Consider the following 325,223-nt stretch of genomic DNA (forward strand, 5'->3'; position numbering starts at 1 on the left):
TCATAATAATGAGACCGAGTATAAGCATGATGATTGAAAGAGTCGCATTTAATATGCTGTAACCTGCCGCAGCTTCATTTAAATAGACATTCTTAACCATCCAATAACCTGCGTAGTTAACTGTTACGTAAAGGTAGGCTAGTGGAATAAGGCAAGTAAGCATATAGGAGCGTTTATCTGCAATTCTAAGAATAACGGTTGCTCCAATAATTAAACCAATAGAGGCCATTAACTGATTGGATACGCCGAACAGCGCCCAAACTGAGCCAATATCTCCTGAGAACAATAAGTACCCCCACATAAAACAGGCTAGGGCACTTGCAAAAATGGAACCGGGAAGCCAGTCTACTCGCTTCAATGGCTTATAAAATTCACCGAAAAAGTCTTGAATTAAATAGCGAGAAACGCGTGTACCCGCGTCGATAGCAGTTAAAATAAACACTGCTTCAAACATAATGACGAATTGGAAAAAGTAAGAAGACAGGTGGCTGAACCAAGGAATTTCTGTGAAGATATATGTCATTCCTACAGCCAGTGTAACAGCGCCACCTGTACGGCCTTCTAAGTTTAGACCAATCTCTTGGCTAAGCTGAGGAAGAGCTGTCACGTTCATGCCGAGCGTTTTAAACACTTCAGGTGTAGAGTTGATTGCAAAATAGTCTCCAGGATGTAAAGCTGTTGCGGCAATTAACGCCATAATTCCTACTAAGCATTCGACTAACATCGCGCCGAAGCCTACAACTTTAATGTCACTCCAACGGTCGAGCATCTTAGGAGTTGTTCCTGAACCAACAAATGCATGGAAGCCGGAAATAGCACCGCAGGCGATTGTAATGGAAATGAACGGCCACACAGGTCCTGCTAAAATAGGGCCGCCTCCGTGAATAAATTCAGTAACTGCAGGAAATGGAATTGCTGGGTTTACGAAAAACACGCCTACGATCAGCGCGATAAAGACACCAATTTTCATAAAGCTGCTTAAATAATCTCGAGGTGCTAGAAGCAGCCAAACGGGCAAGGCCGCTGCGAAAAATGCATAAACGGGAAGAATAATTGAAAGTGTTTTAATATCTAGCGTTAAAAAATCTCCTAAAGCTGTTCCTTGAATATAAGGACCGCTAAATACGGCGATTAAAATTAAAATGAAGCCGACGGTAGAAGCCGCTTTTAAATTACCGGTTTTTTTGTGATAAATACCTACCCCCATTGCGATCGGAATCGTAATTCCAACAGCGAATGTACCCCAAGGGTTTTTCTCAAGTGCGTGTAGCACGACCATAGATAAACCGGCCATTGTGATGGTAATGATAAAAAGCATAGCTAAACCTGTACAAAAACCAGCGACGGGTCCTAGCTCTTTTTTAGCCACTTCGGAAAGCGACTGGCCTTTTTGGCGCATAGATGCAAATAACACAACTGCATCGTGAACGGCTCCTCCGATTACAGCTCCGATCAAAAGCCAGAGCAGTCCGGGCAAATAGCCAAATTGAGCTGCTAAAATAGGTCCTACAAGCGGACCAGCAGCTGCAATAGCTGCAAAGTGATGACCAAATGTTACCCATCGGTTGGTTGGCACATAATCTTTCCCATCTTCAAACTCATGTGCTGGCGTTTTTTGCGAATCGTTTAGTTTCAAGACCTTAACAGCCATGAATGTTCCGTATAGCCGATACGCAATCATTAAAATACAGATAGATCCAATAACAATCGTAACCGCATTCATTACAAATCCCCCTATCCCTTAGTTGTCTGATGTTTGTACTACTACACAATGTTATGTAATTGTGTGTTCCCCTTACAACTTTCATTATAAAAGAAGAAAGCGCTTTTATCACCAGTTTTTCCCTTAATTATTTAAAAAATTAGAAAGTTCAAATTCCCTTTGAAAAACTATAAGACTTTTCGCATAATCTCTGCTATAATTTTTAAAAAAATTAGTACGCATTTAGGTGTTTTTAGTTAGGGAGATGAAAAGAGTGAACCATCGTCAAGAGTTACAAAATAGCAAGCGTATCGTAGTCAAAGTAGGGACATCTACGTTGACCTATGATAACGGAGATATTAACTTAGCACGCATTGAAAAACTAGCGCGTGTGTTATCTGATTTAATGAATGCAGGAAAAGAAGTTGTGCTTGTTACATCAGGTGCTGTTCAAGTAGGAGTAAAAAAACTAAAGTTAAAAGAAAAGCCAACTTCTATTCGAGAAAAACAAGCAGCAGCCTCTGTTGGGCAGTGTGAGCTTATGCATATCTATAGTAAATTCTTTGGTGAGTACAGCCACATCGTTGGTCAAGTACTGTTAACGAAGGATGTAATCGAAGATGAACATGTGCGCAATAACGTTGTAAACACGTTTGAAAAATTAATTGAAGATAAAGTGATTCCTATTGTGAATGAAAACGATACGGTTGCCATCGATGAGATTGAAAACATCGTGCGCTTCGGCGATAACGATAATTTATCTGCCATTGTTTCGGTTTTGATTCACGCAGACTTACTCGTTATTTTATCTGACATTGACGGTTTCTTTGATTCAGACCCCACAAAAAACCCTAACTCTAAGTTAATGAAAGTAATAGATGGCATTACACCGGAACTTGAAAATTTTGCTGGAGATAGTGGAACTGACGTTGGAACAGGCGGAATGGTCACAAAGCTTACCGCTGCTAAAACAGCTACAAGTGCAGGCGTGAGCTTAATCCTAGCAAATGGTAAAGAACCAAGTATTTTGCGAGATATTATTGAAGGCCAAGAAATTGGAACCTTATTCTTAAAACAAGCTGAAGGAGTAATGAAATGAGTGAATTGCAGCTTAAAGGAAAGCAGGCAAAAGAAGCCTCTTATTTCTTAGGAAATGTAACGAGCGAACAAAAACAGCAGGCACTTTATAAAATGGCGGCTGCTCTATTGAGTCAACAAGAGGCGATTTTAAAAGCAAATAAATTAGACGTAGAAAAAGCCGTTCAAAAAGGCACGTCAAAAGCGATGTTAGATCGCCTATCTTTAAATGAAGAGCGGATTCACGGAATGGCAGACGGCCTGCGCCAAGTAGCTGCGCTTGCAGATCCAGTCGGAGAAGTGCTGTCTATGACGAAGCGACCAAATGGCTTACAAATTGGGCAGCAGCGTGTACCTATTGGTGTCATAGGAATTATTTATGAAGCGCGTCCAAACGTTACGTGTGATGCAGCAGGCTTATGCTTAAAAGCAGGAAATGCAGTTATCTTGCGCGGAGGCAGCGAGGCGTTTTATTCGAATCAAGCGATTGTTTCTGTATTATCTCAAGCTGCGGCAAGTGCAGGGTTGCCTGAGCATAGCGTACAGCTTATTGAAGATACGTCGAGAGAAACAGCACTGGAGTTAATGAAATTAAATGAATATATCGATGTATTAATTCCTCGAGGCGGTGCTGGTTTAATTGAAGCAGTGGTAAAAAATGCAACGGTTCCCGTTATTGAGACAGGAACTGGGAATTGCCACATTTATGTCGATGAAGAATATGACGGTGACATGGCGGCCAATATTGTCATTAATGCAAAAACATCTCGTCCAGCGGTGTGTAACTCAGCCGAAAAGCTGATTATCCATAAACGAGCAGCTCATGAATTTTTGCCGATTATTGTTCAAGCGCTACGAGAGAAAGATGTAGAAGTACGCGGTGATGAACGTGCGGTAACAATCGTTCCAGATCTTGTTCCCGCAGGGGATGAGGATTGGAAAAAAGAGTATTTGGATTTTATCATGGCGGTTAAAATCGTAGATGATATCGATGAAGCGATTTCTCATATTAATGTTCATAGTTCACATCACTCTGAAGCGATTGTAACAACAAATTATGCTCATGCTCAGCGTTTTTTACAGCGCGTTAATTCAGCCGCTGTTTATGTGAATGCTTCAACGAGATTTACGGACGGAGAAGAGTTTGGTTTCGGGGCAGAAATCGGAATTAGTACACAAAAGCTTCATGCGCGTGGACCGATGGGATTAAAGGAATTAACAACGCTAAAATATATTATTTACGGAGATGGACAAATTCGATAAAAAGAAAAGGCTGGGACGAAAGTATTTTAGACAAAGTAAAAACGAACCACTGATCAAAATTTTTAATCAGTGGTTCGTTTTTTTTTGGGGTGAACATAGTTTTCCTCTGTTTAAATTCTTCTAGTAGTTGATTGGAGGGCGAGACGAAGACTCCTGGGGGAAAAGCGGAATAGATGAGACCCCGCAGGAGCGCAAGCGACGAGGAGGCTCAGCGGCCGCCCGCGGAAAGCGAAGTCTTGCACGGACATCAACTACGGTGTCATAAGCCGTTTAGCTCATGTATCCCATTTGTTCGTCTTTAGATGGGATTCATTTAGTATATCCTAAACTCCCCCCTTCATTTTCATTGAATCAGGTTCACTATTTCAATTTGAAAAACGTTATACGTAAAACGTTTTCATAAAAGATGTTTTTATGTTAAATTAAAAATTGTAAATAATCAAACTATTTTTTAACTTTTATATGAATTATGTACGTTTTGTTATCAACCAATAGGGAAGAAAAAATAGGGGGAAGAGAAATATGGCGTTTATGCAATGTGATTTTTTTTCAGAAGTATTGCAAATAAGTACTTCAATGAACGTTTTGATACCGCAGCAAACAAAATCTCAAATTGGTTTACAAACCAATACAAGAAGTGAGAAACACCCTACGCTCTATTTATTACACGGTCTTTCTGATGATCATACGATATGGATGAGAAGAACTTCGATTGAACGCTACGCATCAGAATTAGGACTTGCAGTTGTAATGCCAAATGTAGATCGCAGCTTTTATAGAGATATGGCTTATGGAAAGAAGTATTGGACGTTTGTAACAGAAGAACTTCCTCACTTGGCTAGATCATTCTTTCCGTTATCGGAAAAAAGAGAAGATAATTTTGTAGCTGGCCTTTCTATGGGAGGGTACGGGGCTTTAAAATGGGCGTTTCGCAAACCACATCAATTTTCTGCAGCTGCCAGTTTATCAGGAGTGATGGACGTTGAAGGGCTTGGAGGGCGAGGAGAAGTTCAGTTCTTAGATTATCCTTTGATTTTTGGCATGCCCCCTGTTATTAGACCTGAGGATGATCTTTTCTGGCTGCTTGAAAATCGCCGGCGCTATGGAGAAGTGACTCCGCGTATTTATCAATGCTGTGGAACGGAAGATTTTTTATATCAGGAAAATAAACGTTTTTCCGAGCGTTGTAAGCAAGAGCCTATTTGTTTTACATATGAAGAAGGAAAAGGAAGTCACGACTGGGCATATTGGGATCAAAAAATTCAAGATGTGTTAAAGTGGCTGTTTAGTGAAAAGCAGGGAAAGTAGTTTTTCAGTGGTGCCGGCTTCTAGTAGTATAATAAAGAAAAATGTTTACTTGGTCGATAGACTAAAAGGAAATGGGAGTCGGTACGAATGGGGAGAAAAAAAGTCACGATTACAGAAGTAGCAAAAGAAGCGGGTGTTTCATTAGCTACGGTATCAAGAATCTTCAATAATAAAGAAGGTAAAATTAAAATTAGTGAAACAACTAAACAAAAAGTACTAAAAGCAGCAGCTCATTTGGGGTATCAGACGAATCCATTTGCGGCAGCTCTTCGGGCCCAAAAAACAGGGATTATCGGGATATTAATTAGAGATTTAAAAGATCCGTTTCTAATTGAACTATTAAAAAAGGTACAGCAACAAGTCCAAAGTCGAGGGATGGACGTTCTTATTGGACACACGGATTACGAAGAAACAACGGCTGAGCGTCAATTAAATGTTATGATGAACCATTGGTTTGATGGGGTCATTTTATTAGACTATGTAGCTGCTCAGCATCCGTTTGTAGATGTATTAAAACAATATCAAACGCCTTACGTTTCTCTTACAGGAGACGCCTCTTCTGCACTTTGGCCGATTGTACATGTAGATGATGCGGTGGGAATGCAGTTAGCTGTTGCTCACTTAACGGACCTTGGTCATAAGAATATAGGGTTCGTTGGAAAAGCTGTAAGCGGAGTCGAGCACCGTCTGTCTCTTTTTTATCAGTATGTATCGTCAGCAAACGCAATGTTTGTGAAAGAAGATATGAATAACTCAGATGAACTATATCAGTTTATAAATGAGCTAGCTCATCATCCAGAGCCTCCAACTGCGCTTATTTGTGCTACGGATTACATCGCTCTGAAAGTGATACACTGTGCGTGGCAAAACGGGCTTCACGTTCCAGCAGATTTGTCTGTTATAGGGTTTGATGATATTACAGAAGCTAGTGAAGCGCATCCTCCACTAACAACTATCCATCAACCGATGGAAAAAATGGCTGAAAAAGCAGTAAACCTCTTACTTCAGCAAATTCAGGATCAGCAAGAAATAGATCAGATACAGTATAAAATGGCACCTTTATTAGTAGAGCGTGAGACCACAAAACGTATGAATTGATAAGGAATGTATATACTATTCCTGAAAGTGTGAGACAAAAAGTCCACACTTTTTTGCATTAACCATTGCGTCCACTTCCCTCTTTCTTATACACTGTATGCTGTAGGGGAAAAAACCAAGCTTTAATATGTTTGGAGCGATTTGATGACACAACAAAAATTAGATAAATATGAAATTATGGACGTTAGCTTACTAGCAGGTAAAATTATGTTAGAAAGCGGAGCAGAAACGTATCGAGTAGAAGATACAATGATGCGGATTGCAGCGTCTTACGGTATAAAAAAATCCCACAGCTATGTGACGCCAACAGGGATTATGTTTTCACTTGAAACGAAAGAACCGACGAAAACGAAGTTAATTCGTATTTCCGAACGAACGACGGATTTAAAAAAAGTAACCATGGTAAATAGCGTCTCAAGAACAATCAGTCAAGGAAACATTTCCTTGGAGGAAGCGTATGAAATGCTACAAGAAATTGAAGCAACCAACGTAGCTTTTCCACTATGGGTTCAACTTGCAGCTGCATCCATTTCTAGCGGATGCTTTTTAATCATGTTTCAAGGTTTATGGACGGACTTTATTCCAGCTATGTTTTCAGGAGGTCTCGGATTTTTAACCGTGGTGTATTTCCACCGTCTTATTCCGATTCGCTTTTTTGCTGAGTTTACCGCTTCGTTAGTTATTGGACTTTTATCAGCTCTTTTAGTCGCTTCAGGACTAGGCACGCAAATTGATAAAATTATTATTGGGTCCGTTATGCCACTCGTTCCTGGCTTATCCATTACCAATGCAGTGCGAGATTTAATGGCGGGACATTTACTGTCTGGATTATCAAAAGGAGCAGAAGCGTTTCTGACGGCATTCGCTATCGGTGCAGGTATTGCCATTGTATTTACGCTTCTATAGAAGGGAGGCATCATATGCATATCGTAGAGCAGATAATTACAAGTTTTATTGCTTCAGCAGCATTTGGGATCATCTTTAATGTTCCACGTGAATCATTATTAAAAAGTGGCTTTGTCGGAATGATTGGCTGGCTCATTTACTATTTGCTAACGTTCTATGGCGTAGATGAAATTCCAAGCACAGTTGCATCGGCCTTCTTTATTGCTATTATTAGTCAAATTTACGCAAAAATTTATCGAACGCCGATCATTATTTTTACCGTAGCAGGTATTATTCCGCTAGTTCCGGGAGGAACAGCATACGATGCCATGCGTAACTTTGTAGAAAATAACTATAATGAAGCGATTAGTCTTGCAGCAAAAGCCTTTATGATTTCAGGTTCAATTGCCATTGGTATTGTGTTTTCTGAAGTCATCAACCAAATCATTCGTCAGTCTAAATTAAATGCCAAAGCAAAATATCGACCGTAGAGAAGCAAGCTCAAATCAGAGCGTGCTTTTTTTATGAGAAAAATAAAGAGAACCTTCACTTTTTTTGTCACAAGAAAGTCACGTTTTAGTCTAAAAACGTTCAAAAAATGTACGTGCACAGCTAAAAAAATAGACTATACTATGTAAATAGAAAGAGAGATATTACATATGTATGTGAAACACTGAGCATATCTCTCGAATTATTATGCTCAATGTTTCACAATGTAAGTAAAAGATGCTCAGAAATGAGCAAAGTATCTATGGAAATGATGAATGTTCTTATATATGAAAGGAGAAAAAAGATGGATACAGTTATACTATCACGTATTCAATTTGCATCAACGACGCTGTTTCATTTTATCTTTGTACCGCTATCTATCGGTCTTGTCTTTTTAGTAGCGATCATGGAAACGATGTACGTAGTAAAAAAAGATGAACAGTATAAAAAGATGGCAAAGTTTTGGGGGCACTTATTCCTGATTAACTTTGCTGTCGGAGTCGTAACAGGTATTTTACAAGAATTTCAGTTTGGCATGAACTGGTCAGAGTACTCAAGGTTTGTAGGAGATGTATTCGGTGCGCCGCTTGCTATTGAAGCACTGCTCGCGTTTTTTATGGAGTCCACTTTCCTTGGACTGTGGATTTTCGGGTGGGATCGTTTGCCTAAATGGCTGCACTGTCTATGTATTTGGCTTGTTAGTCTAGGTACTATTTTTTCGGCGTTCTTTATTTTAACGGCTAATTCTTTTATGCAGCATCCGGTTGGAATGGAGCTAAATAATGGCCGTTTAGAAATGAATGACTTCTTTAAATTGTTAACAAACGGTCAGCTGTGGGTTGAATTCCCTCATACCATTTTAGGTTCGTTTGCAACAGGCGCCTTTTTTATCACGGGTGTCAGTGCCATTATGCTCTTGAAGAAAAAACATTTGGCTTTTGCCAAAAAATCATTTCAAGTTGCCATTATTGTAGGGTTAGTTTCAGGCGTAGGAATTGCGTTATCTGGTCATGAACAGGCTGGATACTTAGTTAAAACACAGCCGATGAAAATGGCCGCAAGTGAAGGATTATGGGAAAACAGCGGAAGTCCAGGCGCTTGGACGGTGACAGCAAATATTCACCCCGATGAAAAGAAAAATACGGGGGAAATCAAAATACCTTATGTATTAAGCTTCTTATCATACGGGAAATTTTCAGGTTCCGTTCCTGGGATGAACGAGCTGCAGGAGCAGTATACGGCGAAATATGGAGCAGGAAATTATATTCCACCCGTTCGGACAACATTTTGGAGTTTCCGCATTATGGCTGGTCTAGGTGGCGTATTATGTGCATTAGGCATTTGGGGCACGTACTTGCTTTCTCGTAAAAAACTTCAAGAAAGCAAACTATTTTTACGTATTATGACGATTGCCATTGCCTTTCCGTTCCTTGGAAGCTCAGCAGGTTGGATTATGACAGAGATTGGCCGCCAGCCTTGGGTTGTATTTGGCTATATGAAAACGGAAGATGCCGTGTCTCCTGGTGTAACAGCAGGTGAATTGCTGTTTTCTATTATCTCGTTTTCGTTCTTTTATTTAATTTTAGCTGTGATTATGGTGTTCTTGTTTGTTAAAGAAATTAAAAAAGGTCCAGATCATGATCACGAAGCACATACAAAAGTAGTATCAACTGATCCATTTACAAAGGAGGGATACAATGTTTTCTCTTAATGAATTCTGGTATTTACTAGTATCCATTCTTTTTGTTGGTTTTATCTTTTTAGAAGGCTTTGATTTTGGGATTGGAATGGTGTCTCGTTTTTTAGGAAGAAACGACTTAGAGCGACGAGCTTTTATTAATACAATCGGTCCTTTTTGGGATGCAAATGAAGTTTGGCTAATTTCAGCAATCGGTGCTATGTTTGCCGCTTTTCCAAACTGGTATGCAACGCTATTAAGCGGGTCATATGTTCTTTTTGTTCTTCTTTTGCTTTCGCTTATTGGCCGCGGTGTAGCATTTGAATTTCGAGGGAAAGTTGAAAAACAAGCGTGGAAAAATGCATGGGATTGGGTTATCTTCTTTGGAAGTCTTTTTCCACCGCTCATTTTTGGTATCTTATTTTCAGCGCTAATGAAAGGACTGCCTGTTGAGCGCAACATGCAAATGAATGCGGGCTTTTCGGATATTGTTAATCTATATACCATCACAGGCGGCGTTACGTTAACAATGCTTTGCTTATGGCACGGACTTATTTTTGCCACGATCCGTACGATGGACGATATTAGAGATCGTTCACGGAAAGTCGCTATGAAGCTTTTGCCTATAAATGCCTTATTACTTCTTATCTTTTCAGGCATGACGTTTTTTGAAACAGATATATTCAGTAATCATAGCCGCTTGATGCTATATACATTTTTCATCGGTATTTTCGTGTATTTACTAGCAGGATTTTTCCTTACACGTAAAAAAGATGGATGGGCATTTGCTATGTCTGGCTTAATTTTAATTTTATCAATTTCCTCTATATTTGCAGGATTGTTTCCAACCGTTTTGGTTAGTTCAATCAATGAAAGCTATAGTTTAACGATTCATAATGCAGCATCAGGAAATTATTCCTTAAAAATTATGTCTTACGCTGCTATTGCATTACTGCCTTTTGTGTTAGGTTATCAAATTTGGAGCTACTACGTTTTCAGAAAACGTGTAGATCATAAGGAGCATATGGAGTATTAATGGGTAGAAATTTAATGGTTTACAACGGAATAAAAATGGTTCTTGCCATGTTAATAGGGCTTATTACTATTCAAAGTGTAGCCATTATTTTTCAAGCTAAGTGGCTCGCCGAAGTAATTACCGCTCTTTTTCATGGTGAAAGTTTAACTTCGCAGACAAAAGCAATCGGATTGTTTTTGTCTGCCTTTATGATTCGTCAAATCGTAGGTTTTATAGTAAAAAAAACAGCATATCAATTTGGAGTCAAAACGACTCAGGAACTTCGTTTGATAGTCATGCAAAGCATTTTTTCATTAGGACCGCGTTTTACCAAAGATGAAGGAACAGGAAACTTGGTGACGCTCATCACCACAGGCCTACAGAAGCTTCGTGCTTATCTCGAGCTGTTTTTGCCTAAACTGGCCGCCATCAGCGTAACACCTTGGCTGGTGCTTGCTTTCGTTTGGTACCATGATCGGCTTTCGGGCATTATTTTACTTGTGACCATGCCAATTTTAATTTTATTTATGATTTTGCTTGGATTGGCTGCACAAAAAAAAATAGATAGCCAATGGGAGACATATCACGTGTTGTCCAACCACTTTGTAGATTCGCTTCGAGGGTTAGAAACTTTAACATTTCTCGGGAAAAGTAAGGAGCATGCTGAAACGATTGAAAGAGTCAGTGACCGTTATCGAAAAGCGACAATGGGAACGCTCCGAATTGCTTTTTTATCTACGTTTGCTTTAGATTTCTTTACCATGTTATCTGTAGCCATCGTGGCTGTTATGCTTGGTTTGCGGCTCGTAAACGGGTCTATGACATTAGAGCCTGCACTTATGATTTTATTGCTGGCACCTGAATATTTCCTGCCGATACGAGAAGTCGGAAATGATTACCATGCAACATTAGACGGAAAAGAATCCGGAGATGCATTACTTAAGATTGTGAAGCAGGCTGAAAAATCGCCGGCTAAAAAAGAAGGTGTTCCTAGTTGGACTGAAAACAGTGAACTTCAATTAAGGCATATCACTGTAAAATATGACGAAGAGCATCCACCTTCTCTTGAAGATGTGTCGCTGCATGTTAAAGGAATGAAGAAAATTGGAATCATCGGAAAAAGCGGAGCTGGAAAATCGACGCTTATTGATATACTAAGCGGCTTTGTACAATCTACAGAAGGCTCTGCTGAAGTAAACGGCGTGCCAATTGATTTACGCTCAGATGCTTGGCAAAAGCAGATTACGTATATCCCTCAGCACCCATTTATTTTTAATGGAACAGTAAAAGAAAATATTGAATTTTATCAAGACAGAGGCGGCTCATATGATTATGAAGATGCTTTAACGAAAGCAGGACTTTTATCAACGGTTCAACAGATGCCTAAGAAGGAAAATGAAATGATAGGGGATGGGGGACGACAGCTTAGCGGCGGCCAAGCTCAAAGGATTGCTCTAGCAAGGGCATTTCTAAGCGACCGTCCTATTATTATGCTTGATGAACCAACGGCACAAGTCGATATTGAAACGGAATATGAATTAAAGCAAGATATTTTAACGATGTTCCAAGAGAAGTTATTTATTTTAGCTACGCACCGTCTGCACTGGATGAAAGACATGGATCTCATTGTTGTAATAGAGGACGGAAAGGTTGCAGAAATCGGTAATCATCAAGAACTGATTCAAAAAAAAGGAGCTTACTATCAATTTTTACATGAAGAGGAGGAGATATGATGAAATATAAAAGTTGGATATGGCCCTACTTTAAAACATATAAATATCGTATCTTTTCTATCTTATTACTAAGCTTGTTAACGATTGGTTCTGCCTGCGCGCTAATGTTCACGTCAGGTTATTTGATTTCAGCTTCTTCCTTACGCCCAGAAACGATTTTATTGGTGTATGTTCCAATTGTACTTGTGCGTACATTTGGTTTAAGCCGAGCCGCTTTCCGTTATGCGGAGCGTCTTGTCAGTCACGATTTTATTCTTCGTATTTTAGCTAAAATGCGTACACGTCTTTATCATTTGATTGAACCGTTAATTGCTACATCTCGCTATCAAACAGGAGATGTTTTAGGCGTTCTCGCGGAAGATATTGAAAGTTTACAAGACTTGTTCTTGCGTACCATTCTTCCAACAATTTCAGCTGTTATTTTATACGTTATTTCGATTGTAGCTTTAGGATTCTTTAGCCTAAAGTTTGCATGTTTGATTGCCATCTATTTATTTTTATTAGTAGTAGTGATGCCGCTTTTTTCCCTTTGGCATATGAAGGCAGCCAATCAGCGATATAAATCAAGCAAAGCACAGTTATATGCCAAGGTCACAGACGGCTTTTTAGGAGTGGCTGATTGGGTGTTAAGCGGTCAGCAGCAATCATTTTTTCATTCGTATAACAAAACAGAAAATGAGTTAGACGGCATGGATCGCAAGCTTAAACTATGGACGTATTACCGAGAATTGTTTGGACAACTTATTGTAGCAGGTTTAATTGTCACAATAATTTGGTTTGGGGCTTCTCTTTTTGCAGATAAAGAGCTTGCAGGTGTGTTTATTGCTGCTTTTATTTTAGTAGTATTTCCTTTATCTGAAGCGCTGCTGCCAGTATCTAATGCGGTAGAAAAGATTCCTCAGTTTGAAGAATCATTAAATAGAGTACAGACAATGGAAAAGAACTGGGAAGCTGTGAACGAAAAGAAAAAACATACTCTTTCTCTACCTTATAAAGGTTCATGGAATTCGGTTAGATTAAAAGTTGAGCATGTAAGCTTTCGCTATAGTAATGAGGAGGAGTCAGTCATTCATGATCTTTCATTTCAAGTCGAGCAAGGGAAAAAAATTGCGATTCTTGGCAAGAGTGGAGCTGGAAAATCGACTCTATTAAAGTTGCTGCAAGGCTCCTTAGTACCTACAGAAGGTACAGTTCAGCTAAACGGTCAGTCTGTTGCTGAAGTTCGTGAAGATGTACCAAAACTCATCTCTGTATTAAATCAAAATCCTTATTTATTTAATACAAGCGTAGCCAACAATTTATTACTAGCTAATGAAGAGGCCACAAAAGAAGAAGTAATTGAGGTCATGAAGCAAGTGAATATGCACTCCCTTGTGGAAGGTTTGCACCAAGGATATCAAACGCCGATGCTTGAAACAGGTCAGCGCTTCTCAGGAGGTGAACGTCAGCGGATTGCGTTAGCACGTGTTCTGCTTCAGCATACGCCAATTGTTATGCTAGATGAGCCAACTGCAGGGTTGGATGCTATGACTGAAAAGCGCTTGTTATCCACTATCTTTGAAACTCTTCAAGACAAAACCTTAATATGGGTTACGCATAATTTAGTTGGGATGGAAAAAATGGATGAAATCTTATTTTTGCAAGATGGTAAGATAGCTATTCGAGGAACGCATGACGAATTGCTTGCGACGAACAGTCACTATCAAAAGCTATATGAATTGGATCATCCGGCAAAAAGCCTTTAGCAGAAGCTAAAGGCTTTTTATTATTTGATCATAAAGTGAAATTCGACAAACACGAGTAAAATATGTGTCGAATGAAAGAAAATAGCTTGGATTCAAAGAAAAGAGTATGCGTTTAGCATTTTTGAAAAAGTGGTAAAACAAGGTAGTGTTTGTTTCTTCCTGTATAACATCGGTTTATTTTAGGGAAAATATATACACATTATGCGAACGAGAGAAGGAAGATACAATGGAACCTATGCTTATACATATCACGCTCGTAGTGGGACTAGGAGTTCTATCTCAGTGGCTGGCTTGGAGATTTAAGTTACCAGCAATTGTCGTGATGTCAATTATCGGACTGCTAACAGGCCCTATTTTAGGTTTAATTGATCCTAAAGCACAGTTTGCCCAGCTTTTTGATCCTTTTGTGTCGATTGCTGTAGCTGTTATTTTATTTGAAGGCAGCTTGAATTTAGACATGAGAGAGGTAAGGGGAATCGAAAAGCCCGTGTTTCGCATTGTGACGCTCGGAGCCATGCTAGCTTGGATTTTAGGCTCTTTAGCTGCTCATTATATAGCAGATTTATCATGGGCAGTGGCAATTGTTATCGGAGGGCTTTTTATTGTAACGGGTCCAACCGTGATTTTACCTCTTTTACGACAAGCTAAATTAAAACCAAAACCAGCAGCGATTTTAAAATGGGAAGGTATTATTGTTGATCCATTTGGTGCACTGCTGGCCGTTTTTTCGTTTGAAATTGTTCAATTTTTAGTGCTGAGAGAAGTGAGTGGAAAAACAATTCTCTTTTTCTTTGCAGCTTCTATTATTGCTGTTTTAATAGGATGGCTTCTTGGCCGCGGAATAGGATGGATGTTTCAAAAGGGGCATATTCCAGAGTATTTAAAATCCCCGGTCGTATTTATTGTCGTTATTGCCTGTTTTACGATAGCTGATGAAATTAAGCATGAAACAGGTCTTCTAGCAGTAACAGCGATGGGGATTACCCTTGCTAATATGCATATTTCATCTATTAGTGATATGCGACATTTTAAAGAGAACATTTCAGTTCTATTGACTTCTACTATTTTTATCATGTTAACGGCTGGACTGACGATGAAGACCATTACTGAAATTTTTCATTGGAATATCATTTTGTTTGTTTTACTTATGCTTTTTATTGTCAGACCTGTCTCCATCTTTTTATCAACGGTAGGGACAGATTTATCTATAAAAGAAAAAATACTGATTGGCTGGATTGCCCCGCGTGGAATTGTAGCGTTAACGGTCTCAAGCTACTTTGCGAAAGTACTAATTGATGAAGGATTTAAAGATGCTTCCATTCTAACAACGCTGACATTTGCTTTAGTGTTTGCTACGGTTTGTGCACACGGTTTTTCCCTTTCATGGCTAGCTAAGAAGCTTGATTTATCAATTGGAGAAGAACCTGGTATTTTGCTTGTAGGAAGCAATGATTTTACGGTTGCCTTTGCTTCTAAGTTAGAGCAGCTGGGCTATCCAGTGTTAGTTGCTGATTCTTCGTGGGAGCGGTTAAGAGTTGCGCGCAGAGCGGAAGTAGATGTGTATCACGGAGAAGTTCTAGCTGAGCAAACGGAATATCATCTAGATTTAACTCCTTATGAATACGTGATTGCTGCAACTGAGTTAGATGCATATAATGCACTTGTTTGTACTGCTTTTCTTCAAGATATGGGACGGAACAATGTTTTTCAATTGAGTATTCGTGATCAAGAAGATTCAAGAGAAGATGTCGATGAAATTATGCACACTGTAAGAGGACGCATGCTCTTTAAGAAAGGAATTACGTGGGAGTTTCTGCATCATAAAATGGAGCACGGATATACGATTTACAATACAAAAATTACGGATGAATATACGTATGAAACATATCTTGAGGAGAAAAGCGATGATTCTCTTTTACTAGCAGTAAGCAAGCAAGGAAAGGCATTGAGTTTTTTTGCTCATGATCAAGAAATAAACGTTAATGCGGGTGATACGGTGTTAAGCCTTCAGCCATTAAAAAGATAAAAAAACAGGCCTTCAATGGCCTGTTTTTTTTATGCTTGTCTTTGTTTAAAATGAATGACGAACAGATAAGCAGCAGCAGCTGCAAAATAGATGGTAACGGCTGGTGCGGTGAAGACATGCCCAGCTACAAAAGCAATTCCAAGAGCTAATACAATTGCTGTACTATACATCATAAAGCTTTCATCAAGAAGCTGTGACGGGTCTTTAAATAATCGAACCAATACAGTTAAACCAACTACTAGAAGTGGAAGAACCCATAGTAAAAATCCGATGATACCTAAAGAGAAAAACAGATCATAAAAATCCATTTCAATCATCTTTGGCGGAAGCTGTTTTGTATAGTCACCAGAAAAGCCCATACCTATCATTTTTCTTGCAATAGGTGCTTTTGCATACTCTTCCTTATGATGAGCTAAAAATTGCTCACGGCTGCTTAGAATCAGATTTTGAATATCTTTGTCATCTAAATTTGATTCCTTTTGCTTTTTCTTTTTAGCCGGCTTTTCTTTTTCTTTCTTTTCCGGCTTTTCTTGTTTTGTTTTCTCTTTTTTAGCCTCTAACATATCGATGTGCGTATATGTGTTTTTATAAGCTGGAGAAATCGGAGTGGTTGCTCCTGTTACAATTAAAAGCAGAATTGAGATTACTAAGTTGGCTTTAATTAAGCTGCGTTTATTCGTAAATAATTTTGCAAATAAGACAACTGTTGCTACAACTAAAGAAAGAATAACGGCACCTAAGCCTACTTTCGTTCCAAGCATGATGGACGAAACAGCTAACAAGATAAAAGGAATCCAGTAATAAGCTTTTGAAAACGAACGTACTTTATCTAAAGCTAAAAGCAGTGTGAGAGGAAGCAAAATAGCAATGGTTGCTCCTAGCTCATTCGCTGCATAAAACCAGCCTTTGAATCCAATTTTATTATACTGATAACTCTCTAGTGCTGTACCTGTTAGCATTGTACCAATAAAAACAATACTGATGATGAGTGAAGCAGTCAATAAGTTTTTGCTCAGTATTCTTTTTACATCCACAGACGATCGATAATGTGAAAACATCACAATCATTCCAAGTAAGGTAACGTTCATATAAACAACCTTATTGAAAAATTTAATTTCTTGCCCAATATAATAAGGATCTTTCCATTGATGATTTAAGTAGATATTGAGTCCAAGAAAGAGTGCAAAAACAATAAGGTAGATAATCGAATATCTAGCCCATTTTGATTGTTTGGCAAACACTAAAAGTAGGACACCCGCAAAAATCATATATAGAAAGCGAATAACAACCCCAATTGAGAGACCACTATCCATGTTCAAAACCATGTACGTCGTTAGCATATCAATAATTGGCTGAATTGAAATAAAACCAACGAACAGAAAAAATAACCAGTATGTGTTCTTCATATAGTACTCTCCTGTTTTACGTGAATTAACGTTTTCTTTTAACTAAAAGCATAACACCTTCTACTCTGCATAATAGCGTCGACATTAAGTATACTAAACCACCTGCAAGACAGACAATACCAAATCGTAAGATAACATGTAATGAATTCAAAAATGCGATGTCCTTCAAGAAGAACATGAGGATAGCAACAGGTACAGAAGCTAAAAGAATTTTTCCTGTTTCTTTCACTAGATATCCGTAATGGAAGTGATTGATTTGTTTTGCCAGCATAACGAATACGATGGCCGTGTAGAAAAAGGCAACCACTGACATGGAAAGTGCTAATCCTTGGTATCCCATAAATTTAGTAAAAATCATGTTAAAGATGATATTTAACACAATAGATAATAAGCCTGCTCTCATAATAAGATAACCTTTTTGAAGAGAATAAAATCCTTTTGCAAGAACAGCTTGCAGCGAATAGAAAAACACTGAACCTAGGTAATAATAAGATACATCCGTTGTTTTTAAAGTTGAATTTGCGTCAAATGCACCGCGCTGATAAGCAATCATTACAATGTCTTTCATATAAAAGATCATAATAACAATCGTTGGAATCAGCAGCATCAGCATAAACGTAATCCCTTTTTCAATTCCTGATTTAAAGCGTTCTTCATCTTTTTCAGAAATGGCTCTTGCAATCAGTGGATAAATAATGGTTGCGACCGTAACCCCGAATATTGCCTGGGGAATACTTACAAGTCTGAAGGCGTAATTTAAGTATGAAATAACACCTTCACCAAAGGAGCCAGCAAAGAAGAAGTTTACAGTTAAATTAATTTGACCGACCATAATGGTCACACCGACAGGGATGAATACTTTATAAAAAGCCACTACTTCATCACGGTCAATTTTTTGCTTCCATAACAGCAGATGCTGCGGTTTAAAATAGACAACTTTAATTAAGAAAGAAGCAATTGTTCCTACAAAATAGCCAAGAGCAATTGCATAGCCGCCCATGATTGAATGTAATAGGATTGTACTTAAAATCGTAAATAGTACAACAACCGTTTGAGAAAACACGGAGAAAGAATATTGGCTTCGTGCATCAAATACACCTTCGTATACGGCATTCACTCCAACTAGTGAAAGAGATAAAAAGTACATAACGCCCGTATAAATTCCTAGTTCAATTGCTGCTTTGGAAAAATTAGAGTACGAAGCGGGAAAGTAAAAGAAAGCAGCAATTGATCCGAGAACCGAAATAATGAAACAAATAAGAAAGGTTGATTTAACAATATTAGTCAAATGAACCTTTCCTTTATTTTCTTTTTCATAACGTAAATAACTAGGAATAAACGCATCCTTCATCCCCGTTAGCATAAATAAAATAAAAGCGTTTGGAATGATCATTGCTGCGTTGTATGAATCGACAATATAACTTGTACCGAAATAGTTAGCAATAACTAAATCACGAATCATACTAGAAAATTTCAAAAATAATGTTGATATGAGCAGTAAAATGCTCGCGAATTTTAAGTTTTTCATGCGAAACTCCTACCTTTTCAAGTTATCTCATCAACTATTAGCAATAAAGAAGCATCCGACAATTAGAAGAATACAGCCGATAACTTGTTTTGTTGTAACTTTTTCTTTAATTAAAAAGTAACCGAATGTTAATGTCCAAATATACGTAATAGACGTGAGCGGAAATACAATAGAATAAGGTAACAGCGTTAAAACATACACATTAAGCAGAGCTGCCGCCCCGTAAAAAAGGCCGCCACCCACAAAGCAAATAAGCGCTAGCTTTATCTTTTTTTCATTTAAATACGTAGAAATATACTTGAAAAAGACAGCTCCAACTGAACCTAAAAGAGTCATAATAAGTAAAAGAGGGATACTATTCATCTTGGCCACCTACTAAAATTACACCTACGATAATAATAAGAGTACCGACCAGCTTCATAGGGCTAATGGTTTCATTTAATAGAAAGAAACCAAGAGCAATGCTGATTACGTATCCTAGGCTTAAAAATGGATGAAGTAAGGAAACTCTTTCAAATTTAAAAGCGGCAATCATAAAAACGGCTCCTAATCCATAAAGAAAAAAACCAATAATTAAATTTAAGTTAAATGAAGCTTCGGACAACTTCCAAAAAAGTTGTCCAACAGCTGTAAACAGGGAAGCCACGATAATGAGTGTGATTCCTAGCTTTTTGTTGTAATTGCTCTCCATCAGGAGGTCACATCCTTTTCTTTCTGATCAAATCGGATAAAAGGAAGACCAATAAAGAAGAAAGACACAAATACGCTTGCTAATAAATATCGAAAATCTTGAGCCGGCAATGCCGCAAGAACAGAAAGCGTGTTAAGAGCCCAAGGAATGACGATAATAAGTGACGTAATTCCTCTTCGAATCACTAGCATTAATGAAAATAATAAAATGACACAGTGATAAAAAGCTGGTTTCCATAAGAATGTAAAAACAGGGTGCTTAAAAATAGCTAAGTAAGCATTGGCAGTATGCGTAATAAACGGCTCAATTACTTTATTTTTAAGACCTAAATCATTGCCGTAATAAATGTTGGTTACATACGTATCTGTGTAGCCATCTTTAAAAGGATTGATTTGCCATACTAAAGCTGTTTGTTTGAGAAAGCCTTCCGTTGCTAGATAAGGATTTTTGATAACAATGCTAGCATAATTCTTAAAGTAAAGACCTAAATCATTAAAAATAAACTTGCGGTCGTAGTATTTCCAAGTGAATTTAATAGGATCGCTTTTATATGGATTGTACTTTTCTTTCCACAATTCAATAGGGAGCACTTTATTAAAATATTCACGCTCTTCTTTTGACATCTGCCCATCATTTGAAATGATGTTTGCAATTTGTTGAGTTGGAATAGACAAAGCTTCATTTGGATCCGAAGGCTGTACATCAAGCCACGTGAACACAGGGCCTGTAACAATCTTTTGTAAAATAAAAACAACTAAGAAAATCGTGACAAGAGGTTTCCAATTTTTTCTGAATAAGACGATCATTAAAAGGAAAGTCAAAATAAATACAGGAAAACCATTATGTCTAAAGAAAGCTACTCCAAATGCGGAAAGTAAAAGTAAGAAAAAGCTTGCTTTGCTTTTAATCCAAGCACCTTTTGATAAATAGATTTTTGCAATATTCACTGTAAAAAACAGCAGAAAAGCACTGTATAAAATATCTTTCCAAATAATAATTGAAAAGATTAAAAAGCTTGGAATAATGACAATAATAGCTGTTAAAAGTCCAATCATAACAGGATGTGCTTTGCGTTTAATGAAAAAGTCAAACGTATAGGCGTATATGCTTACTACAACAACAATTTGCGTGAACGCTACAATTCCTGGGTTATCCCATATTTTTGTCAGCAGCATAATCAGCCACGTAATCATAATAGGGTGCCAATCGTTAAATTCTCCGTTATGTGCCTGTCTCCACTGTGCTAATGAATCGGGAGTCATGGCCGCTGGGAAAAAGGCGAACCAGTAATATAGACTAACAGCTAAAATAAGAATCGTAACAATTCCTAGGTAACGCTTTGGGTGTGCAAATGTATAGTGAAAATCGTTTATTTGCTTGATAGCGCTGAGTACAGCGGCCGTCAGCAGCATTGCTAATAGAGTACGGCTGATGGCATATAAAACGAGTAAGAAAATAGTTGAGCTCGTCATATGTAAGTTATCTAAAAGTGAAAACTGTACGATAAACGAAAAAACAATCAGCAATAGCCATTCTAGCGGTTTAAATGAAGCATAAGCTCTATTTTTATAAATAAAAATAGAGCTTATGATGGTAAATACAAGTGCAGCAAAAAGGGAAAGATAGTGAACACCGTCTGGATTACCAATACTTAAACCGATAAGAATAATTAAAGCTGTTACTGTAAGCAGTAAAATACTTTTTTTATTCTTCATCATTGTTATTCTCCTACTTGTTCAATCTGTTCAATTTTTTTATTTAGTTCTAATTCATATTGCTTGCGGTTTAATGAAGCGATTGTATCTAGAATTAATCCACAGACGAAAGATAAAACACCTAACACCATCAATCCAGTTGCTAAGATAGATGACGGTACTTTGGTAATGAAGCCTGTATCAAAAAATTCATAAAGTACCGGAGCACCAACAGCTAATCCTGCGACAATAAACAACACTGTCCAAATGGAGAAGAACTGAAGCGGCTTGTACTCTTTAAATAACGTAAAAATCATTCGTAACACTTTAAATCCATCAGAGAACGTATTAAGTTTCGATTCGCTGCCTTCAGGTCGATCGCGATAATCGATCGCGATTTCTTTGAGACGGAAGCGTTTATCTAACGCGTGAAGACTCATCTCTGTTTCAATTTCAAATCCCGGGCTCATCACAGGTATTGATTTTACAAATAATTTATCGTACGCACGATAACCTGTCATGATATCTTTAATGTTACTTTTGTACAGGCCATTAATTAAAGAACGTACCAAGTTGTTACCAAAATTATGGAAAGCACGTTTGTTTTCTTCGAGATACGTTCCGTTTGATAAACGATCTCCAATGACCATGTTAGCTTCTCGATTTCTAATAGGCTCAATTAATTGATGAACGAATTCTGCAGGATACGTGTCATCTCCATCTACCATGACATAACAATCTGCATCAATTTCTTGAAACATCGAACGTACAACATTTCCTTTTCCTTGCTTGAATTCTTTTTTGACGATTGCCCCGTGTTCAAGTGCAATTTCACTTGTGCGATCTTTTGAATTGTTATCGTACACATAAATATCTGCACTAGGCAGTTCGCGTTTGAAATCGTCAATTACTTTTCCAATTGTTACTTCCTCGTTATAACAAGGAATTAAAACTGCGACTTTCATTTTTCCACCTCATCAAAAAAAATTGTTGGGAGTTGTTCAGCAATTACATCTACTGTGTAGCGGTTTGCTGTTTGTAACGCCTGTTGAGACATTTGCTGTTTCACATCTTCAGGAAGATTAATAAAAGCCTGTAGCTGTGAAGCTAGTTCCTCTACATTTTTAGGCTCAAAGAATAGACCATTCTTTCCGTCTATAATGTAATCTTTTAGACCACCAATCTGACTCCCAATTACGGGTGCTCCGCAAGCCATAGCTTCGAGGCCGACTAAGCCCAAACTTTCTCCTTTTCTTACGGTCGGAAACACGAATGCTTCAATCGCATTATATACGTAAGCAAGAGAGGACTGAGGAAGGAGAGGGAAATGGATGACTTTTTCCTCTAGACCTAGAGTCTTGATCATTTCCTTAAAGGCCGCTTCATCTTTTCCGCTTCCAACGTATAGATATTTGTAAGAAGTGGGCATTTGTTGTTCAGCTTTTGCAATTGCTTGCAGGTAGTATTCCCATCCTTTACCCACATCAATGCGGCTTACACATCCAAGATAACGGATAGTAGGGTCCAAGTTTAGTTCTTGATAAGCTTTGCTTTTATCTGCATAAGGGTGAAACAGATCTTTATTCACTCCTCCGCTTGGAAAAATATAAATTGGGTTATGAACCTTATATTTCTCTTCAACGAGCCCTTTATAATAAGGAGAAGGAGTAATAATTTTAGTGGAATGTTGCAATAAGTCATTTACTCTTGGCTGATACTTTTCCTGTGAAGGTACTTCAGGTACAACGTCTGAACCATGAACGTTTGTCACAATCCTCACATTCTTCTTTAGCTTTTTAAGAATCAGCAGCGGAAGAGCATTATGAGATGCATAATGTACGTAAAGGTAGTCGTAGTTTTTTGTCAAGCCCGTCAAGACGACATTAGCATAATGAGAAGCATAGCTAAAAAGCTTGCTTAATTTACTTGTCTTTTTTTGCATGACAATTTTATCAACTTGAATACCATGTTGAACTAAAATTTTTTCAGTGTTTTGAACAAATACACCATAGCTCGGGAATTGTTCCGAAGGATACATATTTGAAATCAACAAAATTTTCATGATTGTTTCACACCTATTTTTCTTTATTAGTTTATGATAATGACAACGGGTGTTCATTTAAATAGAGCTTACATGTATCGTCTTACTATTAAGTTGAGCGATTTCATTGATAAACATGCAAAAATGGGTTGCATATCGCCAACATCACAATATTATAGCACACCTACTTTTTAAAATGCGAAAGTTTATCGGACACTTCTAAAACGATAGATAAAGCAGTAAAGAAGATGATTTTCACATCATCATAATCACACGAAAAAAAGCGAACGCTATTCGTTCGCTTTATGTTACTTATTTCACTTCAACGCTTACCCCAAAATGGTCGGAAACAACGGGATAATGTATGCCGTTAAACACCACAGTTGATGAATGAATATCCTGCGCATGACTCGATAGAATTAGATCAAGGCGCAGTGCCCGTTCATTATCATCCCATCCAGCAATGTTACCTTTAACTGTAATACCGCTGTCTTTTTTGTTCGATAGATTATACGTATCATAGAGGCCTTGGCTCAACAGGTAGTCGTAACCTTCATTTCGTCTATGAGCGTCATTATTAAAGTCTCCGAGTAGGAAAAATGGGTTATCTTTGTGTACATGAGCTAGCAGCGTATCAACTTGCTGCTTGAACGGCTCTTCCTCGTCATCCCACCAGCCAAGATGACAAGAATAAAACGTAAGAAGTTCTTTTTCATATTCGATTGTGGCTCCAACAATTCTTCTCGTTTTCCAATAGTCAATATTTGACGTTTGTGAAACAAAAAATGAATGCTCTTCAATAATCGGGTGTTTCGTTAAAATGGCAATTCCTTCTTCATACACTTCATAGCCTATATGAGATAAATCCCATACCAATTGATAGTCTTCACCTTGCTTACCCAGTTCTTTTGCTAAAAGCCAAGCGTAATTATCGCTGCGAATGTAGTCATATACATAAGGTGCGTCTACTTTTTGGCTTACTTCCTGTAAAGCAATGACATCATATTTTTCTTTTTTAATTACTTCAGCTAGACAAGATAACTTGTCTAGCTGATTTTCCTCTTGCCAAGAGTGGCAATTTAACGTTAATAGCTTCATTATGTTAAGCTCCTAACAAATCTTGAATGTCGGATTTCAAAACATCCGCTTTAGGTCCATAAATAGCTTGTACCCCTTTATCTTTCAAGATTAAACCAAGGGCTCCGTTTTGTTTCCACTCACTTTCTCCTGCAACGGCATGTATATCTTTTACCGTTACACGTAAGCGAGTCATACAAGCATCAACATCTTCAATATTGTTTTCTCCGCCAAGCAGTCCAATAATGACTGGTGCAAGCGAATCATTTTTCACCTTCTTGCTGCTTGTTGCAGTTGTTTCTTCATCAATATAGTTTCCGTTACGTCCCGGCGTTGGGAAGTTAAAACGTTTAATTAAGAAGTTTGCCACTCCAAAATTTAAGCCAAAGAATACAAGGCAGGCGATGACAAAGTTCATTAAGTCAGCCCATAGTCCGGCTTTGATAATCATTGGTGTACGTGTTAATAGTTCAATTACGCCAAATGAGTGTACGCGAACATGAACAATATCAACAATGGCAAAAGCCAGTCCCGTCATAATTGCATATACGACATATAAAAGAGGTGCTGCGAACATGAACATAAATTCGATCGGTTCTGTTACGCCTGTTAAGAAAACAGCTAGTCCAGCTGAAAGGAACATTGAACGATATTTTGAACGTTTGTCAGGATCTACGTTACGATACATTGCTAAAGCGATTCCAATTAGCGACGCACAAGACAAAATCATCTGTCCTACTTTAAAGCGTGCAGGTGTAACGTCATGTAATAACTGCTTGTAGCTTTCCATATCTCCTGCAGCGCGGAAGTTATTTAAATCTGCAATCCAAGCAAGCCATAAAGGATCTTGACCGGCCACCGTGGAACCTGCTCCAGAACCTGTTAAAATTTTGTACGTTCCGCCTAGCTCCGTGTAGTTCATAGGAACTGTCAGCATATGATGAAGACCAAATGGAAGAAGCAGGCGTTCTAATGCTCCGAAAATAAATGGTGCTAGAATAGGAGCTGTATCTCTAGATGTTGCAATCCACTGTCCGAAGCTGTTTAATGAACCTTGAATAAACGGCCATACAATGGATAAAAGCAGTGCCGTTACAACTGAACCGCCGATGACCACAAATGGTACGAAGCGCTTGCCGTTAAAAAACGAAAGGGCTTCAGGCAATTTATCATAGTTATAATATTTATTGAATAAATTTGCGCCTAAAAAACCAGCGATAATTCCTACGAATACTCCCATGTTAAGAGCGGGAGATCCTAAAATAGATGTGAAGTAGTCTTTTACTACTAACTCTTGTCCAAACAGTGATTGAACCGTTGCTTTTGGATCTGAAAGCATTTCTGCTTGAACTCCGAAAATAGCTCCTGTAATTCGGTTAATAAGAACGAATGCAATAAGTGCAGCAAATGCACCTCCAGCACGTTCTTTAGCCCAAGACCCCCCGATAGCAACAGCGAACAAGATGTGAAGATTTGTAATGATACCCCAGCCTATATCTTCCATCACGCGTGCAATTGTTTGTACAGCAGTGATGTCTCCCCCAGTCATTGCAACTAGCTTTCCAAGTGAAATCATAATACCAGCTGCGGGCATAACCGCTACTACTACTAATAAAGCCTTACCAAATTTCTGCCAAAAATCAAATGAAAAGAACTTTTTCATAGTTTTTCCCCTTCCCCTATGTATGGGTTTTCATTTTATTTTTTGATAAACTATATTTCTAAGATAGTGCAACCGTTTGCATAACCTTATTGTAATAAAAGGGCTTTCATAATGCAAGACTGTAATTTCTCTTTTTTTGAAAAATTTATTCATAAATCATAAATGATGAAAAAAAATTTATGATAAAGTGAACGATATCAACGGTATTTTAACATGATGGAATGTAATCAAAGCATTCAAGTAATGGCATAAAGACAAGTGCAGAGGAGGATAATATGAAAAAAGAAGGGGTACAAGCGATTATTTTTGATTTAGACGGTGTTATTGCAGATACGGTACATTTATATTATAAAGCAAATAAAAAAGTAGCAGATCAACTTAACGTTTCATTTTCTGAAGAACTGAATCAGCAGCTGCAAGGGATCAGCCGAGTGAAAACTGTAGAGCTCATTGCTGCACAAGGCAACGTACGTCTCACAGTGGAAAAAAAAGAACAGCTTGCTGATGAAAAGAATAAGCATTATCAAGCATTAATAAAGGAAATGACAAAGAGTCACTTACTTCCAGGAATACAATTGTTGTTAGAGGATTGTAAAAAACAAGATATTAAAATGGCGATTGCTTCTTCTAGTTCAAATGCAAATACTGTAATAGATTCGCTAGGAATACGTTCGTTTTTTGATTGCATTGTGGATGTGAGAAAAATAAAGAAGGGAAAACCAGATCCAGAAATATTTTTGACAGCTGCCGATCAATTACAAGTAAAACCCTATGCATGTGTGGCGATAGAAGACGGAGAGGCCGGTATAAAAGCTATTAATCAAACAGATATGGTTTCTATCGGCGTTGGTAAGCATCTGAAGGAAGAGGATGTGAATTTTCACGTATATTCAACAGCTGATTTGCATTTAAAGATGATCAAAGAGGTTTTCGAAAAAGCAAGAAAAGGAACAGATTATAACAGCGCGTATACAAAAAATTAGTAAATCTTTTACATGCAAGTAGCAAAGCGCAAAAAAACATATGCTAGAATAAAGTAAGAGAGCAAAGATACATAGGAAGGGGTACATCATGATTAAATGTATTGCGATCGATATGGATGGAACGTTAGTAAATAGTGAACAAGTTGTAAGTAAAGAAAATGCCCAAGCGATTAAGACAGCTCAAAAGGCAGGGGTGGAAGTTGTTGTTGCTACGGGACGTTCTTATGAAGAGGCCCGCTATGTTTTAGAAGAAGCAGGACTTCATACATATTTAATTTGTGCAAACGGAGCAGAGCTTCGGAATCCACAAGGGGAAAAACAATATTCAGTAGGCATGACGATGGAATCTATTCGCGAAGTAGAGGATATTTTTAAGAAGTTTCAGCTGTACTTTGAAGTCTATACAAGTGAAGGCACGTATTCAAATGACTATGAAAAAGCTTTGTCGGTATTAATGGATATTTATTTAAGCGCTAGCTTAAAAGATAATTATGAAAAATCGTTAGAAGCGGCAAAAGAGCGTTTCAATAGCGGCAGAGTAAAGCTTATTGAAGAGTATGAAGCGTTGTTTCAAGATCCAAACAAGGACATTTATAAGCTGCTTGCTTTCTCTTTTGACGAAGAAAAGTTAGAACAGGCAAAAATAGAACTTGTGAAGTTAGATTCGATTGCAGTCAGTGCATCTGGTAAAGAAAATATTGAAATAAATGATGAAAATGCTCAAAAAGGAATTGCAGTTACATCATTTGTTCAAGAACGCCATATTTCTTTAGAAGAAACGATGGCCATTGGAGATAATTATAATGATGTATCAATGTTTCAGAGAGTTGGACGTGCTGTAGCGATGGGAAATGCACCTCAAGAAATTAAAGAGTTTGCCCATATCGTAACAGGAACAAATGACGAGCACGGCGTAGCTCAAGCTATTTTAAATGCGCTTGAAACAGTTAAACAATAAGCAAACTAAAAAGCATGCCTTTAGGCATGCTTTTTAGTTTGTTACCTTTTCTTTTTTACGACGGTACGCACCGTGATTTGTTGGTCCAACGTATTGATTTAAAGCAAACGAATGACGAATTGCTTCTGTAATAAATTCTTTTGCTGTATAAATAGCTTGTTTAACGTCACTGCCTTTTGCCAATTCAGCAGCAATCGCAGCTGAGTATGTGCATCCAGCACCGTGCGTAAATGTCGTTTCAATACGTTCAGACTCTAAGATTTCAAACGTCTTTCCATCATAAAGTAAATCGATTGCTTTTTCGTGCTCTAATTTACTTCCGCCTTTAATCAATACATATTCGGCACCAAGTTCAGAAATTTTCACGGCCGCTTCTTTCATTTTATCGACCGTTTTGATAGGACCAAGTCCGCTTAATTGACTAGCTTCAAATAAATTAGGCGTTACCACTGTTGCTTTTGGAACTAGTACATCACGCAAGCTGACAGTTGTTTCAGGGTGAAGCGCTTCGTCTTCTCCTTTACATACCATCACAGGATCTACTACGACATTTTTTAGATCATATTCTTCAATTGTTTTTGCCGCTAGTTCAATAATTTCCACTGAGCCAAGCATACCTGTTTTGAGAGCTTGTACGCCTACGCCTTTTACAATTGTTTTTAACTGTTGTTCAACAGTTGAAACTTCTTGTGGAAATACGTTATGAGACCAGCTGTTATCGGGATCCATTGTTACAATTGTTGTTAAAGCTGTCATTCCGTAAACACCAAGTTCTTGGAATGTTTTTAAATCCGCTTGAATGCCAGCTCCGCCGCTGCTGTCAGAACCAGCAATGGTTAATGCTTTATTCATTGTCATAAAAAATCCTCCCGTATTTTAAGTTCATAGAGAAAATAGAGTAAAACTTCCACCGGTCGGGTTTTAGCTGCCCAATGTGTTTTAGATAAATTTCTTCCATTCACTTTTTCTTATATTTTATCGCTTTTAATGTAGATATTCAATTTCTAAAAACTGTATGAATCGTAAGTGTATACTTTTGTCTTAGCCTCTTTTACCTTATGGTACAAGCACTCTTTCTTTTCATGAATAAAATAAAGAGAAACTTAAGAAAGGGTGGTTCACATAAAAAAACATTCTAATCATGACAGTTATAAAGACGATTCGTATTCTTTCAATAAATCACAACCTCGCAAAAAAAACCACAAAGATTATTATATGAATTCAAATTTAACAAACGATCACTTCAGAACTGTTAAGGCAGGCACTTTAAATGTTTGTATAATTGTATTACCAGGAGCTAAAGTTGATCGAAACTCCAAAGATAATCAGTCTATAGTTCCCAATCGTGTAAAAAGAGACATAGCGGCTGCTAATAAAATATGGAAACAATATGAGAAAAACCGATTAATCCAAGGTGTTACATTTACTATTACACGTTCAGTTGTTTTTTTGGAAAACATCAGTGGCATTGTTAGTAATGCGGAAAATTTTCCAGTTGGAGGGGCTAGTCATCTTACAATGGTACAAGCAATGCTTAAAACTGGCCGAAAGGTTTGTCAAAATGCTGATGTTTATGTATTTTACATGAATGGAAATAGATTTGGGCCTGTTAATTTTGACTATTCATCTACTCTCGCTGTAACTTATAACTCTTTTCCGCTTATTATTATGACAAATGCAAGTACAGATGAGTATCTTCTCGCACATGAATTGGGTCATTTTATGTTTATTACGAATCGATTTAACGAGACGGATGATCCAGAACCTTTTCATGAACTAGATGGAAATCATAATAAAACGCCTAGTAACCTTATGTTTCCTACTCCTGAATTCTGGCCAATAGTACCGGAGATTACCAGTGAACAGATACACAAAGCTTTAAATAGTCGTGTTTTTTATAGCTAATTGTTGTTCATGCAAAATAAAAACGCCCTTAACAGCGGGTTAAGGACGTTTTTCACTTTTTATTAGATAGAAGCTAATTCTTTTTCAAGAGCTACGTCTACTGATACATAATCATAACCTAAATCATGTGCAACTGCTTCGTACGTAATGGCTCCGTTTGCAACGTTCACTCCTAATTTTAACGCTTCGTTTTGAGCGATTGCTTTGTGAACACCTTTAGAAGCAATTTGAAGTGCGTAAGGTACCGTTACATTTGTTAGAGCAATCGTTGATGTGCGAGGAACTGCTCCCGGCATGTTTGCAACTGCATAGTGTACAACGCCGTGCTTTTCATAAGTCGGCTGATCGTGTGTTGTAATGTGGTCGATTGTTTCAACAATACCACCTTGGTCGATTGCTACGTCAACAATAACAGAACCTGGCTTCATTGTTTTCACCATTTCTTCTGTTACTAGTTTTGGAGCTTTTGCACCTGGGATTAATACTGCGCCAATCACTAAATCTGACTCCGCTACTGCATCCGCAATATTATAAGGGTTTGACACTAGCGTATTGATTTGGTTGCCAAAGATATCGTCTAATTGACGTAAGCGTTCAGGACTTAAATCAATAATTGTTACATCAGCACCGAGACCGATTGCGATTTTTGCAGCATTTGTACCAACACCGCCCCCTCCGATAATCGTTACTTTTCCGCGGCTAACTCCAGGAACACCCGCTAGTAAAATTCCTTTTCCACCGTTTGATTTTTGAAGGAATTGTGCACCGATTTGAGCAGCCATACGTCCTGCTACTTCGCTCATAGGCGTTAATAGAGGCAATGTACGATTTACTGCTACTGTTTCATAAGCAATGGCTGTTACGCCGCTATCTTTTAATGCTTTTGCTAGTGCTGGTTCAGCTGCTAAGTGAAGGTATGTGAATAAGATAAGACCTGGTCTAAAATAGCCGTATTCACTTGCTAGTGGTTCTTTTACTTTCATAACCATTTCGGCTTGTGCCCAAACGTCAGCTGCTGTCTCAACAATTTCAGCTCCAGCTTTTACATAATCTTCGTTTGTGAAGTTACTTCCAATACCCGCTTCATTTTCAATTAATACACGATGACCTGTACCAACAAATGATGCTACGCCTGCTGGTGTAATCGCTACTCGGTTTTCGTTGTTTTTGATTTCTTTTGGTACGCCAATAATCATGATTAATTTCCCCCTTGGTCGTTTGTGTACCTTTAGTATAAAGAAAGTTTTGTGAAATTTCTTTGTCTAGAAAGAAGAATCGAAGAAGTGGTTTTTGTTTAAACACACAAATGTAAACGCTTACTTATCAGAATTTTTAATTTTTATGTAAGGTAATCTAACATCATAAAGAAATAAAAAGTGAAAAAAAGAGCTATTCGTTTATTAGAAAATAAATGAATAGCTCGATGTTAAAAAAAGTCACATTATTTGTTATTTTTTATATTTCATTAACTTAATATCAATATAAAGAGTCATTTTTTGATTAACGTCCTTTAAGTTAATATCACCAATCTCTGAAATTCGCTTTAATCGATAGCTAAGGGTATTCATATGCACATTTAATTCTTTTGCTGCTTCGTTAATGTTATTATCATTATTTAAAAATACTTCGAGAGTCTCCACCAAGTTGCTATTATGACGAAGATCGTAATCAGTTAGCTTCTTTAAAGAATGGTTTTCAAATTGATCTTGCACGCGCTTTTCTAAAATAACATCAAGAAATTGATAAATACCTAATTCCTGATAGTTAATAATCTCTTTCGTTTCTTCTGGAAACTTACTTTTCATATCTAATACGTTCAAGGCTTCTTTATAACTTTTTTCGATATGATCGTGCGATGAATAAATACTGCTGCAGCTGGCTTTAATTTGAGTAACATCAAAGCGTTCATACATGTTGCCTCTAAAATAGTCTACAAAATCTCGCTGTTCATCAAGAGGGTTTTCAACCGCATCCAAAGAAAGCAGTAAGATTAAGTCATTGCAATCAATCGTATAAAGAACGATTTTTAAGCGATGCATCGTTTTTAGCATATACGAGATTTGACGTTCAGCTTCAGGCGTAATATCTTCTTGGAAGCGGAAGATAGCAATGGAAAACGTTGATGGAGCTGTAATTTGAGCTTCATAAAACGCTTCTGAAATTTCTTGGCGAGACTTAATGTGACCAGTTAATAATTTCCAGAAAAATTCCTGTGAACGTTCTTCTCGTTTATATTTTCGAATTTGAAGCTGTAGCAATTTATTTTTTAATACATTCGCAGCTTTTTTTAATAGCTCTACTTCTTCGTCGCCTAAGGCTTTCTCAATTTCAACAGCCCAGATGAATCCTAGAACTTCTTCATTTTTCCAGATGGAAATAGCTATACGATCTCCAAGCCCAATTTCATTTATATTTTTCACACGCACAGGTTCATTTGTCTCAAGCAGTTTAGGAATAATGCCTTCTTTCCATAAGTTGTTGATGACTTTTTCCGGAACTCTTCTTCCAATAATTGTGGCAATACGCGCCTGGTCCGTTCTTTCGTCATGGGTGCTATAAGCTAATAAGCGATGATTAGCATCTTCAATGGTAATAGGACAGTTCAATACTTCGCTAATGCGATCAGCGAATTCTTCAAGCGTATCAAAATTTTCCTTGAACGGATCTTTGATTGGTTTCGTCATATATAAAATCCCTCTTCATAAAACAAAATAAGTACTAGTACAGCTTTTTTAGCTGCAATAAATATAGTAAAACGGTAACAACCGTGTTGATTGTCAATTCATTGAAATGATTAACTGCTTAATATTTTAACAAAAGTAATTGTTTAAGAAAATGTTAAAATGCGTCTAAAGGTAGTTAAGAATGTACGTATGATTCGTAACTGCGTTCATTTCACTTATTTTATCGAAATTTTCTTCAAAATAATCAATGTTCGGTGAGCATGATTCTTTTCAAGTGTGTATAATAAAACGTATGATTATGGTTATATCAAACTTGAATCTGTAACTTTCTTTATGATATGTTCAGTTACGATTAGGTTGACCAATTCATATTACACATGAAGGGAAGAATTTAACATGGCAAAACAACAAATCGGTGTTATCGGTTTAGCGGTTATGGGGAAAAACTTGGCGCTAAACATTGAGAGCAGAGGCTATTCTGTTTCAGTTTATAACCGCTCTCCTGAAAAGACAGAAGAGTTCCTAAAAACAGAAGCAGAAGGTAAAAATTTTGCAGGTACATACAGTGTGGAAGAGTTTATTAATTCTCTTGAAAAACCGCGTAAAATTTTATTAATGGTTAAAGCTGGTGCTGCTACAGATGCAACAATTGATTCGTTAAAACCATACTTAGAAAAAGGCGACATTTTAATCGATGGCGGAAATACATTCTTCCAGGATACAATTCGTCGTAACAAAGAGCTAGAAGAATTAGGTATCCATTTCATCGGTACAGGCGTATCCGGCGGAGAAGAAGGCGCATTAAAAGGACCTTCAATCATGCCTGGCGGACAAAAAGAAGCATATGAACTTGTAAAACCAATCTTAACAGCTATTTCAGCAAAAGTTGAAGGCGATGATTGCTGCACATACATTGGACCAAATGGTGCAGGTCACTACGTAAAAATGGTTCATAACGGCATCGAGTATGGGGATATGCAGTTAATTTGTGAAGCATACTTCATTATGAAAAACGTATTAGGTTTAGAAACAGATGAACTACATGAAGTATTTGCTGAATGGAATAAAGGCGAGCTAGATAGCTACTTAATTGAAATCACAGCGGATATCTTTACGAAAAAAGATGAAGAAACAGGTAAAGCACTTGTAGACGTTATTTTAGACACTGCAGGTCAAAAGGGTACAGGTAAATGGACAAGCCAAAGTGCGCTTGATTTAGGTGTACCACTACCAATCATTACGGAATCTGTATTTGCGCGCTTTATTTCAGCTATGAAAGAAGAACGTGTAAAAGCAAGCAAAGTATTGAGCGGTCCAAATGCAGCTGCATTTGAAGGTGACAAAGCTGAATTAGTAGAAGCAATCCGTAAAGCATTGTACATGAGTAAAATTTGTTCATATGCGCAAGGGTTTGCTCAAATGAAAGCAGCTTCTGAAGAATATGACTGGAATTTACAGTACGGTGATATTGCAATGATCTTCCGTGGTGGTTGTATCATCCGTGCACAATTCTTACAAAAAATTAAAGAAGCTTACGATCGCGATGCAGATCTAACAAACTTATTATTAGACCCATACTTCAAGGATATCGTAGAAGGCTATCAGTCGGCTCTTCGTGAAGTTATTTCAATTGCGGTTAAACAAGGTATTCCTGTACCAAGTTTCTCAAGTGCATTAGCTTACTATGACAGCTACCGTACAGAAACGTTACCAGCGAACCTTTTACAAGCGCAACGTGACTACTTCGGAGCTCACACATATCAACGTGTTGATAAAGAGGGCGTATTCCATACTGAGTGGTTAAAATAAAAAACAAGAAAAGCAGCTGTATACTACAGCTGCTTTTTTTATTTACTCTTTAGGGGAGAAGTTGTCTTCTCCGACTGGCCACCAGTGAAAACCGTCTTCAGCAAGCAATGCGTCTGATTCTTTTGGCCCCATTGAACCTGACTCGTAGTTCGGGAAGTTTTGTGCTTTTGTGCTTTCCCATGCTTCTGAAATGGTATCAACAAACTTCCAAGAAAGGGCTACTTCATCCCAGTGAGTAAAGTTCGTTGCATCTCCAAGCATGCAATCATAAATAAGGCGCTCATAAGCTTCCGGTGTATTCATTTTATCTCCACAGTTATTGCAATAGTTCAAGTTAATTGGTGTGGACGATGTTGCACCCGGAGTTTTACGCGCGTTTAAGTGAAGCGTAATACCTTCTTCCGGTTGGATATGAATGACAAGCAAGTTTGGATGAATTTCTTTATCTTTATTGAAGTACAGGTTCATTGGTAAGTCTTTGAACTGTACAACAATTGTCGTTGCTTTTTCTTTCATGCGTTTACCTGTACGGATATAAATTGGTACGCCAGCCCATCTGAAGTTATCAATCATAAGCTTACCAGATACAAATGTAGCGGTATTAGACTCAGGATCAACCGAATTTCCTTCGCGGTAGCCGATCACTTCTTCTCCTTCAAGTACACCTTTGCCGTATTGGCCTCGTACAAAATAATCATCTACTTCATCTACTGATAAAGAGCGAAGAGCACGCAATACTTTTACTTTTTCACTGCGAATTTCTTCCGGTGTTAATTTAATTGGCGGTTCCATGGCAAGCAATGCCACCATTTGAAGCATATGGTTTTGTACCATGTCTCGAAGGGCACCTGAAGACTCATAGTAACGGCCACGGTCTTCTACACCAAGCGTCTCGCTAGACGTAATTTGGATGTTTGAAATGTATTGATTGTTCCACATTGGTTCAAATAGAGCATTTGCAAATCGAATAACTTCGATATTTTGCACCATTTCTTTACCGAGGTAGTGGTCGATACGATAAATTTGATCTTCCTTAAATGCATGGCGAATTTGTTCATTTAGTTCTTTAGCAGAAGGATAATCATGGCCAAACGGCTTTTCAATGACTAGGCGACTCCAACCGTCTGTTTGTGTTAAACCTTCATTTTTTAAATTTGAAGCAATTGTTCCGAAAAATTCAGGTGCCATTGCTAGATAGAAAATACGATTTCCAGGCACGTTGTATTGCTCATCAAGGCTTTCTGTTAGGCTTTTTAATTCTTGATAAGAAGCGACATCTGTTACGTCAAACGGTTGGTAATAAAAATGTGAAGCAAACTTTTCAATGTCAGCGTCACTGTTTTTGAAACTGCTCACTGATTTTTTTACATTTTCGCGTAATTCGTCATTAGTCCAAGGTCTTCTTGCGACACCAACAACAGCGAAATCTTCCGATAGTTTGTTCGCTTTATATAAGCGGAAAATAGAGGGGAATAACTTACGTTTTGCTAAATCACCTGTAGCGCCAAAAATTACGATAATGGATTTTGGTTGTACATTTGTCATTACTTCTAGGACCTCACTTTGTCGTAGTTACGTTCAATTTTTTTCCGCTTTAACAGACAACACTTAAATGAAATCTGGGGATTCATTGCCCGTTAAACTCGGCCTTTATAAACAAACGAATGATTGCTTGTTTACCTTTTCCTTTATGTATAGAACTACTAATAAATTGTAACGATTTTAAAGGGTTAACGCAAATAGATTAAAACAATTTGTAGTTATTATTCCATGTTTTTAACAAGTTTAAAAGTATTTTGTTTCGAATACGGAGAAAAAGCTACCGTTATTTTAACAGTAGCTTTTCTCATTTATTTATATTGATACAGAGAACCGATAGATTTTTTTGTTGAAAATGGCAAGTCAGGGCTATCGGCAATGATAAAAATAGGACAGTGCATTAAAAGTGGATATTTTTCGAAAAAAGAAGCATCAGCGTGATAGATGGACGATAGAATAACAGGGAGCTGTTCTAAAAAGTGAAGGTAGCGTGTAATGGTTTCATCTGTTGATGTATGCGCACCGATGTAATAATACACAGTAAGGGAATAAAAGCCTTTATCAAAGACGAAGGATGCTAAATATTCGTTCCGCTCTTTTTGCATATGATCGTAGGCAAATTCAATGCCGATTTGAATGGAAGGAACAGAAGTGTGTTGACCTGGGAAAACGGTGTATTTTCTTGGTATCATCGGTTCAACGGGTGTAACACCCAGGCTGTAGGTTACATCTATTTGGTGGGGATTGCTAATGATCATATGGAATCCCTCCTTTAATATAAAAATACACTCTTTATAAGTGTATACAAAGTTTCATTGAACATGACAATATTAAAATATGCCCAGGCTCTCAGCATATTTAAAGCAGGCAACGTTTGAGCAGGAGGCAGAGTTTACGATAAAATAACAAAAAAGATTATTATGAGGTGATAAGCGATGAGTATTTTAAAAAATGACTGGGCTCCTTTATTAGAAGAAGAATTTCAAAAAGACTATTACATACAGCTTCGAGAATTTTTAGTGGATGAATATAATCACCACACCATTTACCCTGATAAATATGATATTTTTAATGCTTTACACTATACGGATTATAAAAATGTAAAAGTGGTCATATTGGGACAAGATCCTTATCATGGACCAAATCAAGCGCATGGACTGAGCTTCTCTGTTCAACCAGGAGTAAAAACACCGCCTTCTTTAGTGAATATTTACAAAGAGCTGAAAAATGAAATGGATTATCATATTCCGAATAACGGTTATTTAGTCAAATGGGCAGAACAAGGTGTTCTTTTGCTTAACACTGTTTTAACAGTTAGAAGAGGAGAAGCGAATTCTCACAAAGGAAAAGGGTGGGAACAGCTGACGGACCGCATTATTGAATTAGTGGCACAAAAAGAGGAGCCAGTCGTGTTTTTGCTGTGGGGCAAGCATGCACAAGCTAAAAAAGAGCTTATTCATCATTCGCACCATTTAATTTTGGAAAGCCCGCACCCTAGCCCATTTTCGGCTAATCGAGGCTTTTTTGGCAATAATCACTTTCAACGAGCAAATGAGTTTTTGCTTCAACAAGGACGTCAATCTATTGATTGGCAAATTGACGATGTGTAAAAGTGAGCATTTCATGAAGATTAGCTTCAGACATAGCCTCCTATTTCATCTTTTGATAAAATAGCTGTATAAAGTCATATTGAATGTAAGATGAGGTGTCTACATGGATATAAAAATGGCGCAGCTCCTTGATAAAATTAGTGCAGAAGTACAAAAAGCAAAGCACCATTCGAATAGTGCGAACGTTCGAGATCAATTGGTTGCCATAAAAGCACTATGTGAGCTTGCATTAGATCAAAATGGAGAGGTTTCACTATCGAAACCTGTCTCGGTTTCAAAACCTGTTGTAATGTCTTCACCGGAAATTGTGCAATCGCCTGAGATTATGCAGCAACAGATTATTCAGTCATCCAAACCTAATTTTGAAGGAACGAAATTGAAATCAGATGATGCAAACGGCGATAGTCTGTTTGATTTCTAAAGTGAGGAGAAAAACATGAAACTATTTTTAATAATCGGTGCAATCAATGCAATGTTAGCGGTTGCTCTTGGTGCTTTTGGAGCGCATGGGTTAGAAGGGAAAATCTCAGAGAAGTATTTAGAGGTATGGAAAACGGGAGTGCAGTACCAAATGTTCCATGCAATGGGGCTGTTTGTCATTGCGTTTCTATTAAGCAAATTTCCTCAATCTTCTTTGTTAACAGCTTCGGGCTGGATTATGTTCGCGGGGATTGTGCTGTTTTCGGGCAGTCTCTACGTATTAAGTACGTCCGGTATTAAAGTTCTCGGCGCGATTACGCCGCTAGGTGGAGTTGCATTTATTGTGGCTTGGATTTTAATTGTTGTTGCAGCTGTAAAATGGCTATAAAAAAACCCCTGAAAAGGGGTTTTTTTAACGCGGAGAATAATTGCTCAACTGCTGGCCTCCACCGCTAAACGGATAGTTATATTTGATTGGACCCTCAAAAGTGATGTAATCAAGATAAACCATAAGTAGTAAATAACGAGTGCCAGTTTGTGGATCACTTAAAATGATATGATCGCGTCCGGCTGCTTCAATTTCCCCTCTAAAGACCTTAGCGTTCCACTGCGTGTTATTTTCAAACGTCATATATACAGTCGCTATTTTTCCTCGATTCAAACGTAAAATATTTTCAATATATGATTCTTCAATGGGCAGTTGATTCGGGTCTTGCGGGGCACCGCTGCCTCCAGAAGAGGTAGGGGGCGGACCTCCTTGACTTTGCCCTTGAACCTGCTGGCCGCCTGGCTGGGGCTGCTGCGGCTGAGGCATATAATAAGGGTAGTTTGGACTCATATACGGATTTTGCATATATTGCTGTTGCGGTTGATTAGACTTTGGTTTTTTCATAGGAACCTCCTTCAAACAAAAAGAAATTAGTAAACTCCTGGACAATCAGCTTGAGTTGGTGCGAAGAAACAGTGAGATTTAAATCGTCCTGTGTTATTTTGGTTATACCATTGAGCAGGACAGTCGCCGCTGGGCTTGAAAAACCACAGTGAGTTTTCCGCGGGGTTAAAACGTTCCCCTCTTAATACACGTCGTGCAAGTGTAATTTCAGACTGGCGAGCACGCTGATAAAAGTAGCCTTTTTGAGTTGCTTCAAATCCGCCTGGGTTTTGAAACACCATCTGACGAATGGTTCTTATATTTCTAAAATCTAAACAGGGAGCTTTAGCGCGGTTCACGCCTACATTTCCTACCAGTAACATCCCTTGTTTTCCTTCACTTTCGGCTTCAGCTCGAATGAGTCTGGCTAGGAGCTTAACATCTTCTTCGTTGTGTGCAACGACTGCCATTATCCCACCTCGCTTACTTGTGACACTGTTGTATATATATGGTCCTGTAAGTGCGAATATGCCATGGCTAGAAAATAAAAAACCTGTTTCCACGTGGAAACAGGTTTTTTAGATAAAGCTCATTGATATTTATTGCTCTAGGCGTTACAAAAGCGATGAGCGCTTTTGCGGCTTAGTTTAAACGTGTAAAAAGCGTGCAATAGCTTCTTCTTTTAATAAATTTCCGACAAAGAAGCTGCCAAATTCCCCGTAGCGAGCACTTACTTCGTCAAAACGCATTTCGTATACTAATTTTTTAAATTGAAGTACGTCATCTGCAAAAAGAGTAACGCCCCACTCGTAATCATCAAAACCAACAGAACCCGTAATGATTTGCTTTACTTTTCCAGCGTATTGACGTCCAATCATTCCATGACTGCGCATTAAGCTGCGTCGCTCTTCCATAGGAAGCATGTACCAATTGTCATTTCCTTGACGACGTTTATCCATTGGATAAAAGCAAACATGACTAGCTTTTGGTAAAGTTGGATATAGTCTAGCTTGGATTTGAGGATTTTCATAAGGATCCTCCCCAGCAGGTAAGTAGTTGCTTAATTCAACTACTGATACGTATGAATAAGTAGGAATGGTAAACTCAGCAAGCTTTGTTTTATTAAATTCTGTTTCAATTTCATTTAGTTCTTCCATAGTAGGACGAACAAGCATTAGCATAAAGTCCGCTTTTTGGCCGACAATGGTATATAAAGCATGACTGCCTTGCTTCTCAGCTTCAGTTCCTTTCCATTTCTCAATCAATCCTAAAAATTCATGGATAGCCGCTTGGCGATCGTCGCTTGATAACTGCTTCCAAGCGCCCCAATCGATTGAACGGAAATCATGAAGTGCATACCAACCGTCTAATGTTTGTGCTGCTTCTGCCATTTCGTTTCACTCCTATTGTCCGATTATGATAAATTCCAATTCTACTATATCATAGTTTGTCCGAAGAACTGGAATGAAAAACCTGTGATTTTGTGACTAAACTTTAAACAATTGTCGCAAAGTAAAAACAGGTTTCATTTTAGGTGTTAGTGGAAAATTAAGAATTAAAAGACTTTTTCGTAATCATGGATTCTTGAAGGACATGCCTTTGATTTTTAAAAAAAGTGGAGTATCCTATTATGAGAAAAGTTTTTTACATATCGAGGAGGATTTACTTTGAGTGATTTATTTACAGGTTTAAAACAAAAAGTATCAGCTAGCGATGTATCAATCGTATTCCCAGAGGGATTAGATGAGCGCGTATTAGGCGCTGTTTCTCGTTTAGCTGCCGACAATATCTTAAAGCCTATCGTTGTTGGAAACAAAGACGCTGTAGCATCAAAAGCAGCAGAACTAAACGTAAAACTAGACGGTGTTGAGGTTCTAGATCCTCAAAGCTACTCTGAATTTGATGAAATGGTAGCAGCGTTTGTTGAGCGTCGTAAAGGTAAGGCAACAGAAGAAGATGCTCGCAAAATTTTATTAGATGAAAACTATTTTGGCACAATGCTTGTTCATATGAACAAAGCTGACGGTCTTGTAAGCGGAGCTGCTCATTCTACAGCAGACACAGTACGTCCGGCTCTACAAATTATCAAAACAAGACAAGGTGTTAAGAAAACATCTGGCGTATTTATTATGGTTCGCGGCGATCAAAAATACGTATTTGCTGACTGTGCAATCAACATCTCACCTGACAGCCAAGATTTAGCTGAAATTGCTATCGAAAGTGCTCGTACAGCTGAAATGTTCGATATCGATCCTCGTGTTGCTATGCTAAGCTTCTCAACAAAAGGATCAGCAAAATCTCCGGAAACAGAAAAGGTAGCAAACGCAGTAGAAATTGCAAAAGAATTAGCACCAAGCGTAACATTAGACGGCGAATTCCAATTCGACGCAGCATTTGTTCCTTCTGTAGCTGAAAAGAAAGCACCAGGTTCAGTGATTAAAGGAGATGCAAATGTATTTGTATTCCCAAGCCTTGAAGCAGGTAATATTGGTTACAAAATTGCACAGCGCCTAGGAAACTTCGAAGCAGTAGGTCCAATCTTACAAGGTCTAAACAAACCGGTAAACGATCTATCTCGCGGTTGTAACGAAGAAGATGTGTACAAGCTTGCTTTAATCACAGCAGCTCAAGCGTTGTAATAAAAAAACTCCGTCCTAGGGCGGAGTTTTTTTATTCGGCTAATGAACCTAATGCTTTTTCGTTGCGGTCATACATGCGCTGCAGCTGCGTCTCAAACAGCTCTTGTTCGGTAGCATTTAAAGGCATATTCACAAGAGAAGAGCTCATACTATTCAGTGTTTGCAATAAAAGCAGCATGACATCAGAAACGGTTAAATCAATCTGTAATAGTTCAGATAGCGAAGCCATTGTGTGAGGCTCGATATCTGGGTATGAAAATTTAGTTTCCGTGTTTTGGAGACCTTTTTTGTAAAACTCTTGAATGAGAGAAGCACGTTTAGAACCGCTTCCTTTAACGCATAAGTAAATTTGTACAGCCACTCCGCTGCGAACGCGTCGCTGTGAAATGCCTGCAAATTTTTGATTGCGAATGCTTAAATCAAAGCTGCCGGGACAATAAGAGCCTACGATTTCCTTCGCTTCAATTGCTGTCCCGTAAGATGCAAACATGATCTTAATCAAATCAAACATGGCTTCATATCCACGATCAATATCAATTCCTTTTTCTGCATCAGGAAAAATTAAAGAAATGTTTAGAACATCCTGATCAAGTACGACAGCGAGGCCGCCTGAATTGCGGACGATTGTTTTATATCCTTGTTCGTGTAAATAAGCTGCACCTTCAGCTAAATGAGGTAGCTTTGTATCTTGGATGCCTAATACAATCGTATCGTGATGCACCCATGAGCGCATGACAGCTGGAGATTCACCTCTTCCAACGGTTGTACAAAGCGTGTCATCGATGGCAAAAGAATGACGGGCATCAAAATGAGGACCTAGACTGGATTGATCAATAATACGCCAAGCGGGCTGTGCTAAAAGCTTCAAACTATTCTGCTGCATATCTCAAACCCCTTTATAAACAGTAAACGAACATATTATAGCATAAAGGCGTCGTGTCATTGACTGTAAAATAGAAAAAGAAGAAAGAAGAGCCAAGTTTGACATCCTCTTTCTTCGTTCATGTAGCTTATTCAGCCATTTTCTCAAGATTTCCGTTGCGATCCATTTTAAATGTAGTAGAAGAACGTTCTTCTTCATCGAATAGAGCTAACTTTCGCGCACGGTTCATGATTTGCATTAATGTTTCATAGTCTTCTTGAATAGTAGTAGCATTTGCCTCGAGATGTTTGATTTGTTTTTCCAACTCTGTGTTTTTCTTAGCTAGCTCTGCATTTTCTTGCATCAAGCGTTTGTTTTCGCTTTGCAATGCTTGTAAATTGCTCGCTTGATTTGGCATTGTTTGCAAAAAGCGAATAACATCAGCCATTGAAAGCTCCTCGCTGCTGCTTTTTTCTACTTGTGTTTCAGATAAGCTATATGTTGCTGTAGGTGCGGACATCATTTGTTCCACATGCTCTACAGATGCTGGTGGTGTATATAATAATTTCTTTTTGCCTTGCTCTTGTCCAAGTGCACGCATGCGCTGTTTTCGCTGTTTTTTGGCTAGCTGAAGTGCTTTTTCATACTGATGGCGTACCACAGCATTCCATCTGAATCCACATGCTGCTGAAGTGCGATTTAATTCATCTCCAACTTCTTCAAACGCATTCAGCTGCGTACTTCCTTCGCGGACATGGCGCAATACTGTTTCAGCTAATAATAAGTCGTTTTCTTCTGTCCAAGCATCTTGTCTATCTTTCACTTTGTTCACTCCTCTATTTTCCATGACTCATAGTAATCATGTTTTGTAGTATCATCATGTACAAAAAATCCATACTTTATACCATTTCTTCTAGGAGTATGATAGATTTTGCTTCCTTCTTTAACTTGCATCGGACTTCAAATAGGGGTAAAATACCCCTTAGACAAAATGATGAACCAATTTTGAAAGGATTGTGTCAACATGGCAAATGAATTTAGAATTTGTGATGATTGTCAGGCAACAAACGTCAAAACGTTGTTACCTCGACTTAAAAAAATAGATGAACAAGCTGAAGTACAAATCGGCTGCCAGTCTTACTGTGGACCCGGACGTAAAAAGTCATTTGCATTTGTAAACAATCGTCCTGTAGCAGCACCAACAGAGGATGAATTAATCGAGAAGATTGAGAAAAAAGTAAAAAAATAGATAGTGAAACAATAAATAGCTGCTTTTCTGCTACTTATTTGTCGAACGAGCTTCTTACAAACAGAATCGCCTTGTTTGTTAAGTAAATCACCTTGGTTGCTTGACAAGGTGATTTTTTATTCTGAATAGGAAAATAGGAAGTGAATGTCGAAAAATTATAGCAACAACAAAGTGAAGATAGAGAGGTATGTAAATGACATATCCTAATGAAAAACTCAGTGAAGAAAAAGTATTTAAAGATCCTGTTCACCGCTATATCCATGTAAGAGATCGTGTTATTTGGGAGCTAATTGGAACAGCCGAATTTCAAAGGCTGCGTCGTATTAGACAGCTAGGAACGACATACTTAACGTTTCATGGGGCTGAGCACAGCCGTTTTAGTCATTCCCTAGGTGTTTATGAAATTGTGCGCCGTATTATTGATGACGGTTTTCAAGGACGCCCTGAATGGAATGAAGATGAGCGTCTTCTTTGTCTTTGTGCTGCTTTACTGCACGATTTAGGTCACGGTCCGTTTTCACATTCGTTTGAGAAGGTTTTCCACTTAGACCATGAAGAATTTACACAAGCCATTATCGTAGGTGACACAGAGGTAAATCAAGTGTTGACGAAAGTAGGAAAGGATTTTCCTAAAAAAGTGGCTGAAGTAATCGCGAAAACATATGAAAATAAGCTTGTCGTTAGTTTGATTTCCAGTCAAATTGATGCAGATCGCATGGATTATTTGCAGCGTGATGCGTATTACACAGGAGTAAGCTACGGTCACTTTGATATGGAACGAATTCTGCGCGTTATGCGTCCTAGGGAAGACCAAGCCGTGATTAAACACAGCGGTATGCATGCGGTTGAAGATTATATTATGAGCCGCTATCAAATGTACTGGCAGGTGTATTTTCATCCTGTTACGAGAAGTGCTGAAGTGATTTTGACAAAAATTTTACATCGTGCAAAAGAGCTCCATCATCATTACTATGAGTTCAAGCAGGAGCCAACTCATTTTTATTCGATTTTTGAAGAAGAAATATCGCTAAAAGAGTATTTGAAATTAGATGAATCTGTGATTTTATTTTATTTTCAAGCGTGGGAAGAAGAAGAGGATGAAATTTTATCTGATCTATGCCGAAGATTTATGAATCGTCAGCTTTTTAAATACATTGAGTTTAATCCGAATTCACAAATGAAGATGTGGATGGAGCTTACAACATTATTTAAAAAAGCGGGTATTAACCCAGATTATTATTTAGTCGTCGATTCTTCAAGCGACTTACCATACGATTTTTATCGGCCGGGTGAAGAGGAAGAACGTTTGCCGATTCATCTGTTGATGCCAAATAATGAAGTGCGTGAATTATCACGTCAGTCGGAGATTGTTGAAGCAATTTCAGGGAAAAAGAGAACCGATCATAAATTATATTTTCCACAAGATCTCATTGATCAATTGTCGTCTAAGCGAAAAGTTAAAGATCAGATTATAAACTTACTAAAAGGAGATCAGAGTTAAATAGTATAGGAGTTGAAGGGGCTGTGTTAAACGATCACGCAAAGATTGTGAAAGTATTTTCCGCGGCGGGAGAAGTTGTTGGCAGAAAAAAGTTACAAAAGATGATATTTATCGGAAAAAAGCTGAAGTTTCCTTTTTATGAAAAGTATAATTTTCACTTTTTTGGACCTTATTCTGAGGAATTAACGCTTCGAATTGAAGAGCTGTGCAACTTAGGCTTTTTAAGTGAAATTAAAGAGAAAAAAGGCGGGTATATGCAGTATCGCTACGTATTAACAGAAGCGGGGGAAGGATTTCTAAGCCACTATGATTTAGAACTTCCTCACTTGCAGGAATGTATGAAGGATATGAACGAACAAAGCTCGAAATTTTTGGAGCTTGTCTCCACGATTTTATATTTCGATAATTTACCGAAAGAAGAAGTAAAAGAAAAAGTGTTTACGCTAAAGCGTAAGCAAAACTATACAGAAGAAGACATTTCAGAAGCATACAAATATATTGAAAAACTTCAGGCAACGCTGTCTGTCCATTAAAAAGATGCCATAGGTTCACTCCTATGGCATCTTTTTTATGTAGGCGTTATTGATCGCTCATGCGCTTGCCCGCTACAGCGTAATGGTTTTTAGACATTTCTTCAATGATAATAGATACTTTTTCAGGTGCTGCACCTGTTGTTTCCACAATAGCATCCGTTACTTTTTCAACAAGAGCTCTTTTTTGATCATCTGTACGGCCCTCAAGCATTTTAACAGTTACAACTGGCATAATGTGTACACTCCTTTTTGGTCATTATATGATTAGTGTACCCGTTTTCTGAATAAAATGACAGTATGAGATAGTGATGGAGGCCATAATCTGTAGTATACTTTTATAATAACATCGATATAAAAAACAGCTGTGTCCAAAGGAAGCTCATCGCTGGTCTTTGAGAATTTTTAGGGCATATTTGAAGAAGCCTTGTATCTTTCTTACAGCAAAAAAAGATTCATTTAGTAGATGTGATAGGTAGAAATTATTTTAAAATAAAGGAGATAAAGAGTGGAACATTTTTTAGCTTTTTCATTGCAAGACCTTCCTTACGTGGTAATGACGCTTATTGTTGCATTCACGCTGCATGAGTTTGCACATGCGTATGTAGCTTATTTATTTGGAGACCACACGGCTAAAAAGCAAGGAAGGCTAACGCTTTCTCCGCTGGCTCATTTAGATCCATTTGGAACGCTTTTGTTAATTATCGCAGGTTTTGGGTGGGCGAAGCCGGTTCCTGTTAATCGCTATTTCTTTAAAAAGCCTCGTTTAGCTGGTATTCTAGTATCGATAGCGGGACCGTTTAGCAACTTGGTGTTGGCATTTATCGGCTTGCTTATTTACTATTTGATGAATAACGCCGCAGTGGACAACGATGCGCTTTATCGTTTTGTTACATTATTTATTCAAATAAACCTAACACTAGGTGTATTTAACTTGTTGCCTTTTCCACCTTTAGACGGCTACCGCGTGATTGAAGACCTCGTTCCGCCGTCTACGCGAGCCAAGATGACGCAGTATGAGTCTTGGGGCATTTTTGTATTTTTGATTCTTGTGATTACACCTCTGGATCGCATTGTGATCTGGCCGCTTCTAAACGGAGCAGCAACATTTGTTATGAATATCTTTCAGCAGATATTAGCACCACTGATTTAATGAATAGAGGAGGCTTACTATGACTCAGCCAAAAAAGAAAAGTATAGGATTTAATATCATAAAAGACGATTCAACCGACGGCCACGGCGGTTACGGGGTTGGAGCGTTAAGTTTAGAAAACATTTCACCTGTTTTTGTTTGTCCGAGCGACGAAGAAGTATTTGTGGATATCGGTGCGATGCATGCAAGAAGTGTAGTGGAAAAAGGAATTAAGTTCTTACCGAATAAAGACGAGGTGCCAAACGGCAAGTTATATTGGCTTGTGTGGGTAACGATTGATCGCAAGCAAGAAGGACCTTACTACGCAGGTATGACAGCATGTGAAATGACCGTTGATCGTGAAATTCGCCGCGGCTATAAGTCACTTCCTGAACACGTAAATAAAATGGATAAATCTTTAAAACGACGCATTATGGTAGAAGAAATGGATAACAAGTCTAAGGATTTGCTTCGTGAGTTTTTGAAGTCTCATAATGAAGAAGTTTGGACGTTATCTAATGATGACTTAAAAGAAGCGCTTCAAACATCGTAATGCTAAAAAAAGCTTAAGGCCTTCGCCTTAAGCTTTTTTTTAATCAAACCATTTGGGTAACCAGTGAAACTTTTTATCTTCTGTTTCACGCTCTTTTTTCTTCGTTTTTGCTGCATGATCGATGTGATCAGTACAATATGTTTTTGGCTGTGTTCCAGTTAAATAATAAGCTTTATATTGAACAGGGCATGATTTGGATGCTAACTTTCCATTTTGAGGATTAATGTTTACGCTCATTAATCCGTTTGGTGCTTTAAACTTTTCTTTTTTCTTCCCTTGTAAAGCATCTTCCATAAATAATGCCCACATTTTTTTTGCGTATCCTTTTTCAGCTACATCATCCATTGTCCTTCCTTGATCATATCCAACCCAAACGCCTGAAACGAGCTGAGGAGAGTAGCCAATCATCCAGCTGTCCGTGGAGGTTGTGCCGGATTTTCCTGCATAAGGACGAGATACATATTTAGAAATAGGCTTTCCTGTGACGGTTGTATAGCCATTTAGCTTTTGATTAAACATGCCTGTCATTAAATGAGTAGTAAGAAAAGCATAGCGCTTATCAATGACTTGTTTCCGTTCCGAAGGAGCTTGATAAACAACTTCTCCGTCATGGGTTTCAATTCGTTTAATAAATGTTGGACGAATTTCTTTTCCGCCATTAGCAAAGATGCCGTACGCATTAACCATATCAATGACTTTGACAGGTGAAGTTCCAAGAGCTAAAGATGGAACTTTCTTTAAAGGTGATGATATTCCAAGTGTTTTAGCGGTTTCAATCAAGCGGTTTTCCCCAATAAACAAATGCGTTTTTACGGCATAAATATTGTCTGAAAGTGCGATGGCTTGAGCCATTGTAATAGGAGCATCTGCATAATAATTGTGATAGTTACTAGGCGTGTATGTCGAAACGCCATCTTCCAATTTGAACGTCGTTTCTTCACTTTTCATTGGAGTAGATTCAGTAAAACCGTCTTTTAACGCCGCATAGTATAAAAATGGCTTCATCGTTGAGCCAGGCTGTCTTATTGCTTGAGTCGCGCGATTAAACGGGCTCTTTTCATAATCTCTTCCACCAATAAGAGCTTTCACTTGTCCATTTTTAGGATTCATCGCAACAAATGCACTTTGTACGTCTGAAGAGCTGCTGATAACATCCTTCATTTTTTCTTCGGCCGTTCGCTGCATCTTTTCATCCAGCGTTGTATAAACGCGAAGTCCATTTGTATAAATCATGGTTTCATCAATGCCTAAATCTTGCTTTAATTCTGCTAGCGCTGCATCCATAAAGTAAGAAGCATCTTCTTTATTAGGATCTTTTTCAGCAGGCTTTGCGAATGCTAGAGGTGTTACAAGCGCTTTTGTTGCTTGCTTAGCTGTAATAATTCCATCCTCTTTCATGAGAGATAAAATGATATTTTGTCGTTTTTTTGCATTTTCTTGATGAATAAGAGGAGAGTAGTAGCTAGGGCCTTTTGGAATACCTGCTAACATACTCGCTTCACTTAACGTCAAATTTTTGGCATGCTTATCAAAATACAACCTAGCTGCCGCTTCAATTCCATAAGCTCCATGGCCGTAGTAAATCGTATTCATGTAGCCTTCTAGAATTTCATCTTTGCTATAATTCATTTCTAACCGAATTGTATACAGAGCTTCTTGAAGCTTTCGAGTCCACGTTTTGTCGTGCTCTAGAAACAAGTTTCGTGCATACTGCTGAGTAATGGTACTCGCACCCTGTACTTTTCCCATAGCTTTTATATCAGCTACAATTGCTCCGGCGATTCGATGCATATCAAAGCCGTGATGCTCATAGAAGCGCTTATCTTCAACGGCTAAAGTCGCATCTTTTACGTAAGGTGAAATTTGATTAAGTGAAACCCAGTAGCGCTTTTGTCCATTGTGAACTTCATCAAGAACTTTACCGTTTGCTGAGTAGAAAACAGCTGTTTGAGAAACGTTTAGCGGAGGGGGGCCAGAGATTTTGGCGTAGAGAAAGATGCTTATGTAGGCAAACAACAATAAAGCCCCCGCTAATATACCAAGGACGAGAAGAATTCGGAAGATGCGTCTTGCCTTTTTTAAATGTTCGGTTAATACCGTTTCCATTTCTATTCACCACCAATATGTGTCACTATGCACCATGCATGTTGTTTTCAATACAACAAAATTCTATTAAAAGAGCGGTGCAAGTAGATTCTAAAGCTTGTATCTATCATCAGTATGAAATAGAAAAGGAGGTTTTAAACCTCCATTGCTAAAAATTTTACTTGCTTTTTTGCTGAATTCATCTATACTTTTTTCATGTTTGTATAAATTATGTTAGGGTAATCTATGCATAGGTTAATTCTCAAAATAGAAGGGAAGAGTTTGAAATGGAATTATGGTTCACAGAAAAGCAAACAAAGAACTTTGGTATTACAGCTAAAATTAATCGCACTTTACATACAGAGCAAACGGAGTTTCAAAAATTAGACATGGTTGAAACAGAAGAGTTTGGTAACATGCTCCTACTTGACGGTATGGTTATGACAACGGAAAAAGATGAGTTCGTTTATCATGAAATGGTTGCGCATGTACCGTTATTTACGCATCCAAATCCAGAAAACGTACTAGTTGTAGGTGGAGGAGACGGAGGCGTAATCCGTGAAATCTTAAAACACCCAAGCGTAAAAAAAGCGACGTTAGTTGATATCGATGGAAAAGTTATTGAGTACTCAAAAAAATTCTTACCTTCAATTGCGGGCAAACTAGAAGATCCTCGTGTTGATGTACAAGTAGATGACGGATTTATGCACATCGCTAAAAGCGAGAACGAATACGATGTCATTTTAGTGGATTCAACAGAGCCAGTAGGTCCAGCTGTGAATTTATTTACAAAAGGATTCTATGCAGGTATCTCAAAAGCACTTAAAGAAGATGGTATCTTTGTTGCTCAATCGGACAACCCTTGGTTTACGCCAGAACTTATCTCAAATGTTCAGCGTGACGTAAGAGAAATCTTCCCGATTACACGTCTATACGTAGCAAATATTCCGACGTACCCAAGCGGTTTATGGACATTTACAATGGGTTCAAAGAAACATGATCCATTAGAAGTAAGTGAAGATCGTTTCTTCGATATTGATACAAAGTATTACACAAAAGAATTGCACAAAGCCGCATTTGCTTTACCTAAATTTGTGCAAGATCTTATTAAATAAGTTATCACATACAAGTGAGGTGCCAGAGATTTAAGACTGGCATCTTTTCTATGAATAATGAAGGAGGAACAAAATATGCGTTTTGATGAAGCTTATTCAGGTAATGTATTTATCGGCAGTCACCCTGTTTTTGAAGAAAGTGAAGCGGTTCTTTATGGAATGCCAATGGACTGGACAGTTAGCTATCGTCCAGGTTCACGATTTGGCCCAACTCGTATTCGTGAAGTATCAATTGGATTAGAAGAATACAGCCCGTATTTAGATCGAGAGCTAGAGGAAGTAAAATATTTTGATGCAGGAGATATTCCACTTCCATTTGGGAATCCTCAGCGCAGCTTAAATATGATTGAAGAGTATATCGACCAGCTTTTAGCAGCAGACAAGTTCCCATTAGGTATGGGCGGAGAGCATTTGGTTTCTTGGCCTGTTATGAAAGCTATGTATAAAAAATACCCGGATTTGGCCATTATCCATATGGATGCTCATACAGACCTTCGTGAAGAGTATGAAGGAGAACCACTTTCTCATTCCACTCCGATTCGTAAAGTTGCAGAACTAATCGGACCGGAGAATGTTTATTCATTTGGTATTCGTTCAGGAATGAAAGAAGAATTTCAATGGGCAAAAGAAAACGGCATGCACATTTCAAAATTTGAAGTTCTAGAGCCGTTAAAAGAGATTCTACCAACACTTGCAGGTCGTCCTGTTTATGTAACAATTGATATCGATGTATTAGATCCAGCGCACGCTCCTGGTACAGGAACAGTAGATGCAGGCGGTATCACATCAAAAGAGCTTTTAGCTTCTATTCACGCAATTGCTAAATCAGATCTTCGCATTGTCGGAGGAGATTTAGTAGAAGTAGCTCCAATTTATGATCCGTCTGAACAAACCGCTAATACAGCAAGCAAGCTTATTCGCGAAATGATCTTAGGCTGGGTACAAAAGAAATAAATAAAGTAAAAGGCGGCCGCTGTGGCTGCCTTTTTTATTTGGAATATGTGAATGCGTCACGTACTGTAAAAAGGTGAATTCTCGGCGTATCTATCATATTTCCTTTGAAGTATTATTGAATTCTTTCTTTAGAATGTTTATACTATTTAAGTTATAACGTATTCATTTTAATAAGGAAGTGTCTTTTGTGAGTAACGCTTCAGAAGTCAAGAAACCCATTGAAGTTAAAATTGTGACGGATATCCGCGATGGTCACCGAAAAGAGACAACATCGGTAAATGCAAAAGGTATGTATTATGAAAAAGGATCTAAAATTTATCTTACATACACAGAGCGCCAAGAGGAAATCGGAGATATTAGAACAATGGTGAAAATTAGCGAAGATGAAGTATCAATTAATCGAACCGGTGCTGTTCAAATGAAGCAATCGTTTCGTAAAAAGGTACAGATCGAAGGAACTTATATAAGCCCTTATGGACGTATGGATTTACTAACATTCGCTCATAACATTGAATATAAACAAATGACTCAAAAGGGTCGATTATTTTTAACGTATGATCTAGAAGTACAGGGTCAGCCTACCGGGAAATATGCGTTAACCATTACATTCAAGGAGGAGAAAAAATGAACATCGTCGAACAAGTGCAGCAAAAATTAAAAGCTGAAATTCAAGATGCTGTGGTCAAAGCAGGACTTGCTGAAAAAGCAGAACTTCCAGAAGTTCTATTAGAAACCCCAAAAGATAAAACACATGGTGATTATTCTACCAATATGGCTATGCAGCTAGCTCGTATTGCCAAAAAAGCACCGCGTGTTATCGCTGAAGAGCTTGTAGCAAACTTCGATAAATCAAAAGCATCTATCGAGAAAATTGACATTGCAGGCCCTGGATTCATCAACTTTTATATGAATAACTCTTATTTAACAGAGCTTATTCCAACGATTGTAAAAGCTGGTGAAGCGTATGGCCAAACAAACGTAGGGAACGGACAAAAAGTACAGGTTGAGTTTGTTTCAGCTAATCCGACAGGGGATTTACATTTAGGACATGCCCGAGGTGCTGCAGTTGGAGACTCATTATGTAATGTTCTTGAAAAAGCAGGTTACGATGTGTCACGTGAATACTATATCAATGATGCTGGTAACCAAATTAATAACCTGGCTTATTCAGTAGAAGCACGCTACATGCAGGCTCTTGGTTTAGAGAAAGAAATGCCTGCAGACGGCTATCATGGTGCTGACATTATAAACATCGGAAAAGAGCTAGCAAAAGAGCACGGAGACAAGTATGTAAATGCCTCTGAAGAAGAGCGTTTTGAATTCTTCCGTCAATACGGGTTAGATTACGAGTTAGCTAAATTAAAGCGTGATCTTGAACAGTTCCGTGTGAAATTTGACGTATGGTATTCTGAAACGTCTCTTTATAAAAATGATAAAATCTCAGTTGCACTTGAAACGCTGAAAAAACAAGGCCATGTATATGAAGAAGAAGGTGCTACGTGGTTCCGTTCTACGACATTTGGTGATGATAAAGACCGTGTGTTAATTAAAAATGATGGTTCATTTACGTACTTAACACCAGATATTGCGTATCACCAAGACAAAATTCAACGTGGATTTGATAAGCTAATTAACATTTGGGGAGCCGACCACCATGGATATATTCCTCGTATGAAAGCGGCGATTCAAGCGCTTGGTTATGAAAAAGATACGCTTGAAGTAGAAATCATTCAAATGGTTCAACTGTATCAAAATGGCGAAAAAATGAAGATGAGCAAACGTACAGGTAAAGCAGTAACAATGCGTGATCTAGTAGAAGAGGTAGGCCTTGATGCAACTCGCTACTTCTTTGCGATGAGAAGTGCGGATACACATTTAGACTTTGATTTAGATTTAGCTGTTTCTCAATCTAATGAAAATCCTGTATACTACGCGCAATATGCTCATGCCCGTATTTGCAGTATTCTTCGTCAAGGTGAAGAGATGGGGATTCAATCAACATCTGGCGCTGACCTTTCATTAATTAGTGCAGAAAAAGAAATGGAACTACTGAAGAAAATCGGAGAGTTCCCTCAGGCCGTAGCGGAAGCAGCAACAAAACGTATTCCGCACCGCATTACAAACTATGTATTTGATCTTGCTTCTACGTTCCATAGCTTCTATAATGCAGAAAAAGTATTAGACAGCGATAATGTAGAAACAAGTAAAGCGCGTATTGAACTAGTGAAAGCTGTTCAAGTAACGCTTCAAAACTCCTTAAAACTAATTGGTGTTTCAGCACCTGAAAAAATGTAACAAAAAAAGAGCCTCTTGGCTCTTTTTTATTTAAAAAACAAGCGTGGCACCTCCTGTACGCTTTACTCCTCTCATTGATGCTAAATCTTCCACTAATTTTAGCAGCGCTTTATCTTTTAACTTTGCTTCTATCATTACGTCAAAATCTTGTCCAATATCTTTAGCCATTTGCAAAAAAGGTGCGATAAAATCAGTTGAGACATAATCAGAGTGACTTCTAAATTCTTTTTCAGATTTAGGAGAAGAGATATGTACTTTTGGTTTTAACTCGATATGTTTCCACGTGTCAAAGATACGAGGGAGCAATAATGCAAGAGGTTCTTCTCCTTCATTTGCTTTGTGGTGGTGATAATCAAAGAGGAGAGGGACTTTCTCTTTTTCGCATACAGCTAATGTTTCTTCAGTTGTGTATGTTTTATCATCATTTTCAAGAGTCATGCGCTTTTTAATGACAGGTGGCAGCGTTTGAATGTTTTCATGAAATCGACCGATCGCTTTTTCTTTATTGCCATAGGCTCCACCTACGTGAATATTAATAAGAGCTTGATCGGCCACTCCCATCGCTTCAAGCATTCTATAGTGATAATTCATATCTTTTACCGCATTTTCTGTAATATGTTTTTTGTCGCTTGTAAATAATGTGAACTGATTGGGGTGAAAACTCACGCGCAGCTGATGATTCCGAATCAATTCTCCTATCTCTGACCAATCGTCTTGGAACGCATCAATGTAATTCCAATCTACTTCAGGATGAGTAGCTAAAGGGACAAGAGAAGATGATAATCGATACAGCATAATTTCATGGGCAATATTAAAATGTAAAGCGCGCTTAGTATGATTTAAATTTTGTTTTGTGACGTAATGAAGCTTATCCAGCCTCTCATCTTTTTTCATTTTTTCCCATCTGGTAAACGTGAGGGTTTTCGCAGGTGAGCAGTCCCAAAGCGACAGGGCATGTGATACATAGCCAAATCTAATTTTCATTATAAATTTTCCTCTTTTCGTTCATTAAAGCAACGGAGAAATAAAGGTTGCAAATCCTTGCTTTAGTTTTTCACTCCATTTTCGGTTTTTGACATCTTCTAAAGACAAAATGGGGCATTCCCCCATACAAGCTTTAAAGCTGTTCTTTACCTCTTCAATGTATATGGCATCGTAGATTAAACAGTTGATTTCAGCGTTTAAGAACAAGCTTCTTTTATCAAAATTAGCCGTTCCTACATCGCAGATAACATTGTCTGCAATTAATACTTTTGCGTGGTAAAAACCGTAATAATATTGATAAATCATGCAGCCTGCTTGAAGTAATGTAGGAAGATAGGCAAATGCAGCATGATGAACAAGCGGTTGATCTGCACGCATTGGAATCAAAATATGAACTTGTACTCCCCGTGCGCGAGCTTGCAGTAACGCATTCATCAAAGGTTCACTTGGAATAAAATAAGGAGTACCTATGTACAATTCCCTATTGGCTTGGTTGATAATCGATAAAAAGCTTTCTTCAAGTGAAAAACCTTCAGTCGACTGTAGCTGAATAACATAGTCTCCTTCAGAGGCTGCTGGAAAGTATCTTTCCACTTTACGCAGGTCTATGCCGGTAGCAGCATACCAGTCGCTCAACAGCTGCATTTGAAGATCTTGGATACCTTCACCTTCCATACGCAGGTGGTAATCTTTCCACACCCCAAGCTTGGCGTCGAGTCCTAAATATTCTCTGCCGATATTAAAACCGCCAATGTAGCCAACTTTCCCATCAATAACGGCCATTTTACGGTGATTGCGTGCGTTGAGTGTATAAAACAAATAAGGCCACCGTAGCGTTCGACTGTAAGCAAAATGAACGCCTTGTTTCTTTAAGAATGCAATTTTGTTTTTCTTGATTTTATAGCTTCCCACACGGTCTACCAATAACCGGACTTCAATATTTTGCTGTGCTTTTTGGACTAGTAAATCTAAAAAATCTTGGCTAATTTCATCATTTTGTACGATGTAAAACGATAAATGGATAAATGAAGAGGCATTTTCTATTTCATGAAATAAATCTTTATACAAGACATTCCCGTCTGCGAACAAAAAAAGAGAAGCACGGCGCTTTGGAAATGTATTTTCAGCCTGAGAAAATACTTTCTTTCCAACGCCAAGGTCAATTGCAAGCCAAGCAATAAAAATAATAAAAAGTAAAATTACAACCATGCCGCTCATCACGTCACCTCTTTTCCCGATGTAAATACATTTTATGTTGTTCTTAGTGTCACCTTGTTTAAATAGAATATGAACAAAAGAACGAAAAGATATTGACTGAATGATCATTCATTATATACAATGAAAGTAGATATATTATCAGAAAATTTAGTCGTCAGGAGGAAAAAAAGGTAACAAATTATTCAAGGAGGGGACGAGATGACAGGGTTGCTGTGGGTGAATTTTCTCTTTTTTATTATTGTAACCGCTTACGCTGTTTCTTTGTTTGTATATTTGATTCGCACACGCATTCAGTATATTCAATTAGGGAAAAAAGTAGAATTTGATCAGCGGTTAAAAGAAAGACTGCAAAAAATTTGGGTGAACGTGTTTGGACAAAAGAAGCTGTTAAAAGATAAAAAAAGTGGAATTATGCACGTCATGTTTTTTTATGGGTTTATTTTAGTTCAGTTTGGTGCGTTAGACTTTATTATAAAAGGTTTGCTTCCAGGTAAACATTTGCCGCTTGGACCTTTATATCCCGGCTTTACATTTTTTCAAGAAATTGTGACGCTTTTGATTTTAGTAGCAGTGGTCTGGGCTTTTCACCGCCGCTACGTCGAAAAGCTTGTGCGTTTAAAAAGAGGGTTTAAATCTGGTTTAGTACTGATTTTTATTGGAGCACTTATGCTGTCAGTGCTTGTCGGAAACGGTATGTCAATCATCTGGCATAATCATGAACCGTCATGGACAGAACCGGTTGCGTCATCGATTGCGATCTTGTTTAAGGGAATCAATGATATTGCCGCTATCTCCATTTTTTATGTTTCATGGTGGATCCACTTAGCCGTGTTATTGACGTTTTTAGTATATGTTCCTCAATCAAAACATGCTCATTTACTGGCTGGACCGGCTAATGTATTTTTTAACCGTGTTTCTAAGCCAGGTAAGCTTGAAAAGATTGATTTTGAAGACGAGACCCAGGAGACGTTTGGGGTTGGAAAGATTGAAGAATTAACGCAGCATCAGCTTATTGATTTATATGCCTGTGTGGAATGCGGTCGATGTACGAATATGTGTCCGGCAACGGGTACAGGGAAAATTTTATCTCCAATGGATTTAATTTTAAAGATGCGCGATCACTTAACAGAAAAAGGAGCGGTTGTGACATCTAAGGCTCCTTGGGTTCCTACGTATGCATTCTCCAAAACAAAAGGAAATCAGCTGGCGATGATGGCGGCCAGCCAAGGCGGAGAAGAAGCCGCAGCAACAGCGGAATATAATCCCGCTTTAATTGGAGATGTCATTACGGAAGAAGAAATTTGGGCATGTACAACGTGCCGAAACTGTGAAGATCAATGTCCCGTAATGAACGAGCACGTAGATAAAATCATAGATTTACGACGTTTTTTAGTATTAACTGAAGGAAAGATGGACGCGGATGCTCAGCGTGCCATGACGAATATTGAGCGTCAAGGAAACCCTTGGGGATTAAACCGAAAAGAGCGTGAAGAATGGCGACATGTAAGAGAAGATGTTCACATTCCTACTGTTAAAGAAGTAAGTAAAGCCGGTGAAACGTTTGAGTATTTGTTCTGGGTAGGTTCGATGGGATCTTATGATAACCGCAGCCAAAAAATCGCCCTATCGTTTGCAAAGCTTCTCAATGAAGCGGGTGTTTCATTTGCGATTTTAGGAAATAAAGAAAAAAATTCTGGTGACACGCCGCGCAGGTTGGGCAATGAATTTTTATTCCAAGAGTTAGCTTCTAAAAATATCGCTGAATTTGAAAAAAATGAAATCAAAAAAATTGTTACAATTGATCCACATGCTTACAATATTTTTAAAAATGAATATCCAGATTTCGGTTTTGAAGGAGAAGTGTATCATCACACAGAATTACTAGCTATGTTGGTGAAAGAAGGTAAGCTGTCACCAAAACATGCGGTTAATGAAAAAATTACCTTCCATGATTCCTGTTATTTAGGAAGATATAACGAAGTATACAGTCCGCCAAGAGAAATTTTGAAAGCGATTCCAGGTGTTCATTTGATTGAAATGGATCGCAACCGTGAAAATGGTATGTGCTGTGGAGCAGGAGGAGGGTTAATGTGGACGGAAGAAACGACCGGCCAGCGCATTAATGTAGCGCGCACCGAACAGGCCTTAGCTGTTAACCCAAGCATTATCAGTTCAGGTTGCCCATACTGCTTAACGATGCTAAGTGACGGAACAAAAGCAAAAGAAGTAGAAGAACAGGTTCATACGTATGACGTAGCAGAACTGCTTGAAAAGTCAATTTATGGCGACGTGCAAGAACAGGTTTCATAAAGGAGAAGTAGAGGTGGTCTTCATCTCTACTTTTTACAGAAAGGAAATTGAGCAAGCGTTCAATCGGCAAGGACAAAGAGGAAGAAAAAGGAGGAAATAACAGTGGGGAAAACAGTTATTGTGAGTGCAGTTCGAACACCTTTTGGAAAATTAGGTGGCAGCGTAAGTGGACTAAAAGCGGCAGAACTAGGCGGGAAAGCGATTCAAGCAGCATCAAAAGGACGTACAGAAATTGATTCCGTTATTATGGGGTGCGTGCTGCAAGGGGGCCAAGGGCAGCTGCCTTCTAGGCAAGCCATGCATTATGCAGGTTTACCGTGGCAAGTAGAGACGGAAACCATTAATAAAGTCTGTGCATCGGGTATGCGCAGCATTACAACTGCTGATCAGCTGATTCGATTAGGAGAGGCAAAAACAATCATTGCAGGTGGAATGGAATCGATGAGTAACGCGCCGTATCTTCTTCCAAAAGCAAGGTGGGGGTTCCGTATGGGAGATAGCGTTGTGACGGATTTGATGGTTCATGACGGTTTGACATGCAGCTTTACAGGGGTCCAAATGGGTACGTATGGAAATGAAATAGCTTCTGAAATGGATATTTCCCGAGAAAAGCAGGATGAATGGGCCCTTCGCAGTCATCAATTAGCGGTAGAGTCAGAAGAGAAAGGGAGATGGACCGCAGAAAGAATTTCAGTTGATATTCCGTCTAAAAAAGGAACGATAACGGTTCAAAAAGATGAAGGACCAAGAAAAGACACGTCGTTAGAAAAACTTTCTTCTCTTCGGCCTGTATTTGGTCACAGCGGAACCATTACAGCAGGAAATGCACCTAGCGTGAATGACGGAGCAGCTGCGCTCATGCTAATGGATGAAGATGTGGCAAAAGCAAATGGCTATGAGCCGTTGGCTACGATTGTAAACCATACTTCTCTTGCGATGGAGCCAAGGGAATTTCCGAAAACGCCCGGGTTTGCTATTAATAAGCTATTGCAAAAAACAAGTAAAACAGTAGACGATATTGCGCTGTTTGAAATCAATGAAGCTTTTTCAGCGGTAGCGTTGATGAGTATGGAAATTGCAGGGCTTCCGGCTGAAAAAGTAAATGTGAACGGCGGGGCTGTAGCACTTGGGCATCCGATTGGAGCAAGCGGCGCCCGTATTGTTGTAACGCTCATTCATGAATTAAGACGACGAGGCGGCGGACTAGGCATTGCTTCTATTTGCAGCGGCGGCGGCCAAGGTGATGCCATTATGGTAGAAGTGTAAAAGGGGGATACCAACTTGAATATTGAAACAGTTATGGTTATTGGAGCAGGTCAGATGGGAGCAGGCATTGCGCAAGTATTTGCTGCGAGCGGATACCAAGTTTCTTTGTATGACGTTGATCAAAAAAATACGCAAAAAGGAATAGAAGGTATTGATAAACGTCTGAAAAAGCAGGTGGGAAAAGGTTCTCTCTCAGCTAAGGAACATGAAGGGATTATGGAGCGCATTCAGCTGGCAAATGAAATAACGGCAGCACAAAAAGCAGATTTAATCGTCGAAGCGGTTGTGGAAAAGATGGAAGTCAAACAAGCCATTTTTGCGGAGTTGGATTCGTTAGCCCCGAGTCATACTATTTTAGCAACCAACACGTCTTCGCTTCCTATTACTGAAATTGCAGCTGTGACCACTCGACCTGAAAAAGTAATTGGCATGCACTTTATGAATCCTGTTCCGGTGATGAAACTCGTTGAAATTATTAGAGGGCTGGCTACTACCGATGAAGTGTATCAAGCAGTCTATGAAACAACGAAAAAATTAAATAAAACCCCGGTGGAAGTTCATGATTTTCCAGGGTTTGTTTCAAATCGAATTTTAATGCCAATGATTAACGAAGCTGTGTTTACGCTCTATGAAGGTGTAGCAAGCGAAGAGGATATTGATCAAGTGATGAAACTAGGAATGAACCATCCAATGGGACCTTTGACATTAGCAGATTTCATCGGCCTCGATACATGTTTGTTTATTATAGAAACGCTTCATAAAGGGTTTGGTGATGACAAATATCGTCCTTGTCCATTGCTTAGGAAATATGTAAAGGCAGGGTGGCTTGGTCGAAAAACAGGAAAAGGATTTTTTACGTACGAAACATAAAGGAGTGGCGAAATGATCTTTTTTACGTCTGAACAACACATGATTAAAAAGATGGTAGCTGATTTTAGTGAAAAAGAAGTCGCTGCGGCTGTGCCAAACATGGAAAAGGGTGAATTTCCTCGAGGTTTATTAAAGCAGATGGCTGATCTTGGCCTGATGGGCATTCCCGTTCCTCAAGCATACGGAGGGGGCGGACTGGACTTTGTATCGTACATGATTGCCATCCACGAAATATCAAAAGTAAGTCCAGCCCTAGGCGTCATTTTGTCTGTTCATACTTCTGTAGGTACGAATCCTATTGTCGTATTTGGGACGGAAGATCAAAAACAAAAGTATGTAAAAAAACTGGCGACAGGTGAATATCTAGGTGCTTTTTGTTTAACAGAACCTAGTGCAGGGTCTGATGCTGCAAGCTTAAAAACAAAGGCAGAACGAAAAGGAGACCACTATCTTTTAAATGGCTCAAAGCTTTTCATTACAAACGGCGGCGAAGCAGATACGTATATTGTATTTGCTAAAACGAATCCCGAACGCGGGTCGAGAGGGATGAGCGCTTTTATCGTTGAAAAGACGATGGAGGGATTTTCAGTAGGAAAAGATGAACATAAGATGGGCCTTCATGGTTCTCGAACGGTTCAACTTCACTTTGAAAATATACAGGTGCCTGTAGAAAATCGTCTCGGAGAAGAAGGTGAAGGCTTTCGAATTGCGATGGCTAATTTAAATGCCGGAAGAATTGGTATTGCTGCTCAGGCGGTAGGAATTGCTGAAGGTGCGTTAACGGCAGCTAAAAACTATGCAAATGAACGATATCAATTCGGAAAACCGATTTTATCTCAGCAGGGTATTGCCTTTAAGCTGGCTGATATGGAAACGGCTGTTGAATCAGCGAAGCTTTTAATGTATAGAGCCGCTTTTTTATATGATCAAAAACTTCCTTGTAAAAAAGAAGCCTCAATGGCGAAATTATTTGCTTCCCAAACGGCCATGAATGTAGCAATCGATGCGATTCAAGTTTTGGGAGGCTATGGTTATATGAAAGATTATCCAGTAGAGAGGTATTTTCGTGACGCCAAAGTATGCGAAATCTACGAAGGTACAAGCGAAATTCAGCGCATCGTCATTAGCAGTCAATTATAGGGGGAATAATCATGTTTTTTAAACTTTCAGAAGAACACGAAATGATTCGAAAAATGGTGCGGGACTTTGCCAAAAACGAAGTGGCTCCGACAGCTGCACAACGAGATGAAGAAGAGCGTTTTGACAGAGGAATCTTTACGCAAATGGCTGATCTAGGATTAACAGGTATTCCATGGCCGGAGCAATACGGAGGAATTGGCAGTGACTATCTAGCTTATTGCATTGCTGTTGAAGAACTGTCTAGAGTATGTGCATCAACAGGCGTTACTTTGTCGGCTCATACTTCTCTTGCCGGCTGGCCAATCTATACATTCGGAACAGAAGAACAAAAACAAAAATACCTGAAACCTATGGCAACGGGTGAGAAAATAGGTGCTTATGGGTTAACCGAACCGAGTGCTGGATCAGATGCAGGAGGAATGAGAACGCTCGCTGTAAAAGACGGAGAAAATTATATTTTAAATGGTTCTAAAATCTTTATTACAAACGGCGGCGAAGCGGATATTTACGTTGTATTTGCTCGCATCGACCCCAATGAAAAACGCACGAGCGCTTTTATTATTGAAAAAGATATGCCGGGATTTTCAGTTGGTAAAAAAGAAAAGAAACTGGGCATTCGCTCTTCACCTACCACAGAAATTATTTTCGAGGACTGCCGTGTTCCAAAAGAAAATTTGCTAGGAAATGAAGGAGAAGGATTTAAAGTTGCGATGATGACACTAGATGGCGGCCGAAATGGCATTGCAGCGCAGGCTGTAGGAATTGCCCAAGGGGCGTTAGATGCGGCCGTAGCTTATGCCAAGGAACGTCAGCAATTTGGTAAGCCAATTATTTCTCAGCAAGGAATTGCGTTTAAGTTAGCCGACATGGCCACGAGTATAGAAGCTGCAAGACTGTTAACCTATCAAGCTGCTTGGTTGGAGTCCCAAGGGCTGCCATATGGCAAAGAATCAGCCATGTCAAAATTATATGCTGGGGATACAGCAATGAAAGTAACGACAGAAGCTGTTCAAGTATTTGGAGGATACGGTTATACAAAAGATTATCCAGTAGAACGTTTTATGAGAGATGCAAAAATCACGCAAATTTATGAAGGCACACAAGAGATTCAGCGTCTCGTCATTTCTAGGTATCTTGCTAAATAAAACACTTGTTGTAGGAGAGGTGAAAAAATGAAAAAGAGAGAAGTTCTCACATCCATTAAAGATGAAAAGCTGATTGTAGAGCGTCGTAATCAAATGATTAAAGGGGCCGTCACGCTATTTAAGGAAAAAGGTTTTCACCGAACAACAACAAGAGAAATTGCCAAAGCCGCTGGGTTCAGTATCGGTACACTTTACGAATATATTCAATCTAAAGAAGATGTTTTATATCTTGTATGTGACAATATTTACGATGAAGTGAGAGAGCGATTAGAAGAGATGGTGGTGGATCGTTATACAATCGCTGAGCTTCAACAAGCGATTCAGCACTATTTTAAAGTTGTGGATGAGCTTCAAGATGAAGTATTAGTCATGTACCAAGAAGCGAAATCACTGTCTAAAGATGCGCTTCCATATGTATTAAAAAAAGAGCTGGATATGGTTGAGATGTTTAAGGTTATTATCGAAGGCTGCGTAGAAAACAATCAATTTGCACTTACGGATAAAGAAATTTCGCTGTTTGCTCATCATTTATTTGTTCAAGGTCAGATGTGGGCATTTCGCAGATGGTGGCTGCAAAAGCATTATTCATTAGAAGAATATACAAATATGCAGTTAGATTTTTTACTTAAAAATTTTTCATTTCAACAACTGTGTGAGGGGGAGACAGTTTGAATACAAGCAAAAGACCGCTTCGTTTTTTAACCGCTTCTAGCCTGTTTGACGGCCACGACGCGTCCATTAATATTATGAGACGAATTCTTCAAGCCAAGGGGGTAGAAGTCATTCACCTGGGGCATAACCGATCTGTCGAAGAAATTGTTAACGCTTCCATACAAGAGGATGTTCAGGGGATTGCCATTTCTTCTTATCAAGGCGGCCATGTAGAATATTTTAAGTATATGTACGATTTACTCCAAGAACAACAGGCTTCTCATATTAAAATTTATGGCGGAGGAGGAGGGGTCATTATTCCGAGTGAGATTCAAGAGCTTCATGATTACGGCATTTCTAAAATCTTTTCTCCGGAAGATGGACGAAAAATGGGGTTAGAAGGCATGATTCAATTTATGATCGATGATTGTTATTACACAAATCCCCCTGCACTGCCGAAGGATCGAACCTTAACGCCGGCTAATGACCGTTTAATTGCCCAGCTTATTACATGCGCTGAAAATGAAGCCTATGAATACACAAAAGAGCACGCAGCTGCTCTTGAAGAAATCCGAGAAAGTGTAATCGAAAGCGAGACGGATCAAAAAATACCGGTTATTGGAATCACAGGAACAGGAGGAGCGGGGAAAAGTTCGCTTACGGATGAATTAGTAAGAAGGTTTATTGAACATATTCCAGATATTCATGTAGCTGTTTTATCCGTCGATCCAACTAAACAAAAAACCGGAGGAGCGCTTCTTGGGGATCGAATTCGCATGAACATCGCAGCGTCTCCTCGTGTGTATATGAGAAGTTTGGCCACGCGTTCATCTGGACATGAGCTATCGGCGGCCATTCGAGATGGAATTGCTGTCGTGAAAAAAGCGGGTTTCGACATTATCATTGTCGAAACAAGCGGCATCGGGCAAGCTGATGCTCAAGTCAAAGATATTGCAAACGTCTCTCTGTATGTAATGACAAGCGAATTTGGCGCGCCGTCGCAGTTAGAAAAGATTGAAATGATTGATTACGCAGACTTTATTGTAATCAATAAATTTGAAAAAAAAGGTTCTGAAGACGCAAAAAAACAAGTGCAGCGTCAATATCAGCGTAATCATCAGCTGTTTGAAAATAATCTCTCTACGATGCCAATTTACGGCACAATTGCGAGCCAGTTCAACGACGGGGGAACAAATATTTTATTTGAAGATCTTGTAAATCATCTGCATCAAACATGCCGTACGTCTTGGCACGTAGAAAAATCATCAGAGCGCGTAAGTGAAAAGAAATATACCATCATTCCTAATGATCAACAGCAATATTTACAGGAGATTGTAAACAGCGTTCGCTCTTATCACCGCAATACGGATGTTCAAGTACAAATAGCGCGTAAATTTTATCAGCTAGAGGGTGCTCTGGAAGAAGTGGAAACAGAAACGGCCAAGCAAGAGCTCACTCAGCTAAAGGAGAAATATCAAAAACAGCTAACGGCTGAATCGATTGAAAAGCTGGAAAACTGGCCTAAATTAAAAAGTCAGTACGGGAAAGAAGAACTTATTACAAAGATAAGAAATAAAGAAATTAAAACCTCTCTGCAAGTTGATACCCTATCAGGACTGCGTATTCCGCGCGTGGCTCTTCCAAAAGTTAAAGAATATGGGGAAGTTCTTCGTTTTCTTTATAAAGAAAATGTGCCAGGTGCGTTTCCTTATACAGCAGGTGTTTTTCCTTTCAAACGAAAAGGTGAAGATCCTAAGCGTCAATTTGCAGGCGAAGGAACACCAGAACGAACAAATCGCCGCTTTCACTATTTGTCAAAAGATGATGAGGCTAAGCGTTTAAGTACAGCATTTGATTCTGTAACGCTTTATGGAGAAAATCCAGATCCAAGGCCAGATATCTTCGGGAAAATTGGCGAAAGCGGCGTAAATGTCTGTACCCTTGATGATATGAAACTCCTGTATAAAGGATTTGATCTTTGCCATCCGTCGACTTCCGTTTCGATGACCATCAATGGGCCGGCTCCAATATTACTAGCTATGTTTATGAATACAGCTATCAGTCAGCAGGTGGAAAAGAAGGAAGAGGAGCTGAAGCGTCCTTTAACGGAAGAGGAATACGAGGAAGTAAAATCGGGTACGTTGAAACAAGTGAGAGGAACTGTTCAAGCGGATATTTTAAAAGAAGACCAAGGGCAAAATACGTGTATTTTTTCCACAGAATTTGCATTAAAAATGATGGGAGATATTCAACAGTACTTTATTGACGAGAAAGTGCGCAACTATTATTCTGTTTCTATTTCAGGCTATCATATAGCTGAAGCAGGGGCTAACCCGATTTCTCAGCTAGCTTTTACATTGGCCAACGGTTTTACGTACGTGGAATATTACTTGAGTCGAGGCATGCACATTGATGATTTTGCTCCTAATTTATCGTTTTTCTTTAGTAATGGACTTGACCCTGAATACACGGTTATTGGACGTGTAGCGAGAAGAATCTGGGCAATTGTGATGCGTGATAAATACGGCGCGAATGAACGCAGTCAAAAGCTTAAGTATCATATTCAAACATCCGGCCGCTCGCTTCATGCACAGGAAATTAATTTTAATGATATACGTACGACGTTGCAAGCCTTAATGGCTCTTCATGACAATTGCAACTCTCTTCATACCAATGCGTATGATGAAGCAATTACAACGCCGACAGAGGAATCTGTACGAAGAGCGATGGCCATTCAATTAATCATTACAAAAGAGCATGGATTAACTAAAAATGAAAATCCACTACAGGGCTCTTTTATTATTGATGAACTAACAGACTTGGTAGAAGAAGCGGTATTGGCTGAGTTCCAACGCTTAAATGATCGAGGCGGCGTTTTAGGTGCGATGGAAATGCAGTATCAGCGAGGTAAGATTCAAGATGAATCGATGGAATATGAGATGCAAAAACATACGGGAGATTTACCTATTATAGGAGTAAATACGTATATTAATCCAAATGAAGAGGAAAATTCCTCAGTTGATGACATGCAGTTAGCCCGTGCATCAAAAGAAGAAAAAAATCATCAAATTAATCAGCTTCAGAAGTTTCAACAGCAGCATGAAGAAAAAAGAGAAGATGCGCTGAAAAGGTTAAAGAAAGCTGCAACAGAAGGAGAGAACATTTTCAAAGAGTTAATGGAGACCGTTAAAGTAGCCAGCTTAGGAGAAATTACGCGAGCTTTATATGAATGCGGTGGGCAATATCGCCGAAATATGTAATAATGTATCGTTAGTATATAGTGATATATTAAAAGCCGAGATGACTGTTTGTGGGTCATCTCGGCTTTTATAGACTTAACCTTAGCGGAGTCAGAATAACGGATGGTGAATTCCTTTTGATTAAAGGATGTTGTTGGCGTATTAAGTAGAATGTATTATAGTGAAAAAATGTCTATTTTTTCGTTGTTTTATGCGAAATTCTCGAGAATTTTAGAAACGAGGCTAGCATAAATGTATTGAATTTGTTTATAATGAATGGTATGTATTTATTCGTTTCCATCATTTACACATATGATGAATTGATTTAATAGATTTTCGATATACATAGCCATAGAAAGGATGTGCCAGATTTGAGTTTAGCACAGTACTCAAAAACGGATTTAAAAGAAATGTCGATGATTGAGATTGCTTATGCGCTTCTAGAAGAAAAAACAGATCGTCAAGCAATGTCATTCCAAGAAATTATTGCTGAAATTAAAGCAGCAGCTGAAATGTCAGATCAAGAATTAAAAACGAGATTAGCTCAGTTTTATACAGATATTAATATTGATGGTCGCTTTTTAACAGTAGGGGACAACCACTGGGGTCTTCGTGGATGGTATCCTTTTGACCAAGCTGAAGAAGAAGTTATTCCGGTTGCAAAACCTAAAAAGAAAAAAGCGAAAAAAGCTGTTGTTGAAGAAGTTGAAGATTTTGATGATTTAGAAGAAGATTTGGATTATGAAGATGTTGATGATCTAGAGGAAGAAGAAGATTTTGAAGACATTGACGAGCTAGAAGAAGATGAAGATGATCTTGCAGAAGACGATTTTGACGATTTAGAAGATGATCTAGAAGATGATGATGAAGATGAAGAAGAAGATTATGAGGACGACAAAGAAAAATAATCCTTCTTGACTTTTTCAAGCGAAGTAGGTAGAATCTTTTTTGGGCTCTTTAAACAAGCATTTAAAAAGTTTTTATTTAAAATAGACTATTGCTCCCAATCCAGTTTTGGTATTGGGAGCAATTTTTTTATTTTATCTATCCATGTTTTACACCCCGATATGTTCTTATAAATCCTTGATAGAAACTTTCTTTTGGTTCTTGAACGTTTCACATTCATAAGGTTTCTTATAATTTCGCATGCACAATGAATGAATTGTGATTGTTTATGTGAAAACTTTTAATATTGTACAGTTCAAATTATTTAGAGGGGGAAGTATAGATGACAAAGTATATTTTCGTAACAGGCGGTGTTGTATCATCTCTAGGAAAAGGGATTACAGCAGCTTCTTTAGGCCGTTTATTAAAAAACCGTGGGTTGAACGTAACGATTCAAAAGTTTGATCCATACATTAACGTAGACCCGGGAACAATGAGTCCATACCAACACGGTGAGGTATTCGTAACGGATGATGGCGCGGAAACAGACTTAGACTTAGGTCACTATGAGCGTTTTATCGATATCAACTTAAATCGCTACAGCAACGTAACAACAGGTAAAGTATATTCAACAGTATTGAAAAAAGAGCGTCGCGGTGATTATTTAGGCGGAACAGTTCAGGTTATTCCGCACATCACAAATGAAATTAAAGAACGCGTTTTCCGTGCAGGTAAAGAAACAAATGCGGACGTTGTTATTACTGAAATCGGCGGAACGGTAGGAGATATTGAATCACTTCCTTTCCTAGAAGCTATTCGTCAAATTAAAAGTGATATTGGCCGTGACAATGTTATGTACATCCACTGTACACTTGTGCCATATTTAAAAGCTGCTGGTGAAATGAAAACAAAACCAACACAGCATAGTGTAAAAGAATTACGTAGCTTAGGTATTCAGCCAAATGTTATCGTTGTTCGTACAGAAATGCCAATTTCTGAAGATATGAAAGACAAGCTAGCTTTATTCTGCGACATTGATCCAAAAGCGGTTATTGAGTGTGCAGACGCTGAAACATTATATGAAATTCCACTATCTCTACAAGAGCAGCACCTAGATCAAATCACATGCGATCACTTGAAATTAGATTGCAAAGAAGCAGAAATGACTGAGTGGAAAGCACTGGTTGAGAAAGTAAAAGGACTTTCAAATACAACAAAAATTGCATTGGTTGGTAAGTATGTAGAGCTTCAAGATGCTTATATTTCTGTCGTAGAAGCAATGAAACATGCTGGATATGCATTCGATGCAGATGTAAACATCAAGTGGGTAAACTCGGAATTTGTAACAAAAGAAAATGTTCAAGATTTACTTGGTGATGTAGACGGTATTTTAGTTCCAGGTGGATTTGGTGATCGTGGAATTGAAGGTAAAATTGTAGCAACACAATATGCACGTGAGCAAAAAGTTCCATTCTTAGGTATTTGCTTAGGTATGCAGCTGGCATCAGTTGAGTTTGCGCGTAATGTATTAGGCTTAGAAGGCGCACATTCAGCAGAAATTGCACCTGAAACAAACTATCCAATTATCGACTTATTACCAGAACAAAAAGACGTAGAAGACCTAGGTGGTACACTGCGCTTAGGATTATACCCTTGTAAATTGTCTGAAGATACGCTTGCATATAAAGCATATCAAGATGAAGTGGTATATGAGCGTCATCGTCACCGTTATGAATTCAATAACGAATACCGTCAACAAATGGAAGAGAAAGGCTTTATCTTCTCTGGTACAAGCCCAGACGGCCGTTTAATTGAAATTGTAGAGCTAAAAGACCACCCATGGTTCTTGGCTTCACAATTCCACCCAGAGTTTACTTCTCGTCCAACTAGACCGCAACCATTGTTCAAAGAATTTATTCGCGCATCAATGGAATCAAGTCAAAACAAATAAGTGAAATAAAAAACACGCTGTCTTTAGACAGCGTGTTTTTTATTCATATTCTTCTACGATTTCTTTTAATGTGAAAGTTAAACCGTAGTACGCGTATAAAGCGACCATCATTGCTGGAAAACCAAATCTTGAGCCGTCTTCTCCAGGAATAAGCGGCTTTAACAATTTTGTATCAATATGCGCATCTGCGAGTGCTGTTAAAGAAGGTTCGGTTATCTCTTTAGGAGCAGCAGCAATGCTAACAAATGGAATATCGTGTTTCTTTAAACGTTCAGCTATTTCCACTGCTTTATTATCTGTTGAAAATCGAGAGACAAGCAGTACGCGATCAACGCTAGTCAGCTGATCTAATTCATGTAAAGGCAAAGCTTTTGCCTGACTTAAAGGTTCTGCACTGCTTAGTGCTTCAAGCGTAATGGCGTGCATTTCTTCTACGCCATAAATATAAATAAATCCTTCTCCGACAGAGGCTTGTGCTAAAATACGCGCGGCATCTTCAAATTGGAATTCTTCTTGTTCTTCAATTCGTTTAAAAAAACCTGAAAGTTGAGTTGTGAAAATTTTAAGCATAGAATCTCCCTTCGATTTAAGCGGCTAAAGCCGTCTATCTACACATTATAACGAAAAAAGCTATCTGTATTCTATCTTGAAATGAGCTACAATGAAAGTAAAGTGCAATGAAATTGGATGGATGACAAAAAAAGCTATGTTTTGTAACAATTTCTCTAATTAGCAGGGATTTTTGTTTTAAAGGCGAAATACATATGTTAGTTTTGTCTGTAGAAGAGGAATATAAAAGGTGGGATTATATTGGCAGAGAAAATTTTAATTGTTGATGATCAGTATGGTATACGTATTTTATTAACGGAAGTGCTGCAAAAAGAAGGCTATACAACATTTCAAGCGGCGAACGGCTTCCAGGCGATTGATATTACAAAAGAGCAAGCACCGGATCTTGTCTTATTAGATATGAAAATTCCAGGAATGGATGGAATTGAAATTTTAAAAAGGTTAAAGCAGCACGATGAAACGATTAAAGTCATCATTATGACCGCTTATGGTGAATTGGATATGATTCAAGAAGCAAAAGATCTAGGAGCATTAACACACTTTGCAAAACCGTTTGATATTGATGAAATCCGAAAAGTTGTTAGGGAATATATACCAGTAAAGTCGAATTAAGGTTTTGGTAGGGTTTTCATCCTAACAAATTTTGAATATCAGCCTAAAAATGTTGCTGTTTTCATTGTTAGTTGGTATCCTAATTACTGTATTCATAATTCGACAATCTATTATGTAAAGATGCGCGTTGTTTCTACATGAAACACTCAATTCAAGAGCATACTATTTGAGTGTGCCTTTTGGTTAGCATCTAATCTAAGGTTGATTTTAAGGAGGATTTCAATATGCCTTTAGTATCAATGAAAGAAATGCTTATTACAGCAAAAGAACAAGGCTATGCAGTAGGTCAATTTAACTTAAATAACTTAGAGTTTACTCAAGCTATTCTTCAAGCAGCAAAAGAAGAAAACTCTCCAGTTATTCTTGGTGTATCTGAAGGTGCAGCACGCTACATGGGCGGTTTCAAAACTGTTGTAGCAATGGTTGAAGCTCTAATCGAAGATTACGACGTTCAAGTACCAGTTGCAATTCACTTAGACCACGGTTCAAGCTTTGAATCATGTGCAAAAGCAATCCATGCTGGATTCACTTCTGTAATGATCGATGCTTCTCACCACCCATTTGAAGAAAACATTGCAATTACTTCTAAAGTAGTTGAACTAGCTCACTTCCACGGAGTATCTGTAGAAGCAGAACTAGGAACTGTTGGTGGACAAGAAGACGACGTTATTGCTGAGGGCGTTATCTATGCAGATGCTAACGAGTGTGAAGAACTTGTTAACCGTACAGGTATCGATTGCTTAGCTCCAGCATTAGGATCAGTTCACGGACCATACAAAGGTGAACCAAACCTAGGTTTTGCTGAAATGAAAGAAATCGGAGATCGTACAGGTTTACCATTAGTTTTACACGGTGGAACTGGTATTCCAACAAAAGATATCCAAAAATCAGTTTCTTTAGGTACTGCTAAAATCAACGTAAACACTGAAAACCAAATTGCTTCAGCTAAAGCTGTTCGTGAAGTATTAGCTGCGCAACCTGAACAATATGATCCACGTAAATACTTAGGACCTGCTCGCGAAGCAATCAAAGAAACGGTTCAAGGTAAAATGCGTGAATTCGGTTCTTCTAACAAAGCATAATTTGAAATCTTCGGATTGCCTGTTTGCAATTAGTTGAGTCTGAAAAATAAAACCGTCTTATTTTTATTGTAAGGCGGTTTTATTTTTACTATAATTTTCTTATCATTCTGAATACATAACACAGGGGGATGGCATTCATGAAGTTTTTTATTGATACGGCTAACTTAGACGAAATTAAGGAAGCGCATTCATTAGGTTTGTTAGCGGGGGTTACAACAAATCCTAGTTTAGTAGCCAAAGAGAACATCACGTTTGAAGATCGTCTTCGTGAAATTACAGAGTTTGTTGAAGGGTCTGTAAGTGCAGAAGTGATTGCGCTTGATGCAGAAGGCATGATTCGCGAAGGAAAAGAGCTTGCCGCGATTGCGCCGAATATTACAATCAAGGTACCGATGACTCCAGATGGATTAAAAGCAGTAAAAGAATTTACTAGTTTAGGTATTAAGACAAACGTTACGCTTATTTTCTCAGCTAACCAAGCGTTAATGGCAGCAAGAGCAGGTGCTACTTACGTATCGCCTTTCTTAGGAAGATTAGACGATATTGGTTTTAATGGTCTCGATTTAATCTCAGATATCGCAGATATTTTTGCGATTCATGACATTCCATCAGAAATTATTGCAGCATCTATTCGTCATCCGATGCACGTAACAGAAGCTGCAAAAAATGGAGCACATATTGCGACAATTCCTTACAAAGTTTTAATGCAATTGTTCAAACATCCGTTAACAAACGCAGGGATTGACCAATTTTTGGCAGATTGGGAAAAACGAAATGTCTAAACATGTATAAATTTGTGTGGCGTTTACCATCCTGACAGGTGAATGCCATATTTTTCTTTTATCTTGTCGAAACTATACATGATTTTTTCATTTTCGTGTACACTAGTAGGTAATAGGAAAAATAACCATTCTTTTAGGTATTCTTTGTACCAAAATTTTCCTCAATTACTAGGTGAGAAACTTTCTTTCACTAGAAGGGAGCTATAAATGGAAAAGTTAAAAATACAAGGTGGCTTTACCTTAAGTGGATCCGTCCGCGTCAGTGGTGCTAAAAATAGTGCCGTTGCGCTTATTCCAGCAACAATTTTAGCCGAGTCACCTGTTACAATTGAAGGTCTGCCCGATATTTCAGACGTGCAGTTATTAGGGGATTTAGTTGAAGAAATTGGTGGGAAAGTAACCATTGATAACGACGAATTAACAGTAGATCCATCCGGAATGGTTGCAATGCCTTTACCGAACGGAAAAGTAAAAAAATTACGCGCTTCTTATTATTTAATGGGGGCCATGTTGGGACGCTTTAAAAAAGCGGTAGTTGGGCTTCCAGGAGGCTGTTACCTTGGTCCTAGACCAATCGATCAGCACATTAAAGGCTTTGAAGCTCTTGGCGCTAAAGTAACAAATGAGCAAGGAGCTATTTACATTCGAGCTGAGGAATTGATTGGTGCTCGAATTTATTTAGACGTTGTTAGCGTAGGAGCAACAATCAATATTATGCTCGCTGCTGTAAGAGCAAAAGGGCGTACCGTTATTGAGAATGCTGCTAAAGAGCCTGAAATTATTGATGTAGCTACGTTACTGACAAGTATGGGTGCCCGTATTAAAGGTGCAGGTACGGATGTTATTCGAATTGATGGAGTAGATCAATTAAAAGGATGCCGTCATTCTATCATTCCAGACCGAATTGAAGCAGGCACGTATATGATCATGGGAGCGAGTATGGGAAAAGAAGTTGTTGTTGACAACGTTATCCCTCAGCATTTGGAGTCATTAACGGCTAAAATGCGTGAGATGGGTATTCATATCGAAACAAGCTCAGATCAGATTCTTGTAGCGACTCGTCAGCTATTGAAGCCTGTAGATATTAAGACGCTAGTATATCCAGGTTTCCCAACTGATTTACAGCAGCCATTTACGACGCTTCTAACAAGAGCGTCTGGTACAAGCGTTGTGACGGATACAATTTACGGTGCAAGGTTTAAGCATATTGATGAGCTGAGACGAATGAATGCATCTGTTAAGGTAGAAGGACGTTCTGCTATTATTAATGGTCCTATTCACTTACAAGGTGCGCGTGTGAAAGCGTCGGACTTACGAGCAGGAGCAGCTCTCGTAACCGCTGGCTTAATGGCCAAAGGGATTACAGAGGTAACGGGTTTAGAGCACATTGACCGTGGTTACAGTCATTTAGTAGACAAGTTATCGGATTTAGGGGCAATGATTTGGCGTGAAGAGATGACTCAAGAGGAAATTGAGCAATTTCAAAATTCATAAAGGCAAATCGGTGCCACAGTCATGAAAGCAAAGTTTAGAAATGAGCTTTTTAATAAGCTACACAGGCGTAGGAGCGTTCTTCTATGTCTGTGTAGCTTATATATTTATGAATAGGGTAAATAGATAAAAAGGGAAGCTAAAAGATAAATTTCATTTCTTATTTTAACGTCCAGTTTATTTCCTTTAATGTGAAATTATGAAAAGGTTTTCCTCGCTTCTCGTAAGCTATTAAATTTCCTTTTTTTTATTCATCTTCTAAAGTAAAAAAAGATTGATTAAAAAGATAGAAAAAGGTTAGAATATAAATTGCTACGTTAAATTTATCAAGATAATATAAATGGTTTTATGTCGGAATTATTCTTCTAAAAGTGTATAGTTAATCAATTGATTCTACTTATTATACTTCAAAGGTTATATTCTCCATTTTCACAGATTTATTCCATCCATATCATCTCTCAATTTTATATTTGAATTTAATATGGGAGGAACGGTTAAAAATTATTCATTATAAAGCGTGGTGTCCTAATGAACTTAACATTATCCAGTTTAGAAAATATGAAATTAAAAGAGCTATATGAACATGCTCGTGAGTATAAAGTTTCGTACTATAGTAAATTAACGAAAAAAGAACTTGTCTTTGCTATTTTAAAGGCTCAAGCTGAACAAGATGGGCTTTTATTTATGGAAGGCGTTCTTGAAATTATTCAGTCAGAAGGATTCGGTTTCTTACGACCAATTAACTATTCACCGAGTTCAGAAGATATTTATATCTCAGCTTCACAAATTCGTCGCTTCGATCTGCGTAATGGAGACAAGGTATCGGGGAAAGTTCGTCCTCCAAAAGAAAATGAGCGCTACTACGGATTATTACATGTAGAAGCAGTAAACGGAGAAGATCCGGAAACGTCAAAAGATCGCGTGCATTTTCCAGCGCTAACGCCGATTTACCCAAATGAGCAAATGCTGCTAGAAACTCAGCCAAGAAGTTTCTCTACGCGTATTATTGACTTGATTTCACCAATTGGATTTGGGCAAAGGGGACTAATTGTCGCGCCGCCAAAAGCAGGTAAAACGATGCTGTTAAAAGAAATTGCCAATAGCATTACAACAAATCATCCTGATGCAGAATTGATTGTCCTTCTTATTGATGAGCGTCCTGAGGAAGTGACGGACATTGAGCGTTCGGTTGACGGTGATGTTGTCAGTTCTACATTTGACGAAGTGCCGGAAAACCACATTAAAGTAGCGGAGCTTGTCCTTGAACGTGCGATGAGATTAGTCGAACATAAGAAAGATGTTGTCATTTTGATGGATAGCATCACAAGACTTGCTCGTGCTTATAACTTAGTTATTCCACCGAGCGGTCGTACACTATCAGGGGGTATTGACCCGGCTGCTTTTCACCGTCCAAAACGATTCTTTGGAGCTGCTCGTAACATTGAAGATGGAGGCAGCTTAACCATTCTAGCAACAGCCTTAATTGATACAGGCTCTCGTATGGATGATGTTATTTATGAAGAATTTAAAGGTACAGGTAACATGGAACTGCATCTAGATCGTTCACTAGCTGAAAAACGTATCTTCCCTGCGATTGACATTCGTCGCTCAGGCACACGTAAAGAAGAGCTGTTAATTCCAAAAGAGCATTTAGACCACTTATGGGCAATTCGTAAATCAATGGCAGATGCTCCTGATTTTGCAGAAAAATTCTTAAAACGTTTACGTCAAACAAAGACAAATGAAGAGTTCTTCTCGATGTTAACGGAAGAGAAAAAAACGCTTCTAGCAAATAAACGATAAGTTATAAAACATGTGGTTGCAAAAGCATACAACCCTTGTTATAATTTCATCATGTGTGTTGATAAAGTACACAGTGAAATAGTTACTATTTCATCACTATCTTTATCAATAAACTCTGTTTCAGAATGATTCAGGGCGGAAGGAGATGAAACGAATGAAAACAGGAATTCATCCAAACTATAAAACAGTTATGGTTAAATGTACTTGCGGAAACGAATTTGAAAGTGGTTCTGTAAAAGAAGAGATCCGCGTTGAGACTTGTTCTGAATGTCACCCATTCTACACTGGTCGTCAAAAATTCGCTGAAGCTGGTGGCCGTGTTGATCGCTTCAACAAAAAATACGGTCTTAAATAATCACATTGTCGAAACAAACAGGCAAGTAGCTTAACTTCTTGCCTGTTTTTTTGCTTATAAAAGTAGAAAAACAGTGTCTGCTTGATAAAAAAGTGGGTACTTTATCATAGGAATAAGATCTACATAGAAGACGTAGATTAAGTTAGTAGCGGTTCGCTCAGAAACGGAACGAGAAGAAGGGAGAGTCCCGCAGTGGTGTACGTAATGAAACAAAGCGGTTGGATAGAAGTAATTTGTGGCAGTATGTTTTCAGGGAAATCAGAAGAGTTAATTCGACGTGTGCGCCGTACGCAGTTTGCTAAACAAAAAGCACAAGTGTTCAAGCCTGCAATCGATAATCGATATAGCGAAGAAGCGGTCGTTTCACATAATGGTACATCTGTTATGGCTTATTCAATCTCGGCATCGCGCGATATTTTAAAGCGAGTAGATGAAGAGACAGACGTAGTAGCGATAGATGAAGTGCAATTTTTTGACACAGATATTTTAGAAATTGTTCAATCTTTAGCGGATCAAGGCTTTCGTGTGATTGTAGCGGGGTTAGATCAAGACTTTAAAGGTGAACCTTTTGGACAAATGCCGCAGTTAATGGCTATTGCAGAGTCAGTAACAAAGCTACAGGCTGTGTGCGCTTCATGTGGCTCTCCTGCGAGCCGTACGCAGCGTTTAATTAACGGTGAGCCTGCTTCTTATGACGATCCTATTATTTTAGTCGGTGCGTCTGAATCTTACGAACCAAGATGTCGTCATTGCCACGTTGTGCAAAAGTCTAAAGGACAAGCTGTGTCTGTGGACTCAAGCGAAATGGTCGAAAAATAAAGCAAGAATTTTATGATGATAAAAACAGAACGCGCAGTTCTGTTTTTTTGTTCATATACGTGTATTAACAAGGTTTTGACTCTATTTTAAAGCTATACTATAATTACAATGTTATGGATAAAGAATGAGGTGAATGACGTGTTTGATCGTTTAGAAGCGGTAGAGGCGCGCTATGAGAAGTTAAACGAACTTCTGAGTGACCCTGAGATCGTAAACAACCCCTCTAAGTTGAGAGAATATTCGAAGGAACAATCAGATATACAACAAACGGTAGCTGCTTATCAAGAATACAAAGATGTAAAAGAGCAGTTATCAGAAGCGAAAACGATGCTTGAAGATAAGCTTGATGCAGATATGCGTGACATGGTAAAAGAAGAAATTGCCGAGTTAGAAACGCAGCAAGAAGAGCTAGTTGAAAAGCTACGTATTTTATTAATTCCAAAAGATCCAAACGATGATAAAAACGTAATTATGGAAGTTCGTGGAGCTGCTGGCGGAGATGAAGCAGCATTATTTGCAGCTAATTTGTACCGCATGTATTCGCGCTTTGCTGAATCACAAGGCTGGAAAACAGAAGTAATGGAAGCAACGACTACTGGAGTAGGCGGTTATAAAGAAATTATCTTTATGATTAACGGTAAAGGTGCGTACTCAAAGATGAAATTTGAAAACGGCGCACACCGTGTTCAACGAGTTCCTGAAACAGAATCAGGCGGTCGTATTCATACATCTACAGCAACGGTAGCATGTCTTCCTGAAGCAGAAGAAGTCGAAGTGGACATTCATGAAAAAGACATCCGTGTAGATACATTTGCTTCAAGTGGACCTGGTGGGCAAAGTGTTAACACGACGATGTCAGCCGTTCGTTTAACGCATTTACCAACAAATACAGTGGTATCATGTCAAGATGAAAAGTCTCAGATTAAAAATAAAGAAAAAGCAATGAAAGTATTGCGTGCTCGCGTGTACGATAAGTTTCAGCGAGAAGCACAAGCAGAGTACGATGCAACGCGCAAACAAGCAGTTGGATCAGGAGATCGCTCCGAGCGTATCCGTACGTATAACTTCCCGCAAAATCGCGTAACGGACCACCGTATTGGTCTGACGATTCAAAAGCTAGATCAAATCTTAGAAGGCAAGCTTGATGAAATTATCGATGCATTAGTCATGGAAGACCAAGCGCGCCGAATGGAAGATTCGAACTAATGAAAGTATTTGAAGCCCTTAAGTGGGCTTCTTCTTTTTTGAAAGAGGCAAAGCGAGATGAAAACGCGGGAGAACTCTTGCTTCGCCATCACTTGCAGATGACGAGAACTCATTTGCTAGGTGCTCTGCAGGAAGAACTAGAAGAAGAAAGTCTAAAAAGGTTTGAACAAGATGTCCATGCTCATAAAGCAGGTATGCCTGTACAATATCTAATCGGGACAGAAGAATTTTACGGGCGTTCATTTATTGTAAACGAACATGTATTAATTCCAAGACCCGAAACGGAAGAGCTGGTATACGGAATGATTTCTCGAATAAAAAAAGAATTTCAACACCAGCCTATTGAGCTTGTAGATATTGGAACGGGAAGTGGGGCAATTGCTATCACTTTAGCTTTGGAACTTGACAGAGTGGAAGTTACAGCAACCGATATAGCTATAGAATCTTTAAGCGTAGCCAAAGAAAATGCTCAAAACCTGGACGCTGCTGTCACGTTTATACAGGGAGATCTATTACAACCATTTCTATTATCAAATCAGAAATTTGATGTGATTGTGTCTAATCCGCCTTATATTCCAGCAGATGATGTGTTGTCCACAGTGGTAAAAGATCACGAGCCAAACCGAGCTCTTTTTGGTGGAAAAGATGGCCTGGATTTTTATCGGCGTTTCATGGAAGAGCTGCCATATGTGACGAAGTCAAATAGTATTATTGGATTTGAAGTCGGGGCCGGACAGACAAAAGATGTAGCTGAGATGCTGCAAAAAACGTTTCCGACAGCTTTTGTAGAATGTGTATATGATATTAATGGAAAAGATCGAATGGTTTTTGCAAAACTTCGCGAGAACTAAAAAAATCAGAGGGAATGATTTTCCCTTTGGTTTTTGAAAATCATGCATTTTTTTACTAAATTACTAGTTTAAGATATCTTGCTTTCGGCCATACTGTTCCTATGAAAGGACGGTGGCCGAAATGAAGAAATATGCTATCATTTATTTTATTTTATTAATTATTGGAGCAAATGCTCAACTTATATATACACATAACCAAGTGCAGGCAGATCAGCCTGCCGTCATTCCAGACGAGGCGATTCGACTGCGAATTTTAGCAAACAGTGACGGTGAAAAAGACCAGTACGTAAAACGTCTGATTCGTGACCGGGTGAACGAACAAATTACAGAATGGGTAAAAGATTTAACATCTGTAACTGTAGCTCGAAAAACGATTAAAGAAAATTTGCCGGCGCTTGAAACAATTGCGAAAGAAGTGTTAAAAGAAGAAGGCGTAAATGAATCTGTTCATGTTAAATTCGGAAAAGTAGAGTTTCCTACTAAGTTGTACGGTCAGTTCTTATATCCAGCAGGGGAGTATGAAGCCGTGCTTATTACTCTTGGCAAAGGAGAGGGAGCAAACTGGTGGTGTGTACTATTTCCTCCTTTATGCTTCTTAGATTTCTCAAACGGTGAAGCAGTAAAAGCGCCGGAGCCATCTGAAGAAGAGCCAACGGAAGAAAAAGAGAAACCAGCAGCTTCTGAATCAAAATCTGCAGACAAAACAGATGACAAATCGGCTGAAAGTAAAGAGCCTGCAGTGAAAACAGAAATTCAATCTGCAACTATTACATCGGATTCTATTGAGCAGAAAGCTGAGGAATCTTCTCAATCAACAGTATCTTCTAAAGAAGTAATTGCAAAAGATACAAGCAGCACAGTAAAGGAAGAGACAAGTGCTAAGGCTGAAAAAAAGGAAAGTAAAGAAGCTGAAAAGTCTGTTTCATCTAAGAAAAAAGCTGATTCTAAATCAAAAGAAGATTCTGTAGAAGTTAAGTTTTTTGTAGTAGAATGGGTATCGTCAGTATTTAATTAATAGAATCATTAAAAATAAAATTCAGTTCTACTTCTTTTAATCATCTCATAGATTTGTTACTAGAAAACAAGTTGAGGTGATTAAAATGAGAGAACAATTAAAAATTGCCAGTGAAAATGATTATATTCGAATTCAGCAGTTCTTGCAAAAAGCGGGCATCAGCACAGCTGGTGTGGAAGAGCATATTCATCAATTTGTCATAATGGAAAATGAAGAAGGCGAGCTGCTAGCAACAGTTGGGTTTGAAAAAGAAGGTGTGGATGGAATTCTCCGCTCCCTTGTCGTGTCTCCTTCTTTAATGCAATCTGATATTCTGCTGCTATTTAAAAGCATCGTCCAGCTGGCTCAAAAGCATGGCGTAAAGCAACTATATTTACTAACAAATAAGGCATCTTCTCTACATTTTTTTCAAATGATGAATTTTCAGCAAACATCTTACAGTGCACTGCCTGAGTTGTTAAAAGAACATTCTTATTTAAAAAAGTTACCAAACCCTCAGGATGTCTATGTGATGTTTTATGCAGCTAGTTAAAAGAAAATGTGGATAAATCATTTTAATGGGGTATCCACAATGTTATTCACAAAAACATAAGCTTTATCCACATTTTGTGGATAAAGCTTGTTTGTTGATATAATGAATGCATGTATTTTACTATCTTTGATACATATTGTACTTTTAAAGTAAAAAAAACCTAGATATAGAAAGAAAAAGGAGTTGAAGAAGATGGAAACTAAGTTATGGGTTGTGGATAATTTTACGCACGAAAAAGATATTTATCCACAGATAGAAGAAGCAGCAGATTTGCTGCGCAATCACGAAGTAGTTGCTTTTCCTACAGAGACGGTGTATGGATTAGGAGGAGACGCAACATCGGATAAAGCTGTGGATAAAATTTTTGCAGCGAAAGGACGTCCTAGTGATAACCCTCTTATTGTTCATATTGGAGATAAAGAGCAGCTTCATACATTTGTAGAGTCGATTCCTTCAAAAGCAGAGAAAGTGATCGATGCTTTTTGGCCGGGTCCTCTTACAGTCATATTACCCAAAAAAGATCGAGTTTCAGATAAGGTTACGGCTGGTTTAAACAGCATTGCAGTGAGAATGCCCTCACATCCAGTAGCCCTCGCATTATTAAAAAAAGTGGCTTTGCCTATCGCGGCTCCTAGTGCAAACCTTTCCGGCAAGCCAAGTCCCACTCTAGCTCATCATGTGATGAATGATTTAGAAGGGCGTATTAGTGGAGTTGTGGATGGAGGAGCAACAGGGGTAGGAGTAGAGTCAACGGTCCTTGACTGTACCGAAGAGATTCCTATTATTTTACGGCCGGGCGGCATTACTCAGAAAGAGTTGGAAAATGTAATTGGTCCCGTAAAAGTAGATCGAGCGTTATTAAGTGATAAAGAAGCGCCAAAATCTCCAGGTATGAAATATACGCATTACGCACCTGATGCACCGCTTGTCATCGTTGACGGCAGTTCGGATTTTTTTCAGTCTATTATCAATCGCTATAAAGAGCAGGGTAAGCGAGTGGGGGTATTAACGACATCTGAACATGAAGATGCGTATAAAGCCGATGCGGTTATCACATGTGGATCTCGTTCAAATTTAGAGACGGTTGCTAGCCACTTATACGAGTCGCTTCGTTCATTTAATGAGTGCGACGTAGATGTTATCGTTAGTGAAAGTTTTTCTGAAGAAGGAGTCGGTCATGCCGTTATGAACCGATTAATGAAAGCTGCAGGACATCACGTGATTAAGCAATAAAATTCATCTTCTAAACCTTTTCGAATGTGCATATTTTGAAATAGGAGCACGTCCGAGGAGGGTAAAGATGAATGTATCTCAGTTAATTAGTGAAATGATCACGTTAGTCATTATGGCGTTTGCCTTAGGAATGGATGCTTTCTCAGTTGGTTTGGGAATGGGATTAATTCGTTTACGCTTTCGCCAAATTTTCTACATTGGTGTTGTTATCGGTGTATTTCATATTTGGATGCCGCTGTTAGGCATGTTTATTGGACGACTTTTGTCTGATAAACTTGGAATGTTTGCTACCTATGGCGGTGGAATTTTATTGCTGATTCTTGGGGCGCAGATGATTTATTCCTCCTTTAAGCATGACGATACGCCGTTTATCAAACCAGTTGGCTTTGGACTGTTATTTTTTGCGCTCAGCGTGAGTCTAGATAGTTTTTCTGTTGGACTTAGCTTAGGTATTTTTGGAGCAAGAACGTTTTTGACCATTATTGTTTTTGGCGTAGTAAGTATGCTATTAACTTGGTTAGGACTGCTGCTAGGCAGAAGAGTACAAGGCTGGCTTGGTTCATATAGTGAGGCACTGGGCGGAAGCATTTTATTAGCTTTTGGAATCAAATTGTTACTACCTTTTTAACTATATAAATAGGTAAAGGATCATGACCATTCAGGTTATGGTCTTTTTTTGCTTCTTTTGGATTGCAGCGATAAAAGAAGGAAAGCGAAGTCGTTTTTTCGAGATGGATGAAGCGGTAATGGATAAAAAATACCCGGAAAAGCTAACTGGATTTATGCAGGCAATAGAGATACAATAGGGTGGAATATCAACATAGTCGAACATAGTGAAAGCAAGGGAGGATGTATCTTGAAAAACATCTTATTTGTATGTACAGGAAACACGTGCCGCAGCCCTATGGCAGAAGCGTTGCTCAAAGCTAAAGAGATAGATGGAATAAACGTGAAGTCTGCAGGCGTATTCGCTTCAAATGGAAGTGAAGCTTCTGTTCATGCACAAGTTGCCCTTCACCAGAAAGGCATAGCTTGTTCTCATGCTTCGGCAGCATTAACGGAAGAACAATTGATGTGGGCTACTTATATTTTTACGATGACGGAGCAGCATAAAATGCTGATTTTGAACCAAGCTCCATACGTAAGTGATAAATTATTTACGCTAAAAGAATTTGCCGACGAGCAAGGTGAAGTGTCTGATCCGTTTGGCGGATCATTACAGACGTACGAACAGACTTTAGAAGAGTTAGAGCGTATGATTAACAAAATAGTCGACAAATTATAAAAGGTCCCATAAATTTTTGCTGACTTAAAATGAACAGAAATTTAATATAAGACGAAGGTACGTATGAGGAGGAAACAAAGATGAAAGTAGCTATTGCATCTGACCACGGCGGTATAAATTTGCGACAGGAAATTATCTCTTTAATGGAAGAATTAAATATTGAATATGTGGATTTAGGGTGTGAATGCACAGCGTCCGTAGACTATCCGGATTATGCACTTCCCGTTGCTCAAAAAGTGGCAAGCCAAGAAGTAAGTCGAGGCATTCTTATTTGTGGAACAGGCATCGGTATGAGTATAGCAGCTAATAAAGTAAAAGGAATTCGCTGTGCTCTAGTGCATGATACGTTCAGTGCAAAAGCGACAAGAGAACATAATGATAGCAACATTTTGGCAATGGGTGAACGTGTCATTGGGCCGGGACTTGCACGTGAAATTGCGAAAATTTGGTTAATGACAGAATTTGAAGGCGGCCGACATGAAAATCGCGTGAATAAAATTAAACAGTATGAGCAGCAAAGTGATGCAACATTAACTGTATAATGTGAACGTATTCAATGAAAGAAAGGAAGAAAAACGTGTCTGAACTTACGAAATGGAAAGAGCAGTTGGAAACAGTTTTATCTGATTTTTTAGCACAAGTGCAGTTGTCTTCAGAACATACACTTGTCATTGGATGCAGTACAAGCGAGGTAATTGGTGAAAAAATAGGAACCGCAGGCGCAATGGAAGTCGCAGAAATGATTTTTGATGCGCTATCAGATTTTCGAAAAAAAACGGGTGTTCACTTAGCATTTCAATGCTGTGAACATCTCAATCGAGCACTGGTAGTAGAAAGAGAATTAGCTCGCAAAGAGCGTTTAGAAATGGTTAGTGTTGTGCCTATTCATAAAGCAGGCGGAGCGATGGCTACACAGGCCTATGGCCAGCTTAAAGATCCCGTTTTGGTAGAGTTTATTAAAGCTGATGCCGGTATTGATATTGGAGATACATTCATTGGTATGCATTTAAAGCATGTCGCAGTACCCGTTCGTTGTACGTTAAACGCAGTTGGACACGCTCATGTTACTGTAGCAAAGACGCGTCCAAAACTAATTGGTGGAATGAGAGCGTTTTACGAACTTTCGTAATTAAATATATTAAAATAATACACATTTTTTCTTTTTTATTCTAAATAAATCATGTTACAATGTAGTTGAATCAACAAATAACGAACATTGCGAATACGAAATGAGGAGAGGATTTTGATGGAGAAACAACTAATGCAACAAGATCCAGCAGTTTATAATGCGATCAAGGATGAATTACAAAGACAACGTACTAAGATTGAGCTAATTGCTTCAGAAAACTTTGTAACAACAGCGGTAATGGAAGCACAAGGTTCAGTTTTAACAAATAAATATGCTGAAGGCTATCCAGCTAAACGTTACTACGGCGGCTGTGAACACGTAGACGTAGTAGAAGACTTAGCTCGTGATCGTGCAAAGGAAATTTTCGGAGCAGAGCATGTGAATGTTCAACCTCACTCAGGTGCACAAGCAAACATGGCTGTATACTTCACTGTTTTAGAGGCTGGAGACACAGTACTTGGTATGAATTTATCGCACGGCGGTCACTTAACGCACGGAAGTCCTGTTAACTTTAGTGGTGTTCAGTACAATTTCATCGAATATGGCGTAGATCGTGAAACACATCGTATTAACTACGATGATGTATTAGAAAAAGCGCGTACACATAAGCCAAAATTAATTGTGGCTGGTGCAAGCGCATATCCACGCGCAATCGACTTCAAGCGTTTCCGTGAAATCGCTGATGAAGTAGGCGCTTATTTAATGGTAGACATGGCTCATATTGCTGGTCTAGTAGCTGCAGGACTTCATCAAAATCCTGTGCCACATGCTCATTTCGTTACAACTACAACACATAAAACACTGCGCGGACCACGCGGCGGTATGATTTTATGTAAAGAAGAATTTGCGAAAAAGATTGATAAGTCAATCTTCCCTGGTATTCAAGGTGGCCCATTGATGCACGTTATCGCTGCAAAAGCAGTAGCATTTGGTGAAGCACTACAAGATGAATTTAAGCACTATGCTCAAAATATCATCGACAATGCTAATCGTTTAGCAGAAGGATTAAAGAAAGAAGGATTTGCTCTTGTATCTGAAGGAACAGACAATCACCTTGTGTTAATCGACGTAAGTTCAATGAATTTGACAGGTAAAGTAGCTGAAAAAGCACTTGATGATGTAGGTATTACAACAAACAAAAATACAATTCCTTACGATGAGCAAAGCCCATTTGTAACAAGCGGTATCCGTATTGGTACAGCTGCAGTTACAACTCGCGGATTTGGCTTAGAAGAGATGGATGAAATTGCTTCTATCATCGGATTAACGCTTAAAAATATTGAAGATGAAGAAAAGCTAGCTGAAGCTAAAACACGCGTTGAAGCTTTAACAAGTAAGTTTGAAATGTATAAATCACTTTAAGAGAGACAGGCCTTTGTGCCTGTTTTTTTATGGAGAAAGTGGTAGCAATTCAATCATTTTTTGAATAATGCTTGAACTCAAAAACTTTTTTCTGTAAAATGAATGCAATGTATAAATTTAATTAGCAAGAGATATGTTTTTACTAGTACGTACCATTCAATTCGTTGAATGGTATTTTAATGTGTACATCTTTATATATAAGGAGAGATATCAATGGGCAAAGTATACGTATTTGATCACCCGCTTATTCAACACAAATTAACTTACATACGCGATGTAAAAACGGGAACGAAAGAGTTTCGTGAATTAGTTGATGAAGTGGCAAGCTTAATGGCTTTTGAAGCGACACGTGATTTACCGCTAGAAGACGTTGAAATTGAAACACCGGTTTGCAAAACAAAGTCAAAAGTTATTGCAGGGAAAAAGCTTGGTATCGTTCCAATTCTTCGTGCTGGTATCGGCATGGTAGATGGATTTTTAAAACTAATGCCAGCTGCTAAAGTTGGACACGTTGGCTTATATCGTGATCCAGAAACATTACAGCCTGTTGAATATTATGTAAAGCTGCCTAATGATGTAGAAGAGCGTGACTTTATTGTAGTAGATCCTATGCTTGCAACAGGAGGGTCAGCTGTAGAAGCAATCAACTCTCTTAAAAAAAGAGGAGCTAAAAACATTAAATTTATGTGTTTAATTGCTGCTCCTGAAGGCGTGGAAATCGTAAAAGAAGCACACCCTGACGTAGATATTTACATTGCGGCATTAGATGAAAAATTAAATGACCATGGATATATTGTTCCAGGTTTAGGTGATGCAGGGGATCGTTTATTCGGTACAAAATAATTTGTAGATTCGGGTGATGAACATGAAGCAGCCAATTAAAGTAATGACGATATTCGGGACAAGACCAGAAGCAATTAAAATGGCCCCTCTAGTTCTAGAGCTTAAAAAGCGACCGGAGGAGTTCGAAGCGATTGTTACGGTAACGGCTCAGCACCGTGAAATGTTAGACCAAGTATTGAGCATTTTTGACATTCAGCCTGACTATGACCTTAACATTATGAAAGATCGCCAAACTCTTATGGACGTAACGACCAGAGGATTAGAAGGTTTGGACGACGTAATGAAAAAAGTAAAGCCGGACATCGTACTTGTACACGGCGATACAACTACGACGTTTATTGCCGGACTAGCAGCTTTTTATAATCAAATTCAGGTGGGACATGTTGAAGCAGGTTTGCGCACATGGAATAAATATTCTCCATATCCGGAAGAAATGAACCGTCAGCTTACAGGCGTTCTCGCTGATTTGCACTTTGCTCCAACCGATAAGTCTGCAGCTAATTTGCAAGCAGAGAATAAAAAAGAAGAGCGGATCTTTGTGACTGGAAACACAGCTATCGATGCGTTAAAAACGACAGTAAAAGAGACATATGAGCATGAAGTGTTAACGAAATTGGGAGATGATCGTCTCATTTTATTAACGGCGCATCGCCGCGAAAATTTAGGCGAACCAATGAAAAACATGTTCCGTGCTGTTAAACGTATTGTGGATGAACATGAAGATGTGCAAGTTGTGTATCCTGTTCATTTGAATCCGGTAGTTAGAGAAACAGCAAACGATATCTTAGGAAATGACCCACGCATTCATTTAATTGAACCGTTAGATGTAATTGACTTCCATAACTTCGCTGAGCGCGCTCATATTATTTTGACAGATTCGGGCGGTGTTCAAGAAGAAGCTCCTTCATTAGGCGTACCTGTATTGGTACTTCGTGATACAACAGAGCGACCGGAAGGAATTGAAGCAGGAACGCTCAAACTAGCAGGAACGGAAGAAGAAACAATTTATACGCTAGCAAAAGAGCTGTTAATAGATGAAGACGTATATAAGCAAATGTCACAAGCATCGAATCCTTACGGAGATGGCTTAGCTTCTAAACGTATTTGTGATGCTATTAGCTACTATTTCAACCGCCGGGAAAACAGACCGGAAGCTTTTAATCCGCTTTCGTAAGATTTCTAAACACCTTTCACATGAAAAGTGTCTCTTTGAGACACGATAGTGTGAGAGGTGTTTTTTTATGTGGATTAAATGGTTAATGCTTAGCTTTATATTAGGGAGCGGGGGAGGGCAAATGTCGCTCAATCCGACATTTCCTTCTATAAAACAAGAAATGAATCATCAGGAAAAATCAATAATTGTCATGGTTGAAAAAGAAAAATTCGCGGAATTTAAAAGTCAGCTACAAAAAAATTATCCTAATATAAAGATTAAGAGCGAATTTCACACGGTATTTACAGGACTTTCATTAAATGGCTCCATCTCGGATTTGGAAAAACTATCTCATAATCCTTCTATTATTGGTTCACATTCTATTAAAAACTACCAGGTTGCAGAAGAAAATAGTGTAACCTTCATTGGCTCAGAACAGGTAAGAGGCTTATTTGATACTCATAATCAGCGCTTAACAGGAAAAGGGATCAAAGTAGGCGTCATCGATACGGGTGTTGATTATTCTCATCCCGATTTAAAACAAACCTACAGGGGAGGGTATGATGTAATAGATAAAGATTATGAGCCGATGGAAACCACTCGGGAGCAAGGAGAGCCTACTCTGCATGGCACTCATGTAGCCGGTATTATTGCAGCAAATGGAAATATTAAAGGTGTAGCACCTCAATCGGAGATCTACGCATACCGAGCTCTTGGACCAGGAGGAGCTGGAACGTCTGAAAGTGTTATTCTAGCTATCGAAAAAGCAATTCAAGATGATGTAGATATTATTAATTTATCATTAGGAAATGATGTGAATGGTCCGGATTTACCAACAAGCTTAGCGTTAGATCGAGCTGTTGAAAAAGGAATTGTAACGGTTACATCCAGCGGCAATTCAGGTCCAGGTTTATGGACGGTGGGCTCTCCGGGTACAGCGGGAAAAGCTATTTCCGTTGGCGCTTCTGTTTCCCCGACGACAGTTCAATTTCTAACAATTGGATTTAACAAAGAAAAAATTATGATGGCGCCAGTAGAAGGGTCTCGTCCATGGACGTTTAATCAAACGCTGCGTGTAATAAATGAACAATACTCCAAAGAGCAAAAGCATGCGTTGGGCAACGTCATTTTGCTAAAAGCAGAAGGAAATGCGGTTGAAAAAAATATTAAACAAGCTGAACAGGCAGGAGCAAAAGCCGTTATTTTATATAGTCCGACTGAAAAAAGCATAATCGGTAAACTAAAAGAGTCAGTAAATATTCCAGTGATATGGGTAAGTAAAAAAAGCGGTGATATCATTAATCAACACATTCAGTCTCAACAGCCATACTTACGCACTGGCAAGCAAGTGGTTCAAGACTTGCTTACATCTTTCAGTTCAAGAGGGCCTGTAACGACTACTTGGGGAATCAAGCCGGACGTCGTCGCACCTGGTTACTTCATTAATAGTACAGTTCCCGGGGGATATGAACGCATGCATGGCACAAGTATGGCTGCGCCCCATGTAGCTGGAGCGTGTGCTCTTATTTTACAAGCTCACCCGAACTGGTCTCCTGAACAAGTCAAAGCTTCATTGATGAACACAAGTAAAGTAATGCAGCAGCTAAACGGTCAAACGTATCGCGTATATGAACAAGGAGCCGGGAGAATTCAAATAGCAAAAGCTGTCACAGCAGACTCTTTATTTTATCCATCTTCTTTATCTTTCGGTATTTTTACGCGCCCATCAAAGAAAGTCTTATCATTTAAAATTGATAACCAGTCTGATAAAGCAAAAACGTATCGCTTAAACGTTCCGAAAAGGGATGAAGGAGTGAACTGGGATGTTCCATTACCCGTCACGGTGCAGCCACATCAGACAAAAGAAATAGCTGTCACTTTATCGGTGCAGCCCCGTTTTAAAAATAAAGGTATATATGACGGATATTTGGAAATAAATGATTCACGTGAAACATTTTCGCTTCCTTATATGTACATGGTTAGCATTCCAGATTATCCTCGTGTCATGGGATTGCAAGTAGCAGCGGAAAAAGAGAAAAATACGTATAGCTATGAACTGTTTTTGCCTGAAGGAGCAGATGAGTTAGGCGTTGCTCTTTTTGATAAGCAGTCTTTACAGTTTATATCGTATTTAGATGTTGACGTTGATGTAGAAAGAGGCATGAGAAAACGAAAAATAACGATCGATGAATCGCTTGTACCGGGGTCGTACCAAATATTTGCATTTGTGAAAAAGCATAGACAAGAGCAGGTTGTACACAGTACAATAACGATTGAATGAACCTCTTTAAATGTTTTCATTTGAAGAGGTTTTATGTGTGGCAGAAATGTGAACAATAAGAAGAGATTGTGAAGTTTTTAGCTTAAACACATTGACATTAAATATACGCTATTGTATGCTTACAGGGAATATAAATGATAAGGTTTTCAACCTGTGAAAACCGTTGATATTTCTGCGTATTTTATTAGCTGTTTTTACCTTTTTTAGCAATTTTTTTTGCCTTTCTATCATATATTGAGCTATAAAAACGATAGAGAATTCGGAAAAAAGAAAATTTTGCAAAAGGGGTATGAGCTTATGAAAGATCGCAACCGTCATCCTTTGCAAGCGATGGCATTAGTGTCAATCATTCTATCACAGTTAGCAGGTTCAGTCTTAATTGGCTTATTCTCTGGGAGATGGGCTGATCAATGGCTTGATACCGAACCACTATTTTTGATTTTAGGCCTTCTTTCAGGGCTAGCAGCAGGTGTTTTTATGATGCTGCGGACAGTCCACCATTTTTTTTCAGGAGATTAATAATTCATGCAGGATTTGCAGCACGTTTTTCCAAGACTTCGTTCATACATATTGTATTTGTTAGCATTATACGTTCTCGGCTGGGGATTTACAAGTTATAAGGCTGTTTTTGCAGGTTTAATTTTAGGAACCGCCCTGAGTTTGTATAATTTGTGGAACTTGGTAAGAAAGTTTGAGCAGTTTGGACAGGCGTTGGATGAGGGGAAAAAGCCCCGTTCAATTGGGACTGTTGTAAGATTTGCAACAGCTGCTCTCGCAGTTGTGATTACCATCTCTTATCCAAAAACCTTTCATATTATTAGTGTAGTTGTGGGATTAATGACGTATTATGTTGTCATTATCATAGATTTAGTTGTTCAAAATATGCGTAGAAGATAGAAAGAGAGGTGAACACAGTTGGGTCATGAATCACCAACTATAGAGTTTCTAGGCCTTACTTTTAGTCAAAGTAACTTGCTTATGGTTACCGTAGCTTCTGTTATTGTATTCTTAATTGCAGTTTTATGTACTCGTACTCTTGCTATGAAGCCAAGCGGTGCACAAAACTTTATTGAATGGGTCTTAGATTTTGTTAAAGGACTCGTTAATAGCAATATGGATTGGAAAACAGGTGGCCGCTTTTTGACGCTAGGTGTAACTTTACTTATGTACATTTTTGTGTCAAATATGTTGGGTCTTCCATTTGCCATCGTGATTGACCATAACTTATGGTGGAAATCGCCAACCGCTGATCCAGCAATTACGCTGACGTTAGCCGTTATGGTAGTTGTACTATCACATTATTATGGTATTAAAATGCGAGGTTTCTCTGCATACACGAAAGATTACTTCAAGCCAATGGCATTTTTATTCCCGCTTAAGATTATCGAGGAGTTTGCCAATACGTTAACGCTTGGCCTTCGTCTTTACGGTAATATTTATGCTGGGGAAATTTTGTTAAGCTTGCTAGCTGGTTTAGCAACAACAGGCTTCTTAGGTACAATTGGAGCTGCTATTCCAATGCTTTTATGGCAAGGATTTAGTATTTTTGTAGGCGCAATTCAGGCCTTCATTTTCACAATGTTAACGATGGTTTATTTATCTCACAAAGTGAGTAGCGACCATTAATTTATAAAGCTTTGTTCAAGTAATACCCAATTTGGACAAAACAAAACTTTGTTAAACAAAATCATATATATTAAGGGAGGACTTTATAAAATGGGTTTAATAGCATCTGCAATTGCGATTGGTTTAGCGGCACTAGGTGCTGGTATTGGTAACGGTCTTATCGTTTCTAAGACGATTGAAGGCACAGCTCGCCAACCAGAAGCACGTGGTACATTAACTTCAATGATGTTCGTTGGGGTTGCCTTAGTTGAGGCGCTTCCAATTATCGCCGTAGTTATTGCATTCATGGTACAAGGTAAATAATAATGTGTTACATGTGGCGAAGATCATTCAAAAGAACCTTCGCCATTACTTTATGTCTTTAATAAGTAAATTATATATGTGGAGTCTCTGAAGGGAGTGAACATGGCCGTGTCGAACATGTTTGTGTTAGGAGCAGCAGGCATTAATGGTGGAGATATTCTTTTCCAATTAGTGATGTTCCTTATCCTACTTGCGTTACTTCAAAAATTCGCGTTTGGTCCTGTAATGGGAATCATGAAAAAACGTGAAGAGCATATTGCCGGTGAGATTGATGAAGCAGAAAAGCAAAATGAGGAAGCGAAGAAGCTTGTTGAAGAGCAGCGTGAAATCTTAAAGCAATCTCGTCAAGAAGTGCAAGTAATGATGGAAAACGCTAGAAAGTCTGCAGAAGATAAAAAAGAAGAAATCATTGCGGCAGCACGCGAAGAGTCTGAGCGTCTAAAAGCTGCAGCAAAACAAGAAATCGAACAGCAAAAAGATCAAGCAGTTGCTGCGTTACGTGAGCAAGTTGCTTCATTATCTGTTTTAATTGCGTCGAAAGTTATTGAAAAAGAACTTTCTGAACAAGATCAAGAGAAGTTAATTCATGAATATATCCAAGAAGTAGGGGATGTACGATGAGTCAACCAGCTGTAGCCAAACGCTATGCACTAGCTCTTTTTCAATTAGCAACAGAAAAACAGATGATCGATGAAATGCAAGACCAGCTACAAATCGTTGAAGAGGTGTTTGCTAAAACACCTGAATTAATGGATGTATTAACTCATCCAAAAATTACAATTGAGCGAAAAAAACAGTTTGTAAGTGAGGCATTTGCTGAACTTTCACCAACTGTTCAACATACGGTTCTTCTATTATTAGAGCGTCACCGCATTCAAATTGTTAGCGAAATGGTACAAGAGTATCGTTTCCTAGCGAACGAAGTACGTGGCGTGGCAGATGCAACTGTTTATTCTGTCAAACCTTTAAGTGCAGATGAGAAAAGAGCAATCTCGCAATCATTTGCTTCTAAAGTTGGAAAACATACGTTAAATATTTCAAATATAGTAGATAAAAGCCTAATCGGCGGCGTGAAGCTTCGCATTGGTAATCGTATCTATGATGGCAGCATTAGCAGCAAATTAGAAACGATCCAACGAGGACTTCTTGCACACAGATCGTAGATAGGGGTGAAATTCATGAGCATCAAAGCTGAAGAAATTAGTGCGCTGATCAAGCAGCAAATTGAAAACTATCAGTCTGAGATTAAAGTGAGTGATGTAGGTACTGTTATCCAAGTTGGGGACGGTATCGCACGTGCTCATGGCCTCGACAATGTCATGGCTGGAGAACTGGTTGAATTTTCAAATGGTGTCATGGGAATGGCACAAAACTTAGAAGAAAACAATGTAGGTATCATTATTTTAGGACCATATACGGAAATTCGTGAAGGTGATGAAGTTCGCCGTACAGGACGCATCATGGAAGTTCCGGTAGGGGAGCAGTTAATCGGTCGTGTTGTTAACTCATTAGGTCAGCCAGTAGACGGACTAGGCCCAGTAGAAACAACAAAAACACGTCCAATTGAAGGTGCTGCACCTGGCGTTATGGATCGTAAATCAGTACATGAGCCGCTTCAAACAGGTATCAAGGCGATTGACGCACTTGTGCCGATCGGTCGTGGACAGCGTGAGTTAATTATCGGTGACCGCCAAACGGGTAAAACATCGGTAGCAATCGATACAATCTTAAATCAAAAAGATCAAGATATGGTATGTATCTATGTAGCGATTGGCCAAAAAGAATCAACAGTTCGTAACGTAGTAGAGACATTGCGTAAACACGGTGCTCTAGATTACACAATCGTTGTAACAGCATCAGCTTCACAACCAGCTCCACTATTATTCTTAGCGCCATACGCTGGGGTAACAATGGGTGAAGAGTTTATGTATAACGGTAAGCACGTACTTGTTATTTACGATGACTTAACAAAACAAGCATCAGCTTATCGTGAACTTTCATTACTATTACGCCGTCCTCCGGGTCGTGAAGCGTATCCAGGGGATGTATTCTACCTGCACTCTCGTTTATTAGAGCGTGCGGCAAAGTTATCGGACGCAAAAGGTGGAGGTTCATTAACAGCTCTTCCATTTATTGAAACGCAAGCAGGAGACGTATCTGCTTATATCCCAACGAACGTAATTTCGATTACAGACGGACAAATTTTCTTACAGTCAGATCTATTCTTCTCAGGCGTACGTCCTGCGATTAATGCTGGTCTTTCTGTATCACGTGTAGGGGGATCTGCACAAATTAAAGCGATGAAAAAGGTAGCAGGTACACTGCGTCTAGACCTTGCATCTTATCGTGAGCTTGAATCGTTTGCTCAGTTCGGTTCTGATCTTGACCAAGCAACTCAAGCAAAATTAAATCGAGGAGCGCGTACAGTTGAAATCTTAAAACAAGGTTTACACAAACCGCTTCGCGTAGAAAAACAAGTAGCTGTGCTTTACGCATTAACAAAAGGCTTCTTAGATGATGTTCCGGTATCAGATATTACGCGCTTTGAAGACGAGTACTTAACATGGTTAGAGTCAAACCGTAAAGAAGTACTTGAATCAATCCGTACAACTGGTGGACTTCCTGAAGCTGGCGTATTCGAATCAGCACTTGAAGAATTCAAGAAAACATTTATTGCATCTGAATAATATATTGTCAGCATGGTATGTTAAGACAATCTTTCAATAAGGTGAAGGTGAACATTTGTTCACCTTTCATACCACGTGATCTTCTAAAACAAGGTGGTGAAACCTTTGGCATCATTACGTGATATACAAACTCGAATCACATCGACGAAAAAAACGAGCCAGATTACGAAAGCAATGGAAATGGTTTCAGCTGCAAAGCTGAATAGAGCGGAACAAAATGCAAAATCGTTTGTTCCATACATGGAAAAAATTCAAGAAGTAGTCTCAAGCGTAGCCCTAGGCAGCAGAGGCGCTTCACATCCAATGCTAACTGCGCGCAGTGTGAAGAAGACTGGTTACATCGTAATCACTTCAGATCGCGGTCTAGCAGGAGCATATAACAGTAATATTTTGCGAAAAGTATCTCAAGCTATTGAAGAACGCCATCAATCACCTGATGAATACGGTGTGATTGCAATTGGACGAGTAGGGAGAGATTTCTTCGTAAAACGCGGTATTCCGGTTTTGCTTGAAATCACAGGCTTAGCAGATCAGCCAGCTTTTGCTGACATTCAAGGAATCGCTTCACAAACAGTTCAAATGTTTGCAGACGGTACGTTTGATGAACTTTACTTATACTACAATCACTTTATCAATACGATTTCACAAGAAGTGACGGAGAAGAAGCTATTGCCTCTAACAGATCTTCAACCTTCTGGTAAACTTGTTGGTTATGAATTTGAACCATCACAAGAAGAGATTTTAGAAGTATTACTTCCTCAGTATGCAGAGAGTTTAATTTACGGCGGCCTGCTTGATGGAAAAGCAAGTGAGCATGCTGCTCGTATGACAGCGATGAAAAGTGCAACAGACAACGCAAAAGATCTTATCAATAATCTTACATTGTCATATAACCGTGCACGTCAAGCGGCAATTACCCAGGAAATTACGGAAATTGTTGGCGGAGCGGCAGCGTTAGAATAGAAAGTTTAATGGAAAAGCAAGTTAGGAGGGAACACGATGACAAAAGGACGCGTTACTCAAATCATGGGTCCAGTTGTAGACGTAAAGTTTGACAACGGACACCTTCCGGCAATTTATAACGCCCTTAAAATTTCACATAAACCGAGCAGTGCAAGTGAAGTTGCAATCGAATTAACATTAGAAGTTGCGATTCACTTAGGTGATAACACAGTTCGTACAGTAGCAATGTCATCCACTGACGGCTTAGTTCGTGGATTAGAAGTAGAAGATACAGGTGCAGCAATCTCAGTACCAGTTGGTGACGTTACGTTAGGTCGTGTATTTAACGTATTAGGTGAAAAAATCGACTTAGACGCCCCAATCGATGCAGGTGCACGTCGTGATCCAATCCACCGTCAAGCACCAAAGTTCGAAAATCTATCTACACAAGCTGAAATTCTTGAAACAGGTATTAAAGTAGTAGACTTATTAGCTCCTTACATTAAAGGTGGAAAAATCGGTCTATTCGGTGGTGCCGGTGTAGGTAAAACAGTATTAATTCAAGAATTAATCAATAACATTGCTCAAGAGCACGGCGGTATTTCAGTATTCGCTGGTGTAGGTGAGCGTACGCGTGAAGGTAATGACTTATACCATGAAATGACAGATTCTGGTGTTATTAAGAAGACGGCTATGGTATTTGGACAAATGAATGAGCCACCTGGTGCACGTCAACGTGTTGCATTAACAGGATTAACAATGGCAGAATACTTCCGTGACGAACAAGGTCAAGACGTATTATTCTTTATTGATAATATCTTCCGTTTCACACAAGCGGGTTCAGAAGTATCAGCATTACTTGGCCGTATGCCATCAGCAGTAGGTTATCAGCCAACATTAGCGACAGAAATGGGTCAGCTTCAAGAGCGTATCACGTCAACAAGCGTAGGTTCTGTAACATCGATTCAAGCGATTTACGTACCAGCCGATGACTATACGGATCCAGCTCCAGCGACAACATTTGCTCACTTAGATGCAACAACAAACTTAGAGCGTAAATTATCAGAGATGGGTATTTACCCTGCGGTAGATCCATTAGCATCTACATCTCGCGCTTTATCTCCTGAAATTGTTGGAGAAGAGCACTATGCAATTGCGCGTCAAGTTCAACAAACGTTACAGCGTTATAAAGAGTTACAAGATATCATTGCAATCCTAGGTATGGATGAGTTATCTGATGAAGATAAACTTGTTGTACAACGTGCTCGTCGCGTTCAATTCTTCTTGTCTCAAAACTTCCACGTAGCAGAACAATTTACAGGTCAAAAAGGTTCTTATGTTCCTGTAAAAGAAACTGTTAAAGGATTTAAAGAGATCTTGGAAGGTAAATACGATCATTTACCTGAAGATGCGTTCCGTTTAGTTGGTCGCATTGAAGAAGTTATTGAAAATGCGAAACGTATGGGAGTAGAAGTTTAATTTAAGGGACATAGGAGGTTTTTTAAATGAAGACAATCCATGTCAGTGTAGTGACTCCTGATGGCCCAGTTTACGAATCAGAAGTGGAAATGGTAAGTACCCGAGCACAGAGCGGTGAGCTTGGTATTTTACATGGCCATATTCCGATGGTTGCTCCTTTACAAATTGGAGCCGTCCGCTTGAAGAAAGCAAGCAGTACAGAACTTGTGGCTGTTAGCGGAGGATTTCTTGAAGTAAGACCTGACAAAGTAACAATTCTTGCACAGGCTGCTGAAACAGCTGAAGAGATTGACGTAGCTCGTGCAGAAGAAGCGAAAAAGCGCGCTGAAATGCGCCTTGATAGCAAACAAGACGACGTTGATGTTAAGCGTGCTGAAATTGCCTTAAAACGGGCAGTCAATCGTTTAGATATTAGTCAACGTAAGTTCTAAAAAAAGCCCTCTCAAACGAATGAGAGGGCTTTTTTGCTCTATTATATAAAAGGGGAAGAGCAAATAGCATTCATCTATGATTATATATTCCATTCAACTAAGCGCATCGATCTTCTTTATTTTGCTCAATAATGGAAAAGGATCTTAAAATAGGGAATAAAATAAATGTTTTTCATGTTACCGTTTACGAATTTGCATAAGTGTGCTTTAATATGAAAAGAAGAGACGATGATCGTCTCTTCTTTTCATATGGTGTTTAAAAGGAGTGCTTTTATTGTTTGGAGGAATTGAACAGCAAACGTTACTAACCATGATTTCACATTTGATTTTTATTGTGATTACTTGGTATGCTTTGCAAGGCTTTCAAATTGAAAAGCTGATGAAACCTAATCATGTGTTTCAAGCAAAATTAATGCTTATTTTATTGACCATTACGATTTCATCAACAGTAAGTAATTTCTTTTTGGATTATTTATTTTGGTCACAGCGCATTCCCTCATTTTTTCAATGATTGGCAAGCTATGAGTCTATGATAAAATAGACGTTCATTCATTGAAGATATACGAATTTATACGCTAATGTATGTCGCTATGTCTAAATATGACGACCCTTTTCATGTATGTATCATCGCCTTCTGGAAAGACTGGTGAGTACGGAGAGGGAGTGGCGAAATGTTTAAAAAAATTAGTGTCTTTTTGGCTATTTTCATTACTGGCTTATTCGTATATCATGGAAGTTATGTGAGCAATGCCCAAAACAATGAAACTACTATTGAGAAGATTGTTCACACCTTAAATAAGCAGCATGTTTCGTTAACTGAAGTATCGTTGTATGCAAGAGAAGAAGTAAAAGCTGTTACTGACCAAAAAACCTTTTATTCGCAAGCTAAAATTATTAAAAGTAATTTTAGAGGTTTTAAATGGGAAGTGAAGAGGGAAAGAGACCTATGGAAAGCAATAGGTACACGCAAAAGTGAAGATGTGAACGAAGTCATTCTGTTAACTTATGCGATCGATGAACACAGCAATGCGTACATATCGTATCATGTAACGGGACAAGGTTTAAAAGAAAAAAATATGACCCATTTTCAAAATGTATTTCAGACAAATTATGAAAAAATTTTCCTATCAGAACCCATAATTTTCTCTTGTGCAACAGGGGAAATCAATGATAAGATGGAAAGTGTTTTGTCTGTTGAAATTCAAGACCTATTACGAGCTTTCAATGCTAAACCAGTGGAATCTCTAGTGGAAGAGTCATTTACCTCTGTTTCAGCATATACTGGACTGTGGAAAGAAGCTCTTCAAACGAAAAAGCAGGAAATGAACTTACAAATTGCATTACGCAAGACAAGAATGGGCGGTCAAACAACCATAGTTGTTGGCACACCTATCATTACGTCTGAATATTAATATAGAGAAAATGGACGCGGAGGGGAATACCTTGGAAAAAATCATCGTCCGCGGTGGAAATAGATTAAGCGGTACAGTTAAAGTTGAAGGAGCAAAAAACGCCGTTTTACCTATTATCACTGCAACCTTATTAGCTAGTGAAGGAAAAACAATTCTAAATGATGTACCAGCTCTCTCCGATGTATTTACGATTGGCGAAGTTTTAAGACATCTGAATGCAGAAGTAGATTTTGAAACAAATCGTGTAGTTGTAGATGCATCAAGAGAGTTAAAAACAGATGCACCTTTTGAATATGTAAGAAAAATGCGCGCTTCAGTACTTGTAATGGGTCCTTTATTGGCGCGTACAGGTGAGGCTCGTGTAGCTTTACCTGGCGGATGTGCGATTGGATCAAGACCGATTGACCAGCATCTTAAAGGCTTTGAAGCAATGGGTGCTAAAGTTCAAGTAGGAAATGGTTTTATTGATGCAAAAGTTGAAGGAAGACTAAAAGGTGCTAAAATTTATTTAGACTTCCCAAGTGTAGGTGCCACAGAAAATATTATGATGGCAGCAGCATTAGCGGAAGGCACTACAATTATGGAAAACGTAGCAAAAGAACCTGAGATTGTCGACTTAGCAAACTTCTTAAACGCAATGGGCGCTAAAGTTCGCGGTGCAGGAACTGGTACGATCCGTATTGAAGGTGTTAATAAATTATATGGTGCAGAACATGCAATTATTCCAGATCGCATCGAAGCTGGAACATTCATGGTAGCAGCAGCTATTACAGGTGGAAACGTACTTGTACGCGGTGCAGTAGCAGAGCACATCAGTTCACTTGTTGCTAAAATGGAAGAAATGGGTGTTGAAATTACTGAAGAAGGCGACGGCTTACGCGTTGTAGGACCTGAAAAGCTAAAATCAGTAGATATTAAAACAATGCCTCATCCAGGTTTCCCTACGGATATGCAATCTCAAATGATGGCATTATTATTAGCAGCAGAAGGCACAAGTATGATTACAGAAACAGTTTTTGAAAACCGCTTTATGCACGTAGAAGAGTTTCGCCGCATGAACGCTGATATTAAAATTGAAGGGCGCTCTGTTATTATTAACGGACCTTCTCAACTACAAGGCGCTGAAGTAGCAGCAACAGATCTTCGTGCAGCAGCAGCGTTAACATTAGCAGGACTTGTAGCAGACGGCTATACGCGTGTAACGGAATTAAAACACCTTGATCGTGGTTATGTAAATTTCCACAATAAATTAGCCGCTTTAGGTGCTGATATTGAACGTGTAAATGACGAAACAAAGCAAGTAGAACAAACTCAACAGGCTTCAGACGTGAAATAAATATGTCATAAAAAAAGCATCTCATAGCGAGATGCTTTTTTTGTCGTTGGACGACCCTTATGGCCGGTTTGCTGTCATAAAAGGTTGTCCACCTCCATACATATGGAATATAGGGATATAGGTGTTCCTTGTCAAAATAATAGATATGGAGGCTAGGCGTTCATGAAACAAGCAAAGCCAATCGTCGTACTAGGAGTCATCTTTTTTTTCGTTGTGTTACTCATCCCAACACTTCTCGTTGTTCCTTTTACTGAAAAGACAGATGGAAAGCTACATGAAAATGTCAAACAGACCCCACAAACCGAAAAACTACAAAAAGTGACAGCGTCTCCTCTTGACGTCAGTGTTTATCGTACGGAAACGAAAAAAGTAGAAAAACTGCCGCTCGAAGACTATCTTGTAGGGGTAGTAGCAGCTGAAATGCCTGCTACTTTTGAGCTTGAAGCACTTAAGGCTCAAAGTTTGGCAGCCAGAACCTATATTGTACAAACTATGATGAATGGAAATAGTCATCTTCCCCAAGGAGCGGATGTGACTGATACCGTAGAGTACCAAGTATATTTAAATAAAGATGAGCTAAGAAGCAGATGGAACAAAGACTATGATTGGAAAATCAAAAAAATTCAAGAAGCAGTGAAAGACACCCAAGGTCAAATTCTTACGTATAAAAATAAGCCAATTAATGCTACGTTCTTTTCTACAAGCAATGGTTACACTGAAAATTCAGAGGCGTATTGGAAGAATTCCATTCCTTATCTAAAAAGTGTAGCTAGTCCATGGGATAAAAAGTCCCCAGAATTTACAAATCAGAAAGTAATGTCTGTTGCTAGCTTTGAACAGAGGCTTGGAGTGAAATTAACAAACAGTGGATCAGTAGGTGAAATCGTCTCTAGAACGCCGGGGCAGCGCGTAGATTACGTAAAGATAAACGGTAAAGAACTGTCGGGAAAAGATGTTCGGGAAAAATTGGGTTTATCGTCAGCCGACTTTCATTGGACAAAAAAAGGTAATGAAATTATCATCAACACAAAAGGATATGGACATGGTATTGGGATGAGTCAGTACGGAGCAAATGGTATGGCACTGGAAGGAAAAACGTATAAAGATATTGTTACTCATTATTATACAGGTGTTGCGATTACCCCTAACGATCAGTTTGTTGCACAATTGACAGCTAAACGCTAATTCAAAGACCCTTATATCAGGGTCTTTTTTTATGGTTTTCACTTTTTTTAAATAAAATGTATATTTTAGATTCATCTGTTGAAAAATAATCGAAAAAAATTTTTTATCGCTGTGTATATATTCATTCAATTGTGTTCAGACTGATTGCTGAGGTGATGATATATGAGAGAGGAAGAAAAGAAACGTACTTCTCCAAAATCGAAAGTTCAAAAATTAGTTAGAAAGCGTTGGGTGTTCCCGGCTATCTATTTAGCGAGTGCAGCAATTATTCTTACAGCAGTCCTTTGGTTTCAAGCTAATGGAAACGATATTAGCAAAGAAGACAAAAGCGGCTATAGCCAAGACGGTACGGCTTATCGAGACGACGCTGTAGAGGTAAATGCTTCACTTGAAAATTTAAAAATGCCAGTCGCTAGTGAAGCATCAGCAATCGTGAAAAAGCCTTTCTACGACGATCAAGCATCTGAAAAACAGCAAGAAGAAGCACTAGTTTTCTACAACAATACGTATCATCCAAACACAGGTGTTGACTTAGCTGTTAAGGGAGATAAATCATTTGATGTTGTAGCAGCAGCTAGCGGTACAGTAACAAAAGCAACAAAAGATCCTTTACTAGGTTATGTAGTAGAAATTGATCACAAAGATGGTTTAGTCACACAGTATCAATCTCTTGAGAAAGCTGATGTAGAAGTAGGAGATATTGTTAAACAAGGCCAAACGATCGCAAAAGCTGGAAAAAGCTTATATAATCAAGAAGCAAAAACACATGTGCATTTTGAAGTTCGTAAAGATGGTGTAGCAATTAATCCAAGCAGTTATTTTGGAAAATCTGTTAGTTCTATCAAAGAAGTCAAAGCAGCTGAAGTGACAGAACCAAAAGACGACTCTTCTTCTGAAGAATCAAAGGATAGCGAAAAATCATCTGATGAAAAGACTAAAGAAGATAAAGATTCAAAACAACCTTCAACAGATACGTCTAAACCAAATGCATAAGGCAAGACCATAAATACGAAAAGAAGCTGGATAAAATCGAGCTTCTTTTTTTATGAATTTTTCTAAAATGAGATGCATTATGTTAAAAAAGTAAATAAAAAACACTAAATTTTCAAAAAAATATAAGAAATCACTTGTCCTTACTGACTTTTCTAGCATATATCTGCACACAAGCTAATAAACTGTTACAAACCTATAAAGAGAATGTTAGAAAAGGGATAATATATACATTCCCTTGGATACTTCTCATATCCAATTTGGGGAGGGCGAGTAGTGTGCACGATTACATCAAAGAGAGAACTATCAAGATTGGAAAGTATATTGTAGAAACAAAGAAAACAGTTCGTGTAATTGCGAAAGAATTTGGCGTTTCGAAAAGTACTGTCCATAAAGATTTAACAGAGCGTCTACCAGAAATAAATCCTGAGTTAGCAAATGAAGTAAAAGAAATTCTTGATTATCATAAATCTATTCGGCATTTGCGTGGAGGAGAAGCAACAAAATTAAAGTACAAAAAGGAAGAAGAAACTGTAAAATGAAAAAATGCCCAATATTGCCTTTTTTATAGAGGTAGTATAGGGCATTTTATTTTTTGGATAAAATAGGTATATAATAAATATTTTTGCTAATAACAACATACATATACAAATTGTGATAAAATAGTAAATTAGGAAAAAAGAATGGTTATCATGCAAAGATATGTAAATAGAAGGAGGATTTAAGGTATGTTAGCAAAAGACATTGGTATCGATTTAGGTACAGCTAACGTCTTAATTCACGTTAAAGGCAAAGGAATTGTGTTAAATGAACCGTCTGTTGTGGCGATTGATAAAAATACAAATAGAGTGCTAGCAGTAGGGGAAGAAGCGAGACGTATGGTAGGAAGAACGCCCAGTAATATTATTGCCATTCGTCCCTTAAAAGATGGTGTTATCGCTGACTTCGAAATTACAGAGTCTATGCTCAAACACTTTATTAACAAATTAAATGTAAAAGGTTTTTTATCCAAGCCTCGCATTTTAATTTGTTGTCCAACAAATATTACTTCTGTTGAACAAAAAGCAATTCGCGAAGCTGCTGAAAAGAGCGGTGGGAAAACCATTTATTTGGAAGAAGAACCAAAAGTCGCGGCTATTGGCGCTGGAATGGATATCTTTCAGCCGAGCGGAAATATGGTCGTAGATATTGGTGGAGGTACAACCGATGTGGCCGTCCTTTCAATGGGCGATATCGTAACAGCAGCTTCTATTAAGATGGCTGGTGATCGTTTTGATGCCGAAATTTTGCAGTACATTAAGCAAAAATATAAGCTCTTAATTGGAGAGCGTACAGCAGAAGAAATTAAAGTGAAAATTGGTACGGTGTTTCCTAAAGCTCGTAATGAAGAGCTGGACATTCGAGGGCGAGACATGGTTTCAGGCCTACCACGTACGGTTACTGTTTATTCTGAAGAAGTAGAGGAGGCGCTTAGAGAGTCTGTCAGCGTCATTGTACAAGCTTCGAAAAGTGTATTAGAGCGTACACCTCCCGAACTTTCTGCCGATATTATAGACAGAGGCGTTATTTTAACTGGCGGTGGAGCATTGCTTCACGGTATGGATCAGCTGTTAGCGGAAGAATTAAAGGTGCCTGTGCTAATTGCAGAAAATCCAATGGGTTGTGTAGCTGTTGGAACAGGTATTATGCTCGATAATATTGATAAACTATCTCGTCGCAATATTGTTTAAATAAATGAAGACTCCTCTATTGGCTCGTTTCATACAGAGGAGTCTCTTCTTTTATCTAGTATACTCTGTGAGCTAGCTCTAACGAACAACGTTTACTTGTAAGGAGGATGAAGTATGTTTAAAGGGTTTTACACGGCAGCAGCCGGTATGCTGTCTCAACAGCGTCAAACTGACTTATTAACGAATAACATAGCAAATGCTAATACGCCAGGATTTAAAGCAGATCAAGGTACGTTAAAGGCATTTCCTGATATGTTGCTGCAGCGAATGGAATCTGAAGATTTACCTACTGAACGTAGCATCTCTGTTCAGAACAAAAAAGACATAGGTGCGATTAATACAGGCGTGTATATGCAAGAAACAGTTCCAAATTTTACACAAGGTGATCTTCAGCAAACATCTCAATCAACTGATATTGCATTGATGGAGCAAAATATGCCTACAAAAGAGGGCGGACTATTTTTTGTGGTACAAAGCCCTGATAATACGCCTCAATATACAAGAAACAGTAATTTTACATTAGATCAGGAAGGTTTTTTAACTACGTCTACCGGAGCTTATGTATTAAATACAAATAATCAACCAATCCAACTAAAAAGTGAAAACTTTACAGTTGATTCACAAGGTAACGTAACAGAAAATAATCAGCAGGTTGCACAAATCGATATTGCTTATGCTAGTGATTTACAAACGATTAAAAAGACAGGGAATGGATTGTATGAAACGCTGAACAATCAGTCCTTGCCTTCAGCAAGGAATAACCCAGGCATTTCTTATCAGTTAAAGCAAGGATTTGTTGAACGTTCCAATGTAGATGCTGCTCAAAGTATGACTGATTTACTAACGGCTTACAGAGCTTTTGAGGCAAATCAAAAAATAATGCAAGCTTACGATAGGAGCATGGATAAAGCGGCAAATGAAATTGGGCGTGTGCGCTAAAAGCAACAGGGGAGATGAGAAGGATGAACCGTACAATGATAACAGCGGCCAATACGATGGGACAGCTGCAGCAGCAACTTGATGTCATTGGTCATAATCTATCTAATACAAATACGACAGGATATAAAGCGAGAGATGCTTCATTTAATGATATGCTGTATCAACAAGTAAACAATCAAGAAGACAAGGGAACAGAAAAGCGGCTTACGCCAGCCGGAATTCGGCAAGGCACAGGCGCTTATTTAGATCAAACGAGCTTGAATATGACGCAGGGTGCTTTTCAGAATACAGATAAACTATTAGATGTAGCTGCATCTAATCCAAACGTTTATTTTCAAGTTGCCGTAAAAGATTCCCAACAGCCTGTACAATATACGCGAGATGGTTCTTTTCATCTTAGCCCCGAAGGCCCGAACAATGTTAAATTAGTAAACGGTTCTGGTCAGGATGTGCTGGGGGAAAATGGTCAAGCTATTATTTTCAGTAACGCGTTCAAAGATATACAAATTGATGGAAGTGGAACGGTAACGGTTACTACGAATACGGGCGTTGACCAGTTTACCCTTGGGTTAACAAATGTCCAAAAGCCGCAGGTGCTAGAAGCTAAAGGAGAAAATCTATTTGCCTTTCCAGCAGGGATGAACCAACCGAATATGTTTACAGATTTGACTGGAAAACCTCGAGAAACAGCAGGCGTAGAGCAAGGAAAACTGGAACAGTCAAATGTAGATTTGAGCAAAGAACTCACTGATATGTCCATTGCTCAACGTGCGTATCAATTTAATTCCCGCTCTATTTCAATTGCAGATCAAATGATGGGCTTGGTTAATGGAATCAGAGCTTAAGCAAGTAGTTGCTTCTCAATTGAGCATTCTGTATATTGATAATAGTATCGTATGTTACATGCGGTTTGAAAGGAGACTTATTTATGCTTGATATTGAACAAATTAAAGAAATTATTCCACACCGATATCCATTTTTATTGGTCGATCGTATTTTAGAAGTGGAAGAGGGAAAAAAAGCAGTTGGTTTAAAAAACGTATCTGCCAATGAAGAATTTTTCAACGGGCATTTCCCTGACTATCCTGTGATGCCAGGGGTTTTAATTGTAGAAGCTTTGGCTCAGGTAGGAGCAGTAGCTATGCTAAAAAAAGAAGAAAACCAAGGACGTTTAGCATTTTTTGCAGGCATTGACAACTGCCGTTTTAAAAAGCAAGTAAGACCTGGTGATCAACTACGTTTAGAGGTTGAAATTGTACGTGCACGTGGATCTATTGGCAAAGGAAAAGGTATCGCAACTGTAGATGGAGAGTTAGTCTGCGAAACAGATATTATGTTTGCTTTAGGCGATAAAAAAGAATAGTACATAAGAGCTGCTGATGCAGCTTTTTTTTATTGGCGCTGCAAAGCAGAAAAAAGTTTCTTTAATAAAGGTATAATATCCGTTAGCAACTCTTTTTGAAGAGTTGGTGACAGAGATGAAAATTGTAAGAGCACATGTTTCAATAAGGGCTGTTTATCTATGAGGGTTAAAATGGTATCGTCTTGTGAATCTGATTCACGTTTTCTTGTTAAGTAAAGAAGTTGGAAGTCATGTAAATAATCTTGTTTATAAGAGGAAGGATCAATAAGTTGGTCCAGCGTAATTTGAAAACAATTACATAGAGATAGAAAATCAAAAATGGAAGGCGTTTGTTTCGAACATTCCCATTTTGAAATAGTTGTACGAGAAACATTCAACTGATTTGCTAATTCTTCTTGTGAAAACCCTCCTTTTAGTCTAAAATGTTTAATTCTTTCTCCCAAACCTTTCATATGCATCACCTGATTTCGTAAAGATAAGTATATGTCTTATTGTTCGAATGTAGTTCATGTTCTTTGTAACATGCTGAATTTACACAATATGAAACATATACACTTTACCTTCTGCAATAAAGGGAATAAAACCTGTTTTTATTTCTTTTTTTTCTCTAAAAAGATTCATTTTTCTGCATATATATATAAAAAAAGAACAAAAATAGAGGTTTTTATAGTAAAAAAATCCTATTTTTTGTTCGGTATATTGAAAAAAATGGTTGAATAACGGGGAAAAATGCATTAATATACGAATTACAAAGAAAAAGGAGTGAAAAAATGACAAATTTTTATTTGAAAAGGCAAGGCGCTCGCGCAAGAGATAATCGCTTCAAACGTTCTAGTTGTGATCATTTATTTTTAGGAAAAAAAGAAAGGTACCTCCCCAGTGAGTTCTCTTTTCTTTATCCTTCTCATGGACCAACGAAAAAGACCGCAAACAATAATCCTCTCTTTTAAATCCAGACACCTTAAGATGACTTGACTTATTTTTTAGATGTACTTTTTATCGGTCTGTTCCGAAGCTGCAGTTTGAACTGTTGAAGTAAATCTTGACCTGATAATCCTTGGTTAATTAAATCCTCTAAGAGCATTTCAGCATAATGAAGTCTCCGTTCTTTTAAAACACCTTTCATCAACAAACTAATACGATTTTCACCAATTGAAGTAATGGAAGCCACGGTAGCTATAAAGGTAGCCGGATCATTTGTTTCTTTCGTAATTTTAGCTTCTACCGTCATTTTTTGTTTATCTTTCAACAAAACATGAAATTCATCGTACCATTTCTTATCGATAACTGCTTCTAAAATCCAGTTATTTTCGCCGTCTTCTTTATTAATAATAAGGCCATTAGTTAGTGAGACAGACTGACGTTTTTCTTGATCATCAACCAATTGAAATGACACAAGTTTAAATGTTTTCATTGATATTTCCTCCTTTGCGTAAATAGTAGGTTATCCATATTATAACATGAATGAGCTTAAAGATTCCCATTATTCAATCAGTTGGAGTGGTAGACTATGATTAACCATATTGTTCTTGTAGGAAGACTGACAAAAAAACCTGAGCTTCGATATACCCATGAAGGGATTGCAGTATCTACTATTACTTTAGCAATTAATCGAACGTTTCGAAATGTTGAAGGTGAATATGATGCTGATTTTGTCAATATTACTCTGTGGAGAAAAAATGCAGAAAATACGGCTGCTTACTGTGATAAAGGAGCGGTTGTAGGTGTGGTAGGGCGTGTACAAACGCGCACATTTGAAAATAATCTTCAGCAACGAGTATATATGACCGACGTTGTGGCTGATGCTGTTAAGTTTTTAAGTGGAAAGCCATCCGGTTCTTCTTCATTTGATTCAAATCAGCAAGAAGAATGAAGTTGTTATCTAGCATGAAAGGGGGTGATTAGTTCAGCTAAGGTTCTAAGTCCTCTTATCTATCATAATAGAAGATAGATCCTCTTTAAGAGCAACAAGGCTCTTTCTATATTCTCAAGAGAGAAAATTAAAGTATTTACTATCCTCGAACTATTCCTCTATTTCATCCGTTAAATCATTTAACGGTTTTTTTCTGTATATAAGAGATTGAAACGTGACTGAATTAATGCAATCTAAAGACAAACAAATGGGATGAGCTAGTATAGGTCACTTGTTACACGACTGTTGATTTCCGTGCAAGACTTCGCTTTTCGCAGACGGCCGATGAGCCTCCTCGTCACTTGCGTACGGTCTCATCTATTCTGCTTTTCTTGCAGGAGTCTTCGCTTTGCCCTCCGCTCAACAGCTAGAAAACCTACGTCCACCCTACCAATGAAAAGATCCGAACGAGTTTGATTCTTCATCAAGAATCAAACTCGTTCGGATCTTCCTTTAACTAACATAATTTTGTTTCAGCTTCTATCAATTATTTAGAAAATCTTTTTGCACCTAAGTAGCGCTTGCTCCAGTAGCTGTTATCTATGCTTGCAATGGTTACACCCGTAGAAGATCCAGCATGAATAAATTGACGATTACCAAGGTAAATGCCCATATGTGTAGGACCGCTAGAATATGTATTAAAAAACACTAAGTCTCCAGGCTGTGGATTACTGACAGGTGTTGATACACTCCAATAACCAGCCGTCGTATAGCGCGTTGTAGAAATTTGTTGTTTCGTTACGTAATAAATGAATCCGCTGCAGTCAAAACCAGAAGGAGTCGTGCCACCCCATTTGTAAGGAACACCTATATAACGTTTTGCATCTGAAATCATTTGCGATACATTTAATGTTCCGTTAGAAGTTGAAGGTGTGGATGTACTTGGTTTTGTTGTTGGCGTAGTTGTTTGGCTGCTTTTTGATACCTTTAATTGTTGATTTACATAAATCGTATTAGACGTTAATCCGTTTATTTGTTTTAGCTCACTGACGCTCATGTGAAATGTCGAAGCTATTTTAGATAAGCTATCTCCACGCTGAACTTTGTAAGTTCCGTTTGCATCCTTAGAAGGAGTTTCTGCTGGTTTACTCGTAGTTGGAGTCGATGCGCTATTGCTTCCATTTACTTTTAACGTTTGGTTAATATAAATAATGTTAGAAGAAAGAGCGTTCAAACGTTTTAATTCTTCTACGCTCATATTAAAACGAGTAGCAACTTTCCAAAGGGTATCGCCGCTTTGAACTTTATAGGTCGAACCAGTAGCAGGAGCTGAAGGCTTTTCTTCCTTATTAGATGGTTGAGAGGTTGAAGCAGAAGGAATCGATAACGTTTGTCCTATGTGAATTGTATTTGAAGATAACTTATTTACGCTTTTTAAGACGTCTACCGTTGTATGGTATTTGGTAGATAATGACCAAAGTGTATCTCCAGCTTTCACTTGAACAGTTGAAGCAGATGCTTCAGCTGAAGCTTGATATAAAAATGTCCCGCCAACAATGGCGCCTAGAGATAAAGCGAGCTGCCTTTTTTTCATTAATAAATCCCCCTAATTATGTAAATGTTTCGTGTTTATTTTTCCAATATGTCTATTAAATTACAAAAATATTATATGTATAAATATGCTGGAATTTAAAGAGAAAGTAAAGGGTCTTTTTCGCTATAAAAATACCTTTTTATTCAAAAAACGCTATTTATTGCGCTTTTTGTATCTTTATCAGTAGCTGGATAATGATTTACACTTATTTTTTTGTGTCGAATGATCTAATAAAAAAAGAGGACAAGTAAAAAAGTCCTCTTTTTAGTGACGTTGTAACACATTTTATAATTTTTCTTATTCATTTCTGTATGCAAGAAGCTCTTGTAGTTCGTTATTAGAAAGTTCTGTTACCCATTGATCTCCTTGGATGAGTTCATTGTTTAGATGTTGTTTCTGATTGATCACTTCATCAATTTTTTCTTCAATCGTTCCTCTTGTAATAAACTTATGAACATGAACAAATTTATTCTGCCCAATTCGATGGGCACGATCGGTTGCTTGGTTTTCAACGGCTGGGTTCCACCATCGGTCAAAATGAATAACGTGATTTGCAGCTGTTAAATTCAATCCAGTTCCACCTGCGCGAAGAGAAAGGATAAAGATGGCTTTTTTCCTTGCTTGAAATTGAGCAACCATTTCATCTCTTTGTTCTTTCGACAAACTTCCGTGAAGGAATAAAACCGGCTCGTTGATTTCTTTTTCTAAGGTTCTTTGCAGCATGAGTCCTGTTTCAATATACTGAGTAAAAATTAAACAGCTTTCTTGCTGTGTGCGAATGCTCTCTACGAGTTCAATAATTTTTTCACTTTTATGAGATCGCCGTACCGTTTGTTTAGCTGCACTTTCCTTTAAGTACAAAGCTGGATGATTGCATAATAATTTTAGCTTATTTAGTGTTTGCAAAATCATGCCTTTTCGTTCAAATCCTGTTTTTTCCTCTGTTTCTTGAAGCATTCCTTGAACTAGCTCCTGGTAAAGTGAAGCTTGTTCCGCTGTCAGCGGAATATATTCTTTTTGTTCTTGTTTATCAGGCAGTGAGCGGGCGATGTTTTTATCTTGTTTTGTTCTTCTCAATAAGAAAGGCTGAATGAGTGCTTTAAGCTCAACAGTTCGTTCAGGTTTCTCGCCTTTTTCAATGCCTGCTACAAATCGGTTTTTAAATGAATTGATTGTTCCTAAGTAACCAGGATTGATGAATTCAAATAATGACCATAGTTCCAGCAGACGGTTTTCAATTGGAGTTCCAGTAAGCGCAATTTTGTGTCTTCCTTGCAGCTGACGGATGGCTCTCGCCTGTTTAGTCTGCGGGTTTTTAACATGTTGGGCTTCGTCTAAGGAAATGCTGTTCCATATAAACCCATTCAACAATTCGACATCCAAAAGAGCAACTTGATAAGTCGTGATCACAACGTCAGTACTTTCACATATCTTCTCAAATGCGTATCCGCTGGTTCTTTTCGGCCCGTAATGAACATGAACACGAAGAGAAGGGGCAAATTTCTGTAATTCTTTTTCCCAGTTTCCAATTAAAGACGTTGGGCAAATGATAAGAGAAGGAGAGCTATGTAACTGATGAATATTTGTTAAATAACTAATTAATTGAATGGTTTTACCTAGCCCCATGTCATCTGCTAGACATCCTCCTAAGTTAAACTTTCTCAAAAACATGAGCCAATTCAAACCTTGCTGCTGATAAGGTCTTAATGCACCTTTGAATTCAGAGGAAGGCAGCACTTCCGGCAGCCGTTCTAAATCCGTTAAGGATGTAATAAATGATTGAAAGGAAGCGGGGAGTTGGAACTCAACTTTTACCTCTTCTTCATCGGTTTTACTGTCTGCCATGTAGGTTAGCTTCGTTTTTAAAATTTCATGAATTGAGACGCCTTTTTTACTAGCTTCTTTAACAATTTTCTGCGCTTGTTTAATTAATCTAGAATCCAGTCGAATCCACTGTCCGTTAATAGATAATAATCGGCGTTTTTGTTCGACTAATTTCCGAAACTCTTCTTCTGAGAAAGTTTGATCGCCAATAGAAAATGACCAGCGGAAGCTGCTGATAGCTTGTTTACCAAACAACGCAGATGAAGTATTTTCTATAGCGCCAGATACTTTGATGGTGGCTTTTTTTAATGATTCCCACCAGCTTGGCAAATGGATAGAGACACCTTGTTTAATCAATGCTGCACTATCTTGAGTTAGAAATTCCCATACTTCCTCATCTGTTAGAACAGACTGAATAAACGCTCCTTTTTGGTATAAAGTAGGAGCCAATGCTTTCCATCGTTCGTGTTCGTAAGCGATATATGATTCGTAGTGATTCCACTCTTTAGGAAGCGTTCTTCCCAGTATAAAAGGTTCTTTGGCTTCATCGTGGGGAATCACGAATGTTTCAGCCGTCCATACATCTCCATCGGTCGCTGGTTCTACAATACGCAACGAAAGGTCAAAGGGAGGATTATAGCTCTCGCCTTCTATGCTTATTAAAAAGTCCTTTCCTTCTTTTTTTAGTAGGCTCTCTTTAATTTGTGCTCGCCACTCTTGCTCATCAGCTTGTGAAAGCGATCCAGTCATTTGTTTTTTTAAAGGAAGAGAATGAAATTTCCCTTGGATAATCCTCTTTGTCATATCGACTGCAATTTGCTGATAAGCTTCCGCTGAAGCGGACAAAGCCGGTTTCAACACATGCTGTTGAATAGGTGATTGTATGAAAGTGAACATTTGCCATGCAGAAAGAAGAATTCCTTTTTTTCCATTAATCTCAACCTGTGTGGCTTCGCTTCCGTAATAGGTCTGTTCATGCCATAGAAACAGCGCATCTTTCCATGTATCAGGGAGCAAAATTTGGCCGCTAGGTGATACACAGTAGAGAAAAAAGTCACCGTGTACAGGTTCGACTTCAAGTGTTAAATGAAACAAATCAAACATTCAGTAAATCTCCTTTTTCTAATAGTTGTTGAAACGCGCGCTGTTTCTTCGTTTTTATCGCTAATTCTTCCATATAATGTTCCCATAGTAGAGAGCGATTCATTTGTAGATAAAGTCTCTTTAATTCTTGTAAGTAGATATAGGCTTCTTGATAACTGCTTTTCTTTTTTTCATAAATCAGCTTTGAGATCATTTGATGATAAAGAGGAATAACCAGCTTTTCATCTTTTTGTTTTAAGGCTTCTATCGTTTGCTCGTCATATTTGATACTGTCATATTGAAGAAGCACCTGTAATTCAACCCACTTTTTCAATTGGTCAGAAGCATATAGAAAATCACTGTATTCAATAAAACTATAGGGAAGTAACGTTTGCAATGCTTCAGTATACAAAGTTTGATCGTTCGTTAAGTCTTTATAGTGCTGAAATAAATTTACAATCATGGAGACCATGTTTCGGCTTCCTTGATAAGTAGTCGGAACCGTGCGTACGTAATCTCCTATATAGGTCATTATATAAGAGCCCCACTGAGCAAAGCGGTCAGTTTCTTTTTCATGCAATAAATCATTTAACCAAGGAATAAGATAGGGAATTGTTTGTAGGGTTTCATCGCTCAAACGTTCTTTTGCTTCCCCATCTTTTTCTTGAAGGAATAAAAGATAGGAAAGAGCTGTATTGTTTATAAAAGAACCGTACTTAGCTTTTAATTTGCTTTCCTCAGTTTTTCGCCACTTTTCTAACGTGAAAATTTTTTGCCAAATAACGCGATAAATCTCAATACGTTCATATTGTAAAGGCATATCTTTATGCAATAATTCTCGGATGTATGGAATGCTGTCCTCTATAATAGATAATGCATCTCCATCGTATTTCATTTGCTTTAATGAATCAGCGGTAGCATAAATTTCATTTGTTATTTTGTAGACGTGACTATATACGAATGATTCCTCGATGTTAGTAGAAAGCTGATGTGCCTGTAATTGAGCTGATAGTTTATAGAATGTATGAACCGCTCCATACATACAAAATAAAGCATAAAGCAATGGGTGCTCAGGAGCCTTTTTCACTAAAGCACGGTAATAGTACTGATAATATTCATGATAAATGGAACGGTCATTTTCGTTCCGCCCCTGCATAAAAAGCGTATACTGCTCCTCAAAAGTTTGTCTCCACTCTTGAAAAGTTGCCTTCGGCTTTTTTAACACTTGTTTGGCAGATAGCATAGTCAAAGCTGCTTTTTCATGGTTTCGCCATTCTTTGAATAGGGGCGCAAGCGGTTCTATTAATGAATACATATAAAAAAAAGCTGCAAAGCAGTGTTCACAAAATCCGTTATGCTGACAAGAACAGGTACTTTCAGGGAGCAGCTGCTTGTTTAGTTCCACATAAAACGAATCGATTTTAATGTTTAATATCTGTTCGTCATTGTGCAAAATGAAGAATGAATGGGTACGGTAAAGGTCTAGTCCTGCTTGGGCATTCGTGCGATAGCGTGCATCACTGTACGGGAAATGATGTATAAATTGGTGCTGTAAGTGATCTGAAAACGAACTCATAATCCCATTCCTTTCTATACATAAGTGGAGCATAAAATTATATTTATAAGTGATTAATTTTCTTTTCATTATAAATGATAAAAATAGAATTATACAAAATCTTTTGTTATGATAAAGCAGAATCCAACATGACTCTTTATAAAAAGAAATGGATTCCACATGACTTTGTGTACATACTCAATCGCAGACTTACTATACTATAACCAATAAGCACGATTGACATTGACAGGAGGAAAAGTAAGTGAAAATTCGTAAAGCTATTATTCCAGCAGCTGGATTAGGGACACGCTTTTTGCCGGCTACAAAAGCACAGCCTAAAGAAATGCTGCCAATTGTAGATAAACCAACGATTCAATACATTGTGGAAGAAGCAGTAGCATCAGGTATTGAAGATATTTTAATTGTAAGCGGTCGCGGAAAACGAGCAATCGAAGACCATTTTGATAAATCATATGAGTTAGAAGAAACATTAGCCGCAAAGGAAAAGTGGGACATGCTCGAAGAAGTGCAGGGGATTTCAAATTTGGCTAATGTTCACTACATTCGTCAAAAGGAACCTAAAGGATTAGGTCATGCCATTCACTGTGCAAGAAGTTTTATCGGAGATGAGCCTTTTGCTGTTATGCTAGGCGATGATGTAGTTCAATCAGAAACCCCTTGTTTGAAGCAGTTAATGGACGTATACGAAAAATATGAATGCGCTGTAGTTGGTGTACAGGAGGTTCCTAGGAAAGAAACTTCAAAGTACGGAATTGTAGGCCCTAAAGGAGAGCCTCTTGAAAAAGGATTACTAGACGTAGAAACGCTCGTTGAAAAACCGAATCCAGAAGAGGCTCCTTCAGGCTATGCAATTATGGGGCGCTATATTTTAACACCGGAAATTTTTGATATCTTAAGCAGAGAAGAGATTGGCGCAGGAGGAGAAATTCAATTAACAGATGCTATTTTACGTCTGAATGAATTCCAACGTGTTCTTGCTTATTATTTCGAAGGAAAACGTTATGATGTTGGAGATAAATTTGGATTCATTAAAGCAACAATTGATTTAGCTCTGCAAAGAGAACCACTGCGAGAAGAGTTAGTGAGCTATTTTAGAGAAATTGTCGAAAAACAAGGGCATATGTAAAATATATTTACTAAGGGAACTATTGGGAATCAAGGGGATTTTCAATAGTTCTTTTGGGTTAGGGCTCGTTGTACAAAAGATGGTTATATCGTTTATTGATGAATTCTCATAAAATGTTACATAATAATAAGTAAAAGAAATTATTTCATGTTTTTATATAAATGCTATCATGAAATGACATTTTTCGATATAATATCAGATAGGTTTTATTTATTAAGCATGTCATATAAAGGAGATTTTCTGCAATGACAAAGAAATTGTGTGTAGTTGGTTTAGGATATATAGGTTTACCGACAGCTGTTATGTTTGCCAATCACGGCTTATATGTACATGGTGTCGACGTAAATGAAAAAGCAGTAGAATTAATTAAAAATAAGCAACTTCATATAGAAGAAAACGGCTTACAAGAACGTTTAGAATCAGCAGTTGACAACGGACACTTCACGGTAGGCACAACGGCTGAAGAGGCGGATATTTTTATTATTGCTGTACCATCACCAATTAATGAAGATAAAACGGCAAACTTGAACTATGTTCGAGAAGCGACAAAATCGATTGTTCCTTACGTTCGTAAAGGAAATTTAGTAATTTTAGAATCCACAGTTCCTCCCCGTACAGTAGAAGACGTTATGCTACCTGTGCTAAAAGAAACTGGTTTAGAATTAGGCAGTGAGTTATTTGTTTCTCATTCACCTGAACGCGTTATTCCAGGAAAAGTATTTGAGGAATTAGTAAATAATGACCGTATTGTCGGTGGTATTAACGAAGAGTCTAGTCGTTTGACTGTTGAGCTTTATAAAACATTTGTAAAAGGAAATATTCACGTAACGGATGCTACAACAGCTGAAATGGTGAAAGTAATCGAAAACACATATCGTGATGTGAACATTGCGTTTGCAAATGAGCTGGCAAAAATCAGTGAAAAAATTGGTGTAAATGCGTGGGAAGCGATTAAGTTAGCGAACTATCATCCGCGTGTAAACATTCATTTACCAGGTCCTGGTGTAGGCGGCCACTGTATTGCTGTTGACCCTTGGTTCTTAACAGAGCTTCAGCCAGAACTGGCAAAAATTATTTCTCTTTCTCGTCATACAAATGATTCAATGCCTGAATATACAGCATTGAAAACGAAAAGCCTACTAGATGAAAAGGGCATTCAACATGGACGTGTAGCTGTTTTAGGTTTAGCTTTTAAAGGAAATATTGACGATATGCGTGAAAGTCCATCAACAGATGTACTTCATCATTTAGAAAAGCTGGGCGTTGATTACACAGCATTTGATCCTCATATCAAAGAGAATAAGATCGAGCGTCAGACGCAAAGTTTGGATGAAGCTGTTGCACATGCGGATGTGATTCTTATTTTAACAGATCATAATGAGTTCAAAGAGCTTCTTCCATCAGCTGTTGAAAATCACATGCGTACAAAAGTTATTTTTGATACGAAAAACTGCATTCAGCGTGATCAATGGAAAGCAGCAGGCTTTGACGTAGTGTTACTTGGTGATTCAAAAGTTTCTACTTTATAAAAAGACGGGCTGAACAGCCTGTCTTTCGTTTGTAAAAAACTAAAAAATCAACATACGGGTGATTTAATGAAGGAAAACATCTTAGGAATAGACGTTTGTAGCGACACGTACGATGAGCTAGCGGTAAAGTTACTTCAGGATATAGATAAAGGCCGAAAATCATTTATTGTAGCAATCAACCCTGAAAAAATTATGAAAGCACAAGAAGACAGGGAATTAAAGTCACTATTAAATCAAGCGACTTATCAAATTCCAGATGGAATCGGTGTGATTTTAGCTTCAAAGCTCAAAAAGGGACGTATTCGTGAGCGTGTAACGGGTATTGATATGATGCTGAAGCTGTGTAAAGAAGCAACGAATAACGGTAAAAGAATTTTTTTATACGGAGCCAAGCCTGGAATTGCAGATGAAGCCAAAGCTAAGTTGGAAGAGATGTTTCCAGGGATTTTAATTGTTGGAACATTAAATGGCTATGAAAAAAATGAAGAAGTCATTGAACGTACGATTAATGATTCAGGAGCAGAAATTGTTTTTGTGGCTTTAGGCAGTCCAGCCCAAGAAAATTGGATTATTGCTCATAAAGAGAAACTTAATCCTTCTGTTTATCAAGGCGTAGGGGGCTCGTTCGATGTTATTTCAGGACGATTGAACCGAGCACCTGCTGTTTTTCAAAAGTTTGGTTTAGAGTGGCTTTATCGACTGTTAAAAGAACCATGGAGATGGAAGCGTCAGTTAGAATTACCTAGGTTTCTTCTTCGAGTGTTAAGAGGTTAAAAAAGCATGCGGATATAATCCGCATGCTTTTTATTTTTAGATATCTTCTTTCTTGTTTTGCTGCTTGATTTCATCCGTTAGTTCGTGCAAGCTTTGTCGCACATTTCCTTTTCCGGAAAAGTTTTCAATCAATTCCTTCACATCTATACCTGAGGATGCTTTCAGCGATTCTTGAAGAGAAGACATTAAGTTCGTTGCATAGCCAGTCACTTTATTAGCTCCGCTGTTTTCACCGTTGCTTCCTGTATCCACAACCGTAATTTTGTCGATATTTGCTAAAGGACTTGCAACTTGTTTTGCATATTCAGGAAGCATCTTGATAATCATATCTAAAATAGCCGCTTGACCGAACTGCTCGAATGCTTCAGCTACTTTTTGTTTAGCTTCAGCTTCAGCTAAACCTTTTAAGCGGATAATCTCAGCTTCGGATTCACCTTGGGCACGCTGAGCTTCAGCCTTTGCTAAACCATCAATTCGAACGCGTTCAGCTTCAGCTTTAGCCATTGCTTCAATCCGATATTTATTGGCGTCTGCTTCAGCAAGCTGTTTTGCTTTTTCAGCTTCTGCGGATTGCTCAACAGAGTAACGATCTGCATCTGCTTTCTTTTTTACTTCAGAATCGTATTGACGCTCACGACGAAGAATTTCTTTTTCTTCTAATTCAATTTGTTTCTGACGTTCAATGATGCGGATTTGCATTTCTTGTTCTGTTACATCTTGTTTCGCGCGAGCTGTTTCTAGATCATATGCTTGGTCAGCACGAGCTTTGGCAATATCTTGTTCGCGACGATATTCAGCGGTTTTTAACTGATTCATCTTTTCAGCTTCCGCAATTTCTGTATTTCGCTCAAGCTCCGCTTTTTGGGCATCTTTATGAGCCTCAGCACGCTTGATTCGTGTTTCTTTTTCAGCTTCAGCTGTTGCGATGTCAGCATCTCGCTTAACTTGAGCAATACGAGGTTTCCCTAGAGATTCTAGATAGCCGTTCTTATCCCGAACGTCTTTAATTGTAAACGATACAATAATTAAGCCCATTTTAGCCAGATCTTGTGAAGCAACGCGCTGTACTTCTTGAGAGAATTTTTCACGGTTTTTATAAATTTCTTCTACCGTCATAGAACCAAGAATCGAGCGAAGGTGACCTTCTAAGACTTCTCTAGCTTCGGTTTCACGGTCTTCTTTTGCTTTGCCTAAAAACTGCTCAGCGGCCGTGGCAATTTCTGAAATAGAACCTCCAATTTTAATGATTGATACCCCATCAGCCATAACAGGAACACCTTGTTCTGTATATACTTCAGGTGTAGATACTTCCAGTTTGCTTGACAGCAAGCTCAGAGGCTCAGCCTGCTGAAAAACTGGCAGCACAAACGTACCGCCGCCGCGAACAATTTTAATGCGGTTTCCGGATTCATCAACGTGCACGTTTTTATTTCCTAGATAGCTTCCTGTTACAATTAAGGCTTCATCTGGACCTGCTGTACGGTATTTTGTAATAAATACGGCAATCAGCGCAATTAATAAAAAAACAACAATTCCAACGACAACTAATATAGGTGTTGAAAACATAAAACTCCCCCTAATACTATTTATAATGAGTGATTGGTCATAACTTCTTCATAAATCACAACGAGTGCGTTGCCCTTTTGTATATCTACAACAAGCACTTTGCTGCCTAAAGGTATAGCAGTGTTTTTAAAGCTGACAGCGGGTTTGGAGATAGTGCCGCTAACCCCTTCGATAAATACTTCTCCATAACCATCTGCAGGAACGGAAGTAATAATAGTACCAAGTCTTCCTTTTAACGAATCTTCAGTAAAAGCAAGAGATTCTTCAGCCAATGATAAAGGAATTAATACAAAAACGTTGAGCAAAATAACGAGTAGAAGGGCAATAAGAGCGGAAACTGAAATAATCCAATAATTTTGCAATGACGTATAGGCGAACAAATATCCACTGGCACTAAAGAATGTTAAAAAAGAAAAAAGAAGAGTGGGGTTAAAAAAAGGTATCGCTTCAGATAATCCATCTAACAAATCGCTAAATAAAATGTATAAGAAGGTAAGACTTCCGCAGATGATTAATCCATACAAATACACTGTTTGAACAGATAGGCCGAACATAGTTCATTCAACACCCCCTTTATGTAAGATAATTGATGCTGTTTCTACTATGTATTACGAACCGTATCGAAAAAAAGTTTCATTTTTTTGATAAAATTCCTTTTTTTGTTTAATTTCATCTCTATCCATTTCACTATATTTTAACTTTTAAATGATATAAGATAAGGACAACGATTCAGTGAATGTGGTTTGAAGTAGTGGACATAGATAGGTCAAAAGCTTGTTCATATAATGAGTGGGGCCATGTGAAATAAAAATAAAGGTTTAAATATGCTTAATAAAAAGGAAAAAGAGTTAGAGATGACGAATAAATTAGACGAAAAGGGGGGAGTTCGCTTATATTTTAATAAAGTATAGTAAAGAAAATGTTCTACATAAAATAACCACATAAGAATAAAGTAAATCAGCTGTTTATACACCAAAAAATACAGTTCTTTTCTATTGATAGTTTGTAAATGTGCTAATTTTTGAGAATAAATTTCTATTTAAGTAGTAGAATCATTGTGATATAATCCATTTTGGGAATAAGTAAGTAATTATTGTGATACGCAATTTGAAATACTATCCAATTATATAAAGTTGGATACATTTTTTATGGTTTTGGTTAACATAAACCTGAGGAGGGTCTCCATGCTATATTTGACCTTGTTTATTTGTTTTATTACATCTATTCTGATCACTCCGCTGGTTAAGAAGCTGGCGTTTAAAATAGGTGCAACGGATAAACCAAATCAACGAAAAGTTCATCAAAAAATTATGCCTCGCCTTGGAGGTTTGGCGATATTTTTTAGTTTTCTTATTGGATACCTCGTTTTACAGCCTGACAGTAAATATGCGCTGCCGATTTTAATCGGAAGCATCATTATCATCATTACCGGTGTCTTAGATGATATGATTGAGCTATCCGCTAAAATCAAATTAGGCGGTCAGCTAGTAGCGACATTAATTGTTGTTGTATACGGCGGAGTCCAAATTGACTTCATTAACTTGCCGTTTGGCGGAAAATTAGAATTCGGAATGTTAAGTATTCCAATTACGGTATTATGGATTGTAGGAATTACCAATGCTATTAATTTAATTGATGGATTGGATGGATTAGCTGCCGGCGTTTCCTCTATTGTATTGATTACCATCTCGGGTATGGCTATTATGATGGGCAATGTGTTTGTGACAAGCATGGGTTTCATCGTATTGGGAAGTACGCTCGGATTTTTGTTTTATAACTTTCACCCCGCTAAGATTTTTATGGGCGATACAGGAGCACTATTTTTAGGCTATATGATTTCTGTATTGTCTCTGTTAGGATTTAAAAATGTAGCGGTTATTTCCTTCATTGTTCCAGTTATTATTTTAGGAGTGCCAATTTCAGATACGTTCTTTGCTATTATTCGCCGAATCGTAAAAAATCAACCGCTATCGGCTCCCGATAAATCCCATTTGCATCATTGCTTGTTGCGCTTAGGGTACAGCCATAGACAAACGGTTTTAATTATTTATGGAATGAGTGCGATATTTGGTTTAGCGGCAGTTATCTTCTCAAAGGTACAAACAATGTGGGGGTCTTTTCTTGTACTAGCTATCCTCCTTGTAGCGATTGAAATTATCGTCGAAAAGATAGGACTAGTTGATAAGACATATAGGCCAATTCTCAACATGGTTCGTGGGCTTCGTTTAAAAAATTAATTAAAAAGACCTCTTGGATATCCAAGAGGTCTTTTTAATTATTCTGTTGTATCTGAAGTTGATTCAATGCCTAAATGCTTGCGGAGCTTTTCACTTACTTTTTCCACTGAATCATTATCTAGTTTGAAGTAGTAAACGCCGTTAATTTTTTCATCGCTGCCGTCTAAGTTAATGGTTTCGATGTCTACTTTTTTCGAAGCATAATCATAAAATGAAAGCATTTCACCGAACATTAAATTCGTTTTCATATTATCGCCAACAGCTTCGATAAGATTGCCATATTTATTTAGTGATCCAATGGAAGCAGCTTTTTTAATCATGGCTTCAATCAACTGCTGTTGTCTTTTTCCTCGCTCAATATCGTTGTCTTGTTTTCGTGTTCGAGCAACAGCTAACGCTTCTTCGCCATTTAAATGTTGATTTCCTGGTTTTAAGACAATGGCATTATGACGATCTTTTGAGTCCTTTTCACTCATCGCATAAGGTACATCAAAATCGATTCCTCCAAGTGAGTCTACAATGTCTGTGAAAGCTTTAAAATTCACTTTAACATAGTAATCAACAGGAACATTAAACAGCTGTTCTACCGTTTCTACAGTTGCTTTTGGACCTCCGTAAGCATGCGCATGAGTAATTTTATCTTTTTTGTTCACTTCAGGTATATAAACCCGCGAATCTCGAGGTATGCTTACAAGCTTTACGGTTTTATTTGTTTCGTTAAAGGTCGCCAAAATTAAAGCATCTGTACGGGCTGAATTTCCGAATTTCCTGGTTTCACTATCATCTACGCCCATAAATAAAATGGATATATCATCTTTTTTGGGATCGATTTTACGATCACGCATAGGAGAATTATCGCGATCTCCGAGTCCTTCATAAGAATCAGAAGCTACTGTTTTAGCTTTAACAAATAAATAAGAGCCATAAGCGGTTGCAGAAAGCCCTAAAATAAGGATAGGTAACAGAAAAAATGTAAAAAGCCTTCGTTTTCTTTTCCGTTTGTTTACTCTTTTTTGAAAACGTCTATATTGAGCCATACGGTTTCTCCTTTTATTCGTATATTCGAACACTTATTGTGACACTTAGTATGTGTTATAAATTGGAATGTATGAATCAAACTCGTCAAAGCTATGCATCTGTACGAGGTTTTTTACTCATTGACAAGTAGCGCAACCATCAGAATAGTTGCGCTATTTATCAATTGTACAATGTTTTTTAATGAGAGTAAATAATTCATTCTACATCTTCTTCTAAATAGGTCGTCTCACCTGCTCGAATATCTGCTTGGCCGTTTGTTAGCTCGGTCATCCATTCAGTAAATGCTTCTGTTTGAGCTTCCTCTGCAAATGTTTCAATCTCTACCATATCTGCGTAGTGGATTTCTTTTAATAGATAAACAGAACTGCGAAGCTCATTTTCTAATTTTCCAAGCCATGTATAGTCGACGGTTGTATGCATAACCGCCATGAGAGTTCGTTTGACTGTACCTATTTCATTTAACGCTTCGGAAACAGATTTCCCATATGCGCGCACCAAGCCACCTGCGCCCAATTTAATGCCTCCGAAATAGCGTGTAACGACGACCACCGTATCTTTTAAGCCTCTTTTTTTGAGCACTTCTAACATGGGTACGCCTGCTGTTCCACTTGGTTCTCCATCATCGTTTGCTTTTTGAAATTGATCTCGTTCTCCAATTAGGTAAGCTGAACAGTTATGAGTAGCATTCCAGTGCTGTTTTTTAATGTCTTGGATAAATTGCTGAGCTTCTTCCTCAGTTGTTACACGTTTCATATGACAAATGAATCTAGATTTTTGAATAGTGATTTCATGTGAACCTTCTTGTTTTACGGTATAATATTGTGATAACAATCAAAAAATCCTCCTTAGCGTTATAAATAGAAGAAAAACGGGTATTTACGTACTGTTTACTTGCTATTAGTATAAAATGTTTATGAAAAGACATCAATTAATCAAATTCAACATCACTTGAACAAGCTATACAGAATATACGTTATAATAAAAGAGTGTGCAGGCTTGTATAGCTAAATGATGAAATAGTTTAAACAGGCAGTTAGTCACTGTTGAATAGTGAGTGTAAATGGTAATCTATTCAAATAAAGCGAGTCAAGCGTCGATTGATGTCGAGTTTGAGGGTACTAAAAACAACCGTTACTTTTTGGATATAAAAAGTCAGATAGGGAGAAAATATGGATCTTATCCTCACAATTCAGATAGGTCATACGAATACTATATATAGCATGAACGTATAGACATTTCTCCGAATGTGAGTATAGTTTGGGGTGAGTAAATGTCGAAACATAAATTAACAAGTAAGGCACTTGATGAAATTTTTGAGAAGATTATTGGCACAGTGGGAGATAGTAAAAATGAAGTCTATCGCCTTTCTGAAGATGCCAGACAAGAATATCAGCAAATTAAAGAAGAGTTAGAAGTGTTAAAAGGGAAAGTTCTTGAGACGATAGAGCAAGGCGATCAATTGGAAACTCAGGCAAGGTTGGCTCGAAAGCGTTTGTCTGATGTGAGCCGACATTTTCAAATTTATTCAGAGCCTGAAGTAAAAGACGCTTATGAAAAAGCACACGAATTACAAACCAAGCTGCTGATGAATCAGCAAAGCGAATATCAGCTGCGTAATCGTCGAGATGAACTAGAAAGACGCTTGCTTACATTGGAAGAAACAATTAAACGTGCAGATCACCTAGTAGGTCAAATTTCCGTTGTGTTAAATTATTTAACAAGTGATTTAAAACAAGTAGGGGAAATAGTAGAAGATGCCATTCAAAAAGAGTATTTCGGCTTTCGGATTATTGAAGCTCAGGAAGAGGAACGGAAACGTTTGTCAAGAGAGATTCATGACGGCCCAGCTCAAATGCTTGCAAATGTTATGATGAGATCGGAATTAATTGACCGAATTTACCGGGAACGTAGTGCAAAAGAAGCAATGGAAGAAATTCGAGATTTACGAAAAATGGTTCGTTCTGCCCTATACGAAGTGCGTCGAATTATATATGATTTAAGACCGATGGCACTTGACGACTTAGGTCTAATTCCGACGCTGCGTAAATATCTTGATACAATCGAAGATTATAACGAAGGCAAGCCTCGGATTACGTTTATTTCCATTGGACAAGAGAAGCGAACTGCTTCAAAATTAGAAGTAGCACTGTTTCGTCTAGTGCAAGAAGCTGTAACGAACGCATTAAAACATGCAGACGCGACAGAAATCCAAGTGAAGATAGAGTTTAACAATGAACACGCTATTTTGCTTGTCAAAGATGACGGCTGCGGTTTTAATCAAGAAGAGAAAAAAGAGAATTCGTTCGGCTTAATAGGAATGAAAGAGCGTGTTGATTTGTTAGATGGGACTATTTCTGTTCATTCGAAAATTAACCAAGGCACGCTTGTTATGATTAAAGTACCGATTATAGCCGCTTAAAAAGGCAGAGATATGTATATAAATAGGGGTCAGTATAGAGTAAAACATTTGTTGTTCGATTTGGGGAGGAATCAAACATGCAGACAAGAATTATCATAATCGACGATCACCAATTATTCCGTGAAGGAGTAAAAAGAATTTTAGATTTCGAAAAAGATTTTGAAGTAGTTGCAGAAGGTGACGACGGTAGCGAAGTTATTGACCTTGTAGAAGAACATCAACCTGATGTTGTAATCATGGATATTAACATGCCGGCTGTAAATGGTGTAGAAGCTACGAAAAAGCTTGTAGAAGTAAATCCGGACGCTAAAGTTATTATCTTATCTATCCATGATGATGAGACATATGTAACTCATGCCTTACAAACAGGTGCACGAGGCTATCTGCTAAAAGAAATGGATGCGGATGCGTTAATTGAGGCGGTGAAAGTAGTTGCAGAAGGTGGTTCATATTTACACCCTAAAGTAACACATAGTTTAGTAAAAGAGTACCGTCGACTAGCAGCTCAAGGACAATCGTCTTCTTATCCGCACGAACCAATTGAGATTCGCCGTCCACTACATTTGTTAACACGCCGTGAGTGCGAAGTGCTACAACTGTTAGCTGATGGTAAAAGTAACCGAGGAATCGGAGAAGCATTATATATTAGTGAAAAAACCGTTAAAAACCATGTAAGTAATATTTTACAAAAAATGAATGTAAATGATCGTACTCAAGCTGTTGTTGTGGCAATTAAAAACGGTTGGGTAGAAGTAAGGTAAGTCCAAAAGTCTGATATACCGCTAGGTATATCGGACTTTTTTTTTCTTTTTATAACTTTTTTTGAAATTGTGGGTAAAAAGTCATGTTTAATGAGAGAGGAAAACAACCGATAAGTTAAAGGTAGAAAATATCTTTTAGGAAGGCGAAGGGTGATACCTTTGCGCATTTACTCGTCCTTCAACTTCACTTAAGCAGAAAGGAAATCTTAAGGATTCTACAACCTTCGAAGAAAGCATCCATACCTCAAACCAACGTTCATCAAGTTGATGCATGCTCTTGTAAACGAAGGTCTTTAATACATTCAGATACATATGAGGCCGTAGAAGAATTTATTCGAACCTCAACTGGTGTCCTTTAAAAATTTAAAAGTTAGCTTTTAGTGAAATAAATAGAAAACGGATTTAAAGAAGACAAGAAGGTGATGAAGCTGAATTTTATAACGGAAGAATTAATCTATCATAAATCTCCGCAAGAGCTAACAGCTATGATGTATGAAAAATTTATTCAAAATATTGATGAAGCTGTTATAGCAATTCAACACAGCGATTATTTTATAGCGAATGAAAAAATTAAACAGTGCAACGATATTTTATATCGGCTAGGAATTGGCTTAACATATCAAGCAGGTATCATTGCAGAGCAGTTAGATACTCTTTACAACTATATGTCTGAGCGATTAATTATGGCTAATTTAAAAAAAGATACGTTTATTTTATGTGAAGTTCAACAAATGATGAAGAAGCTTTCTAACGTTTGGAATGAAGTATTAAAAGCAACGCCTAAAGTTACCTCTTCGCCCCGAAAAAACAAGCTGTCTTCTTATGAACAGCATATAAGTATCACTCTTAGCTAGAGGATAATCATTATATCCACGCATCGGATGCCTCTCTAAACTTTCACCTAATCAAGCTGGCGCATCTAAAAGTCTAAATTGAATGAAGTGTATACTAACAGAGAAAGGAGAGATACATAGTGGAGGTACAGCGAATTAACGGTCTTTCTTCTTCAGTGAATCTCATTAGAGAAAAAGAAGTAAGTGGTTCGGGTTCATTTACAGGAGTAATGGCCAAGAAACAAAAAGAACTAACCAATGAACATTTAACTCAAGTGATAAATAAAATTGAAGAACAGGGAAAGCAGTTAGTGAAAAATCAAACTATTGATTCTTTGCGGAAATACAAGACGCTTGTGAAGCAGTTTATGAACGAAGTCGTTAAAAATGGTTTTGAACTGCATGAAGAAAGAGGGTTTAATCATAGAGGAACGACTAAAGTATATAAATTAGTGAAAGAAGTGGATACAAAACTAGTTGACTTGACAAATGATATCCTTCAAAAAGAAAAAAACAGTTTAAATTTACTCAAGCGGGTTGGAGAAATTCAAGGTTTGTTAATTAATATGTATACGTGAGGGAGCCTTTACTAAGAGGTAAACCTCTCGTTACATGCATTTTAATCCTAAATGTTGTAGAATAGAGTGAAATTATTTTATATAACAAAGGATGGATCCCTATCTTATGAAAACAGCAATTATTACAGATAGTACCGCCTATATATCAGAGGAAATTCGATCAAACTATCATATACATATGGTGCCGCTAAGCGTTATTTTCGGTGAAGAAACATATCGTGAAGAAGTAGATATGACTGCAGATCAATATTTTGAAAAAATTAAAGAAGCAAAAAATCTTCCAACCACTTCTCAGCCTGCTATCGGAGAATTTGTAGAGTTGTTTGAACAGTTAAAACGAGATCAATTCGATGCTGCTATCGTTATTACGTTATCTAGTGGAATTAGCGGAACGTATCAGGGTGCTTTGACGGCAGGTAGCATGGTAGAAGACTTTGATGTGCACGTATTTGATTCAGAAATCAGCTGTATGGTTCAAGGCTTTTACGCGATTGAAGGAGCCGAAATGGTCCAATTAAATAAACATCCTGACGAAATCATTGCGCGTTTTGAAGAGATGAAACTATCAATGCGTGCGTATTTTATGGTAGATGATTTATCTCACTTGCAGCGTGGAGGTCGCCTAAATGCTGCTCAGGCTATTATCGGCAGTCTGCTTCAAGTAAAGCCAGTGCTACATTTTGAATCTAAAAAAATTGTTCCGTTTGAAAAAATTCGTACGCGTAAGCGAGCGTTAAAACGAATCACGGAGCTTCTTGATGAGGATGCAAAAGAAAATGTACCTATGAAGGCTGTAGTTATTCATTCTAATCGTGAAAATGAAGCAAAAGAAATTCAACGAGACTTAGAACAAGAATATCCTCATATTGAATGGAGTCTTTCATATTTTGGCGCTGTCATTGGCACACATTTAGGTGAAGGTGCCATCGGTATAGGCTGGTATAAAAAGTAATCGAAAACCAAATCATTTGATTTGGTTTTTTTGCAGGAAAAAACACCTTTTTTTGCGTATATAGATGTGTACGATAAACATGGAAAGGAATGAAGATATGCTTTTTACTGTTAAACAAGAATTGCTAAATCCCGTTCAAGTACCTAGCCCAGCTGCTTTTCCTCTCTCAAAAATCGATACGTGGAGAACTCCACCTTTAAATCCTTCATACTCCTACTCTTTAGGTCTTCAGCGCTCTCTAAGCGGAAAGCAGCTTCTACTAACTCAGACTCCCTATCCTTTATCCCTCATTCATGAACATTATCTAAACGGATATATTTCCTATCAAAAAGCACTTACCCAGAAAGAAAACGGATATAAATGCAACCGGTGTGGAAGTGATAGTCCCTTTTATTTTGCTTCATTTCCATGCAGTAGATGTCACCAGGAGTGCTACTATTGCCGAGCATGTATTGTAATGGGCAAAGTAAGTGAGTGCACACCCTTTATAAACTGGGAAGGACCAGCAAGCAATGTCCTGCCAAAAAGCAGCGTGATGAATTGGAAAGGAACGCTGTCTAAAGCTCAAGAACGTGCTTCAAATGAACTCATTCAAGCTATAAAAAAGGATGAAGAGCTGTTAATTTGGGCTGTTTGCGGAGCAGGAAAAACGGAAATTTTATTTAAAGGTATTGAATCAGCGTTGAACAGCGGAAAGAAAGTCTGTATTGCTACTCCAAGAACAGATGTGGTTATTGAGTTAAAGCCAAGAATTCAATCGGCATTTCCGGATATGTCTGTGCTGGCTATGTATGGAGGCAGCGAAGACCGTTTTCATGAATCCTCTCTTATTATTTCCACCACTCATCAACTTCTGCATTATTATCAAGCATTCGATGTGCTGATTATTGACGAAGTAGATGCATTCCCGTATTCGACAGAGCCTATGCTGCACTATGCTGTTGCAAAAGCAGCTAAACACGCTGCATCAAAGATTTATTTAACAGCGACTCCAAGTGAATCATTAAAAAAAGAAGTTGAGCAAGGAAAAAAACAAGTAGTTAAAATTCCAGCCCGCTATCACCGAATGCTTATTCCTGTTCCTCGATTTGAATGGTGTGGCAATTGGAAGAAAAAAATGAAAACAGATACTTTGCCTGCTAATGTTGAGAAATGGCTGAAAAAAAGAATAGAGGAAGGAAAACAATGCTTTATCTTCGTCCCGCAAATTAAGTGGATTGCTCCCATCACAGAAATGATTCGAAAGCTGACCGAAAAGGTAGACGGTGTCCATGCTGAAGATTCCCAGCGAAAAGAAAAAGTAATGAAATTTAGAGAAGGACAGCTAGTTATTTTAGTAACGACAACAATATTAGAGCGAGGCGTAACGGTTCCCAACATAGATGTTGCAGTATTGGGAGCAGAAGAAACGATTTTTACTGAAAGTGCTCTTGTTCAAATTTCAGGAAGAGTAGGGAGGAGCGCTCAATTTCCAACAGGAGACGTGGTCTTTTTTCATTATGGGCAGTCTCTGTCTATGCGAAAAGCAAAAGAACATATTGAATATATGAATGCTCTAGCTTATAAGGAAGGGCTGATTGATCAATGACAATATGTCTGATTTGTTTTGAACCTCTTGTCTCTTCTTTCGATTGGAGGTCATTGTTAAAACCTTCTTCAACGGACAGGATTTGCGCTGTTTGCTTGCAAAGATGTCCCATCATCACCAGTAGCATTTGCAGAGGATGCGGCCGTTCTCTTGGAGACCTGGCTCCTTCTCATTATGAGCTAGACACATGTATGGACTGTCAGAAATGGAATGATGCTTCTTTTTTTAACCGTTCTCTTTATACGTACAATGATTTTATGCAAAGCATAATAGAACGTTTTAAATTTCAAGGAGATTATGAAATTATCCAAGCATTCAAGGAGCAGTGGTATAAGTTCTATAAAAAAGAATGTAATCCAAAAGCTATACTAGTTCCTATACCTTTAACGGACGAGAGATTATATGAGAGAGGGTTTAACCAATCTTTAGCGCTAGCTGAACTGATCAGTGACAACATAGAAATGCCTCTTGTTCGCTGTTCAGGAACAAAGCAATCAAAAAAAAATAGGCGAAGTCGGCTGGCAGAAAGGCTGGAATTTAAAGTAGTCGATTCCTCAATGGTTACGAATCAAGAATTTCTCTTGATTGATGACATTTATACAACAGGAGCAACCGTGCGCCAAGCGGCAAATTGCTTGCAGGAAGCTGGTGCACGTTCAGTTCGTTCGCTCACTTTAATTCGTGCATGAAGATGTATAATTTAAAACTTTGACCGATAGTAAAATAAAAAACAAATGAGGAGTTTCGAATATGGGAACGTTAGATAATTGCAGGGAATGCGGTCATTTATTTGTAAAAAGTGGATCAATAAACATATGTAAATCATGTTTTGACAAAGAAGAAGCTCTGTTTCAACGTGTTTCTTCATTCTTAAAGAAACGAGCAAATCGTACAGCAACGACTTACGAAGTGATGAAAGAAACGGGCGTTTCAGATTCGTTAATTCACCAATTTATTCGACAAGGTCGCTTAGTGCTAACTAATTTTCCAAATATAAGCTATCCATGCATGCAATGCAACGCTCAGATTCGAGAAGGTAAACTTTGTCATTCATGCTCTCAAGAAATTAAACATGGTTTAGAAAAGCATAATCGTGAGATGATTCGTTCAAATGAAGAGCTGACGCGTCCCACCTATCGTTCTAACGAAAGGAAAAAAGAGTAAAAGTGTGCTGAGTGTTTGCACGTCCTCTATCTATAGACCTATGTTTAAGGAGGACTGTGAAAATGGTCTCAACTTCCTTGCCGATGCTAAAGGTTTAGATGGAAATTCCGATATAATGAATAGAGATAACGGATACAAATATAAAAAGAGGTGAGAGAGATGAAGATTAACCCATCGAACTTATTTGGAATAAATCCGTACAAAAAACAATCAGAAAAAACAGAACAGGTCTCTAAAAAGAATTCACAAGATCAGATTCATATTTCATCTGAGGCGAAGAAACTTCAGGGAAATGAACCATCTCCAGAAAGACTTGAAAAATTGGAGAAACTAAAACAGCAAATTAACAGCGGAACGTACGAAATTAACGGAAAAGAAATTGCTAAAAGTATTGTAGATTTCTATAAAAAATAAAAGGACTGACATTGATTGAACGTGCAAGAAATTCAAACGATCCTAGAAAAACAAGTAACGCTTCACAAAAGTTTGTCTGTCATTGTTAAAGAGAAAACAAATTTTATTATTAAACAAGATGTAAAGGCACTCACGGCTTCTTTGCAAAAAGAGCAATCTCATATAGCTGCTATTTCTGCACTGGAAACAAAACGTATAGAAGCGATGGAAAAAAGCGGACATGCTGCTCGCTCCATTGAAGAAATAGCAGGCTCATTCTCTGAATACTCCATCTTGATACCCTTTCAAAAACAGCTAATAGATATAATTCAAGATATAAAGTATGCAAATGACTTGAACAATCAGCTGCTTACACAGTCTTTGCAGCTGATTCATACCGAACTAGACCTTCTTGTTCCATCGAAACGAGAGGATTCGTTCAATTACACAAAAACAAATAATAGATCGTTTCAGTCCAATTCTATTTTTAATTCGAAGGCATAAAGAACGGAGGAAAGCAGAATGAGTTCAACATTTCATGGTTTGCAGGTGGCTAAGCGAGGAATGGATGCCCAACAAGCGGCTCTTTACACGATTGGCCATAACGTATCTAATGCAAATACGCCGGGCTATACGCGTCAGCGAGTAAGTTTAGAAACGTTCCCAGCTTATCCAGCCCCAGGGATGAATCAGACTGGAACTGCGGGTCAAATAGGAATGGGAGTAGAAGCCAGCACGGTAGAGCGAATACGTGATACATTTTTAGATACCCAGTATCGAGATGAAACCATTAAAGTGGGGTATTGGGATGCGCGCGCTGGTGCTCTTGAAAAAATGGAGGAAATTATGAATGAACCTACTGAAGATGGACTTTCAGCTGTTTTTAATCAACTTTTTGAATCCATTCAAGATGTAGCTTCACACCCTTCAGAAGCAGGAGCCAGGTCTGTTATGATTGAACGAGCTGAAGCAGTAGGCGATACTTTCTCTTATTTATCTACTTCTCTAAAAACGATTCAAGGTGATTTGCAAAACGAGCGTGACGTAGCCGTAACACAAGTGAATTCTTTGCTAGAGCAAATAAATAACGTGAACCAACAAATACAAAAGGTAGAACCGAATGGCTATTTGCCTAATGATTTGTATGATGAAAGAGATCGGCTGTTAGATGAGATTTCTAAATTTATGCCGGTTTCTTTAGAGTATACAAAAAGCAGCGGGAACGCTTCTGCAACGTCAGAAGGAGTGGTAACGGTTCAGCTTCAAACGTCTCAAGGGCCTATTACTCTTTTAGATGGAAAAACTCATCAAGTAAATGCCATCAGTTTGACAACAAATCAAGATTCCTATGTAACGGAAATTCATATAGGGGATGAGATACGAAATCCCGAGTCATTTCCTCAAGGAAAACTTAAAGGGTTAATCGAGGCTTCTGGATATATAGATAATAGTGGTAATAAAACAGGTGTTTACGCTTCAATGATTAATGATTTAGATGAAATGGCATATGAGTTTGTGAACTGGTTTAATGATAAGCACCAACAAGGTGTCACGCTAGATGGTGAAACTGGTATGTCCTTTTTTAATGAGATTTCTCAGAAAGAAGGGGCTGCAACTGGAATTGTTATTGCTGATAAAATCAAACAAAACACAAACAATATTGCAGCTGCTTCTTCGGCCTCTTCTGGAGATGATGGAACTGGCCGCAAAGGAGATGGACAAAATGCTCAGCTATTGTCTCAATTTCGTCAAAAGGTGCTTATTAATTCCGGGAATCAAGCTGTTTCCCTAGATGGCTTTTATCAATCTGTTATTGGCCAAATGTCAGTAGATGCCCAACAAGCCAACCGCTTAAAAAGCAATTCAGAAACTCTCCAGGGAGCTGTGGAGCAAAGGCGCCAGTCTACCAGTGCAGTTTCATTAGATGAAGAGATGACCAATATGATTCAGTTTCAGCATGCATATAACGCTAGTGCCCGTATGGTGACTATGATTGATGAAATGCTTGATAAAATTGTAAACGGTCTTGGAACTGGAGGAAGGTAAAGATGCGTGTCACACAAGGAATGTTAGCGGCTAATTCGTTAAAACAGATTAGCAATAGCTATAATAAGCTGGAAACACTTCAAAACCAATTATCAACGGGGAAGAAAATTACTCGTCCTTCAGATGATCCGGTAGTGGCTACTAAAGGAATGGCTTATCGTTCGAATCTTTCTGAAGTAAATCAATATAAACGTAATTTAACAGAAGCTCAGTCTTGGTTTGATAGTTCAGAATCTGGACTTGAACAAGTCAACTCCATTCTTCAGCGCACCAAAGAGCTGGTCGTGCAAGGGTTAAACGGTACGAATGAAAGTGATGACCGCCAAGCAATTGCACGTGAAATTGAACAGTTAAAGCTGGATTATATGCAAGTAGGGAATACGCAGGTGGCAGGAAACTATATCTTTAACGGTGTAAATGTAGGAGCACCGCCTATAAGTGAGAATGCAAGCGGTATAATAGAATCGAACATTAACCTGGATCCTTTTTCAGTTGAAGTATCAAAAGGTATCCAGCTGAGAGTCAATATTCATCCTGAAAACATTTTTGGACAAGGTGCATTCGACTTAATGAACAATGTTCAAACAGCTTTTGAACAAAACGATGTCAACTCACTAAAAGATCTCTCTACAAAAGTAGATACGCAGCTGTCTACGCTATTAGCGGAGCGATCTGAATTGGGAGCAAGGAGCAATCGGCTTGAGCTGATCGAAAACCGCCTTGATTCACAGGAAATTACGGCTACTAAGATGCTTTCAAATAATGAAGATGCAGATATTGAAAAAGTCATTACGGATTTAACCGTACAAGAAAGCGTACATCGTGCTGCTTTGGGAGTAGGGGCTCAAATTATTCAGCCTACGCTGCTAGATTTCTTGCGTTAAAAAGTTCCTTCTAAACAGAAGGAACTTTTTTACAATGGAAAAATATAACAAGAAAAAATCAATTAACAAAGGTGTGATGAGATGAAAATTTCAACAAGCTACCATGGAGATATAGAAATAGATAATCAGCAAACACTGACATTCAATCAAGGGATTCCAGGTTTTTTGGAAGAAACTGAATTCGTTATTTTACCACTTCCCGAAGCCGAAGCTTTCCAAGTTCTGCAGTCTATTCAAACCAAAGAATTAGCTTTTATTATCACGGATCCATTTCAGTTTTTTTTAGATTATGATTTTCAACTAGAACCTCAGGAAATCGAAAAGCTTCAATTACAACAGGCGGAAGATGCAGCTGTTTACGTATTGCTTACGATGTCAGATTCTGTGGAAAATATAACAGCTAATTTGCAGGCTCCTGTTATTATTAATACAAAGCAACAGCTTGCTAAGCAAGTGATTTTAATGAATACAGCTTACGAAACGAAGCACAGGTTATTTGAGTAAGAGGAATAGATAAGGAGTGAGTCCATGCTTGTTTTAACACGAAAGTTAAATGAAACAATCAAAATAGGTGATGAAATTGAAGTGACCGTCCTTGCAGTTAATGGTGATCAAGTAAAGTTAGGAATTCAAGCTCCAAAGTCTGTAGATATTCATAGACAAGAGATTTATGAAGAAATACGTAACGAAAATAAAAGTGCTTCTCAAATTACATTACATGCTATTGATATGCTGAAACAATTACCGAAAAAGAAATAAAACGATCAGTTTGAAAATAATCAAAAATATACGGTATAAATAATATCTAAATCGGGAAAGATAAACATATAGTATTCCCCACTATGTCTTAAGCCTTTCTCTTTAAGAGAAGGCTTCTTTTTTATCAAAAAATTGAACTGAATTTCTGTTTTTTTCCTTTTTATCGTGTATCATTAAATTTATTAAGTATAATTCAAATAAATTTAACAAAAGAGGAGAAGAGTAAATGAGTGATGTTCAAGAGTATCATGATTTATTAAAAGAAGCAGAAGATGTGGTTGTCAGCGCTTTAGCTGATACGATGGATTTATATGGTGTCACACCTTCAGTAGGAAGGCTGTATGGCATGCTTTATTTTATGGATGAGCCGGTTACGTTAGATCAAATGAGTGAAGAATTGGGTATGAGTAAACCAACGATGAGTACATCCATTCGTTCACTGCAAAATATTGATATGGTTCACAAAGTGTGGAAAAAAGGTGTTCGAAAAGACTTATATGAAGCAGAAAAAGATTTTTCTAAGTCCTTTTTTTCATTTTTCTGTAAGAAGTGGCAAAGAGAAATTTCAGTTAATTTAGAGGCAATCGAAGAAGCAGAAAACAAGCTGCAGATTCTCTTAAATGATGAAGATGTACCTGAGGAGATCGCAGTAAAAGCAAAGCGTAATTTAGCGCAGATTATAGAGTCCAAACATTATTATCATTTCTTGAAAAAAGTAGTAAAAGTTTTTGACGACCGAAGAATCATTGATATTTTAAATGAAGAATTAGCGAAAGAGTAAATAAAAAAGGCTGTTGAAAAATCAACAGCCTTTTTATTATTTTTATACGGTTAATGGTGTAGCTTCAAAACAGCGATTATAAATCCATTCGTAACTTTTTACAGTTAGATCACGAGGGTTACCAACCGTTTGTGGATCATTAAATGCTTCTTGAGCTAAGCGAGAAACTGCTTCTTTTGGAACACCTTGTTCTTCTAAAGAAGGGATTTGTACATCTTTAACTAGTTGATATACTTCACGAACAGCTGCTTGAGCTGCTTCTTCAAGCGTTAATTCATGTGTATTAACTCCTAAAGCTTGAGCTATGCGCGCAAATTTTTCAGGCTCGCCCATCCAGTTATATTCCATTACAGGACCTAGCATAGCTGCTACGCAAGGGCCATGGGCAATTGGATAAATGCCTCCTAATGTTTGTGCCATCGCGTGAGCTGCTCCTGCAGATTCACTTCCATATGAAAGGCCAGCAAGCATAGCCGCATGCGCCATTCCATAGCGTGCTTCGATGTCCTGTCCATTTGCAACTGCACGTCGTAAGTATTTCCCAACATACTCAATAGCCAATAAAGCAACAGAGTCTGTCATTGGTTGTGCAAAGTGACATGTATAACATTCAATTGCATGAGCTAATGCGTCAATTCCTGTACCGGCCGTAATATGTGAAGGCATAGATACGTGCAGTTCTGGATCAATAATTGTTAAGTGAGCAGCAATTAAAGGTCCACCTGTATTAAACTTAAACTCACGAACAGGATCTGTAATGACAGCCCATTGTGTGACTTCACTTCCTGTACCCGCAGTTGTAGGAATGGTTGTTAAAGGAGGAATACGTTTTGTTAAAGGTTTTTTTCCTTCAGCTGCTTCATAATCTAAGACGGGAGCATTATGAGCTACTTCTACACCAATAGCTTTTGCCGTATCCATTGAGCTTCCGCCTCCAACAGCTACTAATCCGTTGCATCCATTTTCTTTGTACATTTTTGTGCCGTCTGCTACTACGTGAATAGAAGGGTTGGCTTCTACGTGGTCAAATAAAATAACGTCTACGTCCGCTTCTTTTAAACTAGCGATTACAGGGTCTGCTAAGCCTACTTTTTTTACACCAGGATCTGTTACTAGTAAAACCTTAGATACACCTAGGTTTTTTACTTCTTCTCCAGTATGCTTAACAGCACCAATTCCATGTTTTACAACCGTTGGCATCTCAAAACTTTTTAAACGTTCCATTCTTTCAAATCGCATAAACATCTTTACATTCCCCCTTGAATTTTATTGAAACCAGCGCATTGGCTGTGGATTTGTATTCGTATAAATATGTTTAATTTCCGTATATTCTTCTAGCCCAATGTGGCTAAGCTCTCTTCCAATCCCAGATTGCTTATATCCTCCCCAAGGAGCCTGCGGGAAGTAGGGATGATAATCGTTAATCCAAGTTGTTCCCATACGGAGTGCTTTTACTACACGTTCAGCTCGATTCATATCACTTGTCCAAACGGCTCCAGCTAATCCATAGATTGTATCGTTAGCAAGTGCCACCGCTTCTTCTTCGGTGCTGAAGCGCTCAATGGTCATAATTGGACCAAATGACTCTTCTTGGACAACTTTCATATCTCCATGACAGTCTGTGAAAATAGTTGGTTCAATGAATAAACCTTTTTGTAAAGACTCTTGAGTTGGACGTTTGCCTCCTAAAACAAGGGAAGCACCTTCTTGTTTGCCAAGCTCAATGTAATGCTCTACTTTAGCTAGATGCTCTTTTGAGATAACGGGTCCCATTTGAGTGGTTTCGTCCATGCCGTCTCCTAGCTTAATTTTTTTGGCTTGTTCAATAACTGCTGAAATAAATTTATCGTGAATATCATCTTGAACGAGTAATCTCGCACCAGCTGAACAAACTTGACCAGCATGAAAGAAGACCGCATTTAATGCATAGTCAACCGCAGTGTCAAAGTCAGCATCAGCAAAGACGATATTCGGATTTTTCCCACCGAGTTCAAGAGCGATTTTTTTAAAGTTGCCTGCGGCAGCCTGCATGACTTTACGTCCAGATACACCGCCACCTGTAAAGGAAACTAAATCTACTAAGTGACTTTCTGCCATTTCTTGTCCAACCGTCGCACCCGGGCCGAGTACAATGTTAATGACGCCTGCTGGAAAGCCAACTCTTTCAAAAATTTTCATCATATGAATAGTTGTTAAAGGGGTGATTTCGCTTGGTTTAATAACAATTGTATTCCCAGCAGCAAGTGCCGGAGCCAATTTCCAAGAGGCTTGCAATAAAGGGTAATTCCAAGGAGTAATTTGGCTGCATACACCTACAGGTTCGCGGACAACGCGGCTAACAGAATCGGGATTAGGTGACTCAATCATTTGTCCACCATCTTTATCTGCTAATCCAGCATAGTATTGAAAGACATCAGCAATCCCATCCATGTCTGCCAGACTTTCAACGAGGGTTTTTCCAGTATTTAAGGTTTCAAGTTTAGCGAGTTCTTCACGATCATTACGAATTTCTTCCGCTACTTTAAATAGTAAAGAACCTCTTTGGGCCGCTGTAAATTTAGACCATTCACCTGCATCAAAAGCTTTTCTAGCTGCTTCAATAGCTTCTACAGTATCAGCACGATTTCCTTCTGTAACGACAGCGATAACCTCTTGATTAAAAGGATTTATAATCTCTCTTTTCTCGCCGCTACGTGCTTCAACCCATTCGCCGTTTATGTGCATTTTTTCAAGCGTAAGTGTTTGTTCCAATAGCATCGACCTCCAAATAATAGAATTTGTTAAATTTATATTTAACGTTCTTAACAATTCGAATTATAGCATCGGTTATTTAATTTAGTCAAATCCTAAAACTCTAAATGTTCTGAATTTATTAGATTATCTTCTCTGTAAAAGACTAATCATTCGGATATTAAGAAAAAATTTAACAAAAAGTGATAAAAAATCACTGATTGCTATGTCCCTTGATACAAAAGGTTTTTTTGTGTATGAGCTATGAGAATATTATTCTTTTTTTATATGAAAACCCTCAAACTTTTTTGACAATATCCTAAACATTCAGATATATTAACCATAGTACTATATCTGCTTGCATACAAACCTTGAAAAACAAAGGATTTTGAATGTGGAAATTAAGAAAGGAGTTTAGATGGAAGATGAAAATAATTATGATTTCTTAGTGAAATAATAAAAAAGGTCAATTTAAATTATTTTAATATAATTATATAAACGTAATTTCTCCCCTTCGCATTGGTATTTATAATCCAACTATTTATATTTTATTCTAAAAAATCTATTTTTAGGTTTAATTGTATGCTGGTAGGAAAAAGGAATAGAGGACAATTATGTCTTTAGATTTCTTTATCAATTTAAAGGATGTGAGACGATGCAAAATGCTAAAAAGCCATTTCGTTCAGACACACAACAAGCCAGGCCTGAAAAGTCGAATGAGACTTCTGACTTTTCAGGGAAATCAAACAGGAACAACCGTCTACTAACCCCCTTATGGACAACTATTATAGGATTTTCCATCTTTATGGTTGTCGCATTTATCTATTCTCTCTATAATCCAGATCTCTATTGGCCAGGCCTCATTTTAATGTTCATTATGTATGGTGTTATTTATTTTATTGGTGCTCGAGCCGCTGCAAGTAAAAAAGGAAAATCAGATGATATGCTTGTTGCAGGAAGATCTATGCCGCTATGGATTTCAATGTTCACAATGACCGCCACTTGGGTAGGTGGAGGGTATATTGCTGGAACGGCCGAAACCGTTTATTCCTCAGGGCTGACATGGACGCAAGCGCCATGGTGTTATTCAATCAGCTTGATTTTAGGAGGTATCTTTTTTGCTAGAAAGATGAGAAGATTTGAGTTTATGACAATGCTCGATCCTCTAGAATCTCGTTTTGGTAAGAAAATGGCTACGGTTCTTTATTTTCCGGCTATACTGGGAGAGCTGTTTTGGAGCGCAGCTATCTTAACTGCTTTAGGAACAACATTCGGTGTGATTTTAGGCCTCAGTTTTTCAATTTCCATCATTCTTTCCGCACTTATTGCCATTGCATACACCGTGATTGGCGGCCTGTGGGCAGTAGCACATACCGATATCTTACAGCTTTCTATTATGTTCTTAGGACTATTTCTGGTGCTTCCCTTTGCATTTTCGAATACGGGAGGGGTGGGAGCCGTTTTTTCCACTTATTCAGAAGGCATGACTGGTTCTCTTCATTTATTTCCTCCATTAAAAGGCTGGGAAGATCCGAAATGGGGAAATACATATTGGCAATGGTGGGATAGCACATTTTTACTTATTTTTGGTGGTATTCCATGGCAAATTTATTTTCAGCGCGTGTTATCTGCTAAAAATGAAAAAGCAGCAATGTGGCTATCTATTACAGCCGGCATCTTTTGCGCGTTAGCGGCCTTACCTCCAACTTTAATAGGGATGATAGGTTATAGTGCAGACTGGTCTTCATTTGGAGCGTCAAGCCCTGAGAGCGCGTCCATGATTTTAACGTATGTATTTAAATATCTAACGCCTGATTTAGTAGGAGCGATTGCACTTGGAGGACTAGCTGCTGCCGTCATGGCTGCAGTAGCGGCTTCGTTACTTTCAGCTTCGGGGATGGCAGCCTGGAACGTGTATCGTCCGATTGTAAAACCAAATGCGACACAGGCGCAGTTAGATAAAGTTATTAAACGTTCTATCATTATCATTGGCACGGGAGCAACTCTAATTGCTTTAAACTCTGAGAGTGTCTACTCTTTATGGTATTTATCAGGGGACCTCGTGTATTGCATACTTTTTCCGCAGTTGGTTTGTGCTTTATTCTTTAAAGGAGCTAACTGGTACGGATCTTTGGCTGGGTTTATTGTGTCTCTTGTTCTTCGAATAGGTGGAGGAGAACCGCTGCTTCATTTAAAAGCGCTGCTTCCGTATCCGATGATTGAAGAAGGAGTGGTCATGTTTCCGTTTCGTACATTTGCGATGATAGGCGGGTTGTTAACTATTTTTATCATTTCTTACGCGACGCGACGTATTTGCCCTCCTCAGCCGCTTCGAAATCTTCATCGTGACATATCGGTTGAGAAATAATCAAAAGCAAAATAAAAAAGCCGCATCTGCGGCTTTTTTATTTTGCAATATTTTCTGACTCGGAAAATTGATCGTCAGGTCGCTTGTTGTTTGTTTTTTTGATGAACGAGTATGAAAGAAGAACCACAGCGGTTAATCCAAGAGTTAAGAAAAACTGTGAGCGCATCGAATCAATAAATGCCATTGATAAAAAGATCACGGTAATAACAGCAATTGTTACGTATGTTAAATACGGGAACAACCACATTTTCATCCCTTTAATTGGCTGGTTGGCTTGAATCATTTTCTTTCGCAGGCGTAAGTGAGAAATAGCGATAGCTAAATATACAATAAGAGCGATGGCTCCTGATGCATTAACTAAGAATAAAAAGAGTTTATCCGGCGAAACGAAGCTAAAGATAGCACATACATATGCGGCAGCTGTGCTAATCCATACAGCTCTTGCCGGCACGCCTGATTTGCTTACTTTTGCTAAAGCGCGAGGAGCTTGTCCTTTTTGAGCTAATGATAAAATCATTCGTGAGTTCGTATACAAAGCAGAGTTTAAGCAAGACAAAACGGATACTAATACGACTAAATTCATAATTTGTGCAGCTGCTGGAATATTGACCATTTCTAACATTGTTACATATGGACTTTTTAGTAAATCAGCTGAGTTCCAAGGTAAAAGAGTTACTAAAATAGCAACTGAACCAATATAGAAAATTAAAATTCGCCATACGACACTGCGAATAGCAGTTGTGATAGCTTTTGCTGGGTTTTCTGATTCACTAGCTGCAATAGCCGCAATTTCAGCCCCGAAATAAGAGAAAATAACGGTAATAACTCCCAAAAAGATAGAGTTCGTACCTTTTGGCATAAAGCCTCCGTGGCCCGTTAAATTAGATAGACCAGGTGAAGATGTACCTGGGATTAACCCGAAAATAATAGCTAAACCGATTCCCATAAAAGCAACGATTGCCACAATTTTAATCATAGCAAACCAATATTCAAATTCTCCAAATGATTTGACAGAGAACAAGTTTGTTAAAGTTAATGCAAAGGTTAAGATTAAGCTTAAAAGCCAAATTGGTACGGAAGGGAGCCATTCATGAACAATTGCTCCTCCTGCAGTGGCTTCAATCGCAATTACAATTAGCCAGAAAAACCAGTAAAGCCATCCGACAGCATAACCTGCCCACGCGCCAATTCCTTGCTGAGCATATGTTGCGAATGAGCCTTTATCTGGGTTTACCATAGCCATTTCACCGAGCATACGCATCAATAGAACGACTAGCAGTCCGGCTGCTGCATATGAAACTACTGCTGCTGGGCCTGTTGCATTAATAACGGATCCGCTTCCTACAAACAAGCCGGCTCCGATAATACCTGCAATGGAAATCATGGAAACGTGACGTTGCTTTAACTTTCCGTGTGATTCTGTTTTGTTTCCCATCGTATTCACTCCTTTAAAATTATCGAAAGACTATTAGAAAATAAAGTAAATTCTGAAAATATAAATAGAAATTCCTCCCCTTACCTTTATAATAAGCAAGAAGTGTGCCAATTATCAAATTCCTATAAAAATCGACTTTAAGTTACTAAAATTGTCGATTTTTAAGTCAAAAAAGACTCGATTTATTCATTATAGACTTATTCGGCGTTTGGGATGTCTGGTATATACGTACATTTTATACAAGCTTTCGACAACTATCTTATATATCTTGTATGATAAAAGAGAAATCGGTATTATATTCCAAGAAGAATGTTTGAGAGGGTGCGTGTGTTTGAGAAAATTTATAGCTGTTATTTTTCTATTTATTATCCTTTTAGTTGGGTTGTATTTTTTCGTTAGTCCAGTCAGAAATATTGAAAAACTTGATCAGACTGCTTCATTATCTTCACTGGCACAAGAAAAGTCCGCTCATGCGACGTCGCTAGAACTGAACGGAGGCTCTCCTATTTTAGGATACCGATTAAGCGAGAGCGATGTTAATGATTATTTGCGTAGCTACCTTTACGAAAATGATGAAACGGTTGACGGAGCAGAAGCCGAGTTGCTTCCGGAACATATAAAATTTTATATTAATAAACATGTAGTATCTTTTATGGAATCACAGTTTGTAGTTGACGTAACACCAAATGCCGAAAATGGAAAGCTTGTTTTAAAGGTGAATAGCGTGCATTTAGGAAGAATGCCGATTCCGATGTCTCTTGTATGGGATCGCTTAAATATTGATAAGGCTGCTGATGTCACGGTCGATAAAGAAATGAATGAAATTACTCTGCTCAATAATTTGCCAGATTCCATTTCGTTTGAGCAAGCAGATACAACGGATGAATATATAAATTTATCTGCCTCTGTAACCATTGATTCGTTACGAGATATTATAAATCTAGCACCGTACTTTATTCCTAAGGATATTCAAAGAGATTTATCCCAGAAACTGAACTTGTTTGGCCAATAATAAAAAGCTCACTTATTATAGAAAAATAAGTGAGCTTTTTCTATCTTGCACCATTTGACCTATGAAAAAAATGTTTGTTTTACCGATACAAAATAAAGAAGTGTTGAACCTATGAACGAATAAGAAGATTCGAAAAAATGTACTCATATTTTATGGCTAACAGTTGATGAATAGATGAATAAAAAACGGTGGTGATGCTAAGTGGTAAGAGTAAGTGGGTTAGCAAGCGGAATGGATATTGATCAAATCGTTAGTGATTTAATGAAGGCTGAACGAATGCCTATCGATAAAATGAAAAAACAAAAGCAAACGTTAGAGTGGCAGCGAGATGATTATCGCTCAATGAACTTGCTTCTATCAGACTTTAATAATCTCGCTTTTAATATGACCTTGCAGTCTTCTTATTCGTCTAAAACGGTATCTTCAGCAGATGAAACGAAAGTAAAAGCAGCAGCTACTTCCTCAGCAGCAAGTGCTTCTTATACTCTTTCAAACGTGACAATGGCGACTGCTGCGCAGAGTATTAGCGCTAACAGTATTGCTTCTAGTATTGATCCGACGAAAAGCTTGTGGTCTCAACGGAATTCGATGGGAACAGGAGTGTGGACTAAAAAAACAATTGATCAAGCTGCTATAGCGTTAAGTGCTGATACTAGTACAGTAAAACTAGCCAAAGGGTCTCTTTCTGAAGGGAATACTCTGCAGTCTATCTCTGTTACCACCGGAGGTGTGACTAACAGTTATAGCGTGAGAATAGGAACTGAGGCAGGAACAGTTGATCCTAATGAAGTATTTATTAACGCAGACACAGGTGAAATGACATTTGGTACCACATTAACAAGCGGCAGCACAATTGAAGCGTTCTCGTATCAGCAAAATGTATTGAACTTTTCTATTACAACTTATGACAGCAACGGTAAAGCAACGGGTGATAATAAAGATGGCAGTACATCATTTGAGTTTGACGGTTCCACCTCATTAAATACCGTTCTTACACAAATCAGCAACTCAAAAGCAGGCATTTCAGCCTTTTTCGATGAAGGAACAAATAAAGTTGTCATGACTCGTAAAGATACGGGAAATTTATCTTCTGCTGATAGTGCGGATGGTTCAAACATGGTTTTTTTAGGAGGATTTTTGACGGGCTTTTTACAGCTCGCCGGTAATGCCAAAGGAACAGATGCAAAATTTACGCTAAACGGTCTAGAAACAACTCGTAAGTCCAATACATTTACAACGGGAGGCGTTACCTATACCCTTCAAAACAATTTCACAGGAGATGTGCGCGTTAACGTAAGCAATGATACGCAAAAAGTATTTGATACAATTAAAGATTTCGTGACCAAATACAATGAACTGATTGAGAAAATTAATGGAAAGATCACGGAAGAAAGAGACCGAAACTATCAGCCTTTGACTGATGAAGAAAGAGAAAAACTAACGGATAAACAAGCTGAGCAGTGGGATGATAAGGCAAAAAGCGGTTTGTTAAAAGGAGACTCAATTCTATCAAGCGGCCTAAACCAAATGCGTTCCAACTGGTATGCCTCTGTATCAGGAGTGAGCGGAGCATTTTCGCAGCTAACCGACATCGGTATTTCAACTAGTGCAAACTATAGCGATCGAGGCAAGCTAGTCATAGAAGGTGATGGAACTAAATTAAAAGAAGCAATTGAAAAAGATCCGCAGTCTGTCATGGATTTATTTATGAAAAGTGGAAGTACAACAAGTGAAAAAGGGATTGTACGACGTTTACGAGATACGATTACTCAAACCGTATCCAAAGTTGAGCAGCGCGCTGGCCGTTCAACGTGGACAAGTGAACAATTTTTGCTTGGGCGGAATTTAAAAAGCGTAAACAGCCAAATTACTAGTTTTGAAAGCAGGCTCACACAGGTAGAGGACCGGTATTATCGGCAGTTTACAGCAATGGAAAAAGCCATTCAAAATGCAAATGCTCAAAGCGCGCAGTTATCGCAATATTTTAGTTAAGAAGGAGTGAACGTTTATGGCAGCAAATAATCCATATCAAGCGTATCAGCAAGGAGCTGTTCAGACTGCTTCTCCAGGAGAGTTAACGCTTATGCTGTATAACGGGTGTTTAAAATTTATCAAACTTGCACGAACAGGCATACAGGAAAAAAATATTGAGCTGAAAAATACGAATCTGTTAAAGGCACAAAATATTATTCAAGAATTAATGATTACTCTTGATACAAACGTGCAAGTTGCTAAGTCTATGATGGCTATGTATGACTATATTAACCAGTGTTTAATTGAAGCAAATACAAAAAATGACACAGCAAGCTTGGATGAAGCCGAACAATATGTAACAGAATTTCGCGATACGTGGAAGCAAGTTGTGCAGCTTCACCGCCAGCAAGTCCATGGAAGCGGCGGTCAAGCATAAAGATGATTAACGACCTATATCAGCTAACGGATGAGATTTATCGGCTTATTCAAACATTTTCTGACAAAAATCGAGAAGAAGGTATTCAAAAGTTAGAGTATCTTCTATTAAAAAGACGTGACCTCATAGAAAAACTGCCGCCAAAAAATAGGGATAATGAATCGATGGGTAAGAAAATTGTCGAAATGAATAAGGAAATTGATCAAAAACTCATCTTAATTCGGCATCAAATTATGGTAGATCTCCGTTTGCTAAAAGCGAAAAAAAAGCATAATAACAGCTATGTAAACCCTTACGAAATAAAAACGTTTGATGGGATGTTTTACGATAAAAAAAATTAATTCTGCGTAAAAAAATACAACCCTTCTTCTTATGAAGAAGGTCTATTTTTTTGGTTTTTTCATAAACTTTTCTCAGGTTCCATAAATTTTCACTAAATTTTCAAAAAATTTTAATAGTTTAGGAAGGGATTGTGTCGGGTATTGTAGAATTGTAGAGGTATAGCAATGGATTAAAGGAGGAGTTCGAACATGATGTATAACATTCGCGGTGAAAACATTGAGGTGACTCCAGCAATTAGGGAATACGTAGAGAAAAAGCTTGGTAAGTTAGAGCGTTATTTCGACGAAACACCAACTGCTGACGTAAATGTAAACTTAAAAGTCTACAATAACGATCAAAAAATAGAAGTCACAATCCCAATGAATGATCTCGTATTGAGAGCTGAAGAGACACACAGTGATTTATACGCAGCTGTCGATCTTGTCCTAGATAAATTAGAGCGTCAAATTCGTAAACATAAAACAAAAGTAAATCGAAAAATGCGTGAAAAAGGCGCTGAGAAGTATCTGTTCGCAGCATTAGAAAGCGAAGCGAACGTAGCTGTTGCAACTGAAGAAGATGAATTAGAGCTAGTTCGTACAAAACGATTTAACTTAAAACCAATGGATAGCGAAGAGGCTATTTTGCAAATGAATATGTTAGGACATAGTTTCTTTGTATTTACAAACGCTGAGACCAACATTACAAACGTTGTATATCGAAGAAAAGATGGACGATATGGATTGATTGAACCAAACTAAGATTATAGGCTCTCTTAAACAAGAGCAGTAAAGTGAAAGCAGCGTGCCTCCGCACGCTGCTTTTTAGCTGCTTAAAAAAATAGTTCCATCACTACATAGCGCGTAGAAGATTTGGTGAATACACGCGTGGTTTCTTTCATGTTGAACACCTTATAAAAAGAGACTTTATTTTCTCGTGCGTTACACCAGATCTTTCGTACCCCAAGGTTCTTAGCTTCGAGAAAAACCTCTTCTAGTAGACGACTGCCATATCCTTTTCCTTGTTCTTCTTTGAGAGTAGCAAATTTTCGAAATTGAGCTTCATCCCCTGTTATAAATAAAGAAGCAACTGATTTTAACTCTCCTTCTTCAAACAGTCCATAGTGAATGCCTGATAAAGATTTCAGCTGAATATAACTGAAATCTTTATCAGGCCACATGACGGTATGTCGGACTTCCCAAGCTTGTTCTTTTGTAATCAATTGAACGTTCATTCTACATTCCCCTTTTTTATTGTAAGAGTGAGGAAGGGGAAATCACAATAGAAAATAACTCGTTAATAGAGTAGTACTCGTAAAGAGACAGACGAAAAAGGGTACAAGTTGCTACTTGTTTAGCTGCAATGTTACAATTTTACTCAGAATGTTTTATAATGAAAGATACAGATATGAATGAAAATAGTATAAAATGTACTGATTATAAATAGAGGAGCGTTTTAATATGCTTGGATTATTTAAAAAAGTGTTTGACGGCAATCAACGTCAAATCGGCCGTTTAGAAAAAATGGCGGACCAAATTGATGCGTTAGGTCCTGAAATTGCGTCTTTAACGGACGATCAGCTTCGTGAAAAAACAGCTGAATTTCAACAACGCTACCAAAATGGCGAATCGCTCGATAACCTATTAGATGAAGCTTTTGCGGTTGTACGTGAAGCAGCGAAACGTGTGCTAGGCATGTATCCGTACAAAGTTCAGCTAATGGGTGGTATTTCTCTGCATGAAGGGAATATCTCGGAAATGAAAACGGGTGAAGGTAAAACGTTGACAGCTACTATGCCTGTGTACTTAAACGCTATTACAGGAAAAGGTGTACATGTAGTAACAGTCAATGAATACTTAGCGAGCCGTGATGCTAGTGAAATGGGTCGTTTATATGAATTCCTAGGCTTGAAAGTAGGGTTAAATTTAAACCATTTAACGCGTGAAGAAAAGCAAGAAGCATATGCAGCCGATATTACGTATAGTACAAATAATGAACTAGGATTTGACTATTTACGTGATAACATGGTGCTTTACAAAGAACAAATGGTTCAACGTCCGCTTCATTTTGCCGTAATCGATGAAGTTGACTCTATCTTAATTGATGAAGCACGTACGCCGCTTATTATATCCGGCAGCGCACAGAAATCGACTGCTCTTTATATTCAAGCTAATGCATTCGTTCGCACGCTTGATAAAGAAACCGATTTTACTTTTGATATCAAAACAAAAAGCGTTCAGCTAACCGAAGAAGGTATGTCAAAAGCCGAGCGCGCATTTGGCATTGAAAACTTATTTGATATTTCACACGTAGCGCTAAACCATCACATCAACCAAGCGCTTAAAGCACATGTAACGATGCAAAATGATGTGGATTATGTAATTGATGAAGATCAAGTCGTAATCGTTGACCAATTTACTGGTCGTTTAATGAAAGGAAGACGTTTTAGCGACGGCTTGCATCAAGCTATCGAAGCTAAAGAGAACGTTGAGATTCAAAACGAAAGCATGACGTTAGCTACAATTACATTCCAAAACTACTTCCGTATGTATGAAAAATTATCAGGTATGACGGGTACAGCTAAAACGGAAGAAGAAGAATTCCGTAATATCTACAACATGCACGTTGTTGTTATTCCGACAAACAAGCCAATTTCACGTGATGATAAAGCGGATTTAATTTATAAGTCAATGGAAGGCAAGTTTAATGCGGTAGTAGAAGATATTGCCGAGCGCCACGCAAAAGGGCAGCCTGTTCTTGTTGGTACAGTTGCGATCGAAACATCTGAAGTTTTATCAGCTTTATTAAAGAAAAAAGGCATTCGTCATCACGTGTTAAATGCAAAACAGCATGAGCGTGAAGCGGATATTATTGAAAATGCGGGTCACAAAGGTGCGGTAACAATCGCAACGAATATGGCTGGTCGTGGTACGGATATCAAACTAGGTGAAGGTGTCGTTGAAGCTGGCGGTCTTGCTGTAATTGGTACAGAGCGTCATGAATCACGCCGTATTGATAATCAGCTTCGCGGACGTGCTGGACGTCAAGGTGATCCAGGGGTATCTCAATTCTATCTATCCATGGAAGATGAATTAATGCGCCGATTTGGTTCAGATAATATGATGGCAATGATGGATCGCCTTGGTATGGATGACTCACAGCCAATTCAAAGTAAAATTGTAACAAGAGCTGTTGAATCCGCTCAAAAACGCGTTGAAGGTAATAACTTCGATGCGCGTAAACAATTGCTTCAATATGATGACGTGCTTCGTCAACAGCGTGAAGTTATTTACAAACAGCGCTTTGAAGTGCTTGATTCAGACAACCTGCGTGCGATTGTAGAACGTATGATTGAATCAACTCTACAGCGTGTGGTTGAAGTAAACACGCCGCGTGAAGAATTAGAAGAGGAATGGAATTTACAAGCGATTATTGATTACGTAAATGCTAATGTTCTTGAGGAAGGTGAAGTCACAGAAGAAGATCTTCGCCGTAAAGAGCCTGAAGAAATGGTAGAACTGCTGGTAGATCATGCAAAAGCTCGTTATAATGAAAAAGAAGAGCAGCTCCCTGAAGAACAAATGCGTGAATTTGAAAAAGTTGTTGTTCTTAGAGCAGTTGATTCTAAATGGATGGATCATATTGATACGATGGATCAGCTTCGCCAAGGTATCCACCTTCGTGCGTACGGCCAAACAGATCCTCTTCGCGAATACCAAATGGAAGGTTTTGCGATGTTTGAAAATATGATTGCAACCATTGAAGAAGAAGTGACGAAGTATATCATGAAAGCAGAAATTAACAACAACCTTGAGCGTCAAGAGGTAGCGCAAGGTCAGGCGGCTGTTCATCCAAAAGAAGGAGACGCGCCGGCTAAGAAGAAGCCAAAAGTAAATGCAATAGAAGTTGGCCGAAATGATCCTTGTATCTGCGGAAGTGGCAAAAAGTATAAAAACTGCTGCGGTAAAGAATCATAAAGTAAGAGTCAATTAGTATAGAATGAATTAGTACAGGAAGGAAATGAGTCTTCTCATTTCCTTCCTGTGCGTCAAAAATAAAATAGAGGTGTTCAACTCATGGATTTAGTAGAAATTAAGCAAGAACTTGACAAAACAGCTAAGCGATTAGCGGACTTTAGGGGGTCTCTTTGACCTCGATACAAAACAAGCTCGTATCGATGAATTAGATGAGACTATGGCTGATCCAAATTTTTGGAATGACCAGCAGGCAGCTCAGACTGTTATTAATGAAGCCAATGGTTTGAAAGATGCAGTAAATCAATTTAACCACTTGGATGAAACATATGAAAATTTACAAGTGTCTCATGAACTTGTAAAAGAAGAATACGATGAAGATTTAGCAGAAGAACTAGTTAGTGAATTAAAAGAGCTTATATCAGGCATGAATGACTTTGAATTACAGCTGCTTTTAAGCGAGCCGTATGATAAAAATAATGCCATTTTAGAACTGCACCCAGGTGCTGGTGGAACAGAATCACAGGATTGGGGTTCAATGTTACTACGTATGTATACGCGTTGGGCAGAGAAAAAAGGTTTCAAAGTAGAAACGCTTGATTACTTACCTGGAGATGAAGCTGGTATTAAAAGTGTAACGCTTTTAATTAAAGGTCATAATGCGTACGGGTATTTAAAAGCTGAAAAAGGCGTTCATCGTCTCGTTCGTATTTCTCCGTTTGATTCATCAGGCCGTCGTCATACGTCATTCGTATCGTGCGACATAATGCCGGAATTTAACGATGAAATTTCAATTGATATTCGTACGGAAGATTTGAAGGTTGATACGTATCGTGCAAGCGGTGCCGGAGGTCAGCATATCAATACAACAGATTCAGCTGTTCGTATTACTCACCTTCCAACTAATGTAGTCGTATCTTGTCAGACGGAACGTTCACAAATTAAAAACCGTGAGCAAGCAATGAAGATGTTAAAATCTAAGCTGTATCAATTAGAAATCGAAAAGCAGCAAGAACAGCTAGCTGAAATTCGCGGAGAACAAAAAGATATTGGGTGGGGAAGTCAAATACGTTCTTACGTATTCCATCCGTATTCATTAGTAAAAGATCACCGCACAAATACGGAAGTCGGAAACACGCAAAGCGTAATGGATGGAGATTTAGATCCGTTTATCGATGCGTATTTACGTTCTCATATTTAATCAAAAGGCAGCATACCTAGGTATGCTGCCTTTTTTTAGTTGTTGGGACTTTGTAAAATTTGGATGAAGAAAAACGAGCGTAAAGAACTATTGTTAAAAAGAAAATTAAGAAAATGCAGAAATTTAAAGGTTACTGTCGTCAGTTCTCTTATTTTGTCAATGAAATAAAATGGTTAAAAATACCTGTTCTGCGGTAAGTGCTTCTTTACAATCCTTTATACCCCTTTTACAAACAGTGTTTATAATTTGAGCTAAATCATGAGGAAGGGGCATGTGCAATGGAAAATAAATCGTTAAACGAATTAATAGAGCAAGTGAAACAGAATAGTTTTTCTTCGAGTAAAGGGTTTGACAGACGGCGTTTTTTACAAGGAGCTGGAAAAGTAGCGGGAGTATCACTTGGCTTAACAATTGCTCAGTCTATTGGTTTAAATGCAGTAGAAGTTTCAGCTGCAGCGCCTAAATTTTCAAGTTATCCGTTCACTCTAGGCGTCGCATCAGGAGATCCTTTAGCAGATAGTATTGTCCTTTGGACAAGATTAGCACCAGACCCATTGAGTGGCGGGGGAATGCCTAATCAACCTATTCCAGTAAAATGGGAGCTTAGTGAAGATGAAGACTTTCATCGAATTGTCAAACGAGGAACAGAAGTGGCTAGACCTGAACTTGCTCATTCGGTTCACGTTGATGTAAAAGGATTAAAGCCAAGTCATATTTATTATTATCGATTTAAAAGCGGCCATGAGTTAAGCCCGGTCGGAAAAACAAAAACACTTCCTTCAGCAAATGCAGAGGTAGCCAGCATGACGTTTGCATTCGCTTCGTGTCAGCAATATGAACATGGGTACTTTACAGCCTATGAGCATATGGTTAAAGAACAATTAGATTTTGTTGTTCATTTGGGTGATTACATCTATGAATATGGACCAAACGAGTACGTGGCTGCAAGCGGAAATGTTCGTACTCACAGCAGCGCAGAAATTCAAACGCTGCAAGACTATCGAAACAGGCATGCTCAGTACAGGTCAGATGCCAATTTGAAGTCTGCTCACGCTGCTTTTCCATGGATTGTGACGTGGGATGATCATGAAGTAGAAAACAATTATGCAAATGTAATTCCTGAAAAAGGCCAATCAGTAGAAGCATTTATTCAACGCCGTGCTGCAGCTTATCAAGCTTATTACGAACACATGCCTTTGCGTCAAACATCCTTGCCTCACGGAGCGGATATGAGATTATATCGTGACTTTTCATATGGAAAATTAGCTTCTTTTCAAGTGTTGGATACACGTCAATACAGAGACGATCAAGCAAACGGAGACGGAACAAAGCCGCAAACGCCAGAATCACTTGATCCCAAACGTACGCTATTGGGGAGTGAACAAGAAAAATGGCTGTTTACTAATCTTGAAAAGTCAGCGTGTCACTGGAACGTACTGGCTCAACAAATTTTCTTTGCGCCAAGAAAATTTGGAACGGTGGCTAAGCCTACATACAGCATGGATGCATGGGATGGGTATACGGCGAATCGTCAGCGCGTCATTGATTTTATTGAAAAGAAAAAGTTGGACAACGTCATTGTACTAACTGGAGATGTACACGCTAACTGGGCTTCTAATTTACACACGGATTTTGCCAATCTTAATTCTAGAATTATTGGTGCAGAGTTCGTCGGCACCTCCATCACTTCCGGAGGGAACGGAGCAGATAAAAGAGCAGACACGGATAAAATTTTAAGTCAAAATCCCCACCTCACATTTTTTAATGATTACAGAGGATATGTAAGGTGTACGGTAACTCCTGATATATGGCAAGCTGATTATCGCGTTATGCCTTTTGTAACAGAACCTGGTGCAGAAATTTCAACTCGAGCTTCCTTTCAATATAAAAAAGATGGAAAAGGTATGACGGAAGTTGAAGTAAATAACGTGCCGCGTGGACTAAAGATTTCTAAGGAAGTAGAGGAAGATCGTATGCGGGCACACGGGAAAGCACATGAAAAACAAGAGTTGAAAAAGAAAGAAAAAGTCCAGCAGTAAACTGAGTAAGGAAAAGGAGGTCAAGTATGTTTTCTAATATTGGAATCCCTGGTTTGGTTATTATTTTAGTCATTGCCTTAATAATTTTTGGACCGTCTAAGCTGCCGGAAGTTGGACGAGCGTTTGGACGAACATTAACTGAATTTAAAGGAGCAGCAAAAGGGCTCGTATCAGATGATGAAAGTGTGAAAGAAAAGCAAACCGCAACCGTTTCTGAACAAAAAGAGAATGAATCTACATTGTAAGTAAGGAAATAGACGAGGAAACTCGTCTATTTCTACTTGTCAGAAAGGAGAGAAATACAATGGGAGAAATGAGCTTGATGGAGCACCTTGAAGAATTGCGTGTTCGTATCATTAAAACACTTTGTGCATTTGTAGTTTTACTTATTGTCAGTTTTGTATTTGTACAAGATATTTATCAGTGGCTAGTGAAAGATTTGGACGGCAAGCTTGCGGTACTTGGACCAAGTGAAATCGTATGGATTTATATGGTGATTGCATTTGTTTTTGCGCTTGCTTTTACACTTCCAGTAGCTGCTTATCAAGTATTTCGGTTTGTTTCACCTGGGTTAAAAAAGGAAGAATATAAGGTTCTACTTACCTTCATTCCATTCTTTTTTCTTTTGTTTGTAAGCGGGTTGGGATTCGGTTATTTTGTTTTATTTCCAATGGTTTTAGCATTTTTAACGGGCTTGTCGAATGATCAGTTTTCACTGATGTTTACGGCGGAGCATTATTTTCGTTTTATGCTTAATCTTTGTTTACCATTTGGTTTTTTATTTGAAATGCCTTTAGTTGTCTTGTTCTTAACGCGTCTAGGGGTTCTAAATCCATTAAGGTTAGCTAGAGCAAGGAAGCTATCATATTTTGCTTTAATTGTGATATCCGTACTTATTACTCCTCCTGATTTTATTTCGGATATTTTAGTCATTGTCCCGCTGCTTCTTTTATATGAGCTCAGTGTGACAATTTCGCGCGTAGTATACAAAAAACGTTTAGGAAACGAATCAATTGCTTAATCGTATACATAAGTGTGATGAGAAAATTCATGGAATTGAAACAAAGTCCTTGTAAACAGAGTGTTTTAAACATTCTGGAGTAGGTTATAATAGAGTGAAAACTCTACAGTAAGGGGGAGAAGGCTTGAAAAAAGTATTACTGACGTTAACAATCGGTCTAGCGCTTGTTTTGTCTGCGTGCGGCGGAGGAAGCTCTAAAAATGAATCTGCTGGTGAATCTTCAGCGAGTGCAGAAGACATTGTGAAGAAAAACTGTACAGGCTGTCACGGAGTAGATTTAGGAGGAGCAAATGGGCCGAGCTTGCAGCATGTAGGCAGCAAGCACTCAGAAGCTGAAATTGAAAACATTATTAACAATGGTCAAGGCGGCATGCCAAAGGGACTAATCAATGAAGAAGATGCCAAAAAAGTTGCTGCTTGGCTGGCAAAGAAAAAATAAGACGGATATCCGTCTTATTTTTGTGTTAAAGCTGCTTTAATTCTTGGTTTAAGACAATGGCTTGCTGTTGAGCTTTGACATCTTTTGCTATGTCTCCAGGTGCATTGGCTTCTCCAATGATGTATCCGCTAAAGGAAGAGCCAATAAAATCGACAATGTATTGAAATTGCATAATAAGAGGAAGAGCTTTTACAGATGCGCCTGTGCCCCCTACTACTAATACATACACGCGCTTATTTTTCATTTGTTCTTTAAAGTTGATTGTCGAATCTCTAAGACTTTCAGACCAACGATCCACAAAGTTCTTCATTAATCCGCTCATACCGTACCAGTAAAGAGGCGTAACAAATAAAATAGTGTCGTGCACTGCCATCTTTTTCGCTATATCATAATAATCATCTTGTTGATTGGTAAACCCAAGTTCATCGTGACGCATATCAGTAATGTGGTTAATGGTATGCCGGCGCAAGTAAACTTCTTCCGTATTGATATCTTTTAAGACTGCTTTAGCTAATTCCTCCGTATTTCCGTTTTCTCGTGAACTTCCATAAATGGTGATCATGTTATCCCTCCTCATCGTTTTTCTTATTTATCATACCTTGTTTGTAAAAAAAGTAGACATGAATGTGCTTTGTCTAACGATATTCGTAAAAAATGAACAGCAAAAAACAACAGAATTAAAAATAAGGATAAATTCTCATACCTTGCTAAAAATATCCTACTTATGTCATATTTGAAATAAAAATGTAATATTTTTGGGGCTTATTTTCACGAAGAGTGATGTTATAATGAGAAAGCGCGTGAGAAGAGTCGAATTTTTGGTTTGGATTGTAGAGTTTTGTCGTATTTTGACAAGTTTTACATAGTATTAAAATAACACACTTGATTAGGTGATTACTTATGATTGAAATGCAAAATGTATATAAAACGTATCCGAACGGTGTAAAAGCAATCAATGGCATTAGCATCAAGATTAATCAAGGTGAGTTTGCTTATATCGTAGGACCAAGTGGAGCAGGAAAATCCACTTTTATTAAAATGATGTATCGTGAAGAAAAGCCTTCTTCAGGAAATATCATTGTAAACGGTGCAAATGTAGCAAAAATAAAAGATAGCAGAGTTCCTATCTTTAGACGTCATATTGGTGTAGTCTTTCAAGATTTCAAGCTGCTTCCAAAATTAACGGTCTATGAAAACATTGCTTTTGCACTAGAAGTAATTGAGCAAAGTCCCGAAGAAATTAAAAAGCGAGTGCTAGAGGTGCTAGAACTTGTTAAGTTAAAGGGTAAAATGGATTCTTTCCCTGATGAATTATCTGGAGGAGAGCAGCAGCGTGTGTCTATTGCGCGTTCAATTGTGAATAGTCCGAAGGTTGTCATCGCCGATGAACCGACAGGGAACCTTGATCCGGAGACTTCATGGGAAATCATGGATATTTTTGAGGAGATTAATAAACGCGGTACGACTATTTTAATGGCAACGCATAACCGTGAAATTGTAAATACAATTCGAAAGCGTGTAATTGCGATTGAAAATGGAAATGTTGTGCGTGATGAAGTAAGAGGTGAATACGGATATGAAGGCTAGGACATTCGGTCGCCACTTACGTGAAGGATCTAAAAGTTTAGGAAGAAACGGCTGGATGACATTCGCATCTGCAAGTGCGGTTACCGTGACGCTCTTGCTTGTAGGCGTATTTTTTATGTTGATGATGAATTTAAACCACATTGCTAAATTAATTGAAAATGATGTGGAAATTCGCGTTCACGTTGATGCTGCAGCGACAGCGGATGATCGAAAAGCAATGAAAGAAAAGCTAGATGCAATTAAGCAAGTTGATACGGTGACGTTTTCTTCTAAAGATAAAGAGTTAAAAGATTTAATTAATAGTATGGGTGATGAAGGACAAGCTTTTGAACCGTTTGAACAGCAAAACCCATTAAATGATGTGTTTGTTGTTAAAACAAAAGAGCCGACTGATGTCGCAAAAGTAGCTAAACAAATTGAGAAATATCCGTATGCAGCAAAAGTTCAATACGGACAAGATCAAGTTGAAAAGTTATTTAAAGTGCTGAAAGTAGCTCGTAATATCGGAGTAGTACTGATTTTAGGGCTTCTATTTACAGCGATGTTCCTCATTTCAAATACAATTAAAATTACGATTGTAGCTCGCCGTGAAGAGATTGAAATTATGCGCTTAGTTGGAGCCACAAACTCCTTTATTCGCTGGCCGTTCTTTATTGAAGGTCTGTTTTTAGGAGTGCTTGGTTCTATTGTGCCAATTGCTGTTATTATCGGTGTGTACAGCGTTTTATATAATGAAGTTCAGCCTAAGTTCGATGGATTCTTTGAACTTTTACCTGCCTTTCCATTCGTGCTTCAAGTGTCGCTATTACTACTTGTAATCGGTGGTCTAATTGGGATGTGGGGAAGTACATTATCCATCCGTAAATTCTTACGAAAATAAGAATAGATTTTTAACATAATAGATTACAACAACCTCACATTTGATGTTTATCAAATGTGAGGTTGTTGTGTAATTACACATAAAAATAGAAAAAAGTGCTAATGGGGGTCTTGCTAATGCCCGTTTATACGGGGAAATATGTGCAAATGGGGAGAAACAAATGACACGTAAGACATTAGTAATGACAGCAGCAGTTTTAGTTGGACTAGGTACAGCTTGGATAGGTAATGAAAAAGTTGCTTATGCAGAAAGTGCCAGCACTACTAAACTCAGTGATTTAGAGAAAAAAAGTAACGATGTGAACCAAAATATTAATCAAAATAAAGAGAAATTAAAAGAAGTTCAAGAACAGCAAAAAAACGAAGAAGCTGAGATTGCGCGTTTGGATTCAGAAGTCGGACAGACAAATGCAGACATCCGCAGCCGTGAAGCTGAAGTAGAAAAAGCAAAGCAAGACATCGAAAAGCTGAAAAATGAAATTGACGTTGTAAAAAAAAGAATTGAAAAACGAAATGAGCTATTAAAAAAGCGTGCTCGTGCTTTACAAGAAAATGGCGGGTCTGTGGATTACATAGATGTACTGCTAGGCTCTGAAAGCTTCGGAGACTTTATTAGCAGAGTGAGCGCGGTTTCGACAATTGTAGGGGCTGACCGTGATTTGTTAATGCAGCATGAAGCCGATAAAAAGGCAAAAGAAGAGAAAGAAACAAAAGTTCAAAACAAGCTAACGGAAGTAAGTCAAGCGCTTGAAGAACTTAAAAATCTTCGTGCGCAGCTGCAAAGACAAGTGGATGAAAAGAATCAGCTCATGCAAACGCTCAAAGATCAGGAAAAAGAATTTAATGAAGAAGCCGTTGGATTAGAAGAGCAAGCTTCTATTTTAGCTGATCAAAAAAATGCAGCACAAGCTCAACAGCAAGAAATTGAAAAAGCCGGGGCAACAGAGGAGGCACCCCCTGTTACAAGCGGGTCGTTTATGAGGCCGGCAAAGGGCCCGGTAACATCTCATTTTGGGTATCGAGAAACGTTTGGAAGAGGACACTACGGTATTGATATTGGAAAGCGAGGAGAAAGTGTGCCAGTTGTAGCCGCAGCAAGCGGAAAGGTAATTAGAGCATATCATTCTTCTTCTTTTGGTAATGCCGTATTTATTCGTCACAATGTAGAAGGTCAGACGTGGGTTACAGTTTATGCTCATTTAGAGAGCTACAGCGTCTCAAGCGGTCAATCTATCAATAAAGGTCAACAATTAGGTTATATAGGGAACACAGGACGTTCGTTTGGTGCTCACCTGCATTTTGAATTGCATAAAGGCGATTGGAAAGGTAAAAGTTCCGCTGTAAACCCTGAAAGTTATATTAAATTTTAAGTTCCTAGCATACGTGGTACAAGCTCAACATATAGTTTAACAAAAAGGCATCGCACTTGATTTGTGTGGTGCCTTTTGCTACAAATAACACATGCATCCTTTTTATTACATAGTTTTGGTTGTATCTATTATAATAAGAAGAGATGGCTTAAGGTTGAGGAGGATGAAAGAACTTGAATCGGAAAATCGTTGCACTATTAATGGCACTCTCCTTAGTTGTTGGAGCAGCAGGTACATATTTTGGCATTCAGTATGCAAATGCTGGAACGGTCAGTACCCCCCTTACAACTTCTTCAAATGATAGTAAAGTGGAAAAGGAAGAGCTAGACAAAATCAAGCAAGCTTATGAACTGATATCTTCAAAATATTACAAAGATGTAGATGACAAAAAATTATTAGATGGCGCAATCCAAGGGATGGTACAAACCTTAGGAGACCCTCACTCATCTTACATGGATAAGAAAACGGCACAGCAATTCACGCAGTCTCTTGATTCATCGTTTGAGGGAATTGGCGCTGAAGTAAGCATGGTAGATGGAAAAGTAACAATTGTAGCTCCGTTTAAACAATCTCCTGCGGAAAAAGCAGGATTAAAACCAAATGATCAGATTTTAAAGATCGATGGTAAAAGTATCGCGGGTCTGGAATTGAATGAAGCAGTATTAAAAATTCGCGGTAAAAAAGGCTCTACCGTGACATTAGATGTTCAACGACCGGGCGTGAAAGAAACGATGAAAGTAAAAGTTGTAAGAGATGAGATTCCAATTGAAACCGTCTATTCTTCTGTTAAAAATGTAAACAATAAAAAAATTGGATACATGGAAATTACGTCATTCTCTGAATCAACGGGAGACGAATTTACGAAACAGTTGAAAAAACTTGAAAATAAAAATATTGATGGCTTAGTTCTAGACGTTCGGGGAAATCCTGGTGGCTATTTAACGAGCGTTGAAAAAATGCTTGATAAATTAGTAACGAATAAAAAGCCATATATTCAGATTGAAGATCGTAACGGTGAACGTCAAAAAGTGGTTTCTTCAATGAAAAAGCAAAAGGATTATCCAATTGTGGCCTTGATTGATGGAGGGAGTGCATCCGCTTCTGAAATTCTTGCCGGGGCATTAAAAGAAGCAGGAGGATACAAGCTAGTCGGTGAAAAATCCTATGGAAAAGGAACCGTTCAACAAGCTGTTCCGATGGAAGACGGCAGTAATTTAAAATTAACGTTCTATAAATGGCTAACGCCTGATGGAAACTGGATTAACGAAAAAGGTATAAAACCAACGGTAGAAGTCAAGCAGCCGGATTATTATTATGCAAATCCAATTCAAGTTGATAAAAAGCCATTAACACGTGATATGACAGGTGACCAAGTGAAGAATGCTCAAGTGATGCTAAAAGGCCTTGGCTTTGAACCTGGACGTACAGACGGATATTTTAGTAAAGAGACAGAAACAGCTGTAACTGCATTCCAAAAAGCCAATAAGCAAAAAGCTACTGGTGAAATCGATGAAGATACAGCAGCGCTTTTACAAACAAAACTTCTAGAAAAAATTAAATCAAAAGATGAAGATCGTCAGCTTCAAACGGCTTTAAAGCTAGCTAGTCAATAAGAAGTAGAAAAAGTTCCGTGCTTTTCCAAAGCACGGAACTTTTTTAGTAAAAACAACATTGTCGGTTAGTGATGCATTTTGATAAAATAAAGAAGCCTATGATACATAACAATCAATCGTAAATGTTGTAATAAAAATGTGAAAAATACAGGTGGTGAAAAAATGGATTTTGCATTAGAGCTCTTAAAAGGTATCGGGCGTTTGTTTTTACATCCGTTAACTTATCTATTTCTGCTCGTCTCGTTTTTTGTAGGTCTTTCTCGCGTCAAGAGAGAGCGTCAGAATTTTCATGTTCGCGTGTTTGATTTTATTTTAGAAGCAAAATATTTATTTTTTCCAGGTATCATTATTGGGTTGATTTTATCCGTTGTTACCGTGTTGCTAGGTGTCTGTGTATCTATAGGAATGATTGTACTTGTAGCTGTTTTAACTTTTATCATAAGCGGTCCGTGGACGTTTAAATGGCTTTCTCCTTCTTACACCGTAGGACTGGCTGTGCTTGCAACCTTGCTTATTCCGGCATCTGGTTTCGGTGAAGGATTTATTCAAACGTGGTCTGTGCAAGCTCATAACGCAGATTTACCTTCTCTGACTATTTTAATGTCTCTGCTTGTATTAGCAGAAGGATATTTAATTTGGAAATTTGGAGCAAAAGGTACGTCTCCAGCCATTGTGAAAAGTAAAAGAGGGCAGGAAATTGGAGCTCATTACTCTCAAAAATTATGGGTTGTCCCGCTTTTTGTCTTAATTCCAGGCAGCGCCATTACGTCTGTGTTTCCATGGTGGCCTGTGTTATCTATTGATGGAACATCATTTAGCCTGTTTTTTGTTCCTTTTGCTATCGGTTTTTATCAGCGAATTCAAAGTATGGTGCCGTTTAAATCTATTGAATTTACTGGTAAGCGTGTATTAGCATTAGGCGTGGGATTAACGATCATTACGATTGCTGCTATTTTTTATCCTCTTGCCGCTGTAGCTGTTGTTATTCTAGCGATCATAGGAAGAGAGTGGATTCGTTTGCAGCAGCGTCGAAGCGATGAAAAAGCGCCCGCACTATTTACTAAGCGTACACAAGGTTTGGTTGTATTAGGAATCATCCCTCATTCTCCGGCAGAGAAAATGGGTTTGAAAGTAGGAGAAGTGATTATTAAGGTAAATGGAATCGCTGTATCTGAAGTCCATAAATTTTATGAAGCATTACAAGTTAATAACCGTGCTTTTTGTAAGCTAGAAGTTATTGACGAAAATGGAGAAGTTCGCTTTACTCAGCGAGCATTGTATGACAATGAACATCATGAACTAGGTATTTTGTTTGTACACAATTATACAAAACGTGATTCACAAGCTGGTTAAAAGACGGATAAAAAGGAGAAATGTTTGTGGAAGTCAAAACGATTGCCGCAGTTTTTCTACCCGCCATATTGCTTCTTCTGTTTGCTAGAGTAACATATAACTTATATGTTGCCACAGCGCTGACGCTTTTGTTGATAGCTGTTTCTGTATATAAAGGGTACGCAGATTATCCGCTTATTATTTTAATAGATTTACTTTCAGCAGCCATCGGTTTTATATATGCAAAAAGCATGCTAGCAGCTGGAAAATAAAGATTGTTGGTTTGATGATAAGTTAATCGCTTATTATTAAACTGTACACAAAAGCTCTCTACACAACGTGGAGAGCTTTTGTGTGTAAAAAAGTGAGTTAGAACTTATAACAATATTGTTTCGGTTTATTTAATGAGCGAGTATAATCAAATTAATTAGACAAATATGTTTATGGATAAAACATTTCTGTACACTTATGTATAAATTTATTTAAATAAGTGTACAGAAATGTGAGAAGGGTATAGAAAAATAAAATTATTAATCTGAAAATTTAGTTTATTTTTAATTTTAAAAAATAAAAGGAGGTTTAGGATTGATGGAAGTATTAATGAGAACGATGTTTCAGTCGCTTGGCAAAAATCATTCAATGAACAAATTAGCTAAAAAGTATGGATTGAGGATGGGGGCAGCTCGTTTTGTTGCTGGAGACTCAACCGAATCAGCAATTCAAACATCTAAGGAGCTTAACAATAGTGGAAAAGTTGTTACACTTGATCATTTAGGAGAATTTGTTTTTACAGAAGAGGAAGCCAGGTTGTCTACTGCCATGTGCATTCAGACACTAGAAGCCATTGCAGAATCGGGCGTTCAATCAAATTTATCATTAAAGATGACTTCTTTAGGATTGGATATTAGCAAAGAGCTTTGTATGGAAAATATGCGCAGAATTCTACACACGGCCAGAATGAATAATATTTTTGTTCGAATTGATATGGAAGACTACTTGCACTGCCAAATCTCCCTTGATATGTATAAAGAATTACGCAAAGAATTTGATAATGTTGGAATTGTGATTCAAGCGTATCTTTATCGTACAGAACAAGATATGAATGACTTACATCAATATCAAGCTAATTTACGTCTAGTAAAAGGAGCTTATAAAGAATCACCAGAAGTATCATTTCCAGAAAAGAAAGACGTAGATGAAAACTATAAAAAAATCATTAAAATGCATTTATTAAATGGTCACTATACAGCTGTAGCAAGTCATGATGAAGAAATGATTCAGTACACAAAACGATTAGTAAGAGAAAATGGTATTTCACATGACCAATTTGAGTTCCAAATGCTTTATGGAATTTGCGTAGAGCTGCAGGACCGTCTAGTAAAAGAAGGATATAAAGTCAGGGTTTATGTTCCTTACGGCATTGATTGGTTTGGGTATTTCATGAGACGCCTAGCTGAGCGTCCCGCCAACGTATGGTTCGTGCTGAAAAACTTCGCGAAATAAATTTCTAATTAAAGGGGACTGGTTGAAATGACAGTAAGTACAAAAATCTCAGTTTTTAAAAATGAACCGTTTACTGATTTTTCGTTAGAAGAGAATAAACAAGCGATGCAAGCGGCGTTAATGAAAGTGAAAAAAGAACTGGGACAAACATATCCTCTCACGATTGGAAAGGATAAAATCTCAACAGAAGAAGTGATTGTCTCTACGAACCCGGGAAAAGTAGATGAAGTGATTGGCAGAGTAAGCCGTGGCACTAAAGCTTATGCTGAGCAGGCAATGCAAGAAGCATCAGCAGCATTTCAATCATGGAAGAATGTCTCGCCTGCTGAACGTGCTGATTATTTATTCAAAGCAGCAGATCTGATGAGAAAAAGAAAGTATGAATTTTCTGCCATGCTCGTTTATGAAGTGGGGAAAAACTGGGCAGAAGCTGATGCGGATACCGCGGAAGCTATTGACTTTATGGAATTTTATGCGCGAGAAATGATTCGTTTAAGTGAAACGAATGAGCATCGGCCTTTAACGCCGGTAGAAGGTGAAACAACAGAGATGACGTATATTCCTTTAGGCGTAGGAGTAGTCATTTCACCTTTTAATTTTCCCCTTGCCATCATGGCTGGAACGACTGTAGCTGGAATTGTATCTGGAAATGCAGTTATTTTAAAGCCAGCTGATTCTGCACCGGTTATTGCTGCGAAATTTGTTCAGTTGATGGAGGAAGTCGGTCTTCCGTCTGGTGTTCTGAATTTTATCCCTGGAGATGGCATAGAAGTTGGAGAATATTTAGTCGAACATCCTCAAACTCGTTTTATTTCTTTTACGGGATCAAGAGAAGTAGGATGTCGCATTTATGAACGTGCTTCAAAAGTACAGTCTGGACAAATTTGGCTGAAACGCGTCATAGCTGAAATGGGAGGAAAAGATGGCGTTGTAGTAGATGAAACGGCAGACTTAGACGCGGCAGCGCAAGCGATCGTAGCATCTGCGTTTGGATTTCAAGGCCAAAAGTGTTCCGCTGGCTCTCGAGCGATTATTGTAGAATCTGTTTATGAAGAGGTTGCCCAAAAGGTAGCCGCATTAACAAAAGAATTAACCGTCGGACTGCCTGAAGACAACCCTTCTATGGGACCTGTTATTGATCAAAAAGCGTATGAAAAAGTATTAGCCTACATTGAAATTGGCAAAGAAGAAGGAAAGCTTATTGCCGGGGGAGCTAAAGCTCCCGGAAATGGCTACTATATAGAACCTACAGTATTCAAAGATGTGGATTCAAAAGCACGAATTATGCAAGAAGAGATTTTTGGACCGGTCCTTGCGTTGACAAAAGCAGCTAACTGGGAAGAAGCCATTGAGATTTACAATGAAACTGATTACGGTTTGACGGGAGCCTTTTTCTCTGAAAGCGAAGAGAGAATTCAAAGGGCGTTAGCTACCATGCACTGCGGTAACTTATATATTAACAAAAAATGTACAGGAGCATTAGTTGGCGTTCATCCTTTTGGCGGTTTTAATATGTCCGGAACGGACTCGAAAGCCGGAGGGTATGATTATCTTCTATTATTTACACAAGGGAAGATGACAGCGAGAAAACAGAAATAAGTTCAGTCTATAGGAAATCAAAAAATTCGACACGAAGCATCTTTAGCTTCGTGTCGAATTTTTTGATTAGTTTAGTCCGTATTCTTTGATTTTGTTGTAAAGGGTGCCGCGTGAAATGCCAAGCAGATCTGCTGCTGCACTTTTGTTTCCATAGGTTTTTTGAAGAGTCTCTTCTATTAGCCTAGCTTCTTGAAGAGAATCTTCTTCTTTTTGAACTTCTGTGAAAGAACTTGCATCCTTCAGATTGTCAGGAAGGTGCGTAAGGGTAATCAACGACTGATCACTTAGAAAAATCATTCGTTCAATCGTATTTCTCAGCTCGCGAATATTGCCTGGCCAATCGTATTGCATAAAGGCTTCGAGAACTTCAGAGCTAATGAAAGGAGCCTTCTTTTTATACTTCTTGCTGAATTCCTGTACAAATTGCTGTGTTAATGCTTCGATGTCTTCTTTATGGTCTCGAAGCGGCGGAATAATAATGTTGATGACGGTCAGTAAATAGTAAAGATTTTCATGGAATTCACCGGCTTTTAGCAACTCTTCCAAAGGCGTCGTGGTAGAGGCTACAATTCGGGTTTGAACTTGAATTTCTTCCGTGCCTCCAACGTGATAAAAGGATCGTTCTTCCAAGTAACGGAGAAACTTAACTTGAATTTCAAGAGGCATTTTATCAATTTCTTCAATAAATAACGTCCCGTTGTGAGCCTGCTCCAGTTTTCCCGCAATGGTAGTTGGATCTTCTGAAAAGACATCTTTTTGATGACCAAAGAGCTCAATTTCCAAGAGTCCCGATGGAATAGTGGCGCAATTTAAAGATAAAAAAGGTTCTTTATGTTTGGATCCACCGTAGTGGATAGCCTGAGCCAGCATTTCTTTCCCAGAACCAGGTTCTCCCGTTAATAAAATAGGCATATCTGTAGATGCCACTTTTTTGGCAATGTCAACGGCTTGCTTAATTTCAGGACTGATACCCGCGAAAGAAGAAAATGGATTATCTTTTGGGATGAGAAGAGACACATCAATTTCTTCATTTAATCTTACAATATTGGTAATGTCATGTTCAGTTGCGACTCCACCTATGACTCGATTGTTTCTTATAATAGGAGATGCATTGATGAGCACGTGAGTTTGTTCATTAGGACGATGATACGTTCCGCGTACAGGGCGCCCTTCATTTAGAATCGTATGTAGAATGATGGATTCATCTTTGAAATGCTCTCCGATTTTTCTACCCATAATATCATCTCTCTGAATCTTATACGTATGTTCCGCAGCAGTATTCCACAAGATTACATTTCCTTCATTATCGACGGCTGTCACTGCATCATTAATGGTTTCTGCCAATGTATCAAAATAGGAAGCTAATATCTCATTTTGGCTATGCAAATGTGTAATCCACTGTGAAGGTGTTACAAGTCCTATTGTGGTTTCTTGGTTTTCTGCTTGAATGAGGACTGGTCTGTTCCAGTTTGTGTTGGCTTGTAAATTGGCTAACGTAGAAGTAGAAGATGAAGGCCAATTTGTATCCGCTATTACTTTTTTTATGGACGATGCCTCGTCATGACCTGTTAACAGGTATCGTTCATCTTTTTGTATTACATAAAAGGTACTTGCTGTGACTATAACGAAGTCATAGTTTGAAAGTTCAGATTTCACTTTAGCTAAAGAAGTTGATTCTTCAACTGTTATAAAGGAGTTATTTATAAGAACTTGATCAACGCTTGCCATACTAAACCCCTCTCAGTACATATTTTTTATACTGTATCATAATTTAGAAATTGGCGCAAAAGCCTATCTCTTTCAAACAATTATGCAGCTTACTTTCTTTTATTGCTTTCATCTAAAGAGTTGTATTCCCTTCGAAAAGGGTAGTATAAGAATTTAGTGGGTAATAAAGTAACAGGGTAAAAAATAAAAACAAACAAACACTATATAAGATTAATACTCATTAGTTTCATTTATGATTATAAAGTGATAAAATACGAATATCAGTTCGTGTTTTCGGTTTTTACATATCGTAATAAAAATAGATAAAACAAGAAAATGGAAACGGAGGCCTTCATTTGAAAGATCAGTTTGAATTAGTATCCCCATATCAACCGCAAGGTGATCAGCCAAAGGCAATTGAAAAGATCGTGAAAGGAATTAAAGAAGGTAAGCAGCATCAAGTTTTGCTAGGTGCTACAGGAACGGGAAAAACCTTCACCATGTCTAATGTTATTAAGGAAATAAATAAGCCGACACTAATTATGGCTCATAACAAAACGCTTGCTGGTCAATTGTACAGTGAGTTTAAAGAGTTTTTTCCTAATAATGCAGTTGAATACTTTGTCAGTTACTACGATTACTATCAGCCTGAAGCCTATGTACCTCAAACAGATACATTTATTGAAAAAGATGCAAGCATTAATGATGAAATTGATAAACTTCGTCACTCGGCAACTTCTTCTCTCTTTGAACGAAAAGATGTCATTATTATTGCCAGCGTGTCCTGTATTTATGGTTTAGGTTCTCCGGAAGAATACAAAGAAATGGTCGTATCTCTTCGAGTAGGAATGGAAAAAGAGCGTAATCAGCTGCTTCGTACGCTAGTGGATGTACAGTACGAAAGAAATGATATTGACTTTAAGCGCGGAACGTTTCGCGTTCGCGGTGATGTTGTGGAGATTTTTCCTGTATCTCGAGATGAACACTGTATTCGCGTTGAGTTTTTCGGCGATGAAATTGACCGCATTCGAGAAGTTGACGCTCTAACAGGAGAAATTATTGGAGATCGTGAACATGTAGCTATCTTCCCGGCATCTCACTTTGTCACGAGAGAAGAAAAAATGCGTGTTGCCATTCAAAATATTGAAAAAGAACTAGAAGAACAGCTAGAGAAGCTAAAAGAAGCAGGAAAGCTTTTAGAAGCGCAGCGCTTGGAGCAGCGCACGCGCTACGACCTAGAAATGATGAGAGAAATGGGCTTTTGTTCGGGAATCGAGAACTACTCTCGTCATTTAACGCTTCGTCCCGCTGGTTCTACACCTTATACACTGCTGGACTTCTTCCCGGAAGATTTCCTTCTTGTTGTGGATGAATCACACGTTACGATTCCTCAAGTTAGAGGAATGTACAATGGAGACCAAGCGCGTAAACAAGTGTTAGTAGACCATGGTTTCCGCTTGCCGTCCGCATTAGATAACCGCCCGCTTAAATTTGATGAATTTGAACAGCATATTAACCAAATTGTTCATGTTTCTGCAACACCAGGTCCTTACGAACTTGAGAAGGCACCTGATGTAATTGAACAAATTATCCGTCCAACGGGATTATTGGATCCAAATATCGAAGTTCGACCAATTGAAGGACAGATTGATGATTTAATTGGAGAAATTCACGACCGAATTAAGCGAAATGAACGAGTGCTCGTTACGACGTTAACAAAGAAAATGTCTGAGGATTTAACGAACTACTTAAAAGAAATTGGCATTAAAGTTCAATATCTTCACTCTGAGGTGAAGACGCTCGAGCGTATTGAAATTATCCGAGAGCTGCGGCTTGGAAAATATGATGTGCTCGTAGGAATTAACTTACTTCGTGAAGGTTTAGATATTCCGGAAGTTTCGTTAGTAACCATATTAGATGCGGATAAAGAAGGATTCTTGCGTTCAGAACGATCGCTTATTCAAACCATCGGACGTGCTGCGCGAAATGCTAATGGACATGTCATTATGTATGCAGATCGCATCACAAACTCCATGGATATTGCTATCAATGAGACCAAGCGTCGTAGAAGTATTCAAGAAGCTTACAATGAAGAGCATGGTATTACACCGACAACGATTCAAAAAGAAGTTCGAGGCTCAATTCGTGCAACAGTAGTAGCAGAAGATACAGAAACGTATGAAGAAGCACCGGCATTTGATAAGCTCAACAAAAAAGAAAAAGCAAAGCTCGTAGAAGAAATGGAACAAGAAATGAAAGAAGCAGCCAAAGCGCTTAACTTTGAACGCGCAGCTGAGCTTCGTGACTTGATTCTAGAATTAAAAGCGGAAGGGTGATAAAACATGGCGATGGAAAAAATCGTGGTAAAAGGTGCACGAGCCCACAATTTGAAAAATATCGATATTGAAATCCCGCGAGACAAATTAGTGGTATTAACAGGGTTATCAGGTTCTGGTAAATCTTCTTTGGCTTTCGATACAATCTATGCAGAAGGACAAAGACGTTATGTCGAGTCGCTTTCGGCATATGCAAGACAGTTTTTAGGTCAAATGGATAAGCCCGATGTAGATTCAATCGAAGGATTGTCGCCTGCTATTTCAATCGATCAAAAAACAACGAGCCGAAACCCTCGTTCAACCGTCGGAACTGTGACCGAAATCTATGACTATTTGCGCCTTTTGTTTGCTCGTGTAGGAAAGCCGATTTGTCCTAATCATGGAATTGAAATTACATCTCAAACGATTGAGCAAATGGTAGATAGAATTTTAGAGTACCCTGAACGCACAAAACTTCAAGTACTGGCACCTGTGGTATCTGGACGAAAAGGTACCCACGTAAAAGTGTTAGAAGATATTAAAAAGGAAGGGTACGTTCGCATTCGAGTAGACGGAGAAATGCGTGAAATAACAGAAGAAATTGAACTGGAAAAAAACAAAAAGCATTCCATTGAAGTAGTGATTGATCGCGTTGTTGTAAAAGAAGGTGTAGCCGCTCGTTTGTCGGACTCTTTGGAATCAGCTCTTCGCCTTGGAGAAGGGAAAGTAATTATTGATGTGATAGGTGAAGAAGAACTGCTTTTTAGTGAGCATCATGCTTGTCCAAAATGTGGTTTCTCCATTGGAGAACTTGAGCCCCGCATGTTTTCATTTAATAGTCCGTACGGGGCGTGTCCAACGTGTGACGGGTTAGGAACGAAATTGGAAGTGGATAAAGATTTAGTTATTCCTAACTATGACTTAACGCTTCGTCAGCACGCAATTGCACCTTGGGAGCCAACAAGTTCTCAATACTATCCGCAGCTGCTTGAAGCCGTATGTACACATTACGGCATCGATATGGACGTGCCGGTGCGAGATATCCCGGAACATTTATTTGATAAAGTATTATATGGCAGCGGTAAAGAAAAAATTTACTTTCGCTATGAAAATGATTTTGGCCAAGTAAGAGAAAATCATATCGAATTTGAAGGCGTGCTTCGGAACGTAGAGCGCCGTTATCATGAAACAAGTTCAGATTATATCCGTGAGCAAATGGAAAAGTACATGGCTCAGCAAGCTTGTCCAAAATGTAAAGGAAATCGTTTAAAACGCGAAAGCTTAGCGGTGCTTATTGACGAAAAGCATATAGGAGATACAACCCGCTTCTCAGTAAAAGAAGCATATGATTTTTTTGAAAGTCTCAGCCTATCTGAAAAAGACATGAAGATTGCAGATATGATACTGCGTGAAATTCGTGAGCGTCTAAGCTTTCTCATTAACGTGGGGCTTGATTACTTAACATTAAACCGTTCTGCTGGAACACTCTCAGGAGGAGAAGCACAGCGGATCCGTTTAGCTACTCAAATTGGTTCTCGTTTGACGGGGGTTCTTTATATTTTAGATGAACCTTCTATCGGTCTTCATCAGCGTGACAATGATCGCTTAATTCGCACGATGCAAGATATGCGCGATATTGGAAATACGTTGATTGTTGTAGAACATGACGAAGATACGATGATGGCAGCTGATTATTTAATTGATATCGGACCAGGAGCCGGCGTACACGGGGGGGCTGTTGTTTCTCAAGGCACGCCTCAGGAAGTGATGGAAGATGAAAACTCTTTAACGGGTCAATATCTATCAGGAGAGAAGTTTATTCCTCTTCCAGCGGAAAGACGGTCAATAGATAAAGATCGGATGATTGAAATTATAGGAGCAAAAGAGAACAATTTAAAAAACGTAAAAGCAAAGCTTCCGTTAGGTATGTTCACGGCTGTTACAGGTGTATCTGGATCAGGTAAGAGTACGCTCGTAAATGATATCCTTCATAAATCATTGGCGCAAAAGCTGCATAAAGCAAAAAGCAAAGCAGGAGAACATAAAGAAATCAAAGGTATTGAACACTTAGATAAAGTCATTGATATTGATCAGTCTCCCATAGGCCGTACGCCTCGTTCGAACCCTGCAACGTATACAGGTGTATTCGATGACATTCGAGATGTATTTGCCCAAACAAACGAAGCAAAGGTGCGCGGATATAAAAAAGGCCGTTTTAGCTTTAACGTGAAAGGCGGCCGCTGTGAAGCTTGTCGAGGAGACGGTATTATCAAAATTGAAATGCATTTCTTGCCAGATGTATACGTCCCTTGTGAAGTCTGCCACGGCAAACGATATAACCGTGAAACTTTAGAAGTGAAATACAAAGATCAAAACATTTCAGATGTGTTGGATATGACAGTTGAAGATGCGCTTCACTTCTTTGAAAACATTCCAAAGATTAAGCGGAAGCTGCAGACAATTTACGATGTAGGACTTGGCTATATCACGCTTGGACAGCCGGCTACTACTTTATCCGGTGGAGAGGCACAGCGTGTAAAGTTAGCTTCAGAGCTTCACCGCCGCTCAACAGGAAGAACGCTGTACATTTTAGACGAACCGACTACCGGTCTTCATGTCGATGATATTGCACGATTATTAAAAGTGCTCCAGCGTTTAGTTGAAAATGGAGATACGGTTCTAGTGATCGAACATAATTTAGACGTTATCAAAGCTGCTGATTACCTTCTTGATTTAGGGCCTGAAGGTGGAGATAAAGGCGGACAAATTGTGGCTACGGGTACGCCAGAAGAAGTGGCAAAAGTAAAAGAATCCTATACGGGTCATTATTTGAAGCCAATTTTAGAACGTGACCGTAAGCGTATGGAGAAAAAAGTTGAAAAAGCAGAGGCATTAACTCGTTAAAAGACACCAGCATTGGTGTCTTTTTTATAAAGAATGAAACTTTTTAACTCATTAAAACGTAATACATGATATAAGGAGCTGATTATTATGGAAGGAAATCGCATACTATCTTCCTTAAATTATTTTAGCGTTTTCTTTGCACCATTTTTATTACCTATTATTATTTATTTTGTTGTTCATAACATAGAAGTAAAGAAACATGCAAAAACTGCATTTTTGTCACATTTATTACCTATCGCTACAGCGATCTTGTTCTTATTTTTCTTGCTTCCTGCTCTTACTGGCTCTAGTGGAACGGTATTTATTCTTTTAATTGTAGCTTTAGTTGTTGTTTCTTTAGTTAATGTTGTTGTGTTTGTATGGAATATTGTAAAAGGGATACAAATATTAAGCAGATAAAAGTTAAATGACTAAAACGTAAAGAGGAGATGGAACGTATGAGTGAAAAGCGCAAACAAATTTTACAGATGGTAGAAGAAGGGAAACTTAGCGTAGATGAGGCTTTAACTTTGCTAAATTCACTGGAAAAAGACTCAGCTAATGATTCTTCCTATGCTACGCCTGATAAAGCTGAGCTATCCCCTTATGTAGGAGGAAAACAGAAAAAAACGTACGCTTCTAAGTCATCTCAAAGCTCTTTAAAGGAAAAATTATTTACATTTGTAGATCAAACAGTAAAAAAAGTAAAAGAAGGAGATTTAGATTTTAACTTTGGTCCTTCGATTGACGTTCAGCACATCTTTCAACAATCAGAAGCATATATTCAAGAGATTGACGTAGATTTAGCAAATGGAAGCGTTCAACTCCGACCTTGGGGAAGTACAGAAGTACGAATAGAGTGTGAAGCTGCTATCTACAAAGTAGAGAATTCGGATGAAGCGCGCCGCACTTTCTTGCAGCATACGGCATTTTCCATCGAAAATGGCAAATTGCGCTTTGCAATTCAGCAAAAGCAAATGAAGGTGAAAGCGATTATTTATATTCCAGAAATGGAATACGAACGCGTCAAGCTCCGTATGTTTAATGGTTCAATCGATGGGGAAAGACTAAGCGTACGAGACCTGAAAGCCAAAACAGCTAATGGTACCATCCGCTTTTACGATGTGAACAGCCATTCTCTTGAAATGGAGACATCAAACGGGCATATGGAACTTTCTCGAATACTCGCTTCGAAATGTGAGCTTGAAACAATCAATGGAACGGTTAAATTTGATGGAGATACAAAAAAGATTGATGTTCAGACATTTAACGGAGATATTGATACGTATTTAAAAGGAGAGCGCATTGAAAAAGCATTTTTCAAAACGACTACAGGAAGCATTACGCTCTATACGCCGCCTCACCTCTCCGTTGATGGAGATTTGAAATCTAACTTTGGGAATTTTACGTGTACACTTCCTGAGATGGAAATAGTAGATGAGAAAAAAGAAACGGTGATAAAACAACTTCGTTTCAAAGCAAATGTCGCTTCGCCGAAAGGCTATAAATTGTTAGCTGAATCCAAAACGGGCTCAATTGTTATAAAATAGAAAACGCTTGTTTTAGTAAAAAAAACAAAGGAGATGATTAACGTGCGAAAGTTGTATCGTTCGCGAACAAATCGCAAGCTTGCGGGTGTTATCGGCGGTATTTCTCAGTATATCGGAATAGATGCTTCACTACTCCGCGTATTGTTTATCATCAGTTTATTTTTTACAGTAGGTACTCCGGTCATTTTATATATGATTTTTGTGTTTTTAGTTCCAAATGAAGAAGGAGATTTCTAAAGATGTTATTGCGTGGAATCATTAGTATTTTAATCAATGCCCTCGTATTAATCGTAATTGCAGGTTATATCGACACTTTCCACTTGGAATCAGTCAGTGCAGCTATTATCGCCAGCTTGATTCTATCTATTTTGAACGTGTTTGTTAAGCCAATTTTAATTTTACTTACCCTGCCGGTGACATTTCTTACGCTTGGGCTGTTTTTATTCGTCATTAATGCCATTACGCTGATGATTACACAAAGTGTTATGGGAGATTCTTTTAATATTGACGGGTTTGGTACAGCACTTTTAGCCTCAGTAATTATGTCGCTTTTAAATGCGCTTATTCAACGAGTGATTGTTGAACCGCTTCAAAATAGAAGATAACTTTCTTGCAATATTTAATTTTCTAAAAAAGATGGTAAGGCGATGCAGCCTATGCCATCTTTTTTTTCTTTTCTTTCTGTATTAATGATAAAATAAAATGGCTAGTAGAACCAAACGCGACATAAAAGCGAGAGTTGGATATACTGTAGACATGAACAGATATATGACTGTTCATAAAAGGAGGATGCACGGTGGTTAAAGTACGTACAAAAGACATCATTGAGAAATTTAAATTAGAGCTTATTAGCGGAGAAGAAGGAATCGACCGCCCTATTTCAACAAGTGATATTTCACGTCCAGGTATTGAAATGGCAGGTTATTTTACATATTACCCAGCAGAACGTATCCAGCTGTTAGGTAAAACAGAACTATCATTTTTTAAACAATTAGATGATGAACAAAAAAAAGTTCGAATGGAAAAGATGTGTACAGATATCACGCCGGCTATCATTGTTTCGCGCGAAATGGATGTACCGAAAGAACTTATCGAAGCTTCAGAGCGTGAATCAGTTCCTGTGCTGCGTTCAAGCTTTAAAACAACGCGACTTTCCAGCCATTTAACGAATTTTCTTGAAAGCCGGCTAGCACCTACTACTGCCATGCACGGCGTATTAGTTGATATATACGGAATTGGTGTATTAATCATGGGGAAAAGCGGCGTTGGTAAAAGTGAAACAGCTCTAGAGCTTGTTAAGAGGGGACATCGTCTAGTAGCCGATGACTGTGTGGAAATCCGTCAAGAAGATCAAGACACGCTTGTAGGAAATGCGCCTGGTTTAATCGAGCATTTGCTTGAAATTCGAGGACTAGGGATCATCAATGTGATGACGCTATTCGGCGCAGGAGCTGTACGAAGCTATAAGCGAATTTCACTTGTTATTCAGTTAGAGACATGGGATCAGCAGAAACATTATGATCGCCTTGGTTTAGAAGAAGATAAAATGAAAATTATTGATACGGACGTTACAAAAATTACATTGCCAGTACGTCCGGGACGAAACTTAGCTGTTATCATTGAAGTGGCGGCAATGAACTTCCGCTTAAAGCGTATGGGTATTAACGCAGCAGAACAATTTTCCGCACGTCTAACAGATGTAATTGAAGAAGGAGATCGTGAAGATTTATAAGAAAGGGTGTTAACTTGTGGAAGCAACTATTCAGCCGTTAGATCGCGTGTTCCTTGAAATTGGCCCTCTAACGGTCTACTGGTACGGCGTAATTATCGGTGTAGGTGTTCTATTAGGTCTTTATATTGCGACAAGAGAAAGCGTAAGAAGAGGCTTATCAAAAGATACATTTGTTGATCTCATCTTATTTGCTGTGCCAATAGCTATTATTTGTGCACGAATTTATTATGTATCCTTTGAATGGGGATACTATTCAAAGCATTTAAATGAAATACCTCAGATTTGGCAAGGTGGGATTGCCATTCATGGTGGCTTAATCGGAGGCGTATTAACTGCCATTGTATATTCGAAAGTAAAAAAGATTTCATTTTGGAAGTTGGCTGATATTGCTGCGCCTAGTTTAATCCTTGGCCAAGCCATTGGGCGCTGGGGCAACTTTATGAATCAAGAGGCACACGGGGGGCCGGTTACCCGTGCTTTTTTAGAAGGGTTGCACCTTCCAAATTTTATTATTAACCAAATGTATATTAACGGTACATATTACCATCCTACGTTTTTATACGAATCATTATGGGATTTTGCAGGATTTATCCTGTTGATGGTACTTCGCCGCACCAGTCTGCGAAAAGGAGAAATTTTCTTATCTTATTTAATCTGGTACTCAGTTGGCCGCTTCTTTGTAGAAGGGCTTCGCACGGATAGTTTAATGCTGACGCATACACTCAGAATCGCTCAAGTTGTTTCACTTGTACTGATTGTAATAGCCATTATTTTAATTATTGTCCGCCGCGTGACGGGAATGAGTAAACAGAAATACTTAGAGAATGAAGAAGCACAATCTAAGGCGTAAATGAAGAAAAGCTACAAGACTTATACAAACTTGATTTGACGCAAGGGAAGGAAATGAATAATGACGATTAATACGGTTTTGTTTGATTTAGACGGTACGTTAATTGATACCAATGAATTAATTATTGCCTCGTTTACTCATACGCTTAATCACTATTATCCTGAACAATATACTTGCGAAGATATTTTACAGTTTATGGGACCTCCTTTATACGACACGTTTGTAGAAATGGATAAAACGAAAGTAAACGAAATGATTGAGATGTATCGCACGCATAATCTAGCTAATCATGATTTGCTTGTTAAAGAATTTGAAGGCGTACTTGAAACAGTTAAATGGCTGCACGAGCAGAATTATAAATTAGGTATTGTCACAACAAAGCAAAGAAATACGGTCATGATGGGGCTTAAGTTAACAAAGTTAGACCAGTTCTTTGATACGATTGTCGCAATTGAAGACGTCACAAATGCAAAGCCGCATCCTGAGCCAGTAGAAAAAGCGCTGAAGCTGCTTAATGCTAAACCTGAAGAAGCGCTGATGGTGGGAGATAACCATCACGACATCGTTTCTGGCCAAAGAGCTTATACGAAAACAGCTGGAGTTGCTTGGAGTGCAAAAGGAAGAGATCATATCGCTTCTTATAATCCTGATATTATTTTAGAGAATATGACGGATTTAATTGATATATTAAAAGGAGAACGTCAGTGAGAAAAACGACGCGCTATCCGGTTAAAGGAGCTAATTCCCTTTGGCATGTCTATAAGACCGTGCCTTTTTGGAAAGTAGTGCGCAACTTCCTAATCATTCAATGCGCTCGCTATACGCCTTTTCTTTCGATGAAAAACTGGCTGTATAAAACGTGCTTAGGGATGAAAGTAGGACCTCAAACATCCTTTGCCCTTATGGTAATGCTCGATATTATGTTTCCTGAAAAAATACAAGTAGGACGCAATACGGTTATCGGATACAATACAACTATTCTCGCTCATGAATATCTGATAACGGAATATCGTCTTGGAGATGTCATCATTGGGGATGAAGTGATGATTGGAGCAAATAGCACCATCCTTCCAGGTGTAACAATCGGCAATGAAGCGGTTGTAGCGGCTGGAACGGTGGTTCATAAAGATGTAGCACCCGGTTTCTTTGTTGGAGGTAACCCTATGCGTGTCATCTATACAAAAGAAGAAATGGAAAAGCGCAGGGAAGCAGAACCTAAAGCCACAACTTAGCAAGAACTAAGCTGTGGCTTTTTTTGTAAATTTGAACAGCTGGCGGTTGACGGCTGACTTTATCGGGTGTAAACTATCAATAACTTTAATTTGTTATTTCGCTAATACATTAGCGTGATAAAGTAAAAACAACCTATCAATGGTTCCTTAATAGATAAAATCAAGCCTAAAGGACGTGTCGGAATGTCAAAGTTATTTATGTTTGAAAAACCCCTTGGAATGAGAGATACCCTGCCAGCTCTTTTTGAAAGAAAAAAACAAGTTCGCAATCAGCTGGCAGATGAAATCAGCAGCTGGGGCTATCAATATATGGCAACGCCTACTGTGGAATATTACGAGACGGTAGGAAGCGCATCAGCTATTTTAGATCAACAATTGTTTAAACTTTTAGATAAAGAAGGGCATACGCTTGTGCTGCGACCGGATGTAACAACGCCATTTGCACGTGTGGCCGCTTCAAAACTTTTAAATAATTCTCCTTTGCGCTTAGCTTATGAAGCAAATGTATTCCGAGCTCAGCAGCGTGAGGGCGGCCGCCCGGCGGAGTTTGAGCAAATAGGCGTGGAGCTAATTGGAGATGCTACGATGAGCAGCGATGCTGAAGTGATTGCTCTCATGATCGGCGCATTAAAAAGAGCGGGACTTAAATCATTTAAAGTGGCAATTGGCCACATCGGGTTTGTTAATTCACTTTTTTTAGAAATTGTCGGAAATGAAGAACGTGCTAACGTGCTTCGCCGCTTTTTATATGAGAAAAATTACGTGGGCTATCGTAATCATGTAAAAGATTTGAATCTATCTTCTATTGATAAACAGCGTCTCCTTCAGCTGCTTAACCTGCGCGGAGATGAAAAGAAGATTGAAGAAGCGGTTGAACTAGTTGAAAACGAAGGTGGCAAAAAAGCAGCCGGTGATTTGAAAAAGCTATGGAACATGCTTGATGCATACGGTGTAACGGATGAAATTAAAATTGATTTTAACTTAGTCAGTCATATGAGCTATTACACAGGTATTTTATTTGAAGTCTTTGCTGAAAACGTTGGTTTCCATATCGGTAATGGAGGACGTTATGACCAGCTTCTTGAAAAATTCGCGTCTAAAACACCAGCTACAGGATTTGGAATTCAGCTCGACCGCTTAATTGAAGCGCTGGGCGAAGAAGTATATGAGCCTTCAGCAGTATACGGCATATTATATAGCCAGGAGCGTTTAGATGAGGCATTAGCTTTAGCTGCTGAACAGCGCAAGCAAGGATACCGGGTAGTGACTCAGGAAATTGCAGGCGTTGATGATGTTGATGTATTTACTGCACAGTTTGAAGAAGTCACGTTTCTAATTGGAAAACGAGGCAAGGGGGGACAATAATGAGTGAACTATTAACAATTGCAATGCCAAAAGGACGTATTTTTGAAGAAGCAGCTGAACTTTTGCGTCAAGCAGACTTTCAATTGCCGCCAGAATTTGACGATTCGCGCAAGCTGATTGTAGACATTCCTGAAGAGAACATGCGCTTTATTTTAGCAAAACCAATGGACGTTACTACTTATGTAGAATACGGAGTAGCAGATCTTGGTATTGCAGGTAAAGACGTAATGTTAGAAGAAGAAAGAGATGTCTATGAGCTGTTGGATTTAAATATTAGTAAATGTCATCTGGCCGTTGCCGGTTTGCCTAATGCTAAAAAATCAGAAATTGCTCAAAAAGTGGCAACCAAATATCCAAATGTAGCATCTACTTATTTCAGGGAGCAAGGAGAGCAAGTAGAAATTATTAAATTGAATGGTTCCATTGAATTAGCGCCTTTAATCGGCCTGGCTGATCGGATCGTTGATATTGTATCAACAGGACAAACACTAAAAGAGAACGGACTTGTTGAATTAGAGCACATTGAAGATATTACATCGCGTTTGATTGTGAACCCTGTGAGCTATCGTTTAAAAGACGAACGAATTGATGATTTAGTGAATCGTTTAGCCCAAGTGGTTCAACCTGTATAAAAGAGGTGACATACATTGAAAATTACACGTGTAACAGAACAAGTGAGCTTAAAACGTACGATTGATCAAGGGACGAGTGCTCAAAGAGAAATTGTCGTAAATATTTTAAAGCAGGTGCAAGAGCAAAAAGACGAAGCTTTAAAAAGATATACAGCCAAATTTGACGGCGTTGAGCTTTCTTCTTTACTTGTGACGGAACAAGAAAAGAAGCGTGCTTATGAGCTGGTTGATGTAGACATGCTGTCAATCATTCGTGAAGCGGCTGACAACATTCGTGATTACCACGAAAGAATGGTCGAGCAGTCTTGGATGACAACAAAAGAAGACGGCACCATTTTAGGGCAGAAAGTAACGCCTTTAGATGCAGTAGGTGTTTATGTACCGGGAGGCCTTGCGGCGTATCCTTCTTCCGTTTTAATGAATGTCATTCCTGCTCAAGTGGCAGGGGTAAAACGTATTGTGATGGTTTCACCTCCAGGAAAAGACGGCGCGCTGCCTGCTGGAGTAGTGGTAGCAGCGAATGAGCTTGGGGTCGAAGAGATTTATAAAGTAGGTGGAGCTCAAGCGATAGGAGCACTTGCCTATGGAACAGAAACAATTAAACCCGTCGATAAAATTGTAGGTCCTGGTAATATCTTTGTTGCATTAGCGAAAAGAGAAGTATATGGATTAGTAGACATTGACTCAATTGCTGGACCTAGTGAAATTGTCGTACTAGCAGACGAAACGGCTAAGCCGAACGAAGTGGCAGCTGATTTATTATCTCAAGCAGAACATGACAAATTAGCTTCAAGCATTTTAGTAACGCCTTCTATGAAATTAGCCGAAGCTGTTAAAGAAGAAGTGGAAAGACAAGTGGAATCTCTACCTCGGAAAGAAATTGCAAAACCTTCTATTGATAACCATGGTGCTATTTATGTGACAGGGTCATTAGAAGAAGCTGTTGAAGCTGTTAATCAATTAGCTCCTGAACATTTAGAAATTATGACTGAAAGTCCGCTTGAACTTTTAGGTTCCATTCGTCATGCCGGTGCTATTTTTTTAGGAAGATACAGCTCAGAACCTGTTGGCGATTATTTCGCGGGACCAAACCATGTTCTTCCAACCAATGGGACAGCAAAATTCTCAAGTCCTTTATCAGTTGATTCATTTGTGAAGAAGTCTAGTATCATTTCATACAGCCAACAAGCCCTGCAGAAAAATGTCTCGAAGATCGCAGCGTTTGCTCGTTTAGAAGGGCTAGAAGCTCATGCAAGGGCGGTTGAAGAACGCTTTAAAAAATAAGGTGGAGATTAAAAGAAAAGAGTAGAAATGTTCTTTTCTTTATCTATTACATGCACAGTTGAAAGGAGTTTCACAATGAGAGAGTCAAGTATTAAACGTACAACAAACGAAACGGATATTGCATTAGCGATTGGAATCGATGGAGAAGGAAAAGCGAGCATTGATACAGGCGTTCCTTTTTTAAATCATATGCTCGATTTATTTACAAAGCACGGACAGTTTAACCTTGATGTAAAAGCAGATGGGGACACGGAGATTGATGATCACCATACAACGGAAGATATCGGTATTTGCCTTGGTCAAACGTTCAAAGAAGCGCTCGGTGATAAAAAAGGAATTAAACGCTATGGAAATGCTTTTGTACCAATGGATGATGCGTTGGCTCAAGTGGTAGTAGATTTAAGCAATCGTCCTCATTTTGAATTTAAAGGTGACATTCCCGCGTCGCGCGTCGGTACATTTGATACAGAGCTTGTGTATGAATTTTTATGGAAATTTGCATTAGAATCTCGCATGAATGTACATGTAATTGTACACTACGGCAAAAATACACACCACATTATTGAAGCGGTGTTTAAGGCTTTAGCACGTGCTTTGGACGAAGCGACAACGATTGATCCGCGTGTCAAAGGTGTGCCTTCGACGAAAGGGATGTTGTAAATGATTGGAATTATCGACTATGGGATGGGCAACTTATACAGCGTAAGTAAAGCTCTTGAACGATTAAACTATGATTATATTATCTCGGCAGATCCTGCTGAGCTAAGAAAGGCAAAAGGGCTGATTCTTCCTGGAGTTGGAGCATTCAAAGATGCGATGGAACAGCTGAATCAAACAAAGCTGACGGACTTTATTAAAGAAGAAGTAGCAAAAGGAATGCCTTTGCTTGGAATTTGTTTAGGTATGCAGCTTTTATTTGAAGAAAGCGATGAAAACGGCGTAACAAAAGGGCTGGAACTGTTAAAAGGGAGAGTCGAGCGTATTCCCGGCATTACTGCTGAAGGACAGACATATAAAGTTCCGCACATGGGCTGGAACTCTTTAAATTTTCATCAGCCGTCTGCTCTGCTTGATGGAATCAGTGAAGGTCACGTGTACTTTGTTCACTCTTATTACGTAAAAACAAATGACCAAGACGTGCTTTTAGCAACAAGTCCTTATGATGTTGAAGTTCCAGCAGTTGTTGGAAAAGAACACGTATTTGGCACTCAATTCCACCCTGAAAAAAGCAGTGCAATCGGAATGCAAATGCTGCAAAATTATGCAAACTTCGTAGAGAAAAGGAGCCCATCGTATGAGCAAATTTGAAATATATCCAGCCATTGATATGCGCGGAGGAAAGTGCGTCCGTTTGCTTCAAGGAGATTACACAAAAGAAACGGTGTACGGAGATTCTCCGGTAGATATGGCCACACAATTCGCAAGTGAAGGCGCTCAGTGGATTCACATGGTTGATTTAGACGGCGCAAAAGCGGCCAAGCGCGTAAATGATGAATTTGTGCTAGGCGTGAAAAAGAAATTAAATGTACGTGTGCAAATTGGAGGAGGCATTCGCTCAGAAGCTGATGTTGCTTACTATTTAGAAAACGGAATTGACCGCGTTATTTTAGGAAGTGCAGCTATTTCTAATCCTGAATTTGTGAAAAAAATGCTGAAGGAATATGGTGCACGTATTGCTATTGGTATTGATGCACGTGACGGCTATGTTGCGACGGAAGGCTGGGTGGAAACATCTACAATCAAAGCGACAGAACTAGGAAAAGAATTGGCTAATGCTGGTGCGGAAACATTTATTTTCACGGATATTTCTACTGATGGCATGCTGTCTGGTCCTAATGTGGAAGGAATTGTTGAAATGGCTAAGGCTACTGGAAAAGGTGTGATTGCATCAGGGGGAGTTAGTAAACTTGCTGATCTAGATGCACTAAAGAAGTATGAAGCTGACGGCGTTATTGGTGCGATTGTAGGGAAAGCACTTTATACAAATAAGTTTACAGTAGCTGAAGCACTTCAAGAGGTGAAAGCGTAATGATTACAAAACGAATCATTCCTTGTTTAGATGTAAAGGACGGCCGTGTGGTAAAAGGAGTTCAGTTTGTGGAACTTCGAGATGCAGGAGATCCTGTAGAGTTGGCGAAGTTTTACGATGAAGAAGGCGCAGACGAATTAGTCTTTTTGGATATTTCTGCTTCTCATGAAGGACGCAAAACGATGGTACATGTTGTAGAAGAAGTAGCATCTCAGCTAGCGATTCCTTTTACGGTGGGCGGAGGAATTAATGCATTAGAAGATATGAAGAGAATGCTTCGTGCTGGTGCAGACAAAGTGTCATTAAATACAGCGGCCGTACTCAATCCAGCACTCATTACAGAAGGGTCTGACTTTTTTGGAGCTCAGTGTATTGTGGTAGCCATCGATGCTAAGTACGATGAAAGTTTACAATCATGGCGAGTCTATACACACGGAGGCCGCAACGCAACGGACTGGGAAGTAATCGACTGGGCAAGAGAAGCAGTGAAGCGCGGTGCGGGTGAGATCTTGTTAACGAGTATGGATAAAGACGGCGAAAAGTCAGGGTTTGATTTAGCATTAACCAAAGCAGTTAGCCAAGCAGTGAGCGTTCCTGTTATTGCTTCTGGCGGAGCAGGAAATGGTCAAGATTTTGTCGATGCGTTTGAAAAAGGAGAAGCTGACGCGGCTTTGGCGGCTTCGATCTTTCACTATAAAGAAACATCTGTAAAAGAAATTAAAAGCTATGCAAAACAACAAGGAGTGAGCATTCGATGACGATTGAAAACATTAAATTCAACAGTGATGGACTTGTACCGGCTATTGTACAAGATGCTGTGAGCAAAGAAGTTTTAACATTGGCTTATATGAACGAAGAATCACTTCAAAAATCAATTGATACACGTGAAACATGGTTTTACAGCCGTTCTCGACAAGAGTTGTGGCACAAGGGCGCAACCTCGGGAAACACACAAAAGATTGTAAGCATGGCATATGACTGTGATGCTGATTCTCTGGTTGTAAAGGTGGAGCCTCAAGGTCCTGCTTGTCATACGGGGGCTTACAGCTGTTTTAATGAAACAATTCTTGGTGAAAATAAACAAAATGATAATCGGTTTGCTATTATTAATGAGCTAGAAGAAGTAATCGCTAAGCGTGAAGCTGAAATGCCAGAAGGAGCTTATACGACGTACTTGTTTGATAAAGGCGTAGATAAAATCCTCAAAAAAGTAGGAGAAGAAGCTGGTGAAGTCATTATTGCAGCAAAAAATCGTGACCATGATGAGCTGAAGTGGGAAGTTGCAGATTTATTGTACCACGTACTTGTTTTACTTCGTGAGCAAAAGCTGCCTTTAGACGATGTCCTATCAGTATTAAAAGAGCGTCACTCTAGCTAATAGCTACATAGTGAAAAGAGAGAAGGAGTTGTCTCATTTTAGATAAAAGAGGCAAAACCTTCTCTTATTTGCGTCAAGAAACGACTGCTTGCAGGCTCCTTTTTTGAATAGAGGTATTAAACTTCTTGGCAAATGTGATATACTACGAACGTCGAAATTATCAACTTATTTGGAGGGCTTAATGGAAAAACACTCAAAAGTAATTCAAAAAATGGCACAAGTAATTCCATTTTCGCAAACGGGTGACTTCTATTTCGAAAAAGCGCTGCAGGCGTTTGAAGAAGAGGAGTCGGATAAAGCGCTCAAGTATTTAACGCGTGCAAACAAAGAAAATGCCCGTAATCCACAGCTTCTTACAAATGTTGGAGTAGCTTTAACGGAGCGGGGAGATTATCAAGATGCCAACGAGCTTTTTCTCCATGTGATTCATCATATGGACGATACATTAGGAAGCTGTTACTACTATATAGCTAACAGCTATGCGCATCTTGGACTGTTTGAAGAATCAAAAAAATACGCGATGTATTACATTGAGCATTTTCCAAATGGTGACCTCTTTCGATCGGCTACAGATCTGTTAGATTTACTATCAATTGATGTGGATGAAGAAGATGAAGAGCCTAAAAATCAGCTAGGCGACATGCTGATTATAAAACAAGAACAAGCAAAAAGACTGCTTGAAGCAACGAATTTTGAAGAAGCAGTGGATTTGTTAACTGAAATAATTGATGAGTATCCAGAATTCTGGTCTGCATATAATAATTTAGCGTTAGCTTATTTTTATTTAAATAAAATTGATGAGGCAATGGATTTGCTGAATGAAGTATTGGAGAAAAACCCTGGAAATCTTCATGCGTTATGCAATCAGCTGATTTTCTATTATTATTGCCATAAGCATAAAGAAGTTGAGGAGCTTACAGACGGGCTTAGCCGCGTTTATCCAATGTCATTTGAACACCGCTATAAGCTTGGAGCAACATTTGCATTGATTGGTCAATACAAACTATCATACAGATGGTTAAAAAAGCTTTATACACAAGGATTTCAAGGAGACAACTCATTTCATTATTGGCTCTCATATGCTTCTTACTATACCGGGCGTGAAGCGTTCGCTAAAGAAATGTGGAAGCTGGCATTGGAAGACGTTCCTGATAAAGAAGGAGAGGAGCCTTGGCGCATCAGTCAAAAAGCTGCGAAGGTTTTTCAATCGAAAGTGGATATTACAGCGAAAAAGAAATGTGCAACAAAAAATGTTCATGATCAGCTTTACAGCCTGTATATGGCGAAGAAGCTTCCTGAACAACAGCGTCTGCTTCTTTTAGAAGAAATCAAGTCGTCCATACATATGAGTACACTTTTAGATGAAGTATATACGTATGTATGGCAGGATAAACACCATGTGATTTTTGAGGTGGCAGATGTTATTGAACTGGAGATGGAATCGCAGACTGAAAGTGATATCCAGGATCTTTTAAGCTTTTGGTTTTATGTATATGTACAGGTATATAAACAATCCTATGATTTTCAGCATGTGAACGTAAATGCATGGGCCGCAGCCGTCACATATATATGGGCGAAAGAACAAAACCAGTCTATTACTCAAGCCGATGCGGCAAAACAATATTCCATTTCCGCTGCAACAGTGAGAAAGTACAGTAAAATTGTGAATACGTTATTAAATTGAGCAAAAAAATAGACGATAATAGGAAGAACATATTAGGATAGTGGTAACGAAATAATTATCCATAAATTTGGAATCAACTACGAAGGAATTTCCTAAAAGGAGTGTAAAGCGATGACAGAAGAAAAAATTTATGATGTCATTATTATTGGGGCAGGCCCAGCAGGTATGACTGCTGCTGTATATACATCTCGTGCAGATTTATCAACATTAATGATTGAACGCGGAATTCCAGGCGGTCAAATGGCTAATACGGAAGATGTAGAAAACTATCCAGGTTATGATCATATCCTTGGTCCTGACCTTTCTAACAAAATGTTTGAGCATGCAAAAAAATTCGGTGCGGAATATGCGTACGGTGATATTAAAGAAATCATCGACGGAGAAGAATACAAGACAGTTCGTGCAGGCAGCAAAGAATATAAAACACGTTCAGTAATCGTTGCTACTGGTGCTGAATATAAAAAATTAGGTGCGCCAGGAGAAAAAGAACTAGGCGGCCGCGGCGTATCTTATTGTGCTGTATGTGACGGTGCATTCTTTAAAGGTAAAGAGCTAGTCGTTGTAGGCGGTGGAGACTCTGCGGTTGAAGAAGGCGTATATTTAACACGCTTCGCAACAAAAGTAACAATTATTCACCGACGCGATGAGCTTCGTGCGCAAAAAATCCTACAGCAGCGTGCATTTGATAACGAAAAAGTTGATTTTATTTGGAATACAACGGTCAAAGAAGTAAAAGAAAAAGACGGTAAAGTAGGCAGCGTAACGTTAGTAGACACAAAAACAGGTGAAGAGCGCGAGTTTGGTGCGGACGGCGTATTCATTTATGTTGGAATGGTTCCACTAACAAAACCATTCGAAAGCCTAAACATCACGAATAAAGAAGGATATATTGAAACGAACGAGCAAATGGAAACAAAAGTACCAGGTGTGTTCGCAGCTGGAGACGTTCGTGAAAAGGCTCTTCGTCAAATTGTAACAGCTACAGGCGATGGCAGCATTGCTGCTCAAGCGGCTCAGCACTATGTAGAAGAGTTAAAAGAAAAGTTAAAAGCTATTCAGCAATAAGGCTGAAATCAATCTTTTACAAAACGTAATTCGGTTTTAACTGTTCTGTAACACCTGTGAAACATTGATGGGGTACTATATAGATAGTAATTGACCCCCTTTTATAAAATATATATATGTCGGGCATAGGACGTGTTCCTATGCCTCTTTTTTGTGACTATAACAGATTGAATTTACGTATATAACAGCAATGGATTATTTTCAGAAAATTTAGTAATAGTTAGTTCATCTCCGTTGTGAGAGAAGTTTGTTTCGTAGTATAATAAAAGAAAATGTCAGTATACATATGATGAGGTGGAAAACATGCAAAGGGTCACAAATTGTGTATTAATGAAAGATGATAAAGTATTGTTGCTTCAAAAGCCACGACGAAACTGGTGGGTGGCCCCGGGTGGGAAAATGGAGCAAGGAGAATCTGTAAAAGACTCTGTTGTAAGAGAATTTCGTGAAGAAACGGGAATTTATTTGAAAAATCCCACTGTAAAAGGTATCTTTACTTTTACGATGAAAGAAAACGATCAAATTTCATCTGAATGGATGATGTTTACTTTTTTTGCTACAGATTTTGATGGGACAAATGTGCTAGAATCAGAAGAAGGCAAACTCGGTTGGCATAATTTGAGTGAAGTAAGTGAATTGCCGATGGCACCGGGAGATCATCACATTATCGATTATGTAGCAAAAGGGTCGGGTGTTATTTATGGCAACTTTACGTATACAACAGATTTCGAGTTATTATCTTATCGAATTGATCCTTGTTAATGATAAATAGACATGTATGCATAGATTGAGGGGGATGGAAAATGAGTACTGGGTCTGTAAGCGATATTCAATTAGTGATTATTACTGGAATGTCAGGTGCAGGAAAAACAGTAGCAATTCAGAGTTTTGAAGATTTAGGGTTCTTTTGTGTAGATAATTTACCCCCTACATTGCTACCGAAATTTTTAGAACTCATGAAAGAGTCAGGGAATAAAATGAATAAAGTTGCTCTTGTTATGGACTTGCGAGGCAGAGAGTTTTTTGAAAGCTTGTTTGAAGCATTAGATAACATGAGTGAAACAACGTGGGTCACGCCACAAATTTTATTTTTAGATGCAAAAGATTCTGTATTGGTGACGCGCTATAAAGAAACGAGACGTTCACATCCGCTAGCTCCTTCGGGTTTACCTTTAGAAGGAATTGGTATGGAACGTGAGCTTCTTGAGGAGTTAAAGGGAAGAGCTCAGCTTATTTATGAGACGTCAGAGTTAAAACCAAGAGAGCTTAGAGAGAAAATTTTAACTCAGTTTTCGTCGCACGCTTCACAGGTTTTTACTGTTAATGTGATGTCGTTTGGTTTTAAATATGGTGTGCCTATTGACGCTGATTTAGTCTTTGATGTGCGCTTTTTGCCAAACCCTCACTACATTGACCATATGCGTCCTAAAACGGGGCTTGAAGAAGAGGTTTCTTCTTACGTATTAAAATGGACGGAAACTCAAAAGTTCATTGAAAAAGTAGTAGACTTACTTTCGTTTATGCTTCCACAGTACAAGCGAGAAGGTAAAAGCCAGCTGGTCATTGCTATAGGCTGCACAGGCGGACAGCATCGCTCCGTCACACTAGCTGAATATTTAGGTCACCATTTCCAGAATGAATACAAAACTCATATTTCTCATCGTGACATTGAGAGGAGAAAGGAAAATCATAGATGAGCAGTGAACAGCTTCCAAAAGTTGTCGTCATTGGGGGAGGAACGGGTTTACCAGTGCTGTTAAGAGGGTTGAAGGAATACCCTCTTGATCTTACAGCCATTGTAACCGTAGCAGACGACGGGGGAAGTTCTGGCCGATTGCGCGATGAACTTGAAATCCCTGCTCCTGGTGATATTCGAAATGTGCTAGTTGCTTTATCTGATGTAGAGCCACTAGTTGAAGAGCTTTTTCAGCATCGATTTGATACAGGAAATGAGCTTACAGGCCATTCTCTTGGCAATTTGTTGCTTGCAGCTATGACGTCTATTACTGGCGATTTTGTGCATGCTATACGAGAAATGAGCAAAGTACTAAACGTCAGAGGGAAAGTACTTCCAGCAGCTAATCAAAGTGTTGTGCTGCATGCGGAGATGCAAGATGGATCCATCGTAACAGGTGAATCTAAAATTCCAGAAGTTAATAAAAAAATTAATAAAGTATTTTTATCGCCCGCTGATGTGAAACCGCTTGTCGAGACAATAAAAGCGATTCGACGCGCTGATTTAATTGTGTTGGGGCCCGGAAGTCTTTATACAAGTATTTTGCCGAATTTACTGGTGCAGGATATTTGTAACGAGCTTTGTTCGACAAAAGCAAAGAAAGTGTACGTATGCAACGTGATGACGCAGCCGGGTGAGACATTAGGCTTTAAGGCAAGTGATCATATTAAAGCGCTTTACAATCATATGCCGTGTGCATTTTTAGATGCGATTATCGTCAATAATGCACCTATTCCAGCACCTTTGAAAAAGAAATATCAAGTAGAGCAGGCTCAGCCTGTAGAATATGATCGTGAAGTATTGCTAAAGTTAGGGTTAGAAGTGATTGAAGATCAAATTATTCAGTATGACGGCAGCGTAATTAGGCATGATACAAAAAAAGTAGCAAAGCTTGTGTATTCTATGCTGACATCGCTGCAAGGTAAAGCGAATACGGGTGTTTAACACTATTTCCGTATGTAGATTGGAGGTGAAGTTATGTCATTTGCATCAGAAACAAAAAAAGAGTTAACGAATTTAGAAGTCAAAGATTGCTGTGCAAAAGCAGAGCTTTCTGCATTAATTCGAATGAATGGTTCACTTTCTTTTTCAAATAAAAAATTCACGGTTGATGTTCAAACAGAAAACGCAGCGATTGCTCGGCGCATTTATGTCCTGCTTAAGAAAAATTATGATGTGTCAGTAGAACTGCTTGTGCGTAAGAAAATGCGGTTGAAGAAAAACAATGTGTATATTGTTCGATTAGTAGAAAAAACGAGAATGCTTTTGGAAGACTTAAAAATTGTAGAAGAAGGGTTCACGTTTACACATCGTATTTCACCAGAGCTAGTACAAAAAAAATGCTGTAAGCGATCCTACTTAAGAGGCGCATTTTTAGCCGGCGGTTCTATTAATAACCCAGAGACATCATCGTACCATCTTGAAATCTTTTCATTGTATGAAGAGCACAACGAAGCTTTATGCAATTTAATGAACGAATTTCAATTGAATAGTAAAACATTAGAACGGAAAAAAGGCTATATTAACTATTTAAAAGAAGCTGAAAAAATTACGGAGTTTCTAAATATCATTGGAGCCCATAACGCTCTTTTACGGTTTGAGGATGTAAGAATCGTCCGAGATATGCGAAATTCCGTTAATCGCTTAGTTAATTGTGAAACAGCTAACTTAAATAAAACGATCGGAGCGGCTATTCGTCAAGTGGAAAACATTCGTTATATTGATGAAACAGCTGGATTAGACATCTTACCAGAAAAGCTAAGAGAAATTGCTCGTTTACGTGTGGAATACCAAGACGTTACGTTAAAGGAGCTTGGTGAGATGGTATCTGGAGGTCAAATTAGCAAATCGGGCATTAACCATCGGTTGCGTAAAATTGACCAAATAGCAGACAAGCTTCGCGCCGGTCAGCCAGTCACATAAGGGGAATTGCAAGGGGGAGGATTTTATCATGGAAAAACAAGTAGAAGTAAAATTAAAAACGGGATTACAAGCTCGTGTTGCGGCACTGTTTGTGCAAGAAGCAACTCGTTTTACATCTGATGTGTACTTGAAGAAAGATGAGAAAGTAGTCAACGCTAAGAGTATCATGGGGTTAATGAGCTTAGCGATTAATAATGGTTCTCTCATTACGCTCATTGTTGAAGGGGTAGATGAAAAAGAAGCAATGGATGCGTTAGTAGCTTACGTAGAGAACGATGCATAAAAAAGCCTTTCCCGCTGCGGGAAAGGCTTTTTTTTATTTAGGGTCGTTTTCTAATACTTTGTCAATTAGACCGTATTCTAAAGCGCGTTCAGCAGTCATGAAATTATCACGATCTGTATCACGTTGTAGCACTTCTAACGGTTGACCTGTACGCTCAGCTAAAATTGAATTTAGTTTTTCGCGTAAGAATAGAATACGTTTTGCCGCAATTTCGATTTCAGTAGCTTGTCCTTGAGCACCACCAAGAGGTTGATGAATCATTACTTCGCTGTTTGGAAGAGCAAAACGTTTGCCCTTTTCACCAGCAGCCAGTAAGAAAGCGCCCATTGATGCAGCCATACCGATGCAAATTGTAGAAACTTTTGGCTTAATAAATTGCATCGTATCGTAGATAGCCATTCCAGCTGTAATAGAGCCACCTGGACTGTTGATATAAAGTGAGATATCTTTTTCTGGGTCTTCAGCAGCTAAGAATAGAAGCTGAGAAACGATTGAGTTAGCTACATTATCGTCAATAGCACTACCTAAAATAATAATGCGGTCTTTTAATAAACGTGAATAAATGTCATAAGCACGTTCACCACGGTTTGTTTGTTCAATAACTGTAGGAATTAAGTTCATATTAAATTCCTCCTTAACAAGAATAATTTGTTATGTACCTATAATACACGTATGGTCAATAAAGGTCAAACAAAAGAACCTCTACTACACATATTCGCTTAAAAGACTATGTATTCCTCTTTGACATTATTAAAATTTTTCCCCCTTCTAAAAAAAATAAACGTAGTATTCTATTGAAAAGAGAAGTTTTCTCTCCTATAATGGAAGTTGTGACAAATATGCCCTCGTAGTGTAGTGGATAGCACAAGAGATTCCGGTTCTCTTAGGGTGGGTTCGAATCCTGTCGAGGGCGTCTTAAAACGTTGCGGATTACGCAACGTTTTTTATTTTGAGCAAAAAGGCTCATATTCTCAAAAAATAATATTTATTTTTCTCCTCTAACCCTTTATACGCGCAAAGAAGCAAGAAATTAATTCCATTGTACCGGTTGCAGAATTTGTCAGAATACTATAAAACAGTATATAAGGAAAAGAAACACCGAGGAGGAATAAATATGAAATATGTGAACAAACTTTTCATTGTCAGTGCATCGGTAGCACTATTGCTGTCTGCATGCGGGACGAACGAAGATTCTGCTCAGCCGAAGTCTAATGATCAAGCAGAGAATGTTCAGCAAGATAAGGCTTCTAAATCTGATCAAACATCAGGCGCTGCAAAAGAAGATTCGAAAAAAGATGCGGATTCTTCCGAGGCCTCAGCCAAACCTTCAGGAAGTCAATCATCAACTAGCGAAACAGCGGAAGATGGACAGTCAACGTCTTCTTCAGAAACAAAACTAACAAAAAGCCCAGAACAAGATTATTCTATTCAAGTAATGGACGGCTATAAACTAACGGGTGAAGAACCAGGAAAAGATGCGTTAGTATTAACTTCAGATGATTCTCAATTTATGCGTATTGAAATGCTTTCATCAGAAGCATCGATGGATGACGCTGCTCAATCTGTTAAACAAACGGCAACAGCAGTTAATAAAAATGCAGCAGAGAAAAAGAATCTTGAAGAGAACGGAATCTTCAAAGATTCTGTTTGGTATGAAGCCACATCTGGCGATCATACGGTAAACGCCGTGCTGGTTAAAGGAAAGAAACCGATGAAGCTAACCATCTTCACGAAAAATGACGAAGAAAACTTGGACAAGTTTATGCAAATGGCACAAACCATTCAATAAGCAATTTTTCTATATATTATACACATGCAGAAAATTCGACATGACGAAGAAAACGTCATGTCGGATTATTACTCGGATCATGTGGTTGGTGCGAATTATAATGAAAAGTTATAAAGGTGCATAGCTCTATTACTTTTTTGATGGTTAGTAATTAAAAATAGGATGAACCGCTTCGTTAACAAAGGTTGACGAAGATTTTTTGATGAAAAAATTACATATAAAAAATAGTTACATGCTCTTTGAAAGCGTTTTTATAGTAAAATAGATGAAGGGGAGGGGAGAAATAATGGAGATTGGATTATTTCAGCAGCAGTCGTTAAAGCTGACGATGTCAAAAGAATTATCACAAGCTATTTCTCTTTTACAATATTCATCGATGGATATTGTAGCGTTTTTACATGAGCAGGCGCTTCAAAATCCGCTTATAGATTTTTCAGAGCTGCCCGTCTATACATCTCACAATCAAAAAAATCATGCAACTTCTGATTCAACAGATTATATGAGCAGTATACCAGCTCCTAAAGAAACGCTGTACGAACATTTAATGAATCAATCCGCATTATTAAAGTTAGATGAATGTGAGCAGGCAGCCGTTGAATTTGTTATTAATAGCCTGGATGATGCTGGCTATTTGCACGATGAGTTAATCATACTTGCTAACCAGCTTGGCCAAGATCAGGAGCAGGTTGAAAAGGCCCTCCAGCTTGTGCAGCAGATGGACCCAGCAGGAGTAGGGGCGAGAAGTTTACAAGAGTGCTTAATGCTTCAATTAAAAAGAAGTAATCAATGGACAGAAAAAATAGAGCAAATTTTGACACATCATTTTGAGGAATTTGCGTATAAAAAATGGATGAAAATCTCAAAGTTATGTCAAATCTCACTTGAAGCTCTTCAACAATTACATGAACAGATTAAAAAATTAAATCCTCGTCCTGGATCATTTTATATGAAGTCCAATGAACGATTCATTGTACCGGATTTTATTGTAAAAATTGAAGATGGAAATGTCGTTGCTTATGCAAATGAGGATTTGGAACCACGCCTTTCAGTGAATGAACAATACAAACTTCAGCTGAAAAACAGGCAAAACCAAGAAATGTTTTCTTATTTACAAGAGAAATATCGTGAATTTCAATGGATTATGAAAAGTTTACACACACGCAAAGATACATTAAACGCATTAATGAATACCTTACTTGTTGAACAAGAAGCATTTTTTAAAAAGGGTCCTTCGTATTTGAAACCCTTAACAATGAAGGAAGTAGCGGAACAAACCTCCGTGCATGAATCGACGATTAGCCGTGCTACTCGGCACAAATATATTCAAACGCCTTTTGGCACCTTTTCAATGAAATCTTTTTTCTCAACTAGTATTCAACTGGGCAACAACGAAGCGACTTCTACAACTCACGTAAAAGAACTGCTTAAAAAGCTAGTATCAGAAGAAAACAAACAGCGTCCGCTTTCTGATCAGCAGTTGGCTAACGTCTTGCAAAGCAATTATAACGTTACTATTTCAAGAAGAACGGTAGCCAAATATCGAGATCAATTAAACGTTCTACCATCCAGTCAACGAAAACTTTTTGTCACGCAGTAAAGGAGTGGGAATGTGGAAGTCGTACTGTATACCAAAAATAGCTGTCATTTATGCGATGATGCAAAGAAGCTGCTTGCAGAGCTGCAGTCGGAGTTTCCCTTTCAGCTTATTGAACGAGATATTTATAAAAACGATGAGTGGCTGGAAAAATATCATCTTACGATTCCTGTAGTAGAAATGGACGGAGAAGAAGTGGAATATGGAAAAATAACAGGTATTCCATTAAGAAAACGCTTACTTTTAAAAATAGGCAACACATGAGTTGAATAAAGGATTCACTCCTGTTAGAATAGATTTTGTAGCAGGGTGAATTTTTTTTGCGCAAGGTGGGACATAATATGTCTATACGGGACAAAATGTGTCCAGCGAGTTTATGCCTTAAGGGGATTTTAACATGCGTTCTTTAATAGAAGTACAACGAAAATTATTACCTGAACTTCTCTCAGTTATGCAAAAGCGCTATCAAATCTTGCAATACATACGTTTAATGCAGCCGATTGGCCGCAGAAACTTAGCTGTAAGCCTTGGGCTAACAGAGCGTGTGTTACGAAGCGAAGTAACATTCTTAAAAGAACAAGATTTGATTGACATTTACCCTAGTGGAATGACGCTTACAAATGAGGGAGAGCTCCTTCTGGCTGAATTAGAAGAAGTAATGAAGGAAGTTTCAGGACTTCGGTTATTGGAAACAACATTAAAAGAGGCGTTTTCTTTATCAGAAGTTGTTGTTGTATCTGGAGATAGTGATCAGTCTCCTTGGGTCAAAAATGAAATGGGTCGAGCATCTGTTTCGTGTATCAAGGAGCGCCTTGTTGGTAAAAAAAATACCGTTGCTGTTACAGGTGGTACGACGCTTGCCGCCGTTGCCGAAATGATGACACCTGATTTAAAACACCCTGATGTACTTTTTGTACCTGCTCGCGGAGGGCTAGGTGAAAATGTACAAAACCAAGCAAATACGATTTGTGCTAAGATGGCTGAAAAGTCCATGAGTCACTATCGCTTGCTTCATGTTCCAGATCAGCTTAGTGATGAAGCATACCGATCCATTATCGGTGAACCATCTATTAAAGACATGCTTCATTTAATTAAGTCCGCTGGTATGGTTGTTCACGGAATAGGAGACGCTATGACAATGGCAGAACGCCGTAAAACACCACAAGCAGACTTAGAAAAAGTGAAAAATGGACATGCTGTAGGTGAGGCATTTGGATACTATTTTAATCATCAAGGCGAAGTTGTTCATAAAGTTAAAACAGTTGGCATACAACTCGATGATTTAAAGAACAATAAATGTGTTATTGCTGTTGCAGGAGGTTCATCAAAAGCAAAGGCAATTAAAGCGTTTATGCAACAAGCGCATGATTCGATTCTCATTACAGATGAAGGCGCCGCAAAAGAGTTAGTAAGGGATTTTAATTAATCCCTCATATAAAAAATACTTTTTACATTCAAGGAGGAAATACCCATGGCAGTAAAAATTGGTATTAACGGATTTGGTCGTATCGGCCGTAATGTATTCCGCGCAGCTTTAAAAAATGATAACGTTGAAGTAGTAGCAATCAACGACTTAACAGATGCTAACATGCTTGCTCACCTTTTAAAATATGATTCTGTACACGGAAAATTAGATGCAGAAGTAGTAGTAGATGGTAGCAACTTAGTAGTAAACGGTAAAACAATCGAAATCTCTGCTGAACGTGACCCAGCTCAATTATCTTGGGGCAAACAAGGCGTAGAAATCGTTGTTGAATCTACTGGATTCTTCACAAAACGCGCTGACGCTGCGAAACACTTAGAAGCAGGAGCTAAAAAAGTAATCATCTCTGCTCCAGCATCTGACGAAGATATCACAATCGTAATGGGTGTTAACGAAGACAAATACGATGCGGCTAACCACAACGTAATTTCAAACGCTTCTTGTACAACTAACTGCTTAGCGCCATTTGCTAAAGTGTTAAATGACAAGTTCGGTCTTAAACGCGGAATGATGACAACAGTTCACTCTTACACAAACGACCAACAAATCTTAGACTTACCACACAAAGATTACCGTCGTGCTCGTGCAGCTGCTGAAAACATCATCCCAACTTCAACTGGTGCTGCTAAAGCTGTATCTCTAGTATTACCTGAATTAAAAGGTAAATTAAACGGTGGAGCTATGCGTGTTCCAACTCCAAACGTTTCTTTAGTAGACTTAGTTGCTGAACTTGACAAAGAAGTAACGGTTGAAGATGTAAACAACGCTCTTAAAGAAGCTGCTGAAGGCGATCTTAAAGGCATCCTTGGTTACAGCGAAGAGCCACTAGTATCTGGTGACTACAATGGTAACATCAACTCTTCTACAATCGATGCATTATCTACAATGGTAATGGAAGGTAACATGGTTAAAGTTATCTCTTGGTACGATAACGAGAGCGGATATTCTAACCGTGTAGTAGACCTTGCTCAATACATCGCTGCTAAAGGACTATAAGAATAACTTAAAATTCGCTTCTATTTTATTCAATAAGACAGAAATCGACTAGACTTTCCTTTTTTATTGGATATCTGAAAATAGAACGACTATAATAAGACTTGCTAAGGAAGAGAGGGGCATACCCCCTCTTCCTTGATTTATGTATTGGCTTCTACATGAAAAAGCGTCATAAGCAGCTAACTGGAGTTTCACTTTATATAGAAAGGCGCCAATATATAAAATGAAATCTACGGTGGTTTGTGGATTGATGATTACATAGAAGCCTACTTGCTTAGTACCATAAATACTTAAGGAGGCCTTTTAACGATGAACAAAAAAACGTTGAAAGACATCGATGTAAAAGGAAAGCGAGTATTTTGTCGCGTAGACTTTAACGTACCAATGAAAGACGGAAAAGTAACAGACGAAACTCGTATTCGTGCAGCTATCCCTACTATTCAATATTTAGTAGAACAAGGTGCAAAAGTAATTTTAGCTAGCCATCTTGGACGTCCAAAAGGCGAAGTTGTTGAAGAGTTACGTCTAAATGCTGTTGCAGAACGTTTACAAGCTCTTCTTGGTAAAGACGTTGCAAAAGCTGACGAAGCTTTTGGTGAAGAAGTAAAGAAAACAATCGACGGCATGAGCGAAGGCGATGTTTTAGTACTTGAAAACGTACGTTTTTACCCAGGTGAAGAGAAAAACGATCCTGAATTAGCAAAAGCATTTGCTGAATTAGCAGACGTGTACGTAAACGATGCATTCGGTGCAGCTCACCGTGCGCATGCTTCAACAGAAGGAATTGCACAACATATTCCAGCAGTAGCAGGTTTCTTAATGGAAAAAGAGCTTGATGTGCTTTCAAAAGCATTATCAAACCCAGAACGTCCATTTACTGCAATCGTTGGTGGAGCAAAAGTTAAAGACAAAATCGGTGTAATTGACCACTTGCTTGATAAAGTAGATAACTTAATCATCGGTGGAGGACTTTCTTACACATTTATTAAGGCACTAGGCCATGAAGTAGGTAAATCACTTCTTGAAGAAGACAAGATTGAACTTGCAAAATCTTTCATGGAAAAAGCTAAGAAAAACGGAGTAAACTTCTACATGCCAGTGGACGTGGTAGTAGCAGATGACTTCTCAAATGATGCTAATATTCAAGTTGTATCAATTGAAGATATTCCAAGCGATTGGGAAGGCTTAGACGCAGGACCGAAAACGCGTGAAATCTATGCTGACGTAATCAAAAACTCTAAGTTAGTTATTTGGAATGGACCAATGGGTGTATTTGAATTAGATGCATTTGCTAACGGAACAAAAGCAGTAGCAGAAGCTTTAGCAGAAGCAACTGACACATATTCAGTAATCGGCGGAGGAGACTCTGCAGCAGCTGTTGAAAAATTCAACTTAGCTGATAAAATGAGCCATATTTCTACAGGTGGCGGTGCGTCACTAGAGTTTATGGAAGGTAAAGAACTTCCAGGCGTAGTTGCATTAAACGATAAGTAAGTTTATGTTTCAGTAAGACGGAGGACCGACCTGACGACTGATAATATAAAAAATTATCAAGCAGCGAAGATGGATGACCAAGAGATAAAAGGGACCGAATCACTTTTAACAGCACCCTCTTGGACATCTAACGCGTGAAGGGAAAACCCACAATAAACAAAGGACGGTGTTATACATGCGTAAACCAATTATTGCAGGAAACTGGAAAATGAACAAAGTACTTTCTGAAGCAACTAGCTTTGTTGAAGAAGTAAAAGGAGCAGTACCATCTCCTGAAAGCGTAGAATCAGTAGTATGTGCACCTGCACTATTTTTAGATCGTTTAGTAGAAGCGACTAAAGGCACAGACTTAAAAATTGGTGCACAAAACATGCACTTTGAAGAAAACGGTGCGTTCACTGGAGAAGTGAGCCCTGTTGCTTTAGCAGACTTAGGTGTGAACTATGTCATTTTAGGACACTCTGAGCGTCGTGAAATGTTTGCTGAAACGGACGAAACAGTAAACCAAAAAACAATTGCTGCATTCAAACACGGTTTAACACCAATCGTTTGCTGCGGTGAAACAAACGAAGAGTACGAACAAGATCAAACAAAAACAGTTGTAGCTAATCAAGTACAAAAAGCATTAGCTGGTCTAACTGATGAGCAAGTAAAACAAACGGTTATCGCATATGAGCCAATCTGGGCAATCGGTACAGGTAAATCTTCAACTGCTGAAGGTGCAAACGAAGTTTGTGCATACATCCGTAGCGTTGTTGCAGAACAATTCTCTCAAGATGTTGCAGATGCTGTACGTATTCAATACGGCGGTAGCGTAAAACCTGCTAATATCAAAGAATATATGTCTCAATCAGACATTGACGGAGCTTTAGTAGGTGGAGCAAGCTTAGAAGCAGATTCTTTCTTACAGCTTTTGGAGGCTGGTAAGTAATGAGTAAAAAGCCAGTAGCATTAATCATCTTAGATGGTTTTGCATTACGCGATGAAGATAAAGGTAATGCGGTAACACATGCAAAAAAACCAAACTTCGACCGTTTCTGGAACGAGTATCCTCATGCTACACTTCAGGCGTCTGGAGAAGCTGTAGGCTTACCAGAAGGCCAAATGGGTAACTCTGAAGTAGGTCACTTAAACATCGGCGCAGGCCGAATTGTGTACCAAAGCTTAACTCGTGTAAACTTAGCAATTCGTGAAGGCGAGTTTGAACAAAACGAAACGCTTCTAGCAGCTGTAAAGCACGCAAAAGAAAAGGGTACAAACCTTCATCTTTTCGGGCTTTTATCTGATGGCGGTGTACACAGTCATATCGAACATCTATATGCATTATTGCGTCTAGCTAAGAGTGAAGGCTTAGAAAAAGTCTACATTCATGGCTTCTTAGATGGTCGTGACGTAGCACCTCAATCTGCTGAAACGTATTTAAAAGAACTTAATGAAAAAATTGAAGAGTACGGCGTTGGTGAAATTGCAACACTTTCAGGACGTTACTACTCAATGGACCGCGACAAACGCTGGGAGCGTGTAGAGAAATCATACCGCGCAATGGTGTACGGCGAAGGTCCATCATATACAAGCGCTGAAGAGTGCGTAAAAGATTCGTATGAAAATGGAATCTATGACGAATTCGTTTTACCTTCTGTTATTACAAAAGAAGACGGATCGCCAGTTGCGACAATTCAAGACGAAGATGCAGTTATTTTCTACAACTTCCGTCCAGATCGCGCAATTCAAATTTCAAATACGTTCGCAAACGAAGATTTCCGTTCATTTGATCGCGGTGAAAAACATCCGAAAAACTTACATTTTGTATGTTTAACTCACTTCAGCGAAACAGTTGACGGATATGTAGCCTTTAAGCCAAATAACTTAGATAACACGCTTGGTGAAGTATTATCTCAAAATAACTTAAAGCAGCTTCGTATTGCCGAAACAGAAAAATATCCTCACGTAACGTTCTTTATGAGCGGTGGACGTGAAGCAGAGTTTCCTGGTGAAACACGTATCTTAATCGATTCACCAAAAGTAGCAACATATGACTTGAAACCTGAGATGAGTGCTTATGAAGTGACGGACGCGTTGCTTGCAGAAATCGAAGGCGATAAGCAAGACGCTATTTTATTAAACTTTGCAAATCCCGATATGGTTGGCCATTCAGGTATGTTAGAACCAACGGTAAAAGCGATTGAAACAGTAGATGAGTGCTTAGGCAAAATCGTAGATGCAATTTTAGCTAAAGGCGGTACAGCAATCATCACAGCAGACCATGGTAATGCTGATGAAGTGATTACGCTTGAAGGTAATCCAATGACGGCTCATACAACGAATCCTGTTCCAGTAATCGTAACCAAACAAGGCTTAGAGCTTCGTGAAGACGGTATTCTAGGAGATCTAGCTCCTACGATGCTTACTCTTCTAGATGTAGCACAGCCAAAAGAAATGACAGGTAAAACATTAATTAAATAATTAATTATAAAGGAGAGTTTTAAAATGCCAGCAATTCTTGACATTTATGCACGCGAAGTATTAGATTCTCGCGGTAACCCAACAGTTGAAGTTGAAGTATATACTGAATCAGGCGCTTTCGGACGCGCTTTAGTACCAAGTGGTGCTTCTACTGGTGAATACGAAGCAGTAGAATTACGCGATGGTGACAAATCTCGCTACCTAGGTAAAGGTGTATTAAAAGCAGTAGAAAACGTAAACGAAATTATCGCTCCTGAATTAGTAGGTATGGACGTAACTGATCAAATCGGTATCGACCGCCTTATGATTGAGCTAGATGGTACGGAAAACAAAGGTAAATTAGGTGCCAACGCTATTCTTGGTGTATCTATGGCAGTAGCTCACGCAGCAGCTGATTTCGTAGGTCTTCCATTATACCGTTACCTTGGTGGATTCAACGCTAAGCAATTACCAACTCCAATGATGAACATCATCAACGGTGGTTCTCATGCTGATAACAACGTTGACTTCCAAGAATTCATGATCTTACCTGTAGGAGCTCCTACATTCAAAGAAGCAATCCGTATGGGTGCTGAAGTATTCCACGCGTTAAAATCTGTTTTATCTGCTAAAGGTTTAAACACAGCTGTAGGTGACGAAGGTGGTTTCGCTCCTAACTTAGGTTCTAACCGTGAAGCATTAGAAGTAATCGTAGAAGCAATCACAAAAGCTGGTTACGAAGCTGGTAAAGACATCCAATTAGGTATGGACGTAGCTTCTTCTGAGTTCTTCAACAAAGAAACTGGTAAATATGATTTAGCAGGCGAAGGCCGTACAGGCGTAACTTCTGCTGAAATGGTAGATTTCTACGAGCAGTTAGTTAACGAATTCCCAATCGTTTCAATCGAAGACGGTTTAGACGAAAATGACTGGGATGGTCACAAGCTATTAACTGAGCGCATTGGCGGAAAAGTACAGCTTGTTGGTGACGATCTATTCGTAACAAACACGAAAAAACTTGCTCAAGGTATCGAACAAGGCGTAGGTAACTCTATCCTTATCAAAGTTAACCAAATCGGTACATTAACTGAAACGTTCGAAGCTATCGAAATGGCTAAACGTGCTGGTTACACAGCAGTAGTTTCTCACCGTTCTGGTGAAACTGAAGATGCAACAATCGCTGATATCGCTGTTGCAACAAACGCTGGTCAAATCAAAACTGGTTCTATGAGCCGTACAGATCGTATTGCGAAATACAACCAATTACTACGCATCGAAGACGAGCTAGGTGTTTTAGCTGTATACGATGGCGCTAAATCTTTCTACAACTTAAAAAAATAAGTTGAAAGTATAAAAAACGGATGACGATTGTCATCCGTTTTTTTACGTTAAAATCCGGTGTATTTCACTGCCATTACTTGTACGAGAGGGTTTTTTATGATAAATTAACCTTAGCGTAGTGCGCGTACTTTATCCCCGGTAATGCCAATCAGAAGGGATGAAGAAACCCCGCTGATTGACTATTACTTGGTGTAGGAGGTGTGTCTTAGTGCATACATTGCTGATTACTTTGCTAGTGATTGTTTCAATTGCTTTGATTGTTGTGGTCGTTTTACAATCAAGTAAAACTACTGGATTATCTGGAGCTATTTCCGGTGGAGCTGAAACGTTATTTGGGAAACAAAAAGCACGTGGAATTGACTTAGTTTTACACCGTTTGACAGTAGTGTTATCTATCTTATTCTTTGTGTTAACACTTGCTGTATCTTATTTCAAACTTTAATATGTTACTGGATAGACTGCCACCTAATGCATATGTACTTGGTGTATACCAACTTATGTATTAGGTGGTTTTTTAATGGGCGTGTTGAATACTTTAATTTCATTTTTAAGTAATGATATAATATACCTTTAGAAAAAAGTACTAAATATAGTATAAAAGTGTAAAAGTGGACGGCCACATCTCTTGTTATGTGATGACCGTCACATAAATACATGTTTTTTTCTATTAGGACTGCAGATATTATAACTAAAAGGAGTTAAATGATATATGAAAATTGCACAACCAAAGCCATTTACATTTGAAGGCGGCGAAAAAGCTGTTTTATTACTTCATGGTTTTACCGGAAATTCTGCTGATGTTCGTATGTTAGGTCGTTTTTTAGAGAAAAAAGGATACACATGCCACGCACCTCATTACAAAGGACATGGCGTAGCCCCTGAAGAACTTGTTCATACTGGTCCAAAAGATTGGTGGAAAGATGTCATGGACGGCTATGAGTTTTTGAAAAGCAAAGGTCATGAAAGTATTGCCGCTGTAGGTCTTTCACTAGGTGGCGTATTTTCACTGAAATTAGGTTACACTGTACCTATAAAGGGTATTGTGCCTATGTGCGCCCCTATGTATATAAAGAGTGAAGAAGTCATGTATGAAGGTGTTTTAGCGTATGCACGCGAATATAAAAAGCGTGAAGGTAAATCGTCTGAACAGATTGAACAAGAAATGGAAGAGTTCAAGCAAACACCAATGAACACATTAAAGTCTTTACAGGAATTAATCGCTGAAGTGCGAAATTCAGTTGATATGATTTATGCACCGACATTTGTTGTACAAGGTCGTCATGATCATATGATTAATACAGACAGCGCCAATATTATTTATAATAGCGTCGAGTCTCCTACAAAAGATATAAAATGGTACGAAGAATCTGGTCATACCATTACCTTTGATAAAGAGCGTGATCAGCTTCACGAGGATGTATATGCATTTTTGGAATCACTTGATTGGTGATAGAGATAATACGAATAAAGAAAAAGGAGGGACATGATGTGAAAGAAGAAAATCAGCCCTATATAAATGAAATATTGGATTTTATGAAAAGGGATAATTACAAACCTTTGACTGTCCAAGAGCTTGCAAAAGAATTTAATACTGAGGATGCAGAGTCATTCAAAGAGTTTGTGAAGGCACTTGTTATTATGGAAGAGAAGGGTTTAATTATCCGAGCAAGAAACGATCGCTACGGGCTGCCGGAACAAATGAATTTTGTTAAAGGGAAAGTAAGCGGACATGCAAAAGGGTTTGCGTTCGTAGTTCCTGAAGAAAAAGATGCGGGTGATGTATTTATTCCCCCTACTGAAACAAACAATGCTATGCACGGAGATATTGTGCTTGCAAGAGTGTCATCAGAATCATCAGGTGCTCGTCGTGAAGGAACCATTGTAAAAATCTTAGAACGAGGTACCCAGCAAATTGTAGGTACGTATACGCAAAGCAAAAATTTTGGCTTTGTGATTGCGGATGACAAAAAAATTGCAGGTGATATCTTTATTCCCAAAGCAGCAAGAAACGGTGCCGTTGAAGGCCATAAAGTAGTAGTAGAACTGACAACCTATCCGGAAGGCCGCATGAACGCAGAAGGAAAAGTTGTTCAAATTCTTGGACATAAAAACGATCCGGGGATCGATATCATTTCTGTGATCCATAAGCACGGTCTTCCTCAAGAATTTCCTGCTGATGCTTTAACACAAGCAATTGATACACCTGAAACGATTGACGAAAAAGATATCGGCAACCGCCGCGATCTTCGTGATCAAGTTATTGTAACCATTGACGGAGCAGATGCAAAAGATTTGGATGACGCCGTAACGGTTACAGAGCTTGAAAATGGAAACTACAAATTAGGCGTCCATATTGCAGATGTAAGTCACTACGTTAAAGAAGGTTCTCCGATTGATGTAGAAGCAGCGGAGCGCGGAACAAGCGTCTATTTAGTAGACCGAGTTATTCCGATGATTCCTCACCGTTTATCTAATGGAATTTGCTCATTAAATCCAAAAGTTAACCGTTTTACGCTTTCTTGTGAGATGGAAATCGATCCACAGGGTGAAGTAGTAAAACATGAGATTTTTGAAAGTGTCATCAAAACGACAGAACGAATGACGTATTCAGACGTTAACAAAATCTTAGTGGATAAAGACGAAGAAGTGTTAGAACGCTACGAGCCAATCGTTCCGATGTTTGAGCGTATGGAAAAGCTAGCAGCTATTCTTCGTAAAAAGAGAATGGATCGCGGTGCCATTGATTTTGATTTCAAAGAAGCAAAAGTATTAGTAGACGATGATGGCCATCCCCACGATGTTATTTTGCGTGAACGTTCGGTTGCTGAAAAGCTAATCGAAGAATTTATGCTAGCGGCGAATGAAACAGTAGCAGAACATTTTCATTGGATGAACGTACCGTTCATTTATCGTATTCATGAAGATCCAGATGCAGAGAAGCTTACTCGTTTCTTAGAGTTCATTACAAACTTTGGTTACACGGTGAAAGGAACAGGAAACGATATTCATCCGCGTGCGCTACAGGATATTTTAGAAGAAGTAAAAGGTACGCCTGAAGAGATGGTTATTTCAACTGTTATGCTTCGTTCGATGAAACAAGCGAAATATGAAGCAGAAAGTTTAGGCCACTTTGGTTTATCAGCTGAGTTCTATACGCATTTTACGTCTCCAATCCGCCGTTATCCGGATTTAATCGTTCATCGTCTCATTCGCACGTATTTAATTGAAGGAAAAACAGATCAGCAAACGCAAGAAAAATGGCGCGAACTTCTGCCTGATGTTGCTGAGCATTCTTCTAATATGGAACGTCGTTCAGTTGACGCTGAGCGAGAAACGGACGATATGAAAAAAGCTGAGTTTATGGCTGATAAAGTTGGGGAAGTATTTAATGGTATTATTAGCTCTGTTACTAACTTTGGAATGTTCGTGGAGCTAGAAAATACGATTGAAGGTTTAGTTCATGTCAGTGACTTAACAGATGACTATTATCGTTATGACGAGCGTCACTATGCAATGATTGGAGAGAAAACGGGCAATGTCTTCCGAATTGGAGACGAAATTGAAGTGAAAGTTGCCGATGTGAATAAAGACGAGCGTTCAGTTGATTTTATTATTGTAGGAATGAAAGAAAGTCGCAAACGCTTATCTAAAGACCGTCCTAAAGTGATTAAAGCAAAACAAAAGTCACGCAAAGATGATAAAGGAAAAGGTCGCGAGGGCAGCCGAAGCAAAAATGAAGAGTGGTCTACTCAAAAGCCAAAGAAGAAAAAGAAAAAGAGATTCTTCGAGGGTGCCCCAAACGTTAAGCGCAAAAAGAAAAAGCGCAAATAATCGAAATCGACAGCAGTGAAGCAGAAGGGTATTCCTTCTGCTTCAAAACAGCTCCATTAAACGTTTTAGTTGTTGTTTAGATTTCCATACAGTAAAATGATACATAATATCATACATATACGTAAGTACGGCTGAAGGGAAGGAACGTTTTATGCCAAAAGGTGAAGGGAAATTAATTGCACAAAACAAAAAAGCCCGCCACGACTTTTTTATTGAAGAAACATATGAGACGGGTATTGTTCTACAAGGAACGGAAATCAAATCAATTCGTAATGGGCGTGTAAATTTAAAGGACTCTTTTGCTCGTGTGCAAAACGGAGAAGTATTTCTACACAATATGCACGTTAGTCCTTACGAACAAGGAAATCGATACAATCATGAGCCGTTGCGTACACGAAAGTTATTGCTGCATAAGCGTGAAATCAGCAAGCTAATTGGCTATTCAAAAGAAACGGGTTATTCATTAGTTCCTTTAAAAGTGTATTTAAAAAATGGATACGCAAAGGTTTTACTAGGGCTTGGTAAGGGTAAAAAGAAATATGACAAGCGTGAAGACTTGAAGCGAAAAGAAGCGAAGCGCGATATCGAACGAGCATTTCGTGATCGTCAAAAGATGTAACATTACAAAATCTTACAATTGCAAAATGCTCATTTTGTGATATAATAAGTATTGTTATCAGTTAGATTTCATTTTGCACACTGAAGTCGCTATCTGATGTAAGATTTTTTCTTACACATTCCGACTCCCTTTTATATGGGGACGTTACGGATTCGACAGGGGTAGTTCGAGCTTAGGTTGCGAGTCGAGGAGATGGCCTCGTTAAAACATCAACGCCAATAATAACTGGCAAATCTAACAATAACTTCGCTTTAGCTGCATAATAGTAGCTTAGCGGTTCCTCCCTCCATCGCCCATGTGGTAGGGTAAGGGACTCACTTTAAGTGGGCTACGCCGGAGTTCGCCGTCTGAGGACGAAGGAAGAGAATAATCAGACTAGCGACTGGGACGCCTGTTGGTAGGCAGAACAGCTTGCGAATGATCAATATGCCAACTACACTCGTAGACGCTTAAGTGGCGATATTTCTGGACGTGGGTTCGACTCCCACCGTCTCCACCAATACATATTGTATGGTGGCTTACCTTACTTATAACAGGAGTTAATCAAATGTATGTTCTTCATTTGATTAGCTCCTTTTTAATTTATGATGTATGTAAAAAGGATGTCTCTTTGTGTAAGAGACATCCTTTTACTTTTGTTTAAGCTGAACAAAAAGCAGCATAAGAAAGGAAAGAAAGACGATTGAAATAACCCATAGCCAAGCGAGATTCATGTTTCCAGAGTCAATCGCTACGTAGATAGCGGTAGGAACAGTTTGTGTTTCACCTGGAATATTACCAGCAAACATCAAAGTGGCTCCAAACTCTCCGAGTGCTCTTGCCAGACTTAGCACTCCTCCTGTTACGATGGCTTTAGAAGCTAAAGGGATGGAAATAAAGAAAAAGACTTTCCATTCGCTTGCACCATCTACTCGAGCTGCGTCTTCAATTTCGTAATCTACGCCTTGAAAGCCTGTTTTGGCAGATTGATACATAAGCGGAAACGCAACGACAACGGATGCAATAACAGCCGCCCACCATGTGAAAATAACAGGTTGTTGAAAGACCCATTCAATTGTCCGGCCGAGCAGGCTGTGTTTCCCGAATATGACAATCAATAAAAATCCAACAACGGACGGAGGGAGCACCAACGGGAGCATTAACGCCGTTTCAATCATCACTTTTCCCTTAAAGTGTTTCCTGGATAACAGTTTTCCTATAACAGTGCCTAAAATAATAACGACAAATCCTGCTACTAATGCAATTTTAAGGGATAGCTGAAGAGGAGATAAAAATTCTTGAATCATAGCGGCCTCAATTTGCAGTGAAACCGTATTTCTTTAAAGTGTCAAGAGCCGTCTTACTTTGTAAAAATTGATAAAAAGCTTTTGCTTCTTGTGGATGTTTCGAATCCTTAATAACGCCTACAGGATATACAATTGGTTTGTGAGTGCTATTCTCTGCAGTAGCGACAATCTTCACCTTTTTTGAAATCAAGGCATCGGTTTTATAAACCACCCCAGCTTCAACGTTTCCTGTCTCCACATAGGAAAGCACCTGGCGTACGTCTTTCGCATAGACGGTTTTTGGCTCAATGTCTTTCCAGAGGTTCATGTGTTCAAAAGTCTCCTTCGCATACTGTCCGGCAGGAACGGATTCTGGTATTCCAAGTGCAATTTTTTGAACAGTCGGCTTTGATAGATCTTCAAAGTTTGTGATAGCAGACGTATTATTCTTTGGGACGATAAGCACAAGGTCATTGCCAACCAAGTCAGTACCATTTTCCTTGGAGATAGCTCCTGCTTTTACTAGTGCATCAAACTTGTCTTCCGCGGCTGAAAAAAATAAATCAACAGGTGCGCCGTTTGTAATTTGCTGCTGCAGCGAGCCTGAAGCTCCAAAATTAAATTTCAAGTCTATATTTGGATGCTTTTTTTCATATTGCTTTTGAAGATCAGTGAGCGCATCTTTTAAGCTGGCCGCAGCGGATATCGTTAAGCTGATGTTTTTGTGCTGAGCTGCGGATTGATCTGTATTTGTTTCGTTCGAACAAGCAGCAGTAAACATAATTAAAAATAATAGTGCGAATAAGGGTTTAAAGTATTGTTGCATCGTGTCACCTCAATTAGTTGTAGTAAAGCAATTTAGTATAACTATATCACGTTCATTTAAAATTTGACTTCCTAAAAAGAAAACAGCGACTTGAAAGGGGAAAACTTTCAAGTCGCTGCTTCATTTATTCTTCCAACGCTTTGCCCATTCCTTTTAAAAAGTGAAGCCCAAATCCAATTGCACGATTGACATCTGGATCGTTTAGCGCTTTTATAAGAGCTAATGCACTTACTTTTTTTCCTGTTTTTACATATTCATTCGCTTCGTTCATACCAGCCGTTGCGCTATTTACAAGTTTAGCGGTTACTTCTGGATCTGCCTTCATCAAACCGCTGCTTGCACCCATAAGAGTATTAATTAAATTGGTTACCGGCTCTCTGGAAATTTGATGAAGCGCAATTTTTGAGATTTTTTCTTTTGCTTGAATCATTGAATCAGCAGCTTCAAGAACACCCATATCGTTAAGTTCGCCAACAATACCGAGAATACGGTTCAACGCTTCTTCATTATCTGCCAGCAGAGAAGTTAAATCTTCTAATTTTTGTTGTTTTTCTTCTTCCTCGCTTAGAAGAGGTTTCTTAATTTCTGTAATAGGTTGTGCCATCTTTTCTCCTCCTATTTACTTGTTAAATGGACGTAGCCAGGACGGTTCCATTTACGCTGAACCTCGACCCCATTTTGAGGATGACGTTTTTTATTACGCGGATTTGTAGGCGGTAAAGGCGTTTCGCCACCTTTACTTAATACTTCCATCCGTACTTTTGTTTGTTTGTAAGCCGGCGTATTTGTTCGTTGGTCGACTGCAGGTCCCGTCAAGAAGTTAATAGCCGAATCTTTATGAACAGAGTGCATTGGAAGATACAGTTCATTTGCTTTTACTCGCTCTGTAATTAATGCCTGTACTTTTACTGCTCCAAACGGTGAGATTAATCTGACAAGCGAACCTTCTTCAATTTCACGCTCCTTGGCAAGCTGAGGTGAAATTTCTACAAATACTTCTGGTACTTTTGATTGGATGCCGCTCGATTTATTAGTCATATTCCCTTCGTGAAAATGTTCTAACATTCTTCCATTATTAATGTGTAGATCATATTCTTCTGGGAATTCGGCAGGAAGTACCCAATGTGATAAAGCAAAGCGCGCTTTTTTATCTGGGAAATTAAACCCATCGACGTAAAGTAACGGCGTGCTTTTTCCCTCTAAGCTCCCCCATAAGAAGCTATTCCAGCCTTCAAGGTTTTCGTAGCTGGCTTGGCTGAATAGGGGTGATAGACTAGCCATTTCTGCAAAGATATCACCAGGATGTGTATACGTCCAGTTCGCACCTAAGCGGTTGGCAATCTCTTGAACAATCCACCAATCCGGCTTTGAATCACCGAGCGTTGGTAATGCTTGATACAATCTTTGGACACGTCGCTCCGTATTGGTAAACGTTCCGTCTTTTTCAAGAGAAGGAACAGCAGGGAGTACAACATCAGCATATTGAGCCGTTCTCGAAAGGAAAATGTCTTGGACGACAAAAAAATCTAAATTTGATAATATTTCGTGTACGTGGTTAGCATTTGAATCAACAAGAGCCATATCTTCTCCAACAAGGTACATGGCCTTCATTTTTCCTTCATCAATTGAATGCAGCATTTGAATATTATCAAGCCCTGGCTTGTCTTTAATTTTTACACCGTATGCTTTTTCAAATTTCGCTCGGGCGACTGAGTCTGTGACGTGCTGATAGCCTGGAAGCCAAGCTGGAAGAGTTCCCATATCACATGCTCCTTGGACGTTATTGTGGCCTCGGAGCGGATAAGCGCCTGCTCCAGGGCGTCGATAGTTTCCAGTAGCAAGCAACAGGTTTGAGATAGCCGCTGATGTATCAGAGCCTCCCGTATTTTGCGTTACGCCCATGCCCCACAGCACACAGGTTCCATCGGCGTCTCGAATCATTTCAGCTATTTGAATGAGCGTTGCTGCTGGAATACCCGTGATTTGTTCAGCATATTCAAGCGTGTACTTTTCAAGCAAAGAGTTAAAGTCTTCAAAATAGTTGACGTTTTCTTGGATGAATTTTTCATTGTGCCATCCTTGGTCAATCATGTATTTTGTTACAGCCATTAGCCATACTTGGTCCGTACCTTGTTTTGGACTGATAAAAATGTCAGAGCGTTCAGCCATTTCGTTTTTGCGCAAATCCGCGACGATTAGTTTTTGGTCATGAAGCTTATGCGCGCGTTTGATACGAGTTGCTAATACAGGGTGACCTTCAGCAGGGTTAGCTCCAACGATGATAACCAGTCCAGCTTTTGCGATGTCTTTTATCGTGCCGGCATCGCCTCCCATTCCCACTGTTCGGAATAATCCATCAGTTGCAGGAGACTGACAGTAGCGAGAGCAGTTGTCTACGTCATTTGTTTCAAACATTTGGCGAGCCAGCTTTTGAATAACATAGTTTTCTTCGTTTGTAATCTTAGAAGAAGAGATAAAACCAACTGATCCATGTCCATACTGCTGATTGATAGAGCTTAACCTGCTTGCTACTAAGTCCAAGGCTTCTTCCCATGACGACTCTACAAATGCGCCATTTTTTCGGATTAAAGGCTTAGTAATACGTTTTTCAGAGTTTACAAAATCCCAGCCGAATTTTCCTTTCACACAGGTTGAAATAGCATTTGCAGGAGCATCAGAGCTAGGCTGAACTTTAAGGATTTCACGGCCTTTTGTCCAAACTTCAAATGAACATCCCACTCCACAAAATGTACAGACCGTTTTTGTTTTTTTCGTGCGTGTTTCACGCATAGCTGCTTCTACTTCTGAAACAGCAAAAATTCCGCTGTATCCAGGTTCTACTTCTTTAACTAAATCAATCATTGGATTTAAAACGTCTTTTGGAAGTCCAGTCATAAATCCAGCTTCTCCAAGCATGGATTTTTCCATTAATGCATTACAAGGGCATACTGTTACACATTGACCGCAGCTCACACAAGAAGATTCATTGATTGCTACACCGTCATCCCAGAGAACGCGGGGGCGTTTCGCTTCCCAGTCGATAGAGAGTGTTTCATTAACTTGAAGATTTTGACAAACCTCTACGCATTGTCCACAAGCAATGCATTGATTAGGGTCATAACGGTAGAACGGATGAGACATATCGACTTCATTCTCTGAGGCCTTTGGCGTATAGGGGTATTTTTGATGTTCAATCTCCATCATTTCGGCTGTGTTATGTAATTTACAGTTTCCATTGTTATTGTCGCAAACGGTGCAGTATAGCAAATGATTCTCTAATAAACGATCCATTGCTTCCGTCTGTGCCGCTTTTGCGGGTGCTGATTGTAATTCAATCTTCATGCCGTTTTCAGCTTTTGTAGAACAAGAACGAACTAACTCGCCATTCATTTCAACGATACATGTGTCACAAGTTTGAATAGGATCCACTTCAGGAACATAACAAATCTGAGGGTGCTCAATGCTTTGCTGGTTAATAATTTCAAGTATGGTAGAACCTGAAGCTGCCTTGTATTCGTTGCCATTTATATGAACAGTGATGGTTTCACGACTCATTTGTTTTCCTCCTTTATATAAAACAAAAAACCACCATGAATACACACGCCTAATTAAATAAGGGAAGTGCAATCATGGTGGAATAGTTTACTAGCAGGTCTTACTAATACGCCAATCCGGCCCATTTATATCGTTAAGAAAAAGTGATAGAGTAATAACAATTCATTATTATTATTATTCCATCTCGGTTATTTATAATTATATCGCTACGTTTTTAAATGCACAACTTTTTTAAATACCGAACTCTCTTCAAAAGTTTTGCTGCAAAAATTTTAGGCTTTTATTTTTTGAAGTGTTGATTTATGATAAAAAAACTGTAGGAATAAAATGCACAATTTAATTTTAATCGGTGGGAGAGCGTTGATTATGTCAAAAACTATTCATGAATTTAATGATATTATTCGGAAGCTTCGAAAAGATTTATTTGGAAAAGGACCGGAAAGAATACATACGGTTTTTGTTGAAAATATGGCTGTCTCAACACTGTATGGAAATTTAACTCCGACAGAAACATTTATTGCAAGCACTTCTGAAGGATGTGACATGGTTCATCTAGCTCGAACAAAAATGATCCAAGATGTATATGCATCGAATCCGCCCGAAGGGCTAGAAGAATTGGTCGGAGCAAAGCTGGTTAATTTATTTTCAGATATGAAAATAAAAGAAAATATAGCGGTTTCCGTATTCGTTTTTGATAAAAACATTATTTGAAAAAGGAGACATCACATGAATTCGACCGTTAAGAAGCGTACAGTTCTTAAATTTAAAAATGGTGAAATGGAAAGCGTGGAAGATAAAATTGTAACGGAGTTTCCTGTGACTGTGAAAATTAACGAAGAAGAGTTTGTCACGATGGTATGTAGCCCTCAATACATTGAAGATATGGTCATTGGCTATTTAGCATCTGAAGGGGTTATTCGAGCATATAAAGACATTAAAAACATATGGGTTCAAGAAAAAGAAGGGTATGTTCATGTTACAATAGATAAATTAAACCCGTATTTTCAAAACCTTCAAAATAAACGATATATCACGTCTTGCTGCGGGGCGAGCAGACAAGGGTTTGTCTTTATAAATGATGCGCTGACTGCTAAAAAAATGAATGATATATCGGTAGAACTTTCCATTAAGGATTGTTTTCAATTGATGAATAAGCTGCAGCAATCTGCTGCTACGTTTCAAGAAACGGGTGGCGTTCATAACGCTGCTCTTTGTGATAAAAATGGCTTTATGCTTAGCAGAATGGACATTGGCAGGCATAATGCTCTAGATAAACTATACGGGTATTGCTTAAAACACCATATTTCAATTAGAGATAAAGTAGTCGTTTTCAGCGGCCGTATTTCGTCAGAAATTTTGTTGAAAGTAGCGAAGATCGGGTGTGAAGTGGTTCTTTCAAAATCTGCTCCGACTGAACTTGCTTTAAATCTAGCAGAAGAATTGGGAATTACAACGGTAGGGTTTATTCGAAATGATTCGTTGAATATTTATACATGCCCGGAAAGAATTTTAAAAGAGAGTTAATCTGCTGTGGAGAAGCTGACAGCTAGAGAGAGGAGAGATGAGGCAGATGTCATACGCTATAGTTGATACTTTAAAGCGTCCTTTACGAGACTTGCGTTTGTCCGTAACAGATCGCTGTAACTTTCGCTGTCGATATTGTATGCCTGAAGAAATTTTTGGGGCAGACTATCCATTTTTACCTGCCGAAAACATTCTTTCGTTTGATGAATTAGAGAGACTCACTAGATTATTCGCATCGCTAGGAGTAAAAAAAGTGCGTATAACGGGAGGAGAGCCGCTGCTAAGAAAAGGCTTGCCAGATCTAATCAATCGTCTGAAGCAAATTGAGGGTATAGATGATATTGCCATAACAACAAATGGCTCACTGTTAAAGAAGCATGCAGAAGCCTTATCAAAAGCGGGATTATCAAGAGTGACCGTCAGCTTAGACTCACTTGATGAAGTGAGATTTCAAGAGCTGAATGGAAACCGAGGAAGCGTAAAACGAGTATTAGAAGGAATAGAGGCAGCAGCTCGTGCGGGGATTTCAGTCAAAATAAACATGGTTGTTCAAAAAGGCAAGAATGAGCAGGATATTCTTCCGATGGCCCAATATTTTAAAGACAAAAAACATACGCTGCGTTTTATTGAATATATGGATGTTGGAAATTCAAACGGATGGAAAATGGATGAGGTTATAACAAAGAAACAAATTCTGGATATAGTTGGACAAGAAATGCCTCTTGAAGAAATTCCACCTCATTATACGGGGGAAGTAGCCACCAGGTATCGGTACGTCGGGACAGAAGAGGAAATTGGTATCATTTCATCTGTCACAGATTCATTCTGTTCCACTTGTTCACGCGCAAGAGTATCGGCTGAAGGAAAGCTCTATACCTGTTTGTTCGCGTCAAAAGGATATGACCTCCGCAAACTGATACGATCAGAAGCATCTGATCATACTGTTTGTGACACTATTTCTGATATCTGGAATCATCGGAAAGATCGTTACTCAGACGAACGAGCTAACGGAAGACAAGTCCAAGGCGCTGAAAAAGTGGAAATGTCCCATATTGGTGGATAATTCAAAAAAGCTTTATACATGCCAATCACTGCGATGATTCACATTTATAAACGTGGGATCTTCTGCTGAAAAAGGCACGCGAAGGACATTTGTCTGATTCAATAATTGCGTAAGCCTTCTTTCACCTTGTGTAACGAGTTGTTCAATAAGAGGAAGCGTTCTACGGTGATAGAGTGCTAGAAGCGGGTGAATGTGATCAGGCTGAACAGGAAGAACAATGTCAGGTGAGTCCGTTTGAGTCAGTGTGATCATGTGATGAACAAACTCAGCATTAATAAAAGGAATATCGCAAGAAAGAATAAAGAACCATTCAGCGCAGCAATCGATGGCAGTTAAAGCGTGATGAATTGCATACAAAGGTCCTTGATACGGGCATTTTTCAACTGCAAATGCAATATCCTTCCTTTGAAAATAAGGGAGTAAATCTTGGTTGGTAGACACAAGTATAGGTGTGACGTGATTTTCTTTTAATGCATCTATACTATATTCGTAAAATGATTTCTTGTTATAGGTTTCAAACATTTTTGGTTTACCATAGCGAGAAGATTTTCCTCCTGCTAATACAATGCCGGCAATGGACATTTATTAAATACCTCCATCAAAATATATTTGTATATTTATGCACGTAAGCGTCCGTAAAGCAGCTTAGCTTTATGTGTATAATAGCATGTTTTTAAAGAAATATCTTTGACGAAGGAATAGATAGTGAAGTCAGAGATTGAACGAGAAAGGGAGAGAAAAGAGTGACAGAACGTTATTCACGTCAGCAGCTTTTCCAGCCTGTTGGAAACAAAGGGCAGCAGCAAATTAGAAGTAAGCATGTTTTAGTTGTGGGTGCAGGGGCTCTAGGCAGCGCCAGCGCAGAAGCTCTCGTGCGTGCTGGAATTGGAAAATTGACTCTTGTAGATCGTGATTATGTAGAATGGAGTAATCTACAGCGTCAGCAGCTTTATACAGAACAAGATGCCCAAAACAAACTACCTAAAGCTGTAGCAGCAAAAAATCGTTTGGGTCAAATAAACACAGAAGTGAAGATCGAAGCGCTGGTGATGGATGCTCAGCCTGCTAATTTAGAAAGTATCGTCCAAACAGCTGATGTGATCATTGATGCAACAGACAATTTCGACATCCGTTTTATTTTAAATGATTTGTCACATAAGCATGACGTGCCTTGGATATATGGCTCATGTGTCGGCAGCTATGGCACCACTTATACGATTATCCCAAATGTAACGCCTTGCCTGCACTGTATACTAAAAAAGATCCCTGTGGGAGGAGCAACGTGTGAGACAGCAGGAATTATCAGTCCAGCTGTTCAAATCGTAGCAGCCTATCAAATAACCGAAGCATTAAAAATTTTAGTCGAAGATGTTGAAGCTTTGCGCCATACATTTCTAACCTTTGACGTCTGGAATAATCAGCACGCTGAATTTAAGACGGGCAAAATGAAAAGTGATAAATGTTTTTCTTGCGGATCGACCCGAACATATCCGTACCTAGCGTATGAAAATCAGCTTAAAACAGAAGTTCTGTGCGGCAGAGAGACGGTTCAAATCAGACCTTCGCAGCGCCATTTGTACAACTTCGATGAATTGGAAAACCGGTTAAAAAAACAGGGGAAAGTGGACCGCAATCCATACCTTCTGTCATGTCAGCTTCCAGAGCAGCGCTTTGTAATTTTTCAAGATGGCCGTGTATTTATTCATGGAACGAATGATATTCAATTTGCGAAAAGCTTATATTATCGTTTACTAGGATGAGTAAAGGAGTGAAAAGAATGAGAGAAAAGCGAACTCCTATCCCTATCGGAGAATGCGTTGGACGAGTGATGCAGTATGCAAAAAACAGAAAGCAAGAAATCATTGCGCTTGAAGAAGCTCACGGCAGATTTTTAGCTGAAGATTTAATAGCAGATCATGATATTCCTGCTTTTGATCGTTCACCATATGATGGTTTTGCCGTTCGGTCGCAAGATACGAAAGAAGCATCATCACTTCATCCAGTAGAACTGGCTGTTCGAGGAGAAATAGGAGCGGGTTCTGTTTTTGAACATACAGTCAGCGCGATGCAGGCTGTGCGTATTATGACAGGAGCTCCTATTCCCAAAGGCTGCGATGCGGTTGCGATGCTTGAAGTAACAAAAGAATATACGAAGGACAATCAGCCGATCGTTCAAATCAAGCGTTCGTTTAACGGCGGAGATAACATTTCTTTTCAAGGAGAAGAAACAACAAAAGGCACCGTGTTAGCTTCAAAAGGAACGTATATCACTCCGGGAGTAGCTGCTCTTTTAGCCACATTTGGCTATGATAACGTAGCTGTCTTCCAAAAGCCTGTAGTTGGATTACTTGCAACTGGAAGTGAACTAGTGGAAGTGAGTGATCCTGTTGAACGGGGCAAAATTCGTAATAGCAATGCTCATATGCTTCGTGCCCAAATTGAAAAAGCTGGGGGCGAAGTGAACTATTTTGGTATCATGCCCGATGATTTAAGTGAGTGCTACAATGCGGTAAAATCTGCACTATCAGAAGTGGACATGCTGATTACAACGGGCGGCGTTTCAGTAGGAGACTATGATTATCTACCAGATGTTTATAAGCAATTACAGGCCGAAGTTCTTTTTAATAAAATAGCGATGAGGCCAGGCAGTGTCACAACGGTTGCTCGTATGGAAGAGAAGCTTTTATTTGGCCTATCGGGAAATCCTACAGCGTGCTATGTCGGTTTTGAACTTCTGGCTCGTCCGGTCATCAGTACATATGCGGGTAAAAGCACCCCTCATCTTCGGAAAGAAAAAGCTTTGTTAGGAAAGGACTTCTTAAAGCCAAATCCTTTTATGCGATTTGTATCTGGCAGGCTTTCATACAGGGAAGGACAGCTGATTGCTTCTCCATTAAGCTTTACAAAATCTAGTGCTGTTTCTTCTTTAGCTCATGCGGATACGTTAATTATATTTCCCGGAGGGACGAGAGGATACAAAGAAGGAATGCTGGTTGACGTCTTATTGCTAGATGACGTGCGGGGAAGTGAATGGCCTTGGTAGCAAGTTGCAATGTTTTACAAGTAGTTGGATTTCAAAACAGCGGAAAAACTACTTTAGTAGAAAAGCTCATTAAAAGAGCGAAACAATTCGATCTACGTGTAGGTTCTATTAAGCACCATGGGCACGGCGGACCTCCAGATAGCAGCAGTGAGCTAAAAGACAGTCATCGCCACCAGCAAGCAGGTGCGGATGTGGTAGGTGTAGAAGGAGGTGGAATCCTTCAGCTTACGGCAAACAGTAAAGACTGGAGCCTAAAAAAGCTGATTGATTTTTATCAATTTTTCTCGCCAGATGTCATTTTTGTTGAAGGATATAAAAAAGAGTCCTATCCAAAAGCAGTCTTGATTCGAAGTGAAGAAGATCTTGTTCTGCTTTCCTCTCTAACCAATATTATATGCGTGATTAGTCACGTTCCACTAAAAAAAGAAGTGCAGCGAGCATATCCAATGTTTCACTTACAAGAAGACGAACTTTATCTTAATTTTTTATTGAAAGAAGTGGGGGAAAGAAGATGAACCAGCACTTATTTGAAGTAGTAAATCAGCCAATTGCTGTAGATGAAATAATTAAAAAAGTTTCTAGAAGAGACGCTGGAGCTATTACGACATTTATTGGAACGGTAAGAGAATTTACAAAAGGCAAGAAGACGCTCTCTCTTGAATATCAAGCCTATGTGCCAATGGCAGTGAAAATGCTTAGCCAAATTGGTGACGAAATTCAGGAAAAGTGGCCCGATGCGTTGACAGCTATTACTCACCGAATCGGGAAGCTTGATATAACAGAAGTCGCAGTAGTTATTGCCGTTTCTTCTCCGCATCGCAAAACAGCTTATGAAGCAAACGAGTATGCTATTGAACGTATTAAGCAAATTGTGCCAATTTGGAAAAAGGAATTTTGGGAAGACGGAACAAAATGGATTGGAGATCAGTTAGAAACGAAAGAATATCCTGAAGGAAAGCCAATGAAGGAGATGTAAAAATGATTAACGTCTTATTTTTTGCTGCTATACGTGAAGAGGCTGGAGTGGAACAAGTAACAGTTGATAAGCAAGATATAACAGTGAAGGAATTAAAGGAATATGTACAAAAAACGTATAAGCTTTCCTCTTTGGAGCAAACGATGACAGCAGTCAACGAAGAGTTTGTAACAGATGAAGAAGCCATTAGAACGGGAGATACCGTCGCATTTATTCCACCTGTTAGTGGAGGATAAAAAAAGGTGCTGAATACACAGCACCTTTTTTTATTATCTAAATTGAGCTACTTTTTCGATTGGTAAACGTACAGACGGGTAACCGCTATTTGCTGCTTTGCCGATTGAAAGTAACATAACCGGTGCATAGCGCTCTTTGTCTAAACCGAATGCTTCGGCAATTTGATCTTTTTCATAACCGCCAATGGCGTTTGTATCATAACCATGAGCACGTGCAGCAAGCATTAACTGCATGGATACTAAACCGCCGTCAATTAATACTGTTTCTTTATTTAATTCTTCAGAAGCAGCTGCGTAGTGCGCTTTGATTTTAGGGATTTGCATGTCTCTAATTTCTTGTGGCATATAGCCTAGTTCAACAGCTTTATCGTAAATTTCATCTAAATTTTCTTCACTTTTTAAATCGCCGAATATCGCAATAACAGCTGCTGATGTTTCTACTTGTGACTGATTAAATTTAGCAAGCGGAGCTAATGTTGCTTTTCCTTCAGGGCTATCAATTACTAGAAAGCGCCAAGGCTGTGCATTAACAGAAGATGGAGCTAGCGTCGCTTCTGTTAAAATTTCTTTCATTTCTTCACGGCTGATTTTGACAGATGGATCGTAATAACGAATAGATCTGCGCCCTGTAATAATATCTTGGAAATCATTGTTTAGTGTTTTTGTTTGTGTCATGATGAACTCTCCTTTATGTTAAAAATGTTATGACCGTTCAATGGCCGAAATGTTTACTTTTAAACGCTCGAGCATTTTGGAAAGCAGCAGCTGTTCTTCTTCGCTGAAATCTTTAAATGCTTCATCAATAAAGCGAGCTTTTTCGTTTCGAAATGCACCGATTTTTTCATGTCCGCTTTTCGTAAGCTTTACAAATGTTACGCGGTTGTCATCAGGGTTTTTACGGCGTGATACAACATCTCTTTCTTCGAGCTGCTTTAAATGTCTTGTAATTGCAGCATTGTCAATGTTTACTTGCTGTTGAAGCGCCTTTTGACTCATTTCACCTGTTTCATAAAGCTGATGTAAAATATCAAGACGTGATTGGCTAACACCGGTACAATGCTCAAACTTTTGATTAATTTGTTTATTAACTTCTTGCAGAGCATACAGAACATTTGCTTTTTCAGAACATGAATGTGACAAGAAAGTCGCTCCCTTTTTCTATGATATTTATTGATGGATTAATATTTGATACATCAATGTTTGATACATCAACTAATATAAAATAAATAAAAGTGAAAGTCAAGAAAGTGAACGTTGTTTTTTAAAAATAATAAAGAAAGAGACTGGGAAGTAACGAAATGAATCCCATCCAAAGGCGAACAATCTGGATATATAATCTAGACTGCTTGCTCGACCGCAGTTGATTTCCGTGCAAGGCTTCGCTTTCCGCGGGCGGCCGCTGAGCCTCCTCGTCGCTTACGCTCCTGCGGGGGTCTCACCTGTTCCACTGTTCCAGCAGGAGTCTTTGTCTTGCCCTCCAATCAACTGCTGGAAGGAACGAAACAGATAAAATCTACGTTCACCATAACAAAAAAAACGAACCACTAATCAAACTGTTTGATTAGTGGTTCGTTTTTCACTTCAGCTAAACTATTTTTGTCTCAGCCTCTTTAAGCTGAATGATTTTTTTTGCTAATTTGTTCATGTGTATAGGGAGATAGAAACGGAATACGCTTGATAATCAAATCGTGAATCCAGAATAATCGCTGAATAAGAGGAGCTGTTTTAGCTGAAACGTATATAATAAAGCATCCCATAGCTCCCGCGATCACCATGCCTCCAAGTACATCTGCTGGATAATGAACGCCTACGTAAATACGCGAAAGGCCCGAAATGACAGCCCATATAAAAATGATGCTTCTCGATTTGTTTTTCCGTAACCACATGATCCAAGCAGCAGAAAAGACTAAAATTGAATGATCACTAACAAAAGATGAATTAGCCGGGTGCGGAATCAGTTTATGAACGTGATGAGTCACAAACGGACGCGGGTGGTAATACACCAGGTGAATGACTTCATTGATACATAGAGAAAGTACAATTGTAAACAGCATGTATAAAGCCGTATAACGGTGATAAATTGTTCTTTCTGTTTTTCCGCTAAACCAAAGCAAAAGCAAACAAGCCATTATAAAATAAGGAACGCTATTCGTGATGATAATCATTACAGAATCCATTGCGCTGGATTTACCAGCAAACGAGTTAATCCATTGAAATACTTCGTAATTGAGGTTCATTTGTTTTCTCCTTATGCAGTACTTTTCACTCTTAGTTTAGATTGACACTCTAAAAAAACGATGAATTTCACATTAAAAATCAATTAAAATCCGAAATTTAAGGGCATTTAATGATATAAAAAGGAGAGGAAGAAACTGCTTTTAGAATAGGAGATGAAACAGTTGAAAAAGGTTTTATTTTTACCTCTTCTAAAAATGCCTTCTGGCCATCATCAAGTGGCAGAGGCGTTAATGGATATATTGGAAAGAAGAACAACAAATATTTGTTATAAAAAAATAGATTTATTAAGCTATACAAACGAACTATTAGAAAAAGTGGTCACAGGCACATATTTGAAATGGATTCGTTATGCTCCAGAAACGTACAATATGGCATACAAACATCTCTTTTATGAACCGCCTGTTCATTCATTCAAATGGTATCATCACGTATTCGCAAAAAAAATGGAGCACTTAGTTAAAGAAGAAAATCCGGATTTAATTATATGTACACATGGATTTCCTTCTTATTTGCTCAGTCAATTAAAAGCAAAAGGCAAGTGTGATGTTCCTATTATAAATGTCTACACGGATTTCTTTATTAATAATTTATGGGGAAAAGAAGAGATTGACTTTCACTTTCTTCCTAGTGAAGAAGTAAAAAGAGGGCTTCGTGCTCAAAGTGAAATTCCACTTCAAAATATGATGGTCACAGGGATACCGGTACATGAAGAAATAACAAAAACAAGAACTGTTAAGCATCATGGTAACCAAAATATTTTAATTGCCGGAGGCAGCAGCGGTCTAGGGAATATTATGGATTTTTATAATGATTTAAAAGACGCGCGCCATTTTCATTACTTTGTCTTATGCGGCAAAAATCAAAAGTTATACGAAGAAATCAAGGGATGGGAATTACAGCACGTTACACCAATTCCGTACATTTCATCACGCACAGAAATGAATGAACTGTATGAACAAGTGGATGCTATCGTAACAAAGCCAGGTGGTATCACAGTCAGTGAAGCTCTTCGCAAAAATTTACCGATTTTTGTTCATTCTGCTTTACCGGGTCAAGAAGAAGTAAATTTACGCTATTTAACAGAACGAAACTTAGTTCAAGAACTAAAGACGGATCAATCGTTAGAAAGTCAGCTGCAGGAAGTGCTGCAGGATGCTGATAAAATGAACACATTATATAACGCTATTGCTGCTTATCATAAAGAAATCGAAGCACAAACGCCTGAAGAACTTTTAGCAGTAGTCAATTGGATTTTAGGTGAAAAGCAAACGATCGGTCTTCATGCGTAAAACATTCATGTTTACAAACAATAAGGATAAGCTAAAGAACAAGTATGTTGAAAAAGTAGGGTTTAGATAAAAAAACAAACATCTTTTGAAAAAGGTGTTGTTTTTTTATCTAAAGAAGCTATTCTTTCACTTAAGACATGTGGTGAGAGGTGTATAACATGAAAGAGAAAATTTTAATTGTGGAAGATGAAGCGCAAATTGCGAAAGTGTTAAAGATTGAATTGGAATTTGAAGATTATGAAGTAGATGTTGAGTACGACGGGAAAGCGGGGTTAGAGACGGCAATATCCGCTCAATATGACCTCATTTTGCTAGACGTGATGCTTCCAAGCCTGAGCGGTATTGAGGTGTTAAGGAGACTTCGGAAAGCGGAAGTATTTACGCCAGTTATTTTATTAACTGCCAGAAATACGACGCTAGATAAGGTAATGGGCTTAGATCAAGGGGCTAATGATTATGTTACAAAACCGTTTGAAATTGAAGAGCTGTTAGCGCGGGTTCGCTCTTGTATTCGCTATCGTTCGCTCGTAGAAGCATCAGGAACGAAAGAAGCTGAAGCGGAGCTCTTAACGATAAGTGATTTGACCATTAATCTTGAAACAAGGGAAGTCCTAAGAAACAATGAATCCATTACGCTGACACCGAAAGAGTATGATTTAGTCGTATATTTGCTTACGAATAAAAATAAAATTGTCACGAGAGAAGGAATTCTCACAAACGTTTGGGGCTATGAATATGAAGGAGAAACGAACGTAATTGATGTGTATATTCGCCACTTAAGAAAAAAAGTAGATGAAGGTTTTTCTACTTCTCTCATTCATACGGTGCGGGGCGTAGGATATATGATGAAAGAGGAGAAACATGAAGATCACGACGAAGATTAATTTACTGACAACAGCATGGCTAGTGGTTATTTTATTAATCATGAACATCGTTGTTTTTTTCTCCTTTACTAAATCTACCGTAAATATGGAACAGGACATTTTATTCGAAAAAGCACGCGAGATTATTCAAAAAGGTCAGCAAGATCATTCCGTGGAGCTCTCGCCGGAGTTACTAAAATTTTATTTGACCAATCATTCATTTATCCGAACAGTCTCAGAAAATTCTACGGTCATTAACCAGGTATCAAATGATCCTCATCTGGTGAAAATTAAGCCCGAATTTTCAAAGAAAAAAAAGGTGAAACTTCGCAAAATCAGAGAAAAGCAAGTATTGGTTATTCGCATGCCTGTCAAAGTCAATAATCAAGTCGTTGAAACACTTGAGATTGGTGAGCTTCTGACTGGTTTTGAAACCCGTAAAGATATTTTGCTATCAATTTTGATTTTTTGTTCGCTTGTGTCCATTTTACTGTCTCTTTTAGGAGGAAGATGGTTATCACGAGTCATTATGCATCCTATTAAAAATATGGTCACAACGATGAAAGAGATCGAAGAGAGCGGTGTTCCTAAAAAGGTCCTCATTCAAACGGAAACGAGAGATGAACTGCAGGGGATGACCGTTACCTTTAATCATATGATTGACCGCTTGCGAGAAAATATTGAAAAGCAAAATCAGTTTGTTTCCGATGCTTCTCATGAATTAAAAACCCCTCTAACCGTTATTCGCAGTTATTCTAATTTATTAAGAAGAAGAGGGATTAAAAATGAAGAAATTACGCTGGATGCGATCGACACCATCTATGCGGAAGCAACCAAAATGCAAAAAATGATTGAAACGCTGCTTGATCTGGCAAGTGTGGAAAAAGAACAAACGCTTGATATGAAGCAAACAGATCTTGTTCTTATTTTTGAACAAATCGTTAAGCAGCTGCAGCAGGTATACAAAAGAGAATTAGTTCTTCATTATGATCAAACGCCCATTATGATTGAAGTGGATGAACTAAAAATGAAGCAAGTGTTGATTATTTTGCTTGATAATGCAATTAAATACAGTACGGATAAAATTGAAGTGACCGTTGAAAAAAAGCAGGAAGATGTCATTATCAAAGTAAAAGACTATGGAATTGGCATTCCAAAAGAAGATCTTGCCCATATTTTTGAACGTTTCTATCGAGTCGATAAAGCTAGAAGCAGAGCTACGGGAGGAACGGGGCTTGGACTATCAATTGCACAAACTATTGTCCGTCAGCATAAAGGCGAGATTTTTATTAAAAGTGAAGAAGAACAAGGAACGGAAGTTGTGATTCACCTTCCCGTTTCATCTACAAACTAAGAAAGCCGCCATTAGGCGGCTTTTGTGTGATTATGATGCTGATTTTTGTTTTCTTACTTTTAAATTTTTTAACTCCGTTTGGAAGAATAGATACAGTGATGCAACTGTAAATACACTAAATCCAATTATCTCAAGGGGCTCTCCACCAGCTTCGAATAGCTTAACCAAACCTTCACCGCATAACTCTCCTCCAATAAAAATAAGGAAAATACCAAGCGCTTTAAAAATAATCCACAGGTTCAGCTTAATAGCTGTTTTGAACAGAATGTATGTAATAACGATGGCCAGCAAAATGCCACTTATACTGCCGAATACAATAGAAGAGGCGTGTTGATTCACTTGTGTCAGATTAAAAATAATTAGTTCTGTTCCTTCACGAAAGACAGATAAAAAGGCTAAAACGATTATTCCCCATTTGGAAGAGCTTCTGGAAATTTTTGATGTAACCGAAGATGTCATTTCTTTGCTTCGGTGCAACCACAGAATAAAATAAGCGATAAGACCTGCAGCTAAAAGCATCATGACTCCTTCAAAAATTTCTTCTGACTCTTCTTCTAACTCTTTCGCCTCATTAAAGCCAATAAAGCCAAATACTAAGCTGAAAATAAGGCCAGCAGCAGCGCCAATGAAGACGGAATACTTTAAGTCTTTTCGGCCAATTTTTGTAACATGAGCTAAAATAATTCCAATAATAAGTGACGCTTCTAAACCTTCACGAAGCGACAAAGCCAAACTCGACCACATAAAAAGCTCCCCTTACTTTAAATGATAGTAATAATTAAATTCTCTCTAATTTTAATGATAATGATTATCGTTGTCAATTTGTTTTTTTGTTCTTTAATAAAATCTAATATAGGATTTTTCAGACTAAAGTATGAAGGCATTTCATTATAAAGTCGTTCGAAACGAACGAAAAAAGCGAATAAAATAAGAGTATCAACAATCAGTGGAGGTTTTAGTATGAGTTATACTCTTTTTATAAAAGCAAATGACAGATCGGCAAGTGAAGCGGTTAGCGTGAAATTATATGATGCATTTTTAGAAAGCTATCAACAATCGCACCAAGATGAAGAAATAATAGAACTAAATTTGTTTCAAGAAGAACTTCCTTATTTAGGTGCCGACATGATAAACGGTCAGTTTAAATTAGCAAGAGGGCTAGAAGTGACGGCAGCGGAAAACAAAGCAGCAGAAACTGCTAATTACTACTTAGAACAATTTGTGGAAGCAGATAAAATTGTTATTGCCTTTCCGCTTTGGAATTTTACCGTGCCGGCCGTGCTTCATACGTACTTTGATTATTTAAATCAAGCAGGCAAAACGTTTAAGTATACGCCAGAAGGGCCGGTGGGATTACTAGGCGATAAAAAAGTGATGTTATTAAATGCACGAGGCGGAGTGTATTCAGAAGGTCCAGCAGCTGACGTCGAAATGGCCGTTAAATATGTCAGCAGCGTACTTCAATTCTTTGGAATTGCGGACGTGAACTCTGTTATTATTGAAGGTCACAATCAGTTTCCAGATCGTGCTCAAGAAATTATTGAAAGCGGTCTAGAACAAGCAGCACAAGCAGCCAAAACATTTTAAATAATCCTAGTAAAAGAAGACGGTGCAAAAGCATTTTAGGTGAAGGTAAATCCGAACGATGAATCGTTCGGATTTTTTTGATGTTATGGTAAGCGGAGGTTTCATTAGCTTCTAGGTGTTGATGGGAGGGCAAGGCGAAGACTCGCTCATAAATCAACAGCTGTGTCACAAACGGTCCATACTAGCGCCTTTATCCCATTTGTTCTTTTTTAGATAAAATTGATTTATTATGTGTCCATCTTTTCTTTATATTTTTACTGTATATCTTAAAAAATAATAGGTAAAATGAATAAATAATATAAAAGATATTCACTTTATCTATAGGAGGAGCGGAGATGGATATTCGTCAGCTTAATTATTTTTTAGAAGTTGCCAAACTAAGAAGCTTTACTAAAGCATCTCAAAGTCTTCATATTTCACAGCCGACTTTAAGCAAAATGGTAAAAAACTTAGAAGAAGAATTGGAAGTAGAGTTAATTGATCGGTCCGCAAGACAGATTGATTTAACGGATGCAGGGGAAGTCGTGTATATGCAAGGACAAAAAGTCATGGCATCCATTGATGAGCTATCGACTTATTTATATGATGTGATGAATCTGAAAAAAGGAGTGATTAAAATTGGGATTCCTCCATTGATTGGAGTGCTGTTCTTTCCAAAGATTATTAAAGGGTTTCAGCAGCTCTATCCAGATATCACAATTAAACTTATTGAATACGGAGCCAACCGTGTTCAAAAAGCAGTAGAAAAAGGAGAATTAGACTTAGGCGTGGCGGTCCTTCCAGTAAATGAACACCTTTTTGATATTAATCCTTTTACCTCTGAAAAAATGCTTTTATATGTTCACCATTCCCACCCTTTAGCCTCTAAAACGCATGTAGAAATTAATGAGTTAGCCCAAGAGAAATTTATTTTGTTTAATGAAGATTTTACACTTCACGACCGGCTTATTCAGGCATGTCAACAAGCAGGGTTTGAACCTAACGTAGCCTACGAAAGCTCTCAATGGGATTTTATTGGTGAAATGATTGCGGAAAACTTAGGTGTATCTATCTTTCCACAGTCCATTGCGGCAAAAGTAGATTCGGCTATCGTAAAAGCCGTTCCTATTATTAACCCTTCGATTTCGTGGGATCTAGCATTGATTTTAAAAAAGGATAAATATATTTCATATGCCTCTAAACAATTTCTACACTATATGAATAAACAGCATTCTGCTTTATATAGATAAAATGCATATGTTGTATTGAATATATGTATTTTACGAAAGAGAAAATGTGCGTTAAAGTAAATAGTGTAGAAAACATACAAGAAAACAAACAGTGATTCCGCGCGGTGTCAGTAAAAAATACGGAGGTTGATTTTACATGGCACAAGATAGTTATCAAAAAGGTTTAGATAAATTAATGGAATATACATTAACGAGTAACGATGATATTTCAACTCATTTAAAAATTACAGAAGACTTAAAAGACCTAGCTCCTGACGTTGGAAAATACATTATTGAATTTGCCTATGGAGACATTTATTCACGACCTGGCCTAACAAATAAGCAGCGAGCGTTAGTGACCATTTCATCACTGGTTACTCAGGGTACAGAGCCACAGCTGGAGCTGCATTTGAATACAGGTCTAACTGCTGGACTAGAGCCAAAGGAAATTGTGGAGAGCATCATTCAATTAATCCCATACACAGGTTTCCCACGCGTGTTAAATGCTTTAAATATAGCTAAGAAAGTGTTCGCTCAGCGTGACGTGGAAGTAGAAACAGGTGAAAAAGAGCTAGTAGAAAATAAATAATAAGCACAAAAAAGACGCTCTAAAAGAGCGTCTTTTTTTATGCGAGCTGCTTTTGTTTGGTTTCTTTTCCTAGAAAAACAACCGAACCAACACCGATTAAAATAGCTACACAAAAGATTGAGAACGTAACGGTTAAAGACGCACCTTGCGTTGACATATAACCAACTAACAGCGGTCCTAAAATTCCTCCAACTCTTCCAAAAGAAGCAGCCATTCCAGCTCCTGTGCCTCGAATAGACGTCGGATATTGCTCAGGTGTATACGCGTATAAAGCTCCCCAAGCGCCTAAGTTGAAGAAAGACAACAGCATACCTGCTGTTAGCAGCAGCCAAAGTGACTCGGCATTTCCAAAGATATATGCGCTAGCAGCCGTACCTAACAAATAGGTGACCAATACGAATTTTCGGCCCATGCGTTCAATAAACCAAGCAGCCGTATAATAGCCGGGCAACTGAGCTAATGTCATAATCAATACGTATTCAAAGCTTTTGATTAAGCTAAATCCTTTAATGACCATGACGCTAGGTAGCCACAAAAACATGCCGTAATATGAAAACACAACGCAAAACCACAGAACCCACAGCATAATCGTAGATTGACGATAAGGCTTAGACCACACGCTTCTTACATTGTCCGCAATCGACGGTTTCTTTTCTTTTGTCGCTTCCACAAACTGAGGAGAATCTGGCAGTTTGATGCGCAAATAAATGGCATAAAACGCTGGGATAGCCGTCAGGATAAGCGCTAGCTGCCACCCGTAGGCTGGGATTACAAAGTAAGAAATAAGCGCTGCCAGTAGCCAGCCGAACGCCCAAAAACTTTCTAATAAGACGACCACTTTACCGCGTTTTTCCGGCGCCACCGTCTCAGAAACAAGTGTAGAAGCAACAGGCAGCTCTCCTCCTAAACCCATTCCAATTAAAAATCGAAATACTAAAAAAGCAGCAAGGGTAGTAGTAAGAGCCGAAAGGCCGCTTGCTACTGAAAAAAGAACAAGAGTTACAATAAAAACGGTTTTTCGTCCAATTCGATCAGCCAATAACCCAAACACTAAAGCTCCAACGGCCATTCCGATCGAGTTAACGCTGCCTATCCAGCTCATTTCAGTAGGGGAAAGTTCCCATTCAGCGTGAAGAGCTGCAATGATAAAAGACAAAATGCCAACATCCATTGCATCGAAGAGCCATCCGAGCCCTGCGATGCCAAGAAGCTGACGTTCTGATAATTGTTTTGTTTTCATGTCTTCCTCCTAGAAGCAAAGAATTTTGCTTTAAGTTTACACCTGTCTTGACATAATGTCACGTCTATTTTAAAGAAAAAATGCAAACGGAAAAGCTCTATACCTAATGGTATAGAGCTAATTTTATTTTCACATTTTATCGTAAAGCATTTTTCCAGGCCATGTGTACGCCATATGACCGCCGTCTACAGTAATGCAATCACCTGTTACATATGAGCTGTCATCAGATGCTAAAAATAATACAGCACCGGCTACTTCTTCCGGTTTGCCTAGACGGCCCATCGGATCGACCCATTCATATGCTTTTCTGAATTTTTTTCCTTCTTCAGCGCCTGATAAATCATCAAGAAGAGGTGTTTCGATTGTTCCAGGAGCAATTGAGTTAACGCGAATACCTTCACGAGCGTAGTCAATTGCCATGGTTCTTGTTAAGTTGGTAATAGCACCTTTCGCTGCATTATAGCCAGAACGGTCTAAGTCTGCTGCCAGCCCGGACACGGATGAATTATTAATAATCGATCCGCCATTTTCTAACATCAGCGGAATAACGTATTTGCTTACAAGAAACGTTCCGCGTAAATCTACCGACATTAAGCGATCCCAAAGTTCTACTGGATATTCGTGAAGCTTGCCGCCTTCTGTGTCTGTCCCTGCATTATTAAAAAGAATGTCCACTTTACCAAATTTCTTTTCAATTTCTGCTGTGAATTCTTTTACTTTTTCTTCTTCAGCTACATCGATATAGTAGGCGTAGGCTTCACCGCCAGCTTCTTTAATTTCTTGTGCTGCTTTTTTCACACCGTCTAAATTAATATCAGCACAAATAACAACCGCTCCTTCTTTCGCAAAGCGTTCAGCAGTTGCTTTTCCAATGCCAGAGCTTGATCCTGTAATCACTGCAATTTTTGATTCTAAACGTCCCGATTGTATCCCTCCGCAAAAATAGATATATAAGTATGTATGTTCATGTACCCATCTATTATTTTGATAAAACGTCGTTAGTTTATACGTGTGCGAATAGAAATAAAGAGACGCAGCAAAACAAATCCATTGTATAATGAACAGCAGTATGTCAGAAAAAATGAGGTGTTTGCATGAAAGCAATTATAAAAAGTTTTATTAATGGACTCTTAACGATTGTCCCTATTATCCTTGTTATTTATATTTTAGTAAGAGTGTTTAATTTTTTAGATAGCATTTTAGGAAACGTATTGAAGCCCTATATGAAGCAGGATTATATACCGGGGATTGGCATCTTAGCGACTCTTCTTTTAATTACGTTCTTAGGATGGTTATCCACTCGTTTTTTTACAGGGAAAATTATTAACTTAATTGATCGATTGTTAGAAAGAATACCGTTTGTTAAAACGCTATATACCGTTATTAAAGATACGTTTCAATCTTTTCTTGGAGAGAAAAAGTCATTTTCAAAAGTCGCTTTAGTGACGATGCCCGGCACGTCAATGAAAGTCATAGGGTTTGTGACCTCTGAAGAAGTAGAAGAGGTGATTCATTCATTAAAAGACCACGTAGCCGTTTATGTTCCGCAGACTTTTCAAGTAGCCGGTTTTACTTTTTTGATTCCAAAAGAAGAAATTGAATGGTTAGATATTAAGCCTGAGGAAGCCATGAAGTTCGTGTTATCTGGGGGAGTATCTAGTTCAAAAGCAGAAAAATAACAGAAGGCTTGTTGAAGCCTTCTGTTATTTTTGTTGAAGTAAGGCTGTTAAAAGATTAAGCGGTTCTTCCAACGGTTTAAGTTCCGTTAAATTTCCAACCATGCCTTTTACAATAGCAGCGGTAGGCTTATCTTTTTTTAGCTCCGTTTGTAAAATGTGAAAGCTGTCTGCGTGCTCATCAGAGATATGATCGCTGTTGTCTAGCAGATGTTTAATTTCCTCAAGAGCTTGTTTTACCTGCTCATTTTTACTGAGAAAAGTCGTTCGTTCCTTTCCGTATATATCTTCACCAAAAGAAGCAGGAATAAGGGGACGAGGTTTTCTAGCTAATAAATCTTCTACTATTACATCAACTCGGTCCATTATGTACTGCGCTACTTCTTTAAATGTAAGCTCGAATTGATTGAAGATAATAATTTCTAAAAAGGAATGATGAATACCTTCAATCATTTTCGTTAAATCCGAGATATAAGGAGTTACGTCTTCTCCGTATACGCTAACGAGGCTTTTGCGATGGAAGTAAAATGTTTCTCGCTGCATTTTATGAACAAAGGTCTCCACTTCTTTGTTAAAAGGAATAGATTTTTCACGGATTTGCATGATAATAAAATCTCTGTGCTCCGTAATAAATTCATAGAAATAGATAAGCTGATTCATATAGCGGCTGCGGGCATCGTTCACTTCCTCGTCGAGAGCATAAACAGAGCTAAAGAGCTTTTCATAGTAAAAGTTTAGAATTGATAATAAAAGTGCATCCTTAGATTTGAAGTGCAGGTAAAACGCACCTTTTGAAATGTTGCATTCATCTACAATTTCTTGCACAGAGGTAGCATTAAATCCTTTTTTTGCAAAAAGCTTAATCGAAGCTTCAATTATTCTTTTTTCTTTTTCCTTCATGTCTTCTACCTCCTTTATTGAACAATTTGGCCATTCATTTCGTTAGATAATAGTATCATACACTAAAAAAGATAAAGGTATATATCAAAGTTGAGAACGAGAATCAGTCCCTTTAAAAAACGATTATTATAAATATGTCTTTATTATGAACAAGTCAGGAGAGAACCTGCTTAGGGTTGACACTGACTAGTTAGTCATTTATATTTTAAGTTGTTGTGACCGATCAGTCAATTTTATTAGTATACATATATTTGAAGGAGGATATGCATTGGGGAAGTTTATTAAATTTTCATTGAAAAATAAATTTGCAGTATGGCTGTTAACGCTCTTTGTCATTATTGCAGGGCTGTATTCAGGGTTTAATATGAAGCTAGAGACCATTCCTGATATTTCAACGCCTGTTGTAACAGTCAGTGCAACTTATCCGGGAGCCACTCCGGAACAAGTGGCAGATAAGGTGAGTAAGCCGATTGAACAAAAGCTCCAGGGACTGAGCGGCGTTGACACAGTTAGCTCATCTTCTTATGAAAACATGGCTACCATTCAAGTTGAATATAGTTTTAGTAAAGATATGGAAAAGGCAGAAGACGAAGTTAGGCGAGCTCTTTCAAACGTAGATCTGCCAGATGATGTAGAGGAACCAAATGTTTCAAGACAAAGCATTAGTGATTTTCCGATTATTTCATTAAGTGTTTCAGATGATAAAAAATCATTAGAAGACTTAACGAAGTATGTAAAAAATACCGTTGTTCCACAAGTTGAAAAAGTGCAGGGGATTTCTTCGGTCAGTGTGTCAGGAGAACAAGTTGAAGAAGCAGAACTTGTATTCAAACAAGACAAGCTCAAGCAGCTGGGACTTGATGAAGATACGGTGAAAAAGCTTATCCAAGCATCCGATGCAAAAGTGCCGGCTGGCACGTATACGATGGATGGATCTCAAAAATCTGTTGTGGTAGACGGAAAGATGACAACAGAAAAAGATTTAGAAAACTTAGAGATTCCAGCTGTGCCTAGTCAAGGAGCTGCTCAAGGTCAGCAACAAGGAATGAGCCAGCAGCAGACACAAGGCACCGTACAGCAGGCGCCATCCGCAGCTTCTATTCCAACTGTGAAATTAAAAGAAATTGCGGATATTAAAGTGACGGGGAAAGCAGAATCTATTTCTCGCACGAACGGAAAACCTTCCATTGCTGTACAAGTTGTCAAAGCGAAGGATGCGAACACAGTAAATGTTGTAAATGATATTAAAGAGAAAATGAATAGCCTAGAAAAGAAAAACAAAGACCTTCACGTTGACAATATTTTTGATCAAGGTAAACCGATTGAAGATTCTGTTCATACGATGCTAAATAAAGCTATTATCGGTGCGGTCTTTGCGGTTATTATTATTCTTTTATTTTTACGTGATATTCGTTCAACGATTATTGCCGTTATTTCGATTCCGCTTTCGTTATTGATCGCCATTTTAGCGCTCAAATCAATGGATATCTCTTTAAATATTATGACGCTTGGAGCGATGACTGTAGCCATCGGAAGGGTTGTAGATGATTCCATTGTCGTTATTGAAAATATTTACCGCCGCATGGCTTATCAGGAAGAAAAGCTTAAAGGAAAAGATTTAATTGTCGCGGCGACGAAAGAAATGTTTGTTCCAATTTTCTCTTCTACAATCGTAACCGTGGCCGTATTCTTACCGTTAGGTCTAGTAGAAGGACCGGTAGGAGAGCTATTCTTACCGTTTGCATTAACCGTTGTTTTTGCACTGTTAGCATCACTGCTAGTAGCGGTAACACTCGTGCCAATGCTTGCTCATTCGTTATTTAAAACAAATGTAAAAGTAAAAGAAGAAAAACCAAGCAAACTAGCGCACGGATATAAGCGAATTTTGAACTGGACGCTAAACCATAAGCTTATTTCCTTTGGGTTAGCCGTACTACTGTTAGTAGGAAGTTTATTCTTAGTTCCTTCTATTGGCGTGAGCTTCTTATCATCTGATCAAGAAAAAACGCTGACGCTTACGTATACACCGAAAGCCGGACAGTCTCAAAGCGACGTAGAAAAAGCAGCAAATCGCGCAGAAGCGTACTTGATGAAGCGAGATGGTGTCAAAACGGTTCAGTATTCGTTCGGTGAAGGTAACTCTTTTAATCCGGGAAGCAAAAATAACGTTTTAACATTTGTGCAATATGACGAGGATACACAAAACTTTGATAAAGAGCAGGATAAAGTATTAAAAGCTCTTAATAAACAAGCGAATCAAGGTGAATGGGGCTCAATGAATACGGCGTCTAGCGGCAGCAATAATTCATTAAACGTCCTTATTTACGGAGATAGCTTAGAAGAAATCAAACCTTATGCTGATAAAGTTCAGCATGTTTTAGAAAAGCATAAAGAACTGAAAAATGTCGATTCTACGCTTTCAGATACGTTTGATGAATATACGCTAGTACCGAATCAAAAGAAAGCTGCTGAACTCGGCTTGTCAGCCAGTCAAATTGGTATGCAAATTTCGAACCTTGGACAGCGTGAAGTATTAACAACTATCCAAAAAGACGGAAACGAAATTAACGTGTACCTTCCAAAAGAAAAAGAGGATTTCTCTACTTTTGCTGAACTTTCAAGTACAAAAGTTACCTCTCAAACTGGACAGGAAGTTACATTAAATGAAGTTGTCGACATTAAAAAAGGTAAAACATCGAATACGGTAACTCGCCGTGATAATAAAATTTATGCAGAGGTAAGTGCCGATATTAAGAGTGACGATGTAGGCGGTGTTTCTTCTAACGTCCAAAAAGAAGTGAAGAAAATTGACTTACCAAGTGATATGGATATTAACTTTGGCGGAGCATCAGAGCAAATCAATGACTCATTTAGTCAATTAGGAATTGCTATGCTCGCAGCCATCGGTATCGTGTACTTCGTACTAGTACTGACATTTGGTGGAGGGCTAGCACCATTTGCTATCTTATTCTCACTTCCGTTTACACTTATTGGTGCGCTAGTGGCGCTTTTAATCTCTGGAGAAACGATCAGTATTTCTTCGATGATTGGAGCTCTTATGCTGATTGGAATTGTGGTAACAAATGCAATTGTTCTGATTGACCGCGTGATTCATAAAGAGCAAGAGGGTCTGTCGACGCGTGAAGCGTTACTAGAAGCTGGAATGACACGTCTTCGCCCGATCTTAATGACAGCTATTGCAACGATTGGTGCACTGCTTCCATTAGCTTTTGGATTTGAAGGTGGAGGCCTTATTTCAAAAGGGCTAGGGGTTACGGTAATTGGAGGACTAACAAGTTCTACGCTGCTTACGCTCATTATCGTTCCAATTGTCTATGAGTTTTTTATGAAGTTTAAGCGCAAAAAAGTAAAAAAGTAGAAGCAAAACAAATTTCCGCTTTTGAGGTGAATAGCGATGAAGTCAATTGATAAACTAATGAAACAGCTGATTCAACAAGGAATTAAAGCAAAGAAAGTAACGATTGATAAATCAAAGCGCCAGCAGTGGATGTCCATGTCGTTGCCTAAAACAGCATGGCAGCATTCAAAATAAAAAAGAGCTGACTTAGAGTCAGCTCTTTTTTTATTAACGATCTGTATCTTCAAATGATCCTTCTTGATAGGCGTCGCTTACTTGCTCATGTGTTTCTGCTAGACCTTGTGAGAGTGCATCTTGTCGGTTATAATCTTCTGTTTCGAACTGACGGTCAGCCATTTCATTCGTATTAGGCTGCTTTTTAGGCTGTTTTTTTGAATTCATTTTCACCACTCCTATCTAAGTAAAGTGAGACCACGGTTAGTGTGCGATGAAAGGAAATACATTATACATGAAAAAAGAGCTTCGATTCGTCGAAGCTCTTTTTTCATATTATTATTGTTTTTTATTTAAGAAGATTTTTTCAATATCATCAAGTACGATATTAGCTGCTAATACACCGCCTGCTGTATTCCAAGTAGCATCATCTACTTTGTGAACATGATTTTCTTGAGCTACTTTTAACTTTTTGAAAAGCGGATCGTTTATCCATTCTTTTTCAAGCTTTGTTGCTTCACCGTCTCCCGTTTCATAAGAGAAGTAGAATAGCTGATCGCCGTCCATTGCCGGAATGCGTTCTTTTGTTGCATTCATTTCAGCAAAATCATTTTTGTCTTGAGATTCAGGGCGAGCGAAGCCAAGCTGATCTAAAATAACGCCTGAGAACGAATCTTTATGATAAATACGAACGTCTCCAGCTGTAAAGCGTACAACTGAGATTTTTTGTTTTAACTGATCTCCAAGGCGTTTTTTTAAATCTGCTACGCGATTGTCATAGTCAGCTAATACTTCTTTACCTTTTTCTTCTTTATTTACAGCTTTTGCATATAGCTTAAAGTTTGATTTCCAGTCTCCGCGCAGCTCTTCAGAAAATACAGTCGGAGCAATTTGACTAAGCTGGTCGTATACTTTTTCTTGGCGCATTTTATTTCCGATAATCAAGTCAGGCTTTAAAGCAGCGATTGCTTCTAAGCTTGGCTCACTTTCTGTACCCACACTTTTAACGCCTTTCATCTGACCTTTGATATGGTCGTACCACGGATTTCCTAACCATGATTGAACAGCACCAACAGGCTTTACACCCATTGCAAGAAGAGCCTCAGTACCTTCGTTTGTTAAAACGACCACTCGTTTAGGTGTTCCTTTAATCTCTGTTTTATCCATTGCGTGTTTTACTGTATAAGTTTCGCCAGAACCCTCAGTTTTTTCTTTTTTATCATCGTCAGCGCTGTTTGAATTACCGCAGGCTGCCAGCACAAGCAGTGTCATAATGGTAAGAATGGATAACAAATATGACAACTTGCCTTTAGAATATGTATTCACATCTCTTCCCCCTCTTAAGTGATAATGATTTTCATTAACAATTAAGATAATATTCTAACTTTTAAGCAGTGTCAATTAAAAATTGAAAATGATTCTCAAAATCATTGACACTTTTTTCAATGTTTCCTAAACTAAAGGTTAGATATATATAGGAATCATCTTAGAGGAGAGCAATGAAAATGATGCTACGCAGTGTTCAAATGAAAGTAATGGGGCTCATCATTGGAATCATGCTGCTTTTAATCTGTATTGGATTAAGTATCGTACTCGGATACACAGATACAAGTATCAAGACAGCATTTGAAGCTTTTCAAGCGTTTAACGGTTCGAATGAGCACATAGTTATTCAAAATATTCGATTGCCGCGCGCTATAATCGGTGCTGTGGTAGGTATTTGTTTAGGAATTGCAGGAGCAATGATGCAGGCGTTAACGAAAAACCCACTTGCTTCACCGGATATTATTGGTGTGAACGCTGGGGCCAGCTTTTTTATTGTTGTTGCAGTGATGATTTTTTCGGTCAATTCACTTCAAGCTTTTACGTGGATTGCATTTGTAGGAGCGGCATTAACCGTAGTGGTTGTCTATTTTCTTGGATCCCTCGGAAAAGAAGGATTAACGCCTATTAAATTGACGCTCGCAGGAGCTGCTATTGCAGCCTTTTTCTCTTCTTTAACACAAGGACTGCTGGCTGTGGATGAATCTTCGCTTGATCAAGTTCTTTTTTGGCTGGCTGGATCTGTGCAAGGACGCAAGGTGGAAATGCTGTATGGCATACTGCCTTATATAGTACCAGCAATCATTGTCACGTTTTTTATCGCTTCAAAAATTAATATTTTAACGATTGGTGAAGATGTAGCTAAAGGATTAGGTCAAAGAACGATTCTTGTCAAAATTATAAGCGGCACCATTATTGCCATTTTAGCTGGTGGAGCCGTTGCAGTAGCCGGTCCGATTAGCTTTGTCGGAATTATTGTTCCTCATGTTGTAAGAGCAATTGTAGGACAAGATTATCGTTGGGTATTTCCCTATAGTGCGGTTGCCGGAGGCATCTTAATTTTATTAGCCGATGTTGCAGCCAGGTATGTCATTATGCCTCAAGAAATCCCTGTTGGAATCATGACTGCTGTTATTGGTACGCCTTTCTTTATCTATATGGCAAGGAAAGGGGCAAAGGCGTCATGAAAACATACTTATCTCTTCGCTTAAAGAGAATTTCATTTTTGGTTAACATAAAAGCAGCTCTGATCATTATTGGATTTTCAGCTGCACTTGTTGCTCTCTTTTTATTGAGTGCAGGTATGGGTGACTTATTTATTAATCCACTTCGTGTGATTAACATTTTAGCGGGTCATGGATTGGAGTTTGAACGATTAGTTGTTACATCTTTTAGACTTCCACGCATTATTGTTGCCATTTGTGCCGGTATTTGTCTAGCTATTGCAGGCGCTATCTTGCAGGGGCTTGTGAGAAATCCGCTTGCTTCACCAGACTTAATTGGATTAACAGGAGGAGCGTCAGTCGGTGTAGTGTTATTTTTGACACTATTTAGTGATAAAAGCAACTCGTTAACCGTAAGTATTAATTGGATGCCTGTTAGCGCATTTTTAGGTGCAGTGGCAGTGGCGCTTTTACTTTATGTGTTTGCCTGGAAAAATGGCGTCTCTCCTATTACACTAGTATTAATAGGAATTGGATTAACAGCGTTAACGAAAGCCATGACCACGCTGTTTATGATTATGGGTCCTATCTATCGCGCCAGTCAGGCAAATATTTGGATCACAGGAACGGTGTATGGTTCAAATTGGGCCAGTGTTTCCGTACTAGTTCCTGTTACAATAGGGCTAGTTATAATCACGATTTTAATGATTCGAAATTTAAATGTTCAAGAATTAGGTGAAGAAATTGCGACTAACGTTGGAAGTCGCGTTCAAAAAAATCGATTGGCACTATTGCTGATGAGTACAGCTTTAACAGGAAGCGCCGTTGCATTTGCCGGCGGAATTAGCTTTGTAGGATTGCTTGCTCCACATATTGCCCGAAAGCTGGTAGGTTCTTCATTCGGCGCTTTAATACCGCTATCGGCATTAATTGGAGCGATTTTAATCACAGCAGCAGATTTAATTGGCCGAACATTTTTCTTGCCAATCGAAGTGCCAGCAGGTGTATTTACAGCTGCAATTGGCGCACCGTACTTCATTTATTTACTATACAAACAAAGAAACGTATAGCATTCTTTGTAGAAGGAGCGATTCGCATGCATTCGTTAGAAACAAAATCGCTAACATTATCATATGGAGAAGCGATGATTATAGATGAGCTTGACGTTACCATCCCAAAGGGTGAGATTACGGTCTTTATCGGCAGTAATGGATGCGGAAAATCTACGCTGCTGCGTTCACTAGCAAGGTTATTGAAACCACATGCCGGCTCTATTTTACTAGAAGGCTCTAAAATTTCCTCTCTTCCGACAAAGGAAATTGCAAAGCAGCTAGCAATTCTTCCACAAGGTCCTGTTGCACCTGAAGGGTTGACCGTGCTGCAGCTTGTTAAACAAGGGCGCTATCCGTATCAAAATTGGTTCCGTCAGTGGTCTCAAGAAGATGAAGAAAAAGTACAAAATGCACTCGAGGCAACAGGTTTAGCAGACTTGGCTGATCGTCAAGTTGATTCGCTTTCTGGAGGACAGCGTCAGCGCGCATGGATTGCCATGACATTAGCACAAGATACGGATATTATTTTACTTGATGAACCGACAACGTATTTAGATATGACACATCAAATTGAGATCTTGGACTTGTTATTTGAATTGAATGAAAAAGAAAATCGTACCATCGTAATGGTGCTGCACGATTTAAACTTAGCCTGCCGCTATGCTCATCATATTGTGGCGCTTCAAGATAAAAAAATCTATGCACAGGGAAGACCAGAAGAAGTCATTAACTGCGATTTAGTACAGCGAGTCTTTAATATGAACTGTGAAGTGACGGTGGATCCGTTATTTGGAACGCCTCTTTGTATTCCTCATGGGCGCGGACGATGTATTGTGAATAAGCTGCGCGTTGAAACGCAGCATGCTCAATAAGAAAGAGCAAAGCGAGTTAGCAGAAAAATTCCGCTGTACGTTTAAAGATAACTCGCTGTACAGGTTGTCTACCTCCAGCTGCATGGATGAAAGCACGCTGCGGATGCAGCTGCTATGGATTCAACAGACGATGGAGGCTGATAACTTGAGAGCAGCTGCCTCCATGTTAGCTAAGCGGTATAGCTTTGTTGTGGTGGCGGCTTTGTATTCATTTATTGTGTTTCAAAAAAAGATAAATGCATCGACTAAAAATGTTTCGTTGCATACAGAAGACGCTGAAACAATGTGGCTCCCAAAAGTGTTCATCTCAGAAACTGAGACGAAAGAAGTAACAGAGGACAATCAGAAGGTTCTTCTTGATGAACTTCTTGATGAATTGTTTGCTCATCACATTGAGCCGATATGGTCATCGCTGCATAAAGTGACAAAAATCTCGAAGCTGACGCTGTGGGAAAACGTAGCTGTTTATATCCACTGGCTTTATGATTTGCTTTTAGCAAATGAAGAAATAGAAAATGTGCAAGTGCAAAAGAATTTACGATACGTGTTGGAAGAAGCTGAGGGTCATCACTTTGGTCCATACCATCATAATCCGCTTTCTCGGTACAGTTCACCTCCTCCATATGTAAAGAAGCAAAAGCAGGAGATAAGGGTTCGGCAAACGTGCTGTTTATCTTACCAAACAGGAGCTAAAGAGACTTATTGTCAAACGTGTCCGGTTATTTGTAAACCAAAGAAAGGAGTGATTGTGCATGAATAAAACCTTTCAAGAGCAATTCGACGGTTTGATTGAAAAGTATACAGAACTAATGGTCGGTGAAAGTGACGAGCAGATACAAGAAAAAGTAAAAATGTGGGCACTTTACAACCATATCTCAAAATCCATGCCGCCTTTAACCAAGCATTGGAATCAATTATATCCAGAAGCAAAAGCGGAAATGGTCGAGATTGTAAAGGAAATCAAAGAGCTGAATGAAGCGCATCGAGCGTCACAGCGAAAACCAGAATAAAAACATTCATCACGAAGCTGATGGATGTTTTTTTATCCAAAAGCTCCCGGTCGCTTTTTGGTTTTGTGTGCATACGTTAATAAAGGGTGCCTATCTAGTTTAAAAAATGGTAAAATTAATGATAATTAAATAAATTTTGTGAGGCGTATGACAAGTGAAGGCGGGGGGTTGCTTTGGAACAAACGATAAGAAACTTTTTTTTATTGTTATCAAAAAGCAAAAAGTTAACAAAGCTGGCTAAGCGCTATGGCTTACGTTTTGGAGCAGCAAGGTTTGTTGCAGGGGAAACCATCGATGAAGCTGTTAGTGTGATAAAAAAGCTAAATGAACAGGGATTAAAAGTAACGGTTGATTATCTTGGCGAGTTTGTGGAAAGTGAAGTTGAAGTGGATCATGCTGCAGCTCAATGCATAAAGGCTATTCACCTTATACACAAAGAAAGATTAGATTCAGAAATTTCTTTAAAATTAACGTCTATGGGACTGGATATTTCAGAAGATTTGGCCCTTCATCATATGCGGCGTATTCTTGAAGAAGCGGAAAAACATAGCGTATTTGTGACGATTGATATGGAGGACTATAAGCGATGCAGCAAGACGATTAAGCTATTTAAACAATTAAAAAATGAGTATGAACACGTAGGGACGGTGCTTCAAGCATACTTATATCGAACAGAAAGTGACATCCGTGAATTAGATGCGTATGCTCCTAAATTAAGGTTAGTGAAAGGGGCATACAAAGAAGCAGCAGACGTGGCGTTTCCTGATAAAGAAGACGTGGACGAAAACTTTCAAAACATCATTGGACTTCACTTATTAAACGGTCACTACACAGCAGTTGCTACTCACGATGAACGAATCATTCAGTATACAAAAGAGTTTGTTAAAAAACATGGAATTTCAATGAATCAGTTTGAGTTTCAGATGCTATACGGGATTCGATCAGAAAGGCAAGTTCAGCTCGTAGCAGAACAATATAAAATGAGAGTGTACGTTCCTTATGGAACGGACTGGTATGGGTACTTTATGAGGCGCCTTGCAGAAAGACCTGCAAATGTCGCATTTGTCTTAAAAGGAATCGTAAAAAAATAATAATGAAATGGTCGTGATGACAAAGTAAGAAATAATCAAAAATCGAACATGATTCGATTACTCATGTTCGATTTTGAGGTTAATGTCCTTGAGTGTTATGCTTTGTGTACTGTTGGTTTTGAGATGTCTTTTTGCCGCGGCCGTGCGGTTCATTAACCGGTCCAGCATTTCCTTTAACGCTTGCTGCGCTTACGCCTGCTGACGATGGATCCTTCTTTAATTTGCTCACAAAATCACCTCCTGTGTATTAAGATAACCAAACACATTAAAAATAGTTAGAGATAATATTGTGAATATATTGCGAAAATTTAAAAAATGTTTTATAGTAAAAACAGAGATTAACAGTGACTCTCTTTTTTTACGCATAAAATGAATGACCATTCATTCAATATATTAAAGGGGATGTGGGGATAATTATGAACATAAAAAAAGCCGCCGTTTTAGGTTCAGGAGTTATGGGCTCTGGAATTGCAGCTCATTTAGCGAATGTAGGAATTCCAACGCTTTTGCTAGACGTGGTTCCAACTTCATTAACAGCAGACGAGGAAAAAAAACAGCTAACGCTTGAAGATAGGCAAGTGAGAAATCGGTTGAGTACAACCGCTGTAGCTAAATTAACGAAGCAAAAACCGGCGCCTTTAACGTCTAAGTCATCACTATCGTTGATTACGCCAGGAAACCTTGAAGATCATTTACAGCAGTTAAGCGACTGTGATTGGATTATTGAAGTAGTAGTGGAACGTCTTGATATTAAACAGCAGTTGTTTGAAAAAATTGACAGTGTACGAAAAAAAGGAAGTATTGTAAGTTCAAACACTTCAGGAATATCGATCCACGAAATGGCTAAAGGACGCTCAGAAGATTTTAAAACGCATTTTTTAGGAACGCACTTTTTTAATCCACCGCGTTATTTAAAGTTATTAGAAATCATTCCAACTCATGACACAAAATCAGAAATTGTTGAATATATGAAAACGTTTGGTGAAGATGTATTAGGTAAAGGAGTAGTTATTGCAAAAGATACGCCTAACTTTATCGCCAACCGTATCGGTACGTACGGTTTACTTGTGACCGTTCAAGAAATGTTAAAAGGTAATTACAGCGTGGGAGAAGTTGACTCTGTGACGGGCCCCTTAATTGGAAGACCAAAAAGCGCAACGTTTCGAACACTAGACGTAGTGGGACTAGACACATTTATTCATGTGGCTAACAATGTATTTGACAAAGTAGAAGGCAAAGAAAAAGAAGTGTTCGATGTCCCTTTATTTATGAAACAAATGCAGGAAAATGGCTGGCTGGGAAGCAAGTCGGGGCAAGGCTTCTTTTTAAAGAAAGGCAAGGAAATTTTAGAACTTGATCCTAGTACACTTCAATACGTTGAGAGAAAGAAGTTAAAAACAGCTTCTACCGAATTAAGCAAGCAGGCAAAAGGGCTGCAAAATAAAATGAAAGCGCTTATATATTCTGATGATCGTGCCGGACAGCTTCTTTGGAATGTGATCAGTCCCGTTCTTGTATATGCAGCACAGTTAAAAAATGAAATCGCCGACGATATCGTGGCCATTGATCAAGCTATGAAGTGGGGATTTGGCTGGAAAATGGGTCCTTTTGAGACGTGGGATGCAATTGGTTTAGAAAAGTCAATTGAGAAGATGGAGCAGTCTGGTTTAGCAGTTCCGCAGTGGGTAAAACAAATGCAGGAAAATGGATTTACAAGCTTCTATAAAGAAATGGAAGGTCAAACGCTTTACTACGAAGATGAAGAGTATAAAGCGGTAAAAGAAAATAAAAAGGTGATTCACCTGTCATCTTTACGTTCTCAAAATAATGTCATTTTAGAAAACAGCGGAGCGAGTTTAATTGATTTAGGAGATGATGTGGCGTGCCTGCAGTTCACCTCTCCTAACAATGCAATCGGGCTAGATATTATTAGCTTATTAAATCAGTCTCTTGAAGAAGTGAATAAGAACTATAAAGGACTGGTCATAGGAAATCAAGGGAAAAATTTCTGCGTTGGGGCTAACTTAGCTATGATTTTAATGGAAGCACAAGATGACAATTATTTTGAAATTGAATTTGTCATTAAACAATTTCAACAGGCAATGATGAAGGTGAAATACAACGAAAAGCCGGTTGTTGCAGCTCCATTTGCGATGACGCTTGGAGGCGGAGCAGAAATTTGCTTACCGTCAGCTAAAATCCAAGCTTCTGCTGAAACTTACATGGGCCTTGTAGAAGTAGGAGTCGGACTTATTCCTGGTGGAGGAGGTAATAAGGAGCTTTATATCAAACAGTTAAATGGTTTACCGAACGGTGTAACGCTCGATCTTCAGCAAATTGCCAATAAAACATTTGAAACAATTGCTACTGCAAAAGTATCTGCTTCTGCTGCAGAAGCTAGACAGCTAAACTTTTTAAATCGCCATGATGGCATCAGCGTAAACGGAGATCATTTGCTGAATGATGCGAAGAACTCAGTCCTTGCTTTACATGACACGGGCTATAAACCACCTGTAAGAACTAAAATTCCTGTGGTTGGAGAAACAGGATATGCAACGTTGCTGCTAGGAGCTCAATCCATGAAATATTCAGGATATATATCAGAACATGATTATAAAATTGCTAGCAAGTTAGCATTTGTGTTAGCCGGAGGACGTGTAGCGTTCGGTTCGGAAGTTGATGAAGAGTATTTACTGGACTTAGAGAGAGAAGCATTTTTAAGTCTTGTTGGTGAAGCGAAGTCTCAAGAACGTATGCAGCACATGTTAGTTAAAGGAAAACCACTGCGTAATTAAGGGGGAGAAAAAATGAGAGAAGCAGTTATTGTAGCAGGTGCTAGGACACCGGTCGGAAAAGCAAAAAAAGGTTCACTGGCAAGTGTTAGACCTGATGATTTGGGAGCCATCGCGGTTAAAGAAACTCTTCGCCGAGCAGGCGGATACGAAGGACCAATTGATGATTTAATTATTGGTTGTGCGATGCCTGAAGCAGAACAAGGTTTGAATATGGCTCGAAATATTGGCGCTCTTGCGGGTTTGCCTTATACGGTGCCAGCAATAACGATTAATCGTTATTGTTCGTCAGGTTTGCAAAGTATTGCCTACGGTGCAGAACGAATTATGCTAGGGCAAGCCAAAGCAGTGTTAGCTGGAGGAGCAGAATCAATGAGTTTTGTTCCGATGTTTGGAAACGTAGCGCGTCCGAATGTTCAGCTGGTTGAAAATGCGCCGGAATATTATATGGGCATGGGACATACAGCAGAACAAGTGGCGATGAAATACGGCATTTCACGTGAAGACCAGGATGCGTTTGCTGTACGCAGCCATCAAAAAGCAGCAAAAGCACTTCAAGAAGGGAAGTTTAACGACGAAATTGTTCCGGTGGAAGTGACGCTTCGAAAAGTGGATGAAAACAATAAGCTCCGTGAACAAAAGCTGATGTTCTCTCAAGATGAAGGAGTTCGTCCCGGCACAACTGCAGACGTATTAGGAAAACTTCGTCCAGCTTTTTCGGTTAAAGGATCCGTAACAGCTGGAAACTCTTCGCAGACAAGTGACGGAGCTGCATCCGTTTTTCTAATGGATAAAGAACAAGCTGAAGCAGAAGGGTTAAAGCCTTTGCTTAAGTTTCGCTCATTTGCAGTTGGAGGAGTTCCGCCTGAAGTAATGGGGATTGGCCCGATAGCTGCCATTCCTAAAGCTCTTAAACTAGCAGGGCTGGAGCTTTCTGATATTGGATTGTTTGAATTAAATGAAGCATTTGCTTCTCAAGCACTTGGCGTTATTCGTGAATTAAATATTAATGAAGATAAAGTAAATGTAAACGGAGGCGCTATTGCCTTAGGTCATCCATTAGGCTGTACCGGAGCTAAGCTGACTCTTAGCTTAATGCACGAAATGCAGCGTCGAAATGAGCAGTTTGGAATTGTCACGATGTGTATTGGCGGAGGAATGGGAGCTGCTGGTGTATTTGAATTGTTAGCATAATCATTTCAAAGGGGGATATGAACATGTCAAATAAAACAAAACAAATGATTAAAGGTGGAAGCTTTTTAATTGAAGAAGGCGATGCAAGCCGCGTCTACACGCCGGAGGATTATACATCTGAACAAAAGATGATTGCCAAGACGACAGATGAATTTGTAGAAAATGAAGTCCTTCCACAAGTGGAATATTTAGAAAAGCATGAGTTTGACCGTTCTGTAAAGTTATTAAAACAAGCTGGTGAATTAGGCTTGCTTGGTGCAGATGTACCGGAAGAATACGGTGGACTCGGTTTAGATAAAATTACCTCGGCTTTAATTGCTGAAAAAATGTCTCGAGCAGGCGGGTTTTCCATCACTCATGGTGCTCACGTAGGAATTGGGTCATTGCCAATCGTCTTATTTGGAACAGAAGAGCAAAAGCAAGCATATTTACCTGCTTTAGCAGTTGGGGAAAAAATAGCAGCATATGCGTTAACAGAACCTGGTTCTGGTTCCGATGCTCTCGGTGCTCGAACAACAGCTCGCCTTAACGCAGAAGGCACACACTATGTGTTAAATGGAGAAAAGCAGTGGATTACGAATGCCGGATTTGCTGATGTGTTCGTGGTGTATGCGAAAATCGACGGCGATAAATTTTCTGCTTTTATCGTTGAACGCGAATTTCCAGGTGTTTCGGTTGGACCGGAAGAGAAGAAAATGGGAATCAAAAGCTCCTCAACCAGAACGTTGATTCTTGAAGATGCGCTTGTTCCAAAAGAAAACGTGTTAGGTGAAGTTGGCAAAGGGCATGTGATTGCGTTTAACATTTTAAATATTGGGCGCTACAAGCTTGGAGTTGGAGCAGTTGGAGCAGGGAAACGTGCGTTAGAAATCACGTCTCAATATGTTAACCAGCGTCAGCAGTTTAAAACGCCCATTGCTAAATTTTCATTAACCCAAGAAAAAATAGCAACAATGGCTTCTAAATTGTACGCAACTGAAAGCTCCGTCTATCGTACGGTAGGACTTTTTGAAGACCATATGGGCCAGCTTTCAGAAGAACAGCAAAAAGACGGAAAACAAATTGCCGCTTCCATTGCTGAATATGCCATTGAATGCTCATTAAACAAAGTGTTTGCCACGGAATCTCTTGACTACATCGTAGATGAAGGGGTGCAGCTTCACGGAGGCTATGGTTTTATGAGTGAGTATGAAATTGAGCGCCTGTATCGTGATTCCCGCATTAACCGTATTTTTGAAGGAACAAATGAAATTAATCGTCTCTTAGTACCAGGCACGTATTTACGCAAAGCTCTAAAAGGAGAGCTTCCGCTGCTTCAAAAAGCACAAACGCTTCAAGAAGAATTGATGATGCTTATGCCGCAGGAAGTAGGCAATGAGCCGTTAGATCAAGAAAAAATGCTTGTGCAAAATGGGAAGAAAATTGCGCTCTTGCTTTTAGGTCTAGCTGCACAGAAATACGGTAAAGAATTAGAGAAAGAACAAGAAATTCTCGTTAATATTTCCGATATGATTAGTAACGTATATGCAATGGAATCCACTGTTTTACGTACTGAAAAAGCGATTTCCAAAACAGGTGCAGATCAAAACAGCTTGAAGGTAAAATATACGCAAGTATTTTGCCAAGAAGCATTTAATCGAATTGAAGCAGATGCAAAAGAAACGTTAATTGGCGTTGAACAAGGTGATACGCTTAGAGTCATGCTTTCGTCTCTTCGCAAGTTAACGCGCTATACACCAATCAATGTGATTAGCGTAAAGCGCGAGATTGCAAAAACGCTTCTAGAAGTAGAGAAGTTCACAGTTTAAGGGAAAAAGGAGCTCGTTTTACGAGCTCCTTTTTGTTTAAGAAGCCTCTATCTAGGTAAATGATAAAGGATGTGTTAAAATACGAAAAAAGCTTAAAATAAAGGGTGGTTGACGAAATGTCATTATTTTTTTATTCATATCCAAAGTGTGGTACGTGCCGAAAAGCCAAGAAGTGGCTGGATGATAACGGAGTAGCGTATGAAGAAATTCATATTGTAGAAATCCCGCCAACAAAAGAGCAGCTGCAATCTTATTATCAGAACAGCGGCTTAGAATTAAAAAAATTCTTTAATACAAGCGGTAAAAAATATCGCGAATTAGGGCTTAAAGATAAAGTAAGCAGTGCGAGTGAAGACGAACTGCTGTCTATTCTTGCGTCAGATGGCATGTTAATTAAGCGTCCGCTGCTAACAGATGGACAAAAAGTAACGCTTGGCTTCAAAGAAGAGCAGTTTGAGGACGTGTGGAAGTAAGTTTTCAAATAGAAAATTTTTACCTTTTACGTTACACTGTTAATAGGAAGTTATTTTAGGTTGTAGAAAGTGTTCTCCACGTTGAAGGCGCTTTTTATATAAACAAATTACGATACATATTTTGGAGGGATTAAGATGAGTACACCAAAAGATTTGCGTTATTCTGAAGAGCATGAATGGGTAAAAACAGAAGGAGACGTTGTCCGCGTAGGTATTACGCATTTCGCTCAAGCTGAGCTTGGCGACATCGTATTCGTTGAACTGCCAGAAGTAGGAGCAACAGTAGAAGCTGACGAGCCGTTTGGCAGCGTTGAATCAGTAAAAACAGTTTCTGAGCTTTACGCACCAATTAGCGGTGAAGTTGTAGCAGTAAACGATAACTTAAGCGATAGCCCTGAACTTGTTAATGAATCTCCATACGAAGAAGCATGGATGATTACAATCAAACCGTCTGATGCTTCTCAAGTAGACAAGCTAATGACAGCAGAGCAATACGAAGAAATGACAAACGAAGGATAATACTCCTCCATAAATTGTCTTTATGAAAAGTTTTTGACTGGACACTCTATTAGTAAACAAGCTAAAGGAGTGTCTTTTTATGTTTGAAAAACAAAAAATGGACGTTACAGATCGCGTTACAGCTAAATTTCATGACGGCGGCATGAAATTATATGTTGATAAGCAGCCAATTGGTGAAGTTAGTTACGGAACAAGCGGCAATGAATACCGCTTTGAAGAAGGGTATTCGCAAGAAAATAATAAATTCTACCAATATACAGATGTACAAAAGCAAGGTGAAACGCAAAAATATACAGACTGCGACGAAGAAGCAGGATGGTGCTAAACAGTGGCAACTGCCGCTGTTTTTCTTGTTTTATGGAAACAATATGGCTTAAGCTGCCTTTTAAAACAGTTCTTTCTTGCAAATTTCTTTTAAAAAACAGGTGAACTGTGATACATTAACGAATATTGTATAGCATAAAGAAATGATGTTACTATACAACTGACGATTATGGGTGATGAAAATGGGGCTAATTGAAATTGAAAAAGTAATTATTGTCGAAGGAAAATCAGATAAAAAACGTATCCAAGATATCATTCGAGAACCAATTGAAATTATCTGTACAAACGGTACGATTAGTTTATCAAAGCTGGATGAAATTATTGACTTTACGTTTAACAAAGAGGTATACATACTCGTTGACTCTGATGATTCAGGGAATAAGCTAAGAAAACAATTTAAACGAGAGCTTCCGGAAGCAGAGCATCTATATATTGATAAAATGTACCGAGAGGTTGCTGCCGCCCCTAGACATCACATAGCAACAGTATTACTGAGTGCCAATATCGATGTTAATGCAGAATTTTTAACATAAAAGGAATGAGCAACATGCAAGAATGGAGCGAAAAACAGCTTGACGATCAGTTAAAAGAAGGACAAAGAGCGTTTATCTTTTTCCATACACCTTTTTGCGGGACATGTCAGCTGGCAAAAAAAATGTTAACCGTAGCAGAAGCAATGCTGCCTGGTGTGACCATCGGAATGAGCAATTTAAATTATATGCCTTCAAAAGCAGAAGTATTTTCAATTGAAAGTGTACCTTGTTTGATTGAAGTGAAAAATGGCGAAATGGTAAAAAAACTCTATGCGTTTCATTCCATCGAGCACGTACTTGAAGAGCTTCGATAATCAAACGTTTGTTTAAAATGAAGAAATAGAACGAGAGCAAACCGTTGGGGCTGTTGAAATATTGGGATATTATCCCAAGAACAAAATCTGTTGACAGCCTATCTGACACATGCTAAAATCACACTCATGAATGTTCATAAATGAATGAATATTTCCCAAAAACAAAATAATTGTTGCGAACTCTTATCAAGAGAGGTGGAGGGACTGAGCCCTGTGAAACCCGGCAACCGTCAGACTAACTGAAATGGTGCCAATTCCTGCAAAGCTATGCGCTTTGAAAGATGAGAGAAAGGATTAAATATCGAGCCTTTCTGTCATGCGCAGAGAGGCTTTTTTAATGGGGAAAATTGTTTTACGGCTTTTTCATCCTATAGGGCAACCTAACATAATTAAGTTTTTACTAAAGAAGGTGAAGAAATATGATTACATTAACAGACGTTACAAAAATTTATCAGGCTAAAAGCGGTCAAGTAACAGCTGTTGATAATGTGAATCTAACCGTTAACCAAGGTGGAATTTACGGAATTATTGGTTATAGCGGAGCAGGTAAAAGTTCTTTAATTCGCTTGCTAAACGGGTTAGAAACACCAACGACAGGAACGGTCGAAGTAGCAGGTAATGATATTGGAAAAATTAAAGGCGGAAAACTCAGAAAAGCTAGACAAGAAATTAGTATGGTGTTTCAGCACTTTAATATCTTGTGGTCGCGTACGGTGCGAGAAAATATTGCCTTTCCGTTAGAAATAGCAGGGATCTCAAAAGAAAAAAGAATGAAACGAGTAGACGAGCTTATCAAGCTAGTCGGGCTTGAAGGGCGTGAAAATGCTTATCCATCACAGCTTAGCGGTGGTCAAAAGCAGCGTGTTGGTATTGCTAGAGCGCTAGCCAATAACCCAAAAGTATTGCTGTGTGATGAAGCAACATCAGCGCTTGATCCTCAAACGACAGATTCTATTTTAGATCTGTTAGTAGATATTAATGAGAAGCTAGGGTTAACCATTGTACTCATTACTCATGAAATGCACGTTATTCGTAAAATTTGTCATCGAGTAGCTGTTATGGAAAATGGGGCAGTGGTAGAAGAAGGGCAAGTGCTAGAAGTATTCAGAAAACCTAAGCAGCCGATTACAAAGCGATTTGTTCAACAGATTTCTGAACCAGAAGAAACGTTTGAAACAATTGAACAAGTACAGGAGTTATATCCAAGCGGGCAAATTATTCAGCTGACGTTTGTTGGCGGAAAAGCAGAGCAACCGCTCATTACAACGATTTTAAAACAGTTTGATGTAACGATTAATATTTTGCAAGGAAAGATTTCTCATACACAAACAGGTTCATACGGAACGTTGTTCGTTCATTTAGACGGAGAATTAACAGAAGTTGAAAAAGTCATTGCATACATTCATGAGCAGCAGGTAGAAGTGGAGGTAATGACAAATGCTTGAGAAACTATTTCCAAACGTTATTTTAGATGATTTTATTCAAGCGACAAATGAAACACTATATATGACGGCTATTTCAGTTATAGCCACGTTTGTTCTAGGTATTTTATTGGGCTTGCTTTTATTTTTAACGTCCAAAGGACAGCTTTGGCAAAACAAACCTTTATATGCCATTGTGTCAGCAGTTGTAAATATCTTTCGTTCCATTCCATTCATTATTTTAATTGTTTTACTGATTCCATTTACCAAAGCATTGGTAGGAAGTATTTTAGGCGCTAATGCAGCGTTACCTGCTTTAATTGTTGGAGCAGCACCATTTTATGCGCGTCTTGTAGAAATTGGTCTGCGCGAAATTGATAAAGGTGTTATTGAAGCTGCTAAATCAATGGGAGCAACAACAAGCACTATTATCTTTAAAGTGCTGTTACCTGAATCGCTGCCAGCTTTAATTTCTGGTTTGACGGTAACGACGATTGCGTTAGTCGGTTATACGGCAATGGCGGGTGTGATTGGAGCTGGAGGTCTCGGGAATCTTGCATATTTAGAAGGATTCCAGCGCAGTCATAATGATGTAACGCTAGCTGCTACGATCTTAATTTTGATTATTGTATTTATTATCCAACTTATTGGAGATGCGATTACTGCAAAAATTGATAAAAGATAAAGGGAGGATTATTTATTATGAAAAAATGGCTTTCGGCTTTAGCATTAACATCTGCGCTAGTAGTAGGATTAGCTGCATGTGGATCTAACAATGGATCAAAAGATGAAAAGAAAATTGTTGTGGGTGCATCTAATACGCCCCATGCTGAAATTTTAGAACAAGCAAAACCGATTTTAGAAAAACAAGGAATCGACTTGGAAATTAAAAAATTCCAAGATTACATCTTACCGAACACAGCTCTTGCAAACAATGAAATTGATGCAAACTACTTCCAGCACGTTCCTTATATGAATTCAGTGCTAAAAGATCACAAGGGTGAAAAAGGGTATGATTTTGTAAGTGCCGGTGCCATTCACATTGAACCAATCGGTATCTACTCTAAAAAATATAAAAGCTTAAAAGATCTTCCGAAAAACGGCACAGTTATTATGCGTGATGCAGTAGCAGAGCAAGGACGTATTTTATCAATTTTTGAAAAAGCTGGCGTAATCAAATTAAAACCAGGCGTAAAGAAAACAGATGCACAAATTAAAGATATCGTAGAAAACCCGAAGAATTTAAAATTTAAAGCCGATGTTGAAGGCGGATTGCTACCTCAGATGTACAAAAACAATGAAGGTGACGCTGTTGTTATCAATGCTAACTATGCTATCGATGCTGGCTTAGATCCAGTAAAAGATCCAATCGCAGTGGAAAGCAAAGAAAATAACCCTTATGCAAACATCATTACGGTTCACAAAGGCGACGAAAATAAAGATACAGTGAAAGCTTTAGTGAAAGTTCTTCACTCTAAAGAAATTCAAGACTACATTAAAGAAAAATACAAAGGCGGAGTACTGCCGGTAAATAAATAATAGAAGAAAAGCGCTTGCCCACTCTGGGCAAGTGCTTTTTTGTATGCGGGAAAACGAATAACTCTTATTTTTCTCACGCATACTAACCGTGAAAACTTTACTGATGATGGGAGCTGACGTTATGCAGCAAGAAGCACGTCATTCAACTGAGCAAGCACTTCATGATTATAAAATGGGTGTTGGGAAATTTAGCGAAAAATTGCCGGAAGTAACAAAAACGTTTAATGCGTTTACTGAAGCATGTTTTGGAGAAGGTTCTCTTTCTAAAAAAGAAAAGCAGTTAATCGCGCTAGGAATCAGCGTAGTAGCTCAAGACGAGTACTGTATGATTTATCATACAAAAGGCTGCATCGATCAAGGCGCAACTGAGCAAGAAATTTTAGAAGCATGCGGAGTGTCAGCAGCATTTGGCGGAGGCGCAGCGATGAGTCAGTCCGTTACGCTTGTCCAAGAGTGTATTTCAGAACTGACTAGTCACACGCACTAAGTAAATAAAGTGAGTAAAAAAGCTTGTCTTAGAAGGCTCTATGGAGTCTTTTAAGGCAACTTTTTTATGAGTGGATTTAGTCTTGAAAAACGTACATAATGGTTTAAAACCTTTTGGGTCAAAAGGTTGCTATAAGTTTTCATTTGTTATAAGATTGTAATGAGAATAAAATGAGAATAATTAAAAAGATATAGGTATATCGTTTTTTACTATATACGTCTATAACTGGAGGTTTTAATATGGCAGGGTCAACTTTAACAATTAAAGATCTTCATGTTGCAATTGAAGGTAAAGAAATTTTAAAAGGTGTTAATTTAGAAGTTAAGGGCGGCGAAATCCATGCAATCATGGGACCAAACGGTACTGGTAAATCAACATTATCTTCAGCAATCATGGGACATCCTAAATACGAGGTTACACAAGGAAGCATCACGCTAGACGGCGAAGATGTACTTGAGATGGAAGTAGATGAGCGCGCTCGTGCAGGTCTATTCCTAGCTATGCAATATCCAAGTGAAATCAGCGGGGTAACAAATGCAGACTTCTTACGTTCAGCAATTAATGCTCGTCGTGAAGAAGGAGAAGAAATTTCACTAATGAAATTCATCCGTCAATTAGACAAAAACATGGATTTCTTAGAAATGGATCAAGATATGGCTCAGCGTTACCTAAACGAAGGTTTCTCTGGCGGTGAGAAGAAACGTAATGAAATTCTTCAATTAATGATGCTTCAACCAGGAATTGCAATTTTAGATGAAATCGACTCTGGTTTAGATATCGATGCGTTAAAAGTTGTATCAAAAGGTATTAATGAACTGCGCGGCAGCGAGTTTGGTTGCTTAATGATTACTCACTACCAACGTTTACTAAACTACATTACACCAGATAAAGTTCACGTTATGATGCAAGGTCGCGTTGTAAAATCAGGCGGACCAGAATTAGCACAGCGTCTAGAGGCAGAAGGTTATGACTGGATCAAACAAGAATTAGGTATTGAAGACGAAACTGTAGAGCAAGAAGCTTAAGAGTTAGGAGGATCTCTATGACTATTGATACGAAATTACCATTTGATCAAGAGTACATCAGCAGCTTTTCAAAAGAAGCTAATGAACCAAGTTGGCTGCTAGATCTTCGCTTACAAGCTCTTGCGAAAGCAGAAGATCTTGCACTTCCAAAGCCAGATAAAACAAACATTTCGAAATGGAACTTTACTGCATTTGACAAGCACACTTCACAGGCAAGCACAATCTCATCTGTAGACGAGCTTCCAGAAGTGGTTAAAGCATTGATTGATACAGAAGCTGTTAAAAATCTATATGTTCAGCGTGACCAAACAGCTGCATATTCAACATTAACAGAAGAGCTAAAGTCTCAAGGCGTTATCTTCACAGATATTCAAACAGCTGCTAAAGAGCATAGCGACCTTGTTGAGAAGTACTTCATGAAAGACGGAGTTAAAGTAGATGAGCACCGTTTAACTGCATTAAACGCAGCGTTATTAAACGGCGGTGTATTCGTGTACGTTCCTAAAAATGTAGAAGTACAAGAGCCGCTTCAAGCTGTATTTGTCCGTGAAGATGAAGAAGCTGCTTTATTCAACCATGTGATTGTTGTAGCTGAAGACAACAGCTCAGTAACATATGTAGAAAACTACATTGCTACTGCTGAAGAGTCAAACGGTGTTGTCAATATCGTGACGGAAGTATTTGCTAACAGCAATGCAAAAGTAACATTTGGGGCTGTTGACTACTTAGCTAAAGGTACAACTACTTATGTAAACCGCCGCGGCGTAGCGGGCAAAGACGGTCGCATTGAGTGGGCTTTAGGCTTAATGAGTGAAGGAAATACAGTTTCAGAAAATACAACGTATCTAATGGGCGATGGTTCATATGGAGATACAAAAACGGTAACAGTTGGACGTGGAGAGCAGTCTCAAAACTTAACAACAAGTATCGTACATTTTGGAAAACATTCTGAAGGCTACATTTTAAAACACGGCGTTATGAAAGAAAGCGCGTCATCAATCTTTAACGGTATCGGTAAAATTGAACACGGTGCGTCTAAATCAAACGCTGAGCAAGAATCTCGTGTGTTAATGTTAAGTGAAAAAGCACGTGGAGACGCAAACCCAATTCTTCTAATTGATGAAGACGATGTAACAGCAGGACACGCTGCATCTGTTGGACGCGTAGATCCAATTCAGCTTTACTACTTAATGAGCCGCGGTATTCCGCAAACAGAAGCAGAACGTCTAGTTATCCACGGATTCTTAGCACCAGTTGTAAACGAGTTGCCAATCGAAACGGTTAAAAAGCAATTAACAGATTTAATTGAAAGGAAAGTTCGATAATGAATATCTCTGATATTCGTAAACAATTTCCTATTTTAGACCAAGAGGTAAATGGCAGCCCACTCGTTTATTTAGACAGTGCAGCAACTTCACAAAAGCCGCTTGCTGTAATTGAAGCAATTGAGAAGTATTATAAAGAATATAACTCAAATGTACACCGAGGTGTTCACACGCTTGGTACAAGAGCAACAGACGGATACGAAGGCGCTCGTGAAAAGGTTCGTAAGTTTATTAATGCAAAATCAACGGAAGAGATTATCTTTACGCGCGGTACAACGACAGCTCTTAATACAGTAGCTGCAAGCTATGGCCGTGCTAATCTCAAACCTGGTGATGAAATTGTGATTACTTATATGGAGCATCACAGCAACATCATTCCTTGGCAGCAAGTTGCCAAGGAAACAGGTGCAACGTTAAAATATATTTCATTAACAGAAGATCATGCACTTTCACTAGAAGAGGTAAAAAGCACGATTACATCCAACACTAAAATTGTATCGATTATGCAAGTATCTAACGTATTGGGCACGATTAACCCAGTAAAAGAGATTGCAGAAATTGCACATGCTAACGGTGCAGTAATGGTTGTGGATGGTGCGCAAAGTACGCCTCATATGAAGGTGGATGTACAAGATTTAGACTGTGATTTCTTTGCTTTCTCTGGACATAAAATGGGCGGACCGACTGGAATCGGCGCTCTTTATGGAAAGAAAGAGCTTCTTGAAAAAATGGAACCAATCGAGTTTGGCGGCGAAATGATTGACTTCGTAAACCTATACGAATCAACGTGGAAAGAGCTTCCTTGGAAATTTGAAGGAGGTACGCCAATCATTGCAGGTGCAATTGGTTTAGGTGCAGCGATTGATTTCTTAGAAGAAGTTGGTTTAGATAACATTCAAGCACATGAGCACAAGTTAGCGCAGTATGCACTGGATCGCTTATCGCAAGTAGATGGAATTACGATTTACGGACCGAAAGAGCGAGCGGGTGTTGTGACGTTTAATATTGAAGATGTGCATCCGCACGACGTTGCAACAGTAGTAGACGCTGATGGAATTGCGATTCGTGCAGGTCATCACTGTGCGCAGCCGCTGATGAAATATTTAAACGTATCTTCTACTGCACGTGCAAGCTTCTATTTGTATAACACGGAAGAAGAAGTAGATAAATTGGTGTCATCATTAATAAAAACGAAGGAGTATTTTACAAATGGCTTTTAATAATTTAGATACTCTCTATCGTCAAGTAATTATGGACCATTATAAAAATCCGCGTAATCGTGGAACGTTGAATGAAGATACTGTGAACATTCATATGAATAACCCGACGTGTGGAGACCGCATTGAACTTTCTTTAAAAGTAGAGGACGGCAAAGTGGTGGATGCAAAGTTCGAAGGTGAAGGATGTTCAATTTCAATGTCATCAGCTTCAATGATGACACAAGCAATTAAAGGTCAAGAAGTAGACAAAGCGTTTAAAATGGCCCATATCTTCTCTGACATGATGCAAGGTAAAGAGTATGATGATAGTATAGATTTAGGAGATATTGAAGCACTTCAAGGTGTAGCAAAATTTCCTGCGCGTATTAAATGTGCAACACTAGCGTGGAAAGCGATGGAAAAAGGTCTTAACGAACAAAAATAAGACCTTCATTCATTCCCAATCCTATCAAGTAGGGGGTAATAAAAGATGGCTAAAAAAATGCCAGAAATCGGCGATTATAAATATGGATTTTCCGATAAAGACGTATCAATTTTCCGCTCTAAACGCGGTTTAACAAAAGAAATCGTAGAAGAAATTTCTCGTATGAAAGAGGAACCACAATGGATGCTTGACTTCCGTTTGAAATCTCTAGAGCACTTCTACAACATGCCAATGCCACAGTGGGGCGGAGACATGGCAAGCTTAGACTTTGATGAAATTACGTACTACGTAAAACCATCTGAGAAGTCTGAACGCTCTTGGGATGAAGTTCCTGAAGAAATTAAACAAACGTTTGATAAACTTGGTATTCCTGAAGCAGAGCAAAAGTATCTTGCGGGTGTATCAGCTCAGTACGAATCTGAAGTTGTTTATCACAATATGAAAGAAGATCTTGAAGCACAAGGTATCGTATTTAAAGATACGGATACGGCGCTAAAAGAAAACGAAGATATTTTCCGTGAGCATTTTGGAAAAGTTATCCCGCCAACGGATAACAAATTCTCTGCACTTAACTCGGCGGTTTGGTCTGGTGGATCATTCATTTACGTACCAAAAGGCATAAAAGTAGATACACCATTACAAGCTTATTTCCGTATTAACTCTGAAAATATGGGACAGTTTGAGCGTACGTTAATTATTGCTGATGAAGGCTCACACGTCCACTATGTAGAGGGCTGTACAGCACCTGTTTATACAACAAACTCTCTTCACAGTGCCGTTGTAGAAATCATCATCAAAAAAGATGCGTATTGCCGCTATACAACAATTCAAAACTGGGCGAACAACGTATACAACCTTGTAACAAAACGCGCGGTTTGTGAAGCAAACGCAACAATGGAATGGATTGATGGAAACATTGGTTCTAAGTTAACAATGAAATATCCAGCTGTTATCTTAAAAGGTGAAGGCGCACGTGGTATGACATTATCTATTGCCCTTGCTGGTAAAGGACAGCACCAAGATGCTGGTGCAAAAATGATTCACTTAGCACCGAACACATCTTCAACGATCGTATCAAAATCAATTTCAAAACAAGGCGGTAAAGTAACATACCGCGGTATCGTACACTTCGGCCGTAAAGCAGAAGGTGCACGTGCGAACATTGAGTGTGATACGCTAATTATGGATAATCAATCAACTTCTGATACAATTCCGTACAATGAGATTTTAAACGATAACATCTCACTTGAGCATGAAGCGAAGGTATCGAAAGTATCTGAAGAACAATTATTCTATCTAATGAGCCGCGGTATTTCTGAAGAAGAAGCAACAGAAATGATTGTAATGGGCTTTATTGAGCCATTTACAAAAGAGCTTCCAATGGAATATGCAGTAGAAATGAACCGTCTAATCAAGTTCGAGATGGAAGGGTCTATTGGATAATAAAGAAATAACCTTTTTATATCAAGGGTTTGAGAGGTTGTTATAAAGTGTGAAATTATCGGCGTGCCGATTTTATGCCGATTTGATTTTATCTTTTAGTATGGGAGGCGAACTTTTTAAGTTCGTCTTCTTCTATTTTTTCCGTGATATCAAGATAAGTATCTGCTGTTGTTTTAATACTCTTATGCCCAAGTAGGTTTGAAACGTATTTTAAGCTTACACCTGATTCAAGCATCAGAACAGCATGTGTATGTCTAAAGCCGTGGGTGCCTTTATAATTAACACCTGCTTTTTTACAATAATCCTGCATAGTTTCACGTATTATAGAAGGTGTTAAATAATGACCGTTATAATTTTGGGAGGTTATTCCTTCTAGATTTTTGTGGAACCTTGGATTCCCCAAAATCAATTCATTAGATAGGCGTTCAGGTTAATAGTTGTGTGACTCAAATCAAATTTTTTTAAAAAAGTCTCCTCGGTTAGGAAACATTTTTCAAACACACACCCCATATAGGGTGAAGGCAAGCGAGAAACAAAAAAGCACATGTAATGGCTCTTTTGTTATTTTACTTCCTTTAATAAACATTTGAATTGGACCAGTGGCCAATTCAATAAAACAGGAGGATTTTTAATATGGAAAACACAAATGTTTCAAAGTCTGATATTTTTCAAGTGGATAAGGCTCTTGAGAGCTGGCGCGATTCGGGTTTCGATTTATCCACAGCAGTAGGTGAAGTAGTGGATAACTCAATTGAAGCTGGTTCAAAGATTGTTAAAGTGATTCCTTATCAGAATAAGTCTGATAAAAGTATTAATACAATTGTGTTTGCTGATAATGGATATGGGATTAAACCAGATATATTAGCTCAAACCTTAAAAATAGGATTTTCGACTAGATATAATCAACGTAAGGGACTTGGTCGTTTTGGTGTTGGTATGAAAGTTGCAGCATTAAGCCAAGGAAGAAGGGTTGATATTTATACAAAACCTTTAGGGGAAGACCGGTATTATCATGCTTTTCTAGATCTTGACCTTATAGCAACAGAGGAACAAACTCACATTATTGCACAAGAAATTGATGGGATCCCAAAGGAATATGCAATGCATATGGCTTGGGATGACGGGACGCCTTTTGAATCAGGAACATTGATTGTTTGGTCCAAGATTGATCGTTTAACTAATGAAGGCAAATATGGGAATTCTATTAGTGAATATTTACAGGAATTAACAAAGTTCCTTGCGAGAGCTTATCGTAAGTTTATCGATCAGGGCTTAGTAATTCAATTAGGCGATAAATTTCTTGATCTATATGACCCATTAATGTTAATAGACAGCCCAAGGATTTCTAAACTAGTAGGTGAAAATAACTTGCCTTCGGATGTTATTGATCGATCAGTTATTGAGATCGATGGCGAGGAAGTAGAGATAACAGTTACTTTACTGCCAGAGGTGCTTAGGAAAGTCAAAGGAGAAGGTGGCTACCAGGGTTCTGCGTCAAGATTTAAAGAGCTGTATCTAAAGGATCGCGATGGAAAGATTAGCATCCTCAGAAATGGAAGAGAGATCTATTATGATCCAATTCAAGGTATGTTTCCAACTAGAATTGAGAATGTTGACAGGTTTATTGGGGTAGAAATTAGTTTTCCTGCAACCCTTGACGAGTATTTTCAAGTTAGGAATGTTAAAAGGGGAGCAGTTCCTGTTGGGAAGTTAAGAGCAGAAATTCGTAAAATTCTAGATAAACCAGTTAGGGCTGCTCGTAAAGAAATTCAAGATGTATTTTTGAAAACTAGTACCGAAAAAAGAAAAAATGATATTGAACATACTCCAGCAACAAAAGCGGTAAAAGAAGCAGAAAAAACTGCTATACCTGGAAGAGCTGGTTTAAATAAGCCAGAAAATGAAGTAAAAGGAGTTATTCAAGATATACTTGAAGATGCTGGGATAGACTCCGATACCAACAAAGAACTTGCTGACAAAATGACTGAGCAAATTAATGAGCAACCCATTACTTTAGTAGACTCTTCATGGCCTGGTAAAGAGTTGCTTGATATAACACATTTCAATGGTAAAGCAGTAGTAAAGCTAAATCACAGACATCCATTTATTAAACAAATTTATAATCCTATAAAAGAAGCGGCTAGCCAAGATCCTTCTACAATGAACCCTGATGAAATGATTGAGCTTGCAAGGAAGGTTGAAGCTGCTATTGATGTATTATTTATGGCTTATGCTAAAGCTGAGAATATGCATGTAAATCCAGATGATGTGTATAGTGATTTAAGGACACAGTGGGGATTCTTTTCTGGGGCATATGTTCGCGAATTATTAAAATCGTTTTAATAACACAAAAATGACTACAGGATAACTTTCCTGTAGTTTTTTATTTTTTTTGTAAAAATGGAAATTTTTCTTTTATTTACACCCCATATAAAGTGAAAGCAGGAACGGAAAGTTACTAAACTCCTAAACTCTGGAAAAACAAATTGTGAATTAGGCAAAAAACCCGTAAAATGGAGTTATCTGTAATCGATCCCGAGGACGGCTACAGTAAAAGTATGTAACAAGGTTCTAACTTTCCAAAAAGATTCAGTGACCGACTATATTAGCGGACACTAGAAATGGGGTAAAAAAATGAATAAAAACTATCTACAAATGAGTAATGATGTTGTTGATGCATTAATTCTTTTGGACAACATGAGAGCAAAAGCTCTTAAATCCTCAAGTGGTTACTACCGAGTTGAGCGAATTGAGCAGGCAATGGACTATCTTTTGAATACTCCTTTAAAACAGGGTAATCCAAAAACCATTGTACGAGATGTTTTAGGGAGTGCTGGCTCTAAAATTCGCAATAGAATTAATGTAATTAAAGAAGCAAGTGGGATGGCGGGTATTTCATCACCACTTGTAATCAACCAATCTACTAATGACCATGAAAATTTCAGGTTGGAAGTAACGGATGAAATTAGCCGTACAGCTCTGAATGAGCAGGCAAAAGCTGTTTTAATGGAACTTGCTTCAGGTAAGAACGCTGTAGATTTAGCAGAATATTACAATACCAGTGTTCAGGCAATGCGAACAAGAGTTAGTAAAGCTAGGAAGGCATATAAAAAAGAATTGGGTCTTGCCGTATGAAGCCAAGGTTGTATAAGTTTACTCCATGGCTCATCCGTCTGCTAATTCCGAAAGGATTCAAAGGAACCTATATTCTTTACGCAAAGGGTAAAAATGGAGTAGAACCGATCTACGTTGGCAGATCCGATACGGATTTGCAACGCAGGTTATTGAACCATCCCTACTCGCAAATAGCCCACTACTTTGAATATTTCACCTTCGATTCAGCAGAAAAGGCTTATTTGTCAGAAACGGCATTATACCATTGTTTTGAAGGGGCTATTGCAAATGAGATCCACCCTGCTATGCCAGCAAACACTCATTTAAAATGCCCATTCTGCAATAAGACTTATAATGACACCCTTAGCAATAGAATTAATTTAATCTCCTAAATGATTGCTAATTACCTTTGCTTAATAGAGCCAAACGAATTTTATAAGCGTTGGCTCTATTTTTAATTTGAAATATATTAGACAGGCTCATGTAGCAATTATAATGATCAGCAATTGGAGGGCATTTAGATGACGAGGAAGCTAATTAAATATCAAAACTATTCAAGGCAAGAAGTTCATGACATCTTTGATCCTAATAGTAATTTTTTACCTTCAAGAGGTACGTGGGGTCTCCATGGTATTGTTTCTATTCCCGACCGTGAAAATGATTTTGTTTTCTTTGTTACAATTGGAAGAGTTGAAGGAAATCATGCCTTTGATGAAGGTGTAACCACTGACGGAATTTTAACATGGCAATCACAACCAAGGCAAAAAATAAACGATAAAAAAGTCCAAGCTTTTATTAATCATGATTACAACAGAAATAATATATATTTATTTCTACGAACAAACAAGAAAGATCCTGCCTATGCTTATTTAGGAAAGTTAGCATATATCAGTCATGATAACCAAAGAGAACAACCTGTTCATTTTAAGTGGCAAATCCTAGATTGGGAACTTACTGAAGAGCAAGCTAGAGGAATAGGTTTTAAACTGGATCCTTCTATTAAAGTAGATAATACTTTAACACCTGGTACTGTAGTGATTGAGGACCCACCTAATGTTACTTCTAGAAGAAGTGGGAACAGCACAAGTGATTTTCGTGGACGCCATATTGACTTTGATGAAAACAATCGCATAAATAAACGGCTAGGGAATCTAGGTGAACTGTTGGTTCTTAATCGTGAAAAAAACTTTTTAAAGAGTAACGGAAAACATGAGCTAGCCGAACTAGTTGATCATACGTCTGAAACAGAAGGTGATGGTGCGGGGTATGACATACGTTCCTACGGCCTTGATGGAAAGGTTAAATATATAGAAGTAAAAACAACAAAGGCTGGTAAGCAAACACCTTTCTATTTAACGATACGGGAAATTATGTTTTCTAAGCAACATCCGGACTCTTACTATTTATATAGGGTTTTTGATTATGACGAAACAAGTGATACAGGGAGCATGTATATTCTAAACGGAGATTTAGAAAATCATCTGGAGTTACAGCCCTTAACATTTAAGGCAGTAAGGATAAAATGATGATAATTATGTAAAACATTAAATGAATTTGGAGAGGGTTAAATGACCAAAAGAAGCAGATCAATTGAAAATATAAATTTATTACGAGAAAACACTCTTCAGAAGTTTGTGTTCGAGCTGCTGTCATATAGTAATGTTGATGAATTACGTAAGATATTTCCTGATGACTTTATAAAAAAGGGTCAAAACATAAAGGTAATAATACCTGAGTTTCCATTGAATGAGAATGGTATAAACCACATTACCGATTTCCGGGTAATCTTAAATGACGTAAATGAGACAGCCTTCAATGTAGAAGTTGAATGGGCTACTAGCAAGTTTAACCACGGTGAGGATGTATTTAATCAATATTATGCTGATGGAAAAGGTTTTGTAATTGCTTTACAAAAGGATGATTCCTTTAATTATATGGATGATCAGAGCGTAAGTATACTCGACCCAGAGCAATTATCTTATTGGTTTTTAAGTAGAGCGAGAAACATTGTAGACGGAACCATTAGTAACCATTTAAAGGATTACAGCCCTAGAAATAGGAAGTATTGGGTGATTTATATTTCTAGTAGTGGAGGAAGCATTCCTGACTTCTTAAATAAAGGTATTAAAAATGGTAAATGGGCTTTTAGGTACCCCAGCCCATCAAAGAAATATCTAATGAAAAATATATTTGAAATTACTAAAGGCGATATAGTTGTTTTTGTCATTGGTATGAAAAAGCTATCAACTAGGAAGTTCATCCATGGCGAAACGTATTTTACAGGAGCTGCTGTAGTAGATGTTAAAAATGGTTATTATTTAGATTTTAAGGATGAAACATTTGAAACCGTAGAATGGAAGACGTTAAAAGCAAGTGTACCTGAGACTGAGTATATTACAAAAAAAGAGTATATGCATTATTTTGATTTTAATAACTCTACAAAGTCATTGAAGCAATATGATATCCAATTAAGCGGTTTGAAAATTCCATCCTATGATAAAGAAACATATGAAAAACTTAACCGATATAAATCTCTATCCGATTGGAATGACTTTATTAGTTCTGCAATGGAATCCCTCAATAGTTCTGGTGCACCTGTAGAGATATCCGTAGATCAATTCAATGCATTTCTTGTCCAAACACGCTCTATTTAAGATTTCTACTGTATAAAATAATTAGAAAGAAGGTTTCTTTTATGCCCTATAATTTAGTAACCAGCACAAAGTACAATCTTGATATTAGCAATATCGAAAATTATATCCGATCAAATGGTGATTTTAATTTTAGTTACTTTGACAAGTGGCTAGAAGGTTGGCTTAAGGTATTTGTAAACGCAGAAGTGGATACACAGTTGCAGATAAGTAATTTACAGAATGTCCAAACGACTGGTCCAATGGAAATCTTTTTGCAAGACGTCATCTTTAACTCGTATGAACATAAGTTGAACTTTGTGATTAACGGTGTAACAGATTATCTAAAAAAACACTCCGTTAAGGTACAGAAAATACCTGCTAGCAGATTTTCTCAGGATATTAAATGGTCAAGAATGAAAGACAATAGCACCAAAGATATTAGTGAACCTATTTTCATCACTAGCTTGCCAAAGGATGGGTTTAAAGAAGTAGTTATAGATGGTAATCATAGATTGACTACGCTCTTAAGCCAAGGGGCTCAAACTGTTGATTGTGTGACTATTAAACCAGAAGTCATTTTAGAGAATGACATACTTTTGTTTTCAATTGATAAAGCAATCTTTTCTTTTGTAATTGAACATTATGTATTTCAGCAGCACGTAAAGAATGGAACAGATCACAAAGTCCTTTTTAATAGCTCATCTATTAATACGATTTTTAGTATGTGGAATAAATAAAATTACTGCTTATCATGAAGTTCCTTTGTTTGGTGTTGACTCATGAAAATTTGAATGCATACATATGTTGATCATATTAAATACGTTACAAAAGAATTATTTTGCTTCTATTAAAAGGACACGCGTTGATCCAAATGGATTGACGCCTTTTCTTTTTAGTGTTGTTGTAATTAATATCAAATATTTTTTACATTGATTGGAGGGGGAATTATGTATTGTTGTCAATACTGCTTTGAAGACGTGAACCTAATTTTAAAAATCAAGGAATATGATGAGATTGGTAACTGTGATTATTGCGGTAGTGAGGAAGTGTTTATAATTGAAGTTAGTAATTTAACTGAAGAATTTGACATGCTATTTAAGCATTATGAAAGTACAGAACCATATGAATATTTTCACCCAGAGATTCATGATGACCCTACAGAATTTGGAGATCGTCTTATAGAACTAATAAATGCTGATTGGAATATATTCTCCGAAAAAATTGTAGGTTCTGGAACAGATGAAGCCTTACTTTTTGACATATTAAATTCTAACAAAAGATTTGATCCTGATGAATATGTTGATCCTCATAATTTATATTCAAGAATTACTCAAGCATTTACTTTTGTGGATCCATTAGAAGGATGGGAAAAGGTATGGGAGGACTTTAAACAAGATATAAAACATAGTAATAGGTTTTTTCCAGAAGTTAAGAATGATGTTTTTATAACGAGGCTTGACGCTATTTTAGAATTTAGAACAGTATATATAGAAAACATGGATTTATATAGGGCGAGATTGGATATACAGCCGATCAGTAAAATGAAAGCCCCACCTGCTGACTTAGCAACTGCTGGCAGAGCAAACCCTCGTGGTATAAGTTACTTATATTGTGCATTAGACGAACCTACTTGCATTGCCGAAATAAGACCTTGGAAAGGTGCAAAAGTAACAGTTGCTCACATAAGACCAAAGAAAAAGTTAAAACTGGTTGGGCTATTTAGAGCACCGATATCACCATTTGAATTCGAATCGCCGTATGAAATTTTAGAGATTGATAAAATATTATCATCTTTTATACAAGAATTAAGCACACCTGTTGATCCTGCTAAATCTGAAATTGAATACGTTCCCACACAATATATAACAGAGTTGATTAAATCAAAAGGATATGATGGTATCCTATTTGACAGTGCAATGGGACCTGGAAATAATCTTGTCCTATTTGATGAAAATGATGTAGAAATAAAAGCAATTGACACAATACTGGTAAACAACATAATATACAATTATAATCATGAATGAATAAATTGTTAGCATTTATGTGAAGGAAAAGACGTATGAATCATACGTCTTATTTATTAAAGTATAGAAATCATGCTCTCTCAAACCTTGTATGTGATTTTTTATGGGTGAATTATTGTGCCATCATCGTGCCGATTTCATGCCGATTTGAATTTATTTTGCATTTTAGGTTATTTCTACAAATAGCTTTACATGAAGGCTTTGGGATCCCTTTTTATAATTAATTTCATGCCGTTTTAAGCAAATTTAATCAAATTTGAAATGGAAGGTTCAATCGGTTAATAATAGAAAAAACTCGTTTGCTGTTTATGCAAACGAGTTTTTTTGTATCGTTTGTATTAAAATAAAGAAAAGCGAAGCTAAGAAAATAGAGGAGGAATGGCATGATTTATATTGGAGTCACAGGCTGGGGAGATCATGATTCATTATATGAAGCGGGTGTTTCTTCAAGAGACAAGCTTGCCGTATATGCAGGCCATTTTCCAATTGTTGAAGTCGATTCATCTTTTTATGCAATTCAACCTAAATCAAATGTAGAAAAGTGGGTGAATGATACACCCGAATCTTTTCGATTTGTGGTAAAAGCCTATCAAGGCATGACAGGCCATATGAGAGAAGGGAACCCGTTTGATAGCAAGGAAGAAATGTTTCATGCATTTTTAGAATCAGTAAAGCCATACGTAAGTTCAAATAAGCTGGCCATGATTTTATTCCAAATGCCGCCTTGGTTTGACTGTACCAAAGAAAACGTAGCCTATTTGAGATATAGCCGTGAGAAGTTTGGCGATTTGCCAGTAGCGCTTGAGTTTCGAAATCAATCTTGGTTTAAGCCATTTTTCTATGATAAAACGTTAACGTTTATGGAACAAGAGAAGTGGATTCATGGTATTTGTGATGAACCGCAGGCAGGAGAAGGATCTATTCCAATTGTGATTCATGCTACAGATAAACAAAAAACACTTATCCGTTTTCACGGACGAAACGTACACGGTTGGAACAAGCCCGCAGAAGGCAATTGGCGAGCAGTAAGGTTTTTGTATCGTTACAATGAAAAAGAGCTCCTAGAGTGGAAAGAACGTCTTGAAAAGCTGCAAAAACAAACGAAGGACATTTACCTGTTATTTAATAATAACTCCGGCGGAGATGCTGTACATAATGCCAAACAGCTCATGAGTTTATTAAATATTGAATATGAAAATTTAGCTCCTAAACAATTAGATTTTTTTAATGAATTTTAGCACTGAGTCCTATAAAAGTTTATATAAGTAAGGAAGAAGGAATATAAACGTCAAATAGGTAGAAAAGTATATGTAAAACCTCACTTTTTTTCTTTCAACATCATAAATTGATTAAGAAAGGAGTGAGTTATTATGATCACCTTAGTGCCTATCGTAATTGAAGGTCATACGTTTAATGCAGTTACCGTATTGCTTCCAAAAACAACTCTGTTAACAATTTCATCAGATAAAGGGTACATTATGTGCGGAGCACTAGACGTAGGTCTATTAAATGATAAATTAGCTGATCGTCAAATAATAGCTGGAAGAGCTGTAGGTGTACGTACAATTGAGCAGCTTCTTGAAGCGCCTCTTGAATCTGTAACGCTTGAAGCTGAAAAAAGAGGGATTTTTAAAGGGACAATTGGTAAAGATGCTTTATTGAAAATGCTTTAATATAGTGGAAAATTTAAGATAAAACTTTTTAAAAGAAGCGTGAACCTCCTTATACATGCATACATATAGCTTGTAAGGAGGGATTTTTTTTGGTTAAACTTCGTCGGAAATTAACAAGAAAAGGCCCGCTTCCTTTTCGCTACGTTCTGTTGCTCACCTTTCTTTTTTTTATGCTTTCCACAGGGGTAGGATTATGGCTAATTAATAGAGGGATTGAACCGACGTTAATGAAATATGCTGAAGCACAAACAAAAGAGATTGCAACTTTAGTTATTAATAAAGCGGTGAATAAACAGGTACTTGATCAGCTGGACGTAGATGTTATTAAAGTTGAATCTACACCTAACGGTCAAGTAGCTAAAATTGACACAGCGCTTGTAAATCGGGTTAGAGCTCAGACTACGTCATTTGTTCAAGCTAATTTAAAAGAGGCAGAAAAAGGGAATTTAGATGCACTTGAACTTCCAACAGATATTCGTATTGAAAAAAATGAAAAGCTTCGGAATCAAGGAATTGTATACCAAGTTCCTCTTGGGCAAGCAACTAATAATGCGCTGCTTGGAAATCTAGGTCCGCTGATTCCGGTTAAATTTCATGCTATTGGTGACGTTCAAACAGACGTAGTGCGAAAAATCGAGGAATATGGAATAAATAATGCGTTTCTTGAAGTATCCATTAAAGTAAAAGTAAACATGCAAATCATCATCCCGTTTGCAACGAGAAAAACAACCGTTACGGCTACAATTCCTGTAGGAGGGACTGTTATCCCTGGAAATGTTCCTGATTATTTTAACGGTGGAAATTCGTCTTCTCCGGCAATTGAACTTCCGAAGAAAAATTAACAATATTATATTAACGTGATAAAGTGTTATTTAAAAAGCAGGTGCGGAAGTTCAAAAATACTTTCATATCTGCTTTTATTCATTGGAATATTTATCTGAATTTTCTATAAAAAATATTTTGACATACTATCTTCTCCCTTCTATAATTTGAGATAGGAAGTTATAGAATGAATAATCTAAAAATTATAAAAATTATTGTTGATCTACGATAAAAAGAGAGTAGGGAGAGAATAAAAGGGGGAATTACAGTGGAAAATAGGCCGCAGTGGGGATCAAGAGCAGGGTTTATTTTAGCAGCAGCAGGTTCAGCAATTGGACTAGGAAATATATGGAGATTTCCAGCCACTGCATATGAAAATGGAGGAGGGGCATTTTTTCTCCCCTATTTATTTGCTTTGTTGACGGCAGGAATTCCTATCTTAATCATGGAATTTGCTATTGGACATAAATATAAAGGTTCCTCTCCTTTATCATTAGCAAGACTAAGTCCTAAGGCTGAATGGCTAGGCTGGTGGCAAGTAGCTATTTCCTTTTTTATTTCGGTTTACTATTCCGTCATTATCGCGTGGGCGATGTCGTATTTTATCTTTTCATTTAAGTTAAGCTGGGGAAACGATACGGAAGCGTTTTTATATGGAGATTACTTAAAGTTAGCTGAAGCACCAGGACAAACAGGAAGCCTCGTATTACACGTTTTAATTCCGCTTGTACTTGTATGGATTGTGACATTAGGTGTCTTATTAAAAGGAATCAAAAAAGGAATTGAAGCCGCAAACAAAATCTTTCTACCAACACTAATTATTCTATTTTTAATCATTGTCATTCGAGCAGTCACGTTAGACGGAGCAATGGAAGGTCTGCATGCTTTCTTTAAACCAAACTGGAGCGCAATTGGAGATGGAAAGGTTTGGATCGCAGCATATGGTCAAATCTTCTTTAGTTTATCTGTTGGTTTTGCTATTATGATCACTTATTCCAGTTACCTTCCAAAGAAATCTGATTTAACTAATAATGCGTTCATTACTGGATTTGGTAATTCCGCTTTTGAATTACTAGCAGGAATCGGTGTGTTTAGTGCACTAGGTTTTATGGCTACTCAGCAAGGTATTCCAATTGATAAAGTAGTTCAGGGAGGGGTAGGACTAGCCTTTGTGGTCTTCCCGCAAATTATTAATGAATTTCCAGCGTTTAAACAGCTGTTTGGAATGTTATTCTTTGCTTCCTTAACATTAGCAGGATTAACGTCACTTATTTCAATTATTGAAACCTTTGTAGCAGGCATTCAAGATAAATTTACTATCTCACGTACAAAATCTGTATTAATAGGTGGAGGAATCGCTTCAATTTGTTCGCTATTATTTGCAACACAAGGAGGACTTTATTTCTTAGATGTGGTCGACTATTTCATTAATAACTTCGGAGTTGCTCTAGCAGGCTTAGTAGAAGTTGTATTAGTTGCTTGGGTATTTAAGAAGTTGAGCAGCCTTCAGCAGCATGCAAACGAAGTTTCTGATATCCGAATCGGTTCATGGTGGAAAATATGTTTAGGAGTAGTTACGCCACTTGTGCTTGGATACATGATGTTTGATAACTTCCGGAAAAATATTTCGGAAAACTACGAACAGTATGCAACGACTTTTGTAGGTCCTTTTGGTTGGGGTGTGGCAGCTCTGGCTGTTATTTTGGGAATTGCTTTTTCTTTTGCACGATGGAAAGATGGGACACTGCGTTTGTCAGTTAAAGAGAAGGGGGTTTCTAAATAATGGATGGAAGTTCGATGACAATGATGGTTGTAGGGATGGTCATCATATGGGGCGGCTTGGCCGCAAGTATTGCTCATGCTGTGAAAAAAGCAAAAGAAAGTAAAGCATCAGGATAAAAAAACAGGAAGCATCAGCTTCCTGTTTTTTTATTTTTTCTTTAGTTCTAAACGATCATTTCGTTCCCATGTTCTTAACTGAGGATATGGATCAAACGACCACTCATTTTTGCCGTTATCTTTATACATTCCATAGTGCAAGTGAGGAGGGAATTTCCCAGAAGTTCCAGGAGGTCCATAACCAGAACTTCCTACTCCGCCAATGAGTGTTCCTGGTTCTACAATTTGTCCTACTTTTAAATTTTTTGCAAATCCGCTTAAATGAGCTAAATAGTGATAGTTATTGTGAAGGTCACGAATACCAATTCGCCAGCCTCCATATTTATTCCATCCTTTAAGCTCAATAATGCCATAGCAAGGGGATTTTACTGGAACTCCGTAATCTGCAAAAATGTCTGTTCCTTCATGAATTCGTTTGCCACCCCAGCCGCGCGCATCTCCCCATGTACTGCGATAACTGTAGTTCGCACGGAGAGGCACTGGAAATGAAGAACCTTTTAAATCAATGCGACCGTAATGGCGAAAAATTTTGGCATTCCCTAAAATAATATCAACTGCTTTAGCCCGGTGATAATAGTTCCAAAGCGCAATTTTAATATAGTCTTCGGACACCCCGAACGTCCGAATATAATCTGCCATTGTAAAAAGCATATCTTCATCATTAAATTGGTCTGCTTTTTTGTCTCCGTTCCCATCTTTGCCCATTCCCCCCAGTAGAGAAATCGTAAGTGGGTTTGTATCTTCCAAATTCGGATTTAAAGAACCTGACCATTTTTCTGGAGGATAATAAATGGCGATCGCGCCTTTTTCTCTTGGAATATCTTTATGAGAGCGTCGAATATTTCGTTCATACTGGTCAATCCCAGCAAAGTAATACCAAGGAATCGTAGTAGCGGCTTCCATTTGTTTATACAGCTCTAATCTCTTTTGAATAAGTATTTTTTCTTGATCTGCTGCTGATTCAGCTGTTACGTGGTGCCATCCTGTGAATATAGACATGAACATAAAAAGTAAGATAATCGTTTTGCGCATCGTGTTTCCCCCTTTCTAAAAATAGTGTGTAACACTAGTTTGCAGCGAGAAAAAAGATTTCATAAATATTAATTAATGGAAATCGCTTCAAAACTTTTTTAAAGAATTTTATTCAGAAGATAAATGGAAATTATACGGAGGATGAAAACGCACACATTTGAATGGAAAATAGAAGAAAACTGAGGAAAATAAAGAGCAGACAACTTGTCGAATCTCACTTTTTTATGATAAAGTGACATATAGTTATGTTTTTAATATGTAGTTAAAATTAAGCATATAGGTTATAGACATTTTCTAGATTGGTGGAGTTGATAATATGGCAACAAAAGAAGAGCATGTCCGCAAACCCGAGTGGCTGAAGATTAAGCTAAACACAAACGAAAATTACACAGGCTTAAAGAAAATGATGCGTGAGAAAAACCTTCATACAGTTTGTGAAGAAGCAAGATGTCCGAATATTCATGAGTGTTGGGCTGTTCGTCGTACGGCAACTTTTATGATTTTGGGAGAAGTATGTACACGTGCCTGTCGTTTTTGCGCGGTTAAGACAGGTTTACCAACAGAATTAGATTTAGAAGAGCCAGAACGCGTAGCGGATTCTGTTCAGCTAATGAACTTAAAACATGCGGTTATTACAGTAGTAGCTCGCGATGATTTAAAAGACGGAGGAGCAAGCGTATTAGCTGAAACAATTCGTGCGATTCGTCGTAAAAATCCATTGACAACAATTGAAGTATTGCCTTCTGATATGGGCGGTTTGGAAGAGAACTTACGTATTGTAATGGACGCACGTCCTGATATTTTAAATCATAATATTGAAACAGTACGCAGCCTTACTCCTCGTGTTCGTGCTCGTGCTAAATATGATCGTTCTCTTGAGTTCCTTCGCCGTGCAAAAGAAATGCAGCCGGATATTCCTACGAAATCAAGTATCATGCTTGGTCTAGGAGAAACAAAAGAAGAAATTATTGAAACGATGGATGATTTGCGTGCAAATAATGTAGATATTATGACGCTAGGCCAATATCTACAGCCAACTAAAAAGCACATAAAAGTTCAAAAATATTACCATCCAAATGAATTTGAAGAGCTAAAAGAAATTGCATTATCAAAAGGATTCAGCCATGTTGAAGCAGGTCCTCTTGTACGTTCTTCTTACCATGCAGATGAGCAAGTTAACGCTGCTGCAAAAAACAAAGCACAAGAAAGCAAATAAGGTAAAAAAGGTGATGATATGCTCATCACCTTTTTTGTTTATTCCACCATATCTTTGTCCGTCATCGGTTCATTCAATTCGTTTTTCTCTCTTCCATTTGCATCTTCTCCGTTGTTCATTTTACGCCCTTGGGGAGATTTCAGCATTTGTTGAATAACGGCATCGATTCGTTTTTTAGCATCATTCGTTTGCGTATTCATTTCACTGATATTTTCGATTTGGTCCATCTGTTTCGGATTATCTGAGACGTATACATGATAATAACGAGGAACTACAGACATAGCTGTACGTTTTACCTGATCGGCTGCGTTATTCCGGTTTTTAGCATCTGTTTTATAAGCAACAAGCACATCTTTATCGGTTACTAGCGTAGCGGCTTGCTTAATATTTGGTATAGCGGTGCTCAGTTTACTAATATTGTCGGCTGCTTCTTCTCGATTAAATGTTCCTACTTGGTTCATATTGGAATTTTGCTCATTTGTGTTTTTAGTGTATCGGACATATCCATAATTTGTGCCGCTATTATTATTTGGATTATAATAATGATTAGGCTCGTTTACATTAATGGCATCTGGGTTGTTTGGTGATAAATTTTCATTTTCAGCTGTGTTTTTATTTTGACAGCCAATGGTTAAAATACTTGTTATCAAAGCGATTCCAAGAATAGATTTCTTCACCATTTCCACCTCCTGTAGTTAAATATCGTGCGCCAGGTAAACCGGCGAACCTTCATGTGGAGCATAAAAAATCAGTAGGTATACCGATAAAACTCCTACAGGATTAGAGTGCTGCTTATACGTGAAAAATTTCATGTTAATTTATGGTTTCATCATCATAATTATGGTATGGTAAATTTTAAGAGAAGAGGTGTGAGCAATGGTCTGTATCAATAATATTTGTTATGAAGTATTAAGAGATGAGCGCGAGGCATTTAATGAAGAGGCGTTTAGAGGTCGCTTTATTGACGTGCTGAGCCGCTATGACTATATTGTGGGAGATTGGGGATACAATCAGCTTCGACTGCGAGGCTTTTTTGATGACCGAAATCAAAAGGCAACGTATGATACGAAGATTAGTACGCTTCAAGACTATTTACATGAATATTGTAATTTTGGCTGTGCGTATTTTGTTTTAAAAAAAGTCCATAAGTAAAAAAAGGCAAGCCGAAGACACTAATTGTCCTTCACGCTGCCTTTTTTTTTTAGATGATTTCATATAAAAATTCGCGAAGTTCCTGACCGTCTTCACTGTTTAATTTAAATACTTCTTCAAGATAGTTTGGTTCTTCAAGGTCATCTTGTCCAATGATGGCAAAGCGTCCTCCTTGAATATCAAGAACAACTTGTTTGCCATAATAACGGTCGGTTTGGATAATAGCTAAATCAAATCGTTGATTTTCGCCCATAAAGCTGACAAACCGGGTCTTTGTAGATACAACATCGTCATATAGATAAAAGCGTTCGCTCATAGGTATACTCCTTTCATAGGTTGTATTTTTATCATATCAAATAAGGTCAAAAACAAAAATGAATTTATCAAATGGATAATGGGTCATGATAAAATAGAACAGGAACCCCGTTTGTTTATAAAAAAAGATTTATAGAGAGCTGACAACTAGGGAGGAAATAATATGTACTTTGTAGATCGTGAAAAAATAGAAGCCACGCTTGTTTTTTTTGATGAACATGTGCGTTTGTTTGCTGAGCATTCGAGCTGGAACACAGAAATAGAGAAAAAGGCATTAGAGAGAATTGTACATCTTTTAATTGAAAACGTTTTAGATGTAGGAAATGCAATGATTGATGGGTTTATTATGAGAGATCCAGGCAGTTACGACGATATCATTGACATTTTAGTTGATGAGAAAGTGGTTAAAAAAGAGGAAGAAACGCCATTAAAAGAGATTGTTCAATTGCGTAAAAGCCTTGTTCAAGAATATGTGGATGTTAATCATCAGGATATTTATCAAAAAGTGATGCAGCATAAAGACGTACTGGCAGCATTTTCAGAGCGCGTAAGGACATATCTAGAGACAGAGTTAGGACCTGTGTCTGCTTTTCGTAACTAAAGGCAAGCAAGTTGTAGTTGTATAAAAAATAAGCTATGATTTCAAGTATGAGACTTGAAAGGAGATCACACAACATGAAGGAATATAAAGGATATTTGATTGATTTAGACGGAACAATGTACAAAGGAACAGAGCTAATTGCCGAGGCGCGTGATTTTGTTATTAAATTAAAGGAAAAAGGAATTCCTTATTTATTTGTAACAAACAACTCAACAAAAACGCCCGATAAAGTAGCTGAAAAGCTAGAGGCATTTGGCATTCCTGCAACAGAAGAGCAAGTTTTTACAACGAGCCAGGCAACAGCTAATTATTTGCATGAACGCAAAGCAAACGCTTCAGCTTATGTAATTGGTGGAGAAGGAATCCGACATGCGCTGCTTGAAAAAGGATTTACCATTGAAGAGGAAGATACGGATTTCGTAGTTGTTGGTTTGGATCAGGAAATTACATATGAAAAATTAGCAAAAGCATGTTTAAACGTTCGGAACGGCGCCTTTTTTGTTTCAACGAACGGAGATATTGCGATTCCTACTGAAAGAGGCTTACTGCCTGGTAATGGATCTATCACGTCCGTTATTACGGTTTCTACTCAAACAAATCCAGTATTTATTGGCAAACCAGAAAGTATTATTATGGAGCAAGCCCTTGAAGTCATCGGTACGCCAAAAGAAGAAACAATCATGATTGGTGATTACTATGATACAGATATTTTAGCAGGGATGAATGCAGGCTTAGATACATTATTAGTCCATACAGGAGTAACAACAAGAGAGTTACTAGAAGGATATGAGAAAAAGCCAACTTATACGGTAGATTCACTAAAAGAGTGGATGGAGCGAATTTAAAAAGCTGTCAATTGACAGCTTTTTTTGTTTTTTAACCTATTCTTGACTGGCAGCCCGGTGCGCTAACCGGCTAGAAGCAGCCGCGGCAATTGCGCCTACTAAATCATCTAAGAAAGTGTGGCACTCTCCAGTCGATTTATCGTTTAATCGTTCTAGAATACCCGGTTTTTGTTTATCAATATATCCGTAATTGGTAAAGCCGATTGATCCGTACACATTTACAATCGATAATGCTAAAATCTCGTCGATACCGTATAAACCTTCGTCTTTCTCAAGAATATCTAACAGAGGCGGCTCAATCACTTTTTTTTCCGTGAGGACATCTAGTTGAATACCCGTTAAAATAGCATTTTGAACTTCTCGTTTAGAAATGACGCGTTCAACGTTATATAAACAGTCTTCGATTGTTAAGTTTGGGTGATACTTTTTTTGCAAGTAATAGACCAGTTCAGCAATGTCTGTAAGAGCCACGCCGCGTTCTATTAACCATTCTCTTGCTTTTTTTTCTAACTCACTTTGTGTATGTTTTTTCTCCAAGTATCATCACCTGTTTTCTATATATTTTTAAGTCTAAAGTTGTTTCATACTACTAACCCGGAGTAAATAACTATAAATGGTGTATTTCTAATCTATTCATTCCTCCGTAAATATTATGACAAGTAATGTTGTTTTCCATCATATAATTTCTTGAATGAATGAAGAGAGGGATTAAAATGATACAAACCATTTATGAGCATTACGGATTACGTCCAAATGAATTTATGCCCGTTGGTAAATTTGAAGGTTTTCAGTATCGAGATATTTTATATACAATCATTAATGTAAAGCAAATGGAGCAAGACGAGTTAAATGAACTATATCAAATGAGTCAATTTCTGATGGGCCAAGGTGATCGCCATGTGGCAACATTTATGCCTAATTTGAATGGTGAAATGATTACAGAAACTGAAACTGAAAAATTTATCATTTGCCGCTGTCTTGCGGAAGAGAAAAACCCCAATTTTTCACCTGGGCATGAGCTAGCTGTTTTTCATCAAAAAGGGAGGCTGTTTCCTTATGAAGTGGAAAAAGCAAACCGGCTAGGGCAATGGAAGTCCATGTGGGAGAAGCGTCTCGACCAGATGGAGCAATTTTGGTATGGAAGATTACGTGCTTTACCTAATCAAGAGATGGAAAAACGTTTTTTAGAAACTTTTCCTTATTACCTAGGATTAACGGAAAATGCTATTCAATACCTAGTAGACACGGAAATTGACGATTTGCCTCGTTCAGTTGACGCTGCGACGATTTGTCACCATCGATTCGGGCAAAAAACATGGGGGGAAGACTACGTTTACAAGCTCCCAGCAGACTGGGTCTTCGACCATCCTAGCAGAGATATAGCTGAATATATAAGGGAACAATATTTATTAACATACGCTGTCGATGAAAGGCACATGCATCAGTTTTTAAGTGAATACGAAAAGGTAAATCCACTTTCTTCTTTTTCATGGAGACTGTTATATGCTAGACTTCTTTTTCCCGTTCATTATTTTGAGGTCATTGAAGGATACTACAGTGTACAAGATGAGCGGCAAAAACAAAAGTATTATGAGAAGCTTGAAGGAGTATTGGCTCATTCTTCTCACTACGAAGCTTTTCTGAAGCGCTTTTACCAGTCGGTGGGTATTTCAACGTCTCGTTATCACATTCCTGAATTAACATGGATTCATTAAAAAGCGATTACTATAGAATATGATAAAATAGAAAAATAGGTGTTGGATAATCCAAACCCGTTTTTCTATTTTGTTTTTGTGCATGCAGTTTAAAAAGGATAAAGAGGTGGCGTACATATGGATAAGCCGTTTGTATTTATTACGAGAAAAATACCGAATGAATTAATCGAACCTTTAAAGTCAGTAGCGAATGTGGAAATGTGGGATAAAGAAGATGAGGCAGTCCCTCACGAGCTGCTTTGTGAAAAAGCTAAGCGCGCACATGCTCTATTAACAATGCTTTCAGATCGTATTGACAGTGAATTGCTTACGCAAGCTCCTCATTTAAAGCTTGTAGCTAACTTGGCGGTCGGATTCGATAATATTGACGTAGAAGCGGCAACTGAACGAGGAGTTATCGTTTCTAATACGCCCGATGTTTTATCTGATACAACAGCAGATTTAACGTTTGGTTTATTAATGAGTGTAGCTAGACGTTTAGTAGAAGCTGCTGAATATGTGAAAGAAAATCAGTGGAAAAGCTGGAGTCCATTTTTGTTAGCAGGCAGAGATGTTCATCATAAAACATTAGGTATTGTTGGAATGGGGAAAATTGGAGAGACGCTTGCGAAACGTGCTACAGGTTTTGATATGGAAATCTTGTACCATAATCGAAGCCGCAACCTTCAAGCGGAAAAAAAGCTCGATGCAGTTTACTGTGAGTTAAATGAGCTGCTTGAACGATCTGATTTTGTTGTTTGTTTGACACCGTTAACGGACGAAACCAAACATTTATTTAATCCTTCAGCATTTGAACAGATGAAAAAAACTGCGATTTTTATTAATGCTTCAAGAGGAGCGGTGGTTGATGAGCAAGCATTATTACATGCGATTCAATCTGGTGAAATTGCTGGAGCTGGCTTGGATGTATTCGATCAAGAGCCTATTTCTGCTTCTCATCCTCTTCTTCAGTTGCCTAATGTTATCGGGCTTCCTCATATCGGCAGTGCGAGTATCGAAACGCGCACGGAAATGATTTCTTTATGTGTTAAAAACATTAAAGCAGTACTTACAAACGAGTCTCCTATTACAATTGTAAATAAAGAAGCGTTTGCGAAAAAATCATAACAGAAAAAGGCAATTTCATTTCGGTGAAATTGTCTTTTTTTTATTAAAAAACAGTGGGAGCCATGTTATGATAATAAAATGAAATATTTTAAAAATTTACATTTATCTTTATATACCAATTTTTTTAACGAGTTTACGAGAAAAGATGGCAAGTAAACCTTGTAAAAAAGAAAAATAAGGTCTATAATGTCCTCTATAAGAGAACAAATGTATACGTAGAAAGAACACAGAGGTGAGGAATATGACAAAAAGTATTTCAGTAGGATTATTAGGGTTAGGAACGGTAGGAAGCGGAGTAGTCAAAATTATTGAAAACCATCAGGATAAATTAAGTCATCAAGTCGGATGTCCTGTAGAAGTTAAAAAAGTAGTAGTCAAAGATATTGATAAGAAACGTGACGTAGAAATCAGTGAAGATAAATTAACAACGAATGTTGAAGACGTTTTACATAACGCGGAGATTGACGTTGTCATTGAAGTAATGGGTGGCGTTGAAGAAACAAGAGATTATATCTTAACAGCCCTTCGTAATAAAAAGCATGTTGTAACGGCAAACAAAGATTTAATGGCTGTTTACGGCTCAGAATTGTTAACAGTAGCTTCTGAAAATAACTGTGATTTATTTTATGAAGCAAGTGTAGCAGGCGGTATACCAATTCTTCGTGGATTAGCAGATGGATTAGCGTCTGATCGTATTACCAAAATGATGGGAATTGTAAATGGTACAACAAACTTCATTTTAACGAAAATGACAAAAGAAGGAAGCGCTTATGATGAAGTGTTAAAAGAAGCGCAGGATTTAGGATATGCTGAAGCGGATCCAACTTCTGACGTAGGTGGTTTAGATGCTGCTCGCAAAATGGCAATCTTGGCTACACTAGGATTTTCAATGAAAATTGACTTGGACGATGTTCGTGTTCAAGGTATTACAGAAGTAACGGAAGAAGACTTGCAATATAGTAAACAATTAGGCTATACGATGAAACTGATTGGATATGCACATCGTGACGGCGACAATGTAGAAGTTAGTGTTCAGCCAACTCTTTTAGCAGACACACATCCTCTTGCTTCAGTAAGCGATGAGTACAATGCTGTATATGTATACGGAGAAGCTGTTGGAGAAACGATGTTTTATGGACCGGGGGCAGGAAGCCTGCCAACTGCCACTGCTGTCGTATCAGATTTAGTAGGTGTTATGAAAAACATGCGTTTAGGTGTGAATGGTAAAAGTGCGGTAACGCCTCAGTATCCAAAACAGTTAAAAGCAGAAGATGAAATGTTCTCGAAGCATTTCTTACGTATTCATGTTAAAGATCAAGTTGGAGCATTTGCAAAATTAACAACGCTATTTTCAGAGCGTGGCGTGAGCTTCGAAAAAATTATTCAACTTCCTGTGAAAGGAAGCGAATTAGCTGAGATTGTTGTTGTTACACACAAAACATCTCAAAAAGATTATGAGGAAATCCTTCAGCAGCTTCGGGATTTACCAATTGTAGAAAATGTAAAAAGCAGTTACCGCGTAGAGGGAGTTGGCACAGTATGATGTGGAAAGGTCTATTAGCTGAATATAAAGAGTTTTTACCTGTAACAGAGAACACACCTATGCTTACACTACATGAAGGAAATACGCCTTTAATTCATCTTGCTCATTTATCAAAAGAGCTAGGCATTGATTTACATGTGAAAGTAGAAGGGTTAAATCCAACGGGGTCATTTAAAGACCGCGGAATGGTAATGGCTGTAGCAAAAGCGAAAGAAGAAGGAAGCAATACGGTTATTTGTGCATCTACAGGTAACACATCCGCAGCTGCAGCAGCTTATGCATCACGCGCTGGCATGCGCTGTATCGTTGTTATTCCAAATGGAAAAATTGCGATGGGGAAATTAGCTCAAGCAGTTATGTATGGTGCAGAAATTGTAGCAATTGAAGGAAACTTTGACCAAGCACTTTCTATGGTTCGTAAGCTAAGTGAAACATCACCGGTTGCACTTGTGAACTCCGTAAATCCATACCGTATTGAAGGGCAAAAAACAGCTTCTTTCGAGATTTGTGAACAGCTTGGAAAAGCGCCTGACGTTTTAGCTATCCCAGTGGGGAATGCAGGAAATATTACAGCTTACTGGAAAGGCTTCAAAGAATACAGTGAGCGTCACCAAACGTCTCTTCCTCACATGCACGGGTTTGAAGCAGAAGGTGCAGCGGCGATCGTGCGTAATCAAGTTATCGAAAATCCAGAAACAATTGCAACGGCTATTCGAATCGGAAATCCAGCAAGCTGGGATTATGCTGTAAACGCAGCAAAAGAATCAAACGGAAAAATTGATGAAGTAACAGATGAACAAATCTTAGAAGCATATCGTACAATTGCACGCAAAGAAGGTGTATTTGCAGAGCCAGGTTCTTGCGCTTCAATAGCTGGTGTGTTTAAAGATGTAGCTTCTGGTAAAATTGCCAAAGGTTCAACGGTTGTAGCTGTACTAACAGGTAACGGATTAAAAGATCCAAACGTAGCAATCGATGCTCATAATGTAAAGCCAGTGGTTTTACCAAATGATGAAGAAAAGGTATTTGAGTATATCCAAGGTGTCGTTGCTTCATGCTAGAAAATGAGCGTTTTGTCATTACGGTCCCAGCTAGCTCTGCTAATTTAGGGCCAGGATTTGATTCCATTGGAGTGGCTTTATCTCGCTACTTAAGATTAACAGTAGAGCGTCAGGACGAATGGATTTTTATCCCTGAAACGAAAGAAGTACAAAGTATTCCTACAGGTACAGATAACTTAATGTATGAAGTGGCACAAGACGTGGCTCGTCAATTTAACATTGCTCTTCCAAGTGCGAAGGTCTCTGTTTGGAGCAACATTCCATTAGCAAGGGGACTTGGAAGCAGCGCATCGGCTATCGTAGCTGGAATCGAGCTGGCTAATGTACTGTGTGACTTACGTTTATCAAAAAGAGAAAAGCTTCGCATCAGCAGCTTAATGGAAGGACATCCTGATAACGTCAGCCCGTCTATTTACGGCGGCATCGTTGTTGGTTACCATCATGAAAATGAAACATATATTGCTCAAATACCTGAATTTGATGTCGATATCGTGATGGCTATTCCAGAATATGAATTAAAAACAACCGATGCTCGTGATGTGCTGCCTTCGGATATTAATTATCGCCACGCAGTAGAAGCTGGGGCAATCGGGAACATGCTAGTAGCGGCCCTGTTAAATAAAGATTTACCTCTGGTAGGCGAATTTATGGAGAAAGATTTATATCACGAACCTTATCGTATGAGACTCGTGCCAGAGCTTTCTCTTGTGCGAAAAGAAGCAAAAGCTCTCGGCGCATACGGTGTGTCACTAAGCGGAGCCGGTCCGAGTGTATTATGTTTAGCACCAAAAGGAAAAGGAAAAACGATTGCTGAACATATGTATGCTTTACTGCCGAACTGCGAAATAGATGTTTTACAAATTGATCGCAAAGGTGTATTTGTAGAAGCTGAAGTCACAACGAGTTAATAAAAAAATCCTCATTCATTTGAATGAGGATTTTTTATTCGCAAGCCCCAATAAAATCGGAGGTTGCTTTTATAATAAAATCAAAGAGATTAGAATACTTGTTCTACTTCAACTACACCAGGTACTTCTTCTAAAAGGGCACGTTCGATACCAGCTTTTAGCGTGATTGTTGAACTTGGGCAGCTTCCGCAAGCGCCTAAAAGACGTAACTTTACAATACCATCCTCTACGTCTACTAGCTCACAGTCTCCACCGTCGCGAAGTAAAAACGGACGAAGTTTTTCTAATACTTCTTGAACTTGCTCGTGCATTTCTGACATAACTATCGACTCCTTTCTTCTACTCTTATTATAAACGGTCTTTCATGAAAAATCTATCGGAGTATACACCGTAATGTTACCTTAAACGAAAAAGATGTGCAATGAATCAGTTTTGTGTAAAATAGTATTCATAATGAAGTAAAAGTGTGAATAATCGTACAGTTTGTATGTAAAGATTCAAGGGGGATGTGCTATGCAATCAACTGAGGTAGAAGTGTGTATTTATGGAGCTGAAATTGTTTGTGCAAGCTGTGTTAATCTGCCGTCTTCAAAAGACACCTACGATTGGCTAGAGGCAGCGATTTCTCGCAAATATCCGAACCAACCGTTTGCTATCACATATGTAGATATAAACGAGCCGCATACGGATCCGGAAAAAGCAGCCTTTGCCAAGCGTGTGATTGAAGAAGATTTATTCTATCCTGTAGTGGTTATTAATGGAGAAATTGTTGGGGAAGGCAATCCGAAATTAAAGCGCGTATTTGAGGAAATGGAGAAGTATGGTTTCTGCGCTTCATAATGAAAAAAGCCGTTAGATTGTCAGTCATCTAACGGCTTTTATTTTATCCACTATGGTGTTTATACATCCAAAGAATACCTGATTTTAATAATCGAGCTACGCGTCCCGTAATTGGACGTTCGGCAACTAAGCCAAATCCATGCTTTTTGCCTAATGAACCAAGTATGCCTTTTAATTTAATAGTTGGCAATTCATCTGGAAGCGCTTCGCCTTTCCAGCGGTGAAGAAGTACTTGGACAATTTGTTCAGCCTGACCTTCTGCAAGCTGAGCGCTTGGTGCATGCGGTAGGCTTGCACAATCACCTAAAATGTAGACATTTTCATCGTCAGGCAAGTTATGGTATTTCGTTAATACGACGCGTCCTTGAGGATCTTTGTCTACGTCTAGATCGCGTACCACTTTATTTGGCTGGATACCTGCTGTCCACACGATTGCATCGCTTTGAATGGGCTCATCATGATTATAAAGAATGTTCGGTTCTACTTTTGTAATATTAGCACTATTTACGATTTCAACACCGTTTGAAGTAAACCAAGTTTGAACGTAATTACTTAAACGTTCTGGGAAAGCAGATAAAATTAATTTACCGCGGTCAAATAAGATTATTTTTAAATCCGGGCGGCTTTCTCTTAGCTCGCTTGCTAGTTCTACTCCGCTTAATCCAGCTCCTACAATTGAAACAGTAGCGTGAGCTGGCAAGTTGTTTAATGTCTGATAAGTTGCTCGTGAAGCATCAATGGATTGAATGCTGTATGTATGCTCAAGAGCTCCGGGAACTCCATGATATTTATCTTCGCATCCGAGTCCTACAATCAGGTCATCGTAAGCGATCATTTGATCATCTACATAGACGCATTTCTCTTTTAGGTCTATGCGTTTTACACAGCCGTAGCGAATTTTTAAGCGAGGGTGTTCAGGAAAAGCAACACGAACATGCTGATCAGAGATTGTTCCAGCTGCAAGTGCATAGAATTCAGTTTTTAGTGAGTGATAAGGTGCTTTGTCAATAAGCGTTACTTCTACATCGTTAGGCAATTGATTCGGAAAAAGGCGCTGCAAAACGCGCATACCACCGTATCCGCCGCCCAGTATGACAAGGTTCTTCATGTGAATTTCCCCTTTAGCTTCATGCATTTTTGTTTTCTCTCTATTATTCTTACTTTTAAGAATAGGAGAGTACAAATTACCGTTAATAAGGATGGTTGCCAAAAAGATATGAAAGGCTATATAAGATAACATATTTTACTTAAATAATAATTTAATATAACCTCGTTTGGTTTTCTATACATAAAAGTATAACTAAATTAATAAAAAACCACAATATGTTTCAACATAATTTCAAGCTATCCCTGTAATAAAGCTTTATTTATACGTTTTTTTGAAAAAGTCTGTGAAGCTAAAAAGCGTGCGCAAAATGGACGTAAATTTCCAAAGTTGACGTTGAAAATGAAAGAAGATAGGATAAACTAATAGTAGAGAGGTGAGAAACGTGATACAGCCAATTATTGAATTTTGCGTTAGCAATTTAGCCAGTGGTTCTCAAACAGCTTTAGAAAAGCTTGAAAAAGATCCAAATCTAGATATTATTGAATACGGATGTTTAGGTTATTGCGGGAAATGTTCACAATCTTTATTTGCCTTGGTAAACGGAGAGATTGTTACAGCGGAAACACCTGAACAGTTAGTAGATAATATTTACATTCATTTAGAAGAAAATCCAATGTTTTAAACTATCCCCGCTGTCGTATCTCTTTTTATCAGGAGAGGGACATGAGGCTAATAGAATAGATGATGTAAGCACGGCTAGTCTTGCCGTGCTTTTTTATGCGTTTTGCGCAAATATCTGTGCTTCAACCATTCTCTTTGCAATCATAATGCTTCTTTTGTTTTTTAATACTCCAAAGGAGGACAAAATAAAAAACCCCTTAATCTTTATGATTAAGGAGCTAAAAAAACGGGGGATGATATTATTGTGTACAAAAGAGAATCACTTTATACTAGAGCTACATAAAAAAATAATGGGTGATAATATGAAAAAATTTCAGTTTACAAAAATGCATGCACTTGGCAACAACTATATCTACGTAAATATGTTTGAAGAACATATAGAAGAGCAAGAGTTAGCACCGCTTGCTGTAAAAGTCTCAAATGTTTATACGGGAATTGGATCGGATGGAATGATTCTTATTTGTCCATCTGAACGTGCAGATGTGAAAATGCGCGTATTTAATAATGACGGCTCGGAAGCAAAAAACTGCGGAAACGGTTTAAGATGTGTAGCTAAATATGCATATGAACATAATTTAGTAACAAGCGAAAGATTTTTTATCGAAACGCTTTCTGGAGTTGTAGAAGCAACGGTGCATCCGCAGGGAAATGAAGTTCCAGAAGTGACAATCGATATGGGAGCGCCTATTTTAGCTAGAGAACAAATTCCAATGACGGGAGCAAGCCAAGACCAGGTCGTTAATGAAGAGATGGAATTTGGAAAAGAACGGTTAAAAGGGACGGCTGTATCAATGGGAAATCCTCACGTTGTCTTTTACGTAAATGATATTGAACAAGCGCCACTTACTACATTAGGGCCCGTGGTTGAAAAAGATTCGCGTTTTCCAGAAGGAGTGAACGTTGAATTTGTCGAGGTAGTGAACGAAAGAGAGCTGAATTTTCGTGTGTGGGAAAGAGGCTCGGGTATCACTCAAGCATGTGGAACAGGAGCATGCGCTGCCGTTGTTTCATCTGTGTTAAATGAGAAGACGAAAAAAGATGTCCCTACCGTCGTACACCTCGCTGGAGGAGATTTAACGATTGTTTGGCAAAATAAAGGCAATGTATTAATGACAGGTCCAGCCAATGTGATTTGTGACGGCACGTATTATTATTAAAAAATGAAGAAGCAGACGATTTGTCGTCACAGCCATTTCGTCGTATACTAAACAAAAAAGGAGGTCTGTTTAAAAATGAGTCAAGATATCCTAACAATTACAGAAGCTGCAAGCTTTCAAATAAAAGATATGATGAAAGAACATGAAGAAGAAAATGCCTATTTACGTGTTAATGTAAATGGAGGAGGCTGTTCAGGTCTTTCATACGGCATGGGTTTTGCTCACGAAGTAAATGAAAACGATACGCTGTTTGAACAACATGGCATTAAAATTCTTGTAGATAGCGAAAGTGCTCCAATTTTAAAAGATGTAAAAATTGATTACAAGCAATCTATGCTAGGCGGAGGGTTTACAATTGATAACCCAAACGCCATTGCAGCATGCGGCTGCGGCTCTTCTTTCCGTACAGCAAGCAACGCAGGTGCTCCTGAAGAGTGCTAAATATATTTTTATCAAGAAGCTTTCTTCACCTCATCCGGTGAAGAAAGCTTTTTTAGTGAGGAATTTTTGTATGTTACATCATCTGTCAAAACTGTTGACTGAATAATCAGTCTTTTTTATACTCAATAAAAAAGAGGAGATGAACGGATTTGATAGATGCGACTCGTTACGACGCGGAACAAGTAGGAGGTTACGGAAGTTTTCGCAAAAAAAACACCCTGCCTATTCTATGGAAGGGGTTTATAAACTGGTTAAAACTTGAAAGTAGCAAAATGGAGTCTAAGAATGCAAAAAGTATTCACTTCAGTGAATCGCATTTATTCGTTCAGCATTTGCCTTTTTCCTCAGGTGAAGCCTGTCATCAAAACTCGTCCTCTGCGCCTCTTAACCATTCTGAACCTTACATTCGCTATTATGAAAATGCTACTGCCTCTCTGGCTGAAAGCTACGGAGCAGTTGAAGGAGAGCATATTCTGCTGATTGAACGTATTGCCGGTCAATCAGAGGTAGTAAAATATTTAAGTAAGCTCGAAGGTTTGAAGGCCTACAGAATGACCGTAACTAGTCAAGAAGGAAACCATTCCTTTTATGAAATCTGTTTAATAAGCAGTGATGCGGAAATGATGAGTGAAATCATTCATCGAATGGTTACACCAATCCAGCAATAAAAAAAAGCAGGCGAGAGCCTGCTTTTTTTATGAGAACATTGACGTACTGTGCATAGGCTGTAAGCGAGCCTTTGGATCAATGTATGCCTTAGCGTTATTAACGGCAGTCGGACCTTCGCCAAATCCTGCCACGATGAGTTTTACTTTTCCATCATATGTGCAGACATCACCTGCTGCATAGATGCCAGGAATGTTTGTTTCTTGCTTTGAGTTAACAACAATTGCATTTTTCTCTAAATCTAAGTCCCATTCTTTAATTGGACCTAGAGAAGAAACAAATCCAAAGTTTACAATAACATCATCTACGTCTACTACTGTCTTTTCTTCACCTTTTGTGTTTTCTAACACAACTTGTGTAATACGGTCATCTCCAACAAATTCAACCGGTACATACGGTGTTTTAATATCAACTGATGAATTATGCAAGTTTTCTACGCTGTGTTCATGAGCGCGGAACTTGTCTCGGCGATGCGTTAACGTTACTTTTTCTGCGATCGGCTCTAACATAAGAGACCAGTCTACAGCAGAATCCCCGCCCCCGCATACTAATACTTTGCGGCCTTTGAATTTATTCATATCATCCACAAAATAATGAAGGTTCGTTTGCTCGAACTGTTCTGCGTTTTCTAGCTCGATTTTACGGGGCTTAAATGCACCGTTTCCAGCCGTAATAATAATTGTTTTTGAATAGTGGACTTCAGAATTAGTAGTTAATCGAAATACACCGTCCGCTTGTTTCTCTACCTTTTCTACAGCTTGCTCTAGCGCAACTGCAGGTTTAAATTGATCCATTTGCTCTTTTAGATTATTGACTAATTCTTGAGCGCGTACTTTTGGAAAACCAGCTACGTCATAAATATATTTTTCAGGATATAAAGCAGAAAGCTGTCCACCAAGCTGTGGTAAGCTTTCAATAATTTTTACGCTCGCTTGACGCATACCGCCATAAAATGCTGTAAATAAGCCTGTAGGGCCGCCTCCGATGATGGTAATATCATATACTTGTTTATCTTCTTTCATTTATAATCACCTCTAGATTGTTCTGTGCCAATGCATATTCTACTTTATGATAGCATAGTAAATTATAAAATATCATTAAAACACGCTGGAATGTTTGAGAAACTTTCTCAACTTAAAAATCAGTATTTGTAATCATTAACATAACCACACGTTTTGGTCAAATATAAAACTGGGTATACAGGAAAGTAATTGAAAATTTAAAAGCTTGTAAATACAAAGTGAAGGGTTGAAAAACCGATTAAAAAAGCATAAGATGTTTGTGTAAATCAAGCTAGGACTTATGCTTACATTTTTTTGAAAAGAAAAAATGTATTTTTTTAAAAAAGAACGTGAAGTGATTCACATTGTTTTTCTTATATGAATAATAAATGGATAGCGATGATCGTTCTTGCTCAAACTAACATAAAAAAGCAAACCAAATAAAATTGCTCTTATCATTATATTTGTAAGACATACTTGTGACTATAACTAAAAAAGGTGGATGACATTCCTATGAAAAAGCCTAAAATCGTCATTTTGGGTGCCGGATATGGCGGCATTATGACAATTGTTAATTTACAAAAGAAACTGGGTGCTAGTGATGCGGAAATTGTTTTGGTAAATAAAAACGATTACCATTACGAAACGACATGGCTTCATGAAGTATCAGCAGGTACAATTCATCAAGATCGCTCTCGTGTTCCTGTTAAAAATTTAATTAACACAAATAAGGTTACATTTATCAAAGACACGGTCGTAGATATTAAGTTAGATGAAAAGCGTGTTCTTCTTGAAAACAGTGAGCTAACGTACGATTATTTAGTTGTTGCTTTAGGGTATGAAGCAGAAACTTTCGGAATTAAAGGTTTAAAAGAACATGCATTTACCATTACGAGCATTAATGCAGCACGTCAAATTCGTGAGCACATTGATTATGTGTTTGCGACGTACAACAATGAAGTGGAAAAAAGAGACGAACTTCTGACCATTATTGTTGGGGGTGCTGGCTTTACCGGGATTGAATTTGTGGGAGAATTAGCAAATCGAGTCCCTCAGCTTTGCAAAGAGTTTGATATTCCGCGTGAAAAAGTACGCGTTATTTGTGTAGAAGCAGCGCCTACGGCTTTGCCAGGTTTTGATCCAGAACTTGTAGAATATGCGGTAACACAACTAGAACGAAAAGGAATCGAGTTCAAGATCGGAACAGCGATTAAAGAGTGTACAGAAGAAGGAATTATTGTATCAAAAGATGACCAAGTAGAAGAAATCAAATCAGCAACAGTTGTATGGGCTGCAGGTGTTCGAGGCAGTCATGTGATTGAAAAAGCTGGATTTGAGAACATGCGCGGACGTGTAAAAGTAAGTAATAGCTTGCTGGCACCAGGGCACGAAGATGTGTTTGTTATTGGAGATTGTTCACTAATGATTAACCCTGAAACAGAACGTCCTTATCCACCAACAGCTCAAATCGCTATGCAGCAAGGCGGTACCTGCGCTGAAAATATTAGCCGTTTGATGAAAGGGCAAAAAGAATTAAGTGAGTTTAAACCAGATATTAAAGGAACGGTATGTTCGTTAGGGCATGATGACGCAATTGGTGTTGTATATGGTCGAAAACTATTTGGTTCAAGCGCATCTTTTATGAAAAAAGTTGTTGATAATCGCTCGCTTTTCCTTCAAGGCGGAGCAGGTCTTGTATTGAAAAAAGGAAAATTTAATTTCTTTTAAAACAAAAAGCAAAAGGTCTTTAAGCCTTTTGCTTTTTTTGGTATTAACTTACTTTTCTGTGATTGACGCCTTCATTACTCTTAAGTAAACTGAGAGTATAAAGAGTAACGGAGGCGAAAAGCAATGGAAATGAGTGTGCCTGTACTAATTATCTCCATCTTGTTGTTTTTTGTTTTGTTTTTTGGAATCGGTTTCTTATTAAATATGCTGCTTCGTATGTCTTGGATTATGGCCATTATTTATCCCGTGATTTTTATTTTTATTATTGATGATGTAAGAGCGGTTGATTACATTCAACATCCCGCTTACTCCTTTCAGCAGCTAGGGACAAAAGTGCTATCTTTAGCCACAGCTGACATTACAATTTTAATGGCTGGTTTTATAGGTGCACTAGCTTCAGGCATTACCATTAAATCTTTACGAACAAGAGGGTACCAAATGTTTTAAATGTAAATTCTTCTCGCAAACGAATAATTTGTTTTTATGTTGGAAACAAATAGATTCGTGAGAGGAGTTGTGGAAATCACAATGATTGGAAAAATAGCAAAGCGATTCATTATGTGCCTACTACTGGTCGGAGCGCTGTTTACAACATATGAAGCAATTACTGGCGTCCCAATAACCACAGTCATCAAATATATGCCTTTTATAAACAGTACAGGGCATCCTCTAATGAATGAAAGGCTCTTGCCATCACTTCTAAAACCACTAAGAGCTGAAGCGGCTAGCAATGACAAAGAGCGTCTGACGATTGAAGAAGCATTTGATTGGTCGCGTTATCCAACTAAGAATGTATTAGCTACGGGTTACACAGCTGGTTACGAATCAACTGGGAAAAATCCCAATCATCCAGGGTATGGTATTACATATTCGGGCGTTAAAGTAAAACGTGACTTGTATTCGACCATCGCTGCTGATTTAACCATATTCCCAATCGGCACGATCTTGTTTATTCCGGGCTATGGCTATGGAGTGGTAGCAGATAAAGGTGGGGCTATTAAAGGCAATCATCTTGATTTATATTTTGAGACTGTTTCCGATGTGTACAACATATGGGGTAAAAAAGAATTAAACGTCTATGTAGTGAAATCAGGGGACGGCCGCTTAACTGAAGAAGAGTTAACAATGCTGAATGAAAAGAAGTCGATGCAAGTTTTTCGCCAGCAGGTAAAATAAACGAGAAACACATGAAGAACTCTTCATGTGTTTTCTTATGTTTTATGGCCATACATAATATGTTACAAAAGCAACTGCTATCCCTGTTAAGGCTCCAAAGAAAACTTCAATAGGCTTATGTCCAAGCAGCTCTTTTAGCTTCACTTGTTTTTCGTCTTCTTCATTGGTCGTCCACAGCTTTGCCTCTTTTACCGCGCGCTGAAAGTCTTCAACCAAACGATTTAAAACCGTTGCTTGCTCTCCTGCGTGTCTTCTTACCCCTTTAGCATCGAACATGACAATAATGGCAAAAATAGCGGAGAGAGCAAAAATAGGAGATTTAAGACCTTCTGCTAGCCCAATGGCAGTTGCTAAGGAAGTTACTGCTGCGGAGTGAGAGCTTGGCATGCCTCCCGTACTAAAAAATAAGCTGCCGTCTATTTTCTTAGTAGCTACAAAAGAAAGGGGAATCTTAATAAATTGAGCAAAGAAAATAGCGATTAATGAACTCCAAAGTGGAAAATTTGAGAATAACTCCATTGAGACGTCCTCCCTCAACTTAAAATGTCTGAAAAGCTAAACCCGTATGGTGAAAAAAGCGGTAGATGAAAGTATATGTGTGAAACTAAGGGTTTTGAACTGTGATTAAAAATTGTATTTCTGCTATCATATGTATATAGATGAAAACAGTGGTGAATATGATATATATTCCACTTGCTGAATAGATTAAACAAAGCAGATGATAAATAAAAATAAAATCTCTATACGTAAAAGGAGGAATTTTATGTTTTCGCATGTAGAAACATTTGGTGTTGATCATCAAACAGAAGCGCTGGTAATCGGGTTATTTAATCAAAACCAACAGTTTGAAGGCCTTCTAAAAGAAATTGATGAAGCTTTAGGTGGACAGCTCATTCATTTGATTAAAGAAGGGGATATACGTGTACAAGAAAAACGTATTTCAACGATTCATACACTAGGAAAATTAGGAGCAAAACGTCTTTATTTTGTAGGACTCGGACGAAAGCAAGCGCTAACTAAAAATGGGCTCAAAGAGAGCTTTGGGCTGTTATTTAAAAAGTTAAAAGAAGCGAAGATTTCAAACGCATCGGTCGCCCTTTCTACATTTGATACAGGAGCGTGGTCAGAGCAAGAAACTGCAGCTTTGTTAGGAGAAGCTCAACAGCTTGCAATGTACGAGTTTGAAAACTACAAAAAGAAATCAAACGAACCTGACAAACAGCTTGAGAAAATTGAACTGCTTTCTTTTTATAAAGACGTTATACAATCTGCTTTGGTTGGATACACGTATGGAAAAGCAACAAACTCAGCGCGCACCCTTGTTAACTTACCAAGCAATATGCTAACGGCTACAGATTTAGCTAATTATGCAGTAGAAATGGCACATACATATGGTTTTGAATATGAAATTTTAGAAAAAGAAGAGATGGAAACATTGGGAATGGGCGCACTGTTAGCAGTCAATCAAGGTTCCGCAGAGCCTCCTAAAATGATTGTCCTAAAATATCAAGGAAAAGAAAAATGGGAAGACGTTATTGGGTTGGTAGGAAAAGGGATTACTTTTGACACAGGTGGTTACTCTATTAAATCTAAAGACGGGATTGTAGGTATGAAAACAGATATGGGCGGAGCTGCATCTGTTCTTGGTGCAATGGAAGCGATTGGAGAATTAAAACCTCATCAAAACGTAGTAGCTGTCATTCCATCAACTGACAACGTTATTAGCGCGCGTGCTTTTAAGCCAGATGACGTAATTACAGCAATGAATGGAAAGACAATAGAAGTACTGAATACAGATGCTGAAGGGCGTTTAGCGTTAGCTGATGGTATCTCCTATGCCAAACACCATGGAGCAAATTATTTAGTAGACGTGGCGACATTAACGGGTGGTGTAATTGTAGCTCTTGGTACACATACAACTGGGGCAATGACGAATGATTCCGCTTTGTTGCAGCAAATAGCGAAAGCGAGCATTGAGACAGGCGAACCGATTTGGGAACTGCCTATTACAGAACGAGACAAAAAGCGTGTTCGGGGAAGTAAGGTAGCAGATTTAAATAACTCTCCTGGACGGGAGGGGCACGCAATTATGGCAGGAACCTTTATTGGTGAGTTTGCAGAGCAAACACCATGGGTTCACTTGGATATTGCTGGAACTGCAACATCCGCTGCTTCTCATGAGTTAGGACCTTCAGGTGCAACAGGCGTGATGGTGCGAACACTAGCTGCAATGGTTTGTTCATTTGAAGTCAATTAATGAAAAAATATAGCATTTATAGAAAAAAAGTAAAAAGGAGCATCGATGATGCTTCTTTTTTTAATATGTTTACATAATGTTTTTTCTTTTTAGTAAGAAAAGATTATTTAGAAAAATCCTTATATTGTTAAGGGTGTAGAGAAGTTAAACAAACGTTTATTTAATAAGATGATTGACTTTTTTTCTATACCTAATATAATGAACATGTTGTTTATCTCTCTAATGTTTTAATGAGATAAAGTAAAAAGAAAAATGGAGGTTTCAAAATGAATGCAGTATTAATAGCTGTGCTCGTGATGCTGATTTTGAGCTTATTGCGTATCAACGTTGTCTTTTCTTTAGCAGTCGGAGCGTTAATTGGAGGACTTGTTGGCGGTATCAGCCTAACAGATACAGTAAGTATATACACAGATGGTCTTGGAAACAGTGCTTCTGTTGCATTAAGCTATGCTTTGCTTGGAGGATTTGCGATGGCTGTTTCGCGGACAGGGCTGCCTGATGCCGTTGTTCAGCTAGCGTTAAAAATAGTAGGGAAAGAAGGAGAAACGAAAAAGAAGTCACTGTCAAAAGTACTGATTTTATTGATCATCCTTATTATTTCATGTTTTTCTCAAAACGTTATTCCGGTTCACATTGCATTTATTCCGCTTTTAATTCCACCTCTATTAAAAGTATTTAATCAGTTGAAAATCGATCGCCGATTAGTCGCAACAGTGATTACATTTGGATTGGTTACACCTTATATGTATTTGCCGGCAGGATTCGGTAAGATTTATCACGACATTTTATTTACTAACATCAAAGAAAGTGGATTAACAATTGATAAAGGAGATATTACTACGGCGATGGCTCTTCCAGCTTTAGGAATGGTAGCGGGCTTATTGTTTGCTGTGTTTATTTCGTACCGCAAGCCGCGCAGTTATGAAGACATTGACATCGATCAAGGCACAGAGGAGCGTACAGGTTACACAACAAGAGGAATTATAGTAGCTCTACTTGCGATTGTAGCGGCTTTAACTGTGCAGCTCTTAGTAGATTCTATGATTTTCGGAGCGCTTGCAGGGATTGTTGTCGTTTACTTCAGCGGGGCTTTGAAGTGGAATGAAGCAGATCCAGTATTAACGAACGGAATGAGAATGATGGCTTTCATCGGATTTGTTATGCTGTCTGCCTCTGGTTTTGCAAAAGTTCTTCAAGAAACTGGAGATGTAGAAGCGCTTGTAAAAGGCTCTGTTGCTCTTATTGGCGGCAACCAAATGCTAGGTGCATTTCTTATGCTTGTCATCGGGCTTTTAGTGACAATGGGCATTGGTTCTTCTTTCTCTACCATTCCAATTATCGCGACGATTTTTGTTCCTCTTTGCTTAGAACTTGGTATGAGTCCAATGGCAACGATTTGTATTGTTGGTACAGCGGGAGCGCTTGGAGACGCTGGTTCACCAGCTTCAGACAGTACGCTTGGACCCACATCTGGATTAGCAGTCGATCGTCAGCATGATCATATTTGGGATACGTGTGTACCAACTTTTCTTCACTATAACATTCCACTTATTATTTTTGGGTGGATAGCCTCAGTTATCCTGTAAATAGAGGCCCTATAATGACAAAAAGCAGCCGATCAAAACCGGCTGCTTTTTTCATGCTTGAGAAAGAGTAGAAGCAGTGCTGTCACAAGCTCCTAATGCTTGCTCTACAGCCTGAAGAGATTGTTCAATACGTTCACGATTTGAATCTTTCTCTACCGTTTGAAGAGCTTGTTCAAGGCTTGCTTTTGCCTGATTTAATGATGTGCAAGAATCTTGCACGTAACCTCTAGCGTTTTTAGACATTCTTCTTCCTCCTAACTAACCAAAAATGAGAATCAATAAGTAGTATGAGTAATTTGCAGGGAATTATGAGGAGAAATAATAAAAAGGATTAACTCTTATGAAAGGAGTTAATCCTGTCAGCCTAACTGTTTAAATTGGTTGGAATGTAGAAGTTCAAGCACTTTCTTATCAAGCTCCTTAATTTTCTTTACAGCCAGATTATATTCCAATTCACGGTAATGGTGTTTGCCGCCTGGCTCTTCATCAGCTTCATCAGCTAGTTTGACTACTTTTTGAAGAGGGCGTTGTTGAATTGTTCCTTCAGGCAAATATGAGTCTGTGTGTAGTAAAATAGCTAAAGCAATTTCTTTTGCCGCCTGAGGTTCCTCACCTAAACGAATGAGTAATTTATGTGCACGTTCAGCCCCTTTAATAGCGTGAATATCATTTTGACGATACTTCTCATAATCCCACTGACCATTTGTGTACCATTCGTAGTGGCCAATATCATGAAGCAGCGCTGCTTTTGTAGCTAAATCCGGGTTTACATTATGCTGTACGGATAGACGAAACGCATGATAGGCGACGGATACAGCATGCGCAACGCCAGATCGAGTTAAATATTTTTGAGCGATAGGATGCGTGAAAATTTCTACTAGCGTAACATGTCTCATCATGTCATCCCTCCTAAAGAAAAAATATATTTCCAAATACAATATCATATTTGTATCCTAAATACAATTATCGTGTAATTTGTTTTTACATACAAAAATGGCATATATTATAATATTCGTAACGAAACAACATGTACATCTTTTTTTGAAGAAAATAAGACTTTTTTTCTTGTATTTTACCATCTAATATTTAACGATACGTGACAGCAGTCAAATTGGGTATCGGGATGAATAAACGTAATTTTAATATAGTCTGGAGTATAAAAAACATCGATTTTTGTCTTAACACCAGTGGAAAGAATGAGTCTTTTTACTTCACTCATTTTGGATTCTTGAGCAGCAGCTTTTATTTTTTTTATTAAATTTGGCGAAGTATTAGCTCTTTGAATAAAGATAGTAGCGCTTTGCATGGTAGAGGGAATAACTTTAAGAGATTGCTGAAATGTCGCGATGTTCGCCTCAGGTAAGTTAGGTACCCTGTATGTATAAGGGTGAGGCATGTAGTACGATGGCCAATAGTAAGACAAGGGAGCAAATGATTTCATATAAGAATCCTCCTAGAAAACGGATTTTTATTATGTATATGTAGAGGGTTCGTATATGTTGTAGCAAAACCGTTATTGTATACTAGATGCAAAGGGAGGTATGGATATGAAAACAAAAGATACGCTGTTAGAAGCATTAGGAATTGAGATTATTAGTGCGAGTGAAGAAAGAGTGGAAGCGACGATGCCTGTTGATGAGCGAACGCGTCAGCCATTCGGGCTTTTACACGGAGGAGCATCGGTGGCGTTAGCTGAAACTGTGGCTAGTCTAGGTGCCATTAAAAGTGTCGATCTCGAAAAAGAAATTTGCGTAGGTTTAGAAATTAATGCCAATCATATCAAAGGGAAAAAAGATGGAATCGTTACAGCTATAGGCGTTCCTTTACATAAAGGAAAAAAAACAGCGGTTTGGGAAGTGAAAATTCAAGATGAAAAAGAGAATTTAATCTGTATATCCAGATGTACCCTTGCTATTCTGCCTAAAGCCTAAACATAAGAATGCTTAGTCTAGAAGGTGTGAGGTATGCTTTTGGAGTCAGAAGGAGCCACCTCACACACTCGTGTTAGAGTTTAAAGAGAATGTGGAAGAGCGAATACATAAAAAAGTGAAAAAATAGGTAAAAAAATAAGCGAAATTATGTCTATTCGTGACAGTTACCCTGCGCATAGAGACATGCTCTAGAATATAGTAGTAGTAAAGTATTCTTTTTATTCAGCAACTAGAATATTCATAATATTAAAAATAAGAACAGAAAATAGACCTTCCGATTGTTCAATCGTGCTATAATAGCATTAATATAGTAGGGCGGTTTATTTTACAAAGGGGTGATAATATTGGATAAGAACTCTCAGTATTTATTCATTGATTTTGAATTTACAATGCCAGAGTATAAGGGTTTTCCAAAAGGCTTTTTTCCGGAAATCATTGAAGTTGGTTTGGTGTTTGTTAAAAATCAAGAAATCATTGATCGTTTCTCCTCTTACGTACAGCCTACACACTTTACAAAATTAACTGAGCGCTGTAAATCATTTCTCCATATCGAACAAAATCAAGTAAATGAAGGCATTACGCTAGAGCAGCTTGTACAGCGACTGGGCATGTATAAACACAGCACGATCATTACATGGGGGAACATGGATATGAAAGTATTAAGGCAGTGCTGTCAAAAAAATAAGGTGCCATTTCCTTTTGCAGGTAAAGAAATTGATCTTTCAATGGAGTATAAGCGCTTTTTTGGAGATCAAAATCAAACTGGCCTTTGGAAAGCTGTGCAGGAGTATGGTAAAGAAGGAACTGGAAAGCACCACTGTGCGCTTGATGATGCGATGACGACACTCAACATCTTTAAGCTTGTAGAAAAAGATAAGCGGTATCTTCAAAAACCAGAGCCAACGACCATAGGAGATCGAATCGATTTTTCAAAAGTATTAAATAAATTTGCATTATAAAAGCCAAATCACTTCTACGTGAATTTGGCTTTTTACTTAATGAATACCGTACTCTTTTTTTAACTCTTCTAAACAGGCAATACTTGCTTGAGCAAAAGGGCTGTCTTTGGCTTGTTGCTCAGCTATCTTTAATTCAAGTGCTTTTTTTAGTGAATTTTTATAATCGGGAACGCTGTCTTCATAGAGATGAACCATTTTTTGAGGAATATTGGCCTGCTCTCGAAATGCAAGTGCTTTTCGCTCGTGAAAAAATGGTACGTCCACTTGCCCAGGATTATGTAAGTCACCTTGTTCTGGATGCTTTAACACAGCTTGAATCCGCACAACATAATGCAGATCTCGAACTTGTGTAATTTCACCGATATATTTCCCAGTTTTATAAAGTGCCGTAACTGTTTGACCAATTGTAAATGTCATATTGCTAGATCTCCTTTAAGTAAAGTGTTTGTTATGACCAGTATAAATCAAAACCCCCTACCGTTTCTATGAAAGGATGTTGTACATGATGTATTTAATGTTTTTGCTTTATTTTCCGGAAGATAAAAGAGAATATATTCCTGCTTTTGCTACTATGGCGCTTTTTGTACTAGCAGCAGTTGCAGTATGGCGTTTAATCATTAAGATTTCGAAAAAAGAAGAAGAAAAAACGAAGGAATTAGAAGCAAAGCTGAAAGAACAGGAAAATAAGAAATCACTGTAATGAAATGCAAATAAAATGTAAGCGTTTAAAATAATATGTTGCTGGACAATCTATGGAAAGACATCTAAAACTTTCGCTAGTGCATACGCGATTGGAGGGCAACATGAAAAAACTACTACTCATTGGAACCGTGCCTTTTTTCTTGTTAACGGGGTGTATGGAAAAAGAAATATCCAATAAAGAAGTTAAAGTCTACAACGCAGATGGAGATAGCATCGGTACAGTCAAGTTGAAAGAGCAGGCCGATGGAATTGAGTTTACGTACAACTTAAGCGGACTTCCACCTGGGGAACACGGCGTACATATTCATGAAATGGGGATTTGCAAAGCTCCTAACTTTAAAAGTGCGGGCAATCACCTTGATCCTGATAAAAAGAAACACGGACTGTTAAATCCAAAAGGACCGCATTTAGGCGATATGAAAAATATTGTGGTAGAAGACGATCAGACGTATACAGGAACAGATATGGTTCCTCAAGTCACGTTAAAAGAAGGAAAGACATCTCTTGTTAAGCGTATGGATGGTTCGTCCCTTGTTATTACCGAACAAGGGGATGACGGAATGACAGAGCCATCAGGTAATTCTGGAAAGCGAATCGCCTGCGGGGTTATTTCAAAAAAACATTAAAAACAGCGTTCTTTCTCACGAAAGAACGCTGTTTTTTACGTTAAAGCTACTTTTAAGCGATTTAATCCTTCTTGAAGCTGTTCATGTGAACAGCCAATGTTCAAGCGGATAAAACCTTTTCCATATGTGGAGCTGTATTTTTCGCCTTTTTCTACGGCGATTTTACCTTTTTTTAATAAGCGTTCATGTAATTCTTCTTCTGATAAATGCAGCTTGTTGCAGTCAATCCATAGTAAATAAGTTCCTTCTGGCTGAACCACTCGCAGTTCAGGCAAGTTCTCACTTATAAAACGCGTCACGAGATCTACATTTTTCTTCAGATACACAAGCAGTGCTTCTAGCCACTCTTCACCTTCACTGTAAGCCGCCTCTAATCCAATTATTCCGAATGTGTTTAAATTAGAAAACCCTTGTTTTTGCTGCTGCTGAACATACTGTGTGCGCAGTTTCTCATTTGGAATAATAACAGCTGAAGCCTGAAGTCCCGGTATATTAAATGTTTTGCTAGGGGCCATACACGTAATGGTTCGATTGGCTGCATCTTCACTCACCATGCTGATGGGAATGTGTTTATAAGGCTGGTAAACTAGATCAGAATGGATTTCATCTGAAACAATTAATACATTGTATTTTTCACAAAGGTCGGCAAGCTTCTTCAGTTCTTCTTTTGTCCACACGCGTCCTACTGGATTATGAGGGCTGCAAAGAATCATTAATTTTACGCCTTCTGCAAATTTTTTCTCTAAATCTGAAAAATCAATTTCGTATTTATCGCCTGCAAGTTTTAACGGATTTTCAACAACTTCTCGATCATTTACCTTTATCATGTTAAAAAATGGAGTATAGACTGGAGGCTGAATTAAAATTGAATCTCCAGGTTCCGTAAATGCTTGAATAGCCATACTCAGGGCAAACACAACTCCTGGACTGTATGTAATCCATTCATGATCAATGGTCCACTGATGCTTTTTTTCTATCCAGGATGATAAAGCATTCGCCGTAGATTCAGTAGGGGAAGTGTAGCCGAAAATACCATGTTTGACACGCTCATTAATGGTTTGAAGAACATTAGGCGGCGCTTGGAAATCCATATCAGCTACCCAAAAAGGCAGAACATCTTTTGCTCCAAAAACAAGATCAGTTTTGTCCCACTTTACGGACTGCGTACCTGTACGGTTAATTAATTGATCAAAAGAATAAGTAGACAATAAAAGTACCCCCTTTTTTAATATAATAGTTTGCTTATTTTTAATACGTTTGTCAACGAAGTTAACTTGTGAAGTCAATAAAGAAAGTGAAAAAATTGCTGAAGCACGACTAATAAATTTTTATTAAAGTTATCGCCTCGTGTGAAATATACGAACCCGCCCCGTCATTATTGAGACAGGGCTTTTTCACCGTACAAGAAATCGACCATATGAGATTGCACAATGTCGGGACACTCTTCTGGTAAAAGGTGTCCAATTTCCTTTAAAGAGATAAAGGTAGAGTCTGTTAAATCATCTTTTAACTTACGTCCGAGATGCAAAGGAACAACCCGGTCTTCTTCTCCCCAAATGAGTAAACTTGGTTTTTTTATGTGTTGCAAATCCTTTGAGGATAGGTCTCCTTCTCGATCGCGAATCATTCTCGTTAAAGCCATAAACGTACGGTCATCCAAAAATGGTTCAGTATAGCCATCAATCATTTCTTCGTCGATTAACTTATGGTCAAATACGACATTTTGCAAGTTGCCTAATACACCTTTGCGAGACAGCCACGTTTTTACCCACAGATAAAAGAAGGGAACATAAGAAGACATGACCAATCCATAATGTGAGGGGCCTAAATAAGCTGAGCTGCAAAGAAGAACTAGTTTCGATACGCAAGAAGGCTTTAACTTTGCTACGTTTAAACAAACTTGTCCTCCCATTGAGTGTCCCGATAGTACAACATCTTTCAACTTTAAATATTCAATCAACTCGATGACAATTCTGGCTAAATTTTTATACGAGTATTGAAAGGTTAACGATTTTTCACTTCGCCCAAATGGCGGAAGGTCCAGCGTAATGATAGAAAACGTATCTTCAAATAAAGGAATTAAACGTCGAAAGCTAAAACTCGATGATAAAAAGCCGTGAATAAATACAATGGCTGGTTTATCAGGGTGATAGTTATGGCATTCGTAGTAAACATTGACTCCATTAAAAGTACGCTGGTGGCAAGTAATTTTAGATTCAGTCAATTTGTTTCACTCCATCTTTTTCTTTCTAGTCTGTCCTAATTTCCAGCAATCTATAAAATGAAACTCACTTACCGGTATAGATTTCACATTAAAGATGTGTTTAAATTTGATATAATGGAAAAAGTGAAAAAATTTAATCGTTGTAGGAGGGGAACGCGGTGTTCTTAGAAGAAAAAGAGTTAGAAATTTTAGAAATTCTAGAAAAAAATAGCCGTATTTCGATAGATAGTATTTCAAAAATGGTGGATTTAACGTTTGAAGAAACCTCTAATATTGTTAAAAAGCTAGAGAGAGAAAAAGTAATTGTGCAATATTCAGCTGATATTAACTGGAGACGAGTAGATGGACATGAGGGCGTCACGGCTATGATAGATGTAAAAGTTGCACCAAAGCGAGGAGTAGGCTTTGACGAGATTGCGGAGCGCATCTATCGTTTTCAAGAAGTGAAATCCGTGTACCTAATGTCAGGAGCATATGATTTGTCTGTTATTATTGAAGAAAAATCAATGTCTGAAGTAGCGTTTTTTGTTTCTGAAAAGCTTTCTACGCTAGACTCTGTTTTATCTACAACGACTCACTTTATCATGAAAAAATATAAGCACGATGGTACCATCTATGACCAAGGCGATGAAGATCGCAGAATCGTGGTGTCTCCGTAATGAAAGAGCGCTTGTCAACAACTGTACAACAGCTGAAACCTTCAGGTATTCGCCGCTTTTTTGATTTAGCAGCAAGTATGGATAACGTCATCTCTCTTGGAGTAGGTGAACCTGATTTTGTCACATCTTGGGCTGTTCGAGAAGCGAGTATTTTATCGTTGGAAAGAGGATATACCTCTTATACAGCAAATGCGGGACTTTTAGAGCTCCGCTTTGAAATTATGAAGTATATGAAAAGAAATTTTAACGTCTCGTATGATTATAAAGATGATATTATTGTGACCGTTGGAGGAAGTCAGGCTCTAGATATTACAATGCGAGCTTTGATTAACCCTGAAGATGAAATTATTGTCGTGGAGCCAAATTTTGTGTCTTACAGCCCGTTAATTTCGCTAGCAGGAGGAGTTCCTGTGGCAATTGAAACAACGGCAGAAACAGAGTTTAAACTGCAGCCTAGACAGATTGAAGAAGTCATTACAAGCAACACGAAAGCCCTTCTTTTATGTTCTCCTAATAATCCAACAGGAAGCTCACTATCTAAAGAAGAGCTGCAGGCTATTGCGGATATTGTCATAAAGCATGACTTGCTTGTTATCACGGATGAAATCTATGCAGAATTAACATATGATGAAGAATTTACATCTATTGCTTCTTTAGAAGGGATGAAAGAACGAACTATTATTATTTCTGGCTTTTCTAAAGGGTTTGCCATGACTGGATGGCGTCTTGGATACATATGTGCACCAACTGAGATTGCTAAAGCAATGCTGAAAATTCATCAGTATACAATGATGTGTGCGCCTACCATGGCACAATATGGAGCAATTGAAGCGCTACAAAATGGGCAGCATGACGTAGAAGAGATGAGAAAAAGCTATCGCAGAAGACGGAACTATATGGTGAAGTCATTAAATCAAATTGGTCTGGAATGCCATTCTCCCGGAGGAGCGTTTTATGTGTTCCCGTCTATCAAAAAAACTGGATTGTCATCGGAAGAATTCGCTGAGCAGCTTTTGCTTGAAGAGCGAGTAGCCGTGGTGCCAGGCAATGTATTTGGAAAAGGCGGAGAGGGACATATTCGCTGTTCATACGCCTCTTCAATGGAATCATTAGAAGAATCCATAAAACGGATTAGCCGTTTTGTTGAAAATAAGTTATAATAAAAATAAGATATTATGTCATATCCTATAGACGGTTTGATATAATATCTTTTTTGCTATGATGAAATGTAGTGTTAGTTTATATTTGTGACGAAATTGGTAAATAATAAATATAGTATAACTACTTTTTGATTCAATCTATGAACTGTGCTATAATTTTAAATTGGCTATAATGGTGAAAATAATAAGGTATCTAGGAGTGTTTATATGTCAAAATTTGAAATCGGTACTGTTACAAAAGGTAAAGTAACAGGAATTCAACCATACGGTGCATTCGTTGCATTAAATGAAGAAACTCAAGGATTAGTTCATATCTCAGAAGTAAAACATGGCTTCGTTAAAGATATTAACGAACATTTATCAGTAGGAGACGAAGTAAACGTTAAAGTTTTATCTGTTGATGAGTCAACTGGTAAAATTGGTTTATCTATTCGTGCAACTGAGCCAGCTCCAGAAAAAACTGAAGCTTCTGCACCTAAAAAACCTGCTAAAAAGCGTCAAGGTCAAGCAACAGTTCATACTGAATCTACTCAAGGATTCAACACATTAAAAGAAAAATTAGAAGAGTGGATTGAGCAATCAAACCGCGAAGATCTAATTAAGAAATAAGAAAAAAAGAAGGATAGCTTAGCTATCCTTCTTTTTTAATGTTCCGTTCTAGGTTCTGTACGCTCTACTTCAGCAGAAGGTTTAAATAATAGACCTAGGTTAATCAGTCCTGCGATTCCAACCAATCCATAGATAATGCGGGAGAAAGCAGATGTTTGACCGCCGAAGATTGCTGCTACTAAATCAAATTGAAAAAAGCCAATAAGTCCCCAGTTAATTGCTCCAATAATCGTTAATACGAGCGCAATACGTTGAATACCACTCATGATGAACCCTCCTTGTTTTGTAGTTCACTTATTAGCCTGCTTTTTTTAGAGGGAAATATGCATATTTACTTTTGGAAGATACAGACAAATAAACGTTCATTTGGATGGGGTGAGCATCTAGCCAACAGGGAATAATCTTTAGGAAGTCAATTTTCTTTACAATCAAAAAGTTGTTCTTCATAATGATGCATGTAATCAAGCTCGTAAGGAGGAGTTTATAGTGAACAATTTTACATTTTATAACCCTACAAAATTAATTTTTGGTAAAGGTCAATTAGAGCAATTAAAAACAGAAGCAAGTCGCTTTGGTAAAAAGATATTATTAGTATACGGCGGAGGAAGCGTAAAACGCAGCGGTTTATATGATCAAGTAATGGATGTACTGAATGACATGAATGCAGAAGTACATGAGTTAGCGGGAGTAGAACCGAATCCTCGTCTGACAACTGTTCGCAAAGGAATCGATATTTGTAAAGAAAACGGTATTGAATTTTTACTTGCAGTTGGTGGAGGAAGCGTAATCGATTGTACAAAAGCAATCGCAGCAGGCGCAAAATATGATGGAGACGTATGGGACATCATTAACCGCGACGTATTCGCAGCTGAAGCTCTTCCATTTGGAACAGTGCTAACATTAGCAGCAACAGGTTCAGAAATGAATGCTGGTTCTGTTATTACAAATTGGGAAACACAAGAAAAATACGGCTGGGGCAGTCCGGCAACATTCCCTCAATTTTCTATTTTAGATCCCGTTAATACATTTACTGTACCAAAAAATCAAACAGTTTATGGCATGGTTGACATGATGAGCCACGTATTTGAACAATATTTCCATGCTGCAACAAATACTCCGCTTCAAGATCGCATGTGTGAAGGAGTACTGCAAACGGTTATTGAAACGGGACCAAAATTATTAAACGACTTAGAGAACTACGAGTTACGTGAAACTATTTTATACAATGGGACAATCGCATTAAACGGTATGTTACAAATGGGACACCAAGGCGATTGGGCTACTCACAATATTGAGCATGCGGTCTCAGCTGTATATGACATTCCACATGCAGGTGGATTGGCAATTTTATTCCCGAACTGGATGAAACACGTAATGGATGAGAACGTAGATCGCTTCAAGCAAGTAGCTGTACGCGTATTTAACGTAGATACAGAAGGCAAGACGGATAAAGAAGTAGCACTTGAAGGTGTTGATAAGCTTCGTGAATTCTGGTCAAGCCTAGGTGCACCAACTCGCTTAGCTGATTATGATATTGGTGAAGACAAATTAGATCTTATGGCTGATCGTGCAATGGCTAAAGGTGAATTTGGTAAATTTAAAAAATTAAACAAAGAAGATGTACTAGCAATCCTACGCGCTTCTTTATAAGATTCTCGATAAAAAACGCCGTGCAAACCGCACGGCGTTTTTTTTCTATTCATGATGGGTAAGCTTTTTCTGCTGTTTGGTTTTCAAATCATCCCGAACGGTTTTATCAGAAAGAGGAACTCCGCTGTAATAAGCCGCTCTCCCTAGTAAATGCCCAGCAATAGGAGAGGTGATAAACACAAAGACAATCGCTAAAATTAACCGTGCACTAATATGGCCGGTGTCGATCCAAAAGTAGAGTAAGCAGCCCACTAATATAAACAGAACGCCCAAGGTAGCACTTTTTGAGGCAGCGTGACTTCTTGTGTACGTATCAGGCAAGCGAATGAGCCCAATCATGGTCACAACTGTCAGAAGAGACCCTATTAGTACCAAAGCTCCTACAATGATTTCACTGATCACGTTCATATTCAATCACTTCTCCTTTCTCTAAAAACTTAGAAAAAGCAACGGTACCTACAAAGGCTATGATGCCTAGCAGTAAAATGACTTCGAAAAAAGCCTGAGTTCGAAAAATAATCGAGATGATGGCCGTGATGGCAATGATGTTAATTCCAATAGCATCAAGGGCCATTGCTCGATCAGCAGTGGACGGACCTTTTACCACTCGATAAACAAACCCAATAGTTGAAGCAGAAATGAGAATGAGCGAAACGTTTAAAAAAATATCGAGCATTTAACGACTCACCTCCATAATAGCTTTTTCGAATGTTTGCTGAATATCTGTAATAATGTCATCAATATCGTCTGTATTGATTGCATGAATATAGATAGTAGAATTATCATCGGACACATCCATCACCAGTGTGCCTGGCGTTAGCGTAATTAAAAGAGAAAGAATGGTAATTTCCCATTCACTCTCCAGACGGGTTGGCATTGCAAAGATGGCTGGCTGAATATTTAATTTAGGGCGCAATACGTCCTTAGTCACTGCAATATTGGCTTTGAATAATTCTCGTATGAAAATAAACAGCAGTTTAATGATCGCATACACTTTATGCAAGTAAAAACGTCTGTGAAAAAAACGGCGGAAAACAAACAGCAGTACTGCTCCCCAGAAAAAACCTATAATAAAGGAAGGGAGTGTCCAAATCCCCCTCAAAAACATCCATGTGAATGCAATGATTACGTTTAATAATAGTTGAAATGACATGCAGATCTACTCCTTTAACACCGATTGGATATAAATTGAAGGATCCATAAGCGTTTGAGCGGCTGTTGACACATAAGGAATAACAGCTTCTGCACCTAGTCCCAAAAAGACAGAAACAGCAAGTAAGATAGCAGATGGGTATAGAATGCCTCTAAGGGATACTTTTTCATGCTCAGAAGAAAGCTTAGGTTCACCCCAGAAGCAGCTCATGAAAATCTTAATGGCAGAATATAAAACAAGCAGGCTTGAAACCAGTAAAACTCCTACAAACGTGTAGCTCTCTGATTCTAAGCCGCCCTGAACTAAAAGGAATTTTCCAATAAAGCCGCTTAGGGGAGGAATTCCTGCCAACGAAATAGTAGCGATAAAAAACATCCAGCCAAGCAGCGGATAGTCTTTAATTAACCCACCCATTTTCTTTAATTTTGTTGTTCCAGTTATTCGAATGATGCTTCCGGCAAGAAGGAATAGAGCTGCTTTAATAATCATGTCGTGAATTAAATAATAAATAGCTCCTTCAAAACCTGCGTTTGTTGTCAAGGTCACACCGTAGACAATGACTCCGACAGCAATAATAATGTTATAAATTAAGATTTTATTTACATCCGAATAAGCAATGGCGCCTACTGCACCAACAACGATAGTCAAAAGCGCAACGTAGCCGATAATTTGATGAGTAAATTCAGGATGATGGTAAAACAGTAAAGTGAAAGTCCTGAAAATCGAATAAACGCCTACTTTTGTGAGCAAAGCACCAAACAACCCGATAATAACCGGCGGAGGCGCACTATATGAACCTGGAAGCCAGAAATACATTGGAAATAAAGCTGCTTTTAAGGCAAAGACGATAAATAAAAGCATGCCGATGGTTGTTAAAATTCCCGGCTGGTTCGCCTCAGCAATTCGCTGTGAAAGGTCCGCCATGTTGAGAGTTCCTGTTACGGCATATAAATAAGCAACGGCAATGACAAACAAAGCGGATGAAATGACATTGACTAAAATATACTTAAGTGACTCTCGAAGCTGTGCTTTTGTACCGCCAATTACAATAAGAGCGTACGAAGACATAAGCATGACTTCAAAAAAGACAAATAAGTTAAAGATATCACCTGTTAAAAAGGCACCGAATACGCCTACTAATAAAAATTGTACAAATGAATAAAAGTAAAAGCGTTCACGCTTTTCCCCAATCGTTTGAAAGGCAAAAAGAACGCAGCATAGTGTTACCACACTAGCAGTAAGTACGAGAAGGGACGCGAACATGTCCGCTACTAGAATAATTCCAAAAGGAGGCTTCCAGTTCCCAAGCTCGTGAGTTAAAATACCTTTTGACTGAACCAGTTGTACTAAATAGGCAGCAAAAGCAGTGGTGGTGATTAATGATAAAACACTGATTATCCTTTGAAGTTTAATATTGTCTTTGAAAAAAATGAGCACAACACCTACAACAAACGGGATAAGCAGTGGGATGATTACAAAATTACTCGTCATGTTCATTTCCCCTTAACTTGTCCATATCGTCTGTTCCGAGTTCTTGATAAGCCCTGTACGCTAGTACAAGGAAAAAAGAAGTGACGCCAAAGCTTATGACAATGGCAGTTAAAATTAGGGCTTGAGGTAAAGGATCTGTATAAGAAGAAGCCTTTTCTCCTAGAAGGGGAACACTCCCCCCTTTTAATCCGCCCATCGTTAAAATTAACAGGTGAACACCGTGGCTTAATAAGCCTGTTCCAATAATAATTCGCAGTAAACTGCGCGATAACATGAGATATACAGCGGCAGTGAATAGAATCCCTGCCACTATGGACATTAATATTTCCACTATTCACTCTCTCCAATCGTTTGAATAATGGTCATCGTCACACCAACAACTACTAGATATACACCTAAATCAAATAGTACAACGGTAGCTAAAGATGTTTTCCCGAGAAGGGGAAGGTTAAAGTAGCTATATGTGTGAGTTAGAAATGGGACTTTGAAAATAAATGACCCAAGCCCAGTTAAAATAGCTAGCAGCAGTCCGGAAGCCGCGACCTTCTTATAATCAAATGGGATGACTTTCGATACGGTTTTTATATCGAAAGCCAGCAGTAGTAATACAAGGGCTGCTGAGGTAGTAAGTCCCCCAACAAACCCTCCCCCCGGTGTATAATGACCTGCAAAGAAAAGATGAATGGCAAAAATGATAATAATGAACGTGACTACTTTCGTTGTGGTTTGTAGTATCAAATCATTTTTTTTCACTCTTCTTCCTCCTTTGTTAACCGAAGACGAATCATGCCATAGATACCAAGAGCTGCTATACAAAGTACGGTAATTTCAAATAGTGTATCAAATCCGCGGAAGTCCACAAGGATTACGTTCACCATGTTTTCGCCGCCTGCTTTTTCATAGCTGTTTTCAATAAAGTAATGTGAAATCGATTCAAATAGTTTCGTACTGTTTGCTGATATGCCAAGCAGTGTAACCGTCGTTCCTACAAGAAGAGCAACCAGTAAGTTTGGCAGCTGAAACTTCACCCTTACTTTTCGCTTCCGAAACTCGGGCAAGTAGTAGAAACATAGTAAAAACAGGGATACCGATACAGTTTCAATAACTAATTGAGTCAAAGCTAAGTCAGGAGCTCGGAATAGTACGAAAAATAAAGAGAGCGTATACCCGACAACTCCGAGCGAAATAATAGCTGTGAGGCGTGATTTTGCCAATAAAGTTGTAATAGTAGCCGCAACCATTACGACTGCTAATATGGCTTCATAAACGCCTATAGAAGCAGTATCTTTTAAATCAATTGCAAAGGCATTCTGAGAAAAGAGCGTCACGAGAAGTAAAATGCCTATGAAAGTAAAAATGATTAAAAGATAGTCTCTAATAAATCCTGTCATTAATGTTTTCATGATACGTGTTGACCCTTTTTCCATCCCTTTAATTCCATAATTATAGCCGTTATTAAGCGTTAAAGAAGAAGGGAATCGTGTATAAATTTTTGACCACTTTTGAATCGTCATAAATAACAAAATACCAAATATGATGACCCCTAGCGTCATAAATAATTCTGGCGTAAAGCCATGCCAAAATTTAATATGCACTTGATATTCTTTACCTTCAGCTAGCAGGCTAGGTGCGATAGAGGCCATTGTTGGCTCAATAAGGGTTGATTCTAATAAATTAGGAGCAAAGCCGAAAATAACAACCAGTGATGCTAAAATAACAGGTGAAATAAGCATACCTACTGGTGCTTCATGCGGCTTCTTCTCTAGTTTTTCGGGCTGGTATTTGCCTGTAAAGGTTTTAAAGACAAGAATCATACTATAGACGAAAGTGAAAATACTTCCTAACCAAGCGATGATAGGCAACAAAATTCCCCACGTCTGCATGCTATACATATCCATTTTTGTCACGTTTACCATGCCTGTAAAAAACATCTCTTTACTTAAGAATCCATTAAAGGGAGGAAGACCCGCCATTGAAAATCCCCCGATGATAGCAATGGTAAATGTCACAGGCATGAAGCTCATTAACCCGCCTAACTTTCTAATGTCACGCGTGCCTGTTTCATGATCGACAATCCCTACTACCATAAACAAGCTGCCTTTGAAGGTAGCGTGGTTAATCAAATGGAAGACCGCCGCAGTAAGAGCTACTAAGTAGATATTATCGTCTAAAAAATCATAGTGAATAGCTGCGCTACCTACTCCTATAAGTGACATAATCATCCCGAGCTGACTAATGGTTGAAAAAGCTAAAATCCCTTTCAGGTCTTGTTGCTTTACTGCTGAAAATGAGCCCCAAAACAGTGTAATTAGTCCTATAATTGAAATAGCAAAAAACCAAGTGGCGCTTATAGCAAAAACAGGGCTAAGTCTTGCTAAAAGATAAATGCCCGCTTTTACCATTGTGGCTGAATGAAGGTATGCACTCACTGGGGTTGGAGCTTCCATTGCATCTGGCAGCCAAATATGAAAAGGAAACTGAGCAGATTTTGTAAAGGCCCCTAATAAAATGAGGACTAGAGCTGGAATGAATAGATGACTTGATGTGACTACATCTACGTTTGAGATAATTTCGCGTATGCTGAAAGTACCTGTCATGACGTATAAAAGCACAATTCCTGCTAATAGGGAAAGTCCTCCGAATACGGTAATGAGCATAGATTTTAAGGCTCCGTATTGAGATTTCTCTCGTTTATACCAATAACCAATCAATAAAAAAGATGAAAGGCTTGTTAATTCCCAAAAGCTGTAAAGGCTCATTAGGTTGTCTGATAATACAACTCCTAGCATCGACCCCATAAAAAGAAGCAAATAGACATAAAACGAATGCAGTGCTTCTTTTGTCTTAGAAAGATAATAAATGGAGTAAAGAATAACAAGTGTCCCAATTCCGGTGATTAATAGAGAAAACAGAAGACCAAGTCCATCCACATAGGCATCAAAGTTAATGCCCAGACTAGGTATCCATTTCATTGAATGTAGATATGTTTCCCCCTTAGAAACACCACTGATATATTGTGTGAAATAAATGAACAACACAAGTGGAAGAGGTAAAACAAACCATCCTGTATGAATACGCTGGAATTTCCTATACAGAAGGGGGACAAAAAAGGCTAATAAAAAAGGCGATAAAATCACCAAGTGCAACCACGACAAAAGACAAACCTCCTTGTGATATTCAATTCTGTAACCGATTATATAATAATTTAATTATGCATGCATCCATGCTATTTCTTAGTATCAGCGGATTTTTCAAACCTTATTAAATAAATAGAAACTCGTCACAAAATCCATAAAAAAAAACATAAAAAAATTTTTTGAACGTATAAAAATCACTCGAAATTGTCACTCTAAGAGTGAGGTGATGGAAATGTATAGGAAACAAATAGCCATCAGTTTTCTCATTTTTACCGCATTATGTATGAGCGGATTTGTGCTGAATAATCACTTGGAAATGAAAGAAGAAAACAGGATGCTACTCACTTCTAAAAACCAAGCTGAAAATTCCATATCAATAGACTCTTCCCTTTTAAAAGCCTCTTATAAACCGAGACAATATGTGAAAATAGGTGAAATGAACTATATTACACCACCCGATAAGCAAATAAAAAACGATTGAAGACCACTCTTTAGTCGTTTTTCATTTGCTTATTATTTGCGTAATCGTGCATGAATTACGTCCTGTAATCAAAGAACATTAGTTGACTTCACAACTGAATTTATCGTTAAATAAAAGGGTACATACAATGATTGCAGTTTCAACAAACTATAATGATTGTGTCAAATTGTAAGTGGATTCACTTGAATTCAGCTAACAGTTTCGATAAAGTGAAAAATAAAGATATTTTAATGGAGGAACAAACTATGACACATGTTCGTTTTGATTATTCAAACGCGTTATCATTTTTTGGTGAACATGAACTTACATACTTACGTGATGCCGTGAAAGTAGCTCACCATTCAATTCATGAGAAAACAGGTGCTGGAAATGACTTTTTAGGATGGGTCGACCTTCCTACGGAGTATGACAAAGAAGAATTTGCACGCATTCAAAAAAGTGCAGAAAAAATTAAATCTGATTCAGATGTATTAATTGTTATCGGTATTGGAGGATCTTACTTAGGTGCTCGTGCTGCTATTGAAATGCTTCAGCATTCATTCTATAACACATTATCAAAAGAACAGCGTAAAACTCCGCAAGTTATTTTTGCTGGTAACAACATCAGCTCAACATACATGAAAGACTTAATGGATGTTTTACAAGATAAAGATTTCTCTATTAATGTTATTTCAAAATCTGGTACAACAACAGAACCAGCGATTGCTTTCCGTATCTTCCGTAAATTATTAGAAGAGAAATATGGCAAAGAAGAAGCACGCAAGCGTATTTATGCAACAACAGATAAAGCGCGCGGCGCATTAAAAACATTAGCGGACGAAGAAGGCTATGAAACATTTGTTATTCCAGATGATGTAGGCGGCCGTTATTCAGTATTAACAGCGGTTGGCTTATTACCAATTGCCGCTGCGGGTCTTGATATCGAACAAATGATGAAAGGGGCAGCTGATGCTCAAGAAGCATTCTCATCATCAGAGCTAGAAGAGAACCCAGCTTATCAATATGCTGTAGCTCGTAATGTGCTTTATAATAAAGGAAAAACAATTGAAATGCTGATTAACTATGAGCCAGCTCTTCAATACTTTGCTGAGTGGTGGAAACAGTTATTTGGCGAAAGTGAAGGAAAAGACCAAAAAGGTATTTACCCTTCATCTGCTAACTTCTCAACGGATCTTCATTCTTTAGGTCAATATGTACAAGAAGGTCGTCGTGATATTTTTGAAACAATTGTACAAGTTCAAGATTCTCGTCATGAGCTAACAATTGAAGAAGATGCAGCGGACTTAGATGGATTAAATTACTTAGCTGGTGAAACAGTTGACTTTGTAAATAAAAAAGCGTTCCAAGGTACAATGCTTGCTCACACAGATGGAGGCGTTCCAAACTTAGTTGTGAACATTCCTGCGCTAGATGAGTATACGTTCGGATATGTTGTATATTTCTTCGAAAAAGCATGTGCAATCAGCGGCTATTTATTAGGCGTAAACCCATTCGATCAGCCGGGAGTAGAAGCATACAAAGTAAATATGTTTGCTCTTCTTGGAAAACCTGGTTTTGAAGAGAAAAAAGCAGAATTAGAAAAGCGTTTGAAATAAGTAAAAAGAGGGCGGTACAAAAGTATTTTAGCCCAATTGAAAAACGAACCATTGATCAACATGTTTGATGAGTGGTTCGTTTTTTTTGTTATGGTGAATATAGTTTCATCTGTTTAGGTCCTTTTAGCAGTTGATTGGAGGGCAAGGCGAAGAAGACTCCTGCGGGAAAAGCGCAAGCGATGAGGAGGCTCACGCCCGCGCGCGGAAAGCGAAGCCTTGCACGGACATCAACTGCGGTATCACAAGCGATTTATACGAGCTGCTTTATCCAGTTTGTTCGCCTTTAGATTGGATTCATTTCGTTATGACTCAACCTCTTTTTTGCTTTTGAGATAAAGGATAAAACGCTGGAAAAAGGACATGTTAAAACAGAGGAGGGATAACATGATTGAATTATCTTCAAGATTAGAAGGCACATTATTCAAGCTTTACGAATTAGAAAAAACGCTTAAGCCGCTTGGGTATAACATTGGAGGGAATTGGGATTACGACCATGGTTCATTCGACTATAAGATGAATGATGAAGTCGGCTATCAGTTTTTACGTATCCCGTTTACAGCTACGAACGGAGAACTGGATTCTAAAGGAACAACCGTACAGATTGGGACGCCATTTTTACTTTCACATAAATATCAAATTGGTCTAGATGACGATGTTCACAATGGAAATGTGAGTGCTTCATTTAATCAGTTTGCAGAACCCCAAGACGCAGACGCTTCATTTCCAGAAAAGTATATCAGCTTAGGAGAAGAGCTAATTAGAGAGGCAGAAGATGCGCTGCTTCAGTAATTGAAGGAACTATTCTTTTTTTAAACTCTCTAATTTTTTCACAAAAATATGTTCGTACATGACTTGACTAATCAACTCATTTGTTTTGATCATTTCATTCACCCCCAAATTTTGTGCATTTTGAATATGCTTTTTTGTTAACAGTTCAACGATGCTGTAAATAGAAGGGTTCAATCCTTGCAGAGCGACTAACGTAACAATCGTATTCATGTCTGCATATTCTTCTGTCTTATGCTGATCGGCAGTAATCAGCACTTTTTTTGCGTACCGAGCGTTGGCAAGTTCTAATACTTCATAATGAGAAGGACTTCCTTTAATAAAATGAACGCGATCACAAATCATGGGATTTTTAGTCAGAGAGTCGTCGATAAGAACAATGTCTTCTTTATGAAATGCGTCGCGATAAGACTCTAACACGAGTTTGGCGCGCTCATTCCACCCAACAACGATGAAGTGATCTTTTCCATAAAATTTTAAATTTCCTTCCAAATAAGCGCTCTCAGCGGAAACAGCAATTTTAGAAAGCGTAACAAAATAAGTGGTAATAAATCCCGTTCCGATCAGGACTAAAATAATTGCAGCTAACCTTCCAATCGTAGTGGTCGGAGCAAAATCACCGTACCCTATAGTAGAGATTGTAATAATAACCCACCAAATTCCTTCAAATACATTCCCAAACGTTTGCGGCTCTAGGAAATGTATAAGCATGCCAAAAAGTAGAACAAGGCAGCCGATAATAAAAAGAAGCCGCACTAAAATAGAACGACGGAAAAGTCGAAATAATAGCCATTCCATCATAAAAAAACCTCCAGTGATTAGTCATAGCCACAGTATGACCATTTTTCACTGAAGGTATAAGATATCTTTATCTTTTTACTTCGTAATATTCAATCCATTCTTTGTCTGGACCGTAGAAAAATAAGTATCTTGCTCCATTTGGCAAAGTTACAATGTTTTCTTCCACAAATGAAACACCTGCTGATTTTAAACGCTCAAACTCCTCTTCAATTCCGTCTACCGCCAGCGCAAAATGATGAACTTTACCTTCGTTAGGTAAGCTTGAGTTATACCCTTGAATTAACTCTACGATTACATTGCCTTCTAAACCTAGAAAAGCTAGCTTCAAAGACGGATCGGTATGTGGCAGTGTTTCGATGAGCTCTAATCCCACTTTTTGCGTATAGAACTCAATAGATTCTTCTATATCCTTTACTTGAACGCCTACATGTTCAAATTTTAAAATTGCCATATGCATCACCCGTATCTATAGTATGTAAAAACTATGAAATATATTAAAGAGAAAGGATATAGAAGTCAAGATGGGGCTGCTTATCAGGAAAGGGCTCTTAAATCATATTTTTGCTGGAGTGAATAGGGTAGAGGCTTCCATCAAGAGCAAACGAAATTTTGCCTGTTTCTTCAGATACAACTAAAATTAATGCATCCGATTTTTCCGACATTCCAATGGCTGCACGGTGACGTGTTCCCAATTTTTTGGTCGTTGAAATAATAGACGAGAGAGGTAAAACATTAGCAGCTGAGATAAGCTGATTATTTCTAATTAGGACGGCTCCGTCATGTAAGGGTGTCCCTGGGTAGAACAGTGTCTCAACTAGCGTAGCGCTGACAGGAGCTTGAATAGGCATTCCCTTTTGAATAAGAGGGTCTACATTTTGTTCCCGTTCAATGACAATTAAAGCACCGTGACGTTTCTCAGAAAGGTTATGAATAGCTAAGGACAGAGCAGCATATTCAAATGTATAAGGCGATAGATAATGACGCAAGTAATAAGAGGCGGCCGTAGCTTGAACATCTTGAAATAACCTTCTCATCTCCTCAAAATCACATAGGATACAATGATCACTCGTATCTAAATGTTTAATTAAATTAGAGGCTTCAGTTGAAATTTGCTGTAAATATGTTCGCACATTATTTTTAATTGTATCGTCTAATTGAAAGGAATGTCTCTCCATCTTATATAGCTCCTATCTGTCAGTCAGTGTTATCTGTAATGTGTGCTAATGTGGGTGAATTATCCGTAAAGCTTATAAATCCCTTATTAATTTTATAGAGAGGTGTTGTGTTTTATTTAGGAAGAGAATATAAAAAGTTGAGGAAAAAGAAAGCGTTTTATAAACTGATATGTTCACATTTGGTTTAAATTTACATATGTTGTTTTAAATAAAAGTATAGATATTTCTGTGAATTTAAAGTATAGTTTTCTTATCGGATATATGATTTTTAATGTTGACAAATATTCTAAATATGCTAAAATTTTTAAAAAATGCTTATCAAGAGTGGTGGAGGGATCTGGCCCGCTGAACCCCGGCAACCTGCTTAGCAAGGTGCTAATTCCAGCAAAGTGTGTATCATTTTGAAAGATAAGGTAAAAAGTTATTGCCTACCCAGTCTTTCAATATGGAAGACTTTTTATTTTGATATAGCGCAAGCGATAATTTAAGGAGGGACATCAATGACTGTAACCCCCGACTTAAAACAAATCTTTGAGCACGTCGAAGAAAAGTAAGAATTAAATAGTTTCGCTGACTAGACACACTAGAGGCGGTTTTATCCAATTCTAGTGGGTAAAACCGCCTTTTTTTATTGGATAACGCGGATAACTAAGAATTGGAGTGAAGAAAATGGCAGACTTATATACGTACGAAAACTGGAGTGATACATTTCCAGAGTTCGACAGTGAAGATGAAACAAAAGGAGCCCTTTCAGCATTGCAGTGGGCGTATGATACCTACGGAGATTCAATTATTTACGCATCAAGCTTTGGTATTGAAGGGATTGTGTTAATTGATTTAATTTCAAAAGTGAAAAAAGATGCTGAAATTGTCTTTTTAGATACGGGCGTTCATTTTAAAGAAACATATGAAGTGATTGATGCAATTAAAGAACGCTTTCCTGATTTGCGTATTCATATAAAAAAACCGGATTTAACTCTTGCAGAACAAGCTGAGAAACATGGAGATGAGCTTTGGAAGAGTCAGCCTAACCTATGCTGTCAAATTCGAAAAATCATCCCGTTAAGGGAATCTCTTGCTCCTTATGATGCGTGGATTTCTGGTTTGAGACGCGAGCAGTCTGAATCTCGTGCCAACACGAATTATTTTAATAAAGATGAGAAATTCAAGAAAGTTAAAGTCTGCCCGTTAATTCATTGGTCTTGGAAAGAAGTTTGGCGCTATGTGTATAAGCATGATTTACCATATAACAAACTTCATGATCAAGGCTACCCAAGCATCGGCTGTGAGCCTTGTACCGCACCTGCCTACAATGTAGACGATTTACGTTCAGGAAGATGGGCAGGTACACAAAAAGTTGAATGCGGATTACACGAATCTTAAATACGAAAGAGCTGAATAAATGATGCTTTTATATGTTGCCTTTATCATTGCGCTTTTTTTTGCAATGAATATCGGGGCAAGCGGTGCAGCAGCAGCTATGGGCGTTTCATACGGCTCCGGTGCGATTAAAAAGCGAAGAGTAGCCTTGTTCATCTGTGCTGTAGGTATTGTGCTCGGAGCCATTATCGGAGGCGGCGAGGTGGTAAAAACCATCAGTTCAGGTATCATACCTGAAAAATTGCTGTCAGTAGAATTAGTTATTATCATTCTGGCTGCTGCAACGCTGTCACTCTTTTTCGCGAATTTAATTGGTATCCCTCTATCAACAAGTGAAGTAACGGTTGGTTCAGTTGTTGGAGTAGGAGTAGCTTATCAATCTCTGTATGTGGAAAAACTTTTAGTTGTCATGTCTTTTTGGATTATTGTTCCGCTGGTTTCATTTGTCATTGCTTTTTTGATTGGAAAAGTGATAAAACGCAGAGCGCATAAAAAAGAAGCAGAGGGAAAGTGGAAAAGAGTTTTAACGATTTTAGTTATAGCCACGGGATTCTTTGAAGCCTTCTCAGCTGGAATGAATAACGTGGCAAATGCTGTCGGTCCTCTAGTAGGAGCTGGATTAATGGATGCCACAACGGGTGTCATAACAGGAGGACTGGCTGTGGCGCTCGGAGCTCTTTTACTAGGCGGCCGAGTTATTGAAACAAACGGGAAAAAAATTACTCGCTATTCTGTAGGAGAAGGGTGCATTATCTCGGGTACTGGTGCTTCTCTTGTTACAGCAGCTTCACTTTTTGGTTTGCCAGTACCGCTTACACAGGTCACTACGTCTTCTATTATTGGAATAGGAGCAGCGAAAACGGGATTCACGAAAGAACAGCGTGAAGTGGTCATTCAAATGTTAAAGGTTTGGGTGGTATCCCCCGTATTTTCACTCGTAATCTCATATGTTCTTGTGAAATTAGTACTTGAAAGCGACTTATATTCATTTGTGGTGCTAGCTAGCGGCTGCATTGCCACAGCAGGTGTTCTAAGCTTAGCTAGAACGACTAGAAGAAAAAGAGCAAGCTTGCAGTCGGAAAAAGAAAAAATGACTGCGTGATTCAAGTGCTTTTTATTATATTGTGTTAATTATTTAAGGAGGATTTTACAAAATGACAACAATTCAAGCACACGGTGGAGAATTAATTAATTTATATCAACCAACATATGACTACACTTCACTAACAAAAGAAATCGAAGTAGATAACATGGCTCTAAGTGATTTAGAACTAATTGGAATTGGTGCTTACAGCCCAATTACAGGATTTTTAGGAGAAAAAGATTATCAATCAGTTGTTGAAAATATGCGTTTAGCAGATGGCACAGTATGGAGTATTCCTATCACTCTTCCTGTAACAGAAGAGCAAGCTAAAGAATTAAACATTGGCGACAAAGTAAAACTAGTTCAAAACGGCGTAACGTATGGTGTTTTAGAAGTTTCTGAAGTATATACGCCAAATAAAGAAAAAGAAGCGGAAAATGTATACCGCACGGCAGAACTTGCTCATCCTGGCGTGAAAAAAATGATGGAACGCCCAAATGTATACGTAGCAGGTCCAATCGTACTTGTAGAACGTACACCTAAAACGCGTTTTGAAAAGTATTACCTAGATCCAACTGAAACAAGAGCAGCATTTGAAGAACGCGGTTGGAAAACGGTTGTTGGATTCCAAACTCGTAACCCTGTTCACCGTGCGCACGAATATATTCAAAAAACGGCATTAGAAATTGTAGACGGCCTGTTTTTAAATCCACTCGTAGGAGAAACAAAGTCAGATGATATCCCAGCAGATATCCGTATGGAAAGTTATGAAGTACTTTTAGAGAACTATTATCCTAGCGATCGTGTAGCTTTAGCAGTTTTCCCTGCTGCGATGCGCTATGCTGGACCTAGAGAAGCTATTTTCCATGCAATGGTTCGAAAAAACTTTGGATGCACACATTTCATTGTAGGCCGTGACCACGCTGGTGTTGGTGACTACTATGGAACATATGATGCCCAAAAAATCTTCAGTAACTTTACAGCAGATGAATTAGGAATTACACCTTTATTCTTTGAACACAGCTTCTATTGCAAGAAGTGTGAAGCGATGGCATCAACGAAAACATGCCCTCACAGCAAGGAAGATCATATGATTCTATCTGGAACAAAGGTACGTGAAATGCTTCGTAACGGAGAAGTGCCACCAAGCACATTCAGCCGTAAAGAAGTAATTGAAGTGTTAATTAAAGGATTAGCAAAACAAAAAGTATCTTCAAAATAAGGAGCGGTTGAAGTGAGCAAATCAACAAACATTACGTGGCATGATGCTGGAATTACAAAAGAGGAAAGACGCGAGCAAAATAATCATCACAGTTTTGTATTATGGTTTACAGGTCTTTCGGGTTCAGGTAAATCTACCGTAGCAAACGCAGTGGCAAAAGCGCTTTTTGATAAAAATATTCGCAACTATGTATTAGATGGTGACAATGTTCGTTTCGGCTTAAATAAGAATCTAGGGTTTTCTGCTGAAGATCGTACAGAAAATATTCGCCGTATCGGTGAGGTTTCTAAGCTATTTGTAGACAGCGGTCAAGTGGTACTAACAGCATTTATCTCTCCATTCCAAGAGGACCGCGCTCAAGTGCGTGAGATCTTAGAGGGGAATGAATTTTTGGAAGTATACGTGGAGTGTCCGTTAGAAGAATGTGAAAAAAGAGATCCAAAAGGCCTTTACAAAAAAGCAAGAAGCGGAGAAATCCGTGATTTTACAGGAATTGATTCTCCGTATGAGTCACCGGCTAACCCTGAATTAACAATTAATACAAGCACACAGTCTGTAGAAGAATGTGTACAAACTGTTATTGAATATTTAGCTAACAGAAAATTCATCTAAATGACAGCGGACTTTGTCCGCTGTTCTAATTCAAATTAAAATGTGGGAGCGCTGCGGAGACGTGGAAATGATGGAAGGGTGAAAGGCATTCATGGGGAAAGTATATCTAGTCGGTGCAGGACCGGGAGATCCAGATTTAATTACATTAAAAGGGTTGAAAGCAATTCAGCAAGCAGATGTTATCTTATATGATCGTTTAGTGAATAAGGACCTGCTGGAGTATGCTAAAAGTGATGCAGATATCATTTACTGCGGAAAGCTTCCGAACTATCATACCCTCAAGCAAGAAACAATTAACAATTTTTTAGTGAAATTCGCTAAAAAAGGAAAAATTGTAACGCGCTTAAAAGGCGGAGATCCATTTGTTTTCGGACGCGGAGGGGAAGAAGCAGAAGCTCTCGTGCAGCAGGGCATTTCATTTGAAATTGTTCCAGGAATTACATCAGGCATCGCAGCCGCTGCTTATGCAGGAATCCCTGTCACTCACCGGGAATACAGCGCAAGCTTTGCTTTTGTAGCAGGCCATCGTAAAGATAGCGAGCATGATGCAATTAAATGGGATAGCCTAGCCAAAGGTGTAGATACTCTTGCAATTTATATGGGAGTGCGGAACTTACCGTACATTTGCCAACAGTTAATGAAACACGGAAAAACTTCAGCTACGCCAATTGCATTGATTCACTGGGGAACATGCGCGGACCAGCGCACTGTAACTGGAACTCTTGGTACAATTGTTGATATTGTTAAAGAAGAACAAATTGAAAATCCAAGTATGATTATCGTTGGTGAAGTTGTGAATTTTCATGACCGATTAAATTGGTTTGAGAAGACTGGACAGCATTACTATTCGTATGCACAAGAAGCTTACTAAAGAGGTTGATTATATGGATGCAGTTTTATATGTTTGCCATGGCAGCCGCGTAAAAGAAGGCGCTGATCAGGCAGTTGCTTTTATTGAAAGATGTAAAAAAAATCTAGATGTACCGATTCAAGAAGTTTGTTTCCTAGAACTAGCTTCCCCCACTATTGAACAAGGATTTGAAGCATGTATTGAACAAGGTGCTACTCGTATTGCAATTGTGCCTCTTCTGTTATTAACAGCTGCGCATGCAAAGCATGATATACCCGAAGAAATACACAAAGTATATGAACGTTATCCCCAGGTAGAAGTGCTGTACGGAGAACCGTTCGGCGTGGACGAACGAATTGTTGATATCTTGGTAGAGAGAATCAATGAAACCAATGTGGATAAGCATGAAGATTCGATGGTATTGTTGGTCGGCAGAGGAAGCAGTGATCCTGCTGTAAAAAAAGATTTTAACGAAATAGCTCAACTGCTAAAAGGGAAAGGTGCTTTTAAAGAAGTGAGCACATGCTATTTAGCTGCAGCTTCTCCTAATTTAAAAGAAGGCCTGCACCTTGCTCAACGAACTTCGTATAAGCAAGTATTCGTTCTTCCGTACCTCTTGTTTACCGGTATTTTAATGAACGAAATTAAGGAAGAATTGGAGCAGCTATCAACAGATGCCCAGCAGTTTATCTTAGCCAACTACCTAGGTTATCATGATGGACTTGCGCACATTTTAAGTCACCAAGTAAAAACGTTATTATCGAGCAAAGGAAATCAATACGATGTATACCGTTATGCTTGATTTAAAGGGTCGTTCGGTCTTAGTAGTTGGGGGCGGAACAATCGCAACTCGTAGAATTAAAGGTTTTTTACAAGAAGGAGCAGCCATTACAGTGGTTGCTCCAACTGTTTCAGCTGAAATAAATGAATGGGAAGCTAAAGATCAGCTGCGTGTAAAAAGAAAAAAAGTAGGAGAAGAAGACTTACTTAATGTCTTTTTAATTGTTGTGGCTACAAATGATCAAGCTGTGAATAAGTTTGTTAAGCAGCATATTAAAAATGATCAGTTGGTTAATATGGCCAGCAGCTTTTCCGATGGAAATATTCAAATTCCTGCACAGTTTTCTAGAGGGAGATTATCGTTAGCAATATCCACAGATGGCGCTAGTCCTTTGTTGACAAAACGAATCAAAGAAGACTTATCCTCAAATTATGATGATAGTTACACACAGTATACACAGTTTTTGTATGAATGCAGAGTTCTTATCCACAGATTGAATGTGTCAAAGAGCCGTAAACATGAGTTATTAACAGAAATTATCGATGATCAATACCGGCTGTCTCTAGTAAAACAGCGGGAATTTTTACAACAGATTAAAAAGTATAAATAAAAAACGGCCAATTGGCCGTTTTTTATTTATACATTTTCAACTTCAATGCTTCGAATACCGCTGATTTTTTGAATTTCGTAATACACTTCTGTAGTAGGGCGCTGGTTATTAACTGACACTTTCATTCGTATATACAATTCATTGGTGTCTAAATCTTTGATTCGAATATTTTTAATTGTAATATTCTTTTCTCTAATGCTATTAGTTGTATCAAAGATATTGTGCTTATCCGCCAGCTTGAGTTGAAGAATAAGCTCTTTCTCGCGCAGTTGCCTAGGCCCCAAAATAGTAATAAGGAAGGGGAGAAGTTCAACGCTGATGATGAGCAGTACAACTCCGGTAATAGCTTCGGGATAAAACCCTGCACCTACAGCAATGCCTATACCTGCTGCTCCCCAGATAATAGCCGCTGTTGTAAGCCCTGAGATGCTGTCATTTTCTTTTCGTAAAATGACGCCCGCCCCTAAAAAACCAATTCCAGAAACAATTTGAGCTGCCAGACGAAGCGGGTCCATTGTGATATGATCACCTTTATTAAAAATTTGAGAAGACTCAATCGAAACAATCGTGAGTAAACAGCTAATAATGGAAATTACGAGAGATGTTTTTAAACCAACAGGCTTTCGTTTTAGTTCCCTTTCAATTCCAATAATAAGACCAAGTACAGCGGAAATACCTAATTTGAGCAACATTTCATTTTCCATTATTTTCACCTATTTCAATAAACATTGTTGTTTATATCTGTATGAAAGAAGAAAAACAGATATGTATCAGTATAGTAAACTTTTCTTCATAATGACAGGTGAAATTCAAAAAAATCTGATTATTTATAAAGTGCTACGATTTTTTCTTGTAATTTATATTTTTGAATCTTGCCGGATGCCGTCATGGGAAAGTCGTCTATAAAATAAATATGTTCCGGAATTTTGAAATGAGCAAGCTTACCTTTGCAAAAGTCTTGGATTTCTTGAGCGGTAAGCAAAGAATGTTGCTTGAGTTTAATGCATGCAGCAACTCGTTCTCCATACTTTGGATCAGGAATACCGACAATTTGAACATCTTCTATCTCGGGTATTTTATATAAAAACTCTTCAATTTCTCTTGGATAAATATTTTCTCCGCCTCTAATAATCATATCTTTTAGACGTCCTGTAATTTTTACATAGCCATCCTTATCGATGGTAGCTAAATCTCCTGTATGTAGCCAACCTTCTACAATTGTTTTTTCTGTTTCTTCCGGCATTTTGTAATATCCTTTCATTGTTAAATATCCTTTTGCACAAAGTTCTCCTTGTTCTCCGAAAGAAGCTGGTTTACCTGTAATTGGATTAATAATTTGAATCTGTACATGATTATGAACTTTGCCAACCGTTTGTACTCGCCGCTCGATAGAATCAGTTGGGGTTGTTTGGGTGATTACAGGAGACGTTTCGGTTTGACCATAGGCGATGGTAATTTCATTGATGCCCATGTCATGTATGACTCGCTTCATTACTTCTGCTGGACAATTAGAACCAGCCATGATTCCTGTGCGAAGAGTAGATAAATCATATTGATCAAACTCAAGTGCATTTAATTCCGCAATAAACATAGTGGGTACACCGTGAAGAGCTGTACATTTTTCTTTCTCTACGGTGCGTAAAACAGAGGCAGGTTGAAATTCAATAATCGGTAGCATAGTAGCACCTACAGATACGCATGCTAGAACACCCAGCACACATCCAAAGCAATGAAAGAAAGGAACTGGGATGCATAAGCGGTCTTCGTTGGTCAGTTTCATAGACTGAGCAACTAAAAAGCCGTTGTTTACTATATTATGGTGACTTAGCATAACTCCTTTTGGAAAACCTGTTGTTCCGGAAGTATATTGCATATTGATAACATCATGGATATGTAGGGATTGTTCATGCTTATCGAGAACCTCATCCGATACCATTAAGCTACTCATTAAAAACTCGTTCCAAGACGTATGTTCGCTTGATCCACTTAAGTTTATAAGATGTTTTAGTTTGGGAAGATTATGTTCAATACCGGTGATAATAGATGTATAAGAAGTGCTTTTAAATTCATCAATGAAAAATAGCGCTGTTGTATCAGAATGCCTCAATACATACTCTAATTCAGAGGATTGATAACTTGTATTAAGGGTAACCAAAACAGCGCCTATTCTAGCTGCTGCGAATTGAAGAAGTAACCATTCCGGCACATTGGTAGCCCAGATAGCGATATGGTCGCCTTTTTTGAGACCGGTGGCTAGAAGGGCCTTTGCAACTCGAGAGGTTTCTTGATAAAATTCCGCGTACGTATAGCGAATATTTTGTTCAGAGTAAATAACCGCTTCTTGATGCCCAAACTTTTTTGTACTTTCTTTTAAAAGTTCTCCAACCGTTAATTCAAGCAATGGTTTCATTTGGTTTCCTCCTTGAATAATGTTAAAGTGTATATGAAAGCGTTTTCTAAAAGTAGTTTATCAAATTTAAAGAAAGTGTTCCAAAAAATCATTCGACAAATTCCTTCATTGTCCACTGTACGTATGAAGAAGGGGAGTAACTGAATTTATCGTATTGATTTCAATAAGTGAGTATACCGAATGCGAATATTGTAATAAAATAAAGAAATGTCTCCTTTTTATTAAGAAGACAACGTAACATCATATTAATAAAGAATGGTATAAAAATATGAAGTAAACAAACAAAAAATCATGCTGAATGTTGAAAGTGAAATAAATGAAAGGCCGTTGACTTTTCCTTCTTTATTAGAGATTTGAATTGATTCCCAATAAGCAAGTGAAATTAAGAGAATAGACATACAAAAGGACAAATAGAGTGCAGCTGCAATTAAGGTATCCAAGTGAACGCCTCCTTGGCGGATAATGATTTAATAGACATTATGCTAGTGTGGCTCTAGATATGCTAGTATCTATTAATTGGCTAGCGTTTCACTTACAAGAAAATAGTTTTTAAAAATATATCGAAAAACTATTGCGCAATAAAAGAAGGCGTGGTATATTATTAAATGTCGCTAAGATGAACTGCTAAAGCAAACATCGAAGTGATAAACAAATAAAAAAACTTGTTGACAACTAGCTTGCAACTTGTTATGATGGTAAAGTCGCTTAAGAGCGGCGGTTGAACTTTGAAAACTGAACAAAGCGACAAACGTCAACGTTAAATTTTATTTTTTAATTGAGCAAGTCAAACATTTCTTCGGAGAGTTTGATCCTGGCTCAGGATGAACGCTGGCGGCGTGCCTAATACATGCAA

331 protein-coding genes, 1 tRNA gene, 1 rRNA gene, 1 other RNA gene and 2 riboswitches (1 of these 336 only partly in view) are annotated in these 325,223 nt (G+C 38.4%); of the genes, 248 read left to right on the forward strand and 86 right to left on the reverse strand.

All coding sequences use genetic code 11. The features are described from left to right. Positions 1-1,723: the 5' portion of a carbon starvation protein CstA gene (gene cstA / locus ACFX40_RS17360; protein ID WP_377255745.1), read on the reverse strand. The gene continues 86 nt to the left of window position 1, outside the view; only the first 1,723 of its 1,809 coding nucleotides appear in the window; its start codon is at positions 1,721-1,723; its stop codon lies beyond the left edge, outside the window. A gap of 244 nt (positions 1,724-1,967) precedes the next feature. On the opposite strand from cstA, the gene proB reads away from it, so the two are divergent. The 12 genes from proB to ACFX40_RS17420 all read left to right on the forward strand — a co-directional run bounded on the left by proB (position 1,968) and on the right by ACFX40_RS17420 (position 16,019). After that, entirely contained in the window at positions 1,968-2,801 is an 834-nt protein-coding gene (gene proB, locus ACFX40_RS17365; RefSeq protein WP_014457700.1) for a glutamate 5-kinase, read from the forward strand. Beyond that, positions 2,798-4,042 carry a glutamate-5-semialdehyde dehydrogenase gene (locus ACFX40_RS17370; protein WP_098433223.1) on the forward strand — a complete coding sequence of 415 codons (1,245 nt, stop codon included), beginning with the start codon at positions 2,798-2,800 and terminating at the stop codon, positions 4,040-4,042. The genes proB and ACFX40_RS17370 overlap by 4 nt, the downstream gene beginning before the upstream one ends. A 127-nt stretch (positions 4,043-4,169) precedes the next feature. Continuing rightward, the gene (locus ACFX40_RS17375; RefSeq protein ID WP_180976349.1) at positions 4,170-4,307 is read left to right on the forward strand and encodes a hypothetical protein; all 138 of its coding nucleotides are present in this window, start codon (positions 4,170-4,172) and stop codon (positions 4,305-4,307) included. A gap of 257 nt (positions 4,308-4,564) precedes the next feature. Further along, a complete protein-coding gene (locus ACFX40_RS17380; protein ID WP_377255748.1) occupies positions 4,565-5,350 on the forward strand; it encodes an alpha/beta hydrolase in 786 nt (261 codons plus the stop codon). 87 nt (positions 5,351-5,437) lie between these two features. After that, positions 5,438-6,448, forward strand: a complete 1,011-nt coding sequence (locus tag ACFX40_RS17385) for a LacI family DNA-binding transcriptional regulator (RefSeq protein WP_377255751.1) — start codon at positions 5,438-5,440, stop codon at positions 6,446-6,448. 144 nt (positions 6,449-6,592) lie between these two features. Continuing rightward, entirely contained in the window at positions 6,593-7,354 is a 762-nt protein-coding gene (locus ACFX40_RS17390; RefSeq protein WP_013085528.1) for a threonine/serine exporter family protein, read from the forward strand. Positions 7,355-7,368: 14 nt separating this feature from the next. Next, positions 7,369-7,824 (forward strand): threonine/serine exporter family protein, encoded by a 456-nt coding sequence (locus ACFX40_RS17395; protein WP_013059882.1) that lies wholly within the window; start codon positions 7,369-7,371, stop codon positions 7,822-7,824. Positions 7,825-8,126: 302 nt separating this feature from the next. Beyond that, positions 8,127-9,533: a cytochrome ubiquinol oxidase subunit I gene (locus ACFX40_RS17400; protein WP_098249392.1), complete on the forward strand. Its 1,407-nt coding sequence runs from the start codon at positions 8,127-8,129 to the stop codon at positions 9,531-9,533. Then, the gene (gene cydB, locus ACFX40_RS17405) at positions 9,520-10,536 is read left to right on the forward strand and encodes a cytochrome d ubiquinol oxidase subunit II (RefSeq protein WP_377255754.1); all 1,017 of its coding nucleotides are present in this window, start codon (positions 9,520-9,522) and stop codon (positions 10,534-10,536) included. Before ACFX40_RS17400 ends, cydB begins: the two co-directional genes overlap by 14 nt. Further along, positions 10,536-12,248 carry a thiol reductant ABC exporter subunit CydD gene (gene cydD, locus ACFX40_RS17410; protein WP_208757508.1) on the forward strand — a complete coding sequence of 571 codons (1,713 nt, stop codon included), beginning with the start codon at positions 10,536-10,538 and terminating at the stop codon, positions 12,246-12,248. The genes cydB and cydD overlap by 1 nt, the downstream gene beginning before the upstream one ends. Continuing rightward, positions 12,245-13,993, forward strand: a complete 1,749-nt coding sequence (gene cydC, locus ACFX40_RS17415; RefSeq protein WP_377255757.1) for a thiol reductant ABC exporter subunit CydC — start codon at positions 12,245-12,247, stop codon at positions 13,991-13,993. The genes cydD and cydC overlap by 4 nt, the downstream gene beginning before the upstream one ends. Positions 13,994-14,219: 226 nt before the next feature. Then, positions 14,220-16,019 carry a cation:proton antiporter gene (locus tag ACFX40_RS17420; protein ID WP_060745895.1) on the forward strand — a complete coding sequence of 600 codons (1,800 nt, stop codon included), beginning with the start codon at positions 14,220-14,222 and terminating at the stop codon, positions 16,017-16,019. Positions 16,020-16,048: 29 nt separating this feature from the next. Here ACFX40_RS17420 and ACFX40_RS17425 read toward each other — a convergent pair whose 3' ends face one another. The 9 genes from ACFX40_RS17425 to ACFX40_RS17465 form a co-directional block, all read right to left on the reverse strand. Further along, positions 16,049-17,425: an O-antigen ligase family protein gene (locus tag ACFX40_RS17425; protein ID WP_098332536.1), complete on the reverse strand. Its 1,377-nt coding sequence runs from the start codon at positions 17,423-17,425 to the stop codon at positions 16,049-16,051. Between the two features lie 25 nt (positions 17,426-17,450). Further along, positions 17,451-18,953, reverse strand: coding sequence for a murein biosynthesis integral membrane protein MurJ (murJ, locus tag ACFX40_RS17430; protein ID WP_016765962.1), 1,503 nt, complete (start codon positions 18,951-18,953; stop codon positions 17,451-17,453). A 30-nt stretch (positions 18,954-18,983) separates the two neighbouring features. Next, positions 18,984-19,316: an EamA family transporter gene (locus tag ACFX40_RS17435; RefSeq protein ID WP_016765961.1), complete on the reverse strand. Its 333-nt coding sequence runs from the start codon at positions 19,314-19,316 to the stop codon at positions 18,984-18,986. Continuing rightward, entirely contained in the window at positions 19,309-19,644 is a 336-nt protein-coding gene (locus ACFX40_RS17440) for an EamA family transporter (RefSeq protein ID WP_013059873.1), read from the reverse strand. Before ACFX40_RS17440 ends, ACFX40_RS17435 begins: the two co-directional genes overlap by 8 nt. Next, positions 19,644-21,362: a DUF6020 family protein gene (locus tag ACFX40_RS17445; protein WP_263033655.1), complete on the reverse strand. Its 1,719-nt coding sequence runs from the start codon at positions 21,360-21,362 to the stop codon at positions 19,644-19,646. The genes ACFX40_RS17440 and ACFX40_RS17445 overlap by 1 nt, the downstream gene beginning before the upstream one ends. Positions 21,363-21,364: 2 nt before the next feature. After that, positions 21,365-22,303: a glycosyltransferase family 2 protein gene (locus ACFX40_RS17450; protein ID WP_013059871.1), complete on the reverse strand. Its 939-nt coding sequence runs from the start codon at positions 22,301-22,303 to the stop codon at positions 21,365-21,367. Further along, positions 22,300-23,400, reverse strand: a complete 1,101-nt coding sequence (locus tag ACFX40_RS17455) for a glycosyltransferase family 4 protein (RefSeq protein ID WP_060745890.1) — start codon at positions 23,398-23,400, stop codon at positions 22,300-22,302. The genes ACFX40_RS17450 and ACFX40_RS17455 overlap by 4 nt, the downstream gene beginning before the upstream one ends. A 291-nt stretch (positions 23,401-23,691) precedes the next feature. Continuing rightward, positions 23,692-24,477 carry an endonuclease/exonuclease/phosphatase family protein gene (locus ACFX40_RS17460; RefSeq protein WP_060745889.1) on the reverse strand — a complete coding sequence of 262 codons (786 nt, stop codon included), beginning with the start codon at positions 24,475-24,477 and terminating at the stop codon, positions 23,692-23,694. 4 nt (positions 24,478-24,481) lie between these two features. Continuing rightward, entirely contained in the window at positions 24,482-26,119 is a 1,638-nt protein-coding gene (locus ACFX40_RS17465) for a PTS transporter subunit IIBC (protein WP_060745888.1), read from the reverse strand. A 275-nt stretch (positions 26,120-26,394) separates the two neighbouring features. On the opposite strand from ACFX40_RS17465, the gene pgmB reads away from it, so the two are divergent. Both pgmB and ACFX40_RS17475 read left to right on the forward strand, forming a co-directional pair. After that, a complete protein-coding gene (pgmB, locus tag ACFX40_RS17470) occupies positions 26,395-27,102 on the forward strand; it encodes a beta-phosphoglucomutase (RefSeq protein WP_377255760.1) in 708 nt (235 codons plus the stop codon). An 88-nt stretch (positions 27,103-27,190) separates the two neighbouring features. Beyond that, positions 27,191-28,060: a Cof-type HAD-IIB family hydrolase gene (locus ACFX40_RS17475; RefSeq protein ID WP_014457719.1), complete on the forward strand. Its 870-nt coding sequence runs from the start codon at positions 27,191-27,193 to the stop codon at positions 28,058-28,060. 33 nt (positions 28,061-28,093) lie between these two features. On the opposite strand, the gene pdxK is transcribed toward ACFX40_RS17475, so the two are convergent. Continuing rightward, positions 28,094-28,918: a pyridoxine/pyridoxal/pyridoxamine kinase gene (gene pdxK / locus ACFX40_RS17480; protein WP_028409729.1), complete on the reverse strand. Its 825-nt coding sequence runs from the start codon at positions 28,916-28,918 to the stop codon at positions 28,094-28,096. Positions 28,919-29,275: 357 nt separating this feature from the next. Here pdxK and ACFX40_RS17485 point away from each other — a divergent pair, with 357 nt between their 5' ends. After that, positions 29,276-29,965, forward strand: coding sequence for a hypothetical protein (locus ACFX40_RS17485; RefSeq protein ID WP_225049787.1), 690 nt, complete (start codon positions 29,276-29,278; stop codon positions 29,963-29,965). A gap of 62 nt (positions 29,966-30,027) precedes the next feature. On the opposite strand, the gene ald is transcribed toward ACFX40_RS17485, so the two are convergent. Both ald and ACFX40_RS17495 read right to left on the reverse strand, forming a co-directional pair. Next, the gene (ald, locus tag ACFX40_RS17490; RefSeq protein WP_013059863.1) at positions 30,028-31,161 is read right to left on the reverse strand and encodes an alanine dehydrogenase; all 1,134 of its coding nucleotides are present in this window, start codon (positions 31,159-31,161) and stop codon (positions 30,028-30,030) included. Positions 31,162-31,413: 252 nt separating this feature from the next. Next, complete coding sequence (locus ACFX40_RS17495) at positions 31,414-32,649, reverse strand: PucR family transcriptional regulator (protein ID WP_028409727.1); 1,236 nt, start codon at positions 32,647-32,649, stop codon at positions 31,414-31,416. Between the two features lie 396 nt (positions 32,650-33,045). Here ACFX40_RS17495 and gndA point away from each other — a divergent pair, with 396 nt between their 5' ends. Next, complete coding sequence (gene gndA / locus ACFX40_RS17500; RefSeq protein ID WP_028409726.1) at positions 33,046-34,458, forward strand: NADP-dependent phosphogluconate dehydrogenase; 1,413 nt, start codon at positions 33,046-33,048, stop codon at positions 34,456-34,458. Positions 34,459-34,500: 42 nt separating this feature from the next. Here the strand turns inward: gndA and zwf are convergent, their stop codons facing one another. Then, positions 34,501-36,003: a glucose-6-phosphate dehydrogenase gene (gene zwf, locus ACFX40_RS17505; RefSeq protein WP_013059860.1), complete on the reverse strand. Its 1,503-nt coding sequence runs from the start codon at positions 36,001-36,003 to the stop codon at positions 34,501-34,503. Positions 36,004-36,308: 305 nt separating this feature from the next. Then, on the reverse strand, positions 36,309-36,755 hold the full coding sequence (locus tag ACFX40_RS17510) for a staygreen family protein (protein WP_253351991.1): 447 nt from the start codon (positions 36,753-36,755) through the stop codon (positions 36,309-36,311). Between the two features lie 177 nt (positions 36,756-36,932). On the opposite strand from ACFX40_RS17510, the gene ACFX40_RS17515 reads away from it, so the two are divergent. From ACFX40_RS17515 to ACFX40_RS17525, 3 genes are all read left to right on the forward strand, one after another. Further along, a complete protein-coding gene (locus ACFX40_RS17515) occupies positions 36,933-37,607 on the forward strand; it encodes a uracil-DNA glycosylase (protein WP_028409723.1) in 675 nt (224 codons plus the stop codon). Positions 37,608-37,710: 103 nt separating this feature from the next. After that, a complete protein-coding gene (locus tag ACFX40_RS17520) occupies positions 37,711-38,028 on the forward strand; it encodes a YwdI family protein (RefSeq protein WP_028409722.1) in 318 nt (105 codons plus the stop codon). Between the two features lie 15 nt (positions 38,029-38,043). Continuing rightward, entirely contained in the window at positions 38,044-38,415 is a 372-nt protein-coding gene (locus ACFX40_RS17525) for a DUF423 domain-containing protein (RefSeq protein WP_013059856.1), read from the forward strand. A gap of 24 nt (positions 38,416-38,439) precedes the next feature. On the opposite strand, the gene gerQ is transcribed toward ACFX40_RS17525, so the two are convergent. The 3 genes from gerQ to hemQ form a co-directional block, all read right to left on the reverse strand. After that, complete coding sequence (gene gerQ / locus ACFX40_RS17530; RefSeq protein ID WP_013059855.1) at positions 38,440-38,919, reverse strand: spore coat protein GerQ; 480 nt, start codon at positions 38,917-38,919, stop codon at positions 38,440-38,442. Positions 38,920-38,945: 26 nt separating this feature from the next. Continuing rightward, positions 38,946-39,368, reverse strand: a complete 423-nt coding sequence (locus ACFX40_RS17535; protein WP_016765947.1) for a cell wall hydrolase — start codon at positions 39,366-39,368, stop codon at positions 38,946-38,948. 177 nt (positions 39,369-39,545) lie between these two features. Beyond that, positions 39,546-40,289, reverse strand: a complete 744-nt coding sequence (gene hemQ, locus ACFX40_RS17540) for a hydrogen peroxide-dependent heme synthase (RefSeq protein ID WP_013059854.1) — start codon at positions 40,287-40,289, stop codon at positions 39,546-39,548. A gap of 276 nt (positions 40,290-40,565) precedes the next feature. On the opposite strand from hemQ, the gene pta reads away from it, so the two are divergent. Continuing rightward, on the forward strand, positions 40,566-41,537 hold the full coding sequence (gene pta, locus ACFX40_RS17545) for a phosphate acetyltransferase (protein ID WP_013059853.1): 972 nt from the start codon (positions 40,566-40,568) through the stop codon (positions 41,535-41,537). 31 nt (positions 41,538-41,568) lie between these two features. On the opposite strand, the gene lipL is transcribed toward pta, so the two are convergent. Together lipL and ACFX40_RS17555 are read right to left on the reverse strand one after the other, a co-directional pair. After that, positions 41,569-42,420, reverse strand: a complete 852-nt coding sequence (lipL, locus tag ACFX40_RS17550; protein WP_028409720.1) for an octanoyl-[GcvH]:protein N-octanoyltransferase — start codon at positions 42,418-42,420, stop codon at positions 41,569-41,571. A 127-nt stretch (positions 42,421-42,547) separates the two neighbouring features. Beyond that, on the reverse strand, positions 42,548-43,222 hold the full coding sequence (locus ACFX40_RS17555; protein WP_013085499.1) for an RsfA family transcriptional regulator: 675 nt from the start codon (positions 43,220-43,222) through the stop codon (positions 42,548-42,550). A gap of 201 nt (positions 43,223-43,423) precedes the next feature. On the opposite strand from ACFX40_RS17555, the gene ACFX40_RS17560 reads away from it, so the two are divergent. From ACFX40_RS17560 to ACFX40_RS17570, 3 genes are all read left to right on the forward strand, one after another. After that, complete coding sequence (locus ACFX40_RS17560; RefSeq protein ID WP_013059850.1) at positions 43,424-43,648, forward strand: YuzB family protein; 225 nt, start codon at positions 43,424-43,426, stop codon at positions 43,646-43,648. A gap of 193 nt (positions 43,649-43,841) precedes the next feature. Beyond that, on the forward strand, positions 43,842-45,149 hold the full coding sequence (locus tag ACFX40_RS17565; protein ID WP_013059849.1) for an HD domain-containing protein: 1,308 nt from the start codon (positions 43,842-43,844) through the stop codon (positions 45,147-45,149). 23 nt (positions 45,150-45,172) lie between these two features. Then, entirely contained in the window at positions 45,173-45,682 is a 510-nt protein-coding gene (locus ACFX40_RS17570) for a YwgA family protein (RefSeq protein ID WP_013059848.1), read from the forward strand. 46 nt (positions 45,683-45,728) lie between these two features. Here the strand turns inward: ACFX40_RS17570 and ACFX40_RS17575 are convergent, their stop codons facing one another. Further along, on the reverse strand, positions 45,729-45,914 hold the full coding sequence (locus ACFX40_RS17575) for a 2-hydroxymuconate tautomerase (RefSeq protein ID WP_025752468.1): 186 nt from the start codon (positions 45,912-45,914) through the stop codon (positions 45,729-45,731). A 273-nt stretch (positions 45,915-46,187) separates the two neighbouring features. Between ACFX40_RS17575 and ACFX40_RS17580 the strand changes: the two genes are divergently transcribed. Together ACFX40_RS17580 and ACFX40_RS17585 are read left to right on the forward strand one after the other, a co-directional pair. Beyond that, positions 46,188-46,832 carry a site-2 protease family protein gene (locus ACFX40_RS17580; protein WP_016765944.1) on the forward strand — a complete coding sequence of 215 codons (645 nt, stop codon included), beginning with the start codon at positions 46,188-46,190 and terminating at the stop codon, positions 46,830-46,832. 19 nt (positions 46,833-46,851) lie between these two features. Then, positions 46,852-47,364, forward strand: a complete 513-nt coding sequence (locus ACFX40_RS17585) for a YwhD family protein (protein ID WP_025752469.1) — start codon at positions 46,852-46,854, stop codon at positions 47,362-47,364. A 39-nt stretch (positions 47,365-47,403) separates the two neighbouring features. Here ACFX40_RS17585 and ACFX40_RS17590 read toward each other — a convergent pair whose 3' ends face one another. Beyond that, positions 47,404-49,470, reverse strand: a complete 2,067-nt coding sequence (locus ACFX40_RS17590) for a transglycosylase domain-containing protein (RefSeq protein WP_098333902.1) — start codon at positions 49,468-49,470, stop codon at positions 47,404-47,406. A 266-nt stretch (positions 49,471-49,736) separates the two neighbouring features. On the opposite strand from ACFX40_RS17590, the gene speE reads away from it, so the two are divergent. The 4 genes from speE to argS all read left to right on the forward strand — a co-directional run bounded on the left by speE (position 49,737) and on the right by argS (position 53,813). Then, positions 49,737-50,564 carry a spermidine synthase gene (gene speE, locus ACFX40_RS17595; RefSeq protein ID WP_013059843.1) on the forward strand — a complete coding sequence of 276 codons (828 nt, stop codon included), beginning with the start codon at positions 49,737-49,739 and terminating at the stop codon, positions 50,562-50,564. A 75-nt stretch (positions 50,565-50,639) separates the two neighbouring features. Beyond that, positions 50,640-51,518 (forward strand): agmatinase, encoded by an 879-nt coding sequence (gene speB, locus ACFX40_RS17600; protein ID WP_013059842.1) that lies wholly within the window; start codon positions 50,640-50,642, stop codon positions 51,516-51,518. Positions 51,519-51,705: 187 nt separating this feature from the next. After that, on the forward strand, positions 51,706-52,146 hold the full coding sequence (locus ACFX40_RS17605; protein ID WP_014457736.1) for a YwiB family protein: 441 nt from the start codon (positions 51,706-51,708) through the stop codon (positions 52,144-52,146). After that, positions 52,143-53,813, forward strand: a complete 1,671-nt coding sequence (gene argS / locus ACFX40_RS17610) for an arginine--tRNA ligase (protein WP_014457737.1) — start codon at positions 52,143-52,145, stop codon at positions 53,811-53,813. The genes ACFX40_RS17605 and argS overlap by 4 nt, the downstream gene beginning before the upstream one ends. Positions 53,814-53,843: 30 nt before the next feature. On the opposite strand, the gene uvsE is transcribed toward argS, so the two are convergent. After that, positions 53,844-54,797, reverse strand: coding sequence for a UV DNA damage repair endonuclease UvsE (gene uvsE / locus ACFX40_RS17615; protein WP_098433208.1), 954 nt, complete (start codon positions 54,795-54,797; stop codon positions 53,844-53,846). Between the two features lie 24 nt (positions 54,798-54,821). Then, positions 54,822-56,015, reverse strand: coding sequence for a cardiolipin synthase (gene cls, locus ACFX40_RS17620; RefSeq protein WP_051421112.1), 1,194 nt, complete (start codon positions 56,013-56,015; stop codon positions 54,822-54,824). A 198-nt stretch (positions 56,016-56,213) separates the two neighbouring features. Between cls and ACFX40_RS17625 the strand changes: the two genes are divergently transcribed. The 9 genes from ACFX40_RS17625 (at position 56,214) to ACFX40_RS17665 (ending at position 69,472) form a co-directional block, all read left to right on the forward strand. After that, positions 56,214-58,325 carry a (Fe-S)-binding protein gene (locus tag ACFX40_RS17625; RefSeq protein WP_377255764.1) on the forward strand — a complete coding sequence of 704 codons (2,112 nt, stop codon included), beginning with the start codon at positions 56,214-56,216 and terminating at the stop codon, positions 58,323-58,325. Between the two features lie 102 nt (positions 58,326-58,427). Next, entirely contained in the window at positions 58,428-59,591 is a 1,164-nt protein-coding gene (locus tag ACFX40_RS17630) for an acetyl-CoA C-acetyltransferase (RefSeq protein WP_060745878.1), read from the forward strand. 15 nt (positions 59,592-59,606) lie between these two features. Next, entirely contained in the window at positions 59,607-60,461 is an 855-nt protein-coding gene (locus ACFX40_RS17635) for a 3-hydroxybutyryl-CoA dehydrogenase (RefSeq protein ID WP_377255767.1), read from the forward strand. 12 nt (positions 60,462-60,473) lie between these two features. Beyond that, on the forward strand, positions 60,474-61,601 hold the full coding sequence (locus tag ACFX40_RS17640) for an acyl-CoA dehydrogenase (RefSeq protein WP_028409710.1): 1,128 nt from the start codon (positions 60,474-60,476) through the stop codon (positions 61,599-61,601). 11 nt (positions 61,602-61,612) lie between these two features. Then, a complete protein-coding gene (locus tag ACFX40_RS17645; RefSeq protein WP_028409709.1) occupies positions 61,613-62,746 on the forward strand; it encodes an acyl-CoA dehydrogenase in 1,134 nt (377 codons plus the stop codon). 27 nt (positions 62,747-62,773) lie between these two features. Beyond that, positions 62,774-63,418, forward strand: a complete 645-nt coding sequence (locus ACFX40_RS17650) for a TetR/AcrR family transcriptional regulator (RefSeq protein WP_014457745.1) — start codon at positions 62,774-62,776, stop codon at positions 63,416-63,418. Further along, on the forward strand, positions 63,415-66,657 hold the full coding sequence (gene icmF, locus ACFX40_RS17655) for a fused isobutyryl-CoA mutase/GTPase IcmF (protein WP_028409708.1): 3,243 nt from the start codon (positions 63,415-63,417) through the stop codon (positions 66,655-66,657). Before ACFX40_RS17650 ends, icmF begins: the two co-directional genes overlap by 4 nt. A 350-nt stretch (positions 66,658-67,007) precedes the next feature. Continuing rightward, positions 67,008-67,544: a DNA-directed RNA polymerase subunit delta gene (gene rpoE / locus ACFX40_RS17660; RefSeq protein ID WP_028409707.1), complete on the forward strand. Its 537-nt coding sequence runs from the start codon at positions 67,008-67,010 to the stop codon at positions 67,542-67,544. Positions 67,545-67,864: 320 nt separating this feature from the next. Next, the gene (locus ACFX40_RS17665) at positions 67,865-69,472 is read left to right on the forward strand and encodes a CTP synthase (protein WP_060745876.1); all 1,608 of its coding nucleotides are present in this window, start codon (positions 67,865-67,867) and stop codon (positions 69,470-69,472) included. A gap of 39 nt (positions 69,473-69,511) precedes the next feature. Here the strand turns inward: ACFX40_RS17665 and ACFX40_RS17670 are convergent, their stop codons facing one another. After that, the gene (locus ACFX40_RS17670) at positions 69,512-70,042 is read right to left on the reverse strand and encodes a DUF2529 family protein (protein WP_060745875.1); all 531 of its coding nucleotides are present in this window, start codon (positions 70,040-70,042) and stop codon (positions 69,512-69,514) included. Between the two features lie 237 nt (positions 70,043-70,279). Between ACFX40_RS17670 and ACFX40_RS17675 the strand changes: the two genes are divergently transcribed. From ACFX40_RS17675 to fabZ, 41 genes are all read left to right on the forward strand, one after another. Further along, positions 70,280-70,654, forward strand: coding sequence for a response regulator (locus ACFX40_RS17675; protein ID WP_087944205.1), 375 nt, complete (start codon positions 70,280-70,282; stop codon positions 70,652-70,654). Positions 70,655-70,878: 224 nt separating this feature from the next. Then, positions 70,879-71,736 (forward strand): class II fructose-bisphosphate aldolase, encoded by an 858-nt coding sequence (locus tag ACFX40_RS17680; protein ID WP_013059826.1) that lies wholly within the window; start codon positions 70,879-70,881, stop codon positions 71,734-71,736. A 137-nt stretch (positions 71,737-71,873) separates the two neighbouring features. Continuing rightward, on the forward strand, positions 71,874-72,518 hold the full coding sequence (gene fsa / locus ACFX40_RS17685; RefSeq protein ID WP_013059825.1) for a fructose-6-phosphate aldolase: 645 nt from the start codon (positions 71,874-71,876) through the stop codon (positions 72,516-72,518). Between the two features lie 207 nt (positions 72,519-72,725). Continuing rightward, entirely contained in the window at positions 72,726-74,012 is a 1,287-nt protein-coding gene (locus ACFX40_RS17690; RefSeq protein ID WP_013059824.1) for a UDP-N-acetylglucosamine 1-carboxyvinyltransferase, read from the forward strand. Positions 74,013-74,537: 525 nt separating this feature from the next. Further along, on the forward strand, positions 74,538-75,812 hold the full coding sequence (gene rho, locus ACFX40_RS17695) for a transcription termination factor Rho (protein ID WP_013059823.1): 1,275 nt from the start codon (positions 74,538-74,540) through the stop codon (positions 75,810-75,812). 154 nt (positions 75,813-75,966) lie between these two features. Then, positions 75,967-76,167: a 50S ribosomal protein L31 gene (rpmE, locus tag ACFX40_RS17700; protein WP_013085477.1), complete on the forward strand. Its 201-nt coding sequence runs from the start codon at positions 75,967-75,969 to the stop codon at positions 76,165-76,167. Positions 76,168-76,371: 204 nt separating this feature from the next. Further along, the gene (locus ACFX40_RS17705; protein WP_226897604.1) at positions 76,372-76,986 is read left to right on the forward strand and encodes a thymidine kinase; all 615 of its coding nucleotides are present in this window, start codon (positions 76,372-76,374) and stop codon (positions 76,984-76,986) included. Positions 76,987-77,124: 138 nt separating this feature from the next. Next, entirely contained in the window at positions 77,125-78,192 is a 1,068-nt protein-coding gene (gene prfA, locus ACFX40_RS17710; protein ID WP_013059820.1) for a peptide chain release factor 1, read from the forward strand. Then, complete coding sequence (gene prmC, locus ACFX40_RS17715) at positions 78,192-79,043, forward strand: peptide chain release factor N(5)-glutamine methyltransferase (RefSeq protein WP_060745874.1); 852 nt, start codon at positions 78,192-78,194, stop codon at positions 79,041-79,043. The genes prfA and prmC overlap by 1 nt, the downstream gene beginning before the upstream one ends. Positions 79,044-79,164: 121 nt before the next feature. After that, positions 79,165-80,058, forward strand: a complete 894-nt coding sequence (spoIIR, locus tag ACFX40_RS17720) for a stage II sporulation protein R (protein ID WP_028409702.1) — start codon at positions 79,165-79,167, stop codon at positions 80,056-80,058. An 85-nt stretch (positions 80,059-80,143) separates the two neighbouring features. Continuing rightward, positions 80,144-80,590: a GNAT family N-acetyltransferase gene (locus ACFX40_RS17725; protein ID WP_013059817.1), complete on the forward strand. Its 447-nt coding sequence runs from the start codon at positions 80,144-80,146 to the stop codon at positions 80,588-80,590. A 192-nt stretch (positions 80,591-80,782) separates the two neighbouring features. After that, positions 80,783-81,823 carry an L-threonylcarbamoyladenylate synthase gene (locus ACFX40_RS17730; protein WP_377255770.1) on the forward strand — a complete coding sequence of 347 codons (1,041 nt, stop codon included), beginning with the start codon at positions 80,783-80,785 and terminating at the stop codon, positions 81,821-81,823. Between the two features lie 67 nt (positions 81,824-81,890). Then, positions 81,891-82,451 carry a manganese efflux pump MntP gene (locus tag ACFX40_RS17735; RefSeq protein WP_013059815.1) on the forward strand — a complete coding sequence of 187 codons (561 nt, stop codon included), beginning with the start codon at positions 81,891-81,893 and terminating at the stop codon, positions 82,449-82,451. Between the two features lie 22 nt (positions 82,452-82,473). Beyond that, complete coding sequence (locus ACFX40_RS17740; protein ID WP_155660731.1) at positions 82,474-82,629, forward strand: hypothetical protein; 156 nt, start codon at positions 82,474-82,476, stop codon at positions 82,627-82,629. Between the two features lie 50 nt (positions 82,630-82,679). Continuing rightward, the gene (locus ACFX40_RS17745) at positions 82,680-83,108 is read left to right on the forward strand and encodes a low molecular weight protein arginine phosphatase (protein WP_025752493.1); all 429 of its coding nucleotides are present in this window, start codon (positions 82,680-82,682) and stop codon (positions 83,106-83,108) included. A gap of 80 nt (positions 83,109-83,188) precedes the next feature. Next, positions 83,189-83,650, forward strand: a complete 462-nt coding sequence (gene rpiB / locus ACFX40_RS17750) for a ribose 5-phosphate isomerase B (RefSeq protein WP_013085468.1) — start codon at positions 83,189-83,191, stop codon at positions 83,648-83,650. 35 nt (positions 83,651-83,685) lie between these two features. After that, complete coding sequence (locus ACFX40_RS17755) at positions 83,686-84,237, forward strand: TIGR01440 family protein (protein ID WP_028409699.1); 552 nt, start codon at positions 83,686-83,688, stop codon at positions 84,235-84,237. Between the two features lie 117 nt (positions 84,238-84,354). After that, complete coding sequence (locus ACFX40_RS17760) at positions 84,355-85,599, forward strand: serine hydroxymethyltransferase (RefSeq protein ID WP_013059811.1); 1,245 nt, start codon at positions 84,355-84,357, stop codon at positions 85,597-85,599. A gap of 213 nt (positions 85,600-85,812) precedes the next feature. Further along, entirely contained in the window at positions 85,813-86,442 is a 630-nt protein-coding gene (gene upp, locus ACFX40_RS17765) for a uracil phosphoribosyltransferase (RefSeq protein WP_013059810.1), read from the forward strand. 22 nt (positions 86,443-86,464) lie between these two features. Then, positions 86,465-87,616 carry a non-hydrolyzing UDP-N-acetylglucosamine 2-epimerase gene (gene wecB / locus ACFX40_RS17770; protein ID WP_016765923.1) on the forward strand — a complete coding sequence of 384 codons (1,152 nt, stop codon included), beginning with the start codon at positions 86,465-86,467 and terminating at the stop codon, positions 87,614-87,616. A 67-nt stretch (positions 87,617-87,683) separates the two neighbouring features. Next, a complete protein-coding gene (locus ACFX40_RS17775; protein WP_377255773.1) occupies positions 87,684-89,876 on the forward strand; it encodes a S8 family serine peptidase in 2,193 nt (730 codons plus the stop codon). A 297-nt stretch (positions 89,877-90,173) separates the two neighbouring features. Beyond that, a complete protein-coding gene (locus ACFX40_RS17780) occupies positions 90,174-90,395 on the forward strand; it encodes an AtpZ/AtpI family protein (RefSeq protein ID WP_013085464.1) in 222 nt (73 codons plus the stop codon). A gap of 6 nt (positions 90,396-90,401) precedes the next feature. Beyond that, the gene (locus ACFX40_RS17785) at positions 90,402-90,773 is read left to right on the forward strand and encodes an ATP synthase subunit I (RefSeq protein ID WP_013059806.1); all 372 of its coding nucleotides are present in this window, start codon (positions 90,402-90,404) and stop codon (positions 90,771-90,773) included. Positions 90,774-90,791: 18 nt separating this feature from the next. Continuing rightward, positions 90,792-91,502, forward strand: coding sequence for a F0F1 ATP synthase subunit A (gene atpB, locus ACFX40_RS17790; RefSeq protein ID WP_013059805.1), 711 nt, complete (start codon positions 90,792-90,794; stop codon positions 91,500-91,502). Between the two features lie 90 nt (positions 91,503-91,592). Then, complete coding sequence (gene atpE / locus ACFX40_RS17795) at positions 91,593-91,805, forward strand: F0F1 ATP synthase subunit C (RefSeq protein WP_013059804.1); 213 nt, start codon at positions 91,593-91,595, stop codon at positions 91,803-91,805. A 102-nt stretch (positions 91,806-91,907) separates the two neighbouring features. Beyond that, positions 91,908-92,426 (forward strand): F0F1 ATP synthase subunit B, encoded by a 519-nt coding sequence (locus ACFX40_RS17800; protein ID WP_013085463.1) that lies wholly within the window; start codon positions 91,908-91,910, stop codon positions 92,424-92,426. Further along, complete coding sequence (locus tag ACFX40_RS17805; RefSeq protein WP_050690856.1) at positions 92,423-92,968, forward strand: F0F1 ATP synthase subunit delta; 546 nt, start codon at positions 92,423-92,425, stop codon at positions 92,966-92,968. Before ACFX40_RS17800 ends, ACFX40_RS17805 begins: the two co-directional genes overlap by 4 nt. 15 nt (positions 92,969-92,983) lie before the next feature. Continuing rightward, positions 92,984-94,492 (forward strand): F0F1 ATP synthase subunit alpha, encoded by a 1,509-nt coding sequence (atpA, locus tag ACFX40_RS17810; protein WP_013085461.1) that lies wholly within the window; start codon positions 92,984-92,986, stop codon positions 94,490-94,492. A 105-nt stretch (positions 94,493-94,597) separates the two neighbouring features. Then, positions 94,598-95,455 (forward strand): F0F1 ATP synthase subunit gamma, encoded by an 858-nt coding sequence (locus ACFX40_RS17815; RefSeq protein WP_013059800.1) that lies wholly within the window; start codon positions 94,598-94,600, stop codon positions 95,453-95,455. A gap of 36 nt (positions 95,456-95,491) precedes the next feature. Beyond that, positions 95,492-96,913: a F0F1 ATP synthase subunit beta gene (gene atpD, locus ACFX40_RS17820; protein ID WP_013059799.1), complete on the forward strand. Its 1,422-nt coding sequence runs from the start codon at positions 95,492-95,494 to the stop codon at positions 96,911-96,913. 26 nt (positions 96,914-96,939) lie between these two features. Then, on the forward strand, positions 96,940-97,344 hold the full coding sequence (locus ACFX40_RS17825; protein WP_013059798.1) for a F0F1 ATP synthase subunit epsilon: 405 nt from the start codon (positions 96,940-96,942) through the stop codon (positions 97,342-97,344). Positions 97,345-97,618: 274 nt separating this feature from the next. Beyond that, entirely contained in the window at positions 97,619-97,855 is a 237-nt protein-coding gene (locus ACFX40_RS17830) for a DUF1146 family protein (RefSeq protein ID WP_013059797.1), read from the forward strand. Positions 97,856-98,015: 160 nt separating this feature from the next. Next, positions 98,016-98,756, forward strand: a complete 741-nt coding sequence (locus ACFX40_RS17835) for a YwmB family TATA-box binding protein (protein WP_028409697.1) — start codon at positions 98,016-98,018, stop codon at positions 98,754-98,756. Positions 98,757-98,787: 31 nt separating this feature from the next. Further along, positions 98,788-100,092, forward strand: coding sequence for a UDP-N-acetylglucosamine 1-carboxyvinyltransferase (gene murA, locus ACFX40_RS17840; RefSeq protein WP_013059795.1), 1,305 nt, complete (start codon positions 98,788-98,790; stop codon positions 100,090-100,092). 162 nt (positions 100,093-100,254) lie between these two features. Next, entirely contained in the window at positions 100,255-101,277 is a 1,023-nt protein-coding gene (spoIID, locus tag ACFX40_RS17845; RefSeq protein WP_028409696.1) for a stage II sporulation protein D, read from the forward strand. Between the two features lie 162 nt (positions 101,278-101,439). After that, positions 101,440-102,270 (forward strand): stage II sporulation protein SpoIIQ, encoded by an 831-nt coding sequence (gene spoIIQ / locus ACFX40_RS17850; protein ID WP_028409695.1) that lies wholly within the window; start codon positions 101,440-101,442, stop codon positions 102,268-102,270. Positions 102,271-102,545: 275 nt separating this feature from the next. Further along, on the forward strand, positions 102,546-102,809 hold the full coding sequence (gene spoIIID, locus ACFX40_RS17855) for a sporulation transcriptional regulator SpoIIID (protein WP_013059792.1): 264 nt from the start codon (positions 102,546-102,548) through the stop codon (positions 102,807-102,809). 186 nt (positions 102,810-102,995) lie between these two features. Continuing rightward, positions 102,996-103,997: a rod shape-determining protein gene (mreB, locus tag ACFX40_RS17860; protein ID WP_013059791.1), complete on the forward strand. Its 1,002-nt coding sequence runs from the start codon at positions 102,996-102,998 to the stop codon at positions 103,995-103,997. Positions 103,998-104,111: 114 nt separating this feature from the next. After that, complete coding sequence (locus tag ACFX40_RS17865) at positions 104,112-104,936, forward strand: flagellar hook-basal body protein (protein WP_028409694.1); 825 nt, start codon at positions 104,112-104,114, stop codon at positions 104,934-104,936. A gap of 23 nt (positions 104,937-104,959) precedes the next feature. Continuing rightward, entirely contained in the window at positions 104,960-105,781 is an 822-nt protein-coding gene (locus ACFX40_RS17870) for a flagellar hook-basal body protein (RefSeq protein WP_028409693.1), read from the forward strand. Positions 105,782-105,864: 83 nt separating this feature from the next. Then, entirely contained in the window at positions 105,865-106,299 is a 435-nt protein-coding gene (gene fabZ, locus ACFX40_RS17875) for a 3-hydroxyacyl-ACP dehydratase FabZ (protein WP_013059788.1), read from the forward strand. Between the two features lie 29 nt (positions 106,300-106,328). Here the strand turns inward: fabZ and ACFX40_RS17880 are convergent, their stop codons facing one another. Further along, positions 106,329-106,751, reverse strand: a complete 423-nt coding sequence (locus tag ACFX40_RS17880) for a helix-turn-helix domain-containing protein (protein WP_028409692.1) — start codon at positions 106,749-106,751, stop codon at positions 106,329-106,331. A 524-nt stretch (positions 106,752-107,275) separates the two neighbouring features. After that, entirely contained in the window at positions 107,276-107,713 is a 438-nt protein-coding gene (locus tag ACFX40_RS17885) for a YwpF-like family protein (RefSeq protein WP_014457773.1), read from the reverse strand. A gap of 96 nt (positions 107,714-107,809) precedes the next feature. Between ACFX40_RS17885 and ssb the strand changes: the two genes are divergently transcribed. Then, positions 107,810-108,172: a single-stranded DNA-binding protein gene (ssb, locus tag ACFX40_RS17890; protein ID WP_014457774.1), complete on the forward strand. Its 363-nt coding sequence runs from the start codon at positions 107,810-107,812 to the stop codon at positions 108,170-108,172. Between the two features lie 526 nt (positions 108,173-108,698). Here the strand turns inward: ssb and ACFX40_RS17895 are convergent. From ACFX40_RS17895 to ACFX40_RS17905, 3 genes are all read right to left on the reverse strand, one after another. Further along, positions 108,699-109,745 carry a C40 family peptidase gene (locus ACFX40_RS17895; protein ID WP_377255776.1) on the reverse strand — a complete coding sequence of 349 codons (1,047 nt, stop codon included), beginning with the start codon at positions 109,743-109,745 and terminating at the stop codon, positions 108,699-108,701. A gap of 297 nt (positions 109,746-110,042) precedes the next feature. Continuing rightward, the gene (locus ACFX40_RS17900; RefSeq protein ID WP_377255779.1) at positions 110,043-112,673 is read right to left on the reverse strand and encodes a DEAD/DEAH box helicase; all 2,631 of its coding nucleotides are present in this window, start codon (positions 112,671-112,673) and stop codon (positions 110,043-110,045) included. After that, positions 112,666-114,228: a replication initiation protein gene (locus tag ACFX40_RS17905; RefSeq protein ID WP_098249418.1), complete on the reverse strand. Its 1,563-nt coding sequence runs from the start codon at positions 114,226-114,228 to the stop codon at positions 112,666-112,668. The genes ACFX40_RS17900 and ACFX40_RS17905 overlap by 8 nt, the downstream gene beginning before the upstream one ends. A 241-nt stretch (positions 114,229-114,469) precedes the next feature. On the opposite strand from ACFX40_RS17905, the gene galU reads away from it, so the two are divergent. The 3 genes from galU to ACFX40_RS17920 all read left to right on the forward strand — a co-directional run bounded on the left by galU (position 114,470) and on the right by ACFX40_RS17920 (position 117,657). Beyond that, positions 114,470-115,354 carry a UTP--glucose-1-phosphate uridylyltransferase GalU gene (gene galU, locus ACFX40_RS17910; RefSeq protein WP_050690865.1) on the forward strand — a complete coding sequence of 295 codons (885 nt, stop codon included), beginning with the start codon at positions 114,470-114,472 and terminating at the stop codon, positions 115,352-115,354. Positions 115,355-115,599: 245 nt separating this feature from the next. Continuing rightward, the gene (locus tag ACFX40_RS17915) at positions 115,600-116,883 is read left to right on the forward strand and encodes a nucleotide sugar dehydrogenase (RefSeq protein WP_013059780.1); all 1,284 of its coding nucleotides are present in this window, start codon (positions 115,600-115,602) and stop codon (positions 116,881-116,883) included. Between the two features lie 66 nt (positions 116,884-116,949). Then, positions 116,950-117,657: a WecB/TagA/CpsF family glycosyltransferase gene (locus ACFX40_RS17920; RefSeq protein ID WP_013059779.1), complete on the forward strand. Its 708-nt coding sequence runs from the start codon at positions 116,950-116,952 to the stop codon at positions 117,655-117,657. Between the two features lie 36 nt (positions 117,658-117,693). Here the strand turns inward: ACFX40_RS17920 and ACFX40_RS17925 are convergent, their stop codons facing one another. Both ACFX40_RS17925 and ACFX40_RS17930 read right to left on the reverse strand, forming a co-directional pair. Then, positions 117,694-119,223, reverse strand: a complete 1,530-nt coding sequence (locus ACFX40_RS17925; RefSeq protein ID WP_013085445.1) for a flotillin lipid rafts scaffold protein FloT — start codon at positions 119,221-119,223, stop codon at positions 117,694-117,696. A 20-nt stretch (positions 119,224-119,243) separates the two neighbouring features. Continuing rightward, the gene (locus tag ACFX40_RS17930) at positions 119,244-119,777 is read right to left on the reverse strand and encodes an NfeD family membrane protein (protein ID WP_377255782.1); all 534 of its coding nucleotides are present in this window, start codon (positions 119,775-119,777) and stop codon (positions 119,244-119,246) included. Between the two features lie 630 nt (positions 119,778-120,407). Here ACFX40_RS17930 and ACFX40_RS17935 point away from each other — a divergent pair. After that, positions 120,408-121,460, forward strand: coding sequence for a glycosyltransferase family 4 protein (locus ACFX40_RS17935; protein ID WP_013059776.1), 1,053 nt, complete (start codon positions 120,408-120,410; stop codon positions 121,458-121,460). 38 nt (positions 121,461-121,498) lie between these two features. Here ACFX40_RS17935 and ACFX40_RS17940 read toward each other — a convergent pair whose 3' ends face one another. Together ACFX40_RS17940 and ACFX40_RS17945 are read right to left on the reverse strand one after the other, a co-directional pair. After that, positions 121,499-122,497: an LCP family protein gene (locus tag ACFX40_RS17940; protein ID WP_060745864.1), complete on the reverse strand. Its 999-nt coding sequence runs from the start codon at positions 122,495-122,497 to the stop codon at positions 121,499-121,501. A gap of 196 nt (positions 122,498-122,693) precedes the next feature. Beyond that, positions 122,694-123,329: a YigZ family protein gene (locus ACFX40_RS17945; RefSeq protein WP_060745863.1), complete on the reverse strand. Its 636-nt coding sequence runs from the start codon at positions 123,327-123,329 to the stop codon at positions 122,694-122,696. 439 nt (positions 123,330-123,768) lie between these two features. Here ACFX40_RS17945 and ACFX40_RS17950 point away from each other — a divergent pair, with 439 nt between their 5' ends. The 15 genes from ACFX40_RS17950 (at position 123,769) to cudC (ending at position 135,656) form a co-directional block, all read left to right on the forward strand. Next, positions 123,769-124,917, forward strand: coding sequence for a sensor histidine kinase (locus tag ACFX40_RS17950; RefSeq protein ID WP_028409683.1), 1,149 nt, complete (start codon positions 123,769-123,771; stop codon positions 124,915-124,917). A 77-nt stretch (positions 124,918-124,994) separates the two neighbouring features. Then, a complete protein-coding gene (locus ACFX40_RS17955) occupies positions 124,995-125,678 on the forward strand; it encodes a response regulator (protein ID WP_013059772.1) in 684 nt (227 codons plus the stop codon). A gap of 422 nt (positions 125,679-126,100) precedes the next feature. Further along, positions 126,101-126,532, forward strand: a complete 432-nt coding sequence (fliS, locus tag ACFX40_RS17960) for a flagellar export chaperone FliS (protein WP_081085243.1) — start codon at positions 126,101-126,103, stop codon at positions 126,530-126,532. A 119-nt stretch (positions 126,533-126,651) separates the two neighbouring features. Continuing rightward, the gene (locus tag ACFX40_RS17965) at positions 126,652-127,089 is read left to right on the forward strand and encodes a YaaR family protein (protein WP_028409681.1); all 438 of its coding nucleotides are present in this window, start codon (positions 126,652-126,654) and stop codon (positions 127,087-127,089) included. A 106-nt stretch (positions 127,090-127,195) separates the two neighbouring features. Next, positions 127,196-128,041 carry a DegV family protein gene (locus ACFX40_RS17970; RefSeq protein ID WP_013085440.1) on the forward strand — a complete coding sequence of 282 codons (846 nt, stop codon included), beginning with the start codon at positions 127,196-127,198 and terminating at the stop codon, positions 128,039-128,041. Positions 128,042-128,120: 79 nt separating this feature from the next. Continuing rightward, positions 128,121-129,629: an ATP-dependent helicase ComFA gene (locus ACFX40_RS17975; protein ID WP_377255785.1), complete on the forward strand. Its 1,509-nt coding sequence runs from the start codon at positions 128,121-128,123 to the stop codon at positions 129,627-129,629. Positions 129,630-129,682: 53 nt separating this feature from the next. Beyond that, positions 129,683-130,318 carry a ComF family protein gene (locus tag ACFX40_RS17980; protein WP_253351967.1) on the forward strand — a complete coding sequence of 212 codons (636 nt, stop codon included), beginning with the start codon at positions 129,683-129,685 and terminating at the stop codon, positions 130,316-130,318. Between the two features lie 61 nt (positions 130,319-130,379). Then, complete coding sequence (locus ACFX40_RS17985) at positions 130,380-130,793, forward strand: TIGR03826 family flagellar region protein (RefSeq protein ID WP_098333914.1); 414 nt, start codon at positions 130,380-130,382, stop codon at positions 130,791-130,793. Between the two features lie 159 nt (positions 130,794-130,952). After that, positions 130,953-131,207, forward strand: a complete 255-nt coding sequence (gene flgM / locus ACFX40_RS17990) for a flagellar biosynthesis anti-sigma factor FlgM (RefSeq protein ID WP_028409676.1) — start codon at positions 130,953-130,955, stop codon at positions 131,205-131,207. A 21-nt stretch (positions 131,208-131,228) separates the two neighbouring features. After that, on the forward strand, positions 131,229-131,690 hold the full coding sequence (locus ACFX40_RS17995) for a flagellar protein FlgN (protein ID WP_223269021.1): 462 nt from the start codon (positions 131,229-131,231) through the stop codon (positions 131,688-131,690). A gap of 18 nt (positions 131,691-131,708) precedes the next feature. Beyond that, complete coding sequence (gene flgK, locus ACFX40_RS18000) at positions 131,709-133,232, forward strand: flagellar hook-associated protein FlgK (protein WP_028409674.1); 1,524 nt, start codon at positions 131,709-131,711, stop codon at positions 133,230-133,232. Between the two features lie 2 nt (positions 133,233-133,234). Beyond that, complete coding sequence (gene flgL, locus ACFX40_RS18005; RefSeq protein WP_060745858.1) at positions 133,235-134,116, forward strand: flagellar hook-associated protein FlgL; 882 nt, start codon at positions 133,235-133,237, stop codon at positions 134,114-134,116. An 81-nt stretch (positions 134,117-134,197) separates the two neighbouring features. Then, on the forward strand, positions 134,198-134,620 hold the full coding sequence (gene fliW, locus ACFX40_RS18010; protein WP_050690875.1) for a flagellar assembly protein FliW: 423 nt from the start codon (positions 134,198-134,200) through the stop codon (positions 134,618-134,620). A gap of 24 nt (positions 134,621-134,644) precedes the next feature. Beyond that, the gene (csrA, locus tag ACFX40_RS18015; RefSeq protein ID WP_013085431.1) at positions 134,645-134,875 is read left to right on the forward strand and encodes a carbon storage regulator CsrA; all 231 of its coding nucleotides are present in this window, start codon (positions 134,645-134,647) and stop codon (positions 134,873-134,875) included. A 226-nt stretch (positions 134,876-135,101) separates the two neighbouring features. Then, positions 135,102-135,656 carry a choline uptake/conversion transcriptional regulator CudC gene (cudC, locus tag ACFX40_RS18020; RefSeq protein WP_028409671.1) on the forward strand — a complete coding sequence of 185 codons (555 nt, stop codon included), beginning with the start codon at positions 135,102-135,104 and terminating at the stop codon, positions 135,654-135,656. Positions 135,657-135,698: 42 nt separating this feature from the next. Here the strand turns inward: cudC and gbsB are convergent, their stop codons facing one another. After that, positions 135,699-136,901, reverse strand: a complete 1,203-nt coding sequence (gbsB, locus tag ACFX40_RS18025; protein WP_252123947.1) for a choline dehydrogenase — start codon at positions 136,899-136,901, stop codon at positions 135,699-135,701. Between the two features lie 21 nt (positions 136,902-136,922). After that, positions 136,923-138,413 (reverse strand): betaine-aldehyde dehydrogenase, encoded by a 1,491-nt coding sequence (gene betB / locus ACFX40_RS18030; protein WP_377255789.1) that lies wholly within the window; start codon positions 138,411-138,413, stop codon positions 136,923-136,925. 628 nt (positions 138,414-139,041) lie between these two features. On the opposite strand from betB, the gene ACFX40_RS18035 reads away from it, so the two are divergent. Then, positions 139,042-140,754, forward strand: coding sequence for a high affinity choline transporter 1 (locus tag ACFX40_RS18035; protein ID WP_253351961.1), 1,713 nt, complete (start codon positions 139,042-139,044; stop codon positions 140,752-140,754). 37 nt (positions 140,755-140,791) lie between these two features. On the opposite strand, the gene ACFX40_RS18040 is transcribed toward ACFX40_RS18035, so the two are convergent. Beyond that, on the reverse strand, positions 140,792-142,189 hold the full coding sequence (locus ACFX40_RS18040; RefSeq protein WP_060745853.1) for an amino acid permease: 1,398 nt from the start codon (positions 142,187-142,189) through the stop codon (positions 140,792-140,794). A 325-nt stretch (positions 142,190-142,514) separates the two neighbouring features. Here ACFX40_RS18040 and ACFX40_RS18045 point away from each other — a divergent pair, with 325 nt between their 5' ends. The 5 genes from ACFX40_RS18045 (at position 142,515) to hpf (ending at position 146,693) form a co-directional block, all read left to right on the forward strand. Further along, positions 142,515-143,201, forward strand: a complete 687-nt coding sequence (locus ACFX40_RS18045) for a hypothetical protein (protein WP_377255792.1) — start codon at positions 142,515-142,517, stop codon at positions 143,199-143,201. A gap of 201 nt (positions 143,202-143,402) precedes the next feature. Then, a complete protein-coding gene (fliD, locus tag ACFX40_RS18050; RefSeq protein WP_377255795.1) occupies positions 143,403-145,193 on the forward strand; it encodes a flagellar filament capping protein FliD in 1,791 nt (596 codons plus the stop codon). A 16-nt stretch (positions 145,194-145,209) separates the two neighbouring features. Continuing rightward, on the forward strand, positions 145,210-145,611 hold the full coding sequence (gene fliS / locus ACFX40_RS18055; protein WP_025752547.1) for a flagellar export chaperone FliS: 402 nt from the start codon (positions 145,210-145,212) through the stop codon (positions 145,609-145,611). A gap of 2 nt (positions 145,612-145,613) precedes the next feature. Then, positions 145,614-145,952 carry a flagellar protein FliT gene (gene fliT, locus ACFX40_RS18060; protein WP_098333921.1) on the forward strand — a complete coding sequence of 113 codons (339 nt, stop codon included), beginning with the start codon at positions 145,614-145,616 and terminating at the stop codon, positions 145,950-145,952. 189 nt (positions 145,953-146,141) lie between these two features. Continuing rightward, the gene (gene hpf / locus ACFX40_RS18065) at positions 146,142-146,693 is read left to right on the forward strand and encodes a ribosome hibernation-promoting factor, HPF/YfiA family (RefSeq protein WP_013059750.1); all 552 of its coding nucleotides are present in this window, start codon (positions 146,142-146,144) and stop codon (positions 146,691-146,693) included. Positions 146,694-146,764: 71 nt separating this feature from the next. Here hpf and ACFX40_RS18070 read toward each other — a convergent pair whose 3' ends face one another. Next, complete coding sequence (locus tag ACFX40_RS18070; RefSeq protein WP_377255798.1) at positions 146,765-147,166, reverse strand: GNAT family N-acetyltransferase; 402 nt, start codon at positions 147,164-147,166, stop codon at positions 146,765-146,767. A 226-nt stretch (positions 147,167-147,392) separates the two neighbouring features. Here ACFX40_RS18070 and secA point away from each other — a divergent pair, with 226 nt between their 5' ends. The 6 genes from secA (at position 147,393) to cccB (ending at position 154,606) form a co-directional block, all read left to right on the forward strand. Next, positions 147,393-149,909, forward strand: a complete 2,517-nt coding sequence (gene secA, locus ACFX40_RS18075; protein WP_013059748.1) for a preprotein translocase subunit SecA — start codon at positions 147,393-147,395, stop codon at positions 149,907-149,909. Between the two features lie 99 nt (positions 149,910-150,008). Then, positions 150,009-151,107 (forward strand): peptide chain release factor 2 gene (prfB, locus tag ACFX40_RS18080; RefSeq protein WP_114324550.1). Its coding sequence is split into 2 segments (ribosomal slippage): positions 150,009-150,071 and positions 150,073-151,107, totalling 1,098 coding nucleotides; the frame shifts between segments, so codons are not numbered across the junction. Positions 151,108-151,385: 278 nt separating this feature from the next. Further along, entirely contained in the window at positions 151,386-153,146 is a 1,761-nt protein-coding gene (locus tag ACFX40_RS18085) for an alkaline phosphatase D family protein (RefSeq protein WP_377255801.1), read from the forward strand. Positions 153,147-153,172: 26 nt separating this feature from the next. Then, complete coding sequence (locus ACFX40_RS18090) at positions 153,173-153,391, forward strand: twin-arginine translocase TatA/TatE family subunit (RefSeq protein WP_013059745.1); 219 nt, start codon at positions 153,173-153,175, stop codon at positions 153,389-153,391. A 59-nt stretch (positions 153,392-153,450) separates the two neighbouring features. Next, positions 153,451-154,167 (forward strand): twin-arginine translocase subunit TatC, encoded by a 717-nt coding sequence (gene tatC, locus ACFX40_RS18095; RefSeq protein ID WP_377255803.1) that lies wholly within the window; start codon positions 153,451-153,453, stop codon positions 154,165-154,167. 124 nt (positions 154,168-154,291) lie between these two features. After that, the gene (gene cccB, locus ACFX40_RS18100) at positions 154,292-154,606 is read left to right on the forward strand and encodes a cytochrome c551 (RefSeq protein WP_013059743.1); all 315 of its coding nucleotides are present in this window, start codon (positions 154,292-154,294) and stop codon (positions 154,604-154,606) included. Positions 154,607-154,631: 25 nt separating this feature from the next. On the opposite strand, the gene ACFX40_RS18105 is transcribed toward cccB, so the two are convergent. After that, the gene (locus ACFX40_RS18105; RefSeq protein ID WP_098249438.1) at positions 154,632-155,168 is read right to left on the reverse strand and encodes a flavodoxin family protein; all 537 of its coding nucleotides are present in this window, start codon (positions 155,166-155,168) and stop codon (positions 154,632-154,634) included. A 338-nt stretch (positions 155,169-155,506) separates the two neighbouring features. Here ACFX40_RS18105 and ftsE point away from each other — a divergent pair, with 338 nt between their 5' ends. The 8 genes from ftsE to pruA all read left to right on the forward strand — a co-directional run bounded on the left by ftsE (position 155,507) and on the right by pruA (position 164,489). After that, positions 155,507-156,193 carry a cell division ATP-binding protein FtsE gene (gene ftsE / locus ACFX40_RS18110; RefSeq protein ID WP_013085414.1) on the forward strand — a complete coding sequence of 229 codons (687 nt, stop codon included), beginning with the start codon at positions 155,507-155,509 and terminating at the stop codon, positions 156,191-156,193. Beyond that, positions 156,183-157,073: a permease-like cell division protein FtsX gene (ftsX, locus tag ACFX40_RS18115; RefSeq protein WP_014457813.1), complete on the forward strand. Its 891-nt coding sequence runs from the start codon at positions 156,183-156,185 to the stop codon at positions 157,071-157,073. The genes ftsE and ftsX overlap by 11 nt, the downstream gene beginning before the upstream one ends. A gap of 160 nt (positions 157,074-157,233) precedes the next feature. Beyond that, complete coding sequence (locus ACFX40_RS18120) at positions 157,234-158,442, forward strand: murein hydrolase activator EnvC family protein (protein WP_377255805.1); 1,209 nt, start codon at positions 157,234-157,236, stop codon at positions 158,440-158,442. 173 nt (positions 158,443-158,615) lie between these two features. Then, positions 158,616-160,055 (forward strand): S41 family peptidase, encoded by a 1,440-nt coding sequence (locus ACFX40_RS18125; protein ID WP_013059738.1) that lies wholly within the window; start codon positions 158,616-158,618, stop codon positions 160,053-160,055. Between the two features lie 162 nt (positions 160,056-160,217). Next, the gene (locus tag ACFX40_RS18130) at positions 160,218-161,408 is read left to right on the forward strand and encodes a PDZ domain-containing protein (RefSeq protein ID WP_377255808.1); all 1,191 of its coding nucleotides are present in this window, start codon (positions 160,218-160,220) and stop codon (positions 161,406-161,408) included. 20 nt (positions 161,409-161,428) lie between these two features. Beyond that, positions 161,429-161,659: a DUF2198 family protein gene (locus tag ACFX40_RS18135; RefSeq protein WP_063611554.1), complete on the forward strand. Its 231-nt coding sequence runs from the start codon at positions 161,429-161,431 to the stop codon at positions 161,657-161,659. Positions 161,660-161,975: 316 nt separating this feature from the next. Beyond that, a complete protein-coding gene (locus tag ACFX40_RS18140; protein WP_102813382.1) occupies positions 161,976-162,890 on the forward strand; it encodes a proline dehydrogenase family protein in 915 nt (304 codons plus the stop codon). Between the two features lie 27 nt (positions 162,891-162,917). Next, a complete protein-coding gene (gene pruA, locus ACFX40_RS18145) occupies positions 162,918-164,489 on the forward strand; it encodes an L-glutamate gamma-semialdehyde dehydrogenase (protein ID WP_098332563.1) in 1,572 nt (523 codons plus the stop codon). Between the two features lie 66 nt (positions 164,490-164,555). Here pruA and ACFX40_RS18150 read toward each other — a convergent pair whose 3' ends face one another. Further along, positions 164,556-166,217 carry a sigma-54 interaction domain-containing protein gene (locus ACFX40_RS18150; protein WP_028409657.1) on the reverse strand — a complete coding sequence of 554 codons (1,662 nt, stop codon included), beginning with the start codon at positions 166,215-166,217 and terminating at the stop codon, positions 164,556-164,558. A 335-nt stretch (positions 166,218-166,552) separates the two neighbouring features. Between ACFX40_RS18150 and uvrB the strand changes: the two genes are divergently transcribed. From uvrB to ACFX40_RS18275, 25 genes are all read left to right on the forward strand, one after another. Continuing rightward, on the forward strand, positions 166,553-168,532 hold the full coding sequence (uvrB, locus tag ACFX40_RS18155) for an excinuclease ABC subunit UvrB (protein ID WP_013059732.1): 1,980 nt from the start codon (positions 166,553-166,555) through the stop codon (positions 168,530-168,532). A 6-nt stretch (positions 168,533-168,538) separates the two neighbouring features. Beyond that, the gene (uvrA, locus tag ACFX40_RS18160; RefSeq protein WP_060745844.1) at positions 168,539-171,415 is read left to right on the forward strand and encodes an excinuclease ABC subunit UvrA; all 2,877 of its coding nucleotides are present in this window, start codon (positions 168,539-168,541) and stop codon (positions 171,413-171,415) included. An 87-nt stretch (positions 171,416-171,502) separates the two neighbouring features. Further along, positions 171,503-171,814 carry a hypothetical protein gene (locus ACFX40_RS18165; protein ID WP_013059730.1) on the forward strand — a complete coding sequence of 104 codons (312 nt, stop codon included), beginning with the start codon at positions 171,503-171,505 and terminating at the stop codon, positions 171,812-171,814. A gap of 38 nt (positions 171,815-171,852) precedes the next feature. Continuing rightward, a complete protein-coding gene (locus tag ACFX40_RS18170; RefSeq protein ID WP_028409655.1) occupies positions 171,853-172,944 on the forward strand; it encodes a DUF4097 family beta strand repeat-containing protein in 1,092 nt (363 codons plus the stop codon). Between the two features lie 42 nt (positions 172,945-172,986). Next, entirely contained in the window at positions 172,987-173,181 is a 195-nt protein-coding gene (locus ACFX40_RS18175) for a PspC domain-containing protein (protein ID WP_013059728.1), read from the forward strand. A gap of 2 nt (positions 173,182-173,183) precedes the next feature. Next, a complete protein-coding gene (locus ACFX40_RS18180; protein ID WP_013059727.1) occupies positions 173,184-173,549 on the forward strand; it encodes a phage holin family protein in 366 nt (121 codons plus the stop codon). Between the two features lie 191 nt (positions 173,550-173,740). After that, positions 173,741-174,676 (forward strand): HPr(Ser) kinase/phosphatase, encoded by a 936-nt coding sequence (hprK, locus tag ACFX40_RS18185; protein WP_013085404.1) that lies wholly within the window; start codon positions 173,741-173,743, stop codon positions 174,674-174,676. A gap of 16 nt (positions 174,677-174,692) precedes the next feature. After that, positions 174,693-175,526 carry a prolipoprotein diacylglyceryl transferase gene (lgt, locus tag ACFX40_RS18190; protein WP_028409654.1) on the forward strand — a complete coding sequence of 278 codons (834 nt, stop codon included), beginning with the start codon at positions 174,693-174,695 and terminating at the stop codon, positions 175,524-175,526. Between the two features lie 60 nt (positions 175,527-175,586). Next, positions 175,587-176,234: a pyrophosphatase PpaX gene (gene ppaX / locus ACFX40_RS18195; RefSeq protein ID WP_377255812.1), complete on the forward strand. Its 648-nt coding sequence runs from the start codon at positions 175,587-175,589 to the stop codon at positions 176,232-176,234. Then, positions 176,231-176,758 carry an acyltransferase gene (locus ACFX40_RS18200; RefSeq protein WP_028409652.1) on the forward strand — a complete coding sequence of 176 codons (528 nt, stop codon included), beginning with the start codon at positions 176,231-176,233 and terminating at the stop codon, positions 176,756-176,758. Before ppaX ends, ACFX40_RS18200 begins: the two co-directional genes overlap by 4 nt. Before the next feature lie 183 nt (positions 176,759-176,941). Then, positions 176,942-178,123, forward strand: a complete 1,182-nt coding sequence (locus ACFX40_RS18205) for an ATP phosphoribosyltransferase regulatory subunit (protein ID WP_028409651.1) — start codon at positions 176,942-176,944, stop codon at positions 178,121-178,123. Then, positions 178,123-178,755, forward strand: coding sequence for an ATP phosphoribosyltransferase (hisG, locus tag ACFX40_RS18210; RefSeq protein ID WP_013059721.1), 633 nt, complete (start codon positions 178,123-178,125; stop codon positions 178,753-178,755). Before ACFX40_RS18205 ends, hisG begins: the two co-directional genes overlap by 1 nt. Before the next feature lie 15 nt (positions 178,756-178,770). Beyond that, positions 178,771-180,039, forward strand: a complete 1,269-nt coding sequence (hisD, locus tag ACFX40_RS18215) for a histidinol dehydrogenase (RefSeq protein WP_060745840.1) — start codon at positions 178,771-178,773, stop codon at positions 180,037-180,039. Positions 180,040-180,114: 75 nt separating this feature from the next. Beyond that, positions 180,115-180,699: an imidazoleglycerol-phosphate dehydratase HisB gene (hisB, locus tag ACFX40_RS18220; RefSeq protein WP_025752581.1), complete on the forward strand. Its 585-nt coding sequence runs from the start codon at positions 180,115-180,117 to the stop codon at positions 180,697-180,699. Further along, positions 180,700-181,347, forward strand: a complete 648-nt coding sequence (gene hisH / locus ACFX40_RS18225) for an imidazole glycerol phosphate synthase subunit HisH (protein WP_028409649.1) — start codon at positions 180,700-180,702, stop codon at positions 181,345-181,347. Further along, the gene (hisA, locus tag ACFX40_RS18230; RefSeq protein WP_025752584.1) at positions 181,334-182,068 is read left to right on the forward strand and encodes a 1-(5-phosphoribosyl)-5-[(5-phosphoribosylamino)methylideneamino]imidazole-4-carboxamide isomerase; all 735 of its coding nucleotides are present in this window, start codon (positions 181,334-181,336) and stop codon (positions 182,066-182,068) included. Before hisH ends, hisA begins: the two co-directional genes overlap by 14 nt. Next, a complete protein-coding gene (hisF, locus tag ACFX40_RS18235) occupies positions 182,068-182,826 on the forward strand; it encodes an imidazole glycerol phosphate synthase subunit HisF (RefSeq protein ID WP_025752585.1) in 759 nt (252 codons plus the stop codon). The genes hisA and hisF overlap by 1 nt, the downstream gene beginning before the upstream one ends. Next, positions 182,823-183,446: a bifunctional phosphoribosyl-AMP cyclohydrolase/phosphoribosyl-ATP diphosphatase HisIE gene (hisIE, locus tag ACFX40_RS18240; protein WP_013059715.1), complete on the forward strand. Its 624-nt coding sequence runs from the start codon at positions 182,823-182,825 to the stop codon at positions 183,444-183,446. The genes hisF and hisIE overlap by 4 nt, the downstream gene beginning before the upstream one ends. A gap of 181 nt (positions 183,447-183,627) precedes the next feature. Next, a complete protein-coding gene (locus ACFX40_RS18245; protein WP_050688922.1) occupies positions 183,628-185,130 on the forward strand; it encodes a tetratricopeptide repeat protein in 1,503 nt (500 codons plus the stop codon). Positions 185,131-185,241: 111 nt separating this feature from the next. Continuing rightward, positions 185,242-186,195, forward strand: coding sequence for a thioredoxin-disulfide reductase (trxB, locus tag ACFX40_RS18250; protein WP_025752588.1), 954 nt, complete (start codon positions 185,242-185,244; stop codon positions 186,193-186,195). Positions 186,196-186,498: 303 nt separating this feature from the next. Then, complete coding sequence (locus ACFX40_RS18255; RefSeq protein ID WP_013059712.1) at positions 186,499-186,957, forward strand: 8-oxo-dGTP diphosphatase; 459 nt, start codon at positions 186,499-186,501, stop codon at positions 186,955-186,957. Positions 186,958-186,998: 41 nt separating this feature from the next. Further along, positions 186,999-187,892, forward strand: a complete 894-nt coding sequence (gene rapZ, locus ACFX40_RS18260; protein ID WP_013059711.1) for an RNase adapter RapZ — start codon at positions 186,999-187,001, stop codon at positions 187,890-187,892. Beyond that, entirely contained in the window at positions 187,889-188,875 is a 987-nt protein-coding gene (locus tag ACFX40_RS18265) for a gluconeogenesis factor YvcK family protein (protein WP_013085391.1), read from the forward strand. The genes rapZ and ACFX40_RS18265 overlap by 4 nt, the downstream gene beginning before the upstream one ends. Positions 188,876-188,908: 33 nt before the next feature. Continuing rightward, positions 188,909-189,853 (forward strand): DNA-binding protein WhiA, encoded by a 945-nt coding sequence (gene whiA / locus ACFX40_RS18270; RefSeq protein ID WP_013085390.1) that lies wholly within the window; start codon positions 188,909-188,911, stop codon positions 189,851-189,853. 28 nt (positions 189,854-189,881) lie between these two features. Then, positions 189,882-190,136, forward strand: a complete 255-nt coding sequence (locus ACFX40_RS18275) for an HPr family phosphocarrier protein (protein WP_013059708.1) — start codon at positions 189,882-189,884, stop codon at positions 190,134-190,136. A 33-nt stretch (positions 190,137-190,169) separates the two neighbouring features. On the opposite strand, the gene clpP is transcribed toward ACFX40_RS18275, so the two are convergent. Beyond that, positions 190,170-190,757, reverse strand: coding sequence for an ATP-dependent Clp endopeptidase proteolytic subunit ClpP (clpP, locus tag ACFX40_RS18280; RefSeq protein ID WP_013059707.1), 588 nt, complete (start codon positions 190,755-190,757; stop codon positions 190,170-190,172). Positions 190,758-190,977: 220 nt separating this feature from the next. Between clpP and ACFX40_RS18285 the strand changes: the two genes are divergently transcribed. The 15 genes from ACFX40_RS18285 to ssrA all read left to right on the forward strand — a co-directional run bounded on the left by ACFX40_RS18285 (position 190,978) and on the right by ssrA (position 206,224). Next, positions 190,978-191,049 (forward strand) — tRNA-Arg (locus ACFX40_RS18285). 201 nt (positions 191,050-191,250) lie between these two features. Next, the gene (locus ACFX40_RS18290) at positions 191,251-191,925 is read left to right on the forward strand and encodes a hypothetical protein (RefSeq protein ID WP_028409646.1); all 675 of its coding nucleotides are present in this window, start codon (positions 191,251-191,253) and stop codon (positions 191,923-191,925) included. A gap of 286 nt (positions 191,926-192,211) precedes the next feature. Beyond that, the gene (gene rpoN / locus ACFX40_RS18295; protein WP_028409645.1) at positions 192,212-193,522 is read left to right on the forward strand and encodes an RNA polymerase factor sigma-54; all 1,311 of its coding nucleotides are present in this window, start codon (positions 192,212-192,214) and stop codon (positions 193,520-193,522) included. 12 nt (positions 193,523-193,534) lie between these two features. Further along, the gene (locus tag ACFX40_RS18300; RefSeq protein ID WP_060745836.1) at positions 193,535-193,783 is read left to right on the forward strand and encodes a glutaredoxin family protein; all 249 of its coding nucleotides are present in this window, start codon (positions 193,535-193,537) and stop codon (positions 193,781-193,783) included. Positions 193,784-193,916: 133 nt separating this feature from the next. Next, positions 193,917-194,945 carry a sugar-binding transcriptional regulator gene (locus ACFX40_RS18305; RefSeq protein ID WP_013085386.1) on the forward strand — a complete coding sequence of 343 codons (1,029 nt, stop codon included), beginning with the start codon at positions 193,917-193,919 and terminating at the stop codon, positions 194,943-194,945. A gap of 45 nt (positions 194,946-194,990) precedes the next feature. Next, positions 194,991-195,998 carry a type I glyceraldehyde-3-phosphate dehydrogenase gene (gap, locus tag ACFX40_RS18310; RefSeq protein WP_013059702.1) on the forward strand — a complete coding sequence of 336 codons (1,008 nt, stop codon included), beginning with the start codon at positions 194,991-194,993 and terminating at the stop codon, positions 195,996-195,998. Positions 195,999-196,307: 309 nt separating this feature from the next. After that, positions 196,308-197,492 (forward strand): phosphoglycerate kinase, encoded by a 1,185-nt coding sequence (locus ACFX40_RS18315; RefSeq protein ID WP_013059701.1) that lies wholly within the window; start codon positions 196,308-196,310, stop codon positions 197,490-197,492. A gap of 175 nt (positions 197,493-197,667) precedes the next feature. Beyond that, positions 197,668-198,423 (forward strand): triose-phosphate isomerase, encoded by a 756-nt coding sequence (gene tpiA, locus ACFX40_RS18320; protein WP_013059700.1) that lies wholly within the window; start codon positions 197,668-197,670, stop codon positions 198,421-198,423. Further along, positions 198,423-199,955, forward strand: a complete 1,533-nt coding sequence (gpmI, locus tag ACFX40_RS18325; protein ID WP_028409643.1) for a 2,3-bisphosphoglycerate-independent phosphoglycerate mutase — start codon at positions 198,423-198,425, stop codon at positions 199,953-199,955. Before tpiA ends, gpmI begins: the two co-directional genes overlap by 1 nt. A 24-nt stretch (positions 199,956-199,979) precedes the next feature. After that, positions 199,980-201,275: a phosphopyruvate hydratase gene (eno, locus tag ACFX40_RS18330; RefSeq protein WP_013059698.1), complete on the forward strand. Its 1,296-nt coding sequence runs from the start codon at positions 199,980-199,982 to the stop codon at positions 201,273-201,275. A 208-nt stretch (positions 201,276-201,483) separates the two neighbouring features. Next, complete coding sequence (secG, locus tag ACFX40_RS18335; protein ID WP_013059697.1) at positions 201,484-201,717, forward strand: preprotein translocase subunit SecG; 234 nt, start codon at positions 201,484-201,486, stop codon at positions 201,715-201,717. A gap of 267 nt (positions 201,718-201,984) precedes the next feature. After that, a complete protein-coding gene (locus ACFX40_RS18340) occupies positions 201,985-202,725 on the forward strand; it encodes an alpha/beta hydrolase (RefSeq protein WP_013059696.1) in 741 nt (246 codons plus the stop codon). Positions 202,726-202,763: 38 nt separating this feature from the next. Continuing rightward, a complete protein-coding gene (rnr, locus tag ACFX40_RS18345) occupies positions 202,764-205,106 on the forward strand; it encodes a ribonuclease R (RefSeq protein ID WP_013059695.1) in 2,343 nt (780 codons plus the stop codon). Between the two features lie 151 nt (positions 205,107-205,257). Next, entirely contained in the window at positions 205,258-205,725 is a 468-nt protein-coding gene (smpB, locus tag ACFX40_RS18350; protein ID WP_013059694.1) for an SsrA-binding protein SmpB, read from the forward strand. Positions 205,726-205,862: 137 nt separating this feature from the next. After that, positions 205,863-206,224: a transfer-messenger RNA gene (gene ssrA / locus ACFX40_RS18355) on the forward strand. A 130-nt stretch (positions 206,225-206,354) separates the two neighbouring features. Here ssrA and modB read toward each other — a convergent pair. The 4 genes from modB to fdhF form a co-directional block, all read right to left on the reverse strand. Then, positions 206,355-207,011 (reverse strand): molybdate ABC transporter permease subunit, encoded by a 657-nt coding sequence (gene modB, locus ACFX40_RS18360; RefSeq protein WP_028409640.1) that lies wholly within the window; start codon positions 207,009-207,011, stop codon positions 206,355-206,357. Positions 207,012-207,018: 7 nt separating this feature from the next. Further along, entirely contained in the window at positions 207,019-207,816 is a 798-nt protein-coding gene (modA, locus tag ACFX40_RS18365; protein ID WP_028409639.1) for a molybdate ABC transporter substrate-binding protein, read from the reverse strand. Positions 207,817-207,940: 124 nt separating this feature from the next. Continuing rightward, positions 207,941-208,420 carry a helical membrane plugin domain-containing protein gene (locus ACFX40_RS18370; protein WP_013085382.1) on the reverse strand — a complete coding sequence of 160 codons (480 nt, stop codon included), beginning with the start codon at positions 208,418-208,420 and terminating at the stop codon, positions 207,941-207,943. 11 nt (positions 208,421-208,431) lie between these two features. Next, positions 208,432-211,371, reverse strand: coding sequence for a formate dehydrogenase subunit alpha (gene fdhF, locus ACFX40_RS18375; protein ID WP_098332569.1), 2,940 nt, complete (start codon positions 211,369-211,371; stop codon positions 208,432-208,434). Positions 211,372-211,737: 366 nt separating this feature from the next. On the opposite strand from fdhF, the gene ACFX40_RS18380 reads away from it, so the two are divergent. The 3 genes from ACFX40_RS18380 (at position 211,738) to moaA (ending at position 213,958) form a co-directional block, all read left to right on the forward strand. Then, complete coding sequence (locus ACFX40_RS18380) at positions 211,738-212,082, forward strand: Na-translocating system protein MpsC family protein (protein WP_013059689.1); 345 nt, start codon at positions 211,738-211,740, stop codon at positions 212,080-212,082. 66 nt (positions 212,083-212,148) lie between these two features. Further along, complete coding sequence (gene fdhD / locus ACFX40_RS18385) at positions 212,149-212,895, forward strand: formate dehydrogenase accessory sulfurtransferase FdhD (RefSeq protein ID WP_371400140.1); 747 nt, start codon at positions 212,149-212,151, stop codon at positions 212,893-212,895. Between the two features lie 46 nt (positions 212,896-212,941). Then, on the forward strand, positions 212,942-213,958 hold the full coding sequence (gene moaA, locus ACFX40_RS18390) for a GTP 3',8-cyclase MoaA (protein ID WP_028409636.1): 1,017 nt from the start codon (positions 212,942-212,944) through the stop codon (positions 213,956-213,958). Between the two features lie 12 nt (positions 213,959-213,970). Here the strand turns inward: moaA and mobA are convergent, their stop codons facing one another. Beyond that, on the reverse strand, positions 213,971-214,540 hold the full coding sequence (gene mobA, locus ACFX40_RS18395; protein ID WP_028409635.1) for a molybdenum cofactor guanylyltransferase: 570 nt from the start codon (positions 214,538-214,540) through the stop codon (positions 213,971-213,973). Between the two features lie 161 nt (positions 214,541-214,701). On the opposite strand from mobA, the gene ACFX40_RS18400 reads away from it, so the two are divergent. Genes ACFX40_RS18400 through moaD form a run of 5 tightly spaced genes read left to right on the forward strand, consistent with a single transcriptional unit; the run spans position 214,702 to position 218,213 of the window. Next, positions 214,702-215,718 (forward strand): molybdopterin-synthase adenylyltransferase MoeB, encoded by a 1,017-nt coding sequence (locus tag ACFX40_RS18400; protein WP_098249449.1) that lies wholly within the window; start codon positions 214,702-214,704, stop codon positions 215,716-215,718. A gap of 17 nt (positions 215,719-215,735) precedes the next feature. Then, positions 215,736-217,001 (forward strand): molybdopterin molybdotransferase MoeA, encoded by a 1,266-nt coding sequence (locus tag ACFX40_RS18405; protein ID WP_098779246.1) that lies wholly within the window; start codon positions 215,736-215,738, stop codon positions 216,999-217,001. Continuing rightward, positions 216,989-217,516: a molybdopterin-guanine dinucleotide biosynthesis protein B gene (gene mobB / locus ACFX40_RS18410; protein WP_377255815.1), complete on the forward strand. Its 528-nt coding sequence runs from the start codon at positions 216,989-216,991 to the stop codon at positions 217,514-217,516. Before ACFX40_RS18405 ends, mobB begins: the two co-directional genes overlap by 13 nt. Next, complete coding sequence (locus ACFX40_RS18415) at positions 217,513-217,977, forward strand: molybdenum cofactor biosynthesis protein MoaE (protein WP_013059682.1); 465 nt, start codon at positions 217,513-217,515, stop codon at positions 217,975-217,977. Before mobB ends, ACFX40_RS18415 begins: the two co-directional genes overlap by 4 nt. Positions 217,978-217,979: 2 nt before the next feature. After that, positions 217,980-218,213, forward strand: coding sequence for a molybdopterin converting factor subunit 1 (gene moaD, locus ACFX40_RS18420; RefSeq protein ID WP_028409631.1), 234 nt, complete (start codon positions 217,980-217,982; stop codon positions 218,211-218,213). Positions 218,214-218,246: 33 nt separating this feature from the next. Here moaD and ACFX40_RS18425 read toward each other — a convergent pair whose 3' ends face one another. The 4 genes from ACFX40_RS18425 to ACFX40_RS18440 form a co-directional block, all read right to left on the reverse strand. Continuing rightward, on the reverse strand, positions 218,247-218,888 hold the full coding sequence (locus ACFX40_RS18425; RefSeq protein WP_013059680.1) for a nitroreductase family protein: 642 nt from the start codon (positions 218,886-218,888) through the stop codon (positions 218,247-218,249). A gap of 27 nt (positions 218,889-218,915) precedes the next feature. Further along, the gene (locus tag ACFX40_RS18430; RefSeq protein WP_013085370.1) at positions 218,916-219,353 is read right to left on the reverse strand and encodes a MarR family winged helix-turn-helix transcriptional regulator; all 438 of its coding nucleotides are present in this window, start codon (positions 219,351-219,353) and stop codon (positions 218,916-218,918) included. Positions 219,354-219,550: 197 nt separating this feature from the next. Then, complete coding sequence (locus ACFX40_RS18435; protein ID WP_176524076.1) at positions 219,551-219,694, reverse strand: hypothetical protein; 144 nt, start codon at positions 219,692-219,694, stop codon at positions 219,551-219,553. Between the two features lie 129 nt (positions 219,695-219,823). Beyond that, positions 219,824-220,450 (reverse strand): undecaprenyl-diphosphatase, encoded by a 627-nt coding sequence (locus ACFX40_RS18440; protein WP_028409630.1) that lies wholly within the window; start codon positions 220,448-220,450, stop codon positions 219,824-219,826. A 153-nt stretch (positions 220,451-220,603) separates the two neighbouring features. On the opposite strand from ACFX40_RS18440, the gene ACFX40_RS18445 reads away from it, so the two are divergent. The 3 genes from ACFX40_RS18445 (at position 220,604) to ACFX40_RS18455 (ending at position 223,957) form a co-directional block, all read left to right on the forward strand. After that, positions 220,604-221,740, forward strand: coding sequence for an MGDG synthase family glycosyltransferase (locus ACFX40_RS18445; protein WP_240717505.1), 1,137 nt, complete (start codon positions 220,604-220,606; stop codon positions 221,738-221,740). 158 nt (positions 221,741-221,898) lie between these two features. After that, positions 221,899-222,624, forward strand: coding sequence for a response regulator transcription factor (locus ACFX40_RS18450; protein WP_025752630.1), 726 nt, complete (start codon positions 221,899-221,901; stop codon positions 222,622-222,624). Continuing rightward, entirely contained in the window at positions 222,602-223,957 is a 1,356-nt protein-coding gene (locus tag ACFX40_RS18455; protein WP_028409628.1) for a sensor histidine kinase, read from the forward strand. The genes ACFX40_RS18450 and ACFX40_RS18455 overlap by 23 nt, the downstream gene beginning before the upstream one ends. Positions 223,958-223,987: 30 nt before the next feature. Here ACFX40_RS18455 and ACFX40_RS18460 read toward each other — a convergent pair whose 3' ends face one another. Beyond that, entirely contained in the window at positions 223,988-224,701 is a 714-nt protein-coding gene (locus ACFX40_RS18460; protein ID WP_060745823.1) for an FTR1 family iron permease, read from the reverse strand. A gap of 216 nt (positions 224,702-224,917) precedes the next feature. On the opposite strand from ACFX40_RS18460, the gene ACFX40_RS18465 reads away from it, so the two are divergent. The 3 genes from ACFX40_RS18465 (at position 224,918) to ACFX40_RS18475 (ending at position 227,341) form a co-directional block, all read left to right on the forward strand. Next, a complete protein-coding gene (locus tag ACFX40_RS18465; protein ID WP_028409626.1) occupies positions 224,918-225,544 on the forward strand; it encodes an FMN-dependent NADH-azoreductase in 627 nt (208 codons plus the stop codon). 335 nt (positions 225,545-225,879) lie between these two features. Further along, positions 225,880-226,773, forward strand: a complete 894-nt coding sequence (locus ACFX40_RS18470; RefSeq protein WP_028409625.1) for a LysR family transcriptional regulator — start codon at positions 225,880-225,882, stop codon at positions 226,771-226,773. Between the two features lie 136 nt (positions 226,774-226,909). Beyond that, entirely contained in the window at positions 226,910-227,341 is a 432-nt protein-coding gene (locus ACFX40_RS18475) for a carboxymuconolactone decarboxylase family protein (RefSeq protein WP_060745822.1), read from the forward strand. A 37-nt stretch (positions 227,342-227,378) separates the two neighbouring features. Here ACFX40_RS18475 and ACFX40_RS18480 read toward each other — a convergent pair whose 3' ends face one another. Then, positions 227,379-228,581: an MFS transporter gene (locus ACFX40_RS18480; RefSeq protein WP_060745821.1), complete on the reverse strand. Its 1,203-nt coding sequence runs from the start codon at positions 228,579-228,581 to the stop codon at positions 227,379-227,381. A 129-nt stretch (positions 228,582-228,710) separates the two neighbouring features. Beyond that, complete coding sequence (locus ACFX40_RS18485; RefSeq protein WP_377255860.1) at positions 228,711-229,511, reverse strand: SDR family oxidoreductase; 801 nt, start codon at positions 229,509-229,511, stop codon at positions 228,711-228,713. A gap of 164 nt (positions 229,512-229,675) precedes the next feature. On the opposite strand from ACFX40_RS18485, the gene ACFX40_RS18490 reads away from it, so the two are divergent. Continuing rightward, complete coding sequence (locus ACFX40_RS18490; protein WP_028409621.1) at positions 229,676-230,260, forward strand: DUF502 domain-containing protein; 585 nt, start codon at positions 229,676-229,678, stop codon at positions 230,258-230,260. A 24-nt stretch (positions 230,261-230,284) separates the two neighbouring features. Here ACFX40_RS18490 and ACFX40_RS18495 read toward each other — a convergent pair whose 3' ends face one another. Then, positions 230,285-231,157 (reverse strand): TetR/AcrR family transcriptional regulator, encoded by an 873-nt coding sequence (locus ACFX40_RS18495; RefSeq protein WP_028409620.1) that lies wholly within the window; start codon positions 231,155-231,157, stop codon positions 230,285-230,287. Between the two features lie 268 nt (positions 231,158-231,425). Between ACFX40_RS18495 and ACFX40_RS18500 the strand changes: the two genes are divergently transcribed. Both ACFX40_RS18500 and ACFX40_RS18505 read left to right on the forward strand, forming a co-directional pair. Next, positions 231,426-234,536 carry an efflux RND transporter permease subunit gene (locus ACFX40_RS18500; protein ID WP_028409619.1) on the forward strand — a complete coding sequence of 1,037 codons (3,111 nt, stop codon included), beginning with the start codon at positions 231,426-231,428 and terminating at the stop codon, positions 234,534-234,536. 36 nt (positions 234,537-234,572) lie between these two features. Continuing rightward, positions 234,573-234,710: a hypothetical protein gene (locus tag ACFX40_RS18505; protein WP_014457868.1), complete on the forward strand. Its 138-nt coding sequence runs from the start codon at positions 234,573-234,575 to the stop codon at positions 234,708-234,710. 33 nt (positions 234,711-234,743) lie between these two features. On the opposite strand, the gene ACFX40_RS18510 is transcribed toward ACFX40_RS18505, so the two are convergent. Further along, the gene (locus ACFX40_RS18510; RefSeq protein ID WP_081085242.1) at positions 234,744-234,917 is read right to left on the reverse strand and encodes a YozQ family protein; all 174 of its coding nucleotides are present in this window, start codon (positions 234,915-234,917) and stop codon (positions 234,744-234,746) included. A 111-nt stretch (positions 234,918-235,028) separates the two neighbouring features. Continuing rightward, positions 235,029-236,015: an ABC transporter substrate-binding protein gene (locus ACFX40_RS18515; protein ID WP_028409618.1), complete on the reverse strand. Its 987-nt coding sequence runs from the start codon at positions 236,013-236,015 to the stop codon at positions 235,029-235,031. Positions 236,016-236,194: 179 nt separating this feature from the next. Between ACFX40_RS18515 and ACFX40_RS18520 the strand changes: the two genes are divergently transcribed. The 6 genes from ACFX40_RS18520 to ACFX40_RS18545 all read left to right on the forward strand — a co-directional run bounded on the left by ACFX40_RS18520 (position 236,195) and on the right by ACFX40_RS18545 (position 241,200). Next, entirely contained in the window at positions 236,195-237,199 is a 1,005-nt protein-coding gene (locus ACFX40_RS18520) for a FecCD family ABC transporter permease (protein ID WP_377255819.1), read from the forward strand. Beyond that, positions 237,196-238,245, forward strand: a complete 1,050-nt coding sequence (locus ACFX40_RS18525) for a FecCD family ABC transporter permease (RefSeq protein ID WP_377255822.1) — start codon at positions 237,196-237,198, stop codon at positions 238,243-238,245. Before ACFX40_RS18520 ends, ACFX40_RS18525 begins: the two co-directional genes overlap by 4 nt. Before the next feature lie 26 nt (positions 238,246-238,271). Next, positions 238,272-239,099 (forward strand): ABC transporter ATP-binding protein, encoded by an 828-nt coding sequence (locus ACFX40_RS18530; RefSeq protein WP_013059664.1) that lies wholly within the window; start codon positions 238,272-238,274, stop codon positions 239,097-239,099. After that, positions 239,089-239,859 (forward strand): IucA/IucC family C-terminal-domain containing protein, encoded by a 771-nt coding sequence (locus ACFX40_RS18535; protein ID WP_377255825.1) that lies wholly within the window; start codon positions 239,089-239,091, stop codon positions 239,857-239,859. The genes ACFX40_RS18530 and ACFX40_RS18535 overlap by 11 nt, the downstream gene beginning before the upstream one ends. After that, positions 239,852-240,109: a YusU family protein gene (locus tag ACFX40_RS18540; RefSeq protein WP_377255828.1), complete on the forward strand. Its 258-nt coding sequence runs from the start codon at positions 239,852-239,854 to the stop codon at positions 240,107-240,109. The genes ACFX40_RS18535 and ACFX40_RS18540 overlap by 8 nt, the downstream gene beginning before the upstream one ends. Positions 240,110-240,282: 173 nt before the next feature. Then, on the forward strand, positions 240,283-241,200 hold the full coding sequence (locus ACFX40_RS18545; RefSeq protein WP_028409613.1) for a proline dehydrogenase family protein: 918 nt from the start codon (positions 240,283-240,285) through the stop codon (positions 241,198-241,200). 79 nt (positions 241,201-241,279) lie between these two features. Here ACFX40_RS18545 and ACFX40_RS18550 read toward each other — a convergent pair whose 3' ends face one another. Then, positions 241,280-241,429, reverse strand: coding sequence for a YuzL family protein (locus ACFX40_RS18550; RefSeq protein ID WP_013059660.1), 150 nt, complete (start codon positions 241,427-241,429; stop codon positions 241,280-241,282). 184 nt (positions 241,430-241,613) lie between these two features. On the opposite strand from ACFX40_RS18550, the gene ACFX40_RS18555 reads away from it, so the two are divergent. From ACFX40_RS18555 to sufB, 17 genes are all read left to right on the forward strand, one after another. Beyond that, entirely contained in the window at positions 241,614-243,995 is a 2,382-nt protein-coding gene (locus ACFX40_RS18555) for a 3-hydroxyacyl-CoA dehydrogenase/enoyl-CoA hydratase family protein (RefSeq protein WP_377255863.1), read from the forward strand. Positions 243,996-244,007: 12 nt separating this feature from the next. Beyond that, positions 244,008-245,186 (forward strand): acetyl-CoA C-acetyltransferase, encoded by a 1,179-nt coding sequence (locus ACFX40_RS18560; RefSeq protein WP_028409611.1) that lies wholly within the window; start codon positions 244,008-244,010, stop codon positions 245,184-245,186. Positions 245,187-245,209: 23 nt separating this feature from the next. After that, the gene (locus ACFX40_RS18565; protein WP_060745815.1) at positions 245,210-246,994 is read left to right on the forward strand and encodes an acyl-CoA dehydrogenase family protein; all 1,785 of its coding nucleotides are present in this window, start codon (positions 245,210-245,212) and stop codon (positions 246,992-246,994) included. Positions 246,995-247,110: 116 nt separating this feature from the next. After that, positions 247,111-247,467, forward strand: a complete 357-nt coding sequence (locus ACFX40_RS18570) for an arsenate reductase family protein (RefSeq protein WP_377255831.1) — start codon at positions 247,111-247,113, stop codon at positions 247,465-247,467. A gap of 135 nt (positions 247,468-247,602) precedes the next feature. After that, positions 247,603-247,986: a glycine cleavage system protein GcvH gene (gene gcvH / locus ACFX40_RS18575; protein WP_013059655.1), complete on the forward strand. Its 384-nt coding sequence runs from the start codon at positions 247,603-247,605 to the stop codon at positions 247,984-247,986. A 79-nt stretch (positions 247,987-248,065) separates the two neighbouring features. Then, on the forward strand, positions 248,066-248,311 hold the full coding sequence (locus tag ACFX40_RS18580) for a YusG family protein (protein WP_013059654.1): 246 nt from the start codon (positions 248,066-248,068) through the stop codon (positions 248,309-248,311). A 181-nt stretch (positions 248,312-248,492) separates the two neighbouring features. After that, entirely contained in the window at positions 248,493-248,843 is a 351-nt protein-coding gene (locus ACFX40_RS18585) for a toprim domain-containing protein (RefSeq protein ID WP_013059653.1), read from the forward strand. Positions 248,844-248,857: 14 nt separating this feature from the next. Continuing rightward, the gene (locus ACFX40_RS18590; protein ID WP_013059652.1) at positions 248,858-249,157 is read left to right on the forward strand and encodes a thioredoxin family protein; all 300 of its coding nucleotides are present in this window, start codon (positions 248,858-248,860) and stop codon (positions 249,155-249,157) included. Between the two features lie 180 nt (positions 249,158-249,337). Then, positions 249,338-249,445: riboswitch (SAM riboswitch) on the forward strand. A 131-nt stretch (positions 249,446-249,576) separates the two neighbouring features. Further along, a complete protein-coding gene (locus ACFX40_RS18595; protein WP_377255834.1) occupies positions 249,577-250,602 on the forward strand; it encodes a methionine ABC transporter ATP-binding protein in 1,026 nt (341 codons plus the stop codon). After that, on the forward strand, positions 250,595-251,263 hold the full coding sequence (locus ACFX40_RS18600) for a methionine ABC transporter permease (RefSeq protein WP_013085342.1): 669 nt from the start codon (positions 250,595-250,597) through the stop codon (positions 251,261-251,263). The genes ACFX40_RS18595 and ACFX40_RS18600 overlap by 8 nt, the downstream gene beginning before the upstream one ends. Before the next feature lie 17 nt (positions 251,264-251,280). Beyond that, the gene (locus tag ACFX40_RS18605) at positions 251,281-252,117 is read left to right on the forward strand and encodes a MetQ/NlpA family ABC transporter substrate-binding protein (RefSeq protein WP_014457885.1); all 837 of its coding nucleotides are present in this window, start codon (positions 251,281-251,283) and stop codon (positions 252,115-252,117) included. A gap of 121 nt (positions 252,118-252,238) precedes the next feature. Next, positions 252,239-252,604, forward strand: a complete 366-nt coding sequence (locus ACFX40_RS18610) for a carboxymuconolactone decarboxylase family protein (protein WP_013059648.1) — start codon at positions 252,239-252,241, stop codon at positions 252,602-252,604. A 239-nt stretch (positions 252,605-252,843) separates the two neighbouring features. Further along, a complete protein-coding gene (gene sufC / locus ACFX40_RS18615) occupies positions 252,844-253,629 on the forward strand; it encodes a Fe-S cluster assembly ATPase SufC (RefSeq protein WP_013059647.1) in 786 nt (261 codons plus the stop codon). Between the two features lie 17 nt (positions 253,630-253,646). Continuing rightward, on the forward strand, positions 253,647-254,954 hold the full coding sequence (gene sufD, locus ACFX40_RS18620) for a Fe-S cluster assembly protein SufD (RefSeq protein WP_014457887.1): 1,308 nt from the start codon (positions 253,647-253,649) through the stop codon (positions 254,952-254,954). Continuing rightward, entirely contained in the window at positions 254,954-256,174 is a 1,221-nt protein-coding gene (locus ACFX40_RS18625; protein WP_013059645.1) for a cysteine desulfurase, read from the forward strand. Before sufD ends, ACFX40_RS18625 begins: the two co-directional genes overlap by 1 nt. Further along, positions 256,164-256,598 (forward strand): Fe-S cluster assembly sulfur transfer protein SufU, encoded by a 435-nt coding sequence (sufU, locus tag ACFX40_RS18630; RefSeq protein WP_013085338.1) that lies wholly within the window; start codon positions 256,164-256,166, stop codon positions 256,596-256,598. Before ACFX40_RS18625 ends, sufU begins: the two co-directional genes overlap by 11 nt. A gap of 45 nt (positions 256,599-256,643) precedes the next feature. Next, a complete protein-coding gene (gene sufB / locus ACFX40_RS18635; RefSeq protein ID WP_016765826.1) occupies positions 256,644-258,041 on the forward strand; it encodes a Fe-S cluster assembly protein SufB in 1,398 nt (465 codons plus the stop codon). A gap of 88 nt (positions 258,042-258,129) precedes the next feature. Here the strand turns inward: sufB and ACFX40_RS18640 are convergent, their stop codons facing one another. Then, positions 258,130-258,450, reverse strand: coding sequence for a tyrosine-type recombinase/integrase (locus tag ACFX40_RS18640; RefSeq protein WP_377255837.1), 321 nt, complete (start codon positions 258,448-258,450; stop codon positions 258,130-258,132). A 224-nt stretch (positions 258,451-258,674) separates the two neighbouring features. Between ACFX40_RS18640 and ACFX40_RS18645 the strand changes: the two genes are divergently transcribed. The 11 genes from ACFX40_RS18645 (at position 258,675) to ACFX40_RS18695 (ending at position 270,206) form a co-directional block, all read left to right on the forward strand. Continuing rightward, positions 258,675-260,384: an ATP-binding protein gene (locus ACFX40_RS18645; RefSeq protein WP_176344865.1), complete on the forward strand. Its 1,710-nt coding sequence runs from the start codon at positions 258,675-258,677 to the stop codon at positions 260,382-260,384. A 291-nt stretch (positions 260,385-260,675) separates the two neighbouring features. Beyond that, the gene (locus ACFX40_RS18650; protein ID WP_272766871.1) at positions 260,676-261,176 is read left to right on the forward strand and encodes a hypothetical protein; all 501 of its coding nucleotides are present in this window, start codon (positions 260,676-260,678) and stop codon (positions 261,174-261,176) included. A 500-nt stretch (positions 261,177-261,676) separates the two neighbouring features. Next, positions 261,677-262,681: a DUF3427 domain-containing protein gene (locus ACFX40_RS18655; protein WP_272766872.1), complete on the forward strand. Its 1,005-nt coding sequence runs from the start codon at positions 261,677-261,679 to the stop codon at positions 262,679-262,681. 42 nt (positions 262,682-262,723) lie between these two features. Beyond that, positions 262,724-263,809: a hypothetical protein gene (locus ACFX40_RS18660; RefSeq protein ID WP_377255841.1), complete on the forward strand. Its 1,086-nt coding sequence runs from the start codon at positions 262,724-262,726 to the stop codon at positions 263,807-263,809. A 41-nt stretch (positions 263,810-263,850) separates the two neighbouring features. Then, positions 263,851-264,525, forward strand: a complete 675-nt coding sequence (locus ACFX40_RS18665; protein WP_176344857.1) for a hypothetical protein — start codon at positions 263,851-263,853, stop codon at positions 264,523-264,525. A 210-nt stretch (positions 264,526-264,735) separates the two neighbouring features. Then, entirely contained in the window at positions 264,736-265,812 is a 1,077-nt protein-coding gene (locus ACFX40_RS18670; RefSeq protein ID WP_377255844.1) for an RES family NAD+ phosphorylase, read from the forward strand. Between the two features lie 383 nt (positions 265,813-266,195). After that, positions 266,196-267,050, forward strand: coding sequence for a DUF72 domain-containing protein (locus ACFX40_RS18675; RefSeq protein WP_014457889.1), 855 nt, complete (start codon positions 266,196-266,198; stop codon positions 267,048-267,050). A gap of 132 nt (positions 267,051-267,182) precedes the next feature. After that, complete coding sequence (locus tag ACFX40_RS18680) at positions 267,183-267,485, forward strand: YunC family protein (RefSeq protein WP_028409608.1); 303 nt, start codon at positions 267,183-267,185, stop codon at positions 267,483-267,485. 89 nt (positions 267,486-267,574) lie between these two features. Beyond that, the gene (gene yunB / locus ACFX40_RS18685; RefSeq protein ID WP_013059640.1) at positions 267,575-268,327 is read left to right on the forward strand and encodes a sporulation protein YunB; all 753 of its coding nucleotides are present in this window, start codon (positions 267,575-267,577) and stop codon (positions 268,325-268,327) included. Positions 268,328-268,575: 248 nt separating this feature from the next. Beyond that, positions 268,576-270,090, forward strand: a complete 1,515-nt coding sequence (locus ACFX40_RS18690; RefSeq protein ID WP_060745812.1) for a sodium-dependent transporter — start codon at positions 268,576-268,578, stop codon at positions 270,088-270,090. Continuing rightward, positions 270,090-270,206 carry a methionine/alanine import family NSS transporter small subunit gene (locus tag ACFX40_RS18695; RefSeq protein WP_107918137.1) on the forward strand — a complete coding sequence of 39 codons (117 nt, stop codon included), beginning with the start codon at positions 270,090-270,092 and terminating at the stop codon, positions 270,204-270,206. Before ACFX40_RS18690 ends, ACFX40_RS18695 begins: the two co-directional genes overlap by 1 nt. A gap of 30 nt (positions 270,207-270,236) precedes the next feature. Here the strand turns inward: ACFX40_RS18695 and ACFX40_RS18700 are convergent, their stop codons facing one another. Further along, complete coding sequence (locus tag ACFX40_RS18700; RefSeq protein WP_050688958.1) at positions 270,237-271,238, reverse strand: M23 family metallopeptidase; 1,002 nt, start codon at positions 271,236-271,238, stop codon at positions 270,237-270,239. Between the two features lie 316 nt (positions 271,239-271,554). On the opposite strand from ACFX40_RS18700, the gene lipA reads away from it, so the two are divergent. After that, entirely contained in the window at positions 271,555-272,454 is a 900-nt protein-coding gene (gene lipA, locus ACFX40_RS18705) for a lipoyl synthase (protein ID WP_377255847.1), read from the forward strand. A gap of 38 nt (positions 272,455-272,492) precedes the next feature. Here lipA and ACFX40_RS18710 read toward each other — a convergent pair whose 3' ends face one another. Continuing rightward, a complete protein-coding gene (locus tag ACFX40_RS18710) occupies positions 272,493-273,134 on the reverse strand; it encodes a YhcN/YlaJ family sporulation lipoprotein (RefSeq protein ID WP_060745811.1) in 642 nt (213 codons plus the stop codon). A 196-nt stretch (positions 273,135-273,330) separates the two neighbouring features. On the opposite strand from ACFX40_RS18710, the gene ACFX40_RS18715 reads away from it, so the two are divergent. After that, the gene (locus tag ACFX40_RS18715) at positions 273,331-273,606 is read left to right on the forward strand and encodes a YutD family protein (protein WP_028409603.1); all 276 of its coding nucleotides are present in this window, start codon (positions 273,331-273,333) and stop codon (positions 273,604-273,606) included. Positions 273,607-273,655: 49 nt separating this feature from the next. Here ACFX40_RS18715 and ACFX40_RS18720 read toward each other — a convergent pair whose 3' ends face one another. Continuing rightward, positions 273,656-273,922, reverse strand: a complete 267-nt coding sequence (locus tag ACFX40_RS18720) for a DUF3055 domain-containing protein (RefSeq protein WP_013059634.1) — start codon at positions 273,920-273,922, stop codon at positions 273,656-273,658. Positions 273,923-274,084: 162 nt separating this feature from the next. Here ACFX40_RS18720 and ACFX40_RS18725 point away from each other — a divergent pair, with 162 nt between their 5' ends. Then, on the forward strand, positions 274,085-274,522 hold the full coding sequence (locus ACFX40_RS18725; RefSeq protein WP_013085332.1) for a DUF86 domain-containing protein: 438 nt from the start codon (positions 274,085-274,087) through the stop codon (positions 274,520-274,522). Between the two features lie 74 nt (positions 274,523-274,596). Then, positions 274,597-275,367 carry a TIGR01457 family HAD-type hydrolase gene (locus ACFX40_RS18730; protein ID WP_013059632.1) on the forward strand — a complete coding sequence of 257 codons (771 nt, stop codon included), beginning with the start codon at positions 274,597-274,599 and terminating at the stop codon, positions 275,365-275,367. Between the two features lie 36 nt (positions 275,368-275,403). On the opposite strand, the gene ACFX40_RS18735 is transcribed toward ACFX40_RS18730, so the two are convergent. Beyond that, positions 275,404-275,904, reverse strand: a complete 501-nt coding sequence (locus ACFX40_RS18735) for a phosphatidylglycerophosphatase A family protein (RefSeq protein ID WP_013059631.1) — start codon at positions 275,902-275,904, stop codon at positions 275,404-275,406. Positions 275,905-276,080: 176 nt separating this feature from the next. On the opposite strand from ACFX40_RS18735, the gene yutH reads away from it, so the two are divergent. The 5 genes from yutH to thrB all read left to right on the forward strand — a co-directional run bounded on the left by yutH (position 276,081) and on the right by thrB (position 281,701). Continuing rightward, positions 276,081-277,082 carry a spore coat putative kinase YutH gene (gene yutH / locus ACFX40_RS18740; protein WP_013059630.1) on the forward strand — a complete coding sequence of 334 codons (1,002 nt, stop codon included), beginning with the start codon at positions 276,081-276,083 and terminating at the stop codon, positions 277,080-277,082. A gap of 117 nt (positions 277,083-277,199) precedes the next feature. Further along, a complete protein-coding gene (locus ACFX40_RS18745; protein WP_028409601.1) occupies positions 277,200-278,189 on the forward strand; it encodes a 2-hydroxyacid dehydrogenase in 990 nt (329 codons plus the stop codon). Positions 278,190-278,430: 241 nt separating this feature from the next. Beyond that, positions 278,431-279,732: a homoserine dehydrogenase gene (locus tag ACFX40_RS18750; RefSeq protein WP_013059628.1), complete on the forward strand. Its 1,302-nt coding sequence runs from the start codon at positions 278,431-278,433 to the stop codon at positions 279,730-279,732. Continuing rightward, the gene (thrC, locus tag ACFX40_RS18755; protein ID WP_028409600.1) at positions 279,732-280,793 is read left to right on the forward strand and encodes a threonine synthase; all 1,062 of its coding nucleotides are present in this window, start codon (positions 279,732-279,734) and stop codon (positions 280,791-280,793) included. The genes ACFX40_RS18750 and thrC overlap by 1 nt, the downstream gene beginning before the upstream one ends. Next, positions 280,787-281,701 (forward strand): homoserine kinase, encoded by a 915-nt coding sequence (gene thrB / locus ACFX40_RS18760; RefSeq protein ID WP_028409599.1) that lies wholly within the window; start codon positions 280,787-280,789, stop codon positions 281,699-281,701. Before thrC ends, thrB begins: the two co-directional genes overlap by 7 nt. An 89-nt stretch (positions 281,702-281,790) precedes the next feature. Here thrB and ACFX40_RS18765 read toward each other — a convergent pair whose 3' ends face one another. Continuing rightward, the gene (locus ACFX40_RS18765) at positions 281,791-282,021 is read right to left on the reverse strand and encodes a NifU family protein (protein ID WP_013059625.1); all 231 of its coding nucleotides are present in this window, start codon (positions 282,019-282,021) and stop codon (positions 281,791-281,793) included. 193 nt (positions 282,022-282,214) lie between these two features. Here ACFX40_RS18765 and ACFX40_RS18770 point away from each other — a divergent pair, with 193 nt between their 5' ends. Continuing rightward, on the forward strand, positions 282,215-282,541 hold the full coding sequence (locus tag ACFX40_RS18770; RefSeq protein WP_013059624.1) for a YuzD family protein: 327 nt from the start codon (positions 282,215-282,217) through the stop codon (positions 282,539-282,541). 43 nt (positions 282,542-282,584) lie between these two features. Here ACFX40_RS18770 and ACFX40_RS18775 read toward each other — a convergent pair whose 3' ends face one another. Beyond that, complete coding sequence (locus ACFX40_RS18775; RefSeq protein WP_028409598.1) at positions 282,585-283,649, reverse strand: NAD(P)/FAD-dependent oxidoreductase; 1,065 nt, start codon at positions 283,647-283,649, stop codon at positions 282,585-282,587. 382 nt (positions 283,650-284,031) lie between these two features. On the opposite strand from ACFX40_RS18775, the gene ACFX40_RS18780 reads away from it, so the two are divergent. The 4 genes from ACFX40_RS18780 to ACFX40_RS18795 all read left to right on the forward strand — a co-directional run bounded on the left by ACFX40_RS18780 (position 284,032) and on the right by ACFX40_RS18795 (position 286,536). Next, positions 284,032-284,271 carry a YuzB family protein gene (locus tag ACFX40_RS18780; protein ID WP_013059622.1) on the forward strand — a complete coding sequence of 80 codons (240 nt, stop codon included), beginning with the start codon at positions 284,032-284,034 and terminating at the stop codon, positions 284,269-284,271. Between the two features lie 301 nt (positions 284,272-284,572). Further along, positions 284,573-285,427: a diaminopimelate epimerase gene (gene dapF, locus ACFX40_RS18785; protein WP_028409596.1), complete on the forward strand. Its 855-nt coding sequence runs from the start codon at positions 284,573-284,575 to the stop codon at positions 285,425-285,427. Positions 285,428-285,502: 75 nt separating this feature from the next. Beyond that, positions 285,503-285,868 carry a HesB/IscA family protein gene (locus ACFX40_RS18790; protein WP_013059620.1) on the forward strand — a complete coding sequence of 122 codons (366 nt, stop codon included), beginning with the start codon at positions 285,503-285,505 and terminating at the stop codon, positions 285,866-285,868. 149 nt (positions 285,869-286,017) lie between these two features. Then, entirely contained in the window at positions 286,018-286,536 is a 519-nt protein-coding gene (locus ACFX40_RS18795; protein WP_028412618.1) for a hypothetical protein, read from the forward strand. Positions 286,537-286,563: 27 nt separating this feature from the next. Here the strand turns inward: ACFX40_RS18795 and ACFX40_RS18800 are convergent, their stop codons facing one another. Next, complete coding sequence (locus ACFX40_RS18800; RefSeq protein ID WP_013085323.1) at positions 286,564-287,556, reverse strand: NAD(P)/FAD-dependent oxidoreductase; 993 nt, start codon at positions 287,554-287,556, stop codon at positions 286,564-286,566. Between the two features lie 492 nt (positions 287,557-288,048). On the opposite strand from ACFX40_RS18800, the gene ACFX40_RS18805 reads away from it, so the two are divergent. The 3 genes from ACFX40_RS18805 to ACFX40_RS18815 all read left to right on the forward strand — a co-directional run bounded on the left by ACFX40_RS18805 (position 288,049) and on the right by ACFX40_RS18815 (position 290,439). Further along, complete coding sequence (locus ACFX40_RS18805; protein WP_025752690.1) at positions 288,049-289,263, forward strand: NAD(P)/FAD-dependent oxidoreductase; 1,215 nt, start codon at positions 288,049-288,051, stop codon at positions 289,261-289,263. A 123-nt stretch (positions 289,264-289,386) separates the two neighbouring features. Then, positions 289,387-289,710 carry a YuiB family protein gene (locus ACFX40_RS18810; protein ID WP_028409594.1) on the forward strand — a complete coding sequence of 108 codons (324 nt, stop codon included), beginning with the start codon at positions 289,387-289,389 and terminating at the stop codon, positions 289,708-289,710. 81 nt (positions 289,711-289,791) lie between these two features. Continuing rightward, the gene (locus ACFX40_RS18815; protein WP_028409593.1) at positions 289,792-290,439 is read left to right on the forward strand and encodes a 3D domain-containing protein; all 648 of its coding nucleotides are present in this window, start codon (positions 289,792-289,794) and stop codon (positions 290,437-290,439) included. A gap of 42 nt (positions 290,440-290,481) precedes the next feature. Here the strand turns inward: ACFX40_RS18815 and ACFX40_RS18820 are convergent, their stop codons facing one another. Beyond that, on the reverse strand, positions 290,482-290,958 hold the full coding sequence (locus tag ACFX40_RS18820) for a divergent PAP2 family protein (protein WP_013085319.1): 477 nt from the start codon (positions 290,956-290,958) through the stop codon (positions 290,482-290,484). A gap of 244 nt (positions 290,959-291,202) precedes the next feature. On the opposite strand from ACFX40_RS18820, the gene ACFX40_RS18825 reads away from it, so the two are divergent. Continuing rightward, positions 291,203-292,696: a leucyl aminopeptidase gene (locus ACFX40_RS18825; protein WP_060745806.1), complete on the forward strand. Its 1,494-nt coding sequence runs from the start codon at positions 291,203-291,205 to the stop codon at positions 292,694-292,696. Positions 292,697-292,962: 266 nt separating this feature from the next. Next, complete coding sequence (locus ACFX40_RS18830) at positions 292,963-294,282, forward strand: Na+/H+ antiporter family protein (RefSeq protein WP_028409591.1); 1,320 nt, start codon at positions 292,963-292,965, stop codon at positions 294,280-294,282. A gap of 51 nt (positions 294,283-294,333) precedes the next feature. On the opposite strand, the gene ACFX40_RS18835 is transcribed toward ACFX40_RS18830, so the two are convergent. The 3 genes from ACFX40_RS18835 to ACFX40_RS18845 form a co-directional block, all read right to left on the reverse strand. Next, positions 294,334-294,525 carry a hypothetical protein gene (locus tag ACFX40_RS18835; protein ID WP_013059611.1) on the reverse strand — a complete coding sequence of 64 codons (192 nt, stop codon included), beginning with the start codon at positions 294,523-294,525 and terminating at the stop codon, positions 294,334-294,336. A 116-nt stretch (positions 294,526-294,641) separates the two neighbouring features. Continuing rightward, on the reverse strand, positions 294,642-295,178 hold the full coding sequence (locus ACFX40_RS18840) for an HD domain-containing protein (protein WP_028409590.1): 537 nt from the start codon (positions 295,176-295,178) through the stop codon (positions 294,642-294,644). A 176-nt stretch (positions 295,179-295,354) separates the two neighbouring features. Continuing rightward, positions 295,355-295,723, reverse strand: coding sequence for a YuzC family spore coat inner layer protein (locus ACFX40_RS18845; RefSeq protein ID WP_060745804.1), 369 nt, complete (start codon positions 295,721-295,723; stop codon positions 295,355-295,357). Positions 295,724-295,829: 106 nt separating this feature from the next. Between ACFX40_RS18845 and ACFX40_RS18850 the strand changes: the two genes are divergently transcribed. Both ACFX40_RS18850 and kapD read left to right on the forward strand, forming a co-directional pair. Further along, positions 295,830-296,213: a hotdog fold thioesterase gene (locus tag ACFX40_RS18850; RefSeq protein WP_028409588.1), complete on the forward strand. Its 384-nt coding sequence runs from the start codon at positions 295,830-295,832 to the stop codon at positions 296,211-296,213. A gap of 344 nt (positions 296,214-296,557) precedes the next feature. After that, positions 296,558-297,172: a 3'-5' exonuclease KapD gene (gene kapD / locus ACFX40_RS18855; protein WP_013059607.1), complete on the forward strand. Its 615-nt coding sequence runs from the start codon at positions 296,558-296,560 to the stop codon at positions 297,170-297,172. A gap of 36 nt (positions 297,173-297,208) precedes the next feature. Here the strand turns inward: kapD and kapB are convergent, their stop codons facing one another. Continuing rightward, positions 297,209-297,589, reverse strand: coding sequence for a kinase-associated lipoprotein KapB (kapB, locus tag ACFX40_RS18860; protein WP_013059606.1), 381 nt, complete (start codon positions 297,587-297,589; stop codon positions 297,209-297,211). Between the two features lie 85 nt (positions 297,590-297,674). Between kapB and ACFX40_RS18865 the strand changes: the two genes are divergently transcribed. Together ACFX40_RS18865 and ACFX40_RS18870 are read left to right on the forward strand one after the other, a co-directional pair. Next, positions 297,675-297,872 (forward strand): hypothetical protein, encoded by a 198-nt coding sequence (locus ACFX40_RS18865; protein ID WP_028412613.1) that lies wholly within the window; start codon positions 297,675-297,677, stop codon positions 297,870-297,872. Positions 297,873-297,975: 103 nt separating this feature from the next. Then, positions 297,976-298,500, forward strand: coding sequence for a superoxide dismutase family protein (locus ACFX40_RS18870; RefSeq protein WP_013059604.1), 525 nt, complete (start codon positions 297,976-297,978; stop codon positions 298,498-298,500). Positions 298,501-298,535: 35 nt separating this feature from the next. Here ACFX40_RS18870 and ACFX40_RS18875 read toward each other — a convergent pair whose 3' ends face one another. Together ACFX40_RS18875 and ACFX40_RS18880 are read right to left on the reverse strand one after the other, a co-directional pair. Then, on the reverse strand, positions 298,536-299,708 hold the full coding sequence (locus tag ACFX40_RS18875) for a MalY/PatB family protein (RefSeq protein ID WP_028409586.1): 1,173 nt from the start codon (positions 299,706-299,708) through the stop codon (positions 298,536-298,538). Positions 299,709-299,875: 167 nt separating this feature from the next. Beyond that, entirely contained in the window at positions 299,876-300,724 is an 849-nt protein-coding gene (locus ACFX40_RS18880; RefSeq protein ID WP_013059602.1) for an alpha/beta fold hydrolase, read from the reverse strand. A gap of 158 nt (positions 300,725-300,882) precedes the next feature. Between ACFX40_RS18880 and ACFX40_RS18885 the strand changes: the two genes are divergently transcribed. From ACFX40_RS18885 to yugI, 3 genes are all read left to right on the forward strand, one after another. Then, positions 300,883-301,383 carry an Lrp/AsnC family transcriptional regulator gene (locus ACFX40_RS18885; RefSeq protein WP_013059601.1) on the forward strand — a complete coding sequence of 167 codons (501 nt, stop codon included), beginning with the start codon at positions 300,883-300,885 and terminating at the stop codon, positions 301,381-301,383. After that, on the forward strand, positions 301,383-302,543 hold the full coding sequence (locus tag ACFX40_RS18890) for an aminotransferase (RefSeq protein ID WP_013059600.1): 1,161 nt from the start codon (positions 301,383-301,385) through the stop codon (positions 302,541-302,543). The genes ACFX40_RS18885 and ACFX40_RS18890 overlap by 1 nt, the downstream gene beginning before the upstream one ends. Positions 302,544-302,750: 207 nt before the next feature. After that, positions 302,751-303,152 carry a S1 domain-containing post-transcriptional regulator GSP13 gene (yugI, locus tag ACFX40_RS18895; RefSeq protein ID WP_013059599.1) on the forward strand — a complete coding sequence of 134 codons (402 nt, stop codon included), beginning with the start codon at positions 302,751-302,753 and terminating at the stop codon, positions 303,150-303,152. Positions 303,153-303,187: 35 nt separating this feature from the next. Here the strand turns inward: yugI and ACFX40_RS18900 are convergent, their stop codons facing one another. Further along, entirely contained in the window at positions 303,188-303,418 is a 231-nt protein-coding gene (locus ACFX40_RS18900; protein WP_013059598.1) for a DUF378 domain-containing protein, read from the reverse strand. 220 nt (positions 303,419-303,638) lie between these two features. On the opposite strand from ACFX40_RS18900, the gene ACFX40_RS18905 reads away from it, so the two are divergent. Beyond that, complete coding sequence (locus ACFX40_RS18905; protein ID WP_013085305.1) at positions 303,639-304,802, forward strand: iron-containing alcohol dehydrogenase; 1,164 nt, start codon at positions 303,639-303,641, stop codon at positions 304,800-304,802. Between the two features lie 45 nt (positions 304,803-304,847). On the opposite strand, the gene mnhG is transcribed toward ACFX40_RS18905, so the two are convergent. Genes mnhG through ACFX40_RS18940 form a run of 7 tightly spaced genes read right to left on the reverse strand, consistent with a single transcriptional unit; the run spans position 304,848 to position 310,601 of the window. Further along, entirely contained in the window at positions 304,848-305,210 is a 363-nt protein-coding gene (gene mnhG / locus ACFX40_RS18910; RefSeq protein WP_013085304.1) for a monovalent cation/H(+) antiporter subunit G, read from the reverse strand. Next, positions 305,194-305,478 (reverse strand): Na(+)/H(+) antiporter subunit F1, encoded by a 285-nt coding sequence (locus ACFX40_RS18915; RefSeq protein ID WP_013059595.1) that lies wholly within the window; start codon positions 305,476-305,478, stop codon positions 305,194-305,196. The genes mnhG and ACFX40_RS18915 overlap by 17 nt, the downstream gene beginning before the upstream one ends. Next, on the reverse strand, positions 305,479-305,955 hold the full coding sequence (locus tag ACFX40_RS18920; RefSeq protein ID WP_013059594.1) for a Na+/H+ antiporter subunit E: 477 nt from the start codon (positions 305,953-305,955) through the stop codon (positions 305,479-305,481). Between the two features lie 6 nt (positions 305,956-305,961). After that, complete coding sequence (locus ACFX40_RS18925; protein WP_028409585.1) at positions 305,962-307,446, reverse strand: Na+/H+ antiporter subunit D; 1,485 nt, start codon at positions 307,444-307,446, stop codon at positions 305,962-305,964. Continuing rightward, positions 307,436-307,777: a Na(+)/H(+) antiporter subunit C gene (locus ACFX40_RS18930; RefSeq protein ID WP_013059592.1), complete on the reverse strand. Its 342-nt coding sequence runs from the start codon at positions 307,775-307,777 to the stop codon at positions 307,436-307,438. Before ACFX40_RS18930 ends, ACFX40_RS18925 begins: the two co-directional genes overlap by 11 nt. Then, entirely contained in the window at positions 307,777-308,199 is a 423-nt protein-coding gene (locus ACFX40_RS18935) for a Na(+)/H(+) antiporter subunit B (RefSeq protein WP_013085301.1), read from the reverse strand. Before ACFX40_RS18935 ends, ACFX40_RS18930 begins: the two co-directional genes overlap by 1 nt. Then, on the reverse strand, positions 308,196-310,601 hold the full coding sequence (locus ACFX40_RS18940) for a Na+/H+ antiporter subunit A (RefSeq protein ID WP_377255851.1): 2,406 nt from the start codon (positions 310,599-310,601) through the stop codon (positions 308,196-308,198). The genes ACFX40_RS18935 and ACFX40_RS18940 overlap by 4 nt, the downstream gene beginning before the upstream one ends. A 708-nt stretch (positions 310,602-311,309) precedes the next feature. Between ACFX40_RS18940 and ACFX40_RS18945 the strand changes: the two genes are divergently transcribed. From ACFX40_RS18945 to ACFX40_RS18955, 3 genes are all read left to right on the forward strand, one after another. Then, complete coding sequence (locus ACFX40_RS18945) at positions 311,310-312,659, forward strand: glucose-6-phosphate isomerase (RefSeq protein WP_013059589.1); 1,350 nt, start codon at positions 311,310-311,312, stop codon at positions 312,657-312,659. A 130-nt stretch (positions 312,660-312,789) separates the two neighbouring features. Further along, positions 312,790-312,990 carry a hypothetical protein gene (locus ACFX40_RS18950; protein ID WP_341476795.1) on the forward strand — a complete coding sequence of 67 codons (201 nt, stop codon included), beginning with the start codon at positions 312,790-312,792 and terminating at the stop codon, positions 312,988-312,990. A 53-nt stretch (positions 312,991-313,043) separates the two neighbouring features. Beyond that, positions 313,044-313,448, forward strand: a complete 405-nt coding sequence (locus tag ACFX40_RS18955; protein WP_016765797.1) for a YugN-like family protein — start codon at positions 313,044-313,046, stop codon at positions 313,446-313,448. A gap of 9 nt (positions 313,449-313,457) precedes the next feature. Here ACFX40_RS18955 and ACFX40_RS18960 read toward each other — a convergent pair whose 3' ends face one another. The 3 genes from ACFX40_RS18960 to cdaS all read right to left on the reverse strand — a co-directional run bounded on the left by ACFX40_RS18960 (position 313,458) and on the right by cdaS (position 315,421). Further along, entirely contained in the window at positions 313,458-314,246 is a 789-nt protein-coding gene (locus ACFX40_RS18960; RefSeq protein ID WP_028409582.1) for a potassium channel family protein, read from the reverse strand. Between the two features lie 67 nt (positions 314,247-314,313). Further along, the gene (locus ACFX40_RS18965; RefSeq protein ID WP_060745800.1) at positions 314,314-314,697 is read right to left on the reverse strand and encodes a VOC family protein; all 384 of its coding nucleotides are present in this window, start codon (positions 314,695-314,697) and stop codon (positions 314,314-314,316) included. A gap of 97 nt (positions 314,698-314,794) precedes the next feature. Beyond that, complete coding sequence (gene cdaS / locus ACFX40_RS18970) at positions 314,795-315,421, reverse strand: sporulation-specific diadenylate cyclase CdaS (protein WP_034276407.1); 627 nt, start codon at positions 315,419-315,421, stop codon at positions 314,795-314,797. Positions 315,422-315,733: 312 nt separating this feature from the next. Continuing rightward, positions 315,734-315,836: riboswitch (SAM riboswitch) on the forward strand. A 254-nt stretch (positions 315,837-316,090) separates the two neighbouring features. On the opposite strand from cdaS, the gene ACFX40_RS18975 reads away from it, so the two are divergent. The 7 genes from ACFX40_RS18975 (at position 316,091) to ACFX40_RS19005 (ending at position 321,960) form a co-directional block, all read left to right on the forward strand. Further along, the gene (locus ACFX40_RS18975) at positions 316,091-316,804 is read left to right on the forward strand and encodes a phosphoadenylyl-sulfate reductase (RefSeq protein WP_028409580.1); all 714 of its coding nucleotides are present in this window, start codon (positions 316,091-316,093) and stop codon (positions 316,802-316,804) included. A 19-nt stretch (positions 316,805-316,823) separates the two neighbouring features. After that, a complete protein-coding gene (locus ACFX40_RS18980; protein WP_377255854.1) occupies positions 316,824-317,903 on the forward strand; it encodes a sulfate permease in 1,080 nt (359 codons plus the stop codon). 52 nt (positions 317,904-317,955) lie between these two features. Continuing rightward, a complete protein-coding gene (sat, locus tag ACFX40_RS18985; protein ID WP_013059582.1) occupies positions 317,956-319,107 on the forward strand; it encodes a sulfate adenylyltransferase in 1,152 nt (383 codons plus the stop codon). A gap of 12 nt (positions 319,108-319,119) precedes the next feature. After that, positions 319,120-319,719 (forward strand): adenylyl-sulfate kinase, encoded by a 600-nt coding sequence (gene cysC, locus ACFX40_RS18990; RefSeq protein ID WP_014457932.1) that lies wholly within the window; start codon positions 319,120-319,122, stop codon positions 319,717-319,719. Between the two features lie 91 nt (positions 319,720-319,810). After that, a complete protein-coding gene (gene cobA, locus ACFX40_RS18995) occupies positions 319,811-320,590 on the forward strand; it encodes a uroporphyrinogen-III C-methyltransferase (RefSeq protein WP_057239738.1) in 780 nt (259 codons plus the stop codon). A gap of 13 nt (positions 320,591-320,603) precedes the next feature. Then, on the forward strand, positions 320,604-321,371 hold the full coding sequence (locus tag ACFX40_RS19000; protein ID WP_098525550.1) for a sirohydrochlorin chelatase: 768 nt from the start codon (positions 320,604-320,606) through the stop codon (positions 321,369-321,371). After that, positions 321,352-321,960: an NAD(P)-binding protein gene (locus ACFX40_RS19005; protein WP_098525551.1), complete on the forward strand. Its 609-nt coding sequence runs from the start codon at positions 321,352-321,354 to the stop codon at positions 321,958-321,960. The genes ACFX40_RS19000 and ACFX40_RS19005 overlap by 20 nt, the downstream gene beginning before the upstream one ends. A gap of 26 nt (positions 321,961-321,986) precedes the next feature. On the opposite strand, the gene ACFX40_RS19010 is transcribed toward ACFX40_RS19005, so the two are convergent. The 3 genes from ACFX40_RS19010 to ACFX40_RS19020 form a co-directional block, all read right to left on the reverse strand. After that, a complete protein-coding gene (locus tag ACFX40_RS19010; RefSeq protein WP_013059577.1) occupies positions 321,987-322,664 on the reverse strand; it encodes an MgtC/SapB family protein in 678 nt (225 codons plus the stop codon). Positions 322,665-322,783: 119 nt separating this feature from the next. Further along, the gene (locus tag ACFX40_RS19015) at positions 322,784-324,370 is read right to left on the reverse strand and encodes an AMP-binding protein (protein ID WP_377255857.1); all 1,587 of its coding nucleotides are present in this window, start codon (positions 324,368-324,370) and stop codon (positions 322,784-322,786) included. A gap of 245 nt (positions 324,371-324,615) precedes the next feature. Beyond that, on the reverse strand, positions 324,616-324,810 hold the full coding sequence (locus ACFX40_RS19020) for a hypothetical protein (protein ID WP_028409574.1): 195 nt from the start codon (positions 324,808-324,810) through the stop codon (positions 324,616-324,618). A 353-nt stretch (positions 324,811-325,163) separates the two neighbouring features. Here ACFX40_RS19020 and ACFX40_RS19025 point away from each other — a divergent pair. Continuing rightward, positions 325,164-325,223 (forward strand): 16S ribosomal RNA (locus ACFX40_RS19025); the annotation flags it as partial.

The organism is Priestia sp. YIM B13552, from assembly GCF_042787775.1.
Lineage (GTDB): Bacteria > Bacillota > Bacilli > Bacillales > Bacillaceae_H > Priestia > Priestia megaterium_E.

Excerpts from the sequence above, each read along its gene's own strand:
- proB (WP_014457700.1), top strand. The coding sequence starts at position 1,968 with ATGAAAAGAGTGAACCATCGTCAAGAGTTACAAAATAGCAAGCGTATC.
- ACFX40_RS17370 (WP_098433223.1), top strand. The coding sequence starts at position 2,798 with ATGAGTGAATTGCAGCTTAAAGGAAAGCAGGCAAAAGAAGCCTCTTAT.
- ACFX40_RS17380 (WP_377255748.1), top strand. The coding sequence starts at position 4,565 with ATGGCGTTTATGCAATGTGATTTTTTTTCAGAAGTATTGCAAATAAGT.
- ACFX40_RS17385 (WP_377255751.1), top strand. The coding sequence starts at position 5,438 with ATGGGGAGAAAAAAAGTCACGATTACAGAAGTAGCAAAAGAAGCGGGT.
- ACFX40_RS17390 (WP_013085528.1), top strand. The coding sequence starts at position 6,593 with ATGACACAACAAAAATTAGATAAATATGAAATTATGGACGTTAGCTTA.
- ACFX40_RS17395 (WP_013059882.1), top strand. The coding sequence starts at position 7,369 with ATGCATATCGTAGAGCAGATAATTACAAGTTTTATTGCTTCAGCAGCA.
- ACFX40_RS17400 (WP_098249392.1), top strand. The coding sequence starts at position 8,127 with ATGGATACAGTTATACTATCACGTATTCAATTTGCATCAACGACGCTG.
- cydB (WP_377255754.1), top strand. The coding sequence starts at position 9,520 with ATGTTTTCTCTTAATGAATTCTGGTATTTACTAGTATCCATTCTTTTT.
- cydD (WP_208757508.1), top strand. The coding sequence starts at position 10,536 with ATGGGTAGAAATTTAATGGTTTACAACGGAATAAAAATGGTTCTTGCC.
- cydC (WP_377255757.1), top strand. The coding sequence starts at position 12,245 with ATGATGAAATATAAAAGTTGGATATGGCCCTACTTTAAAACATATAAA.
- ACFX40_RS17420 (WP_060745895.1), top strand. The coding sequence starts at position 14,220 with ATGGAACCTATGCTTATACATATCACGCTCGTAGTGGGACTAGGAGTT.
- ACFX40_RS17425 (WP_098332536.1), bottom strand. The coding sequence starts at position 17,425 with ATGAAGAACACATACTGGTTATTTTTTCTGTTCGTTGGTTTTATTTCA.
- murJ (WP_016765962.1), bottom strand. The coding sequence starts at position 18,953 with ATGAAAAACTTAAAATTCGCGAGCATTTTACTGCTCATATCAACATTA.
- ACFX40_RS17435 (WP_016765961.1), bottom strand. The coding sequence starts at position 19,316 with ATGAATAGTATCCCTCTTTTACTTATTATGACTCTTTTAGGTTCAGTT.
- ACFX40_RS17440 (WP_013059873.1), bottom strand. The coding sequence starts at position 19,644 with ATGGAGAGCAATTACAACAAAAAGCTAGGAATCACACTCATTATCGTG.
- ACFX40_RS17445 (WP_263033655.1), bottom strand. The coding sequence starts at position 21,362 with ATGATGAAGAATAAAAAAAGTATTTTACTGCTTACAGTAACAGCTTTA.
- ACFX40_RS17450 (WP_013059871.1), bottom strand. The coding sequence starts at position 22,303 with ATGAAAGTCGCAGTTTTAATTCCTTGTTATAACGAGGAAGTAACAATT.
- ACFX40_RS17455 (WP_060745890.1), bottom strand. The coding sequence starts at position 23,400 with ATGAAAATTTTGTTGATTTCAAATATGTATCCTTCGGAACAATTCCCG.
- ACFX40_RS17460 (WP_060745889.1), bottom strand. The coding sequence starts at position 24,477 with ATGAAGCTATTAACGTTAAATTGCCACTCTTGGCAAGAGGAAAATCAG.
- ACFX40_RS17465 (WP_060745888.1), bottom strand. The coding sequence starts at position 26,119 with ATGAAAAAGTTCTTTTCATTTGATTTTTGGCAGAAATTTGGTAAGGCT.
- pgmB (WP_377255760.1), top strand. The coding sequence starts at position 26,395 with ATGAAAAAAGAAGGGGTACAAGCGATTATTTTTGATTTAGACGGTGTT.
- ACFX40_RS17475 (WP_014457719.1), top strand. The coding sequence starts at position 27,191 with ATGATTAAATGTATTGCGATCGATATGGATGGAACGTTAGTAAATAGT.
- pdxK (WP_028409729.1), bottom strand. The coding sequence starts at position 28,918 with ATGACAATGAATAAAGCATTAACCATTGCTGGTTCTGACAGCAGCGGC.
- ACFX40_RS17485 (WP_225049787.1), top strand. The coding sequence starts at position 29,276 with ATGAATTCAAATTTAACAAACGATCACTTCAGAACTGTTAAGGCAGGC.
- ald (WP_013059863.1), bottom strand. The coding sequence starts at position 31,161 with ATGATTATTGGCGTACCAAAAGAAATCAAAAACAACGAAAACCGAGTA.
- ACFX40_RS17495 (WP_028409727.1), bottom strand. The coding sequence starts at position 32,649 with ATGACGAAACCAATCAAAGATCCGTTCAAGGAAAATTTTGATACGCTT.
- gndA (WP_028409726.1), top strand. The coding sequence starts at position 33,046 with ATGGCAAAACAACAAATCGGTGTTATCGGTTTAGCGGTTATGGGGAAA.
- zwf (WP_013059860.1), bottom strand. The coding sequence starts at position 36,003 with ATGACAAATGTACAACCAAAATCCATTATCGTAATTTTTGGCGCTACA.
- ACFX40_RS17510 (WP_253351991.1), bottom strand. The coding sequence starts at position 36,755 with ATGATCATTAGCAATCCCCACCAAATAGATGTAACCTACAGCCTGGGT.
- ACFX40_RS17515 (WP_028409723.1), top strand. The coding sequence starts at position 36,933 with ATGAGTATTTTAAAAAATGACTGGGCTCCTTTATTAGAAGAAGAATTT.
- ACFX40_RS17520 (WP_028409722.1), top strand. The coding sequence starts at position 37,711 with ATGGATATAAAAATGGCGCAGCTCCTTGATAAAATTAGTGCAGAAGTA.
- ACFX40_RS17525 (WP_013059856.1), top strand. The coding sequence starts at position 38,044 with ATGAAACTATTTTTAATAATCGGTGCAATCAATGCAATGTTAGCGGTT.
- gerQ (WP_013059855.1), bottom strand. The coding sequence starts at position 38,919 with ATGAAAAAACCAAAGTCTAATCAACCGCAACAGCAATATATGCAAAAT.
- ACFX40_RS17535 (WP_016765947.1), bottom strand. The coding sequence starts at position 39,368 with ATGGCAGTCGTTGCACACAACGAAGAAGATGTTAAGCTCCTAGCCAGA.
- hemQ (WP_013059854.1), bottom strand. The coding sequence starts at position 40,289 with ATGGCAGAAGCAGCACAAACATTAGACGGTTGGTATGCACTTCATGAT.
- lipL (WP_028409720.1), bottom strand. The coding sequence starts at position 42,420 with ATGCAGCAGAATAGTTTGAAGCTTTTAGCACAGCCCGCTTGGCGTATT.
- ACFX40_RS17560 (WP_013059850.1), top strand. The coding sequence starts at position 43,424 with ATGGCAAATGAATTTAGAATTTGTGATGATTGTCAGGCAACAAACGTC.
- ACFX40_RS17565 (WP_013059849.1), top strand. The coding sequence starts at position 43,842 with ATGACATATCCTAATGAAAAACTCAGTGAAGAAAAAGTATTTAAAGAT.
- ACFX40_RS17575 (WP_025752468.1), bottom strand. The coding sequence starts at position 45,914 with ATGCCAGTTGTAACTGTTAAAATGCTTGAGGGCCGTACAGATGATCAA.
- ACFX40_RS17585 (WP_025752469.1), top strand. The coding sequence starts at position 46,852 with ATGACTCAGCCAAAAAAGAAAAGTATAGGATTTAATATCATAAAAGAC.
- ACFX40_RS17590 (WP_098333902.1), bottom strand. The coding sequence starts at position 49,470 with ATGGAAACGGTATTAACCGAACATTTAAAAAAGGCAAGACGCATCTTC.
- speE (WP_013059843.1), top strand. The coding sequence starts at position 49,737 with ATGGAATTATGGTTCACAGAAAAGCAAACAAAGAACTTTGGTATTACA.
- speB (WP_013059842.1), top strand. The coding sequence starts at position 50,640 with ATGCGTTTTGATGAAGCTTATTCAGGTAATGTATTTATCGGCAGTCAC.
- argS (WP_014457737.1), top strand. The coding sequence starts at position 52,143 with ATGAACATCGTCGAACAAGTGCAGCAAAAATTAAAAGCTGAAATTCAA.
- uvsE (WP_098433208.1), bottom strand. The coding sequence starts at position 54,797 with ATGAAAATTAGATTTGGCTATGTATCACATGCCCTGTCGCTTTGGGAC.
- cls (WP_051421112.1), bottom strand. The coding sequence starts at position 56,015 with ATGAGCGGCATGGTTGTAATTTTACTTTTTATTATTTTTATTGCTTGG.
- ACFX40_RS17625 (WP_377255764.1), top strand. The coding sequence starts at position 56,214 with ATGACAGGGTTGCTGTGGGTGAATTTTCTCTTTTTTATTATTGTAACC.
- ACFX40_RS17640 (WP_028409710.1), top strand. The coding sequence starts at position 60,474 with ATGATCTTTTTTACGTCTGAACAACACATGATTAAAAAGATGGTAGCT.
- ACFX40_RS17645 (WP_028409709.1), top strand. The coding sequence starts at position 61,613 with ATGTTTTTTAAACTTTCAGAAGAACACGAAATGATTCGAAAAATGGTG.
- ACFX40_RS17650 (WP_014457745.1), top strand. The coding sequence starts at position 62,774 with ATGAAAAAGAGAGAAGTTCTCACATCCATTAAAGATGAAAAGCTGATT.
- ACFX40_RS17665 (WP_060745876.1), top strand. The coding sequence starts at position 67,865 with ATGACAAAGTATATTTTCGTAACAGGCGGTGTTGTATCATCTCTAGGA.
- ACFX40_RS17670 (WP_060745875.1), bottom strand. The coding sequence starts at position 70,042 with ATGCTTAAAATTTTCACAACTCAACTTTCAGGTTTTTTTAAACGAATT.
- ACFX40_RS17680 (WP_013059826.1), top strand. The coding sequence starts at position 70,879 with ATGCCTTTAGTATCAATGAAAGAAATGCTTATTACAGCAAAAGAACAA.
- fsa (WP_013059825.1), top strand. The coding sequence starts at position 71,874 with ATGAAGTTTTTTATTGATACGGCTAACTTAGACGAAATTAAGGAAGCG.
- ACFX40_RS17690 (WP_013059824.1), top strand. The coding sequence starts at position 72,726 with ATGGAAAAGTTAAAAATACAAGGTGGCTTTACCTTAAGTGGATCCGTC.
- rho (WP_013059823.1), top strand. The coding sequence starts at position 74,538 with ATGAACTTAACATTATCCAGTTTAGAAAATATGAAATTAAAAGAGCTA.
- rpmE (WP_013085477.1), top strand. The coding sequence starts at position 75,967 with ATGAAAACAGGAATTCATCCAAACTATAAAACAGTTATGGTTAAATGT.
- ACFX40_RS17705 (WP_226897604.1), top strand. The coding sequence starts at position 76,372 with ATGAAACAAAGCGGTTGGATAGAAGTAATTTGTGGCAGTATGTTTTCA.
- prmC (WP_060745874.1), top strand. The coding sequence starts at position 78,192 with ATGAAAGTATTTGAAGCCCTTAAGTGGGCTTCTTCTTTTTTGAAAGAG.
- spoIIR (WP_028409702.1), top strand. The coding sequence starts at position 79,165 with ATGAAGAAATATGCTATCATTTATTTTATTTTATTAATTATTGGAGCA.
- ACFX40_RS17725 (WP_013059817.1), top strand. The coding sequence starts at position 80,144 with ATGAGAGAACAATTAAAAATTGCCAGTGAAAATGATTATATTCGAATT.
- ACFX40_RS17730 (WP_377255770.1), top strand. The coding sequence starts at position 80,783 with ATGGAAACTAAGTTATGGGTTGTGGATAATTTTACGCACGAAAAAGAT.
- ACFX40_RS17735 (WP_013059815.1), top strand. The coding sequence starts at position 81,891 with ATGAATGTATCTCAGTTAATTAGTGAAATGATCACGTTAGTCATTATG.
- ACFX40_RS17740 (WP_155660731.1), top strand. The coding sequence starts at position 82,474 with ATGACCATTCAGGTTATGGTCTTTTTTTGCTTCTTTTGGATTGCAGCG.
- rpiB (WP_013085468.1), top strand. The coding sequence starts at position 83,189 with ATGAAAGTAGCTATTGCATCTGACCACGGCGGTATAAATTTGCGACAG.
- ACFX40_RS17760 (WP_013059811.1), top strand. The coding sequence starts at position 84,355 with ATGGAGAAACAACTAATGCAACAAGATCCAGCAGTTTATAATGCGATC.
- upp (WP_013059810.1), top strand. The coding sequence starts at position 85,813 with ATGGGCAAAGTATACGTATTTGATCACCCGCTTATTCAACACAAATTA.
- wecB (WP_016765923.1), top strand. The coding sequence starts at position 86,465 with ATGAAGCAGCCAATTAAAGTAATGACGATATTCGGGACAAGACCAGAA.
- ACFX40_RS17775 (WP_377255773.1), top strand. The coding sequence starts at position 87,684 with ATGTGGATTAAATGGTTAATGCTTAGCTTTATATTAGGGAGCGGGGGA.
- ACFX40_RS17780 (WP_013085464.1), top strand. The coding sequence starts at position 90,174 with ATGAAAGATCGCAACCGTCATCCTTTGCAAGCGATGGCATTAGTGTCA.
- ACFX40_RS17785 (WP_013059806.1), top strand. The coding sequence starts at position 90,402 with ATGCAGGATTTGCAGCACGTTTTTCCAAGACTTCGTTCATACATATTG.
- atpE (WP_013059804.1), top strand. The coding sequence starts at position 91,593 with ATGGGTTTAATAGCATCTGCAATTGCGATTGGTTTAGCGGCACTAGGT.
- ACFX40_RS17800 (WP_013085463.1), top strand. The coding sequence starts at position 91,908 with ATGGCCGTGTCGAACATGTTTGTGTTAGGAGCAGCAGGCATTAATGGT.
- ACFX40_RS17805 (WP_050690856.1), top strand. The coding sequence starts at position 92,423 with ATGAGTCAACCAGCTGTAGCCAAACGCTATGCACTAGCTCTTTTTCAA.
- atpA (WP_013085461.1), top strand. The coding sequence starts at position 92,984 with ATGAGCATCAAAGCTGAAGAAATTAGTGCGCTGATCAAGCAGCAAATT.
- atpD (WP_013059799.1), top strand. The coding sequence starts at position 95,492 with ATGACAAAAGGACGCGTTACTCAAATCATGGGTCCAGTTGTAGACGTA.
- ACFX40_RS17825 (WP_013059798.1), top strand. The coding sequence starts at position 96,940 with ATGAAGACAATCCATGTCAGTGTAGTGACTCCTGATGGCCCAGTTTAC.
- ACFX40_RS17835 (WP_028409697.1), top strand. The coding sequence starts at position 98,016 with ATGTTTAAAAAAATTAGTGTCTTTTTGGCTATTTTCATTACTGGCTTA.
- spoIID (WP_028409696.1), top strand. The coding sequence starts at position 100,255 with ATGAAACAAGCAAAGCCAATCGTCGTACTAGGAGTCATCTTTTTTTTC.
- spoIIQ (WP_028409695.1), top strand. The coding sequence starts at position 101,440 with ATGAGAGAGGAAGAAAAGAAACGTACTTCTCCAAAATCGAAAGTTCAA.
- mreB (WP_013059791.1), top strand. The coding sequence starts at position 102,996 with ATGTTAGCAAAAGACATTGGTATCGATTTAGGTACAGCTAACGTCTTA.
- ACFX40_RS17865 (WP_028409694.1), top strand. The coding sequence starts at position 104,112 with ATGTTTAAAGGGTTTTACACGGCAGCAGCCGGTATGCTGTCTCAACAG.
- ACFX40_RS17870 (WP_028409693.1), top strand. The coding sequence starts at position 104,960 with ATGAACCGTACAATGATAACAGCGGCCAATACGATGGGACAGCTGCAG.
- fabZ (WP_013059788.1), top strand. The coding sequence starts at position 105,865 with ATGCTTGATATTGAACAAATTAAAGAAATTATTCCACACCGATATCCA.
- ACFX40_RS17880 (WP_028409692.1), bottom strand. The coding sequence starts at position 106,751 with ATGAAAGGTTTGGGAGAAAGAATTAAACATTTTAGACTAAAAGGAGGG.
- ACFX40_RS17885 (WP_014457773.1), bottom strand. The coding sequence starts at position 107,713 with ATGAAAACATTTAAACTTGTGTCATTTCAATTGGTTGATGATCAAGAA.
- ssb (WP_014457774.1), top strand. The coding sequence starts at position 107,810 with ATGATTAACCATATTGTTCTTGTAGGAAGACTGACAAAAAAACCTGAG.
- ACFX40_RS17895 (WP_377255776.1), bottom strand. The coding sequence starts at position 109,745 with ATGAAAAAAAGGCAGCTCGCTTTATCTCTAGGCGCCATTGTTGGCGGG.
- ACFX40_RS17900 (WP_377255779.1), bottom strand. The coding sequence starts at position 112,673 with ATGTTTGATTTGTTTCATTTAACACTTGAAGTCGAACCTGTACACGGT.
- ACFX40_RS17905 (WP_098249418.1), bottom strand. The coding sequence starts at position 114,228 with ATGAGTTCGTTTTCAGATCACTTACAGCACCAATTTATACATCATTTC.
- ACFX40_RS17915 (WP_013059780.1), top strand. The coding sequence starts at position 115,600 with ATGACAAAGAAATTGTGTGTAGTTGGTTTAGGATATATAGGTTTACCG.
- ACFX40_RS17920 (WP_013059779.1), top strand. The coding sequence starts at position 116,950 with ATGAAGGAAAACATCTTAGGAATAGACGTTTGTAGCGACACGTACGAT.
- ACFX40_RS17925 (WP_013085445.1), bottom strand. The coding sequence starts at position 119,223 with ATGTTTTCAACACCTATATTAGTTGTCGTTGGAATTGTTGTTTTTTTA.
- ACFX40_RS17930 (WP_377255782.1), bottom strand. The coding sequence starts at position 119,777 with ATGTTCGGCCTATCTGTTCAAACAGTGTATTTGTATGGATTAATCATC.
- ACFX40_RS17935 (WP_013059776.1), top strand. The coding sequence starts at position 120,408 with ATGCTATATTTGACCTTGTTTATTTGTTTTATTACATCTATTCTGATC.
- ACFX40_RS17940 (WP_060745864.1), bottom strand. The coding sequence starts at position 122,497 with ATGGCTCAATATAGACGTTTTCAAAAAAGAGTAAACAAACGGAAAAGA.
- ACFX40_RS17950 (WP_028409683.1), top strand. The coding sequence starts at position 123,769 with ATGTCGAAACATAAATTAACAAGTAAGGCACTTGATGAAATTTTTGAG.
- ACFX40_RS17955 (WP_013059772.1), top strand. The coding sequence starts at position 124,995 with ATGCAGACAAGAATTATCATAATCGACGATCACCAATTATTCCGTGAA.
- fliS (WP_081085243.1), top strand. The coding sequence starts at position 126,101 with ATGAAGCTGAATTTTATAACGGAAGAATTAATCTATCATAAATCTCCG.
- ACFX40_RS17970 (WP_013085440.1), top strand. The coding sequence starts at position 127,196 with ATGAAAACAGCAATTATTACAGATAGTACCGCCTATATATCAGAGGAA.
- ACFX40_RS17975 (WP_377255785.1), top strand. The coding sequence starts at position 128,121 with ATGGAAAGGAATGAAGATATGCTTTTTACTGTTAAACAAGAATTGCTA.
- ACFX40_RS17985 (WP_098333914.1), top strand. The coding sequence starts at position 130,380 with ATGGGAACGTTAGATAATTGCAGGGAATGCGGTCATTTATTTGTAAAA.
- flgM (WP_028409676.1), top strand. The coding sequence starts at position 130,953 with ATGAAGATTAACCCATCGAACTTATTTGGAATAAATCCGTACAAAAAA.
- flgK (WP_028409674.1), top strand. The coding sequence starts at position 131,709 with ATGAGTTCAACATTTCATGGTTTGCAGGTGGCTAAGCGAGGAATGGAT.
- flgL (WP_060745858.1), top strand. The coding sequence starts at position 133,235 with ATGCGTGTCACACAAGGAATGTTAGCGGCTAATTCGTTAAAACAGATT.
- fliW (WP_050690875.1), top strand. The coding sequence starts at position 134,198 with ATGAAAATTTCAACAAGCTACCATGGAGATATAGAAATAGATAATCAG.
- csrA (WP_013085431.1), top strand. The coding sequence starts at position 134,645 with ATGCTTGTTTTAACACGAAAGTTAAATGAAACAATCAAAATAGGTGAT.
- cudC (WP_028409671.1), top strand. The coding sequence starts at position 135,102 with ATGAGTGATGTTCAAGAGTATCATGATTTATTAAAAGAAGCAGAAGAT.
- gbsB (WP_252123947.1), bottom strand. The coding sequence starts at position 136,901 with ATGTTTATGCGATTTGAAAGAATGGAACGTTTAAAAAGTTTTGAGATG.
- betB (WP_377255789.1), bottom strand. The coding sequence starts at position 138,413 with ATGCTATTGGAACAAACACTTACGCTTGAAAAAATGCACATAAACGGC.
- ACFX40_RS18035 (WP_253351961.1), top strand. The coding sequence starts at position 139,042 with ATGCAAAATGCTAAAAAGCCATTTCGTTCAGACACACAACAAGCCAGG.
- ACFX40_RS18040 (WP_060745853.1), bottom strand. The coding sequence starts at position 142,189 with ATGGGAAACAAAACAGAATCACACGGAAAGTTAAAGCAACGTCACGTT.
- fliS (WP_025752547.1), top strand. The coding sequence starts at position 145,210 with ATGGCAGCAAATAATCCATATCAAGCGTATCAGCAAGGAGCTGTTCAG.
- fliT (WP_098333921.1), top strand. The coding sequence starts at position 145,614 with ATGATTAACGACCTATATCAGCTAACGGATGAGATTTATCGGCTTATT.
- hpf (WP_013059750.1), top strand. The coding sequence starts at position 146,142 with ATGATGTATAACATTCGCGGTGAAAACATTGAGGTGACTCCAGCAATT.
- ACFX40_RS18070 (WP_377255798.1), bottom strand. The coding sequence starts at position 147,166 with ATGAACGTTCAATTGATTACAAAAGAACAAGCTTGGGAAGTCCGACAT.
- secA (WP_013059748.1), top strand. The coding sequence starts at position 147,393 with ATGCTTGGATTATTTAAAAAAGTGTTTGACGGCAATCAACGTCAAATC.
- ACFX40_RS18085 (WP_377255801.1), top strand. The coding sequence starts at position 151,386 with ATGGAAAATAAATCGTTAAACGAATTAATAGAGCAAGTGAAACAGAAT.
- ACFX40_RS18090 (WP_013059745.1), top strand. The coding sequence starts at position 153,173 with ATGTTTTCTAATATTGGAATCCCTGGTTTGGTTATTATTTTAGTCATT.
- tatC (WP_377255803.1), top strand. The coding sequence starts at position 153,451 with ATGGGAGAAATGAGCTTGATGGAGCACCTTGAAGAATTGCGTGTTCGT.
- ACFX40_RS18105 (WP_098249438.1), bottom strand. The coding sequence starts at position 155,168 with ATGATCACCATTTATGGAAGTTCACGAGAAAACGGAAATACGGAGGAA.
- ftsE (WP_013085414.1), top strand. The coding sequence starts at position 155,507 with ATGATTGAAATGCAAAATGTATATAAAACGTATCCGAACGGTGTAAAA.
- ftsX (WP_014457813.1), top strand. The coding sequence starts at position 156,183 with ATGAAGGCTAGGACATTCGGTCGCCACTTACGTGAAGGATCTAAAAGT.
- ACFX40_RS18120 (WP_377255805.1), top strand. The coding sequence starts at position 157,234 with ATGACACGTAAGACATTAGTAATGACAGCAGCAGTTTTAGTTGGACTA.
- ACFX40_RS18130 (WP_377255808.1), top strand. The coding sequence starts at position 160,218 with ATGGATTTTGCATTAGAGCTCTTAAAAGGTATCGGGCGTTTGTTTTTA.
- ACFX40_RS18135 (WP_063611554.1), top strand. The coding sequence starts at position 161,429 with ATGTTTGTGGAAGTCAAAACGATTGCCGCAGTTTTTCTACCCGCCATA.
- ACFX40_RS18140 (WP_102813382.1), top strand. The coding sequence starts at position 161,976 with ATGGAAGTATTAATGAGAACGATGTTTCAGTCGCTTGGCAAAAATCAT.
- pruA (WP_098332563.1), top strand. The coding sequence starts at position 162,918 with ATGACAGTAAGTACAAAAATCTCAGTTTTTAAAAATGAACCGTTTACT.
- ACFX40_RS18150 (WP_028409657.1), bottom strand. The coding sequence starts at position 166,217 with ATGGCAAGCGTTGATCAAGTTCTTATAAATAACTCCTTTATAACAGTT.
- uvrA (WP_060745844.1), top strand. The coding sequence starts at position 168,539 with ATGGCGATGGAAAAAATCGTGGTAAAAGGTGCACGAGCCCACAATTTG.
- ACFX40_RS18165 (WP_013059730.1), top strand. The coding sequence starts at position 171,503 with ATGGAAGGAAATCGCATACTATCTTCCTTAAATTATTTTAGCGTTTTC.
- ACFX40_RS18170 (WP_028409655.1), top strand. The coding sequence starts at position 171,853 with ATGAGTGAAAAGCGCAAACAAATTTTACAGATGGTAGAAGAAGGGAAA.
- ACFX40_RS18180 (WP_013059727.1), top strand. The coding sequence starts at position 173,184 with ATGTTATTGCGTGGAATCATTAGTATTTTAATCAATGCCCTCGTATTA.
- ppaX (WP_377255812.1), top strand. The coding sequence starts at position 175,587 with ATGACGATTAATACGGTTTTGTTTGATTTAGACGGTACGTTAATTGAT.
- ACFX40_RS18205 (WP_028409651.1), top strand. The coding sequence starts at position 176,942 with ATGTCAAAGTTATTTATGTTTGAAAAACCCCTTGGAATGAGAGATACC.
- hisG (WP_013059721.1), top strand. The coding sequence starts at position 178,123 with ATGAGTGAACTATTAACAATTGCAATGCCAAAAGGACGTATTTTTGAA.
- hisB (WP_025752581.1), top strand. The coding sequence starts at position 180,115 with ATGAGAGAGTCAAGTATTAAACGTACAACAAACGAAACGGATATTGCA.
- hisH (WP_028409649.1), top strand. The coding sequence starts at position 180,700 with ATGATTGGAATTATCGACTATGGGATGGGCAACTTATACAGCGTAAGT.
- hisA (WP_025752584.1), top strand. The coding sequence starts at position 181,334 with ATGAGCAAATTTGAAATATATCCAGCCATTGATATGCGCGGAGGAAAG.
- hisF (WP_025752585.1), top strand. The coding sequence starts at position 182,068 with ATGATTACAAAACGAATCATTCCTTGTTTAGATGTAAAGGACGGCCGT.
- hisIE (WP_013059715.1), top strand. The coding sequence starts at position 182,823 with ATGACGATTGAAAACATTAAATTCAACAGTGATGGACTTGTACCGGCT.
- ACFX40_RS18245 (WP_050688922.1), top strand. The coding sequence starts at position 183,628 with ATGGAAAAACACTCAAAAGTAATTCAAAAAATGGCACAAGTAATTCCA.
- trxB (WP_025752588.1), top strand. The coding sequence starts at position 185,242 with ATGACAGAAGAAAAAATTTATGATGTCATTATTATTGGGGCAGGCCCA.
- ACFX40_RS18255 (WP_013059712.1), top strand. The coding sequence starts at position 186,499 with ATGCAAAGGGTCACAAATTGTGTATTAATGAAAGATGATAAAGTATTG.
- rapZ (WP_013059711.1), top strand. The coding sequence starts at position 186,999 with ATGAGTACTGGGTCTGTAAGCGATATTCAATTAGTGATTATTACTGGA.
- ACFX40_RS18265 (WP_013085391.1), top strand. The coding sequence starts at position 187,889 with ATGAGCAGTGAACAGCTTCCAAAAGTTGTCGTCATTGGGGGAGGAACG.
- whiA (WP_013085390.1), top strand. The coding sequence starts at position 188,909 with ATGTCATTTGCATCAGAAACAAAAAAAGAGTTAACGAATTTAGAAGTC.
- ACFX40_RS18275 (WP_013059708.1), top strand. The coding sequence starts at position 189,882 with ATGGAAAAACAAGTAGAAGTAAAATTAAAAACGGGATTACAAGCTCGT.
- clpP (WP_013059707.1), bottom strand. The coding sequence starts at position 190,757 with ATGAACTTAATTCCTACAGTTATTGAACAAACAAACCGTGGTGAACGT.
- ACFX40_RS18290 (WP_028409646.1), top strand. The coding sequence starts at position 191,251 with ATGAAATATGTGAACAAACTTTTCATTGTCAGTGCATCGGTAGCACTA.
- rpoN (WP_028409645.1), top strand. The coding sequence starts at position 192,212 with ATGGAGATTGGATTATTTCAGCAGCAGTCGTTAAAGCTGACGATGTCA.
- ACFX40_RS18305 (WP_013085386.1), top strand. The coding sequence starts at position 193,917 with ATGCGTTCTTTAATAGAAGTACAACGAAAATTATTACCTGAACTTCTC.
- gap (WP_013059702.1), top strand. The coding sequence starts at position 194,991 with ATGGCAGTAAAAATTGGTATTAACGGATTTGGTCGTATCGGCCGTAAT.
- ACFX40_RS18315 (WP_013059701.1), top strand. The coding sequence starts at position 196,308 with ATGAACAAAAAAACGTTGAAAGACATCGATGTAAAAGGAAAGCGAGTA.
- tpiA (WP_013059700.1), top strand. The coding sequence starts at position 197,668 with ATGCGTAAACCAATTATTGCAGGAAACTGGAAAATGAACAAAGTACTT.
- gpmI (WP_028409643.1), top strand. The coding sequence starts at position 198,423 with ATGAGTAAAAAGCCAGTAGCATTAATCATCTTAGATGGTTTTGCATTA.
- eno (WP_013059698.1), top strand. The coding sequence starts at position 199,980 with ATGCCAGCAATTCTTGACATTTATGCACGCGAAGTATTAGATTCTCGC.
- ACFX40_RS18340 (WP_013059696.1), top strand. The coding sequence starts at position 201,985 with ATGAAAATTGCACAACCAAAGCCATTTACATTTGAAGGCGGCGAAAAA.
- smpB (WP_013059694.1), top strand. The coding sequence starts at position 205,258 with ATGCCAAAAGGTGAAGGGAAATTAATTGCACAAAACAAAAAAGCCCGC.
- modB (WP_028409640.1), bottom strand. The coding sequence starts at position 207,011 with ATGATTCAAGAATTTTTATCTCCTCTTCAGCTATCCCTTAAAATTGCA.
- modA (WP_028409639.1), bottom strand. The coding sequence starts at position 207,816 with ATGCAACAATACTTTAAACCCTTATTCGCACTATTATTTTTAATTATG.
- ACFX40_RS18370 (WP_013085382.1), bottom strand. The coding sequence starts at position 208,420 with ATGGCACAACCTATTACAGAAATTAAGAAACCTCTTCTAAGCGAGGAA.
- fdhF (WP_098332569.1), bottom strand. The coding sequence starts at position 211,371 with ATGAGTCGTGAAACCATCACTGTTCATATAAATGGCAACGAATACAAG.
- ACFX40_RS18380 (WP_013059689.1), top strand. The coding sequence starts at position 211,738 with ATGTCAAAAACTATTCATGAATTTAATGATATTATTCGGAAGCTTCGA.
- fdhD (WP_371400140.1), top strand. The coding sequence starts at position 212,149 with ATGGAAAGCGTGGAAGATAAAATTGTAACGGAGTTTCCTGTGACTGTG.
- moaA (WP_028409636.1), top strand. The coding sequence starts at position 212,942 with ATGTCATACGCTATAGTTGATACTTTAAAGCGTCCTTTACGAGACTTG.
- mobA (WP_028409635.1), bottom strand. The coding sequence starts at position 214,540 with ATGTCCATTGCCGGCATTGTATTAGCAGGAGGAAAATCTTCTCGCTAT.
- ACFX40_RS18405 (WP_098779246.1), top strand. The coding sequence starts at position 215,736 with ATGAGAGAAAAGCGAACTCCTATCCCTATCGGAGAATGCGTTGGACGA.
- mobB (WP_377255815.1), top strand. The coding sequence starts at position 216,989 with ATGGCCTTGGTAGCAAGTTGCAATGTTTTACAAGTAGTTGGATTTCAA.
- ACFX40_RS18415 (WP_013059682.1), top strand. The coding sequence starts at position 217,513 with ATGAACCAGCACTTATTTGAAGTAGTAAATCAGCCAATTGCTGTAGAT.
- moaD (WP_028409631.1), top strand. The coding sequence starts at position 217,980 with ATGATTAACGTCTTATTTTTTGCTGCTATACGTGAAGAGGCTGGAGTG.
- ACFX40_RS18425 (WP_013059680.1), bottom strand. The coding sequence starts at position 218,888 with ATGACACAAACAAAAACACTAAACAATGATTTCCAAGATATTATTACA.
- ACFX40_RS18440 (WP_028409630.1), bottom strand. The coding sequence starts at position 220,450 with ATGAACCTCAATTACGAAGTATTTCAATGGATTAACTCGTTTGCTGGT.
- ACFX40_RS18445 (WP_240717505.1), top strand. The coding sequence starts at position 220,604 with ATGAAACAGTTGAAAAAGGTTTTATTTTTACCTCTTCTAAAAATGCCT.
- ACFX40_RS18450 (WP_025752630.1), top strand. The coding sequence starts at position 221,899 with ATGAAAGAGAAAATTTTAATTGTGGAAGATGAAGCGCAAATTGCGAAA.
- ACFX40_RS18455 (WP_028409628.1), top strand. The coding sequence starts at position 222,602 with ATGAAGATCACGACGAAGATTAATTTACTGACAACAGCATGGCTAGTG.
- ACFX40_RS18460 (WP_060745823.1), bottom strand. The coding sequence starts at position 224,701 with ATGTGGTCGAGTTTGGCTTTGTCGCTTCGTGAAGGTTTAGAAGCGTCA.
- ACFX40_RS18465 (WP_028409626.1), top strand. The coding sequence starts at position 224,918 with ATGAGTTATACTCTTTTTATAAAAGCAAATGACAGATCGGCAAGTGAA.
- ACFX40_RS18470 (WP_028409625.1), top strand. The coding sequence starts at position 225,880 with ATGGATATTCGTCAGCTTAATTATTTTTTAGAAGTTGCCAAACTAAGA.
- ACFX40_RS18475 (WP_060745822.1), top strand. The coding sequence starts at position 226,910 with ATGGCACAAGATAGTTATCAAAAAGGTTTAGATAAATTAATGGAATAT.
- ACFX40_RS18480 (WP_060745821.1), bottom strand. The coding sequence starts at position 228,581 with ATGAAAACAAAACAATTATCAGAACGTCAGCTTCTTGGCATCGCAGGG.
- ACFX40_RS18490 (WP_028409621.1), top strand. The coding sequence starts at position 229,676 with ATGAAAGCAATTATAAAAAGTTTTATTAATGGACTCTTAACGATTGTC.
- ACFX40_RS18495 (WP_028409620.1), bottom strand. The coding sequence starts at position 231,157 with ATGAAGGAAAAAGAAAAAAGAATAATTGAAGCTTCGATTAAGCTTTTT.
- ACFX40_RS18505 (WP_014457868.1), top strand. The coding sequence starts at position 234,573 with ATGAAGTCAATTGATAAACTAATGAAACAGCTGATTCAACAAGGAATT.
- ACFX40_RS18510 (WP_081085242.1), bottom strand. The coding sequence starts at position 234,917 with ATGAATTCAAAAAAACAGCCTAAAAAGCAGCCTAATACGAATGAAATG.
- ACFX40_RS18520 (WP_377255819.1), top strand. The coding sequence starts at position 236,195 with ATGATGCTACGCAGTGTTCAAATGAAAGTAATGGGGCTCATCATTGGA.
- ACFX40_RS18525 (WP_377255822.1), top strand. The coding sequence starts at position 237,196 with ATGAAAACATACTTATCTCTTCGCTTAAAGAGAATTTCATTTTTGGTT.
- ACFX40_RS18530 (WP_013059664.1), top strand. The coding sequence starts at position 238,272 with ATGCATTCGTTAGAAACAAAATCGCTAACATTATCATATGGAGAAGCG.
- ACFX40_RS18535 (WP_377255825.1), top strand. The coding sequence starts at position 239,089 with ATGCTCAATAAGAAAGAGCAAAGCGAGTTAGCAGAAAAATTCCGCTGT.
- ACFX40_RS18540 (WP_377255828.1), top strand. The coding sequence starts at position 239,852 with ATGAATAAAACCTTTCAAGAGCAATTCGACGGTTTGATTGAAAAGTAT.
- ACFX40_RS18560 (WP_028409611.1), top strand. The coding sequence starts at position 244,008 with ATGAGAGAAGCAGTTATTGTAGCAGGTGCTAGGACACCGGTCGGAAAA.
- ACFX40_RS18565 (WP_060745815.1), top strand. The coding sequence starts at position 245,210 with ATGTCAAATAAAACAAAACAAATGATTAAAGGTGGAAGCTTTTTAATT.
- ACFX40_RS18570 (WP_377255831.1), top strand. The coding sequence starts at position 247,111 with ATGTCATTATTTTTTTATTCATATCCAAAGTGTGGTACGTGCCGAAAA.
- gcvH (WP_013059655.1), top strand. The coding sequence starts at position 247,603 with ATGAGTACACCAAAAGATTTGCGTTATTCTGAAGAGCATGAATGGGTA.
- ACFX40_RS18580 (WP_013059654.1), top strand. The coding sequence starts at position 248,066 with ATGTTTGAAAAACAAAAAATGGACGTTACAGATCGCGTTACAGCTAAA.
- ACFX40_RS18585 (WP_013059653.1), top strand. The coding sequence starts at position 248,493 with ATGGGGCTAATTGAAATTGAAAAAGTAATTATTGTCGAAGGAAAATCA.
- ACFX40_RS18590 (WP_013059652.1), top strand. The coding sequence starts at position 248,858 with ATGCAAGAATGGAGCGAAAAACAGCTTGACGATCAGTTAAAAGAAGGA.
- ACFX40_RS18595 (WP_377255834.1), top strand. The coding sequence starts at position 249,577 with ATGATTACATTAACAGACGTTACAAAAATTTATCAGGCTAAAAGCGGT.
- ACFX40_RS18600 (WP_013085342.1), top strand. The coding sequence starts at position 250,595 with ATGCTTGAGAAACTATTTCCAAACGTTATTTTAGATGATTTTATTCAA.
- ACFX40_RS18605 (WP_014457885.1), top strand. The coding sequence starts at position 251,281 with ATGAAAAAATGGCTTTCGGCTTTAGCATTAACATCTGCGCTAGTAGTA.
- ACFX40_RS18610 (WP_013059648.1), top strand. The coding sequence starts at position 252,239 with ATGCAGCAAGAAGCACGTCATTCAACTGAGCAAGCACTTCATGATTAT.
- sufC (WP_013059647.1), top strand. The coding sequence starts at position 252,844 with ATGGCAGGGTCAACTTTAACAATTAAAGATCTTCATGTTGCAATTGAA.
- sufD (WP_014457887.1), top strand. The coding sequence starts at position 253,647 with ATGACTATTGATACGAAATTACCATTTGATCAAGAGTACATCAGCAGC.
- ACFX40_RS18625 (WP_013059645.1), top strand. The coding sequence starts at position 254,954 with ATGAATATCTCTGATATTCGTAAACAATTTCCTATTTTAGACCAAGAG.
- sufU (WP_013085338.1), top strand. The coding sequence starts at position 256,164 with ATGGCTTTTAATAATTTAGATACTCTCTATCGTCAAGTAATTATGGAC.
- sufB (WP_016765826.1), top strand. The coding sequence starts at position 256,644 with ATGGCTAAAAAAATGCCAGAAATCGGCGATTATAAATATGGATTTTCC.
- ACFX40_RS18645 (WP_176344865.1), top strand. The coding sequence starts at position 258,675 with ATGGAAAACACAAATGTTTCAAAGTCTGATATTTTTCAAGTGGATAAG.
- ACFX40_RS18650 (WP_272766871.1), top strand. The coding sequence starts at position 260,676 with ATGAATAAAAACTATCTACAAATGAGTAATGATGTTGTTGATGCATTA.
- ACFX40_RS18655 (WP_272766872.1), top strand. The coding sequence starts at position 261,677 with ATGACGAGGAAGCTAATTAAATATCAAAACTATTCAAGGCAAGAAGTT.
- ACFX40_RS18660 (WP_377255841.1), top strand. The coding sequence starts at position 262,724 with ATGACCAAAAGAAGCAGATCAATTGAAAATATAAATTTATTACGAGAA.
- ACFX40_RS18665 (WP_176344857.1), top strand. The coding sequence starts at position 263,851 with ATGCCCTATAATTTAGTAACCAGCACAAAGTACAATCTTGATATTAGC.
- ACFX40_RS18670 (WP_377255844.1), top strand. The coding sequence starts at position 264,736 with ATGTATTGTTGTCAATACTGCTTTGAAGACGTGAACCTAATTTTAAAA.
- ACFX40_RS18675 (WP_014457889.1), top strand. The coding sequence starts at position 266,196 with ATGATTTATATTGGAGTCACAGGCTGGGGAGATCATGATTCATTATAT.
- ACFX40_RS18680 (WP_028409608.1), top strand. The coding sequence starts at position 267,183 with ATGATCACCTTAGTGCCTATCGTAATTGAAGGTCATACGTTTAATGCA.
- ACFX40_RS18695 (WP_107918137.1), top strand. The coding sequence starts at position 270,090 with ATGGATGGAAGTTCGATGACAATGATGGTTGTAGGGATGGTCATCATA.
- ACFX40_RS18700 (WP_050688958.1), bottom strand. The coding sequence starts at position 271,238 with ATGCGCAAAACGATTATCTTACTTTTTATGTTCATGTCTATATTCACA.
- lipA (WP_377255847.1), top strand. The coding sequence starts at position 271,555 with ATGGCAACAAAAGAAGAGCATGTCCGCAAACCCGAGTGGCTGAAGATT.
- ACFX40_RS18710 (WP_060745811.1), bottom strand. The coding sequence starts at position 273,134 with ATGGTGAAGAAATCTATTCTTGGAATCGCTTTGATAACAAGTATTTTA.
- ACFX40_RS18715 (WP_028409603.1), top strand. The coding sequence starts at position 273,331 with ATGGTCTGTATCAATAATATTTGTTATGAAGTATTAAGAGATGAGCGC.
- ACFX40_RS18720 (WP_013059634.1), bottom strand. The coding sequence starts at position 273,922 with ATGAGCGAACGCTTTTATCTATATGACGATGTTGTATCTACAAAGACC.
- ACFX40_RS18725 (WP_013085332.1), top strand. The coding sequence starts at position 274,085 with ATGTACTTTGTAGATCGTGAAAAAATAGAAGCCACGCTTGTTTTTTTT.
- ACFX40_RS18730 (WP_013059632.1), top strand. The coding sequence starts at position 274,597 with ATGAAGGAATATAAAGGATATTTGATTGATTTAGACGGAACAATGTAC.
- yutH (WP_013059630.1), top strand. The coding sequence starts at position 276,081 with ATGATACAAACCATTTATGAGCATTACGGATTACGTCCAAATGAATTT.
- ACFX40_RS18745 (WP_028409601.1), top strand. The coding sequence starts at position 277,200 with ATGGATAAGCCGTTTGTATTTATTACGAGAAAAATACCGAATGAATTA.
- ACFX40_RS18750 (WP_013059628.1), top strand. The coding sequence starts at position 278,431 with ATGACAAAAAGTATTTCAGTAGGATTATTAGGGTTAGGAACGGTAGGA.
- thrC (WP_028409600.1), top strand. The coding sequence starts at position 279,732 with ATGTGGAAAGGTCTATTAGCTGAATATAAAGAGTTTTTACCTGTAACA.
- thrB (WP_028409599.1), top strand. The coding sequence starts at position 280,787 with ATGCTAGAAAATGAGCGTTTTGTCATTACGGTCCCAGCTAGCTCTGCT.
- ACFX40_RS18765 (WP_013059625.1), bottom strand. The coding sequence starts at position 282,021 with ATGTCAGAAATGCACGAGCAAGTTCAAGAAGTATTAGAAAAACTTCGT.
- ACFX40_RS18770 (WP_013059624.1), top strand. The coding sequence starts at position 282,215 with ATGCAATCAACTGAGGTAGAAGTGTGTATTTATGGAGCTGAAATTGTT.
- ACFX40_RS18775 (WP_028409598.1), bottom strand. The coding sequence starts at position 283,649 with ATGAAGAACCTTGTCATACTGGGCGGCGGATACGGTGGTATGCGCGTT.
- dapF (WP_028409596.1), top strand. The coding sequence starts at position 284,573 with ATGAAAAAATTTCAGTTTACAAAAATGCATGCACTTGGCAACAACTAT.
- ACFX40_RS18790 (WP_013059620.1), top strand. The coding sequence starts at position 285,503 with ATGAGTCAAGATATCCTAACAATTACAGAAGCTGCAAGCTTTCAAATA.
- ACFX40_RS18800 (WP_013085323.1), bottom strand. The coding sequence starts at position 287,556 with ATGAAAGAAGATAAACAAGTATATGATATTACCATCATCGGAGGCGGC.
- ACFX40_RS18805 (WP_025752690.1), top strand. The coding sequence starts at position 288,049 with ATGAAAAAGCCTAAAATCGTCATTTTGGGTGCCGGATATGGCGGCATT.
- ACFX40_RS18810 (WP_028409594.1), top strand. The coding sequence starts at position 289,387 with ATGGAAATGAGTGTGCCTGTACTAATTATCTCCATCTTGTTGTTTTTT.
- ACFX40_RS18815 (WP_028409593.1), top strand. The coding sequence starts at position 289,792 with ATGATTGGAAAAATAGCAAAGCGATTCATTATGTGCCTACTACTGGTC.
- ACFX40_RS18820 (WP_013085319.1), bottom strand. The coding sequence starts at position 290,958 with ATGGAGTTATTCTCAAATTTTCCACTTTGGAGTTCATTAATCGCTATT.
- ACFX40_RS18825 (WP_060745806.1), top strand. The coding sequence starts at position 291,203 with ATGTTTTCGCATGTAGAAACATTTGGTGTTGATCATCAAACAGAAGCG.
- ACFX40_RS18830 (WP_028409591.1), top strand. The coding sequence starts at position 292,963 with ATGAATGCAGTATTAATAGCTGTGCTCGTGATGCTGATTTTGAGCTTA.
- ACFX40_RS18835 (WP_013059611.1), bottom strand. The coding sequence starts at position 294,525 with ATGTCTAAAAACGCTAGAGGTTACGTGCAAGATTCTTGCACATCATTA.
- ACFX40_RS18840 (WP_028409590.1), bottom strand. The coding sequence starts at position 295,178 with ATGAGACATGTTACGCTAGTAGAAATTTTCACGCATCCTATCGCTCAA.
- ACFX40_RS18845 (WP_060745804.1), bottom strand. The coding sequence starts at position 295,723 with ATGAAATCATTTGCTCCCTTGTCTTACTATTGGCCATCGTACTACATG.
- ACFX40_RS18850 (WP_028409588.1), top strand. The coding sequence starts at position 295,830 with ATGAAAACAAAAGATACGCTGTTAGAAGCATTAGGAATTGAGATTATT.
- kapB (WP_013059606.1), bottom strand. The coding sequence starts at position 297,589 with ATGACATTTACAATTGGTCAAACAGTTACGGCACTTTATAAAACTGGG.
- ACFX40_RS18865 (WP_028412613.1), top strand. The coding sequence starts at position 297,675 with ATGATGTATTTAATGTTTTTGCTTTATTTTCCGGAAGATAAAAGAGAA.
- ACFX40_RS18870 (WP_013059604.1), top strand. The coding sequence starts at position 297,976 with ATGAAAAAACTACTACTCATTGGAACCGTGCCTTTTTTCTTGTTAACG.
- ACFX40_RS18890 (WP_013059600.1), top strand. The coding sequence starts at position 301,383 with ATGAAAGAGCGCTTGTCAACAACTGTACAACAGCTGAAACCTTCAGGT.
- yugI (WP_013059599.1), top strand. The coding sequence starts at position 302,751 with ATGTCAAAATTTGAAATCGGTACTGTTACAAAAGGTAAAGTAACAGGA.
- ACFX40_RS18900 (WP_013059598.1), bottom strand. The coding sequence starts at position 303,418 with ATGAGTGGTATTCAACGTATTGCGCTCGTATTAACGATTATTGGAGCA.
- mnhG (WP_013085304.1), bottom strand. The coding sequence starts at position 305,210 with ATGAACGTGATCAGTGAAATCATTGTAGGAGCTTTGGTACTAATAGGG.
- ACFX40_RS18915 (WP_013059595.1), bottom strand. The coding sequence starts at position 305,478 with ATGCTCGATATTTTTTTAAACGTTTCGCTCATTCTCATTTCTGCTTCA.
- ACFX40_RS18920 (WP_013059594.1), bottom strand. The coding sequence starts at position 305,955 with ATGTCATTTCAACTATTATTAAACGTAATCATTGCATTCACATGGATG.
- ACFX40_RS18925 (WP_028409585.1), bottom strand. The coding sequence starts at position 307,446 with ATGACGAGTAATTTTGTAATCATCCCACTGCTTATCCCGTTTGTTGTA.
- ACFX40_RS18945 (WP_013059589.1), top strand. The coding sequence starts at position 311,310 with ATGACACATGTTCGTTTTGATTATTCAAACGCGTTATCATTTTTTGGT.
- ACFX40_RS18955 (WP_016765797.1), top strand. The coding sequence starts at position 313,044 with ATGATTGAATTATCTTCAAGATTAGAAGGCACATTATTCAAGCTTTAC.
- ACFX40_RS18960 (WP_028409582.1), bottom strand. The coding sequence starts at position 314,246 with ATGATGGAATGGCTATTATTTCGACTTTTCCGTCGTTCTATTTTAGTG.
- ACFX40_RS18965 (WP_060745800.1), bottom strand. The coding sequence starts at position 314,697 with ATGGCAATTTTAAAATTTGAACATGTAGGCGTTCAAGTAAAGGATATA.
- cdaS (WP_034276407.1), bottom strand. The coding sequence starts at position 315,421 with ATGGAGAGACATTCCTTTCAATTAGACGATACAATTAAAAATAATGTG.
- ACFX40_RS18975 (WP_028409580.1), top strand. The coding sequence starts at position 316,091 with ATGGCAGACTTATATACGTACGAAAACTGGAGTGATACATTTCCAGAG.
- ACFX40_RS18980 (WP_377255854.1), top strand. The coding sequence starts at position 316,824 with ATGATGCTTTTATATGTTGCCTTTATCATTGCGCTTTTTTTTGCAATG.
- sat (WP_013059582.1), top strand. The coding sequence starts at position 317,956 with ATGACAACAATTCAAGCACACGGTGGAGAATTAATTAATTTATATCAA.
- cobA (WP_057239738.1), top strand. The coding sequence starts at position 319,811 with ATGGGGAAAGTATATCTAGTCGGTGCAGGACCGGGAGATCCAGATTTA.
- ACFX40_RS19000 (WP_098525550.1), top strand. The coding sequence starts at position 320,604 with ATGGATGCAGTTTTATATGTTTGCCATGGCAGCCGCGTAAAAGAAGGC.
- ACFX40_RS19005 (WP_098525551.1), top strand. The coding sequence starts at position 321,352 with ATGTATACCGTTATGCTTGATTTAAAGGGTCGTTCGGTCTTAGTAGTT.
- ACFX40_RS19010 (WP_013059577.1), bottom strand. The coding sequence starts at position 322,664 with ATGGAAAATGAAATGTTGCTCAAATTAGGTATTTCCGCTGTACTTGGT.
- ACFX40_RS19015 (WP_377255857.1), bottom strand. The coding sequence starts at position 324,370 with ATGAAACCATTGCTTGAATTAACGGTTGGAGAACTTTTAAAAGAAAGT.